339 protein-coding genes, 4 tRNA genes, 3 rRNA genes and 2 pseudogenes are annotated in these 345,509 nt (G+C 66.5%); 184 read left to right on the forward strand and 164 right to left on the reverse strand.

Features of this window, described 5'->3' with window-relative positions:
• Positions 1 to 25 precede the first annotated feature (25 nt).
• The 3 genes from HTUR_RS16925 to HTUR_RS16935 all read right to left on the reverse strand — a co-directional run bounded on the left by HTUR_RS16925 (position 26) and on the right by HTUR_RS16935 (position 2,674).
• Positions 26 to 460, reverse strand: a complete 435-nt coding sequence (locus HTUR_RS16925) for a universal stress protein (RefSeq protein WP_012944557.1) — start codon at positions 458 to 460, stop codon at positions 26 to 28.
• A gap of 89 nt (positions 461 to 549) precedes the next feature.
• Positions 550 to 1,587: a DUF5787 family protein gene (locus HTUR_RS16930; protein ID WP_012944558.1), complete on the reverse strand. Its 1,038-nt coding sequence runs from the start codon at positions 1,585 to 1,587 to the stop codon at positions 550 to 552.
• Between the two features lie 91 nt (positions 1,588 to 1,678).
• Positions 1,679 to 2,674 (reverse strand): phosphate signaling complex PhoU family protein, encoded by a 996-nt coding sequence (locus HTUR_RS16935; protein WP_012944559.1) that lies wholly within the window; start codon positions 2,672 to 2,674, stop codon positions 1,679 to 1,681.
• Positions 2,675 to 2,885: 211 nt separating this feature from the next.
• Between HTUR_RS16935 and pstB the strand changes: the two genes are divergently transcribed.
• Entirely contained in the window at positions 2,886 to 3,728 is an 843-nt protein-coding gene (pstB, locus tag HTUR_RS16940; protein WP_049941788.1) for a phosphate ABC transporter ATP-binding protein PstB, read from the forward strand.
• Between the two features lie 6 nt (positions 3,729 to 3,734).
• Positions 3,735 to 4,412 carry a phosphate signaling complex protein PhoU gene (phoU, locus tag HTUR_RS16945; protein WP_012944561.1) on the forward strand — a complete coding sequence of 226 codons (678 nt, stop codon included), beginning with the start codon at positions 3,735 to 3,737 and terminating at the stop codon, positions 4,410 to 4,412.
• Here phoU and HTUR_RS28565 read toward each other — a convergent pair.
• Positions 4,354 to 4,875, reverse strand: coding sequence for a RidA family protein (locus tag HTUR_RS28565; protein WP_226377512.1), 522 nt, complete (start codon positions 4,873 to 4,875; stop codon positions 4,354 to 4,356). The genes phoU and HTUR_RS28565 overlap by 59 nt on opposite strands.
• 115 nt (positions 4,876 to 4,990) lie before the next feature.
• Here HTUR_RS28565 and HTUR_RS16950 point away from each other — a divergent pair, with 115 nt between their 5' ends.
• The 14 genes from HTUR_RS16950 to HTUR_RS17010 all read left to right on the forward strand — a co-directional run bounded on the left by HTUR_RS16950 (position 4,991) and on the right by HTUR_RS17010 (position 16,282).
• Positions 4,991 to 5,389, forward strand: a complete 399-nt coding sequence (locus tag HTUR_RS16950; protein ID WP_012944562.1) for an ArsR/SmtB family transcription factor — start codon at positions 4,991 to 4,993, stop codon at positions 5,387 to 5,389.
• A complete protein-coding gene (gene arsB, locus HTUR_RS16955; RefSeq protein ID WP_012944563.1) occupies positions 5,382 to 6,542 on the forward strand; it encodes an ACR3 family arsenite efflux transporter in 1,161 nt (386 codons plus the stop codon). Before HTUR_RS16950 ends, arsB begins: the two co-directional genes overlap by 8 nt.
• A 15-nt stretch (positions 6,543 to 6,557) precedes the next feature.
• Positions 6,558 to 7,010, forward strand: coding sequence for an arsenate-mycothiol transferase ArsC (locus tag HTUR_RS16960; RefSeq protein ID WP_012944564.1), 453 nt, complete (start codon positions 6,558 to 6,560; stop codon positions 7,008 to 7,010).
• A gap of 287 nt (positions 7,011 to 7,297) precedes the next feature.
• Entirely contained in the window at positions 7,298 to 8,284 is a 987-nt protein-coding gene (locus HTUR_RS16965; RefSeq protein WP_012944565.1) for a PstS family phosphate ABC transporter substrate-binding protein, read from the forward strand.
• 149 nt (positions 8,285 to 8,433) lie between these two features.
• Positions 8,434 to 9,408: a phosphate ABC transporter permease subunit PstC gene (pstC, locus tag HTUR_RS16970; protein WP_012944566.1), complete on the forward strand. Its 975-nt coding sequence runs from the start codon at positions 8,434 to 8,436 to the stop codon at positions 9,406 to 9,408.
• Position 9,409: 1 nt separating this feature from the next.
• Complete coding sequence (gene pstA, locus HTUR_RS28055) at positions 9,410 to 11,173, forward strand: phosphate ABC transporter permease PstA (RefSeq protein WP_012944567.1); 1,764 nt, start codon at positions 9,410 to 9,412, stop codon at positions 11,171 to 11,173.
• A 204-nt stretch (positions 11,174 to 11,377) separates the two neighbouring features.
• On the forward strand, positions 11,378 to 11,524 hold the full coding sequence (locus tag HTUR_RS27515) for a hypothetical protein (RefSeq protein WP_012944568.1): 147 nt from the start codon (positions 11,378 to 11,380) through the stop codon (positions 11,522 to 11,524).
• Between the two features lie 313 nt (positions 11,525 to 11,837).
• Complete coding sequence (locus HTUR_RS16980; protein WP_012944569.1) at positions 11,838 to 12,077, forward strand: DUF7511 domain-containing protein; 240 nt, start codon at positions 11,838 to 11,840, stop codon at positions 12,075 to 12,077.
• A 240-nt stretch (positions 12,078 to 12,317) separates the two neighbouring features.
• Entirely contained in the window at positions 12,318 to 13,550 is a 1,233-nt protein-coding gene (locus HTUR_RS16985) for a translation initiation factor IF-2 subunit gamma (RefSeq protein WP_012944570.1), read from the forward strand.
• Between the two features lie 26 nt (positions 13,551 to 13,576).
• Positions 13,577 to 13,969 (forward strand): PIN domain-containing protein, encoded by a 393-nt coding sequence (locus tag HTUR_RS16990; protein ID WP_012944571.1) that lies wholly within the window; start codon positions 13,577 to 13,579, stop codon positions 13,967 to 13,969.
• A 1-nt stretch (position 13,970) separates the two neighbouring features.
• Complete coding sequence (locus tag HTUR_RS16995) at positions 13,971 to 14,546, forward strand: DNA-directed RNA polymerase (RefSeq protein ID WP_012944572.1); 576 nt, start codon at positions 13,971 to 13,973, stop codon at positions 14,544 to 14,546.
• Positions 14,547 to 14,548: 2 nt separating this feature from the next.
• Positions 14,549 to 14,746, forward strand: coding sequence for a transcription elongation factor subunit Spt4 (gene spt4, locus HTUR_RS17000; protein ID WP_012944573.1), 198 nt, complete (start codon positions 14,549 to 14,551; stop codon positions 14,744 to 14,746).
• Between the two features lie 7 nt (positions 14,747 to 14,753).
• Positions 14,754 to 15,395, forward strand: coding sequence for a GTP-dependent dephospho-CoA kinase family protein (locus HTUR_RS17005; protein WP_012944574.1), 642 nt, complete (start codon positions 14,754 to 14,756; stop codon positions 15,393 to 15,395).
• 173 nt (positions 15,396 to 15,568) lie between these two features.
• Entirely contained in the window at positions 15,569 to 16,282 is a 714-nt protein-coding gene (locus tag HTUR_RS17010) for a DUF5828 family protein (protein WP_012944575.1), read from the forward strand.
• Positions 16,283 to 16,350: 68 nt separating this feature from the next.
• Here the strand turns inward: HTUR_RS17010 and HTUR_RS17015 are convergent, their stop codons facing one another.
• On the reverse strand, positions 16,351 to 17,346 hold the full coding sequence (locus HTUR_RS17015) for a fumarylacetoacetate hydrolase family protein (RefSeq protein ID WP_012944576.1): 996 nt from the start codon (positions 17,344 to 17,346) through the stop codon (positions 16,351 to 16,353).
• Positions 17,343 to 18,206, reverse strand: coding sequence for a cyclase family protein (locus HTUR_RS17020; RefSeq protein WP_012944577.1), 864 nt, complete (start codon positions 18,204 to 18,206; stop codon positions 17,343 to 17,345). Before HTUR_RS17020 ends, HTUR_RS17015 begins: the two co-directional genes overlap by 4 nt.
• Before the next feature lie 123 nt (positions 18,207 to 18,329).
• Between HTUR_RS17020 and HTUR_RS17025 the strand changes: the two genes are divergently transcribed.
• Positions 18,330 to 19,418 (forward strand): geranylgeranyl reductase family protein, encoded by a 1,089-nt coding sequence (locus HTUR_RS17025; protein ID WP_012944578.1) that lies wholly within the window; start codon positions 18,330 to 18,332, stop codon positions 19,416 to 19,418.
• A 769-nt stretch (positions 19,419 to 20,187) separates the two neighbouring features.
• Positions 20,188 to 21,615: an MATE family efflux transporter gene (locus HTUR_RS17030; protein ID WP_012944579.1), complete on the forward strand. Its 1,428-nt coding sequence runs from the start codon at positions 20,188 to 20,190 to the stop codon at positions 21,613 to 21,615.
• Between the two features lie 51 nt (positions 21,616 to 21,666).
• Here the strand turns inward: HTUR_RS17030 and HTUR_RS17035 are convergent, their stop codons facing one another.
• Complete coding sequence (locus tag HTUR_RS17035) at positions 21,667 to 23,100, reverse strand: FAD-binding oxidoreductase (RefSeq protein WP_012944580.1); 1,434 nt, start codon at positions 23,098 to 23,100, stop codon at positions 21,667 to 21,669.
• A gap of 221 nt (positions 23,101 to 23,321) precedes the next feature.
• Between HTUR_RS17035 and HTUR_RS17040 the strand changes: the two genes are divergently transcribed.
• Complete coding sequence (locus HTUR_RS17040; protein WP_012944581.1) at positions 23,322 to 24,719, forward strand: FAD-binding oxidoreductase; 1,398 nt, start codon at positions 23,322 to 23,324, stop codon at positions 24,717 to 24,719.
• A 52-nt stretch (positions 24,720 to 24,771) separates the two neighbouring features.
• Here the strand turns inward: HTUR_RS17040 and HTUR_RS17045 are convergent, their stop codons facing one another.
• Positions 24,772 to 25,023, reverse strand: coding sequence for a hypothetical protein (locus HTUR_RS17045; protein ID WP_012944582.1), 252 nt, complete (start codon positions 25,021 to 25,023; stop codon positions 24,772 to 24,774).
• A 113-nt stretch (positions 25,024 to 25,136) separates the two neighbouring features.
• On the opposite strand from HTUR_RS17045, the gene HTUR_RS17050 reads away from it, so the two are divergent.
• Entirely contained in the window at positions 25,137 to 25,331 is a 195-nt protein-coding gene (locus HTUR_RS17050; protein WP_012944583.1) for a hypothetical protein, read from the forward strand.
• 1 nt (position 25,332) lies between these two features.
• Here the strand turns inward: HTUR_RS17050 and HTUR_RS17055 are convergent, their stop codons facing one another.
• The 5 genes from HTUR_RS17055 to HTUR_RS17075 form a co-directional block, all read right to left on the reverse strand.
• Positions 25,333 to 26,682: a TIGR00341 family protein gene (locus tag HTUR_RS17055; RefSeq protein ID WP_012944584.1), complete on the reverse strand. Its 1,350-nt coding sequence runs from the start codon at positions 26,680 to 26,682 to the stop codon at positions 25,333 to 25,335.
• A gap of 102 nt (positions 26,683 to 26,784) precedes the next feature.
• Positions 26,785 to 27,204 carry a hypothetical protein gene (locus HTUR_RS17060; protein WP_012944585.1) on the reverse strand — a complete coding sequence of 140 codons (420 nt, stop codon included), beginning with the start codon at positions 27,202 to 27,204 and terminating at the stop codon, positions 26,785 to 26,787.
• Positions 27,205 to 27,302: 98 nt separating this feature from the next.
• Positions 27,303 to 28,490 carry an MFS transporter gene (locus HTUR_RS17065; RefSeq protein ID WP_012944586.1) on the reverse strand — a complete coding sequence of 396 codons (1,188 nt, stop codon included), beginning with the start codon at positions 28,488 to 28,490 and terminating at the stop codon, positions 27,303 to 27,305.
• Between the two features lie 77 nt (positions 28,491 to 28,567).
• A complete protein-coding gene (ygfZ, locus tag HTUR_RS17070) occupies positions 28,568 to 29,695 on the reverse strand; it encodes a CAF17-like 4Fe-4S cluster assembly/insertion protein YgfZ (RefSeq protein ID WP_012944587.1) in 1,128 nt (375 codons plus the stop codon).
• A gap of 39 nt (positions 29,696 to 29,734) precedes the next feature.
• Positions 29,735 to 30,034, reverse strand: coding sequence for a DUF6432 family protein (locus HTUR_RS17075; RefSeq protein ID WP_012944588.1), 300 nt, complete (start codon positions 30,032 to 30,034; stop codon positions 29,735 to 29,737).
• A 156-nt stretch (positions 30,035 to 30,190) separates the two neighbouring features.
• On the opposite strand from HTUR_RS17075, the gene HTUR_RS17080 reads away from it, so the two are divergent.
• Positions 30,191 to 31,204: a DUF7093 family protein gene (locus HTUR_RS17080; protein ID WP_049941789.1), complete on the forward strand. Its 1,014-nt coding sequence runs from the start codon at positions 30,191 to 30,193 to the stop codon at positions 31,202 to 31,204.
• A gap of 126 nt (positions 31,205 to 31,330) precedes the next feature.
• Positions 31,331 to 31,714: a DUF5611 family protein gene (locus HTUR_RS17085; RefSeq protein ID WP_012944590.1), complete on the forward strand. Its 384-nt coding sequence runs from the start codon at positions 31,331 to 31,333 to the stop codon at positions 31,712 to 31,714.
• A 70-nt stretch (positions 31,715 to 31,784) separates the two neighbouring features.
• On the opposite strand, the gene HTUR_RS17090 is transcribed toward HTUR_RS17085, so the two are convergent.
• Complete coding sequence (locus HTUR_RS17090) at positions 31,785 to 32,237, reverse strand: hypothetical protein (protein WP_012944591.1); 453 nt, start codon at positions 32,235 to 32,237, stop codon at positions 31,785 to 31,787.
• A 98-nt stretch (positions 32,238 to 32,335) separates the two neighbouring features.
• On the opposite strand from HTUR_RS17090, the gene HTUR_RS27520 reads away from it, so the two are divergent.
• Positions 32,336 to 32,509, forward strand: coding sequence for a hypothetical protein (locus HTUR_RS27520; protein WP_012944592.1), 174 nt, complete (start codon positions 32,336 to 32,338; stop codon positions 32,507 to 32,509).
• Positions 32,510 to 32,585: 76 nt separating this feature from the next.
• Here HTUR_RS27520 and HTUR_RS17095 read toward each other — a convergent pair whose 3' ends face one another.
• Positions 32,586 to 34,142 carry a heme-binding protein gene (locus HTUR_RS17095; RefSeq protein WP_012944593.1) on the reverse strand — a complete coding sequence of 519 codons (1,557 nt, stop codon included), beginning with the start codon at positions 34,140 to 34,142 and terminating at the stop codon, positions 32,586 to 32,588.
• A gap of 199 nt (positions 34,143 to 34,341) precedes the next feature.
• Here HTUR_RS17095 and HTUR_RS17100 point away from each other — a divergent pair, with 199 nt between their 5' ends.
• Complete coding sequence (locus HTUR_RS17100; RefSeq protein ID WP_012944594.1) at positions 34,342 to 34,917, forward strand: PadR family transcriptional regulator; 576 nt, start codon at positions 34,342 to 34,344, stop codon at positions 34,915 to 34,917.
• A gap of 76 nt (positions 34,918 to 34,993) precedes the next feature.
• On the opposite strand, the gene HTUR_RS17105 is transcribed toward HTUR_RS17100, so the two are convergent.
• The 4 genes from HTUR_RS17105 to HTUR_RS17120 form a co-directional block, all read right to left on the reverse strand.
• Complete coding sequence (locus HTUR_RS17105; protein ID WP_012944595.1) at positions 34,994 to 36,817, reverse strand: site-2 protease family protein; 1,824 nt, start codon at positions 36,815 to 36,817, stop codon at positions 34,994 to 34,996.
• Positions 36,818 to 36,902: 85 nt separating this feature from the next.
• Entirely contained in the window at positions 36,903 to 38,564 is a 1,662-nt protein-coding gene (gene lysS, locus HTUR_RS17110; protein ID WP_012944596.1) for a lysine--tRNA ligase, read from the reverse strand.
• The gene (pyrH, locus tag HTUR_RS17115) at positions 38,561 to 39,286 is read right to left on the reverse strand and encodes a UMP kinase (RefSeq protein ID WP_012944597.1); all 726 of its coding nucleotides are present in this window, start codon (positions 39,284 to 39,286) and stop codon (positions 38,561 to 38,563) included. The genes lysS and pyrH overlap by 4 nt, the downstream gene beginning before the upstream one ends.
• 113 nt (positions 39,287 to 39,399) lie before the next feature.
• Positions 39,400 to 40,440, reverse strand: coding sequence for a CapA family protein (locus HTUR_RS17120; RefSeq protein ID WP_012944598.1), 1,041 nt, complete (start codon positions 40,438 to 40,440; stop codon positions 39,400 to 39,402).
• Positions 40,441 to 40,633: 193 nt separating this feature from the next.
• On the opposite strand from HTUR_RS17120, the gene HTUR_RS17125 reads away from it, so the two are divergent.
• The 3 genes from HTUR_RS17125 to HTUR_RS17135 all read left to right on the forward strand — a co-directional run bounded on the left by HTUR_RS17125 (position 40,634) and on the right by HTUR_RS17135 (position 43,362).
• Positions 40,634 to 41,461 (forward strand): molybdopterin synthase, encoded by an 828-nt coding sequence (locus HTUR_RS17125; RefSeq protein ID WP_012944599.1) that lies wholly within the window; start codon positions 40,634 to 40,636, stop codon positions 41,459 to 41,461.
• Between the two features lie 249 nt (positions 41,462 to 41,710).
• The gene (locus HTUR_RS17130) at positions 41,711 to 41,956 is read left to right on the forward strand and encodes a DUF7123 family protein (RefSeq protein ID WP_012944600.1); all 246 of its coding nucleotides are present in this window, start codon (positions 41,711 to 41,713) and stop codon (positions 41,954 to 41,956) included.
• A gap of 242 nt (positions 41,957 to 42,198) precedes the next feature.
• Positions 42,199 to 43,362 carry a site-2 protease family protein gene (locus HTUR_RS17135; RefSeq protein WP_049941928.1) on the forward strand — a complete coding sequence of 388 codons (1,164 nt, stop codon included), beginning with the start codon at positions 42,199 to 42,201 and terminating at the stop codon, positions 43,360 to 43,362.
• A gap of 64 nt (positions 43,363 to 43,426) precedes the next feature.
• On the opposite strand, the gene thiL is transcribed toward HTUR_RS17135, so the two are convergent.
• The gene (thiL, locus tag HTUR_RS17140; RefSeq protein ID WP_012944602.1) at positions 43,427 to 44,350 is read right to left on the reverse strand and encodes a thiamine-phosphate kinase; all 924 of its coding nucleotides are present in this window, start codon (positions 44,348 to 44,350) and stop codon (positions 43,427 to 43,429) included.
• 162 nt (positions 44,351 to 44,512) lie between these two features.
• On the opposite strand from thiL, the gene HTUR_RS17145 reads away from it, so the two are divergent.
• From HTUR_RS17145 to HTUR_RS17155, 3 genes are all read left to right on the forward strand, one after another.
• The gene (locus HTUR_RS17145; RefSeq protein ID WP_012944603.1) at positions 44,513 to 44,968 is read left to right on the forward strand and encodes a 30S ribosomal protein S19e; all 456 of its coding nucleotides are present in this window, start codon (positions 44,513 to 44,515) and stop codon (positions 44,966 to 44,968) included.
• 105 nt (positions 44,969 to 45,073) lie between these two features.
• The gene (locus tag HTUR_RS17150) at positions 45,074 to 45,421 is read left to right on the forward strand and encodes a DNA-binding protein (RefSeq protein ID WP_012944604.1); all 348 of its coding nucleotides are present in this window, start codon (positions 45,074 to 45,076) and stop codon (positions 45,419 to 45,421) included.
• Positions 45,421 to 46,023: an alpha hydrolase gene (locus HTUR_RS17155; protein WP_012944605.1), complete on the forward strand. Its 603-nt coding sequence runs from the start codon at positions 45,421 to 45,423 to the stop codon at positions 46,021 to 46,023. Before HTUR_RS17150 ends, HTUR_RS17155 begins: the two co-directional genes overlap by 1 nt.
• 48 nt (positions 46,024 to 46,071) lie before the next feature.
• On the opposite strand, the gene HTUR_RS17160 is transcribed toward HTUR_RS17155, so the two are convergent.
• The gene (locus HTUR_RS17160; protein ID WP_012944606.1) at positions 46,072 to 47,160 is read right to left on the reverse strand and encodes a sensor histidine kinase; all 1,089 of its coding nucleotides are present in this window, start codon (positions 47,158 to 47,160) and stop codon (positions 46,072 to 46,074) included.
• 195 nt (positions 47,161 to 47,355) lie between these two features.
• Between HTUR_RS17160 and hisS the strand changes: the two genes are divergently transcribed.
• The 4 genes from hisS to HTUR_RS17175 all read left to right on the forward strand — a co-directional run bounded on the left by hisS (position 47,356) and on the right by HTUR_RS17175 (position 51,224).
• On the forward strand, positions 47,356 to 48,660 hold the full coding sequence (hisS, locus tag HTUR_RS17165) for a histidine--tRNA ligase (RefSeq protein WP_012944607.1): 1,305 nt from the start codon (positions 47,356 to 47,358) through the stop codon (positions 48,658 to 48,660).
• 135 nt (positions 48,661 to 48,795) lie between these two features.
• The gene (locus tag HTUR_RS27525; RefSeq protein WP_187291463.1) at positions 48,796 to 48,960 is read left to right on the forward strand and encodes a hypothetical protein; all 165 of its coding nucleotides are present in this window, start codon (positions 48,796 to 48,798) and stop codon (positions 48,958 to 48,960) included.
• A 131-nt stretch (positions 48,961 to 49,091) separates the two neighbouring features.
• A complete protein-coding gene (locus tag HTUR_RS17170) occupies positions 49,092 to 49,625 on the forward strand; it encodes a DoxX family protein (RefSeq protein WP_012944609.1) in 534 nt (177 codons plus the stop codon).
• Between the two features lie 102 nt (positions 49,626 to 49,727).
• On the forward strand, positions 49,728 to 51,224 hold the full coding sequence (locus HTUR_RS17175) for a sulfatase-like hydrolase/transferase (protein ID WP_012944610.1): 1,497 nt from the start codon (positions 49,728 to 49,730) through the stop codon (positions 51,222 to 51,224).
• A 200-nt stretch (positions 51,225 to 51,424) separates the two neighbouring features.
• Here the strand turns inward: HTUR_RS17175 and HTUR_RS17180 are convergent, their stop codons facing one another.
• From HTUR_RS17180 to HTUR_RS17195, 4 genes are all read right to left on the reverse strand, one after another.
• A complete protein-coding gene (locus tag HTUR_RS17180) occupies positions 51,425 to 51,862 on the reverse strand; it encodes a desampylase (RefSeq protein WP_012944611.1) in 438 nt (145 codons plus the stop codon).
• Positions 51,863 to 51,868: 6 nt separating this feature from the next.
• A complete protein-coding gene (locus tag HTUR_RS17185) occupies positions 51,869 to 52,822 on the reverse strand; it encodes a cobalamin-binding protein (protein ID WP_012944612.1) in 954 nt (317 codons plus the stop codon).
• Positions 52,823 to 53,108: 286 nt separating this feature from the next.
• Positions 53,109 to 53,777 carry an NADPH-dependent F420 reductase gene (npdG, locus tag HTUR_RS17190; protein ID WP_012944613.1) on the reverse strand — a complete coding sequence of 223 codons (669 nt, stop codon included), beginning with the start codon at positions 53,775 to 53,777 and terminating at the stop codon, positions 53,109 to 53,111.
• Between the two features lie 117 nt (positions 53,778 to 53,894).
• Positions 53,895 to 54,152 carry a hypothetical protein gene (locus HTUR_RS17195; RefSeq protein ID WP_012944614.1) on the reverse strand — a complete coding sequence of 86 codons (258 nt, stop codon included), beginning with the start codon at positions 54,150 to 54,152 and terminating at the stop codon, positions 53,895 to 53,897.
• Between the two features lie 132 nt (positions 54,153 to 54,284).
• Here HTUR_RS17195 and HTUR_RS17200 point away from each other — a divergent pair, with 132 nt between their 5' ends.
• Positions 54,285 to 55,325 carry an LLM class flavin-dependent oxidoreductase gene (locus tag HTUR_RS17200; protein ID WP_012944615.1) on the forward strand — a complete coding sequence of 347 codons (1,041 nt, stop codon included), beginning with the start codon at positions 54,285 to 54,287 and terminating at the stop codon, positions 55,323 to 55,325.
• A 371-nt stretch (positions 55,326 to 55,696) separates the two neighbouring features.
• Complete coding sequence (locus HTUR_RS17205) at positions 55,697 to 56,536, forward strand: glycerophosphodiester phosphodiesterase (protein ID WP_012944616.1); 840 nt, start codon at positions 55,697 to 55,699, stop codon at positions 56,534 to 56,536.
• Between the two features lie 20 nt (positions 56,537 to 56,556).
• Here HTUR_RS17205 and HTUR_RS17210 read toward each other — a convergent pair whose 3' ends face one another.
• From HTUR_RS17210 to HTUR_RS17220, 3 genes are all read right to left on the reverse strand, one after another.
• A complete protein-coding gene (locus tag HTUR_RS17210; protein ID WP_012944617.1) occupies positions 56,557 to 57,438 on the reverse strand; it encodes a TIGR01548 family HAD-type hydrolase in 882 nt (293 codons plus the stop codon).
• Positions 57,439 to 57,552: 114 nt separating this feature from the next.
• Positions 57,553 to 58,245 (reverse strand): metalloprotease family protein, encoded by a 693-nt coding sequence (locus HTUR_RS17215; protein ID WP_012944618.1) that lies wholly within the window; start codon positions 58,243 to 58,245, stop codon positions 57,553 to 57,555.
• 66 nt (positions 58,246 to 58,311) lie between these two features.
• Positions 58,312 to 58,728 (reverse strand): UPF0146 family protein, encoded by a 417-nt coding sequence (locus HTUR_RS17220; RefSeq protein ID WP_012944619.1) that lies wholly within the window; start codon positions 58,726 to 58,728, stop codon positions 58,312 to 58,314.
• Positions 58,729 to 58,767: 39 nt separating this feature from the next.
• Here HTUR_RS17220 and HTUR_RS17225 point away from each other — a divergent pair, with 39 nt between their 5' ends.
• A complete protein-coding gene (locus HTUR_RS17225) occupies positions 58,768 to 59,289 on the forward strand; it encodes an archaemetzincin family Zn-dependent metalloprotease (RefSeq protein WP_012944620.1) in 522 nt (173 codons plus the stop codon).
• Between the two features lie 103 nt (positions 59,290 to 59,392).
• Here the strand turns inward: HTUR_RS17225 and HTUR_RS17230 are convergent, their stop codons facing one another.
• The 5 genes from HTUR_RS17230 to HTUR_RS17250 form a co-directional block, all read right to left on the reverse strand.
• Positions 59,393 to 61,207, reverse strand: coding sequence for a ribosome biogenesis/translation initiation ATPase RLI (locus HTUR_RS17230; protein ID WP_012944621.1), 1,815 nt, complete (start codon positions 61,205 to 61,207; stop codon positions 59,393 to 59,395).
• A gap of 2 nt (positions 61,208 to 61,209) precedes the next feature.
• Positions 61,210 to 61,536, reverse strand: a complete 327-nt coding sequence (locus tag HTUR_RS17235; protein WP_008893595.1) for an EMC6-like membrane protein — start codon at positions 61,534 to 61,536, stop codon at positions 61,210 to 61,212.
• A 155-nt stretch (positions 61,537 to 61,691) separates the two neighbouring features.
• A complete protein-coding gene (locus HTUR_RS26790) occupies positions 61,692 to 62,504 on the reverse strand; it encodes a hypothetical protein (protein WP_012944622.1) in 813 nt (270 codons plus the stop codon).
• Positions 62,505 to 62,506: 2 nt separating this feature from the next.
• Positions 62,507 to 63,043, reverse strand: coding sequence for a DUF7344 domain-containing protein (locus HTUR_RS17245; protein ID WP_012944623.1), 537 nt, complete (start codon positions 63,041 to 63,043; stop codon positions 62,507 to 62,509).
• 162 nt (positions 63,044 to 63,205) lie between these two features.
• Entirely contained in the window at positions 63,206 to 65,860 is a 2,655-nt protein-coding gene (locus HTUR_RS17250; RefSeq protein ID WP_449271830.1) for a vWA domain-containing protein, read from the reverse strand.
• A 355-nt stretch (positions 65,861 to 66,215) separates the two neighbouring features.
• Here HTUR_RS17250 and HTUR_RS26795 point away from each other — a divergent pair, with 355 nt between their 5' ends.
• From HTUR_RS26795 to HTUR_RS17275, 6 genes are all read left to right on the forward strand, one after another.
• On the forward strand, positions 66,216 to 66,716 hold the full coding sequence (locus HTUR_RS26795) for a hypothetical protein (RefSeq protein ID WP_394298206.1): 501 nt from the start codon (positions 66,216 to 66,218) through the stop codon (positions 66,714 to 66,716).
• 106 nt (positions 66,717 to 66,822) lie between these two features.
• A complete protein-coding gene (locus HTUR_RS17255) occupies positions 66,823 to 68,007 on the forward strand; it encodes a CARDB domain-containing protein (RefSeq protein ID WP_012944625.1) in 1,185 nt (394 codons plus the stop codon).
• Between the two features lie 122 nt (positions 68,008 to 68,129).
• Positions 68,130 to 69,305 (forward strand): signal peptidase I, encoded by a 1,176-nt coding sequence (locus tag HTUR_RS17260; RefSeq protein WP_012944626.1) that lies wholly within the window; start codon positions 68,130 to 68,132, stop codon positions 69,303 to 69,305.
• A 145-nt stretch (positions 69,306 to 69,450) separates the two neighbouring features.
• The gene (locus HTUR_RS17265; RefSeq protein ID WP_012944627.1) at positions 69,451 to 70,626 is read left to right on the forward strand and encodes a DUF5305 domain-containing protein; all 1,176 of its coding nucleotides are present in this window, start codon (positions 69,451 to 69,453) and stop codon (positions 70,624 to 70,626) included.
• A 303-nt stretch (positions 70,627 to 70,929) separates the two neighbouring features.
• On the forward strand, positions 70,930 to 71,223 hold the full coding sequence (locus tag HTUR_RS17270) for a MarR family transcriptional regulator (RefSeq protein WP_012944628.1): 294 nt from the start codon (positions 70,930 to 70,932) through the stop codon (positions 71,221 to 71,223).
• Between the two features lie 49 nt (positions 71,224 to 71,272).
• Positions 71,273 to 71,686, forward strand: coding sequence for a hypothetical protein (locus HTUR_RS17275; protein WP_012944629.1), 414 nt, complete (start codon positions 71,273 to 71,275; stop codon positions 71,684 to 71,686).
• A 53-nt stretch (positions 71,687 to 71,739) separates the two neighbouring features.
• Here HTUR_RS17275 and HTUR_RS17280 read toward each other — a convergent pair whose 3' ends face one another.
• Entirely contained in the window at positions 71,740 to 72,648 is a 909-nt protein-coding gene (locus HTUR_RS17280) for an NAD+ synthase (protein ID WP_012944630.1), read from the reverse strand.
• Positions 72,649 to 72,888: 240 nt separating this feature from the next.
• Between HTUR_RS17280 and HTUR_RS27530 the strand changes: the two genes are divergently transcribed.
• Positions 72,889 to 73,032, forward strand: a complete 144-nt coding sequence (locus HTUR_RS27530; protein ID WP_187291464.1) for a hypothetical protein — start codon at positions 72,889 to 72,891, stop codon at positions 73,030 to 73,032.
• A gap of 36 nt (positions 73,033 to 73,068) precedes the next feature.
• Here the strand turns inward: HTUR_RS27530 and HTUR_RS17285 are convergent, their stop codons facing one another.
• The gene (locus tag HTUR_RS17285; RefSeq protein ID WP_012944631.1) at positions 73,069 to 74,946 is read right to left on the reverse strand and encodes a PINc/VapC family ATPase; all 1,878 of its coding nucleotides are present in this window, start codon (positions 74,944 to 74,946) and stop codon (positions 73,069 to 73,071) included.
• A 194-nt stretch (positions 74,947 to 75,140) separates the two neighbouring features.
• Here HTUR_RS17285 and HTUR_RS17290 point away from each other — a divergent pair, with 194 nt between their 5' ends.
• On the forward strand, positions 75,141 to 76,274 hold the full coding sequence (locus tag HTUR_RS17290) for a M20 family metallopeptidase (protein ID WP_012944632.1): 1,134 nt from the start codon (positions 75,141 to 75,143) through the stop codon (positions 76,272 to 76,274).
• 20 nt (positions 76,275 to 76,294) lie between these two features.
• On the opposite strand, the gene HTUR_RS17295 is transcribed toward HTUR_RS17290, so the two are convergent.
• The 4 genes from HTUR_RS17295 to HTUR_RS17310 all read right to left on the reverse strand — a co-directional run bounded on the left by HTUR_RS17295 (position 76,295) and on the right by HTUR_RS17310 (position 81,125).
• A complete protein-coding gene (locus HTUR_RS17295; protein ID WP_012944633.1) occupies positions 76,295 to 77,398 on the reverse strand; it encodes a glycosyltransferase in 1,104 nt (367 codons plus the stop codon).
• Entirely contained in the window at positions 77,399 to 78,388 is a 990-nt protein-coding gene (locus HTUR_RS17300; RefSeq protein ID WP_012944634.1) for a glycosyltransferase family 4 protein, read from the reverse strand.
• 88 nt (positions 78,389 to 78,476) lie between these two features.
• Positions 78,477 to 79,337: a hypothetical protein gene (locus HTUR_RS17305; protein ID WP_012944635.1), complete on the reverse strand. Its 861-nt coding sequence runs from the start codon at positions 79,335 to 79,337 to the stop codon at positions 78,477 to 78,479.
• A gap of 150 nt (positions 79,338 to 79,487) precedes the next feature.
• Complete coding sequence (locus tag HTUR_RS17310) at positions 79,488 to 81,125, reverse strand: sulfatase (protein ID WP_012944636.1); 1,638 nt, start codon at positions 81,123 to 81,125, stop codon at positions 79,488 to 79,490.
• 220 nt (positions 81,126 to 81,345) lie between these two features.
• Between HTUR_RS17310 and HTUR_RS17315 the strand changes: the two genes are divergently transcribed.
• Together HTUR_RS17315 and HTUR_RS17320 are read left to right on the forward strand one after the other, a co-directional pair.
• Positions 81,346 to 82,365: a lysylphosphatidylglycerol synthase transmembrane domain-containing protein gene (locus tag HTUR_RS17315; protein ID WP_012944637.1), complete on the forward strand. Its 1,020-nt coding sequence runs from the start codon at positions 81,346 to 81,348 to the stop codon at positions 82,363 to 82,365.
• A 94-nt stretch (positions 82,366 to 82,459) separates the two neighbouring features.
• Entirely contained in the window at positions 82,460 to 82,957 is a 498-nt protein-coding gene (locus HTUR_RS17320) for a metal-dependent hydrolase (protein WP_012944638.1), read from the forward strand.
• Here HTUR_RS17320 and HTUR_RS17325 read toward each other — a convergent pair.
• Positions 82,898 to 83,422 carry a metal-dependent hydrolase gene (locus HTUR_RS17325; RefSeq protein WP_012944639.1) on the reverse strand — a complete coding sequence of 175 codons (525 nt, stop codon included), beginning with the start codon at positions 83,420 to 83,422 and terminating at the stop codon, positions 82,898 to 82,900. The genes HTUR_RS17320 and HTUR_RS17325 overlap by 60 nt on opposite strands.
• A gap of 126 nt (positions 83,423 to 83,548) precedes the next feature.
• On the opposite strand from HTUR_RS17325, the gene HTUR_RS17330 reads away from it, so the two are divergent.
• Together HTUR_RS17330 and HTUR_RS17335 are read left to right on the forward strand one after the other, a co-directional pair.
• Entirely contained in the window at positions 83,549 to 84,073 is a 525-nt protein-coding gene (locus HTUR_RS17330; protein ID WP_012944640.1) for a DedA family protein, read from the forward strand.
• A 233-nt stretch (positions 84,074 to 84,306) separates the two neighbouring features.
• Positions 84,307 to 85,917 carry a glycosyltransferase family 39 protein gene (locus HTUR_RS17335; RefSeq protein ID WP_012944641.1) on the forward strand — a complete coding sequence of 537 codons (1,611 nt, stop codon included), beginning with the start codon at positions 84,307 to 84,309 and terminating at the stop codon, positions 85,915 to 85,917.
• A gap of 60 nt (positions 85,918 to 85,977) precedes the next feature.
• Here HTUR_RS17335 and HTUR_RS17340 read toward each other — a convergent pair whose 3' ends face one another.
• Both HTUR_RS17340 and HTUR_RS17345 read right to left on the reverse strand, forming a co-directional pair.
• Positions 85,978 to 87,336 carry a DolP-mannose mannosyltransferase gene (locus tag HTUR_RS17340; RefSeq protein ID WP_012944642.1) on the reverse strand — a complete coding sequence of 453 codons (1,359 nt, stop codon included), beginning with the start codon at positions 87,334 to 87,336 and terminating at the stop codon, positions 85,978 to 85,980.
• 1 nt (position 87,337) lies between these two features.
• Positions 87,338 to 88,429 carry an NAD-dependent epimerase/dehydratase family protein gene (locus tag HTUR_RS17345; RefSeq protein ID WP_012944643.1) on the reverse strand — a complete coding sequence of 364 codons (1,092 nt, stop codon included), beginning with the start codon at positions 88,427 to 88,429 and terminating at the stop codon, positions 87,338 to 87,340.
• 170 nt (positions 88,430 to 88,599) lie between these two features.
• Here HTUR_RS17345 and HTUR_RS17350 point away from each other — a divergent pair, with 170 nt between their 5' ends.
• Genes HTUR_RS17350 through HTUR_RS17360 form a run of 3 tightly spaced genes read left to right on the forward strand, consistent with a single transcriptional unit; the run spans position 88,600 to position 91,206 of the window.
• Complete coding sequence (locus tag HTUR_RS17350; protein ID WP_012944644.1) at positions 88,600 to 89,514, forward strand: decaprenyl-phosphate phosphoribosyltransferase; 915 nt, start codon at positions 88,600 to 88,602, stop codon at positions 89,512 to 89,514.
• 31 nt (positions 89,515 to 89,545) lie between these two features.
• Positions 89,546 to 90,226, forward strand: a complete 681-nt coding sequence (locus tag HTUR_RS17355) for a PHP domain-containing protein (RefSeq protein ID WP_012944645.1) — start codon at positions 89,546 to 89,548, stop codon at positions 90,224 to 90,226.
• Complete coding sequence (locus tag HTUR_RS17360; protein WP_012944646.1) at positions 90,223 to 91,206, forward strand: lysylphosphatidylglycerol synthase transmembrane domain-containing protein; 984 nt, start codon at positions 90,223 to 90,225, stop codon at positions 91,204 to 91,206. Before HTUR_RS17355 ends, HTUR_RS17360 begins: the two co-directional genes overlap by 4 nt.
• A gap of 88 nt (positions 91,207 to 91,294) precedes the next feature.
• Here HTUR_RS17360 and HTUR_RS17365 read toward each other — a convergent pair whose 3' ends face one another.
• Complete coding sequence (locus HTUR_RS17365) at positions 91,295 to 92,737, reverse strand: aryl-sulfate sulfotransferase (protein ID WP_049941792.1); 1,443 nt, start codon at positions 92,735 to 92,737, stop codon at positions 91,295 to 91,297.
• Positions 92,738 to 92,976: 239 nt separating this feature from the next.
• On the opposite strand from HTUR_RS17365, the gene HTUR_RS17370 reads away from it, so the two are divergent.
• Entirely contained in the window at positions 92,977 to 93,339 is a 363-nt protein-coding gene (locus HTUR_RS17370; protein ID WP_148225353.1) for a hypothetical protein, read from the forward strand.
• Here HTUR_RS17370 and HTUR_RS17375 read toward each other — a convergent pair.
• The 3 genes from HTUR_RS17375 to HTUR_RS17385 all read right to left on the reverse strand — a co-directional run bounded on the left by HTUR_RS17375 (position 93,310) and on the right by HTUR_RS17385 (position 96,116).
• A complete protein-coding gene (locus HTUR_RS17375; RefSeq protein ID WP_226377459.1) occupies positions 93,310 to 94,431 on the reverse strand; it encodes a hypothetical protein in 1,122 nt (373 codons plus the stop codon). The two genes, HTUR_RS17370 and HTUR_RS17375, sit on opposite strands and share 30 nt — an antisense overlap.
• Before the next feature lie 316 nt (positions 94,432 to 94,747).
• Positions 94,748 to 95,665, reverse strand: coding sequence for a universal stress protein (locus HTUR_RS17380; RefSeq protein ID WP_012944650.1), 918 nt, complete (start codon positions 95,663 to 95,665; stop codon positions 94,748 to 94,750).
• An 82-nt stretch (positions 95,666 to 95,747) separates the two neighbouring features.
• Positions 95,748 to 96,116 carry a hypothetical protein gene (locus HTUR_RS17385; protein WP_012944651.1) on the reverse strand — a complete coding sequence of 123 codons (369 nt, stop codon included), beginning with the start codon at positions 96,114 to 96,116 and terminating at the stop codon, positions 95,748 to 95,750.
• 302 nt (positions 96,117 to 96,418) lie between these two features.
• Between HTUR_RS17385 and HTUR_RS17390 the strand changes: the two genes are divergently transcribed.
• Positions 96,419 to 97,993 (forward strand): carboxypeptidase M32, encoded by a 1,575-nt coding sequence (locus tag HTUR_RS17390; RefSeq protein ID WP_012944652.1) that lies wholly within the window; start codon positions 96,419 to 96,421, stop codon positions 97,991 to 97,993.
• A 656-nt stretch (positions 97,994 to 98,649) separates the two neighbouring features.
• Here HTUR_RS17390 and HTUR_RS17395 read toward each other — a convergent pair.
• Entirely contained in the window at positions 98,650 to 98,844 is a 195-nt protein-coding gene (locus tag HTUR_RS17395) for a hypothetical protein (protein WP_012944653.1), read from the reverse strand.
• 790 nt (positions 98,845 to 99,634) lie between these two features.
• On the opposite strand from HTUR_RS17395, the gene HTUR_RS17400 reads away from it, so the two are divergent.
• Both HTUR_RS17400 and HTUR_RS17405 read left to right on the forward strand, forming a co-directional pair.
• Complete coding sequence (locus tag HTUR_RS17400) at positions 99,635 to 100,381, forward strand: SDR family oxidoreductase (protein WP_012944655.1); 747 nt, start codon at positions 99,635 to 99,637, stop codon at positions 100,379 to 100,381.
• Between the two features lie 87 nt (positions 100,382 to 100,468).
• Entirely contained in the window at positions 100,469 to 101,239 is a 771-nt protein-coding gene (locus HTUR_RS17405; RefSeq protein ID WP_012944656.1) for a hypothetical protein, read from the forward strand.
• Positions 101,240 to 101,308: 69 nt separating this feature from the next.
• Here HTUR_RS17405 and HTUR_RS17410 read toward each other — a convergent pair whose 3' ends face one another.
• Positions 101,309 to 101,578 carry a thioredoxin family protein gene (locus HTUR_RS17410; RefSeq protein ID WP_008893564.1) on the reverse strand — a complete coding sequence of 90 codons (270 nt, stop codon included), beginning with the start codon at positions 101,576 to 101,578 and terminating at the stop codon, positions 101,309 to 101,311.
• A 126-nt stretch (positions 101,579 to 101,704) separates the two neighbouring features.
• Between HTUR_RS17410 and HTUR_RS17415 the strand changes: the two genes are divergently transcribed.
• From HTUR_RS17415 to pdxT, 3 genes are all read left to right on the forward strand, one after another.
• A complete protein-coding gene (locus HTUR_RS17415; protein ID WP_008893563.1) occupies positions 101,705 to 101,866 on the forward strand; it encodes a preprotein translocase subunit Sec61beta in 162 nt (53 codons plus the stop codon).
• 180 nt (positions 101,867 to 102,046) lie between these two features.
• Entirely contained in the window at positions 102,047 to 102,913 is an 867-nt protein-coding gene (locus HTUR_RS17420; RefSeq protein WP_012944657.1) for a VOC family protein, read from the forward strand.
• Between the two features lie 116 nt (positions 102,914 to 103,029).
• Positions 103,030 to 103,662 (forward strand): pyridoxal 5'-phosphate synthase glutaminase subunit PdxT, encoded by a 633-nt coding sequence (gene pdxT, locus HTUR_RS17425; protein WP_012944658.1) that lies wholly within the window; start codon positions 103,030 to 103,032, stop codon positions 103,660 to 103,662.
• Between the two features lie 61 nt (positions 103,663 to 103,723).
• Here the strand turns inward: pdxT and HTUR_RS17430 are convergent, their stop codons facing one another.
• On the reverse strand, positions 103,724 to 104,392 hold the full coding sequence (locus HTUR_RS17430) for a class I SAM-dependent methyltransferase (protein ID WP_012944659.1): 669 nt from the start codon (positions 104,390 to 104,392) through the stop codon (positions 103,724 to 103,726).
• A 276-nt stretch (positions 104,393 to 104,668) separates the two neighbouring features.
• Between HTUR_RS17430 and HTUR_RS17435 the strand changes: the two genes are divergently transcribed.
• From HTUR_RS17435 to HTUR_RS17480, 10 genes are all read left to right on the forward strand, one after another.
• The gene (locus HTUR_RS17435; protein ID WP_008893559.1) at positions 104,669 to 104,863 is read left to right on the forward strand and encodes a cold-shock protein; all 195 of its coding nucleotides are present in this window, start codon (positions 104,669 to 104,671) and stop codon (positions 104,861 to 104,863) included.
• 227 nt (positions 104,864 to 105,090) lie between these two features.
• Complete coding sequence (locus HTUR_RS17440) at positions 105,091 to 105,558, forward strand: bifunctional nuclease family protein (protein WP_012944660.1); 468 nt, start codon at positions 105,091 to 105,093, stop codon at positions 105,556 to 105,558.
• Positions 105,559 to 105,843, forward strand: a complete 285-nt coding sequence (gene hisE / locus HTUR_RS17445) for a phosphoribosyl-ATP diphosphatase (protein WP_012944661.1) — start codon at positions 105,559 to 105,561, stop codon at positions 105,841 to 105,843.
• Positions 105,844 to 106,129: 286 nt separating this feature from the next.
• Positions 106,130 to 108,430: a DUF4129 domain-containing protein gene (locus HTUR_RS17450; RefSeq protein ID WP_012944662.1), complete on the forward strand. Its 2,301-nt coding sequence runs from the start codon at positions 106,130 to 106,132 to the stop codon at positions 108,428 to 108,430.
• On the forward strand, positions 108,427 to 109,290 hold the full coding sequence (locus HTUR_RS17455; RefSeq protein WP_012944663.1) for a DUF7269 family protein: 864 nt from the start codon (positions 108,427 to 108,429) through the stop codon (positions 109,288 to 109,290). The genes HTUR_RS17450 and HTUR_RS17455 overlap by 4 nt, the downstream gene beginning before the upstream one ends.
• Positions 109,287 to 110,879: a DUF58 domain-containing protein gene (locus tag HTUR_RS17460; RefSeq protein WP_012944664.1), complete on the forward strand. Its 1,593-nt coding sequence runs from the start codon at positions 109,287 to 109,289 to the stop codon at positions 110,877 to 110,879. Before HTUR_RS17455 ends, HTUR_RS17460 begins: the two co-directional genes overlap by 4 nt.
• Positions 110,880 to 112,343, forward strand: coding sequence for a hypothetical protein (locus HTUR_RS17465; protein WP_012944665.1), 1,464 nt, complete (start codon positions 110,880 to 110,882; stop codon positions 112,341 to 112,343). It begins immediately after the preceding gene.
• Positions 112,344 to 112,403: 60 nt separating this feature from the next.
• Entirely contained in the window at positions 112,404 to 113,615 is a 1,212-nt protein-coding gene (locus HTUR_RS17470; protein WP_012944666.1) for an AAA family ATPase, read from the forward strand.
• 138 nt (positions 113,616 to 113,753) lie between these two features.
• Entirely contained in the window at positions 113,754 to 114,098 is a 345-nt protein-coding gene (locus tag HTUR_RS17475) for a four-helix bundle copper-binding protein (protein WP_012944667.1), read from the forward strand.
• A 20-nt stretch (positions 114,099 to 114,118) separates the two neighbouring features.
• The gene (locus tag HTUR_RS17480) at positions 114,119 to 114,349 is read left to right on the forward strand and encodes a hypothetical protein (RefSeq protein ID WP_012944668.1); all 231 of its coding nucleotides are present in this window, start codon (positions 114,119 to 114,121) and stop codon (positions 114,347 to 114,349) included.
• Here the strand turns inward: HTUR_RS17480 and HTUR_RS17485 are convergent.
• Positions 114,311 to 114,715, reverse strand: a complete 405-nt coding sequence (locus HTUR_RS17485; protein WP_012944669.1) for a DUF5518 domain-containing protein — start codon at positions 114,713 to 114,715, stop codon at positions 114,311 to 114,313. The genes HTUR_RS17480 and HTUR_RS17485 overlap by 39 nt on opposite strands.
• An 81-nt stretch (positions 114,716 to 114,796) precedes the next feature.
• Here HTUR_RS17485 and HTUR_RS17490 point away from each other — a divergent pair, with 81 nt between their 5' ends.
• A complete protein-coding gene (locus HTUR_RS17490; RefSeq protein ID WP_012944670.1) occupies positions 114,797 to 115,786 on the forward strand; it encodes an NOG1 family protein in 990 nt (329 codons plus the stop codon).
• Between the two features lie 24 nt (positions 115,787 to 115,810).
• The gene (locus HTUR_RS17495) at positions 115,811 to 116,152 is read left to right on the forward strand and encodes a hypothetical protein (RefSeq protein WP_012944671.1); all 342 of its coding nucleotides are present in this window, start codon (positions 115,811 to 115,813) and stop codon (positions 116,150 to 116,152) included.
• A 46-nt stretch (positions 116,153 to 116,198) separates the two neighbouring features.
• On the opposite strand, the gene HTUR_RS17500 is transcribed toward HTUR_RS17495, so the two are convergent.
• A complete protein-coding gene (locus HTUR_RS17500) occupies positions 116,199 to 116,957 on the reverse strand; it encodes a flagellin (protein ID WP_012944672.1) in 759 nt (252 codons plus the stop codon).
• A gap of 124 nt (positions 116,958 to 117,081) precedes the next feature.
• On the reverse strand, positions 117,082 to 118,374 hold the full coding sequence (locus HTUR_RS17505; RefSeq protein WP_012944673.1) for a TIGR00341 family protein: 1,293 nt from the start codon (positions 118,372 to 118,374) through the stop codon (positions 117,082 to 117,084).
• 190 nt (positions 118,375 to 118,564) lie between these two features.
• Between HTUR_RS17505 and engB the strand changes: the two genes are divergently transcribed.
• Positions 118,565 to 119,182 (forward strand): GTP-binding protein EngB, encoded by a 618-nt coding sequence (gene engB, locus HTUR_RS17510; RefSeq protein ID WP_012944674.1) that lies wholly within the window; start codon positions 118,565 to 118,567, stop codon positions 119,180 to 119,182.
• Between the two features lie 237 nt (positions 119,183 to 119,419).
• Here the strand turns inward: engB and HTUR_RS17515 are convergent, their stop codons facing one another.
• Entirely contained in the window at positions 119,420 to 119,944 is a 525-nt protein-coding gene (locus tag HTUR_RS17515; protein ID WP_012944675.1) for a GNAT family N-acetyltransferase, read from the reverse strand.
• A 203-nt stretch (positions 119,945 to 120,147) separates the two neighbouring features.
• Here HTUR_RS17515 and HTUR_RS17520 point away from each other — a divergent pair, with 203 nt between their 5' ends.
• Positions 120,148 to 121,314, forward strand: coding sequence for a polysaccharide deacetylase family protein (locus HTUR_RS17520; RefSeq protein WP_012944676.1), 1,167 nt, complete (start codon positions 120,148 to 120,150; stop codon positions 121,312 to 121,314).
• A gap of 105 nt (positions 121,315 to 121,419) precedes the next feature.
• On the opposite strand, the gene ddh is transcribed toward HTUR_RS17520, so the two are convergent.
• Complete coding sequence (gene ddh / locus HTUR_RS17525) at positions 121,420 to 122,349, reverse strand: D-2-hydroxyacid dehydrogenase (RefSeq protein ID WP_012944677.1); 930 nt, start codon at positions 122,347 to 122,349, stop codon at positions 121,420 to 121,422.
• 227 nt (positions 122,350 to 122,576) lie between these two features.
• A complete protein-coding gene (locus tag HTUR_RS17530) occupies positions 122,577 to 124,094 on the reverse strand; it encodes an NUDIX domain-containing protein (protein WP_012944678.1) in 1,518 nt (505 codons plus the stop codon).
• A gap of 61 nt (positions 124,095 to 124,155) precedes the next feature.
• On the opposite strand from HTUR_RS17530, the gene HTUR_RS17535 reads away from it, so the two are divergent.
• From HTUR_RS17535 to HTUR_RS17575, 9 genes are all read left to right on the forward strand, one after another.
• The gene (locus HTUR_RS17535) at positions 124,156 to 124,665 is read left to right on the forward strand and encodes a metallophosphoesterase family protein (protein ID WP_012944679.1); all 510 of its coding nucleotides are present in this window, start codon (positions 124,156 to 124,158) and stop codon (positions 124,663 to 124,665) included.
• 83 nt (positions 124,666 to 124,748) lie between these two features.
• On the forward strand, positions 124,749 to 125,291 hold the full coding sequence (locus HTUR_RS17540) for a ribbon-helix-helix protein, CopG family (protein ID WP_012944680.1): 543 nt from the start codon (positions 124,749 to 124,751) through the stop codon (positions 125,289 to 125,291).
• Positions 125,292 to 125,445: 154 nt separating this feature from the next.
• Positions 125,446 to 126,651: an Nramp family divalent metal transporter gene (locus HTUR_RS17545; protein ID WP_012944681.1), complete on the forward strand. Its 1,206-nt coding sequence runs from the start codon at positions 125,446 to 125,448 to the stop codon at positions 126,649 to 126,651.
• A gap of 4 nt (positions 126,652 to 126,655) precedes the next feature.
• On the forward strand, positions 126,656 to 128,761 hold the full coding sequence (locus HTUR_RS17550) for a hydantoinase/oxoprolinase family protein (protein WP_012944682.1): 2,106 nt from the start codon (positions 126,656 to 126,658) through the stop codon (positions 128,759 to 128,761).
• Positions 128,758 to 130,485, forward strand: coding sequence for a hydantoinase B/oxoprolinase family protein (locus HTUR_RS17555; RefSeq protein WP_012944683.1), 1,728 nt, complete (start codon positions 128,758 to 128,760; stop codon positions 130,483 to 130,485). The genes HTUR_RS17550 and HTUR_RS17555 overlap by 4 nt, the downstream gene beginning before the upstream one ends.
• 82 nt (positions 130,486 to 130,567) lie before the next feature.
• Positions 130,568 to 131,281 (forward strand): aspartate racemase/maleate isomerase family protein, encoded by a 714-nt coding sequence (locus HTUR_RS17560; RefSeq protein WP_049941793.1) that lies wholly within the window; start codon positions 130,568 to 130,570, stop codon positions 131,279 to 131,281.
• Between the two features lie 63 nt (positions 131,282 to 131,344).
• Positions 131,345 to 132,115, forward strand: coding sequence for a coenzyme F420-0:L-glutamate ligase (locus HTUR_RS17565; RefSeq protein WP_012944685.1), 771 nt, complete (start codon positions 131,345 to 131,347; stop codon positions 132,113 to 132,115).
• A gap of 110 nt (positions 132,116 to 132,225) precedes the next feature.
• Positions 132,226 to 133,038 (forward strand): class I SAM-dependent methyltransferase, encoded by an 813-nt coding sequence (locus tag HTUR_RS17570; protein ID WP_012944686.1) that lies wholly within the window; start codon positions 132,226 to 132,228, stop codon positions 133,036 to 133,038.
• Between the two features lie 173 nt (positions 133,039 to 133,211).
• Complete coding sequence (locus HTUR_RS17575) at positions 133,212 to 134,225, forward strand: 5,10-methylenetetrahydromethanopterin reductase (protein ID WP_012944687.1); 1,014 nt, start codon at positions 133,212 to 133,214, stop codon at positions 134,223 to 134,225.
• A gap of 27 nt (positions 134,226 to 134,252) precedes the next feature.
• Here HTUR_RS17575 and HTUR_RS17580 read toward each other — a convergent pair whose 3' ends face one another.
• Positions 134,253 to 134,447 (reverse strand): hypothetical protein, encoded by a 195-nt coding sequence (locus HTUR_RS17580; protein WP_012944688.1) that lies wholly within the window; start codon positions 134,445 to 134,447, stop codon positions 134,253 to 134,255.
• A 203-nt stretch (positions 134,448 to 134,650) separates the two neighbouring features.
• On the opposite strand from HTUR_RS17580, the gene HTUR_RS17585 reads away from it, so the two are divergent.
• The 6 genes from HTUR_RS17585 to yciH all read left to right on the forward strand — a co-directional run bounded on the left by HTUR_RS17585 (position 134,651) and on the right by yciH (position 140,408).
• Positions 134,651 to 135,025 (forward strand): DUF7573 domain-containing protein, encoded by a 375-nt coding sequence (locus HTUR_RS17585; RefSeq protein WP_012944689.1) that lies wholly within the window; start codon positions 134,651 to 134,653, stop codon positions 135,023 to 135,025.
• A gap of 106 nt (positions 135,026 to 135,131) precedes the next feature.
• Positions 135,132 to 135,326 (forward strand): cold-shock protein, encoded by a 195-nt coding sequence (locus tag HTUR_RS17590; RefSeq protein WP_008893525.1) that lies wholly within the window; start codon positions 135,132 to 135,134, stop codon positions 135,324 to 135,326.
• 293 nt (positions 135,327 to 135,619) lie between these two features.
• The gene (locus HTUR_RS17595; protein WP_012944690.1) at positions 135,620 to 136,594 is read left to right on the forward strand and encodes an AAA family ATPase; all 975 of its coding nucleotides are present in this window, start codon (positions 135,620 to 135,622) and stop codon (positions 136,592 to 136,594) included.
• A gap of 2 nt (positions 136,595 to 136,596) precedes the next feature.
• Positions 136,597 to 137,709, forward strand: coding sequence for a DUF58 domain-containing protein (locus HTUR_RS17600; RefSeq protein ID WP_012944691.1), 1,113 nt, complete (start codon positions 136,597 to 136,599; stop codon positions 137,707 to 137,709).
• The gene (locus HTUR_RS17605) at positions 137,706 to 140,030 is read left to right on the forward strand and encodes a transglutaminase TgpA family protein (RefSeq protein WP_012944692.1); all 2,325 of its coding nucleotides are present in this window, start codon (positions 137,706 to 137,708) and stop codon (positions 140,028 to 140,030) included. Before HTUR_RS17600 ends, HTUR_RS17605 begins: the two co-directional genes overlap by 4 nt.
• Positions 140,031 to 140,114: 84 nt before the next feature.
• On the forward strand, positions 140,115 to 140,408 hold the full coding sequence (gene yciH / locus HTUR_RS17610) for a stress response translation initiation inhibitor YciH (RefSeq protein WP_006180453.1): 294 nt from the start codon (positions 140,115 to 140,117) through the stop codon (positions 140,406 to 140,408).
• A gap of 195 nt (positions 140,409 to 140,603) precedes the next feature.
• Here the strand turns inward: yciH and HTUR_RS17615 are convergent, their stop codons facing one another.
• The 7 genes from HTUR_RS17615 to HTUR_RS17645 all read right to left on the reverse strand — a co-directional run bounded on the left by HTUR_RS17615 (position 140,604) and on the right by HTUR_RS17645 (position 144,373).
• Complete coding sequence (locus HTUR_RS17615) at positions 140,604 to 140,969, reverse strand: rhodanese-like domain-containing protein (RefSeq protein WP_012944693.1); 366 nt, start codon at positions 140,967 to 140,969, stop codon at positions 140,604 to 140,606.
• A 170-nt stretch (positions 140,970 to 141,139) separates the two neighbouring features.
• On the reverse strand, positions 141,140 to 141,757 hold the full coding sequence (locus HTUR_RS17620; protein WP_012944694.1) for an NUDIX hydrolase: 618 nt from the start codon (positions 141,755 to 141,757) through the stop codon (positions 141,140 to 141,142).
• Between the two features lie 89 nt (positions 141,758 to 141,846).
• Entirely contained in the window at positions 141,847 to 142,266 is a 420-nt protein-coding gene (locus HTUR_RS17625) for a DUF5809 family protein (protein ID WP_012944695.1), read from the reverse strand.
• Between the two features lie 21 nt (positions 142,267 to 142,287).
• Complete coding sequence (locus tag HTUR_RS17630; RefSeq protein ID WP_012944696.1) at positions 142,288 to 142,794, reverse strand: DUF5810 domain-containing protein; 507 nt, start codon at positions 142,792 to 142,794, stop codon at positions 142,288 to 142,290.
• A gap of 107 nt (positions 142,795 to 142,901) precedes the next feature.
• Entirely contained in the window at positions 142,902 to 143,384 is a 483-nt protein-coding gene (gene rimI, locus HTUR_RS17635) for a ribosomal protein S18-alanine N-acetyltransferase (protein ID WP_012944697.1), read from the reverse strand.
• A 135-nt stretch (positions 143,385 to 143,519) separates the two neighbouring features.
• A complete protein-coding gene (locus HTUR_RS17640) occupies positions 143,520 to 143,984 on the reverse strand; it encodes a YciE/YciF ferroxidase family protein (RefSeq protein ID WP_012944698.1) in 465 nt (154 codons plus the stop codon).
• Between the two features lie 101 nt (positions 143,985 to 144,085).
• The gene (locus HTUR_RS17645; RefSeq protein ID WP_081443477.1) at positions 144,086 to 144,373 is read right to left on the reverse strand and encodes a DUF6360 family protein; all 288 of its coding nucleotides are present in this window, start codon (positions 144,371 to 144,373) and stop codon (positions 144,086 to 144,088) included.
• 789 nt (positions 144,374 to 145,162) lie between these two features.
• On the opposite strand from HTUR_RS17645, the gene HTUR_RS27535 reads away from it, so the two are divergent.
• The 3 genes from HTUR_RS27535 to HTUR_RS17660 all read left to right on the forward strand — a co-directional run bounded on the left by HTUR_RS27535 (position 145,163) and on the right by HTUR_RS17660 (position 146,228).
• Positions 145,163 to 145,309, forward strand: a complete 147-nt coding sequence (locus HTUR_RS27535; RefSeq protein WP_008893512.1) for a hypothetical protein — start codon at positions 145,163 to 145,165, stop codon at positions 145,307 to 145,309.
• A 52-nt stretch (positions 145,310 to 145,361) separates the two neighbouring features.
• Positions 145,362 to 146,057 carry a DUF7119 family protein gene (locus tag HTUR_RS17655; protein ID WP_012944701.1) on the forward strand — a complete coding sequence of 232 codons (696 nt, stop codon included), beginning with the start codon at positions 145,362 to 145,364 and terminating at the stop codon, positions 146,055 to 146,057.
• Between the two features lie 97 nt (positions 146,058 to 146,154).
• Positions 146,155 to 146,228 (forward strand) — tRNA-Lys (locus tag HTUR_RS17660).
• A 352-nt stretch (positions 146,229 to 146,580) separates the two neighbouring features.
• Here the strand turns inward: HTUR_RS17660 and HTUR_RS17665 are convergent.
• The 5 genes from HTUR_RS17665 to HTUR_RS17685 all read right to left on the reverse strand — a co-directional run bounded on the left by HTUR_RS17665 (position 146,581) and on the right by HTUR_RS17685 (position 151,882).
• A tRNA-Cys gene (locus HTUR_RS17665) sits at positions 146,581 to 146,656 on the reverse strand.
• 134 nt (positions 146,657 to 146,790) lie between these two features.
• Positions 146,791 to 146,912 (reverse strand): 5S ribosomal RNA (rrf, locus tag HTUR_RS17670).
• Positions 146,913 to 147,038: 126 nt separating this feature from the next.
• A 23S ribosomal RNA gene (locus HTUR_RS17675) occupies positions 147,039 to 149,959 on the reverse strand.
• Positions 149,960 to 150,181: 222 nt separating this feature from the next.
• Positions 150,182 to 150,253: transfer RNA gene (locus HTUR_RS17680), tRNA-Ala, on the reverse strand.
• A gap of 154 nt (positions 150,254 to 150,407) precedes the next feature.
• Positions 150,408 to 151,882, reverse strand: a 16S ribosomal RNA gene (locus HTUR_RS17685).
• The 16S, 23S and 5S rRNA genes sit together here with 2 tRNA genes alongside, the layout of an rRNA operon.
• Before the next feature lie 972 nt (positions 151,883 to 152,854).
• Here HTUR_RS17685 and HTUR_RS17690 point away from each other — a divergent pair.
• Together HTUR_RS17690 and HTUR_RS17695 are read left to right on the forward strand one after the other, a co-directional pair.
• Entirely contained in the window at positions 152,855 to 153,232 is a 378-nt protein-coding gene (locus HTUR_RS17690) for a winged helix-turn-helix domain-containing protein (protein WP_008893481.1), read from the forward strand.
• The gene (locus tag HTUR_RS17695) at positions 153,229 to 153,522 is read left to right on the forward strand and encodes a DUF7521 family protein (protein WP_008893480.1); all 294 of its coding nucleotides are present in this window, start codon (positions 153,229 to 153,231) and stop codon (positions 153,520 to 153,522) included. The genes HTUR_RS17690 and HTUR_RS17695 overlap by 4 nt, the downstream gene beginning before the upstream one ends.
• 40 nt (positions 153,523 to 153,562) lie before the next feature.
• Here the strand turns inward: HTUR_RS17695 and HTUR_RS17700 are convergent, their stop codons facing one another.
• The 5 genes from HTUR_RS17700 to pdhA all read right to left on the reverse strand — a co-directional run bounded on the left by HTUR_RS17700 (position 153,563) and on the right by pdhA (position 160,311).
• The gene (locus HTUR_RS17700) at positions 153,563 to 154,669 is read right to left on the reverse strand and encodes a multicopper oxidase domain-containing protein (RefSeq protein WP_012944703.1); all 1,107 of its coding nucleotides are present in this window, start codon (positions 154,667 to 154,669) and stop codon (positions 153,563 to 153,565) included.
• 195 nt (positions 154,670 to 154,864) lie between these two features.
• Positions 154,865 to 156,343 carry a dihydrolipoyl dehydrogenase gene (lpdA, locus tag HTUR_RS17705; protein WP_012944704.1) on the reverse strand — a complete coding sequence of 493 codons (1,479 nt, stop codon included), beginning with the start codon at positions 156,341 to 156,343 and terminating at the stop codon, positions 154,865 to 154,867.
• Positions 156,344 to 156,457: 114 nt separating this feature from the next.
• Positions 156,458 to 158,149, reverse strand: a complete 1,692-nt coding sequence (locus HTUR_RS17710) for a 2-oxo acid dehydrogenase subunit E2 (protein WP_012944705.1) — start codon at positions 158,147 to 158,149, stop codon at positions 156,458 to 156,460.
• A 1-nt stretch (position 158,150) separates the two neighbouring features.
• Positions 158,151 to 159,179, reverse strand: coding sequence for an alpha-ketoacid dehydrogenase subunit beta (locus tag HTUR_RS17715; protein WP_012944706.1), 1,029 nt, complete (start codon positions 159,177 to 159,179; stop codon positions 158,151 to 158,153).
• Between the two features lie 4 nt (positions 159,180 to 159,183).
• Positions 159,184 to 160,311 carry a pyruvate dehydrogenase (acetyl-transferring) E1 component subunit alpha gene (gene pdhA / locus HTUR_RS17720; protein ID WP_012944707.1) on the reverse strand — a complete coding sequence of 376 codons (1,128 nt, stop codon included), beginning with the start codon at positions 160,309 to 160,311 and terminating at the stop codon, positions 159,184 to 159,186.
• 426 nt (positions 160,312 to 160,737) lie between these two features.
• Between pdhA and HTUR_RS17730 the strand changes: the two genes are divergently transcribed.
• Positions 160,738 to 162,303 carry an HTTM domain-containing protein gene (locus HTUR_RS17730; RefSeq protein WP_012944708.1) on the forward strand — a complete coding sequence of 522 codons (1,566 nt, stop codon included), beginning with the start codon at positions 160,738 to 160,740 and terminating at the stop codon, positions 162,301 to 162,303.
• A gap of 82 nt (positions 162,304 to 162,385) precedes the next feature.
• On the opposite strand, the gene lipA is transcribed toward HTUR_RS17730, so the two are convergent.
• Complete coding sequence (lipA, locus tag HTUR_RS17735; RefSeq protein WP_012944709.1) at positions 162,386 to 163,348, reverse strand: lipoyl synthase; 963 nt, start codon at positions 163,346 to 163,348, stop codon at positions 162,386 to 162,388.
• 116 nt (positions 163,349 to 163,464) lie between these two features.
• Between lipA and HTUR_RS17740 the strand changes: the two genes are divergently transcribed.
• Together HTUR_RS17740 and HTUR_RS17745 are read left to right on the forward strand one after the other, a co-directional pair.
• Complete coding sequence (locus HTUR_RS17740) at positions 163,465 to 164,160, forward strand: YqjF family protein (RefSeq protein ID WP_012944710.1); 696 nt, start codon at positions 163,465 to 163,467, stop codon at positions 164,158 to 164,160.
• A 46-nt stretch (positions 164,161 to 164,206) separates the two neighbouring features.
• On the forward strand, positions 164,207 to 164,728 hold the full coding sequence (locus HTUR_RS17745; protein ID WP_012944711.1) for a PH domain-containing protein: 522 nt from the start codon (positions 164,207 to 164,209) through the stop codon (positions 164,726 to 164,728).
• 4 nt (positions 164,729 to 164,732) lie between these two features.
• On the opposite strand, the gene HTUR_RS17750 is transcribed toward HTUR_RS17745, so the two are convergent.
• Positions 164,733 to 165,752: a hypothetical protein gene (locus HTUR_RS17750; RefSeq protein WP_012944712.1), complete on the reverse strand. Its 1,020-nt coding sequence runs from the start codon at positions 165,750 to 165,752 to the stop codon at positions 164,733 to 164,735.
• A 169-nt stretch (positions 165,753 to 165,921) separates the two neighbouring features.
• Between HTUR_RS17750 and HTUR_RS17755 the strand changes: the two genes are divergently transcribed.
• The gene (locus HTUR_RS17755) at positions 165,922 to 166,692 is read left to right on the forward strand and encodes a hypothetical protein (RefSeq protein ID WP_049941796.1); all 771 of its coding nucleotides are present in this window, start codon (positions 165,922 to 165,924) and stop codon (positions 166,690 to 166,692) included.
• Positions 166,693 to 166,782: 90 nt separating this feature from the next.
• The gene (locus tag HTUR_RS17760; RefSeq protein ID WP_012944714.1) at positions 166,783 to 169,194 is read left to right on the forward strand and encodes a DEAD/DEAH box helicase; all 2,412 of its coding nucleotides are present in this window, start codon (positions 166,783 to 166,785) and stop codon (positions 169,192 to 169,194) included.
• A 122-nt stretch (positions 169,195 to 169,316) separates the two neighbouring features.
• On the opposite strand, the gene HTUR_RS17765 is transcribed toward HTUR_RS17760, so the two are convergent.
• Entirely contained in the window at positions 169,317 to 169,967 is a 651-nt protein-coding gene (locus tag HTUR_RS17765) for an HAD family hydrolase (RefSeq protein ID WP_012944715.1), read from the reverse strand.
• Between the two features lie 317 nt (positions 169,968 to 170,284).
• Positions 170,285 to 170,878, reverse strand: coding sequence for a DJ-1/PfpI family protein (locus HTUR_RS17770; RefSeq protein ID WP_012944716.1), 594 nt, complete (start codon positions 170,876 to 170,878; stop codon positions 170,285 to 170,287).
• 158 nt (positions 170,879 to 171,036) lie between these two features.
• On the opposite strand from HTUR_RS17770, the gene HTUR_RS17775 reads away from it, so the two are divergent.
• The 10 genes from HTUR_RS17775 (at position 171,037) to HTUR_RS17820 (ending at position 179,167) form a co-directional block, all read left to right on the forward strand.
• Positions 171,037 to 171,267: an Lrp/AsnC family transcriptional regulator gene (locus HTUR_RS17775; RefSeq protein WP_049941797.1), complete on the forward strand. Its 231-nt coding sequence runs from the start codon at positions 171,037 to 171,039 to the stop codon at positions 171,265 to 171,267.
• Positions 171,268 to 171,397: 130 nt separating this feature from the next.
• A complete protein-coding gene (locus tag HTUR_RS17780) occupies positions 171,398 to 171,982 on the forward strand; it encodes a TlpA family protein disulfide reductase (protein ID WP_012944718.1) in 585 nt (194 codons plus the stop codon).
• A gap of 286 nt (positions 171,983 to 172,268) precedes the next feature.
• The gene (locus tag HTUR_RS17785; RefSeq protein WP_012944719.1) at positions 172,269 to 172,814 is read left to right on the forward strand and encodes a hypothetical protein; all 546 of its coding nucleotides are present in this window, start codon (positions 172,269 to 172,271) and stop codon (positions 172,812 to 172,814) included.
• 24 nt (positions 172,815 to 172,838) lie between these two features.
• The gene (locus tag HTUR_RS17790) at positions 172,839 to 173,213 is read left to right on the forward strand and encodes a hypothetical protein (RefSeq protein ID WP_012944720.1); all 375 of its coding nucleotides are present in this window, start codon (positions 172,839 to 172,841) and stop codon (positions 173,211 to 173,213) included.
• Positions 173,214 to 173,500: 287 nt separating this feature from the next.
• Entirely contained in the window at positions 173,501 to 173,749 is a 249-nt protein-coding gene (locus HTUR_RS17795) for a hypothetical protein (RefSeq protein WP_012944721.1), read from the forward strand.
• A 112-nt stretch (positions 173,750 to 173,861) separates the two neighbouring features.
• Positions 173,862 to 175,028, forward strand: a complete 1,167-nt coding sequence (locus HTUR_RS17800) for a helix-turn-helix transcriptional regulator (RefSeq protein ID WP_012944722.1) — start codon at positions 173,862 to 173,864, stop codon at positions 175,026 to 175,028.
• A 171-nt stretch (positions 175,029 to 175,199) separates the two neighbouring features.
• Positions 175,200 to 175,847 carry a hypothetical protein gene (locus HTUR_RS17805; protein ID WP_012944723.1) on the forward strand — a complete coding sequence of 216 codons (648 nt, stop codon included), beginning with the start codon at positions 175,200 to 175,202 and terminating at the stop codon, positions 175,845 to 175,847.
• A gap of 108 nt (positions 175,848 to 175,955) precedes the next feature.
• The gene (locus tag HTUR_RS17810; protein ID WP_012944724.1) at positions 175,956 to 176,732 is read left to right on the forward strand and encodes a DNA topoisomerase I; all 777 of its coding nucleotides are present in this window, start codon (positions 175,956 to 175,958) and stop codon (positions 176,730 to 176,732) included.
• Between the two features lie 185 nt (positions 176,733 to 176,917).
• The gene (endA, locus tag HTUR_RS17815) at positions 176,918 to 177,973 is read left to right on the forward strand and encodes a tRNA-intron lyase (RefSeq protein ID WP_012944725.1); all 1,056 of its coding nucleotides are present in this window, start codon (positions 176,918 to 176,920) and stop codon (positions 177,971 to 177,973) included.
• Between the two features lie 48 nt (positions 177,974 to 178,021).
• Positions 178,022 to 179,167 carry a tubulin/FtsZ family protein gene (locus HTUR_RS17820; protein ID WP_012944726.1) on the forward strand — a complete coding sequence of 382 codons (1,146 nt, stop codon included), beginning with the start codon at positions 178,022 to 178,024 and terminating at the stop codon, positions 179,165 to 179,167.
• Positions 179,168 to 179,368: 201 nt separating this feature from the next.
• Here the strand turns inward: HTUR_RS17820 and HTUR_RS17825 are convergent, their stop codons facing one another.
• From HTUR_RS17825 to HTUR_RS17835, 3 genes are all read right to left on the reverse strand, one after another.
• Positions 179,369 to 180,307 (reverse strand): ornithine cyclodeaminase family protein, encoded by a 939-nt coding sequence (locus HTUR_RS17825; RefSeq protein WP_012944727.1) that lies wholly within the window; start codon positions 180,305 to 180,307, stop codon positions 179,369 to 179,371.
• 63 nt (positions 180,308 to 180,370) lie between these two features.
• Positions 180,371 to 180,766, reverse strand: a complete 396-nt coding sequence (locus tag HTUR_RS17830) for a methylated-DNA--[protein]-cysteine S-methyltransferase (protein WP_012944728.1) — start codon at positions 180,764 to 180,766, stop codon at positions 180,371 to 180,373.
• A gap of 59 nt (positions 180,767 to 180,825) precedes the next feature.
• Entirely contained in the window at positions 180,826 to 182,571 is a 1,746-nt protein-coding gene (locus tag HTUR_RS17835) for an outer membrane protein assembly factor BamB family protein (protein WP_012944729.1), read from the reverse strand.
• 175 nt (positions 182,572 to 182,746) lie between these two features.
• Here HTUR_RS17835 and HTUR_RS17840 point away from each other — a divergent pair, with 175 nt between their 5' ends.
• The 4 genes from HTUR_RS17840 to pheT all read left to right on the forward strand — a co-directional run bounded on the left by HTUR_RS17840 (position 182,747) and on the right by pheT (position 189,553).
• The gene (locus HTUR_RS17840) at positions 182,747 to 184,375 is read left to right on the forward strand and encodes a tryptophan--tRNA ligase (RefSeq protein WP_012944730.1); all 1,629 of its coding nucleotides are present in this window, start codon (positions 182,747 to 182,749) and stop codon (positions 184,373 to 184,375) included.
• Positions 184,376 to 184,473: 98 nt separating this feature from the next.
• Positions 184,474 to 185,967, forward strand: a complete 1,494-nt coding sequence (locus HTUR_RS17845; protein WP_012944731.1) for a hypothetical protein — start codon at positions 184,474 to 184,476, stop codon at positions 185,965 to 185,967.
• A 347-nt stretch (positions 185,968 to 186,314) separates the two neighbouring features.
• Positions 186,315 to 187,841, forward strand: coding sequence for a phenylalanine--tRNA ligase subunit alpha (pheS, locus tag HTUR_RS17850; RefSeq protein WP_012944732.1), 1,527 nt, complete (start codon positions 186,315 to 186,317; stop codon positions 187,839 to 187,841).
• Positions 187,841 to 189,553 carry a phenylalanine--tRNA ligase subunit beta gene (pheT, locus tag HTUR_RS17855; protein WP_012944733.1) on the forward strand — a complete coding sequence of 571 codons (1,713 nt, stop codon included), beginning with the start codon at positions 187,841 to 187,843 and terminating at the stop codon, positions 189,551 to 189,553. Before pheS ends, pheT begins: the two co-directional genes overlap by 1 nt.
• Before the next feature lie 238 nt (positions 189,554 to 189,791).
• Here the strand turns inward: pheT and HTUR_RS17860 are convergent, their stop codons facing one another.
• Positions 189,792 to 189,989 carry a hypothetical protein gene (locus HTUR_RS17860; RefSeq protein ID WP_006111025.1) on the reverse strand — a complete coding sequence of 66 codons (198 nt, stop codon included), beginning with the start codon at positions 189,987 to 189,989 and terminating at the stop codon, positions 189,792 to 189,794.
• A gap of 239 nt (positions 189,990 to 190,228) precedes the next feature.
• On the opposite strand from HTUR_RS17860, the gene HTUR_RS17865 reads away from it, so the two are divergent.
• Both HTUR_RS17865 and HTUR_RS17870 read left to right on the forward strand, forming a co-directional pair.
• Positions 190,229 to 190,537 (forward strand): non-histone chromosomal MC1 family protein, encoded by a 309-nt coding sequence (locus HTUR_RS17865; protein WP_012944734.1) that lies wholly within the window; start codon positions 190,229 to 190,231, stop codon positions 190,535 to 190,537.
• Between the two features lie 331 nt (positions 190,538 to 190,868).
• Positions 190,869 to 192,197, forward strand: a complete 1,329-nt coding sequence (locus HTUR_RS17870; RefSeq protein ID WP_012944735.1) for an MFS transporter — start codon at positions 190,869 to 190,871, stop codon at positions 192,195 to 192,197.
• Between the two features lie 54 nt (positions 192,198 to 192,251).
• Here the strand turns inward: HTUR_RS17870 and HTUR_RS17875 are convergent, their stop codons facing one another.
• From HTUR_RS17875 to HTUR_RS17890, 4 genes are all read right to left on the reverse strand, one after another.
• The gene (locus HTUR_RS17875) at positions 192,252 to 192,923 is read right to left on the reverse strand and encodes a type 1 glutamine amidotransferase (protein ID WP_012944736.1); all 672 of its coding nucleotides are present in this window, start codon (positions 192,921 to 192,923) and stop codon (positions 192,252 to 192,254) included.
• A 578-nt stretch (positions 192,924 to 193,501) separates the two neighbouring features.
• Entirely contained in the window at positions 193,502 to 193,726 is a 225-nt protein-coding gene (locus tag HTUR_RS17880) for a hypothetical protein (RefSeq protein WP_012944737.1), read from the reverse strand.
• A 69-nt stretch (positions 193,727 to 193,795) separates the two neighbouring features.
• Complete coding sequence (locus HTUR_RS17885) at positions 193,796 to 194,752, reverse strand: DUF368 domain-containing protein (RefSeq protein ID WP_012944738.1); 957 nt, start codon at positions 194,750 to 194,752, stop codon at positions 193,796 to 193,798.
• Positions 194,753 to 194,988: 236 nt separating this feature from the next.
• Positions 194,989 to 196,581 (reverse strand): SagB/ThcOx family dehydrogenase, encoded by a 1,593-nt coding sequence (locus HTUR_RS17890; RefSeq protein WP_012944739.1) that lies wholly within the window; start codon positions 196,579 to 196,581, stop codon positions 194,989 to 194,991.
• An 80-nt stretch (positions 196,582 to 196,661) separates the two neighbouring features.
• Between HTUR_RS17890 and HTUR_RS17895 the strand changes: the two genes are divergently transcribed.
• Both HTUR_RS17895 and HTUR_RS25665 read left to right on the forward strand, forming a co-directional pair.
• Positions 196,662 to 198,746, forward strand: coding sequence for a MutS-related protein (locus tag HTUR_RS17895; RefSeq protein WP_012944740.1), 2,085 nt, complete (start codon positions 196,662 to 196,664; stop codon positions 198,744 to 198,746).
• Between the two features lie 514 nt (positions 198,747 to 199,260).
• A complete protein-coding gene (locus tag HTUR_RS25665; RefSeq protein WP_012944741.1) occupies positions 199,261 to 199,428 on the forward strand; it encodes a DUF1059 domain-containing protein in 168 nt (55 codons plus the stop codon).
• A gap of 51 nt (positions 199,429 to 199,479) precedes the next feature.
• Here the strand turns inward: HTUR_RS25665 and HTUR_RS17900 are convergent, their stop codons facing one another.
• Entirely contained in the window at positions 199,480 to 199,803 is a 324-nt protein-coding gene (locus tag HTUR_RS17900; RefSeq protein ID WP_012944742.1) for a hypothetical protein, read from the reverse strand.
• 136 nt (positions 199,804 to 199,939) lie between these two features.
• Here HTUR_RS17900 and HTUR_RS17905 point away from each other — a divergent pair, with 136 nt between their 5' ends.
• On the forward strand, positions 199,940 to 201,070 hold the full coding sequence (locus HTUR_RS17905) for an ORC1-type DNA replication protein (protein WP_012944743.1): 1,131 nt from the start codon (positions 199,940 to 199,942) through the stop codon (positions 201,068 to 201,070).
• Between the two features lie 123 nt (positions 201,071 to 201,193).
• Positions 201,194 to 202,285 carry a saccharopine dehydrogenase family protein gene (locus HTUR_RS17910; RefSeq protein WP_012944744.1) on the forward strand — a complete coding sequence of 364 codons (1,092 nt, stop codon included), beginning with the start codon at positions 201,194 to 201,196 and terminating at the stop codon, positions 202,283 to 202,285.
• A 153-nt stretch (positions 202,286 to 202,438) separates the two neighbouring features.
• Here HTUR_RS17910 and HTUR_RS17915 read toward each other — a convergent pair whose 3' ends face one another.
• The 5 genes from HTUR_RS17915 to HTUR_RS17935 form a co-directional block, all read right to left on the reverse strand.
• A complete protein-coding gene (locus HTUR_RS17915; protein WP_012944745.1) occupies positions 202,439 to 202,948 on the reverse strand; it encodes a GNAT family N-acetyltransferase in 510 nt (169 codons plus the stop codon).
• A gap of 101 nt (positions 202,949 to 203,049) precedes the next feature.
• The gene (locus tag HTUR_RS17920) at positions 203,050 to 203,346 is read right to left on the reverse strand and encodes a translation initiation factor (RefSeq protein ID WP_012944746.1); all 297 of its coding nucleotides are present in this window, start codon (positions 203,344 to 203,346) and stop codon (positions 203,050 to 203,052) included.
• 84 nt (positions 203,347 to 203,430) lie between these two features.
• Positions 203,431 to 204,045: a DUF192 domain-containing protein gene (locus tag HTUR_RS17925; RefSeq protein WP_012944747.1), complete on the reverse strand. Its 615-nt coding sequence runs from the start codon at positions 204,043 to 204,045 to the stop codon at positions 203,431 to 203,433.
• A gap of 103 nt (positions 204,046 to 204,148) precedes the next feature.
• A complete protein-coding gene (locus HTUR_RS17930) occupies positions 204,149 to 205,942 on the reverse strand; it encodes an excinuclease ABC subunit C (protein WP_012944748.1) in 1,794 nt (597 codons plus the stop codon).
• A gap of 26 nt (positions 205,943 to 205,968) precedes the next feature.
• Complete coding sequence (locus tag HTUR_RS17935; RefSeq protein WP_226377460.1) at positions 205,969 to 206,727, reverse strand: hypothetical protein; 759 nt, start codon at positions 206,725 to 206,727, stop codon at positions 205,969 to 205,971.
• Between the two features lie 77 nt (positions 206,728 to 206,804).
• On the opposite strand from HTUR_RS17935, the gene HTUR_RS17940 reads away from it, so the two are divergent.
• The 4 genes from HTUR_RS17940 to HTUR_RS17955 all read left to right on the forward strand — a co-directional run bounded on the left by HTUR_RS17940 (position 206,805) and on the right by HTUR_RS17955 (position 210,176).
• Entirely contained in the window at positions 206,805 to 207,074 is a 270-nt protein-coding gene (locus HTUR_RS17940) for a hypothetical protein (protein WP_012944750.1), read from the forward strand.
• 82 nt (positions 207,075 to 207,156) lie between these two features.
• A complete protein-coding gene (locus HTUR_RS17945; RefSeq protein WP_012944751.1) occupies positions 207,157 to 208,089 on the forward strand; it encodes an ABC transporter ATP-binding protein in 933 nt (310 codons plus the stop codon).
• Positions 208,086 to 209,054, forward strand: coding sequence for an ABC transporter permease (locus HTUR_RS17950; RefSeq protein WP_012944752.1), 969 nt, complete (start codon positions 208,086 to 208,088; stop codon positions 209,052 to 209,054). The genes HTUR_RS17945 and HTUR_RS17950 overlap by 4 nt, the downstream gene beginning before the upstream one ends.
• 123 nt (positions 209,055 to 209,177) lie before the next feature.
• On the forward strand, positions 209,178 to 210,176 hold the full coding sequence (locus tag HTUR_RS17955; protein WP_012944753.1) for an ArsA family ATPase: 999 nt from the start codon (positions 209,178 to 209,180) through the stop codon (positions 210,174 to 210,176).
• A gap of 67 nt (positions 210,177 to 210,243) precedes the next feature.
• Here the strand turns inward: HTUR_RS17955 and ligA are convergent, their stop codons facing one another.
• The 5 genes from ligA to arcD form a co-directional block, all read right to left on the reverse strand.
• Positions 210,244 to 212,322: an NAD-dependent DNA ligase LigA gene (ligA, locus tag HTUR_RS17960; RefSeq protein ID WP_012944754.1), complete on the reverse strand. Its 2,079-nt coding sequence runs from the start codon at positions 212,320 to 212,322 to the stop codon at positions 210,244 to 210,246.
• A 94-nt stretch (positions 212,323 to 212,416) separates the two neighbouring features.
• Positions 212,417 to 212,803, reverse strand: coding sequence for a 2Fe-2S iron-sulfur cluster-binding protein (locus HTUR_RS17965; RefSeq protein WP_012944755.1), 387 nt, complete (start codon positions 212,801 to 212,803; stop codon positions 212,417 to 212,419).
• 4 nt (positions 212,804 to 212,807) lie between these two features.
• Positions 212,808 to 214,208, reverse strand: a complete 1,401-nt coding sequence (locus HTUR_RS17970; RefSeq protein ID WP_012944756.1) for a selenium-binding protein SBP56-related protein — start codon at positions 214,206 to 214,208, stop codon at positions 212,808 to 212,810.
• A gap of 69 nt (positions 214,209 to 214,277) precedes the next feature.
• Entirely contained in the window at positions 214,278 to 214,658 is a 381-nt protein-coding gene (locus HTUR_RS17975; RefSeq protein WP_012944757.1) for a 2Fe-2S iron-sulfur cluster-binding protein, read from the reverse strand.
• A gap of 223 nt (positions 214,659 to 214,881) precedes the next feature.
• Complete coding sequence (gene arcD / locus HTUR_RS17980) at positions 214,882 to 216,348, reverse strand: arginine/ornithine antiporter ArcD (protein ID WP_012944758.1); 1,467 nt, start codon at positions 216,346 to 216,348, stop codon at positions 214,882 to 214,884.
• 144 nt (positions 216,349 to 216,492) lie between these two features.
• Between arcD and rio1 the strand changes: the two genes are divergently transcribed.
• The 4 genes from rio1 (at position 216,493) to HTUR_RS18000 (ending at position 220,082) form a co-directional block, all read left to right on the forward strand.
• Positions 216,493 to 217,368 carry a serine/threonine-protein kinase Rio1 gene (rio1, locus tag HTUR_RS17985; RefSeq protein ID WP_012944759.1) on the forward strand — a complete coding sequence of 292 codons (876 nt, stop codon included), beginning with the start codon at positions 216,493 to 216,495 and terminating at the stop codon, positions 217,366 to 217,368.
• Positions 217,369 to 217,667: 299 nt separating this feature from the next.
• Positions 217,668 to 218,906 carry a tryptophan--tRNA ligase gene (locus HTUR_RS17990; RefSeq protein WP_012944760.1) on the forward strand — a complete coding sequence of 413 codons (1,239 nt, stop codon included), beginning with the start codon at positions 217,668 to 217,670 and terminating at the stop codon, positions 218,904 to 218,906.
• A 76-nt stretch (positions 218,907 to 218,982) separates the two neighbouring features.
• Positions 218,983 to 219,483, forward strand: coding sequence for a YfcE family phosphodiesterase (locus tag HTUR_RS17995; protein ID WP_012944761.1), 501 nt, complete (start codon positions 218,983 to 218,985; stop codon positions 219,481 to 219,483).
• A gap of 236 nt (positions 219,484 to 219,719) precedes the next feature.
• Positions 219,720 to 220,082, forward strand: a complete 363-nt coding sequence (locus tag HTUR_RS18000; protein ID WP_012944762.1) for a DUF7344 domain-containing protein — start codon at positions 219,720 to 219,722, stop codon at positions 220,080 to 220,082.
• A 59-nt stretch (positions 220,083 to 220,141) separates the two neighbouring features.
• Here HTUR_RS18000 and HTUR_RS18005 read toward each other — a convergent pair whose 3' ends face one another.
• Positions 220,142 to 220,900, reverse strand: a complete 759-nt coding sequence (locus HTUR_RS18005; RefSeq protein WP_012944763.1) for a proteasome assembly chaperone family protein — start codon at positions 220,898 to 220,900, stop codon at positions 220,142 to 220,144.
• A 230-nt stretch (positions 220,901 to 221,130) separates the two neighbouring features.
• Between HTUR_RS18005 and HTUR_RS18010 the strand changes: the two genes are divergently transcribed.
• On the forward strand, positions 221,131 to 221,688 hold the full coding sequence (locus tag HTUR_RS18010) for a KH domain-containing protein (RefSeq protein ID WP_012944764.1): 558 nt from the start codon (positions 221,131 to 221,133) through the stop codon (positions 221,686 to 221,688).
• Between the two features lie 84 nt (positions 221,689 to 221,772).
• Here HTUR_RS18010 and HTUR_RS18015 read toward each other — a convergent pair whose 3' ends face one another.
• The gene (locus HTUR_RS18015) at positions 221,773 to 222,078 is read right to left on the reverse strand and encodes a hypothetical protein (protein ID WP_012944765.1); all 306 of its coding nucleotides are present in this window, start codon (positions 222,076 to 222,078) and stop codon (positions 221,773 to 221,775) included.
• Between the two features lie 36 nt (positions 222,079 to 222,114).
• Positions 222,115 to 223,365, reverse strand: a complete 1,251-nt coding sequence (locus HTUR_RS18020) for an FIST signal transduction protein (protein WP_012944766.1) — start codon at positions 223,363 to 223,365, stop codon at positions 222,115 to 222,117.
• Positions 223,366 to 223,552: 187 nt separating this feature from the next.
• On the opposite strand from HTUR_RS18020, the gene HTUR_RS18025 reads away from it, so the two are divergent.
• The 3 genes from HTUR_RS18025 to HTUR_RS18035 all read left to right on the forward strand — a co-directional run bounded on the left by HTUR_RS18025 (position 223,553) and on the right by HTUR_RS18035 (position 228,155).
• The gene (locus tag HTUR_RS18025) at positions 223,553 to 225,004 is read left to right on the forward strand and encodes a sensor histidine kinase (RefSeq protein WP_012944767.1); all 1,452 of its coding nucleotides are present in this window, start codon (positions 223,553 to 223,555) and stop codon (positions 225,002 to 225,004) included.
• Between the two features lie 93 nt (positions 225,005 to 225,097).
• Positions 225,098 to 226,762 (forward strand): thermosome subunit alpha, encoded by a 1,665-nt coding sequence (gene thsA / locus HTUR_RS18030; protein ID WP_049941798.1) that lies wholly within the window; start codon positions 225,098 to 225,100, stop codon positions 226,760 to 226,762.
• 397 nt (positions 226,763 to 227,159) lie between these two features.
• A complete protein-coding gene (locus tag HTUR_RS18035; RefSeq protein ID WP_012944769.1) occupies positions 227,160 to 228,155 on the forward strand; it encodes an ornithine cyclodeaminase family protein in 996 nt (331 codons plus the stop codon).
• Between the two features lie 69 nt (positions 228,156 to 228,224).
• Here the strand turns inward: HTUR_RS18035 and HTUR_RS18040 are convergent, their stop codons facing one another.
• From HTUR_RS18040 to HTUR_RS18075, 8 genes are all read right to left on the reverse strand, one after another.
• Complete coding sequence (locus tag HTUR_RS18040; protein WP_012944770.1) at positions 228,225 to 229,667, reverse strand: sugar porter family MFS transporter; 1,443 nt, start codon at positions 229,665 to 229,667, stop codon at positions 228,225 to 228,227.
• 161 nt (positions 229,668 to 229,828) lie between these two features.
• Entirely contained in the window at positions 229,829 to 230,647 is an 819-nt protein-coding gene (locus HTUR_RS18045; protein WP_049941799.1) for a YqjF family protein, read from the reverse strand.
• Positions 230,648 to 230,779: 132 nt separating this feature from the next.
• The gene (locus tag HTUR_RS18050) at positions 230,780 to 231,559 is read right to left on the reverse strand and encodes a bacteriorhodopsin (RefSeq protein ID WP_012944772.1); all 780 of its coding nucleotides are present in this window, start codon (positions 231,557 to 231,559) and stop codon (positions 230,780 to 230,782) included.
• Positions 231,556 to 233,757, reverse strand: a complete 2,202-nt coding sequence (locus tag HTUR_RS18055; RefSeq protein WP_226377461.1) for a methyl-accepting chemotaxis protein — start codon at positions 233,755 to 233,757, stop codon at positions 231,556 to 231,558. The genes HTUR_RS18050 and HTUR_RS18055 overlap by 4 nt, the downstream gene beginning before the upstream one ends.
• A 502-nt stretch (positions 233,758 to 234,259) precedes the next feature.
• The gene (leuS, locus tag HTUR_RS18060) at positions 234,260 to 236,908 is read right to left on the reverse strand and encodes a leucine--tRNA ligase (RefSeq protein ID WP_012944774.1); all 2,649 of its coding nucleotides are present in this window, start codon (positions 236,906 to 236,908) and stop codon (positions 234,260 to 234,262) included.
• Between the two features lie 161 nt (positions 236,909 to 237,069).
• Positions 237,070 to 237,870: a hypothetical protein gene (locus HTUR_RS18065; RefSeq protein WP_012944775.1), complete on the reverse strand. Its 801-nt coding sequence runs from the start codon at positions 237,868 to 237,870 to the stop codon at positions 237,070 to 237,072.
• A 193-nt stretch (positions 237,871 to 238,063) separates the two neighbouring features.
• Positions 238,064 to 238,483, reverse strand: coding sequence for an Hsp20/alpha crystallin family protein (locus tag HTUR_RS18070; RefSeq protein ID WP_012944776.1), 420 nt, complete (start codon positions 238,481 to 238,483; stop codon positions 238,064 to 238,066).
• Positions 238,484 to 238,571: 88 nt separating this feature from the next.
• Positions 238,572 to 239,030, reverse strand: coding sequence for a peroxiredoxin (locus HTUR_RS18075; protein ID WP_012944777.1), 459 nt, complete (start codon positions 239,028 to 239,030; stop codon positions 238,572 to 238,574).
• Positions 239,031 to 239,147: 117 nt separating this feature from the next.
• Here HTUR_RS18075 and HTUR_RS18080 point away from each other — a divergent pair, with 117 nt between their 5' ends.
• Entirely contained in the window at positions 239,148 to 239,573 is a 426-nt protein-coding gene (locus tag HTUR_RS18080) for a CBS domain-containing protein (RefSeq protein WP_012944778.1), read from the forward strand.
• Positions 239,574 to 239,599: 26 nt separating this feature from the next.
• Here HTUR_RS18080 and HTUR_RS18085 read toward each other — a convergent pair whose 3' ends face one another.
• Entirely contained in the window at positions 239,600 to 239,929 is a 330-nt protein-coding gene (locus HTUR_RS18085) for a DUF7344 domain-containing protein (protein WP_012944779.1), read from the reverse strand.
• Positions 239,930 to 240,011: 82 nt separating this feature from the next.
• Positions 240,012 to 240,671 carry a helix-turn-helix domain-containing protein gene (locus tag HTUR_RS18090; protein WP_012944780.1) on the reverse strand — a complete coding sequence of 220 codons (660 nt, stop codon included), beginning with the start codon at positions 240,669 to 240,671 and terminating at the stop codon, positions 240,012 to 240,014.
• Positions 240,672 to 240,803: 132 nt separating this feature from the next.
• On the opposite strand from HTUR_RS18090, the gene HTUR_RS18095 reads away from it, so the two are divergent.
• Positions 240,804 to 241,931: a site-2 protease family protein gene (locus tag HTUR_RS18095; RefSeq protein ID WP_012944781.1), complete on the forward strand. Its 1,128-nt coding sequence runs from the start codon at positions 240,804 to 240,806 to the stop codon at positions 241,929 to 241,931.
• 108 nt (positions 241,932 to 242,039) lie between these two features.
• On the opposite strand, the gene pheA is transcribed toward HTUR_RS18095, so the two are convergent.
• Both pheA and HTUR_RS18105 read right to left on the reverse strand, forming a co-directional pair.
• Complete coding sequence (gene pheA, locus HTUR_RS18100) at positions 242,040 to 242,858, reverse strand: prephenate dehydratase (protein ID WP_012944782.1); 819 nt, start codon at positions 242,856 to 242,858, stop codon at positions 242,040 to 242,042.
• A gap of 69 nt (positions 242,859 to 242,927) precedes the next feature.
• Positions 242,928 to 243,293, reverse strand: a complete 366-nt coding sequence (locus HTUR_RS18105; RefSeq protein WP_012944783.1) for a group I truncated hemoglobin — start codon at positions 243,291 to 243,293, stop codon at positions 242,928 to 242,930.
• Positions 243,294 to 243,463: 170 nt separating this feature from the next.
• Here HTUR_RS18105 and hemC point away from each other — a divergent pair, with 170 nt between their 5' ends.
• The 5 genes from hemC (at position 243,464) to HTUR_RS18130 (ending at position 248,268) form a co-directional block, all read left to right on the forward strand.
• Positions 243,464 to 244,606 carry a hydroxymethylbilane synthase gene (gene hemC, locus HTUR_RS18110; RefSeq protein WP_012944784.1) on the forward strand — a complete coding sequence of 381 codons (1,143 nt, stop codon included), beginning with the start codon at positions 243,464 to 243,466 and terminating at the stop codon, positions 244,604 to 244,606.
• A 14-nt stretch (positions 244,607 to 244,620) separates the two neighbouring features.
• Complete coding sequence (gene cobA, locus HTUR_RS18115) at positions 244,621 to 245,439, forward strand: uroporphyrinogen-III C-methyltransferase (RefSeq protein WP_012944785.1); 819 nt, start codon at positions 244,621 to 244,623, stop codon at positions 245,437 to 245,439.
• Positions 245,436 to 246,203 carry a uroporphyrinogen-III synthase gene (locus HTUR_RS18120; protein ID WP_012944786.1) on the forward strand — a complete coding sequence of 256 codons (768 nt, stop codon included), beginning with the start codon at positions 245,436 to 245,438 and terminating at the stop codon, positions 246,201 to 246,203. The genes cobA and HTUR_RS18120 overlap by 4 nt, the downstream gene beginning before the upstream one ends.
• A gap of 119 nt (positions 246,204 to 246,322) precedes the next feature.
• The gene (locus HTUR_RS18125) at positions 246,323 to 246,685 is read left to right on the forward strand and encodes a hypothetical protein (protein WP_012944787.1); all 363 of its coding nucleotides are present in this window, start codon (positions 246,323 to 246,325) and stop codon (positions 246,683 to 246,685) included.
• An 80-nt stretch (positions 246,686 to 246,765) separates the two neighbouring features.
• Positions 246,766 to 248,268: a DHH family phosphoesterase gene (locus HTUR_RS18130; RefSeq protein ID WP_012944788.1), complete on the forward strand. Its 1,503-nt coding sequence runs from the start codon at positions 246,766 to 246,768 to the stop codon at positions 248,266 to 248,268.
• A 45-nt stretch (positions 248,269 to 248,313) separates the two neighbouring features.
• On the opposite strand, the gene HTUR_RS18135 is transcribed toward HTUR_RS18130, so the two are convergent.
• The gene (locus HTUR_RS18135) at positions 248,314 to 249,063 is read right to left on the reverse strand and encodes a CehA/McbA family metallohydrolase (RefSeq protein ID WP_012944789.1); all 750 of its coding nucleotides are present in this window, start codon (positions 249,061 to 249,063) and stop codon (positions 248,314 to 248,316) included.
• A gap of 502 nt (positions 249,064 to 249,565) precedes the next feature.
• Between HTUR_RS18135 and HTUR_RS18140 the strand changes: the two genes are divergently transcribed.
• Both HTUR_RS18140 and HTUR_RS18145 read left to right on the forward strand, forming a co-directional pair.
• Positions 249,566 to 250,465, forward strand: a complete 900-nt coding sequence (locus tag HTUR_RS18140) for a DUF7551 domain-containing protein (protein ID WP_012944790.1) — start codon at positions 249,566 to 249,568, stop codon at positions 250,463 to 250,465.
• The gene (locus HTUR_RS18145) at positions 250,462 to 251,256 is read left to right on the forward strand and encodes a DUF7260 family protein (protein WP_012944791.1); all 795 of its coding nucleotides are present in this window, start codon (positions 250,462 to 250,464) and stop codon (positions 251,254 to 251,256) included. Before HTUR_RS18140 ends, HTUR_RS18145 begins: the two co-directional genes overlap by 4 nt.
• 24 nt (positions 251,257 to 251,280) lie before the next feature.
• Here HTUR_RS18145 and HTUR_RS18150 read toward each other — a convergent pair whose 3' ends face one another.
• A complete protein-coding gene (locus HTUR_RS18150) occupies positions 251,281 to 251,673 on the reverse strand; it encodes a hypothetical protein (protein ID WP_049941800.1) in 393 nt (130 codons plus the stop codon).
• Between the two features lie 172 nt (positions 251,674 to 251,845).
• Between HTUR_RS18150 and HTUR_RS18155 the strand changes: the two genes are divergently transcribed.
• Together HTUR_RS18155 and HTUR_RS18160 are read left to right on the forward strand one after the other, a co-directional pair.
• Positions 251,846 to 252,163 carry a DUF5783 family protein gene (locus HTUR_RS18155; RefSeq protein ID WP_012944793.1) on the forward strand — a complete coding sequence of 106 codons (318 nt, stop codon included), beginning with the start codon at positions 251,846 to 251,848 and terminating at the stop codon, positions 252,161 to 252,163.
• Positions 252,164 to 252,266: 103 nt separating this feature from the next.
• A complete protein-coding gene (locus HTUR_RS18160; protein ID WP_012944794.1) occupies positions 252,267 to 252,638 on the forward strand; it encodes a NifU family protein in 372 nt (123 codons plus the stop codon).
• Positions 252,639 to 252,836: 198 nt separating this feature from the next.
• On the opposite strand, the gene HTUR_RS18165 is transcribed toward HTUR_RS18160, so the two are convergent.
• The 4 genes and pseudogenes from HTUR_RS18165 to HTUR_RS18180 form a co-directional block, all read right to left on the reverse strand.
• Positions 252,837 to 252,992: a rubrerythrin-like domain-containing protein gene (locus HTUR_RS18165; protein WP_008893379.1), complete on the reverse strand. Its 156-nt coding sequence runs from the start codon at positions 252,990 to 252,992 to the stop codon at positions 252,837 to 252,839.
• 71 nt (positions 252,993 to 253,063) lie between these two features.
• Entirely contained in the window at positions 253,064 to 253,972 is a 909-nt protein-coding gene (locus HTUR_RS18170; protein ID WP_012944795.1) for a ketopantoate reductase family protein, read from the reverse strand.
• Positions 253,973 to 254,023: 51 nt separating this feature from the next.
• Positions 254,024 to 254,295 (reverse strand): annotated as a pseudogene (locus tag HTUR_RS18175) (DUF7130 family rubredoxin-like protein).
• A gap of 110 nt (positions 254,296 to 254,405) precedes the next feature.
• Positions 254,406 to 254,744: a DUF7130 family rubredoxin-like protein gene (locus HTUR_RS18180; protein WP_012944796.1), complete on the reverse strand. Its 339-nt coding sequence runs from the start codon at positions 254,742 to 254,744 to the stop codon at positions 254,406 to 254,408.
• A 446-nt stretch (positions 254,745 to 255,190) separates the two neighbouring features.
• Here HTUR_RS18180 and HTUR_RS18185 point away from each other — a divergent pair, with 446 nt between their 5' ends.
• Positions 255,191 to 256,099, forward strand: a complete 909-nt coding sequence (locus tag HTUR_RS18185) for an alpha/beta fold hydrolase (RefSeq protein WP_012944797.1) — start codon at positions 255,191 to 255,193, stop codon at positions 256,097 to 256,099.
• Positions 256,100 to 256,344: 245 nt separating this feature from the next.
• On the opposite strand, the gene HTUR_RS18190 is transcribed toward HTUR_RS18185, so the two are convergent.
• Both HTUR_RS18190 and HTUR_RS18195 read right to left on the reverse strand, forming a co-directional pair.
• Positions 256,345 to 260,013 (reverse strand): DNA polymerase II large subunit, encoded by a 3,669-nt coding sequence (locus HTUR_RS18190; protein ID WP_012944798.1) that lies wholly within the window; start codon positions 260,011 to 260,013, stop codon positions 256,345 to 256,347.
• Position 260,014: 1 nt separating this feature from the next.
• Positions 260,015 to 260,434 carry a PPC domain-containing DNA-binding protein gene (locus HTUR_RS18195; protein WP_012944799.1) on the reverse strand — a complete coding sequence of 140 codons (420 nt, stop codon included), beginning with the start codon at positions 260,432 to 260,434 and terminating at the stop codon, positions 260,015 to 260,017.
• A 344-nt stretch (positions 260,435 to 260,778) separates the two neighbouring features.
• On the opposite strand from HTUR_RS18195, the gene HTUR_RS18200 reads away from it, so the two are divergent.
• The 8 genes from HTUR_RS18200 (at position 260,779) to HTUR_RS18230 (ending at position 269,639) form a co-directional block, all read left to right on the forward strand.
• Positions 260,779 to 262,359 (forward strand): ABC transporter substrate-binding protein, encoded by a 1,581-nt coding sequence (locus tag HTUR_RS18200; protein ID WP_012944800.1) that lies wholly within the window; start codon positions 260,779 to 260,781, stop codon positions 262,357 to 262,359.
• Positions 262,360 to 262,458: 99 nt separating this feature from the next.
• Complete coding sequence (locus tag HTUR_RS18205) at positions 262,459 to 263,460, forward strand: ABC transporter permease (protein WP_012944801.1); 1,002 nt, start codon at positions 262,459 to 262,461, stop codon at positions 263,458 to 263,460.
• A 2-nt stretch (positions 263,461 to 263,462) separates the two neighbouring features.
• Complete coding sequence (locus HTUR_RS18210) at positions 263,463 to 264,500, forward strand: ABC transporter permease (protein ID WP_012944802.1); 1,038 nt, start codon at positions 263,463 to 263,465, stop codon at positions 264,498 to 264,500.
• A 1-nt stretch (position 264,501) separates the two neighbouring features.
• Complete coding sequence (locus HTUR_RS18215) at positions 264,502 to 265,671, forward strand: ABC transporter ATP-binding protein (RefSeq protein ID WP_012944803.1); 1,170 nt, start codon at positions 264,502 to 264,504, stop codon at positions 265,669 to 265,671.
• Complete coding sequence (locus tag HTUR_RS18220; protein WP_012944804.1) at positions 265,664 to 267,007, forward strand: ABC transporter ATP-binding protein; 1,344 nt, start codon at positions 265,664 to 265,666, stop codon at positions 267,005 to 267,007. The genes HTUR_RS18215 and HTUR_RS18220 overlap by 8 nt, the downstream gene beginning before the upstream one ends.
• A gap of 218 nt (positions 267,008 to 267,225) precedes the next feature.
• Complete coding sequence (locus HTUR_RS27540; protein ID WP_012944805.1) at positions 267,226 to 267,384, forward strand: hypothetical protein; 159 nt, start codon at positions 267,226 to 267,228, stop codon at positions 267,382 to 267,384.
• 261 nt (positions 267,385 to 267,645) lie between these two features.
• A complete protein-coding gene (locus HTUR_RS18225) occupies positions 267,646 to 268,128 on the forward strand; it encodes a GNAT family N-acetyltransferase (RefSeq protein WP_012944806.1) in 483 nt (160 codons plus the stop codon).
• A gap of 287 nt (positions 268,129 to 268,415) precedes the next feature.
• Positions 268,416 to 269,639, forward strand: a complete 1,224-nt coding sequence (locus HTUR_RS18230; RefSeq protein ID WP_012944807.1) for a putative manganese transporter — start codon at positions 268,416 to 268,418, stop codon at positions 269,637 to 269,639.
• A gap of 42 nt (positions 269,640 to 269,681) precedes the next feature.
• On the opposite strand, the gene HTUR_RS18235 is transcribed toward HTUR_RS18230, so the two are convergent.
• Both HTUR_RS18235 and uvrB read right to left on the reverse strand, forming a co-directional pair.
• A complete protein-coding gene (locus tag HTUR_RS18235) occupies positions 269,682 to 270,176 on the reverse strand; it encodes an outer membrane protein assembly factor BamB family protein (RefSeq protein WP_049941802.1) in 495 nt (164 codons plus the stop codon).
• An 81-nt stretch (positions 270,177 to 270,257) separates the two neighbouring features.
• A complete protein-coding gene (uvrB, locus tag HTUR_RS18240; protein ID WP_012944809.1) occupies positions 270,258 to 272,321 on the reverse strand; it encodes an excinuclease ABC subunit UvrB in 2,064 nt (687 codons plus the stop codon).
• A 373-nt stretch (positions 272,322 to 272,694) separates the two neighbouring features.
• On the opposite strand from uvrB, the gene HTUR_RS18245 reads away from it, so the two are divergent.
• Positions 272,695 to 272,961: a DUF7553 family protein gene (locus HTUR_RS18245; protein WP_012944810.1), complete on the forward strand. Its 267-nt coding sequence runs from the start codon at positions 272,695 to 272,697 to the stop codon at positions 272,959 to 272,961.
• 341 nt (positions 272,962 to 273,302) lie between these two features.
• Here the strand turns inward: HTUR_RS18245 and HTUR_RS18250 are convergent, their stop codons facing one another.
• The 4 genes from HTUR_RS18250 to HTUR_RS18265 all read right to left on the reverse strand — a co-directional run bounded on the left by HTUR_RS18250 (position 273,303) and on the right by HTUR_RS18265 (position 275,474).
• The gene (locus tag HTUR_RS18250; protein ID WP_012944811.1) at positions 273,303 to 273,719 is read right to left on the reverse strand and encodes a DUF2267 domain-containing protein; all 417 of its coding nucleotides are present in this window, start codon (positions 273,717 to 273,719) and stop codon (positions 273,303 to 273,305) included.
• Between the two features lie 105 nt (positions 273,720 to 273,824).
• Positions 273,825 to 274,127 (reverse strand): DUF2267 domain-containing protein, encoded by a 303-nt coding sequence (locus HTUR_RS18255; RefSeq protein ID WP_264183067.1) that lies wholly within the window; start codon positions 274,125 to 274,127, stop codon positions 273,825 to 273,827.
• A 259-nt stretch (positions 274,128 to 274,386) separates the two neighbouring features.
• Positions 274,387 to 274,893 (reverse strand): hypothetical protein, encoded by a 507-nt coding sequence (locus HTUR_RS18260; RefSeq protein ID WP_012944813.1) that lies wholly within the window; start codon positions 274,891 to 274,893, stop codon positions 274,387 to 274,389.
• Between the two features lie 56 nt (positions 274,894 to 274,949).
• Complete coding sequence (locus HTUR_RS18265; protein WP_012944814.1) at positions 274,950 to 275,474, reverse strand: hypothetical protein; 525 nt, start codon at positions 275,472 to 275,474, stop codon at positions 274,950 to 274,952.
• A 261-nt stretch (positions 275,475 to 275,735) separates the two neighbouring features.
• Between HTUR_RS18265 and HTUR_RS18270 the strand changes: the two genes are divergently transcribed.
• Positions 275,736 to 276,185, forward strand: coding sequence for a DoxX family protein (locus HTUR_RS18270; RefSeq protein WP_012944815.1), 450 nt, complete (start codon positions 275,736 to 275,738; stop codon positions 276,183 to 276,185).
• Between the two features lie 270 nt (positions 276,186 to 276,455).
• Here the strand turns inward: HTUR_RS18270 and HTUR_RS27545 are convergent, their stop codons facing one another.
• Entirely contained in the window at positions 276,456 to 276,620 is a 165-nt protein-coding gene (locus HTUR_RS27545) for a DUF7556 family protein (RefSeq protein ID WP_012944816.1), read from the reverse strand.
• Between the two features lie 129 nt (positions 276,621 to 276,749).
• Between HTUR_RS27545 and HTUR_RS18275 the strand changes: the two genes are divergently transcribed.
• The 6 genes from HTUR_RS18275 to HTUR_RS18300 all read left to right on the forward strand — a co-directional run bounded on the left by HTUR_RS18275 (position 276,750) and on the right by HTUR_RS18300 (position 282,890).
• Positions 276,750 to 277,604, forward strand: coding sequence for a CBS domain-containing protein (locus HTUR_RS18275; RefSeq protein ID WP_012944817.1), 855 nt, complete (start codon positions 276,750 to 276,752; stop codon positions 277,602 to 277,604).
• A complete protein-coding gene (gene glyS / locus HTUR_RS18280) occupies positions 277,597 to 279,378 on the forward strand; it encodes a glycine--tRNA ligase (RefSeq protein WP_012944818.1) in 1,782 nt (593 codons plus the stop codon). Before HTUR_RS18275 ends, glyS begins: the two co-directional genes overlap by 8 nt.
• A gap of 100 nt (positions 279,379 to 279,478) precedes the next feature.
• Positions 279,479 to 280,465 carry an acetamidase/formamidase family protein gene (locus HTUR_RS18285; protein WP_012944819.1) on the forward strand — a complete coding sequence of 329 codons (987 nt, stop codon included), beginning with the start codon at positions 279,479 to 279,481 and terminating at the stop codon, positions 280,463 to 280,465.
• A gap of 194 nt (positions 280,466 to 280,659) precedes the next feature.
• Complete coding sequence (locus tag HTUR_RS18290; RefSeq protein ID WP_012944820.1) at positions 280,660 to 281,799, forward strand: bacterio-opsin activator domain-containing protein; 1,140 nt, start codon at positions 280,660 to 280,662, stop codon at positions 281,797 to 281,799.
• Positions 281,800 to 281,846: 47 nt separating this feature from the next.
• The gene (locus HTUR_RS18295) at positions 281,847 to 282,203 is read left to right on the forward strand and encodes a HalOD1 output domain-containing protein (RefSeq protein WP_012944821.1); all 357 of its coding nucleotides are present in this window, start codon (positions 281,847 to 281,849) and stop codon (positions 282,201 to 282,203) included.
• A gap of 96 nt (positions 282,204 to 282,299) precedes the next feature.
• Positions 282,300 to 282,890, forward strand: a complete 591-nt coding sequence (locus tag HTUR_RS18300; protein ID WP_012944822.1) for a diacylglycerol/polyprenol kinase family protein — start codon at positions 282,300 to 282,302, stop codon at positions 282,888 to 282,890.
• A gap of 536 nt (positions 282,891 to 283,426) precedes the next feature.
• Here the strand turns inward: HTUR_RS18300 and HTUR_RS18305 are convergent.
• Positions 283,427 to 284,269, reverse strand: a complete 843-nt coding sequence (locus tag HTUR_RS18305; RefSeq protein ID WP_012944823.1) for an ABC transporter permease subunit — start codon at positions 284,267 to 284,269, stop codon at positions 283,427 to 283,429.
• Entirely contained in the window at positions 284,266 to 285,201 is a 936-nt protein-coding gene (locus tag HTUR_RS18310; protein WP_012944824.1) for an ABC transporter ATP-binding protein, read from the reverse strand. Before HTUR_RS18310 ends, HTUR_RS18305 begins: the two co-directional genes overlap by 4 nt.
• A 133-nt stretch (positions 285,202 to 285,334) precedes the next feature.
• Here HTUR_RS18310 and HTUR_RS18315 point away from each other — a divergent pair, with 133 nt between their 5' ends.
• Positions 285,335 to 286,555: an MFS transporter gene (locus tag HTUR_RS18315; protein WP_394298207.1), complete on the forward strand. Its 1,221-nt coding sequence runs from the start codon at positions 285,335 to 285,337 to the stop codon at positions 286,553 to 286,555.
• A 19-nt stretch (positions 286,556 to 286,574) separates the two neighbouring features.
• Here the strand turns inward: HTUR_RS18315 and HTUR_RS18320 are convergent, their stop codons facing one another.
• The 3 genes from HTUR_RS18320 to HTUR_RS18330 all read right to left on the reverse strand — a co-directional run bounded on the left by HTUR_RS18320 (position 286,575) and on the right by HTUR_RS18330 (position 290,822).
• Positions 286,575 to 287,495, reverse strand: coding sequence for a hypothetical protein (locus HTUR_RS18320; RefSeq protein WP_012944826.1), 921 nt, complete (start codon positions 287,493 to 287,495; stop codon positions 286,575 to 286,577).
• 158 nt (positions 287,496 to 287,653) lie between these two features.
• Complete coding sequence (ppk1, locus tag HTUR_RS18325) at positions 287,654 to 290,125, reverse strand: polyphosphate kinase 1 (protein WP_012944827.1); 2,472 nt, start codon at positions 290,123 to 290,125, stop codon at positions 287,654 to 287,656.
• Between the two features lie 7 nt (positions 290,126 to 290,132).
• Positions 290,133 to 290,822, reverse strand: a complete 690-nt coding sequence (locus HTUR_RS18330) for a metallophosphoesterase family protein (protein WP_012944828.1) — start codon at positions 290,820 to 290,822, stop codon at positions 290,133 to 290,135.
• A gap of 417 nt (positions 290,823 to 291,239) precedes the next feature.
• Here HTUR_RS18330 and HTUR_RS18335 point away from each other — a divergent pair, with 417 nt between their 5' ends.
• Positions 291,240 to 291,770 (forward strand): hypothetical protein, encoded by a 531-nt coding sequence (locus tag HTUR_RS18335; protein WP_012944829.1) that lies wholly within the window; start codon positions 291,240 to 291,242, stop codon positions 291,768 to 291,770.
• A gap of 80 nt (positions 291,771 to 291,850) precedes the next feature.
• Here HTUR_RS18335 and HTUR_RS18340 read toward each other — a convergent pair whose 3' ends face one another.
• Positions 291,851 to 292,351 (reverse strand): TspO/MBR family protein, encoded by a 501-nt coding sequence (locus tag HTUR_RS18340; RefSeq protein ID WP_012944830.1) that lies wholly within the window; start codon positions 292,349 to 292,351, stop codon positions 291,851 to 291,853.
• A gap of 137 nt (positions 292,352 to 292,488) precedes the next feature.
• Between HTUR_RS18340 and HTUR_RS18345 the strand changes: the two genes are divergently transcribed.
• Positions 292,489 to 294,951, forward strand: coding sequence for a DEAD/DEAH box helicase (locus tag HTUR_RS18345; RefSeq protein WP_012944831.1), 2,463 nt, complete (start codon positions 292,489 to 292,491; stop codon positions 294,949 to 294,951).
• Positions 294,952 to 294,990: 39 nt separating this feature from the next.
• On the opposite strand, the gene HTUR_RS18350 is transcribed toward HTUR_RS18345, so the two are convergent.
• The 4 genes from HTUR_RS18350 to HTUR_RS18365 form a co-directional block, all read right to left on the reverse strand.
• On the reverse strand, positions 294,991 to 295,848 hold the full coding sequence (locus HTUR_RS18350) for a phosphatase PAP2 family protein (RefSeq protein ID WP_012944832.1): 858 nt from the start codon (positions 295,846 to 295,848) through the stop codon (positions 294,991 to 294,993).
• Positions 295,849 to 296,080: 232 nt separating this feature from the next.
• The gene (locus HTUR_RS18355; protein ID WP_012944833.1) at positions 296,081 to 297,226 is read right to left on the reverse strand and encodes a multicopper oxidase domain-containing protein; all 1,146 of its coding nucleotides are present in this window, start codon (positions 297,224 to 297,226) and stop codon (positions 296,081 to 296,083) included.
• Between the two features lie 256 nt (positions 297,227 to 297,482).
• A complete protein-coding gene (locus HTUR_RS18360) occupies positions 297,483 to 298,277 on the reverse strand; it encodes an Sjogren's syndrome/scleroderma autoantigen 1 family protein (RefSeq protein WP_012944834.1) in 795 nt (264 codons plus the stop codon).
• Between the two features lie 51 nt (positions 298,278 to 298,328).
• The gene (locus HTUR_RS18365) at positions 298,329 to 298,793 is read right to left on the reverse strand and encodes a TIGR00725 family protein (RefSeq protein WP_012944835.1); all 465 of its coding nucleotides are present in this window, start codon (positions 298,791 to 298,793) and stop codon (positions 298,329 to 298,331) included.
• Between the two features lie 311 nt (positions 298,794 to 299,104).
• On the opposite strand from HTUR_RS18365, the gene mdh reads away from it, so the two are divergent.
• Complete coding sequence (mdh, locus tag HTUR_RS18370) at positions 299,105 to 300,019, forward strand: malate dehydrogenase (RefSeq protein ID WP_012944836.1); 915 nt, start codon at positions 299,105 to 299,107, stop codon at positions 300,017 to 300,019.
• Between the two features lie 72 nt (positions 300,020 to 300,091).
• Here mdh and HTUR_RS18375 read toward each other — a convergent pair whose 3' ends face one another.
• Positions 300,092 to 301,432 carry a cytochrome P450 gene (locus tag HTUR_RS18375; protein ID WP_012944837.1) on the reverse strand — a complete coding sequence of 447 codons (1,341 nt, stop codon included), beginning with the start codon at positions 301,430 to 301,432 and terminating at the stop codon, positions 300,092 to 300,094.
• An 81-nt stretch (positions 301,433 to 301,513) separates the two neighbouring features.
• Here HTUR_RS18375 and HTUR_RS18380 point away from each other — a divergent pair, with 81 nt between their 5' ends.
• Positions 301,514 to 302,167, forward strand: coding sequence for a helix-turn-helix domain-containing protein (locus HTUR_RS18380; RefSeq protein WP_049941804.1), 654 nt, complete (start codon positions 301,514 to 301,516; stop codon positions 302,165 to 302,167).
• 34 nt (positions 302,168 to 302,201) lie between these two features.
• Here HTUR_RS18380 and HTUR_RS18385 read toward each other — a convergent pair whose 3' ends face one another.
• On the reverse strand, positions 302,202 to 302,447 hold the full coding sequence (locus HTUR_RS18385; RefSeq protein ID WP_012944839.1) for a ferredoxin: 246 nt from the start codon (positions 302,445 to 302,447) through the stop codon (positions 302,202 to 302,204).
• A gap of 114 nt (positions 302,448 to 302,561) precedes the next feature.
• Here HTUR_RS18385 and HTUR_RS18390 point away from each other — a divergent pair, with 114 nt between their 5' ends.
• Positions 302,562 to 303,425, forward strand: a complete 864-nt coding sequence (locus HTUR_RS18390) for a class I SAM-dependent methyltransferase (RefSeq protein WP_081443478.1) — start codon at positions 302,562 to 302,564, stop codon at positions 303,423 to 303,425.
• A 93-nt stretch (positions 303,426 to 303,518) separates the two neighbouring features.
• The gene (locus HTUR_RS18395; protein WP_012944841.1) at positions 303,519 to 304,727 is read left to right on the forward strand and encodes an inorganic phosphate transporter; all 1,209 of its coding nucleotides are present in this window, start codon (positions 303,519 to 303,521) and stop codon (positions 304,725 to 304,727) included.
• A gap of 19 nt (positions 304,728 to 304,746) precedes the next feature.
• On the opposite strand, the gene HTUR_RS18400 is transcribed toward HTUR_RS18395, so the two are convergent.
• Together HTUR_RS18400 and HTUR_RS18405 are read right to left on the reverse strand one after the other, a co-directional pair.
• Positions 304,747 to 305,181 carry a universal stress protein gene (locus HTUR_RS18400; protein WP_148225355.1) on the reverse strand — a complete coding sequence of 145 codons (435 nt, stop codon included), beginning with the start codon at positions 305,179 to 305,181 and terminating at the stop codon, positions 304,747 to 304,749.
• A 197-nt stretch (positions 305,182 to 305,378) separates the two neighbouring features.
• Complete coding sequence (locus tag HTUR_RS18405) at positions 305,379 to 306,626, reverse strand: magnesium transporter (protein ID WP_012944843.1); 1,248 nt, start codon at positions 306,624 to 306,626, stop codon at positions 305,379 to 305,381.
• Between the two features lie 148 nt (positions 306,627 to 306,774).
• On the opposite strand from HTUR_RS18405, the gene HTUR_RS18410 reads away from it, so the two are divergent.
• Together HTUR_RS18410 and cgi121 are read left to right on the forward strand one after the other, a co-directional pair.
• On the forward strand, positions 306,775 to 309,150 hold the full coding sequence (locus HTUR_RS18410; protein WP_012944844.1) for an ATP-dependent DNA helicase: 2,376 nt from the start codon (positions 306,775 to 306,777) through the stop codon (positions 309,148 to 309,150).
• Complete coding sequence (gene cgi121, locus HTUR_RS18415) at positions 309,150 to 309,686, forward strand: KEOPS complex subunit Cgi121 (protein WP_012944845.1); 537 nt, start codon at positions 309,150 to 309,152, stop codon at positions 309,684 to 309,686. The genes HTUR_RS18410 and cgi121 overlap by 1 nt, the downstream gene beginning before the upstream one ends.
• A 45-nt stretch (positions 309,687 to 309,731) precedes the next feature.
• On the opposite strand, the gene HTUR_RS18420 is transcribed toward cgi121, so the two are convergent.
• Positions 309,732 to 310,559 carry an iron-sulfur cluster assembly protein gene (locus HTUR_RS18420; RefSeq protein WP_012944846.1) on the reverse strand — a complete coding sequence of 276 codons (828 nt, stop codon included), beginning with the start codon at positions 310,557 to 310,559 and terminating at the stop codon, positions 309,732 to 309,734.
• Positions 310,559 to 311,623 carry an amidohydrolase family protein gene (locus HTUR_RS18425; RefSeq protein WP_049941932.1) on the reverse strand — a complete coding sequence of 355 codons (1,065 nt, stop codon included), beginning with the start codon at positions 311,621 to 311,623 and terminating at the stop codon, positions 310,559 to 310,561. The genes HTUR_RS18420 and HTUR_RS18425 overlap by 1 nt, the downstream gene beginning before the upstream one ends.
• A gap of 186 nt (positions 311,624 to 311,809) precedes the next feature.
• Here HTUR_RS18425 and HTUR_RS18430 point away from each other — a divergent pair, with 186 nt between their 5' ends.
• Positions 311,810 to 312,853 (forward strand): NAD(P)-dependent alcohol dehydrogenase, encoded by a 1,044-nt coding sequence (locus HTUR_RS18430; RefSeq protein ID WP_012944848.1) that lies wholly within the window; start codon positions 311,810 to 311,812, stop codon positions 312,851 to 312,853.
• 193 nt (positions 312,854 to 313,046) lie between these two features.
• On the opposite strand, the gene HTUR_RS18435 is transcribed toward HTUR_RS18430, so the two are convergent.
• A complete protein-coding gene (locus HTUR_RS18435) occupies positions 313,047 to 313,256 on the reverse strand; it encodes a hypothetical protein (RefSeq protein ID WP_049941805.1) in 210 nt (69 codons plus the stop codon).
• Between the two features lie 160 nt (positions 313,257 to 313,416).
• Here HTUR_RS18435 and HTUR_RS18440 point away from each other — a divergent pair, with 160 nt between their 5' ends.
• Complete coding sequence (locus tag HTUR_RS18440) at positions 313,417 to 314,790, forward strand: oxidoreductase (protein WP_012944850.1); 1,374 nt, start codon at positions 313,417 to 313,419, stop codon at positions 314,788 to 314,790.
• A 1-nt stretch (position 314,791) separates the two neighbouring features.
• Here HTUR_RS18440 and HTUR_RS18445 read toward each other — a convergent pair whose 3' ends face one another.
• From HTUR_RS18445 to HTUR_RS18455, 3 genes are all read right to left on the reverse strand, one after another.
• Entirely contained in the window at positions 314,792 to 315,505 is a 714-nt protein-coding gene (locus tag HTUR_RS18445) for a rhodanese-like domain-containing protein (RefSeq protein WP_012944851.1), read from the reverse strand.
• Between the two features lie 129 nt (positions 315,506 to 315,634).
• Positions 315,635 to 315,707: transfer RNA gene (locus tag HTUR_RS18450), tRNA-Gln, on the reverse strand.
• 67 nt (positions 315,708 to 315,774) lie between these two features.
• A complete protein-coding gene (locus tag HTUR_RS18455; RefSeq protein ID WP_226377462.1) occupies positions 315,775 to 316,251 on the reverse strand; it encodes an HNH endonuclease in 477 nt (158 codons plus the stop codon).
• 206 nt (positions 316,252 to 316,457) lie between these two features.
• Between HTUR_RS18455 and HTUR_RS18460 the strand changes: the two genes are divergently transcribed.
• The 3 genes from HTUR_RS18460 to cysE all read left to right on the forward strand — a co-directional run bounded on the left by HTUR_RS18460 (position 316,458) and on the right by cysE (position 318,795).
• The gene (locus HTUR_RS18460; protein ID WP_012944853.1) at positions 316,458 to 317,048 is read left to right on the forward strand and encodes an IMP cyclohydrolase; all 591 of its coding nucleotides are present in this window, start codon (positions 316,458 to 316,460) and stop codon (positions 317,046 to 317,048) included.
• A gap of 352 nt (positions 317,049 to 317,400) precedes the next feature.
• Entirely contained in the window at positions 317,401 to 318,069 is a 669-nt protein-coding gene (locus HTUR_RS18465; protein ID WP_012944854.1) for a metallophosphoesterase family protein, read from the forward strand.
• 216 nt (positions 318,070 to 318,285) lie between these two features.
• Positions 318,286 to 318,795 (forward strand): serine O-acetyltransferase, encoded by a 510-nt coding sequence (gene cysE, locus HTUR_RS18470; RefSeq protein ID WP_012944855.1) that lies wholly within the window; start codon positions 318,286 to 318,288, stop codon positions 318,793 to 318,795.
• 55 nt (positions 318,796 to 318,850) lie between these two features.
• Here the strand turns inward: cysE and HTUR_RS18475 are convergent, their stop codons facing one another.
• Positions 318,851 to 319,222 carry a hypothetical protein gene (locus tag HTUR_RS18475; protein WP_012944856.1) on the reverse strand — a complete coding sequence of 124 codons (372 nt, stop codon included), beginning with the start codon at positions 319,220 to 319,222 and terminating at the stop codon, positions 318,851 to 318,853.
• 262 nt (positions 319,223 to 319,484) lie between these two features.
• Positions 319,485 to 320,879: a phosphoglucomutase/phosphomannomutase family protein gene (locus tag HTUR_RS18480; RefSeq protein WP_012944857.1), complete on the reverse strand. Its 1,395-nt coding sequence runs from the start codon at positions 320,877 to 320,879 to the stop codon at positions 319,485 to 319,487.
• A 152-nt stretch (positions 320,880 to 321,031) separates the two neighbouring features.
• Between HTUR_RS18480 and HTUR_RS18485 the strand changes: the two genes are divergently transcribed.
• Complete coding sequence (locus HTUR_RS18485; RefSeq protein ID WP_012944858.1) at positions 321,032 to 321,631, forward strand: NADPH-dependent FMN reductase; 600 nt, start codon at positions 321,032 to 321,034, stop codon at positions 321,629 to 321,631.
• A 45-nt stretch (positions 321,632 to 321,676) separates the two neighbouring features.
• On the opposite strand, the gene HTUR_RS18490 is transcribed toward HTUR_RS18485, so the two are convergent.
• The 4 genes from HTUR_RS18490 to larB form a co-directional block, all read right to left on the reverse strand.
• Positions 321,677 to 322,630, reverse strand: coding sequence for a hypothetical protein (locus HTUR_RS18490; protein WP_012944859.1), 954 nt, complete (start codon positions 322,628 to 322,630; stop codon positions 321,677 to 321,679).
• Positions 322,631 to 322,777: 147 nt separating this feature from the next.
• Positions 322,778 to 323,032, reverse strand: coding sequence for a GIY-YIG nuclease family protein (locus tag HTUR_RS18495; protein ID WP_012944860.1), 255 nt, complete (start codon positions 323,030 to 323,032; stop codon positions 322,778 to 322,780).
• Positions 323,033 to 323,109: 77 nt separating this feature from the next.
• Positions 323,110 to 323,259: a DUF7563 family protein gene (locus HTUR_RS27550; RefSeq protein ID WP_008893295.1), complete on the reverse strand. Its 150-nt coding sequence runs from the start codon at positions 323,257 to 323,259 to the stop codon at positions 323,110 to 323,112.
• 112 nt (positions 323,260 to 323,371) lie between these two features.
• Positions 323,372 to 324,145 (reverse strand): nickel pincer cofactor biosynthesis protein LarB, encoded by a 774-nt coding sequence (larB, locus tag HTUR_RS18500; RefSeq protein ID WP_012944861.1) that lies wholly within the window; start codon positions 324,143 to 324,145, stop codon positions 323,372 to 323,374.
• Between the two features lie 274 nt (positions 324,146 to 324,419).
• Between larB and HTUR_RS18505 the strand changes: the two genes are divergently transcribed.
• The 3 genes from HTUR_RS18505 (at position 324,420) to HTUR_RS18515 (ending at position 325,672) form a co-directional block, all read left to right on the forward strand.
• Positions 324,420 to 324,587, forward strand: a complete 168-nt coding sequence (locus HTUR_RS18505; RefSeq protein WP_005578700.1) for a DUF1931 family protein — start codon at positions 324,420 to 324,422, stop codon at positions 324,585 to 324,587.
• Positions 324,588 to 324,712: 125 nt separating this feature from the next.
• Positions 324,713 to 325,150 carry a hypothetical protein gene (locus tag HTUR_RS18510; RefSeq protein ID WP_012944862.1) on the forward strand — a complete coding sequence of 146 codons (438 nt, stop codon included), beginning with the start codon at positions 324,713 to 324,715 and terminating at the stop codon, positions 325,148 to 325,150.
• Positions 325,151 to 325,228: 78 nt separating this feature from the next.
• A complete protein-coding gene (locus HTUR_RS18515; RefSeq protein WP_012944863.1) occupies positions 325,229 to 325,672 on the forward strand; it encodes a hypothetical protein in 444 nt (147 codons plus the stop codon).
• Here HTUR_RS18515 and rpiA read toward each other — a convergent pair.
• The 3 genes from rpiA to HTUR_RS18530 form a co-directional block, all read right to left on the reverse strand.
• Positions 325,666 to 326,373 (reverse strand): ribose-5-phosphate isomerase RpiA, encoded by a 708-nt coding sequence (gene rpiA, locus HTUR_RS18520; protein ID WP_012944864.1) that lies wholly within the window; start codon positions 326,371 to 326,373, stop codon positions 325,666 to 325,668. The two genes, HTUR_RS18515 and rpiA, sit on opposite strands and share 7 nt — an antisense overlap.
• 64 nt (positions 326,374 to 326,437) lie before the next feature.
• Entirely contained in the window at positions 326,438 to 327,289 is an 852-nt protein-coding gene (locus HTUR_RS18525; protein ID WP_012944865.1) for an ABC transporter permease, read from the reverse strand.
• Entirely contained in the window at positions 327,286 to 328,218 is a 933-nt protein-coding gene (locus tag HTUR_RS18530) for an ABC transporter ATP-binding protein (RefSeq protein ID WP_012944866.1), read from the reverse strand. Before HTUR_RS18530 ends, HTUR_RS18525 begins: the two co-directional genes overlap by 4 nt.
• Before the next feature lie 240 nt (positions 328,219 to 328,458).
• On the opposite strand from HTUR_RS18530, the gene HTUR_RS18535 reads away from it, so the two are divergent.
• Together HTUR_RS18535 and HTUR_RS18540 are read left to right on the forward strand one after the other, a co-directional pair.
• Positions 328,459 to 329,256 carry an ABC transporter ATP-binding protein gene (locus HTUR_RS18535; protein WP_012944867.1) on the forward strand — a complete coding sequence of 266 codons (798 nt, stop codon included), beginning with the start codon at positions 328,459 to 328,461 and terminating at the stop codon, positions 329,254 to 329,256.
• Positions 329,256 to 330,614 (forward strand): ABC transporter permease, encoded by a 1,359-nt coding sequence (locus tag HTUR_RS18540; protein WP_012944868.1) that lies wholly within the window; start codon positions 329,256 to 329,258, stop codon positions 330,612 to 330,614. The genes HTUR_RS18535 and HTUR_RS18540 overlap by 1 nt, the downstream gene beginning before the upstream one ends.
• Positions 330,615 to 330,643: 29 nt before the next feature.
• Here the strand turns inward: HTUR_RS18540 and HTUR_RS18545 are convergent, their stop codons facing one another.
• Both HTUR_RS18545 and HTUR_RS18550 read right to left on the reverse strand, forming a co-directional pair.
• Positions 330,644 to 331,219, reverse strand: coding sequence for a DUF5518 domain-containing protein (locus tag HTUR_RS18545; RefSeq protein WP_012944869.1), 576 nt, complete (start codon positions 331,217 to 331,219; stop codon positions 330,644 to 330,646).
• A gap of 93 nt (positions 331,220 to 331,312) precedes the next feature.
• Positions 331,313 to 332,443 (reverse strand): AI-2E family transporter, encoded by a 1,131-nt coding sequence (locus HTUR_RS18550; RefSeq protein WP_012944870.1) that lies wholly within the window; start codon positions 332,441 to 332,443, stop codon positions 331,313 to 331,315.
• Between the two features lie 314 nt (positions 332,444 to 332,757).
• On the opposite strand from HTUR_RS18550, the pseudogene HTUR_RS18555 reads away from it, so the two are divergent.
• Positions 332,758 to 333,066, forward strand: a pseudogene (locus HTUR_RS18555) (DUF7521 family protein); the annotation flags it as partial.
• Positions 333,067 to 333,196: 130 nt separating this feature from the next.
• On the opposite strand, the gene HTUR_RS18560 reads toward HTUR_RS18555, so the two are convergent.
• Together HTUR_RS18560 and HTUR_RS18565 are read right to left on the reverse strand one after the other, a co-directional pair.
• Positions 333,197 to 335,617, reverse strand: coding sequence for an ATP-dependent DNA helicase (locus HTUR_RS18560; RefSeq protein ID WP_012944872.1), 2,421 nt, complete (start codon positions 335,615 to 335,617; stop codon positions 333,197 to 333,199).
• A gap of 105 nt (positions 335,618 to 335,722) precedes the next feature.
• Entirely contained in the window at positions 335,723 to 336,682 is a 960-nt protein-coding gene (locus HTUR_RS18565) for a CPBP family intramembrane glutamic endopeptidase (protein WP_012944873.1), read from the reverse strand.
• 219 nt (positions 336,683 to 336,901) lie between these two features.
• Between HTUR_RS18565 and HTUR_RS18575 the strand changes: the two genes are divergently transcribed.
• From HTUR_RS18575 to HTUR_RS18585, 3 genes are all read left to right on the forward strand, one after another.
• Complete coding sequence (locus tag HTUR_RS18575) at positions 336,902 to 337,141, forward strand: DUF7127 family protein (protein WP_012944874.1); 240 nt, start codon at positions 336,902 to 336,904, stop codon at positions 337,139 to 337,141.
• Positions 337,142 to 337,333: 192 nt separating this feature from the next.
• The gene (locus HTUR_RS18580) at positions 337,334 to 337,540 is read left to right on the forward strand and encodes a hypothetical protein (RefSeq protein ID WP_012944875.1); all 207 of its coding nucleotides are present in this window, start codon (positions 337,334 to 337,336) and stop codon (positions 337,538 to 337,540) included.
• 74 nt (positions 337,541 to 337,614) lie between these two features.
• Positions 337,615 to 338,190: a DUF1684 domain-containing protein gene (locus tag HTUR_RS18585; protein ID WP_049941934.1), complete on the forward strand. Its 576-nt coding sequence runs from the start codon at positions 337,615 to 337,617 to the stop codon at positions 338,188 to 338,190.
• Positions 338,191 to 338,601: 411 nt separating this feature from the next.
• On the opposite strand, the gene HTUR_RS18590 is transcribed toward HTUR_RS18585, so the two are convergent.
• Positions 338,602 to 339,282 (reverse strand): class I SAM-dependent methyltransferase, encoded by a 681-nt coding sequence (locus HTUR_RS18590; RefSeq protein ID WP_012944877.1) that lies wholly within the window; start codon positions 339,280 to 339,282, stop codon positions 338,602 to 338,604.
• Positions 339,283 to 339,584: 302 nt separating this feature from the next.
• On the opposite strand from HTUR_RS18590, the gene HTUR_RS18595 reads away from it, so the two are divergent.
• Together HTUR_RS18595 and HTUR_RS18600 are read left to right on the forward strand one after the other, a co-directional pair.
• Entirely contained in the window at positions 339,585 to 340,163 is a 579-nt protein-coding gene (locus tag HTUR_RS18595; RefSeq protein ID WP_012944878.1) for a DUF7090 family protein, read from the forward strand.
• A gap of 248 nt (positions 340,164 to 340,411) precedes the next feature.
• Entirely contained in the window at positions 340,412 to 340,846 is a 435-nt protein-coding gene (locus tag HTUR_RS18600; protein WP_012944879.1) for a CBS domain-containing protein, read from the forward strand.
• 188 nt (positions 340,847 to 341,034) lie between these two features.
• Here the strand turns inward: HTUR_RS18600 and HTUR_RS18605 are convergent, their stop codons facing one another.
• The 4 genes from HTUR_RS18605 to HTUR_RS18620 form a co-directional block, all read right to left on the reverse strand.
• Positions 341,035 to 341,817, reverse strand: coding sequence for a DUF7089 family protein (locus HTUR_RS18605; protein ID WP_012944880.1), 783 nt, complete (start codon positions 341,815 to 341,817; stop codon positions 341,035 to 341,037).
• A 351-nt stretch (positions 341,818 to 342,168) separates the two neighbouring features.
• Positions 342,169 to 343,212 (reverse strand): OapC/ArvC family zinc-ribbon domain-containing protein, encoded by a 1,044-nt coding sequence (locus tag HTUR_RS18610; RefSeq protein ID WP_012944882.1) that lies wholly within the window; start codon positions 343,210 to 343,212, stop codon positions 342,169 to 342,171.
• Positions 343,212 to 343,613 (reverse strand): DUF2073 domain-containing protein, encoded by a 402-nt coding sequence (locus HTUR_RS18615; protein WP_012944883.1) that lies wholly within the window; start codon positions 343,611 to 343,613, stop codon positions 343,212 to 343,214. The genes HTUR_RS18610 and HTUR_RS18615 overlap by 1 nt, the downstream gene beginning before the upstream one ends.
• Positions 343,614 to 343,619: 6 nt before the next feature.
• Entirely contained in the window at positions 343,620 to 344,258 is a 639-nt protein-coding gene (locus HTUR_RS18620) for an Era-like GTP-binding protein (protein WP_012944884.1), read from the reverse strand.
• Positions 344,259 to 345,509 lie beyond the last annotated feature (1,251 nt).

A 345,509-nucleotide genomic window follows, 5' to 3' on the forward strand; every position in this document is an offset into this window, starting at 1 on the left:
TGGGCCGTCGCTCGGGATGAGGCGATCAGCTAGCCTCGTGGACAACGACGACGGTCATCGGCGCGCGTCGAACGACTTTTTCCGCGACGCTGCCGAACAGGAGCCGGCTGGCGCCTTGCCGTCCGTGACTGCCCATTACGATCTGCTCGACGTCGTTCGCGATTGCGTAGTCGACGATTTCCCGTGACGGGTCGCCTCGTTCGATCGCCGTATCGATGGGATGGTCGAAGGTGGATGCAGTGTTCTCGGCCGCTTCGAAGAGCGTGCGAGCGTGTTCCTCCGCCCGCTCGTGGCCGGGAAACTCCGTTTCCGACTCGGCCAGAACCGACCAGTATCCTTCCGGGAGCCGGATCACGTGGAGGACAGTGATCTCCGCCTCCGGAAACTCCTCGAGTGCGTATCGAAGCGCTGCGTCGGCCTGTGGTGACCCGTCGACCGGAACGAGTGTCTTCCGTGGCATGTGTATTCATATCCCACCCAACAGCTTAAGCTAGCTACCACGGGAGTGGAACGACGAGTCTCGCTGGTTCTCTCACCGAACGGCCCGACTCAGCCGAACTGGTCGAGTCCGGACTGCCGACGTCGTCTCCCCTCCGGCTCCACCACCCAGGGCGTTCGACGATCGCGTTCGGCCTCGAGGTCGACTCCGGAGTCCGACTCGGCGGACGCCGCGTCCGACGGCCGGGGATTGTATCCCCCGCAGGACGGCCCACATTCCGACCGCGCGTCGACGACGCGTCCCTTCCACGCGCAGTACGGCAGCGTCGCGCCGCTCGAGTCGTCCGGGCGGCAGGCCCCGCAGTCGGGGAAGTCGTAGGTCCGCCAGCCCTTGCCGTAGGCGCGTTCGGCGAGGCGCCGGCGCGCTCGCGCCTTCGCGTCGGCGTCGACGACGTCGATCTCGGTCCGGCCGGGGTGGGACTCGAGGGGCTCGATTCCCGGCCGGTCGACGGAAAGCGGCGTCGGCTCGCGGACGACCTCGATCTCGAGCGACGACGCGTCGGCGTCGTCCAAGCCGCTCGAGTCGCCCGCGTCGGCGTCGCGGTGGACCCGCCAGACGCCGACCTCGTCTGGGATCCTGTGTAGGTGCGCGCGCGTAACGTAACTCTCGGTCGCCAGCACGATCTCGTCGACCAGCGCGAGGCTGACGTCGGTCCGCAACTGGGCCTCGAGATCGCCCGGCCGCTCGAGATCGGGTTTGTTCTCGATGCCGAGGATGCGGCCGTACCAGTCGGGGTAGCGGGCGGTCTGCCGGACGTAGTCGCGCCTGTTCCGGAGTTCGCGTTCGAAGAAGCCGACCTCGCAGGCGCGCTCCATCGTCCGCTGTGCGCGGTCGGGGTGGCAGTCGAAGGCGTCCTTCCAGTAGCGAGCCCGGCCGGTGCCGACGTCGGCCGCGATCGCCGGGTCGGGAATCGCCTCGCTCGTGATCGCGGCGCGCTCGTCGAACGCGGGGCCGGGCTCGACGCGGACGACGTCGAGAATCCGTCCGCCGGGATCGGCGACGCTCGCGCCGAGCTGGCGAGCGACGATTCCCTCGCGGCGCCCCTCGAGGTGGGCACACAGCTCCAGTTCGAACGCGAACTCGCTCACGGGCGTTGGGAGGGGCCGAGAGAGCAAAAGCGTCCGTATCTCGGCCGCCGTCGTTCCGCCCGCGGGCCGACTCAGCGACGACTGCGTCCCTCTACGGCCGCGGCGCGGCCTTCTGGAGGGCCGTCTCGGCGATGTTGCCGCCGTAGTCGGCGCTCCGGGACAGCGAGTCGACGATCAGCCCCAGCGACTGGGCCTGCACCGGCTCGAGCTCTCGGAGCATGTCGTCGATACGGCGGGTGTGTTCGTCGATCTCGCGGACCGACGCGAGGGCGTCGTGGCCGAGATCCGTCGCTTCGTCGGTGTCCTCGGCGAACAGCGCGTCCATCGATTTCTCGAGGATGGTCGCGACGTCGGTGTGAACCTCCAGCAGCGCCTCGGCGACGCTCTCGGGGATTTCGTCGAGTTTCTTCGCGATCCGGCTGATCTTGACGGCATGGTCGGCGACGCGCTCGAGCTGGCGGGCACTGGAGTGGAAGTCGAAACAGTCCTCGCGGGAGACGCCGAGTCCCTCCGCTGCCCGCGGCGAGCGCAGCGTCGCGCGGAAGATCCGCGAGACGACCAGAAAGAGGCGGTCGACGTCGTCGTCGCGCTCGATGACGTCCTGAGCGATGTCGTCGTCGTCCTCGACGAGCGCCGTGACGGCGTCCTCGAGCATCGAGGTCGCGATCAGGCGCATGCGCGTCACCGCGTTGACGATCGATAGCTCCGAAGAGTCGAGCAGGTCCTGAATGACGACGCTCTCCGTTCCCTCCTCGACGACCTCGACGCCGACCAGCCCCTGCACGGCGCTGCGGATCGCCCGTCGCTGGTCGGTCGTAATGCGGCCCGACTCCAGGCGAATGACGTCGAAGCCGCTGACGTACATCGTCAGGACGGCCCGAACGAGCTGTTCGTCCTCGAGAGTGGAGACGTCGAGCGTCCCCTTCTGGTGGTCGGCCTCGCGCTGGGGGGTGACGAGCAGCGTATCGTCCTCCGAGTAGATCTCGACCGTCGCGCCGCTACTGATATCGTTCTCGGTAGCCCACGTCTTCGGAAGCGACACTGTGTACGTCGATCCGCCAGTCACCTGGACCTTTCGGGTCTCCATATGTGACGCTTTCTATGGGTACAACATAAATCTACCCGAGTCTATTGAGAAATTCTATAGTCGCGTATGTGGCCCCAATCCAGCTATATTCCCAAATGTTGTGTCTACACCAAAACATACTCGCACCCCCATAACAGTACACAAATATATCCCTATATAGAAAACATAGCGGAGTATTTAGTTACCCCAACGAAAGCGGACCCAAATGGGAATGGACGCACCGACCGGGTCACTGCATACTACCGACGAGACGGTCGCGGAGCCGGAGTCGACGACCGAGGCGCGAGCCGAAACCGAGCCGGAATCGATCGCGCTCGAGGCGAGCGACCTCGACGTCTACTACGGCGACGATCAGGCGCTCCAGAGCATCGACATGGAAATTCCCGAGGGGGAGGTAACCGCGCTCATCGGGCCGTCGGGGTGTGGGAAATCGACGTTCCTCCGGTGTATCAACCGGATGAACGACCTCATCGATATCGCCCGCGTCGACGGCGATCTCCACTTCAACGGGAAGAACGTCTACGACGACGACGTCGACCCCGTGGCCTTACGCCGGAAGATCGGCATGGTCTTCCAGAAACCGAACCCGTTCCCGAAGAGCATTCGCGACAACGTCGCCTTCGGGCTGCAGGTCCAGGGGAAAGACGAGAACGTCGACGCGAAGGTCGAGCGGGCCCTCGAGCGAGCGGCCCTCCTCGAGGAAGTCGAGGACCAACTCGACTCGAGCGGGCTGGACCTCTCGGGCGGCCAGCAGCAGCGACTCTGTATCGCTCGGGCGATCGCCCCCGATCCGGAGGTCCTCCTGATGGACGAGCCGGCGTCGGCGCTCGACCCGATCGCCACCGCGAAGATCGAGGAACTGATCGAGGAGCTGTCCGAGGAGTACACCGTCGTCGTCGTTACCCACAACATGCAGCAAGCCGCCCGCATCTCCGACAAGACGGCGGTCTTCCTGACCGGCGGCGAACTCGTCGAGTTCGACGACACCGAGAAGATCTTCGAGAATCCCGAACACGACCGCGTCGAGGACTACATCACCGGCAAGTTCGGCTGACCGGCGATGGCCCGGAACGAGTACCAGCGGCAACTCCAGCGGCTGCGCGAAGACGTCCTCGAGATGAGCGACCGCGTCTGTGAGCGACTCGAACAGGCGTTAGCAGCCCTCGAAACGCAGGACGAGAACCTGGCGACCGCCGTAATTACGGGCGATCACGCGATCAACGACCGCTACCTCGAGATCGAGCAGGCGTGTATTGAGTTGGTCGCGCTCCAGCAGCCGGTCGCTACCGACCTGCGCGTCGTCGCCGCCTCGTTCAAGATCAGTACCGACCTCGAACGGATCGCCGATCTCGCCGTCAACCTCGCCGAGTACGCCCAGCGGGCCGAACGGCGCCGCTACGCCGACGTCGACATCGGCTACGTCGGCGAGCGGGTCGTCGAAATGGTCGAGGCGGCGATGGCGGCGTACGCCACCGATGACGCGGCCGGCGCCCGTGACGTCGCGGCCGAGGACGACGAGATCGACCGTCTCTGCGAGAGCGCCAGCGAGTTCGTCATCCGGGACCTCCTCGAGACCGAACTCGAGGCCGAGATCGGACTCACGCCCGACGCGCTCTCTGACGAGGTCTCGCGGCTGTTGCTGACGATCCGGGACTTAGAGCGGGTCGGTGACCACGCGGTCAACATCGCCGCGCGGACGCTGTACATGGTCGAAAACGACGACGAACTGATCTACTGAGCCGCGTCTCGGCGTCGGTTACTCGATCGCGACCACGGCATCGACGGTCACGACCGCGCCGCCGAGGAGTCGCAGACGCGACGGTCGTCCGCGCCGGGCGTGTCTCGTCGAAATACGATCGGTACGTCTCGTCGACGTCCTCGTAGGCGTCCATCTCCGCCAAGTAGAGCGTCAGCTTGAGCACGTCGTCCGCCGTACGGCCGCGCCGCTCCAGTTCCGACTCGAGGATCGCCAGGCAACGCTCGAGCTGCCGGGACGGCGGCCCGTCGATCCGGAGCCGGCCGTCGGATTCCGGAAGCTGTCCCTCGACGAAGAGGTTGGCCGAACTCCCCGTTTTGTTTCCGAACGCGCCGGTAAACGCCGTTCCGTCGCGTTGCCGTCGGCCGCTCTCGCTCGCTCGGGAGTCGTTCGAACGGGACGCGGTTCGTCGGCTCGGTTTGTTCTCGTAGGTTGGTTTAGAAATCGTTCAAGTAGAAGATTTCCGTGATGGTCGATAGATGGAGTAATACTCCCTATAGATCGGATAGAGAACGCAGCAACCGGAATAATTAATTGAATAGCTTCTCAACTCGATCTCGATGGCACAAGCGACGGACCGACTACAGCGATACCTCGAGGACGAGCTCGGCGAGTGTCGCAGCGAGGACCTCGAGTGTCGCCTCGAGGAACTCGACGCGCTCGAGGAGACGATCGGGACGACTCGAGTCGAAACGGAACTGGACGTGCTCTCGGCGCTGGCCAACGAGACGCGCTATACGCTCGTTCGCGTCCTCGTGGCGGCCGGCGAGGAGCTGTGCGTCTGCGAGCTCAACGCGGTCGTCGACGTCAGCGAGAGCGGGCTCAGCCACGCCCTCTCGAACCTCGTCGACGCGGGACTCGTCGACGCCCGGAAGGACGGCCGCTGGAAGAAGTACCGCGCAACCAACCGCGCAGTCGCGCTCGTGACGGTCCTCGAGGGGAGCGTGAGCGATGCGTAACGCGACCCACGACCACGGGCCGGACTGCAGCTGCGAGGCCTGTGGCGATCCGCGGTCGATGGACTTCCTCGACAAGTACCTGACCGTCTGGATCTTCGCCGCGATGGCCGTCGGCGTCGGCCTCGGCTACGCGGCGCCGTCCGTGACCGAACCGATTCGGGACCTCCACCTCGTGGAGATCGGGCTCGTCGCCATGATGTACCCGCCGCTGGCGAAGGCGGACTACGGGCGGCTTCCGACGGTGTTTCGCAACTGGCGCGTGCTCAGCCTGAGCCTCGTCCAGAACTGGCTCATCGGCCCGACCCTGATGTTCGGGCTCGCGGTGTTCTTCTTCAGCGGACTCGTACCCGGCCTCCCGGCCCGTCCCGAGTACTTCCTGGGACTCGTGTTCATCGGGATGGCCCGGTGTATCGCGATGGTGCTCGTCTGGAACGAACTCGCGGAGGGATCGACCGAGTACGTGACCGGACTGGTCGCGTTCAACAGCCTCTTCCAGATCGTTACCTACGGCGTCTACGTCTGGTTTTTCGCCCTGTTCTTGCCGCCGCTGCTGGGCATGGAGTCGCTCGCCGCCGAAATCACGACGTTCAACGTGACGCCCGAACAGGTGTTCTGGGCGATCGTCGTCTTCCTCGGCATCCCCTTCGCCGGGGGAATCCTCACCCGATACGTCGGCACGCGAGCGAAGGGCGAGGCGTGGTACGACGAGGAGTTCGTCCCGACGATCGACCCGCTCACGCTGGTCGCCCTACTGTTTACCGTCGTCGTGATGTTCGCCACGCAGGGCGAGAACATCGTCGCCGCGCCCGCGGACGTGTTGCTGATCGCCGTCCCGCTGACGATCTACTTCGTCGTCATGTTCCTCGTGAGCTTCGGCATGGGCCGAGGCGTCGGCGCCGACTACTCGACGACGACGGCCATCGGCTTCACCGCGGCCTCGAACAACTTCGAACTCGCGATCGCTGTCGCGGTCGCCGTCTTCGGCGTCGGCTCCGGCGTCGCCTTCACGACCGTCGTCGGCCCGCTCATCGAGGTCCCCGTGTTGCTCGCGCTGGTCCACGTCGCGCTGTACTTCCAGCGGAAACTGGACTGGGGCGGCCGCGACGCCGGCGAACCGACCGTATCGACTCGAGAGACGCCCACCGACGACTAACCGATACCGAGACCGATGACATCCACCACCGATTCCACCGACACGACCGAACCGATCCGTATCGCCCTCGTGTGCGTCCGCAACGCCGGCCGCTCCCAGATGGCCACCGCCTTCGCCGAGTACGAACGCGAGGCCCGCGGCCTCGAGGACCGCGTCGAGATCCTGACCGGCGGCACCGATCCCGCCGACGCGGTCCACGACGGCGTCCTCGAGGCGATGGCCGACGCCGGATTCGACCTCTCCGATCGGACACCCCGCGAGATCACCGAGGACGAACTGCGATCCTGCGACTACATCGCGACGATGGGCTGTTCGACCCTGGACGTCGGCACCGTCGGCGAGGACGTCGACGTCCGCGACTGGGCGCTCGAGGATCCCGGCGAGAAGGAGCCTGAGCGCGTCTGCGAGATTCGCGACGAGGTCGAGCAGCGGGTAACGGCGCTTTTCGACGACTTCGAGGGCGAATAGCCCGTCAAGTCTTCGAGCGGTACTGATTCTCGAGTCGAGTCGGAGCGCTCCAGTGCGGGTATATAGAATCGCCGTTCTGCCCTCGAGTGATCGATCTGTTCCCGTTCGGATACTGTCTCGAAACACAACCAGTAGTTTCGAAATTATCCCTAACAGGCCCTATTGGAACAGTTTTCACCGGTTGATCGATTCGCGTACCGATCGGCCAGTACCGGGATATATAGGTACGTACGAATATATATCAGTCATAGCATCGCTTTTCTATAATCTGTGGAACCGTTCTGGTGATGGCAGACGACAAGTCCGGCCGTTCGACGCAACGCGTTTCACGACGGAAATTCATCGGTGCCGCCGGCGCCGTCGGCGCCGTTGCGATCGCTGGGTGCACTGAAGAGACGAGCGACGAGGACAAGGAGATCGACATCGCGGGCTCGAGTACCGTCTACCCGCTGATGGAAGCGATCAGCGAGAAGTACAACGAGGACGAAGACGACAGCGTCGGATTCAACATCAGCTCGACCGGTTCCGGCGGCGGCTTCGAGGATCACTTCTGTCCCGGCGAGACCGACTTCAACAACGCGAGCCGGGCGATGAAGGACGAGGAGAAGTCGAAGTGCAAAGAGAACGACGTCGAGTGGATCGAACTGGTCGCCGCGACGGACGCGCTGACGGTCGTCATCAACAACGAGAACGACTGGGCGACCGAGATGACCATTGAGGAACTGGCCCAGATCTGGGAGGCCGACGCCGCCGAGACGTGGAGCGACGTCAACTCCGAGTGGCCCGACGAGGAGATCGGTCGCCACGGCGCCGACGACACCAGCGGAACCTACGACTACTTCCTCGAGAACGTCATGGGCGAAGACCGGGGCCACACGGACGACTACCAGGCGACCGAAAACGACGACAACATCGTCACTGGCGTCCAGGGCGACCAGTACGCCATCGGTTACTTCGGCTTCTCGTACTACTATCAGAACCCCGACCAGGTCACGGCCGTGGCGATCGACAACGGCGACGGTCCCGTCGAACCGAGCCTGGATACCGCGGCCTCCGGCGAGTACCAGCCGCTGTCGCGCTCGCTGTACACCTACCCCTCGGTCGGCTCTCTCGAGGACAAGGATCACGTCGCCGACTTCGCACGTTTCTTCGTCGAGCAGACGACCAACGAGAGTCTCGTCGCCGACGACGTCGGCTACGTGCCCCTCACCGAGGACCAGCAGTCCGAACAGATGGACAAGCTCGTGGAAGTAATCGGCGAGGAAGAGGAGTAACCGATCACGATGACTCGGTGTATTGTCGGAAGCCAGGCAACTCGATTCGGCGGGGACCGGCAGCGGCTCTCTCGGTTGTCCCTTTTTTACCGACGTGATTGCGGAGTCGACCATCGTCCGATCGGATCGCCACCGCGCGGTGATCAGCCGTGAGTGACGCATCGGCAACGCCGGATCTCCAGCGGTCCCGGGGCATCGAGGCCCTCAAGGAGCGATCCTACGGGAGTTTTTTCGTCGTCTGTGCGGTCATTACCGTCCTCACGACGATCGCGATCTTCGTGACGCTGCTTTCGGACGCGACCGCGTTCTTCTCGGAGTACGCGATCGCCGACTTCCTGACCGGGACCACGTGGAGTCCGAACCCGAGAGGCGACGGCTACATCTTCGGGATCCTTCCGCTGGTGATCGGAACGATTACCGTGACCCTCATGGCCGCGCTGGTCGCGCTGCCGATCGGAACGCTGACGGCGATTTACCTGAGCGAATACGCGAGTACGCGCGTTCGATCGGTTCTGAAGCCGATGCTGGAGATCCTCGCCGGGATTCCCACGGTCGTGTACGGCTACTTCGCGCTCGTGTACATCACGCCGGTGTTGAAGGCGACGCTGTTCCCGTCGCTGCAGACGTTCAACGCGCTCTCGGCGTCGCTGATGATCGGGATCATGATCATTCCGATGGTCTCGTCGATCAGCGAAGACGCCATGAGTGCGGTTCCGGACGAGCTCCGGCAGGCCGGCTACGGTCTCGGCGCTACCAAGTACGAGGTCTCGACGAAGATCGTCCTCCCGGCGGCGATGTCCGGGATCGCCTCCTCGTACATCCTCGCGATCTCGCGGGCGATCGGGGAGACCATGATCGTCGTCGTCGCGATGGGGTCACAGGCCACCTTCCCCGAGGTCTACACCGGTCTCGGCGGGATCCCCTACATCCATCCCGGGGACGTGCTCCTCGAGTCCGGCATGACGATCACCGTCGCGATGGTCAACATCGCCGGCGGGGACCTCACCGGGGGAACGCTGCCCTACGACGCGATGTTCGCGCTCGGGCTACTGTTGTTCGTCGTCACGCTCGTACTGAACGTGATCAGCGATTGGATCGCGCAACGATACCGGGAGGAATACTGAAATGGCTGTCGAACACGATCAACAGACGACCGGATTTGGCCAGGTGAGTCGGCTCAAAGGACTCGTCTTCGAATACCTCTCGTTCGGCGCGTCCGTCGTCGGCATCCTCGCGCTGGCGGTGTTGCTGATCTACGTCACCGTCGACGCGTTCGAACTCAGCAACGCCAGCCCCGAGTGGCTGCTGACCTACGTTGCCACGCTAGTCGTCCCGTACGTCGGCTTCTGCCTCTACAGCGCGAACGACCGCGAGGTGACTCGACGCGTTGGACTCGCGCTCGGCGGTGGACTGATCGCCACGCCGGTCGTGATCAACGGGTTCGAACTGCTCGTGCGACCGATCCCGCGTCTCGGTTGGCACCTCGTCTACCTGTTCGCCGTCGTGATACCGGTTACGTGCTACAGCACCTACGTCGGCAGCCAACGACCCGTCGGTCGGGTCGGCTTCGGATTCGTCGGTCGACTCCTCGGAGGGACGGCTCTCGGAATCGCGCTGATCCTCCTGTTCGTCGTCTTCGACCAGTACCTCTGGCTGTTGACGTACACCTTCGGGCTGGTTCCGGCGGCCGCCGCGTTGGTGTACAGTCGGTACCGCGAATCGGATCTGACGGCGCTGCTGGCCTATCCGATTGGTGCGGTCGGTCTCGGCGCCGCGTTCTACGTGCGCGGACTGTTCGACGTGTATCCGACCACGTGGTTGATATTCATCTGGACGCTGGCGATTCCGGCCTCCGGAGCCATCGCCGCGGTCGTCGCTCGCGACGAGGATACCCGGACCGGCCTCATCCTCGGCGGCGTCGCCTTCCTGTTGGCTGTCGGCGGGAGTTTCGCGGCCGGGCAAGTCGGTATGGAGTCGAAAAACGTACTACTGGTCCTGCTGACGACCGGCATCCCGACGGTCGCGTTCGGCCGACGGACGTTCACCGCCGAGCGGGGGCGAATCGGACTGCTCCTGCCGGTGCTGATCGTCGCCGGCGCGGTCCTCGGAACCGTCCTCGTCAGGACGATGGGATTCCCGGGTCCGAACTCGTGGCTCGACCCGTCGTTCGTGACGGGAAGCGCCTCGTCGACGGCGCGGGACGCAGGGTTCTACCCGCCGATCGTGGGCTCGGTCATGATCATCGCCTTCGTGGCGCTGGTCTCGTTCGTGCTCGGCGTCGGCTCCGCAGTGTTCCTCGAGGAGTACGCCAGCGACAGCGGGATCACCGGCGCGATCACGCGCGTGATCCAGATTAACATCGCCAACCTTGCCGCCGTTCCGTCGGTCGTCTACGGACTACTCGGGCTCGGGCTGTTCATCAATCTGCTCGGGCTCGGTATGGGGGCGATCGTCACCGCGGTGCTCACGCTGTCGCTGCTGATCCTGCCGATCACGATCATCTCGGCCCAGGAGGCGATCCGGTCCGTTCCGGACGATCTCCGCAACGGCTCCTACGCGATGGGTGCGACTCGGTGGCAGACGACCCGAAACGTCGTCCTCCCCGAAGCGTTCCCGGGCATTCTGACGGGGACGATCCTCGCACTCGGCCGCGCGATCGGCGAAACGGCGCCGCTGATCATCATCGGCGTTCCCCACCTCACCTACTCTCCCCCGAACGGAATCTGGGACAAGGCGAGCGCCATGCCGCTGCAGATCTACGTCTGGTCGCATTCGGCGATCGGCGAGTTCCGGTACGGCGTCCTCGCCGCCGGGGTCGTCACGCTCCTGTTCGTGCTGATCGGGATGAACGCGACCGCGATCATCCTCCGGAACCGCTTCGAACGCTAACCGACCGCGACACGCGGGCGTCGACCGTTCGCGAACGGTCGGCGAACCGGTCTTCTTCGAACTACCGTCCTCAGGTCCAGTTTCGCGACCGTCTCCCGATACCCGCGCGGAACGGCGACTACGCAATAGCGCTACAGCGGTCGCAAAAACGGTCCGTACCGCTCCTAGAAACCGTCTTCTATCGTCCCGGTGTCGTCTCACGTGATGCCCGAACGGATCGACACCTGTCCCATCTGTGCGTTCACTCCGGACGCGGAGACGGACGTCTACACCCACGTACTGACCAGCCACCGGAAGCAGGCCATCGCTGAAGCGTTACTCGAGCGCCGGCCGGCCCAACCGGTCCGCTGAGAGCGCGGCTGACGAGCCGTCCGGAGCACCCGTTGCGCGCATCCCCCTACCCCACCCCCACCCCTACCCTGTTCTTTTCGTCCGACTGAATCGGCCTCGAGACGGCAGTCTCGACCGGCTCGGCCGTTTTCGGCGTTGAACGTACGGAGCTGCGAACGAGAGCGCACCGCACCGAATCGATTCGATTCCGTCGGAGTCCAGTCGATACGGACCACCTCGAGCGGATACCGAGGCCTCAATACCCCAATTAGCAGCAGCTATGTGCGTTTCCGAAGGTTCGCTATGTACGGACCATCCGCGAGGCCAACAAGTCATGAGCGACTCCGCAAACGGCTACGACGACCGCACGACTAAACAGCGACTGGCCAGCGCCCAGGCCCAGGCCGAAGGCGAGTCGGGCCGCCGGCGACAGCTCGAGTGTCTCGTCGTTCGCTACCGAGACCGGCCCGATCGGTGTACGATCACGCCGCGAGAGTGTTCCGAGGAGGAGCGGCTCACCCACTGGCTGTCGGCCGATCTATCGGCGGTCGTCGACCTCGAGGACGCTCGCTGACGGCGCCGAGACCCACCGGTAGCGACGCCGCGCGAGTGATTCGAAACCGGGCCGCTGCCCGGGCTCGTGCGGGCCGTTCATCGCTCCTCGGGGCCGTCAGTCACGACGCGTATCCGAGCGTTCGGATATCGGTGTACGAATAGCCGACACGACGCGCCGTCGGCCGGCTCTCGGCGCGGATAGCTCGCAACCTTTATCAAGCGCACGGGGGAAGCTACAGGCAAGATTACTCATCGTCTTATGGAAGGAAATGGACAACCGGAGGTGAACATCGGGCTCGTCGGTCACGTCGACCACGGCAAGACGACACTGGTGCAAGCACTCAGTGGGTCGTGGACGGACCAGCACAGCGAGGAGATGAAACGTGGTATCTCCATCCGGCTGGGGTACGCGGACGCGACGTTCCGCTACTGTGACGGACTCGAGGAACCCGAATGTTACACCGTCGAGGAGGAGTGTCCGGACGGCTCGTCGAGCGAGCCGCTTCGGACCGTGTCGTTCGTCGACGCCCCGGGTCACGAGACCCTCATGGCGACGATGCTGTCTGGCGCTTCGCTGATGGACGGCGCCGTGTTGGTGGTCAGCGCCAACGAACCCGTCCCGCAGCCCCAGACCGAAGAGCACCTGATGGCGCTCGACATCATCGGCATCGACAACATCGTCATCGCCCAGAACAAGGTCGACCTCGTCAGCAGCGATCAGGCCCGCCAGAACTACGAGGAGATCCAGGAGTTCGTCGAAGGCACCGTCGCCGAAGACGCGCCCGTCGTTCCGGTGTCGGCCGGCCAGGAGGTCAACCTCGACCTGCTGATCCAGGCCATCGAGGAGGAGATCCCCACGCCGGACCGGGATCCCGACGCCGATCCGCGGATGCACGTCGCACGCAGCTTCGACATCAACAAGCCGGGGACGAGCGCGAAGGATCTCGCCGGCGGCGTCCTCGGGGGCAGCCTCGTACAGGGCCAACTCGAGGTCGGCGACGAGATCGAGATCCGTCCCGGCCGCGAGGTCGAGGAGGGCGGCCAGACCGAGTACGTGCCGATCGAGACGACGGTTCGATCGCTGCAGGCCGGCGGAGAGACCGTCGACACCGTCACGCCGGGCGGCCTGCTGGGCGTCGGGACCGGGCTCGACCCCTCGCTGACGAAAGGCGACGCGTTAGCCGGTCGACTCGCCGGACCGTCGGGCTCGCTCCCGCCGACCTGGCAGTCCTTTACGATGGAGGTCGACCTGCTCGAGCGCGTCGTCGGCGCCGAGAGCGGCGAGACGGTCGACGAGATCAGCACGGGCGAACCCCTGATGATGACCGTCGGCACGGCGACGACCGTCGGCGCGGTCACCAGCGCCCGCGAGGGCGAGTGCGAGGTCAACCTCAAACGACCCGTCGCCGCCGAACCGGGCGCGAAGATCGCGATCAACCGCCGCATCGGCGCGCGCTGGCGACTGATCGGGCTCGGAACGCTCACGGACTAACACGATCGACGAGACATCCATAACGAATGGCTACGCCGACGCAGGTCGCCCTCGACACGAGCGCGCTCATGATGCCCGTCGAACTCGACGTCAGGTTGTTCGACGAACTCGAGCGGTTGCTCGACGACTACGAGACGACGGCTCCACAAGCCGTCCTCGAGGAACTCCGTCGCCTCTCGGAGAAGGGCGGCGAGGAGGGAACGGCCGCGAACGTCGGCCACGATTTGGCGACCGAACGCTGTCTCGTCGTCGACACAGAGGCGTCGTACGCCGACGACGCGCTAGTCGAACTCGCCCGCGGGGGAGTCGTCGACTACGTCGTCACGAACGATCGCCCGCTGCGCGACCGGGTGCTCGAGGCGAGTGTACCGGTAATTGCATTACGCGGGAGAAACAAGTTAGCGATCACTCAACCATAGAATGTACAAACGGGTCAGACTGAAAGACACGGTAGAAGTACCGCCGGAGGAGCTCGGCGACGTCTCGCCGGACCTCGTGAAGCGACTGCTACAGGACAAACTCGAGGGGCGCATGGACGAGGAGGTCGGTAGCGTCGTCTCGGTTACCGAGGTTCACGACATCGGCGAGGGGACCGTCCTCCCGAACCGACCGGGCGTCTACTACGAGGCCGAGTTCGACGCGGTCACCTTCGATCCGCAGATGCAGGAAGTCGTCGACGGCACCGTCGTCGAAGTCGTCGAGTTCGGCGCCTTCGTCGGCATCGGCCCGGTCGACGGCCTGCTGCACGTCTCGCAGATCAGCGACGAGTACCTCGCCTTCGACGGTGAGAATCAGCGACTCTCCTCGAACGAGTCCGACCGCGCACTCGGCGTCGACGACGCCGTCCGCGCACGGATCGTCACCAAGAGTATCGACGAGCGCAACCCTCGAGACTCGAAGATCGGCCTCACGGCCAAACAGCCCGGCCTGGGCAAACACGGCTGGCTCGAGGAGGAACACGAGAAACGCGAAGCGACGACGGCCGAGGGTGAGTAACCATGGCATCGGATCGTCTCGTCTGTCGCGAGTGTCACCGGGTCAACGACCCCGACAACGACACCTGCGAGAGCTGTAACTCCTCGTCGCTGACCGAGGACTGGGCGGGCTACGTCGTCATCGCCCACCCCGAGGAGAGCCAGATCGCCACCGAGATGCAGGTCACCGAACCCGGCGCGTACGCGCTGAAGGTCCGCTGACGACGCCGTGACCCGCGACGATTCTCCCGCGGAGACGGATACGGACGCGGACGCAGCTGCGAACGCAAACGCTGATACGAACGGAGCGGCGTCGACTCCCGATATCGACGATCAGCTACTGGTTCTGCCCGACGACCTCCGCCACGAACTCAAGGAGCCGATGGGACCGGTCGAGACCGACGCTGACCGGCTCCTCAAGGACGTCGACGGGCCGCTGATCGCCGTCGGAGACGTCGTCACCTACCACTTCCTGCGGGCGGGTCGCCCGCCGGACGTCGCGCTCGTCGACGAGCGGACCAAGCGGTCTGCCGTCGACGAGGAGATCCGCGAGACCGTCACCGAGGGGACGACCGTCGAGGTCGTCAACCCGCCCGCTGAGATCTCGCAGGCGGTCGTCGAGGCCCTCCTCGAGGGGCTGGCCAGCGACGAACCGACCACGATCCTCGTCGAGGGTGAGGAAGATCTGGTCGCTCTGCCGGCGATCGTCGCCGCTCCCGAGGGCGCGAGCGTCGTCTACGGCCAGCCCGACGAGGGGATGGTTCACGTAAAAGTCACCGAGGAACACCAGCAGGACATGCGGGCGCTGCTCGACCGGTTCGAGGGCGACATCGATCGCTTTTGGGAACTACTCGAGGCGTCCGGCGGCTAGGTCTCGTAGGGTCCAATCCCCGTCCGCTCTCTCGCCGTCCGATAGCCGGTACGGTATCCGCAATCCGCCTAGTATCGTAAAACTGACTGGTCTCAGACACCGGTCACTGAGCCGAGTACCAAATATCGCCGGGTGTGAGCGCTTATACTTCTGATCTCCTATATTCAGCTATCGTGGAAGAGAGCATCTCCGGATTCAAAGTAGGCGGTGACTGGGGGACGGTAGTCGAACACGGAGAGCGAATCACCCAGGCGCTTCGAGAACTCGATGTCGAAAACGACGACGGAGACGACGGTCGATTCGCCGCCGCGTTCGACGAGTGGAACGAGTGGCGCCCGAAGGCCCACGAGGACTTCGAGCGAGACGTCAAAGAGAAGACCGCCGAACAGGCGAGCGTCGACGAAGGCGAAGGCGAGCGAGAGGGGGCAGAACCCGACGAGGACCTACAGGCCGCCGGCGAGAAGCTGTCGGCGTCGTACGCGGCGCTCGAGGACCGTGAGGTCGACGAGGCGGTCGAGAACGGAACCGAGGCGCTCGACCGCGCGGCGCGAGCGGCCGACTCGGTGAGCCGAAAAGCGGTTCGAACCGTCGAGAAGAGCGTCTACCGACACGTCATGACGCAGCTCGCGCCGTGTTACTTCGACAACGAACTCGTCAGCGCCAACGTCCAGCGGCCGCTCGCCGACGACGGGGACGGGTTCGGCTTCGAGGTGAACGTCAACGACGACCGACTCAAGGCGGAGGTCTCGACCGTCCTCTCGCGGTACGAGGACGAGGTCGATCGCTGGCACGTCGACGTCGAGAAGAACACCGAGTCCCTCGAAGCGATCGAAGGCGCCGAGGTTCCGCCGGAACTCGGCGATCAGTCGCGCTCGACGACGACCTGAGCGATCCGCCTCCGCGCGGTGAAAGCCGATCGACGCACCACCGAGAAATCGGTGCACGGGGCCGCCGGTCACTCGACAACCGTGTGCTCGAGCGTGCCGATCCCCTCGATCTCGAGTTCGACGGTCGACCCATTCTCGAGGAACGTCCCCAGTTCGAGCCCGCAGCCCTCGCCGACGGTGCCGCTGCCGATGACGTCGCCCGGATGCAGCGTCTCGGACTGCGAGACGTGTTCGATGATGTCCGCGAAGGAGTGGTACATCTCGTCGACCGTCCCCTCCGACCAGACCTCGCCGTCGACGCGGGCGGTCATCGGCGACTCGAGGACGTCGATGTCGTCTGCGGGCACGACATAGGGGCCGAGACCGTTCGCGAAGTCCTTTCCCTTCGCCGGACCCAGTCGACCCTCCATCTCCTCGCCCTGGATGTCGCGGGCGCTGAAGTCGTTGAAGACGGTGTAGCCGGCGATGTGCTCCGCTGCACGTTCGGCGTCGATGTCCCGACCCCGCTTTCCGATCACGGCCGCGATCTCGAGTTCGTAGTCCATGATGGAGGAATACGCGGGCCACTGGATCGTCTCGCCGGGCGCGACGACGCTGTCGGCGTTGCCCTTGTAGTAGACCGGCAACTCGTACCAGACGTCGGCGATCTCGCCGTCCATGCTGTTCTGCACGTGCTCCTCGATGGCCATGAAGTCCCGCAGCGAGTTGGGACGAGGTAGGGGCGCGAGCAGGTCGTACTCGTCGGGTTCGTATCGGAGTTTCGCGCCGCCGGGTCCGCGTTCGGCGTCCGTCTCGGCGGCGTACTCGAGCGCTTCTCGTGCGTCTTCGATCGCACGATCGCCGCGCTCTACAAAGGCGATCATCTCCGGCGGGACGTGGGCGCGCGCGAGGTCGGCGGGCGCGGGTTCGCCCTCGGCCTCGAGGGCGGCGCCGTAGGCGGCGGTGAGATCGACCAGCGTCGCCGCTCGCGCAGGCGCGTCCTCATCCTCGGTCGCTTCGGCGACGGCCCCGATGCGCTCGACGGGACCGACGGGAGTCTCGACCTCGAAGGTCGCGAGTTTCATGCCGTCTCACCTCCGCTCTCGGTGACGTCGCTGTCGGCCTCGCGTTCGCCGTCCGCACCGTCTTCGACGAAGGCGACGGGCCGCACCCAGCCCGCGCTGCCGTTCTCGATCTTGATCGGGAAGGCGACGATCGGAACGTCTGTCTTCCGCGGGAGTTCGTCGAGGTTCGCCATCTTCTCGATCTGGCAGTACTCGACCTCGCGGCCGGCGAAGTGAGCGGGCCACAGCTCCGACTCGTCGCCGGACTCGACGTACCGCCGACCCATCTCGGTGAACGGCTTGTCGAAGCCGTAGGCGTCGGTTCCGATCACCGTCACTCCCTGATCGACGAGGAACTTCGTTCCCTCGGCGCTCATGCCGGGGAACTGCGTGAGATACTCGGGCGTGCCCCACAGCTCGTCGGCGCCGGTCTGGATCAGAACGATCTCGCTCGGCGAGAGGTCGTGGTTCAGGTCGTCGAGGGCCGTCTCGAGATCGGCGACGTCGATCTCCTCGCCCGCGTCCTTCTCGCGGAAGTCGAGGACGACCGCGTTCCCTCGACACCACTCCAGCGGGATCTCCTCGATCGTCTTCGCCGGTTCGCCGTCGACTTCCGGGCCGTAGTGCCACGGAGCGTCGAGGTGGGTGCCCGCATGCGGGATGACCTCGAGGTCCTCCCACGCGAGTCCCATCCCCGCCGGGAAATCCTCGGCGTCGACGTCGTGGCCCAGCTCCCGGAGGTTCTCGGCGAGCCGTTCGGCGCCGGCCTCGTGGTCGAAGGCGTCGATCGACGGCGGCATCGGTTCGCTCGGCGGCCCATCCTCGAGACCGATGCTCAGGTCGATCAGCGTGGCATCGTCGGATGTCAACAATCCGCTCATAGTAGCCACGATTCCGACCTCCTATTTGAAAGTGACCCGGTAGCTAACGGTCACCGTCGTCGATCACTGACCGTCGAGCGAATCTCGAGAAGCTATTTACCGCCCGCCGTGAACGTGCCCGATATGTACGATTTCGTCGTCGTCGGCGTCGGCCCGCCGGGGGCTCGGTTCGCCCGCCGGGCCGCCGAGGAGGGGTACGACGTGCTCGCCCTCGAGAAGGGGCAGATCGGCGAGCCGCTGGCCTGTTCCGGCCACGTGAGCACGGACGTCTGGGAGTTCACGGGCGAGGGCGCTCGCGAGGAACTGTTCCAGAACGAAGTCTACGGCGCGCGGTTCCACGTCGGCGGACCGCGAAGCGAGGCCTACCCCTTCTACAAGCAAGAGGTCGCCTCGAACGTCATCGACCGCGTGGGCCTGGACCGCCACCTCGCGGACCTCGCACGCGAGGCGGGCGCGGACGTCCGCGAGAAGCACACGGTCACCGAGCTCACGGAGCACCGCGACCGCGTGGAACTCGTCGCCAACGGCCCCGACGGCACCCTCGAGTTCGAGGCGAAGATGGTCGCCGGCTGCGACGGGCCGCGCTCCCGCGTCCGAGACGAACTCGGGCTGCCCGAACCCGAGGAGCTGCTCCACGGCGTCCTCGCCTTCTCCGACGAGGAGGACCATCAGGACTTCGTCGACGTCCACCTCACCGCGCCGACGTTCTTCGCGTGGCGCATCCCGCGGGGCGAGGCCGGCGTCGAGTACGGACTCGCGGCGCCGCCGGGCGTTCAGGTGACCAAGCACTTCGAAGAGCTGATCGACGGCTACGAGATCGACGTCTCCCACCGCTGTTCGGGCGCGATTCCGATCGGACCGCCGGACCGCGTCACGAGCCGTCGGGCGTTCCTGATCGGCGACGCGGCCGCCCAGACCAAGCCGTTCACCGGCGGCGGCATCCTCTATAGCATGACCAGTGCCGACTACGCCGTCCGCGAGATCGACCCCGACCGGCCGACGACGCTCGCGGCCTACGAACGCGCCTGGCGCGAGGACCTAGAGCGCGAGCAGCGACTCGGTCACTGGCTCCGCCGGGCCTACTCGCTCCCGGAACCCGTCCAACACGTCGGCCTCGGCGCGCTCTCCGGGGAGATCGGCGTCCACATGGACCGCCCGACGTCGCTCGTCTCGCCGTCGCACCTGCGGGCACTGCTCTCGCGGCTTCGGTGAGTCGCGGGCTCCGTCCACGTTGTGGTTTTCAGTTCTCTCGTGTCCCTCGAGACGATACGAACAGCGTGCGGCGGCGCGCGCTGTAGACGGTCCGAGCGAAGGCGAGGAGCGTCAACGACATCGTGCGAGGTCTTCACGAGTAGTGCGAGACCGGCGGTCTCGCATACCATGCGAACGGGCCGTACGAGGCGGTTTCACCGCCTCAAATTCGCGGCGCTGCACGCCGCGCATGGCCCGTGAGCAGACGTAGCGAGTGACGGCTCGGAAGACGCGAAGCGTCTTCCGGTGGATGAGCGAACGAGCCTGCGAGTGACCGTTAGCGCGGAACCGACGGTCCCGCGAACCGTGCGAACGGATGCTTCGCATCCGTGAGCAGAAATCGGTTGGGGAGGACGAGACGATTCCCTGTTGCCAGGAGTAGCAGAACACTTCTCGAGTCCATTCAAGACACACCGCAGCCGAGTACCACATTCGAAGGAGTGTGACTGAAGATACGCGTTCTGCTACCGTGGCGACGGGGATTTCCACACCCTCCCCAACCGATTCGCTCCCTTCGGTCGCTCATCCCTCGCACGATGGCATCGATCGGCCCTCACTGTCGTTCGGACACGATCGACAGCGCGCGCCGGGTGGTCGTTCCACGAGTTGTAGACCGCGTCACTGAGCGAGTCCGATCGACTGGATCGGAGTTCCGTGAGAGCGGAACCGCTAACCGGATCGAGAGTCGCAGCCGATAGACCGAAGGCGTCCCTCCGGCTACGCCCAGTAGATGACGGGCCGGGAGACCGACGCGATCGAGTACGTCACAAGCGCACTCGAGCGCCTCGGAATTATCGACGCCGAGCGGTTCCGGCCGACCGTCGACCTCGCGTGGCCTCGGATCGTCACTGGCTTCGCGATCATGTCCAAGCAGACGGCGGACCTCGCGATGGTCGGCATCGCGGTCGGCACGGCCGGCACCGCGGGGCTGGCGTACGCGCTCGCCTTCTGGGAGATCGTCACGATGCTCGGCCTCGGACTCGCGGGCGGCACCATCAGCCTCGTCTCGCAGAACTACGGCGGCGAGGAGACCGGCCGCGCCTCGCTGGTGGTCACCCAGAGCGTCCTGTTGGCCGTCGGGATCGCGCTCCCGCTCGCGGCCGCGTTTCTGCTCTTTGCCGACCCGCTGATCGGGCTGTTCGACGCCGAGCCGGAATCGATCGCACACGGCGCGACCTACCTGACCTTCGTCGCGCCGGCGGTCCTGTTCGAACTGCTCAACCTGATCGCCAGTCGCACCTACACCGGCGTCGGCGACACGTTCACGGAGATGGTCGCCCGCGCGGGCGGCGCCGCGCTCAATATCCTCATCAGCGGCCTGCTCATCTTCGGGTTCGGTCTGGGCGTCGCCGGCGCGGCGATCGGCACCACGCTCTCGACGGGGTTCGTGACGGTCGTCCTCGCGTGGGGAATGGTCGGCCGATCCTACGGCGTCCTCGGGATGGAGTCCAGCCCGGTTCCGCTCGCGCGATCGGGACCGTGGCTCGAGCCGACGCTGCTGGCCCAGATCGTCGAGATCTCCGCGCCGGAGATCGGCCGCCGGCTCGCCCAGGGGATCGTCGTCTTCCCGCTGCTGTGGGTGGCCGGCTCCTTCGGACCGGTAGTCGTCACCGCCCTCGAGGTCGGCCGGCGGGTGCGCGCGCTGATCAACAGCGTCAACTGGGGGCTCTCGCTGGCCGCGAGTTCGCTGGTCGGCCAGCGACTCGGCGCGAACGACGAGGACGGGGCCGACGCCTACGGCACGGGGATCATCCGGCTCTCGGCGCTCTGTTACGCGGCGATCGCCGTTCTGGTCGTCGTCTTCGCGGAGCCGATCGCGAGCCTGTTCGTGGGACCGGACGGACGCGCGCTCGCGGGCGCGTTCGTCGCCGTCGGCGCCGTCAGTTCGATCGGCTTCAGCATCGACGGCGCCGCCTCCGGCGCGCTGCTTGGCGCCGGTGACACCCGGTGGCCGTTCGTCGCCTCGCTGGTCGGCCGCTACGGCTTCGCCCTGCCGGCGGCCGCGCTGGGGCTGGTGACCGCGCTGGACATCACGGGCCTCTATCTCGCCTTGCTGCTCGAGACCGCCGTCCCCGGCGGGATCAACTACTGGCTGTTCCACAGCGGCCGCTGGAAGGTCGTGAGTCGGCGGTACCGACCGTCGTCCGAAGCGAGCTGACGCCGATGACAGTGCCGATGCAGTCGAGGACTGTCGCGGAAAACGCAGCCGTCAGTCGGCCGCGGTTCGCGGCGCGACGGTCCCGGTCGTTCCGAACAGGTTCGTCGGATCGTACTCGGTCTTGAGGTCGACCAGCCGCTCGTAGTTGTCCCCGAAGCGCCGTTCGACGGGATCCTCGTTCAGACCTGGGAAGTTTCCGTATCGGCCGGACGCGACCGGCAGCCGCTCGACCTCGGCGAAGGCGGCCCGCGCCCAGTCGACGTTCGCGTCGTCCCCGGACGGGTCCTCCCAGTTCGCTTCGATGGTGAGCATGTACGGCTTGTCGCGGTGTCGGAACGCGGTCGCGTCCGGCGGCACCTCGCCGACCGCGCCGTCGAGGTGCCAGAGGTCGATCGTCGAGAGCGCCGACGGCGTCGACTCGTTGTACCGGAGCATGACGTCGACGACCTCGTCGGTCACGTCGGTGAGGTAGATCGACTTCCAGTAGTACCGGAGGCCGTCGGGATAGTCCTCGTCGAGCATCGACTGCAGGGCGACGTACGGCATCGTGCCGCTGAGATCGGCGATGGGCGTCGCGCTCTCCCGGAGCGCCCCGAAGACCTCGTCGGCGTCCTCGAGGTCGCCGCGGTAGGAGCCGAGCATGGCGACCGCGGGCTCGCCCCACGTCTCCTCGGGGAACTCCTCGAGGGCGGGCACGTGCGCGGCGAAGGCGAGCACGCCCGCCTCGCGGGGTGCGTCGGCGGTCCACTCGAGGTAGCGATCCATCACGGCGGCCGCGTCGTCGGCGTGGAACCAGACGAAGAAGGCGTACACCTCGGGACCAACCTCGTGGAGCTCGAACTCGAAGGACGTGACGACGCCGAGAGCGCCACCGCCGCCGCGGAGACCCCAGAACAGATCCGCGTTCCGTTCGGCGCTGGCGGTGCGAACCTGCCCGTCCGCGGTCACGACGTCGACGCTACGGAGGTTGTCCAGTGCCAGCCCGTACTGCCGGCTCAGGTGGCCGTAGCCGCCGTTGAGCGTCAGCCCGGCGACGCCCGTCTGCGAGACGGCGCCGAGCGCCGTCGCGAGGCCGAACAGTTGCGTCTCGCGGTCGACGTCCCCGAGCGTCGCGCCGCCCTCGACGCGGACCGTCCGCTCCTCGGAATCGACGCGGACGGCGTTCATCGGCGTCAGGTCGACGACGAGGCCGCCGTCGCAGACAGCCGTTCCGGCGACGTTGTGGCCGCCGCCCCGAACCGCGAGCGGGAGCCCCTGCTCGCGGGCGAACGTCACGGCCGCAACGACATCGGCGACGCCGGTACAGCGGGCGACGATCGCCGGATACCGGTCGATCATCCCGTTCCAGACCTGCCGTTCCCGTCCGTACTCCGGGTCCGCCGGAAGGACGACGTCGCCGGCGAACTCGGCGTCGAACGATCGAACCGCACCGCCCGGGACGTTTGCGAGCGCTTCCTCACCGGGTGTTTTGTGCACTGTTCCCATGGTACACGATACGCCGTCTGCGACGATAAGCTAGTTTGGCCGTTTACACGACGGTCAACCGCCCGGATATGACGGTCGGGCGCCGTCCGAAACTGCGGAGCCAACGCTCGGATCACGGCCGTCCGACGCGCTTCTCGAGACTGTTCCCGTGGGGATCATATCTTAATTATTAATTATGTGCATCTATATCGCCGCCGGTGACCTATGGGTACTGAGGGACGATGGCAGTAACGACCACACCCGTAGACGACGGTGCAATAGACGGATTCGGCGAGGGGCTTCGCGGCGACCTGCTCCGACCGGAGGATCCGAACTACGACGACGCCAGAGCGATCTGGAACGGCATGATCGACCGGTATCCGACGGCCATCGTCCGCGCGATGGGCGTGTCGGACGTGATCGCGACGGTGGACTTCGCCCGCGAACACGACGTGCTGCTGGCGATCCGCGGTGGCGGCCACAACATCGCCGGCAACGCGGTCTGCGACGACGGTCTGCTGCTCGACCTCTCGCGGCTGCGATCGGTTCGCGTCGACCCCGAACGGAAGACGGCTCGAGTCGAGCCCGGTGCGACGCTCGCCGATTTCGACCACGAGGCGCAGGCGTTCGGACTCGCGACCCCTCTGGGAATCAACTCGACGACCGGCGTGGCCGGGCTGACGCTCGGCGGTGGATTCGGCTGGCTCACCCGGAGGTACGGCATGACCGTGGATAACCTGCGATCGGTCGACGTCGTCACGGCGGACGGCGAACTCCGTCACGCCAGCGAAACGGAGAACCCGGATCTCTTCTGGGGAATTCGCGGCGGCGGCGGCAACTTCGGCGTCGTCACGTCCTTCGAGTTCGAGCTCCACGAAGTCGGTCCGGAGGTGCTCACCGGAATGGTCGTCTACCGCGGCGAGGACGCCCCGGACGTCCTCCGACACGTGCGTGACTTCAACGAGGACGCGCCGGACGAATCGACCGTCTGGGTCGTCCTCCGCAAGGCGCCGCCGCTCCCGTTTCTGCCGGAGCACATCCACGGCGAGGACGTGATCGTGGTGGTGCCGTTCTATGCCGGCGACATCACCGAGGGCGAAGCGGTGCTGGCCCCGATTCGGGAGTACGGTGACCCGGTCGCCGACGTCGTCGGCCCACACCGATACGCCGAGTTCCAACAGGCGTTCGACCCGCTGCTCACCGAAGGGGCCCGAAACTACTGGAAGTCACACAACTTCAGTACGATTCCGGACGAGGCGATCGATACCGTCGTCGAGTACGCGCGGAACCTGCCGACGGCCCAATCCGAAATCTTCTTTGGACAGATCGGCGGCGCGATGGGGCGGGTTCCAGCGGACGCGACGGCCTTCCCCCACCGCGACGCGGAGTACGGGATGAACGTCCACACGCGCTGGGAGGACCCCGCGATGGACGACCAGTGTATCGCTTGGTCCAGAGAGTTCTTCGACGCCATGGCGCCGTACGCGACCGGCGGCGTCTACGTGAACTTCATCAGCGAGCGCGAAGGCGAGGAGAACCTCGGCTACGGTGAGAACTACGACCGACTGGTCGACGTGAAGACGGCGTACGATCCGGAGAACCTGTTCCGGATGAACCAGAACGTCGAACCGGCCGTCTAACGGACTCGACGGCCGCAGTTCCGGATCGCCGCCGGGTCGGTGAGAAGCGGCGTTACTCGAGGACGGGCAGTCCGTTCGCTTCGAGGTAGGTGAACAGGCGCGTAAGCGCGAGTCCGACGGCGACGATCCCGACGGTTACGATTGCGACTGTGACGACGTCCTCGGGGACGCCGATCGACGCGGTCAGCAGCGACGCCGCGAACGCGAGGGCGAGGACGGTCGTCAGTGCCGAGAGCGTCTCGCAACTCAGCGTCGTCCACGTCGACCGCTGGACGTATCGATTCTGGACGGCGTTACGTTCCATGGTAAATTGTTAGAACTCCATCACCATAAGTCCTCACCACCTACCTCTCGCTCCGGATCTCTGGAAAGTAGTAGAAAACTTACATCTATTATCCCCCGACACCGTCGTGGGGTATGGACGAGCCAGTAGCGTCGACGGACGGGGGAAGCGACGACGGGTTCGACGGCGACGAACTCGGAGTCGGAATCGCGATCGGGCTGTCGATCGGTGTCGCTATCGGCGTCGCGACCGACGATCTCGGACTCTGGATTCCGGTCGGCGTCGCGCTCGGCGTTGCGCTGGGGGCGGGATTGGGCGGACGCGAGTGAGTCACGTCCCGTCGGCGGTCCGAATCGTCACCCGCTGAGCGTCGGTGTCGTCGTCCTCGCCGCGCTCCTCGGAGACGATGTACTGCACCTCGACGATCAGGGAGTCGTCGCTGTGGGGTTCGATCTCCTCGTAGAGCCGATCCGCCAGCCCCGACTCCGGTTCCGGATTCCGAGTGGTGACCGTGACGACGACCCGCTCGACCGACTGGATCGGGTAGTCGCCGTCGAGTTCGACCGCGACGTCGTCCGACTCGAGGCCGTCGTACTGCGGTTCCGCGAGCACCGCCTCGACCTCCTCTTCGGCCGCCGACTCGAGTTCGGTCGTGTGGAACTCGAGCAGGGTGACGCCGGCCAGCGGCGCCGCGAGCACCAGCAGTCCGACGCCGAAGATCGCCGCGTAGGTGTAGGTCGGCGTCCGCGTGGGTGAGACCTCGAACAGTCCCTGGGGGCGGTAGCCGGCGATCCAGAGCGTGGCCAGCGCGGCGAGGTTGATCGACAGGAGGTTGACGATCACGAGGACGGCGGCGCCGATCGCCGCGCCGTACATCCCCCAGGCGACCGTGATCCCGACCGCGGCCGACGGCGGAATGAGCGCCGCGGCGATCATGACGCCGACGATGGCCTCCGAGAACCCCCGCGTGAGACTCAGGATACCGGCGATCCCGGCGCCCAGCGCGACCGCGAGCGAGAACAGGTTGGGCGCGACCCGCTCCTCGAGTTCGGTGGCGACGACGATGTCGACCCCCGCGGGCTCGAGGCCGGCGAACCGAGCGAGCGTCGCGAGGGCGATCGAGGCGACGACGACCATCGCCACGCCGACGATCTGGTACCTGAAGCCGGTCGACTTGAGGCGAGCGTCGCCGGTGACGATGCCGACGTTGGCGGCGAGCGCGGGTCCGAGTAGGGGCGCGATGACCATCGCGCCGATCACGACCGCCGGCGAGTCGGCCAGCAGCCCGGCAGTGGCGACGACGGCGCTGATCAGCAGCATGACGGTGTAGATCGAAAACGGGGGCGTCAGTTCGTCGGCCTTCGTGCGCAACACCTGCCTCGAGGTGCGCGCGCCCAGCTGGCCGCCCCGACTGTACCGGTCCCGGAGCGTCGAGAACTGCTCGGAGAGGACCGTCTCCGCGTTGATCACGACGACGCTGGCCTCGTCGCCGATCCCCGCCCGCTTCAACCGGTCGAGCAGCGGTTCGACGGCCCGCGTCGGGACCGGAAACCGGACGACGGCGGCGTACCCCCGACCGCTGGTCTCGTCGCTGACGACGTAGTCGATTCCCTCGTCCTCGAGGATCTCGAGGACGACCTCCCGCTTCCCCTCGGGCACCGTTACCTCCAGATATCGCATACGGTGGCCACAGCGAATTCGTAGAAAGTAGTACGGGCGGCAGGAGACGGGGAGGCGGGGACGGGAGGGTGAGCGAGACCGCAGCGACTCGTGCGAACGGCGTCAGTGGTCGGTACCGACGATCCCGCAGGCGATGGCGTCCGGATCGCGGATCTCCTCGGCCTCGACCGCGTCCGGATCCAGCAGGAGGATCGTGTCATCGGGCATCTCGTCTTCGACCTGAACCGCCTGTCCCAGAACGTCCTCGAGCTCGTCGACGTCGTCGATGTCGAACTCGCGCTCGACGAGCAGTTCGGCGTTAGCCCGCGAGAGGACGAAGACCAGGTCGCCCGGCGCGGTCCCCTCGCTTTCCTCCGCCTCGAGCAACTCGGACAGCGCGTCGGCGGTGACGCCCTCGAGCGAGCGGATGGTCACGCGCTCGGTGTCGGAGCCGGGCGCGTTGTCCGACTGGGTGCGCAGGCGCGCAGCCAGTTCCTCGAAGTCGGTGGCGGCGTCGATCGGGGTATCGCTACTCGAGCCCATACGGGAGCGACAGTCCCGCCGGTCTTGAGGGTGGGGCTGGCCAGTTCCGGCCGCGACAGCCGCGATCGACGCCGCCGAACGCGGTCGGAAGCGACGTGTCAGGAACGGCGCGTCCCGATAGCGATCATCCAGAACGACCCGATGGTGACGACGAACGTGAGAGCGACGGCGAGGGCGAAGCCGTTGGTGTACGCGACGCTCGCGGTCCCGAGCGGCGGCATCGCCAGCGCGCTGGTTCCGATGGCGACGTTGAACGTGCCGACGATGGCGGTCCCCCTGTCGGCGCCGTAGATCCCCATCAACAGCGGGATGTACAGCGTCGCCGTCCCGCCCAGCCCGATTCCGAGCAGGAAGACGCCGACGGCGAGCACCGGGAACTGCGGGGCGAAGAGCAGCAGGACGCCGGCGGCCGCGGACGCGAGCGAGGCGAGAAACGCCCGTCTGGCTCCGGCCCTATCGGCGAGGTACCCGCCACCGATCCGCGAAATGATGCTGACGCCGCCGACGAGTCCGAACGCCGTCGAGGCCCCGGCGGCCGTCAGGCCGCGGGCGGCGAAGAGATCGACCGCGAACGCGGCGAGCAGCTGGTACCACGAGAACGCGAGCGCGATGCCGACGAACAGCAGTTGGAACGTCCGCGTCCCGGCCAGCCGTCCGATCCACTCGAGGACGTCGCCGCTCGTCTCCGTCGCGCCGTCCGTCCACGGCGGGCGTCGGCACGCGATCCCCGCGAGGAGGAACGCGACCGCGGTCGCCGCCATGACGGCGGCGAACCCCTGACGGACGCCCAAGCGCGCGATAACGGCCTGCCAGACCGGCGGCAGGAGGGCCAGTCCCAGCCCGTTGCCGACGAAGATCAGCCCCGTCGCGGCGCCCCGTCGCTCGTCGAACCAGCGCGGGACGATCGACGCGAGCAGGACGTACACCGTCCCGAGCGCGAGACCGAGCAGCGCGAACACGAGGCACAGACCAAGATACGACCCCGTGAAGAACAGCGCGGGCGCGATCGCAGCGGTGACGGCCGCACAAGCGAGGATCACCGGACGGGCCGGCAACCGCGCGGCGAAGACGCCGACCGCGCCGGCGCCGATGAAGAAGGTAAACAGCATGATCGAGAAGACCGTCGAGAGCGCGACTGGCGAGACGGCAAAGGTCTCGCTGAACGGCTGTCGGAAGATGCCGTAAGAAAACGGCGTGCCGAACGTGAACACCATGCCGATCGCGCCGGCGACCGCCACGAGCCAACTCCGTCGGCTATCGGGCCGCTCCGTCTCGTCGTTCGTCACGTCGAGTCGTACCCCTCCGCCCGGCGAAAACGTTCTGTTTCGAATCGCGTGCGAGGCGGCGCGACTCGGCGATCAGGTTACTGGTACTCGGGAAGGCGATCGGACCGGTCGGAGCCGTCGACGAACGGCAACTCGGTCACCGTCGCGGACACCTCCTCGCCGCCGACGCGGACCGTCAAGTCCTCGCTCTCGAGGCCGTAGTCGACGACGGCCAGCGCGATGACGGCCTCGAGCAGCGGGCTCTCGCCGGCGCGGGTCACCTCGCCGACGGTGGCGTCGCCGTCGAAGACGGCCGCCTCAGCGTCGGGAACCGCTGGCGCCCCGTCCTCGTCGTCCTCGCCGTCGCTCGCGGCGCCCTCGAGCGTCAGCCCGACCAGTTTCCGGCTGGGCTGACCGCGGTTCTCGACGCGGGAGACGACCTCTTGGCCGACATAACAGCCCTTCTCCCAGTCTAAGGCGTTGCGCAGGCCGAGCACGTTCGGGAGCGTCCCCTCGAGTTCCGTCTCGAAGAGGGGGGAGCCGGCCTCGAGCGCGAGACTCTCGAAAGTGCGGTAGCCGAAGGGGGCGGCGTTGAGTCCCTGGGTCTCGAGAATGTCGTAGACGTCCTCGGCGGCGTCGGCCGCACAGATCACTTCGTAGCTCTCCTCGCCGGTCAGCGCGTCGGTGCGGATGACGGTCACGCCCTCGTCTCCCATCGTCCCGCGGACGAACGAGTAGCGCTCGTCGGGCGAGGCGGCGCCGTTGAGGACGCTGGCGACCTTCTCGGTGGCCGTCGGGCCGTGGATGCCGAAAATCGCGTAGTCGTCGGTCGCCAGCCGAATGTCGACGTCCTGAATGAAGACCTTCTCGGACCAGTCCTCGACCAGCGGTTCGGCCTCGGAGGGCGGCGTGAAGAGGAGCAGTCGCTCGCCCGCGTTGTAGACGTAGAGTTCGATCTCGACCCCGCCCTGCGGGTCGAGGACGAGCGCGTAACAGCCCCGGCCGTCTTCGGCCGGCACGCGGTTCGAGACGACGTTATCGACGTACTCGAGTCGATCGTCGCCCTCGACCACGACGACGCCGTAGGCCATCTCGATCAGGCCGACGCCGTTGCGGACCGCCCGGTGGGCCCGTTCCGGGCGGCCGAAGTGTTCGACGATCGTTCGGCCGTCGCGCTCGCCGAACGCGGCCCCGTGCTCCGAATGAATCGCCTCGATAACGGTCATACGGGTGTACAGGTGCCTGCGCCTCTCAGGCGTTTCGATTCAAAAGGGGAATCGATCGCGAAGCCACTCGCCGATCGTCTGGTCGTCGTCCTCGTCGGTCGGCGCCTCGGGGATGACCTGCTCGTCGGGCTTGATCACGGTCTCGCTGCTCCCGGATTCGACGACGATCAGCCCGTCCTCCTTGAGCGTCGAGAGCGCCGTCTCGAGTTCGTCGATATCGACTTCGACCGCCGCCCGGAGTTCGAAGACGCTCATCCCCTCGTCGGCCCGATCGACGAGCGCGTCGAGTACCGCCACCTGCGTCCTCGTTCGGTCCCGGTACTCCCGCTTTGCTCTCATTCGTCGGCGTATTCGACGACCGGGGATTTGACGTTTGTCGTTGCTCGGTCGATGAGCGGAGTGAGATCGTCCGCGCGCCGATCGGTTGCGTCGCCGTCACGATCGGGTTCCCAGAGGCAGCACGTTTTTTATGTGATGACTGGGTACGGTGAGACAATGGCCCTTCGATGTTCGTTGCTCGGACACGACTACGGAGACCCCGAAGTCGAACGCGAGCGCGAAGAACGGGGCAGCGAGGTCGTCGTAACCGTCCAGGAGTTCGAAGAGTGTGCCCGCTGTGGCGACCGAAACGTCCTCAGCGAGAACACGGAGGTCACGAGCCTCTCCGCTGCGACGGACGCCGATTCGCTCCCCCCCGAGCCCGAACCCGAGACAGCGATACCCGACAGCGACGCCGAGACTGTCGAACCACCGACCGGCGCGGCCGACGAGGTCGGCACCGAGGTCGCCTTCGGCGACGACGCTGACGACGACTTCATCGACGCCGAGGCGGCCGAACCGGCGGCCGCCGCGGACGAATCGACCGACGACTTCGACGTGCCGACCGACGAGAACGGCGACCCCGTGACCGACGACGGCGAGATCCTCGACGACGATGACGACAACCGCGTCCCCGCCGACCGCGAGCGCGACCACGGCGAGTGGCCCGACTCCGACGACGTCGGTCCGCCCGTCGGAAGCGAGAACGAGCCCTCGGGGTGGCCCGACTCCGACGAGGGCGGCGACCGCGAGGACGACCCCGACGTCCCGATCGACGCCGAACTCGAGGACCCGGTCAAACCCGACGAGACGGTGACCGACGACGCGGTCGTCCTCGAGGACGACACCGGAACCGTCTCCGGCGGACGCGGCGAGTCGACCGCGGCGGCCGACGCCAGATCCGTGACCGCGGAGCCGCCGAACGCACCCGAAACGCAGGGGTCGCCTGACGCGGGCCCGGCGACGGACCGCGAGTCGGCCGAGAGCGGAGCCGCGTCGGGCAGCGGAATCGAACGTGCGGGGTCGGCGCCGACGCCCAGCCAGAGCGACGGACCGCTCGAGGACGTCCTGACCGAGTTCTACTGTCCCCGGTGTGACTACGTCTCGGACGGCAACCGAGGGTCCCTGCGCGCCGGCGACATCTGTCCCGACTGCCGAAAGGGATACCTCGGCGAACGGGAACGCCGCTGACAGGTCCGCCCGACTCCGCGGCCGCGACACAGAGCGCGCGCTCGTCACTGTTCTCGAGGCGCGTGTTGGCTGGTCGGTACGTCGGCTATGAAAAGAGGTAAACACTCCGCCGTGTATCTCCAATCCATGAAGGAGTACAAGATGCGACGCGGTGAGTATCTCGAGGAGCGAATCCCCGATATGGAGTCGACGGTCGAGGAGTACTTCGGCCCCATCACGGGGACCGAGGAGTACAAGGGGAGCGATCTCTACGTCATCGGCGAACCCGACAACCCCGTCTTCGAGAAGATCGTCGTCGGAACCGTCGAGTACTCCGGGAAGAAGGACAAACTCGGCGTCGAGTTCTACGAGCGCGATCCGACCGAACTCGGCCCCGAAGAGCTCGAGGCCGCCGCCGACGCCGTCGACATCAAAAACGACTTCCTGCTCGAGGCGACCGCCCGGGACGCCAAGGCCCGCCGCGACTCGATGAAACGGTCCGTCGAAGACGATCCGGATCACGACTTCTAAGGCTTCACAGCGGCAGTAGAACACCGCTCGAGGGAGAGCCGCCGTCTCGTGACGAGGTCGAGAGCGACGACTAGTCGCGCTCCTCGCGTCGTTCGTGAATGTTGACCAGCCCGGCGCCGGAGCTCCGGCTGACGATATCGACGACGTCACCGACCTCGACCGCGTTGAATTCCTCGCGGACGAGCGTCGTCTCCCGACAGTCGTCGCCGTCCAGCGCGCAGGCGCGAATTCGGTACTCGACGATCTCGTACTCGGCTTCGAGTCGATCGGCCATCGAGTCGGGGACGACCAGCGGCTCGTCGGGGTCGATCTCGTCGGCGATCGCCTCGTGGGGGTCGTCGTAGGCGACCCCCTCGTCTGGATCGTAGCGTCGCACGACCGCGTCGATCGGCTCCTCGCCGTCCCACGGGTGGAGCCGAACAAATTTCCGCGTGATCTCGACGCGATCGGCGATCCCGAGGCGGGTCGCACACCCCGCGAGCGCGATCGACGGCACCGCGGCGAGCAACGCGCGTCGGTTCACTACTCAGAGGGTATTCGGAGGACCCTCGAGTAGCTTTCGCCGGCAGTGGGAGACGACGCTTCGAAACGGCTATTGTCGGCCCGTCAAATCTCCGGATAATGGATTTCGTTTCGTTCCTGACGGCGACGCTCGTCGCCCACTTCGGGTTCGCGATCTTCGTCGCCGGCCACGCCGCGCTGACCGACCGCGATGCCGGCTACTGGCCGTATCTGACGCTCGCGCTGGGCATCGCGGGGCTGGCCGGCTACTTCTTTTACGACGGCGAACAGTAGTCTCGAGCTCTCGAGTTGCGCCTCGAGGACGAAACGCAGGGAGAGCAGAAACGAGGCGCGTCTGATTCGACCGGACTCAGGCCAGGAAGACGTGGCGCGGCCGGTCGGTCAGGACGTCGCGACCGAACTCGACGGCCTCCGAGAAGGCGTCGCTGCGGAAGAACTGCATGGCGTCCTCGCGGGAATCCCAGCGGCTGGCGATGAACATGTCGTTTTCGTCCTCGCGGTTGATCAGGAGGTCCGTCTTGCGGTGACCGTCCATCTCCGCGAGCAGTTCGCCGGCCTCCTCGAAGGTGCCGAGGAAGTCCCCGCGGTGCTCGGGCTTGACGGAGTAGAACATCCCCATCGTGCCCCAGGAGTCGCCCTCGTCGTCGCCGGCCTGTCGGACGATATCGGGCAGGTCGGCGAGGAATCCCGCCGCGGTGCTCGCGGCCCGTTCGGTCTCCCAGAGGCTGACGACGGCGGTTTCGCTGTCGTCGCCGCCGTCTTGCGGTTCGTAGACGGCCGTCTTCACGTGAGTGTCGTAGTGATCGAAGTTACCGCGGAGGCCGTCGACCTCCTCGAACAGTTCCTCGGCGTCGGCCGCGGAGTAGAGCACGACCGCGTGGACGTCCTCGCCGTGGGGCTGGCCGGCGTAGACGCCCATATCCTCGAGTTCGCTGCGGAGATCTTCGTCGTCGTCACCGTGCGGACCGCCGGAGCCACCGTGGTCGCCGCGGCCGCTCGAACTCGAGTCGCCGTGGTGGTGGTCACCGGAACCCTCGTGGTGACCGCCGCTCTCGCCGTGGTGGTGACCACCGCTCTCGCCGCCCGCGTGCGGATGCTCGCCGTGGGACTCCTCGCCCTCTCGGGGAATCCGCTCGCCCGCGAGGAACGCGCCGAGATCTTCCGGCGGGAACCGGCGGGCCGAGAGGAACCGGCCGAACTCGGCGAATCGGGAGCTCGAGGGGTCGAAGCGCATCTCGTAGAGGAGTTCCTTCACGTCGGTCGGATCGTCGCCGAACAGGGTGACGCCCCACTCGAAGTCGTCGAGGCCGATGCTGCCGGAGATGATCTGGGTGACCCGGCCGGCGTAGTCTTTCCCGATGTCGCCGTGCGAGGAGAGGTGCTCGGCGCGCTCGTCGAAGGGCAGATCGTACCAGTTGTCTTCCGGCCCGCGCCGCTTGTCCATCGGATAGAAGCTCAGGAACTCGCTGTCGGGAATCTCGGGTTTGAGCCGGGTTTCGATGTAGCGCGCCATGCCGGTGTCCTCGACCTCCGCGTCCTCGTCGAAGTAATCCTGGGACATGTAGCCCGAGACCTCCGTCACGGAGAGATAGGAGTCGGCGCGTTCGGTAAACTCCGCCAGCGCCGTCCCTTCGAACCGACGCTCTAACGCGTCGAGATCAGCCAGCGTCGGACGGAGGTGGAGCACGAGGAGGTCGGCCTTGTGGCCGAGTACCGCGAACGTCGCGGAGTCGCCTTCCTCGGCGTCGGCGACCGATTCGGCGGCGGAGAGATACTCGATTCCCTCCTCGATCGCTCGCGAGCGCCGGCGTTCGGGGGCGTCTCGCCAGGCGTCCCAATCGATCGACCGGAAATCGTGCAGGACGTACCAGCCCTCTTCGGTCTGTGGCGGCTGCCGTCGTTCCATGGACGGCGGTTGGGACGGCAAGGCCAAGAAGGACGGGGTTTCGGTTCGATTGGCAGGGCGGCCGAGCGGCGCGAACGCGGGACCTGACGCCGAACGCGTTCGGTTTCCGGCACCAGGGTCGGCGGCTTCGTCGACGGGTTTCGAGTGGCTCTCCTGGGGACAGAACTCCTTTCAGTCTGCCCGTGTAACTCAGGCGCACATGCGGAAAAGTGGGCCGCCAAAGGGACTCATCGCCTATCTCGTTCTCGAGCTACTCGAGGAGAAGCCCCGCTACGGCTACGAGATCTTGAAGGAGATCCGCGAGATCAGCGGCGGCCACTGGGAGCCGTCCTACGGCTCGGTCTACCCCATCCTCTACAAGTTCGAGGAGAAGGGGTGGGCCGAGCGGATCGACCGCGAGGACGAACCCGATCGGAAGTACTTCGAGCTCACCGACGAGGGGTACGCGGAGCTGGCGGATCGGCGGGAGAGCTGCGCCGAGAAGGCCCGCGACTTCGCCGACGTCATCCTGGGCTTCTTTCACGTCTACGCGGCGTTCTCGACGGACGAGCGGTTCGAGGTTCCCGACCGGGACGGCGAGTGGCGCTTCGACGAGGCCTGCAGCGCGTGGATCGTCGAACAGCTCGCCCGTCACCACGAACGCTACTTCGACGCCGCGTTCGAGCGCATCGAGGCGACGCCCGAGGAGTTCTCCGAGCGCCACGGCATTGCCACGGATCCGGACGAGGGGGCGTCGACCGACGACGGCGACACTTCGGACACAGAAACGGAGTGACCGTCGACGACGAGCGCGATACCGAGCGATAGGTCAGAAACAGTCCAGAGAGCGGCGGCGCGAGTGTCCGACCGGTCTACTGGAGCAACGGAACGGACAGCATGAGCACGAAGCTCCCGAGCATCGTCAACCCGACGGCCGTCGTGACGGTGCGGACGTGCCCTCGGGTCGTCTCGAAGGGGAGCCGCGAGACGATCGCCTCGGTGCTCGTCCGGAGGATGTGGCCCCCGTCCAGCGGGAACGCCGGAATGCAGTTGAAGAAGCCGAGCTGAACGTTAATCCAGCCGGTCCAGAACAGGATGTTCGCGACGAAGAAGACCGTTCCGTCGCCGAGCGCCGCCAGCGCCCCCTGCACCTCGTAGAAGTTCTGGACGCCGCCGGTGAAGCCGGCGAAGTTGAAGGGAAGGAGACCGGCCACGGCGCTGACCGGGAGCATCACCGCGAGGACGATTTTTCCGATAAACGAGTTCATCAGGGCGTTGCCGCTGCCGTCCCCGCCGCCGAGAATCGCCAGGTAGTCCTCGGCGGGGTAGAGCTGGACGCCGATATCGCTGAGTTCGAAACCGGACGCGCCGGAGTGGCCGACGACGCCGAGGTAGCTCCCGTCGTCGCGCGGGTGTTCGCCGAGCGTGACCTCGTACTCGACGCGCTCCCCGTCGAGATACCCCTCGAGGGTGACCTCGCTGCCGACCTCGCGGTCGTCGACCAGCGAGATGAGGTCGTCGTAGGTGTGGGTCCGCTCGCCGTCGAACCGGGTGACGATCAGCGACTCGTCGATCGAGCCGGTCGCCTCCCGGAGGGGTCCGTCGTCGGTGACGTCGACGGCGGCCCCGATCGGCAGTTCGCGCTCGAGTTCCTCTCCGTCGCGTTCGATCGTCACGGAGACGCGCTCGTCGTCGCCGACGGCGTCGAAGAACTCGCGTTCGGTCGCGACCGACTGGTCGCCGACCCGGAGGATCCGATCGCCGACCGCCAGTCCGCCCGGCCCGTTCTCGATCGCGGCGGTCACCAGCAGCGAGCGATCGACCGTCACCGTCCGCTCGCCGTTGAGTTCGAGTTCGACCTGCTCGCCGTCGGCGGCGTCCAGTCGATCGGCGAGGTCGTCGTTGGTCTCGACTGGGTCGCCCCCGACGGCGGTGATGCGGTCGTGGGGCTGTACGTCGGCCTCGTCGGCCGGCGAGTCGGGAGCGACGCCGCCGACGGCGGCGCCCGGAGCGACGGCGATCGATCCCGCGATCGGGCCGAACAGCAGGGCGAAGACGAGGATCGTCACTGCGAAGTTGTTGGTGACGCCCGCAGCGAACATCCGCGTCTGACCGCCTCGAGAGGCCTGTTTGCTGCCTTCCTGATCGGGTTCGACGAACGCGCCCATCGGGATGAACGCGAGCATGGCCACGCCCATCGACTCGATCTCGATGTCCTCGACGCGACAGAGTAGGCCGTGGCCGCCCTCGTGGACGACCAGTCCGACCAGCAGTCCGGTGACGATCCCGGGCGTCGCTGAGACCGGCAGAAAGTCGTTAACCCCGGGGAACGGGATGACGTTTCGGGGCTGGTTGATGCTGCTGGCCGGCTGTGGCGACGTCAGCGCCGAAATCGCCCCGAGCGCGAGGACGACGAACATCGCCGCCATCACGACGATGGCGATGCCGACGCCGAGATTCGACCACGCGCGCCAGAACCGTTTGGGCCGCGCGAGACGGTCGAGAAACCGCCGCCCGCGCTTGGTGTGGAAGGTCAGAATCGGCCCCTGTGTACCGACGTACGACGGCAACAGCTCCGCTCGACGGAGCGCGATGATCCCGAACCAGTAGACGAGCAGGCCGGCGACGACCCAGGTCAGGGTCTCCGACCCGGCGAGTTCGGGGACCGAGACGACAGCAGGGAAACCGTAGTCCATCGCTCCTATCTCCGGGAGGCGTTCTCAAAGGGCTTTTGTCTGTCCTGTCGGCAGAACGAGAGACTCGAGGACGCGGACCGCGCGATCAGCGTTCCCTGCGCAACCGGGCGACGACGAACTCGCGGTCGACCTTCGCGAGGAACGGGCCGAGTTTCGGCCCCTGATCCTCGTCGAAGAACAGGCGGTAACCGGCCCCGAAGAAGTCGCCGACATCGACGTCGTGGCGCTTGGCGGTCTCGTAGATCTCGCCCTGAATCTCGTCGGGTTCGTGGCCCGCCTCGATGAAGTCAGCGAGTTCCGCGAGGGCGTCTTCGGTCGCGGCGTCGAAGTCGTGATCGGGGATCTCGGTGCGCTTGAGCTCGTAGTCGAACTCGTTTCCGGTCCGTCGAGCCCAGTTTCGGGCCTTCTCGACGCGCGCGAGGGCGTCCTCGACGGCCCACTCGGGCGCGTCGTCGGGGATGTGGCCCTCCTTGCGAGCGACCGCCTCGCGCAGGCCCGGGTCGTCGAACATGCCGAGCACGGCGGCGAAGGTGTAGGGCAGACGGAGCCGCTCTTCTCTCGTCTCCGCTACCACGAGCGGGTAGACTCGCTTCGCGAACGCCGCCTCGTCCTCGTCGGCCTCGATCTCGTCGAAGTAGATCGCCTCGAGGCGGTCGAACTCGTCGACCAGCTGGTCGAGGCGCTCGATGCTGAAGTCCCGGGCCTTGGAGGGGTCCTTCGCGAAGAAGTACCGCAGTACCTCGGGCTCGAGCAGTTCGAGGACGTCCGAGACGAGGATGACGTTCCCCTCCGAGGAGGAGAACGGCTGGCCCTCGAGGGTGAACCACTCGTAGACCATCGGGACCGGCGGCTCGATCTCGAAGACGTTCCGCGCGACGTCCTGGCCGCTGGGCCAGGAGCCCTCGGCGTGGTCCTTGCCGAAGGGCTCGAAATCGACGCCGAGTTCCTTCCACTGGGCGGGCCACTCGAAGCGCCAGGGCATCTTGCCTTCCCGCAGCGTGGCGGTACCCTCGTGGCCGCAGCCGTCGATCGTCTGGTCGCCGGCGTCCATGTCGGTACAGCGGTAGTCGACGGTTCCGGCCTCGCCCGCATCTAAGTCGACGCTCGTCACTGTCTCCGTGATCTTGCCGCACTCCTCGCAGATCGGGTTGAACGGGACGTAGTCCTCGTCGACCTTGTCCTGGTACTCCGAGAGCACCTCGCGTGCGCGGTCCCGGTGCTCGAGGACGAACCGCGTAACCTCCTCGAGGTCACCGTTCTCGTACATCTCCGTGTTCGACACTAGGTCGATCGGCACGTCGACGGCGTCGGCGCTGTCCTGGATGATCGTCGAGAAGTGGTCGCCGTAGGAGTCACAGCAGCCGAAGGGGTCCGGAATGTCCGTGTAGGGAGCGCCGAGGTTGCGCCCGAGCGCGCCCGCGTCGACCTCGCCGAGATCGACGAGGTTCCCCTCGAGGTCACAGAGGGTGCGAGGCAGCTTGCGGAGCGGGTCGCGGTCGTCGGCGGTGAACACCTGCCGGACCTCGTGGCCCCGCTCGCGGAGCACTTCGGCGACGTAGTAGCCCCGCATGATCTCGTTGACGTTGCCCAGGTGGGGAACGCCGGACGGCGAGATGCCGCCCTTGACGACGATCGGCTCGTCGGGATTCCGCTCTTCTACCCGATCCGCAACGATATCCGCCCAGAACGCGTGACGCTCGTCCTCCTCGAGGTCGCGTTGGAGCGTGTAGGGACTCCCGTCGCTCATTGCTCGTCGACGGCCCAGTAGGTCGGTTCCTCGCCGGCGCCTTCCGGAATGACGTCGGTCCCGTCGTGGTCGCCGTAGCGGACGGCGCGGGCGATCCGGTCGGGGTCGGTGCCGTCTAAGACGATCGTGCGCATCCCCGAGCGCTCGATGATCTTCGCCGCCAGCAGGTCGACGGGCGCCGAGGCGCCGGCGTTCATCTCGAGACCGGCGATGACGTCGACCAGCTCCGTCGCGGAGAGCGAATCGTACTTGGTCGCGTCGTCGTCCTCGTTGGGATCGGCGCTGTAGACGCCGGGGACGCTGGTCGCGTAAACGAGCAGATCGGCGTCGATGTACTCCGCCAGCGCGGCGCCGACCGCGTCGGTTGTCTGGGCCGGCGCGACGCCGCCCATGATGCAGATGTCGTCCCGGCGGAGCGCCTCGCTGGCTTCCTCGTAGTCCAGCGCCGGCGCGGTCACGGACTCCTCGCTCAGTGCGGCGATGAGCAGGCGCGCGTTGAGTCGCGTGACGTCGATTCCGAGCTGATCGAGTTCGATTTCGTTCGCCCCCAGATCGCGGGCCGCCGAGATGTAGTCGCGGGCGACACCGCCGCCCCCGACGACGGCACCGACGCGACAGCCGTCCGCGATGAGGTCTTCGACGACGGCCGCGTGTTCGGCCACCCGATCCGCGCCCGGCTCGGGCACGAGCACGCTCCCGCCGATAGAGACGACCACTTTCATACTACACCGGTGTAACCGGGTTGCTATCTTAAGGGTTGCCAACTCCGGATCACCGCGCGTGTCTCACTCTCACGGGACGGTTTTCGAGGGGAAAAGCGGAGACCGGACGGCGGCTACTCGAGTGCGGTACGAGGCTCCGACTCGAGCGCCAGCACCAGCGTCTCGCCGTCGCGGTCGAACGCGGTCCCGAAGGGGGCCGACAGCTCGCGCATCCGGTCGCGAGCCCACCGGGCGGCATCGGGGCTCGCCTCGTGGACGGCACAGCCGTCGATTTCCGTGGGATGGAGCCGCAGTTCGGTCGGCGTCCCGTCCTCGGTCACCGCGAGTTCGAACAGGAACCCGCGGTCGTTGCGCAACTCGTCGTCGACCGCGTAGTCGTCGACGAAATCGCCCGCGTCGTAGATGATCGGTGCGCCATCGTAGACCTCGATCCCCTGGAAGACGTGGGCGCTGTGGCCGTGGATCAGGTCGACGCCCTCCTCGACCAACCAGCGGCCGAACGCCCGGAACGAGTCGGGCGGTTCGGTGACCATGTTCGGCCCCCAGTGCAGCGACGCGACCAGCAGATCGGGATCCGTTTCGCGGGCGCGGGAGAGCGCCTCGCGAACCCTGGTTCGCGTCCGTTCGTCGTCGCGGTCGATTTCGATCCACGCGGTTCCGGGCGACTCCTCGTCGGCCGCGTACTCGGGCGTGTTGTCGGTGAACGAAACGACGGCTAACTCGAGGCCGTCGGTTTCGTCGCCCCTGTCGCCGTCGACGGTTACGACCGCCGGCTCGAGCGCCGCGTCGACCGTCTCTCCCGCGCCGGCGCGTTCGATTCCGGCCTCGTCGAGGTTCTCGAGCGTATCCCGCAGTGCCACCGCCTCGTAGTCCAGCACGTGGTTGTTCGCGAGGGCACAGACGTCGATGCCGGCGCGCTCGAGGACCGGCACGGCCCAGTCGGGATCCGCGCGGAAGTGAAACGGCCGGTGGGTCCGCCGCCACTCGCTCCCGCGCGTCGACAGCACGCACTCGAGGTTGATCACGAGTGTATCGAGGTCCCGGAGGCGCTCGAGGACGTTCCTCCAGACCGCGTCGACCGACCGCCGGCGCTGGCGGTCGTCGACCAGTCGACCGAGCATGACGTCGCCGGTGAAGCCGATTCGATGAGACATATATGCGAATCAGTGGCGCAGTTCCAAAGTCCCTGCAGTGCAGTAGCCCTCGGTGACCAAAAACGATAGTCGGCCAAGCAAGTGCGGTAGGCAAAACTGAAAGGGGAAAGGGGAATGCGGGTGGATGTCCAAGCGCCCATCTGCGCGAGGCTTTGTCGACAGCTACAAACCCCGACGTCGCCATGTCACGACTATGCACGTACTCGGCATCTGCGACCGCGGCGGGGACCGCGACGCCGTCGAGCGGGTCTGCGACCGACTCGTCGATCGCCTCGAGCGGGAGGGGCGCGTCGGCGTGGTCAGATACGACGCGACGATCGCGGACGGAACGGCCGTCCACGACTCGACGACGGTCGGCGGCGACGTCAGCTACGAGCTCGGCGCCGACGGAGACTGGGCTGCCTCGGGGACGGGGCTGGGCGTCGGCGAGGCCCTCGATCGGCTAGCGTCCGACTGCGCGTACGCCGTCGTCGTGGGCGTCGAGAACCTCCGCCATCCGACGGTGGTCGTCGGGACGGACGACGCGGACGAAGAGGGCGTCGTCGCGGCTGTCGAACAGCCCGGCGACCTCGATCCCGACGCCGTCACGGCCGAACTCGAGTCGCGCGAGCCCCACGAAACCCTCCACTCGCTGGTCGATCGCGTCAAGCGGTCGCCAACGGCCGATCAGGCGGGCGCGATCGCGACGTTCACCGGCCGCGTCCGCGCGAAGGACGACGCCGAGGACGCGCGCACACAGTACCTCGAGTTCGAGAAGTACGAGGGCGTCGCCGACGAGCGGATGGCCGCCCTCGAAACGGATCTCGAGTCCCGCGACGGCGTGCTCGAGGTCGAACTCTACCACCGGACCGGCGTCGTCGAGGACGGCGAGGACATCGTCTTCGTCGTCGTCCTCGCCGGACACCGCGAGGAGGCGTTTCGAACCGTCGAGGACGGGATCAACCGGTTGAAAGACGAGGTGCCGCTGTTCAAGAAGGAAGTGACGGTCGAGGACGAATTCTGGGTTCACGAACGAAGCTAGTGCTTGATTCCATGAATATTCCGTTCAAAATAGGTCACGCCTCCAGGAACGGAACACGCTATCAGCCATGATAATCGAATCCGCGATAATACGTTAGCGGCGGTTTTAAAAGGTCTCGAGCGCTCTCATCGCTCGATAAATAATCACCGAATCGAGAATAAAACGTCTATAACCCCCCAGATCCCTGAACACAACCGAAATTTCGCTAACCATCCTTCCTTTATAACATATCCCGGCAGCAAGCAGTGGATGTCGATGAGCACGACAGCCCAACCCTCCACGGAAAGCAAGGAACGACGCCTCAAACGCTATCTCCGCGACCGCGCCGAAGACGGAGAGCTATACTTCAAGGGCAAGTTCATTGCTGACGACGTCGGGATGTCCCCCAAGGAGATCGGCGCGCTGATGGTCAAGCTCTCGGAGTCGGCCACCGACCTCGAGATCGAGAAGTGGTCGTACACGAGCGCGACGACCTGGCGCGTCGCACCGGCCTGATCGTGCCCTCGCTACGGTCGAGTAGCCACCGGCCCGCCGTTCGAACGGCGTGACGAACGCCCCTCGAGCAACGCGACACCCTACCGGCCGGCGCGTCTCCGACGCCATCCGGCCTCCCCTGACCGGCCTTCTTCCTCCGTTTTCGTCGGCGTTCGGCCGGCGTGCCTATCGCTCGATGCGCGTTTCGCTGAAGACCTGCCGACGACAGTCGATTTATACGCCGGGCTCCTCTATCACGGATGATGGACGACGCCGATGTCCCCCGGGTCGGTCCGTCGATCGGCGACGACCCCTCGCTCGGGGACGGCCCGCCGCTCGAGCGCATCGAGTCGGTCTTTCGGGTCTATGAGATGCGGGCCGAGGACGATCAGCTGGTGTACTACGGCGATCCGCGTACCAATCCCGAACGGGCGATGGAGGAGCTGTGGCCGATATTTCGCGAAGCGGGGTACGACCCGCAGTTGACGATGCGCCACGGCGAGTACGTCCTCGTCGCCGAGCCGATCAGCCTCGGGATCGACGGCATCCCGTGGACGAACATCTTACTACTGTGTGCAACGATCTGCTCGACGCTGTTCGTCGGCGCGTTCTGGTGGTATCCGGGGATCGATCCGTTCGGTGGTCCGATCGAGATCCTCGGCGCGTGGCCGTTTTCGGCCGCGGTGCTGACGGTGCTCGGCGTCCACGAACTGGGCCACTACGCGCTGAGCCGCTACCACCAGGTCGACGCCTCCCTGCCGTACTTCATTCCCGTCCCGACGATCATCGGGACGATGGGGGCGGTGATCAAGCTGAAGGGGCGGATGCCGAACCGAAAGGCCCTGTTCGATATCGGTATCGCCGGTCCGCTGGCCGGACTCGCCGCGACGGTCGCCATCGCGGTCGTCGGACTCCACCTGCCGCCGGTGACGATCCCGGAGCCGGTCGTACAGCAGGCCGAAGAGGGCGGCTTCCGACTCGGGATCCCGCCGATGCTCGAGCTGATCGCGGTGGCGATCGATCAACCGCTGTACGGCGACGATCCGACGCGCAACGTCAATCCGGTCGTCATCGGCGCCTGGGTCGGCATGTTCGTCACCTTCCTCAACCTGATCCCCGTCGGCCAACTCGACGGCGGCCACATTCTGCGGGCGATGATCGGCGACCTCCACGAGACGGTCAGCGCGCTCGTCCCCGGCGCGCTGTTCGCCCTCGCCGGCTACCTGTACTACATCGACGGCTACGGCCTGCAGACGATCTTCATCTGGATCCTCTGGGGATTCCTGGCCACGCTCCTCGCGTCGGCGGGCGGAGCACAGCCGGTCACCGACGAGCGGCTCGGAACCTGGCGGCAGCTGCTGGGCGTCGTCACCTTCGGGCTCGGACTGCTCTGTTTCATGCCGGTCCCGCTCGAGGTCATCCAATAGCGATACACCCGACGGGCGGGCTCAGTCTCCGATCGTCAACAGCCTGCGTTCCGTCCTCGATACGTTACGTTCCGTGGGTATAGCCCCGATCCGGCAGTTTCTCGCCGTCCAGCGTGATTCCCTCGACGGGCTCCGTGACCGAGCCGATTACCGAGAGATCGACGTCGATCGCCGCCCGCACCGTCTCGAGGGCCGACTCCGGCAGCGTCGCGACGAGTTCGAAGTCCTCGCCGAAGGCGATCGCGCGCTCGAGCGGGTCCGCGTCCGTTCCCTCGCCGTCAGCTAGTTCGAAAAGCGCCTCGGCGACGGGAACCGCCTCCGAGTCGACCGCGAAGCCGCAGTCGCTGGCCTCGGCGAGCTGGTGGAGCGACCGGGCGAGCCCGTCGCTCGAATCCATCATCGCCGTCGCGTGGGGCGCGAGGGCCGCGCCAGCCGCGACTCGCGGCTCGAAGCGAAACAGGTCGTTCGCCCGTTCGACTCCGCTGTCGTCGTCGCTCGCGGAGTCCTCCCGAGCGCTGCGTCCGAACAACTCGAGGCCGGCCGCGCTGCGGCCCAGCGTCCCGGTGACACAGAGCAGGTCGCCGGGTTCGGCCCCGCTACGGCGAACGGGGTCGTCGCTCCGGCCGACCGCGGTCGTCGAGACGGTGAACTCGGAGTGGCCGTCGAGGTCGCCGCCGACGTAGGCGGCGTCGACGCGGTTGCAGACGTCGCGTGCGCCTCGAACGAACGCGAGCAGTTCGTCGCGGTCGAATTCGGGGGCCGCGTAGGCCGCGACCGCGGCGGTCGCGTCGGCGCCCATCGCGGCGACGTCCGACAGCGACGCGCCGACCGCGCGCCAGCCCGCCGTGTAGCGGGTCGTCCCCGTCGGGAAGTCCGTCCGCTCGTGGAGCATGTCCGTCGTGATCACCAGGTCGTCGACGACGGCCGCGTCGTCACCGGCGGCCTCGAGTTCGCCCTCCAGCAGCGACAGGGCGGCGCGTTCGTCCATACGTCCCGTTTCGATTCCAACACGAAAAACGGCCCGGACCGGAGTCCGGGCGGTTCGCGACGCCATGCCCCGCCGGTCGCGGAATCCCTGCGAGCGGTCGCCACACCACCGCTGCGCGGGACAACGATGGCCTTAAATGCCGCCGACGGAAACCACACGCCAATGGCTACGATGTACGACGTTCCGGCGGACGACCTCATCGAGGCGCTCGCCGACGACCTCGAGGAACGGCTCGACGAACCCGACTGGGGCAAGTTCGTAAAGAGCGGTGTCGACCGCGAACTGCCGCCCGAACAGGAGGACTTCTGGGCGACCCGCGCCGCGAGCCTCCTGCGCAAGGTCTCCGACCGCGGCCCAATCGGCGTCGAGCGACTCTCGACCGAGTACGGCGGCGCGAAGGGCGGTTCGAACCGCTACCAGGTCGCCCCCGACAAGCGCGCCGACGGCTCGAAGAACCTCATCCGAACGATCCTCCAGCAGCTCGAAGAGGAGGATCTCGTCGAGACCGCCGAGGGCGAGGGCCGACGCATCACCGCCGAGGGCCAGAGTCTCCTCGACGACACCGCCGGCGAGGTGCTCGAAGAACTCGACCGTCCGGAACTCGAACGCTACGCGTAACGCGAGACGACTCCAGTTTTCACGCCGAACACCCCTCGAGCGCCGACAGTATCGCGTGTCGTCCGAAATCATTTTCCGCCGTGCGAAACAACAATCGTGATAGCAATGAGCGACGCACCCGACGAGGAGAAACTCGAGGAGCTGCGACAGAAGAAAATGGAGCAGCTACAGGAGCAGGCCGAGGGCCAACAGGGCGGCTCGCAGGAGGCCGCCAAACAACAGGCCGAGGCCCAGAAGAAGGCCGTTCTCCGCCAGCACCTGACCGACGACGCTCGCAAGCGGCTCAACACGGTCAAGATGAGCAAACCCCAGTTCGGCGAGCAGGTCGAACGACAGGTCATCAGTCTGGCCCGCAGCGGCCGCATGCAGGGCAAAATTGACGACGAGAAGATGAAACAGCTCCTCCAGGAGCTGAAACCCGACTCCCAGAGCTTCGATATCAAGCGGCGCTGATGGAGCTGGGACTGCTCTACAGCGGCGGCAAGGACTCGACGCTCGCGGCCCTTCTCCTCGAGGAGTTCTACGACGTCACGCTGGTGACGGCCCACTTCGGCATCAGCGACGACTGGGAACACGCCCGCGAGACGGCTGACGCCGCTGGCTTCGACTTCGAACGGCTCGAGCTGGATCCCGACGTCGCCCGCGAAGCCGCCGCGCAGATCCGCGAGGACGGCTTCCCGCGAAACGGCATCCAGGAGCTCCACCAGCACGCCTTGGAGCGGCTGGCCGACCGCGAGTACGACGCCATCGCCGACGGGACGCGCCGCGACGACCGCGTGCCGACGATCTCCCGCGCACAGGCCCAGAGCCTGGAGGATCGCCACGGCGTCGACTACATCGCGCCGCTGTCGGGCTTCGGCCGCACCGCCGTCGACCGGCTGGTCGAGGCGCGACTCGAGGTGACCGTCGGTCCGAGCGAGGAGATCGACCGGGCCGACTACGAGGCGGAGCTCCGGACGATCATCGCCGACGAGGGCGGCCCCGGGGCCGTCGAAGACTGTTTCCCGGATCACACGCAGACGTACGTGACGGGCGTGCATCGGTCCGACGACTAACAGCGGAATCGCTCGAGAGCGCGCTCAGGCAGGGACAGGCGCCGAGTGCTACCGCGTGAACTCGAACCGCGCGCCGCCCGTCTCGCTTTCGGTGACTGACACGGACCAGCCGTGAGCGTCCGCGATGGCCCGGACGATCGCGAGGCCGAGTCCGGATCCGTCCTCGGCCGTCGAGTACCCCTGTTCTAAGATCTTGTCGCGTTCGTCCTCGGGAATCCCGGGCCCGTCGTCTTCGACGAAAAAGCCCCCCGAACAGGCGCCGACGCGGATGGTGACGTCGTCCCGGCCGTGCTCGATCGAATCCTGCTGAGCCTGCGAAGCAGGGCTCGTCGAACCGTGTTCGACGGCGTTCCGAAAGAGGTTCTCGAAGAGCTGTTTCGCGCGTAGCGGATCGACCTGGAGCGTTCGGGAGTCGACCACCTCGTAGGTCGCCTCGTCGGTCGCGGTCGACGACCAGGCGTCGCCGGCGAGTTCGGAGAGCGGTACCTGGTAGGTCTCCTCGACCTGCGTCCCGCTGCGGGCGACCGACAGCGATTCCTCGATCAGTTCGTCCATCCGCGTCAGGGCGGCGTCGACCTCCGTGAGGTGGTCGGCGTTCCCGGTTTGGAACGCCGCATCGAGACGGCCGCGCGCGACGCTGAGCGGATTTCGCAGGTCGTGACTGACGACGCTGGCGAACTCCTCTAACCGCTCGCTCTGTCGGCGCGCCTCGCGGGTCGCGGCCCGCTGTTTGATGTCGTAGATCCCGGCGACGGTACCCGCGCCGACGCCCATCGTCCCGCTCATCAACAGCAGGTACAGCGGCGAGCGGGAGCCGAGTCCGTCGAGGTAGGCGATGTAGAGGTGTAACGCCGCCACGATGAACGCGGCGAGGAAGCCGCCGAGACCGTACGCGAAGACGGTGAGTCTGTCCCGCGCCGAGACGTCCTGAGCGACGAGGAATCGATCAGCGAGGATGACCGCCGTCGCGATCACGAGCGGAAAGATACTCTCGAGTATCGTCCTCGTCGAGAGGGTCTCGCCGGCGATCCGCACGCCGATGGTGGCGGCGAGGACGAATCCGAGGATCGACAGCGGCGAGACCGGGAGCTGTTGACCGACGTCCGCGACCCAGTCATCCTCTTCGAGCCGTTGCACGGTCGTATCTCAGCACGGAGCGAGCTATCAAGTTATTGGAGAATCTCGCCCCGAACTGCGTCGAACTAATGCCTCTGTCAGCCGAACCAAACGGATAACGACGAGAACGCCGAACGCACGGTCGCTGGCGGGGAACGAATCGGCACTCGAGCGACAAAGGACAGTTTGAAGCGCGGCCTGAACGAATCGGGGGACATGTACGACCACCTCAAGGGGTTTCGTGATTTCTACCCCGCCGAGATGGGGGCGCGCCGGGAGGTTATCGACACGCTGGAGGCCACGGCGCGACGGTACGGCTTCCGGGAGGTCGGCACCCCCGCACTCGAGCGCACCCAGATGTACGTCGACAAGAGCGGCGAGGAGATCGTCGAAGAGCTCTACGCGTTCGAGGACAAAGGCGGCCGCGAGGTCGCGCTGACCCCCGAGTTGACCCCGACCGTCGCGCGGATGGTCGTCGCCAAACAGCAGGAGCTCTCGAAGCCGATCAAGTGGGTCTCGACGCGGCCGTTCTGGCGCTACGAGCAGGTTCAGCAGGGCCGGTTCCGCGAGTTCTACCAGACCAACGTCGACATCTTCGGCTCGAGCGAACCCGAGGCCGACGCCGAAATCCTCGCGTTCGCCGCCGACGCGCTGACCGACCTCGGCCTGACCGGCGAGGAGTTCGAGTTCCGCGTCTCCCACCGCGACATCCTCGGCGGCCTCTTCGAGTCGTTCGACGCCGACGTGGACACGGCCGCGGCCATCCGCGCCGTCGACAAGTCCGAGAAGATCAGCCACAACGAGTACCACGACCTGCTCGTCGACGCCGGCTTGAGCTACGATCAGGCCGCCGAGTTCGACGACCTGCTCGCGGTCGGCGAGGACGACCTCGACGAACTCGTCGAGTTCGCCGGCACGGACCGCGTCGAGGCGGCCGTGACCAACCTCCAGAACGTCCTCGAGGCCGCAGCCGACTTCGGCGCCCGCGAGTACTGTACGCTCTCGCTGGAGACCGCCCGCGGGCTCGATTACTACACCGGCGTCGTCTTCGAGTGCTTTGACTCGACCGGCGAGGTCTCCCGGTCGGTCTTCGGCGGCGGCCGCTACGACGACCTAATCGAGAGCTTCGGCGGGCAGCCGACGCCCGCCGTCGGCGTCGCGCCCGGCCTCGCGCCGCTGTCCCTGCTCCTCCAGCGGGCGGACGTCTGGCCGGATGAGGCGTTCACGACCGACTACTACGTCCTCCAGATCGGAGACACGCGGTCGGAGGCCGCCCGGATCGTCCGCGACCTCCGCGAGCGCGGCCACGTCGTCGAGACCGACGTCGCGGATCGCTCCTTCGGCTCGCAGCTGAACTACGCCGACTCGATCAACGCCGAAACCGTCGTCGTCGCCGGCGAGCAGGACCTCGAGAACGACGAGGTGACGATCAAGGACATGGAATCCGGCGACCAGACGCAGGCGCCGATCGACGAGTTCCCCGGCGACCGAGAGCGACCGACCTACGACGACTTCGCCTGAACGGACTCGGCTCGTCGGCTCTGGGTGTTGGTTCCGATTTTCGAACGCAAGCGCGCTTGACGGAGAGAGGTAAATCGGCGGTCTCGAGCGGTCGAAAATGACCGTTCATTATCATCACGTTTGCCAACGCAATCTGTGAACGTGCCGTCGATGCGCCGTTCGATCCGCTACTCGCTCGCGCTCCTCGCGGCCGGAGGGATCGTCGCCGCTCTGATGCTCGTCGAGACAGCCGATATTGATACCAACGCCGTCGACGATGACGACGAGCAGGTGCCTCGACCGTTCGAAGACGGAGCGTAACCGGCGATTCCGGCTTCCTCCCTTAAACCACCTCTATTGCAGGGGTGATTCGCGCCTATTCCCCTCGATCGGGAATATAAGCCCGTCTCAAGCCCGTATAGCACCGAGTAGTGACTGTAAGGTGACTCACAATGGCAACTAACGAAGCGACCGTGCAGTGGCTGGGGAAGCGCCAGGAGTTCGACTACGCCGACGGTATCGCCGGCTACGTGCTGGTGGGGATCCGACTGATCGTCGGCTACTGGTTCCTCCACGCCGGGTGGGGAAAGTTCGGGTTCGTCGCCGGCGAGCCGTTCGACGCGGCGGGCTACCTCGCACACGCGGAGACGCCCATCGCCCCGCTGTTCGAGTTCGTCGCCGCGACGCCCTGGCTGCTCGAGTTCACTAACGTGATGATCCCCCTCGGCGAGTTCTGCATCGGACTGGGGCTCATCGTGGGGGCGCTTGTACGTCTGGCCGCCTTCTTCGGCGGCGTCCTCATGGTGCTGTTCTACCTGGGCAACGCCGACTGGGCGAACGGCTACGTCAACGGCGACCTGCTCGGGCTCCTCATGTTCGTGCTCATCGGGGTCTTCGCCGCGGGACGGATCCTCGGCGTCGACGCCTACCTCGAGGAGACCGAGTTCGTCCGCCAGCGGCCGTGGCTGGGCTACCTCCTCGGGTGATGGCGCGGGATAGCTCGGCCCGATTCGAACGCTTTCGTTTTCCCGCCCTTCTGCTCCGTAGCAGGGCCGACCATTAACTACGGCGTCGGTGTACGACGCCCGATGGCCGATAGCCGCCCGAACGTTCTGTTCGTCCTCACCGACCAGGAGCGCTACGACTGCACGGCGCCCGAGGGACCGCCCGTCGAGACGCCGGCGATGGATCGCCTCTCGAGCGAGGGGATGCGTTTCTCGCGGGCTTGCACCCCGATCAGCATCTGTACGAGCGCCCGCGCCTCGCTCATGACCGGCCTGTTCCCCCACGGCCACGGGATGTTGAACAACAGCCACGAGGCGGACGCGATCCGGCCGAACCTGCCGCCCGAGTTACCGACGTTCTCGGAACTGCTGGCCGAGAACGGGTACGACTGCAGCTACACCGGAAAGTGGCACGTCGGCCGGGACCAGACGCCCGAGGACTTCGGCTTCGCCTATCTCGGCGGCAGCGACAAACACCACGACGACATCGACGAGGCGTTCCGGGAGTACCGCGAGGAACGCGGCGTCCCGCCGGGCGAGGTCGACCTCGAGGAGGTGCTCTACACCGGCGACGACCCGCGCGATGCGAGCGAGGGAACCTTCGTCGCGGCGACGACCCCGGTCGATGTCGAGGAGACCCGCGCGTACTTCCTCGCCGAGCGGACGATCGACGCCATCGAAGCGCACGCCGATGGCGACAGCGGAGAGGGCGACGGAAACGGCAGCGACCCATTCTTCCACCGCGCGGACTTCTACGGCCCCCACCACCCCTACGTCGTCCCCGAGCCCTACGCCTCGATGTACGACCCCAACGAGATCGATCCGCCCGAAAGCTACGCCGAGACGTACGACGGGAAGCCCCAAGTTCACGAGAACTTCCACTACTACCGCGGCGCCGACGGCCTCGAGTGGGACCACTGGGCCGAGGCCACCGCGAAGTACTGGGGGTTCGTCTCGCTGATCGACGACCAGCTCGAGCGGATCCTCGAGGCGCTCGAGGAGCACGGACTGGCGGACGAGACGGCCGTCGTCCACGCCTCGGATCACGGCGACTTCGTCGGCAACCACCGCCAGTTCAACAAGGGCCCGCTGATGTACGACGACACCTACCGGATTCCCCTACAGGTGCGCTGGCCCGGCGTCGCCGAACCCGGAACGACGTGCGAGGTGCCCGTCCACCTCCACGATCTGGCCGCGACGTTCCTCGAGATGGGCGGCGTCGACGTTCCGGAGTCGTTCGATTCCCGAAGTCTGGTGCCGCTGCTCGAGACCGGCGACGACCCGGACGCGGTGCCCGACGACTGGCCCGACTCCACCTTCGCCCAGTATCACGGCGACGAGTTCGGCCTCTACACCCAGCGGATGGTCCGCACTGGGCGCTACAAGTACGTCTACAACGGTCCCGACATCGACGAGCTGTACGACCTCAAGGCCGATCCCGCCGAATTGCAGAACCTGATCGACCACCCGGGATACGCGGACGTTCGCGAGGAAATGCGGGATCGACTCGTCGACTGGATGCAGGAGACGGACGATCCGAACCAGGGGTGGGTGCCAGACGTGCTCAGAGACACGCCGTAACGCTACCCGATCGAAGCACGTGCGGTGGCGCGCGCTGTGCCGCGGTGAGTGAATAACGAGCCGCGGCTCGAAGTCGTGCGAGGGACGAACGAGAGAAGCGAGTGAGTCGGTTGGGGAGGGAGTGGCACTCCTCGTTGCCACGATAGCAGGACACTCGTCGTGGTCGGCGGCGTTCGGACACTCGCCACGGTCGACGATATTCACTCGAGAACGATCCGCTCCCGATCGAATCGCTCGTCATCACCGTCCTCACGCCAGCGCCACGAGCCGACCTCGAGGGGCTCGAGCGAGACGATCAGGTATGACCGATCGGGCCAGGTCGCCTGCGCCTCGTCGGTCGCGCTCGGACTGGGCGGCCCGCGGGGATGAGAGTGATAGAAGCCGACGATTTCCTCGCCGCGGTCCTCGAGGTGCTCGAAGATCGCGAGTTGCTCCTCGGGATCGATCCGGTATCGGGTTCGCGGCGTCTCCGCGACGTTCCCAGCGGGATACTGCGAGCGAACCCGACTCTGTCCCTCGGGCTCGAAGTCGCCGCCGAAGATTCCGCAAATCTCCTCTGGAGCGCCCTCACGAGCACGCTCAAGGATCCGATCGCGAATCGCGGTGGGAACGACGAGTCCGGGATCGGGACCGGTCACAGGTAGCTACGCCTCCGCCTCGAGTCGATCGGTCAACTGCTCGAACGGCACGGCGATCTCCTCGAGCGCGACGGGTGGCGTTTCCTCGTCGAACAGTTCCGGCTGGACGATCGAGGCCAGCGCCTCGAGCGTGTCCACCAGCCGCGTCCCGGGCCGGTTCAGGTAGTGGTGGCCGTCCATCGCCCAGACGCGGCCCTCGCGGACCGCGGTGAGGTCGTCCCACCCCTCGCGCTCAGTCAGATCGGCGGTATTCGCGGCGGTCTGCTCGAGGCCGAAGCCGCAGGGCGCGACGACGATCAGTTCGGGATCGTACTCGCGGATGTCTGCCCACTCGCGGGGACTCGAGCGCTGACCGACGTCGGCCAGCCCGTACTCGCCGCCGACCCACTCGACCAGTTCAGCGGTCCAGTGGCCCGCGACCATGACGGGGTCGGTCCAGTCGAAGATGGCCACGCGGGGCCGGTCGTTAGGCTCGAGGGCGTCGGCGGTTCGCTCTCGAACGGCGTCGATGCGAGACTCGAGATTCGCTCGGACCTCGCGGGCGCGCTCCTCGCGACCCGTGGCGCGGCCGATCCGCTCGAGATCCTCGAGAACGTCGTCGACGCTGTGCGGATCGGTGGTGAGAATCTCCGGGTCCGCGTCGATCTCCTCGACAGCGTCCTCCATGACCACTTCGTCGACCGCACAGACGTCGCACATCCCCTGCGTGACGATCAGGTCCGGCTCGAGGGACTCGAGCAGGTCGGTGTCGACGTCGTAAACGCCCCCATCGTCGGCGGTCTCGAGCACCTGCTGGTCGATCTCGCCGCTCGAGGCATCGGCGTCGATCCTCGAGTCGGTGACCGACGGGAGGGACTCGACGCCGGGCGGGTAGTCGCACTCGTGGGAGACGCCCACGGGTTCGATCCCGAGCGCGGCCACGGTTTCGGTCGCCGAGGGGAGCGTCGTGACGATTCGCATGGCAGTTCGTAGGCGGTGGAGAGGCAAAAGCGGTGGTGTAGGGTCGCTCACCGCGAGCGAGCGGGCCGACGACTGACCCGAAAGCCGCGCTGTGCGCGGCTGAAGGGGAAGGAGGAGTGCTTTTCATCAAAGCTGAGCGGGATCTTCGATCCCGCGAGGTCGTCGGCGCGAAGCGCCGACTGCAAGCGATTCCGAAGGAATCGCCCAGTCCAAAAGAGCGCTTCGCGCTCTTTTGAAGATTTTACGAGTGCGGTCGCGGAGCGACCGCACACAGAGTAAAAGTTTGTTAGTGGAACTTGACGCCGACGTCGTGCAGGTCGTCGTTGTACTTCGCGATGTTGATCACGAGGGGGGTGACGCTCTCGACTTCGGCCGCGTTCGCGAGGGGGCCGACGTCGAGCGCGCGCAGGCCCTCGATCTCGTTGGCGAGGTTGCGGACGGTCTCCTTGGCGTCGTCGTCGTCCGCGACGAGCAGCGTATCGAGGTCCAGGTTGTTGTCCAGATCCGAGAGCGCGTCGGCCGCGAGGTTGTGGAAGGCGCCGACGACGGGCACCTCGTCGGGCGCGCGGTCGGCGACCAGTTCGGTGACGCTGCCGGCGCCCGGCGGGTGATAGTGGAGGCCGTCCTCGTCGCCCTGCATGCCGACCGCGGGGGTGACCAGGATCGTGTCCTCGTCGAGGTTGTCAGCGACGGCCTCGACGGTGTCGCCGGCGTAGTACGGCGGCACGCTGAGGATGACGACGTCGGCCCGGTCGGCCGCCATCTCGTTCGCGAAGCCCTTGACGTCCGCGTCGGCGCCGCGGGACTCGAGGTTCTCCTCGTAGGTTTCGACCGCGTCGCGAGCCTTCTCGGGATCGCGCGAGCCGATGAGGACTTCGTGGTCCGTATCGCGTGCAAAGCGCAGGGCCAGTCCCTGCCCGATATCGCCGGTTCCGCCGAGTAGTGCGATTCGCATACTCGCCTCTCAGGACGGCATCCGAATAAAAGGGGTGGAGGCCGGCCGATCTCGCCGGGTTTTCGGACGGGCTCCGAGCGACGGTCGATCGCTCGAGTCCCCAGCCGTCCGTCGCGGTTACGGCGCGTCGTCGTCCTCGGGGTTCATCGCCGCCCCCAGCCCGCTGTCGTACGCGTCGCGCTCTCTCACCTCGCGGATGCGCTGGTCGAGGCGCTCCGCGAGTTCCTGGCGTCGCCCCTCGTCGACGTCGGGATCGTTCCCGAGATCGTCGATATCCTGGCGAGCGGTCCGCAGGACTGACACCGCCTCCTCGGTCTCGAGGTCGGTCGCGCGGTCGAGGCTCCGTTCGACGTCCTCGAGGGTGGTCTCGGTCATGGGAACGGCTTCGGGTGCGAGCGGGGTGAAAGCTGGGCCGTCAGTGGTCGGGTACGGAGCCGTCGCCGACCGAGAGTCGGCAAGGGCTCGGCGAAAGGGCACACACTTCCCCGACAGCCCCCACGACGAGATATGGAGCTCTCGATCGTCGATCTCGCACCGATGCCGGAGGACGGTACCGCGACGGAGGCGTTCGAACACACGATCGAACGCGCCCGGCGGGCCGAGCGACTCGGCTACTCGCGGTTCTGGGTGGCCGAACACCACGACTTCACCGACTCGGTGGCGAGCACGACGCCGGAGGCCCTGATCCCCTACGTCGCCGCGAAGACGGAGGACATCCGGGTCGGCTCGGGCACCGTCCTGTTGAACCACTACAGCCCGTACAAGGTCGCGGAGACGTTCGGCGTCCTCGACGCCTTGGAGCCCGGCCGGATCGACCTCGGCCTTGGCCGGGCGACGGGAAACCCCGCGAGCGATCTCGCCCTCCAGCCGGATCGCAGCCAACGGCGGCGAACCGGCGACGATCAGGCGGAGAAGGTCGAGGAGGTCGCCAACCATCTCTACGGCGGCTTCGACGACGACCACCCGTTCCGCGACCTCGAGGTACCCCGATCGGGCGACTCCGCGCCCGAAATCTGGGTCCACGGCTCGAGTCCACAGAGCGCGACGATCGCCGGCGAACTGGGACTGCCGTACTGTTTCGCCGCGTTCATCCGCCCCGAGCCGGCGGTACAGGCGTTCGAGACCTACCGGGAGCACTTCGAGCCCTCGCCGGACGGCGCCGGCCTCGAGGCGCCCCGCGGCGCCATCGCGGTGAACATGACCTGTGCCGAGACGGACGAAGAGGCCGCGCGGCTCCGCGCGACCGCCGAGGCCTCGTCGCGACTGCTCCGCAGCGGGCGGGTCGACCGACTCCCGATTCGGTCGGTCGACCGGGCGATCGACGTCCTCGGCGACGCTCCCGACCCGACGCCGACGGACATCGAGCCCGGCGAGTGGCCTCGGCACCTCTCCGGCGGACCGGAGACGGCCCGCGAGATCCTCGAGGAACTGACCGCACAGGCCGGGGTCGACGAGGTCGTGATCCAGAGTCAGCACGCCGACCCCGAGACGACGCTGCGCTCGCACGAACTGCTCGCCGACGCCGTCGGCCTCGAGGCGCGCGAATAGTCGTCACGACCAAGAAACCGACCTGCGGTGGCGCGCGCTGAATCGCGGTGAGCGACTAGCGAACCGCGAGTCGAAACTGCGCGAGGTCTTCGCGAGTCGTACGAGCGAACGGCTTGGAAGACGCGAAGCGTCTTCCAGTGGATGAGCGAGCGAAGCGCGGCGCTACGCGCCGCGGTGAAGCGAACGGCGCAAGCCGTGAGCATTGGAGTGAGCGAATCGGCTGGGGTGGGTGTGGAAGTCCCCGTTGCCAGCACGAGCAGCACGTTCGTCACGAGTACGTTCACAACGGGTCCTCGGCTCGTCGAATATCGACTCGAGACGATTACGCTCCGGAACAGAGCCTCCATTAATCCCGCCGTCGTCGTCCGACCATGGACAGTCCAGCGGTGATCGCCCACCGCGGTTATGCGGGGGTCGCCCCGGAGAACACGATCGCAGCGGCCGAGACCGCCGCAGCACACGACGAAACGACCATGCTCGAGATCGACGTCCAACCCGCGGCCTGCGGCACCCCGGTCGTGATCCACGACGAGCGCCTCGAGGGAACCGACACCCGCGACGGCCGTCCGCTCACCGACACAACGGGACTCGTCTGGGAAACACCGCTCGGGGAGATCCAAACCGCACGCGTCCTCGGGACCGACGAAACGGTCCCCACACTTGCGCAATTGCTCGAGGCGATCCCCGAGACGGTCGGTGTCAACGTCGAACTCAAAAATCCGGGGACGACCGACTTGCGGTTCGGCGAGTCCCTCTCGGCCGACGACCGAGACGATCGCCGCGAGGTCTGGACGCCGTTCGTCGAGCGCGTGATCGATGACTGCGCGACTTTCGACGGTGAACTCCTCTTCTCGTCGTTCTGCGAGGGCGCGCTCGCTGCCCTCCGCGAGATCGCGCCGCGGTACGCCGCCGCGGCGCTCGTCTGGGACGACCTCGAGGCGGGCCTCGAGATCGCCCGCCGCTACGACTGCGAGGCGATCCACCCGCCGAGAAACGCGATCAGCGGAACGCCGCTCGCGGATACCGAGTACGCCGGGTTCGGAGCCGACGAGCCGAAGATCGACATCCTCGAGGAAGCCCACGCCGAGGGGCGGACGGTCAACGTCTGGACGGCGACGAACTGGCGCCAGTTCGAGGCCCTCGAGAGCGCGGGCGTCGACGGGATCGTCGCCGACTACCCGGAGCTGGGAACGTACTCGAGCGCCCGATAGCCGTAAAGTGCCCGAAAGTCCTACGACTCGAGCAGGTCGGGCAACGCGTTGATCGACTCGAGAACGGCCGAGGCGTCTTCGGCCTCGTACTTTCGGCGCCCCTCCTCGCCCGTCAGCCCACCGGTGAGGACGCCGACGCCGTGGTACTCCCGCTCAGGATCGGCCTCGCGGGCGTTGTTCGCCGTCCGAACGTCGTCTAACGTGTCGCCGACGAAGACCACGCGGTCGGCATCGAACCGCTCGGCGAGCGTCGTCAGCGCCCGCGGGTGGGGCTTGCCCTCCTCCCAGTCGTCCATCGTGAACCGGTGCTCGGGGGGAATCGCGTCCTCGAGGCCGACGCGCTCGAGGGCGATCTCGGCCTCGGCTTCCGGACGGCCGGTCAGCACGCCGACGGAGAGCGCGTCGTCCCCGACGAGCGCGTCGCGGGTCGACTCCTCGAGCAGGATCGGTTCGTCGTGGATGAATCCGCGCGTCTCGATGTCGGGCTCGCCGCCCTCGAGGCCTCGATAGAGGTCGGCGCCCAGATACAGTTGCTGGAAGCCGTCCCGAAGCCGCTCGCGGTCCCAGCGCTCGAGCACTCGCTGGGTCGCCCGGGCACCGAGGTCGTCGCGGATCGCGTCCTCGGCAGCCTCGAGGCCGCCGCCGCGGGCGGCGATCTCGTCGGTGAAGTCGTCGATCGACGTGCCGTACCCCTCGCCGGTCGCGAGCACGTACAGCGCGGCGGCGTAGGTCAGTTCCCAATCGTTGTTGAACCCGCCGGCGTCCTTGAACTGCTGGATGTCGGCCTTGCGGATCGTTCGGTCGTAGACGCGTTCGACGGAGTCGACGATCGCGCGTCGGTAGGAGTCGGCGACGTCGACGAGCACTCCGTCGACGTCTAGCACGACGGCGTCTGCGTTCATACCCGTCCAGACGGGGCGCCGAAGATAAAGGCGGTCGGATTCCGCTCGTGCGGTCGTCGCCGCCGCACGTGACTGCCGCGGTCTCAGTGCCGCGACCGGGAGCGACTCGAGCCCTCAGAACCCGAGTCCGCCGACCGTGTAGAACGCCAGCAAGCAGAGCCCCAGCGCGTAGATCACGTCGGCCCACAGCCACGAGAGCAGGTTCACGAGGTAGATCACGACGACGACGGGGACGCCGAGCAGGACGACCGGCGTTCGCCGCCACTCCGATCGAGAGCGCGTCCAGAGCGTGTTCGCGTCGCTGGTGCTCGGGAACGCCTGCACGCCGACCGCGAGGCCGAGCCATCCGAGCGCGACCGTGAGCGCGAGTTCGCCGCTCGGGGCCGCCACGAGGCTGTCACGAAGTGCGTTCGCCGACGCGACCGGCTCCGCGGTCGCGTGGGCAAGGGCGTCCGCGATTCCCAGCGACGACGCGAGCGCGGCGAACCCGAGGAAGGCCGCGACCGAGACGACGGTGTTGACCAGAAACGGGGCGACGCTGATCGCGAACGACTCGCGGTACCGTCCGGGCTGGGCGTGGCGGACGTAGCCCGGTGGGTCGCCGAACCGGAAGTAGGCGACCTCCCTGACGGGCACCCCGACGAGGTGACAGACCTGCTTGTGAGCGAGTTCGTGGACGACGACGCCGGGTGCGGCGAGGAGGCGCATCACGACTCGGGTCAGAGAGCCGACGACGGCGACGATCACCGTCATCGCGACGACGACGATGAGGACCGCGACGAGAGGCGAAACGCCAGTAGGAGTCATTGGCCGTTGAACTGTCCCGAACAGTGGTAATTCCTTCGACAGCGAACGGTCAGATGCGGGTGATTATCACCGTCGGCGTTCAGTCGGCGAGGCTCGAGCGACGTACAGCGTCCCCGTCTCGATCGTCCGGCGCTCGACCGGGATCGCGGGCTGGTCGCCGCCGAGGGTCGTAAACAGGAGGTCGGCGTCGGTCTCGCGAGCCACCGCGAGCGCGGGTCGGTGAAGTTCCGGCGGGAGGTTCAGCGCGTAGATCGCCTCGGCCGCGGCGTAGACCGCTGGATCTGGGTCGACGATATCGTCGCGGACGAACCGGACGCCGTCGGGGACCGGCCGGTCGTGGACGTCAGTCGCGGTGACGGCGACGCCGCGATCGGCCAGCGCGGCCGCTACGTCGGTTCGGCGACCGATTCCGACTTCGACGAGCCGATCGTACTCGGCCAGGGTCTCGAGCAGCGTCTCCGCGTTCCGGCGAGAGTGGGCCACGGCGGGACGTTTATGCCACCCGCGGCCATAGCCCTTGCCATGCTCGTCGATATCGTGCCGGTCGGCAACGTCCCCGCGAACGTCAAGCGGGCGGCTTCCGCTGCGTTGCGATCGGTTTACGACTGCGACGTCTCGGTCAACGACTCGCAGTCGGTCCCGAACGGTGCTTACGACGCCGACCGGAACCAGTACGCCGCCGAAACGTTCATCCAGCTCGCCGAACGGGTCGGCCGCGGGACGAAAAACATCGCGATCACGCCACACGACCTCTTCTACCGCCGTCGCAACTACGTCTTCGGGCTGGCCTACCTCGACGGCAGCGGGAGCGTCGTCTCGACCTACCGCCTCCAGACCTCGAGCGACGGCGGCTTCTCGAACCAGAGCGCCGAGGACATCTTCGAGGACCGGGTCCGCAAGGAGATCGTCCACGAAATCGGCCACACCTACGGGTTAGAGCACTGCGACAACAACCGCTGTGTCATGAACTTCTCGCCGACGGTCCGCGAGGTCGACATCAAGGAAGAGAACCTCTGCGGGAGCTGTCAGCGGCTGATTAGCTGATCGTCGGGCCAGAACGGTCGCTTCGGATCTCTGCTGACTGGAGCCGCGGCTCACCGGTTCGGGTATCAGTATCGTTCGAACGAAAGATCGGTCAGGACCGACGTTAGGGCGCGTAGTAGTACTCGCCGTCCTGTTTCTGCTGTCTGTCGAGTTGCGACTCGGGCTTGTTGATCCGCGGTCGCGAGGTCCGCTCGTCGCGGCGGAACGTGACCTCGAGGTTCGCGAGGAACTCGTTCATCCCGTCGCGCATCGGCTGGGGCTGGCCAGCGCGGCCCTGGACGGCGGGTTCACCGTCGAAGACCATCAGCCGGTCGGCCAGCAGGTCGATCATGTAGATGTCGTGGTCGATGACCATGACCGTCGCGTCCTGCTGTTCGGCGTAGCGTCGGATCGCCTTGGTCGCCTGGACGCGCTGTTCGACGTCGAGGTGAGCCGAGGGTTCGTCGAGCAGGTAGAGATCGGCCGATTCGGAGAGGCAGGCCGCGATGGCCACCCGCTGGCGCTCGCCGCCCGAGAGGTCCGAGAGGTTCTGCTCCATGATCCGCTCGAGTTGGAGCGGCTGAGCGATCTCGGTGTTCCAGTACGAGGAGCCGAACTGGTCAGTGATCGACGAGAGGAACGCGTCGACCCGCATGTGCTGGTCGATCGTGACGTACTGGGGTTTGTACGAGATGTCCAGATCGAGGTCCGCGTCGCCCTCGTCCGGTTCGAGATTGCCCGTCAGGAGCTTCGCGAACGTCGACTTCCCGATCCCGTTCGGACCGACGATGCCGAGCACCTCGTTCTCTCGGATCTCGCCGCCCTCGACCTCGAGGGAGAACTCCCCGTCGCCGTAGCTCTTGGTGAGGTCGGGGTACTCGACGAGGGTGTCGGAGTGGCTCGCGGTCCGAGGGGCGTGCTCTTCGAACTCGATGGGATTCGGCCGGATCCGCATGTTCTCGTTGTCGAGGTAGCCCGAGAGGTACTCGTTGATCCCGTTGCGGACGGATTTCGGCGCGGTGATGACACCGTAGGCGCCGGGCTCACCGTAGGCGACGTGCAGCGTATCGGCGAGCAGATCCAGGATCGCGAGGTCGTGTTCGATGACGAGCATCGACTTGTCCTCCTCCTCGGCGAGTTCCCGAATCAGCCGCGCCGCGGTCACGCGCTGGCCAATGTCGAGGTAGGGCGTGATCTCGTCTAAGAAGTAGAAATCCGTGTCCCGGGCCAGCGTGGCCGCGATGGCGACCCGCTGAAGTTCGCCGCCCGAGAGGTCGTCGATCGACTGCTCCATGACTGGCCCGATCGAGAGCCGCTCGACCAGGTCGTCGAGGGCACCGCGCTCGTCGGTCTGCTCGAGCAACTCGCGGGTGTTGCCGTCGAAGCTGTTCGGAATCTGGTCGACGTACTGTGGCTTGCGCGCGATCGTGACGTCGCCGTCGCGCACGTCGGCGATGTAGTCCTGCAGTTCCGTCCCGCGGTAGGCCTCGAGGACGTCGTCCCAGTCGACTTCCTCCTCGTGGCGGCCGAGGTTGGGCTCGAGTTCGCCGGCGAGGATGCGAACGGCGGTGGTCTTCCCGATCCCGTTCGGACCCAGAATACCCGTCACCTGCCCCTCCTGGGGCGCGGGGAGTCCGTACAGCGAGAAGGCGTTTTCGCCGTAGCGGTGGGCGGGGTCGTCCTGCAGTTCCTCCGGCAGGTTGATGATCTCGATAGCGTCGAACGGACACTTCTCGACGCAGATCCCGCAGGTCTCGCCCAGACAGATCTCTTCGGAGATGTGGACCTGGTCGGGTTGACCCTCGTCGGCCTCCTCCCCGCGGAGAGTGATACACTCCTTGCCCGTGCGGTTGGGCGGACAGTAGTTCTTGCACTCGTAGCTACAGCGGTCGGGTTGGCACCGATCGAGGTCTACGACGGCGATGCTGTCGTCGGCCATGGTTACGCGACGGCCCCCGTCGTGAGCAAGATTCCCCACGTCACGAACCACAGGGAGAACGTCATGAATACGATGAACAGGTAGTGTTTCGGTCCGAACTCGTCGTCATCGTAGATGCTCGTGAAATCGTAGAGCACGAACTGGGCGAGAATCGCACCGGCGACGAGCATGAGCGTCCGCGTGTCGTTCGCGGCCGCGTCGGCCGACGACACGTCACCCACCAGTGCCATCGAGCCGAACGCCGCGGCGACACCCAACAGCGCGGCCAGCGCGGTCACGCTGATCGAGCGGATGTGCTCGCGTCGGTCACTGATCGATTCGGTCGACATGGATGGAATTCAGTGGCCGGTGGTGAAAAGGAGTTCGGGTTGGTCTCGAAATGGAATCTCGTGTGCACGCATCGAGGCAAGTTTCCAATACGGCCTGAAGGTGGCAGTCCCAATCGACGAACGCTGTCGGGATAACAGACGATACTCATCCGAGATCAGGAGTTCTCGTCAGTGAGTATCGTTATGACCACATCCTTATCCTTGACATTCCGGTCGAAACCATCTAGTCGATAGTTTACTTCTTCGTCTTCGTTGATAGTATACGGGTCGTGGAACTCTTCCGCTCCGACAGCATATTCACCCTCGTTTCTGACCTCGCTGTCAGTAGTATTCGAGGAATCAAGCTCTATGACCTGATAGGATTGAGCGGGATTATTACTTGTATCATCTATTTTGATACCAGTCACTGTTACCGATTCGTTGTGCGTATTCCGTATCGAAAACGTGACTTCTTTGCCATTTTCATTGTATTCGTCCGTGAATTCGTACCAATCGGCACTGAAGCCACCATCTCCACAACTGACGGTAATATCTTTGATCGTTCTTGTAGCTCCCTGGACGGATACGCCGTCACCGAAAGCGTCGACGACCATTATTATAATGTCGGTCTTCCCAGCTGCCTTATTTGATGTACAGGAACCGGAGACGCTCCAACTATTGTCCTGTTGACGAACAGTTAGATCTAGTAGTTCGTCACTCTCGGAAACAGTTATATCGGTACTATCGAGGCTGGTTATATCGATAGCGTTCGTATTACTCTCGATAGTTGCAATCTCGGTTTGTTTGTTATGTTTATCAATCGTCGAACTCTGTGCCGTAATACCGATGAGTGCGTCCGGGTGGCTGGCAGTACTAACGCTAACTCCTCGATCAGCTGCCAGTGAACTGAAACCGAACGCTGGACTGATTATCATGGCTGCTCCGAGGACGATCAGACAACTACCGACGAAGGTGATAGTTCGAGCCATAGTTACGGTGGCCGCTCCATCTCACCCAGTCGCATCCGTCGGCTCTGTACCACGTGGACAACCGCAGAAACCGCAAACAGCGCGAACACCAGCGTCGCCCAGCCGAGTTCAGAGACCGTCTCCGTCGGCACGACCTCGAGCCAGAGCCCACCCATCACGATCGCTCCGACCGCAGCGAGCCCCAGATAGTACAGTCCCCACGGAATCGAGTCCGCCGGAACGACGTCCAGATAGACGTCTAGCTCCGAGGCCTCGTCGGTGAGCTCGATCGTTCGATTGTCGAACTCGATCATTTCGGCTCGCTCGAGCGTCGGGAGATGCGTCTGCTGTAACGACGTGTACACCCGTTTCCGTTCGGCGGAAGTGATCTCCTCGATCTCCTTGTCGAGTTCCCAGGCGGCGACGTGTTCGGCGAGGTCCCCCAGCGTGACCGGCTCGTCCTCGCGTTTGCAGTAGTGAATCGCGTATCGCCGCCGATGGTTGCTCAGAAGATCGAAGATTTCCCCCCGATCCGAATCGCCCCCCATCTGCGTTGCCATTGAATCGTTCGTATTATGTTGAAAATACGTCTAACTGATACATAACGCTTATTGCCGCGAGATACGCCTGTCTCCCAACTCTACAGTGGCCGACCAATCAGTCAGCAGCGTGTAGCATCTCTGAATCGTTCCGACCCGAGTGACAGGCGTACTGGGCGGCCGTCAATGGTCGATTTCTACAGTCCGCTCGGAAACGTGCACCGCATAGTTCGCAGTACTCCCTGTATCGTAGTTCACGGCGAGTTGCATCTGCGTATCCATATCGAGGTCGATCTCTTCGTCAACGATCTCCTCGAAGAGATCGAGTAGTTCGTCGGGATCAGCGGTCTGGTAGTAATTTCCGCCGGTCTCAGTCGCCCATCCCTCGAGTTTGTCTTCAGGTATCGAGTCGTGCTCGAGCGCGTCGAGACCGACGGTGTGAAGGGTGTAATCGAGGTCATCCGACCGATCGGCCAGTTCGTCCATCCGCTCGTCGTTGGCAGTGTTGGAGTTCTTACCGTCGCTCAGGAGAATAACGATTCGCTCGCGATCATCGGTACCGCGGGTAGCGTAATCGTTGAGTGCCGCTTCCAGCCCGGCGGCCATGTTCGTCCCACCGTATGCGGTGCCGACGACGCTCTCTTTCGCCGACTCGAGATCATCGCTAAGGGGATGAAGGGCTCGGCCACTGCTGGCGAAATCGTAGACTCCGACCCGATCGGCGCTGGGGTCGAGTTCGTCGATAACGTTTCTGGTCGCCTCGACTCGCTGGTTCGTTGGATCGTTTCCTGGATGTGGGTAGATACCGATTGAGCCCGGTATATATCCGAACTGATGGTAGGGATGGACCCGAATTTCCGTCCAATCATCGGGATGGACAAAATCTCTGTGCTCGAGCGTTCTGATCGTCCCGTCGTCGTCTCTGACTTGGATCGACTTCCAGTCATGCGTATTTCTAAACGGTTCGTCGGTCGGGATTGGCTCCCACTCCTCACCGATATCGATCTCATAGTCAGGTTCGTACGCGCTCCACGACGTTGGATTATGGGGGCCCATCGATCCCGATCGGTCGAGAACGAACGTTACGTCGACCGGAGGCCGCGTGTCACTGTACTCGAATAACAGATCGGTGTCCTCCTCAGATAGCGGTGTTGCACTCCGCAGCGAGCGATCAAAGTTAATCTGAACGTCGTCGCCGATCTCGAGCGTGTCGTCGCCACCTTCAGCCGCATCGCCGGCGATAACGGCCCCGTCGATGGTCACATCATCCTTGATTTCGAGGTCAGCACCCGGTGCGTAGACGACTCCCTGAAAGTCGTCCTCGATGGTAATCGTCGAATCGCTAGTAGCGTACACCCACAGCGAGTCCGCACGGTCGTCGGGTTGGATCTCGACATCCGATAGTTCGACATTACCGTCGACATAGAAATTCGTCCGGTTGTTGCCGGTGATCTCGACGTCCGAGAGGTCGAGGCTGCCGTCAACACCGATGTTGACGTTTCCATCAGAGGAATCCGTCGAATCGATACCGTCTTCCCCGCTGTACATGCCCGTAGAAACGTCACCATCGGCCGACGGCTTGCCAGAGAGGTACGACGTCAGAAGGCGATCGATCTTGTCGTCGATCGGATCGACGTCTGTGTACGGTTGCGAGAGTTCGGTTGCGAGTGCCGTTCCTTCGACGCCTTTACCCTCTCCCTCGTTCTCTGAATCCAACCGATAAAGCTTCTTGCCGCTCTCCGATTCACCCTGCGGGGTCCCATTGACGGCCACTCCGTAGCCGATCGGTGAAATCGACGGATTCCCTTTCGAACCCAGTTCACCGTTTACGACCGGGACACCTTCGATATCGGCGTGGTTGTGTAGATGGAATTCATCGTAATTCGCGAGCAAGAAGCCGGGAGAGTCGTCACCGTCCGAACTGTGGTTTCCGTACGCGTTCATTGAAAGCGACGACTTGAGAGTGCCCGTTTCACCGTCGATATAGAGTCCGCTGCGAACCGTCGGTTCGATATCGACGAGTTCGCGAAGCGGTTCCTCGCCATCGACGTTTGCGACGACCGTGACCGTCTCCTCGGATTCGTCGTGGCAGATAATGTTCTCGTCGACCGAGTTGGAGACCTCACAGTTGTTGGCGTCCGTCGCGTCGAACTCGTCTTTCAGAAAGTTGTACCATCCGTGATGGTAAGACGACCCGGAAACCTCGACCGTGGTATAGCTGACGACCTCGATATCCTCCCCGAGCGATTCGAACGAGTCTGTATCGGGATTCGGAATTTCCCGGACCGTATGCTCGCCCGTGCCGACGGTTCCCGTGAGCGTGACCGGTACGATATCGACTCGTCCGGCTTGCCCGTCCTCGGTCGATTCGTAGTAATATCGGAGATTCGGATCCGAAACCGCGGTCGCTCGGTCGCCGGAAACGTCCCAAGCCCCACCGGCTTGATACGCGAACTCGTTACCGCCTTTATCGGTCGCAACCAGCGTCTCGAGCTCTATCGAGCGACTATCGTTCACGTATCCGTCCGAGACGGTTACCTCGATTTGACCGTCAGAAATCAGTTCCCCGTCTAAATTATTGAATTGGACAGGCGCCGGAGTATCGTCCTGCACTCCAAGCGACGATATCGTGGAATCGAACTGTCGGAGTTCTCGCTGACTCTGTTCGCCGTACGCTTGGGATTCTGCGGCATCGAACGCTCCCATTCCGACGACGTAGACGGTCGTTGCTCCGAGAAATACCATTACGAACAACAATACAATCCCTAACTGAGGACTCGCCCCCCGATCGACCCGTTCGGAAAGAGAGACATCATCCTCTCTACCAATCCAACCCATTACGAATTCGTATCCATTACTGTGTTATAAAATGTAATGAGTGTTAACTCAATCTTCAATAGGATGATTCTGAGCGCTACCGAACGATGTGACCGGAGGAGATACCTCTAGCTCACTTTCAATGCTACTGCTGATGAATTGATCCGACTAGCTTTTGGGGGCGCTGTAGCGGTGGTAGCGGCCAATCTCTACTCTTCAAGACTGTCTTGAACGGGCGTATTACCGAGCTTTCGGTGTTTCTGGCAACCGAATACAAAGTGGGTCGCACTCCACGGTGAGCGTAAGAACCGCGTACTGGATTCCCGCCTCGAGGTGGGAGGACCGACGCGGTCATACGGAAACCATAACCATGAGAATGAATCGACGCAATGTGCTAGTCGGACTGGGGACAATTGTCGCAGGCGGCGGAGCTGCGCTTGGGACGGGGGCGTTTAGTAGTGTGGAAGCGACTCGAACAATGACAGTCGGATTCAATAACGATTCGGCTGCGGAGTTGGTCCTGAATCCGACCAGTTCGTATGCGACTACGGAAACGAACAACGACAGTTCCAATGGTTCAAGCACGCTAAAACTAGCGTTTAATGACTTGAATGACAACGCTACGACAACGTTCACTGACGTCTTCGAAGTCGAAAACAACGACTCGAACGGCAACGCACACAGCATTTACGTGAAGAATTCCGGTCAAGTCGATGGGAGCACTATTGATTTTCAGGTTAATGGAAGCTCGATAGTTGGAGGAGCAATTACTGCAACGACAGATATAGCGACAAGTGATGGTCCAGTAAGCATCGATATCGTCATCGATTCCAGCAGTAGTATCTCTAATGCGAACGTGACAATCGTTGCAGACTAAACTCTCACTAACGTCTTTCTCGGCTCTATGACACTAGAACGAAGAGACGTTAGAGGCGGAGGTCTTCGAGGGGATAAACTGATCTAACACAACGAACACCAAACAAATGTTGTCTATCTCATCGCCGGTAGTTACTGTCTTTATTTTCATTTTAGGGCTCACACTTGTGATTCCGACAGCTGCACTCACACTTGGTGGAGGTCAACCAGTCGACGAGAGGAAACATCTCCATCTTGCGCCGAGCGATGGAACCAATGGACAGTACGCCGTCATTGATGACGACAAGATTACACTCAACCTCGAGGCCCTCAACGACCGCGCAATCACCACTGCTGGCGATGTCTTCACGATCACGATCGCCGATAATGACGTCCAGCGGGTCTGGATCGAGAACGACATCGAGGGCCTCGAGTTCTACTCCGGAAACGATCCGACGGCCGAAATCACCGAATCAAGCCCGATCGAGCCATCAGCAAGCGATACTATCAGCGTCGGCGTCGCGGTCGATACGCATGTCGCTCACGCGGGCACGGAGACGTTCACGGTACACGTCCGCTATGACGATGACGAGGACGATGAAGACGACGAGGATAACGAAAACGAGACGCCCGAGAGTGTCTCCCTCGAGTCCCTCACAGTCACTCCGACGAGCCTCGAGACCGGCGAGTCAGTGACGATCGAGGGGACCTACCGAAACGGGAACGACACGGCGAAACGGCACACCGCGAAGCTGACCGTCGACGGCACCGTCGTCGACAGTCAGACGATCGAGATCGCCGGCGGTGAGACCCGAACCGTCACCTTCGAGCGGGAGCTGCAGTGGCCGGGCAGCTACGACATCGGAATCGACGGCGCGGCGAGCGAACGGGTGACTGTCACGGGACCGGGCATCGAGATCAGCGAGGCGTCGGTCACCGACGCCGAACTCACGAGGGGCGATCGAACGACGGTCTCGGCGACCGTCAGGAACCCGACGAACGAGCCCGTCGAGCGAACGCTCGAGTTGGCGGTCGACGGGATCGTCGTCGATACCAGAACGGTCGTCGTCCAGTCGGGCACGGAGCGAACGGTGACGTTCGAGCGCCAGTTCGATGTCCCCGGAACGTACGACCTGTCGATCAGCGGCGTCGACGCCGGTTCGGTCACCGTCTCGGAACCGGAGCCACACCCGATCCGAGATCGACAGCTGTCGGCAGCGACGACGGCCGCGCTCGCGCCGCCGCTGACGATGGGGGCCCTGCTCCTCGGCGTCGCTGCGAACCGCCGCTGGGCGATCGTCTCGAAATACTGATCCGATGATGAGAACCGACGAACACCCGCATCTCGGCTCGTTCGGGACTGTTAAGACGGCCCGGTTCGAACGTCGTCTCGATAGAATAATCAAATATCGATGATTTTTCTCGAGGCGCCACGATGACGGGGACGACGCTCCTGAAGCGAACGCTGGGGCTAGGGGTCGCCCTCGTCGTTGTCCTGTTGTTGGTCGGCCAACTCCTCGGGCAGCCGATCCTGCTCGGGTACGTCGCGACCGGTAGCATGGAGCCGGCGATGGACGCCGGCGACGGCTTCGTCGCGGTCCCCAGCCTCGTCGATAGCTCGGTCGAACAGGGAGACGTCGTCGTCTTCGAGGCCCGGGAACTCCACGGCGGTGGGCTGACGACCCACCGCGTGGTCGGCGAGACCGAGGAGGGGTACGTCACCAAGGGTGACGCCAACCCCTTTACCGACCAGGACAGCGGCGAGCCCCACGTCACGGACGGCCAGATCGTCGCGAAAGCCTGGCAGGTAAACGGCGAGGTCGTGACGATTCCCCTCCTCGGGACGGCGATCATGGGCGTACAGGGCGTCGTCGAGTCGGCCTACGAAAGCGTCGCTCCGGTGGTCGGACTGACGACGACCGGCGACTCGGAGGGGCTCGGGGCCGCCCTCGTCGCCGTCGGCGTCGCCCTGCTCGGGTTCGGGACGGTGTTCGAGCGACTCGGTCCGGCGCGACGCGAGATCCATCGATCACGCTCTCGAGAGAACGTGATCGCGTTCTGGACGGCGCTGGGACTGGTCTTGCTCGTGTTCGTTACCTTCGCGACCGCGGCGATGGTCGTCCCCGCGGGCACCACCGAGTACGAACTCGTGAGCACCGACTCGCCGACCGACGATCCGCAGGTGATCGCCCCCGGAGAGACGACCGAACTCACCCGCACGGTCGATAACGCGGGCTATCTCCCCATCGTGGCCGTCCACGAGCCCGGGAGCAACAACGTCGCAATCGACCCACCGACGCAGACCGTCGGGATCCGCTCGAGCGGGGAGACGACGGTCTCGCTGACCGCGCCCGACGAGACCGGGTCGTACACGCGACACGTCGGCGAGTACCGCTACCTCGCGGTGCTCCCGCCGGCGGCGATCGTCTGGCTACACGGCCTGCATCCGCTCGCCGCGATCGCCGCGGTCAACGGCGTCATCGTGGGTCTCGCCGTCGCGATCGTGCTCGTCGTCTTCGGGCACAACGATCTGCGCGTTCGCTCGGCGGGCGATCATATTCCGGTATCGACCCGCCTCGAGCGGAAGCTGCGCAAGTGGCTCCGAGAGTGATCTGCTCATCGATGGCCAATATCGTTATAATGTTCGGATCGCATGGAAGAACGAACGTGTCTCCGCAGCCAGTCGGAGAATCGGTGCGGACAAATGGGGGGAGACAATCGCCGTACGGGACGGCTTCGATCGGGGTGTCTAACACGTGATCGATAATCCGCGTCTCGACCTGTTGCTCGCCAAGTACGGGCGGTCGATCGTCGTCGTCCTCGTCGGGATCGGCGTCCTCGCCTTTCTCGCTTCCGGGTGGGCCGTCGCGACGCCGTCGACGTCGACGAGCCACCAGTACGCCGACGAACGCGTCTCGAGCGACGTCGAGACGAGCGCCGTCGTCGTCCGGAACGGAACGCTCTGGAACGAGGGCGATCGACTCGAGAACAGCGGCGTCTACATGCTGAACGCGTCGCCGGAGCTAACGCTCCGCGCAGAGACCGGACTGACGAACGCGACCGCTGGGACGCCCGTCGACGACGGGACCGTGAGCCACGAACTGACGCTTCGGTTCGAAGCGACGCGTGAGGGCGCGGCGTTCTGGAACGAGACCCGGACGCTCGTCGACGAGTCGCCGGCGGTCGAGAACGGCGTCGCGAGATCGAACGCGACCGTCGACGTCGAATCCGTTCGCGATCGGCAGCGCCAACTCGAGCGCGAACTGTCCGGCGTCGGGTCCGTCGACGTCCATCTCGAGTTCCGCGCCACCTACGAGACGGGCGCGGGACAGGGGGTCCAGGAGACGTCGACGACGCTCGAGGTGACCGACGACGCCTACTGGCTGAGCGACTCGCTGTCCGCGTCGGACGAACAGCGCTACCAGACGGGGACGACGGAGACGACCGAGTCTCGGAACCTCGGGCTGATCGCCGGCCTCTCGCTGCTCGGGACGCTCTCGCTGGCCGGCGCCGCCGTCGTCGCCCGTCGCTCGCCGATCGACGAGGCGGCCGCCCGCCGGGCCGTCCACGAGCAGCGCTACGCCGAGTGGATCTCGCGGGGGTCGATCCCGATGTGGATCGGCGACTACCACGTCTCGCTCGATACCCTGGAGGACGTCGTCGACGTCGCGATCGACACGAACGAGCGCGTCGTCCACGACACCCAGCGCGGACTGTTCGCCGTCGTCAACGACGGCGTGGTCTACTACTACAGCGATCGGGGACTCTGGGAGGAAACCGCCTGGCCAGAGATGGACCTCGACGACGGCTCCGCGGTCGTCGACGCCGACGCGCCGCGGAGCCCGGAGGAGCTCGAACTCGAGGGAAGCGACGAGTTCGCGGACCCGGACGACGGGTTCGACGACGACGCGGACGTCTGGCGAAAGCTCTGAGCGTCCGAGAGACGGGATGCGACCGGCTATTTCTCCGACGACTGCCGATAGCGGCCGACAGCTGACGTCGACGACTGCGGTCGACCGTGTCAGACACTGGCGCGGTGAGTCGTCGGCCGACCGTCGCAGCGCTCTCGGTAGTCCCAAATTTCACCGACCCCTGACCAACGAGTCAACTATCGATATCTCGATATCTGACTCCTCACGATGTACTTTACCGTTCAGATTCTGTTGGAAACTTTTGTGGTAGTCACGGTTCGTAAGGCTCAACTTTTATGCTGCTGGGAGCTTTCGATTCGTAATATGGCAGAGACCGACGGGGAGGACATCGAAGATTTGCCACCGAGCGCCAAACTGGTTTTCAAGGTTCTCGAGTACGACGGGCCGCTGACCCAGAAACAGATCGTCGAGGAATCGATGCTGTCGGCCCGAACCGTCCGCTACGCGCTCGAGCGGTTAGAGGAGATCGGAATCGTCGACGAGGATATCTACTTCGCCGACGCACGCCAGAGTCTCTATCGACTCGAGGAGCCGGTGGCAGCCGACGGAAACGGCGTCGAGGAGTCCCCGAAGAAGGACGCCTGCTGCGCCGAATAACGGCGCGGAAACCGGGAGGATTATTTTCAGTCGGTGATCGTCCACCAGTATGGACAAGGAGACGCTGCCGCGATGGGGATGGCTCTTGCTGGGGCTGTTCGCGATGGCGGTCGTCGCGAACACGTTCAATCTATTCGTTCTCGGTCCGGCGGGCGTTCCCGAGCGGTACCACGTCGTTACCGTCATCACGTCGATGGCGCCCGTGTTAATCTACATCGGCCTCTGGTACGACGACGACCGCCAGCAGTACTGGGACCACTCACGGGAACACATCGTCGGCGATCTCGTGTTCGTCATCACGGGGGCAGCGATCGGGGCGGGCATGGGGCTCGTCGCGACCGAGGGACTCGGGCTCCCGCCGTTCGTCGAGGACGTCATCGCCATGGCCGTCGGCTTCATGCTCTCGTGGGGGCTGTTCTGGTGGCGGAACACGGAGATCTACCGCGATCTCGATGGCCGCTAATCCGAGAATCGTTACGGTCCGCGTCCGGCGGGTGTGACTGGGTTTGTCGTCGCTTACTGTCTCGCCGGCGGTTGCTCGGCGCCGCGGTCGGCGATTCCGGGCGTCGGCGGCAGCGATCGCTTGTGCTCGGTTTCGGCACAGAGCCAGGCGATCGACCGCGCCGTCTCGCGGTCGATCTCGAGCGTCGCCGCGGCGTCCTCGATCGACTCGTCCTCGTCGACGAGCCGCTGTAACAGCGGATCGATGACGTCGTAGGTGGCCCCGAGTTCGTCGGCGTCGGTCTGGTCCGCCCAGAATCCCGCCGACGGCTCCTTGCTGACGATCCGGCGCGGAACGCCGATTCGCTTCGCGAGCGCCCGCACTTCGGTCTTGTAGAGGTCGCCGAGCGGATACGCGTCGGCCGCCCCGTCGCCGTACTTGGTGAAATACCCCAGCAGCAGCTCGGACCGGTTGGCGGTGCCGAGCACGAGCCTGTGCTGGCGGTTCGCCGCGTAGTAGGCACAGCACATCCGCAGCCGCGCGATCACGTTGCCGAACGCGTGGTTACGTTCGTCGGGACGGCCATCGTCGCCGTCATCTTGACTCTCGAGTTCGATCGCAGCCGTCTCCTTGAACGCCTCGAGGACCGGCCGCAACTGGATCTCTCGAAACTCGATGCCCAGCCCTTCGGCGATCGTTCTGGCCTCGCTCACGCCGGTCCGTTCGCTCTTGTGGCAGGGGAGCCCGAGCCCGAGAACTCGATCGCTGCCGAGGGCCTCGACGGCCAGTTCCGCGGTCGCCGTCGAATCGATTCCGCCGCTCATCGCGACGACGACGCCCGTGGCGCCCGCGTCCTCAACCGTCGTCCGGATGTCGTCGATGATCCGCGAGCGGACGAGCTCGAGTCCCGGCCGATCAGTGATGAACGTCCCGGTCGTGCATCCGATTCCAGCGTCGACGATCGTCTTCCTCTCAGCGCCCATAGCGATCAAACACCATTTGTAGCACACTGAGAGTAAACATCCGTCTCGTATAAATGCTTTATCCTTAAACAATATATTTGTATATGCGAAATCGGTGGCCAAACGGTTGCCAATATGGGGCTTATCGGCCGTAAACGTCCATTCCCATAACCCCTGTTCGTTCCTCGTAGAATTCGTTTATTATACAACAGTTTTGGAGGCGAACTACGATGTAACTGGGCTCAGCCGTTTCCGCTCCGTTTGCGGAGGCGGACACCACCCACGCTCGAGGAACTGGGCTGTTCGGGCAACTACTTCCTCGTCGGCGACCGGATCGTCGCCGTCACCGCCGAAGGGATGTACGGCTTCCGGAAATCGCCAGGCCGACGGCTGAGCGTCCTCTGAAACGATTAAAAACCGCTCACTCTGTTCGCGACCCGCTTACGACGGCACGACCGTCACCGGATCCTTCCGATCGATCGCCTGCTCTAACTCGTCGGCGATCGCGCTCCCTCGAGACACCTGAATCTCGCCGCCGCGGCTCACCGTCGCGGTGAAGAGGTACTCGCCGCCGGCCTGGACCTCGACGGTCTCGCCGTGGTTGCCGTCGACGGGGATGACGATGTGTCGCGAGGTGATCTCCGGAGTGACCATCTCTCCGGCCTGGGAACCGCTGGCGCCGGCGCCGTTCGCGCTGGCGCTGCCGCCTCCGCCGCCGGCCCCATAGTTGGGGTTCTCGTCGTGGGTCCGAACATCGATGTCGATACCGAGGCGATTCTCGACGTCGGTGATCCGACCACCGCCCTTGCCGATGACGCTCGAGATGTCGTCCTCCTCGACGTAGACGACGGCCTTGTCCTGGCTCTTGAGTTCGACGTCGACGTAGCCGCGCGCGATCGAGCGGATCTCGCGTTCGATCTCCTGTTTGGCGATGCGGTCGACGCCGGACTCGTTGCCGGGGCCGCCGTCCTCGTCGTTGAGCGGGACGGTGACGACCTGGCGGTTGAAGGTGTAGATCTCGTACTCGGGCTCGCCCGTCTCGAAGTTCGTGACCTGAATGACCGGCCGCGCGAGGTCCTCCTCGGTGAGTCCCGCGGGGACTTTGACCTCCGTCCGGACGTCGTAGACGGTGTTGACCTCCCCGGCCTCGATGTAGACGACGGTGTCGACGACCTGCGGGATCATCCCGAGTTCGACCCGGCCGACGAGCCGCTGGAGGGCGTCGATCGGTCGCGTCGCGTGGACGACGCCGATCATGCCGACGCCGGCCAGTCGCATGTCCGCGAAGACCTCGAAGTCGTCGGTCTTGCGGACCTCGTCGTAGATGGTGTAGTCCGGCCGGACCATCAGCAGGGCGTCGGCCGTCTTGGCCATCTGCCCGCCCAGTTCCGTGTACTGGGTGATGTCGGGGCCGACCTGCAGGTCCCGCGGTTTCTCCATCGTCTTGACCGCGTAGTCGTGATCGGAGATGAATCGCGCGACCGCCTGCGCGAACGTCGACTTCCCGGCACCGGGCGCGCCCGAGATCAGGACGCCGCGCTGGCGCTCGAGCAGCCGCTCTTTCAGTTCGTCGGCGTTCTCGTAGTCCTCGATGTCGGTCTGGGCGATCGGCCGGACGGCGGTGATCTCGATGCCGTCGGCGAAGGGGGGTCGGCCGATCGCGATCCGGTAGTCCCGAAACTGGACGATCTTCATGCCCGGCTCGGAGAGCTCGAGGAAGCCGTCGGGGGACTCCTTGGCGGCGTCGACGATCTCGCGGGCGTACTCGTCCATCGTCGCCTCGTCTAACGGGTCGTCGGCGATCCGCTCGTAGCGCATTTCGCCGAGTTCGCCGCGCTTGGCCTTCGGCACCGCGCCCGTCTTGAGGTGGACGCTCATCGTCTGGTCGTCGAAGTAGGTCTCGACGGTGAGCGTCTCTACCTCGCGAGTTTCGGGCGAGACGTGCTGGACGTCTAACCCCTTCGCACGGGCGACTTCGGCCTGGACGACGTCGCTGGTCAGGAAGGTGGCGCCGAGATCCTCGGCGAGATCCCGAATGAGGGCGTCGATCTCGCCCTCCGAGGCGTGGCCCCGCTCGATGGCGTTGGGCCGCTCGCCGATATACTCGAGCTCGATGACGCCCTCATCGGCGAGGTCGGCCAGCCGCTGGAGTTCCTCCAGCCCGTCCCAGCCGGTATCGATCCCGTCGTTTGCCTGCGCTTCGAGTTCCGCGACGACGGCCTCCGGCACCGAAATCGTCGCTCCCTCGAACTGCCCGTCTTCGATAGTCGCCGAGACGCGGCCATCGATGACCACGCTCGTATCCGGCACGACGTTCATACGCAAACTGGTCGACGGACGCCTATAAGGGTGTTCCACCTGCGAAAGTCGTATCGGCGGTGTCTGCGACGTCCGTAGTCCGCGTCTACGACGTGCTCGAGGTCGTGACCGTCTTCTCGTTCGATAGGCGTCGAGCGGTCGATCCGCCGACTGTGACCGGTGGCCTCAACTCGCCGCCCGTCGACAACTCGTCCATGGAGGTCGTCGATCTGACCCGCGAACTCGTCTCGATCCCCAGCCACGAGGACGAGACGGCCGCGGGGGACTACATCGAGGCGTGGCTCCGCCGCGAAACCGACGCCGACGTGCACCGCGACGGAGCGGGCAACGTGATCGCCCGGAAAGGATCCGGCGGGGAGACGCTGGCGCTGGTCGGCCACCACGACGTGGTCGAGCCGGCGGCTTCGCAGATCGCAGCCAGCACAGACGGGGACTCGGAGTACGCCCTCGAGGAACGCGACGGGCGGCTCTACGGCCGGGGCGCGGCCGACATGAAGGGCGCCGTCGCGGCCGCGATGCTCGCCTTTCGAGACAGCGAGGTACCGCCCGCCTCGAGCGGCGAGACGACGTCCGGCAACGCGACGCCGGGCGGCGAGCTCATCTTCGCGAGCTTCGTCGGCGAGGAGGTCGGCGGCGTCGGCGCGCGCCACGCCATCGACCGCGGGTTCGCGCCCGACTACGCCGTCGTCGGCGAGGGCTCGACGGGCTACTCGAGTCCGGGCGTCACTGACGTCGCGATCGCCCACAAGGGTCGCCGCGGATCGACGATCACCGCCCGCGGTGAGGCCGCCCACGCGAGCGAAGTCGGTGCCGGCGAGAACGCCATCTATCGCGCGACCGACGCCGTCGACCGCGTCCGCGACCTCGAGCCGCCGTCGGTCGAGGTGGCCGGCGAGACCCTCGAAGGGAGCCTCGCCGTCACCGAGATCGAGGGCGGCTCGGCGATGAACGTCGTTCCCGACCGCTGCGAACTGACCGTCGACGAACGGACCGTCCCGGGCGAGCGAGCCGCCCTCGAGCGCGTGACCGATCTCGAGGGCGTCGAGTGGACCGTCGACCAGGACCTGCCGCCGATGCGCTGCGACGACGAGGCGTTCGCCGAGGCAGTCCTCGAGGCGGCCGACGCCGCCCAGCCGGGGTCGCCGGAACTGATTACGAAGCCCCACGCGACCGACGCGGGGTGGCTCGCCGCGGCCGGCGCGGAGTGCGTGATCTGTGGCGCCGCCGAACCCGGCGAGGCCCACACCGAAGACGAGAGCGTCTCCCTCGAGGTCCTCGAGCGGTGTTGGGAGACCTACCGGAGGCTAGCGGCGTCGTGGCTCAATTAGGTGCACAACGGGAGAGACAGTTACTTCGGCGAACTGTGCGAATCGTCGGAGAACCAGTCGTCGGTAACGTCCGCCGGGGACGCGGTCCCCGAAGACCGGACGCTTCGATAGAGGTGCTCGAGGTGCTCGAGCGTCTGCCGGACGTCGTAGCGCTCGATGGCCGCCCGCGTGTCCCGATCCGTCCGGAGACAGCGTTCGATGGCGTCGGCCATCGCCTCGCAATCGCCGTATTCGAACCGCTCGCCGTTGTCGGACCCGATCGTCCGGTCGAACGGTGGGACGTCGGACGCGACGACGGGCGTGCCGCAGGCGTTGGCCTCGAGCGTCGAGAGCCCGAGCGTGTCGGCGGTCGAGGCGGTGACGAACGCGTCGATCGAGGAGTAGAAGACCGGCAGCTCCTCCCGGGGGAGAAAGCCGCGGATCTCGACGTTATCGGGCGCCTCGCGCTCGAGGCAGTCGCGATAGGGGCCGTCGCCGACGATGACGAAGTCGTACTCCGGGAGCGCCTCGGCGACGCGGAGGATCTCGCTGACGTTTTTCTCCATGCTGAGCCGGCCGCTGTAGCCGATGACGGTCCGGTCGGGATACCAGTCCTCGTCGGTCGGCTGGAAGAACTCCATGTCGATGCCGACGGGAAGCTGGACGTGTTCCACGTCGCGTTCGATTCGACTCGTGGAGGCGGTCACGATGTCGAAACTCCGGAGGAACGTGTTCTCCATCGGGACGTACAGTTTCGAGAGCGCGGTGGCGATCGACTCGAACTTGACGTTCTGGTGGAAGTACTCCTCGATCGGCGTGTGGTGAGTGTACACCGCGGGCAGGTCGTGTTTCCGGGCGTAGTACCGACCGAGCATGCCGACCGTCGCCGGCCCGTGACAGTGGACGATATCTAGCTCGGGGAGCGTGGACGGCCGTTTGAACACGGGGATCCGATAGCCGGGATAGAACGGGTTCGACACCGATCTGACCGGAATCTCGCGATCGCCGGGTTCGTAGTTTCCGTCCGGGTAGACGACGTACACCTCGTGTCCGTCCTGTTCTAACTCCTCGCGCCAGAGTTTGATCGTATACGTGACACCGTCGATCTCGGGGAAGTAACTGTCCGTAAAGAACCCAATTTTCATTCAGGTCACCTCGTCGTAAAGCGTCTGGTACTGGCTTGCGACCGACTCGAGCGTGAACGCCTCGCTCCGTTCGGCCGCGTTCGATCCGAGTCGCTCCCGGCGGTCGGGATCCTCGAGTCGCTCGATGGCGTCCGCGAACGCGTCGACGCCGGACCCCGACGCCGCCACCTTCAGGCAGTCCTTGCCGTCATCGAGCCAAGAGAACGTCTCGATGTCGCGGACGAGGATCGGTTTCCCGGCCGTCATCGCCTCCAGCAGCGCGATGCCCTCGTTTTCCTCGTGGGTGGGGAAACAGAAGATGTCTCCCGCCGCGTACGCGCCGCGGATGTCGTCGACGTACCCGGTGAACGTGCAGTTGTCCGGGGACTCCTCGATGAGTCGCGTCGTCTCCCGCCCCTTGAGCGAGAGGTCCAGCGGGCCGAACCACGCGAAATCGAGGTGGGGCAGCCGACGGGCCAGTTCGACGAACGTCTCGAGGCCCTTACGCTTGATCACGTGGCCGACGAGGAAGACCGTCGGCGACTCGAGGTCGTAGCGCTCGCGGTACTCGTCCTCGAGAGCCTCGAAGCCCTCGAGTTTCTCGCCGTCGACGCCGTTCGAGACGACGGTCGTCGTCGCGTCGGTGTACGTCTCGATCAGTCGCCGGTTGTACTCGGAGGGACAGATCAGCGCGTCGGCCAGCCCGTAGGCCCACTCGAGGTACGGTTTCAGCGGTCTCGCGAGCGCGTTGGTAAACCGGAAGCTGTCCCCGAAGTCCTCGGCGGTGACGTGGGTGTGAGCGACGACGGGGATTCCCCGCGACCGCGCCCGCCGCGCGTACCAGACCGAGCGCGGGCCCATGAGGTTACAGTGGAAGACGTCGGCGTCCAGCGTCGGCTCGGTCGTGTACTCGACGTCCAGCCGATCCAGCATCTTCCGCTGGTGGACGACCGACTCGCGGATGCCGCCGGTGACGTGTTCCTCGAGTTCGAAGTAGTGGCTGATCTTCATCCCGAGTATCTCGTGGCTGTGGTGGCTGTGGTCGATTCGGGCGCGCTCGAGGGGATCGACGGGACGGTGCGGTGGCCGTGACGAGGCGTTACGCGACTTCGAGCCACGGCACCTCCATGAGCGGCGGGATGTGCGTCTCGATGTGGTGTTCCCAGACGCCCTCCTCGCCGAAGGCCTCCCCGTGGTCGGCGGTCACGATGACTTTCCCGTCCAGTTCCGGGATCAGTTCGGCGACGGACTCGAGGGCGATCCGTAGGTTCTCCTCGTAGAGCTCCAGGGCCGCCTCCCGCGTGCCGTTCTTGACGAGGTCCGTCGGATCGAGTTCGAGCCAGAGCCCCGCTTTCTGCGCGAGTTCGCTGTCCTCGAGTCGGCTCTCGACTTTCGGTCGGATGGTGTCGCTGAGCGACGACAGCGTCCCGTCGCCGCCGTCGGCCGCCTTCTCGGCTTCCTCCTGGCGGCGGATCCCCTTCTGGATCTGCTTGAGCTTCTGTCCCTTCCCGCGGGAGAGGTAAGGAGCGTGGGGTTGCATATAGTGGAGGACCGTCCGGTCTGCCCGCTCGACCGCATTCTGGTTGTTTCGGAACGCCTCCGCCAGTCCCTCCGGCGGGACCGTCCCGAGGTCGTCGTCCCAGCCGGACTTCCAGACGTCGAAGACGTCGCTGATGTGGTCCGACGCCGTCCACTCGTAGTCGCAGCTGGCGCCCCACTTGAGTTCGTTCAGCGGGATTCCGAGGTCGTTGATGAACGGGTTTCCGGAAAAGTACGCGATATCGTGCTCGTCGGTGAACGTCCGGTACGCCCACTCCGGCGTGGACGAGCCGGTGCTCCACCGCTTTTCGAGCGTTCCGTCGAGATACTCGTCGTAGACGTCGCGGAACACGTCGTACCGGCACGCGTCCAGCACCAGACAGTAGTCCCACTCGGACTCGAGGAAATGCTGGTCCTCCATCGGTTGGGTTGGGGTTTCGAGTCGACCAACGTATGCTTACTGGTGTCCGGACAGTCACGGCAACTTTCCCGTTTCGATCAGTATCGGCTCGGAAACAGGGGTCAGGGCGTCGAATTCGGACGCTGTTACTCGAGGTGATCGAAGCGCCCGTTACTCGAGGTAGCCGAGTTCGCGCAGGCGGTCGCGAGTCTCCTCGTCGGCCTCGGCTAACGCGTCGGCGTCCTCGGCGTCCGTCTCGCTGGGATCGATCCACGCGCCGCCGGCGGCCTGCTCGAAGCGGGCGAGCGCGCGTTCAGTGTCGGCGACGACCCCGTCGTCGACCGGATCGACCGGCGTCGATTCCGCGGGATCCTCGTCGAGGCGGTAGCCCTCGTCGGGGATGCGGTCGGCCCGGGCGTACTTCGCGTCGGTGCTGCGGGCCGCGCGCAGGCGGGAGTAGGCCCGGTGATCGTCGGGCAGTTCGATCCCTGCCTCGCTGGCCTTCTCTTCTAAGTGATGGAGTTCGATCACCGGCTGGGCGTACTCGACGAACGCGTAGTCGTCATTGGACTGCGTTCGGCCGCTCGAAGGACTTCGTCCCTCGCTGTCGTCGGACGCCTCGCCACCCTCGGCGTCGAGCACCGCCTGCTGGCCGGGATCCGGCTCCGAGACCCCCTCGAAGGCGCGGTACTCGTCGGACAGGAGCGACCGCGTCGGATCGCGACCGGTGACGGAGATGTCGTCGTCCGCCGGCGCGAGCGCGTCGTCGGGATCGACGTCCAGCGCCTCGAGGACCGTGTGATAGCAGTCGAGCAACTCGACGAGGTCGTCGCGCCGGTCGGCCTCGAGGGCGGGGTGTTTGACCAGCAGCGGGACGTTGATCAACTGGTCGTAGAGGGCGAACTCGTGGCCGTAGAGGTCGTGTTCGCCGTGGAGTTCGCCGTGATCGGCGCAGACGACGACGGTCGTCTCCTCCCACTGGCCGGTCTCGCGCAGCCAGTCGAACAAGCGGCCGAGTTCGGCGTCCATGTGGGCGATCTCGGCGTCGTACAGGCTCCGGATGTCGTCCCACTCCTCGTCGTCGATGTCGCGCGCGCCCGAGTTGTACTCCTTCGAGTTCTGGCAGACCTCGCTGGGGTCGACGCCGGGAGCGAACTCCTCGCGATACTCCTCGGGCGGGTAGTAGGGCAGGTGGGCGTCCATCAGGTTGACGAACGCGAACCAGCCCTCGTCGCTCTCGCTGTCGTCGATAAAGGACTTCGTCCGGTCGATGACCGACGGCGTCTTCGTGTCGGCGCCCTCGCCGCTGGCGAGTTTCTCGTGGGCCATCGCGCCGAGTCTGACGAGTTTCGACGCCAGATCGCGGAGGTAGTCGTTGTCGTTGACGGTCTGCCAGGCGCTGGCCAGCGGCCCCGAGAGGACGTCGCCGGGGAGGACCTCGAAGAACGAGTCCTGCGCGTCGAACCCCTCGGTGAGGCCGGTGTAGGGGGTGATCCAGGCGTTCGAGGAGTAACACGCCGTGTCGTAGCCGGCCGCCGAGAGGGCCGTCGCGAGGGTGGCGTCGCCTTCGAGGTACGGACTCCCCTGATCGGCCCCGTGCTGGCTCGGATACCGGCCGGTAAACAGCGAGGCGTGGACCGGCAGCGTCCACGGCGCGGGCGCGACGGCCGACTCGAAGACGGTCGCCTCCTCGGCGAACGCGGAGAGTTCGGGCGTCGTTTCCCGTTCGTAGCCGTACGGACCCAGTCGGTCCTTCCGGACCGTGTCCAGCACGACAAAGAGGACGTTGGATTGCTGAGCGTCGTCCATTACGGGAGACAACTGAGTCCATCCAAATAAAACGCGTCAACTGTCTCGAACCGACGAGAGACCCATCAGATATCGTGAATGTAGTCGATTTACTCGCTCGACACGTCGCCGGTGGATAGTCAGCATCCAGCCGAAAGGCGATCTCGCACCGTTGATTTCGCGTCGGTTTCCCGTCGGCGATAATCAGACGTTTCAAGTCCACTGACGATCCACGTCCGCTATGGACGAGCGAAATCGGCGGCGGCTGCTCATCGGCGCGTTCGGCGCGCTCGCCGTCTTCGCCGTGCTGTTCTTCGCGGTCGGTGCGCGCGACGTCATCAACACGCTGTTCTCGGCCGCGCCCTCGCTGGTCGCCGCGACCTTCGCCCTCGCGCTGTGCTGGCTGGCCGCGTGGAGTCTGATGCTCCGGAGCGTGCTGGTCGCCCTCGACGTCAAGCTGTCGGTCGTCAAGGCGTTTTTCGTCTACGCCGGCGCCGTCTTCGCCAACAACGTCACGCCGTTCGGCCAGGCCGGTGGCGAGCCGGTCGCGGCGCTGCTCATCTCGAAGACCTCCGACGCGCGCTACGAGACGGGGCTGGCCGGGATCGCCAGCGTCGACGTGCTCAACGTCGTCCCCTCGATCTCGCTGATCCTCGTCGGGATCGGCTACTACGCGACCACCGCCACCGTCGCCGAGCGCCTCGAGACGGCCGTCGGCTCGGCGGTCGTGCTGATCGCGGCCATCGTCCTCGCGATGGCGGTCATCTGGCGGTACCGGGAGACGCTCATCGAACGCCTTCCGGCTCTCATCGCCCCCCGTCTCGGTCGACTCGGGCTCGCTCGCTTCCAGAGCGAGACGCTCGAGTCGGATCTAGCGGATCGGATGGGGCGATTCTTCGAGAACATCGAACTCGTCGCGACCGACCGCTGGCGCCTCTCGGTCGTCGTTGGTCTCTCGCTGGCCGGCTGGCTCTTTCAGGTGGCCGCGCTCACGGTCGCGTTCGCCGCGCTCGGCTACAGCGTCTCGCCGTACGTCCTGCTGTTCGTGATCCCGCTCGCGAACCTCGCGGGCGCCGCCCCGCTCCCCGGCGGGCTCGGCGGTATCGAGGCCGCCTTCGTCACGCTGCTCGTGCCGACCACCGGCATCCCGGCGTCGACGATCACCGCGGCCGTGCTCATCTTCCGCGGGGCGATCTACTGGATGCCCGTCCTGATCGGCGGCCTCTCGGTGTCCGCGTTCGGCGTCAAGGCCCTCGAGTGACCGCCGAAGGCGGTCGATCGAGGATGATCGTGGTTCGAACGAACGACCGAGCGGTTGATCCCCGTCGGGCACGGACGGTCGGTCGTCGACACGCATGTACCGAGGTGGTCACATCGGCTTCAACGCCCTTCTGTACGCCCCGTTCGTTCCGATGGTGAGCCGCGGCTGGTCGCTCGAAGTGGCGCTGCTGGGAGCGGCTCTCGCCGTCGGACTGGCGAACCTCCCCGATATCGACCAGCCGCTGCCGCGGATCGCCCATCGCGGGCCGACGCACACGATCTGGTTCGCCCTCGTCGTCGGTCTGTGCGCCGGCGTCACGACGGCGCTGGCCGTCCCCGCGACGCCGTCCGGCTTCTGGTTCGGGTTCGTCGTCGGGACCGGCAGCATCGTCGCCCACCTCGCCGGAGATATCGTGACGCCGATGGGGATCAGCCCCTTCGCGCCGGTCTCGCGGTACCACGTCACGCTCGACTGGTTCAAGTCGAAGAATGGGCGGATCAACCGGGCGTTCCTGCTGGTCGGATCGACCGCGCTACTCGCGTCGCTTGGCCTGACGATCGGACGGGTCGGAACGGTCGCTCCCGTGGGCTGATCGGTCGCCCGCTATCGACGCGGCGAGAGCGCCCTCCGTCCGCCACGCGAGGACGCCGAGCGACGCCGCCCAGAGCACCGCCGTCGCCGCGGGGCCGTGAACCGGGACGCCGGGGCCCGCGGTCGAGGCAAGCGGGAACAGCCAGTCGATGCCCTTCGACGAGAGGGAGTCGATCGCGAGGTGCGAGCCGATCCCCAGGCCGACGGCGAGTGCGACCGTCCGATCCCGGCGGAGCGCGTACGCAACGGCGACGACGGCGACCGCGAACAGCGGCGTGTGCGTGATTCCGCGGTGGACCAGCGGCCACCCCCACGCCGCGGGGAACAGAAAGTCCGCGTCCGGGAGGAGGCCGAGGGCGACGCCGAGGCGCGGATCGGCGTCGGTGACCCCTCGGACGAGGGCGTAGCCGACGACCGCGTGGGTGGCGAACGCAGAGACGAGAAACGTGATCCGAGTCGCGTCCATCGAGGGGACCTTCGGGCGGCACCGCCACATGCGTTATGGCTCAGTGACACCCGGACGAACCGTCGCGTCGATCGAAGACTACGAGAACCAACAACGCTTACATTCGGGACGGAATAGAACCCGGATATGGTACCGCTGCAACTCGAGGGGATGCCGTCCTGGCTCGAGTCGCTGTTCACGTCGGAGTTTGCGTTCGCGGTCTTGTTAGGGATCTGCATCCTCGAGGGGGCGATGATGCTGCGGTTCATGCCGAGCGAACTGGTCGTCCCGGCCGCGCTGGCGCTGATCGGGTCGTCGATCCCGGAGACGGTCGCGATCGTCGCCGTTGCGGTCGTCGGCACGACGATCGGTCAGTTCCTGCTGTTCTGTCTCGTCCGCCGCGCTGGGCGAGAGTACGTCATCCAGAAGCGGTGGTTCCCGCTCACGGAGGCCCGACTCGAGCGCTTTGACGGCTGGTTCGACCGCTGGGGCGGGATCGCCGTCGCCGGCAGTAACACGATGTTGGTCGTCAGAGGCCTGCTCACGATTCCCGCGGGACTCTCGGAGATGGACGGCCGGACGTTCGTCGCGCTGTCGGCGCTCGGCTCGCTTTCCTTCCAGTCGATTCTCGCCGCCCTCTACCTGTTCGGCGGCTATCTGCTAGCCCTGTGACGGGGGCCGGTGCCCGGTGAACGGGCGCGTCGTCGACTATGCCACACGCCAGCGGCTCAGCGCGACCGAGCGATCGGTCGATGCGCCCGCTCGAGACCACCGCCCGCTGACAGTCCGATACGTCGCGGGTTTCTGGCCAGACGAGTCGACTCGGGTGATATTCTCGTCGCGGATCTGCTATCTGCCTCGTCGGCCGACCAAGGTTCATACCGTAAGTCGTTGCAATCGGTACCATGTCGCCGTCCCTGCCGATCGAGACGGGCGGTGAGGGAAATCGGGATCGATCACTGGCGGGCGTCCCGGTCGAACTGTATCCGATCGTCCTCATCGCGACTGCGCTGCGGCTGTTCCGGCTCGAGTCCGAGAGTTACTGGGTCGACGAAGTCGTCTCGGTGACCACCGTCACGTCGAACACGCCGATCGAACTCCTGATCAGCGTGCCGGGGAACGATCCCCACCCGCCGTTCTACTACCTCCTCCTGTCCGGCTGGACGGCCCTCTTCGGCACGAGCGAACTGGCCACGCGACTGCTGTCGGCCCTCGCCGGCATCGCCACCGTGGTCGTCCTCTACGGGATCGGGCGGCGACTCTTCGACAGGGAGGTCGGAGCGATCGCCGCGGTCCTCGTCGCCGTCTCGCCGTTCCACGTCTGGTACGCACAGGAGGTCCGAATGTACAACCTGCTCGCGTTGCTGACCGCGCTCTCCGTCTACTACTTCGTGCGGATACAGACGGATCGAGCGACCGACGAGTCCGGGTTTCGAACCGAGATCGGGTACGTCGTCTCCACGGTCCTGCTCGGCTACACGCACGTCTTCGGGCTGTTCGTGATACTCGCCCAGAACGCCTACGTCTTCTCACGACCGCTCGTCCGGATCGTCCCCCGGTCGCGACTGACGCTCCGCCGCTGGTTCGAACTCGAGGCGCTCACCGCCCTGCTACTCGCGCCGTGGCTGGTGAAACTGGTTCGCCGAATGCTGGCGGCGCGTGCTGGCGAGACGACCAACGTCTCGTGGATCCCCCTACCGACGGCCGAGACCGTCAGGGAGACGTTCGCGGCGTACCTCGGCGCCTACCTGTTCGAGGAGTCGTTCCCCCTTCTCGTCTCGCTCGTCGTCGTCGGCTGTCTGGTGCTCGCGCTCTCGAGCGGCCGATACGTGGCGACGGAGCCCGGCACCAGTGCGGAAGCCGACCGGAGCGAAGCGGCGGGAACCGACCGCGGGAGGGAGATAGCGGCCGACCGCGAGAGCCTACCGGTAAATGCCGTCTACCTGGTCGTCCTCTGGTTCGTCGTGCCGATCCTCGTTCCGATCGCCCTCTCGCACGTCGTGACGCCGATCTTCGTGGACCGGTACTCGATCGGCGCGTCGCTGGCGTTTTTCCTCCTGATCGCAGTCGGGATCCGGACGCTCTCCCGGCCGTCGCTTCGGTACGTCGTCGTCGGGGTGCTCCTCGTGGGTCTCGTGGCGCCGCTCCCGACGTACTACCAGGACGACCAGAAGGAGCAGTGGCGGGGGGCCGCCGCCGACGTCGAGTCGGCCGTCGACGGCGACGACGTCGTCCTCGTGAGCAGACCGTTCACGGAGCGGACGTTCGGCTTCTACTTCGACCGGTCGGACGTGCCAACGGTCCGGATCCCGCCCGACGCGTCGGGCGACGAGATACGGTCGGCCGTCGACGGCCACGACGACGTCTGGATCGTGCTCTCGTACACCAGTTCGTCGACCAACCAGCGGATCGTCGACGCCGTGGCGAACCGCGACGACTACCGCGGCCCCGTCGAGGTGAACCGGTACAACGGCATCGCTGTGGTCCGGCTCGAGCGGACGTCGAACGGCGGCTAGACTCGCCGGTGGCGGCCCGCTCGTCGGTCACGCTCGCTCGAGTCCGAACGCGCCGAACCGCTAGCCGCGATCGGTTCGACTCGGCCAGCCGTCACACCGCTTCGCGTCCAGTCGATCGTCGGTCATCGCGACCCACCGTACCTCGTTCCAGCTCAACCGATAGTGACAGGTCTCGGGCTCTATCTGCTCCCAGTAGATCGTCTGCATCGACGGGACGTCCCCGTCGGCCGGCGTTATCGGCGGGGGCTCTCCCTCCGGCTCGGCTTCCTCTTGTATCGTCCGAAGCGTCGACTGCGGGACGGGCGAGCCGAAGTGCCAGACCAGTCCCGAGAGGACGAGCAGTCCGACGACGGCGACGACGGCGACGGCCGTCCACCGGTTTCGGTTCGCCCGGGTCGCGTCGTGGCCGCGACGGTCCGTCGCCGGCGATCCGCGTGCGGTCCCGCGCTCGACGGCGACGGCGACGCCGAGCGCGACGAAGGCGAGCCACGGGAGCGCGTCCGTCGAGCCGTCCAGATCGACGAACAGTACCTGGAGGGCGAGCAGCGAGCCGCCCGCCGGAATCCACCACCGCTCCCGGAGGTCGCGGACGGCGGCGCGCGCCCAGCCGTAGAGCGCGACCGGGACGAGCAGCGACCCGTAGCCGAACACCAGCAGTATCGTGTAGACGCGCTCGGCCACAGTGTACGACGATCCGGCGGTCAGTGGGGCGACCACTGTCTGGACGACCATGGAAACGAGCCCCCCCGTGGCCGCGAACGCGAGGACGACGGCACCGGTGACAACGGCACCGCCGCCGACCACCGAGAGCACGTCCTTCCCGCCGTTTCGCTGGTACGCCATTCCGACGACCAGCAGCGCAAAAACCGCCCCAGACTGCCACGACCCGGCGCTCAGCGCCGCGGCGGCGCCGGCGAGGAACGGCCGGTCGCGGAGCGCCAGCGCGAGCGCGAGGACGCCGAAAAACAGCGCGTAGAACTGCGCTCGGACGCCTTCTGGGGAGAGGAGAAAGAGCTCCGGCACGACGAGCATCGCGAGACCGGCGGCGATCGCCGCCGCGTCGTCCCCAGTCACGTGGCGGGCGATCCACCCGACGAGCAGGACGCTCGCGGCTGCGACGAGCGTCGTGAGCGTCGCTCCGAGACCGTGCAGCACGAGCATGTTCCCGCCGGAGAGGGCGGCGAGCACGGCCGCGATTCCGAACGGAACGGGCGGGTTCACGTCCCAGACGTCGACGTACGGAACGCCGCCCTCGAGGACGTACCAGCCCGTGTGCTGGAAGAACGCCGGGTCGGTCGCGATCGTCGGCCAGTCGACGAGCAGGTACCTGCCGAAGCCGGCGACGAACAGGACGGCGACGATCGGCCCGAGGACGACGATCCAGCGGCTGTGAGTCCGGAGACGCGAACGTGTGGCCATCTCAGATCCGCTGTGAGACCTTCTTCGCGACGGCGAGGGCGCCCTGGTCCCACGCGACGCGGTGGTCCAGACCGCTTTCATCGGCCTCTTCGTCGGCCTCGTAGTTCTCGAGGTACCACTCGTAGGTCTCCACGAGCGCCTCCCGGTTGGAGTACTCGGGCTCCCAGCCGAGACCCTTCAGCTTCTCGACGGAGACGTAGGAGTCCTCGTGGGCCGTCTCGTAGACCCACGGATACAGCGGGGAGAGGTTCAGTTCGTCCAGCACGCGGAGGACCGCGACCGTGAGGAAGGCGGGCGTTCCGATGGTTCGTTTTCCCGTCCCCGCGTAGTCGATGGGGGCCTGGAAGTCCTCCTTCATCGTACCGAACTCGTCGGTACCGACGTTGAACGTGTCGTTCACCGATTCCTCGTCCTCGGTGAGCAGCAGTTCGATGGCGGTGACGAGGTCGTGGACGTGCAACAGCTGGTAGCGGTTGTTCCCCCAGCCGACGAGCGGAACGTTCGCGCCGTCCTCGATCCAGTCGAACAGCACCTGAAACACGCCGAGCCGCTGCGGCCCGACGAACGTCTTCGGGCGAACGATCGGGACGCACATCCCCATGCGGCGGAAGTCCTGACAGACCTTCTCGGCCTCGATCTTGGCCTCGCCGTAGGGGCCGACCCCGTCCAGAGGCGACTCCTCGGTGATGGGATGCGTGTCGTGGGTCCCGTACACCGCCGTCGAGGAGACGTAACAGACCCGCTCGACGTCGCGGTCGTTCGCTGCCCAGAGCACGTTTCGCGTCCCGTCGATGGTCGTCTCTCGGATGCGGTCGGCGTCCCACAGCGGGAGCGCGGCCGCCGTGTGCACCACCGCGGTGGCGTCGCTCTCCTCGAGCGCGTCGGCGACGGACGCCTCGCTTCGAACGTCTCCCTCGATGAACTCGATTCCGTCCGTGTCGTCGTTCGGCTCGAACGGCTTGAGATCGAACGCGGTGACGTCCCACCCCTGATCGCGGAAGTACTGACACGTGTGCAGGCCGAGGAATCCGGTCCCTCCAGTGACGAGAAGCGAGCCACTCGAGTCGTCGCTCTCGCGCTCACTATCGCTCATCGTGATATCACGCTGAACGTCGATACGGCGGGTCAAGAGTGTACCGAGGTGTAACGAATCCGTACAGTCACGGGCCCATTGAAACCGAGACGTCCGGCACGTGACACAGACCGTGAGGGAGTCACAGGCAAGCCGGTCCTTTTTGCCGTCATGTGAAGTCGAGGAGACAGATGGCCCGCGCCTACACCGACCGGCGTCGGTTCGTGGGAACCGTCTCCGGGCTGGTAAAGGAGACGCGTCCCTGGCAGTGGTACAAGCAGGGCATCCTGCTTCTGGGGCTCGTCTTCTCCAAGAGCCTGTTCGATCCGGTCGCCGTCACGAACGTCGTCCTCGGAATCGTCGCCTTCTGTGCCGTCGCGGGCGCGACGTACATCGGCAACGATATCCTCGACGTCGAGGAGGACCGCAACCACCCGCGGAAGAAACACCGACCGATCGCCAGCGGGCAGGTTCCGATCCCCGTGGCAGTGACGTTCGCAGTCCTGCTGTTCGTCGGCGGGCTCGGCCTCTCCTGGTACCTCGGCCCGCTGTTCCTCCTCGTCGTCAGCGCGTACCTCGCACAGAACGCGCTCTACTCCGCGGTTCTGAAGGAGATCGTCATCGTCGACGTGATGGTCATCGCTATCGGGTTCGTCCTGCGGGCCGTCGCCGGCGTCGTCGCCATCGACGTCTACCTGAGCCCCTGGCTCGTCGTCTGTACGTTCCTCGGGGCGCTCATGCTCGCGCTCGGCAAGCGCCGCCACGAGATGATCGTCAGCGACGATCCGGCCGCGTCGCGCGCGACCCTCGCGGAGTACACCGAGGAGACGCTCGACCAGTTGCTCGTCGTCGTCCTCGCGGCGCTGGTCGTCTCCTACTCGCTCTACACGTTCTTCCGCGGCGACCTGTGGATGATGACCACGCTCCCGTTCGCCTTCTTCGCGGCGTTCCGCTACCACCTCCTCGCCCACACGCGGAATCTGGGCGGCGACCCGAAGTTCCTCTTCGGCGACCCCCCATTTTTCGTCAACCTCGTCCTCTGGGGGCTCCTCGTCGTCGCGGTCCTTTACGGGGTTCCGCCGCGACTCCTCGAGGTGATCGCGTGACCGTCTCACCCCGCTCCGCATCGATCCCGCCATGACACGACGATACGATCTCCAGGTGCACACGGACGCCTCGCCCTGCTCGAGCACGCCGCCCGAGCGCGTGGCCGCGGCGGCGGTCGAGGCCGGACTCAACGGCATCGCCGTCACCGACCACGACACGCTGGCCAACGTCGCCGCCGTCCGGGACGCCGCGCCGGCCGACCTCGAGGTGATCGCCGGCGTCGAAGTGACGACCACCGAGGGCCACCTGCTGGCCCTCGACGTGACGGAGGCGCCGCCTCGAGCCGATCCGCTGACGGTGATCGACCGCATCCACGAGCAGGGCGGCGTCGCCGTCCTCTCGCATCCGTTCGACGCGCTGCGACAGTGCTACGAGACGGACCTCGAGGCCCTCGCCGACGCCGTCGACGGGGTCGAAGCGGTGAACTCCCGCTGCGTTCGACGCCGGTTCAACGAGCGCGCGGCCTCGTTCGCGGCCGCCCACGACCTGCCGGCGACCGGCGGCAGCGACGCTCACTTCCCGATGGAAGTCGGCCGCGCGTACACCCGGGTCGAGGGCACCGGATCGCTCGCGGACGCAGTGCACGAGGGGCGCGTGCGGCCGGGCGGCCGCGGACGATACCTCTCGGGGCACGTCGCGACGAAACTCCACCAGTTCCGCACCGCCTCCGGTCGCGCCGTGGGGGCCCTCACGTCGGGGCGATTCCCGTGACGACGAGCGGCGAGGCCGAGGGGGTCGGTGCGACCGTCGTCGACCGCTGCTGGCGGGCCGTCCGCGAGCACGGCGTCTGGCTGACGGCGCTGCTCTCGGTCGTCGTCTTCCTCGGACTCGCCGCCTACGCGGACGTCGGCGACGTGACGAACGCCCTCGCCACCCTGCGCTGGCGGACGTTCGCGACCGTCATCGGCCTGACGACGGTCGGCTACGGCTTCCGCTTCGCCAAGTGGCACTACTACCTCCGGCGTCTCGAGGTGGACGTCCCGCTCGAGGCGAGCGCCGTCACCTTCTTCAGCGGCCTGATGATGGTCGTCACGCCGGGGAAGGCCGGCGAGGTCTGGAAGGCGTGGTTCCTCCGGGACAAGCGCGGCGTGCCGGCGAGCGAGACCACCTCCGTCGTCGGCGCCGAGCGCGTCACGGACCTCGTCGCGCTGAGCGCGATGGCTGCGCTCGGCCTGCTGGTCTACAGCCGGTCGTCGCTTCCCATCGTCATCGTCCTCGGCGTCATCGCGGTCGGTATCGGCCTACTCCAGTGGCGGCGGGCCTGTCTGGCGATCCTCGGCCGACTCGAGTCGCTTCCGGTCGTCGGCGAGCACGCGACCGAACTCGAACGGTTCTACGAGAGCGCGTACCGGCTGTTCCAGATCCGACCGCTGGTTGTCGCGACGCTGCTCAGTCTCGCGGCGTGGGGGTTAGAGGGCGTCGCGCTCTGGCTGGTCCTCGAGGGATTCGGCGTCGAAGCCACCGTCGTCATCGGCCTGTTCGTCTTCGGCCTCGGGTCGGTCGTCGGCGCGGTGTCGATGCTCCCCGGCGGACTCGCCGCGGCGGAGGCGTCGATGGTCGGCGTGCTGGTCACGTTCGGCTACCCCGAAGCCGTCGCGGCCGCCGCCACGGTCGTGATCCGCGTGGGGACGCTGTGGTACGCCGCGGCGCTCGGTACGACCGTGTTTCTCGCGTACAAGGCGACTCGCTGAACGGTCGACGGCCGGCCGCTCACTCCGCAGCGAGTCGTTCACGGGCTCCGATACCGATAGCGGCGGTAAAATCGAGGGCCGGCCGGAATCAGTCGCTCCGCCGGTAGAATGGCAGTCGGAACCGAACGCCGGCGTCGCGGAGCCGCCACCTGGTCTCCATCCCGAGCCACGCCAGCCCGGTCAGGATTGCGATGCCGATGGCGGCGAACTCGTTCGCCCCCATCCAGATCGGCGTCGCGAACAGGAGACCGTTGTGGATCCGGTGCGGGAGGATGTTCTCGAGGACGTCACCGGCCCAGCCGAGCGGGTCGAAGCCGAAGAGACCGTCGTCATCGCCCCCGCCTCCGCCGCCGCTATCGTCGTCCGTCCGGGACTCGAGGCCGAGTGCCTGGGCGCTCTGCCCGCCCTCGCTTTCGGCGCCGGTCTCGAGGCGTTCCGCCTCGTAGGGGAGGGTCGATCCGACTTCCCAGACGATGTCGCCGGACTCGTTGACCTCAATCACGCGGTTGCCGTGACTGTCGGCGATGAGCGTGTTCCCGTTGGGGAGTCGGTCGGCGTCGCGGGGCCACTGAATCCGGTCGTCCTCCCACTCCCAGGTGCGGTTCCACTCGCCGTCCTCGCGCTGGAACTCTTGGATGCGGCCGTTCTCGGAGTCGGCGACGAGGACGGCCGGGCCGCCCTGCGATTCGGGGATGTAGTCGGGGTTGTGCTGTTCGTACTGGACGTCGTAGTCGTTCTCGCTCCCGAGCGTCCAGCCCTCGACCAGCCCCTCCTCCCGATCGAGGAAGACGACCTGGTCCTGATTTCGGAGGCTGGCCATGATCCGTCCTTCGTGTTGGCCCTCGTCGATGTACTCGACGTCGTTGATGTGGGCCCAGTCGCCGGGGTACGGACCACCTTCGTCGACGGGGAAGTCGCTCTGGGCGTCCCAGAGCCACTCGACGACCTCCGTCTCGGTGTTCACGATGAACACCTGGTCGGCGACGATGTCGGCGACGACCACGTGCGTCTCGTTGATGCGGTCCGAGTCGTGCCACTCGCCGGCTGTCTCCTTGTAGTCGTAGCGCTTGTAAACGACCTCGGGTTCGGGGTTCTCCTCCTCGAGGTCGACGCGTTCGATGACGTTCAGCGCACACGGCGGGTCGCTGCAGGTCGGCCCCTCGCTGTGGATCGTGTCCGTCGCCGTGTACTCGATGGTCATCGGATCGCCCTCGACGGGATCGGCGTCGAAGTACTTCGTCCGCGTGTTGTCATAGTACGCCACTTCGCCGTCGGGCGAGTAGACGGTGATCGTCCCGGCACGGCCCGACTCGGTGACGACCGTGTGGTTCTCCGTCTCCGGTGCCTCGGGAACCTCCTCCGCGGAGGCGGTCGAGAGATCGTCGTTCATCGACGCGCTCGCCACGGCGGCCGCCGAGAGGAGGATGACGGCCAGAAACACGACGCGGAGGCGGTTTCGCGAGAGCGCAGACCGGCCCCGGGAGACGCCCGACCGAACGGCCGCGAGCGGCGACTGCGAACGGTCAACCACGATTTACCACCCTCGAGTCTCGAAACGCCAGCTGGGAACCCATTGGGTTTCGTTTCCGGAGCGAAGTATTAGTGTTTTTTCTACCTGACTCGGTAGCGACGACGGCGATGGAAACGGCGGGGTACGAATTCGTCGCTCGAAGCCGATTCGGACCGCGCCGCACTGCATCCCGCTCACACACCGACGCGTTCCCGCGACCAAAAAGCGTATGCGACCGCTCCCGAACCTCCGCACCAACGGTGAGCGAAAGGGAATCTCTCCACTCCGGGACGGACCGCGCCGACGCCGCCCCGGTAGACGACGAGCGCCCGGTCCTCGAGTCCCGACGCCGTCGATTGCGTGCGTACCTCCGACACAACGGCGAACGGATCTGTCGCGACGCGGTCGTGTTGGCTAGTTGGGCGCTGGTAATGATGCTCTGGATTCAGGGGTTCGGCGTCCCGCGCTGGCTGTGTTACCTCGCCACGTTCGCGGGCGTCGTCGGCTACACGCAGGTGACTTCCCCGTGGGTGCGCCCGTACGTCAGTCCCGACGACCTCGAGTCGATCCCGGCGGACGGTCGGGGCCGGCGGCTACAGGAATCGAAGCAGCGGCACGAGTAGCGTCACGACCCAGAGGAGCGCGCCGAGGCGCACGAAGTCGTGGTCCTCCGGATCGACCCGCACGGTGTGGGACGCCCCCACGGCGATGAACCCGAGCGCGACGGCGGTCGAGAACCGGTGGACGAGCACGTTCAGCGGGAGCCGCGTCACGCCGAGCAGCGTGTAATCGAGAAGGATCGCGGTCGCGAAGCCGATCGAGCCGGCCGCGAACGCCGTCGGTCGGTCGAGCGACCGCGCGAAGTAGTACGTACAGACCGGCAAGCCGACGGCGAGCAGCGGGTAGAACGCCGCTGCGATGAACCGAGGATCGATCCCCTCGAGTCGCGCCTCGACGGCGATCGCACCGAACCGGACGAAGAGGTAGAGCCCGAGCAGCGAGCCTGCCAAACACAGCGCGCGCGGGACGCGGGCAGCGACCGAATTCGGGAACGAGGTCCGGGTCGACACCCGGCTCGCGAGCAACAGGCCGGGAAGGAGGCCGACGATCGCGACGTGGAACGGCGGGTCGCCGCTCTCGAGGTCGACGACCGTCACCCAGCCGTCGGAATCGAAGCCGCGGCCGTTTCCCAGGTGAACGCGCGAGACGTTCGAGACGTACCGCCGATCCATGAACTCGCGTTCGACGTAGCGCTGGGAGTCCTCGGCGCTGTCGACCGTGTGGCTGAGCCGGAACCAGTCCCAGTGTTCGCTGTGGGCCTGGATCGCGGTCCACTCCTCGTCGGGGTCGGGTGACTCGTAGGCGCGGATGTGCTCGCGCGAGCCGAGATAGTCGCCATCGTGGAGCTGGTAGCTCTCGTCGAGCCACACGCCCTCGTCCGTCTCGTTGCCCGTGGAGACGTAGACGTACCGCGTCGAGCCGTCGGCGCTTCGCCAGGCCGTTTCGGTCCCGACGACGTCCTCGGAGTCGGTCTCGCTCACGTCCTCCTCATCGGGCGCGGTCTCGTTCCAGTCGCCTCGACTCCGCTCTTCTAGGTGCCGGCGCGTCTCCGCCGGATCGCCGTTGATCAACACGTTGATCGCGAGCGTCCGTTCCTCGAAGGCCGTCGCGCTGCTCGTGTACGGCCACAGCGAGGTCTCGTCGCCGGTGCTCACAAGCTGCTGGTGTCGGTCGGCTCCGTGGCCGTCCGCCGACGTGGCGGCGGTCGATCCGAAAGCCAGTACGAAACACACGACGACGACCGCTCCGAGAGCGATCAGCGTCTGTCGCTCGATGGGCGGTCACCCCCGTCAGCGATCGTTCGAGTGTTCATCGGTAGAACGACGGGCCGGGCCCGTCAGGTGGCTACGTAGGACCCGTCTCGGTCCGCTTATAGGCTTTCTCGTCTCCGCTGTCGGGAGTTCTACCGGTGACTGTCAGGGTTTCGAACCGGTCGCGGCGACGCGCGATGTTGAAGCGAACGGGGGCAGTTCAGTCCATCTCCTCGGCGCGACGCGTCGTGAGAACGGGAACCGGCGACGTGCGGATAACGCGCTCCGTGAAGCTGCCGAGCAAATGGCGGTCGATACCGGTCCGGCCGTGGGTGCCCATCACGACGAGGTCGATCGCCTCCGCCTCGGCGTAGGCGAGGACCTCTCGAGGCACCGAGCCGGTCTCGATGGCGGTCTCGACGTCGTTGGCGCCCGCCCGCGTGGCGGTCGCCGCGTCCTCCTCGAGGGTCTCCCGTAAGTTCTCCTCGAGTTGGGCGGGGAGCGGGGCCGTTTCCGCGTCGGCGACCTCCGGCAGTTCGTCCATGACCGACAGCAGGTGCAGCGTCCCGCCACAGCGGTTCGCGAACTGCGCTCCCAGTTCGACCGCCGCCCTCGCGTGAACGCTCCCGTCAGTCGGTACGAGGACGTTTCCGTAGGGGTAGGTCGCCCTCGCGTCGTCGGCCGCGCGAACGGTCAGCACCGGCACCTCGCTCCGGTTGACGACGTAGTCGGTGACGCTGCCGAGGATGTACTCTCCCAGGCCGCGTCGGCCGTGGGCACCCATCACAACGAAATCGAAGGCGACGCCGTCCGCGTTGTCCGATTCCGATTCAGACTCGGCACCGGCGGTGACGAACTTGACGATCGTCTCGCGCGGTTCGCCCTGGACGACGTGCGTACTGACGGGCACGTCACGCTCCGCGGCCAGTTCGGCGGCCGCCGACACGATCTCTTTGCCTTCCTCCTCCAAGGCGTCGACGACCTGCGTGCCGAGACGCGTGAGACTCGGCTGGTTCGTGTCCGCGACGTTGAGGACATGCACGATGGCGTCCTGGTCAGCGGCGATATCCAGCGCGTGCTCGAGGGCCGCCCTCGCGGAGTCGCTCCCGTCGGTCGGCACGAGAATGCGAGTATCCATGCGCCGTGATTCGGGACGAATCCGCTTACGTCTATGGGACGACACTCGCAACGTGGGCGATGGAGAAGGGACCCAGCACCGTTCAGGCGCCGGGGATCCCGACGGCGTCGAAGGCGGTGACCCCGAGCGCGGCGAGGGCGTAGAGGACGACCAGCACCGTCACCCAGGCGACGAGACCGATCATCGCCGCGGCGGTCCAGTCGCCGGGGTACTGGAAGTTGATCACGGCGATGTACGCCAGCAGCGCCAGCAACGGCCCGAGCAGGGGGATCCACCCGACGAAGAAGCCGACGAGTCCCCAGACGATCGCCCCGATCAACGCGGTGACGATCGCGTGATCGTAGTCGTCGGCTCCGACGATGATGCGGGCGCCGACGTAGATTCCCAGTGCACCGATCAGCAGGCTCACCACGAAGACGATGGCTGACCCGATTGGTGACGCAGCGACCATTGTACCTGAACACACGTCAGATAGCCCGAACAGTCCACTGCTTGCAAGTTCTATACAGCGGTCATCGAGCGCGTATATTGTTGCTACGTCGCCGGAAGGAGGCGCTGATACGATGTTGGCACTGTCATCTGTCACGACAACTCTCACTCGGTGGACGAGCCGACCGGGTCGGCCGACGGTCGACTCGCCGTCGGTTCGAAGGCCGGCGATTGCACGAGACTCCGACCCGGGCACGACGACCGACGGCCGTGAAACCGCCGGAACCACGACGTTGATACGGCCGCCGCGTGTATCGGTCACCCATGGCGACCGATCAGGCCCAGCACGAGGCGGCCGACGACAGCTACGCGGCGCTCGAGGAACGCGTTCGGCGGATTACGAACGTTTCGAACGCCTCGGGCATCCTCCAGTGGGACCAGGAAGTCGTGATGCCCGACGAGGGGACCCCCGCCCGCGCACAGCAACTCTCGGCGCTGTCTTCGATCGGCCACGAACTCCTGACGGCCGACGAGACCGGTGCATTGCTCGAGGAACTGGAAGACGGCGAGACGACTCCGTCGTCTCGAGAAGACGGTGAAACCGCGAGTAGCGACCTTGGCGAGGAGCAGGCCGCCGTCGTCCGCGAGGTTCGCCGCAAGTACGACCGCGAGACCAGCGTCCCGCAAGACCTCGTCGAGGAGATTTCCGAGACGACGACCAACGCCCACCCCGCCTGGAAACAGGCCAAGGAGAACGACGACTTCGAGGAGTTCGCGCCCGTCCTCGAGAAACTCGTGGAACTCAAACGGGAGTACGCGGAGCACATCGATCCCGACGCCGACCCCTACGAGGTGCTGTTCTCGGACTACGAGCCCTACATCGACCTCGAGACGGCCGAACGGGTCCTCGAGCGTCTCCGCGAGGAGCTCGTGCCGCTGATCGACGCGATCGACGAGAGCGATGCGGAGTTGACCACGGACGCCTTCGCTGGCGAGTTCGACGACGACGATCAGGAGACGCTGGCGCGGGACGTCCTCGACTCGCTCGGCTATAACTGGGATCGCGGCCGCCTCGATACGGCACCGCACCCGTTCTCCTCGGGGACGCAGTTCGACGCCCGCGTGACGACCCGCTTCGAACCCGACGACTTGCTGGGCTCGATCACGTCGGTCATCCACGAGTTCGGCCACGCCAACTACACGCTCGGCCTCCCAGACGAGGGGTACGGCACGCCGCTGGGCGAGGCGCGGGATCTCTCTGTCCACGAGTCCCAGTCGCGGCTCTGGGAGAACCACGTCGGCCGCTCGCGACCCTTCTGGGAGCAGTTCCTCCCGACCGCCCGCGAGCGATTCCCCGAACTCGAGGACGTCTCGTCCGAGGCGGCCTACGAGTCGGCCAATCAGGTCCACGACGACAACCTCATCCGGGTCGAAGCGGACGAACTCACCTACCACCTCCACATCGTGATCCGGTTCGAGATCGAACGCGATCTGATCCGCGGGGACCTCGCGGTCGAAGAGGTCCCCGAAACGTGGAACGACAAGTACGAGGAGTATCTGGGCGTTCGGCCCGAGACCGACGCCGAGGGCTGCCTGCAGGACATCCACTGGTCCCACGGCTCCTTCGGCTACTTCCCGACGTACTCGCTGGGCTCCGTGCTCGCGGCGCAGCTGTACGCCGCCGCCGAAGACGAACTCGGCCAGTTCGACGACCAGATTCGCGAGGGCGAGTTCGACGAACTCAACGGCTGGCTCCGCGAGAACGTCCACCGACACGGCAAGCGCTACACCACGCCCGAACTGATCGAACGCGCGACCGGCCAGGAGCTGACTGCCGACCCCTTCCTCGAGTACGTCACGTCGAAATACGGCGAACTGTACGCCCTCGAGGACTACTGACGCGGCGGCGTTCGACTCTGATCCGGTTTGAGTTTGTGATAGTCCTCGAGCCCGTGTGGTTCCCCTATTGCCGTACGGGATCATTTGTGTCCTCCCGAACTATTGTCATAGTTTCAATACCTCTATCTCACTCCCAAACCGTACAGGCATAATGTACTCGACAGTCACTCGCGATGGGATAGATGGGAGAACGCACACCATGGACATGCCAGAATTCCATGCGCTGCTTTCCTCAGTGCATAGTATGGCTACCTCATAGCTTCGATTCGGGTTCTCTATCACCACGAACCCCGACGCTACTGAGAGGTTCCAATCGCTGACCAATGGAGGCAGGAAACGCCAAGCCCTCTCCACGGAAGGCGGACGCAGAGACTGCCGTTGAAAGCGGTCAGCGAGACACGTCCAGAACGTGCCACTTGGAAAACCCTCGCACTCCTGAAAGGGTTGGGGGATAGTACAAGGGGTTGGCCAACCCGTTTCTTTTACTGAACCGTCCGATTGAGTTGCAGTCGTCTTTCCGAATAACGAAATCGCGCTCCTATCTACTCTGTTAGAACAGTCCCGCCCCAAACGCGATCACCGTCATGTTGTTCGCGAACGAGAACAGGCCGTCCGTCGTCGCGACAGGCAGATCCCGCTTTGAACAAGCCTTCCAATCAGGTGTGCGGAATGCGCTTCAACAGCGCGACGGCGACGCGGCGCCGAGCGACGGTCACGGCGACGGCCGCGCCGATCGCAAACGCGATCACACTGGCGACGGTCGGGTTGCCGACGCCCGCCAGCGACGACCCGCTCGCGCCCGTACCGAACAGGCCCAGCGAGGCTGCGATCAGTCCCCCGATCGCGAGCACCGACGCCGCGACGGACGCAAGCGCTCGCAGCGGACTCGGCCTCTCGAGGTCGCACTCGAGTCGCGTCGATGCGCGAACCGAATCTGGGCCCCGGCGTGACGGCCGCGATGGCGATACCGGAACTCCCACCTGTCGTTCGGCGACGTCGCGTGCAGGATCGTCGAGTAGACGACCATCGGCTCCGTGAGTTCGCCGCATCCCACGGAGACGATGCGTGATGCCGGTCCCGATCCCCGAGTTGATGGAGACGCCAGCCGGTCGCGACGAGTTCGGCACGCCAGACGAGGAAGTCGAGCCTTCTATCTATTAACTTATGAGCACAGGATAGAACGATGAAATATGGAACGTGGTATTCGTCGTCGTCTGGACGTTCTTATTGCTCTTGTATCAGGCCTCCTTGGGATTGTCACCACATATTTGATTTTAAGCCCAAGAACGGACCCATTGTTTTTCCTTTTCTCATTTTTCACTACAGTAGTCATTTGGCTACTGGCATTATGGTATACAGAAGGATGACTCATATTCCAGAGACACCAATACGAGATTCGGAGTTCTAAGTCGATTTAAAGGGACTATCGACCCAGCGATCCGGATAGGGAAGGTGGGTCGGCGTGAGGTCGACTACGCGCGGACTACTTTCTATATACGATTGCTGAAATAATTAGCGGGTGTACCGGATTGATGTAGTTCGGGTGTGACTCGAGACGCCCCGAGGAAGTGTCGTCGATCAGTCACGGAGAGCGTGCCGCAACCCGGTCGTTTTAGAGGGCGTTTGTCGTGAGTGTCGATCATGACCGACGAGTCACTCGCCGGCGAGACGGCGATCGTCACGGGAGCGAGCACGGGTATCGGCGCAGCGACCTGCCGCGCGTTCGCCGCCGCGGGCGCGAACGTCGTCCTCGCGGCCCGCAGCGAGGACCAGTTGGCCGACCTCGCGGACGAACTCGAGTCCGACCACGGCGTCGAGACGCTGGTCGTCCCGACGAACGTCCGCGAGGAGGACGCGGTCGACGCGCTGATCGACGAGACCGTCGAGACGTTCGGCGGGATCGACGTGCTGGTGAACAACGCGGGGCTCTCCCGGGGTGGCGAGGTCGATGAATTGACGACCGAGGAGTACGAGACGATGCAGGAGACCAACGTCGACGGCGTCTTCTACGCGACGCGGGCGGCGATCCCCCACGTTCGCGAGCGCGACGGCCACCTGATCTTCGTCGCCAGTTTCGCCGGCCGCCACCCGCGGCCGGCCAACCCCGTCTACGCCGCTACGAAGTGGTGGACCCGTGGCTTCGCCAAGAGCGTCGCCGCCCAGATCGGCGACGACGACGTCGGCATCACTGTCGTCAACCCCGCCGAAGTCCGCTCGCAGTTCGAGACGGGCGACGGGCGGACCTTCGCCGACGCGTACGACGAAGACGAGGCGAGCGAACCCGAGGAGGTCGCCGAAGCCATCGCCTTCGCCGCCGGACAGGACCGCTCGAGCATCAGCGAGATCGACATCAATCCGCGGGACAAGTTCGCCGACACCTTCTTCTGAGCCGCGGCGATCGCAGTCCGCCGCGGTAACACTGGGGTGGCAGTTGCCGGGTGCAGACTCACCCGCGGTGGCTCCCATAGCTCGCGTATGCGCGTTTCAATTCCGGGCCTTCCCGGCGTCTACTACGATACCGACTCGGGATCGACGGCCATCGGGGTCGCCTCGACGGCCATCGGTCGCAAAGCACCGAAACCACAGGGGTACGCCATCCAGTTGCTCCCCTACGTCTGGTCGTTCGATGTCGACCTACGGGAGGTTCCGAACGACCACCCGATCCAGTACCTCCACCCGGAGGGCGCCCGAAGCTTCGGCGAACTCTCCCCCCAGCGCGGCGTCCGCGAAGCCGGCAACGAACTCGAGTCGGTGCTACGGTTCGTCTGGTCGGTCAACCAGGAGGTCGAGTCGACCGCGAACCAGTTGATCGGTCGCGGCTCGGCCGAGGACGGCGTCGTCATCGAGATCGAAGAGGGAACCGTCAGCGTCGGCGGCGACGAACTCGCCACTGACGAGTTCGACCTCGAGGAGCCGGCGGCCGGCGAGACGACCGCGAGCGGGACGAACGCGGACGCCGTCACCACCATCGACATTGCCGACGGGACGGACGTCATCAACGGGAGCGACGCTACCGGGGTAGCTACTGACGACGAACGGGCCGTCGACGAGACGGACGGCTCGGACGCGGGTGACGAAAGCGACGAGACGGATTCGGAGAACGTGTTCGGCGCCACCGAAGAGCCGCCGGCCGACGAGACGTTCGATCGCGAGGAACCGTTCGGGGCCGACGAGTCCGCCTCCGACGAGGAGTCCGCCACCGGCGGCGAGACCGGTGCCGACGACATCGATCCGGACGAGCCGTAAGAGACGCCAGCGCCGTCGCTGCTCGAGACGTGACGTTCGCGAAAAACGGCGGCTCGAGGGGCTCGTCGCTTACGCGCCGGCCGACTCGAGGGCGTCTTCGATGTCGTCGCGCTGGGTGACGCCGACGAAGCGCTCGACGATGCCGTCGTCGTTCTCGATGATCAGGGTCGGCAGCGAGCGAACCTGATACTCGTTGGCGACGTCTTGCTGTTCGTCGACGTTGATCTTCTCGACCTCAAATCGGCCCTCCCAGTCCTCCTCGAGGTCCTCGAGGATCGGATCCTGGGTCTTACAGGGGCCACACCAGTCAGCGTAGAAGTCCTTGAGTGTGACAGTCATCGGTTCATCGCTAGTTCCGACGCGGCGCGCATAAGGGTTTCCCACCGGTCTGTGATTGCCGCAAGCGGTGACGTCAGTGATACCGCCGGACGAAAGATTTAGTTCCACCCGTCCGTAGTAGCGGGTATGGACCGAGGACAGAACAGCGGTGGGCTGATGTCCAGTGCCGGACTCGTCCGGTACTTCGACTCCGAGGACTCGAACGCGATCAAGATCGACCCCAAGACGGTCATCGCGACCGGCGTGATGATCGGGGTACTGGTACAGCTGCTGACCTTCGTCGCGTAAACCGACGCCCACTTCTCGACGCCGACCACCCGCTCGAGAGCGGTAGCGCTCCGCTCGGCGCTGCTCGCGGCTCGATCTCGAGACCGCGGAAAACGGCACGAATCGTCGCGTTCGACGCGATGTCGTTCGATCTGACCGTGCGGTCAGATAACATATATACGAGCGCCGCATATCGTCCGTATGAGCGACTCACGGGACCTATTGCCGGCGGCGACTCGCTTCGGACGGAGCGTACTGACGGTCAGCGACGAATCCGCTGTCGTTGACTTCTACCGGGACGTGATCGGGCTCTCGGTGCTCACGCGAGACGAATCGACGACGGTGCTCGGCGCCGGCGACGCGGCGCTGCTCGAGCTCCGGCATGCACCGGACGCCCGACCGCGACCGACCGACGCAACGGGACTCTTTCACAACGCCTTCCTGGTTCCCAGCCGCGAGGCGCTGGGGGATGGGCTGGCCCGCATCCGCGACCGCTGGGAGCTCACCGGCGCGTCCGACCACGGCGTCAGCGAGGCCCTCTACCTCGACGACCCCGAGGGCAACGGCGTCGAACTCTACCGGGATCGGCCCCGCTCGGAGTGGCCCCGCGACGGCGAGGGCGGCATTCAGATCGGGTCGTGGCCCCTCGACCTCGAGTCGGTCGCGGCTGCAGGCGACGCCGATGATGGCGACGGTGAGGCCGGCGATACCGTCCCGGACGGAACGATCCTCGGCCACGTCCACCTCGAGGTTTCGTCGCTCGAGACCGCCCGCGAGTTCTACGTCGATGCGCTCGGCTTCGACGTGAAGACGGCCACCCCGAAGGCGCTGTTCGTCGCCGCCGGCGGCTACCACCACCACCTCGGGATCAACACCTGGAACGGGCGCTCGAGTCCCGCGCCGGCCGACATTCGCGGCCTCTCGCGGTTCGATCTCGTCGTCCCCTCGAGCGAGGCGCTGGAGGGAATTCGGGAGCGACTCGAGGATGCAGGCGTGGCCGTAGACGAGCGCGGCGACGGCCTCGAGTGCCGCGATCCTGACGGGATTCGAATTCGGTTTCGAGCGTAATTGGACTCGAACGACGACAAATAATCACGTCGCTCCTCGAACGGAGCCCGCTACCGTGCGCGGAAGAACGCTCCGGTGACGCGACCTTTTTGCCGACGCCCACCCTAGCCGCGGGCATGTCACTGACAGCCGGCGTCGTCGCCGTCCAGGGCGACGTCGCAGAACACGCCGCCGCCATCGAACGCGCCGCCGCGGCCCGCGACCGCGATGTCACCGTCCGCGAGATCCGCGAGTCGGGACTCGTCCCCGACTGCGACCTGCTGGCAATGCCCGGCGGCGAGTCGACGACCATCTCCCGGCTCGTCCACAGCGAGGGGATCGCCCCCGAAATTCGGGCCCACGTCGAGGCCGGCAAGCCCCTGCTGGCGACCTGCGCCGGCCTGATCGTCGCCTCGAGCGACCCGAACGACAACCGAGTCGAGGAGCTCGGACTGCTCGACGTCAGCGTCGAGCGCAACGCCTTCGGCCGGCAGAAGGACAGCTTCGAGGCGCCGCTGGCGGTCGACGGCCTCGAGGATCCCTATCCGGCGGTGTTCATCCGCGCGCCGGCTATCGACGACGTCGCCGGCGGGGACGCGAGAGTACTCGCCTCGTGGGACGACCGCCCGGTCGCCGTGAAACAGGGCACCGTCGTCGGCACCGCCTTCCACCCCGAACTCACCCCCGATAGTCGCATCCACGGGCTCGCGTTTTTCGAGAACGAGACGGCGACCGTGCCGGCGCTCGAGGACGCGCAGCAGGTCGATTGACGGACGACTCGAGTCACAGAACGAGAATCGATCCGGCAGTCAGTTAGCGATCGGACGCCAGTTATCGGTCGGGCGATTTCGGTACCGCTCGAAACGTACGAATGGTGTCTCGCTTGCCCGTCTGGACATCGACTTCGTCGAATCCCAGATCGGTGAAAATCGTACTCCAGTCGCGGTAGTAGAGCGGGAAGTCGTCGTTGACGTAGCTCACATCCGCGGGTTCGGTCGATCCGGTGTGCTTGGATTCGTCGTGCTCGGTTTCGCGCTCCTCGAGCTCGCTCTCGTTTTCCACGGTGATGAGGAGGTCGTCCGTAATCCGGGCCAGTTCCTCGAAGACCCATTCGGCATCGGGATGGAGGTGCTGGAGCGTCTCGACGGAGTAGACCGCACCGAACTGGTCGTCGTCGAACTCGCGGACGACGTCTTCGATCGCGTCGTGATAGAACTCCCCGTCGGCGGCGAGGTCGGGGTAATGCTCCTCCATGACGTCGAACGCGTCGGCGTTGAGTTCGATCCCCACAGGGGAGTCGAACCCGTGTTCGTAGAGGTGCGAGAGATGGCGGCCCGAACTGCAGCCGAGTTCCAGAATCGGCGCGGTCGGATCGACGAATCGCTCGAGCGTCCGGAGAATCGCGTCGCTCGTCTCGTTCGGGCCGTAGTAGGCGTAGTACTCCGGTGAGTACTCGCCGGACCGCTCCGCCCACTGGCGCCGAACATCGTTAGAATCCACAGGAGCTAGCAGTTGGAGGAGACGTAAAGCCTCGTCGGGAGTCGCGTCTCGGCGACGAGACCGAAGCGACGGAGCGTGCGGCCATCGCTAGAACTGGAGATTCCACAGAAGTCTCGCGGCAGTCCGACGGATCGGACGCGATTCTCCGGATAACCGATGTCGCGTGGACAAATTATGATCCGAACCCAGATTCAGATGATGTTCGAACAATTGATTCAACATTTTCCGGACGAATGCGGAACACTTAACCGTGTATTCCCTCTTCGTTTAGTCGCAATGGCAAACGGTAAGGTTGACTTCTTCAACGACACAGGCGGCTACGGTTTCATCGAGACTGACGACTCCGACGACGACGTGTTCTTCCACATGGAAGACGTTGGCGGCGAGGACCTCACGGAAGGAACCGAGATCGAATTCGACATCGAACAGGCTCCCAAGGGCCCCCGCGCGACGAACGTCGTCCGCAACTAACTACGGACTCACAGTGTCGTTGAGAAGCGGCAGCACGTGACTTCGTTTCTTCTATCCACAACGCACCGAGAGCGGCCGCTCGAGCGTTCGCCGATACCGAACTCACGAGCCGAACGGCTACCGAACGGCCTCGAGCGGAGCGCGACGCTCGCCGACAGTCGAGACGTGCTCGCGTGCATGCATTCGCGACCGGACATGTTTTCTCCCTCGCACGCGAGGGTCAGAATATGCAGGCTTCTATCGACGCGGTTCGCGTCGCGGGAACCCCGGAGGGACCGGTTCCGGTAGTGGTCCTCGCCGTCGACGGCGAGGACGACGTGGTTCCGATCTTCATCGGCTTCAACGAGGCGACGAGCATCGCTCGCGGCCTCGAGGCCGACGATATCGGCCGCCCGCTGACCCACGACCTCCTCTTGGACGTGATGGAGGAACTGGGCAGCCGAATCGATCGCGTCGTCATCAACGAGATCGAGCAGCGCGAGGACGGCCAGGGCGGGACCTACATCGCCGACCTCCACGTCCAGACGCCCCGCGGCGAGACCGTCATCGACGCCCGTCCCAGCGACTCGCTGGCGCTTGCGGCCCGGACGAACGCGTCCATCGAGGTCACCGAGGACGTCTTCGCCGACGGTCGCGACGAGAGCGAAAAGTTCGAGCGACTCGAGGATATTCGCAACGTATCGGGTGAGATGTAGATGGACGACACGCTCGAAGAGCTGTTCGCCGTGATCGAGGATCGCAAGGAAACGCTGCCCGAGGATTCCTACACCGCCTCGCTGTTCACCCACGAGAAGGGCGAGAACGCGGTGCTGGAGAAACTCGGCGAGGAGTCGACCGAACTCGTGCTCGCGGCGAAAGACGACGACCGCGAGGAGATCGCTTACGAGGCCGCCGACATCGTCTACCACCTGCTCGTCTTGCTCTCGATGAAGGAGATGAGTCTCGAGGACCTCGAGGCCGAACTCGAGGCGCGACGGTAAGGCGGCGGAGCGTTGATTCGGCGGTGCACTTGCTCAGATAGCAAAGGTTTTCTACGAGACACTTCGTTGTTAAATTCAGGTAATCCGATATGATGGCCGGATGGGCTGGCTCGGAGGAATCCGCGCGCTGACACGGAGGATACCTTAATGAGCCGGCAAGTCCCACCATCCTGTTGTGAAAGCAACCGGTCGGCCCGACCGTCCGCGGGCCGACCGCTTCGACGACGAATCGATCCCGCCCTGAATCGACCGCCGACGGTACTCCAGGAACTCGAGGTGCTACGACGTGCCAGATCCCCCCGACGATCCGACGGACGACGGCCCCGACTATCGACAGCTCTCGGTCGTCGCGCTCGCGGCGCTGGCGATTGTGCTCGCCGCGTTTCTCGCCCCGGCCGGCAACGGGATCATGAGCCCCGATGCCAACGTCAATCCCGACGCCGACCCGAACGTCGACCCGAACGCGAACCCGAACGTCGATCCGGGATCGACCCCGGCCGAGCCGCAGGGCGACGGTCCCGATAGCATCCCGGACCTCGATATCAACTGGGACGGACTGCTCGAGTGGACCGAGTTCGACTGGCTCGAGGACGAAGGCCCCGACGCCGAACCCACCGACGACGCCGATCGCGAGATCGAGCGGGGCGACGGCGGCCTCGCTACGCCGGCGTGTACGATCTGGCTGGATCGCGAACCGACGCCGGGCAGCGAGGTGGCCGCGAGGATCCAGTACGAGGGCGAACCCGTTACCGGCGCCGACGTCTGGTACAACGACGACTACGTCGGCAAAACAGACGAGCACGGACAGGTGACGGGTACGGTTCCCTACGTCGAGAACCTGAACGTCCGCATCGAGTCGGACGAGTATCCGGCGTGTTCGGGGACCGCGGAGACGGCGAGCGTGACGGCGTCCGCGACCGGGCTACCCGGCGCCGGTGCGGGGACGATCACGACCGCAACCGCGAGTGCGAGCGCGATGCCAACGGACTCGACAGCGAACGCGCCGGCACTCGCGAGCGCCCAGGAAGTCGACGAGGTCGACAACGGCAGCGTCGAGTACGAGGTCGAGGGAGAGGTCGAAATCACCGTGCGCGGGCCGCCGGATCCAGGCGAGTCCGTGACCGTCGAGGCGTCCATCGAGGGCGTCCCGATGGCTAACGCGAGCGTGACGATCGACGGCGAGGTGGTCGCCGAGACGGACGCGAACGGCACCGCGACCGTCGACGTCCCCGACGACGGCACCGAATCGTTCGAACTCGGCGTCGCCCGCGGCGATTTCGCCGGGACGACGACCGTCGAGGTCCGACTGCTCGAGGTGTCGCTCTCCCCCGAGGGGCTGGTGCCGATCCCCGGCAGCCCCGGCGTCCTCGAGGCGACCGTCGACGACGAGCCGGTTGCGGACGCCGAGGTGCGGATCGGCGGCGAGGCGATCGGCACAACGGATGATGACGGTCGCCTCGCCGTGGCTTTACCCGTCGATCCGACGACGGCGATCACGGTCAGCACGCCCGATCGGACCGAGACCGTGAGCCTCGCCGGCCAGTACGGCGGTATCGCGGCCGTTCTCGGCGTCGCCGTCGTCGGGCTGACCGCCGTCGCCGCTCGGACCCACGGCAGGCGCGGCGCGGCTGCCGTCCTCGGCGCGACAGCAGCGGCGCTGGTCGTCCTCACCGTCGAGGCGTTCTACGGACGAACTGCCGGGACTCTCGCACTCCTCGCCCTCGCGGCGCTGGCGCTCGCCGTCACCTACGTCCGAAGCGACCGAACGATCGTCGACGAGCGCCCATCTCCGGGCGACGCCGCGGAGGACGCCCTCGAGTGGCTCGTCGACCGACTCCTCGCGCTGGTCGCCCTCCTCGAGCGCGTCGTCGACTGGGTCCGCACGCGGCTCGCGGCCGCTCGAACGTGGGCCTCGTCGCTGCCCCGATCCGGCAGGGCCCTGGCCGCGGCGTTCGGCGGTTGGCTGGCCGCGCTCCCGGCGCGAGCGGTGACGATCGGGCGTCGGTGGCTCGAGGCGCTTCGAGGGGTCCCGTCGGCGGTGATTGTCGGCTCCCTCGCCGCCGTTCCCGCCGTTTCCGCCGGCTACATCGTCGACGGGACGCGGGGAGCCACTGTCGTCGCGGCCGCGCTCGGCGTCGCGGCGCTGCTCTACCGAGGACGCGACGAAGACGACGACCACGAGGTGCGCGAAGACGAGGGCGACGAGGACGAACGCGTCGAACGAACGGACACCGTGCCCGACACCGCGCCGGAGACCGACGATCGTCTCACCTTCCGCGAACTGTGGCGGGCCTTCGCCCGACGGGTCGCCCCCCGGCGGTGGCGCCACTACACGCCCGGTGAGGTCCAGCGCGCCGCCCGCCAGCAGGGCTATCCCGCCCGGCCGGTCGACGAACTGACGACGCTGTTTCGGGAGGTCGAGTACGGCCGCCGTCCACTCTCGAGGGGTGTCCGTGATCGGGCCGACACGGCCTACGCGGCGCTCCTCGAGACGGAGTCGGACGGCGACGATAACGACGCGGACGATTCGGACGGATCGACGGCCGACGACACGACCGATCGCGACCCGGGAGGTGAGCGACCGTGACGCGCCGCGAGTGGCTGCTCGTGGCCCTCGGACTCGCGTTCGTCGCGGCCGGCCTCCTGTTCGGTCTCGAGGCGCAGCCGGCGTGGGCGTGGACAGCGAGCGTCGCGTTCGGTGTCGTCGTACTCGCGCTCGTCGCGATCGCAGTCGGCGGCGCGAAGATCCGCGGCGCGCTCGATACGACCGCCGACGCGCCGCCCGTCTCGTGGGCGCCCGGTGACTCGTTCGCCGCGCCGACCCCCGAGCGGAGCGATCGGACCCCCGAACTCTCGAGCGACGAGTTCGCGTCGGTGATCGAACGCGCCGGCGTGCGGGCGCGCAATCGCAGCACTGTCGCGAACGGTCTGGAGGTGATTCGCCCGCCGCTCCGGGAGGCGTTAGGCGAGGCCCTCGTTGCGGGCGGGCAGTCACGAGAGGAGGTGAAAGCGGCGCTCGCGGACGGCTCGTGGACCGACGACCGACTCGCCGCGAGCGTCCTCGAGCCGTCGATCGATCCCCCGGATCAACCGCTACGCGAGCGGGTCCGGGCGTGGCTCTTCCCCGAGCGAGTCGCCCGCGAGCGCAGTCGGCAGGCGATGGGCGCCGTCGCCGAGGCCGCCGACGAGGCGCTCCCGTCGGTCCCCGGCCAGTCGGCGCCCCGGACGAGGCCCGTCCTGCAGCCGCGACTCGAGGAACTCAGGCGCGGTGCCGACGGCCGACTCCAGCGGGCCGTCGATCCGGCGGCGACCGTACGTGGACCGCGCCCGCCGCGGCCGCGGCTCGCGTCCGAAGATACCAGCAACAGCGACGGGAACGGCGCGGATCTCCCCGAGGCGGACGGGCCGGTCGGCCCGAACGAGCAACGCGAGGTGACGGACCGATGAGCAGACGGCTGCGCTGGCGCGGCGCGATCGCGGCGACGGTCGTGCTCGTCCTCGCCGGCCTGCTCGACGCCAGTCCCGTCCTGTTGCTCAGTGCGATCGTCCCGCTCGTCTACGTGGCCTACGGCTCGCTGTCGACCGTCTCCGTGCCCGAGGGACTCGCGGCGACCCGCGAAATCTCGCCGACGCCGGCGGCGCCCGGCCGACCGGTCACCGTGACGCTGACGGTGCGAAACGAGTCCGATCGGACGGTCACCGACTGTCGACTCGTCGACGGCGTCCCCGAGGAACTCGCCGTCCTCGAGGGATCGCCGCGGGCCGGCGTGACCCTCGAGCCCGGCGAGGAACGCCGCATCGAGTACTTGGTCGTCGCCAGACGCGGCGAGTACAAGTTCGACGCCCCGGAGTGTCGCGTTCGCGGACTCGGCGCGAGCGCGGTCGCGACGACGCGGCTGTCGACCACGGGCGCGGAACGGCTGGTGTGTCGGCTCGACGCCGACGCGCCGCCGATCGAGGAGATCGGACGCGGCCGAATCGGACAGTTGACGACCGACCGACCCGGCGAGGGGCTCTCCTTTCACTCCGTCCGCGAGCATCGGCCGGACGATCCGGCCGATCGGATCGACTGGCGCCACTACGCGAAACGCGGGACGCTCGCGACGATCGAGTACGAGCGCCAGGTCGCGGCGACGGTCGTGCTGGTCGTCGACGCCCGCCCGTCCAACGCGGTCGTCGCGGGGCCCGGCCGCCCGACCGCCGTCGAGTTCGCGGCCTACGCGGCGACCCGGACGCTTTCGGACCTGCTCGGACACGGCCACGACGTCGGCGTCGCCGTCGTCGGCCGCGACGGCAACGGGCCCGCCGGCCTCCACTGGATCGAGCCGGCGAACGGCCGCGAGCAGCGCACGCGCGCACTCGAGGTCATCCGCTCGGCGACTTCCTCGAAGGCCTCGAGCGGGCGGTTCTCGGAACCTTCGTCGAGGAATCGGGACCGCGGACGACTGCCCCGACAGGTCCGTAAGGTGCGCGAACTCGCGCCAGCGGGGGCGCAGGTGGCGCTGTTCTCGCCGGTCCTCGACGATCAGTCGGTCACGGCGGTCGAGCGCTGGCGCGGGGGCGGTCTCCCCGTCGTCGTGCTCTCGCCGGACGTCGTCCCGGGCAACACCGTCAGCGGCCAGTACGCACAGCTTCGGCGGCGGACCCGGCTGGCCCGCTGTCAGGCGCTGGGCGCCCGGACCTTCGACTGGCGCCGCGGGACGCCGCTGCCAGTCCTCATCGAACACGCCTTCACCGCCGACGCGCGGCTCTCGAGCGCCCGGCTCTCGGGCGGATCTGGCGGCGGTCGCGGCCGGAGCGGCGGCGAAACCGACAGCGAGACCGGATTCGGTGGCGAAGCCGGATCCGGGACCGGTGGCGTCGATTCGACGGCGTCGGCGACGCTCGAGTCGGAATCGGAGGCGACCGAGTCGGAGTCGACGACGGCCGAGTACACGTGGCGGTCGCCGGCCGATGGCTCCGAGGGGACCGAACGCGAGAGATCGGTCTCGACCGACGCCGACGGCGCCTCGGCGAAACGAGGAGGTGATCGGTAGATGGCCATCGCCGGCCCCCGCCTCGACAGTCCGTCGGCGATCGGCGACGAGGGCAGACCGCGAGCGGCGAGCCTCTGGGTCGCCACGCTCGTCGTCGTCGCCGTCGTCGGCGGGATCGGCATCCGGACCGGCGAGTCGTCGCTGTTGCCGACGCTGGCCCTCGTCGCCGGCGGCGCCGTCGCCGGCGTCGCTCTGACGGAGCGCGACTCCTTCGCCCGGCTGTTCGTCGGTCACCTCCTGCTGGTGACCTGCGGCTCGGCGCTCGCGGTGCTCGTCATCGTCGGGCCGGTGCTCGACCGAGCGCTGTTCGTCGCGGCCGCCTGTGCGCTCTCGCTGGTCGGCGTCGCGGCGACCTGGGCCGACATCGGAAGCGACGACGTCGCGCGAGCGGTCAAGAGCGCGGCTGTGACCTACATCTCGATGCTCGTCAGCGCGATTGTCGTCTCGGTGTTGCTCGCCGTCGCGCTGGCCGGCCGAGTCGCCCTGCAGTGGGTCACCGGGTCGGCGGCGCCGCTGTGGTCTCTCGTCGGCTTCTTGGCCGTCGTGTGGACGACCGCCGCCGCGCTCCTGATCGGCTATCGGAAGCTTCCGCTCCGACAGCTGACGCCCCGCTCCCGCCGCGAGCGCCTCGAGGCCCGACTCGAGCGCGTCCATCGTGGACTCCGATGGACGCTCTTCGGGCTTCCCGTTCTGGGGATCGTCCTGACGGTGCTCTGGACCTGGGGCGGGCTCGGTGCCACCGTCCGACAGTTCGGCCTCGGGGTGCTGTTCCGAGGGCTGTCATCGCCGGTCATCGTCTGGCCGCTCGTCGCCGTCGGATTCGGCGTCGGACTCGTCGGACTCCTCGCCGACGTCGTACGGCGCCTGACCCGCCAGATCAGCGTCGAATCGACCCGGAGCGCTGTCGCGATGACCGTCGGCGTCGCCATTACGGTCGTCGGCGTCGTCTGGGCCGTCCTCCTGTTCTTCGGATTGGTCCGCGGCGTCCCGCGGCTGGCCTGGGGGCTGACGACCTCCGGCGCGCCGATCGCCGCACTGTTGCTGGCCGGGCCGCTGGCGCTGCTGGTCGTCGGGGTCGCCGCCGTCCTCGCCGACGGCCTGGAGTTGCTCCCGACTCGAGCGACCGGGCCGGCCGTCGCCGCGACGGGGCTGCTGTTCGTCGCGATCGGGCTGGGCGGGGGCGAGCCCGTCCTGACGTTCGCGACCGTCGCCGGCGCCTTGCTCGTCTGGGACGTCTCGACGTTCGGCCTCGGGCTGACCGCCGAACTCGGTCACCTCCCCGACACTCGCCGGCTCGAGCTGTTCCACGCCGCGGTCGCTGTCGGCGTGGCGCTGGGCGCCGTCCTGCTGGCGGCCGGCCTCGAGGTGCTGCGATCGGGCGCGTTCGCGGGGATCGGCACCGCCGGCGGTGCCGTCGTGATCGCGTTCGGCGCGGTGCTACTGTTGGTGCCGTTGCGCGGATAACGGTTCGACCGTAACGAGACCGATCAGGAGATTGATGTTCACCGAGTATCACGTTCGCGTATGGACGAGTCGAACGTGACGCCCGCCGACGCCGAAGCGACCGTCCGCGACGTCGTCGGGCGCATCGAGGAAGCCGCCGTGGTCGACCACAGCGTGCTCTACGCCGTGCTCTCGGCGGTCTTCGCCCGCGGCCACGTCCTCCTCGAGGACGTGCCGGGAACGGGCAAGTCGGTCATCGCCCGGACGATCGCCGAGTCGATGGGCCTTGAGTTCACGCGCATCCAGTTTACCCCCGACCTACTGCCCTCCGACGTGAGCGGGTCGACGGTCTACGACGAACACAGCGGCGAGTTCGCGTTCTCCGAAGGGCCGGTGTTCGCCAACGTCGTGCTGGCCGACGAGATCAACCGCGCGCCCCCGAAGACCCAGGCCTCGCTGCTCGAGGCCATGGAGGAACGCCAGGTCAGCGTCGACGGGACGACCTACGACCTGCCCGAGCCGTTCGTCGTCGTCGCGACCCAGAACCCGATCGAACAGGAGGGGACCTTCCGCCTGCCGGAGGCCCAGCGCGACCGCTTCAGCGTCAAGACCTCGCTGGGCTACCCCGACGTCGACGGCGAGATGGGGCTGCTCGAGCGGCGGGCGAACCGACGGACGCTGTCGCCGAGCGTCGAATCGGTCACCGATCCGGACGCGGTCCGGGCGATTCAGGACCTTACCGAAGACGTGACCGTCGACGAGAAGATCCGTCGCTACATCATCGAACTCGCGCGAGCGACCCGCCGGGACGGCCACGCCGAGATCGGCGTCTCGCCGCGGGGCGTCCAGCGGGTGTTCGAGGCGGCCCGCGCGGCGGCGGTCATCGACGGCCGATCCTACGTTGCGCCCGACGACGTGAAGCGACTCGCCGAGCCGACGATGGCCCACCGAATCGTGCTCACGACCGAGGCCAGTGTCGAGGGCGTCGCGGGCGGCGATATCGTGCGGCGCGCCCTGCGGTCGGTCGGCGTACCGGCGGTGTCGCCGGACACGAGCGACCCCGACGGCGACGACCCCGGTAGCGAACCGCCCGCAGACGGCGACGTAGCGGACTCGTCGTCAGACCCAGAGGACGGCGCGTCCCCTGCCGACCCGTCGTCCGATGACTCGAGCGACGACCCGGACGCTACCTGGACCGAATCGGACCAGAGCCGCGATTCCGACGGCGCGATCGACGAACGCTCGCCGACCGACGAGGCCACTCGAGCGGACGACGATTCACCGTGGCCGTAAGGGAGGTCGGGTCGAACGATCGCCGCCGCTGTCCGTCAAATTCTTCCGCCGTGTGAAGGGTTCATGGCCGTACTACAGGATTCGCCCTTGCAAACGCCCGTCGTAGCTTGATGCCGATCCTCGGCGTCGGTTCGCGTGATGGCGCTTCAACAGATCGACCACGCGGACGACCACATGCAGGAGTGTATCGACAACTGTCTCGAGGCCGCCCAGGTCTGCGAGTGGTGTGCCGACGCCTGTGCAGACGAGGACGGGATGGCCCGCTGTATCCGGCTCTGCCGTGACGTGGCCGATATCGCGTCGCTGCACGCGCGCTTCATGGCCCGCAACTCGAGCTACCACGAGGAGTTGGGCGAGATCTGTGCCGACCTCTGCGAGGAGTGCGCTGAGGAGTGCGAACAGCACGACCACGACCACTGTCAGGCCTGCGCGGAGATTCTGCCGAAGTGTGCCGAGAGCTGTCGGGAGATGGCGTCGGCCTGAACGACGGGATTTCGGTACCGATGTCCACACCGCTTCCGGGACTGGTCGAGCGGTCCCCCGCGAGTACCTGCGAAGCGGTCATCGAACGGTTAGGCGCGGAGAACGGTGATCGACTGCAGTACGGCGTCGAACGATACGTTTTCGAGGCGGTCCGAAACGCACAGCAGTCGATCGCCGCTCGAGCGGTGGTCGATCGGTTCGAACGGTCGCCATTAGTAGGCGTTCCGCCCGCCACGACCGGAACGGCCTGAGTTGAGCACGCCGCCGACGGCACCTGCCACGGCACTCTCTACGGCCATTACCAGCGAGATCACGACGGCGAACGCGAAGATGCCGAGGCCGGCGGCGCCGGAGATCGCGCCCCCGGCGGGGCCGAGCGCGAGTCCGGCGAGGCCGACGGCGACGCCGATCAGGAGGCCGCCGATGATACCGCCGAGCGAGCCCGCGAGCAGCCCGTGCCAGAGGCCGCTACCGAGGCCGCCACCGGCCATGTAGCCGGCGACGAAGCCGCCGATCAGCCCCGCGGCGAGTTGGCCGATGCCGGGCAGGACGAGGCCGACGATTCCGAAGACGGTCGCGAGCAGGAAGCCGACGAACACGGCGCGCCAGTTGGTCATAGCCGAGATACGGGTCGAGCGAGGATAAGACCGCGGCGCGTAACGAACGACCTTTTAAGAGAGCGTGTGTTACGTACGGCTATGATTTTCGAAGACCTTCCGACGACGCCCACGTCGGAAGAGCTGATCGACAAGGCGTTTTCGCGGGCGGCGCGGGCCGGTAAGGCCAAACGCGGCCTCGAGGCCCAGCAGTCGATGCTCCAGACGGCGGCCAACATCATCTCGGACAACTTAGAGAACGTCGTGACAGCGTGGCCGGACTTCGAGTACGACGCCCACCCGTTCTACTACGAACTCGCGGACGCGATCGTCGACGTCGACAAACTCCGCCAGAGCCTCTCCGAAGTGATGTGGGCCAGCCGGAAGGCCCGCGAGATCCACGAGGAGTACCAGCCCCGCCTGCGCAAGACCGACGTGGACACCGCGCGCAAGCACCGCAAGCAGGCCTTCGCCCGGCTCGCGGACATCGTCGAGCAGATCGACGACGAGCTCCTGTACATCAACGAGTCGCGAAACGATCTGCGCGACCTGCCGGAGATCGACCCCGACGAGCCGACTATCGTCGTCGCCGGCTACCCCAACGTCGGCAAGTCCTCGTTCGTCAACGACGTCACCAGCGCCCGGGGCGAGACCGCTTCCTACCCCTTCACCACGAAGGGGATCGGTCTCGGTCACTTCGAGCACGAGCACCTCCGCTACCAGCTCGTCGACACGCCGGGACTGCTCGACCGCCCGCCGGCCGAGCGCAACGAGATCGAGTCCCAGGCGGTCAGCGCCATCGAGCACCTCGCGGACTGCATGCTCGTGATGATCGATCCCAGCGGCGAGTGTGGCTACCCCCTCGAGTCCCAGCTCGAGCTTCGAGACTCCATCGTCGCCCAGTTCGACTCCGTCCCCGTCCTCACCATCGCGAACAAGATCGATCGCCGAGAGGTCTGGGACGAGGACCTGCTCGACGAACTGAACGCCGACTACACCATGAGCGTCGAGACCGGGGAGGACGTCGAGACGGTGCTCGAGGCGGCCATCGAGGCGGTCGACTACGAGCCCGAACTCCCCTTCGAGGAGTAACGTGACCCGACGGCACCCGAACCGATGAGAGGCCCCGGTATCCTCTGGATGCTCCAGACCGCCGCCGGCTTCTCGATGGCCGGCCCGATGTTCTTTCTGGGCCTCGAGTCGGTCCGAACGGGACGGTACGAGTGGGCCGCGTTCTACCTGGCGCTCGGCGCGCTCGTCTGCTACTTCCCGACGTACCTCGTGAACCGGATCGGCGGACCGCGAACCTGGATTCGACGCCGGCTCGGGCGACGCGGACGGAAAACGGAGACGAACGCGAAGACGGACGATGGCCGCGACGATCGGTCGGAGTCGAACGCGGACGACGCCGACGGAGACTCGCGGTTGAGCCCCCTCGAGCGACTCCGCGATCGGTGAGCGGAGTCTCCGATCCGATAGCATCCGTCGTCGCGATTCGGTTCGCCTACTCCTCGACGCGGATCAGGATCTCGTCTGTATCCCACCCGACGTCGAGCGTGACGGTGGTTTCACCCGTCTCGTGTAAGTGAAGCGTTGTCGAGTCGGTCCCGTCCGCGTCGGTCGTCCCCGTCTCGGGATCGACCGTCGCGACGGTCTCGTTGGAACTCGCGTACGTGACCGATTCGTTCGGCTGGTCGAGCTCCGTCGCCATCTCGAGCGTCAGTTCGCCGCCGCTCTCGTTCAGGGAGACGGTACAGTTCTCCGCGGTACAGTCGTCGGCGGTTCCGTTCTGCCCGGCCGGGCTGGTCCAGTAGGCGATCCGGTGTTCGAACTCGAGGCGATCCCGGGCACCATCGGCGTCGACGACCGCGCGGTGGACTCCCGGCTCGAGCGACGCCGAGGCGGTTAGCTCGAGGACCGATCCCTCGCGCCAGACGGAATCCGATCCTTCGAGAACGCGGGTCTCGACGGGCAGTACGTACTCGCCGTCGATCAGGAGGTCGGCGGCGGGCTCGAGCGAGGCGCCGCCGACGTTCTTGGCGTATATCGTCACGCCGTCGGCGGTCTCGTTGTACGTCGTCCCGGCCTCGGGGTGGTTGATGAGCGAAATCTCGCCGTCGATCGTCGCGACGTCCCGTTCGCCCTCGCCCTCGACGGATTGGGCGTACAGCCCGGCCTCCGTGGCGATGGTGCCCGCGAACAGCGTCGCGGCGCTGATCGCGGCGGTGAACAACAGTAACTGGACGACGGAGGTTCGGACCATCGGCGGAGAGGGTTCGAGGAAACGACGGGACGGAAACGGGATAATCCTACCGGCCGTCGGCGTCCGGGTCGCCGGCGATCGGTGTCAACGCGAGCACGAGACGGAATCGGGCGGGGCGGACGACTCAGCGCTCGACGAGCCCGACGTACCTGACCTGAACGTCGACTTCCTCGTCCGTGTGCTGGTTGATCCGCTCGTGTAACCGATCGGCCAGCTCGGGCGACGCTTCGCCGGGCGGACCGCCGACGGTGACGACGACGCGCTGGGGTCCGATGAAGGGGTAACTCTCGTCCATGATTACGTTGAGCTCGAGGAGCTGGTACTCGGCGAACTCCCCCTCGGAGAGCAGGAGTTCGGCCTCCTCGTTGGCGTTTTCCTCGAATGTCGAGACGGTGTACGACGAGTAGGTGATGGCCCCGAGGAAGACGGCGAAGACGAGGACGATCACGGCCAGTCCGAGCACTCGCCTGCGAACGCGTTGTTCCGTCTCGCCGAGCGAGAACAGGTTCTCCGGGCGATAGCCGGCCCACCACAGCGTCAGGAGCCCGGCGAGATTCACCGAGAGCACGTTGACCAGCACGAGCACGGTCGCGCCGATCGCGGCGGAGGGTTCGCCCCACGCGATGGCGATACCGGCGGCCGCGGCCGGCGGGATCAGCGCTGCCGCGATCATGACGCCGACCAGAGCGACGGCGGTCCCCGTCGCGATGCTGATGATCCCCGCGACGCCGGCACCCAGCGCGATCACCAGCGAGAGCAGATCCGGCGCGAGCCGCTCGGAGATCTCGCCGACGGTACTGATGTTGAGCCCCGGCGGCACGATGTTGGTCACCCTGACCAGCAGCGCGAAGACCGCCGCCGCGCCGATCGCGAGGAGGATGCCGATGATCTGGTAACGAAGACTCTCTCTGAACAGTTCCTCGTCGTCGATCACCGAGCCGACGCTCAGTCCGAGCGCCGGTCCGATCAGCGGCGCGATCACCATCGACCCGACGACGACGGCCGGCGAGTCGAGAAACAGTCCCGCGGTCGCGACGACCGCGCTGATGATCGTCATGATCGCATAGACCGCGAACGTCGGCGTCAGCGAATCTGCCTCGGACTGCAACTCCTGCCTCGAGATGCGGTCGGTCTCGACGTCGCCGTTCTCGTACTCCTCGCGGAGGGCCTCGAAGCGCCGCGAGACCACCGTCTCCGCGTCGACGACGACGGTGTAGGCGTCCTCGTCGACGCCGACGTCCTGGAGCTCGTCGAGCACCGGCTCGACGGCCGGATCCGGCAGCGGGAAGTAGACGACCGCGGTGTACCCCCGGTTGCTCTCCTCGTCGGTCAGGACGTAGTCGATCCCCCGCTCGTCGAGCTCTTCGAGGATCGTCTCCCGCTTCCCCGTCGGTACTGTCAACTGAACGAGCCGCACGTTGGTGGCTGAGTACCCCCGGGCTCATAACTTGGGGCGCTTTCGCCGCGCAGGCGACGGGTTTCGCGGCCCGAAGCGAGCCTCGAGTCCGCCACTTCCGGCTCGCGGACCGCGAACGCCGCGGTCGACTCGAGTCGTCGCGAGCGAACCGATCACCGTCTATAAACCCGCGACGCTCCTACGACGGGATATGTTCGATACGCGTCCCGACCGCGAGGCGGAGGTCGTCCTCGTCGGTCGCTCGAACGTGGGGAAATCCACGCTCATGCGCGAGATCACGGGGCACAAGTTCGACACCGGCGGCAAACCCGGCGTCACGCGCCAGCCCAACCACTACGACTGGGCCGCCGAAGACTTCGTCGTCACCGACCTCCCCGGCTTCGGCTTCATGAGCGGCGTCGACGAGGAGTACCGCGAGGAGATCAAGACCGACATCGTCCAGTACGTCGAAGAGTACGCCGACAACATCCTCGTCGGCGTTCTGGTCGTCGACGGCAAGAGCGTCATCGACATCATCGACCGCCACTCCGGCCCCGACGAAATTCCCTACGACGTCGAGATGTTCCACTTCCTGCGGGACGTCGACGTCCCGACCGTCGTCGCCGTCAACAAGATGGACAAGGTCGACGACAGAGACGAGCGCCTGAACGACCTCTGCGACCGCCTCGGCCTCTACCCGCCGTGGAAACAGTGGCAGGAGACCATCGCACCGATCACCGCCAAGAACGGACAGATCAGCTCCCTCAACGAGGCCGTCCGCACCCATCTGCACGAGCAGAACCGGGACGATCTGTTCAAGTTCTTCTGACCAACCTTTTACCCTGCGCTCACTCGCTACGCTCGTTCGCTCGGTAAAAGGTTGATCAAAAGCACTCCTCCCTCCGTTCGCTCCTTAGAGTCGCTCACATCGGTCGTCGGCCCGCTCGCTCCCTGCGGTCGCTCGCGGCATTCGTCATGGAACGGCCTGCCCTTCCCCGGGTTGCACGACTCTCGTACTTCTCGAGTCGTGCGCCCGGCCACTCGAGCGAGGCGCGCTCGAACCGTGCTATCGCGATTGTCCGTCTTCCAACTGCGTCCGCATCCGCAGACACGCTAGCGCCACGTCGTCTTGCATCTCGAGGGCGACCGTCTCGACGCCCTCGTACCCCTGTCGCTCGTAGAACCCGACGGCGTTCCGTGAGGCGGTCAGGACGAGCGTCTCGAGGCCCGCGTCTCGGGCGGCCGACTCGAGCGCCTCCAGCATCGCGCGGCCGATGCCCCGCCGTGCGTGGTTCGGGTGGACGTAGACGGCCCCGATTTCGCCGGTCGACGGGTCGTCACGGCCGGCGGGTTCGCAGTCGAGCAGACCGAAGCCGACGACGCCGTCGGCCTCGTGGTCGGCGACGACGACGCGGAAGCCGTCCTCCTCGAGCGGGTACCGCTCGGGATGGGCGTTCGAGAGCCACGCCCGGACCTGCTCGTCGTCGTACCCGTCGCTGCCGAAGGCGCAGATTGACGCCTCGTGGACGTCGGCGATCGACGCGGCGTCTGCGGACGTCGCCTCGCGGAGCGAGAGCCGAGGGGAAGTCATCGTCGGGCGTGGAACGCGGTCGGCACGCAAATCGGGCCCGAGCCGAATCCCGAATTCGTCCGTTCTACTGCACTTAACCGTATAATAATAACGACCCGACACGTCGACGACGCGACCATGGACAGTAGCGTACGGACCGATCGGTCCGCTCCACTGCTTCGGCGGAACGAACGCGCTACGGGCAACGGTCGAGGTGCCCGGCGATGAGCGGGTTCGGGCGACGCGACGTCTGCCGGCTCGGCGCGACGGGCGCGTTGACGGTGGCCGGCCTCGGGACTGCCGGAACCGGAGCGGTCGTCGGTTCCGCCGAATCGAACACGAACGGTCGCGTCGTGTTCGTTTACGACGATAGCTGGCGCGAGGACTGGACCGACACGTTCCCCGTCCATCAGGACGAGGGAGTCCCCGCCTGTTGTGCGGCTGTCGTCGACCACGTCGACACCTCCTGGGGGCTGCTCCCGGAACACCTGCGGGAGATGGAGGACGCGGGCTGGGAGATCATGGCCCACACCGCGAGTCACGTCGCGGTCGGCAACCTCTATCTGACCGCGCCGGCCGCGGCCGGCGACGAACGGCTCTCTCTCGACGGGAGCTTCCTCGCCGAACACGAGGGCGAGGAGATCGTGATCAGCGACGGCGACCGAACCGTCGAGAACGCCGTCGCCGGCGGCGGCCGAAACGACGACGACGGGATCTACCTCGACCTCGCGGAGCCGATCGGCGAGTCGTTCGACGCGGAGACCGCGTACGTCCGCTTCACCGAGGACCGGATCCGAGACGAGGTCGTCGGCTCGAAGGACGCGCTCGAAGATATGGGCGTCGAGGTCGACGGGTTCGTCTCGCCGTTCGGTCGCAGCGACGGGCTGGTCGAAGACCTCGTTCGGGACCACTACGCCGCGTTCGCGAACCGCGGTGGCAACGGACTGAACGCGCTCGAGGGACTCGATCCGCACGCGCTCGGTCGCTCGAGCATCGACGGACACGCGGTGACCGAAGCCGAGATCGAGTCCTTCTTCGACAACGTCGCCGCGAACGATACCCTCGGCATCGCGGTCGGTCACAGCCAGTTCGACGAGACGTCCCCCGAACGGATCCGGTTCGCGATTCGGGCGGCGAAAGAGCGCGATCTCGAGATCGTGACGCTTCGAGCGGCGCTGGCCGATCTCGAGGACCGGGAGGAGGACGGCGACGGGACCGCCGCGGATCCGAGTGAGAGCGATGAGACCGACGGGGCCGGTGGAGAATCCAACGAGAGCGACGAGAGCAACGACGATTCGCTGCCGGGATTCGGGATCGCCAGCACGCTCGCCGGCCTCGGGACCGCAGGGTATCTCCTCTCGAATCGCCGACGCGACGACGAGCGATCCTGACGGGGCCGGGCACGGTCGCGACAGTCGATCTCGTGGGTGCCGCCGTCTCCCGTCGACCCACTGGGCACTGGGTCGGACGACGATCGGCCGTGACCCGAGCGCCGGTCAGACGACGCGGTTGTATAATTCCTCGCCGGTCTCGAGTCTGGAGACGTTCTCGCGGACGATCTCACCGACGTCACGGAAGTAGTCCCGCGTGTAGGCCGCGCAGTGAGGTGTGACGATCACCTCGTCCATCGCCCACAGCGGGGAGTCCTCGGGCAGGGGCTCCTCTTCGAAGACGTCCAACGCCGCGCCCGCGATGGCGTCGGACTCGAGGGCGTCGATCAGCGCCGGTTCGTCGACGACCGGGCCGCGAGCGACGTTGACGAAGTAGGCGTCCGCGCGCATCGCGTCGAACGCCTCGGCGTCGAAGAGGTGGTGAGTCTCGTCGGTCAGCGGTACCGTCACGATCACGAAGTCGGCGTCTCCGACGGCCTCGAGTAGCCAATCGTTCGTGTAGATCTCGTCGAAACCGGGGACGGGCTCGTCCGACCGTCGAACGCCCCATACCTCGAGTCCGAGTCCGCCGAGGGTCTCCGCGACTCCCCGACCGAGCGTCCCGGTGCCGACGACGCAGGCGGTCTTGCCCGGCAGCGTGAACCCATCGTCCCACGCGGGGCGCTCCCAGCGGCGCTCCCGCTGGTTGGCGAGGAGGTCGTGGAGTCGCCGCGAGAACGAGAGCAGGTAGCCCGCGACCGTCTCCCCGACCGTCCGGTCGTGGATGCCCGTACTGTTCGTCAGTACCACGTCGTTGGCCTCGAACTCGTCGAACGGGAATCGATCGACGCCAGCCTGAATGGAGTGCACCCAGTCGCACTCGAGGAACGCCTCGCGGTGCTCCAGGGTGACCACGGCGTCGCAGGCCGCGATCTCGTCGTCACCGACCACGTCGACGGTGGCGGGGAGATCGGCGAGGAAGTCCGCGAGTTCCGACGGCGGAAACACCGCCTCGACCGAGTCGTGTACGCCGAGTCGCTCGAGTTCGAACTGCATGGCGGGCGCTACGCACGAGTCGGGGTTGAAGGTTTGGGCGAACGGCGGACGCGTCGACGGTGACGCGGAGACCGACTACAGCGAGATTCGAGCGAGCGGGCTCGACGCAAGTCGATACCTATCGCGACACTGTGCGCTCGTCGACGTCGATGAGTGGCGGCTCGGGAAAAATCCTCGTCACAAGGGGCTCAGAGGGGGTAACAGTTCGTCACAGCCGCCGGTAGCCGCTACTCCCTCGAAGGGTTTCGGTCTGTCGTTTCTCGGTTCGTCGGCTCGCGACCGGTTCGCCACGTTTCGAGTCTCCGCAGCTCCTCGACGATCTCCCCGATATCACCCGTCTCGAGCGTCCCGCGTTCGGTCACCACTTCGTCGACGCAGTCGGCGGGCGTCACGTCGAACGTGGGGTTCACCACGTCGACCGCCGCCTCGCCGTCGTAGACCGCCGACCGATCGCCGGACTCGAGGTTCACGCCCTCGCGCGTCGAGACCTTGTCGGTAGCGGCCACGACCGAGACCGGCACGCCCTCGCGGGCGGCGGCGATCGCCAGCCCGCGGGTGCCGGTCTTGTTCACCACGGCGCCGTCGGGGAGCACCGTGTCGGCGCCGACGACGACGCGGTCGACATCCTCGCTCGCGAGGATGTGCGCCGCGGCCGCGTCGGTGTGGACCGCCACGGGACAGTCGACGTCGTCGCTCGCGGCCAGTTCTTCGGCCACGTCGATCCCCTCCCGGGCCGGCCGGGACTCGGCGACGAACACGCGCGAGGGGGCGACACCGCGGAGCGTCTCGAGGACGGTGCCGGACCGCGAGAGCGTCATGACGGCGCCGTCGATCCGCGCACCGGCGTTCGCCGCGGCGTCTTCGTCCGCCGTCAGCGCGCGGTCGACGTTCGACAGCGCCGACTCGAGGACGTAGGGCGCGCTGACAGCGGTCTCGTCGCCGTCTGCGACATCGGCGGCGTCGGCCATCGTTCGATTGACCCGATTCCGAAGAACGGCCATCGAGGGTCGGGCCTCGAGCAACCGACCGGCGAGTTCGGCGAGCTCGTCCCACTCTTCCTCCGGATCGGTGCCGAACGCACGGGTTCCCCGTTCGTCGTCTCGAGGCGACGACGTCGCCTCGCGCTCGGCGACGAGCAATCCGGCCCGATCGCGCAGCACCTCGAGGGCGCGGATCGACAGCGACGCGGCGCCGTGCTCGTCGTCGGCCGCGATCGAGCGGACCGTCGGGGCGACGCGCTCGTAGGCGGTCCAGAGTTCGGGAACCGTCTCGCCGATTTCGTCACCGACAGCGGTCTCGAGTCCGTTCTCGTCGTCCGGCCCGGACTCGAGGTCGAGCATCGCCGTCGGGGCGGCCCACTCGAAGGCGTCGTGTTCCTCGCTCAGTTCGATCTCGCGGGTCTCGCAGTCGAAGAGATAGGGATGGACGACCCACTCGCGCTCGAGGTCGGCGTCTTCGAACTCGACGGGGCGTCCGGAGCGGACGAACGAAACCGATTTGCCGGGCTCTAGACCAGTCTCCTCGCGGATCTCGACGGAAACTTGCTCGTCCGGCTGGCCCTCCGCGAACCCCGAAACGCCGCCCCACTGTCCCCGATACGTGCCGACGGCGTCGCTGCGTCGCAACAGGAGGACCGCGCCGCGGTTTCGGAGGAAGGCGGTGACGACGCGGGTCGCGTCCGACTCATCTCCGCCGCCCGATTCGTTTCCGTCGCGACCGCGACCCGCACCCGGTGAGTCACTCATACGCGAGGCAACGGCCGCCCGGAGGGAATCGCTTTCGGGACTCGACGCCCGATACTCGCCTATGCCGCACGTTGCCATCGTCTCCGATACGCACGTACCGACTCGAGAGCGGACGATTCCCGACTGGGTCGTCGACGAACTCGAACGCGCCGACCACGCGATCCACGCGGGGGATTTCGACTCGAACGAGGCCTACGAGCGAGTCGTCGACCTCGCGGGTGGGCCCGCGAACCTGACGGCCGTCCGCGGCAACACGGATCCCGCGACGATCGACGTGCCGACGACCGCGACCCTCGAGGTCGGCGGCGTGACGTTCGTCGTCACCCACGGCACCGGGTCGCCGCGCGGCTGGCACGACCGGGTCGTCGAGACCGCCCGCGGCGAAGCCGGCGTGGACGCCGATCCGGTCGCCGTGGCCGGCCACACCCACGAGGTCGTCGATACGACGGTCGATGGGGTCCGCGTGCTCAACCCCGGCAGCGCGACCGGCGCCAGCCCCGCCGACCGCGCGACGATGCTCGTCGCGACCGTCGAGAACGGATCGCTCGCGGTCGAGGAGCGGACCGACTGAGCGCCGCGACGGAGGGGCCGAGTGACTGTCTTCGCGCCGGCAAATCCCGTGAACTATACCCGTTTCGCGTTCTACCTCGTGGCATGACCGAACGTGTCACGGTATCTCTCGACGAAGATTCGCACGCGGCCCTCGAGACGCTGCTGTCCGAGACCAATCACGGACAGAGCGAACTCGTTCGCCGGGCGCTGACGTTCTACGCGGCGAACTTCGAGGCGGCCAGCGGCCGGCCCAGCGACAACTTAGAGCAGTACTACCGGATGCTGACCTCCGGCGAACACGTCCTGTTGGACGTCGACTTCCTTCACGCCTTCCTCGAGCACTGCTACGACGGCGGTGACCCCGACCCGGAGTTCGTGGCGGCGGCCGACCGCGTCTCCGACTACCACGCCCGCGAGTACGCCCAGCGGTTCGAGAGCGTCGGCGAGGTGCTCGAGTGGCTCTCGTTCTGTGGCTTCCTCGAGGTGCGCCGCGAGGAGGGCGACGTCTACCACATCGTCTTCCCGTCGGAAGCGATCCGCTGGTTCATGACCCGTTTCCTCGAGCGCAGCACCGTCGACATGCCGACGGAGATCGAAATCGACCGGGGCGTCTCGAAGGTGATCGTCACCGAGCGGCCGGACTGACTCGAGCCCGACACTCACTGGCCCCGAACGATCATACGAGTTCATACGTCTTCATACGCGATTCGTTCCCGCTCGAGCGACGCGAATCGTCGTGTGTTCGATTCTTAATAATCCTTTTACTCGTTTCATCGAAGATTGTGTGTGGACACACATCATGGGAATTGCTGACCGACTGAAGGCGATCGGTCCGGGGGCGCTGGTTGCGGCGGCGTTCGTCGGTCCGGGAACCGTCACGACGGCGAGTGTGATCGGTGCGGAGTACGCGTACCTGCTCGTGTGGACGATCGCGTTCTCGATTCTAGCGACGATCGTCCTCCAGGAGATGAGCGCGCGACTCGGCCTGATCACGAAGGAGGGACTGGGGGAAGCGTTTCGAAACGAGTTCTCGAACCCGCTCGCGAGGGGCGTGACGATCACGCTCGTTGTGAGCGCGATCGGGATCGGGACGGCGGCGTTCCAGACCGGCAACATCGTCGGCGGCGCCGCCGGGCTGGCGACGATTACGGGCATCAGCGAGAACGTCTGGGGCCCGATCATGGGACTGGTCGCCGCCGGCCTGCTGTGGACGGGCAGCTACAAACTGATCGAGCGGGTCTTCATCGGCCTCGTCATCGTCATGGGGCTGGCGTTCGTACTCAACGCCGTCATGGTCCGGCCCGATCTCACCGCGCTCGGGGGCGGCCTCGTGCCGACGGTCCCCGAGGGCTCGGCGTACCTGATCGCCGGCCTCGTCGGGACCACCGTCGTCGGCTATAACCTGTTCCTGCACGCCAGCACCGTCCAGGAGCGGTGGGACGGCGCCGCGGACCTCGCGGAGTGTCGGACGGACACGATCGCGATGGTCGCCGTCGGCGGCGTCATCACGACGGCGATCGTCGTCACCGCGGCCGCGGTGTTCCCCGAGGGGACACAGATCAGCGACGTCGGCGAGATGGCCGACCAACTCGAGCCCGTCTTCGGCGGCTACGCGCTGACGTTCTTCGCGATTGGCCTCTTCGCGGCCGGCTTCACGAGTTCGATGAGCGCGCCGCTGGCCGGCGCCTACGCCACCGCCGGCGCGCTCGGCTGGGAGCGCGACCTCAAATCGACCCGCTTTCGCGCGATCTGGCTGACGATCATCGGCGTCGGGATCCTCTTCTCGGCGCTGGACTACAACCCGGTCGAGGTCATCGTCTTCGCGCAGGTCGCCAACGGGCTCCTGTTGCCCATTCTCGCGGTCTTCCTCATCTACGCGATGAACAACGACGACCTGCTCGGCGAGTACACGAACAGCACGCTCCAGAACGTGCTTGGCGGACTCGTCACCCTCGTCGTGATCGGTATCGGACTTCGAACGCTCTACGACGTCTTGCTCCTCTAATCGAATGACGAATTCAAACCCTTCCGACCCGACGCGGAACGCATCGATCACCGACCACACCCCCCGTACCGACGGCGGTGCGTCGCCCTCGAGCGACGGGACCGGCACCCGAATCGGCGTCGACGTCGGCGGGACGTTCACCGACGTGGCCCTCTCGGTCGATGACGACCTCGTCACCGCGAAGGTTCCCTCGACCGATCCCCAGCACATCGGGGTCCTCGAGGGCCTGCGTAAGGCCTGCGACGACGCGGGGATCGACCCCGCCGAGATCGACGAGTTCGCCCACGCGATGACCGTCTCGGTCAACGCCCTGCTCGAGCGCGGCGGCGCGAAGACCGCCCTCGTGACCACCGAGGGCTTTCGCGACGTCCTCGAGATCGGCCGGCAGGACCGGCCCGAGCTGTACGATCTCGAGGCCGAGAAGCCTGAACCGCTGGTGCCCCGAGAGCGGCGCTTCGAGGTGAGCGAACGAACGACGGCCGACGGCGTCGAGGAGCCCGTCGACCCCGACGAGGTCCGAGACCTCGCGGCGACGCTGCGCGAGCGAGACGTCGAAGCCGTCGCGATCTCGCTGCTGCACGCCTACGCCGACCCCGAGAACGAGGAGCGCGTCGCCGAGACGCTGCGCGAGGAACTCGACGTTCCCGTCTCCGCCTCCCACGAGGTGCTCGCGGAGTTCCGCGAGTTCGAGCGCACGTCGACGACGGCCGTCGACGCCTACGTGCGGCCCGCGATCGACCGCTACGTGGGCCGACTCGTCGAGGAGTCCGAGGACGCCGGCGTGCCGGCGCCGCGGATCATGCAGGCCAACGGCGGCATCGCCGATCCCGAGACGGTTCGGGACCACGCCGTGACGACGACGCTGTCGGGCCCGGCCGCTGGCGTCGTCGGCGCCGCGGCGACCGTCGACGACGAAGACGTCGAGGGACTCGTCACCTTCGACATGGGCGGCACCTCGAGCGACGTGAGCCTCGTCCGGGACGGCCGCGCGGAGCGGACGACCGACGCCGAGATCGACGGCCTCCCGATCCGGACGCCGATGGTCGACGTCAACACCGTCGGCGCGGGGGGAGGCTCGATCGCCTGGGTCGACGCCGGCGGCGCCCTCCGTGTCGGACCCCGCTCTTCGGGCGCCGACCCTGGTCCCGCCTGTTACGGCAAGGGCGGCACCGAACCCACCGTCACCGACGCCAACGTCGTGCTGGGCTACATCGGCCCCGAGACCGCGCTGGGCGGCGAGATGACCCTCGACGTCGAGGCGGCCCGCGAGGCCCTCGAGCGACTGGCCGACGAGGCCGGTCTCGAGAGCGCGCTCGAGGCGGCCCGCGGCGTCTACCGCGTGGCGAACGCGACGATGACGCGGACGATCCGTTCGGTGACCGTCGAGCGCGGTCACGACCCCCGCGAGTTCGCGCTGGTCGCGTTCGGCGGCGCGGGCCCGATGCACGCCGCGGCGCTGGCCGACTCGCTCGAGGTCGATCGCGTCGTCGTCCCGCGACCGGGCGGGGTCCTCTCGGCCTTCGGCCTGCTGGCGGCCGACGAGAGCTACGACGCCGTGCGGACGGTGGGAGCCGACTTGAACGAGGCCGACCCCGCGAATCTCGAGGCCGTCTACGACGGCCTCGTGGCGGACGTCCTCGCCGACGCCTCCGACCCCGACGCGGCGCGGGTCGAACGCGCGGCCGACTGCCGCTACGCGGGCCAGAGCTTCGAACTGACCGTCCCCGCCGACGAGGAGTTCGACGCGGAGGCCGTCGCGGAGCGGTTCCACGAGGCCCACGAGCGCGCGTACGGCTACGCCTTAGATGAGGCTGTCGAGGTCGTCAACCTCCGCGCGACGGCGACCGTGCCGGGATCGGAGCCGACCGTCCGCCACGAGGGCGCGGGCGACGCGCCCATCGGCACGCGGGAGGCCCACTTCCCCGGCGCCGGCACCGAGCCGCAGCAGGCGACAGTGTACGACCGGGACCGCCTCGCGGCCGGATCGACGGTCTCCGGGCCGGCGATCCTCGAGCAGGCCGAGAGCACGACCGTCGTCCCGCCGACCTGGGCGGGCGAGATTCTCGCGGACGGCACCCTCGTCATGACGCGGGGGGGTGATTCCCGATGACGCCAGACTCGAACGAGACCACGAACGCGACGAGTGAACCGGACGAATCGAACGCGACGGACGCCGACGGCATCGATCCGGTGACCCTTGAGGTGCTGCGCAACCAGCTCGAGAGCGTCGCCGAGGAGATGGGACAGACGCTGATCCGCGGCGCCTACTCGCCGAATATCAAGGAGCGCCGAGACTGCTCGACCGCCTTGTTCGACGCCGAGGGTCGAATGATCGCGCAGGCCGAGCACATTCCCGTCCACCTGGGCGCGATGCCCGCGGCCGTCGACGCCGTCCTCGAGTACGATCCCCAGCCCGGCGACGTGTTCATCCTGAACGATCCCTTCCGAGGGGGGACGCACCTCCCGGACGTGACGATGGTGTCGCCGATCGCGCCCGGCGCGGACGTCGGAGCCGACGGGGATGACGCGGACGGCGACGAGAGCGACATCGTCGGCTACGCGGTCTCGCGGGCCCACCACGCCGACGTCGGCGGGATGACCCCCGGCAGCATGCCCGCCGGCGCCCAGGAGATCTACCAGGAGGGGCTTCGCCTGCCGCCGACGCGGATCGTCGAGGGCGGCGAGCCCCGGGAAGAGGTCCGCTCGCTCGTGCTCGCGAACGTCCGCAACCCCGGCGAGCGCCGCGCCGACCTCCGGGCCCAGCAGGCGGCCAACGAGCGCGCCGAGGAACGCCTCGCCGCGCTGTTCGACGAGCACGGCCGCGAGACGGTCCTCGAGGGCTTCGACGCCGTCATCGATTACTCTCGCGAACGGATCGAAGACGAGATCCGGAAGCTTCCGGACGGCACCTACGAGGCGACCGACGTCCTCGAAGGTGACGGCGTCACCGACGAAGACATCGCGATCTCGGTCGCGGTGACGATCGACGGCGCGACGATCGACGTCGACTTCGCGGGCACCGACGGCCAACTCGACGGGAACCTGAACGCGCCGCTGGCCGTCGCGAAGAGCGCGGTCTACTTCGTCGTGCGCTGTATCACCGATCCCGAGATCCCGCCGAACCACGGCTGTTACGAGCCAGTCGCCGTCCGCGCGCCCGCGAGAACGCTGCTGAACCCCGAGTCGCCCGCCGCCGTCGTCGGCGGCAACGTCGAGACCAGCCAGCGCGTGACCGACGTGGTCTTCACCGCGTTCGCCGAGGCGGCGCCCGACCGCGTGCCGGCCCAGGGACAGGGGACGATGAACAACTTGACCATCGGCGCCCGCGACGGCTCCTTTACCTACTACGAGACGATCGGCGGCGGCTTCGGCGCGCGAGCGGACCGCGACGGGATGGACGGCGTCCAGGTCGGCATGACCAACACGCTGAACACGCCCGTCGAGTCCCTCGAAAACGAGTATCCGCTGCGGGTCGAGCGCTACGCGCTTCGGCCCGACAGCGGCGGTCACGGCCGCCAGCGCGGCGGTCTGGGCCTCGAGCGCACCGTCACCGTCGAGCAGCCGGCGACGGTGTCGCTGCTGACCGAGCGCCGACGCCACGCGCCCAAGGGCGTCGCCGGCGGCGAGAGCGGCGCGACCGGCGAGAACCTGATCGACGGCGAGGAAGTCGCCGCGAAGACGACCGTCGACGTGGCGGCGGGAACGACCGTGACCGTCCGCACGCCCGGCGGCGGCGGCCACGGCGATCCCGACGAGCGCGACGCGGACGCGCTCGATGCCGATCGCGCGGCCGAAAAGACGACCGACGCGGACGGCGAGGGAGACGGGGAGTGACCGAGCGATGACTGACTCCGACGCTCCCAGAGCTGACGCGGGCGCTATAGCTGACGCGTCCGGTACGGACGATACCGCCGGCGTGCGCGGCCGACTGGGACTGATCGTCCCCTCCTCGAACACGACGGCCGAATCGGAGTTCCGCCGGGCACTCCCCGACGACGTCACCGTCCACGGCGCGCGCATGGCACTCGAGTCGGTGACCGTCGACGAGCTCGACGCGATGAGCGACGACGCGGCGCGGGCGGCCGAACTGCTCGGCCACGCCGACGTCGACGCCGTCGCCTACGCCTGTACGACCGGCAGCCTGCTCCACGGACCGGGGTTCGACGCCGAACTCGAGGACCGCCTCTCGGAAGCGGCCGGCGTCCCCGCGATCGCGACCGCTCGGTCGGTCGTCCGCGCCCTCGAGGCCCTCGACGCCGAACGGATCGCGGTCGTCACGCCCTACACCGCCGATCTCGACGCGAAGGAGCGGGAGTTCCTCGAGGCCGCGGGGTTCGAAGTCGCCTCGATCGACGGCCGCGGCCTCGAGGCGAACACGGCGATCGGCGCGCTGACCCCCGACGACGCGGTCCAGCAAGTGATCGAGCGCGTCGACGGCGACGAACTCGACGCCGTCTTCGTCTCCTGTACGAACTACCGCTCGCTCGCGGCCGTCGGCTCCCTCGAGTCGAAACTGGGGGTGCCGGTACTCACGAGCAACGGCGCGACCCTGTGGGACGTCTGCGGCGTCGCGGGACTCGAGGTCGATCTCGACGGACTGGGGACGCTACGCGAGTGCGAGCGGCCGTAATCGTCGGCGCCAACGGTTCCCCGATGACGATGTGTTTTTGACACCGCTGTTCCACCCACCAGTATGGAACTCGAACCAGTGACGGGCCTGCCAGAGGTCCGTCCCGGCGACGACATCGCCGAACTCGTCGCGGAGCGGGTCGACTTAGAGCCCGGTGACGTGCTCACCGTCGCGAGCACGATCGTCTCGAAGGCCGAGGGACGACTGGCGGATCTCGAGGACTATCCCGTCAGCGGCCGGGCACAGGAGATCGCCGACCGGATCGAGGAGATCGCCGGCGAGGAGAAGGACCCGCGGTTCGCACAGGCCGTCTTAGACGAGAGCGCGGAGCTGTTGATCGACGTCCCGTTCCTGCTGGCCGAGACGCGATTCGGCCACATCTGTCCGAACGCGGGGATCGATCGGTCGAACGTGCCGGACCACGACATCCTCCTGCTGCCCAGAAAGCCAAGCGAGAGCGCCGAGCGCATCTGCGCGGGACTCGAGGAACGGGGCTACGAGGACGTCCCTGTGATCGTCACCGACACCTGCGGACGCCCGTTCCGACACGGCCAGACCGGCGTCGCGATCGGCTGGGCCGGCATGCCCGCCAGCCGGGACTGGCGCGGCGAGGCGGACCGCGACGGCCACGAACTCGGCGTCACCGTCCAGTCGGTGGTCGACGAACTCGCTGCCGCCGCAAATCTCGTAACCGGCGAGGGCGCGGGCGGCGTCCCCGCGGTGGCCGTCCGCGACTGGGAGTTCGGCGACCACGACGGCAGCGACGAACTGTTCAGAGCGGTCGAGAACGACCTCGTTCGGGAAGCGCTTCGGGACTGGGAGTTCGACGGCTGAGATCGACGCGAACGCGCGACTCGTTCGTCGTTCGATTCCGTCTCGAGAGACGCCCCGCCGCCGGACGTCGGCGGGGGAACTCAAGGCCGACGCGAACGTAGGTCACGGCGATGGCCGCGCTCGAACCGGGATACGTCTGCCGACGCTGCGGCTGGCGGTTGTCGCGGCGGGACGGCGAACTGGACTGTCTGAACTGCGGGGAGACGATCCCGATCGCGAACGGGATCCCGCGTTTCCCGGTCCCCAACGGGGTGAGCGACTCCTCGCACGAGACGGTCTTCGACCGACTGGCACCCGTCTACGAGACGCCGGTCTGGTTCCGACCGCTGTACCGCCTCATCGGCGGTGCGACCGCGCCGCGGGACGACCGCTCGACGATCGCGTCGATGCTCGAGCCCGAGGCCGGAGCCGGGGCCGAAATCGAGGCCGAAGCCGAAGCGCCGACCGTGCTCGACGTCGCCTGCGGCACGGGCCGGATCACTCGACGCGTCGCCGGCGACGCAGCGTCAGTCGTGGGGGTCGACATCTCCGGAGGGATGCTCGAGCGAGCGCAGCGATACGCCGTCCGCGAGGGGATCGAGAACGTCGCGTTCGCGCGGATGAGCGCCGATGAACTGTGGATCGGTACGGACGCGTTCGACCGGGTGGCCTGCTGCTGGGCGCTGCACCTCTTTCCCGACATCGACGCGGCGCTGGCGGAAATCCGCCGCGTCCTCCGGCCCGGTGGTCGACTCGTCGGAACGACGATCGTCGACGAGTACGTGCTCGGCGCGGCGCCCGTGCGGGCGGTCGCGCGACTGACGGTCGGCGCCGAGCCGTTCGATGTCGAGTCGTTTCGCGACCGCCTCCGCGAGACGGGGTTCTCGAGCCTCGAGTTCGACCGCCGCGGTTCGGCGCTGTTCTTCCGGGCGCGCGCCGAGTAGCCGGTGGTCGACGCCCGCCGTACACCCTATCTCCGCGACGGCGGCCACCGTCTCCGGTGACGGTGGGCTTTTCACCGCGCTGGCCGACCCTGCGGACATGAACCGACACGCGGTTCCGAATCGGTCCTCGATTCGGACGGACGGCCGACGGGGCGAACGCGGAGGGTCGGCGAATGAGTGATCCCGACAGTCCGACCTGGGCGATCGAACTCACGCCCGAGCACCCGCCCGAGCGCATCGCCGACCTGGCGGCCCGCGCGGAGGCCGACGGGTTCGATATCGCCTTCACGAGCAGCCACTACTTCAATCGCGACCCGTTCGTCGTGCTCTCGAGGATGGCATCGGCGACCGACGACCTGCGCCTCGGGCCGGGAGTCGTCAACCCCTACGAGACCCACCCGGTCAAGCTCGCGGCCCAGACGGCGACGATCGACGAGGTCAGCGACGGGCGAGCCGTCTTCGGCGTCGGCGCCGGCGACCGCTCCTCGCTGTCCAATCTCGGCGTCGAGCGCGATCGGCCGCTTCGCCGGGTCCTCGAGACGTTCGACCTCGCACGCGAACTCTGGGACGGCGAGACCGTCACCCACGAGGGAACGTTCACCGCACGCGACGCGTCGCTGAACCTCGAGCCCGCGGGCGAGATCCCGGTCTACGTCGGCGCGCAGGGGCCCCACATGCTCCGGATGAGCGCGAAACACGCCGACGGCGTCCTGATCAACGCGGCCCATCCGCGGGACCTCGAGTGGGCCGCCGGCAAACTCGAGCAGGGGCTCGCCGACCGTCCGGCCGACGCCGGCGAATTCGAGTCGCTGGCGTTCGCGAGCGTCAGCGTCGCGGGCGACGAGGAGGCGGCTCGAGAGGCGGCCCGACCGCCCGTGGCCTTCATCGCCGGCGGCGCGGCCGATCCCGTCCTCGAGCGCCACGACATCGACCGCGAGGCGGCCAACGAGGTGAGCGAGGCGCTCGAGCGGGGTGACTTGAACGAGGCCTTCGGTCGCGTGACGCCCGAGATGATCGACGCCTTCTGTATCGCCGGGACGACCGAGACGGTCGCCGAGCGCTTCGAAGCGGCGCTCGAGCACGTCGACGGCATCGTCGTCGGCTCGCCGCTGGGCCCCGACCTCGAGGACGCGGTCGACCGCGCGAGCGAGGCGCTGGCGGCGGCGACGGACGGCGAAAACGACTGACGTCGGCGTAGATCGCCGGCGTCGGGATTAGCTCGAGGAGAAGAGACTTCCGACGGCGCCGAGAGTGAGGGCGCCGAAGACGGCCATCGAGAAGACGACCAGCAGACCGCCGACGACCATGAGAAGCGGCGCGAGCGCCTCGCCCGTCGCAACGTCGCCGAAGAGCTCGATCATCTCGGTGAGGTTGTCCACGATAACGTTCATCGGAGTGACGGTGTCCATGTCCGGGGGTTGTCACCGATGCTACTTGGCCGTGCCGGTACGCCGTCGCACGGTGGCGGTCCGCACGACCGGACGGTCGCTCGTGTGGCGAGCGGAGCCAGTGAACTCCCCCGCCCCACTCGCCGCCTTCGGCGGCTCCTCGAGGGCGGGAGCGTAGCACCCTCGCCGCCACCGCTAAGCCGGTGCCGGTCGTAGGCCCGTTCGTGACCGACGACGCGACACTCACGGATTTCGCCGAGTCCGAGCCGTCGGACGACGACGACGCTCGTGACGGCGACTCGGCTTCGGAGACCGACTCGGACTCGAATTCGGACACAGAGTTGGACCACGACTCGGACTCGGGGGGCAGTGTCTCGGCGCAGTCCGAGTTCGATGACATCGACCCGGGACGGGTCGAGTCCGACGACAGCACAGTCGAGGACGGTCTCGCCGCGGATATCGACGAGGAATTGAGCGGTGACGCCGGGCTCTCGACGTACGGCTGGGGCGAGTACACCTGTCACCGCTGTGGGGACGAGACTGACCGCGTCTGGCGCGAGGACGGGGATCTCGTCTGTCCGGACTGCAAAAGCTGGTAACCCCCGGAAATCGCCACCTGGGACCGGTGACGGGCCGATATATCGGGTATGCCTGCGAGTGTGCTCCCGAAGCTTTATATTTCCGTCGTGGTTCTATAGAGGTGCAATGGCGCAAGGTACGGTCGCATTCTTCAACGACACTGGCGGCTACGGATTCATCGAAACTGACGACGCGGACGAAGACGTGTTCTTCCACATGGAGGACGTCGGCGGCCCCGACCTCGAGGAGGGTCAGGAGGTCGAGTTCGAGATCGAGGAGGCCGAAAAGGGCCCCCGAGCGACGAACCTCGAACGCCTGTAAGCCGGTTCGGTGTAGTGGTATCGTTCTCTGATCGTTAGCCGGGTAGCGACGGCAGTACCGTCCGCTGTCCGGCCTGATCGTCGGTTCTTTGTGCCGGTATCGACGCGAGGACAGTGACGCGGCCGGTCAGCGACCGCCCCGCGGCTCGGGTGACGAGGAGCAAACGGCGACGAACGCGCGTTCGCGGTCCGGCGCAAATCGGGAGATGTCGACGCAAAGCATATGTTTCGGAGCCACTACTGACGTACTGATGAGCGGTGTAACTGGGTCCTCGCTGTGTCCGTACTCGAGCCATGACTGACGCGAATCCGCCGTCCCGGACCGGGACCGAGCTGTCGACCGATCGGCTCGCGGTCTCGACGGTCGCCGACCTCTGTGCCGACCTCGAGGCGAACGTCGCCGAGGTGATCGTCGGCCACGAGGACGTGGTCGAACACGTCGTGACGGCGATGCTCGGCCGCGGACACGTCTTACTCGACGACGTTCCCGGCGTGGGCAAGACGATGCTGGCCCGCTCGATCGCCACCTCGATCGACTGCGAGTTCCGCCGGATTCAGTTCACGCCCGATCTCCTCCCGACGGACGTCACCGGCGTGAACGTCTTCAACCAGCAGAGTCGAGAGTTCGAGTTCCAGCCCGGTCCCGTCTTCGGCAACGTCGTGCTCGGCGACGAGATCAACCGCGCGCCGCCGAAGACCCAGTCGGCGCTACTCGAGGCCATGGAGGAAGAGCAGGTGACCGTCGACGGCGACACCCGCGAGCTGCCGGATCCGTTCACGGTCATCGCGACCCAGAACGCGATCGAACCGAACCGGACCTACGACCTGCCGTTCGCGGAGCTCGATCGCTTCATGAAGAAGCTCCACCTGGGCTATCCCGACCCCGACGAGGAGGCCGAACTGCTCGGCCGGACCGTCGGGAACCACCCCATCGAGTCACTCGAGCCGGTAACCGACCGGGAGACGATCGTCGCGGCCCGCGAGACCGTCGCGGAAACGCGCGTCGAGCGGCCGGTCCGGGAGTACGCGACGCGGCTGGCGGGCTACACCCGCGAACACGCCCGCGTCGGCGTCAGCCCCCGCGGGACGATCGCCCTCCTGCGGGCGGCCCAGGCGCGTGCGGTGACTACCGGCCGCGACTACGTCATCCCCGACGACATCCAGACGGAGGCGCCCGTCGTCCTCCCCCACCGGATCAAGGCGAGCGATCGCGAGCGCGACGGCGCGACGGTCGTCGAGAACGCCCTCGAGCGCGTGCCGGTCGAGTGACGATGCGATTGACGCTCCGCGGCTGGACGGCGCTGTTCGTCGTGGTCGTCTCGCTGGCGATGGGATGGGAGTTCGGCCCGCGGGCGCTCAACGCCGTCGTGGTGCCGTTGGCGGTAGTTCTGCTTGCTGGAGTGGTTGCGGTCGGCCGGGCCGACCGCCCCGAGATCAGACGCGCGCCCGTCCCCGAGGGGTTCCCCGGCGATCGACGGACGATCGAACTCGCGATCGAGTCGTCGGCGACGGTCTCGGCGACCGTCCGCGACGACGTCGGCGACGGCATCGCGGTACTCGAGAGCGACGACGAGACGGCCGCGATCGAGGACGGCGCGCCCGTCGTCGAGACGACCCTCGCGGGCGACGACCGCGTCGGGTACGAGATCCGACTCGAGGAGCGGGGCGAACACCGACTGGGGCCGGCGACGATCACCGTCAGCGACCTCTTCGGACTCGTCCGGCGCCGCTTTGCCGACGAGGGGACGACGACCGCCCTCGTCTACCCGCGCGTCTACGAGGTTCGATCCGGCCCCGGGAGCGAGGTTCGAGCGGTCACCGACGCGCTCGCGGGACAGGATCGCGACGCGTTCGACCACCTCAGGGAGTACCAGCGCGGCGACTCGCTGCGGGACGTCCACTGGAAGTCGGCCGCCAAGCGGCCCGACGCCGACCTCGTCGTCACGGAGTACGCGGACACCGAGGAGACCGGGACGGCGACGATCGCCGCCGAGTGCGTGTCCGGCCGAGACGACGAGCTGGCGACGGCGGTCGCGAGCGTCGCGAGACACCTCCTCGAGGCCGACGTCGACGTCGGCCTCGCGCTCCCGAACGCCGACTGCGAGCCGGGTTCGGGCCACGACCACGCTCGCCGGCTGCTGGCGGCGGCGGCCCGCCTCGAGGCCGGCGAACTCGAGGCGGGGCGGCGAGAGGAAGCGGACGTCGTGATCCGGAGCGACGCCGACGGGACGCGGGTCGTGATCGACGATCGATCGATCCCGTTCGAACGACTCGTCGGGGATCGCGACCGAGAACGGACCTCACACGATAGGCTCGGAGCACCCGATCTACGAGGTCGAGATCGGCCCGACGGCGGCCCTGACGAATCGGGGGTACCGACATGAGTACGAACTCCGGTTCCCAGACGGGCGAGCGGACGATCGAGATCGCGCCGGACGGATCGGTCGGTCCCGGAACATTCCGGCTGCTCGCGCTCTGTTGCGTGCTGGTCCTGACGGCGTCGTACGTGAGCGTCCTGCGCGACGTGACGCGAGTCGTCGGCGGGACCGAGACGCTGTTGGCCCTCGTCGTCGCGATGGGAGTCGCGGCGACGGTCCTCGCGTGGGCGATCCGCCCGCGGACCGCGACGGTCGCCGCGCTCGTCGCGGGCGCGCTCGGCTTCGCCTACTACCTCGAGTACACCGGCCTCGGCGTCGAGGTGCTGCTCTCGGCGGGCGACGTGTTGCTCTCGGACGCCGCCGCGCTCGCGACCGGCCTCCCCCTGCTCCGGATGGTCGAAGCGGGCGTCTGGACGCTCGCGTTCGTCCCCGCGCCCGTCTTCCTCTCGTGGTATCTCGCCGTCCGGGGTCGGTACGCGCTCGGCGTCGTTCCCGGCGGTATCGCGCTGCTCTTTCTCGTCCTGACCGGCGACGCCGGGACGGTACCCACGCTGGTGGGGACGCTGGCCGGGATCGGCGCCGTCGGCTGCGGCGAACTCGAGCGCCGCGGCGGTTCGGTCGCCCAGGCGGACCTGCTCACGGCCCTGTTCGCGCTGATCGTCGTCCTCTCGCTGACCGTCACGGTCGTCCCCGGCGGCTCGGGGACACCGGGCCACTTCGCTGGGACCGAGACCGGGACGCTCGAGGGGACCATCGACCACGCCTCGGATCGCTCGAGCATCGGCGGCTCGGTCGAGCTCTCGCCGGAGGTCCGGTTTACGGTCGAAGCCGACCAGGCCTCCTACTGGCGGACGGGCGTCTACGATCGCTTCGCCGGCGACGAGTGGGTCCGGACCGGCGACCGCAGCGACTACGGGGGTCCGATCGGGAAGCCGCCGGGCGAGAGCGAACGGGTGCACCAGCTCGTCACGGCCGAAACCACGCTCGGCGTCATGCCAGCCGCTCCGCAACCGGTCACGGTCGACGGGGATCTCACCCAGCACACCGAGGTCTCGAGCCACGGGCAGATCCATCCGAGCAACCCCCTCGTGGAGGGCGACACGTACGCCGTCGAGAGCGCGGTCATCGATCCCGACGCCGCCGCCCTCCAGCGGGCGGGAACGGACTACCCCGAGCCGATCTCCGAGCGGTACCTCCAGACGCCCGAGGACACCTCCAAGGAGTTCGAGGCCCGAACGGCCGAGATCACCGCCGACGCCGACACGCCCTACGAGAAAGCCGTCGCGATCGAGGACTACCTCCGGTCGACGAAGGGCTACTCCCTCGAGGTCGACCGACCGAACGGCAACGTCGCCGAGGCGTTCTTACTCGAGATGGACCAGGGCTACTGCGTCTACTTCGCGACGACGATGGCCCAGATGCTGCGAGCCGAGGACGTTCCGACTCGCTACGTCACCGGCTACACGAGCGGCCAGCAGGTCGACGACGACGAGTACGTCGTCCGCGGCACCGACGCCCACGCCTGGGTCGAGGTCTACTTCCCCGACCACGGCTGGGTCGCCTTCGAACCGACGCCGTCCGGCCCCCGCAACGCGGCCCACAACGAACAGGTCGAGCAGGCCCGCGAGGACGGCGCCGAGGACGTCGACACCGACTCGAGCGAGGACGTGCCGCTCTCCGAGGAGGAAGCGGAGAACGAACCCGGCGAGTCCCCGTCGGAGATCATCGACGACAATGAGAGCGAGGCCCGGAACGGCTCCGAACCCGACACCGGGTACGGGCCGGACAACGAGACCGACAACGACTCGACCTCGCCCCAACCGGAGCCCGATCCGTCCGATCCGAACGCGGACAACGACTCGCTCACCGACGAGGAGGACGACGACGGCTTGCTCAGGGCGCTCGTCGAGCGGGTATCGATCTCCCGCGAGGCAGCCACCGTCGCCCTCGTCGCCCTCACCGGGTTAGTCGCGAGCGTCCATCACACCGGCGCGGTCGCGCGGCTCCGCCGAACGGTCGGCCGCTACTGGCAGCGGCGCAGCGACGACCCCGACCGCGACGCCGAACGCGCCTATCGGCGGCTCGAGCGCCTGCTGGCCGCCTCCCACCGCCCCCGCGAGCGCTCAGAGTCCGCGCGCGGCTACCTCGAGGCGCTGGCCGAGGAATCCGACGTGGGAGTCGATCCGCGGGCGAAAACCGTCCTCGAGCGGTACGAACGGGCGGTGTACGGCGGCGGCGTCGATCGCGAGGGGGCCGACGAGGCGATGGCGATCGTCGACGAACTCGCGCGTGAGCACCTGCCCGGCGTCGGTCGACGGCGAAAGTGAGCGCCAACACACACAAAAAGAACCGCGTGACGGGATACGGGTCCCGATAGTGTTTAATATGGCCGATTCGTATCAGTGAACGTAATGTCGGAAGTCTGCTCGACGTGCGGGCTGCCCGAGGAACTCTGCGTCTGCGAGGACGTGGCCAAGGGACAACAGCAACTCAACATCCGCATTGACGAGCGCAGATACGGTAAAGAGGTAACGATCGTCGAAGGATTCGATCCGAAGGACGTCGACCTGGACAGTCTCTCGTCGGATCTCAAGTCAAAATTCGCCTGTGGCGGGACCGTCGAAGACGACCAGATCGAGCTACAAGGCAACCACACCGGCCGCATCGAAGAGTTCCTTCGGGACCGCGGCTTCAACGTCGCATAATGCCCGCGATGCTCTGAGACGACTTCCGAACTCCGCGGCCACCGTATCACTTCTTCAGTGATTCCGTTTTTCACCCTCTCGTGAGCCATCGGTCTCGCATCGACTGCTCGGTCTATTCCGCGGAGAAGTATCTTCGACCTCGACACCGTCGATGCGGGAAAGCCGAAGCCGTCGGGGAAACGCGGCCCCGCGAGATCAGAAGGGAGACTCGGCGTTCACCGATTCGTCCGTCTCGTCCTCGCTGCCGATGAGGCCGAACTTCAGTCCGTACTTCTCGAGGCCGCCTTCCATGCTCTCGACGGTCGCGTCGGCGGTCCCCTCGTAGGAGCCGATAAGCTGGGCCGCCTGCACGCTGGCCTTGCCGTGGGGACAGACCGTCACGATGCGGTCCTCGCCCTCGAGTTCCTCGACGCGGCTCGTGAGTTCGTGAAACGGGATGTTCTCGCTGTCGGGAATTCGGCTGTGCTCGAAGCTCTGTTCGTCGCGGATGTCGATGACGAGGACGTCCGCGCCGTCCTCGAGGAGTTCCTTGACCTCATCGGGAGAGATTTCGCCGTCCATCACGCCGGGATTGGGACGCAGACAGAATAAGCCCACGGGTCGATTCTCGCTCGCGGACGGCAGTTCGGCTCGATTCACTGTTCCCCGCGACACGTTCGGTTCGAGGCCGACCGCGTTCGACGTTCGGGTTCGATCGAGCGGTGTCTCGATAGCTGTCATCGCGGCGAGCGTCAGAGCAGGCCGTCCTCTTTCGCCAGCAACAGCGCCGACAGCGTCGAGTCGTTGGCCGGCCGCTCGCGGGCGCGCTCTATGGCCTCGTCGATGGGCACCGTCGTCACCTCGAGGAACTCGTTGCTGTCGAGTTCGCGCTCGCCGGGCTCGAGCCCCTCTGCGAAGACGATTCCCCGGTCATGGCGGAGGACGCCGGTCGCGACCGCGTACTCCTGAAGCAAGGCGGTGCTCGAGGGTTTGAACCCGGTCTCCTCCTCGAGTTCGCGGGCGGCAGCGCGCGTGTAGGACTCGCCGTCCTCGACGATGCCCGCGGGGAGCTCGAGGTGGGTCTCGCGGATCGTCGGCCGGAACTGCTCGACGAACAGGAGGTGGTCGCCCTCGTCTTCGCTCTCACTCGCGGCCGCCATCTCGCCGTCGATGGACGCCACGGCGGCGCCGTCGATCTTGGCGACGACGATCACCGCGTCCGGCAGGTCCGCCCAGTAGTAGCGCTTCTCGGTGCCGTCGGGCTGTTCGAGCAGATCGTAGCCGCCGTCGTACCAGGGCGTCTCGTACTCGGTGACCTCCTCGCGGAGCGTCCACTCGTCGGGCGCGTCGAACTCGTCGGGTGCAGTCATCGACGGATGCTGTCGGCCTCGAGCGGGTAATAGATGCCGTTCGGTGCTCGGGTCGTGTCGGAAAACGCCGGCTCCGCAGCGACCGCCGCTCAGTTCGCCTCAACCAGTTCCCGATAGAGCCGCCCGAACGCCTGCCGCCGGAGGGTCGCGACCGCGGCCTCCTCCTCGTTCTGGAAGGTCGCGGCGACGGCGTCGCTCTCGGGACCGGCGTGCCAGACGACGGAGTCGACGTTCTCGCTCCCGACGGTCGTGACCTCGCCGTCGTACTCGTCCCGCCAGTCCGCGAACTCCTCGCGCGTGCCGACGTGAACCTCGAGCAGGCTCGCGAACAGCGCGTCGCGGGCGGTCTCGACGACGTCTCCGGTGACGCGGTCGTCGTACTCCTCGCGGTCGAACTCCATGGCCTTGGCCACCTCGCGAACGACGGTCTGGGCCGCAGGGCCGACCTCCGCGTAGCGGTCCCGGGCCTCCTCGGCTGACGCCGGCGTAAACGTCCCGACAGTGTGCATACCTCGACGTGCTCGCGGTAGTCAGTTACCAGTTTCGCGTTCCGACGACCCGTCGTCGACAGCGGGCGTGCCGTCGTCGGTCGTTTCGGCAGCTCCCGTCTCGTCGTCCGGCGCCTCCCCCTCTTCGCCCGCGTCCGCCTGTTCCTGCATTTTCCGGGTTAGCTCCCGGGCCTCCTCGAGGGCGGTCTCGGCTTCGGCGCTCATGCCGCCCCGACCCGAGCGGCCACCGAGCTGGTCGCCCCGGCCCGGTTGGCGGCTCTGGCGGGCCAGTCCCTCCTCGAGACCGCCCGGTCGACCGTGGTCGTGCCCGTGGCTCGCCGACTCGAACTCCGGCGTGTCGATCTCGGGCGCGTACTGGCCGACGATCTCGCCCAGTTCCTCGGGGCTGCAGTCGCTCCAGTCGGGCGCGTGCTCCTCGAGCCACGCGCGGTGATCCTCGCGGCCCAGCGAGGCAGTGATCGCGAGATGATTCGCGAGGTGCTCCGCGTCGGCCTGTTCGGCGTCGCAGACGGGGCAGGCGTATCCCATGCTCGCGGGTAGGAACGCCGGCGGTAAAACGGCCACGTCCGCGGTCGCGATCGCGACCGCGGGAGGCCCGCGAACGGCACGCCAGCTCTCACGCGGGGTCCGCTCGCCTACTCGAGTTTCCGAAGCATGATGATCGCGTCCTCGCCGTTCCCGTAGTAGCCCGGCACGCGCCGGAGCGGCTCGAAGCCGAACTGGCGGTAGAGTCGCTTCGCGCCGTCGTTGGTCCGGCGGACCTCGAGTTTGACCGAGTCGGCACCGCGGGCGGTGAGCACGGCCATTCCCCGGGTGAGCAAGGCGGTTCCGATTCCCGAATCGCGGTGGTCCGGGTGGACAGCGATGTCCTTGATGTGGCCGAGTTGTCGCCCGAACTGCGTGCTCACGTCGGCGACGAGATAGCCGGCGATCGTGCCCTCCTCGAGGGCGACCAGAAACCCGTCGTTGCCGAGAAATCGTTCGAAGGCGTCGTAGGGCCACGGCTGGGAAAAGGACTCGTTCTCGATGCGGACGACCGCGAGCAGATCCGCCCGCTCCGCTGGACGGATCGAGAGCCCGCCGTCACCGTCGGCCGCTCCGGACGCCGGCGTTGTCACTGTCGGGGGTAGACGCTCAGCGCTAAAAGAAGTAGTGCCCTCGGCCGCGCGGCGACTCGAGCGGTCGACCGTCCGGGTACTTGTCGACGCCCTCGTTGTCCGTCTCGGCGCGCTCGTCCTCGTCGTCGATATCAGTCACTCCGCCGGAATGGCGTCCATCTCGAACTCTTCGGTGAGTTCCTTCAGTTCGTCCAGCGCGTCCTGTTCCTCCCGGAGGTTCTCCTCGAGCAAGTCGGCGGCGTCGTCCATTCCGAGCTGGTCGGCCAGCGGAATCAGATTGCCGTAAGCGGCGATTTCGTAGTGTTCGGTCTTCTCGGCGGCCGCCATGTTGTGGTAGTCCATGACCTCCTGGGAGGGATCCATCGATTCGAACTCCTCGTACTCCTCTTTCTCGGGCGGCTCGCCGAACATGTCGAAGACCTCTTCGAGTCGATCGATCTGCTCCTGGGTCTCTTCGCGATGTTCCGAGAACGCCTGCGCGATCTCCTCGCGCTCCGTGTTCCCCTCGAGATCCTCGAGCGCGTCGAGTAGCTGGTGCTCGGCGTGGTAGATGTCTTCGAGGCCGTGTTCGAACAGGTCCTGAATCGTGTCCATGCTCATGATCCGGCCGACGATTCGCCAGCGCCGTGAAAAAATCGCCAGCCTGCGACGGCAGGCGCCCGCGAACGGACGGGTTTTCCGTCGCTCGCGAGAGCGCCCCCTCACCCGTCGGCCTGCGCGTCGTCGACGCGATCGGCGTGTTTCTCGAGATCGGCCGCCAGCGCTCGCGCCTGCTCGGGCGTCAACTCCAGCTCCTCCATGTGTTTAGGCAGGTGCTCCTCGGAGAGGTTGTCTAACTCGAGTTGCAGGTGGACGCAGTCGGGATCCTCCGTGTCGGCGGTCGCGTTCACGACGGCGATCGACTCCCACTCGAACGCCGCTCCCTTCGCGACAGCCTCGACGTAGTCTAAGGTCGTGTACGCGTTGACCGTCATCAGTCGATCAGACATACGAAAACGCTTACGACGAACCCACTTAGGCGCCGCGAGAGCGCGCTCGAGAATCGATCGGGCTGGAAGTCTTCGACGCACGACGGCTGCCAGCCCAACGTGTCGACGCCGACCACAACCGTCGATCGCGGACTCGAGGCAGCGCGCTCGATTCCAGTAGCGCTGAACCGCGCGTCGGACCGACGGATCCGATCGGTATCGTTCCGCTTCCAACACACCACTGTCACCAGTTCACACTGCACAACAAACCCTCGATCGGTGCCTCATCTACCGGATTATTTTGCCTACGATGGTCGACTCGGCGGCCGGTATCCGGCACTCCCTCCAGAGCGGCCGCTTCGCCCTCTCGGACGTCCTTCGATACCCGCCGCCAACCTCTATCGACTGTCATCGTCCATGGATTCTCAGTGCGTCGCGGACGGTTCCCGCCGATCTGCACTCGACGGCCGATGGAGAAACGACCCCTCTCCAGATTCACCACGCCGCCCGCACCGGCCCCCAGTCGTCTCGGTACCCGCTTTCAGCCCGCTCTCGCTCGAGTCGTTGACGGGCGGTTCGGACTCGCGCTCTCTCACTTGACGCTCGGTCGTTTTGATTGGTCGTCTTCTCGAGCGTTCGCTCTCGCGGCGCCGATTCGTGACGGACGTTTCCAGCGGAATCACCCGCCAGCATCGCGATTCGAAACGGTACCGTGTCGGAGATAGCGGCATAACTGACCTGTAAGACCGAGCACGGGTATCGCTTGCAGCCGAGGTGGTACTTATGCCCGCTGCGTTCGAAAAGGCATCCATGACTGACGCGGCCGAATGCAAACCGGAGACAATTGAGCCCGAGCAGGACGACGAAGAGCGCGACGATGCCCACCTCGACGACATCGAGGAAGGGGCCGGCTGCACGGAAATCTGGGAGCATCTCGCCGAAAAGCGCGACGAGTGAGAGATTCGCCACGGCAGCGGCTTTTTTAGCGTTCAAGTCCTTATCGAGAGGCATGACCGACAATCGGCCCGGTGATCGCTCACATCGCCGTCGCGCGGATGGTCGCTCGATCCCGACGGACCGCGAATCACCCGTCGGTGCACCAGTTATCCGGGGCGACGAATCGGTCGCCGGCACGCGCGCCCGCGAGGCCGTCCAGTTCGATCCCGACGACCCCGAGAGCCTCGCTGACGCCGCGGAAACCGTCCGCGAGTTCGCCAGCGGCTCGACTAACGACGACCACCTCTACATGCTGCGCGGCGCCGCCGCCTGCGCCGCGCTCGTCCGCGGCGAAGGCTCCTACAAGGCCGCAGCCGAACGAGCCGGCGGCGACGCGACGGTCTCGTTTATCCGCAAGTGGGCTCGCGTCCACGACCTCCCGCGGTCGGTCCGCAAACAGGTCGCACTCGGCCGCATCGCACCCACCGCCGCCAAACACATCGCCCGCGTCGGCGGCGAAGCGCGACTCCTTCTGGCCTGGGCGACCCTCGACGGCGACCTCACCGTCCGCGAGGTCCGAAGCGTCGCCAGTACCATCAACGACGGCACTCCGATCGAGCAGGCGCTGGCCGACCACAGCGTCGCATTGGGCCACCTCGAACTCACGCTCTCGCCGTCGACGTATCGCGATCTCCGCCGCCGCGCCTCCGTCGACGGCGTTCTCCCCGGTGAAATCGTCACCGAGGCACTCGAAGAGTACTTCGACTGAACACAGTTCGCTCGAGTGCGTCCAGCGCCCTCACCCGGTCACCGGGTGGGAAGAGAAAGAAACGTTTAACCATCACTCCCCGAAAGTAGCATCCACAGGGCCGGTAGCTCAGTTTGGCAGAGCGTCTGGCTTTTAACCAGACGGTCGCGTGTTCAAATCGCGCCCGGCCCGCTTCTCACCGCGAGTAAATGCTCGAGCGGCGAGCATCAGATGCGACGGGATTAGAACGCAGGGAGGTCGCGCGCAACGCAGCGAGCACACCCGGTTGTGTGTTCAGGTCGCGCCCGACTCGTCTGTGCGACAATTTATTTCGTGAAGAGCAACACGGTGACTGAGAAAACTGTGAGTGACCTGCTGACTGGTGGTGAATCGCTGTTAGCGAGCCACCAGCTGCTCACGGGCTTCCCAAAGTGGTACCTGCGAAGTCATTACAACAGGAACCCAGTGGCTACTCCGTGGAATAGGGGCTGTATTACCACAATTCTATTCAGCGCGATCGCTCCTCGGGTTGATCACGACAGAAAGCCAAGGGCCGGATTTGAACCGGCGGTGGGCGGCTCTGCAGGCCGCTGCGTTCGGCCGGACTCTGCCACCTTGGCGCGTTTGTCCCTTATCACTGCGGTCGTTTAAGCATAGCGGTACGGCACAGTCGTTACTGTGCGACAGTACCTGCTATAAATACGAGTAGCCCCACACAGCCGGTGCTGTGTGGGGCCTGATGATGAAGTATGAGTGGTGGCGGCGAATCAGCTCTCCCAGAGGCTCGCGCACTCCAGTACTCGCCGAAACGCAGGCGGGCTTAACGTCCGTGTTCGGGATGGGTACGGGTGGTTCCCCGCCGCTGTGGCCGCCGAACGCCGATTCACGGAATCGAACCGTGACCATGCCAATATCGGTGGTGGTCGACCGTAGTATACGTGTAGTCCAGTTTGCGTCCGGACCCGTTCACCGCGTCATGGATCCAATGCGATTGTAGTTATGAGTGTGTGGCTTGGCCGGTTAGTGCTCGCGGACTCAACACCTCGTTGCCTTGGTGCGTACATCCCGAGTCTATCGAACTCGTCTTCTACGAGTGGCCTCGGTGGTATCTCTTTTCCAAGTGGGTTTCGAGCTTAGATGCGTTCAGCTCTTACCCCGTGGTGCGTCGCTGCCCGGCACGTGCCCTCTCGGACAGCCGGTACACGAGTGGCACCCATTCGTAGTTCCTCTCGTACTATACGAACGTTCTTGTCAGATACCGTAACACCCCCAATAGATAGCAGCCGACCTGTCTCACGACGGTCTAAACCCAGCTCACGACCTCCTTTAATAGGCGAACAACCTCACCCTTGCCTGCTTCTGCACAGGCAGGATGGAGGGAACCGACATCGAGGTAGCAAGCCACCCGGTCGATATGTGCTCTTGCGGGTGACGACTCTGTTATCCCTAAGGTAGCTTTTCTGTCAGCAATGGGCCGCATCAAGCAGCCGCATTGGTTCGCTAGACCACGCTTTCGCGTCAGCGTCCGTCGTTGTGCCGGACACTGTCAGACTTCCTTATGCTCTTGCGCTCTTTCCCGCGTCTCCGACGCGGGTGAGGAAATCTTGGGGCGCGCTCGATATCTTTTCAAGCGCGTACCGCCCCAGTCAAACTGCCCGGCTACCAGTGTCCTCCGCCAGGAGTGAGAGTCGCAGTCACCATCGGGTAGTATTTCAATGCTGGCTCGGTGGCCCGCTAGCGCGGGTACCTGTGTAGCGCCTCCTACCTATGCTGCACAATGGCGACCACGTCTCAGTGACAGCCTGCAGTAAAGCTCTATAGGGTCTTCGCTTCCCCTTGGGGGTCTCCAGACTCCGCACTGGAACGTACAGTTCACCGGGCCCAACGTTGGGACAGTGGCGCTCTCATTGATCCATTCATGCAAGCCGCTACTGAAGCGGCAAGGTACTACGCTACCTTAAGAGGGTCATAGTTACCCCCGCCGTTAACAGGTCCTTCGTCCCCTTGTACGGGGTGTTCAGATACCTGCACTGGGCAGGATTCAGTGACCGTACGAGTCCTTACGGATTTGCGGTCACCTATGTTGTTACTAGACAGTTGGAGCGCCCGAGTCACTGCGACCTGCCTCGTTGCGAGGCAGGCATCCCTTATTGCGAACGTACGGGACTAACTTGCCGAATTCCCTAACGTCGGTTGATCCCGACAGACCTTGGCTTTCGCCGCCACGAGTACCTGTGTCGGATCTCGGTACGGACAGTGTGCTTGCCTTTTCACGGGCTCTAGGTTGACCTCTCTTGCGCTATTCAGCCATTCGTTCGCTTCGTGCCATTACGGCTTCCACGAATTTCGACTGTTCGCCCGAGCGAAAGCTCGGGAGAGGCGGCCCCAAAGCGTCGGCTTTGAGTGCACACTGGCATAGGAATATTAACCTATTTCCCTGTTGTCAGCTTCGACTTACGGGCTGACTTAGGACCGGCTAACCCTCAGCTGATTAGCATTGCTGAGGAACCCTTACTCGTTCGGCCGTCGGGGTTCTCACCCGACTAACGCTGCTACTATGACCAGGATTTTCGTTACTGAACGGTCCACATGACTTCTCAGCCATGCTTCCACCCGAACAGAACGCCAACCTACGGGATCACTCGGTCAAGAGTGCCGCTAGGTCTCGGTGGTAGACTTGAGCCCCGATCATTTTGGGCGCCGCAAACCTCGGCCGGTAAGCTGTTACGCTTTTCTTAGAGGGTAGCTGCTTCTAAGCTCACCTCCCGGCTGTCTAGGGCTTGCGACCACCTTCGATCGCACTTAGTCTACACTTGGGGACCTTAACCCAGCTCTGGGTTGTCTCCCTCACGGTACACAGGCTTACCCCGTGCACCGGACTCCCTGCGTCAAACGGCGTTCATAGGTTCGGAGTTGGACAGGGGGGCGCACTCCTCTCGGAGTGCGGTCCCCCAATCCGTCGCTCTACCCCATGAACTACCTCGGCAGAGGTCATGCTTCGACATGTTTCGGTTGGAACCAGCTGTTTCCGGATTCGATGGGCCTTTCACCCCTAGACGTAGGTCACGCGAGGGTATTGTAGGACACCAACGCTATCGGGCCTCCACGTGCCTTTCGGCACGCTTCACCCTGCCCACGCCTAGATCATCCGGTTTCGGGTCGTGCCCGTTTGACTCCCCGCGCTTGAACACGGCGGCCCTCGTGCAAAGCACTGCGGCCATGTCGGTTTCCCTACGCCTTCCTCGATAATCGAGTTAGACTCGTCAAACAGGCACACTCCCTGGTTCGTTTTTCAAAACGTACGACAGAACACCGGCTTCCCAAACAGCTTACTACAGGTTTGCACCTGATTCATTGTGTCCGGGACCTTGTATGCTCTGTCGCTCCATCGCCAACTGATTTCACGCCCTATTGCACCTCCCTTCGTGGGGTGCTTTTCAGCGTTCGCTCACGCTACTTGTTCGCTATCGGTCTTGAGGAGTGTTTAGTCTTCGCGGTCGATGCCCGCGATCTTCACGAGGGATATCCAACCCCCGATACTCTGGAGCTGACTCGTTCCGTACTTCAGGACAATACGGGACTGTCACCCTGTTTCGTGCTCCGTTCCAGGAGACTTCGTGTCATGTTTCGGGAAGTGATCGTCAGTCCGAACACCACATTGCCCGTGAAGGCTTCGGTTTGGACTGTGTCGCGTTCATTCGCCATTACTAACGACATCGCGTTTGCTTTCTTTTCCTGTCGATACTAAGATGTTTCAATTCTCGACGTTCCCCATTGCGCGAAGCAATTGCGGTGGGGATTCCCATTCGGAGATCCTGAGTTCTTCGCCTCCGTGCGGCTCCCTCAGGCTTATCGCAGCTTGGCACGTCCTTCTTCAGCTCTCAAGCCGAGCGATCCACCAGCTGGCACAGTAGCCACGTTCATCGGATCGGCGGTTGCGGATGCAACCACGTATGTGACCCGGGAACGGGTCCAGTGGACGCCTGGACTACACGTACACACAGTCTCATCTGCACGCCGTAGACGCGGCATGCATTAACCCTTCCCAGCCACGTTTACACGGGCTGGTGCATCGGTTTTCGTTCGGATTAGATCGAAGACGCCTGTCCCACTTAAGGGGCACGGTCTCGATCCGCTCCGAGTCATGGACCCACAGGGATTCGAACCCTGGGCATCCTCCTTGCAAAGGAGGCACTCTACCACTGAGCTATGGGCCCACGTCCACCCCGGAGGGTGGACAGAGCGCGAAAGTGTTAGCCTTGGTAGTTCTAAGGTGCCCGATCGGCCAAACGGATGGTCGATCGAACGTGGAGTGCGTGGCGCAACGCGCCACGCGTGGTGAGCCAGGCACGACGGCCTGGTCTCGGTCTGTGGAGGTGATCCAGCCGCAGATTCCCCTACGGCTACCTTGTTACGACTTAAGCCCCCTTGCGGAGCCCAGATTCGACCTCTGTTACAGAGGCCTCATCCGGACCCCACTCGGGTGCTTTGACGGGCGGTGTGTGCAAGGAGCAGGGACGTATTCACCGCGCCCTTCTGAGGCGCGATTACTACCGAATCCAGCTTCATGAGGGCGAGTTTCAGCCCTCAATCCGAACTACGACCAAGTTTCGGAGATTAGCGCCCCCTTTCGGGGTTGCATCCCACTGTCTTGGCCATTGTAGCCCGCGTGTCGCCCAGCACATTCGGGGCATACTGACCTACCGTTGCCCGTTCCTTCCTCCAGTTTGGCACTGGCAGTCCTCCTAATGTACCCAACCACCACAAGGGTGTTGCTGGCAATTAGGAGTGCGGGTCTCGCTCGTTGCCTGACTTAACAGGACGCCTCACGGTACGAGCTGACGGCGGCCATGCACCTCCTCTCAACGGCTCCAGTAAGCTCATCACACTGACCTTCACGGCACGTTGTCGATGCTGGTGAGATGTCCGGCGTTGAGTCCAATTAAACCGCAGGCTCCTCCGGTTGTAGTGCTCCCCCGCCAATTCCTTTAAGTTTCATCCTTGCGGACGTACTTCCCAGGCGGTCTGCTTCACGGCTTCCCTACGGCACAACACAGGCTCGTAGCCTGTGTCACACCTAGCAGACATCGTTTACAGCTCGGACTACCCGGGTATCTAATCCGGTTCGTGACCCGAGCTTTCGTCCCTCACCGTCGGATCCGTCTTCCAGAGGCGCTTTCGCCACCGGTGGTCCGTCCAGGATTACGGGATTTCACTCCTACCCCGGACGTACCCCTCTGGTCTTCCGGTCCCAAGCCATCCAGTTTCCACCGGACGCCCGCGCGTTAAGCGCGCGGATTTCCCGATGGACTTGGTTGGCCAGCTACGGACGCTTTAGGCCCAATAATAGCGGTCATCACTCGTGCTGCCGGTATTACCGCGGCGGCTGGCACCGGTCTTGCCCAGCACTTATTCTGCGACCACCTTACGGTCGCGAAAAGCGAGGACGATATGCCCTCGCACTTGGAGTCCCCTTATCGCACTCGCGTGCAGTGTAAAGGTTTCGCGCCTGCTGCGCCCCGTAGGGCCCGGTATCTTGTCTCAGATACCGTCTCCGGGCTCTTGCTCTCACAACCCGTACCGATTATCGGCACGGTGGGCCGTTACCCCACCGTCTACCTAATCGGCCGCAGCCACATCCTATGGCGCCGTAACGTTTCGGAATCCCGGCAGTTCCAGCCTGGGATTCGTATTCCGAATTAGCCTCAGTTTCCCGAGGTTATTCGGATCCATAGGGTAGTTTGGCCACGTGTTACTGAGCTATCTGCTACGAGTCTGAACTCGTGCAACTAGCATGGCTAAATCGGACTCCAATAGCAATGACCTCCGGCAGGATCAACCGGAATGCTATATGTTCTCCCCAATGTTGGGGAGGGTTTGTTGGCGGTGAATGTTAAGATACACACTCACACATGGGTCCACGTTCGGTGACCACAGATCGTCGACCGATCGGGCGTCACCGAACTACCAAGGCTAACATCAGATCCCATCTGTACGGCGGACCGCAGGGGTGGAATCCTCATCTCCTTCGGATCTACTCGTAAGCCACGAAGGGTACTTAATCCCTTCGGACTCGAGTGGTCCGAGATGACGGGACGAGTTGAACGCCCCGTCGATCACATGTTCTTTGCAATCCATCCGAATCCCCGTATACACTTAAGGGCGTCGGATCGCTCCTCGCCGGAATCCGCATCCGGCGGGACGGTTGCGATCCAATCTGAGTGCCCTGTTACGTATAAGGGCATCGGATCGCCGTAGCCGGCTGCGCCGGCCACGAGCACATCACGTTCGGAATGCCCTAATACGGATAAGACCATCGGATCGGTCCGACGGTCACGTACGGGAGTGGATGCAGTGCCTACCTCCGTGCCGGAACGCGGCCGGAGGGGACGCGGCGATGTGCGCCACGTCGTTCGCATTAGTATGAAAGACCGGGTTACTATATAAGGCCGTCGAACCAGAGGCGGTGCGAAACCCGCTACCGTGCCACGGTTTTCCATCATTCAGTCGCGATAGCGACAGGGATAAATGGACGTCGTCCTCGAGCACGAGCTCCGATAATCGACGATCGCGCCAGAATATCACGCGGGCGGAGGTCGGTCGGTCATCCCGTCCTCGCAGACGCGGTCGGACCGAATGAGACCCGCGTGCCCGTACTCGAGCGTGCACGCGCAAGAAGGTGTCGCGATGGGCTCGACTCGAGACACGAGTGAGAGCGTCTCCGGGCGACTGACCGCATCGGGAGCCACGCATTGGGCGCTGCAAGCGGGGACACGCATCGATGCCGATAAACCACGTGCGTCGTAACGAGTATACGAATGGTCCGGGACCCGATCGCTTCGGAGTCGACGCCGTCCGCAGAGGAGATCTGCTCCGCGCTGGACGATCCCGACTGCCGTGAGATTATCCGGAATCTCGAGGAACCGATGACGGCCTCTGAGCTCACGAAGCGGTGCGAGATCCCCCAGTCGACATTGTATCGGAAGCTGGAAGTGCTGACCGACTCGACATTGCTCGAGGAGTCGACCGAGATCCGCCAGGATGGCCACCACGCGAGCAAGTACGCGATCGCGTTCGACGAGATCACGATTACGTTGGACGAGGATCGGTCGCTGGCGGTCCAGATCGAGCGTCCGGCCCGGACGGCAGACGAGCGCCTCGCGGAACTGTGGTCGGAGGTCCGAAAGGAGACATGAGCCCGTACACCGGTGTCACCGAAATCGCGCTCGCACTCGCGGTCGTCAAGACGCTCGTGTTGGTGGTCGGCGGAGTCATCACGTACGTCGCGTTCAAGGCCTATCGGCGGACGCGGCAGCGTCCGCTCGGTCTTCTCGCCGCCGGATTCGGACTCGTGACGCTCGGACTCGTCCTCGCGGGGATGCTCTACGAACTCCTCAGTGTTCGGCTCGCGACGGGGATCTTACTCGAGAGTCTTCTCGTTCTCGCCGGCTTCCTGGTTATCGCGTACTCGCTGTACGTGCAGTGACCCGGCGGAGCCGGAGAACCGTTTTCGAACGGATCGGGGGTTAGCCCTCGTATCCGGCGTCGTCCATCACGTCGGCGAACTCCTCGGTGTCCATCGCTTCTTCGTAGACGATCGCGGTCGCCATCCCGCCGGGGTAGCGACCGTCGGTCGTGACGTGGTCGACCTTGTGACAGTGGACCGGGTAGAGTCCGGGGTCCGCGTCGGCCTCGAACTCGAGGGTGAGTCGCTCGGCGGGAGCGATCGGAACGACGTCCTGCTCGTAGCGGGCCGCCTCGGGGATCGGACTGCCCTCCTCCTCGACGACGGTAAAGCGGTGGCCGTGCGTGTGGAAGGCGTGGGTCTCGTAGCCCGCGTTGACGACGTGAATACGGACCGTCTCGCCTTCGGACATGATCAGCGGCGAGCCGAGTTCGGGGTGGAACGTCGTCGGCGCGCTTCGCCCGTTGACCGTGTAGAAGTTCGGCCGCCGGTCGCTGACGTCGTACTCGGCGTCCCCACCGGCCGTCTGTTCGTGGAGTCGGCTGTCCCACTCCCGGAGCGTCAGGAAGTACTCCCGGTCGGGCGCCTCGTACCCCTCGGGGTCGACGCGGATGATGCCGTACATCCCCATGTCGAGGTGGTTATGCGTCTGCACGTGGCAGTGGTAGAAGTGCGTCCCGGGGACGTCGCCCTCGAGGACGTACGTCTTGCTGTTGCCGGGGTTAATCTGCGTCTGCGTGGTCACGGGCGCGCCGTCGTCTTTCCAGGACTTGCCGACCGCGTGGACGTGGACGGTGTGCGGATAGCCGTGGTCGTTTTCGAACGTGAGTTCGAACGTCTCGCCCTCTTGCATGCGGTAGATCGGTCCCGGCACGCTGGGCGCGAGGTCGTCGGCCTGCCAGGCCCACACCTCGGGGAGTTCGACCGGCCCGCCCTTGGCCTCGTCGCTCACGAGCTGGTGGCGCGCGGAGACGGTCCGCAGCGTCGACTTGTGGTCCTGCTCGGCGAGATCGACGATCTGCGGCGGTGCGGTGTACTCGTAGTCGGTCAGCGGTTTCCCGTCTTCGTCGGCGTCGGACTCGTTGTCCGGTTCGGTCGCCGTGGCACCGTCGCTCGAGAGGCCGGAGAGACAACCCGCAAGGGCGCCGAGGGCACCCGTACCAGCCATCGAGAGGACGGTTCGGCGTCGGAGAGCGGAGTTCGCGGTTGGGATCGGGCTCATACTCGAACAGAGGGACCCCCTAATGAAGGGTGCAGAGGTAATTCCCGCCCCGAAAGAGATATTCCCGCTCGAGGGGAATCATCGGCAATCGGCGGCACGTTCATCGCCCGAAAAACGGCGGCTACGGGCGTTGCGCTCCGCTTATCGGTTCAACGTGTGAATCGCGTGGCCGAGCGCGTTCTCGGCGGCCTCCATCACCGACTCGGAGAGCGTCGGGTGGGCATGGACCGTCGATGCGACGTCCTCGAGGGTCGCGCCCAGTTCGATCGCCAGCCCGAGTTCCGCGATCAGTTCGGAGGCTTCGGGACCGACGATGCTGGCGCCGAGTACGTAGCCGTCTTCCTCCTCGGCGACGACCTTGACGAACCCGTCCGACTCGCCGGTCGTCAGCGCGCGGCCGCTGGCCCGGAACGGGAACTGGCCGACGACGGTATCGAACCCGTTCTCCTCGGCCTCGGACTCGGTCATCCCGACGGTCGCGATTTCCGGATCGGTGAAGACGACCGCGGGCATGGCCTGGTAATCGATCGCCGCGGGCTCGCCTGCGATGACCTCGGCGGCGACCTGCCCCTCCGCGCTGCCCTTGTGAGCGAGCATCGGCTCGCCGGCGACGTCGCCGACGGCGAAGACATGATCGACGTTCGTGCGTGCGCGCGAATCGGTTTCGATGAAGCCGCGGTCGTCCGTCTCGACGCCCGCGGCCTCGAGATCGAGCGTGTCGGAGACGGGTTCGCGGCCGACCGCGACCAGCACCTTTTCGGCGTCGAGCTCGAGGGACTCACCCGTTTCGTCCTCGATGGCCTCGGCGCTACCGCCGTCGGCGGCGGTCTCTTCGACGGGGTCTGCGGCGACCGTGATCCCCTCACCGTCGGCCCGTTCGTGCCACTCGGAGGCCGTGTAGCCGAACTCGAACTCGATCCCGAGATCGTTCGCTCGCTGTTTGACGGGCCGCTTCAGATCGTCGTCGTACCCCGGAAGGATCGAGTCGAGCATCTCGATGACGGTCACGTCGGTGCCCAGTTTGGCGAAGACGCTGGCCAGTTCCATCCCGATGTAGCCGGCGCCGACGACGACCAGCGAGTCGGGGACGGAGTCGAGCGCCAGCGCCTGTCGGGAGTTCAGGACGGGCTCGTCGCCGAACTCGAAGTTGGGGATCTCGATCGGCCGCGAGCCGGTCGCGACGACGGCGTGTTCGAACTCGAGGGTCTCCGAGCCCTGGCCCTCGCCGCTGTGGGAGACGCGGGCGGTGTGTTCGTCGGTGAAGGTGGCGGTTCCCTCGAGCAGGTTGACCTGGTTGGCCTTGCAGAGCTTCTCGACGCCGCTGGTGAGCTGGTCGACGACGCCGTCCTTCCAGTCGACCATCCCCGCGAGGTCGATCGCGGGATCGGCGTGGATCCCCATCGCCTCGGCGTTGCGGGCGTCGTGGGCGATGTCAGTCGCTGTGATCAGCGCTTTCGACGGGATGCAGCCGTGGTTCAGACAGGTCCCGCCGTAGGCTTCCTTCTCGACGAGCGTGACGTCCAGATCGAGCTGTCCGGCCCGGATCGCGGCCACGTAGCCAGCGGGCCCAGCGCCGATTATCAGGACGTCCGTTCCGGTGGTGACGTCTCCGACGACCATCAGTTCGCTCCCTCCTCGGTGTGTGCGTACGGCGCGTCTCGTGTGTGCGGTAGTTCAGCGTACATAGTCGGTGAATCGTAACGTGGTGGTGACGAGTCGTAGGTCCGTCTACGCTCACTCGAGCAATAGTAGGCTGGGGTTCTCGAGGTACTCCATGACGGTGTTGGTGAACTGCGCGGCGATCGCACCGTCGATCAGCCGGTGGTCGAACGACAGCGAGAGGGTCAGCACGGATCGGGGCTCGATCGATTCATTACCGTTCTCGTCGGTCATTACGCGCGGTTTGCGCTTGATGGCGCCGATCGCGAGGATCCCCGCCTCGGGGTAGTTGATGATCGGCGTCGCGTACTCGCCACCGATGGCGCCGACGTTGGTGATCGTAAACGTCGAACCCCGCAGTTCGCCGGGGCTGATCGACCGCTCGCGGGCCTTCTGGACGAGCTCGTTCATCTCGGAGGACAGCTGCAGGAGTCCCTTCTCGTCGGCGTTCTCGACGACCGGAACCATCAGCCCGACATCGGTCGCGGTGGCGACCCCGACGTTGTAGTAGTCGCGATAGACGATCTCGTCGCCCTCCTCGTCGATGACCGCGTTCATCTCGGGGAACTCCTGCAGCGCCGCGACGACCGCCTTCATGATGAACGGCATGTAGGTCAGCCGAATGCCCCGCTCCTCGGCGCGGGGTTTGAGTTCCTCGCGCGCTTCGACGAGTTCGGTGACGTCGACCTCGTCGTGGTGAGTGACGTGGGGCGCGCTGTACTTCGACTCGACCATCGCCTCGGCGATCCGCTTGCGCACGCCCCTGAACGGCTCGCGGCGCTCGCGCTCGCCCTCGGCGAAGTCGGTTCCCTTCGCACCGACCGGTTCGCCCGCCTCGACAGCTTCGCGGTCGGCCTCCTGGGCCCGCTGCTGGGCCTCGGCGTACTCCCGGACCGCTTCGGGCGTGACGAACGCCTCGCCCTCACGTTCCTCGTCGGTCGGGACGGCGTCGATGTCGATGCCCTTCTCCCGAGCGATCCGTCGAGTCGCCGGTGCAGCGAGGGTCTTGTCGCGGTCCGCGGACTCGAGGTTCGCCGGCGGAGTCGTCGGTTCGCCGGCGCTCGCGGCTCCGGATCCGGCTTCGGATTCGATCCCGGATTCGGCTTCGGTCCGGCCCTCCGTTTCGACTGCAGCACCGCCGGTCTCGCTCGAGTCGCCCGTCGTCGCGCCCGATTCGGCTGCCGTCTCCGCCGGCTGCTGGGCCTGCGCTCCGCCGACGGGACCGCCGCTCGCGGCGGCCTGCACGTCGGCCGCGGTGATCCGGCCGCCGGGGCCGCTGCCCTCGAGACTCGAGAGATCGATTCCCTCTTCACGGGCCATGCGTCGCACGCGCGGGGGCGCGAAGACGCGGTCCTGGGGCGTGGCGGTTTCCTCGGCGTCGGCGCCGATCGCTTCGGGACTGCCGGCGGCTTCGTCAGTTTCGGCCCCAGTTTCGCTCCCGGCCGTGGTCGCCTCCTCGGGCGCGTCCACGCCTTCGGGTTCGCCGGCCCGCCCCTGTTCCTCATCGGTCGTCGTCTCGCTCTCCTCCCCTTCCACGTTGAACGAGATGATTACCGTCCCGACGGGGACGACCTCGCCTTCCTCGACGTGTAACTCGCGGACCGTGCCGTTTACCGGCGCGGGGACCTCCACGAGGGCCTTGTCGGTCTCGACCTCCGCGACCGGCTGGTCCTCCGAGACCGTCTCGCCTTCCTCGACCAGCCACGAGACCAGTTCGCCCTCCGCGACCCCTTCGCCGACGTCCGGTAGCTCGAACTCCCTGAGCATGTTAGAACTCCACCGCGTTTCGAATGCCGTCCTCGATGCGCGCCGGTTCGGGCAGGTAGTAGTCCTCGAGCGCGTACAGCGGGAACGGCGTGTCGAAACCCGTGATGCGCTCCACCGGCGCCTCCTGATACAGTAACGCTTCCTCCTGTAGGGTCGCAGTGATCTCGGCGCCCAGCCCGCCGGTCTTCGGTGCCTCGTGGACGACCGCCGCGCGCCCCGTCTTCTCGAAGGACTCGACGATCGTCTCCTCGTCCAACGGCGACAGCGTCCGCAGGTCGACCACCTCGGCATCGATCCCCTCCTCGGTGAGGTTCTCGGCGGCCTCGAGCGTCGGTCGGGTCATCGCGCCCCACGTGTAGACCGAGATATCGCTGCCCTCGCGGCGGATGGCCGCCTCGCCCAGCGGCACCTCGTACGATCCCGTGGGCACGTCCTCGCGAAACGCCCGGTAGATGAGCTTGGGCTCGAGGAAGAGCACAGGATCGGGGCTTCGGATCGCGCTCGTGAGCAGCCCCTTCGTGTCGTAGGGCGTCGAGGGGACGACGACCTTCAGCCCGGGCTGGTGGACGAACATCGCCTCCGTCGACTCGGAGTGGTGTTCGGGCGCCCGGATGCCGCCGCCGTAGGGCGCGCGGACGACCAGGGGGCAGGTGAATCGTCCGCGCGAGCGCGTCCGCAGGCGCGCGGCGTGGGAGACGATCTGGTCGAACGCGGGGTAAATAAAGCCCATAAATTGGATCTCAGACACTGGGCGCATCCCGTAGGCGGCCATCCCGATGGCGGTGCCGACGATACCCGACTCGGCCAGCGGGGTGTCGATCACTCGATTCTCGCCGAACTCGTCGTACAGCCCCTCCGTCGCGCGGAAGACGCCGCCGTTCTTTCCGACGTCCTCGCCCATGACGACGACATCGTCGTCGCGTTGCATCTCCGTCTGTAGTCCGTCCCGAACCGCCTGGACGAGGGTGAGGTTCTCCGTCTCCGATACGTCCGATGCCGACTCCGAGTTGGGTTCAGTCTCTGCTGCCATGGTATCACTCCAGAAGCGCGTCGTCGCCGTGGCGTTCGCGAATCGATTCGAAGTACTCGAGTTGCCGCTGTAAGCGTCGAGGCATCCCCTCGTAGACGTGGGCGAAGATCTCCTCGGGATCGGGCCGTTCGATCGACTCCGCGGTCTCGATCGCGTCGGCCACGTCCGCCCGAACGCGCTCGTCGATCGCGTCGACGCGGTCGTCGTCGAGGATCCCCTCGTTACGGAGGTACGACTCGAGTCGCGGGATCGGATCCTTCGCCTTCCAGCGTTCGACCTCCTCCTCGTCCCGGTAGACGGAAGGGTCGTCCGCGGTCGTGTGCGCACCAAAGCGGTACTGGACGGCCTCGATCAGCGTCGGCCGCGTCGCGTCGCCGGGGGAGTCGTCCGCGACTGAATCGGGATCCTTGGCCTTCTCGACGGCCTCTTTGGTGACCTTGTAGACCGCCAGCGGATCCATCCCGTCGACCTGGACGCCCTCGAAGCCGTAGGCCTCGGCCTTCTGTGCCAGCGTGGCGCTGGCCGTCTGGCGCTCGCGGGGCACCGAGATGGCCCACTGGTTGTTGTTACAGAAGAAGACGTTCGGGGTGTCGAAGACGCCGGCGAAGTTCAGCCCCTCGTGGAAGTCGCCCTCGCTCGTGGCGCCGTCGCCGAAGTAACAGAGGAAGGCCTTCTCCTCGCCCTGCAGCTTCGAGGCCCACGCCGCGCCGGTCGCGTGGGGGATCTGGGTCGCGATCGGCACCGCGACGGAGAACATGTTGACGTCCTCCGGGATGTAGTTGCCCCGCTCGTGGCCCATCCAGTAGAGCAGCGTTCGCTCGAGGCTCACGCCGCGCACCAGCCCGACACCGTGTTCGCGGTAGCTGGGAAACACCCAGTCCTCCTCGGCGAGCGCGTGGGCGCTGCCGATCTGGGACCCTTCCTGTCCCGACAGCGGCGGGTAGGTCCCCATCCGCCCCTGCCGCTGGAGACTCACCGCCCGTTCGTCGAAGTGACGCACCAGCCGCATCTGCGCGTACATCTCGACGAGCTCGTCGGCCGAGAGGTCGGGGACGTCGGCGCCCTCGAGGACCCGGCCGTCCTCGTCGAGCACCTGTACTCGTTCTCGGGGGTCGCGCTGTATCGTACTCACGGGAAGACCCACCTGTACATACCCTAATGAACTATCGCTCAGGGTAAAGGAGTTTCCCAAAATAGTTTACTATTGGTGAGATTCTTGCCCGCCACGCCGGGAAGAACTGGACACGACTGTACAGTTCTGGCCGCTGACGGGCAGCGAGTTGCGATACCGGATCGCGGGCGACGCCGGGGCGCGGGCGGGTCGCCGAACGCTCGACTCCGAGGACGGACGGTCGGCGAACGGCCCAGTCACGACGGATCGGAGCGTCCGTGCGCGGTCTCGCGGACGCTCGCACGAAAGAACGACGTCCGTCGCTCGACGGAGTTCCTCGCGGACCGCCTCGAGCATCGTCCGGCCGGCGGTGAAGTCAACGTTTCAGCGTTCACAAAACTTATCATGAGCGACACGTGAGTCGAACAGACGACTTACCACGAACCGATGAATCGGCACACCCCCTCCCCGCACACCGTCCGTGAGCAGTTGTCGAACGGATTAGATCGATTCTCGCTGGGCCTCCAGCGGCGACTCGAGGTCGATCTGCGAGCGCTGGCCGCGTTTCGCATCGCCGTCGGCGCACTGATACTCGTCGACCTCCTGCTTCGCTCGCGCGAACTCGGCAAGTTCTACACGGACGCCGGCGTGCTCCCTCGGGAAGCGCTGTTCGCCGACTACTCGTCGGTCTACTCGCTGCACGCGGTCTCCGGGGAAGCGTGGGCACAGGCGCTGCTGTTCCTCGTCGCGGGCGCGTTCGCGCTCGCGATGGCGGTCGGCTATCGGACGCGGACCGCGACGGCCGTCTCGTGGCTCCTGTTGATCTCGCTGCACGCCCGCAATCCCGTGGTCATCAACGGCGGCGACATGCTGTTGCGGATGCTCTGCTTCTGGGGAATGTTCCTGCCGCTCGGCGAACGGTGGTCGGTCGACGCGCGCCGGATCGATCGAGAGCGATCGACCGTGGCGTCCGTCGCGACGATGGCGCTGCTGTTACAGGTGCTGCTGATGTACGTGACCAACGCCGTCCACAAGACCAGAAGCGACGTGTGGATGAACGGCGAGGCGCTCGTCCACATCTTCCAGGCCGACCACCTCACGATCCTGCTCGGGAACGTCCTCGCGGACCAGTTCGAACTGTTGCGCGCGTTCACGCGCGTCTGGATGGCGCTCATTCTACTCTCTCCGCTGCTCGTGTTGCTGACGGGTTACCGACGCGCGATGCTCGCCACGCTGTTCGTCGGAATGCACCTCGGCATGCTCGTCACGCTTCGCATCGATCTGTTCCCGCTGATCGTCGTCGCGGGACTCCTCGTCTTCTACCCGTCGGTCGTCTGGGACGACGCGACCGCTCTCACGGACCGATTCGGCGTCGCAGACAACTGTCGACGGGGGCTGGCGAAACTCCAACACCTCGTTCCGACGCTGCCGGTGCCGACGCTTCCGGTCGCGGTCGGTCGCGCCGCGCCGTCGCTCTCGAGTCTCAGAGCGCGGAGTCGCGTCGCGTTCGGTACGGTGATTCCGTGGCTCTTTCTCGTATTGGTCGTGCTCTCGAACGCCGAAGCGGTCGACTACACCGAGGTTCCGGATCCCGCCGATCAGGTGCTCGAGACGGCCGAGGCCGATCAGAGCTGGCGAATGTTCGCTCCGGAGCCGACGTCGACGGCCAAGTGGCTCGTGGTCCCCGGGGAACTGGCGGACGGGACGACGGTCGACGCCCGCGACGGAACGGCCGTCGACTGGGATCGGCCGCCGAGCGTCGAGGACACCTACGCGACCTCGCGGGATCGAAAGTACGTCATCAACATGCGGTACGCCGGCAACGAGAACCATCGCTCGTACTACGCGAACTACCTGTGTGGCCGCTGGAACCGGTCCCACGACACCGAACTCGAGTCGCTCACCCTCTACGGACTGACCGACAAAGCCGGCCCGTCCGACGACGAACCGGACGTCGCCAGATACGAACTGCTCGAGTACGACTGCTCGGGCGAGTTGGTCCAGAACGAGTAGTCTCTACCTCCGGCCGCCACATCGGCCAGTCCGCCCGATAGGACACCCTACGGACCGAGACCGAGTACCCGGCGAGACCGAATCACTCGGCCGCCGGCGTCTGCTCGTCGCGTCGCGCGTCCGCTCGCGCCTCCTCGACGCTCTTCCCCTCCCGCAACACGGCGTCGACGAACAACTCGCCGGCCTTGTACGACGAGCGCACCATCGGACCGCTGGCACAGTAGAGGAATCCCAGTTCCTCCTCGGCGACCCGCCGCCACGTCTCGTACTTGTCGGGATGGTCGTATCGTTGCACCTCGAGGTGGTCCATCGACGGCCGCAGGTACTGGCCGAGGGTGACGACGTCGACCCCGCGCTCGCGGCAGTCGGCCAGCGTCTGGTAGACCTCGTGGTCGTACTCGCCGTGCCCGAGCATGACGGAGGTCTTGGTGTAAATGTCGCTTTCCCGATCGACCTGTTCGAGGACGCCCAGGCTCTGTTCGTAGCCCGCCCGGCGATCACGGACGGGGAACTGCAGGCGCTCGACGGTCTCGACGTTGTGGGCGATCACGTCCGGATCGGCGTCGATGATCTTCCGAACGAGACGCTCCTCGCCCTGAAAGTCGGGAATCAGGACCTCGACCAGAATGCCCGGATGGCGCTCCTTGATCTCGCGGATCGTCTCTGCGAAGTGACCGGCCCCCTGGTCGGGCAGGTCGTCGCGGTCGACCGAGGTCAGGACGACGTAATCCAGTCCGATCTCGGCGATCGCCTCGGCGACGTTTTCCGGCTCGTCAGGATCGAGCGACTCCATCCCGCCCGTCTCGACGTCACAGAAGTTGCAGGCTCGAGAGCAGCGATCGCCCATCAGCATGAACGTGGCCGTGCCGCCCTCCCCGTCGCCCGTTCCGGCGCCGCCCGACCAGCACTCGCCGAGGTTCGGGCAGTTGGCCTCCTCACAGACCGTATGGAGGTTTCGCTCGCGCAGCGTCTCCCGGATGTCGGTGAACTCCCGACCCGACGGCGGCCGCATCTTGAGCCAGTCGGGCTTGCGTGCGCTGCTCATACCCGGTCTATAGCGACGGGCAGTGAAAAACGGTGTCCCTCGAGCCTCGACGTCCCGAACGCGGTGGTGAACACGTCAGCGGAAGGATTACTTGTGGGCCGTCAGTTGTGTGAGACATGGTCGTTCCGCTGCAGATGGGCTGGCGGCACCTCCTCTTCGAGAACTGGCCGGTCGATCCGGCGCTGCTCGAGGCCCACCTCCCGAGGGACCTCACCGTCGACGAACACGACGGCCGAGGCTGGCTCTCGGTGGTTCCGTTCACTAACGTCGCCGTCCGGCCGCAGGGCTGCCCGAGACGGCTCGGCATTCGACTGCCGGAGATCAACCTCCGAACGTACGTGCGACGCGACGGCGAACCGGCGGTCTACTTCTTCAGCCTCGACGCGAAGGGCATTGCGAGCGTCCTCGGGGCGCGGCTGTTCCATCACCTGCCCTACTACTACGCCCGGATCGGCCTCGAGTTCGATCGAGAGAGCGGCCGCGTTCGGTTCTCGAGTCGGCGCAAGCACCCCGGCGCGCGGCCGGCGGCGTACGAGGCCACCTACCGACCGACGGGCGAGGCGATTTCGGCGCAGGACGATCCGCTCGCGCGATTTCTCGTCGAACGGTACCGGTTCTACACCGAAGCACCGGACGGGACGCTCCGCCAGACGCGGGTCGACCACGAGCCGTGGACCCTCTACCCCGCGGCCGCCGACGTCGAGACGAACACGATCCTGCGGGCGAACGGGTTCGAGATGCCGGAGTCGGAGGCGGTGTACTACTACAGCCCCGGACTGGACGTGCAAGCGGCGCGCAGCGAGTCAGCGTGAACGACGTACCCATAGCTTTACGGGAGCGAACGGAATACCGCCGACAATGGCGTTCAGCACGACGCCCGACTGGTTTCACATCAGCGACGAGGACGACATCGTCTGGGAGAGTCGTCCTCATCCGATCTCGATGGGGTCGCGGCTCCCGATCGGCGTCGCCGTCGCGATCGTCGGTCTCGTCCTCGCCGGGTGGACGGCGGGCGACGGCGTCGGACTCCTGACGCTCCTCGGCGTCCTCGTCGCCGTCGCCGGAACGGCCCTGGCGGGCGCGCGCTACCTCGTCTGGACGAACACCCGCTACGTCATCACGACCTCCGAACTCTACAAGAAACACGGCGTCGTCTCGAGAGACGTCACCCAGTTTCGCCTCGAACGCGTCCAGAACACCAGCCTCAGCCAGAGCGTCCTCGGGCGCGCGCTCGGCTACGGCGACCTGACCGTCTACACCGCCGGCTCCGGCGAGCCGGAACTCGTCTTCGAACGCGTTCCCGAACCCGAGCGCGCCTCGCGGCTGCTGAGCGACCAACTCGAGGACGTCACGACCTCGAGCGAGGAAACGGCCGTCTGATCGCCTACCACGGGAACAGCGGCGGCAGGGCGGACGCGACCGTCGACGCCGTCAGTTCACTGCCGTCCTCGCCGTGGCTCATCACCGGAGCGAGTCCGGTCGCGGCGGCGCCGTCGACAGACTGCTCGTAGCCCGCTCGCGTGTGCGGCGAGAACGGCGATCGGAGGTCCTGCTCCTCCAACGTCCACTGACCGAACCGCTCGTTCGCGTTCTCGTTTCGCCGCCACTCGCCGCCCTCGAGCCGACTCCCCTCCTCGAACTCGGTCTCGTCGCGCTTTCGCTCGTCGACGTAGAGGTAGTGTTTGGGATACGGGCTCGCGTCCCAGGCCCGGGCGAGCGTCGTTCCGTCGGCCATCACCGCGAGCTCGAGGAACGTGTACATCGTCGGCGGCTGGACGATGAACGCGGGCACCGCCTCGACGTCCATCCCCGTCGTCTCGAGGAACTCGACCGGCCCGAGTTCGTAGAACTTCTCGCGCATGATCTCGATGTACGTGTCGGTGCCGCCGAAGACGACGGCGGCGCGGACGCCTGCGACGCCGTCGACCGACTCGCGGACGGCGTCGCTCTCGAAGCGCTTGTCTTCGACGTCGGCCCGGAGTTTGTCCTTCCCGTCGAACCAGTCGAGGTCGTCGCGCTCGATGATGTCCCTGACGATGTTCTCCTCTCCCGATTCGCCCTCGACGCCGACGTACGACGGCGCCTCGTCCGCGTTCGTCTCGAGGGCGACGCTCGAGTCCACGACGCTCCGACCGTCGGGCGTGGTGAAGGAGAGTTCGATCCCGTTCGCCAGGCGGTACTGCCGGAGGCCCTCGTCGTACTCCGGGAGGTGCTTTCGCATCTCGCGGACCGTCTCGAGGTCGTCGGGGAGGTCGGTCACGACGTCGGCGACGAACCACGCGTCGAGGCTCCGCCCGTCGTAGTCGGGCATCGCGCTGTTCAAGGGGTCGCCGCCCTCCGAGCTGTTCTCGCTGTGGCCGGGCAGCAGCGTGACGGTCGTCGCCGACGCGGCGCGGTCGGCCATCAGGACCACCCCCCGCCGAACGCGATCTCGGCGTCCGCGATCGTGAGCAGGAACCGATCCGTGGAGAGAGTCTCGAACCGTACGGCACGGTCTCGCCGTCGGCGAAGACGAATACACCGGCCTCCCCGGATTCGAACTCCTCGGTCACTTCGGTTCGGACGTAGGCGCCGTGGTCGAACTGGAGGTCCCGCATCGTCGCCGCGAGGCGGGCCCGCCCCACGGGATCGACCGAGTCGGTCGCGCGGATGTCGTCGAAGACGATTCCGCCGGGATACGCGTCCGCTCCGTCCGCCGAATCGGACGAATCGGGACCGCGGTCGGCCGGGTACCAGCCGATCTCGAGTCGGGAAACCGCGTCGAGGAGGGCGGAATCGACATCGCTCGCGTCCCAGTAGACGTGTCCCGGCGTCGCCTGCGGGACCGTCACCGGTTCGGACTCGGCGACCGGTTCCCCCGTCAGGCCGTCCTCGAGGAGGTCCGACGGGCGATAGAGGCGGAATCGGAAGGCGACCGGCACATCGGTCCCGTCGATCCGGCCCGGTGTGACGTCGGCGACGAAGTACGGGTGCCCCGACAGCGAGAGATCGGTGACCGGCCGCGAAACCGTCGGCGTCGGATCGCCGTCAGCGGCGACCTCGAGGGCGTACTCGCCCTCGGTGACGGCGACCGGACGGTCCCGTCGGGAGACCCGAGACAGCGTGAGCACACCGTCGGTCTCCCACCCGTCGAGCGACGACTCGAAGGTGCCGAGCGGCAGTTCGTCGACCGAGTCGATGATACCGATACTCGAGTCGCCGGTCGCGCGGTTCGACGCGACCGTCCCGAACGCGGCGGCGACGCCGGTTCCCGCGACCGCCGACAGCACGCCGCGGCGCGACGTCCGCCGCGGCTTCTCGTTTCCGGACATGTAACGAGAGGGCGAACATCATCGTCGTATTAGTTATTTCCGAGACCGTCCGCGCTCGCTGGCCGGTAGGGTCGGCGGCCTCGAAGGAAACGCCTTTGACCCGGCGCTTCCCGTTTGAGGGTGATGGAGGTCGCCGAGGTTCTCCCCGAATTCGCCGACGCCTTCGCCTTCGAGGAGTTCAACCGCATGCAACGCGAGGCACTGCCGGGGCTGCTCGAGTCCGAGGACAACGTGGTCGCGAGCGCGCCGACGGCCTCGGGCAAGACCGCGCTGGCAGAGCTGGCGATTTGCAAGGCCCTGGCCGACGACGGCACCGCGCTGTTTATCGCGCCGCTGCGGGCCCTGACCAACGAGAAGGAGGACGACTGGGACCGCTTCGAGGACCTCGACTACTCGGTGTACGTCGTCACCGGCGAGCGGGACCTGAACCCGCGCCGCGCGCGGCGCGCGGACATTCTCGTGATGACCCCCGAGAAGCTCGACTCGGCGACCCGGAAACACGACTCGCGGCGGTACGACTTCGTCACCGACATCGACGTCTGCGTCATCGACGAGGTCCACCTGCTGGACGCCGATCGGCGGGGCTCGGTGCTCGAGGTGACGATCTCCCGGCTCCGACGGCTCTGCGATCCGCGCGTCGTCGCGCTCTCGGCGACGATGCCGAACGTCGACGACGTGGCAGCGTGGCTCGACGCCCCCGAGGAGACCACCTTCGAGTTCGGCGACGAGTACCGGCCCGTCGATCTCAAATCGGGTGTCAAGACCTACACGCACGGCGACAACGCCTTCGCGGACAAGTACCGTCGGCTCTATCGCGCCCTCGATCTGGCCGAACCGCATCTGCGAGAGGACGGCCAGGCGCTCGTCTTCGTCTCCTCCCGTCAAGACACCGTGCAGGCGGCCAAGAAGGCTAGAGACGAGATCGCCGAACGCGATATCCCGATGGGCGCTCGCGGCGACTACGATTTTCATACCGACGCGAAGGAACTCGACGACGCCACGCTCCGCAAGTCGGTGTTAGACGGCGTCGCCTTCCACCACGCCGGCCTCTCGAAGAACGACCGGGACCTGGTCGAGGAGTGGTTCAAGGAGGGCCACGTCGAACTCCTCTTCTCGACGTCGACGCTGGCCTGGGGCGTCAACCTCCCCGCTCGCTGCGTCGTGATTCGGGACACGAAGTACCACGATCCGCTCGAGGGCGAGGTCGACATGAGTCCCCTGGACGTCCTCCAGATGCTCGGTCGCGCCGGACGTCCGGGGTACGACGACGTCGGCTACGGCTGGGTCGTCTGCGACGGCGCGGACGCGGACAAGTACCGCCGGCTGCTCCGGGACGGCAAGGAGATCGAGTCCCGCCTCGCCGAGAGCTTAGAGACCCACCTCAACGCCGAGATCGCGATGGGGACCATTACCGATCTCGAGGAGGTCATGGACTGGCTCGAGACCACCTTCTACTACGTCCGCGGCCAGTCGAAACCCGAAGCGTACGACTTCCCCAATCTCCGCGAGCGCGTTCGGAACTGCCTCGAGGACCTCGTCGGCCGCGGGTTCGTCGAGATGGACGCCGACGACCTCTCGATCGAACCGACCGCGCGGGGCAAACTCGCCTCCGAGTACTACCTGCGGCTCGAGACGGCCGCGGGGTTCGCGGAGCTCTGTGACCGCGTCGAGAGCAGCGAGGCGACGGCGTCGCCTCGGAACGGCGAGCGGCGAAGCCGCGAGCGAGACGAGACGGCCCTCGAGACCGGCGACATCCTCGAGACGGTCGCGACCGCCGAGGAGTTCGACTCGGTGTCGGCCCGCCAGTCCGAGCGGGACGCGATCAACGCGGTGCTCGTCGGTCAGGAGACCGACGACCTCGAAGCGGGCCAGCGGAAGGTGCTGGCGATCCTCCGGGGGGCGGCCGACGGCTCAACGCCGTCTGAACTGGCCAGCGACGCGTGGGTGATCCGGCGCAACGCGACGCGACTCGTCTCGGCGCTCGGGGCCTTCCTCGATCGGTTCGTCGGCCCCCACGCCGCGAACCTCGCCCGGCGCGTCGAGGCCCGCATCGAGAACGGCGTCGCCGAGGACGCGGTCGGGCTGACGGCCATCGACGGCGTCGGGCCGGGTCGGGCGAGCAAGCTCGCGAGAGAGGGACTGTCGGCCCCCGGCGATATCGTCGAGATCGGCGTCGAAGGGCTCGTCGACGCCGGCCTCTCCGAGGGCGTCGCCGAGCGCGTCTACGAGGGCGCCCAGTCGCTGCCCGCCCTCGAGATCGACTGGGGCGAGTTCCCCGAGACGATCGCCACCGGCGAGAACGAGGTCTGTGAGGTGACCGTCCGCAACGTGGGCGAGCCCGCGCGGGCCGGGATTCGTGTGACCGTTAACGGAGTAGAGATGACCAGCACGAACTCTTACCTGCGCGACGCAGACACCGTCCCGGTCGGGGTCTTCGGCGCCGACGCAGACGTTCTCGAGTACACCGTCAGCGTCGCCTTCCCCGAGGAGCCGCTGGTGCCGATCGTCTCGAGTCAAACGGTCGACGTCGTCTGAGACCGGGATTGGATCCGGCTCGAGGCCGCGAACGGGGTGCGAAACGGGGGGTTCCCGGCAACGTCCGGAATACGCGTGTCAGTGCATGTCGAGCCGGCGGATCCAGCGGGATATCGAGCCGGCTACGACGTCGACTCGAGGACCGTCTCGCGCAGTTCCGCAGCCGAGTCCGCGATCTCGTCGGCCGGCGAGAGGTCGAGATCGTCGTGGGCGTCGATTCGGTACGCCACGACCAGCGCGCCGGCCCGCGCGCCGGCCTCGACGCCGTTCTCCGAGTCCTCGACGACGACACACTCCTCGGCCGGGACGCCGACCTCGCGCGCGGCGTACTTGAAGACGTCCGGTTCCGGCTTGCCCGCCGCGTCGATGTCCTCGGCGCTGATCACGTGGTCGAACGACCCCTCGAGGTCGAACCGCTCGAGGACGATGTCGATCCACTCGTGGGGCGAGGAGGAAACGAGCGCGCGCTCGACCCCGCGGGCGTCCAGTTCGGCCAGCAGGTCGTGGAGGCCGTCGAGGACCTCGGCGTGCTCGCGATAGATCTCGCGAGCGGTCTCCTCGAAGCGTTCCTCGAACTCCTCGCGGGAGATGGCGGTTTCGTACTCCGCCTCGAGGTAGTCGTAGGTCTCGCGGTAGTTCATCCCGGTCACTTCGGCGACGTCGACGTCGTCGTCGGGGACGGCCGCCGGAAGGATGTCCTCGGCCTGGAACTCGGTCCAGTAGTCCTCGCTGTTGACGAGGACGCCGTCCATGTCGAACAGCACTGCGTTCATGTGGCCCTGCCTACCCGGGCGTCACGGATAGCAATTTGGCAAGGAGCAACCGGGTGCGATGGCTCGGGCGATAGTGGTCCGTCGCTCCTCTTGTGCTGACCGCGCCGCGTTGCGGTGGCGCGCGCTGTCGATCGTGCCTGAGCGAAGCGAGGGCCGATCGATGACAGTGCGCGAGGGATGAGTGAGTGAGCAAAGCGAACGAGCGAATCGGCTGGGGAGGGCGTGGCAACGGAGAGTTGCCACGATAACAGAACGCTCCCGCTGCTACTCGCTCGAGACGAGAGCAACGCAACCGCCGATATCTGTACGGACTGTTATCAGCCGAACACTTCGCCGCGCTCGTAGGCCATCTCCTCGCTGACCTCGCTCGCGACGTCCGCACCGAACTCGCGCTCGACGAGCCACAGCGCCAGATCGAGCCCCGAGGTGACGCCGCCGGCGGTCAGCACGTCGCCGTCGTCGACGACCCGCTCGTCGACCACGTTCGCCGCGTGGGCCTCGAGGTCCTCGACTGCAACCTGATGCGTAGCGGCCGGCCGGCCCTCGAGCAGGTCGGCCTCGGCCAGCACCATCGCACCGGTACAAACGGAGGCGACCGTCGAGCCCTCAGTGTAGCACGCGTCGACCTTATCGGGCAACACGCCGTCCTCGACGACCGCGCGGACGCCCTCGTTGGCCGACGTCCACCCGCCGCCGGGGACGAGCAGGATGTCGGGCTGGCCGAGCGTCCCCTGCGGTTCGACGCGCAGGTCGTGGCTCGCCGTGACGAGGTCGGTCTCGTCGAGCGTCACCAGATCGACCTCGAGGTCGGCACCGGCCTGCGCGGCGTTCTCGAGCACTTCGTAGGGGCCGATCGCGTCCAGTTCGTCGAAACCATCGAACAGCACGATCTCGGCGGTGGTCTCGGTCATGGGACGACCAACGGGAGCGAGGGATAAGCGCGTTCTGCAAGCGTCGCCAGAACGAGACGGATCGAGCAGCTGCCGAGACGCAACCGTTCGCACGCGCGGTCTCGAGCCAGGCGGCGCACGGTCGTTATTTGGCCCTCGGCGGCGGAGTGTCCATGAGAATGGTCTACGCATTCGTCATGATCGACGTCGCGACCGGGATGCCCGACGCGGTGTGCGAATCGGTCCGCGGAGTCGAGGACGTCGTCGAGGCCCACGTCATCGCCGGCGATTTCGACGTCGTGGTCGAACTCGAGGGCGAGAATCCCCACGACGTCCTCTCGACGGTCACCGCGTCCGTCCGTTCGCTCGAGGGCGTCGGCACGACGCGAACGTACGTCTGTATCGATTGAGGCCGAGCCGATCGCAGCGGGAGCGTGTCGGCGCCTCACGTGTCCCGATCCGGGGAAACAAACACGTGACTTCACGGCGACGAACACGTATACGGAGCCGAACCGGCGGGCGGCGGCCGTCCGAGACGACATGAAACGACGCGCATTCATCGCGAGCACGGCGGTACTGGCAGCGGGGTCGGGCTGCCTCGAGGGCGGACTGGGCTCGAACAGTGACGGGGACGGCGATGAGAACGGCAGTGACGAGAACGACGAGTCGGCGGTCGAACTCGCCACCGTCGACGCGCCCGGAAGCGAGGAGGGGACGATCAGGGTGCCGAGCGAGGGACAGATCCAGTTGGTCAACTGCATCCGGATCACCTGTCCGACCAGCCGCGCCATGCTCTCGCGGGTCGGCGAGGCCCGCGACGAACTCGCGACCGCCCACGAGGTCGGGCCCGACGGCGACGTCCACGTCGTGACCGTCGTCGACGAGTACTCCGGCTCGGCGTCCTCGCCGTCGGAGCTGTCGGACTGGTGGGCCGAGCAGGACGGCGACTGGACCCTCGCCGTCGACGAGGACGGCGCGCTGTTCGACACCTACGCGGTCACCGGGACCCCGACGACGCTGGCCCTCGACGGCGCGGGCGAGGTCCACTGGCGCGACGAGGGCGGCACGACCGCGTCCAATTTGGTCAACGGCGTCGAGGCGGCGCTCGAGGCGTCCGACTCGTAGTCCCCGCTGCTTTCGTTCCGGCGACTCGCTCGGCGAGGAGGCGCTCTCGACGAGAGACGGTTCCGGGTCCGGAGATCGGCGCCGACCGCGCGCGCCGCTCGAGCGACTCGCGTTCGTCGCCTCGATTCGTCCCACCGACGCGGCGGCGGACCAACCGCCTTCGATCCGCATTAAACGGGTCACAAACCCACGAAAACGTCGTTCAAACGGCTTCAAACGCTCGAAAACCGAGGTCACGACGACCCCCCTTCAAGTCCGTCCGGCCACCGAGAGTCGGATGCGAGCTATGAACCGAACAACGCTCATCGCCGTTGCCTGCGCAGTACTGATCGCAGCCACCGGGTTCGCCGCCGCAGCGCCCGGAAGCACGCCCGTCTCCGTCGACGCGGGGGCGGACAACACGGACGAACGACACGGACACGCGAACGACAACGCGGACCGAGGCGAGAACGACGCGGACCGAAGCGAGAACGGATCCGCTGCCGACGATGCCGCCGACCGGAACGGACAGGGTCCGAACGCCGACCTCCCCGAACAAGTCCCCGATCACGTCTCCGCGATCCACGAACGGATTTCGTCGTTCCTGAGCGGTGACCTCAGCGGTTCGCTCGGCGACGCGGTCAGCGACGTGACGCCGGACGACAACGAAGACGAGAGTGAAGACGTCGATGAACGCGACGAGCGCAATGACAGCGCGGACACCGACGAGAGCGACGGCGACGATACCGACGACGCCGATGGATCGAACGGCGAGCAGCCCGTCGAGCCGGACGATAGCGACGCGGACGATGAAGACGAACAGGATGGCGAAGACGAACAGGACGACGAATAGTCCATCGCATAACTGCCCCCTCCCATGCCCCCATTCGCTCCGTCGGCGCCGATCGGACTCGAGGACCGGCTGCTGACGTTCGCCGTGAGCCTACTGGTCGGCGGCGCGGCCCTCCACGCCGGCACTCACGTCGCCGCGGACGCCCGCGACTACGGCCACGCGGTGGTGACCGCGCTGCTCAGCGCGCTGGCCTGGGCGTTCCTCGAGCCGATACCGCTGCTCGGCGGTCTGCTGGCCGCCGTCGCGTGGGTCGCGGTCGTCAAGTGGCGCTACCGGCTCGGCTGGCTTCGCTCCGGCGCAGTCGGTCTCGCCGCGTGGGCGGCCGCGGTCGTCGTCCTCGCGGCCCTCGAGTTGCTCGGTATCGGCTCGGTCTCGGCGCTCGGCGTCCCGGGCGCCTGAACGGTGCCGCCGCCGTCCCTCGCTGACGCACCCTCGCCGGCTTTCCTGTCGACACCTGCATTGAGACGCATCCGCTGACGTACCCGGTCGCCACAGGAACGCGGATCGGGTACGAGCGCTGCCGCGTCCCGATCGGTGTAATACGCGCCGGTCGCGTGTGGCTACCGGACGCGTCGGTATCGCCACCTGAGAGGGGGCGAAGCCGGTCGATATTCGGCATAAATCGGCGCAAAACGGGCTCACGAACTGACCGGTTCAAGAGGGTGAACGTCCAGTGGAGAACTGTGATGTACGGACGAACGCTACTCACAATCGCGATTACGGTGTCACTCCTCGTCGGCGCAACGGGCGCGGCGGCGGCACAACCGGCCGACGGTCCACCGGACGAACTTCCGGATTTGGCACCGGAGTTCGTCTCCGACGTCCTCGGGGCGATATCCGACTTCGTCGCCGGCCTCCTCGAGTCGCTCGGTGAGGTCGTTCGGATCCTCACGCCCGGCGATGCAGACACAGGGTTGAACGGCGCTGGGAAATGAACATTCGTTGAGTGCTTCTTCGCCGTTTCAGCCTTTTCGCACCGTTGAAGGTAGGTAGCGCCGCTCTCCCAACTTCCGCATGTTTTAACAGAGGTGAAAATTACCCACTCGTATGAACGATCGCGTCGGCGTGATGGTCGTGGTCGCCGCGCTCCTCCTCGCCGCAACGGGCCCGATCGGCGCCGCCGCCGGAGCCGCGGACGCCGGACAGTCCGAGTCGACGCCGTTCGCGGTCCAGCAGGACCAGATCGACGCGGACGAGGTCCGAATGGACGTCGCGCTCCGGTCGAACGGAACCGCCGAATGGACCCTCGAGTTCCTGATTCGGCTCGACGACGAGGAGAGCACGACGGCGTTCGAATCGCTGCGGGACGATATCCGCGACGATCCGGACAACCACACGCAGTCGTTCGCCGACCGGATGGGTGAGACGGTCGCCACGGCGGAGAACGCGACGGGCCGCGAGATGTCCACCGACGGGTTCGCCGTGGAGACCGAACGCCAGTCGTTCGCTCGGGAGTACGGCGTCGTCAGGTACACGTTCCGGTGGCACGGGTTCGCCGCCGTCGAGGGCGACGAACTCCGAGCGGGCGACGTACTCGAGGGAATCTACCTCGACGGCGGGACCCGATTGTTGATCGAGTGGCCGGACGGATACGAGCGAACCTCAGTCGCGCCGGAGCCCGACGACGAACGCGACCGCGCGGTCATCTGGCGAGGCGGCGACACCGACTTCGTCTCCGGCGAGCCGCGCGTCGTCGTCACCGCTACGGGGACGGGGCCGTCCTCGGCGCTGCTCGCAGCGGCCGTCCTCGCCGTCGTCGGACTCGGCGCCGCAGGCCTCTGGTGGTATCGCACCCGCTCGCGGCCGAGCGCGCCGCCGGTCGAGGGGGACGCCGATCGAAGCGATCCCGACGCCGCTCGAGCAGACGACGCGACAGCGTCGCCACCGAGCGACAACCCGACGGCGTCGGCGGAGCCGGCGCAGTCTGCGCAGGCGGCGGACTCGAGCGCGACCGGGACCGGAGCGCCAGATCCGGACCTGCTCAGCAACGAGGAACAGGTCCTTCGGCTCGTCCGCGAGAACGGCGGCCGGATGAAACAGCAGGCCGTCGTCGAGGAACTCGAGTGGACCGACGCCAAGACCAGCAAGGTCGTCAGCGGCCTCCGTGACGAGGGGAAACTCGAGTCGTTCCGCCTCGGCCGCGAGAACGTGCTCTCGCTACCCGACGAGGGCGACCCGATGACCGACGAGACCGGCGGCACCGAACCGAAATGAAAGCGAACCGAAACCGAATCCCGATCCGGACGGATGTCTGATACGAAGTCGATAAACCGGCGAAATCGCCAGAGGGCGGCGGATCGAAAACGGCGTTGAATCGCGTTAATCGTCGGTGAACCCAAGTCATCGTCTCGAGCGTATATCACCACCGGAAGACAACACCCACCAATGAACCGAACTACGTCGATCGCACTGGCAGCGATTCTCGTCGTCGCGACGGTCGCGGTCCCCTTCGCGGCGGCGAGCGTGACCTCAAGCGGCGGAGCGCAGTCGGAGACCGACGCCGACGACGACACCGAATCGATCGAGCCCGGCGCACAGTTCGCCGCCACCGTCGGCGTCCAGAACACCGAACTCGAGGGCAACGTCTCGGAACGGGCCTTCGGCGTCCGGATCGCGAACGCCGAGTCCAACGAGACGAAAGCGGCCGTCATCGCCGCGCAGTTCAACGAGACTGACCGGCGCCTGACGGAGCTCGAGGACAGACTCGAGGAACTGAACGAGTCCCGCGAGGCCGGCGAGATCAGCGAGGGACGCTACCGCGCGGAAGTCGCGACGACCGTCGCCGAGATGCGAAGTCTCGAGCGACGGGCTGACGCGGCCGAGACCGCCGCAGCCGGGGTCCCCGAAGACGTCTTAGCCGATCGCGGCGTCGACGTCGAGTCGATCCGGATGCTCCGGGACCGCGCCGGCGAACTCGGTGGCCCGGAGACCGCGGCGGTCGCCCGATCGATCGTCGACGACGACCGCTCGTCCGGCGAGCCGAACGAACGAGGAAACGGACCGCAGGGCGACGAGCGCGGCGGTCAACCGTAATCGCGACCGCGACCTCGCTCGAAAGCGCGTAAGTGACGTCCCGATTCTCGCCTTCGAGACCAGCCACGGAGCCGCGGGTTTAAGTACGAAACCGGGACCAGACCGCCCATGATCGACGACGCGATCCGCGTGCTCGCGGGCGACTGTACCGTTATCGCCGAGACAGGAGACCGCGAGGAGTACCGCGGCCGGGTGACGACCATCGTCAAACCCGACAACACCGTCCTGGTCCACGACAGCGACGGCTACCAGCCCGTCGCGTGGTTGACCCGCGCCGACAGCGTCTCGAGCGACCGCACGGGCGATTTCACGCTCGTCGCGAAGAAGGACACCCAGACGCTCCGGATCGCCGCCCACGAGCAGGACGGCTTCGCTCACTATCCGGCCTCCGCGGCCGGGGCTCCCGTCGGCCACTGTCCCGACTGCGGCGCCGCCCTCGTGCGCTCGAGCGGGGTCCACTGCGTCGGCTGCGGCGACCGCTACGGCGTCCCCGCCGACGCGACGATCCGCGACGAGCAGAGCGACTGCGACTGCGGCCTCCCCCGGATGCGCGTCGAGCGCGGCCTCGCGTTCGACGTCTGCCTCGACCGGGGCTGTGAATCCCTCGACGCGGCGGTGCAAGCGGCCTTCGACCGCGAGTGGGACTGCCCCGAGTCCGACTGCGACGGCGACCTCCGGATCCTCCGGCGCGGCGGCCTGATCGCCGGCTGCGAGCACTACCCCGACTGCGACACCGGCTTCGCGGTCCCCGCCGGCGTCGTCGACGGCGAGTGCGGCTGTGGCCTCCCCACCTTCGAGACCGCCAGCGGCACTCGCTGTCTCGACGCCACGTGCGAGAAGGGGTTAGCGAAGCCGCTCGAGGCCGATTCCGCGGCCGATAACTGACTAGGCGGTCTCACAGCGGCGGCTCTGGCCACGCTACAGCCGCCTGATCAGCCACCGCTGCGGTGGGTGGGACTGAAAGGGGCTTTCAGGATGGTCGCATTGTCCACGGCGACTCGAGCAATACTGACGGTGAAGGAGAGGAATCGATCCGCAGCCACTTAGTCCCCGACCGTCAAACCCCGGCTATGGCACTCGAGGGGCGGTTCGACGAAGCGGCCGGCGTCGTTCACGTCGGCGACGACGCGCGCCAGCGCTATCACGATTCTCGAGGGTACGGTTATCCGCTCGAGGGCAACGAGATCGCACTCGCGCCGGTCGAGGCGGCGCACCTGCTCTACCGCGGGGACCTCGAAGCGGTCGTCGACGACACGGGCGAACGGCTCGATTTCCGCGCGTTCGTGGCCCGCGAGCCCGGCCGGAAGTTCGGCGTGCGATTTCTCGTCTACGCCGACCTGCGATCGCGGGGGTTCTATCTCTCGCCGGCGGTAGAGCCCTGGATCGCCGACCCGCCCGCGGAACCGGCCGATTTCGCGGTCTTTCCGCGCGGGAAAGGCCCCGGCGACGGCGAGATCGAGTACGCCCTGCGGGTGATCGGCGAGCGAACCGACGTCCCGGCCGGCGAACTCACCGACGGCGTCCTCGCGGTGGTCGACGAGGAGAGCGAGATCACCTACTTCGAGGTCTCCCGGCGGGATCCGTCGGGGTCCACTGACGCCGCCCTCCCCGACGGCTGTGAGGCCGACCTGCTGGCCGACCGCGTCGTCGTCTGGGAGCCGCCGGTCGACCTCTACGAGTCGGCCTTCTACGGCCAGCCACTCGAGGGTCGAGAGTACGACAAGCCGACGCTGCAGTGCTCGCTGCTCGAGGCGGCCTACCTCGCCGAACGCGGCGCGATCGCCCTCGAGCCGACGGCGGTCCGCGAGCGGGGCCGCGAGGTCGAGGGCGAGCGGTTCGACCGGCGGCTGGCGGTCTACACCACCCTGCGCGAACGCGGTGTCGTCCCGAAAACGGGCTACAAATTTGGCGCTGACTTCCGGACCTACGCCGACGTCGAGTCCGTCGAGAACCTGGGTCACTCGGAGCTGCTGGTCCGGGTCCACCCCGCCGACTACGTCTTCGAGCCTCGGGACCTCGCGCTTGACGTCCGGCTGGCCCACGGCGTCCGGAAGACGATGGCGTTCGCGCTGGTCGACGACTCCGGCGGCGTCGACTGGTGGTCCCTCGAGCGGCTGACACCCTAAGCCTCGAGCGAGCGCAACCGTGAAAACCCCTCAGCCGAGTATCCCGGTATGCAACTCGAGGTGATCGGCATCGGGGGCGCGGGCTGTCGGATCGCCGACGCGATCCGAGCCGCGGAGCCGGCGGACCACTCGTTTCTGACGGACGTTTTCGTCTTCGACACCGACGCGGCGACGCTCCAGCGGACCGTCGTGCCCGAATCGCACCGCCACCAGTACGGACAGGGCACCGGAATCGACGCGGACGACGATCTCGAGCGCCGGTTCGAGATGGGCGAGACCCACGCCGAGGAACTGCTCGAGGCGCTGGAACAGGGCACGCCGGGCGAGTCCGACGCGTTTCTGGTCGCCGTGGGACTCGGCGGCGCGACCGGCGGCGGAACGGCGCCCGCACTCGTCGCCGCGCTGCAGCGCCGGTACGACGCGTCCGTCTACGTGCTGGCGACGCTGCCGGCTGATCGGGAGTTTGATCCCGACGCCGACGCCGGGGATACCGGACCGCACTCGCGAACGACCGCGGCCGCCGGGAGCGACGAGCCGCCACGGCCGACCGCGGCGTCGAACGCGGTCGCCACGCTCGAGCGCCTCGAAGGGCTGGCGAGCGCCGTCGTCTGTTTCGACAACGAGGCGTGGCTGCGCCCCGGCGAGACAGTTTCGGACGCCCGTGATCGGTCCAACCGGGAACTCGCAGGTCGCGTCGCGGCCGTCTTCGCCGGCGGTGGCGGCGAGTCGGACGGTCCGGTCGCCCAGAACGTGATCGACGCGAGCGACGTCGAGCGAATTCTCGGCAACGAATCGGCGATCGTAGCGCTGGGCTACGGCGATCAAGACGTCGAGACGAAGCGCTCTCGGTTCGGGCTCGGCCTCCTGCCGACCGAACGGGACGTCGAGACGAGCGAAGCGGTCAGTGCCGTCGAAACGGTCGTCCGGAAGGGCGTCCACGGGAAGCTGACGCTCGAGTGTGACCCCGAGACGGCCGCTCGCGGGCTGTTGGTCGTCGGCGGGCCGCCGACGTGGCTCAACCGGCAGGCGGTCGCCGAGGGGCGGCGGGCGCTGCAGTCGACCGTCGGCGAGAACGGCGTGCTGGGCGGCGATGCGCCCCGTCCCGACGGCGAGACGGTCTTCGCGGCGGTCGTGTTAGCTGGAGTTGAATCGGACCGGCTCGAGGAGCTGCGCGCGGCAGATCGGGCAGCGTAGACGGCGCGCCAGAAACGGACGATCCCCACCTGAAATCGGCATACATCGGCCATTCTACCGATTCTCGCGTGGGCCGTCCTCGGCGTGTTGCTCCTACCGGCGCCTTCGCCGCCGCCGATGCCGTCGTCGCGGCGTATACCGACTGAGTCGACCGAGAGACCGCCGAACGGAACGCTTCGAATCACGTTCGAATCGCTCCGACTACCGATTCTCAGCGCCGAATTCCTCGAGAAACCGCTGTCCTAACACGACCTCCATCCCCGCGAGTCCGACCGAGCAGAACAGCGTGACCTCGTTCGCATCCGTGCGACCTAGATCCGGGTTCTCGAGCACGTCGGCGAGTTCGACCATCCGGTCGTAGTCATCACCGGAGACCAGATACTCGCGGTCGTAGGCATCGACCTGCGGGAGCGAGTCGGTCGCGATGGCATCGGCGCGGTCGACGACCTCGAGGGGTAGTTCGTGAGCGTCTCGGAAGCGCGGTCCGATGGTCGTCACGTGGGTTCCGGCCTCGAGCCAGTCTGGATCGAAGACGAGGTCGGTGCTGTCGGTCGCGCAGACGAGCGCGTCGGCCTCGCGGACGACCGGTTCGGGGTCGTCGACCGCGCGGACGGGCGGTTCGACGTCCTCGTTTGCGGTCTCGGCGAACGCCGTGCGACTCTCCGGCGTTGGGCTGTAGACCAGTACTTCGTCGAAGTCCCGGACCGCACAGGCCGCGCCGACCTGCGTCCGCGCCTGAAACCCAGCGCCCAGAATTCCCAGCGTGTCGCTGTCCTCGCGGGCTAGACAGTCGATCGCGACGCCACCGATCCCGCCCGTCCGGAGACTACTGGTCGCGTGGCCGACGATCAGTCCCTCGAAGGTACCGGTCGTCGCGTCGAAGACGGCCACCAGTTGCGTGTGGTCCTCGCCCGACCCGTGGGTCTCGTAAACCCGGAATCCAGCGGCGTCCGTCGGTCCCGTCGCGGCGCCGACCGTGAAGACGAGTTCGCCCTCGCCGGCCTCGACGTACCAGCGCGGCGGCGCCTCGAGGGTCCCCGCGGCGCGTTCGGCGAACGCGTCGTGCATCGCGTCGACGACGGTCTCGTAGTCGAACTGCGAGTAGACGTCGCCGTCCGTCAGAATCGGGAACTCGACCATACGCGGACGTTACGCGGAGCGAATATAACGGTTCGCGGACGCTCGAGCGGATCGCACACCGACCTACGGCTCGCCCGGAATCACCGCCCCCTCGTGCTCGAGCAGTCGTCGCTTCAGGTCCAGTCCGCCCGCGTAGCCGGTCAGCGAGTCGGCGCCGACGATCCGGTGACAGGGGACGACGACGGGTACCGGGTTGCGGCCGCAGGCCTGTCCGACCGCGATCGGGGCCGTCTCGAGGTCGGCCGCGATCTCGCCGTATGTTCGCGTCTCGCCGGACGGAATCCGTTCCATCGCCCGCATGACGTCACCCGTGAACCCGTCGAGATAGTCGATTTCGAAGTCGAACGTCGTTCGCTCGCCGGCCTCGTACTCGCGGACCCGCTCGCGGATCACCTCTGCGTCCGCGTCGATCCTCGAGTCGTCGATTCCACACTCGCGGTCGAACACCCGGATCTGCATATCGTATCGTTCGTCGAGGCGTCGCTTTACTCTAGCAGGTCAGAACCCGTCGAACGGAATCACTCGCTTCGCTCCGCCGACTCGTCCGTCGTCGCTCGACGGCGGAGCCACTCGAGCGAGAGTCCGCCGCCGACGAGACTGGCACTGGTCGTGAAGCCGGGGACGTTATCGGCCTCGTCCGTGGCTCCGTCCGACTCGCTCTCGTTGGCGGCTTCCCCTCCCGAGGCGTTTTCGGACGCATCCGTTCCGAGGTTCGCGTCCGGTTCGCTGTCGTTATTGCGTTCGTCCACCGACGATGAGCCGTCGGTGGTTCCACCGTCCGTCTCGCTGTCGTTTACTTCGCCGCCATTCGTCTCGCTGTCGTTCGCTTCGTCGCCATCCGTCTCATCGTTGTCCGTCTCGCTGTCGTCTGTCTCGCTGTCGTCTGTCTCGCCGTCGTCTGCCTCGCTGTCGTCCGATTCGTCGGTCGCGTCATCGGGATCGTCCTCCCCGTCACCTCCGTCCGCGGACGGTCGAACGGCGACGAGTTTGTCGGTGCTGACATAGAGAGCGTTCTCACTGACGACGTAGGGATGATCGTCGCTCGAGCGGCCGAGGCCTCCGATATCCTCGTAGGAGATCGCCCACTGTTTGGAGCCGTCCTCGAGGTCGATCCCGAGGATCGCCGGTTCCGTTCCGAACTCCTCGGTCTCGTCGTACCCGGCCAACTCGCCGTCGGCGGCGGACGGCAGGAAGTAGGCAACGACGGCCGTGTCGCCGACGATCAGCGGCCACTGGAAGAGGCGCATCTCGCCGAGGTCGTCGTACGCCCACCGGTACTCCTCGCGTTCGTAGTCCCACGCCCCGAGACGATCTCCGTCATCGGAGACGACGAGGCGCACCTCGTCGGACGTTGCGAAGGCGGTGTACTCATTGAAGCGATCGTCGGACTCCCCGAGACTCCCGGGACCGACCGGCTCAGGTTCGCCGTCGTAGGCCGTTCGGTAGGCCTCCCCGGCCATGTGACCCGTTTCGAAGTTTTCCACGTAGACGCCGTCCTCGGTCGGAATAACGAGGTCGTCGCCGGTTCGCAGGTCCGTCGTCCACAGCGTGTTTCCCGAGACGGCATCGAGAGCGACGAACCCCGACGACGAGGTGGGCGCGTAGACGGTACCGTCGGCGACGGCGACGGCGTGGGCCGCGAACTGGCGTTCCTCTTCTTCGCCGTCCTGGAGTTCCCCGACGAAGGCGGTGACCTCGATGCTGTCGTGCCGCCAGACGATCGACCCGTCGCGAGCGTCGACCGCGTAGAGCGATCCGTCGGCGCCGACGTAGACCGTCCCGTCTGCGACCGTCGGGCTGCCGACGGACTCGCCCTCGTCGAACGGGACCTTCCACAGCACGTCGCCGGTCGCGCCGTCGAGCGCGGTCAGTCGGTTCCCGGCAACGAAGACCGTCCCGTCGGCGATTGCAGGGGTTTCCGCCGCCTCGAGCTCCGTTCGCTTCCACTTCAGATCGCCGGCGGCGGCGTCGAGCGCGTGGACCTCGCCGTCGTCGGTCCGCAGGAAGACCCAGTCGTCGGCGGCGACGACGTCCCCGGTCTCGTCGTACTCCCACGCGACGGCCCCCAGTTCCGGGAACGCGTCGGTCTCGACGAACGCCGTGTTCGCCGCCGTTCCGCGGTGCGACGTCCATCCGCTCGATTCCGCTGCCGCCGACGAGCGGGACCGTGCGTCGGCACTGACCGTCCCGATCGAAGCGAGTGCCCCACTGGTCAGGGCCGCCGCTCCGGTGGCCAGTATCGTCCGTCTGGTTCGTTCGGTCACACGCTACCCGTCGCCGAACTTCGGTTTTCTTATACGTGCGGTAGCCCGTTTCGCCCGCGAAAACAGTTCGAACGAGCGAAACGACGGCCGCGCGAGGCGGGTTAGTTCCCGATTCGGTGCGGACACCGCCGCGAAGCCGAAGGCTTTTGCGAACTGGCGCGCCAAGACGAATCTAATGACCGGAGACGACCCACTCGAGGTGCCTGAGTCAGGGGAATCGACGACCGATGGAGGTGATGGGACCGCGGAACCGCAGTCGGAACTCCGACCCGACGGCGGCGCTGCCGGTGCCGATGACGTCGCGCTGGACCCCTGGGGATCCTCGAGCGTCTCCGACTACCGCAAGCTCTTCGAGGAGTTCGGCATCGAGGAGTTCGACGAGGTCTTAGAGGAGGTACCGAATCCGCACTACCTGATGCGGCGGGGCGTCATCTTCGGTCACCGGGACTACCGCCCGGTCGCCGAGGCCCTGCAGAACGACGAGCCCGCGGCCGTCCTCTCCGGGTTCATGCCGACCGGCGACCCCCACATCGGCCACAAGCTGGTCTTCGACGAGATCATCTGGCACCAACAGCAGGGTGCCGACGCCTACGGCCTGATCGCCGACCTCGAGGCCAACTCGGCCCGCGGCATGTCCTGGGAAGAGATCGACGAGCACGCCCGGGACTACCTGCTCTCCCTGCTCGCGCTCGGCTTCGACCCCGAGGAGGGCGAACTCTACCGCCAGTCCGAGAACCGCGAACTGCAGGATCTCGCCTTCGAACTGGGCGCCGACGCCAACTTCTCGGAGTTCCAGGCGATCTACGGCTTCGACGGCGAGACCGACGTCTCGCACATGCAGTCGGTCGTCACCCAGATGGCCGACATCCTCTACCCGCAACTCGAGGAGCCCAAACCGACGGTTATCCCCGTCGGCCCCGACCAGGACCCCCACGTCCGGCTGGCGCGGGACTTAGCCGAACGGATGCGCTTCTTCAAGGTCACCGAGGCCTACGCCAGCTTCGAACTCGAGGACGAGGAGCGCGCGCTGGTCGCGGAGTTCTACGAGCGACTCGAGCCCGAGGCGTTCGACGACGACACGCTGCGCTGCGTCCACGTCGCCGAGGCGTTAGAAGAGACGCCGCTGGCCGATCTCGAGGTCGGCGCCGACACGCTGAGTTCGGTACTGACGAAACTCGAGGAGGCCGGCATGGAGCCGATCCGGCCGCGCACGCGCTTCTTCGACCGGCGGGCGACCGAGGAAGCGTTCGACGCCCTCGTCGAAACCATCGACGGCGAGAAACGGGTCTACGAGAGTCACATCGACGCCTTCGACCTCGATCGTGGGGAGGCCGAGGAACTCGCCCGCGAGATCGAGGTCGACAACGGCGGCTACGGCTTCCGCCCGCCGTCCTCGATCTACCACCGCTTCATGACCGGGCTGACCGGCGGCAAGATGTCCTCCTCGATTCCCGCCTCCCACATCTCGCTGCTGGACGACCCCGAGGACGGCTACGACAAGGTCAAGGCCGCGTCCACGGGCGGCCGCGAGACAGCGGAGGAACACCGCGAGAAGGGCGGGAAGGCCGACGAGTGTCCCGTCTACGAGCTCTACGCCTACCTGCTGGCCGGCGACGACGACGAGTTCGCCAAGCGCGTCTACGACGAGTGTACGAGCGGCGAGCGACTCTGTGGCGACTGCAAGGAGCAGGCCGCCCAGCTGATGCGGGAGTTCCTCGAGGAACACCAGGAGAAACGCGAGGAAGTCGAGGAACTGCTCGAAGAGACCGACATCGAACTCGAGTCGCCGCGCCGGCGACAGTAGACGGCGCCGCGGTAGCAGGGGTATAACCGATGTCTGGCCGCTGATTTTTCTCGGTTTCAGGAGAAAGCATATCCGGGGTCGCAGTGTAGGCCGCATCGATGGAGACCGGTCGCGCCGACGATCCGGACCGAGACGTCGTCGTCTGCGCCGACGTCCTCGGCTCCTTCGGCGTCACGCCCGACGACGTCCGCGCCCAGCGTCGGGAATACCGCACCGCGGTTCCGCCCGGTCAGGAGGAGCGCTCGCTCGAGTCGATCCTTTCGGACGTCCTCGCGGACGCGCGCGACCGGACGGCGACGGTGCGCCAACTCGTCTGCCGGAGCGACCGCGGGCTGACCTGCTCGGCGCGCTACGCCCAGCGGGCGCTGGGACGGGAACTCGAGGCCGTCTTCGACGCGATCGGCTGGTCGTTCGAGTGGACGCGAACGGGGCCGGCCGAGAACGGCCGCGACCGACTGGAACTCGCCGCGACGGATTCGAACGGTCGAGAGCGGGAGGCGACGGTCGCCTACCCGCAAACGCCGCTCGCCGACGACAACCTGCCCGCCGTCCTGCGGGCGGTCGACGAGCGCCTGCTCGCGGGCACCGACGCGACGATCGTCCTCCTCTCGGCGGGCGCCGACCGCTGGCGGGCCGCGCTGGTCGAGAAAGGGGAGCTCGAGGCGCTTCGCGATCGCTACGGCGAGCGGATTTCGGCGTTCGACCGACCCTTACTGCCGACCCACGACCTCGAGGCGTACGTACCCGAGAACGCCGACGACGGGATCGGTCCGGCGGACGCAACCGAGTCGGATCCGTGGCCGGCGTGGGCGCTCGAGCGCGCCGAACGGCGCTCGAATCCCCTCGCCGGCGTTGACGAGACGGAAACAGCGGCGGCCGACGACGGACGGAACTCAGTCGCGTCGCTCATCGACGAGGCCGAACCCGAACGCCCCTCGACGGCACGAACCGACGACGCCCCCACCGACGACACCTCGGCCGACGCGAGCGGTTCGACACAGGGGCCGCTGTCGTCGGCAGCCGCGTCGACGACAGCCACGTCGGCGCCGTCAACGGAGGCTGGCGAGTTCGAACTCCGGGGCGGGTCGCCGATCGTCTCGCGGGTGCACGACGCCGACTCGAGTGCCGACGCGTCGCCACGGGACGTCGCCGACTCGATCCTCGAGACGGAGCGCGAGCGAGCGGCGGGGAGAGCGGATCGATCCGATACCGACGGCGACGACGAGAGCGAGGCCGAGGACGAGGATAATTCGTCGGACGACGGGTTCGGCACGCTCTCGGGGACCACGAAGACGGCCCGCGTGACCAACGACTCCTTCGGCGCGGGCGAGGAGTTCGCCACGGAGAACGACCGCTACCGCGCGCTCGGGGTCGCGCTGGGCGCCGGCGGCGTCGTCGACGTCGAGGGACTCCTCGAGGACGACGACTTCCTCCCCGAACTGCCCGCGAGCGGTCCCAGCGAGACGCGTATCGAGTTCGCCGACGAGTTCGATCCCGCGGCGGTCCCCGAGGCGACGGCCAGCGCCGAGCAGTCCGGCTTCGAGTGGGTCGACAGCGGCTCGCTCGAGACGACGCGGCTCTCGAACGACTGAGCGGGGACGCCGTCGCCCCGTCGGGCCGTGGTGTGGGTAATCGTATCACAACGTTTTTAGGCCGATACTGAGTGCTATCGCGTATGGCAACCGAATCCCACGGCGACGGTGGTGTCGACGGTCGGCCACAGCGACTGCGATCGGGATTCGGCTTCTTCTTCGCCCGGTGAGTCCGGGCCGGTGGAGCCGCGAGCGGCCGTATCGGTCGCTCGCGGCGAAACCGTCCGCGTCAGTGCAGTCGGTTCGAGTCGCGACGGCGGACCTCGCGGCGGTCTGACCCGCTCGCAGCGACCTCGAACCGAGTCGGAACCGCTAACTGACCGACCCACGGCAATTCAGGTAAGCGAATGCAACTTCCCGAACAACAGGTCGCGGTCTTGGAGGCCGCGAGTGCGGACGAGGCAACGTCCGTCGACGCGCTCGCCGAGCGAGCCGACCTTCCACCCGAAACCGTCACCGGAGCGGCGTTCGAACTCGAGACGGAGGGGCTGGTCGCCGTCGAGGAACGCGTCGACGAAACGGTAACGCTCACGGACGAAGGCGCCGACTACGCGACGGCAACGCTCCCCGAGATCCGGCTCTACGAGGCCGCCCTCGAGGCCGGCGCCGACGAGGAACCAGTGCAGATGGGACAGGTCATCGGCGCCTCGGGGCTCGAGGGGCCGCAGGTCGACATCGCGCTCTCGAACTACGCCCGGAAGGGGTACGGCACGATCGACAGCGGCGAGATCACGGCCGATCCCGACGCCGACCCGTCGGCGGACGCGGAGGCGAACGCGCTCGAGGCGCTCTCGGACGCGGACGAGGCCCCCGTCGACGCTGTCGACGTCGACGCGGACACGATCGACCAGCTCGACCGACGCGGCCTGCTCGAGCGCCGGGAGTCGACCGTCCGCGAGGTCATCCTGACCGAGCGCGCGGTCACCGAGTTGATGGCCGGCATCGAGACCGCCGAGACGGTCGGCCAGGTCACGCCCGAACTCCTCACGAGCGGCGACTGGGAGGACGTCGAGTTCGCCGAGTACAACGTCGAGGCCGACGCCGAGGAGTTCGAGGGCGGCAAGGTCCACGTTCTGCGCCAGATGTCCGAGCGCGTCAAGGACGTCCTCGTCGGGATGGGCTTCCAGGAGATGGACGGCCCCCACGTCGACGCGGACTTCTGGATCAACGACTGCCTGTTCATGCCTCAGGACCACCCGGCGCGGACCCACTGGGATCGCTTCGCCATGGAGCAGCCCAGTCACATCGACGAATTGCCGGAAGACCTCGTCGCGGACGTCGAGCGCGTCCACCGCGAGGGGCTGGGCGAGGACAGCGAAGGCTACCACTCGCCGTGGGACGAGGACTTCGCTCGCGCGCTCGCGCTTCGCGGGCACACGACCTCGCTGTCGACGCGCTATCTCTCCGGGACCCAGATCGGCGAGATCGAACCGCCCGCGCGCTTCTTCAGCGTCGAGAAGGCCTACCGCAACGACACCCTCGATGCGACCCACCTACTCGAGTTCTACCAGATCGAGGGCTGGGTGATGGCCGAGGACCTCTCGGTGCGGGACCTCATGGGCACCTTCGAGGAGTTCTACGCCCAGTTCGGTATCGAGGACATCCAGTTCAAACCCCACTACAACCCCTACACCGAACCGTCCTTCGAGCTGTTCGGCACCCACCCCACGACAGGCGAACTGATCGAGATCGGCAACTCCGGCATCTTCCGCGAGGAAATGCTGGAACCGCTGGGCGTCGACTGCGACGTCATGGCCTGGGGACTCGCACTGGAGCGACTCGCCATGCTGACCACCGGCGCGGAGGACATCCGCGACCTCCACGGCACGCTGGCCGATCTCGAGTTCCTGCGGAACGCGGAGGTGACCTACTGATGCCCACCGTCGATATCGATCCCGACGAACTGCGCGGCCTGACCGGTCGCGAAGAGAAGAGCGACGACGAACTCAAAGACGACCTGTTCGGCCTCGGCCTCGAGTTCGAAGGACGAACGGAAGACGGCGAGTTCGAACTCGAGTTCGCGCCAGACCGCCTCGACCGGCTCTCGGTCGAGGGCGTCGCGCGCTCGATGCGCTATCACTACGGCGACTCGCGCGGGGTCCACGTTCCCTCGACGAACTCGGCGGACTGGACCATCGAGGTCGACGACTCCGTGCCGGACGAGCGGCCCTACGTGACGGGCGCGGTGATCCGCGACGTCGATCTCGACGACGAGGCCCTCGAGTCGCTCATCCAACTCCAGGAGAAGCTCCACGCGACGATGGGTCGCAAGCGAGCGAAGGGCGCGATCGGGGTCCACGACCTGACGATGCTGAAGGGTCGGTCCGCCACGGACGAGAGCGAGCCGACGATCGAGTACGTCGGGCTCGAGCCCGACGCGGACACGTTCGTCCCCCTCGACTCGGATCGAGAGATGACGCCCGCGGAAGTCCTCGAGGACCATCAGACGGGCCAGACCTACGCCGACCTCGTCAGCGAGTACGAGCGTTACCCCGCGATCTACGACGATCTGGGGCTGTTCTCGTTCCCGCCGGTCATCAACGGCCGGCGCACCGAGGTCTCGACGGACTCGCGGGACCTGTTCGTCGAGATGACGGGCACCGACCAGTGGACGATCGACAAGATGCTCAACATCGTCTGCTACGCGCTGGCCGCGCGCGGAGCTACGCTCGAGGACGTCGAAGTTGAATACCCCGACCGCGAAATCGTCCGGCCGGACCTCTCGACGAAGACGAAGACGGTCGCCCACGACCGCATCGAGACCATTCTCGGCATCGGTCTCGACCCCGAGGAGGTTATCGACCTCGCCGAGCGCTCCGGTCTCGAAGCGGAACGGGAAGAGGACGACGGAAATCTCGTCTACGACGTGACGATCCCGCCCTACCGCGTCGACGTCCTCCACCCGCTGGACGTCATCGACGACCTCGGGCGCGCCTACGGCTTCAACGACCTCGAGCCGACCTACCCCGACGTGGGGACCGTCGGCGGCCGCCACGAGCGCTCCCGCCTCGAGCGCGCTGCCCGAACCCAACTCGTGGGCCTCGGCTTCGAGGACCTCCTCAACTTCCACATGATCAACGAGGAAGAGAACTACGAGCGCATGGACGTCGAACCCGACGCCGACGTCTACGGCGCCGGCGAGCCCGCGACAATCAAAGAGGCCTACAGCGAGGACTACACCATGCTGCGGACCTGGACCATGCCCTCGCTGCTGATGGTCTTAGAGCGCAACACCCACCGCTCGTACCCCCAGCACCTCTCGGAGATCGGCTTTACGGCCCGCGTCGACGAGCGCGAGAACACCGGCGTCGGCGAGAACCGCCACGTCGGAGCCGTCCTCGCGAGCCACGAAGCGGGCTACGAGGACGCCAAGGCGCGTCTGCAGGCGCTCGCGGAGAACTTCGACGTCGACCTCGAGACGCCGCCGACCGATCACCCGACCTTCATCCCGGGCCGCACCGCAGCCGTCGTCATCGACGGCGAAGAAGTCGGCGTCATCGGCGAGGTCCACCCCAAGGTGCTCGTCGAGCACGACCTCGAGGTGCCGGTCGCGGCCTTCGAGTTCGACCTCGAGGCGCTGCAGTAGTCGGCTGCTCGGTTTTCGTTCTCGAGTTCGAACTCAATCTGCGGTCGCAGCTCGAGCATTCGTACCGCGAGCGAACGAAGTGAGCGAGCGGGCCGACGACCGATGTGAACGAGCGACTAACGGGAGCGAGAGAACGGAGGGAGGAGTGCTTTTCATCGAAGTTTTGCCGAGTGACGAGCGGCCGGGAGCGCTACCGGCGCTACCGGCACGCTCAGAACGCAGCGCAAAAGTTCGTTCCTTAGAACTCGTGTTCGACGTCTTCCTCGTCGGCTTTCTGGATGATTATCTTGCCGTCTCGGACGCGGACGAAAACCTCGTCGCCGATATCCATGCCCGCGACTGCCAGTTCGTCCTCGTGGAGGTTCAGATGGACGTTGTGATAGTTGCCGTCTTCGTCTTTGGCACCGCTTGGACTCAGCTTCTTTTTCCGTACCATCGCGGGATTCTATCCCGAACTTCGCCGTAGGATATACTTAAGTGTTTTCGACGCCTCAACGAATGACCGAACGAGCGGTGAAACCAGGGGACGGAACCGTCAGCATTGTTGTAGTCGTCCTCCGAGCAATGCGGTACACTGGCGGAAGCTACTCACTTAAAGATACCGCCGCAGTCGGTCGGTTTTGGGGGATATCTTTATGTCGGATCGTGTGCTGGATTGACATGGAGGCGAAACTTATGGTACGCGAAGACGGGAAACGAAACTTTGCACTGCGCGAGTCGGACGGCGAGGAATCGAGCGTCTTCTCCGGAAACACCCCGCGACAGGCCGCTCTCAAGGCGGCCCGGCGGCTCGAGCCGGGCTCGAGCGAGGACGCCGCGGAACGCGTCGAACTCAGGTTACGGGAGAAGGGAACGGACAAGGTCCACATCTACGACGGCTGGGCGTGGGAGGAGACGGCTCCCGACGACAAGCCCGACTGGATGCCCGGGGAGATCACGGAGGCGAACGTCTCGAAGAAAGGGATCGAACACTTAGACGAGTGAGTCGCTGGCGGACGAGTTTTTCTCTTCGCGAGTTGAGTAGCGCTATCTGTCTATAAATTCTGGATTTTAGTTCAACTTTTCGTTTTCTCTCCCGTCGTTCGATGACGTCGCCGAAGTCCTAGAAGGGGTTTAGTCCGATACCTACTGCACACTAGTGTTGAGACCATCTAAGAATTATCCTTTTATAGCATCGAACAGCCAGGCTAAGTTGCAATATGAGCCCAATCGACAACCTAAGTCGTGGAAAACTAAACGGTTGTACTTCAGATTCGTCCTCGGTATGCGGACCACACGCGTGCCGAGATTCGTCGATCGGGGGTGAGGGCGGCGCATGATCCCCGCGAAGTACAAGAACCTGATCCTCGCGACGGCGATGTTCAATCTCGGATTCGTCATCTGGTTCTCCTTCGCCCCCTTCACGGGCGAGATCGCCGACGAGTTCGGGCTCTCGGTGGCCCAGCTCGGGATCGTCTCGAGCGCGGCCGTCATCGCCGTGCCGCTCGGCCGAATCATCGTCGGCCCGCTGACCGACAGATACGGGGCGCCGGTGACGGCGGGAGGGACGATGCTCCTCGTCGGAACCTTCGCGATCATCAGCGCGTTCGCACAGACCTACGAGGTGTTTACGGCCTCTCGGATCGTCGCCTCGCTGGCCGGAATCACCTTCGTCATCGGCATCCAGCACGTCTCCGAGTGGTTCGAAGCGGAGGAACTCGGGACGGCGGAAGGGATCTTCGCTGGGATCGGCAACGCCGGCGCGGGACTGGGCGCGTACTTCACCCTGCCGCGGATCTTCGGTGAGGGGTACGTCGGACCGCTGTTCTCGTCGAACTGGCGGGCCGCGTTCTTCTACACGGGCGTACTCGCCGTCGTGATCGGCGTCCTGTACTTCGTCTTCGGCGACGCGGCGAAAAGCACCGCGAAGCGCGAGGAAACCAAACAGGGCGTCAGTTTCGAGCAGTGGCTCTACATCGCGACGCGCCACGGCGCGGTCGTGCTCGCGGTGGCCTACGTCATGACCTTCGGCCTCGAGCTGGCGATGAACGGCTGGCTGGGCACCTACTACCGCGAGGCGTTCGGCCAGAGCGACATCGTGATCGCGGCGACGTTCGCCGCGACGTTCTCGATCGCGGCGGGACTGCTCCGCCCGATCGGCGGCTACGTCAGCGACCTCGTCGCGCGCAAGGAGAAGGACATCCTGCCGGTGTTCACGGGCCGCTACCGCGAGCAGTGGACGTTCGCGACGCTCGTGTTCGTCATACTCGCGATGTTCGGCATGACCGCGGCCGGCCTGACCGGCCACATCTACATCGCCGTCGTCGCGGGCTTCCTCGTCGGAACCGGCTGTGCGTTCGCCGAGGGGGCGATCTTCGCCCAGGTGCCCGCGATGTTCCCGAACAACTCGGGGGCCGTTGCGGGGTTCGTCGGCGGCATCGGCTCCTCCGGCGGCTCGATCTACCCGCTGATCTTCGCCGCGCCGTTCCTGTCGAACCTCCACCTCGGCTACGCGGTCGTCGGGCTCACCATGATCCCGATCATCGCCCTGAGCGCGTGGGTCTTCCAGCCTCACATCGCCGAGAAGGCGACCGAAAACGGCTGGTTCATCGCCGAGAACCCCGCCGCCAGTACCGGCAGTCCCGGACCGACGAGCGACGACTGACGTCGCCCTCGAGTCGCTGTTCGAGCGGTCTGAGATCGGCCTGCGACGCTCTTCTCACTCCGCCGCGGTCGCGTCGTCGACGATCGACGCGAAGTTCTCGACGACCCGGGTCGCGTTCACGTCAGCGAACCCGTGCTCGTTTTCTGCCCAGCCGAAATCCGCCTCGAGGCGCTCGCGCAGCGCGGCGGTGAACTCGGGGTGGAACTGGACGGTCCACAGCGGCGCCGTCCGGTGGCGTGTCGCGAACGCGGGATAGTAGTCGGCCGACGCGATCACGTCCATCTCGTCGCCGGGTTCGGTGACGACATCCCCGTGGGTGACCGGGACGACCGACGCGACGCCGTCGAAGAGCGGCTCGTCCGCGAGGTCGGTGTCGACCGGTCGGGCGGTCGTGTCGGCCTGCTCGACGGTCCCGCCCAGCGCCGCGTTGGCGATCTGATGTCCGAAGCAGACGCCGAGCGTCGGCATCTCGCGGTCGACCAGTTCTCGGACGAGCCGCTTCTGGTCGGCGATCCACGAGCGGGCGTCGACCTCGTAGACGCCCGCCGTACTCCCCGTGATGACGACGCCGTTCGTTTCCTCGAGGTCGGGGCGCTCGCCGGCCGGATAATCGACCGCTCGAGTGTCGGCCGCGGCGTCGGAGACGACACCCTCGAGGGCGTCGCAATGGTACTCGAAGTCGGACTCGACCTCGTTGCGAACGACGGTGATCGTCGGCGATGCCATCGCCTCGACGTTGCACGCCGGGCAAAAAAGACGTGCCGAACGACCGGGGCGGTGGTAACGGTCCGAACTGCGACTCGAGTCCGTTGAGAACGCAAGGGGTAGTTCGATTCTGCGAGTCGTCGGAGTTCCGCATATGACAGACTACGAGATGCACGAACCCGACTTTTCGGGAACGACGACCGAGGAGTGGGACGAGCCGTAGCTCGAGGACTTCGATACGGACGACCTGAGCGAGGTCGCGGACCACTTCATTCTCTCGGAATCGGGCTTCCCGCCGGAGAACTTCACGGACCTGAAACTGCCCGTCGTCGATCCGGACGGAAACCTGAACAAGAACGCTCTCCAGACCGCCAAGAGCGGCGGCCACGGCGTCGGCGCGGTCGAGGATCTCGACGACGAGAAGCGAGAAGAAATCGAGGACATGATCGACGAACTCGCCAACGACAACTTCGAGGACGCCGATTTCGGCGACTAGACGCCCCGACGACGATACCCGTTCAATCACGGAGGGGCGCACGAACGCTCGAGCGGTATCGGATCGCGATCCGTCGACGGTACTACGAACTCGATTCGTCCGTCTACGCGGGACTCGAGGCCGCGGACCCGCCGCGGCGGAGCAGTTTGACGATGCCCTGCGCGGCCATGCCGAGTACCGTCCACTTCCAAGCAAGGACGGCGACGCCGACCAGCAGGAGACCCCGCGTCCTGTTGCCGCGATTGAACGCTCGCTTCGCGTCGGAGAGCACCGAGACGACCGTCAGCGATCGGGTCGCCTTCGAGCCGAGGAGTTTTCTGAGTGCCATATCCGTTCGTGGTGGACCGACGGGAAAACGAGCGTCCCGGAGCGCGCAAGCGCGGCCGAAGCCGCCGAATTACTCCGGATCGAACCCGCCGACGAGATACTCGAGGGCGAACAGGACGACGGCGCCGAGGACCGCCCACGCGGCGGTCAGTCCCATCGTCTCGGCCGTCCACGCGTGGGTCTCGCCGATGTTGTGCAGCGGGGCCGGCACCGAGCCGGCGATGAGGCTCACCAGGAAGATCAGCGTCACCGAGCGGTGGCGGGCCAGCGCGGCGCGAACGACGCGAGCGATCGTCACGAGCCCGACGATCCCACCGGCGACGAACAGCGCCACGGTCGTCCCCGGGTCGACGACAGCCGCGGGCGAGCCGCCGCCGACGAGGTCGGCGACCGCGTGAACGAACGCGCTCAGCTCCCCGGAGAGGAAGACGTACTGGCCGAGCAGGATCAGGATGAGCGAGCCCGAGATCCCCGGCAGGATCATCGCGCTGATGGCGACGGCGCCGGCGAGGAAGATCACGACTCCGCCGCTGCCGGGGAGCTCGACGATATCGGCGGCGACCAGCAGCGCGAGCCCGGCGCCGGCCAGCCCGGCGACGACGTGGCTCGCCGAAGTGATCTCGAGGCTCCGGTAGAGGGCGACCGCCGAGGCGGCGATCAGGCCGGTAAAGAAGCCGAACAGGGCGACCGGGTGGGACGACGCGAGCGACGAGACGATGTCCGCGATGAAGACGACGGCGGTGACCATCCCGACGCCGAGAGGCAGCAGGAACTGGAGGTCCATCTCGAGGAGCGCGTCTCGGGCCTGTGAGCGCCGCTCGGGACGATACCCTCGCAGGACGGTGAGCGCCCGGCCGGGGGTGAAGGCGGTGACGGCGGCGATCAGCCGGCCGTAGAAGCCCAGCAGGAGCGCGACGGTGCCGCCCGAGACGCCGGGCAGGGCGTCGGCCGCGCCCATACAGAGGCCGTACGCGTAGGCGCGAAGCAGTTCGACGCGGTCGACGACGTCGGTGCGTTCATACTCCATGCGTCTGCTCTCGTCGCCGTCCGTTCGGAGTGGGGATCGATCCGAGTCGGTGCCGTGCCGACGAACCGCAGGGCGGTCTTGGCTGCATAGTCGAGTGGGTAACGCGCGGCCGTATAAAAGTGCGACACCGACGTCGGCGCACGGCCCTTGTTGACCGTCGCACGTCTCTCGTCTCCCGCCGCCCGTTTCCCGCTTCCCGTCCGTCTCCCGGCCGTCCGATTCCGGCGGCGAGGATCTCAGGCCGGTCGTCCGACCGTGTACAGGAACAGCGGCGTCTGCCCGGCGGCTCGTGGCGCGAAGAAGTCCGTCACGATGTCGTCGTAGAACGTCAGTCCGGTCCCGCCCAGCGTCCGGTGGGCGTAGGTCCCCAGATACAGCCGTCCCGCGGTCAGGGCAGCCTCGAGTTGGGCCGCGCGATAGCCGCGGTCACCGAACTCCTCGACGAGCGCCTCCAAGTCGGTCAGGAAATAGATGCAGACGGCGGCATCGCCGCCCAACCGCTGGTCCAGCGCGAGGTGGCTCGCTTCGCGTCGGAACTCGCCCGACTGGAGGCGCTCGAGTTCGCCCGCGTCGGGGTGGTAGTGGTAGCTGCCCGACTCGAGACCGTCGACGCCGTTGACGATCAGGTAGGGGTCGACGAACGAGAGCGGCGGGTCGACGCCGGTCTCGCTCCGATCGTCCCTGCCCCGCACGTCCATCGGCACGCCGCGAACGGCCCGATCGAGCATGGTCGAGAGCTGTCGGAAGCTGATCGGTTCGCGCTCGTACTCGCGACAGGAGCCGCGTCGACGGATCGTTCGATGGAGGGGGCGGCTCGAGGCCGTCTCCGGATCGACCGGCTCGAGCGAGACGCGCTCGCCGTTGCCGGGGTCTCGGGTGCCGATCGTCCGGTTCTCCGTCGGTCCCCTGGCGCGCCACGACTCGGTGGCGCCGCCGTCCTCGAGCGTTCCGGCCTGCCAGGCCTCGTGGATCAGCGGAAATTCCCGTTCGTTCGATGAGAGAGGTTCAGTAGCGGGATCGATCGGGTCGATATCGGCGGACGCCGGACTCGGAACGGGCGCGTCCGCGCCGATTGGGACGATCTCGAGGGGCGCCTCGCGCTCGGGGTCGACACCGAGCAGGTCGGCGACGGGGCGATCGGCGAAACCGGTGACGACCTCGGCGCGATAGTCCAGCGCGTGGGCGACCGCGAGCAGGTTCGCCAGCGTCGTCCCCGAATCCCAGAAGGCGTGGCGGAAGGTTCGTGCCTCGTACTTCCAGGCGTTTCGCCACCACGTCGAAGTCGCGACGACCGACAGCGGCGCGTCAGCGACGGGATCGTACTCGCTTGCGGCCGCGAGGACGCCGCGGTGGTCGCCCTCGCGGAGGACGTCGAGCGAGCAGGTGCGGGGATCGAAGTGGTAGACGCCGGCCTCGAGATCGAGATCGGCGTTCGAGTCGTTACCCGGCCCCTCGAGGTCGCCACAGACGACGTACAGATCGACGTGGTAGAGCGCGCCGGTGGTCGCCGCCGCCCGGAACAGTTTCGTCCGGTTTCGGAGGTCGATCGCCTTCGTGATGCCCGCGGCGTAGTAACAGAGCGTCGTGACGGTCTCGCGGTCCGGGTCGCGACCGCGCCTCGAGTCGCCGTCGGGCGTCGGCTCGGCGATCGCCGACAGCGCCGGCTGCTGGGGCGGCCGGATCCGCTCGACGAGCGGTATCGACGGCAGGTCGACGTACGCCTTGTACGGCCGCGGCTTGTTGTCGAAGTTCAGCCCCGTACTCCCCTCGCGGACGCTTCTGGGCGAGTGTTTCGTCCGTTCGTGGTACTCGAGTGCGCCGGCCGGCATGCGCCGAGTTACCACGCCGGTCGCCAAAAACCGGGCGGGAACTTTTTCTCGCTTCGGTTGGATACGACCCTCGAGAAGCAATGGACCTCGAGACGATCCCGGGCGTGGGCGAAAAGACCGCTCGGGCGCTGGAAGCGCTCGACGAGCCCGAGCGCGCGCTGCGGCGGGGCGACGTCGCGACGATCGCGACCGCGCCGGGGATCACCCAGGGACGGGCCGCCCGCATCGCGCGCGGCGCGATCCGGCAGGAACACGACGACCCCGGCGGCTTCCTCGCGACCGATCGCGCACGAGAGGTCTACCGGGAAGTCCTCTCCCTGCTGAAAGCGCGGACCGTCACCGACTACGCCGCCCAGCGACTCGAGACGATCTATCCGAGTCCGCGCCGGTCGCGCATCGAGGACGTGCAGGCGTTCGCCCGCGAGGCGATCGACCGCGACTACGACGACGCGGTGCTCGAGGCCCTCGAGGGGCTCGAACCGCTCCGGAATCCGGGCGACGTCCGCGTCCGCGAGCGCTGTCTGGCGACGACCGACGCCGAGCGCTACTCCGAAGCGCGGGAGGCGATTCCGGAACTCTCCGTCGAGGTCGTCGAGGACGCCCAGGGACTGGCCGAACTCGCGCGCGGCTACTCGACGGTGATCGCCTTGGACGAATCCTTCGCCGGCGTCACTCTCGAGGGCGACGTGCAAGTCAAACCCGACGCGCTCGAGAACCCCGCCGAAGTCGTCCCGGAGCGGCCGCTATCGTTCTTCGCGCGCAACCGGGACCGCCTGCAGGCGGCCGTCGAGGTACATCAGGTCGCGGGTCTCGAACCGGCCTGCGACCTCGCAGCCCTCGAGGACGGCCTCTCCCGGCTCGACGAGGACGGCACCGTCGCGGGCGACGACGAACTCGACCGGCTGACGACGGCTGTCGACGATCTGGACGCGGCCGCGAGCGCGGCCGAGAGCGTGGCCAACGACCGCCTGCGGGAGGCCATCCGTGAGCAGGACGTGACCATCGAAGGCTCGGACCTGCTCTCGCTGGTCGAGCGAGGCGCCGGCGTCGACTCGCTGTTGTCCCGAGAACTCGCCGACGAGTACGCCGCGGCCGTCGAGGCCGCCCGCGAGCACCTGATCGACGCGCTGGATCTCGATCAGGGGGAGAGCGAGATCGCCCGCCGCGCGTTCAGCGACGAACCGGCGTTTCCGGTCGAGCGCGACGAGGCGGTCGTCTCGCGGCTGCGTGAGGAGCTGACCGCGGCCAAGGAGCGTCGCGCTGGCCGACTCAAGCGAGAGCTCGCGGCCGATCTGGCCGACCAGCGCGAGGGGGCCCGCCAGCTCGTTCGGGACGCCCTCGAGTTGGACGTCGAACTCGCGATCGCCCGCTTCGCTCGGGAGTACGAGTGTACGATGCCGGAATTCGTGGAGAGCGAGGCGCGTAGCGCCTCGGACGGCGACGAAGCGGCGAGCGAGAGCGGCGACCCCGTCGGCTTCGCCATCGAGGGCGGTCAGTCGCCCCTGCTGGACGAACCGCTCGAGGTCATCGATCCCGTCGACTACGCGGTCTCGGACGTAGCGCTGCTGTCGGGGGTCAACAGCGGCGGGAAGACCTCGACGCTGGATCTCGTCGCCAGCGTCGTCGTGCTGGCCCACATGGGCCTGCCCGTGCCGGCGGAGCGCGTGCGCCTCCGGCGGTTCGACGACCTCCACTACCACGCCAAGACCCAGGGGACCCTCGACGCGGGCGCCTTCGAGTCGACGGTGCGGGAGTTCGCCGACCTCGCCCAGGGCGGCGAGGGCTCGCTCGTACTGGTCGACGAACTCGAGAGCATCACCGAGCCCGGCGCGTCGGCGAAGATCATCGCCGGCATCCTCGAGGCGCTCTCCGAGAACGGCGCGACGGCCGTCTTCGTCTCCCACCTCGCCGGCGAGATCCGCGAGATGGCCGACTACGACGTGACCGTCGACGGCATCGAGGCAGTGGGGCTCGTGGACGGCGAACTCGAGGTCAACCGCTCGCCCGTCAAGGACCACCTCGCGCGGTCGACCCCCGAGTTGATCGTGGAGAAACTGGCCGACGAGGCCCGGGACGACGCGGTCGCGACCAACGGCGGCGCGCCGGACGGCGAGGGCGATCCGGAACCCGTCTTCTACGATCGGCTGCTCGAGAAGTTCGACTAGTTCGGCTCGCTCGCCCCGTCCGCTCGGCTACCGCTCGATTTCCGTGTCTCTCGAGGCGTCGGTTACGGGCGGACCGCGATCGAACGCCCATCGAACGGCGTTCCGTCCTGCGGCTCGAGACAACGCGATCGGCATGCGGTGGCGCGCGCTGTCGGCCGCCTGAACGATAGTGAGGGCGGCCGACGATCCCGTGCGAGGTCTTCGCGAACCTGTGAGTGAAGGCCTGGAAGTCGCGAACCGTCTTCCTCTAGATGAATGACCGGAGGGAGCGTTAGCGCGGGACCTCCGGTCCCGCACTACTCGTGAAGGGCTCGCACAGTGTCAGCGCCGTCTCCTCGTAATGCTCAGGAATGTCGCCAGCGCGCGACGCCGAGGCGCGAACCGGTACGGAAGCGGGCGAAACACGACCCGCGTGACGACGGTTTGGACGCGACCACAGAATCGGCTCGGCCGGAGTCCTGTTCTCGCACATGCAAGTGAAATAGCTACGCACGTACCCGGGCGATGCTATGGCATGCCCTATCAGTTCGAGTGTTCGGCGGATCACTGCCAGTTCATAATCCGCTCGAGCAGCTCCGACGAGGTAGAGCGGTTGGTCCGAGCGCACGTTCGAATGACCCACAACGGACGGATCGCGAAGGCCGATATCGAACGCGAAACGGAGCGCGTCGAACTCGCGTAGCCGGCCCGTGCGACCGAGTCGATCACGCCGGAGACGCTACCGATCGGCCGTTCAATTGTGCCAGTCTAGAATTCGCTGATGCCCCCACGAGTCCACCGTGTCGTCGACCGGATGACCGGTGATCGCAGTGAGCGAATCGGCGTCGTGCTCCTCGAGGAAGTCGGCGAGTTCGTCGGCGTACCGGGCGATCGCCTCGAGCGTCTCTTCGTCTTGCAGCGCGAAGGCTTCGACGATGGAGTCGGGCGCCGCCTCCGGCGCGACGTAGGTCTCTTTGCGAGCGTACTCGCCGATCTCCCGCAGCGTCGCCGGCGAGTGATCAGTGAACTGATCGAGCAGGAAATCGGGGATCGTCGCCGGTGGGTTCGGTGGGGTCATATCGGTCACCTCGGCTGACTGTTGACTTCATGAACATTAATCATTGTGATGTGATCACACGCACCGGTCGGCCGTACGCTGATCGCGGGATCGGGCGCCCGAACCATTAAGACGCTGCGGCAGCAGGGTGAAAGTGATGGCAGACGACCCCGAAGAGGGGATGTTGTCGTGGGACGAATCCGTGTTCCGGGACGAGCACGTCTTCGAGATCGACTACGTTCCCGAGACGTTCAAGCACCGCGAGGGCCAGACGCAGGGCCTGACGTACGCGCTTCGGCCGGCGGTGCGCGGCTCCCGGCCGCTGAACGTCATGGTCCGCGGACCGCCGGGCACCGGCAAGACGACGGCCATCCAGAAGCTGTTCGACGAGGTGGGCGCCCAGACCAGCGACGTCCGTACCATCCGCGTCAACTGTCAGGTCAACGCCACCCGGTACTCGGTGTTCTCGCGGCTCTTCGAGGGGACCTTCGACTACGAACCGCCCTCTTCGGGGATCTCGTTCAAGAAGCTGTTCGGCCAGATCGCCGAGAAGCTCGTCGAGGAGGACAAGGTGCTCGTCGTCGCCTTGGACGACATCAACTACCTCTTCTACGAGAACGAGGCCTCGGACACCCTCTACTCGCTCCTGCGGGCTCACGAGGAGTACCCCGGCGCGAAGATCGGGGTCGTCGTCGTCTCCTCCGACCCCGCCTTGGACGTCATCGACGAACTCGACTCGCGGGTCCAGAGCGTCTTCCGCCCCGAGGACGTCTACTTCCCCGTCTACGACCAGCCCGAGATCGTCGACATCCTCGAGGAGCGCGTCACACGCGGCTTCAACGACGGCGTCATCGGCCGGGACACTCTCGAGTACGTCGCCGACCTCACCGCCGACAGCGGCGACCTGCGGGTCGGGATCGACCTGCTGCGCCGGGCCGGGCTGAACGCCGAGATGCGCGCCAGTCGTACCGTCGAGCGCCAGGACGTCGAGGACGCCTACGAGAAGTCCAAGTACATCAACCTCTCGCGGAGCCTCTCGGGGCTGACCGACACCGAGCGGACGCTGCTCGAGGTGATCGCCCACCACGACGGCGAGCAGGCCGGCGACGTCTACGAGGCCTTCCACGAGGAGACCGAACTGGGCTACACGCGCTACTCGGAGATCGTCAACAAACTCGACCAACTGGGGCTGATCGACGCCGACTACGCCGAGGTCGACGGCCGCGGTCGCTCGCGGTCGCTGTCGCTGTCCTACGAGAAGGACGCGGTGCTCGAACGGCTCGAGTGAGCCGTATCGACCCCTCGAGTCGTCGCATTTCGAGCCGCTGAGTCTCACCGTCGCCGCTCGCCTCGTCGGGTCGAGAGCAATGCCGGCCCGCCGCTTAACCGCCGACGCGGCGTCGGTCGAGGTATGCCGACCCTCCTGATCTACGGCTCGTACGGGTTCGTCGGCGGCCTGATCGCCGAGGAGGCGATCGACCGCGGACTGGATCCGATCCTGGCTGGCCGCGACCGAGAACGGCTCCGCCAGCAGGTCGACGAACTCGGCCAACGGGGCCGCCGGTTCTCGCTCGAGGATCCAGTGACCGTCGCGACGGCCCTCGAGGACGTCGATTGCGTCCTCAACTGTGCGGGCCCGTTCTCGAACACGGCCGAACCGCTCGTCGAAGGCTGCCTCCGCAGCGGAACCGACTACGTCGACATCACCGGCGAGATCCCCGTCATCGAGTCGATCCACGACCGGGACGAGGAGGCGACGGAGGCCGGCATCACGCTGCTCCCGGCGGCCGCACTCTCGACGATCCCGATGGACTGTCTGGCCGCCCACCTCGCCGACCGGCTGCCGGAGGCGACTCACCTCGCGCTGGGCGTCGACTCGTTTCGCGTGCCCTCGATCGGCACGCTCCGAACGGTCATCGAGGGCGCCGACACCGAGAACGCCGTCCGCCGCGACGGCGACCTCGAGAGCGCGCCGACGGGGTGGAAGACCCGCGAAATCGACTTCGGTCGCGGGGAGCGACCGGCGGTGACGATGCCGATGGGCGACATTTCGACGGCCCACTACACGACCGGAATTCCGAACGTCGAGATGTACGCGGTGATGCCCCAGCCCGCTCGCACCGCGCTGCGGCTGCATCGCTACCTCTCGCCGGTGTTCGAGTCGAAACCGGTGCGCTGGACGCTGAAGCAGTTGGCCGGCGTCCGCGACGGTCCCTCCGAGCGGGCCCGCGAGCGCGGCTCGGCCTACGTCTGGGGCGAAGCACGCACCGAAGACGGCGAGCGCGTCGTCTCCCGTCTACGGACGCCCGATCCGTACGTCGTTACCGTCGACGGCGCGGTGACGGTCGCTGAGCGGGTGCTCGCGGGCGACGCCGACGCCGGGTTCCAGACTCCCGCCGGCGCGTTCGACGCCGACTTCGCCTTCGAACTCGAGGGCGTCGAGGGCTTCTTCGACGAGTCGACGCCCGACGAAACGTCACCGGTGAATCCGCTGCTTCAGTAACACCGACTGCCACGTTTCTCGCCTCGAGAGCATCGGTACACGGCGACACGGCCCACGAGGCCGCCAAGCGAGCCCACGACCGACAGCTCGATCGCGAGCGAGACATCGACCCGAAGCGGCCGCTCGCGTCGCTTCGGGAGTGACGCGTCCGCCCTACAGTTCGAGCGTGTAGACCGCCTCGTCGTAGCACTCGCCGTCGATCTCGACCTCGCCGACGTCGGTTCGTTCGAACCCGAATCCCTCGTAGAACTGCCGGCTGGCGTCGTTGGACGCGAAGTCGAAGGCACGGATCCGCTCGACGTCGTAGACCCGGAGTTGCTCGACCAGTCGCTCGTGGAGATCGGTGCCGACGCCCGCCGCCTGACGGTCGGGGTCGACGTACATCCGGAGGATGTCGGCCGTGTCGCCCTGGACGACCGCGTGAGTGAAGCCGACGATCTCGCCGTCATCGTCGTCGGACTCCGCCTGACTTCCGTCCGCCGCTTCCACGACGAGGACGACCGTCCCCGGCGCCTCGAGCGGCATCGAGTCGTCGGTGTACCAGTTCTCGACGGTTCGGTCGATCGCGTCTTCGTCGAGTTCGTCGTAGGTATCGTGCCAGGTTTTCCGAGCGATCGCTCGGATGTCCGGAAAATCGTCGTCCGCTGCCGGACGAATCCTCATACTCGTACTTACGAGGACGGACGTAAAGTGACTTCGACCGCGAGACCGAATCACGGCGCTGATTCGACGCGAAAAGGGTCAGTTCGGTCGTCCGGGACGGCTCACTCGCGAACGTCGAATCCCCGCTCGCGGAGCAGGTCGGGCACCCGATCCCGGTGGTCGCCCTGCAGTTCGATCCGGCCGTCGTCGACGGTCCCGCCCGTCCCCATCGAACTCTTGAGATCCGACGCGATCGATTTGATCTCGTCCGACTCGAGGTCGAACCCCTCGACGATCGTCACCGGCTTGTCGTATCGACGGCTCTCCGTCCGAATCGACAGCATCTGCTGTGACGTCTCGAGGTCGCCCTGGCTGTCGAGTTCGTCGAGCAAGTCGTCGAGTTCGTCGTCGTTTGACATGCGATAGCATAGGACCGGTACGGGGGATAGCCCTGTCCTTGCTTTCGCAACGGTCGAAAGACGGCGGCCCGACAACGGCGTCGGTCACTCCTCGCGTTCGACCGACTCTTCGAGATCGAACTCGAGGATGTCCCCCTCGCTGACGTCGTGTTCGGTCGTCCATTCGTAGTTGGCCTCGAGCACGTACCGTCCCCGGCCGGGATAGCGCTGATCGTTTCCGTCCTCGTTCGGACCCGGTGCCGGCGCGTGATGGATGTCGGTGATCGACCCGTCCGCGTCGGCGTAGACGATGTCGATGCCGAAGTCCATCTCCCGCATGACGAAGGTGCGCTCCTCGACCGACTCGTAGACGAACAGCATGCCGCGATCCGGCGGCAGTTCCTCGGTGTCGCTGAGGCCGAGATACCGGAGGTCAGACGTGTCGGCGATCGCCGCCGTTACCGTCCCGAGTTCGTCGCCGTCGGCGGTCACAGCCCGAACCTCGGTCGTCTCGTAGTCCTCGTGAACCGTTTCCGCGGCGTTTGCCTCGGTCGCGGTCGAGTCGTTCGCGGTCTCCGACTCGTCGATCGACGGCTCGTTAGTCGGTTCGATCTGTCCCTCGCCGTTCGTCTCCTTCGAGTCGCCCGCGTCGAGACAGCCGGCGACCGCGACCGCGCCGGCGACGCCGAGAAGGCGTCGGCGGCTCACCTCGTTCGTCATACCGGTGGCTCCAACGATGCGGAAGAAGTCACTTGTGCACGGTCGGGTGAATGAACCGCTCGGAGAGCGGTCAACAGTCGAACCAGTGTCGACAGCGAGCACGTTAGAGCCGCGATTTGATCGTCTCCGCCGTCTTCTCGCCGATTCCCTCGACGCTCTCGATGTCGTCGACGCTGGCCTCGCGGACGTTCTCGACGCTACCGAACCGGCCGAGGAGTCGCTTTCTCGTCTCGGGGCCGACGCCGGGGACGTCGTCCAGCACCGTCTTAACCTCGTCGCGGACGGTCTGGTGGTACTGGACGGCGAAGCGATGCGCCTCGTCGCGCACGCGCTGGAGGAGGTGGAGGTGCGGCGCGTCGCTGGGCCACGAGAACGTCCGGTCGGGCGTGACTACGCGCTCTTCGGCCTTCGCCAGCGCGACCGCGGGTACGTCCCAGCCGACGGCGGCCAGCGCGTCGCGGGCCGCCTCGAGTTGCCCCTCGCCGCCGTCGATCAGGAGCAGATCGGGGTCGGGCCGATCGTCGCGGCCCTCGACGGCGCGGCTGGCGCGCCACTCGAGGAGGGCCCGCATGTTGTCGTAGTCGTCATTCTGATCGGTGAGCTTCTTCCGGCGGTAGTCGGCCTTCTCCGCGCTACCGTCGACGAACGTCACGTCGCTGCCGACCGCCGACTTCCCCTGGGCGTGGCTCACGTCGAACCCCTCGACCCGCCGGGCCGCGTCGATCTCGAGGGCGTCGGCGAGCATCCCGCACTCGTCGCGACCGCCGACGTTCCGGCGAGCGTTCTTCAGCGCGAGGTCGACCAGTTTGGCCTCTCGGCCGGCGCCGGGGACGCGGACCGAGACGCCCTCGGCCTCGAGCCACGCCGCGACCTCGTCGTCCCCGTGGCGTTCGGGCAAGAGGAGGGCGTCGGGCAGGTCGCGCTCGGCGTAGTACTGGACGATGAAGGCGGCCAATACTGCGGGGACGCCGCCCTCCTCAGTTCCGGCGCCTTCGGCCGCGGGCGCCTCGAGGGTGTGTCGATCCCGGTCGACCAGTTTCCCGCGCTCGGCGCGCAGGCGAGCGACGGTCGCGTCCTCGCCCTCGATGGCGACCCCGAGGACGTCGACCGCGCGCTCGTCGCCGACCGACTGGACCGCCTCGCCGCCCTCGCCGTGGAACGTCTCGACGGTCTCGAGGCGGTCCCGGAGGTTCGCCGCGCGCTCGAAGTTCTGGTCCTCCGCGGCGGCTTCCATCTCCCGGCGCAGCGGGTCCGCAAGGATGCCCGTCTCGCCCTCGAAGAACCGCTCGACTGCGGTCACGTCCTGCGCGTAGCTCTCGAGGTCGATCTCGCGGGTGCAAGGCGCGGTACAGAGCCCCATCTCGTAGTCCAGACAGGGGCGATCCCGACCGCTGTACTTGTGGTCCGAACAGCCGCGGACGCCGTAGGTCTCCCGCAACGCTTTGACGACGGTCTCGACCTGCCCCTTGTTCGTGAAGGGGCCGAAGACGGTCGGCCCGCTCGCGGCTCCGCCGCTCGCACTCGAGGCGCCTTGCGCCTCGCCGTCCGGGTCGCGCGTGATCTCGATCCGCGGGGCCTCGTGGTCGGTCAGCTGCACCATCGGATAGGACTTGTCGTCCTTGAGCCGGACGTTGTAGCGGGGCTGGTGGCGCTTGATCAGGTTCGCCTCGAGCAACAGCGCCTGCGTCTCGGTGTCGGTGACGGCGATCTCGATCTCGTCGGCGCGGTCGACCATCCGGCGGATCCGCGCCGTCCGCGGATCGGCGTAGGAGCGGACGCGACTCCGGAGATCGACAGCTTTCCCGACGTAGAGGGTGGTTCCCTCGGCCCGGAACTGGTAGACGCCGGGCTCGCGCGGCAGCGACTTCGCTCGTTCGCGGACCCCGTCGGCGTTCATCGACGGGCCTAGGGCGTCAGTGGCTTTCAGCCTGACTCATCGGCCTCGGCGGTCGACGACTCGTTGGTTGATGGGGCGTCACTCGATTGGTCGGCAGTTGACGGCTCGTCGGTCGCGGAGTCGTCGGCCGGCGAGCTTTCGATAGCGTCGCCGTCAGCGGGCGTCGAGTCGGGTCCGATCGCCTCCTCGAGGGCGACCGCCCGCCCGGTCTCGAGGTCGGCGTCGGTGACCGGGAGAAAGATGTCGTCGCCGCCGCTGACCCGAAGGGCGAGTCGCCGGGTGCGCGACCGGGCGTAGCCGGCGAACCAGAGGGCGGCGAGCGCGAGCAGGAGTCCGCCGCCGACGAGGATCGAGAGATCGAACACCGTCAAAATCATCGCGAGCGTCTCGAGGGCGGCGTCGGCGATGCCGGTCGGATCGCCGGTGGCGCCGGCGTAGTCGTCGGCGAGGCCCGCGAGGTCGACCGTCGTGCCGACCAGAAGCAGGCCGAGCCCGAGGAACAGGAAGAGGGCCGCCCAGAGGAGCCGTCCCGGCGCGCTGTCGGTTTCGACGGAGACCCGCGTGACGTTCGGCCGGTCGGCGGACCGGTAGTTCGGCCCGTCCTCGTCGGGCGTGAAGGCCAGCACGCGACGGTTCGTGACGACGACCGTCGCCCGCTCGAGGTCGACGCGGTGCTGTTCGCGCTCGCGCTCGTCCAGCAGCTGGTCGACGTGGTCGCTCCAGGTCCCCTGCATGGAGTCGTACTCTCCGACCTCGAGCGGCAAGTAGCTCGCGGCGTCTGGCACTGCGTGAGATCGTCCGCGCGGTGTCGCCGGACGAGAGACGCGGTACATTCTCGGTCGTCGACGCCCAAGGGCCGGGTATGAGTGAGTCGACGGTTCAGTGCTGGCTCGTCGAGCGCGACTTCGACAGCCGGAACATCGTGACGCTCGTCTACGCGACGCCCGACGGATCGCGGTATCAACAGCGGGAGCGGTCGGGGCAGTCGCTGCAAACCGGCGCCGAAGTCACCGCAGCGGTCGACGTCCCCGAGGACGAACTCGAGCCGGTTGACGACGAGGAGACCAGAAAGCGGTACGCCACAGAGGCCGAACGAACCGCCGAGCAGTACGGCCCCGACGAGCCGATCTAGGCCGTTTTTTCCCCTCGTCGACCCGGAATATTATCGCGGGGGAGTAACAACTCTTATCGGACGCGGGTGAGACCACACAGCTATGCCAGCTATTACAGTCGATAGCCTGACCAAGTCCTACGGTCAGACCCTCGCGCTCGAGGACCTCTCGTTTCAGGTCGAAGAGGGCGAGGTATTCGGCTTCCTCGGTCCGAACGGAGCCGGCAAGTCGACGACGATCAACGTCATCCTCGACTTCATCCGGCCGACCGCCGGACGGGTCGAGGTTCTGGGAATGGACGCCCAGGCCAACAGCCGCGAGATCCGCTCGCGGACCGGCGTCCTCCCGGAGGGCGTCGAGACCTACGACCGCCTGACGGCCCGCCAGCACCTGGAGTTCGCCATCGACTCGAAGGGGTCCGACGACGATCCCGAAACCCTCCTCGAGCGCGTCGACCTCGCCGACGCCATCGACAAGAAGGCCGGCGGCTTCTCGAAGGGGATGTCACAGCGACTCATGCTGGCGATGGCCCTCGTGGGCCAGCCGGACCTCCTCATTCTGGACGAGCCCTCGACGGGGCTCGACCCCAACGGCGCCCGCGAGATGCGCCAGATCGTCCGCGAGGAGAACGAACGCGGCGCGACCGTCTTCTTCTCGAGTCACATCATGGAGCAGGTCGAGGCGGTCTGCGACCGCGTCGGCATCCTCCGCGACGGCGAGATGGTCGCCGTCGACACCGTCGAGGGGCTGCGCGACTCCGTCGGCGGCGCGACGACGCTGCGGGTCACCGTCGACCGTATCGACGACGACACGCTGCAGGTCATCCGCTCGCTGCCGGACGTCTCCGACGCTACCGTCGAGGACCGGAATCCGCCGGTGCTCGTCGCCCAGGTCGAGGGCTCGAAGACGGCCGTCCTCGGCGAACTCGAGGACCGCGGTATCGAGGTCAAAGACTTCACGACCCGCGAGGCCTCGCTCGAGGACGTCTTCCAGTCGTACACGACCGGGACCGGTTCGGAGGTGCACGCGCGATGAGCACTGAGACCGCATCCGGATCGCAGTCTGGTTCGACCTCGAGTTCCGTGAACCTCGAGAGCGTCCGCGCCGTCGCGAAGAAGGACTTCCAGGACGCCGTCCGTTCGTGGATGTTCTGGGGACTGAGCATCTTCTTCTTCCTGCTGCTGGTCGGTGTCACGGGCGCGCTCTCGTACTTCGGCGCGGACGTATCGCCGACGCAGGCGGAGACGACCGGAGCGCTCGTTTCGCTGGTCAGCGAGATCTCGAGGCTCATCATCCCGCTGATCGCGCTGGTGCTAGGCTGGAAGTCCATCGCCGGCGAGCGGGAGAGCGGGAGCATCAAGGTGCTACTCTCGCTGCCCCACTCGCGAAAGGACGTGCTGCTGGGCAAACTGCTCGGCCGCTCGGCCGTACTGTCGCTATCGTTGGTCGTCGGGTTCGTCCTCGCGGCCGTTGTCGTCGCCGCGATACTCGGTAGTTTCGACCCCGTCGACTACTTCAGCCTCCTCGTAATGACGATCATCTACGGCGTCGCCTACACGAGCATCGCCGTCGCGCTGTCGTCGATAACTCGGTCGACGACCATCGCCGGGGCCGCGATGGTCAGCGTCTTTCTCACGTTTTACATCGTCTGGAACGCGCTCCAGACCGTCTTCCAGATCCTGATGCGGCGCGGGACCATCGAGGGCGTCAGCTTCACGAGGGAGATCCCCACTCAGAACGGGGTTCAGGAGATGCCCGGCGAACGACTGCCCGACTGGGCGCTGTTCATCGATACCATCGATCCCGGAACCGCCTTCCAGAACGCGATTACGGTGCTCAGTTCGGCCGGCGGCGAACTCGGTACCGCCTATCCCGAGTACTATTTCTCGGGCGGCGTGCCGTTCTACCTCGAGAACTGGTTCTCCTTTATCATCCTGCTGGGCTGGATCGTCGTCCCGATCGCGATCGCGCTCTGGCGGTTCGATCGCGTCGACCTGTGAACTGATCACGACCGACTCTCTCCTGCGGTTCACGCTCGAGCCACCTCCAAATCCGATCGCCAGCGATGACACTCCGCCGGTCGTGGCAATCGATTTAGGTTTCGGCCGGTCGTACGTGACGCCGTGACCGACTGCATCTTCTACGGCGGCAAGGGCGGCGTCGGCAAGACGACCTGCGCGGCGGCGACCGCCGTCCGACTGGCCGACGCCGGCCGGGAGACGCTGGTCGTCTCGACCGATCCGGCCCACTCGCTGTCGGACTCCTTCGAGGTCGATCTGGGGGCTGATCCCCGCGAACTCGATCTCGAGGACGTGGGCAGCGAGCGTAGCGGCGACACCGGCGGCGATGGCGACGGCGGCCTCTGGGCCGTCGAGATCGACCCCGACACGCAGAAGGAGCGCTACGAGAAACTGGCGCGGGCGCTGGCGAAGGACCTCCGAAGCGCCGGCATTCGGCTGGACGACGAGGAGGTCAGGCGGTTGTTCGCCTCGGGCGCACCGGCCGGTAGCGACGAGATTGCGGCGCTGGACCTGCTCGTCGAGTACGTCGACGAAGGCGAGTGGGACGTCGTCGTCTTCGACACCGCGCCGACGGGCCACACCCTCCGACTGTTCGACATGCCCGAGGTGATGGGGCTGGCCCTCGAGACGGCCCAGTCGCTGCGCGGCCAGGCTAAGCGGATCGGCAACGCCGCGCGGACGGCCGTCCTCGGCCCGATGTCGATGATGGGCAGCAGCAAGGAGGACGAGGCGGAGAGCCTCGAGGCGTTTCGCGCCCGCCTCGAGCGCGCCCGCGACCTGCTGACCGATCCCGAGCGAACGGAGTTTCGGGTCGTTCTCCTGCCCGAGGGGATGGCCATCGCCGAATCCGAACGACTCGTCGAGACGCTACGGGAGGCCGACGTTCGGGTCGATCGCCTCGTTGTGAATCGGGTCTTCGAAGACCCCGAAGACGACTGCTCGCGGTGTCAGTCGCGCCACGAGCGGCATACGGAGCGCGTGGCGGAGATTCGCGAGACGTTTCCCGACCTCGAGGTCGTGACGCTCCCTGAACGAGAAGGAGAGGTGCAGGGCCTCGAGGCGGTGGCAGAGATCGCGGAGCGGTTGCCTGCCGAGGCGTGAGCCGATCATCGCGGTCGCGAGGCGACGCGACTGTGGCCGCCGTACTGAGCCGCCGGGTCGCAGCCGCTCACTCGAGGTCGATTCCGTACCCCGCCAGTAACTCCCGGAACTCGTCCTCGTCGATAATCGGCACGTCGTTGGCCGCCGCGTCGTCGCGTTTCGTCTGGCCCGGGTTCTCGCCGACAACGAGGTAGTCCGTGTTCCCCGAGACGCTACCCGTCGCGTTGGCACCGTGGGCCTCGACGGCTTCTTGCGCTTCTCCGCGCGTCATCCCCTCGAGCGAGCCCGTGAAGACGAACGTCAGTCCCTCGAGTTCGTCGCCGCCGGTCTCGAGGTCCGACTCCTGGGGCGAGACGTGCTCGAGTAAGTCGTCGACCGCCGCAGCGTTGGCCTCGCTGGTGAAGAACTCGTGGAGCTGTTCGGCAACGGTTTCGCCGACGTCCGGCACGTCCTCGAGGCGTTCGGGCTCGTCCTCGGCGGCCTCGCGGAACGCCTCGAACGTGCCGAACTCGCGGGCGAGTTCGCGGGCCGTCGTCGGTCCGACGTGGGGGATCCCCAGCGCGGAGAGGAACTCCGCCAACGGGGGTTCGCGGCTGGCTTCGATCTCGGCGAGCACGTTCTCGGCGCTCGTCTCGCCCCAGCCCTCGAGGTCGGTCAGGTCCTCGCGGTCGAGTTCGTAGAGGTCCGCGACGGACTCGAGCAAGCCGGCGTCGACCAGCTGGCGGACGCTTTTCTCGCCGAGCCCCTCGAGGTCGAGGCCGTCGTCGCCGGCGTAGTACTCGATCGATCGCCGGAGCTGGGCGTCGCAGGCCAGCCCGCCGGTACAGAAGGCCATCGGGCCGTCGCGTTCGACGGCGCTGTCGCAGACGGGGCAGCGGTCGGGGAGGTCGTAATGACCCTCGCTGTCCTTCTCGACGACCTCCTCGACGTAGGGGATGACGTCGCCGGCCCGCTGGACGCGGACCGTGTCGCCGACGTTCACATTCTTCTCCTCGATCTCGTCGGGGTTGTGCAGGCTCGCTCTGGAGACCGTCACGCCGCCGACGTCGACCGGCTCTAGGAGGGCGACCGGCGTCAGCCGACCCGTGCGACCGACCTGAACAGCCACGTCGACGATCGGCGTCACCTCCGCGCGGGCGGGGAACTTGTAGGCGAAGGCGTAGCGATCGTGACGGGCCGTCCGTCCCAGTTCCTCGCGAGACTCGCGGTCGTCGACCTTGATCACGGTGCCGTCGATCTCGTAGTTCAGGTCGTCGCGGGCCTCGAGCATCCGATCGCGGTAGGCGATCGCCTCGTCGATGTCGTCCGCCAGTTCGACGTGGTCGGTGACCCGGAGTCCCCAGTCGGGAAAGCGCTCGAGTTCGGCGCTGTGGGAGTCCTCGAGGTCGCTGGCCTCGAGCACGTCGAAGAAGAACACCTCGAGAGGGCGGTCAGCGACGATCGAGGGGTCGAGCTGGCGGATCGTTCCCGCGGTGGCGTTCCGGGGATTCGCGAAGGGCTCCTCGCCGCGCTCGATGCGCTCGCGGTTGTGGGCCTGAAAGGCGTCTTTGGGCATGTAGACCTCGCCCCGCACGGCGAGGAACTCGGGGTAGTCGCCGTGGAGCTTCTGTGGAACGGAGCCGATCGTGCGCGCGTTGCGCGTCACGTCGTCGCCCTCGCGACCGTCCCCGCGGGTCGCCGCGCGCTCGAGGCGGCCGTCCTCGTAGACGAACTCCATCGAGACGCCGTCGAACTTGGGTTCACAGACGTAGTCGACGTCACCGACCTCTCGTTGTACTCGATCCGCGAACTCCCGGACGTCCGCCTCCTCGCCGCTCTGGTCGATCGAGAGCATCGGCGCGACGTGCTCGACCGTCTCGAACTCCTCGAGCGGTTCGCCGCCGACGCTTCGCGTGGGGCTGTCGGGATGTTCGAGGCCGAAGGCGTCCTCGAGGTCCCGAAGGCGGGCGAACAAGGCGTCGTAGGTCCGGTCGGCGATGACGGGATCGCTCTCGACGTAGTACCGGCGGTCGTGTTCGCGAATAGCCTCCCGGAGCAGTTCGACCTGTTCGCGGGCCTCGTCCTCCGAGAGCTCCCCGACCGGCGCGAAGTCGGTCGGCGGATCCCGGAGATAGGGGTTTTCCGCATCCTCGTCGGCGACAGACATTGCTCGTGGGTTGCCGCTCGCACCCGTTAACGTTACTGACTGGCTCTCGAATACGGAAGCTCCGCTCGAGACGCGACCGGCACATCCGAATCGGTCACTTCCACGGATTCTCGACCAGTTCGGTGTGGACGTTCGCGCCGACGGCGAGCCGGCAGTCGGTCCGCGGCGAGGCGATACACAGCAGGACGTAGCCCGCGGTACGGTGGCGGTCCTTCAGCGCTCGAGGCGAGCGACGGTACGAGAACGCGCCGTCGACGTCGACGGTGCGTTCGTCGTCGGCGGCCGTCGGCTCCGCTCCGTCGGCCTCGAGCAGCCGCCCCGTACAGGTCCCACAGGCGCCGGTGCGACAGCCGAAGGGAAGGGCGATACCGGAGCGCTCGGCGGCCTCGAGGACCGTCTCGTCCTCGTCGACCGCGATGGTCCGCGTCTCGCGGTCGGCGTCGGGCCACTCGAGCGTTACGTCGTGGCGCTGGCTCACCATTCGGTCACTGCCAGACGTCGCTCGTGCAGTCGCCGTCGGGCCAGCGGATCTCGTGAGCGCGGGCTGGACCCTCAGGACACTCGCCCCAGTCCACGAGGAAGTCCTCGTCGAGTTCCATCGTTCCTTTCCGAGGATCGACGTCGGCCTTCAGCATCACCGAGCCGCGCTCGCCCTCCTCGGGGTAGAACTGCTCGTCCCACGAGGAGAACAGCGAGGTGGTCCAGTAGAGCCGTTCGCCATCCAGCGAGAGCTGAATCATCTGGGGGCCCGCGGACAGTTCGCGGTTCTGGACCTCCTGCACCTCGCCGAAGGTTCCCCCGACCGACAGCGAGTCGGCCCGCCGCGGGTTCGACGGGTCCGAGATATCGTACATCCAGACCTCGCCGTGGAGCCAGTTCGAGCCGAACAGGTAGCGGTCGTCCATCGAGATCAGGATATCCGTCGGGAGCGCGGGGACGGGCATGTCCCAGTCGTCGTGCTCCCGGCTCTCGAAGTCGATGACCTTCTCGGCGCGGTACTCGCCGGACTCACCGTCGCGCCAGAAGTGGAAGATATTCGACGAGAGCGCGGCCCCGACGAACCCGTGGGTCGACTCGGGGGTGTGGAGGAAGCGCACCTCGAGCGGGATCAACCCCTCCTCGCCGAGGTCGATGGTCTGCTCGACGGTGCCGGCCTCCCAGTCCCAGAAATGGAGGCGCTGGCCGTAGTTCCCGGCCTCGACGTCCTCAAGGTCGAAGCCCGGGTAGTACGTTTTGGGGGCAGCCCACTCGCTCGAGACCATCACGTTCTGCCGGGGCTGGTACCAGTAGTCGTAGTTCATCTCGATCTCGCCCGGCGGCTCCCACCGGCCCTCGATCTCGAAGTCGTCGTTCAGCTCGAGGAAGCCGCCCGGTAACTCGCCGTCGGCGTCGCCGAGCATGCTGATCAGGATCTCGCCGTCCGGGATGCAGTGGACGGTGTGCGGTGCCGAGAGGTCGTATTCGAAGACCTCCTCGGGTTCGATCACCGTCTCGAGTTCGGGGTTGCGCCGATCCTTCGCGTCGATCACGTGGATCCGCGAGGAGCGCTGGCCGGGGACGATCAGGTGGCGGCGCTCGAGGCCCTCCATGTGACACGACGACGAGCAGGCGTTCCACCCGAAGTGGTGGAGTTCGTCGCCGCGGTTGGGCAGTTCGATGCGGTCGACGATCTCGCAGTAGGTGTCGGAGTCGGGATCGAGGTCGACGACCGAGACGAAGTCCGGCGCGTCGACGTCCGTGCCGACGTAGAGGCTCATCACGTAGGCCAGTTCCTCTCGCTCGCCCTCCTCGATGGCGGCCTGCGGCGTCGCGTAGCCGGGGCCCTCGTGGTGGTGGTCGTGCTCGTGGTCCGGTTCGACGTCACTGGGTTCGTTAACATCACTCATAGACTGTCCGACCACGAGCACGGAGATAAATCTGGTCGGGGAAAACGGAGGGCGCGACGAGAGCGAGGGTTACGCCCAGGGACTGTCGCCGACTTCGGCGCGCACTCGCGGTCCGACCTCGATCCGACAGTCCGACTGCGGGTGCGCGACACAGAGCAGGACGTAGCCGTCCGCCTGCTCCTGGTCGGTCAGCGCCGCCGGCGACCGCCGATACGTGAACACGTCGGCGGGATCGGGCGGCTGCTCCGATCCACCCTCGGCCGACTCGGCATCCTCGCCCTCGAGGGCGAGCAATCGGCCGACGCAGGTGATACAGGTCCCCTTTCGGCAGTCGTAGGGCAGCCGGGCGCCGGCCCGCTGGGCCGCGTCGAGGACCGATTCGTTCTCGGCGACCGCGACCGTCTGCGTCGAGCCGTCGGCCCACTCGAGGGTCACGTCGTGGCTCGTCATCGTCCCCGTTCCGTCGGTATCCGGTTTGCGTGCAGTTCGTCCATGGCCGACGGTACGACGGGCGACGGGAAAAAGTCCGCGCGTGGGTGCGCTCGACCGCACTCGAGTCGTTGTCAGTACCGCCCGCGGTTCAAGTCGTTGTCAGTACCGCCCGCGGTTCGAGTCGCCGTCAGTACCGTCCGGTGATCCGGCTTCGAGAAGGAAGGCCAGGACAACGACGACGCTATTCGACGGGGGGCGTCGGCGCGTCGGCTTCCGGCGGCGATTCTCGTTCGGGATCGTCCTTGTAGAAGATCCGCCAGCCGGTCGCGCCCATCAGGACTAGTATCAGCGGCGAGAGGATTCCGAAGAAGTAGTACGGGGCGTACTCGATCACCGGCACGCCGAGCGCCGAGGCCATGAAGACCCCGCCGGATCCCCAGGGCACGAACGCCGACGTCGTCGTCCCGGACGCCTCGACCGCCCGCGAGAGGTTCCGGCTCTCGAGGTCGTATTCGTCGTACAGGTTCTGCAGCGTCATCCCGGGAACGACGATCGCCATGTACTGTTCCGCGGCGAGGAAGTTCATCGCGATCGTTCCCGCGGCCGTGCCGGCCGTCAGGCCCGCGACGCTGCTGACGGCCCGTCCGATGTGGTAGGCGATCGCCGCCAGCACGCCGGTTTCCTGCAAAATTCCGCCCAGCGCCAGCGCGGCCACGACGATCGAGACGACCCACACGGAGCCCTCGAGGCCGCCGCTCGCGAGCAGTTCGTCCGTGAGGTCGACGCCCGTTTCGGGGCCGGTCCCGAAGTGGACGGTCTCCCAGGCGGCGGCGAAGCCGACGCCCTGCACCGTGGTGCTGACCGCGACGCCGGCGAAGATCCCGGCGCCGAGCGACGGCAGCGCGGGGAAGCCGTAGAACGCGAGCGCGAACGTGATGACCAACGGGATGAACGTCAGCGGCGAGATCGCGTAACTGCTCTCGAGGCCGCCCTGGATCTCGGCGATCCGATCGACGGGGATCGTCCCGCTCGCGCTCAGGCCCAGCACGACGAACAGGAGCAGCGAGATCGCGAACGAGATCGCGGTGCCGGGACGCATCGCCCGGATGTGGTCCATCAGTTCCGTGTTCGTCACCGCGGCGGCGAGGTTCGTGGTGTCCGAGAGCGGCGAGTTCTTGTCGCCGGTGTAGGCGCCCGAGAGGACGGCGCCGGCCGTCATCGCCTCCGGAATCCCGAGCCCGGAGCCGATCCCGATCATCGCGACGCCGAGCGTCCCGGCCGTCGTCCACGAGGAACCGATCGCGAAGGCGACGACCGCCGAGAGGACGACGGTAAAGGGGAGGAAGATCCCCGGTGACAGGAACTCGAGCCCGTAGTACATGAGCGTCGGGATCGTCCCGGAATCGATCCACGCCGAGATGAGCATGTAGATGACGAACAAGATGAGGATGGCTTGGAGACCGGTCAGAATACTGCGACCGATCCCGTCGTAGAGGTCGCTCCAGGCGTAGCTGAAGTAGTACCGGCCGAACAGTCCCGCGAAGGCGATCCCCCACAACAGCGGCATCTGCGGATCCATCTCGAGATAGATCATCCCGACCGAGAGGAACAGGATCATTCCCGCGATCGGGACGAGCGCTTCCCCCAAGGACGGCCGCTTATCCTCGGGGATTTCGTCGTAGGTCTTCGGTGTGAAGTCCAGTGCCATGAGCAGGTCGCACGCGTTTTTTCTACAGCGAATATAAATAGATCGCCATTCCCCGTTCGCTGTTGCGCCCGACTTCGCGGCGACCGGAACGGGCCGGCGACCAGACCCAGTACTTTACCCGTCGGAGCGCCTACGACCGAGTAGATGGGAGAGGGAACGGAATACGGGCTGGTCGACCTCGAGGAGGTCGAGACGCCGGGCGACGAGTGGGAAGAGATCGACGTCTCGGACACCGAGGCCGACCGGATCGCTCGCAAGCGCGACCGGGAGTTCGAGCAGTTCGAGGAGCGCATCAAGGACGCCGACCAGTTCAAGGTCGAGCAGTCGGTGTTCGACGACGCGACCCTCGCTGCGCTGTACAAACTCGTCCAGGACGGCTACGTCGAGGCCTTCGGCGGGCCGCTGTCGACGGGCAAGGAGGCCAACGTCTATCACGCGCTGGGCGACGAGCGCGAGGTCGCGGTCAAGATCTACCGGATCAACGCCTCGAACTTCCGGCAGATGCGCGACTACCTCGAGGGCGACCCGCGCTTCGAGGGGCTGGGCGGCAAGAAGAAAGACGTCGTCCTCGCGTGGACCAAGAAGGAACTGGCGAATCTAGAGCGGGCGAAGGCGGCCGGCGTCCGCGTCCCGGAGCCGATCGCCACCGAGCGCAACGTGTTGGTCATGGAGTACATCGGCACCGACGACGGCCGCGCGAAACGCCTCGGCGAGGTCCACATCGAGAACCCCCAGACCGCCTACGAGGTCATGCGCGAGTATATGCGCCGCCTCTATTCGGCGGGGCTGATCCACGGCGACCTCAGCGAGTACAACGTCGTCTTCGACCAGGACGAGGGCCAGCTCGTCTTCATCGACCTCGGCCAGGCCGTCACGGTCCACCACCCCAATAGCCGGGAGTTCTTAGAGCGAGACTGCCGGAACGTCGCCGGATTCTTCTCGCGACAGGGGATGGACGTCACCGAAGACGAGTTGCTCGAGTTCGTCACGAGTCCGGAGCCGGATCCATCGCGAGACTGATACGGTCTGCTGTAACGATTTACCGGCGCAACCGCGACCCGTCCTGCGGTTGCGCCGGAAATGACTTGCACCAGACCGTATGAGCTGCCGGCCCCGAAACGCTCTTTATCAGTGCGCCAATACGATACGTCGATGACGACCGCTCTCGAGTGGCAGTGACGCTGGCAGACCCCCTCGAGAGCGGACAGTCCCGTCGCTGCGGGCGACGCGGCCTAACCCGGCGGCCGCGGCGGCGGGCGCTCCCTTCGCTCTGTTTCTCGAATCGCGTTCCGACCGTCGCAGTCGCAGCTACGAATCCAATGCCAGCACCATCCGACATACCGAACGGCACCGACAGCGAGACGAACGCCGCATCCCCCGCTGAGGAGGCCGCGGCCGCCGACGAGTTCACCGTCACGCCCTACGCCGTCGACGGCGAGATCGACTACGAGAAACTGCTCGAGCGCTTCGGCGCGGATCCGCTCACCGACGAGCAGATCGAACGCTTCCCCGACCACCCGCTGCTCAGACGGCGGACGTTCTACGCGGGCCGGGACGTCGACGACTACCTCGAGGCCGCCGCGGCCGGCGATCCGCACGCGATCGTCACCGGTCGCGGCCCCTCGGGACCGATGCATCTGGGCCACGTCCTCCCGCTGTACCTCGCGAAGCGGTTCCAGCGGGAGACCGGCGCGACGGTGTACGTCCCGCTCTCCGACGACGAGAAGTTCCTCGCGAAGGACCAGTCGTTCGAATCGATCGGCGAGCACACCCGCGAGAACCTGCGCGATATCCTCGCCGTCGGCTTCGATCCCGACCGGACGCGGATCGTCGTCGACACCGCCGACGCGGACGTGATCTATCCGATCGCCGTTCGTCTCGCGAAACACCTCACACCGGCGACCGTCGAGGCCGTCTACGGCGAGCAGGACACCGTTGGCCTGCAGTTCTATCCCGCCGTGCAGGCGACCCACCTCCTGTTGCCACAACTCGTCGCGGGCCGACAACCGACGCAGGTCCCGATCGCCGTCGATCAGGACCCCCACGTCCGCGTCTGTCGCGACGTCGCCGCGAAGGAGGCGCTGCCGGTCGACAAACCGGGCGCGCTGCTCGGGCGGTTCCTTCCGAGCCTCGAGGGACCCGGCAAAATGAGTTCCTCCGGCGACGCGCCGTCGATCGAACTCACGGACGACCCCGAGAGCGTTGCCGAGACGGTCCGGACCCACGCCTACACCGGCGGCCGAGCGACCCTCGCGGAACACCGCGAGCGGGGCGGCGATCCAAGCGTCGACGTCCCCTTCCAGTACCTGCGATTCTTCTTCGAACCGGACGACGAGCGACTCGAGCGCATCGCGGCTGATTATCGGTCGGGTGACCTGCTCAGCGGCGAACTGAAGGAGCTCGCGATCGACCGAATCACCGACTTCCTCGCCGACCACCAGCGGCGGCGCGGGGAGCTGGGCTCGCTCGAGACCGAACTCGAGCCCTACCGGCTGACCGCGGGAGAGCGGCGACGAGCGCTCGAGCGGGCCGGCGTGCCGACGGGGCTCGAGGCGTAAGTCCGCTCGAGTCGTCTACTCTGCCGACGCGCGTCGCTCCCGAACGCATTAGTGGCTCCCCCTCGCGCGATTCCATATGAACATCGGGATCGTTGCCGACACCCACGACAACGTCGAGGCTATCGAGCGAGCGACCGAGATCTTCGCCGATGAAGGCGTCGAGATCGTGATCCACTGCGGCGACTTCGTCGCGCCGCTGATGGTCGACTACTTCGACGAGTTCGAACTCCACGGCGTCCTCGGGAACAACGACGGCGACGTCGCCAACCTGCAGGCCGCGTTCGACGCGCTGGGCGGCGAGAGCGAACTCCACGGCCGCTTTGCGAGCCTCGAGTTCGACGGGCTCTCGTTCGCGGTGCTCCACGGCGAGCATCTCGAGGAGGTCGAGGCGATCGCGGCCGGCGAGATGTTCGATTTCGTCTGTTACGGCCATCACCACGAGCACGAGCTGTCCGAAGAGGGCCGGACGACGGTGCTCAACCCCGGCGCACACGTGCTGGCGAGCGAGAAGGACCGTACGGTCGCCATCGTCGACACCCGCTCGGAATCGATTCGGTTCCGGTCGGTCGACGAGTGACTCCGGTCGCCGCGCGAGCAGTACCGCAATTCCTCGAGCGCGGCGTTTCGATTCGGCTTCGCTCGAGTTCCAACCTGATTCGAGAACGGGATCGGAGTATTATCAACCTGGTATACTATAATTAGTTCGGCTAAATTGCTGAATTAGCACTCCAGTCACCGAATCGCCGTAATTGGCCGAAAAAGTATTATTGATCTATGACCTTTCTCCGGCCATGTCGGTAATAAGGACTAGCAATGACCGGTGAACCACCCATCGATGGCGTCGGGAGTGGACCGTACCTCGACGAGTTCTTCGCTGCCCTCGCGAACTATCGGCGTCGATGCGTGCTACATTATCTGCGAGCGGAAGGGCGTGCATCGCTCGGCGGCATCGCTCGGCAGATCGCGGCCTGGGAGCGCGCGTATCGATCCGATATCGGTTCCGCGGAACTGCTCGACCGAATCGAGATCGAGCTGTTTCACATACATCTGCCGCGATTACGCGAAGTGAGTCTCGTCGGGTACGACCGACAGACGTCGCTCGTCATCTATCGCGATCCGCCCGACATCGTCAAAGCGATCCTCGACCTCTGTACTAGCAGAGACATTCCGAGCTGACGACACCTCCGAGTGCGAATCGGGGTCGATAAGTCCCTCCGGAACCGCTCGAGTGCGACTCACATGAACATTCGATCCTCCGGAAAGTTCTGGCTCCCGGGGTCCTCTCGGGCCTCCAGCGCCGCCATGCGATCCGCGAGTTCGGCGTAGTACCGCTGTAGCTCCGCGGCGCGTTCGCGGAGCTGGTCGTCGTCGATATCGAGGTCGTAGACGGTTCCCAGGAGGTCCAGATACCGCAGCGCCGCCTCGAGGTCCGGTCCGGGCGGATGCGTCGGTGTAACGTACGTGCCGAGGGGCGGGGCCTCTCCGTCGAGACTGCGGGCCGTCAGTTCGCCGGCGACGCCGTCGAGCACGCCGCCGCTGGCGGGCGACACGGTCGGTCCGTCGAGTCGTCGGTCCCTGTACGTCGGCGTGGCGACGTAGAAGACGTCGTGCTCTTCCGGGCCGTGCGGGTACGGAATCCCGTGAAAGACGGCTAACTCATCGATTTCGGTCGAATCGATCCACTCCAGTATCCCGTCGGCGAACGCGTCGGCCGCCCACACCGGAACGAACAGTTCACTGAGCAACGCGCAGTACTCGGTCCGCGGCGACGCGTACACGCGCATCGGATGTCGCGGGACGCCGTCCTCGACCGGCGTGATGTCGGGCAGCCCGCGGGCCCGAACGTGACCGACCTGCTCGAACTCGAGGTGGGTGATGAGGTAATCGACGGCCGTGAGTCCCGCCAGTCCCACGTTCGAGAGGCCAACGAGCAGGGGTCCCTCGAGCGGTTCGTCGCTCTCAACGACGACGTCGTACGCTGGATCGGAAGCCATGGGCGTCCTACGCGAGAGCGGTCCTTCAACATCGTACCTCCATCTTCCGGCGGTGCAGACGCGCGGTCGAAGCGACGCACCGATCGCGGGAGCCGACGACGGCGCTCGAGGCCGATCACCCTCCTACCGCGGCCGTCAGGATAGGTGACTCGTCCCGTTCGGGGTCGCTCCCCGCAGACCCTGAACGCTCGGACCAAGGTCTTAACCTCACCCAGCCAGTATCGGACAGTATGCAACACGTGAAGATTCCGCAGGACCGCATCGGCGTCCTCATCGGCGAGGGCGGCGAGACGATGCGCGAGATCGAAGCGGAAGCGGAAGTGCGACTCGACATCGATTCGGAGAACGGCTCCGTCGCCGTCGAGACCGTCGGCGATCCCGTTCTCGGGCTCAAAGGCCCCGAGATCGTCCGCGCCGTCGGCCGCGGCTTCGCCCCCGAGGCGGCGCTGCGCCTGCTCGAGGACGACATGATGCTGTTCGACGTCGTCGACATCGACGCTGCCGCTCGCAACAAGAACGACATGAAACGCAAGAAGGGCCGACTCATCGGCGAGGGCGGCCGGACGCGGGAACTCATGGAGGAACTGACCGGCGCCGACGTCGTCATCTACGGCTCGACGCTCGGTATCATCGGGACGCCCGAACAGGTCGACGTCGTCCGCAGCGCCGCCGAGATGCTCTTGGACGGGGCCCCCCACGGGGCGGTCTACTCCTTCCTCGAGGAGAAACACAACGAAATGAAACACCAGGGGATGGAGTACCACCGGTTCCCGGGCGGCCAGTCATAACCTCGCGGTCTCAGTTTCGTCAATCGCTCTCGACGGACGATCTCTTTCGCCACTGAGTAGAACGGAGTGAGCCTCTGTCGCGAGTCACATGTGTTTCGCGAGGTTCTCCGGCAGATCGACCTCCTCGCGGTCGCACATGTTCTCGAGGCGACGGGCGATGAGGAACGCGGCCACGTCGCCGGCCGTCACCACGTACGCGCCGACGAGGTCGCCGAGGACCGCCCGTCCGTCGCGCTCGACGGCGACGACGGTTCCGTCATCGTCGACGACGAGTCCGTCGACCGAGTCGGCACACTCGATCGCGTCCTCCGGGCCCAGAATGTCCGTCTCCCGGTCGATCGCGGCCTGGATCAGTGCGGTGTAGCCGGGGGATTCGGTCGTCATTGACATGCGTGAGGCGCGCTCGTCCGTCGCGTCGGAGCGGGATTACAGTGGCTCATTGGTGATAATCTCGATGGCGATGCTCTGGTGGTGGACGTCTTGGCGCATGAGCGACCGCGGATCGTCGTTCCACAGCGGATTCGGCGTCGCGATTTCCCCGTAGCTGTAGAATCCGGCAACGGGAACGTCCGGGCCGACGCGCTCCCTGACGATGTCGAGTTCGGCGTTTCGCGTCTCCTCGTTCGACAGGTGAAACCACCGGCAGTTGCAGTCGAACACCAGTACGGCCGCGATATCCTCCGGCCCGCCGGCAGCCGTCAGCGCTCGATCGATTGCGGTCTCGACACCGTCGAGGACCGCGTCGGCCGACGTATCCATAACCGTCAGTTTCTGGCCGTCCTCGAGCGGTTTCTCGCCGACGATCATCGACCCCGTTTCCTCGTCGACGTCGGCGATCATCGCGATATGGCTCTCCTCGCCGTCGTCGTCCGTGCCGAGCGGATGGGTCATCAGGAAGTGCTCCTGGGTCACCCGGTCGCCGTAGCGGTCGCGGTAGGCCTCCAGTGCGGGTTTGCCGTCGAGTTCGTAGAGGCGGTTGTCCTCGGCGCTCGTCACGGTGAACGTGTGGTCGGTCTCGCGCAGGCCGTTGGCGACGCCGATGCCGGTCTTGACGTCGACGTCCATCGCGGCGACGGTCATCGAGTCCTCGACCGGTTCGCCGTCCCGGTAGACCCACGTCGTGTCGAGTTTCCAGTCGTCCCCGGCGAACCCGCCGGAGACGTGCGCCCAGCCCAGCGCGTCCTGGACGCCGATCAGCGCCCACTCCTTGCTGCCGGTCAGACCGGGCCCGAACGCGTTCACGAGCAGTTTCGGGTACCACCGCCGGCGGCCCGACTCGGACGCCGAAACGGACGTCGGGACTGGACCGTCGCCGAGGTCGTCGACGGCCGCCGAGGCCGCTTCCATCCCCGCCTCTCTCGAGAACTCGGCGAACTCCGGTGCGGACCCGACGCCGGGACGAATGCCGTCGCCCGCGAGCGCGAGCACGACGACGCTTTCGGTGTGCGACTGCGCGCGGGCGATTTCGCCGGCCGTCGAACAGCCGACGACAGGACAGTCGAGTCCGTCTTCGATACCGCCAAGCAACGCGGTCTGATCGTACTCGCTCGAGCCGAACGCGTACGCGATCCGTTCCTCGCCGCCGAGGTCGTCTCGTGCGGCGCGGGCTGCGCGTCGGCCGGCCGCCGTCGGGTCGTCGTCGGTCGCGTGGCCGACTCCGGCGAGAATCTCGCTCATCGATACTAGTCGCAAGGATGGAAGCACACTCACATAAACGTACTGTCCGTCACGGCGGCCGAGGCGTCTCCTTCGCCCCGAACCGACGACGGGGCGACGAGCCGGCTGAAATTCCAACGCGACCAGCCGCGAAATCCCGCCACCACCCCCACAATGACTATGCCGGTTCGTTACTATCTGCAATGCAATGTCCGATCTCGATCCGCTGTCGGACAGCGACGCCGTCGAGGCCGTGCTGGCCGACGCGTCGCCGGCGACGCGCGACGGGTTGCTTGTGGCGCTGGCGTCGCAACGAGGTCGTTCGACGGCGGAGATCGCCGCGCTGACCGGACTCTCGAGCGACGCCGTCGAGCAGTGGATCGAAGCGCTCGACGTCGAGGCTCCGCCGGCGGAGACGGATGGTACTGACGACGGTAGCGACGATGAATTCGATCGGTCCCGATGCGAGGTCGTCGACGCCGCCGTCCGATCGTTCGTCAAGTCGGAAACGACCGACGGGATCGCGGAGCCGGTGACCGACGCCGCGGACGAGTTCTTCGGGACGACCGCGGTCGTCGTCTACCGATACGACGGCCTCCGATCGGAACTCGTCCCCGAGGTCGTCACGCCCGCGGCCGACGCCCGCTTCGAGATCGAACCGATCGCCGAAGGGAGAGACCCGTGGTGGTCGGCGTTTCGATCGGACGATCCGACCACCGTGGGGACGACCGAACTCGTCGTTCCGTCCGAGACACTGGGGATCGTCCGACTCGGCGGTATCGACGCCGATGCCGTCACCGAGATCGACGTCCAGACGTTCCGACCGATCGCGACGGCGGCTATCGGCGCGATCGAGCGCCGCCGCCGGGTCCGAACGCTCGAGGACGATCGCGCCGAACTCAAGAAGAAAAACGAGGACCTCCAGGACTTCGCGAACATCGTCTCCCACGACCTTCGAAACCCGTTGTCCGTCGCGGAGGGCTACCTCGAACTGGCCGTCGAGACCGGCGACGAGGAGTACGTCCGGGAGATCAAAGACGCCCACAAGCGCATCGATCGGATCATCGAACACACGCTGACGCTGGCTCGGCAGGGACAGGGGATCGACGACGCGGAAGCCGTCGATCTCGAGTCGGTCGCGCGACGGGCCTGGAAAACCGTCGAAACGCCGGATGCGACGCTCCGCGTCGCGGACTCGGCGACGTTCGACGCCGATCCGGACCGGCTGCGGCAGCTGTTCGAGAACCTGTTTCGGAACGCTGTCGAACACGGTTCGACAGACTCTCCTTCGCAAGCTCAGGAGAACAGCGTGGAACACGGTTCCACGAGCAGTCGGCCTGCGGCCGACGACAGTGTCGAGCATGGCTCGACAAGCAGTCAGCCGTCGACCGACGACAGCGAACCCACCGAGACTGACGACGGACTCGTCGTTACCGTCGGAACGCTCGCGAAGGGAGAGGGGTTCTTCGTCGCCGACGACGGCCCCGGTATCCCGGCCTCGGAGCGGTCCCGAATCTTCGAGCGAGGGTACACCGACAGCGACGACGGGACCGGCTTCGGGCTCCACATCGTCCGCGAAATCGTCGACGCCCACCGCTGGAACATCTCCGTGACCGACAGCGATTACGGCGGCGCCCGATTCGAGATCGACGGCGTGTGAGAAACCCCCGTACGGAACGGGGATCGGCCGGCCAATAAACAAAAGACCTATATAGAATAACAATCAATCGTTCCCTTGACTATGGCTCAGCAGATGGGTAACCAGCCCCTTATCGTTCTCTCGGAGGACAGCCAGCGGACCTCCGGAAAAGACGCGCAGTCGATGAACATTCAGGCCGGGAAAGCCGTCGCCGAGTCCGTACGGACCACGCTGGGTCCGAAGGGGATGGACAAGATGCTCGTCGACTCGACGGGCAACGTCATCGTCACGAACGACGGTGTCACTCTGCTGTCGGAGATGGAGATCGACCACCCGGCGGCCGACATGATCGTCGAAGTCGCCGAGACCCAGGAGGACGAGGTTGGCGACGGCACCACGAGCGCCGTCGTCATCGCTGGCGAACTCCTCAGCCAGGCCGAGGAACTCCTCGACCAGGACATCCACGCGACCACCCTCGCTCAGGGGTACCGACAGGCCGCCGAGGAGGCCACCGAGGCCCTCGAGGAGGTCGCCATCGACGTCGAGGAGGACGACGACGAAATCCTCGAGCAGATCGCCGCCACGGCGATGACCGGCAAGGGCGCCGAGAGCGCCCGCGACCTGCTGTCCCGACTCGTCGTCGAGGCCGTTCAGGCCGTCGCGGACGACGACGGCGTCGACACGGACAACATCAAAGTCGAGAAGGTCGTCGGCGGTTCCATCGAGAACTCCGAGCTCGTCGAGGGCGTCATCATCGACAAGGAGCGCGTCTCCGACAGCATGCCCTACTTCGCTGAGGACGCCGACGTCGCGATCATCGACGGCGACTTAGAAATCAAGGAGACCGAGATCGACGCCGAGGTCAACGTCACCGACCCCGATCAGCTCGAGCAGTTCCTCGAACAGGAGGAACAGCAGCTCAAGGAGATGGCCGAGGGCATCGCCGCGGCCGGCGCCGACGTCGTCTTCGTCGACGGCGGCATCGACGACATGGCCCAGCACTACCTCGCCCAGGAGGGCATCATCGCCGTCCGCCGCGTCAAAGCGAGCGACCAGTCCCAGCTCGCCCGCGCGACCGGCGCCACGCCCGTCTCTTCCGTCGACGATCTGACCGAGGACGACCTCGGCTTCGCCGGTAGCGTCGCCCAGAAGGAGATCGCCGGCGACCAGCGCATCTTCGTCGAGGACGTCGACGACGCCAAGGCCGTCACCCTCATCCTCCGCGGCGGCACCGACCACGTCATCGACGAGGTCGACCGCGCCATCGAGGACTCGCTCGGCGTCGTGCGAACGACCCTCGAGGACGGCAAGGTCGTCGCCGGCGGCGGCGCCCCCGAAGTCGACCTCTCGCTCTCGCTGCGCGACTACGCCGACTCCGTCGGCGGCCGCGAGCAGCTCGCCGTCGAGGCCTTCGCCGACGCGCTCGAGGTCATTCCGCGCACCCTCGCCGAGAACGCCGGCCTCGATCCCATCGACTCGCTGGTCGAGCTGCGCGCCGACCACGACGCCGGCGACACCAGCTCCGGTCTCGACGCCTACACCGGCGACACCATCGACATGGCCGAGGAAGGCGTCTACGAGCCGCTGCGCGTGAAGACCCAGGCCATCGAGTCCGCCACCGAGGCGGCCGTCATGCTGCTGCGCATCGACGACGTCATCGCCGCCGGTGACCTCGCGGTCGCCGACGACGACGATGACGAAGACATGCCCGCCGGCGGCCCCGGTGGCATGGGCGGCGGCATGGGCGGTATGGGCGGCGGCATGGGCGGCATGATGTAGGCCTAAATTTTGCTCTACGGGCCGCCGAAGGCGGCCCTCGGCAAAATTTAGTATAAAAGCCTTCTCCCTCCGTTCGCTCCGCTCACATCGGTCGTCGGCCCGCTCGGGCCTTCGGCCCTCGCGGTGGGAAGCGGAGGACGCCGCTCGCATCGAACCACCGTTTCGACTAGCCCATCTCGGTTCCGCCGAGTCGGCCCATTTCTCACTATTTCATCGTCGCCCCCGAATCCCGATTTCGCGAATCGCCTCGAGCGATCTCTCTGGGTTCCGTCAGAATCGGTCCGAGTCACCGATCTCGAGTCCGTTCCGGCATCGATCGTTGCCGCGTTCGCCGCTCTCGTATCGCAGTACGCCTAATTCAGGACGAACTAAGTAGCGCCCCGTGATATTTTCCGGTATGAACACGCTCCTTCTGGACAGCGACGACGTCGACAAACACGCTGCGCTCAGCGATGTCATCGACGCCGTCGAGCAGGCCTTCGCGGCCTTCGAGCGCGGAGACACACAGATGCCCGCGAAGTCCTATATCGACCTACCACGGTACAACGGCGACTTCCGGTCGATGCCCGCCTATCTCGATACGGGCGACTGGGACGCCGCCGGGCTGAAGTGGGTCAATGTCCACCCCGACAACCCCGCGGACCACGACCTGCCGACGGTCCTGGGAACGATGATCTACTCCGACCCGGAGACCGCCTTCCCGCTGGCGATCATGGACGGGACGACGCTCACAATGAAGCGGACGGGGGCCGCCGCGGCCGTCGCGACCGACTATCTGGCCGTCGAGGATGCCTCGAGTCTCGGCATCGTCGGCGCCGGCGTCCAGTCGTACACGCAACTGCGGGCGATCAGCGAGGTCCGACCGATCGAGGAGGTCGTCGTCTCGGATCCCGACGAAGACCGCGTCCGGCGGTTCGTCGAGACCTTCGAGGACGAGTTCGACGTCCGCGGCGGGTCGATTGCCGAGGCCGGCCACTGCGATATCCTCTCGACGGTGACGCCCGTCGAGGACCCCATCGTCGGCCTCGAGGACGTCGGCGACGACACGCATATCAATGCGATCGGCGCCGACGCCGCTGGCAAGCACGAGTTGAGCGACGACCTCCTGCGGGCGGCGACGATCGTCATCGACGACCACGAGCAGTGTACCCACTCCGGCGAGATCAACGTCCCCTACGGCGAGGGCGCCCTGACCGACGACGACATCCACGCCGAGATCGGCGAGATCGTCGTCGGCTCAAAGGAGGGGCGGACCGACGGGACCGGGATCACCGTCTTCGACTCGACGGGGCTGGCCATCCAGGACGTCGCGGCAGCCCACGTCGTCTACGACCGCGCAAGCGACGCGGGGAAGGGACTATCCTTCGATCTCGTCGGCGCCGGCGAGCAGTAGTCGGCACCGCTCGAGCGAAGCGCTCGCGGCGGATACGGGCCGAAAAAAGTACGTAACCGCTCGAAGCGGTCAGTCGTCCGTCTCAGCGGGACGCGGACTGCCGCTGTCGGCGTCGGTTCCGAACGCCGTCTCCCGCAGGTCGGCCTCGATCTCCTCGAGCGACCGCCCCTTCGTTTCGGGGACGAGCTGATAGCAGAAGACCAGCGCGAACAGCGTCAGCACGCCGTACAGCCAGAACGTTCCGGACTGGCCGAAGACGTCGACGAGTCGGAGGAACGTCAGCGAGACGATCAGGTTCGCGGCCCAGTTTAGGACCGTGACGACGCCCATCGCCGTCCCGCGGATCTCCATCGGGTAGATCTCCGAGATCATGAGCCAGAACACGGGACCGAGCCCGATCGCGAAGAAGGCGACGTACAGCATCAGGCTCCCCGTCGCGAGCCAGCCGAGCATCCCGGAGAGTCCGGGCAGGTAGAACACGGCACCGAGGATCGCGAGCATGACGGTCATGCCGCCGAGCCCCGAGAGCAACAGCGGTCGCCGACCGAGTCGGTCCATCAAGAGGACCGCGACGACGGTCATCGCGACGTTGACGGCGCCGATGCCGACGGTCGCGAGGATCGAGACGTTATCCGCGAAGCCGGTCGACTCGAGGATCGTCGGCGCGTAGTACATCACCGTGTTGATGCCGGTGACCTGCTGGAACACTGCCAGTCCGATTCCCACAACGAGCATCGGGCGTACCCACGCCTGAAGCAGGTCACGGAGGGTTCCGGACTCGGTCTGGATGGTCTCTTTGATCTCGCGGAGTTCGTTCGGCACCTGATTCTCGGTGCGCGTCCGAGAGAGCACGTCGCGAGCGTCGTCTTCGCGACCCCGCTCGTAGAGCCATCTGGGGCTCTCGGGCATGAAGAGCATGCCGGCAAAGAGGATCGCCGCGGGGACCATCCCGAGGCCGAGCATCCAGCGCCACTGGCCGCCCTCCGAGAGCGCGTAGTTCACGAGGTAGGCGATGAGGATCCCGCTCGTGATCGTCAACTGGTTGAGCGAGACCAACGAACCGCGGATCTTCGGCGGCGAGATCTCCGAGATGTACAGCGGACCGACGACCGAGGCGAAGCCGACGCCGATCCCGTCGACGATCCGTCCGAGGATCAGCACTTCGACGGTCGGCGCGATCGCCATGATCAGCGAGCCGACGAAGAAGACGACGGCGCCGATCAGGATGAGTCGGCGGCGGCCGAGTCGGTCGGCCAACCGACCGCCGAACGCGGCGCCGATGATCGCGCCGACCATCGCGCCGCTGACGATGACCCCTTCGACGAGCGAGGGATTCATCGAGTAGCCGAATATCGTTGCCAGTTCGAACGTCTCCCGGATGTAGAGCATCGCACCGGAGATGACGCCCGTATCGAATCCGAACAGTAAGCCGTTGAGCGCGGCCAGCGCCGCGACGACGTAGACGAACGGATTCCGTTCGTCGACCGAACCGCCGGTCGGTGTTGCAGTCATGGGTGATTAGCCAATATAATTATCTCGGATCATAGTTAACAAATTCTCCGATCTTCCTCGGGAGGTGTTGACCCGCAGTCAGGAGAGCCTAGACCCCCGTGCGACGTCGAGATCCGCGGTTACGGTCGGTGAAAGGCGGCCCGCCGTCGGGTCGTCTGTCCTCACTCCCCACGGAGTCGCCGCGGAATCGAGCCCGTCATCGGGAGTTCGTCGCAGTAGTAGACGACCGGATCGCCGGTCGGCTCCGGCAGGTCGTTGACCTCGAACATGGTGTTTTCGTGGATCGTCACTTCGCCGGGCCGGAGGGGCCACCGCTCGTGGGCGATTTCGCCCGTCAGGACCCCTTTGTCTTCAGCGGCGTAGAACCGACGGCGTTCGACGAGCCAGTGGGCGAGCGTGTCCGGTTCGGGCCGAAAGACGTCGCCGTCGGGGCGATACGTCGCGTCGAAGCGAGCCCGCGGTGCGTCCTCGTCGAACCGCGGCCGCGCGCCGAGGGCGGTCTGGCCCCGCGTACTCGAGAAGGCGACGTCGCCGTTGTCCGCGCTGACTCGCATGTGTGCGTGATAGACCGGGAGCCGCGTCGTTCGGCCGACGATCGCGGCGATCAACGGGCTCCCGACGTCGATACTGAAGAAGAACAGGCCCGGGTCGCCACGGTACCGGACGTACGTCCGGACGTTGAGTTCGGCGACGGCCGTTCTGGTAAACGGCGGCGCGCCGCGGAGCCCGACCTTCGTGAGCACGAACGGCAACACGCTGAGCCAGGCGTCGCCGTCTCGCGTCTCGAGCGTCAGTTGGTCGGGAACGTGCGGACGGAGGGCGTCGGCGTCGACGGGCCAGTTGACGAACAACCCGTCGCGCCACGTCATCGAGGCGACGTGTGGCGCGGTCGGGGTCGAGCCGTCGGTGAAGTCCCACCGAAAGGGGTCAGTTCGCGGTCGTATTCGGCGTCGTGTCTGTCTGTTGTTGTGATCCGTCATCCTCGAGAGCCAGTCCTGGGAGACTGTAGCCTCGAATACGAGAAACGGGCGCATAAAGGAGACAGTTGACTGTCAGATACGATGGAGGTCCCGAACGGTGATAGTCACCGTCTGAATCGAGACTGCGACCGTTCAGTCGGCCGGTTCGATGTCGGGATCCGTGCCGGGGTCGTCGCTCGACTCCGTGAACGTCACCTCGTCACCGGACTCGCCGGAACCGCCGTTCGATCCGGTCTCGTCGATGAGGTGGGCTATCGCATCGGGCCCCCGGAGAAGCAGCAGTCCGAAGCCGATGCGGGTGGCGATGTCGAGATAGGCGCCCGCGAAGATGCCGCCGAAGGCGTCGAGCAGGCCGATCCCCTGTCGCGAGACGACGCCGACGACCAGGTACGCGACCCAGAGCAAGATGAGCAGATTTCTGAGTTTCCCGTAGAGCAGCACCCGCTCGCCGGCGGTCTCGCCGGACCGCTTCGTCACCGGCCAGACCATCATGTAGATGAGCGCGCCGAGGACGACCACCGTTCCCAAGGTCGCGGCGAGCACCGTCGTCCCGGTGAGGAAGTATCGGCCGAGACTGATGCCGACCCAACCGACCGTCAGGACGACGATCGCGATCAACTGGCGTCGGGTCGCGCCCGCGACCTTCCCCGCGACCGCGACCATGATCGCCGTCGCGACGAAATAGTCGATGTAGCGGGTCATCGGAAGGGGCTGACCGCTCGGCGTCATCACCCGGAGGAGTTCGACCGACATCCCGAAGTACGCGAGCGAGAGCGTCCCGCAGACGATCGGCGCCGGTAGGTAGTACCGGCGCGTCCCGGCCGGTTTCTTGGCGACCCAGCCGAGGAACACCAGCGTCGCGACGGCCGTCACGTAGAAGCCGAGCCGGTACATCTCGAGTTCGGGAATCATCGGCTCTCACCTCCGTGTTCGACGGCCGGCGGCTGTGACGCCGACTCGTCCGCCTCCGAGACGGAGAACTCGTCGACGGCGTCGGCCAGCTCCGTCGCCCGCCGGTCGAGCCGCGTCGCCTCGGCGGAGACGTCGGTGATCGTCGCCGTCGTCTCCTCGGAGGCCGCCGCGACCTGCTGTGCCTGCGAGGTCGTTTCGTTGGCCACGTTGGCGACGTCCTGAACGATCGTCGCGAGTTCCGCCGCGGATTCGGACTGCTCGTTCGTCGCCTGATCGATCTGCGTGACGCCGCTCGCGACCTGTTCGATCTCCCGGGCGATCCGGTCCAAGTTGTCCGCGAGGGAATCGACGCGATCGGTGGCCGATCCGATCGTTTCCTCGGTTTCCTCGATCTGTGCCGCACTCTCGGTCGCGCGCTGTTGTATCGATTCGATCATGGCTTCGACGTCGTCGACCGCCGCCTGGGTCTGCTCGGCCAGTTCCTTGACCTCGTCGGCGACGGCCTGGAAGCCGCCGTCCTCGCTCGAGGCGCTCTGGGATCGAGCCGACTCGATCGCCGCGTTCAGCGCCAGCATGTTCGTCTGGCCGGCGATCTCGTCGATCAGCTCGACGATCTCCTGAATCTGTTCGGCCTCGCGCTCGAGTTCGTGGATCGTCTCGGCGACGGTCTCCGTCTGGTCGCTGGCGACGTGCATCTCCGCCGTCGTCTCCTCGGCCGCCTCCTGTCCGGCGGTCGCGAGTTCGTCGACCTGCGTCGACTGGTCGGCGATCGTACTCGTCGCGGCGGCGACCTCCTCGACGGTCGCGGACATCTCCTTGACTTCTGTGGTCGCCGTCTCCAGATCCTCGGCCTGTACCGAGGAGCCGTCGGAGATCTCCTGAACCGAGGCGCTGACCTCCTCGCTGGCCCGGCTGATCTCCTCGGAGCTGGTCTGGACCTCCGTACTCGTCCGTGCGACGTCACGCGAGATCCGCTTGACCTGGGTCACCGTCGACTCCAGATCGGCGATCATCTCGTTGAACGACTCGGCGATCTCGACCATCGCCTCGTGGTTGGTCTGGGCTTCGAGACGCCGCTGCAGATCGCCGTCGGCGCAGTCGGCCATTACCTCGCTGAACCGCTCGGCCTCCGCCTCGAGCTCCCGGTTTCGCTGCTCGGTGCGGCGCTGGGCCTCGCGTGCGCGTTCGCGTTCGTCCTCGAGATCGGCCAGCGTGGTGCTGAGATCGTCGCGCATCGACCCGAAGGAGTCGTAGAGGATGCCGACCTCGTCGATCCGATCGGTCTCGAGGTCGACGTCGAGGTCACCGTCACCCATCCGTTCGGCCTTCTGGGCGAGTCGGCGGAGCTGCAGGGAGAGGTTGCCGCCGAGGACGATGGCGACGAAACCGAGGTTGACGACGAAGATGAACGCCAGCGCCGCGATGCCGGCGGTCGCGGTGTCCTGGGCCGCGAAGACGTCGTCCGCGACGCCGTATGTCGTGACCCCCATCGTCGACTCGCCGACGTCGATCGTCGCCGTCGTCGCGGCGAGTTCTTGATCGGTTCCCTCTGGCGTCGCCGTCACGACGCCCGACGCGTCGGTCCCGACGGCCTCGAGGACGGCCGCGTCGTCGACCTCGGCGTCCCCGCTCAGTTCGCCGACGCCGACGACCTGTTCGCCGTCGGCGTCGGTGACGACCGTCCGGTAGTCGTCGCCGCTCTCGAGCGTCGACGCGAAGGCGGCGACCGGCGCCGAAAGAGCGACGTACCGATCCTCGCCCGGGACGCTCGCGACGAACGAGAGCACCTCGTCGTCGCTCGAGAGCGCTTGGTGGGTCGCGGTCGGACCATCGGTCTCGCCGTCGACGCCAGCGGCGTCGAAGAAGTTCTCGGTCGTCGCCGCGTCGTCGCTGCTCGCGAGCACCTCGCCATCGGCGGCGAGGTAGTAAATTTCCGCGACGCGATCGCCGCGGGCGGCCTGCGCGTCGGCGAGTCGGTTGCCGATCGCCTCGGTATCGCCGTTGCGGACGGTCGCGTCCGTCGCTACTCCGTTCGTCGTCTCCGCGTTCGTTTCAAGCCACGTCTCCGCGACGTCGCTTCGGTCGTCGGTTCGGTCGCTGAAGTGCTGTTCCGCTGCCGGCCCGACCGCTCCGGAGACGTGGGCGAAAAAGAGCCCCGAGACGAGCAGCGTCACGAGAGCGATCGCGATGAAAATCAAACCGATCTTTACACTATACGTTTCTCTGAGCCGATCGGGGAGTGAGTCCTCGAGTGCCATATTGTACCGTGGACGTGTCGGGCAGCGCGAGGCTGCGACGTGTCTCCATGATAGTGGTAATTCATCGTAATTGAATGTATCGACACAACTGAACACTCTGGATCAGTTTGTAGACATCATTATATATCTCGAGGTATCCGAGGACCGCGAGCGCAATCAGGGCGACTCACACGAAAAGTAATTCCTGGTAGCTGTACGCAGTCTTCGGAAACGGACGGCTTCGCTCGGTGGAGTGATCGTGCCAGCGTTCGGTCCGATTGTACCAGTTCGGATAGACAACGGCGGATGGAGTCGTTCGGCGCCGTTGATGCGACCGGATAGATCGGCTACGGCGCTCGGTCGACGGCTCCCCCGTCGGCCGTGCCGACTCGCGGCGACTCTCGGAAGCGAACCGCTCGAGCGAAGAGCGACAGTCCGTCGCCGACGGCGCGGACGGCGTCGATCAGTCCTCGATTTCGATCGCCGGGCGGCCGGGTTCGGCGTTCGCGAGTGCCCCCTCGTCGGCCTCGTCGGCGCCGACGACGGTCACCGGCGCCTCGAACTCGCGTTCGATCAGCCAGGCGGCCGACTCGAGGGCCGCGTACTCGGCCTCGGGCGAGAGCGTCATCGACAGCGCCTCGCGCTCGGCCTGCAGGTCCTGTCCGTAGTCGGCCGCGGCGTCGCCCTGTTCGCGGATGTGCGACTCCTGCATGAGTTCGCCGATCAGGTTGCCGGCGTCGCTCTCGATCGCGATCTCGAGGGCGTCGTACTTCCAGTCGGGCGCAACGACGACGTCGATCGCCTTCGGATCCTCGATACCGGCGACTTCGACGATGTCGCGGATGTCCTCGCGGGTGTTCTCGACCAGCCGGCGGCGCTTCGTGACGTGGTCGCGGTCGACCTCGGCGGCCGGCCACGAGGCGTCGGCGACGAGGCCGTCGTTGCCCAGTTCGTCCCACAGCTCCTCCGCGAGGTGGGGCGCGACCGGCGCGAGCAGGCGGACGACCGCCGACAGCCCGCGCTCGTAGGTCTCGGCGTGGGGCTCCGTGTAGTCAGCGTATTGCCGCAGCGTTCGGACCAGATCCTGCGTCTCGCGCAGCGCCTTGTTGAACGTCAGGTCGTCGTACTCGTCGGTCGCCAGCGCGATCGTCGCGTCGATCTCGCTGTCGACGTAACTCGCGACGGCGTCATCGTCGCCCGCGGGCTCGTCGGAAACGTAGTCCTCCACCATTCCCTTCAGCCGCGCGAGGAACGCGTTGGTCGACCGGACGCCTTCTTCGCTCCAGTCGAAGTCCCGCTCTGGCTGGGCGGCCTGCATCATGAACAGCCGCGCCGTGTCCGCGCCGTACTCCTCGACGATCCGCTGGGGCGAGACGACGTTCCCCTTGGACTTGGACATCTTCTCGCCCTCGAGTTGGACCATCCCCTGCGCCAGCAGATTCGTGAAGGGCTCGCGGTGCTCCAGTCCCTCGTGGTCGGCCAGCACCTTGGTGAAGAACCGCGAGTACAGCAGGTGCATCACGGCGTGTTCGATGCCGCCGACGTACTGGTCGACGGGCATCCAGTCGTTGGCCCGCTCCAAGTCGAACGGAGCGTCCTCGAGGCCCGGCGAGACGTACCGCAGGAAGTACCACGAGGAGTCGACGAAGGTGTCCATCGTGTCCGTCTCCCGCTCGGCCGGCCCGCCGCAGTCGGGACAGGTCGTCTGCTTCCACTCCTCGGCGGCGTCTAACGGATTCCCGGTCGTGTTGATGAACTCCGGCAGTTCGACCGGCAGGTCCTCCTCGGGGACCGTGACGGGGCCACAGTCCTCGCAGTGAATCACCGGAATCGGCGTTCCCCAGTAGCGCTGGCGGGAGATTCCCCAGTCGCGCAGCTGGTACTGGGTGGCCTCCTCAGCGCCCTCGGTATCCTCGGTCAGGCGCTCTCGAGCCGTCTCGCTGTCCAGCCCCGAGTAGTCGCCGGAGTTGATCAGCACGCCGTCCTCGGTGTAGGCCGCTTCCTCGACGTCGGGCGCTTCGGGCTCCCCGCCCTCTTCGGGTTCGGGAGCGATGACGGGGACGATGTCTAGTCCCTTCTTCTCGGCGAAGACGTGGTCGCGCTCGTCGTGGCCCGGAACGGCCATCAGCGCGCCCGTCCCGACGTCCGAGAGGACGAAGTCCGCGACGTAGACCGGAATCTCCTCGCCGGTGACGGGATTGGTCGCGGTCAGTCCGGTTGCGACGCCGTTCGGCTCGTCGCCGTCGGGGTCGGCCTCCTCCTCGATGAACCGACGGATGTCCTCATCCTCCTCGGCGAGCGCCTCGCTAATCGGGTGGTCGGGCGCCAGCGCGAAGAACGTCGCGCCGTGGATGGTGTCGATGCGGGTGGTGAAGGCCGTGACGGGGCCGTGTCCTTCAATGTCGAAGTCGACTTCCGACCCGTACTGGCGGCCGATCCAGTTGCGCTGCATCTGCCGGACCGAGTTGGGCCACCCCTCGAGGTCGTCGATCGCCTCTAACAACTCGTCGGCGTACTCGGTGATCTTCAGGAACCACTGCTCGAGTTCGCGCTGCTCGACGGGGGTGTCACAGCGCCAGCAGAGTTCGGCCTCGCCCTCGACCTGCTCGTCGGCCAGGACGGTCTCGCAGTGGGGACACCAGTTGACCTCGGCGTCGCGGCGCTCGACTAAGTCCTCCTCGAGGAACCGGGAGAAGAGCCACTGGTTCCACTGGTAGTACTCCGGCGTGCAGGTGGTGATCTCCCGCTCCCAGTCGTAGCCGAAGCCCATCGACTCCATCTGCTCGGTCATCGTCTCGATGCAGTCGAAGGTCCAGTCCCGCGGGTTGGTGTCGCGCTCTTTGGCCGCGTTCTCCGCGGGGAGGCCGAAGGCGTCCCAGCCCATCGGGTGGAGGACCTCGTCGCCCTGCATCCGTCGGAACCGGGCGTACGCGTCCGTGATCGTGTAGTTGCGGACGTGGCCCATGTGGAGTTTGCCCGACGGATACGGATACATGCCCAGCACGTACGTCGGATCCTCGACGTCGTCGGGCGTCCGATAGGCGTCTTCCTCGTCCCACGCCTCCTGCCAGCGCCGTTCGACCGTCGCGTGGTCGTAACCCGCGTCGCTCATTCTTATATACGAGTGGGGTCGTTGCCGCCGTATAGCTTTCCATCCGACAACGGGACGGGAACGCCACCAGCACGGGTCTTTCGAGAACGACGCTTCCGGCGACGCGCATCCGTTCGGTCTCGTGGATGGACTCGCACGCGAGACGCGAGACCGCCTCGAACTCAGAGGACACCGAGGGTCGCGACAACCAGACCGAGACCGACGAGGACCCCGCCGACGGCCTTTCGGAGCCGGACCTCCGAGCGGACCCGTTCCCGCTGCGATTCGAGGGAACCGGTCGCGATCGCGAGCGGCGTCTCGTCGGTCCCTCGCAGGACGTATCCGTCGGGCGTCTCGGTTAGTTCGCCGCGAGCGACCAGTTCGTCGCCGTCCCGGACGACGGTGGCCTGATACTTGTCCGGCATGGTGGTATTTCCGCCGACGCTCACGGTGAACTCGAGGTCGCTGACGACGCCGCCCTCGCCGGCCAATCCCGTCCGATCGAGGAAGCGATTAACCGGGTCGAGATCGCCGAGGTAGGATTCGGTCGCGGGGTCGCCGAGAAACAGCTCCGACGAATCGAAGGGGTCGTCGCCCTCTCGAATCGCCAGCGTCGTCGCGTCCACGCGGACGCGGTCCCAACTGTGGTCGACGGCGAACTCGCCGACCGCGAGTTCGGCCGCGTCGGTCCGCCATCGGGTCCCGTTCCCCGCGTTCTCCTTCCGGCGGACCCGCCACGCCCAGAGGGCAGCCGAGTCGTCCCCGCTCTGGTCGGGGCCGGTCCGCGTCGGCGACGCTGACTCGAGAACGCGAACCGGGCCGCTGACCGTCGCCTCGCCGCCAGGTTCGACCGGCTTGTCGCTCGCCGACGCGAGTTCGTCGATCGTCTCGTGTCGACTATCGAGGTCACTGGCTCGTGACAGAACGAATCCGCCAAACAGGATGAAAGCCCCCGCGACGACGAGTGCGGTTAGCTCGACCATGGGCAGAATATGTCATGTCATCATGATAAATGCACGGAACATTCCGGTTGCAGTGACGACCGGTCGACCGCGACCGTGCGGATGCGAATCGCAGTCGCGATACCGCGCTCGTCCGGCAACTCGAGTCACGCCCAGCCGGTACGGCGATCGATGGCGGGCGAACCGGATCCGGACTCGAGCGTCGTCGCGGCGATTACTCGATATCGATCTGCTTCGAGTCGTCGGTTCCCGAGACCTTCGGGAGCCGGACGGTCAACACGCCGTCCTCGAAGCCGGCCGAGACGGACTCCTCCTCGACCGGGTCGGGGAGGCGGATCCGGCGGTTGGCCGACGTGCGCGTCCGTTCGCGACGGAGGTACCGTCCCTCTGCGTACTCCGACTCGTCCTCGCGGCTGGCCTCGAGGCGCAGGGTGCCCTCCGAGAGGGTCAGTTCGATGTCGTCGGTCTCGTAGCCGGGGAGGTCAGCCGTGACGAGGTACTCCTCGCCGGCGTCGACGACGTCGACCGGGACCGAGCCCGGGACCTGCAGGCCGCCGGCGCCCATCCCTTCCTCGACCTGTCGGCTGACGCGGTCGAGCAACTCCTCGATATCGTCGAACGGGTTTCGTCGCATACGCACAGGTAGGGGCTCGAGCGAGATAAATTCTGCCCGCGACTCGAGGTCAAAAGAGCCGGTGGCTTCCGCGCGAGCGGACGCGGAGCTACTCGGGTAGCGTCACCAGCCCGTCGTCGAGCGCGTCGGACAACACCTCGCGCGCGTGTCCGTCGGGGTCGACGTTCTCGTAGACCGCCTTCACCTCGCCGTCGGCGAGGAAGAAGGTCGTCCGCGCGGTGACGCCGCTGTCCCGCAGATCGACGTCGAACGTCTCGGCGATCTCGCCGTCCGGATCGGCCAGCAGATCGAACTCAAGGCCCGCCGCCTCGCAGAACGCGTCGTGGGAGTCGACGTCGTCGGCGGAGACGCCGTATATCTCGACGCCGGCGTCCTCGTAGCTCTCGCGTTCGCGCTGGAACTGGTTCGCCTCGATCGTACAGCCGGGCGTGTCGTCCTTCGGGTAGAAGTACAGCACCGTCGGCTCCTCGAACTCGAGGGAGACCTCCTCGCCGTCCTGGTTCGGTGCGGTCACGGTCGGCGCGTCGTCGCCGTCGTCGAGCGTCATGGACAGGGGTACCGCGGGGACGCGGAAAACCGTTTGCGGTGCTGGGCCCGCTATCGCGGGTCGCGTTCAGGTGAAAGCCTCGCGCTGAATAGCCAGCCGGCAGTCTCTCTTCCCGCTATGTCAGTCGGCGAACTCGGTCCGAACGACGTCGTAACGGCAGGTCCGAACACCGAACTCGAAACGGTCGCACAGCGGCTGGCCTCGAACAACGTCGGCGCCGCGGTCGTCACCGAGGGCGAGGAGCCGGTCGGGATCGTCACCGACCGCGACATCGCCCTCGAGGTGGCCCAGAGCGATGACGTCGCCGCGACACCGGCCGAGGACGTGATGACGGCGGGGCTGACGACGCTGCAGGAGGACGCGGACGCGATCGAGGTCTCGCGGGCGATCAAGGAGGAGAACGCGCGCCGCTTCCCGGTCGTCGACGAGAACGGCGAACTGACGGGGATCGTCACGCTCGACGACCTCGTCGCGACGATCGGCGAGCAACTGGGCAACGTCGCCGACACGATCGAGTCGCAGTCGCCCGACTACAGTCCGTAGCCATCCTATTCCGTTATCTCGAGCGACTAGTCGGCGCTCACTCGATCGTGGACGGCGATGACCCGTTCGCCGCGTTCGGTGAGCGTTACCGTCTTCCGGTCTCGGTCGTACGCGACCGCATCCCGGGCGGATAACCGCGGGACGTGCGAGTGGTGCAACGAGAGATTGATCCGCTCGATTTCCGCGTCCGAGATGTCGGGAGCCGGTTTCCCCTTGCACTTTCGTGCCACGTCCGCCGCTGCGTCGGCCAGCGAAACGGGAGCGTCGTGTCGATCGAGGCACTCGAGGAGCGCGCGACGGTAGGCGTGGCTCAACAGGCGGAGCGCGACGTCTTGTGATACTCCCTCATTCGTCATTTGATTGACTAGGCGATACGATCGGAAGAGTAGCAAACTTGCCCCGAGCAAGATATTATGAGGAGCGGCTACCAGACGGAGGTTACGTCGACTCGGAATCCCGCTCCGCAGGCAACGTCGCGAAGACGAGGTTCTCGGTGCCCCGGCGGAGGAGTTCGGAGATCGCCTGGTGGGAGATGTCGAGGTCGTCCGCGAGTTCGTCGGTCGTCGTCTCCCGCGGGACGCGGTAGTAGCCGCGCTCTGCGGCGGCCACGAGCGCGTCCCGCTGTGCCGCGGTGAGGACCTGCACTCCGCGGTCCGGGCGCGTCAGTTCGGTCAGGCTCAGCAGGCGAAAGGAGTGTCCGCGGTCCGCGAGCTGGTCGCGGAACGCGTCGAACTGCTCGCGGTCGGCAAAGTGGAAGTCGACCCGCCACTCCCCCTCCGCGAGCCGCGCCTCGAGCAGTGATCCCTCCTTGTCGAGGTACGAATCGATTCGCCGCTTCACGTCTTCGGTCCACTCGACGTGGTAGAACGCCGCCTCGTCGAACCGATCGCTCGCGACGATTTCGTCGATCGACGGATCCGACCGGAACGCCGCCTCGACGGCGTCGAACTCCGCATCGGCGGCCCAGAGACAGGGCATCACCCACTCGGTGCTGTGCGCGGCGATTCGCTCCGCCTCGACCTCGAGCCCGGGAACGGCGCTCGCGGCGTGGTCGAGGGCCAGCGCTTCCGGCGGGATGGAAATGGACGCGCGTAGCATACCGTACGTAGCATCTCCAGCGAGAAAAAGCCGCGAGGGGATTTCGACTCGAATCGGGACGGAGCGGACCAGCGGGTTCGCGCGGCGTCCGCATCCCCAACACCTAACAGCGTTCTCTCGAGTAAACACGCCGTGAACTACACAGTCTTCCGCGTCTGGGGAATCCCGATCCGCGTGCACGTCTCGCTGCTCGTCTTCGTTCCGGTGCTCGTCTGGCTTATCGGCAGCGGTGAACAGCTCGCCGCGTACGAGGTCGTCATCAACGCCACGACGCCCGCAACGGTCGACGCGGCGAGCCTCTCCGACGCCGACCGCTGGCTCATCGGGGCCCTCGCGGCCGTCGGGCTGTTCGCGAGCGTCACCGTCCACGAACTGGGCCACGCGTGGGTCGCGATGCGCTACGATATCGAGGTCGAGTCGATCACGCTCTGGATTCTCGGCGGACTGGCGAGTCTCACCGAGATGCCCAGGGAGTGGAACCGCGAGTTCTGGATCGCCGTCGCCGGCCCCATCGCGAGCCTCCTCGTCGGGGCCGCCTGCATCGGCGCGCTCGTCGTCGTCCCCGAGTCGGCGACGGTCGCCGTCTTCGCGATCGGGCTGCTCGGCGTCATGAACGTCTCGCTGGTGGCGTTCAACATGCTCCCCGCGTTTCCGATGGACGGCGGGCGAGTGTTGCGGGCCGTGCTCGCGCGCAACCGCTCGTACGTCAGCGCCACCCGGACGGCCGCCCGCGCCGGAACGCTGTTCGCGATCCTGTTCATCTTCCTGGGCGTCGTCGTGACGTTCAGCCCGATCCTCGTGCTGGTCGCGCTCTTCATCTACGTCAGTGCAACCAGCGAATCCCGTGCGGTCGTTCTCGGCGACCTCCTCTCGGGACTGACCGTGACGGACCTCCTCGAGCCCCGGGGATCGGTTCCGGTCGACGCGACCGTCGAAACCGTGTTCGCTCGCCTGCTCGCCGCGCGGCGGACGGACCTCCCCGTCGTCGACGAGAACGGTGCGATCGTCGGCGCGATCACCGCGACCGCGCTGCGCGACGTCGGGCCGGCGGAGTACGAGACGACGACCGTCGGCGACGTCACGACGACGGACCTCCCGCGCATCGACGCCGAGACGAGCGCGTTCGACGCGCTCCAGACGTTACAGCGAAGCCGGTCCGACGTCGGATTCGTCGTGCGCGACGGCGAGCCCGTCGGACTGGTCTCGCGGGCCGACTTCGCCGCGGCGCTCGAGCTCCGGCGCGACACGACGGCGTTCTAGCGGTTCGAGTGTCGTCCGGTAGCGAACGCCGATAGTGAACCGCCTCGGAGTCAAGCCCCGGAGAATTCGCCTCGACAGACTGTAAAACGGAGTCTCGACGGCGGACGACTACTCGACGACGTGTTCGGTGTCGTACGAGCCCAGTCGACGGACCCAGCCGTTCTCGGCCAGTTCCTCGAGATCCTCGATCGCCTCCTTCGTCCGGGCCTCGTAGAGGCCGGCCTCGAAGTCGACGTGGAACATGTAATCGCCGAGTCGCTGCCCGCTGGGGCGGGACTCGACTCGCGTGAGGTTGATGTCCCGATCGGCGAACGGCTCGAGGAGTTCGAGCAGGAGACCGGGGTAGTTCGCGTTGGGGTAGACGACGAGCGAACTCTTGCCGCCGCCCTTCGAGCGCTCCTCGGCGGGCGCCAGCGCGAAGAATCGGGTCGCGTTCGAGTCCTGGTCCTGAATGTCCTCGGCGAGCACCTCGAGGGTCGGTTCGTCGTCGGCGTTGGCCGGATGCCCGATCCCCGCGACGGAGGGATCCTCGCGGGCGAACTCGACGCCCTGGGCGGTGCTGGCGACCGCCTCGAGGGTGGCGTCGGGATACTCGCGCTCGAGGTAGGTACGACACTGCGCCAGCGCCTGGGAGTGGCTGGCGATGGTGTCGAACTCCGGCCCCTGGGCGAGCAGCGCGTGGCGGATCGGGGTGACGATCTCGCGGACGACGGCGACGTCGTACTCCGCGAGCGCGTCCAAGCTCTCCGTGACCGAGCCCTCGATGCTGTTCTCGATCGGGATCACGCCGCGATCGTACTCGCCGCCGGCGACGGCGTCGACGATCGCCGTCACCGACTGTCGGAAGTCGATCTCGTTGCCGTCCGCGACCGCCGTCGCCGCCCGGTGCGAGTAGGTTCCTTCGGGACCCAGCGTAACTGCGACCATCGGCTGGTGATAGCGGGGATGGGATCAAAAGGCCTCGGGTCCGTCTCGAGCGCTGTCAGCGGCGGCGACTCAGGCCGTCGCCGTGACGATGTCGCCTTCGTACTCGGCGATCGCGTCCAGGACGGCCTCGCGGTCGTCGGGGTCGACGTCGAACTCCCGGAGCGTCGCGTCGAGGTGCTCGACGATGACGTAGAAGTCGGGTCTCGTGATCCCGAGGTCGTCGTGTGCGGCCTCCATGTTCTCGCCCGAGTAGTCGACGGGGCCGCCCGCGACCGCGCTGATGAACTGGGTCTGGTGGGCCCGCTGTTTCTGCATGTCGACGTCCTCGAAGTAGTGGGCGACCTGTTCGTCCTCCACTACGCGTTCGTAGAACTGGTCGACGACCGCACCGATCGCGTCCTGTCCGCCGAGTCGTTCGTACAGAGTTTCGCTCATCCGACCGGCCCTACGAATGACGGAAAGTTAAATGGTCTCTCGAATATGTTCGCGCGAAAATTCATGTTGCCTGGTCACAAATACCATACAACTTCTCGCGCGGACGACGTTCACCGATCGTCGCCCGACAAGCGTGCGCTTTTCATACCCCAGGCGCCGACTGTTCTCCCATGAGAACGCGCGGGACGCTGCGACTGGCGACTCGGGGATCCACACTCGCCCGGCGACAGGCTTCACTGGTCAAGGAGGCTTTAGAGGACCGGCGCTACGAGGTGGAACTGGTCACCGTCGAGACGACGGGCGACCAGATCAGGGACGAACTGATTCATCGACTGGGGAAGACGGGCGCGTTCGTCCGCGAACTCGACGAGCGCGTCCTCGAGGGCGACCTCGACGGCGCCGTCCACTCGATGAAGGACATGCCGACCGAACAGCCACAGGACCTCGTCACGGCGGCGGTGCCCGAGCGCGGGCCGCCGGGAGACGTCCTCATCACGCCTGACGGCTCGACCCTTGAGGAGCTTCCGGACGGGGCGACCGTCGGCACCTCGAGTCTCCGCCGGCGGGCTCAGCTCCTCTCGGAGCGCCCGGATCTCGAGGTCGAGCCCCTGCGCGGGAACGTGGACACGCGCCTCGAGAAGCTGCTGGCGCCGTCGCTGCAGGAAGAACACCAGGAGCGTTCGGAGGCCGACAAGGAGCGCAAGGGGAACGCCGGCGACGACGACTACGAACCGGAATACGACCGCACCGTCGACGAGTGGTTCGACGACCTCTCGGAACTCGAGCGACAGGCGATGGAGCGCGAGGTCGAAACCGAGTACGACGCGATCGTCCTCGCGCAGTCGGGACTCGAGCGCAGCGGCCTCGCCCACTCCGTCGACTATCGGGAGCTCCCGACGGGGACGTTCGTTCCCGCGCCGGGACAGGGGGCGCTCGCGGTGACCGCCCGCGACGGCGAGACGGCACGCGACATCCAGTCGGCGATCGACTTCCCGCGGAGCCGCGTCGAGACGACCGTCGAGCGGACGATTCTCGCCGAACTCGGCGGCGGCTGTATCGCGCCGGTCGGCATCTACGCGGTCGTCCAAGGCGAGTACGTCCACGCCACGGTCAACGTCTTCGACCGCGACGGCGAGGAGTCCGTCGAGGGGAGCCGCGACCTGCCGGTCGAGGCCCACGCCGAGGCCGCCCGCGAGTTCGCTCGCGATCTCGCGGACCGCGGCGCGGCCGAACTCATCGAGGCCGCCCGCGAGGACGCCGAGAGCGACGAGGGAGAGAGCGTCGCCGAGGAAGATAAGCCCGAGGGGAAATAGCTAGCCGATAACGAATGTCAGGCACTACCATCGACGCCGAACCGGGCACCGTCTACCTCGTCGGTAGCGGCCCCGGCGACCCCGATCTGCTGACCGTCAAGGCCAAGCGATTGCTCGAGGAAAGCGATGTCGTCCTCCACGACAAACTGCCGGGTCCGGAGATCATCGATCTCCTGCCCGAGGACCGCCGCGAGGACGTCGGGAAGCGCGCTCACGGCGACCGCACGCCCCAGTCGGAGATCAACGAGCGACTGGTCGAACTCGCCCGCGAGGGCAAAACCGTCGTCCGCCTGAAGGGCGGCGACTCCTTCGTCTTCGGCCGCGGCGGCGAGGAGGCCGAGTACCTCGCGGCCCACGACGTTCCCTTCGAGGTCGTCCCCGCGGTCACCTCGGCCATCGCCGCACCCGCGGTCGCCGGCATCCCGGTCACCCACCGCGATCACGCCTCTTCGGTGTCGTTCGTCACGGGCCACGAGGACCCGACCAAGGCGGAGTCGGCGGTCGACTGGGAGGCCCTCGCGGCGACGGGCGGCACCATCGTCGTCCTGATGGGCGTCGGCCGCCTGCCCGACTACACGAAGGCGCTGCTCGAGGCCGGGATGGCCCCCGAGACGCCCGTCGCCCTCGTCGAACGGGGCACCTGGCCCGACCAGCAGGTCGCGACGGGGACCCTCGAGACCATCGTCGACGCCCGAGATGAGGTCGGGATCGAACCCCCCGCGGTGACGGTGATCGGCGACGTCGCCGGCACCCGCGAGTCGGTCGTCGACTTTCTGGAGAACGATTACGGCGCGGTCGGCGCCGACGAAGAGGCCACCGGAGGCGACCGATGAGCGAAGCAGAACCGTCCGAGGCGACCGACAGACCCACCGTCGCCGTCTTCCGCCCCGACGACGAGCGCCTCGAGTCGGCCGCGGCCCTGCTCTCCGAACTCGGCGCCGAGCCGGTTCCGGACCCGATGCTGGCCGTCGAGGCGACCGGCGCGACCCCGCGGACCGACGCCGACTACGTCGTCTTCACGAGCAAGACCGGCGCGGAACTCGTCTCTGAAGCGGGCTGGGAGCCCGGCGATCAGACCGTCTGTGCCATCGGCCCCGCGACGGCCGACGCGCTCCGCGCGGAGGGGTACGCGGTCGATCTCGTCCCCGAGAAGTTCACCTCGAGCGGCCTCGTCGCCGCCCTGGAAGACCGCGTCGCGGGCGCCCGCATCGAGGTCGCCCGCAGCGACCACGGCAGCGCGGTCCTGCTCGACGGCTTCGAGGACGCGGGCGCGTACGTCCACGAGACGATCCTCTACCGGCTGGTCCGTCCCGACGGCAGCGGCAAGTCGGCCGCGTTGGCCGCCGAGGGCGACCTCGACGCCGTCTGCTTCACCTCGTCGCTGACCGTCGACCACTTCCTCGAGGCCGCGGCCGACCGAGGGGTTCGGGACGCGGCGCTCGAGGGGCTCGCCGCGGCCACCGTCGGCGTCATCGGCGAGCCGACGGCCGAGACCGCCGCCGAGCGGGGAATCGACGTCGACGTCGTGCCCAAGGAAGCCACGTTCGACGCGCTCGCGCGGGAGACGGTCGCGGCCGTCCGACCCGGTCGCGAGTAACGGCTCGCGACTCGACGCCGTCGGGCAGATCGCGACTGCAGAAAAGCCGTGCAGGACCGTCACAACCCGCGTTAGCAAGGATAATCCCTACTCCTGATGGACCCCATGTTTCGACTACTGTGTCAGTACAATCGTCCCTCGGAAAGCGACTCGACCCGCCGGGTTCGATCGGCGTGCGCCTCACGTTTCTCGTATTCTGGGGGATCGATGCGGTCGCCGCAACCCTGTTCTTTCTCGTCCCCTACGCGAGCGAGCTCAATCCCGTCACCGTCTTCTTCTATCAGCTGTTCGGACTCCCCGGGGTCCTGCTCGCCGCGGCGTGCTACGCCGCGGTCGTGATACTGATCGGCCACGTCCTCTCGGACCCGATGGATATCCGGTTCGTCGCCATCGTCGTCGGACTGTACGTCCTGTTCGCGGCGAACAACGTGCTCCTGCTCATGTACCGCGAACCACTGCCGGAGCTACTTGGGCTGTGGTGAGACGCCAACGGTGACGCCGACCGCCGACGGATGACCGGAGGTTTATCCCGAATGCCGCCCCATCATCGACCGATGTACCGATGACCGATCCGGTTCCCGAACTCGCCGATCGCGCCGCCGCCTGCGCCGACCGTCTCCTCGATGCCGATCGCGTCCTGCTGGCCTCCCACATCGACGCCGACGGACTCACCAGCGCCGCGATCGCCGCACAGGCCTTAGAGCGCGCGGCGATACCCTTCGAGACGGTTTTCGAGAAACAACTCGACCAGGACGCCATCGCCGACATCGCGGCGACCGACTACGACACCGTCCTCTTTACCGACTTCGGGAGCGGCCAGCTGGAGATCATCGGCGAACATGAGGACGCGGGCGCCTTCACTCCCGTCATCGCCGACCACCACCAGCCCGCCGACCGCGACACCGAGTTCCACCTGAACCCCCTGCTGTTCGGGATCGACGGCGCCTCCGAACTCTCCGGCGCCGGCGCGAGTTACGTCCTCGCGCGAGCGCTCGCGGACACCGCGGACCGGTCGGCGGAACTGTGTTCCGATGGGGGAATGGTCACCGCCTCGGGCGCGACCGACGTCCGCGCCGATAACCGCGATCTGGCCGCCCTCGCGGTCGTCGGCGCCGTCGGCGACATGCAGGCCTCCGGCGGGGAACTCCACGGCGCTAACGAGAAGATCGTCGCGGAAGGCGTCGAGGCCGGCGTCCTCGAGACCGGCAAGGATCTGGCGCTCTACGGGAAACAGACCCGGCCGCTGCCGAAGCTGCTCGAGTACGCTACCGACGTCCACATTCCCGGCATCTCGAACGACGAGAACGGCGCGCTCCGGTTTCTGGACGGTCTCGACCTCGAGTTGAAACGCGACGGCGAGTGGCGCCGCTGGTCGGGACTGACCAACGACGAAAAGCAGACCGTCGCCAGCGCGCTCGTCAAGCGGGCCGTCTCGACAGGCGTCCCCGCGACGAAGATCGACCAGCTCGTGAGTACGGCGTACGTCCTCCCCGAAGAGCCGGTCGGCACGGAGCTCCGGGACGCCAGCGAGTTCTCGACGCTGCTGAACGCGACTGCCCGCTACGAGCGCGCCGACGTCGGCCTCGGGGTCTGTCTCGGGGACCGCGACGGAGCGCTCGAGCGCGCCCGGAAACTGCTGCGCAACCACCGGCGCAACCTCTCGGAGGGGATCGACCTCGTCACGCGCGAGGGCGTCACCCACGAGGACCATCTCCAGTGGTTCCACGCGGGCGATGAGATCCGCGAGACCATCGTCGGCATCGTCGCCGGCATGGCGATGGGCAACGAGGGGATCAGCCGCTCGAAGCCGATTCTCGCGTTCGCGGAGAAGAGCGCGGAGGGTGACGCCGCCGAGAACGGCCAGGAGGTCAAGGTCTCCTCGCGTGGCACCCACACCCTCGTCCGGCAGGGACTGGACCTCTCTACGGTCATGGGCGAGGCCTCGCGGGCCGTCGGCGGCGACGGCGGCGGACACAACGTCGCCGCTGGCGCGACGGTACCCAAAGGAAAAGAAGACGCGTTCATCGAACGCGCCGACGAAATCGTCGGCGAGCAACTCTCCTGACGAAAGTCGAACGGTAGCCGACTCGAGTCACAGCCCGCGGCGAACTCAGGTCGACCGGTCCATCGAGGCCGGCACCGTCGGCACCAGCGGCGCCCGGGAGGTCAGCAGATACGACCCCTTCCGGACCGCGCCCTTGGCGTACTGGACCGAGCTCTTTCGAATCGGCGTCCGCTTGCCGCGGATCTGGGTCCGACCCTCGAGGATGGCCGCGACGAGCTCGTCGCCGTCGATGTCGGCCCCGGTGGCAGCGTCGGGCGAGACGAGGATTTCGGTGTAGGCCTTACCGACGTTAGGCAGGTAGTGGGCGTCGCTGGCGCCGATCTGGGGATACTCGTGGCGACGGGCGAACGTCCGAGCGCGTCGGTTGCGGTAGCCGGTAAAGACCATGGAGTTGTAGGTCTCGATCGCGTCGACATCCTCGATGCGACGCTTGCGAACGCCGTGGCGGCTGCGCTGGAACGGGTGGGGGACGATCGCGATGCCGCCGAGGTCGCGGACGGCCGCGACGGTTTCCGTGAAGGGCTGGCCGGGATCGGGCCGTTCCTCGACGCCGATCGCCAGCAGGTGGCCGTGGCGGGTTGACACCTCGACGCCGGGAATGCCGATCAGGCCGTACTCCGGCGCGAGTTCGGCCGCGCGGAGCGACTCGCCGATCTCGTCGTGGTCGGTGATAACGACCCCGTCGAGTCCGATGTCGGCGGCCTGCTCGAGGATGAGTTCGATCGGTTCGTGTCCATCGTAGGAGTCGTCGGAGTGAACGTGAAAATCGATCGCGAGCGGAATCTGAGTCGTCATAGCGGGATCAGGGCGGGGGACGCTACGGCCAGTACCGCGCAGGTCCGCATAAACGCTGTGTTGCCGCTCGAGGGTCGATCGATACCCAGATTCAATATAGCATTATCAGATTTATAGTGACGAGAACCGCCCCGTGACGGACCGATCGACGACTCCAGCGAAGCGACCGAAGAGAACGACGAGGCGTCGAAACGGGGGCAGTCGGTCGAACGACGCAGAAAATCCGACCCGCCGAGAGGAGTCAGGACCGGTGGAGGCGGGCAATCGCTCGTTTCCGACGATCAGTGTGCGATCCGCGGCAGCAGACGACGCCGATCGAGATCGACTCGCCTCGAGAGGATTAGGCCACCCTAAAGTTCGGTGGACTTATGTTGTTTTAGGTAGGCCTAAAGAACGAACGGCGGTCCCCGCTACCGTGACTCGGCGCGACGACGATTCCGCTCCTGACGGGTCGTGGCGCCGCGCGACCGCCCTGCTGTCCGCCGAGAGACTGGAGGAAACCATGGTCGGAACGACACTCAGAGAGATTCGCCACGAGATCGAACGGCTGGCCAGCGACGACGGCGACTACTACGTCGTCTGCGCTCGCTCCGGCGAGCGGCCCGTCCCCGTCGCCGGCCACCGGTTCGCGACCCGCACGGCCGCGGCCGACGCGGCTCGAGTGACCGAACAGTACCGGGCAGCGCTCAGACGGTACGATCCGCAGTTGCCCTACTATGACCCAATCGTCCGGCAGGAACAGCCGCTACACGTCGGCGACGGGCCCGACGACCCTAGCGAAGACACGGGCCCAATCTCCCCGCAGCCCGTCGATCACGGCGGCGAGGCCGACGATCCGCTGATCAGTTTCTGTCACGACGTTTCCGGCGCCGTGTTCGAGGCCCTCTCGGAGAGCAATCACGACGAGGCCGAGACGGCGATCATGGAGACCTATCTGGCCGCGGCCGAGGCCACGACCGACCGGAACACGCTCTGTCTGGTGTTACTCGAGGCGATGGCGGCCGAACTCGAGCGACATCTGACCGTCGATGAACGGACGCGGCTGCTGCGGACCGCGGCGGCGAACCTCCCACCGGTTCCGTCGGCGACCGATCCCATCGAGGCGAGTCTGGCGCATCTGGACTCGCTGTCGCTGGTGCGAGCGTACGACGTCGCGCGCGAGCCGCGGACGGGGACCGACGCCTGGAGCGTCTCGCTGCGCGGGTACGCCATCGACTGCGACGGCCGGCGATTTCCGACGCTGCCGATCGGGATCGACATCCTGCGCCGGGCGTCCGAGGTGACCGCGGCGCTGAGCGTGACCGACGTGACCGCACTGGGCGAGGGCGACTGGGAACTCGTCGTGACCAGCGACGTCGAGGCGGCGGGCGGCCTCGTCTGTCTCAGGGAGGACGAGTCATGACGGACTCGACGGTCGTCCACCGTGCGGTGGCGTGTCTCGAGGACGAACGGGCCGACGTCGCCGACCGCGCCTCAGCCCTCGAGACGTTCGCACGACAGGTGCGGGACGTGCCGACGGCGTCAGGACCCGCGCAAGCGGCCGTCGCCGTGCCAGCGACGCCGAAGGCGATGGCGACGGCGGTCGGATCGGCGGCCGCGACCCCGAAGCCGCCCGACGATCGCTGTGCGACCGTTAGAGAGGCGTTCGTCGACACCGTCGAGCCGCACACCATCGCGGCCGACGACGACTCGCTCGGCAAGACGATGGCGGCCGAGCTTTCGGAGGAGATCGCGGTCTCGCTGGCCGCTGAAGCCGATTGGACGCCGGCGCTCAAACGGGCCGTTCTCGAGGAAATCGAGACCCAGCGCCGGAAGACGGTGCTGCTCGAGGAGACGCTGCAGCGCGAGCGACGGACGCTCGAGGAGGCGATCGACGAAATCGACGAGATCGTCGCGTGGCTGCGAACGACGGCCGACGAATCGCTGCTCCAGTGCGGGTTCGACGACCTACACGAGAAGCACGGCTGCCTCGAGGCCCATCGGGACCGTCTCGAGACGCTGATCGACGATCGGCAGCGGCAGTTCTCCGGGGAGACGAACCCCCGTGGGACCGCCGACTACCGGGGGCTCGTCGCGGCGATCTACGCGGATCTCTCCGTTCAGTACCCGCTGCTATCGACCGCGACGCGGCTGTACGGGATCTGCGGCGACTGTCAGCGGACGGTTCGAGCGCATCTGGCGCGGCGCGTTTAAGTGATCGTCCGCTGGCGGCGCGGACTACGACGACGACTTCGAGAGGCCGTCTGGGACGAAATCCGGAAGGGAAACGCTCTCGAGAACGTCTCGAACCTCGAGCGGATCGTCAGCCGCCGAGATGGTTTCGTGGATCCGTTCCATACACGTGAGGGCCCCGCTGATGGCGGCCCGACGGGTCGAGACGCGGCCGATCACCTCGGTGATCGTCTGGTCAGTGAGGAAGTACCGGTATCGCAGTTCCCAACACCGACAGAGCCCGAGTCCGGGGTGCGAGCGATCGGCGGCCGTTCGGTCCGCGATGAGCTCGAGCGGCGGCTGGCTGTAACGGTACTCGAACCGGCCGTCACAGCAGTCGATGGGTCCCCATCCCGGTGGTAATGCCTCGCATGGGATGGGGGGCTGATCGGGAGGCATGTCCCTCCCTGAACCGGGCACGGGAGTGTCGGTTCCGCTTGCGTACGCATCGTTCGTATACCGCATCCGCTACTGGGTCAGCGCCTTGTCATTCTTTCGCGAGTGACAGCTGCGAACCGCCAGCGGCCGACCGATCGTCCGACTTTTGTCTCCGCTCTCCGTCCCTCCGGGTATGGCCGACTTCGATCCCGAGAAATTCGAAGACAAGTACGCCAACTACTTCCCGGAGCTCCAGCAGGCGTACAAGAACGCGTTCAATCGAATGAACGATCAGTACGACTCGGAACTGGTCCACGCGATCGACCAGCAGGTGCTAAACGAGAGCGAACCCTTCTACGAGGGCGACGGCGAGTTCCGCATCGAGCTCCCCGACGACCCCTACGATCGACTCACGGGCGTGCTGGTCGAGCGGGATCGATTCGAGGAGGTCCTCGAGCGCCACGTCGAGGAGATCGAGACCGAACTGCAGCGAGTTTTCGGGTTCGCCTGATCCGGACCAGGCGACTCGAGGACCGCGATTCGGGCGTCGCGAGCGTCGGCAGCCGAACGGGTAGGACGGAAGGTTTAGGGGCACCCACATCCAAGGGTGGTCCATGAGCACGGAATCCCAGAACGACGGGGACGACCTCGAAGACCGCGTCGCGAACTTCCTCCGCCGCAACTTCCCGCAGATCCAGATGCATGGCGGCAGCGCAGCGATTCAGGACATCGACCGCGAGAGCGGCGAAGTCAGCATCGCCCTCGGCGGCGCCTGCAGCGGCTGTGGCATCTCGCCGATGACGATCCAGGCGATCAAGAGCCGGATGGTCAAGGAGATCCCCGAAATCGAGACGGTCAACGCCCACACCGGGATGGACGGCGGCGAGGCCGACATGGGCGGTGGCGACGGCATGAGCCCGTCGTTCCCCGGCGAAACCGTCGACGACGACGGCGACGCCGACGAAGGGCCGGAAGCACCGTTCTAGCCGCCGGTCGTCCCGTGTAGTTCCAACCGAGTTTTTCGCTATTTCATCCGCCGAGAGGCAGTGGTTCAGCTCCCTTTCGCCGGAGTCCGCTGTGGAGCCGAGAAGCGCTCAGCGGCACCGCTGTAGGAGCCGCGATAAACGGATGCCGCGCCGACTTCGGGCGGCGCAAAACGAAGAATGTAGCGACCCCGATCGGCGCTACTCGAGCGATTTCGCCCGGTTCTGAAACTCGCCGCCGCATTCACACACACCGGGATGGGTGTTCGCTTCGACGACGGTTCCACACTCGAGACACTCGTATGTCGACGCCGATTCGGGGTCGTTCTCGCCTTCGACGTCCTGGTCGTGGGGCATACGACGCACTTCTCGGTCCACGATCATATATTCCGTGCAAGAGTATCGAAGGCGAGTAGCCGCGACGACGGTCAGCGCAGCTCGAGTTCTCGTTCCCACGTCCTGACCAGCGAGGTCAGGGCCCGGTTCGTCGGCACCTCGAGCCCCCGTTCGGCTGCCCGATCGACCACGTAGCCGTTGATGGCGTCGATCTCGGTGCGCCGCTCTGCGCGGACGTCCTGGTGCATTGAAGACGTGTTCGCGGCCGTCTCGCTCGCGACTGACTCGAGTGCGGCGAGCGCTTCGCGGTTCGAGAGCCCGACGTCACAGGCCCGTGCGACCCGGGCCGTCTCGCGGGCGGCGGCGCGGGAGAGGTCGGTCGCGTCGGCCTCGAGGACGGCCCCGTTTTCGGTCCGAGCCAGCGCCGTGACGGGGTTGATCCCGGCGTTAACGGCGAGTTTCTCCCAGAGGCGGCAGGGCATATCGTCGGCGACGGTCGTCTCGATCCCCGCGGTCGCGAACGCCTCGCCAACTCGATCCGCGGCGGCCGCGGGGCCGCCGTCTCGAGCCCCCAGTACGACCTCGCCGACGCCGGTACACGCAACGACGCCCGGCTCGCGCAAAATCGCGCCGTAGGTCGCCGTTGCCGCGAGTATCGGGGCCTCGAGCCGCGCGGCGAGCGTCTCCTCGTTTCCCATGCCGTTTTGCAGGGAGCAGACGACGTCGAACGACCCCGTCGCGAGCGCGTCGGCGGCGGCCGCGGTGTCGAACGATTTGACCGTCACGACGGCCAGCTCCGCCTCGAGTCCCGTTCCGTCGGTTGTCGCCGCCGGGGACACGGTGAACGGGAAGCCGGCCGCCTCCCCCTCGAGCGTCAATCCCGACTCGCGGACGGCACGAGCGTGGGCCTCGCGGGCGACGAGCGTCACGTCGTGTTCGCGGGCGAGCAGCCCGCCGACGAGACTGCCGAGGCTTCCGGCCCCGAAGACGACGATCTCCATGGCTCGAGGTGGAACGAGCGGGCTGAAAACGGTTGTCGTCTGCGGGCCCGCTCAGTCCTCGGTCCAGTAGTAGCGGTTCTCGCGCTCGGTACCACAGGACGGACACTCGTCCGGGATGTCGCGGTCGATCCGGCCCGTTTCGCCACACTCCCAGCAGCGCCACACGAGTTCGGCCTCGCCGAACTGCTGACCCGAGGGACGTGTTCGACGCTCATTCCTTCGATCCCGTCACGCGAGGTGACGTAGAGCCCGTTCTCGTCGAACCCGCGGACCCGTCCGATCGTCTCACCGTTTTCGGTGTAAACCGTCGCTCCGAACCCCAGTCGCGACTGATTCTCGGCCGTGGTGTCTCACCGGTCGAATCTACGCCGCGCGAGGTGATGAACCCTAATTCGCGATATAGAATAGGCCTCGGACGGCCGACCGACGCGGTTCAGTCCTCGGTCCAGTACATCAGGTTCTCCCGCTCGGTGCCGCAGTTCGGGCACTCGTCGGGAAGTCCCTTGTCGATGTCACCCATTTCGCCACACTCCATGCAGCGCCACATGAGTTCGGCCTCGCCGAACTCGTGACCCGAGCGGGCGTGTTCGACGCTCATCGCCTCGGCGCCCTCGCGCGTGGTGACGAAGAAGCCGCTCTGTTCGAAGCCCCGAACTTTCCCGAGTTCGTTCCCGTCCTCGTCGTAGACGACCTGCCCGAGATTGAGGTCCATGACCTCCTCGACGGCCTCTTGCTCGCCTTCTTTCGCCGGAGTCTCCCCAGTTTTGACCATGGGCGAACGAACGCCGGCAACGTGAATAAAGTCACAGCGTGCATTGTGCAAGCGACCGCTCGAGGCCCGTTCCCGGCCGGAAACAGCCGATCGTGCTGCTCGCCGATCGGCTATTACAAACTGTAAACCAGAGACAGGGATACGGAAACCAGTGGAAGGGGTTAGCCCTGGCAATAGAAAACAATATACACTCCCTATCTAGATAGCTATCGTATGATAACCTCCCGCACAGTAGAGTTGCCCGACGGTCGGCGATCGGCCGGCCGGTGTGGTACCGACGGCACGGGGGTGAGAGCAGTACCGACCATTGCAAGGGAAAAGGTCGACAACGATCGAGCGCTTTCGGTGGGTGTGTTGTTTCAGACGTCCGCGTTCGGTCGTCAGCTCGAGCGCTGTCCGGCCGTCGTCCCGTCTCCGAGTCACGCCGGCGGTAGCGCGAGGGAATCATGACGGGGACCGGCGTCGCAACGGTCGGTGACTGTCGAATCGCCTACCGGCGCGCGGGGACGAGCGGCCCGCCCGTCGTCCTCTGTCACGGCGCCGGGATCGACGACGCGACGGTGTCGTGGCGCCACGCCATCGACGCCCTCTCCGAGGACTACCGCGTCTACGCGATCGACTGGCCTGAGTACGGCCGCAGCACCGGCTCGGTCACCCACACGATCGAGACCTACGTCGACGTCCTCGCCGGCTTTCTCGAGTCGCTCCCCTACGAGCGGGTCTCGTTGGTCGGAATCTCGATGGGCGGGGGCGCGGCGCTGGGCTACGCGCTCGAGCGACCCGACCGGATCGAGCAGTTGGCGCTCGTGGATAGCTACGGGCTGGGCGGGCGGCTTCCTAACGCCCTCCCGTGGAAACTGCTGTCGCGGGTACCCGGGATGACGGAGTTCGGCAAGATCGCCGCCGGGGCCACCACCGATAGCGTCAGGCTGGTCCTCGACAGTCTCGTCGCCGATTCGGGCGGCCTCTCCGACGAATTCGTCGACGACGCCCGGGCGAAGCTGATGGAGCCCGGCTCGATCCAGGCCTTCAAGGAATTTCAGGGGAACGAACTCTCGTACGACGGCCGCGTCGCGACGAACTTCGTCGACGACCTCGAGTCGCTATCCGTCCCGACGCTGCTGATCCACGGCGAGGAGGACCCACTCGTTCCCCTCGAGTGGTCGGTGCGAGCGGCGGAACTGATTCCGGAGGCCGAGCTGGACGTGATCGAAAACTGCGGTCACTGGGCGCCTCGAGAGCGCCCCGAGCGGTTCAACGAGAGCCTCCGAAACTGGCTTCCGGACCGCCGCTGTGCGCCGACACCCGAGTATCCGCTGGCCGAGATGCCCGGGATCACTCGCGTCGGCGATTGATTACGGTCGACTAATTTCGATGGCCGGAAGCACGGCTCGAGCAACGCGAGAGCCGTGCGATCCGGGGGAGGGCAGGCGTTCATCCGTTACGACCGCGAGAGAGCGCCGCAGGCGCTCTCGAGCGGGCCGACGACCGATGTGAACGAACGACTGAAAGGAGTGAGAGAACGGAGGGCGGAGTGCTTTTCATCAACGTTTTGCCGAGTGCGGTCGCGGAGCGACCGCACGCAGAGCAAAAGGTTGTTTCACATGAAGTCTTCAATCCCACTCTGCTTGTTCTTGTCGTTCTCGAAGATGCTCTCGAGCGAGCGCTCGAGCACCTCTAACCGCTGTTTCGTGTAGTCGCGACAATCGTACTCGTCGGCGACCTTGATCGCGGTCTGCATGTACTTGTTGACCGAGCCCTTGTGGACGGTGAGGTTGACGCGGCCGCCGCATTCGCGGCAGTCGCCGGTCAGGGGCATTCGGCGGAACTTCTCGCCGCAGTCGAGACAGCGGGTCTCCTGTCGGGAGAAGGCCCGCAGGTTCCCGATCAGGTCCGGCAGGAAGTGGTACTCGATGACCCGCTCGGCGACGTCAGTCTCGTCGACGGCCTCGAGTTTCCGCGAGAGCTCGAGCTGGGCGTCCATCTTGTCCATCATCGAGCCCAACGTCTTGTACGCCGAGAGGTCGGGCCCCATCGCGATGTCGGTGGTGTCGTGGGTGTGTTCGAAGCCGGTGTATTCGAGGTCGGTGCCGAGGTTCTCCTCGGCGATCTGGACGTCGACCTCCTCGGGATCGGCCTGCTCGCGGGTCGCGAGGTAGAACTCGCGGGGATACTGCGAGACGACGTCCATGTTGTGGGCCTCGTCGTCGATCTCCGAGGGGTCGATGCGGGAGGACATGACGAGCGGGGCGTCCATCTTCCCCCCGCGCTGGTCGGGCAGGAAAGACTTACTGAAGTTGAGAAGTCCGTCGAGTAGCAGCATCACGCAATCTTCGTCACCGTCGCAGTTGCGCCGTTTCGCGGCGTGAAAGTACGGATGAGCGTATCCGACTGCCGCGCTCGTGAAACCGATAACTCTCCCGACAGTTGCCGCGCTCGTGTGGGGTGCCATCCCGAACACCAGCTCTCCGACCAGTTCCTGCCGATCCTCGAACTCGTAGAACGGCTCGAGGCCGTAGTACTGCTCCAAGAGATCGTCGATGAAGTCGGCGGTCTGGAGCATGTGCTCGGCGGCGCCGTCCGAGAGGACGATATCCTGTACTTTCAGCTCCACGAGCTGGTCCTCGTGGGTCAGCGGCTCGCCGTGGATATCCTCCTCGTATCCCAGCGCCTGTAGCTGGCCGACGTCGACGTCGAGTTCGCTGGCGCGGACGGACGTGACCGGGAGGTCGGTCATGTCGTAGCGGACGGTGCCATCCTTGAACGCCGAGACGTCGTGTTTCGCGCGCAGGATCCCCTTCTCGATGGGTTCGGGGATCTTGTTCGACGAGGTCAACCCCTTGACGCCTTTCAGGATGTCGAAGGCGTTCTCGCGTTCCCCGACCGACTCGAGGGCCGAGCGGAACTCGTCGTTGACGTCGACCTCGCGGTTCTCGACGCAGGTTCCCTCGCGTTCACAGCGGTCGCACTCGACGCGGCCGGCGTCGTCGGGCTCGAGGGACTCGTCGCAGTCGGGACAGCGGTAGTCGGGTTCGGTCCGCGCGTCGCAGTCCGGACAGCGGTTCTTGAACGTCTCCGTCGCGCAGTCGGGACAGCGCTGGCGGCCGACTTGGAGTTCGACGACGCCCGGCGTGTCGGACATCGTCTCGGCGTGCTTGGCGGCGTCGGCGACGTTGCGCTGTGCGCCGCCGGCCTCGCCGATCGGGAACAGCGTGTGCACGGGCGGGCTGAGGTCGCGGCTCTCTGACTTCTCCGGGCGTCCCATCCGGTTGCCGATCCGCGTGGGGGCGCGCTCGCGCACCTGAAACGGTGCGACTTCGTTGACAGCCTCGATGGCGTTGGCGCCGTCGGGTTCGTCCTCGCGGCCCCAGTTGCGGGCCCGCTCCGAGAGGTCGTCCGCGGACCACGTGCGCTCGAGTTCGATGCTCGGTTCCTCCTCCCCTCCGTCACGGTCGGCGTCGAGATCTAAGGCGGCGCCGTCGGCGACGGCTCGCCGCGGTTCGCAGCCGACGGTGCGGACGAACGGCCGCCAGTCGTCGATTTCGATGCGGTCCGCGTCGGGGCGCTGGCGGTGCTCGATGACAATCGTCTCGAGGGCGTCGGCGACGACGTCGGCGTATGCGAGGACGAGGATGCTGTCGTCCCCGTTGCCGTTCACGCTGCCGTCGCCGTCCTGCTCGATCCGTCCCTCGGCGACCGCCGCCGCGAGGTCACAGAAGGCGTCGACCGAAATGTCGTGCCAGAGGTAGGTGTACTCGGGGTGGAGCGGCGCGTCGTACTCGACGGCCCACTCGAGGGCTTCCTCGGGCTCGGGGAACTCGAGGTCGATTCGGGGGTCGTCCTCGAGGGCCTGGACGTCGGCGCCGGCGGCCGCTAAGTCCTGGACCCACCACTCGTAGGTGTAGGAGGCGGGCGCGAGCGGGTGGTTGTTCTCGACGAACTCGCCGTAGTTGACGAGGTACTCGCCCAGGTCCAGAATCTTCTCGACGCCGTTTCTGATCTCGAGGGCGTCCTCGGGGTCGTCGATCCGGCGGACGTCACCGTTGGCGAGTTTGACCGTCGGCCCCTCGATGGAGTCGACGGGGACGACCCCCGCCGCCTTGCCGGGGCGTTCGGTCTTGATTTGGGTCCCGGTCGCGAGGAAGTCGTCGACCAGATGCATCGCGGCGGGGTGGACGCCGGCGGTCGCGAAGCCGTGGTTGCGCGCGCGACCGTAGCGCAGTCGGAACCCGCCCTCCGCGCAGGGGTGAGAGAAGACGGGGCGGCCGGCGATCAGGTCCCGGAGGAACTTCGTGGACTCCTCGACGCGCGGGGGACCCTGCGGTTCGTCGGCGTCGTCGCCGTCCGCGGGGTCCTCGCCCTCGCTCTCGTCGGCAGCCTCATCCTCGTCGGCGTCGTCCTCGCCGTCCCCTTCGTCGGCCGCGTCGTCGTAGTAGGTGCCATCGATCAGGTCCTGGAGCCACGGCCAGTCGATCTCGTCCAGGTTGCGGGTGTAGCGCTGGATCTTCGGCGCCTTGAGCGCGATCCCCTCGGCCATGACCAGACACATCCCGCCGCGGGCGCTGTTGGTGTCGACCCGCTCCAAGTCGCGAAAGCCCGAGACCTCCTCGTCGCCGGTGGCCTCGCCGTCCAACATGATCGGCATGTGCTTGGCGATGAACTTCGTCTCCTTGTCCTTGGGCGTGTACTGGAGACCGGTCTCCTTGTCGTAGAGGGCGATCTCCTCGGCGTAGCGCTCGATCTCCTCGTCGCGGGCGCTGAACTGCTCGATCCCCACGAGGGCGCGGGTGTAGTCGGCGACGAGCACCGAGAGGGCCTGCGCCGTGCCGCCCGCCGAGCGGATCGGGCCGGCGTAGTAGACGTTGACGAACTCCGTCCCGTCGTCGTTCTCTAAGATCTCGACCTTGTCGATCCCCTCGATGGGCGCCGCGACGACCCCCTCGGTCAGCAGGGCGACCGCGGTGCGGACCGCGCCCTCGACCTTCCCGGCCTTGGACTCGTAGTCGCCGACCCGGCCCTCGGCGAAGTCCTCTGCGAGTTCGAGGGCGGCCTCCTCGCGGCTCATCTCCCCCTCGAGTTCGCGGACGCGCTCGGCGACGCCGTCGATCCCGAGGATGTTCTCGACGCGGTCGGCCATGTCCCGCGCGGTCGGAATCTCGACCTCGGGTTTCGGGTCCGCGCCGCGCTCCTTGGCTCGTTCGGCGACGTCGAAGGCCTCGTCTAACTGGGACTCGAGCCGCTCGAAGTAGCGTTCGTCTGCCTCGCGCATGTCAGAGCCACAGGTCCAGTTCGGTGGTCTCGTCGTACTCGCGCTCGAGGGGCTCCTCGAAGACGCGCATGTAGACCTCGCCGGCCCAGACGGTCGCCTCGTTCAGGTGGCCGGAATACGTCGTCCCCTCGTCGTCCGAGAGGACGGCGTGGGTGTGTGCGAATCGGTCGTCATCCAGCCACGAGACGTTGCCGACGCAGCTGGCGACCTCGAGCGGTTCGTCGAACTCGATCGGGTAGTACTCGCACTCCGCTTGATCGTAAAACCAGAGTTCCGCGTCCCGGACCGCGCCGAGGGCGGTAAACCAGGCCGCGTCGGCCTCGACCTCCTCGGCGAGCGACTCGATCTCGGCCCGCCAGTCGGCGCCGTGCTCGAGGCGGGCGACGTACTCGCCCGTGGTTTCGACGGCTCGATAGTTCATACCAATGTGCTGTGTTCGGCCGGAAGAAAAAGACCACGGGTTGGCGCGCGGACGACGGTCCGCCTCGGCCGGCGCGATACCGTGGTAGAGGGAGGTCGCGTCCGACGTCCGCGCGCATATCGAGGGGCGCGTTGATATAAATAAACGATACATTCAGAGATATTATAGTGTTTTTGTCAATATCGATGAAGAAGAATATCGCCATTAATGTACAGTATAATGCAATAACGTGCGAAAACGAGACTAACAGGATCTAGTACTAGTCCATTAGGGATCAGTAACAACTGATTTGCATTCGTTAGACGGTTGATACCAAAATAGATCGATTGGTATCACCAACCAAGATGGTGGTGAACCAGTCAACGACGCGGCGGCACCTCCTCGCTTCGGGGGCCGCGATTTCCGCGTCAGTCATCGCAGGGTGCATCGGCGGCGGCGGTGGCGGCGACGGGAAAGCCTTCCGCTTCACGCAAGAGCAGTCGCGAGAGGAGCAGTTCGATCCCGTCGTCTCGAACGACGCGTACAGCTTTCAGGTGATTCAGCTCGTCTTCGACGGGCTCTACGAGTACAGCGAAGGACTCGAGCTCCAGCCGAAACTCGCGACGGGCGAGCCGACCGTCGAGCGCGACGGCACGCGGTACATCTTCGAGATCGTAGAGGGTGCCACGTTCCACAACGGAAACGAAGTGACCGCCGGAGATGTCGCGCACTCCTTTACCGCGCCGGTCGAGGAGGAGACGGAGAACGCCTCGGAGTACGACATGATCGAGAGCACCGAGGTCATCGACGACTATCAGCTCCAGGTCGACCTCGGGGAGGATCCGTACGGCCCGTTCGAACTCGCGACGATGGGCGTGACGGTGGTCCCAGAGAGCGCTCGAACCGAGGACCGCGAGGCGTTCAACACGAATCCGATCGGCTCGGGACCGTTCACCTTCGCCGAACTCCAAGAGAACGAGTACGTCGAGATCGAACGCAACGACGACTACTGGGACGACCTCGAGCCGAACCTCCAGCGGGTCCGCTTCGAAGCTCACGACGACAACGCGGGTCGCGTCTCCGACATCCGGTCGGGGAACACCGACGCCATCGCCGGCGTGCCCAACGAGGACTGGAGCGTCCTCGAGAACGAGGAGAACGTCACTCTTCATTCGGCGGAGAGTCCGACGTTCATGTACATGGCGTTTAATTGTAACGAGGGGCCGACAACGAGTCCCGAAGTGCGGCGAGCGATCGCCCACTCGTTCTCGATGTCGGACTTCATCGAGTCGAACGCCGCGAACGTGGCGTCGCCGATGTACAGTCCGATCCCGCCCGTCGTCAATGAGGTCTGGGGCTTCCCCGAGGACGAGTATCAGGAACTGTTGCCGTCGTACGACCCCGAGGAGGCGCAGTCGCTACTCGACGAACACGCGCCCGACGGCTTCACGCCGACGATCATCACGCCGGAGGGAATCCGCGCCCAGTTAGCCGAACGGATCGCGACTCGGTTGGACGAGATCGGGTACGGTGCGGACGTACAGGTACTGGACTTCGCGACGCTGGTCGACACCTACACCAGCGGAAGCGCCGACGACTACCAGATGTACCTGCTGGGCTGGACCGGCGGTCCCGATCCGGACTACTACCTCTACCCGCTGTTCCACGAGAGTCAGGCGGGAACGAATCAGGGCCACTTCTACGGCGGGAGCGACGGGTTCCACGAGGCGATCGCCGAGGGACGCAACTCCGCTGGACAGGAGGAGCGCTACGACATTTACGAGCCCGTCATCCGAGAGATCGTCGAACAACTGCCTGCCCTCCCGGCGTTCACGCAGGACAACACGATGGCCTCGCGCAACTACGTCCAGGACCTGCAGGCACACCCGGAAGTGACGCGGAACCCGACGCTCGTCGCAGAGTATACGAACGTATCGATGGAGTGATCTGGCGACCCGACGCCGCGTCCCGGTTCCGAACGGTTCCGCACGGATCAGGAGGCGGCCGACCGGGGGCCACGAAACGACCGACCGACTCGCGAACACATGAAACTGCTCAAGTACACGATACATAGAGTCTTGCAGGCGATTCCCGTCCTGATCGGGATCTCCGTCATCACGTTCCTCCTCGCGAACCTCGGACCGGGCGATCCGGTCAGCCTCATGCTGCAGGGACAGGAACACAGCGAGGAACTGGTTCGATCGATCGAACAGCGGTACGGACTCGATAGACCGCTGCACGAACGGTACCTGACGTATATGGCCGGCCTCGTACAGGGTGACCTCGGCCGGAGCATCCACTACCAGCGACCGGTCGCCGGCCTCATGCTGGATCGGCTCGGACCGACGCTCCTGCTGGTGCTGTCGGCGTACGCGTTCGCGCTGGTCACGGCGATACCGCTCGGCGTTATCGCCGCCGACAGACGTAACGAACCGACCGATCACGTCTCGAGAATCGTCGCGCTCGTCGGCGTCAGTACCCCGTCGTTCTGGATCGGGATCGTCCTGATCCTCGTCTTCGCGGTCAAACTCGGGTGGCTTCCCTCGAGCGGGCTCGTCTACCCGTGGCGACCGCCGAGCGCCTACCGGTGGATCGACGGCCACCTTGAGCTGTACTATCAGTCGTTGCGGCACCTGCTGCTTCCGATGATCGCGCTGGGAACCCTGCAGATGGCGACGATCATGCGCGTCGAGCGCACGCAGATGATCGAGTCGCTGCAGGGCGAGTACGTCAGGCTGGCTCGCGCGTACGGCGTCCCCGAGCGGACGGTCCTGCGGAAGCACGCCTTTCAGCCGGCACAGCTCCCGATCATCACAATCGTCGGTCTCAACCTCTCGACCGCGATCGGCGGCGCGGTGCTGGTCGAAACGGTCTTCGACATCAACGGGATGGGACGGCTGTTCATCGACGCGATCCAGTCGAACGACTATCAGTTGGTGATGGGGATCACGATGACGCTCGGCGCGCTGTTCGTGATCGGCGTCATCATCACGGACATCTCGTACGCGTACATCGACCCGCGAGTCACCTACGGTGAGAGAAACTAACCATGGCAGTCGGCGAATCACAACTCGGAGGCGGTACCGACTCGGTATCGGACGAGGAGGACGAGGTCGAAGCTCGCGTCGGCTGGCGGTACACCGTCGCGCGAATCAGACGGGACACGACGGCCCGATGGGGGCTGTACATCGTGACGTTCGTCTTGGTCGTCGCGGTATACGCGCTGATCGACAGCAACCTCTCGCGGCTCACGTTCGGGCAGGTCTCCGACTACACGTTCGCGCAGTTGCTACCGATCTTCGATCACCCCACGCACATCCCGCCGCCGGGCGAGGGACGGCAGAACGTGCCGCCGTACTTCCCGCTCGCCGACCAGCCGTGGAACCCCTTACCGGCAGGCGGCACGCTCGAGTATCCGCTCGGAACCGATCCCGCTGGGCGGGACTACTTCACCCGCATCGTCTACGGCACGCAGGTCTCGGTGTTCGTCGGTCTGGCCTCGACGTTCATCGGACTCTCCGGCGGGACGATCGTCGGCGCGGTCGCCGGCTACTACGGCGGCCGGGTCGACGACGTCCTGATGCGGATCGTCGAGACGGTGTACGCGATCCCGCCGCTGATCCTCATCATCGTCTTCACCGTCTTCGTCGGCGGTGCGAACATCTGGTACGCGGTGCTCGGCGTCGGGATCGCGTTCGTCCCGGTCTTCGCTCGCATCATCCGAAGTCGGGTCCTGAGTATCCGCGAGATGGACTACATCGAGGCGGCCCAGGCGGCCGGCGTGAAGGATCGGAACGTCATCATGCGGCACGTCGTTCCGAACAGCTTCGCGCCGGTGCTGGTGTACGCGACGCTGCAGATCGGCGTGACGATCCTCATCGTCGCCGGACTCTCCTTCCTCGGGTACGGCGCACAGCCGCCGACTCCCGACTGGGGACAGATGCTCAACGTCGCCCACAGCAACCACATGCACTCGAACATCTGGCTCTCGATCTGGCCGGGACTGGCGATCATGATCACCATCATGGGCTTCAACCTGTTCGGCGACGGCTTACAGGACGCCCTCGACCCGCGGATCAACGACTAACATGAGTTCCGAACCACTCCTTCGCGTCGAGAACCTCAAGACGCAGTTCTTCACGGAAGCCGGTACAGTGCGCGCAGTCGACGGGATCTCCTTCGAGGTCCACGAGGGCGAGATCGTCGGCCTCGTCGGCGAGAGCGGCGCCGGCAAGTCGGTCGCCTCGATGAGCCTGCTGCGGCTCGTCGAGGATCCCGGCGAGATCGTTGCCGGCGAGATCACCTACAAGGGCGAGACGATCTTCGGCCTCGAGGAGGGGCCGAACGGCGAACTCCGGGAACGGGACGACGTGCTCTCGAACGAGGAGATCCGGACCCGGATCCGGGGTAACGAGATCGCCGTCATCTTTCAGGACCCGATGGAGTCGCTCAACCCCGTCTTCACGGTGGGCGGCCAGCTCCGGGAGTTCATCGAACTCAACCGCGGACTCCCAGAGGACGAGGCGAAAGCGGAGGCGATCGACATGCTCCGGGAGGTCGGCATCCCCGATCCCGAGCAGCGCTACGAGGAGTACCCACACCAGTTCTCCGGCGGGATGCGCCAGCGCGTGCTCATCGCGATGGCCTTAGCCTGCGAGCCCAGCCTCATCATCGCCGACGAGCCGACGACGGCCCTTGACGTCACCGTGGAGGGCCAGATCCTCGACCTCGTCGACGAGCTCCAGGCGAAGTACGGGACGAGTTTCATCTGGGTCACCCACGATCTGGGCGTCGTCGCGGAGATCTGCGACCGCGTGAACGTCATGTACCTCGGCGAGATCATCGAGCAGGCCTCCGTGGACGACCTGTTCTACGACACCCAACACCCCTACACGAGCGCTCTGCTCGACTCGATGCCCCGCCCCGACCGAACCGTCGACGAGCTCGAGCCCATCGAGGGCGTGATGCCCGAAGCGATCGACCCGCCCTCGGGCTGTCGGTTCCACCCGCGCTGTCCCGACGCGCGGGAGGTCTGCAAGCGGGTTCACCCCGAGCCGAAAGTCGTCGCAGGCGACGGCGAACCCCATCGAGCGGCCTGCGTGAAACACGACGTCTTCGACGTGGGCTACGAGGAGAGCCCGCCGCTCGAGGGCCGCGAGCCGACGTCGAGCGGGGAGGACACCGCCAGCGCCGACTCCGACTCCGGCCTCGCCGCGAACCCGACGGCCGACGACGGCGGAGGTGAGAACCGTGAGTAGCGGGCTTCGGTTGGGCGACGACAGCGGCTACGAGGGGGACGGCCCGCTGCTCGAGCTCGAGGCCGTCTCGAAGTACTTCGCCCAGGAGTCAGGGCTGTTCGCGGGGCTGCAGTTCGAGCCGGACCGGTTCCCGCCGATCAGTATGGACCCCGGGACGGTGCAGGCGGTCGACGACGTCTCCCTCGAGATTCGGCCCGGCGAGACGCTCGGACTCGTCGGCGAATCCGGCTGCGGGAAGAGCACGCTCGGCCGAACGATCCTGCGCCTGCTCGAGCCGACCGAGGGAGACATCTACTTCAAGGGCCGGAATCTGGCCGACCTCGGCGGCGAGGAGCTTCGGCGGACGCGCTCGGACATGCAAATGATCTTTCAGGACCCCCAGTCCTCGCTCGATCCCCGGATGAAGGTCGGCCAGATCATCGAGGAGCCGATGCGGGCCCACGACATGTTAGACGACGAGGGACGGGAGGCGCGGGCGAAGGAACTGCTCGAGAAGGTCGGGCTCGACCCGCGCCACTATAACCGCCACCCCCACGCGTTCTCGGGGGGCCAGCGCCAGCGGATCAACCTCGCGCGAGCGCTGTCGGTCGATCCCGACTTCGTGGTCTGCGACGAACCGGTCTCCGCGCTCGACGTCTCGATTCAGGCTCAAGTGATGAACACGATGGACGAACTCCAGGAGGAGTTCGGCCTCACCTACCTCTTCATCGCCCACGACCTCTCGGTCATCCGCTACGTCTCCGACCGCGTGGCGGTGATGTATCTGGGTCACATCGTCGAGGTCGCCGAGAAGGAGGAATTGTTCGAGAACCCTCAGCACCCCTACACGAAGGCGTTACTCGAGTCCATCCCCGTCCCCGATCCGCGCGAGGAGGGCGTCCGCGGCGTCCTCGAGGGCGAGGTGCCGAGTCCGCAGAATCCGCCCTCGGGCTGTCGGTTCCGGACGCGGTGTCCGCGACTGATCGCGCCGGCGGAGTACGACCTGACCGATGAGGAGTGGGCCCACACCCGCGCGTTCATGCGGGCGGTCAAACGCCGGACCTTCGAGGCGATGCCGGCCGCCGAGCTCCGTCAAGAGTTCTTCGGCGGCCAGCCGCCCGGCGGCGAGGCCGGCGAGATCGTCGCCGAGGCGATCGACCGGCTCGCGACCGACCGCGACGGCGGCTCGAGCGGGGACGACGCGGCCGTCACCGACGACGACTGGGACGAGGTGAGTTCCCTCCTGCTCGAGTCGTTCGCAGAACGGAGCATCTGCGCCGAGGAGCGACCCGCGTACGACCTCGAGCCGGCGGTCGGGTCGGGCGAACACTTCGCCGCGTGTCACCTTCACCGCTGACGGTTCGACATCGATCTCGCCATTGTATCTGATTTCGTACCCTTGATATCCTTTCTCTAGGATCGGAAATTGGTGTCGATAAATCACCCAAATTCGGCATCGAATAGGTCTAGAACGCCCGTTCGGTCGATAGTAGAATCTCTGGCCGTTACCGCTGGAACCACACGATCTTTCATCTCGAAAATACTTATATGCGTGCCGCACTTCTTTACTCATACATGAGTAAGATACTCGCAACCGTCACGGCAGGCACGCAGCGACTGGCAAAGACTCGACGAACGATCCGACACTCTCCCGAGTTCGGAGAGGACCGCACGACGAACGAGGACGGCACTCCCGCGACGCGTATCCCGACCGGCGGATTCCTCACCGGGTGAGGACGACCGCAATGTCCGCCGGGAGCGATCGCGACCCCCCTCCTTCCACTCGAGACTGACTTCGTAGCGACCGCCCCGGTTGCAGCAACCGGTCTCCGCTGGCTCGACAGTCGTTCGCACGGCGTTGTACCGTTCGACCGCCTCCCGCAACCAGCGTTCGACGCCCGTTTCGGTTCCACTCGAAGCGACCGTTCTAGACATCCGTTACCAACCCACAGAGTGGGTGAAACCACTTTGACAGCCGACGGTGTAGCGGGCGGTATGGAGCTTCGACCAGCCACCCTCGAGGACCGTCCGGCGATCAGGAGCGTCGCTCGCGCCACCTGGCACGACACGTACGACGAACTCGAGCCCGACGCGATCGACGAGACGATCGACGACTGGTACGGCGACGAGCAACTCGAGGAGGCCCTCTCGGAACCGGGGACGGCGTTTCTCGTCGCCGAGATCGACGACGCGGTCGTCGGCTTCACCCACGGCGTCGTCAGCGGGGCGGAGGGCGACGTCCTCCGGATGGCGGTGCACCCGGACCACCAGGGGCAGGGAATCGGGACGGCGTTGCACGAACGACTGTGCGAGGACCTGCAGGACTTCAACATGGAGCGCATGCGGGCGATCGACCTCGCCTCCAACGAGGGCGGCCGAGCGTTCTACGAGCGACAGGGATTCGAGCAGACTGGCGAGGGGACCGTCGAGATGGGCGGCGAAGAGCGCCGGGAAGTCGTCTACACGCTCGAGCTCTGATCGTCGGGACCTCGGCGCTCGAATCGGACGAGCGAGTCGCATCCGAGCGATTGTTCTCGAGACGCCGTGCCGATCGCTGACTGTTCGCTGACAATCGCTCGTACTGGAGAGCATACGGCGGCGAACGCAGCGTAGCCGGCGCTCTCTGTAGCGAGCGGTCAATCTATTGACCGTCGCCACACCGACCGGCAGAGGCTACCAGCAATTATATACAGTATGCTGCTAAACCCATGTTTAGAGATGTCTAATCTTTTGTTGGACCCCGCACAAACGGCGGGTGAGGACCCGTGAACGAACTGCTGACCGTCCTCCTCGAGTCGCTGCGGGACGGTTACGTGCAGGTGAGCGCGTTCGTCGCGGTGACGGTGCTGGCGTTCGGACTGATCCAGTACCGGACCGACGGCGCCGTGCTCTCGGTCATCGAGGAGAACGAGCGACTGCAGGTACTGTTCGGCGGCCTCCTCGGGCTGACGCCCGGCTGTGGCGGCGCCATCGTCGTGATGCCGCTGTACGTCCGCGGCACGGTCAGCTTCGGGACTGTCGTCGCGACGCTGGGGGCGACCGCGGGCGATTCGGCGTTCGTCATCCTCGCGCTCGCGCCCGAAGCCGCGCTGTACGCCTACGCCATCGCCTTCGCGGCCTCCGTCGCGACCGGCTACCTCGTCGATTCCGTCGGACTGGGCGTCACTCGAGTCGACGACGCCGTCGCGAAGCTCTCACCGGCGATGGCCGACGGCGGCACCGTCGTCAACGGCGGCGTCGGACCGAATCCCACCCACGACTACTGCGGCCCGGCGCCGGCACACGCTCACGAAGCCGGCCCGGATCGAGAGTCTCGAGTTCTCACCCCGCTCTCGCACCTCGCACACGTGCTGTGGTGGGTCGCGGCCGTCGCGGGGCTCGTCCTCGGGAGCCTCTACCTGCTGCGCGGCGGTCCCGAGGTCGCGCTGACCGCGGGCCTCAGCTTCGACGGACTCTTCACCATCACCGGCATCGTCGGCGCGGCGCTGTCGCTGTACCTCTACGCGATCGGCCGCCACTACGTCGGTGAGGGGGAGATCGCCCGGGCGCGCGACTCCTTCGGGTCGATCTACGACACGCTCACCCACGCGGCGATGGAGACGAGTTTCGTCACCGTCTGGGTACTCGTAGCGTTCCTCGTCTACGAGTACGCCGTCCTCCTCACGGGAATCGACGTCACGACCGTCGCCGCGGCGGCCGGGGTGCTCGCCCCGATCGGCGGCGCCGTCGTCGGCCTCATTCCGGGTTGCGGCCCCCAGATCCTGCTGGCGAGCGTCTATGCCGAGGGCGGACTACCGTTTTCGGCGCTGACCGCCAACGCGATCGCCCAGGACGGCGACGCGCTGTTCCCGCTGCTGGCCGTCGACGCCAGAGCCGCGATCGTCGCCACGATCTACAACTTCCTGCCCGCGGTCGTCGTCGGCGTCGCGCTCCACCTGCTGTGGGCGCCCGTCTTCGGGATGGCGGAGTACGGGTTCGGCGTGCTCTGATCGTTTCGAATCTGTTTTCGGCGGTCGTACGCGAACGCGTCGTCACTCGAACGCCGCGAGGCGACCGGTGTCCGTCCCGACGAAGACCGCCACGTCGGCGACCGTCGGCCCGGTCGCGATCCCGCCCTCGAGCGATTCGGTCCAGATTTCGTCGCCCGAGGCCGCCTCGAGGGCGTGGACGACCCCGTCGTCGGTCGCCGCGTAGACGGTGCCGTCGACGACCGCGACCTGGGCCTCGAGCGCGCCCGAGAGCGTCGTCGACCACCGTTCGGCGGGATCGTCCGTCGGCGCCGACGACGGGGTGTAGCCGTCGTTACCCGGCGTTCGCTGGAACGACGACCAGTCGTCGGCCGCGACGCCCGTACTCGACGCGTCGCTGTCGGCATCGGTTTCGTCGTCCTCGTCGGTATCGGAATCCGCGTTCTGGTCACCGCTATCGTCGGTCTCGCCGTCCAGTAGACTCGTACAGCCGGCGGCGGCGCTCAGTGCTGCCGCGCTCCCCGTCATCGCCAGGTATCGGCGCCTCGAGGCGTTCATGCCTCGCACAGGTCAGTGAGGAATAATAAATTCGAAGGAAAGACCGGCCGTTAGCGGTGATCGAGCGGCGGCCCGACCGGGTCAGAACTCCTCGGTCGGGGGTGCGATCCCCTCGTCCTCGCCGCCGGCGAGGTCGAACTCCTCGCGCACTTCGCGGATGCGGTCCCGAATGTCTGCCGCCAGTTCGAACTCGAGGTTGCTCGCCGCTTCGTCCATGCGGTCCTCGAGTTCGGCGATGTAGCGTTCGGCCTCCTCCTCGTCCTCGATCTCGCGGCCCGAGACCTGCGTGGTCTCGGTCTTACTGCCGGGCAGGTTGGTCTCGCCGACCTCCTTCTCGATCGTGGTGGGCTCGAGGCCGTGCTCCTCGTTGTACTCCTGCTGGATCCGGCGGCGGCGCTGGGTCTCCTCGATCGCCGACTCCATGGCGTTCGAGGGATCGTCGGCGTAGAGGACGACCTCGCCGTTGACGTTTCGCGCCGCGCGCCCCATCGTCTGGACGAGCGTCGTTTCGCTGCGGAGGAAGCCCTCCTGATCGGCGTCTAAGATCGCGACGAGGGAGACCTCGGGGATGTCCAGCCCCTCCCGCAGGAGGTTGATCCCGACGAGGACGTCGATCTCGCCCAGACGCAGCGAGCGAATGATCTCATGGCGCTCGAGGGTGTCGGTCTCGTCGTGCATGTACGCGACGTCGACGCCGGCCTCCTCGAGATACTCGGTCAGGTCCTCGGCCATCCGCTTCGTGAGGGTGGTGACGAGGGTGCGCTCGTCGCGCGCGATGCGCTCGTCGATGCGGTCCATCAGGTCGTCGATCTGGCCGCTGGCCGGCGAGACCTCGATCTCGGGGTCGACGAGGTGGGTGGGCCGAACGATCTGTTCGACGATCTGGTCGCTCTCCTCGCGCTCGTAGTCGCCCGGCGTCGCCGAGACGTACAGCGTCTGGTTCGTCTTCTCCTGGAACTCTTCGAACGTGAGCGGCCGGTTGTCGTAGGCCGTCGGGAGTCGGAAGCCGTTCTCGACCAACGAGTCCTTGCGCGACTTGTCGCCGGCGTACTGGCCGCGGACCTGCGGGAGGGTCACGTGGGACTCGTCGACGACGGTCAGGAAGTCATCCGGGAAGTAGTCCAGCAGCGTGTACGGTGCGTCGCCCGACTCGCGGTCCGAGAGGTAGACCGAGTAGTTCTCGATGCCCGAACAGTAACCCGTCTCCTGCATCATCTCGAGGTCGAAGCTCGTTCGCTCCTCGATGCGCTGGGCGGCGATCATGTCGCCTTGTCGTTCGAAGTAGGAGATGCGCTTGTCGAGGTCGGTCCGGATCTCGTCCATCGCCTCCTCGAGCGTGGTCTCCGGGATCGAGTAGTGCTCTGCCGGGTGGACGAGGACGGCCTGCTGGTCGCCCTGGGTCTTCCCCTCGAGGGGGTCGACCTTCACCATGCGGTCGATCTCGTCGCCCCAGAGTTCCACACGGACGGCGTAGCGGCCGTACATCGGGTAGATCTCGACGGTGTCGCCCCGCACGCGGAAGGTCCCCTGCGTGAAGTCGACGTCGTTGCGCTCGTAGTTCAGGTCCACCAGCCGCTTCAGCAACTCGTCGCGGCCGACCTCCTCGCCGACCTCGAGTCGCATGGACATGTCGACGTAGTTGCGCGGGTCACCGAGGCCGTAGATCGCCGAGACCGAAGCGACGACGATGACGTCCTCGCGCGTGAGGAGGGAACGGGTGGCCGAGTGGCGCAGGCGGTCGATCTCGTCGTTGATCGAGGCGTCCTTGTCGATGTAGGTGTCGGTCTGCTCGACGTAGGCCTCGGGCTGGTAGTAGTCGTAGTAGGAGACGAAGTACTCGACGGCGTTCTCCGGGAAGAGGTTTCGGAACTCCTCGTAGAGCTGGGCCGCCAGCGTTTTGTTGTGGGCGATGACGAGGGTCGGCTTCTGGATCTCCTCGATCAGCCACGAGACGGTGTTGGTCTTCCCCGACCCCGTGACGCCCAGCAGGGTCTGCTTGTCCATCCCCTGTCGGAACCCCTCGGCTAGCTGTTCGATCGCCTCGGGCTGGTCGCCCGCGGGCTCGAAGGGCGCGTCGACCGTGAACGGCCGATCGACGTCGGGACGATCCGGCTGGAGAGGGCCTCGAGAATCGGAGTCGCTCATTAGCGGGATCAGGGCCTCGAGGTACTTTACGCGCTCGCATTGGGTGTCGTCGCGTTTGGATGAGATGTCCGAATTGCACTGACGACTGCCAACATCACGAAAGCCCCTGCCGCTATCGAGGAAGGTCGACGATGTAAGCACCGCAAGCCGGAGGCTGAGGAGCGCAGCGAGGTATTCGCGAGCAAAACGAGCGAATGCCAGCGAGAGCCGTAGGCTTTCGCTTGGCCCGGATGGTCGAGCACGGCAGGGGCTTTCATGGTGTCTGTAATAGCGTCGGAGTTCGAGGAGTAGACAGCACCGAAAACTCGGACTACAGCCAAACGTAGACAATGCCCGCCCAACCGTTATGCGTGGTCTCGTGCTGGATTCGACTATGACAGAGCAACTCCAGCAGGCCCGCGACGACCTCGAGGAAGCGGCCAAATCGGCCGACGACGACGTCCGGGACGACATCCGCGAGACCACCGACGCGTTCGCCGACTACGTGATGGGCGACACCACGCCCGATCACGCGATCCTCGACGAACGGCTCAACACGCTCCGGCAGGTCCGCGAGCGGGCCGACGGCAATACCAAGGACAAGGTCGAAGAGGCGATCGAGGAAGTCGAGGACTACCGCGAGCAGGTCGACCAGGCCTGAGCTGGTCGCTCGAGCGACTCGAGGAGCGTCGAGACGACTCGTTTTTCGCGAGAGGATCGATCGTCACCGGAGCGACTGGAGTAGCGATCGGATCCGACCATCGGCGCGCAGCGTCGCGGCGAGCGATAGCGAGGCACGAACGGAGTGAGTGACTCGCATGCGAGACGCGACGCAACTCGCGAGGGACGAGCGAACGAACGGAGTGAGTGAGGGAGTCGGCTGGGGAGGGTGTGGAACTCCCCGTTGCCAGCGCGAGAAAGAGGGGCAGTACGTCTTCCCGTATTTCGATTGGGGACTACCTGTACCGTCGGTTCGACTCGGCGGGCGGCGAGTAGCCGCGATTACCGCTCTCGAGGCGAGCGCTCGCTGGTGCCGACATCGGCGTCGGTATCCCCCAGTAGAGCCTCGAAGCCGTACTGTTGGAACTGGTCGACGACCGCGGAGCGCTCCGCCTCGTCGACCGACTCGAGGAGCGCTGCCATCACGGCAGTCGCAGCGCGCTCGCCGGTCACGTCGAGCGTCTCCATGCGCTGGTCGACCCGCGAGATGAACTCTTCCTCGGAGAACTGCTCCCCGGACTCGCCCTCGGTGAGGTGCTCGCTCAGGTCCGCGGGCAGTTCGGCCGCCAGGTCTTCGGCCTGATCGGTGCTCAGGCGCTCGCCGAGCGTCTCGAGGACGGCCCGCGTGGCGTCCGTCGCGCCGTCTTCGTCGGCGTCGGTGCGGTCGCTGACCGTCTCGACGATGGCTGCCCGTTCCATAGGCGTCTCCACGCCCACTCGCGCCCTGACTGTTCGGGCGGCAACTGCTGGGGCCGCGACAACGGTCACACCGGCCACTGCGACGCCGACCGCGAATCCGAGGCCTCAGCTCCGAGCGCCGGGTCCGGACTCCGGGATCGCCTCCTCGAAGTCGAGTTCCGCGAGCCGTTCGCGCAGTCGCTCGCCGTTCTCGTCGTCGACGTGCTCGAGCAGCGTGCCGATGACGCCCTCGACCAGTCGCTCCGGGTCGCCGACGGCAGCGCGGTCGGTTTGCTCCTCGATGCGCTCGAGGAACTCGTCGTAGTCGAAGCGACGCTCGGCGGAACCCTCGACGAGGTGGTCGCCGATCTCGTCGGGGAGTTGGCCGTCGAGGTGCTGCGAGCGGTCCTCGTCGAGCCGTTCGCCCAAGACCGACAGCACCGCCTGCGTCGCGTTTCGCGTGTCGGCTTCGCCCCGCGAGGTTCGCCTCGTACTGCACGGACTGGTAGAAGTCGTGTCGTTCCATAGCGGCCCGTTGCACGGAGCCGTCCGTGGTGGTTGGACCAGAGAATGCTGGCGTCGCAGCGGGACCGCAGACGCGGTCGAACACCGGCGATAGCGCCGCGCTCGAGAGCGCCTCGCTCGAGCGACCGGCGATGCGTGGGAGCCCGAACGGAACGCAACGATTTCACTCGAGCACCGACGACGGCCGTTTGAGGTACACCTCCTGTTCGGTCACCCGTCGATAGAGGTCGTACAGCGTCTCGACGGCGGCCTCGTCGGGCTCGAACCGGATGTGGGGCGCGCCGTAGTAGCCCCGACAGCTGATCAGAAAGAAGTACAGCGTCCGGTGGTGGGCCGGCGTCGCGTCGACGACGCCTATCGACCGCCCGCCCAGATCGTCCGAGAAGTCGTTCAACAGCGCCGCGATGTCGTCGGCCAACTGCTCGTCCGGCCGGTATCGGGGCACCCCGAACGTCCGCTCCATGTGCGTCGTCGCCGCCTCGAGGAACGGGTTCGCGTCGAGTCCGGTCGGGTCGACGGCCCGAAACGTCTCGTAGAGGTCCAGAATCGTCGTGAGTTCCGCTCGGGTGACCGCGATCGGGAACACGGGCTCGCCGCGGGGCAGCGAGTAATCCGTGAACGCGTGCGACCGCGGGTCCGGCAGTCGGGAGAACACCTGCTCGAGCGACATGTGTGGTACCACAACGCAACCGAGTAAACGGTTACCGGTGGGCTCATCGAGTCGCGCTACTCGAGGCGAATCGTCGTCTCGTCGCTGGGCCGATACCGATCGGCGCCGGTCGCGACGAACGCCCGGAGTTCGTAGGTGCCGGGATCGGGGACGATCGACTCGCGGCGGTCGCCGTCGGTGCGCTCGAGGCGGCCGTTCCAGGTCACCCGAACCCGTTTGCGCTCCCCGCCGCGGAACCGAAACGTCGAGGGCCGCTCCGGGACGTAGCGGCGCTCGTCGCTGCCCTCGAGGTCGCCGTCGATCGTCCACCCCCAGCGGCGCCGCCGCGGCGTCGGCACCGAGACGGGCACCGGCAGCCGGTTTTTGAAGTCGACCGCGATTTCGACCGGCTCGTCGCGCGCGTAGACGTCGCGGTCGGTCGCGATCGAGACGGCGACCGCCCGCCGGGCCAGCACCGCCGGAACCAGCGACGAGAGGAACGTCGCGACCGTCGGTCGTGAGTCGTCGCGCTCGAGGCCGACGGCGTCCGCCGTCCGCGGACGCTCGGGCCCGCCGTCGCGTTGGGGCCGTGAACCGTCCATCGATCGAACGCTCGAGCCTCGCGTACTAAAATCGTTGGGCGCCGTACGGCCGTCGATCGCCGGAGACGCGTCGCGATCCGGCGAGTTCGAGGCGCCGATCGGATGGATTCGAGTGGCTATCCGACGGGACTCCAGGCCCCGTTCGTGGGCATGTGAGGCGATGACAATATCACCACGTATAGTCGATAACACCGCCGTTACCAGGGGATACCGACGTCCGAGAACGGCTATTACAGTTCGGTCGCTACAGTAGGTTACAGAATGATACCAGCTATCGAAACGGTACCGCTACAGACGTTCGACGGCCCGCTCGCAGCCGAACTGTTCCTCCTCGCTCGAGTCTTCTTCGGCGGCGTCCTCGCGTTCACGGGCGTGAACCACTTCCTCGATCTCGAGGGCATGGCCGGCTACGCCGAGCTGAAGGGCATTCCGGCACCGACGTTCTCGGTCGCGCTCTCCGGGTTCGTGCTCATAGCGGGCGGTCTCGGCGTCGTACTCGGCGTCTTTCCCGCACTCGCGGCGGGCGCGCTCGCCGTCTTCCTGCTCGTGGCGACGCCGACGATGCACGACTTCTGGGCCGTGCCCGAGGACCAGCGACAGTCCGAGATGAACGCGTTCCTGAAGAACGTCGGCCTGCTGGGCGCGTCGCTGACGCTGGTCGCGCTCGGCGCCCTCGAGTGGCCCTACGCGATCGGGCTCGGTCTCTTCTGAGCGTCGCGAACGGAACCGGGAATCGAACCGCTCGTTTTCGGCTGTCTCACGTGTCTCGGTCGGTAGCCTACTCGAGCAGCGGTTGCAGTCGGCGACGGCGTCGTCCCGTTACAGCGCCGGCGAAACCGTCGGCTGCGCGCTCGGACGACAGGAGTCGTGACTACCCGCGTCAAAGAAGCCGTCGGAGGGAACCGATACGCGTCCGATCACCGGTGACCGGCGCGCGACCGAGTCCGCCGACGGGACAGAAATCCCGTATCCCACCCCCAATTATCGCCATGCCGGAAGCGTCGGCGCGTCGTCAGCCTGCATGGAAAGCCAGGCGCCATCGGCCGAGATATCGGCGATGACGTACTCCGTACTCGAGTCCGTCGAGTCGATCGAACCGACGACGGTGTCGTCGTCGGACGTCATGGCGTGGGGGTTCGTCGCCATGTATGAGAGTCTCTCCCAACCACATATAAACTCATCGAATCGAACTATCCGATCGAGTGACTGGTCGGGTCGGTATCGCGGGCACACGAAACACTGGGTTTATACTCATTTTCGCCGTACCGTGGGGATATGAACGTAGCCGACGCGATGACGCCCCGCGAAGACGTGGTAACCGTCGAACTGCCGGGTTCGCGCTCGGACGTCCTCGAGTACCTTCAGGAGCGACCGTTCTCGTCCGTTCCGGTGCTCAAATCGACTGAGGACGGCCTCGAGTACAGAGGGCTGATCTCCCGTGACGCGCTGATCGAACAGCCCGACGAGGACCAGCTCGTCATCCTGATGGACGAGGACGTCCCGACGACGACGGCCGACACCAGCCTCGAGGACGTCGCGCGAACGATGGTCGAGGCGGGCGCGCGTCGCGTGCCGGTCGTGGACGGAGAGTTCGAAGGCATCGTCACGGTGACGGACGTGATCCACGCGATCGCGACGGGCGACCAGGAGACCGATGGAACCGTCGAGTCCTACGCGAGCAAGAACGTGAACACGACCTACGAGGGCGCACCGCTCCCGGTCGCCGAGCGCGAACTCTCGTACGCGAACGTCCCCTACACCGTCGCGCTGGACGACGACGGCCGAATGAGCGGCGTCCTGACGGAGGTCGACGTCATCGACGTCGCTCGCATCGTCGAGGGCGAGGAGGAGACCGGCGACAACTTCGGCGATCAGGACGACGACTGGTCGTGGGAGGGGATCAAGGCCGTCGGCAGTCGCTACCTCCCCACGCGGGACATCGAGATTCCGGCCGAGCCGGTCAGCGAATTCATGAGCGACGACGTGGTGACGGTCTCGGCGAGCGCGTCGATTCAGGAGGCCGCACAGCGGATGATCAGCAACGATATCGAACAGATCCCGATGGTCACGGGCGAGGACCTCGTCGGCATCGTTTGTGACGTCGACCTACTGGAGGCACTCTATGAGTGAGCAAGAACGCGCGGACGACAAGCGCGCGACCGCGACGACGAGCGAGGACCTGGTCGAACTGGCCAAGCGGCGGGGCTACTTCTTCCAGTCGTCGGGCGCCTACGGCGGCGTCGGCGGCTTCTACACCTTCGGCCCGCAGGGCGCGGCGCTGAAGGGCAACGTCGAGGACGCCTGGCGCGACCGCTTCGCCGTCGCCGAGGGGAACATGGAGATCGACGCGCCCACCATCATGCCCGAGCCCGTCTTCGAGGCCTCGGGCCATCTGGACGGCTTCGACGACATGCTCATCGAGTGTCCCGAGTGCGGCGAAAGTCACCGCGCCGACCACGTCGTCGAGGACAACACCGAGTACGAGGACGCCGAGAGCCTCCCCATCCCCGAGGTCGAAGAGGTCATCGCCGAGTACGAACTCGTCTGTCCGTCCTGCGGTGCGGGACTGGCGGGCCAGGCCGTCGACACGTTCAACCTCATGTTCGCGACGAACATCGGCCCCGGCGACTCCGATCCCGGCTACATGCGCCCCGAGACCGCACAGGGCATCTTCGTCGAGTTCCCGCGCCTGAAGGAGTACGCGCGCAACCAGCTTCCGTTCGGCGTCACCCAGATCGGTCGCGCCTACCGCAACGAGATCAGCCCCCGGCGCTCGATCATCCGCACGCGGGAGTTCACGCAGGCCGAACTCGAGTACTTCGTCGACCCCGAGACGGACGAACCGGACCTCTCGACGGTCGCAGACGTCGAGGTTACCCTCTACCCGGCCAGCGAACAGAACGAAGAGGACGGCGAGGAAATCCGGACGACGATCGGTGACGCCGTCGAGGAGGGGATCATCTCGAGCCCGTGGGTCGCCTACTTCCTGGGCGTCGCCAAGCCGTGGTACGACGCGGTCGGCGTCGACATGGACCGGTTCCGGTTCCGCCAGCACCTCTCGGGCGAGCGGGCCCACTACGCCAGCGACTGCTGGGACGCGGAAAGCGAGGTCGACGGCAACTGGATCGAGATGGCCGGCTTCGCCTACCGGGGCGACTACGACCTCTCGAAACACGACGAGTACTCCGACGACCGCTTTACGATCTTCAAACAGTACGACGAACCGAAGACCGTCGAGCGCGCCACCGTCGACCCCGACATGAGCTATCTGGGTCCCGAGTTCGGCGGCGACGCCCAGGCCGTCGTCCAGAAACTCGATGACCTGGCCGCTCGAGACCGTGCCGCGTTCGAGGGCGACACCGTCGAGATAGACCTCGAGGGCGAGACCCACGAACTCCCGGTCGAGAAGACCCGCTTCGCGGTCGAGGAGCAGACCGAGGCCGGCGAGCACATCACGCCCCACGTCGTCGAACCCTCCTTCGGCGTGGACCGGCTGGTCTACACCGTCCTCCACCACGCCTACCGCGAGGACGAGGTCGACGGCGAAGAACGGACCTACCTCGACCTCGAGCCGGAAGTCGCGCCCACCTTCGTCGGCGTCTTCCCCCTCCAGAACGACGAGGAACTCGAGGCACAGGCGAACGAGATCGTCGCGGACCTGCGCGAGGTCGGCCTCTCGGTCACGTACGACGACTCGGGCAACATCGGCCGGCGCTACCGCCGTCAGGACGAAGTCGGCACGCCGTTCTGCGTGACCGTCGACTACGAGACCGTCGAGGACGAGGAGACGACCGTCACCGTCCGCGAGCGGGACACGACCGACCAGAAGCGGCTCCCCGTCGACGACCTCGCGGAGACGCTGTCGGCGATCCGGGAAGGCGACCTCGCGTTCGAGGAACTGTAGCCCGACACCGGCCGATTCACCGTCTCGAGCGCGAATTCCGGTTTCGACGCCGCTACCCGCGAGATACCGTTTTATCCCGTGGTGTCGTAGGAAGTATCATATGGGAGCCGAAGAGTTCGCGGTAGACCATCGGATCGACGCCGAAGACGACGCCGTTCACAGCGACTGGGACAACGGACGCGAGCCGGCCCTGACGGTCCAGCCGGGGAACGTCGTCCGTGTCTCGTGTCGGGACGCGACGAACGGACAGCTCAACCCGGCGTCGACGCCCGCAGACGTCGCCGCGCTCGACATCGATCTGATCCACGCGCTGACCGGCCCGATCGCGGTCGAGGGCGCCCGACCAGGAGATGTCCTCGAGGTCGAACTGCTCGACCTCGAACACGAGGGCGTCGGCTACACGCTGGTCCTCCCGGGACCGGCGGAGCTCGGAGTGTTGGCCGACGAGTTCCCCGACCCGGCGTTGCACGTCTGGGACCTCGAGGGCGACGTCGGCCGCTTCGTGGACGGGATCGAGGTGCCGCTGGCTCCGTTCCCCGGCATCGTCGGCGTCGCGCCCGCCGAGGACGGCGCCCACGGCACGTTTCCGCCGCGGGACGTCGGCGGGAACATGGACGTCAAGCAGCTCATGGCGGGCTCGAGGGTCTATCTCCCCGTGGCGGTCGAGGACGCCCTGTTCAGTATCGGCGACTGCCACGCCGCGCAGGGCGACGGGGAGGTCTGTGGGACCGGCATCGAAGCGCCGATGACCGTCACCTGCCGGTTCGACCTGCGCTCGGACCTGTCGATCGACCGGCCGCAGTTCGAGACCGCGGGCCCGTTCACCCCGACCGGCCGTGACGAGCCGATGTACGGAACGACGGGCATCGCCGACGACCTGATGACGGCGACCAGACGAGCCGTCCGAAGCATGGTCGACCACCTCCAGGATGAGCGCGGGCTCGAGCGGGACGACGCCTACATGCTGTGTTCGACGGCCGTCGACCTGAAGATAAACGAGGCCGTCAACGCGCCGAACTGGGTCGTCTCCGCGTACCTCCCGGAGAGCATCTTTCCGGAAGCGAAGCGGCGTCCCACGCGGGCGTAACGTCCTTCTGATAGAATCCCATTTATTCCTCGGCCTCCTCTCACTCGTATGGAGCAGCGCCGATTCGCCGAGACGCCGTCAGAGGGGGGCGAGCGTGCTCGACCGTTCGATGGCGACCAGCGCGACCGCGACCGGCCCGGCGAGAGGGACGACCGTCGGGGACGGAGCGCCCGACCGCACGAGGCGATGAGACGGTGACGGAGTCCCCCGAAACCGCCGCGGGCGAGGAGCCGGCCGACGGCAGGGAAGACGAGTTCGTCCGGACCCCGCCCGAGGATCTGGCTCGGCGCGTGTTCGACGTGAACCCGGTCAGCACCGTCGTGATCGATTCGGCGGGAAACTACGCCTTCGCGAACGAACGAGCGGCGGAAACGCTCGGCCGGACGAACGAGGAGATCGTCGGCCGAGCGTACGACGACGCCGAGTGGAACATCTACTACGACGACGGGTCGCCCGTTCCGACGTCGGAGAACCCGGTCACGCGCGTCCTCGAGACGGGCGAGCCCGTCTTCGGCTTCGAACACTGGATCGAACTCCCCGACGGCTCCGAGCGGTGGCTCTCGAGCAATTCGGCCCCTGTACTGGACGACGACGGCGACGTGGAGTACGTCGTCGTCTCCTTCGAGGACGCGACGGCGCTGAAGCGCCGCGAGGAGCGGTTGACCAGCGACCACGTCCGGCGCCTCGAGTTCCGCACGGACCGGGCCGCGGTCCCGCCCTCGCTTCGGGTCGCGGACGGCGAGATCCGACTCGAGGTCGACTCGGTCGTCCCGCTGCAAAACGGGACGACGGTCCAGTACATGGGGACGTCGGACCTTCCAGCGAGCGAGTTCGTTACCGCCGTCGAGGAGGTCTCCCACTACCGCGACGCGCGGCTGCTCAGTTCGATCGACGGCTACCATCGCGTCGAGGCGACGGCGGAGTCGGAGACGGTCTCGCAGGTGTTTCCGGACCTCGGCGGCCGCGCCTGCGCCGTTGTCATCGCTCCCGACGAGGTCCGGTTTCTGGGCGAGTTGCCCGGCGACGTGGACCCCCGGCAGGCCGCGGCCGGGATCCGGTGGTTCCACCCCGAAGTCGAACTGGTCTCCGAGGACCTCGTCTACTCGCCGCAACTGCTGTACGGCGTCGTCGCCGACGCGCTCACCGAGCGACAGCTGTCGGCGCTCGACGCCGCCTACTTCGGCGGCTACTTCGATACGCCCCGAACCAGCACCGGCGACGAGTTGGCCGACCGCTTCGACGTCACGCGCCAGACGTTCAACCAGCACCTGCGCAAGGCCCAGCGAACCGTCTTCCGACATCTCTTCGAGAAGTCCGGCGCGGACGCACGCTGACAGGTCAGCGTCCGCCCTTACTACGACCGCTTGCGTAGTGAAACGTAATGGACGAGGATACGATCCACACAGATGTCGTCCCCGCTCGACCGATCGGCGAGGACAGCGTCGGCCACGACCCCACCACGGAGACGTTTCACACCCGCTTCGATGCGGCGTTCGGAACGGAGCGCGACGCGGTCACCGAGGCGCTCACCGCCACGATCGTCGAGACCGTCGGCGCCGTCACGAACCGCGATCCCTGTAGCATGGCGCCGCTGTTCGCGACCGTCGATCCCGAGTCGCTCGCCGACCTCGTAACGTCGACTCGCGACCACCCGCTCACCGTGAGCTTTTCGTACGAGGACTGTCACGTGAGCGTCTCGAGCGACGGAACTGTCGTCGTCAAGCTCTCTAACGACTGATTTCGTTTTCTCGGGAGCGGTGAATTGGCTTCCGAGCGCGGATCGTATCGAACGTAACCGACGGACTGAAGGTCGTCACCTTCGACGGGAGACCTGATGGCTGACGAACTAAAGCGACGAGCCGTCCACGCGAGCGGGGCGGGACTGGTCGCGCTCTATCTCCTCGCCGCTCAGTTCGATCTCGGACTGACCTGGGATCGATTTCAGCTCCTGATGGGCCTCCTCGCGGTCGGGACGATCGCCCTCGAGTTCCTCCGGCTCTACGTCGGCCTCGAGTTGTCGCTCTACGACTCGCTGACCCGGGAGTACGAACAGAACCAGTTCGCCGGCTACGGCTACTACATGCTCAGCATGACGGTCGCCGTGTTGTTCTTCGAGCCCCGCGTCGCCCTCCCGGCGATGCTGATGCTCGCGATCGGCGATCCGATCAGCGGGACCGTCTCGGACGACAGCCTCAAGTTCGTCAAGGGGCCGAGGGTGCTGGTCACGATGTTCGTCGTCTCGGCGCTCATCGCCGCGCCCTTTCTCCACGAGACGCCGCTGGCCGTCGTCGCGGCCGCGATCGGCGCGACCGTCGCCGACGGCGTCAAACTCAGAATCGGCGACTACATCGTCGACGACAACCTGACGATCCCCATCTACGCCGGCCTGCTGGCGACGCTCGTCCTCGAGTTCGGGCCGGTTTAAAATTTATTCGTCCGATTTTCACAGTACAGGTGCGTCTTCAACGGTAACAGGAGTTGGGACGAACGGAAACACGCGTTCTACTCATTCTGGCGGCTAGGGGTTGCCACTCCCTCCCCAACCGATTTCTCCTCACGGGTGCTTCGCACCCGTTCGGATGATTCGCGGAACCTTCGGTTCCGCGCTAACGCTCACTCCGTGCAGTCGTTCGCTCATCCACTGGAAGACGCTTCACGTCTTCCAAGCCGCTGTTCGCTCCGTCTGCTCACGGGCGCTTCGCGCCCGTTCGCATGGTATGCGAGACCTTCGGTCTCGCACTACTCACAGAGACCTCGCGCGGTATCGACGGCTGTCCTCACTCTCGATTACGGGTCACTTCGTTCCCCGTTCGCATTCGAGGTGCTCTCCAGTCGCACCTCGCTTCGCTCGGACAGCCGACAGCGCGCGCCACCGCAGAACGGGGTCACGGACTAGAGCGCAACGGAGAAAAGCGATAGTGAACGCGACTAAAACTACCGAAACCACGCTTCGGTCGCCGGTCAGAGGTCGGTCGTTCGGAACCGCCAGTAGCCGACACCGAGCGCGAGGACGATCCAGCCGGCCAGCACCGCGAGCGCGAACGCCGGCGTCTGGTAGAACGTCGGTTCCGGCGGCGGTCTGACGAACGTCCCGCCCTCGAGATCGGGAAAGAGCCCGGTGACGAGGTAGGTGTACGCCGCTATCGGATTCAGCGCGTCGACGAAGGCCACCCACTCGGGCGTCGTCGCGGGCCACGAGAAGCCGTGGGCGACGTAGAGCGCGATCCGCGGAAGCTGGGCCCACAGCTGGAAGAAGAAGAGCACGAAGACGCCGAACGCGGCGGCCGTCGCCCGGGTCGACGTACGGACGGTCGACGAGAGACCGACCGCGAGCGCGGTGAACGTCACGGCCAGCAGGACGAGGGCCGCGACGACGCCGGCGAACTGCGCGGGATCGACGGGCAGTCCCAGGGCCAGCCCCACCGGAACGGCGGCGACGAACGACACGACGATCGCCGCGGCGATCACGAGGCTCCGCGAGAGGAACGTTCCGACGACGACCGAGGCGCGATCGATCGGGAGGCCGAGGACCACCTTGAGGGCGCCGCTCGAGCGCTTTTCGACGACGGCGGACGCGAAGAAGGCCAGCGCCAGCAGCGGCGTAACCATCGAGAACAGCGCGTACAGCCCCGTCGTCAGGGTGGGCGCGCTCCCGGACAGCCGCGCCGCCGTCCGCCCCTCGGAGTAGGTCAGGAGCGCGCCGAGGAGGACGTAGATCGCGCCCAGCATGTACACCTGCCGCTCGCGGACCGTGTCGAGCACGTCCTCGCGGACGAACAGCGCGAGGGCGGCCAGGTGACTCACTGGGCGACACCCCGCGTGTAGCGTTCGAACAGGTCCTCAAGGGAGGTCTCGCTGGTCGTGACGTCCCGGACGGTCGCCGGCGAGTCGTAGAAGGCCGCGACGACCGCCGCCTTCGCGGCGTCGTCGCAGGTCACCGTCACCGACGGCTCGTCGATCTCGACGTCGACCACGCCCTCGAGCGCTCGGACGTAGTCGACGACGTCGGCGGGGACCGCGGAGAGCGCGAGCGTCACGGCCGCTGAGCCGCCGGCGGACTCGCGCAACGCGTCGATCGAGTCGACGGCGACGAGTTCGCCGCCGTCCAGGATGCCGACGCGGTCGCAGACCGCCTCGACCTGCTCCATGATGTGACTCGAGAAGAAGACGGTCGCGCCGCGTTCGTTCTCCTCGCGGACGATTCGGCGCATGGTGCGCGCGCCGTTAGGGTCGAGCCCCGTCGAGGGCTCGTCCAGCACGAGGAGGTCCGGCCGGCCCGCCAGCGCCACGGCGAGCATGAGCCGCTGGGCCATCCCCTTCGAGTACTCCGCGACGGGGTAGTCGGCCGGGCCCTGCATCCCGACGCGGTCGATGAGGTCGTCGGGATCGTCGTCGGCGTCCTTGGCGTCGATGGCGAACTCGACGTGGTCGCGGCCCGTTCGGTCGCCGATCGGACCGTAGCCGTCGGGCAGGACGCCGATCCGATCACGGACGGCCGCGCTCTCGCTCGCGACGTCGCGGCCGAGGACGCGAATCGAGCCCGACGTGGGGGCGGCGTAGTCCAACAGGAGGTCGATGGTCGTTGACTTGCCGGCGCCGTTCGGGCCGAGAAAGCCGAAGATCTCGCCGGAGCGCACGGTGAGATCGAGGTCGTGGAGGGCGGTGACCGTTCGGCTTCCGCGGATGCCGAACCGCCGGTAGCGTTTGGTCACCCCGCGGAGTTCGATCGCAGACATACGATCGACACGTCGGCGATCTATTATTATACTTTTGATGGGTTGGCCGGCGTCGGGTTCCGGTATCGGCAACACCGTACCGTTCAGGAGGCCTCAACACCGCCTGTCTCGAACGTGGAGGTCCGTGTCTCGGTTGCAGCGGTTCGAACGGGTGTCGCGGATTCGATCGGTGCTCGCGGAGGGTCGCGGGAAGATCCTGTTCGCCGTCGCGACCGGCTGGTGTTTCTCGATCGGCGTCCGACTCACCTATCCCGTGTTGTTACCCTTCCTGCGGGAGGCCTACGGCCTCGACCTGACGACGGCGGGATTCCTGCTGACGGCGCTGTGGCTCGCGTACGCGCTCGGACAGCTTCCCGGCGGGATCCTCGCCGACCGCCTCGGGGAGGGGAACATCCTCGTGGCGAGCTCGCTCGTCTCGGCGGTGGCGGTCGGCGTCGTCGCCATCGCGAACTCGGCGGCGCTGGTCTATCTCGCGACGGCCTGTTTCGGCTTCGGGACGGCGCTGTACGGCGTCGCCCGGTTCACTATCCTCTCGGACGTCTTCCCGAACAACGCGGGGACCGCGGTCGGCGTCACGATGGCCGCCGGCGAGGTCGGGAACGCCGCGCTCCCGCTCGCGGCCGGCGCCATCGCGACGACGCTGGCCTGGCAGTTCGGCTTCGGCCTCGCCGCGCCCGTCTTCCTGCTGGTCGCCGGCCTGCTGTGGGCCGTCGTCCCCGGCCGAACCTCCGGCGAGGGCAGCGCCGTCGACAGCCTCTCGCTCGAGACCGTCCGGTACGTCGCCGTCCAGCTGCGCCGCCGGGAGATCGTCGTCGTGACGGCGATCCAGATCCTCACCTACTGCGTCTGGCAGGCGTTTACGGGCTTCTATCCGACCTACTTGATCGAGATCAAAGGGTTCTCGGAGGGGGTCGCCACGGCGCTGTTCAGCGCGTTCTTCGCGCTCGGGATCGTCGTCCAGCCGGCGACCGGGCGGCTCTACGACGAGTTCGGGATTCGACGGTCGCTACCGATCGTTCTGGGCGTCATGGCCGTCGCGCTCGTCGCCCTCCCGTTCCTCGAGGGGTTCTGGCCGGTCGTCGCCGGGACCGTGCTGCTCTCGAGTATCCTCGGGTACGGAACGATCACGCTGCCGTACATGACCGCGGCGTTCCCGACGGACATGCAGGGGACGGGCGTGGGATTCCTGCGGAGCACCTACATGACGATCGGCGCCGCGAGTCCGGTCCTGTTCGGCGCGCTCGCCGAACGGGGCTTTTTCGACGAGGGCTACGTCGTGCTGGCGGCGTTCGTCGTCTGTGCGATCGCGCTCGTTCGGTGGCTGCCGGGGCTCTCGGCGGCCGTGTCGGACTGACCGGCGACCCGACGGCTCCTCACTGCCCCATCTCGGAGCGCTCGGGGATCGTTCCGACCATCGTCAGCGTGCGCCCGTCGACCGCGATGTCGTCGACCTCGCCGGCCAGCGTCCGAAGCTCCGTGCGAACGTCGTCGGTGATGTCGTCGGGATCGTCGAAGACGAACGCCCAGGTCGCCGTCTCGGGATCGCGCCCCGGCATCGACAGCCCCCAGCAGTAGATCTCGGGGATGTCGATGGTATCGACGAGCGGTTCCAGATACTCGCCGGTGACGAGGGGCTCCTCGGGCAGCGTCTCGAGGACGTGCGTCATCCACGGGTCGACGTCCTCGAGTCGGTCGCGGTCGCCGTGTCTGGCGTCGATCGGGTTCTCGTAGCCGGTACCGAGGACTAGCGCGTCGTCGCCGACGGCGATCGGTCCCGCGGAGGTCTCGTCGGCGCCGTCGGCGACGGCGTAGCCGCCGTACTCGTCGGTGACGTCGTACTGTTCCGACTCCGCGAGTTGCGTCTCGAGCGCGTCGGCGTCGAACTGGCCGAGGACGACCTGCGTCGTCCCCTGGCTGACGAGCGCGTCGACCTGGTCCGGATAGACGTCGAGCACCTCGAGGACCGGCGACTCGACGTCCTCGGCGGGCGGCAGGTCTTCCGCGTAATCGAACCGGCCGTTGCTCGCGTTGCCGTCGTCGAACAGCCACGCGCGGAACTCCCGGGCGTCCGACCAGTCGACCGTGACGCCGGGATCGGGCATCTGTTCTCGGCGAGCCTCGATGTCTCCCGCCGGGACGCCGTTGACCTGCTCGGTCGAGCCCTCCGTTCCGTCGTCGGAGCCGTTCTCGTTCGAATTCCCGTTACCACCGTCGTCGCCGCTCCCGAGACAGCCGGCGAGGCCGACGCCGGCGGCGACGACCAGTCCGCGCCGCGTCGTGGTCCACTCAGTCATGGTTTCGAGAACATCAGTACCGCTGAAAAGTACGCGGTGGATTATCAGTTTTCGAAGGACGACGAAAATTATCCACTTCGGCGCGATTCACCGTCGATCGTTCCGGTGCGAGTGGCCGGCGAGACCGCTGTACCGGGCCGAAAACCGTTTCGAACCGGTCAGTGCCGTGTCGTCCGTTCTCGAGCCGATTCCATGAACGTCGCGTGGACGTCCGTCGTCGCCTCGTCGACCCGCTCCCGGCACCGCTCGTAGGTGCCGTCGGATTGCATCACCCACCGGTTTCGGGTGTCCTGCAGGATCGTCTCGAGGATTTCGTCGAGACGCGACTGGAGCCGCGGGTCCTCGATCGGGGTGATCGCCTCGACGCGGTTGTCGAGGTTCCGGGTCATCCAGTCGGCCGAGCCGGTGTAGTAGCAGTCCTCGTCGCCCGCCCGGAAGTAGAAGATCCGCGAGTGCTCGAGGAACCGGCCGACGACGCTGTGGACGTCGATGTTCTCGCTGACGTCCTCGAGTCCGGGCCGGAGCCGACAGATGTCGCGAACGATGAGATCGATATCGACGCCGGCCATCGACGCGCGGTAGAGTTCGCGGACGAGTTGCGGATCCTCTAACCGGTTCATCTTGGCGACGATGCGGGCGTCCTCGCCGTCGCGGGCGCGCTGGGCAACCGTCCGAACGAGGTCGACAAACCGCTCGCGCATGTTGCCGGGAGCGACGAGCAGTTTGCGGTAGTCGCGGTGCATCGAGTGGCCCGTGAAGTAGTTGAACACGCGCACGAGGTCCTGTCCGATGTCGGGATCGGCGGTCAGCAGGCCGAGATCCTCGTACTGCTTGGCGGTCTCGGAGTGATAGTTGCCGGTGCCGATGTGGGAGTACAGTTGCACGCCGTCCTCTTCCTCCCGGACGACCAGCGAGGTCTTCGTGTGAGTCTTGTAGCCGATCGTCCCGTAGGCGACGTGGATCCCTTCCTCCTCGAGTTTCTTCGCCCACTCGAGGTTGTTCTCCTCGTCGAAGCGGGCTTTGAGTTCGACCATGACCGCGACCTGTTTGCCGTTGCGGGCGGCATCGATGAGCGTCTCGATGATCTTCGAGTCGCTGGCCGTGCGGTAGATCGCCGCCTTGATCGCCAGCACGTCCGGATCGTTGGCCGCCTCCTCGAGGAATCGCTGGACGGTGTCCTCGAAGGCGTGGTAGGGGTGGTGGACGAGGACGTCGCGGTCGCGGATCACGTCGAAGATGGGGCGACCGTCCTCGCGGGTTCCCAGCCGCGGGTGTGGCTGGGGCGTCCAGTCGGGCAACTGCAGTTCGGGCCGGTCGAGGGCAGCCAGTTCGAAGAAGTCCCGGTAGTCGAGCGGTCCGTCGAGATGGAACACCTCCCGCTCGTCGAGTTCGAGCTCCCGCCGGAGAATCTCGAGGACCTCCACGGGCGCGTCGCGTTCAATTTCGAGGCGGACGACGGTGGCGAACCGGCGCTCCTCCAGGACTTCCTCGATCATCTCGATGAGATCCTCGGCGACCTCCTCGTCGCGGCGAACCTCGGCGTTTCGCGTCACCCGGAACAGGGCCGTGTCGACGACATCGACGTCCGGGAACAGCAGATCGAGGTTCGCTCGGACGACGTCCTCGAGGAGCACGTAGCGGTCGTCGTCGCCGAGCTGGACGAACCGGACCTGGTTTCGCGGGATCTTCACCCGCGAGAAGGTGAGATCGGCGCCGGGTCGTTCACGGGTCAGAACGCCGAGGGAAAGGCTCTGGTTCGAGATGAACGGGAACGGATGGGCCGGATCGAACGTCAGCGGCGTCAGGGTCGGCAGGACCGAGCTCTCGAAGTAGTCCCGCACCTCCCGTCGCTCGGCGGCCGAGAGCTCGTCGTAGTCGACGATGTGGATCCCTTCCTCGTCGAGGGCGGGCCGGATCTCCTCGCGGTAGCAGCGACTCTGGCGCTCGAGCAGCGAGCGGGCCTCCGTCAGTGCCTCTCGCCACTGCTCGCGGGGCGTGCGGCCGTCAGGGGTCTCCTCGGTGATGCCGGCGGCGAGTTGCTGTTTCAGGCCGCCGACGCGCTTGCGGATGAACTCGTCGACGTTCTTCGTGAAGATCGCGAGGAACTTCACCCGCTCGAGCAGCGGGTTCTTCTCGTCGGTGGCCTCGTGGAGGACCCGCCGCTGGAAGGCGAGTTCGCTGAGTTCGCGGTTGAGGTAGTAGCGCGGATCCGAGAGGTTAACGGACTCGGCCCGGACGCCGCCCGCTCCCGAGGGCCGGTCGGTCGTCGTCGCGGCGTCCGCGACGCTCGTTTCGTCGACCGACAACGTGTCGGCGGGGAGAGCGCTGGTCGGCGCGGGTTCGTCGGCGTCGGAGCCACCGACCGCTGTCTCGACCGCATCGGGCTCGGACCCGGCTCCCTCGTCGGAATCAGCGGAAGGCGCGTCATCGGCATCCCCGTCGTACGCGAGCGACGCGTCGTCCTCGGCTCCCTCCTCGGCCGTCGCGTCGGTGTCGCTACTCGACGACCCGCCGTCGCTCATCGCTCGAGCGGTCGGCACGTCGTCGTCTCGATTCGTTCGGTTCGGTCGGTCGGTCGGTCGGTTCCACTGCTCCGCTCGGTCGGATTCGGACGTGTCATCCCCCCTCATCCCACTCTCACTCCGCAGGTTCGGCGAACTTCTCGTCCGGGCGCGGCTGGTGCTCGGGCGTCGAGATGCTCACGAACCGCTCGCCGCGGAGGTCGTAGGCCGTGAGCCGACCGCCGTAGACACAGCCCGTATCGAGGCCGACGGCCCACTCGCGTTCGACGGGCTCATCGAGCACGGTGTGGCCGAAAAAGACCCGCAGCGGGCCCGCGTACTCGTCGAACCAGAACGGGCCGTCGTAGCCGTCGCCGTTCGGACTCCGCATCGTCAGCAGGTCTCGATCCGAATGCTCCGAAAGCGAGCGCGCCGGATCGACGCCGCCGTGGACGACGAGGTTGTCGTCCCACGAGATGGCGGTCGGCAGCGACTCGAGGTACCGGTAATCGGCCGGTTCGAGCGCCTCGAGGTCGGCCTCGTCGTCGAGGAATTTCTGCTCGTTGTTCCCTCGGACCGACCGCAGCTGCGGCGAGTCCCGCACCCGCTTGAGGACCGCCTTGCTGTCCGGTCCCTTCCGGACCAGATCCCCGACGAACACGCCGAGGTCGTTCGGGCCGAACTCGAGCGTCGAGAGCAACTGCTCGAGGGCGTCGAGACAGCCGTGAACGTCGCCGATCACGTAGACGTCGTCGTAGGAGTCGGCGTCGAGACGCTGATGATCGAACGATACCTCGTCGTCGGCAACTGGTGGAGCAATCGTCACGAGTTTCCTACCAAAAAGCTTCGAAAAATCAGAGATAAGACGTTATATTTTACATACGTTGAAGTACGTACCAGTATATAGTCCATCATATCTAACTACAGAAAGAATTCAAATTGGCTCTCGGACCGAGAAGAGACGTCGGTCGGTCCGAAGTACGTACTTCGACGGCGAAGGAGAACGGTCGGGACGGGGCTCGAAACGGTGGGAGCGGGTCCGGCTAACGGGTTCGCGTCGGGACGGCAACTCGATCGACAGCGAACTCGGTACTCTCGCCGGCGGGACGGCAAGCGCGGTCGGTAGCGATATCGGTCGCAGCGACCCGCGGGTTTCGAACGCGAAAGCCGGGGATACGTTTTCTAACGTATAGCTATTATCCAAAGTACTAAATATATATTAGTTAGTATTATTGAACGATTCATGGGAGGGGAACTCAGCATTCGCGTCGACGGAGAACGGACGCCGCCGCCGGTCGAGGGGCTCGACGCCGAGGACGGCGTGTGGCGACTCTCGCTCGAGCCACATCGCGATCTACTGGTCGATATCACGGGCGTCGAGCCGACGGACGAGTTCACGCGCCGCGAACTGGAGACCGTTCGGGCGCGACTCGAGGGGTACGTCGAGCGGGAGAAACGGACGCCCGACGAATCCGCGGGACGAGCGAACGAGGCGGCGGGGGATCACGCTCGCTCCCCTGTGGACCGACTGCGACGGCTCCTCGCGCTGCTCGTCGGCCGCGTTCCGCTGGTCGGGACGGTGACCGCCGATCGCGACTCGAGCGACCGACGGACCGACGCACAACGGTCGTACTCGCCGGAAACGGCCCAGCAGCTAGCCCGGGTGTTCCGGGCGGCGATCGACGATCGGCAGCGCGAGATTCCGGAGGCGACCGGGACCGTCTCGGTACCGGCCGCGACTACCGGCTCGTCCGCCAACGCGAGCGCGGACTGAGCGGAGGATCTCTTCTGGAGCGGTTCGACACACGAACACGGGGTCGAGGTCGCGGTCGGTTCGCCCGCGATCCGGATCGATCAGGCGTTCAGCCGCCAGAGTTCGAAATTGAGGACGGCGGCGAAGGTCACCCACGCGAGGTACGGGACGAGCAACGCCGCAGCGCGCCGATCGACTCGATCGAACGCGACGACGGTTCCGACGATCAGTCCCCAGAGCGCGAGGATGACGCCGAGGGCCAACAGCGGGGCCTCGAGCGCGAAGAACGCGGGCGTCCAGACGACGTTGAACGCCATCTGGAGGGCGAACAGCCCGAGCGCGAGCCGTCGGCCGGCGCTATCGCTGCGCCAGACCAGCCACAGCGCGACGCCGAGCAGCGTGAACAGCGCCGTCCAGACGAGCGGAAACGCGATCGACGGCGGGTAGAACCACGGCTTCTCGAGGCTCCGAAACCAGGCGCTATCGGGCGACGAGAAGATACTGGGGGCGGCGCCGACGACGTTTACCAGCACCGCGAAGCCGAGCGCGCGAAGCAGCGAGTAGCGGTCGGAATCGCGACGAGTGGTTGTCCGGGTGGCCATACGGACGCTACGTCGCGGAGGTGCTTATACCGGCAGTCGCCGGGCCAAACATCGGACTGAGACGGCGCGACGCGTTCGGGGATCACTTTCACCCCGCTTTCTCAACGCTTAACCGCGACCGTCTCGAATCGCCAGCAATGGCAGCACAGGACGAGGAACCGCCCTCGATCGAGCATCCGCTTCTCGAGCCCGACTTTCTAGAACGGCGACTCTACCAGCTAAAGCTCGCGGGAACGGCCGCGAACGACCACACGCTCGTCTGTCTCCCCACCGGACTGGGGAAGACGACGGTGAGCCTGCTCGTCACCGCGCGCAGACTCGAGGAGGTCGGCGGGAAGTCGCTGATGCTCGCGCCGACGAAGCCCCTCGTCCAGCAACACGCCGACTTCTATCGCGAAGCCCTCCAAATTCCCGACGAGGAGATCGTCGTGTTTACGGGCGACGTCAGCCCCGACGATCGCGCCGCGATGTGGGAGGAAGCGACGGTCGTGATGGCGACCCCGCAGGTGATCGAGAACGACCTCGTCGGCAGCCGGATCTCGCTCGCCGACGTGACCCACATCACGTTCGACGAGTGCCACCGCGCGACCGGCGACTACGCCTACAACTACATCGCCGAGCGCTACCACGCCGACGCGCGGGACCCGCTCGTCACCGGCATGTCGGCCTCGCCCGGCGGCGACGAGGAGGCCATCCTCGAGGTCTGTGAGAACCTCGGCCTCCGAGAGGTCGAGGTGATGACCGAGGAGGACGCCGACGTCGACGAGTTCACCCACGACACCGACGTCGAGTGGGAGCGCATCGACCTCCCCGAGGAGGTCATCGAGATCCGGGACGCGCTGAACGAGGTGATCAAAGAGCGCCTCGAGAAGCTGAAGGAACTGGGCGTGGCGTCCTCGACCCAGCCCGACCAGTCCCAGAAGGATCTGAACCGGATGCGCGCGGAGCTCCAGAAGCTGATCAACAACGACCAGTCGGAGGGCTTCGAGGGGATGTCCGTTCACGCGGAAATCATGAAGCTCCGGCAGGCCGTGACGCTAGTCGAAACCCAGAGCGTCGAAGCCGTCTGCCGGTACTTCGACCGCCAGCGCAACCAGGCCCGCTCGTCGGGCGCCTCGAAGGCGAGCCAGCGGCTGGTGTCGGACCCGCGAGTGCGGGAGGCGATGCGCAAAGCTGAGAGCTTCGACCAGCTCCATCCCAAATATCGCAAGACCAGAATGCTGCTCGCCGAGACGCTCGGCCTCGAGGGCGGCGAGCGCGTCATCGTCTTCACCGAGTCCCGCGACACCGCGGAGGCGCTGACGGACTTCCTCTCCGAGAGCTTCGACGCCAAGCGGTTCGTCGGCCAGGGCGACCGCGAGGGGAGCGACGGGATGACCCAGACCGAACAACAGGAAGTGCTCGATCAGTTCCGCGGCGGCGAGTTCGAGGTGCTCGTCTCCACCTCGGTCGCCGAAGAGGGGCTGGACGTGCCGGAAGTCGACCTCGTGCTGTTCTACGAGCCCGTCCCGACGGCGATCCGCTCGATCCAGCGCAAGGGCCGAACCGGCCGCCAGTCCGAGGGTCGGGTCGTCGTCCTGATGGCCGAGGACACCCGCGACGAGGCCTACTTCTGGATCTCGCGGCGCCGCGAGAAGGAGATGGAGTCGGAGCTGCGCGACCTGAAGGGGGTCGCCGACGATCTCGAGGAGGAGTTAGACGACTCCCAGCAGGCGCTGACGGATTTCGACGACGACGCTCCGGAAAGCGAAGTGAAAGTGGACGACCGCGGTGAAAATCCCGACGCCGTCGGCGATTCTTCCAGTGGAAGCGAGGGGGTTTCGGAACAGCCCGGCCTCCGGGATTTCGCGGGCGACGACGGAGCCGAAGACGACGCCGGCGGAGGCGATAGGAGCGACGACGCTGCGGAAGACGAGGTCGAAACCCACGAACCCCACGCCGAGGGCGATGCGATCGAGGTCGTCGCCGACCAGCGCGAGATGGATGCCAACATCGCGCGGGACCTCTCGCGGCGCGAGGAGATCGAAGTGCGCCTCGAGACGCTCGAGGTCGGCGACTACGTCTGTTCGGACCGGGTGGTCGTCGAGCGCAAGTCCGTCGCGGACTTCGTCGACTCGCTGGTCGGCGGCGACCGGTCGGTCTTCGAGCAGGTCGGCGCGATGGCCCGCCACTACTCCCGCCCGATCGTGATCGTCGAGGGCGACGGACTGTACGAACAGCGGGACGTCCACCCGAACGCGGTTCGGGGCGCGCTCTCGAGTCTGGCCGTCGACTTCGGCGCGAGCGTCCTCCGGACGGAAGGCGAACAGGAGACGACCGAGCTGCTGGCGGTGATCGCCGGCCGCGAGCAGGAAACCGCCGATCGAGAGGTGTCGGTTCACGGCGAGAAGCAGTCCAAGACGCTCGCCGAACAGCAGGAGTACGTCGTCTCCTCGATCGCCGAGATCGGGCCCGTGACGGCGCGCTCGCTGCTCGAGGAGTTCGGCACGGTCGAGGCGGTGATGATCGCCAGCGAGGAGGAGTTACAGGACGCCGACGGCGTCGGGGCGGTGACCGCCGAGCGAATCCGGGAAGTGATCGGGAGCGAGTACACGGGGTAGTCGGTCCCGGTCGAACCCGACCGCTCGCGCCGGTTCGACTCAGTCGCTCGCGTCGGACGCGATTCCTTCCTCGCGGTCGTCGAGAACGGACATCCGACCGGCGTCGCCTTCCGCGCGGGCGACGATCCGCTCGGCCGCGTAGATGCTCCCCACGCCGAGGACGATGCCGGCCACGACGTCCATCAACCAGTGAATGCCCAGATACATCGTCGAGAAGACGACGCTGGCGGCCACGAACGTCGCGAGCGGGAGCCAGCGGGGGTACTCCCGGCGCGAGCGCCACGCGAACAGTAGGACGACGACCGCCAGCGACGTGTGCAGCGACGGGAACACGTCCGTGTTCGCCGAGACCGCCGCCGTCATGTCCTGAGTCTGTGGATAGAAGCTGTACATGAGACCGTCGACGGTCGACAGGTGGTTGCGCGGGCCGTACGCGATAAACAGCGTGTAACAGATCGCGCCGATCACGTAGTTGAACACGTACGCGATGAGCAACTCCTTGAGGTGGCGCTGGGAGGACAGCGCGAAGTAGAGGATCGGCGCGGTCACCAGGAGGAACGGGAAGCCGAACATGTACATGATCGAGAAGAATTCGAGCGTGGCCTGCGGAACGATATCCTGAAGGTGGGCAACGAACTCGCCTTCGGCGGCGTAGATTTCGGCCGTGATATCCCAATCGAGCGCGTGCGAGAGCTTCACGCTGTAGTCGTGGGTCAACCGCTTGGTCAGGAAGAACAGCGCCGCGGCGCCGAGATACGGGGCGACGTCCCGGAGTCGGTGATCGTACTCACCGATGGTTCGGCGGAGTTGCCGCCGATCGAGGCAGAGAACGCACGTCATCGTCACTCCAGCCAGGACGGCGAGGCCGGTCAGGAGGAGCATATTTAGCAGAGCCATGTTCGTATCGGTCTCGTTATTCTAATAATTCTATATCTCCAGCTTATTTATATCTATTTACTCGAGCGAAGTACAAACTTGCGATCGCTCGAGGAGACGCGACGATTCGAAGATCCGTCTATCGACGTCTCTCGTCCGAATCAGCGGAGAAACCGTAGATATCGACGCTGTCCGCACTGCTGTCGCGGCTGTCGCCGGAGCGGGGACGCCGCGTCTCACCTCGGTGAGCGGATCAACCCTCGTAGCCGGCGTACTCCATGAGATCCGCGAAGACGTCGGTGTTCATCGCATCGCGGTAGACGATGCCGTTGACCATCCCGCCGGGGTAGGAGGTCCCGTTCATGGCGTGGTTGACCTTGTGGCAGTGCATGAGATAGATGCCGGGGTCGGCGTCGGCCTCGAACTCGATGGTGTGGCGTTCGGCGGGCGCGACATTGGTGATGTCGTGTTCGTACTGGGCGGCTTCGGGAACCTGTCCGCCGTCCTTCTCGACGAGGCGGTACCGGTGGTTGTGCGTGTGCATCGGGTGGGACATGTAGCCCGCGTTGACCATGTGAAGGCGGACGGTGTCGCCGTGGTCGACGATGATGGGCGACCCCTCCTCCGGGTGGAGCGTCCGCGGGAGGCTCTTCCCGTTGATCGTGAACACGTCAGGATTTCGCTGGCGCGGACTGTAGTCGACGTTCTCGCCGGCCATCTGCCGGTTGACCCGCGAGTCCCAGTCCTTGAGGGTGAAGAAGTACTCCTTGTCGGCGGGTTCGTATCCCTTCGGATCGACGCGGAAGATGCCGTACATCCCCATATCGATGTGCCGGTGGGTCTGGTAGTGGCAGTGATAGAAGTGCGTCCCGGGGACGTTCGCCGGAATCGTGTAGGTGTGTTTCTCACCGGGATAGACCGTCACCCCGGTCGTCGTGGGAACGCCGTCGTTCTTCCAGGACTTCCGTACGCCGTGGAAGTGAAGGGTGTGGGGATGGTCGGCGTCCGTGTTGTCCAGCGTGACTTCCATATCGTTCCCCTCCGTCGTCCGAAGGATCGGCCCGGGAACGCTCGGCTCGCCGTCGTCGGCCTGGAACGCCCAGACCTGCGGGAGCTCGATCGGTCCACCCATCGAATCTATCGGGTGGACGGGGTGGCGGGCCGTCACCGAACGCAGCGTCACGCTCCCGTCCTGCTCGTCGACCTGGACGACTTCGGGCGCGCTCGTCTGCGGGAGATCGGACGACGCGTCCTCCTCGTCGCCGCTCGAGTCCGGCGACTCGGGATCGTCTCCCTGACCGCGGCTCATACAGCCGGCGAGGGCCGCCGCGCCGCCGGTAGCGATCATCAGTTCGCGTCGCGAGAGTCCGGACCCGGGTGCGCCGATACGATCGTTCATAGACAGTTGTACCTATGAAGAGCCGCAGTATAACGGGGCGAGCCCGTTCTTACCGGGTGGGAAGCCCCGAGAACACGTTCCCCGAAACAGTTATGAGAGGGTGCACTCGCGACCGCGGTCGGCGCTCCGTTCGATCGCTAGGAGATGGACTCGAGCGATCCGGACGGTGAAAAACAGTATCGAGCGACCCGACGGCCGACGGCGCTTCGACCGGCGCCGTCCGCTCGACCGGCGCGCCGTTGGAGAATCGGCGCGGTCAGCGTAGCGTCTCGAGGGTTTCGGCGGCCTCGTGGGCGGCCTCGAGGCACTCACGCGCGTATCGGGGATCGTCCGTTGCCGCAGCGTTCCCGGCGAACTTCTCGAGGGCCGCGACGAGCGAGTCGCGGGCGGCCTCGAGGTCGCCGTCGGCGGACCGAGCGGCCCCGCCGGCACCGGCGCCGTCGATCGATCGCCGGTCGTCGGCGGGCGATCGGGCGGAGCGCTCGCGGTCGGCGTCGGTCGAACGCGTCGACGCCGAGCGGGCGGTCGACGGCTGCCGATCGCCTGCCGAGGCGGCGGTCGGTTGCTCCTCGTTCGCGACGTTCCGTTCGGTCGCCGCGGTCTCGTCGGCCGCCGGACTCGAGTCAGCCGTCTCGATCGCGTCGGTACTCCCCGCCTGCTGGCCGCGCTGTCGGTCCTGACGCGCGGCCGGAGTGTCCGTTTCGGACGTCTCGACCGTCTCCGAGCCGCCGGCCGCCGGGCTCGAGTCCTGACGACTCGGCTCGCGATCGGCGGCCGTCCCGTTGGGCGCCTCGTCGGCGGCGTCCTCGGCCGACTGGGCCTCGAGTTGGGTCCCCTCGACGGCGTCGGGGTTGCCGTGACAGCTCGGACAGAAGGTGGTGCCGTCCATCTGGAACAGGGGGTCGCCGCAGGTGCCGCAGTGGGCGTTGGTCATCGTCGCGCCCTTGAGCAGCAGGTCGCTCATACGCTGGGTGGCCTGTCGCTCCTCCTGGTCGCGCTCGTACTTTTCCCGGAGTTTCTCGCGCTCGGCTTCCTTGTCGAAGTCGCTCATGGTCGTCTAGAGACGATGGAACGTCGAAAAAGCTGCGAAGGCGGACCCGACTCAGGCGCGGTCCTCGAGTGCCGCCTCGACGGCGTCGACGGCCGCTTCGGGGGTTTCGACGGTCTCGAGGTCGACGTCGATCTCGGAGACGTCGTGGGTCTCGAGACCGACGACGGGTCGGTCGTAGATGCCCGCAAAGCCGATCTCCGAGAGGGTGCCGACGCCGCCGGTGAGCGCGATCACCGCGTCGCCGTTCATTGGGACGAGCGCGTTCCGGGCGTGGCCGAGCCCCGTCGCGATCGGGACGTCGACGTAGTCGTTGGCCTGTGCGGTGCGGTCGCTCGGGAGGATTCCGATCGTCGTGGCGCCCTCAGCTTTCGCGCCGCGACAGACAGCTTCCATCGTCCCGCCGCGGCCGCCGCAGACAACCGTGTGGCCGCGAGCGCCGAGTTCCCGCCCGACGGCTTCCGCGCGGGCCGCCTGTTCGTCAGTGATCGCACCGCCGCCGATGACGCTGACGCGCATACCCGACCGACGGCGGGCATCGGCAATGATCGGTTCGGTTCCTCTTCGGCGGTCGCGTTCGTTTCCGCGCTCGTCGGCCTCGAGACGAGGCACTTGAGGGGAGACACCGCGAATCGCTCGAGGCCGTCGGTCGACGAACGTCGGATTTGTACCCGGTAAATGCGCAGGATGTGCTGGTTCGTGTAATTCTCTGGGGCGCAACGGGACGAGTACGGCAGTGGTCGACGATCGTCGAAATACAGCTCGTTGGACCGGGTAACGAAGCGGTTTCCGACGGATTTAACGCGTAGCGTGGTAGAGATTTACGTGGTATGACGAAAGTTAGCGTAGTCGGAGCGGCCGGCACGGTCGGGGCCGCTGCGGCGTACAACATCGCGCTTCGGGACATCGCCGACGAGCTCGTTCTGGTGGACATTCCGGACAAGGAAGACGACACGATCGGCCAGGCCGCCGACGTCAACCACGGCGCGGCCTACGATTCGAACACGACGATCCGGCAGGGGGGCTACGAGGACACCGCCGGATCCGACGTCGTCGTTATCACCGCCGGCATCCCGCGCCAGCCGGGTCAGACCCGGATCGACCTGGCCGGCGACAACGCGCCGATCATGGAGGACATCGGTTCCTCGATCGCCGAGCACAACGACGACTTCGTCACCGTCACCACGTCCAACCCCGTCGACCTGCTCAACCGCCACCTCTACGAGACGGGCGACCGCGCCCGCGAGAAGGTGATCGGCTTCGGCGGCCGACTCGACTCCGCTCGGTTCCGCTACGTCATCTCCCAGCGCTTCGACGCACCGGTCCAGAACGTCGAAGCGACGATCCTCGGCGAGCACGGCGACGCCCAGGTCCCCGTCTTCTCCAAGGTCCGCGTCGACGGACAGGATCCCGAGTTCGACGAGGACGAGAAGGACGACCTGCTCGAGGAGCTCCAGACCTCGGCGATGAACGTCATCGAGAAGAAGGGCGCGACCCAGTGGGGCCCGGCGACCGGCGTCGGCCACACGGTCGAGGCCATCGTTCGCGATACGGGCGAGGTGCTGCCCTGCAGCGTCAAACTCGAGGGCGAGTACGGGCAGGAGGACACGGCCTTCGGCGTCCCCGTCAAGCTCGGCTCCGACGGCGTCGAGGAGATCGTCGAGTGGGACCTCACCGAGTACGAGCGCAACCAGCTCGGCGAGGCCGCCGAGAAGCTCTCCGAGCAGTACGACAAGATCTCGTAATCGCGGTCGTCTCGGTTTCGAGCCCGCTTTTTTCGTCGACATCGGGGATAAAGAGACGCGTAGCGTCCGCAGCTACGGTCGGCGAACCCGCATTTCGACGGTCCCGGGATCGAGCGAGACCTCGATCGACGGATCGAGCGACGTCGAGACGCGGTCGAATCGGACCCGACGCGCGATCGTCGCCAGCGACAGTTTGAGCTCCGTCATCGCGAATCGCATGCCGATGCAGTGTCGCGGTCCCCCGCCGAAGGGGAAGGAGGCGTACTCGGGTCGATCGGCGTCGTCGAGCCAGCGCTCCGGACGGAACGAATCGGGAGCCGCCCACCAGCGCTCGTCACGGTGGATCCCGTACATGTTCAGCTGGATCGTCGTTCCAGGCGCGACGCGGACGCCGTCGAGGGACGTCGGCTCGCGGGGCTCTCGATGGAGGAACGGCAGCGGCGGATAGAGTCGCAACGCTTCACGGCCGACGGCCTCGGCGACGGTCAGTTCCGGGAGATCGGCGAACGTCGGGTCGCGGTCGCCGCAGACGGCCTCGACCTCCCGCTCGAGCCGTTCCCGAATTTCGTCGTCGGCCGCGAGGAACCAGCAGGCGTAGGTGAGCGCGGTCGCGGTCGTCTCGTGGCCCGCGAGCAGGAACGTCAACAGCTGATCGGAGATCTCGTCGGCCGAGGGACGGGTCCCGTCGGGGTACTCGGCCGTCGCGAGCAGCGAGAGGAGGTCGTCACCCTCGGCGTCCGATTCCCGACGCTCCGTCAGGAGGTCCCCGACGAGCGCTTCGACGTCGGCTGTGGCGCGCTCGTACTCGCGTTCGGTTCGCCGCGGGAACCACGATGGCAACACGGCACCCGGCCCGAAGAAGTCGGCTTCGAGGTACGCGCCCATGGCGTCGACCCAGCGTCGCACGCGGTCGGCGCGGTCGCCCTCGAGCGGGAGGGCGAACAGCGACCGCGTGAGCGCGCCGAGAGTCAGCGCCGACAGCCGCTCGTTCACATCGATGACTCCTCCCTCAGGCCAGCTGGCGACTTCTCGGACGGTCTCGTCGACCATGACCTCGGCGTACGATTCGATCCGCACCGGCGTGAACGCGTTCTGTAAGAGCAGTCGCTGCCGTCGCCACTGCTCGCCTTCGGAAAAGAACACGCCTTCGATACCGACTCCCTCGCCCAACTCGTGTTCGAACGATCCCCGCCAGAACTCGTCGCTCCGGGAGACCAGCACCGCCTCGACGAGATCGGGGCGGGAAACGACGACGAACTCGCGACCGAACGCCTCGTACCGGGCGAGGTCGCCGTACTCGCGGATCGCTTCGAGGAACGCGAGCGGTTCGCGGGCGAACGAGATCGTGTTTCCGACGAACGGGAGGCCCCGAGGGCCCGGAAGCGAGGACGTCGACGGTCGTGCGTCGCTCATAGCTCTCGGTTCACGCCGACGGGACATCGTCGCTCATTCGAAGCACTGAATCTCTTTATATGGGGCCGTCGAAGGTCCGCTGTGCAATCGGCCGACCTCACCCTTCGGCTCCCGCCCGCGATGCAGTCGCCGGCCCCCGAGGCGACGCTCGAGGCGGTCAGGCGCGAGGAGGTGCTCTCCTGGGAGATCGACCGCGAGGCCCAGCGGATTCGCTTCCTGTCGCTGATCGTCGGCGACCCAGACGTGCTCGGCGATCTGGCCGACGACCTCGAGCACATGTACCGATACGACCTCACGCCGGTCGACACCGATACGTTCTACGGCTACGTGGAGATGGACCTCCGGAGCTCCGACGTGACGCTCCTCGAGGCGTTCGATCTTCCCGGCCTCGTGATCGTCCCACCGATGGTGTACACGGGCCGGGAGAACGTCCACATCACCGTTCTCGGCGATCCCGAAGCGATGCCGACGCTGCTCGAGCGCATTCCCGACGGCGTCGGCGTCGAGGTCCGGCGCGTGAGCGAACACCAGCGTCGCGCGGAGACGCTCGCGGGGCGGCTCACCGCCCGCCAGTTCGAGGCGCTCGAGACCGCTCGGGAACTGGGCTACTTCGACGTCCCGCGAACGGGGTCGCTGGCCGAGGTCGCCGCTAAACTGGACTGTTCAGAGAGCGCGGCGTCGACGCTTCTCCGGACGGCGGAGGCCGCGCTGGTCGAGGCCGCCGTGGCTCGGTAATGGTTCGACGAAGGCGAGGCGAAACCGAGGAAAATCAGGGGATCAACTGCTCGCCGTCGTCGTCGTAGATTCTGATCGCGTCGACGGGACAGGTCCGGGCGGCGAACTTCGCGTCCAGCTCCGAGCCCTCGGGAACCTCGCGGGCGAAGACGCCGTCCTCGACCTCTTCCGAGTCGTTCAGGATCGCCTTCCCCTTCGACGTGTCCTTCTCGAAGGCGTCCCACTCGGCGACACATTGGTACATCCCGATACAGACCTCCTCGTCGAATTCGACCTTCATGCGTGAGAGTTGGATCGATCGTCGTAAATCGGTAGCGGTCGGGATTCGTGTTCCGCGTGTGCATAGAACACATGTCACTAGAGTATTATTATCGGCCGAGGCGTCGACTCGAGCATGAGTCGAGATCGGACCCGACCGTCGAAATCGCGACCGATGGATCGGGACGGGATACAGGCGGCGGCCGACCCACTCGGACGGGCGATGCTCGCCCACCACCGCGGCGAACCGGGAACGCTCGTCTATCGCGACGGCGCCGCCACCCAGGACGGCAACGTCGAGTCGTTCTACTTCTCGCCCAGCGAGTCCTGGGACCGGGCAACGATCGAGTGCCTCGAGCGCCTGTCCGACTGCGAGCCGATCCTCGACGTGGGCTGTGGCGCGGGGAGCCACCTCCTGTGGTGGGCCAACCGCGGTGTACGGGCCGTCGGCGTCGACGCGAGTCCGAACGCGGTGCTGACGGCCCGGGAGCGATGCGAGGGCTGCGGGACCTCGAGGCAAAGCGGCGAAGCCGCGGAGCGGGGCCTCGAGGACGTGCTCGTCGGCGACATGTTCGATTTACCGGTACCGACGGGCGCGTTCGGGGCCGTCCACGTCGTCGGCACGCAGTTGGGACTGGGCGGCTCGCTGGCCGGAATCAGCAAGTTGCTCCGGGAGTTCGCCCGCGTCACGGCCGACAAGGCGACGGCCGTCGTCGACAACTACGATCCGACCCGGCTGGACGACGGGTTCTTCGGATACCGATCGGATCCCCGCGAGGGAATCGCCCACCGGTGTTTTCACCTCGAGTTCGAGGGTGAAGGGGACGACGGCGAGCGATACCGCGAGGTGGGACGGACGCTACAGTTCCTGCTGTGCTCGCCCGCTCGGCTCCGCGAGGTGGCAGCCGACACGCCGTGGCACGTCCGCGATGTGCTCCGGCCCGACGGGATGGCCCACTACCGTGCGGTGCTGGGTAAGGGGTCCACTCAGAACACGTGATTAAGCGGACGCAGTGAGAATTACTCGCTTGGGGACTGACGCTCGAGCCAACGCTTTTCGGGCGGGTCGTGGAACGACGGGGTACGAGACGTAATGGTCGCACTGTCGTCTGCGGTACTCGTCGGGACCGCGATCATCACCTGTCTGTTCATGTCGTGGGTGCTCGGGGCGAACAGCAACTCGCCGCCCTTCGCGCCCGCGATCGGCGCGAACGCGATCTCGACGATGCAGGCCGCGTTCGTGATCGGGCTGCTCGCGGCCGCGGGGGCGCTCATGCAGGGCGGGAGCATCTCCGAGACGGTCGGCGCGGATCTCATCGACGGCGTCGCGATCACGCCGCTTGCCGCCACTGCCGGCCTGCTGACGGCGGCGACGTTCATGGCGATCGGCATCTACACGCGGTATCCGATCCCCGCGGCGTTCGCGACGACGGGCGCGATGGTCGGCGTCGGACTCTCGCTGGGCGGCGACCCGGCGATGGCGACCTACCGCCGACTCGGGATCTTCTGGGCGCTGGTGCCGGTCATGTCCGGCGGACTGGCGTACGCGACGGCGACGGTCCTCCGACGCGACGACGTCCCCGAGACGGTCGGCGTGCCGCTGCTGGCCGGCATCGTCGGCGCCATCGTGGCCAACATCCGGCTCGGAATCATTCCGGATCCGGCGGCCGACCAAGGCACCCTCGCCGGATTCGTCGCCCGGCAGTTCGGCGGCGGACCAGCGCTCATCGGCGAGTTCGACCTCGGCACTGCCCTCGTGACGATCGCCTGCGGCGCGCTTGCCTTCTACTGGGTCCGCGAGCGCGTTCGCGTCTCCGTCGAGGACGGGATTCGATCGTTCCTGCTCGTCCTGGGCGGTATCGTCGCCTTCTCCTCGGGGGGCTCGCAGGTCGGCCTCGCGACCGGGCCGCTCGAGAATCTCTTTCGGGTCGAACTCGGCCTGCCGGGAATCACCCTGCTGGGGATCGGCGCGACCGGCATCCTCGCGGGCGCCTGGATGGCCGCGCCGCGCCTGCTGCAGGCGACCTCGCGAGAGTACGCCCAACTCGGCGTCCGGCGCTCGATCGCCGCGCTCGTGCCGGGCTTTATCGTCGCGCAGCTGGCGATCGCGCTCGGGATTCCGATCTCGCTGAACAACATCGTCCTCTCGGGAGTCATCGGCGGCGGGCTGGCCGGCGGCTCGGCGGGCGTCTCGCGGCGCAAGATCGGCGTCACGATCACCTTCTGGCTACTGACGCTGGGGAGTTCGACCGTGGTCGGCTACGGACTCTATCGCCTGCTGGCAGCCGTCGTCGGCGGGTGACCGATCGAAAACCAGTATCTCAGTCGAGAACCGTCACCGGATGCGCGGTGCGTTCGACGACGGTCGCAGCGATTCCGCGACCGAGAAACCGCCGGACGAAGCCGCTCGTCTCGGTTCCGTGGCCGTACATGACGACGTGATCGACGCTGGCCTCGCTCGCGTACTGTGGGATGACGTTTCCGGGCCGCCCGTCGGCGGTCTCGACCCGAACCCGCGCCGTCGCGGTCGGTTCCACGACCGACTCGAGCAGATCGATCGCGCTCGCTCGCGCCTGGGCGGTTCGCTCCTCGCTTCGCTCGAGGACGCCGCCCTCGCTGAGCGGCGCGCCGAGCGGCGTCACGACCGCCAGGAGGACGACCTCGGCGTCGGGGAACGTCTCGAGGGCGTAGGTCAGCGCCTCGTCCTCCCGCGGGCGGCCGAGCGTGGGGACGAGGACGCGGTCGGGGTCGATCATACGAGTGCGTTCGGTCGCCACGGCCATCGATCTATCGCCGGTAGTGTCGCCGACCGATCGCGGGAGGGCGGGCGACTCGACGGTCGACACTCGGTTACCGTCCCCGAGTCGATCGACACGCTCGAGTCGCTCGCCGGCTACTCGAGTCGGCTGATCGTACGAAAAGTGATGCCGTCGAAACGGTGGTGGGACCTCCCTCAGAGGACCGCTTGCGCCAGCCCGAGGAAAATGAAGAAGCCGAGGACGTCGGTCATCGTCGTGATAAAGATCGTCGCCGACGTCGCCGGGTCCTTGCCGATCTTGTCGAGAATCAGCGGGATGATCGTCCCGAAGAAGCCGGCGATGACGAGGTTCAACACCATCGACACGCCCAGCACGAGCCCTAGGAGGGGACTCTGATTGAACACCGACGCGATGATCGCGACGAGAACACCGGTAATGAGGCCGTTCGCGGCGCCGGCGATGATCTCGTTGACGACGGCCCGACCGCCGGTCGACAGCGAGATCTGGTCGAGAGCGATCCCGCGGACGGTGACGGCCATCGACTGCGTGCCGGCGTTCCCGCCCATCCCGGCGACGACTGGCATATAGACCGCCAGGAGCGTGAACGCCGCGATCGTGTCCTCGAAGAAGCCGACGGCGCCGGCCGCCAGGAACGCCGTCCCGAGGTTGATGATCAGCCACTTGTACCGGTACCGCACCTTCGAGAACGGGCCGTCGAGGATGCTCTCTTCCTCCTGGACGCCCGTGAACTCGTAGAGCGTCTCGGTCGCCTCCTCCTCGACGACGCGGAGGAGGTCCTCGGCGTAGATGACGCCCATCACGGAACCGTCGTCGTCGAGCACGGCAACCGAGCTCTCGGGGTGCTGGCGGAACACGTCGATGACGTCCTCGTCGGGCGTGTCGTACGCGACCGCGGGCGTCTCGAGAACGTGCTCGCTGAGCTCCACCGGTCCGTCGTCGGCCATCGCCAGCACCTGTCCGGGAAGTTCGCCCACGAACTCCCCGTCGTCGGTGACGAAGATAGTCGGAATCCGGCCGGTCCGGGCCTCGTGGCGCTGGACGCGGCTCGAGATTTCCCCGAGACCGCGATCGACGTCGACGGTGACGTAGTCGAGGTGCATCAGGCCGGCGGCGCTCTCGGAACTGAATCCGAGGAGGTACTCGACGCGCTCCCGGCGGTCCTCGTCGAGTCGACGGAGCACCGCGGACCGGGTGTCTTCGTCCGCCAGTGCGACGATGTCAGTGACTTCGTCGGGGTCGAGCCGCCGGACGAACTCCCGCAACTGGTCGGGGTCCATGTCCTCGACGAGCGACTGCCGGACCGTCTCCGGGAGGAGGAAGAACACCTCCCGCTGTCGCCTTCGCGACAGCCGCCGGAACTTCGCGGCCGGCGTCGACGACGTCGCAATCGCCTGCTGGACGTCCGTTAGCTGTTCGGCCATACGTCGAGGACCTTCACGCCGTCCTAAACGGTTGGGGTAGCGGATAGAAATCGGACGACGGTGTGGCGCCGGCTCCCTGAGAAACTCCGCTCGCGAGCAGCGGTGCTGAGACGATACTTTAAACCGCGGGACGCGCCAAGGACGGACAATGAATCTCGAGGAGCTGACGGGGCTCCCGCCCGGCGCGACCGACCACTTCCGGGGGGAGGGAATCGAGGAACTCTACCCGCCCCAGGCCGACGCCGTCGAGGCCGGCGCGACCGACGGGGAGAACCTCGTCGCGGCCGTCCCGACCGCCAGCGGGAAGACGATGATCGCCGCGCTGTCGATGCTGTCGGCGGTCCAGCGCGGCGGAAAGGCGCTCTACATCGTCCCCCTGCGAGCGCTCGCCAGCGAGAAAAAGGAGGAGTTCGAGGCCTACGAGGAGTTCGGCGTGACGACGGGGGTCACGACCGGGAACTACGAGAGCACCGACGACTGGCTGGCGACGAAGGACATCATCGTCGCCACCAGCGAGAAGGTCGACTCGCTGGTGCGCAACGGCGCCGACTGGCTCTCCGAGCTGACCTGCGTCGTCAGCGACGAGGTCCACCTCATCGACGACCGCAACCGCGGGCCGACGCTCGAGGTCACCCTCGCGAAACTCCGCCGGTTGAACCCGGGGATGCAGGTCGTCGCGCTCTCGGCGACCGTCGGCAACGCCGACGAAATCGCCGACTGGCTCGACGCCTCCCTCGTGGATACCGACTGGCGGCCGATCGACCTCCAGATGGGCGTTCACTACGGTAACGCCCTGAACTTCGACGACGGCTCGACCCGCGAGGTCCCCGTCGAGGGATCGGAGAAACAGGAGGCCGCGCTCGTCCGCGACATCCTCCGGGAGGGGGGCTCTTCGCTGGTCTTCGTCAACTCCCGGCGCAACGCGGAGGGCGCCGCCAAGCGACTCGGACAGGTCTCGAGTCGCGAGATCACTGAGGACGAACGCGCCGAACTGGCCGAACTCGCCGACGACATTCGAGACGACAGCGACACCGAGACCAGCGCGGACCTGGCCGACTGCGTCGAGCGCGGCGCGGCCTTCCACCACGCCGGGCTCTCGAGCACCCAGCGCTCGCTCGTCGAGGACGCCTTCCGCGACCGCCTGCTGAAGGTGATCTCGGCGACGCCGACGCTCGCCGCCGGCGTGAACACGCCCGCCCGACGGGTCATCGTCCGCGACTGGCGGCGCTTCGACCCCAGCGCGGGCGGGATGGCCCCGCTGGACGTCCTCGAGGTCCACCAGATGATGGGCCGCGCGGGTCGACCGGGCCTCGACCCCTACGGCGAGGCCGTCCTGCTCGCGAAGAGCCACGACGAGAGCGAGGAGCTGTTCGACCGGTACATCTGGGCCGACCCCGAGCCGGTGCGCTCGAAGCTGGCGGCCGAACCCGCCCTCCGGACCCACGTGCTCGCGACCATCGCCTCCGGCTTCGCCCGCACGCGCGGTGGACTGCTCGAGTTCCTTGAGGCCACCCTCTATGCGAGCCAGTCGAGCGAGGCGGGCCGGCTCGAGTCGGTGACCGACGACGTGCTGGACTACCTCGAGCGGAACGATTTCATAGAACGGAGCCGAGACGACGAGGCCGAAGACAGCGGCGAAGACGATGGCCCGTTCACCTCCGCCGCCGACCTCGCCGAACAGCAAGCAGCGAAGCGCGAGGAGACCCTCGAGGCGACCAGCCTCGGCCACACCGTCTCGCGGCTCTACCTCGATCCGATGAGCGCCGCCGAGATCGTCCACGGCTTAGAGCGGGCCGACGAGCGCCCGACCGCGCTCGGCCTCTACCAGCTGGTCTCGCGGACGCCGGACATGTACGAACTCTACCTGCGTTCGGGCGAGGACGAGAAGTTCGGCGAACTCTTCTACGAACGCGAGACCGAACTGCTCGGCGACGCCCCAAGCGAGTACGAGGAGGACCGTTTCGAGGACTGGCTGGCCGCGCTGAAGACGGGTAAGCTGCTCGAGGACTGGGCCGACGAAACGGACGAGGAGACGATCACGGACCGGTACAAGATCGGCCCCGGCGATCTCCGCGGGAAGGTCGACACCGCCGAGTGGCTGCTCGGCGCCGCCGAGTCGCTGGCCGCGGAAATCGATAGCGAGTGGACCGTCGCAGTTCGCGAGGCCCGCGCCCGCGTCGAACACGGCGTCGGCGAGGAACTGCTCGAACTCGTCAGCGTCGGCGGAGTGGGTCGCAAGCGCGCTCGCCGGCTCTACGATGCGGGTATCGAGGAGCCTGCGGACCTCCGGAGCGCCGACAAAGGCATCGTGCTGAGCGTCCTCAAGGGCGAAAAGACGGCCGAGAACATCCTCGAGAACGCCGGTCGCGAAGATCCGTCGATGGACGGCGTCGAACCGGCCGACGGGGGGCCAGCCGTCGGAGCGGCGACGAACGGCTCGAGCGGAGGCAGCGAAACGGACGAAACGGGTCGGGCGGATGCGGCCGAATCCGACGATAGCCAGTCCAGTTTGGGTGATTTCTGATGGAGCTACTCGAGTGTACCCTCGCGATCGACGACCTCGACGAATTCGTCGCCGACCTTGGTGCGATCGGCGACCGACACGGCGTGACGGTACAGGCCTTCGACGCCCGCTACGTCGCCGACCGTGCCCACCTCGAGCGGGCCGTCGAACTCGCCGACCGCGCGATCTCCCGCGGCGAGAACGTCGCCCGTGATCGGGCCGTCGAGATCCTGCTCTACGCCGCCGGCCGCCGCCAGATCGACCGCGCCCTCGAGATGGGCGTCGACGAGAGCGAGACCGAGGCCGTGGTCCTCGTTGACAAGGATTCCACCGGAAACGAAGGGGTTCGCGGCGACGGTAACGCCGACGAAGCGACCGCCCTCGAGGCCGTCGCCGATCTCGCGGCCGTCGTCGCGACCGAACCGACCCTGGAGGAGCCCGACGAGGAGACGCTCCACTCGTTCTTCGAGATCACCGACGCCGAACGGGCAGCGACCGACGCCTCGCTGTCGGCGCTGGTTCGGGAGCGGGTGGCCTTGCTCGAGGTCGAGAAATAAGCGCGCGTCGCAGGCGGGAATCACCCGCGAGCCGCGCGTCAGCCGTCAGTCGTCGGCCGGTTCCTCGAGACGGCCCTCTCTGGCCTCGCGAAGCCCGTCGCAGATCCCGCCCTGACTCGACATGTTGACCTGCGCGAGTCTGCCCCGCTGATGGACGAGGTCGAACGAGTCGGGATCGATCGGCTCGCCCTCCGGCGTCCGGAACAGGCGGTCGTCCGGCGCCGAGACGAGATCGGTCTCGCGGGCTTTCTCGAGGTAGCGCTCGATTGGGGCGGATGGAACGGCAACGGCGAACGCGCGCTCGCGGACGTAGACGGCGACGGTCTCGTCCGCGTCCTCGCTCTCGCCGACGGACCTCTCGTTTCCGTCTTCCGTCGACTCGAGCCCATCGAGGTCCCGGAGCCTGAGACCGACGATCGCCTCCCCGTCGAGACCGGCCTCGAGCAGCGTCTCGACCGCGTCGTACTGGCGGGCCACCCGGGCCTTCTCGTCGAGTTCCGCGCGGACCGCCGCGACGTCGCCGTCGGCGTTCGGGAACGCCTCGGCGAACGACAGCCCTTCGTTGACGCTGCGGTTGATCTCCGCTTCGTGCATGTGTTCGTGAAGCGTGATCCGCGCATCGTCGACCGTCGGCAGGGACTCGATCTCGTCGCGGGCGTCGACGGTCATCATCCACGCGAACGCCGGCGAGCACCACGCCGTCGGGAGCGTGAGGTCGACGCCGACGCGATCGCCGTCGATCTCGATCCGATCGACGTACTCGAGTTCGACGATCGAGCGATCCAGTTCCGGATCGGTGACGCGGTCCAGTCGGTCGCGGACGGCCGTCCGCGAGGGCGCGGACGTCGAACCGTCGGATTCGGTCCCGGTCATCAGTCGTCGGCCGCCGCGGGTTCCTCGCTGGCGTAGTGGTCCCCGAGACCGAACTCCTGACTGATCTCGTCGTCTCGGAACTCCCGGCGCTTCGTCTCGATGTCGATGTCGTAGAGGTCGGCGATGTTTTCGCCCATCACCTTCTTCTTGGTCTCCGTATCCCACTCGACGCCGTACTCGGCGCGGTGTTCCTGGGTGAGTTCGGCTTCGATGACCTCCTCGACGAGCCAGTCGGGGTTCCACAGCGCGTAATCCGAGCCGAACAGCACGCGGTCCTCACCGAGCCACCAGAGGAGTTCGGACATGATCTCGGAGAACTTGCCCGGCCGGTTCTGGGCGAACGGCGCAGCGACCGCGAGCCCCCCGTAGACGTTGTTCTCCTGAGCGGCGATCCAGCAGAAGTCGTCGAGTCGGGGCAAGCCGACGTGCTCGACGACGAAGTTGAGTTCTGGGAACGACGAGGCCGCGTCGTCGATGTCGGCCACGTCGAACGCGTCGCGGTTCAGCGGCCGGATGGTCGGCCCCTTGTGTGCGTGGATGTTCTCGATTCCGAGTTCCTGACACTTCTCGAGGAATCGGAAGGCCTCCTCGTCGTCGAGTCGCCATCCCTTCGATTCGCCGCGCCACTCGGCGGTGTAGAGCTTGACGCCGGGAATATCGTACTTCTCGTGGAGTTCCTCGAGGTACTCGAGGCCCTCCTCACCGTCGCGAGGATCGAAGGTGCCGTTGAGCACGAACCGTTCGGGGTGTTCGGTCGCGAGTTCGGCGTTCTGTTCGGTCGTGTTGAAGCCGTCCTCGTAGAAGTCGGTGAGGTACGTCGGCTGGAAGATCGCCATGTCCGCGGCGGCGTTGCCGAACAGATCCTCGACCATTCGGTCGGCGCCGTACTTTCGATACTCGTCAATGCTCCACTGCCGGTCTTCCGGGGTGAACGTCGTGTGATAGTCGTAGAAACACTGGATGAACTCCTCCCCACCGTCGTGTTTGATGTTCTCCTCCGTGGCGTCCCACAGGTGGACGTGCCCGTCGATGACGAAGATCTCCTCCCCGTTGTGCTGGTACATGGCACAGTGCACGTCGTTATCACACCACATTACTCTTTTTCAGACACGATCGAATTACGCTCTCACACCAGTATTCATCGGCTGAATAATCTCTCTTCGAAGTAAATATCAATTCCCGAATACTCACGCAGAACGATACGCGTGGGGAATGTTATCACTGATGCCGGTGAACTGTGACGCTGTTCCATGCAAGCAGCCAGACTCCACGAGTACACCGACGAGATGAGCGAGGCGCTGCGGGTCGAGGAGATCGACCGACCCGACCTCGAGCGATCCGACCAGATACTGGTCGAAGTCGAGGGCGCGGGCTGGTGCCAGACGGACAACCACATCATCGAGGGGATGTGGGCCGACTACGCACCACAGGACCTACCGATGACGCTTGGTCACGAGAACGCCGGTTTCGTCACCGAGACCGGCGAGGAGGTGACGCTGGTCGAGGAGGGCGATCCGGTGATCTGTCACCCCGTCCAGACGTGTGGCATCTGTCGGCCCTGTCGGCTCGGTGAGGACATGTACTGCGAGAACAGCGCGTTCAACGGGCTCACCACCGACGGCGGCTTCGCCGAGTACCTGCAGACCAACGAGCGCGCGGTGATCCCGCTGCCCGACGGCGTCGATCCGACCGAGATCGCCCCGCACGCCGACGCGGGGATCACGGCCTACCACGCAGTCAAGAAGGCCGTCGACGAACTGAACCCCGGCGACACCTGCGTCGTCGTCGGCGTCGGCGGCCTCGGCCACATCGGCCTCCAGTGTCTCGAGGCGATGAGCGCCGCCGACATCGTCGCCGCCGACATCAAGGACGAGGCCCTCGAGCTGGCCGAGGACCTGGGCGCTCGCCACACCGTCAACTCCGCCGAGGAGGACCTCGCGGACGCGATCGGGGAGCTGACCGACGACGAGGGGGCCCAGCAGGTGATCGACTTCGTCGGGAGCGACGAGACGACCGGACTCGCGGCCGACGTCGTCGCCGCCGGCGGCGACCACCACATCGTCGGCTACGGCGGCCACATCCACGAACCCAGCCAGGCACTGGTCGACGGCGAGTTCTCGTTCCGTGGGACGCTGGTCGGCAAGTACGCCGAACTCCAGGAACTCGTCGCCCTCGTCGACCGCGGCGACGTCGAACTGCGAACCGAACGCCACGATCTCGACGAAATCAACACGGTCGCCGAACGACTCGAGCACAACGAGATCGAAGGTCGAGCGGTGATCCAGCCGCCGTGAGCCGCTCGGTCGTCGCGGACACCTCTCGGAACGGAGCCTCCCGGCGGCGTCCACCGAACGGACACCGTCGAACCGTCCGTCCGACGGCGATCCGATCATCGCGTTCGTCGATAAAAATAGCGCCGCGGAGCGTGTTCGACGATCGATACCCCGGACCGACAGTCGTTCGGACGGTTCGGCTCCTCGCGTCCGTTCAGAGGATGGGTCGCGACCACTCCTCCTCGTGCTCGCGCCGTTCGAGTCGAGCGCCCCGTCCGCACTCGGGACAACTGTACTGCCGGAACTCGATCTCCTGGCCGACGACCGGAACGGTCCTCATGGTCCCGGCGCCCCTGAACTCCATCTCGATTTCACAGCCCGAACAGGTGGGCGGCTCCGTGATTTGCTCGTTCTCGGCGGCCATCACCACCACCATTCTGTGTTAACACCTACCACGAAATAGGCGTTCGCACCGTCAGTATTTCGAACCAGTCACGCCGAAACCGAGCCGCCGTCTGCCGGTCCCTCGAGAGTCGAACCGTCGGCGTCGCTACCCTCTTGTGGAATCGCCTGATATCACCTCCATGGCCACCCTCGAGGATCCCATCGAGATCGGCGGCGTCACGATTCCCAACCGGCTCTATCGCGCGCCGCTGCTCGAGTGTGCCGGCAACGGTCCCGACGCCGTCGACGCGCTGATCGACGACCTCGAGCCGGCCGCCGAGTCGGGTGTCGGCCTCATCTGTCAGGGAGCGACGATCGTCCGCGGCGACGGCGGCTGTGCCGCGCCGGGGATGACCCGCGTCCACGATCCCGACTTCGTCTCGCGACTCGAGCGGTTGACCGACCGGATCCACGACCACGGGGGTCGAATCTTCGTGCAACTCGAGCACGGCGGCCTGCGGAGCATGGAGACCTGGCACGCCGAGTACCGTCGCGAGCATCCCGGCCTCGAGCAGCTCGCCGTCTCGCGGCCACCGTGGCAGTTGCGGCTGCTCGACCGACTCGGCTTTCTCTCGTACGATCCGCACGTCCTCTCGACCGACGAGGTGTACGACCTCGCGGTCGATTTCGGGCGGGCGGCGGCGTCCGCGGTCGACGCCGGCTACGACGGCATCCACCTCGCGGGAGCCAACATGGGGATCGTCCAACAGTTCCTCTCGCCGTTCTACAACCGGCGCGACGACGAGTTCGGCGGCTCTCCGGAGGCGCGACTCGAGTTCCTCGCGGTCGTCCACGACGAGATCCGCGACCGGGCCGGGGACGTGCCCCTGATGACCAAAGTACCGGCGGAGACGCCCGCGCCGCCCGCACCCGTCGTTCGCCGGAAGCTGTCGCTCGAGGACGGCGTCGAAATCGCCCGCCGACTCGAGCGGATCGGCTACGACGCGGTCGTCCCGGTGCAGACGTCGGTCGTCTGGGACATGAGCATCGTCCGCGGAGAGTATCCGGAGCGGGCGTGGACCAACGAGGGACTGCAGGCGGAGTACGACGCGGCGTTCGGCGGCGCGACGCGAAAGCGACTCGTCTCGGTCGCGAACCGGGTCCAGTCGCTGCAGTACGACTTCGAACCCGCATGGAACGCGGACTTCTGTCGGCGCGTTCGCGAGCAGGTGTCGATCCCCGTGCTGGCAGAGGGCGGTATTCGCGAGCGAGCGGAGATGGATCGACTGTTGGGGGACTCGAGCAGTGAGTCGTTCGGTGAGGACGAGCCGCCGGCCTGCGACATGGTCGGCATGGCCCGGCCCTTCTACGCCGAGCCACGGCTGGGGGCGCGGCTGCTCGAGAGCGAGACCGACGGCGAAGAGGGCGAACGGACGCGCGTCCTCTGTGAGAGCTGTAACAACTGTACCGTTCCGCAGGTGACTGGCGCGCCCGGCATCTGTCGGACGCCGGACGTGCTTCGCAAGCGCGGGGAACTCGAGCGTGAGGGGGCGTACGAACGGCCGGAATCGTAACTTATCCGGAGACAGTGCCGTTCGTCAGTTCCTTGAGGGTTCCCTCGACCGTGTAATCGGGGGTCTCGACTCTGAACTTCGCGTCCGTCGACCCCGAATAGTATAACTGAATCGTGTACGAGCCGTCATCCTGGATCGGCGCGATCTCGCTGCGATCCTCCTCGAGTTGCTTGAGGGAGACCATCTCGCCGGCGTACTCGGAATCGGTCGTCCCGTTGATTTCGTACTTTTGCCATTCGGCGTCGACGGCCGACCCCTCGAGCGGATAGCCGCCGTTGATCCACCCGCGGAGCCCCTCGTCGATCGCGTACGCGTGTTCGTACCCCGCGTCGATCAGGGACGCGGCCCGCTGGGACGATAGGTGGTGTGGACACTGGCAGTAGGTGACGATCCGGGTGTCTTTCGACCACTCCTTGACCGGGTCGTCGTCAACGCTGCCCGCGTCTTCCGCCGGCGAGAAAATGGCACCTTTGATCCGGGCTTCGTCGTACTGGGCCCGACCGCGCGCGTCGGCGAACCGTGCCTCGTCGTTTTTGTACCACTCGTAGGCGTCCTCGACCGGGACGAGCGGAACGTCAACGCCGCTGGGCGTCGAGTACAGTTCGTAGTCGAATTCATTGGCCGCCGTCGCATCGTTGCCACCGTCACCGAGACAGCCCGCAACCAGGCCGACCGTCGTCGCCCCACTAACGGCGAGGAACGTACGTCGATTCATAGTCGACTTCTAGTGGGGAGGGAGAGATAGGGCTTCTGGTGGCCGAACGGCGCTCACGGACCCCTTCGTTTCGGGTGGAAATCGCCAGCAGTGACTGGGGAGGTACTCGAGTCGAAAAAACGGAAGGAGTAGTCCATCCTGGATTCGAACCAGGGTCGAAGCCCCCAGAAGGCTTCAGGATTGGCCACTACCCCAATGGACTGATATGTCTCCGTTGGTGTCCGCTTCCAACGGCGTATCATACGATAGTCGGCACCCGTATTAGAGTGTTACGAACTCAGATGATCGGTGTAGTGCGAGTCGTAGTGCTCCTTCCGATGACAATTAGCACAGAGAACGAGACACTTCTCGATCTCATTCTCAATTCTATCCTTCGAATACCCACAGGATATCATCTTCCCGACAGCCATCTCCTTTTCATCTTCGTTTAGATGGTGGAAGTCCAAGCACCTGGGATCGCCCTTGTCACAGCGGTTACAACCCTGCTCTTGCTTATAGTCGTACACCCACGCCCGGTGTCTCGCTTGTCGGTCGAGGGACCGTTCCGTATTCCAGTCGGTGTTTCGATAGTGCCACCGCTGGTCCACAGAGAGTTCATCCCACGACGTTCCCTCGGGAAGTTCGATGTCGTCCGGCTTCGGACCGACTCGAGACCCCCTCGAGTGCGACGTCTCGAGCCCCGCCTTCTCCTTCGCGTCGTTCCAGCCGCCACACGTCCGAATGATCGTCGCGGACGCCGGCGTCAATCCCAACTCCTCGTACTGGGCTGGGCCTTCGTCGGCGACTCCCCGAGTCGCTGGGCGGCTTCGCGTAGCGCCTCGAGGCACTCTGCCTCCGTAGTCACACCGCGGTTGGCCGCCCGATATCGGATAAACTCTCGGACGATACCGGCGCGACTCTGCCACGAATTAGAACCGACACCCCTTTTTCCCGGTCGCGCGCACGCTCGAGTATGTACGTCGGACGATTCGTCGTCGTCGGCCCCGAAGGAGGCGCCTACCGCGTCTCCTCGAGATCGTTCCCGAACCGCGAGCTCACCGCTCGAGACGAGGCTCTGACCGTGGGTCCCACCGAGGACGCCCCGGAGACGGACAACCCCTACGTCTCGTACAACTGCCTGCGCGTCGTCGAGACGCCGACCGTCGAGACGGTTGCCTTCGGCAACGGCTCGCACGTCGATCCGATCGCAGAGAAACTCGAGTTGGGCTACCCCGCTCGCGACGCCCTCGCGGAGAGCCTGCTGGCGCTGGACTACGAGAAAGACGACTACGACACGCCCCGCATCGCGGCGACGATCGGGGCGGACGGCGAGGCGCTGATCGGAACGGTCCGGAAGGACGCGCTGCTCGTCGAGACCGTCGACGAGCCGACGCTGGTCGCGACCTACGAGAAGAACGCCCCCGAGCCGATCGACTTCGAGGCCGAGAGCGCCGACGCGGCCGCGAGCGAAGCGTACGACCTCGAGTTCGAACACGCCGTCTGTGCGGCCGGCGTCGTCCGCACCGACGACGGCTTCGAGACGGCGATCGAGAACGGCGACTAATTAGTTCCTCGAGACCCACGAAGGTGGACCACAGAAACCGGGTCGTTTGGAACCGGTGTTGTGGAGGCACTACGCGAACTGATTATCGAAGCTGAAAGTAGCGGCGTCGATCGGTGGCGTTCTGCTATCGTGGCGGCGAGGAATAGCCGCTCCCTCCCCAACCGATTCGCTCACTCCTGACGGTCGTTCGCTCATCCCTCGCACGGTGTCGGCGCCCGTCCTCGAGATCACTCGGACGGGCGCCAGCGTGCGCCACCGCACGAAATTACCCCGCCTGCTGGAATGAGGATCGTCTTGCACCCGCGGAGCGCTCGGCAAACCTACAAACCCCTCGCACCAGTTACCTTCGAGCATGAAGGTCGGACTCATCTCGGACGTCCACAGCAACCGGGTCGCCCTCGAGGCCGTCCTCGAGGACATGCCCGCAGTCGACGAACTCCTGTGTGCCGGCGACGTGGTCGGCTACAACCCGTGGCCGGCAGAGTGCGTCGACGAACTCCGCGAGCGGGACGTGCCGACGGTGATGGGGAACCACGACGCCGCGGTCGCCGGCGACGCGCCGTTTCGCTTCAACGGGATGGCGCGGGCGGGCGTCGAACACGCGAGAAACCGACTCGACGACGACCAACTGGCGTGGCTCGAGTCCCTGCCCGCCGAGCGCCTCGAGTGCGACGGACGGGTGAAACTCGTCCACGGCCACCCGGACGATCCGGACCGGTACACCCGCTATACGTACCCGGACGAGTTCTCGCCGCGGCTGCTCGGCGACGAAGACGTCCTCGTGCTCGGCCACACCCACGTTCAGGGCGTCGAGAAGTTCGCTGAGGGGATCGTCGTCAACCCGGGCAGCGTCGGCCAGCCCCGCGACGGTGACCCGCGAGCGGGCTACGCCGTCGTCGACCTCGACGCGCTGACCGTCGAGACCCACCGCCTCGAGTACGATATCGAGGCCGTCCAGAACGCGGTCACGGACGCTGGACTCCCCGAACGGATCGGCCGACGACTCGCGCGCGGGAAGTGACGGCCTCGGGTCGCGCCAGACCGCGCCGAAACGAACCCTTTTAGGCGCCCTCGGCGGTATGCCCGAATATGGTAGCCACCGGCCACACCGGGCGTACCGACAGGGAGTATCCTCGTCGCGACAGTGGCCGGTGTTGCTGTCGGCTACATTCTCGCGGGAAATCGCGCCGACAGCGTCGGGTTTCGAGCGCGCCGGCCGCGGGCAACCGGGTGAGCGATGTTCCGACGGATTCGTGAGGACGTCCAGGCGATGGCCGCCCGCGACCCCGCGGCGACGGGCCGACTCGAGGTCCTGCTGTGTTATCCGGGTCTCCACGCCGTCTGGGCGCACCTGCTGCTCCACCGGCTCTGGACCGCCGGCTTCCAGTTGACCGCGCGGCTGTTGTCCAACGTCGTCCGCCTGCTGACCGGCGTCGAGATCCATCCGGGCGCGACGGTCGGAAAGCGGGTGACGATCGACCACGGCATGGGCGTCGTGATCGGCGAGACGGCCGACATCGGCGACGACGTCCACCTGTACCACGGCGTCACGCTCGGCGGTGACACGAACGAGCCGGTCAAGCGCCACCCGACCGTCGAAGAGGGCGCTCAGATCGGTGCGAACGCGACGCTACTGGGCGATATCACGGTCGGCGAGGACGCCGCCGTCGGCGCTGGCTCGGTCGTCACGGACGACGTCGAACCCGGTGCGACGGTCGTCGGCATCCCGGCGGAGCGAGTCGACTGAGCGACGTTGCGAACGGGAGAAACGGAGCGCGGACCGATCGAGCCGTTCGACTCTCTTACTGCTGGTCGCTGCTTACCACGCCGTCCGAGCCCGCCGGCTCCTCCGACGACGGAACACCCTCCTCAGTCTCGGCGTCGCTGGCGGACTCACCGGGCGCCTCCTCGCTCAGCGTCTCGTCGGGAGCAGACCGGTAGCCAAGCTCGAGGTGGAGTTTCGCCGTGCAGTCGACGGCCTCCTCGTCGCGTTCGGTCTCGTCCTCCTGTTGGTCCATGTAGCCGTTACAGCGGCCGTGTTTGACGACGTTCATCAGCGACGCCGCGGAGCCACACTCCGGACAGTCGATGTAGTAGTTGCCCTCGTCGCTCTGGTGCCACGCGTCGGGCGTGAGTTCCATGTACGTGGCGTCCTCGTGATCGCGTTGGCTCATAGGCGTACAGAACGGACCGACGCGGGTAAAGAAGGGCCCGGAGAGCGCAACCCGGGAGCGGATCGTCGGTAGAGACGCCGGAGAACCGGCTCGACCGTTTCACTGGCGTCGGCAATACGCCGCCCCTCTCCGTGGGCCGTCGTCTCCATACGGGATCTCGATATCGGTCGTGCGGTTACTCGTGTGACCGAAGATCTGACGGCTACCGCCGTCGACGAAATGATTCAGTACGCGGCGAATAGCGAACGCGGTAGACGTCTTCTTATACCAGCGGCTCGACCAGTTTCTCGCCGGCCTCGAGCAACTCACTCACCCGCTGCTCGTCCTCGGCTTCGGCGTAGACCCGCAGGACGGGCTCGGTCCCGCTGGGGCGGATCAGCAGCCACGAGCCGTCGGCGAGCTGGAGTTTGAAGCCGTCGGCGGTGTTGACGCCGTCGACGGCGGTTCCCGCCACGTCCTCGGGGATCTCCGCCTCGAGGTCCTCGAGCACGCGGGTCTTCTCCTCGTCGGGACAGGCGACGCTGATCTTGTCCTGGACGACGGTGCCGTGTTCGGAGAGGAGTCGATCGACCCGCTCGTCTAACGGCTCCTCGGCGTGCATCGCGGCCGCCAGCAGTGCCATCAGGACGCCGTCCTTCTCGCGGACGTGACCGCGAACGGTGAACCCGCCGGACTCCTCGCCGCCGACGAGAGCGTCGTGTTCGCCCATCGCCTCGGCGACCCACTTGAAGCCGACCGGGACCTCGTGGACCGATTCGCCGTGGGCCTCGGCGACGCGGTCGATCAGGAACGTCGTGGAGACGGTCCGGATGACCGACCCCGCGTCGTTCTCGAGCAGGTAGTCGTATAGCGCGGCGAAGAAGAGGTTCTCGTCGAGATACCCCCGTTCGGGGGTGACGATGGCGATCCGATCGGCGTCCCCGTCGTTGGCGACCCCGAGGTCGGGACCGGCGTCGTCGTCGGTGACCAGGTCGATCAGCGTCTCCAGGTTCTCCGGAGCCGGTTCGGGCGCGCCGCCGCCGAACTCGGGGTCGCGCTCACAACGCAGGCACTCGAGCGAGGCGCCGGCCCGCTCGAGGAGGGCGTCGGTCGTCCCGCGGCCGCTGCCGTGCATGGCGTCGTAGGCGACGGTCAGCCCCGAGAGGTCGGTGCTGCCCGTGATCTCCTCGACTAACTCGAGAGCGGCGTCGGCGTGGGGGGTAACCAGATCGACCTCCTCGACGGTGCCGTGCTCGTCTTCCGGGAGCGGATCGGGTTCGGCGAGTCGATCCGCGATGGCGTCGGTCACCTCGGGAAGCGCCGGCGCGCCGTCTTTGGGAATGAACTTCACGCCGTTGTACTCCGGCGGGTTGTGCGAGGCGGTGATGGCGAACCCGCCGATCAGGTCGCGCTCGACGATCGCGTGGGCGATCAGCGGCGTCGGCCGGTCGCGATCGGGCATCACGACGTCGAACCCGTTCACGCACAGCACGCGCGCCAGTTCTTCGGCAAATCCACGGGAGGTCTCGCGGGCGTCGTAGCCGACCGCGACCGTTCCCTCGAGTCCCTCGTCGGTCAGATACGTTGCGACCGCCTGTCCGACCATCCGGACCCGCGGCGTCGTGAACTCGTCGAGCGTCGCCCGCCAGCCGTCGGTGCCGAAGCTGATCGACTCCATATGCGTGCGTCTACGTCGGCAGCGAAAAAAGCGACGCCATTCCGCGGCACGCGATCGGGGGCGGGTGGCCGTTCCCGGCGCAGTCGGACCGACTTGCGACGACTGGTGGGTTCCGGCACTGGTGTTTTCCGCCAGCCGGTCGTAGGGCCGGTATGAGTCAGACGCCCTCCGTCGTCGCCGTCAGCGGCAGTCTCCGCGACGAGAGCTACACCCGAACGGCGCTGCAGTACGTATTACGGGCCGCCGCCGACGCCGGCGCCGAGACGACGCTGCTCGACCTCCGGGAGTCCGATCTCCCCGTCTACGATCCCGACCGCGACCTCGAGGACCAGGGCGACGCCGCGGCCGCGACGCGACTCGTTCGCGAGGCCGACGCCGTCGCCCTTGGAACGCCGGTCTACCACGGCTCCTACTCGGGGGCGCTAAAGAACTTCCACGACTACTGCGGATTCGATGAGTACGAGGAGACGACGGTCGGTCTGCTGGCGACCGCCGGCGGCGGCAGCTACGGCTCGACGCTGGACCATCTTCGAATCACCGTTCGTGGCGTCCACGGCTGGGTCCTTCCCCACCAGGTCGGCCTCCGCGACGCCTCGGGGAAGTTCGAGGCCGATCCCGAGGCCATCGACGGCCGTCGGTTCCGCGATCCGGGCCTGCAGGATCGAGTGGAAAAACTCGGTCGGAACCTCGTCGAGTACGCCTTCATCGACCCCAGCGTCACGTCGGCACAGTCCGCAGCGGGCGACGACTGACGACCGACGACGAACGCTGACCGTCGACCCGACGCAACGCCGCGCTCAGACGTCGACGGCGTCGAGTCGCTGTTCGAACAGCCGCTCGCCGGTCTCGTCGCAAGTCACGGCGAAGACCTCGTGTGAGGTACAGCAGGACTCGACCGTCTCCTCGCTCATGCTGATCTCGCCGCCGGTCGGACACGTCTCGAGGAACATCCGGAGCCCGTTGAGGATCTGGCCCTTCAGTTCGGGATCGTGAGCCTCCCAGTCGTCGGTCCACTCCGCCAGCGCGCGGCTGGCGCCGACGTCGGCGAGCAGCGCGGCCCGCGACGGCCAGCGGCCGGCCATGCCCCGCTCGGACCGGAGGACGTGGACGTCGTCGCGGGCGTCGAGTTCGAACGCATCGGCGTCGGCGTCGAACCCGAACGCGTCGACGACGTCCGCGACCTCGAGGCTCGACTCCTCGCCGGCCTCGATCGCCTCGAGCCAGGCGGACTCGAACGCGTCGGTGAGACAGAGGTCGTCCTCCTCGGCGCAGGGCTCCAAGACCTCATGCTCGAGGAAGTACGTCTCGAGGTCGGCAACGGGCTGGTCGTCGTCGGGATCGACAGAGTCGGTCGTTCCCGCTTCGGCGCTCGATTCAGCGGAGACGTCAGCCGTCTCAGAGAGCTGCTCGTCGTCAGTAGCGTCAGTGGTCTCAGCACCGGACGCGTTTCCCGCAGCGTCGGCGCCGAGCCCGCTGGCGAGCTCCGGTTCGGGTTCCTTGCCGAACCAGCGGAGCACTTCCGGCGGGAGGTACCGCTTGGTCAGCGTCGGCGTTCCGGGGACGAGATACCCCCGGAGGTAGATGAGCGCGATCGAGACTCCGACCGCGAGCGCGCCGCCGAGCCTTGATTTGCGCGCGATCAGCGATCCGACCGCGGCGGCGATAGCCAGGTTCAGTATCGTACACGGCTCGCACCGATTCTCGCCGGTGTACGCCGGCTGTCTGAGGTCGTCGACGATCTCGAGTTCCATTTCGTTCCCATAACGGGATGCCGATAGTATCTATTTTTCGGGACGTCCAACGAGAGAATACTAACACGAGTGCGTCCGGTTTCCGTCACCTCCGCTCGAGAGGCGACGAGAGCATGCCCGAACTCGAGGAGAGTGGACTCGAGACCCTCACTCGAGGCTGACGAGCCGTTCCTTCTCTGAACGGGACAGCTGTTTGATCTCGTACTCCCGGGACATGGCGGCCGATCGCGACTCGTAGCGCTCGTGGTAGCGTAGTTCCACGGGCGTGCGCCCGCGTGTGTACTTCGCGCCCTCGCCGGCGTCGTGTTCGGCGACCCGCCGCTCTAAGTCCGTCGTATAGCCGGTATACAGCGACCCGTCGGCACACTCGAGGACATAGACGACGTGATCGGCCTCGGTCATGAGCGATCGATCGAAACGGGGCGTAAAAAGCGTCACGCTACAGGGGGCGCGTGGTTCAGTCGCGATGCTCCGCGGGATCAGGCGCCGCGCGCGCGTTCTCTGGCGGCTTGTTCGATCCCGGCGTTGGCCGAACAGCTCACACAGGCGCGGATCTCGCCGTTTTCGTCAGCGAAGACGCGTGCGAAGCGTTCGGAGACGTGTGCGCCGCAATGGTCACAGGTTGGCATTGGGTACTGGTCACACCGGCCAAAGCCGGTACGCGAAGCTACCCGGTGCGTAGGTAAATATCCTTCTCCAAACACCGTTTGGCCTTGTGGTCTCGAGAGATATTTTTTCGGATCAGTTAGATCGATCGTCGTCGCGGGCGCGGTCGATCGCGCGAGCGATCAGCGTCGCCTGGGCGCCGGCGACGAAGCCCGCGTCGATGTTGACGACCGAGAGGACGGTACACGACTGGAGCAGCCCCGCGAGCGCGGCCTCGCCATCGCCGCCGTGGCCGTAGCCGCTCGAGACGGGGACGGCGATGACCGGCGTATCGACGAGGCCGGCGATCACCGTCGGGAGCGCCCCTTCGCGGCCGGCGGCGACGATCAGGACGTCCGCCTCGCGGAGCCGATCGACCTGGTCGAGCGTCCGGTCGAGGGCCGCGACGCCGATGTCGTCGATCCGGTCGATCGTCGCTCCGGCGTCGACGCAGACGACTTCCGCCTCGTCGGCGACGGGGCCGTCGACGGTCCCCGCCGTCACGATGCCGACCGTCGCCTCGAGCGACGGCGGCTCGTAGTCGGCCGCCAGCACCCGAACCGTCGACCCTCGGCGCTCGAGGGTCGCGTCGGGGAACGTCTCCTCGAGACTCGCCTCGAGCGCCTCGACCTGGCGGTCGGCGGCGCGAGTCACGAGCGCTCGCCCGGTCGTCTCGAGGGCGGTCTCCGCGAGCGCGACGACCTGCGGGGCCGACTTCCCCTCGGCGAGGATGGCCTCCGGAATGCCTCGTCGCTGCTTTCGAGCCGCGTCGAACCGGCCGGCCTCGCCAGTGACGTATCCTCTGAGTTGTGCTTCTGCCGCCGACGGCGAGAGCGAGCCGTCAGCGACGGCCTCGAGCAGTTCGCGCATACGCCCAGTCGTGGGCGAACGTACTCCAATGCGTCGACCCGTTCGAACGCGTTTTGGTCCCACGTGTCAGACGAAAGCGCGCGCGAGCGGACTCACAGCGCGCGCGAGCCGGATTTGCCGCCTCGAGGAGGGTCGAATCGCGGCTGCCGACTCATCAAACATATACTTTCCGGTGGTATCGGGCGTCGAAACAGGCGGAGCAACCGCTGCAACCCCCGTATTCCGGATATCAACCAGAGCATTTATATTGGGTAAAGCGGAACCGGTAAATCGTATGGCAGACCTTATCGTCAAAGCCGCCGTGAAGGAAGCGCTCGATGACAAGAACGTCGCCTCGGACTTCTACGAAGCACTCGACGAGGAAGTCGACGAGCTTCTCGAGGACGCTGCGCGACGAGCCGAAGCGAACGACCGGAAGACGGTCCAGCCCCGCGACCTGTAAGGTTCGCCACAGACGCGTTTTTTATCGCCGACAGATTTCGAGTAGCGGCGGCTCCCGGTCCGCGAGCGGCGAGCCGTTGCCGACTCGAGTTTTTTGACGCTGGCGCTGGTATCGACCGATCGAGGATGCTCCGGAAATTGTTGATCGGCTTCGGCTGTTTCGAGATCGTCAGACCGGAACCGGTCATGGACATGTGCGAGCGGATCGGCCTGGAAAACCCCGACGAGGCGGAGCTACGCCCGCGGGCGCTGTGGGGTGCGCGCCTCGAGGGGCTCCTGTTCGTCTGGTTGCTGGTCCGCGGTCGGGAGGGCACGACGGCCGTCAGCGCGCTGCTCGGGCTGGCCGGCGCCGTTCTGGTACTGCTCCCGCAGCCGATCATCGAACTCAGCCAGCGCGTCGTCTACGAGAACGCGGACGACCTCGAGTTGAAGCCGTGGATCGAGCCGGCGGCTCGAGCCCTCGGTGCGCTCTACCTGCTCGTCGTCGTCCTGTCGATGCGCGGCGAGGAGGCGACGGAGAGCGACGAGGTGCTGCCCGAGGTCGAACCGAAGTCGACGGCGTAGCGACTCTCGACACTCCCTGATTCGGTCCGCAGCGGACCGCTCGCGAACCGTTTTGTGACCGGCCCGAGAACGATTCGTATGCGACGATACCTCGTCCTCGGTTTCGGACTGCTCATGGCTCTCGCTCCGGAACGAATCGTCGGTCCTGCCGAGCGGCTCGCCTTCGAGAATCCCGACGCCGGCCGGCTGCGACCGTGGACGCTCCCGATCGGTCGGCTCGAGGGACTGCTGGTCGTCTGGCTGACCGGCCGCCGGTCCGACGGGACGGCCGTTCTCGAACCGCTCGTCGCCGGGCTGGGCGTCGTCCTCGCGCTGGCACCGCGAACGGCGCTTCGACTCGGCCTCCGAACGGCCTACGAGAATCCGACCGAACTCGAGGTGAAACCGTGGGTGGTTCCGGCGACGCGACTAATCGGTGCGTTGTATCTGGCGGTCGGACTGCTCGCGGGCCGCGGGACCGCGCCGGAAGACGACGGCCGCGAGCGAGCCGCTATCGGTGGGTCCTCGAGCGCCGATCAGTAGTCGCGAACCTCGACGCCGTCCTCCGTCCCGACGTAGGTCGCGTCGGCCAGCCCGACGAACAGGCCGTGTTCGACGACGCCGGGAAGCCGCGAGAGCCGGGTCGCCAGGGCCTCGGGCTCGTCGATCGACCCGAACGCGCAGTCGAGGACGAGATTCCCGTTGTCGGTCACGACCGGGCCGTCCTTGCCCTCGGCCTCCCGAAGCGTCGGCTCGCCGCCGACGTCGCGGACGCGGTCGGCGACGACCGTGTGGGCGTCGGGGATGACTTCGATCGGGACCGACCGCTCGAGCGTCGGCGCGAGTTTCGAGGGGTCGGCGACGACGACGAACCGATCGGCCGCCGCGTCGACCAGTTTCTCGCGCGTGTGCGCGGCGCCGCCGCCCTTGATCAGCGCGCCGTAGCCGTCGGCCGCGGGGTCGTCGGCCACCTGATCGGCGCCGTCGATCGCGAGGTCGACCCCCTCAACCGCGTCCAGCGTCGTCAGTTCGATCCCGACCTCGAGGGCCAGTCGGCGCGACTGGAAGGAGGTCGGGATTCCCCGGATCTCGAGGCCGTCGTCGACGGCCCGGCCGAGCGCCTCGATCGCGTATGCGGTCGTCGAACCGGTGCCGAGCCCGACGACGAACCCGTCCGCGACGTCTTCGGCGGCGCGTTCGCCGGCCCGTCGCTTCGCCGCGTCGGAACCGCCTGCCGTCTTCATGGCTACTACGGCGCGGGGCGACGGGAAAAACGTTGTACTCTCGAGTCGATCGACGGTCTCCGCCTCAGAGATCGACGCTTCCGAACCGCCAGAGACCGAGTCCGAGCGGGACGACCGCCCAGAGCGCGAGCCAGACGAAGCCGAACCACGGCTCCGCGACCAGCGGAAGATCCTCGACGCCGTACGCGTTGGCCATGGTGAGCGCCGATTCGTCGAGGACGACCCCCAGCGCGGAGCCGTAGGCGGCGTCCGGGGAGATCGAGGCGAGTCCGATGTACCAGTCGGGGTACTGTTCGGGGATGAGCGTGTCCTCGACGACGTACAGCAGCACCTGCAACAGGATCGACCAGACGATCCAGAAGAACAGGATCAGTCCGAACGCGCCGACCGCCGCGCGAGTCGTCGAGCGCGTCATCGAGGAGATGCCGATTCCCAGACAGACGTAGACGAACCCGAACAGCATCGTCACCAGGGTAAACAGGAGGTAGTCGGCGATCGAGACGGCGCCGACGAAGGCGACGAGACCGCCCAGCCCGATGGCGAACCCGATCAGGATCGACGCGGCTACGACGGCCGAGCGGCCGAGAACCTTTCCGAACATGACGTCGTTGCGCGTGTGGGGCAGGCCGAGCAGGAACTTCAGGCTCCCGCTCTCGCGCTCGCCACAGATCGCCTTGTAGCTGACCATCAACGCGATGATCGGCACGAGAAAGCTCGCGGGCGTCTGCAGGGCGAAGACGAGATCGAGCGTCCCCTGTGCACCCTCTTCGCCGATTTCCGCGAAAAACTCTCCGAGCCGCGCGGCGGCGTACGCGCCGCCGAGCGTGAACAGGGCGAAGACGGCCGTCATCGCCATCAGCTTGCGCGACCGGACGGCGTCCTCGAACTCCTTTTTCGCGACGGTGACGGTACTCATGGGCGCATCCCCCGAGCGTCGCCCTCGGTGTAGGCCATAAACAGCTCCTCGAGCGAGGACTCGTCGGTCGCGAAGTCGTCGACGGTGACGCCGAACTCCTCGATCGTCCGGAGGACGGCCGACTTCGCCCGATCCTCGCAGGTCACGACGAGCGTCGTGCCGTCGGCCGAGACTTCGGAGACGCCGTCGACCGACCGGATCGCCTCGAGGGCCCCGCCGGAATCGTCGGGGACCCGATCGAGTTCGACGCGAAGCCGGGTCCGATCGGGCATGGAGTCCCGGAGCCCCTCGATGGTGTCCTCGGCGACCAGCTCGCCGTTCCGGAGGATGCCGACGCGGTCGCAGATCGCCTCGACCTGCCCGAGGATGTGACTCGAGAAGAAGACGGTCGCGCCGCGGCGGTTCTCCTCGCGGATGATCTCGCGCATCTCGCGGGCGGCGTTGGGATCCAGTCCGGTCGACGGCTCGTCCAGAATGAGGAGATCAGGCTCGCCGACCAGCGCCGTCGCGAGCATGAGCCGCTGGGCCATTCCCTTCGAGTAGCCGCCGGCTTTCCTGTCGGCCGCGTCGGCGATACCGACCCGCTCGAGGAGTTCGTCGGCGTCGTCGTCGGCGTTTTTCGACTCGATGGCGAACTCGACGTGTTTGCGGCCGGTCAGGCGGTCGTAGGTCTCGACGCCCTCGGGGAGGATGCCGGTCCGATTGCGGATCTCGAGGGTCTCCGCTCGAGCGTCGAGGCCGAAGACGCGCACCTCGCCGGCTGTCGGGCGGATGAAGTCCAAGATCAGGTTGATCGTCGTCGACTTCCCGGCGCCGTTGGGGCCGAGAAAGCCGTAGATCTCGCCGGACTGGACCGTGAGATCCAGCCCCTCGAGGGCCGTCTCCGACCCGTACCGCTTCGTCACGTCGGAAAGTTCAATTGTAGTCACAATATTAAATATCGTATTTCTATTCAATACACATATACGTTCTCCTGTTGAACGAGCCCCTCGAATAAGAGGAACGAGAACCGGAACGAGCGTTTCGGGCTCCGGAAGAGCCTCCGTCGCGAGCGGTTCGGCGCCGAAGCCCGTTCGGCGACGCTGGACGACCACGAGCGCTGGCTCGAGTTCGTGGACGCGATCCGCCGCTAGTACTAGCTTTTTCGGCGGGGCCGTGGTCGACCCCGTATGGCGACATCGGGAACCGGGGGCACCGCCGCTACTACCGACGACGGTACCGGCACGGCGGTGGCCCTCGAGGACGTCCGCAAGACCTACCAGCTGGGTGAACCGGTCCACGCGTTAGACGGCGTCTCCCTCGAGATTCCGCGCGGGTCCTACACCGCGATCATGGGGCCCAGCGGCTCGGGGAAGTCGACGCTGATGAACCTCGTGGGCTGTCTGGACACGCCGACGGCCGGCACCGTCGTCGTCGACGGGGAAGACGTGGCGGCGCTGACCGACCGCGAACGGACGACCCTCCGGGGGACGACGGTCGGCTTCGTCTTCCAGACGTTCAACCTCATGCCCCGGCTGAACGCCACGGAGAACGTCGCGCTCCCGCAGCTGTTCCAGGGTATCGATCGCGAACGGCGCCGCGAGCGGGCCCGCGACCTGCTCGAGCGGGTCGGCCTCGCGGATCGGGCGGACCACCTGCCGAACGAGCTCTCCGGCGGGCAGCGCCAGCGGGTCGCGCTCGCACGGGCGCTGGTCAACGATCCCGCCATCGTACTGGCCGACGAGCCGTCGGGCAATCTGGACACCGATACGGAGGCCGATATCCTCGATCTCTTCGGAGAGTTCCACGATGCCGGGACGACGATGGTCGTCGTCACCCACGAACGCCACGTCGCCGAACGCGCCGAGCGGATCGTCCACCTGCTCGACGGGAAGATCGAACGGATCGAGATCCTCGACGAGAGCGAGGGCCAGCGAAAGGATGACCCCTCGAGTCGGGATCGAACCGATTCCGGAGCGGACGACTGATGCGAGCGCTCGAGAGCCTGCGCCTGGCGTGGCGGTCGATCCGCGGCCACAAACTGCGGTCGTCGCTGACGACGCTGGGCATCGTGATCGGCATCGCGGCGGTGATCGCCTTCGTCACGCTCGGCGCGAGCCTACAGGAGGGAGTCCTCGGGGACGTCAGCCCCGACGACCGGCGCAACGTCTACGGCTGGGCCGCCGAGCCCGAGACCGAGGGCGGCCCGCTCGCGGGCGCCCAGCCGGTCTTCAGCCAGGACGATCTCGACGAAATCGAGCAACGGGAGGGGGTCGAAGCGGCCTACGGCTACATGCCGTTGTCCACGCAAGCCCTCGCCTACGAGGGCGAGATATCACCGCAGAGCGACGCCCTCGTGGCCGCCGGCCCCCCGTATATCCGAGAGGACACGCTCGCGGAGGGCCGCCAGTTCGAGCAGGGCGAGCGCGAGGCCGTCATCAATCCGGCCGTCGCCGGCCAGTTCGAGGGGGACGTCTCGGTCGGCGACGAGCTGACCATCGCCCTGCAGGGGGGCCAGCGGACGACCGTCACCGTCGTCGGCATCACCGAGAGCTCCGAGGGACTGAGCCCGTTCGAAGGGTTCGAGCCGTCGCCGCGGGTCTACGTCCCGACCGACCCCTTCTACACGGAGGACGCCGCCGCGTCGTTCCCGAGCGGCGACTCCGGTGGGGCGAACAACGACACCGACGGGAACGAAACCGAGACCGACGGAAACTCGGGCAACGGAACCGATGCAGACGGCGCGAACGACGCGGACGGCGCGGACGACGCGCTGTTCCTCGCGATCGTCGTCGAAGCGGAGTCGACCGACGACGCGGCGATCGAGCGAGCGAAGGCGAGCGCGCGGAGCTACCTCGAGAGCGGCGAGTCGGACGCCGGCGCGTTACTCGACGACGGCCTCGAGGTGCGACTGCAGACGAGCGCGGAGTTGCTCCAGCAACTCGAGGACGTGCTGAACCTGCTCCAGAACTTCATCGTCGGCATCGCGGCGATCTCGCTGATCGTGGGCTCGGTCGGCATCGCGAACATCATGCTGGTCTCGGTGACCGAGCGAACCCGCGAGATCGGGATCATGAAGGCCGTCGGGGCCCAGAACCGTGAGATCCTGGGGCTGTTTCTGGCCGAAGCGGTGGTTCTGGGCGTCATCGGCGCGATCCTCGGCACGGTGTTGGGCCTCGTCGCGGGCTATCTGGGCGCGTGGTACATCGACCTCCCGCTGGTCTACCCCCTCGAGTACGTCGCGTTGGCGATCGTCGTCGGCGTGCTCGTCGGGATCTTCGCGGGCCTGTACCCGGCCTGGCGGGCGGCGCGGACGGATCCGATCGACGCGCTCCGCTACGAGTGACGGAAGCGGCGATCGGCGACGTCGTCTCCCTAGAATCGTTCTGGGTCGACGTCCCGGTCGCGTTCCGTGTCTGACTCCGTCTCGGATTCGGAGCCGGACTCGCGCGCTCCGGGCCGCTCGCGCTCGGAATCGCGGTTCCGCAGCGAGTCCGCGCGGACGTCCGGCGGCCGGCTCGCGTCGAATGATCGCGATCGTTCCGACGAGAGACCGATCGTCTCCTGGGTCCGGCGCCGCTGGTCGGGATACTCGCGGGCGAGGAGCGCGCCGAGGTAGCCGCCGAGCAGCGACAGGCCGACGGTGTAGAGGAACAGAACCAGCCCGAATCCGACGATCGCCAGCGCCGCGATCGCGAAGCCCTCGATCGGCGCCTCGACGATCCCCATTCCGAACCCGAGGACTCCGAGGCCGAGCATCGCGAAGCCGGCGACCGGGAGGAAGGCGAGCGCCCCCGCGAGCGCGCCGGCGACCGCTCCCTGTCTGGCGTTCGGTCCCTCGAGAAAACCCGCTATAACGCCGCCGAGAACGGGCGAAAGCGGGATGAACGAGAGCACGACGCCGACGATAGCGCCGACGATCGCGTTGGCGAGCGTTCGGCCGGGAGCCATACCGAACGGACGACGGGCGTGGTAAAAAGTGACAGGGTGTATGGGAGGTCACGAAGCCGCGTCCGTCTCCGCGACCTGCAATCGACGACTCGGTCAGTCGTCGGCCGGTCGGGTTCCCGACTCCTCCGGCGACGTCATCGTGGTCTCGGTGCCAGGTCTAGCGTCGCCGGAGCCGCCCGGAGGTTCCTCGAGGTCGGACCCGACGAGTTCAGCGAACGTCGCGTCGCCGTTGACCTCGTCGGCCAGCAGATCGACGGCCTCGACGAAGACGGCGACGATCAGCGGCCCGACGACGACGCCGATGGCGCCCAGCGTGAACAGCCCGCCGGTGAAGCCGACGAAGTAGAGGCTCCCGGGGAGGCCGGCGGAACGGCGGGCCAGTCGCGGTCGGACGGCGATGTCGGGGAGCCAGGCGACGAGGGCCATCCCGAGGACGCCGACGAGAAGTCCCGCGACGAGTTCGCCGACGGCGACGTGGTAGAGCGCGATCGGCGCGATCAGCAGACTGGGGCCGATCATCGGGATGAACTGCAAGATCGCGGCGAAGAAGGCGATCGTGAACGCCGCGTCGTAGCCGAGCAGCCAGAACAGCGGATAGGCGACGGCGAGCGTCGCGATCGACGTCGCGAACTGCAGGACGTAGATCGCGTACAGCGTCTCGCGGGCCCGCGTCGCGAGCGCGTAGACGACGTCCCGGTAGCCGTGGGGGACCGGCGCGATGGCCGCGCGACCGGCGGCGTCGGCTTTCAACAGCAGCGCGAACAGCACCATGACGAACAGCGCGAACTTGATCGCCAGCACCGGCAGCGCCGCAGCGAAGGAGACGGCCACGTCGCCGAGGGACTCGAGCGCGAGCGACCTGACTTCGGCGACGTCGATCGTGTGCGTGTAGCCCGCCACCGCGACGGGAACCTCGCGGGGGACTTCCTCGACGATCGTCTGGACCTGCTCGAACCGGAAGTAGAGCGCGACGACCAGCGGCGCGAAGACGGCGACGGTGCCGAGAAAGCCCAGCAGGGTCGCCGCGACGGCCGACAGCCACTCTGAGAGGCCGCGTCGGTGGAGCCAGCCCTGGACGGGCAACAGGACGTAAGCGACCGTCAGTGCAAACATGATCGTGCCGAGGACGTCGAGCAGAATTACACCGGTAACGAGGCCGAGTAGTGCGACGATACCCGCGAGCACGTACCGTCGGTCGTCGTCCGCAGTCGCGTTCGCTGTCACAGCCGAGACTCTCACCGGTGTGACAAAATCTTTCGGATCGGCGGAACAGCGAGGGCGACGGGGTCGCCGACCGGTGCGTCGCCACAGCGGACGGTTTCATGCGACCAGCGCGTCGCCGGCGACGGTCAGCCTCGAGCGACCGGCACCGACGAAATCCGCCGAACGTCTTCGCACCGTTCTTTCCGACTGAGAATAGACGGCGTCACTGAAGTACGAGAACCGCGGACTCCGTACCACCGGTTCGCGCGAGGCGATCGACGGAACGGCGACGGTTCGCGATCGTTTCGGGGACCACCGAGTGATCTCACGTAGCTATGGACGAATACACGCTCCTCATCGCGGCCGCGAACACGGCGACGCTCGTCACCGGCGGCGCCGTCGCCGCGCTGGCCTACCGGGCCTTCCGGCGAACGGGGTCGGCGGCGCTGCGAGCGGTCGCCATCGGCTTTAGCGTCATCGTCGTCGGCTCGATCGGCGGCGCGATCGCCCACGTCGGCGCCGACAACGTCGCGCTCGGCGTCGCGATCCAAAGCAGCTGTATCGCCGCCGGCTTCACGATTCTCCTGTACTCGCTGTACGCCGAGACGACAACGACAACGACGACGATCACGCTGAACCAGTCCGGATCCGAGTTCGACACCGAACTCGAGTCCGAGTTCGGCTCCGAGACCGAGTCCGGGCCTGGTTCCGACTCCGAGTCGGAATGAGTGACCGCGAGTCGATCGGGAAGCGCCGAGTCGAGAGTCGTCCCGGCTATTGCTCGAGTCGCCCTCGGAACCGCTCGAGGCCGACGTCGAGCATGTCCGGGCTGACGGGCTGGAACTCGCCGTCGTCGGGCAGGTACGGACGGACGGAGTCCCAGCTATCGCGGGCGTAGCGCTCGTCTAGGAGCACGCGGACACCGACGTCCTCGGGCGAGCGGATGACGCGACCGATGGCCTGCCGGGCCTTGCGCACCGCGGGAATCGTCAGCGCGTAGGTGAAGCCGTCGCCGAACTCGTCGTCGTAGGCCCGGCGGACGGCCTTCGTGCGCGGGCTCGAGGTGTTGACGATGGGGACGCCACAGACCACCGCGGCCGCGAGGCGGTCGCCGCTGTAGTCGACGCCCTCGGTCAGGGTCCCGCGGAGGCTGGTCACGAGGACCTTCCCGTCGCCGTCGAAGAACTCGCGTTTGAGCGCCTGCGTCGTCTCGTCGTCGCTGGCGGCGTCGAGCAAGACGGGTTTCTCGAGTCGCTCCTCCAAGACGCCGGCGAGCCAGTCGGCCTCCGCGTAGCTCGGCATTCCGACGAGGACGTTGCCCGGCAGTCGGCCGACCTTCGTGACGGCGTCGACGTACTGCCGTCGCGTCGGGTTCCGCGGGCTATCGCCCGCTCCACTCGAGGCGCGTTGCGCCTCGCTCTCCTCTCCCGGCCGGCCGCGGTTATCGTAGGTGTATTTCGGCGCCGCGACCGCGAAGCTCTCGCGATTCTCCTCGGGGAAGTGCAGGCCGTAGCGGCGTTCGACGACCGGCCGCTCTTCCTCGCGCTCGAGGTAGTCTAGCCCCGTTACCTCCGTGAAGGCGTCCATCGGCTCGAGGGTCGCGCTCATCAGAATGCCGCCGCCGAACATCCCGAGGCGTTCGCCGATGGCGTCGCTGGGGACGCAGTTGTGCAAGGCGAGGCGAGCGTTGTACGCGCGGCGCCACGAGTCGGCGGGCTCGGTGTCGTCCCAGGTGCGCTCGAGTTCGATCTCGCGGAAGTAGTCGGTGTGGTCCCGGCGGTACCACTCGCCGAGGACGCGACCGACGGCGGGCGCGGCGCGGGTGCGGTCCTCGTCCTCGGCCTCGTTCAGGATGCGTTCGACGACGGCGCCGACGGCCTCGGCGCGGACCCAGTCGGCGTCGCCGTACCCCGCCTCGCGGGCCCAGGCCGTGAGTTCGTCCTCGGCCGGTTCCGCGGGGTCGCGCAGCGGGATCTCGTCGTCCGCGAGGTCGGTGAGGTTCGACTGCCACCCCCTGTGTTTCCGGTCGAGATGCGCCGTGACCCGGCGGTCGAGCTCGCTCCGGAGGTCGCGAACGAACTCGAGGGTCTGCTCGAGTTCGTCGTAGGAGACGTCGCTGTCGTTCAGTTCCGCGCGGACGAGGTCGGCGTCGGCCGTCTTGGAGCCGCCCTCGGCGCGCCGTCCCTCGCGCTCGAACTTGATCGGCTGGATGACCCGCGAGAGTTCCGTCTCGGCGTCCCGCAGGGTCCGATCGGCGACCCCGTCGCTGACCAGATCACGGACGCGGGGCTCGAGCATGTGGGCCTCGTCGCAGACGGCGAACGTGGAGTCGTCGAGCAGGGCGCCGGTAAAGGAGCCGGTTGTCCGGGGATCGAACGCGTGGTAGTAGTTCCCGATGACGACCTCGACGTGGCCGAGCACGGCGCCCATCACCGAGTGCGGGCAGGTGCCGTGGGAGACCGAACGGGCGACGAGGTCCTCGGGGGTTATCATCCCCGCCTCGGTGAAGTCGTAGGGGACCGCTTCGACTGCGTCACCGTCGCTGCCCTCCTCCGGCAGGTCCTCGAGATACTGGGCGTAGAACGGACAGTACTCCGTCGAGACGTCGACGGGGCCGCCGTCGCTGTACTCCGGGAGGTCGGGCGAGTACGGCGCGGTCTCGCCGGCCGTCTGGAGAAGGCGCGGCCCGCCGCCCTGCCTGCCGCTGTCCGCCAGTCCCATCTGCTGGCTGCGGGCCTGTGCGGTCAGGCTCCCGGCGGTCGTGTCGCCGCCCTCGCCGGTGAGGTCGCGGGTGCGATCACGCAGGGTCTCACAGCGGTCGTAGACGTTGCCGTCGTCGATCCCGCCGGCGCCGGCGCGGTTGTAGGGGCAGACGTCGGCCTTTCCGACGAGGGTGAGCCCCGAAACGGGGTTCCAGTCGTCGGGGAGGTTCTCGTTGATCGTCTCGAGGTCTTCCTCGAACTGGTGGAGTTGCTGTTTGACGCTCGTGAGCACGAACACGCGCTCGTAGTCGGTGTCGGGATCGCGCACGAGGTCGATCCCCGCGGTCAGCGCGATCATCGTTTTTCCGGTGCCACAGGCGCCCTCGACGACGCTGTAGCCGCCGTCTCGAGCAGTGTCGATCGCGGTCTCGATGCCGTCGACCTGCTCGTCGTAGGGGCGTTCGTGGCCGAAGATCGAGCGCCAGTCGGTCATTCTTCGCTTACTCGGTGATGGTGGTGCATATCCCTGACGGAGTACAGTGGCCGCGGCTTCCGCCATAAACGTCGGGTCTATCGGCGAACGGTGAAACGCCGGCGCTCACGCCTCGCCGGTCGATGACTCGGGCGTCCCCGCGTCGCCGCCGTGATCGCCGTCTCCAACGTCTGGGCCCGCAGCGTCGTCGCCGGCGACGGCCCAGTCGGCGGTGAGTTCCGGCGCCCCGCGGAGCGCGATGAGGACCGCGGCGATCCCGAACGCGAGCGCGCCCATCAGGCCGACGGGGTTGACGACGAGTTCCGACCCGCCCTGCGCGAAGACGACCAGCGTGGTCGCGAAGGCGTTAAACGTCCCGTGGAAGATCGCCGGCGCCAGCACCGACCGCGCGGAGAGCGTGACGTAGGTGTAGACCGGCGACATCGCGAGGCAGGCGACGGTCATGGCACCGACCCCGAGAACGGGTTCGTTCGGGAAGTTGTACCCCTCGAGGACGACCGGCGCGTGCCACAGCCCCCAGACCAGTCCGATGACGGCCGACGCGCCCCAGAAGCCGAGAGGCGACAGCGAGGTAAGGAACACGCCGCGCCAGCCGAACTCCTCGCCGAGGGCGAAGAGCACGTTGAACGTCGCGCCGACCCCGATCGCGACGGCGATCGTCGCGAGCAGGTTGAGCGGCCAGCCGGGAAGCGACGGCCCGACGGGTTCGCCGCCCTGGGTCTGTGCGAAATCCGTCCCCTCGCCGGTCAGCGGGTTCGCGTCGGGAACGAACTCGACGCCCGGAACGGCGAGCGAGAGGGCAGTCCCGAGTAACACGAGTGCGATCGGCACGACCGCGGCGACCGCGAGCCAGCGGAGCCGTCCCCAGCCGACGCGGAGCCCGGCCCGTTCGAACGATGGCGGGCCGACGAGACAGGTCGTGATCCCCGCGAGCATCGGCGTGAACATGTACAACGGCGCGAGCACGACCATGCTGACGCCGGTCAGCCGAGAGACCGCGACGACGCCGGCCGAGAGCACCGCGAGCGAGCCGAGGAAGACGACGGGTGGACTGCGGTCCGTCATCGCCGTCGGCTCGCCTCCGCGTTCGTCCTCGGTTTCGGTTCCGGTTCCGCTCGAGACCGTCGAGCCCGCCGCGACCGTCGAAACCGTCGCGGCCGGCGCGAACGCCGTGACATACTGGTGCGTTCGCTGGAATTTCGATAAGCGTTACGTCGACGGCGGGTAACCGGACGCTGCCGGCGTGCCCCTTTAATTCGCTCGGCTCCTACCCACGGGTACACAATGAAGGTCCCCAATTCCCTCAAAAACGTCGAGCGAGACGATGCGGTCATCCGCACGTTCGAGTACGACGACGGCAGCGTCATCGCCGTCGACTTCGGGAACGCCGCCGCGGACCTCGAGATGGACGTTCTCGGCTCGACTGCGATCATCGTCGCCGACGGCGAACAGTTCGAGTTCGAACTCCCACCGGAGGCCAGCGACGTCTCCGCGAAGAACGGTGTCCTGACGATCACAGAGTAACGCGGCCGCGACCGATCGAGCCGAGAGTGGCAACTGAACGGGCCGTGACGCCAAAAGCACAGGGTCGAGAGGCGGGTGGGCAGTCATGGTCGCGGAGGCGTGTCGAGACGACTGCGGCGGGAAACGCGTCTGGCCATCGTTTTCGTCTTGGTATGAGAAGTAATTTATCGGTTATCCAACTACCAGTGACCGATGTCGGACTCGAGTCGATCGCTGGGGCGCGACCGGCGGACGACGAACGCGCTCCTCACGCTGCTCCTCGTCACGCTCGCTGCGGGGTTTCTCTACGTCGGAGAGGGCACCGGCGGTGTAACCCGTTCCGTCGCCGAACTGATTCTCACGACGGTGCTCTGGGTGCCGATTGTAGCCGGCATCGCGCTGGTCCTCAGTCGAGGGTGAGCGTCAGCGACAACCTCGGGGAGAACGTCGGCGACAAACGCAACCCACTCCAGTCTCGACGCCTAACTGACGGTATGAGCACGCTCGACGACGTCGATCAGTGGCGCGAGGAGCTCGAGTCGAAACGCGACGAGAAAGACGAGTTCTTCGCGGACCACCCGCAGTCGCCGATCCCGCCCGAAGAGCGCGAGGAGTTCGACGGTCTGGACTACTTCGATCCCGATCCGGACTACCGCGTGGCCGCGACCGCGACGGTCCACGACGACCCTGAGGTCGTCCTGATGGATACGACCGCGGGCCGAGAGATGCGGTATCTGCGAGTCGCGACGCTCGAGTTTGCCTTGGAGCGAGCGGACGAGGAACTCGAGGACGGTACGTTCGAACTCAACGCCTACCAGCTGGAGAGCCCCAACGAGGAGCCGCTGTTCGTCCCCTTCCGGGACAAGACCACGGGCCAGCAAAGCTACGAGGGCGGCCGGTACATGGAGCTGTCGGCCGATCGCGACCTCGCGAACGGTGACGAACTCGTCGTCGACTTCAACCTCGCGTACACTCCGTTTTGCGCCTACAGCGACACCTTCGACTGTCCGCTGCCGCCCGAGGAGAACTGGCTCGAGGTGGCGATTCCGGCCGGCGAGCGATTCGAGTAACGGCGACGTACACCTGGCTGCTGTGTGACCTCGTTTCCCACGGACAGTTTCGGGTCGAGTTACAGTTCGGAAATCGATAGCCGGCGCCGCGTCTCGAGTTGAAGCGAAGGGGTTGTCAAACGGCGGATAGCTCGAGTCGAAACGGGGGCGTACGGGAACGGATACCATGTTTTAGAGGGATGAATTAAGAACGGATGGAGACGAGCGAAGGGCGGGTGGAAATGAATGCGTCCTGCTATCGTGGCACCGGGGAATCGCCACACCCTCCCCAACCGATTCACTCGTTCACTCGCTCATCCCTCGCGTGGTTTCGGTCCGCGGTTCACCGTTGGTTCACCGCGGTCCAGCACGCGCTACCGCACGTCGGCTGATCGGGTTACAGTGAGATGGCTTGCTGTCGGCGGAACGTCATCAGGGCGCGACGCCGACGGTCAGCAGCGTGCCGAACTCCCGGTAGCGTTCCACCATCTCCTCGCGGGTGTCCCAGTCGTCGGTCGGGAACTCGGCCTCGGCGGGGATCGTAATCTCGCGGTCGGGGATGTTGTCCTGTTCGGCGACGTGCAGTCCCGCCTCGCGGAAGGCCTCGCGGTACCGGTCGCGGTCCCAGCGGGTCATCTCAATCGAGATGAACTCCTGCCACTCGTGAGAGTGGACGTTCTCCTCGTAGTAGTTGACGGCGCAGTAGAAGGTGCCCCCGGGTCGGAGGACGCGGGCGATTTCCTCGAGGGTGTGCTGTGGATCCGCGGCGTAGTAGAAGGCTTCCATCGACCAGACGTGGTCGATCGAGTCGTCGGCGAACGGCAGTTCGTTGAAGTCGCCGACGAGGAATCCGACCGCCGGATCGTCGGTGTATTCCGCGGCGTTGCGGGCCATCTCCGGCGCGCCGTCGAGACCGTAGACGCGGCCCGCGTCCTTGGTGTCCCGCAGCGCGCGGCCGGCGTAGCCGCTGCCACAGCCCAGATCGAGGACGACGTCGCCCGATTCGACCGGCATCCGCGCGAGCGCGTGCTTCGCGGTGTGCCAGTGGCGGTCTTCCATGCCCCTGTCTCGGCCGCTCGCGGCCCACTCGTCGAACTCCTCGCGAACGCTCATACGCGAATTCTCACACCGAGCGAGGAAAACGTGTTCGACTCGGCACCGCGGCGGATCGGTGGCAGGTCTACGCCGCTTCGAGGAGACGGTGGTTCGATTCGAACCGCTGATTCCGGATCGACCGACAGGCTTTTTAGGCTAGCCTAAATAGAAATGAACGGAGAGGTTTAGGTCGGCCGAAATCCGTGGGCATCGGATCGTGGCCGAGCGAACCCTTCCGTGGGTCGTCTTTTCGCGCGGCGAGCGAGAACCCCGCAAATATCCGCACTATTAAGTCGGTGCCGAAAGTTGTTCACGCCAATATGGAGTATACGCTTGAGATAGATGGCACCCCGGAAACGGTACCAGGCGGCACCGGTGTGCTCCTTCTCCACCCCAGCACAGGTGAAACCGACCGCATCGACACCGAATTTCTCAAGACCGATACCGACCATTTCCTCGTCGTCTCTACGCGAACGACCGCGCGCGAAGTCAAACAGAAACTCGAGTACTACGACGTCGACGAGGACCGCGCCGAGATCCTCGACACGCTGAGCATCGAACACGGCTACTCGCGGCGCAAGAGCGACACCGTCCACTACGTCGCCGCCCCCGACGACATCGACGGCATCGTCGAGCACATCGACGGCTTTCTCAAGGCCCACGACGGGAAACTCCGCCTCAGTTTCGACTCCGTAACCGAACTGGCCTACTACGCCGGCGACGAGGCCGCCCTCGAGGCCGTCGAGCGCATCCTCGACCTCCTCGAGGAGTACGACGCCATCGGCCTCTTCCACGTCTCCGAGGAACCCCACGACGAGGAACTCGTCGAGCAGTTCCGCGAGCGCTTCGACGGCGTCATCGACTTAGACGAGGACGGCAGCGTCGACGCCGAGTTCTGAGCGGTCGCGCGGATTTTCCCGAACGGGTTCGTGAGTGTCGCCACTGGACGACTCGAGGGACCGGTCGGTCTGTGCCTCGTTGGGAACCGGACCCCTGATCGTTGAGCGGTTCCGGACGCGCCCGTCACGGAGCACGGATGTTGACCATCATGAACGACAGATCGACGGCAATAGAGATTTATCACACCGTTCGGTGAAGGCGCGCCTGTCGCCGTGAGTCCCATCGCGGCGACGGAACGGTGAAGACAATGCCCGAAATCAAATCGATCGTCCGCGAACAGGTTGTGAGCGCGTCTCCGGACTCGTCGCTCACCGAGTTAGCCGAGCTCATGGACGATGAGGACGTCGGCAGCGTCGTCATCGTCGAGGAAGAGCAGCCACAGGGGATCGTCACGGACCGCGATATCACGATCGAGGCGGTCTCCCGCGGGGAAGATCCCACCTCGGTGACCGCCGCCGACGTGATGAGCGAGGACCTCGTGACCGTCGACATCGACAGCGGAATTTTCGACGTCCTCCGGACCATGGAGGACACGAACGTTCGGCGCGTACCCGCCACAGACGCGGACGGGAACCTCGCCGGAATCGTCGCGTTCGACGACTTCGTCGTTCTCCTCGGTCGAGAGCTGAAACTGCTCAGTGACGTCGTCGAAGCCGAGATTCCGCCGTACGAACACACCTGAGAGCGCGCTGCTCGGTCGCGATGCAGTGACGGTCGAGAAGGCCCCGGCCGTTTCCGTCTCTCGATCCGTCCCTGGGCGACCGTCGAGAGCGACTCGAGTCGAGGACGGCCCGCCGACGTCACTCGATTCGGCGGTCCGGACGTGGTTATCGGAGACAACGAGTCGAGACGATGAGCGGAGTGCGACGCTCAGTCCGCAAGCGAGTCGAACGTCTTCTCGGCCCAGCGAATCGCGTACTCAGGGCCGTGATCACGGTAAGCGTCGGTGTCCAGCGCCGCGAACGGCGCCGGTAGCTCGATAGCGTGTTTGATCGCCGCACACGCCAGTTCCGTCGCGTCGGCGAACTCCGTCTCGCCGCGTGCGACCGCCCGCGACAGTCCCGAGACCCGATCCTCGAGTTGCGTGCCCGCATCCTGCCACGCGTCGGCCAGCTCCGGGTGGTCGTCGTGCCAGTCGGCGAAGACCTCCCGGCTCTGGAGTCCGACCCAGCCGTCGTACAGCGCAGCGGCCACCTGGTAGGTGCCGTTCGGATCGAGCGCGACCGCCCGGTCCAGATCCGGATACGCCTCCTCGAAGAAGCCGATGAAGTGTTCGGGGACCTCGAGGTCGAGCTCGACGAGCGCCTCGGCGAGCAGGAAGTCGATAAACGGCTCCGGCGACCCCTCGACGCGCGGTTTGACGATGACCGTCGGCGGATCGGTCTGGCGGGTCCAGACGACGCTGCCGTCGCCCGGCATCCCGACGGTGAAATCCGAACTCGCGTACCGGGCGAGCAGCTTCGGGGCGTCCGCCGGCAGCCAGTCGGCGGGATAGCTCGCCGGCTCGAGGGCGTCGGCGAACAGTCCCAGCTCTTCGGCCTGAGCGGGCGGCAACGTCTCGAAATCGCGCTCGCAGTCGACGATCCGCACGTCCGGTACGTACTCGTCGCGAACCGCTTCGACGGGACTCGAGAGGTCGCGAGCCGTAAACATCAGGCGAGAGTGGTCTGGGCGACGACCAGCAGCGCCAGCAGTGCCGATGCAGCGATCGTGGTGAGAACGATCTTGGTTGGGGTGCTCATACGGAAGCCAACTCGAGCGCGTCGCTTAAATCCATCTTTCTCTCCCGGCAACGGACCGCTATCGAGGCGTTTCGCCGTCGGTGACGGCACTCGAGTCTTCCACGTAGCCGTTCGGAATTATTCTCGCCCCACCATTGAGTTCCCAGACCATCATTTCATGTGGAACCGAAATACCAATGTCATATCCAAAGAGCGGTAGTGAACCGTGGGTTGCACTCGAAAGGGAGGGGTGAAGGGGACTCGGTCGCGACGGCGCCGGTCGTTACTCTTCGCCGTCTCGCCACGAGTCCGGGACGTCGATGACGTACCGACCGTCCTCCTGTAAGGAGATGATGTACTCTTCGCGATTGTAGAGTTCCATCAGGTTGAGCTCGTACTGACCCGGACTGACGATCTTGATGCTCTCGAACTGCTCGTTGAGTTCCTCGCGGAGCTCCTCGATCGAGGGCTGCTCTCCCGACGGTTCGCTGACGACCCGGCCGTCGCTCGGCGGGGTCTTGTCGTCCGCGTTGGCCGCGGTGTCCGGTCCCTGATCGTGCTGGGGCGGGTTGTCGGGGAGATCGTTCGTCGAGACGACCTCGCTTCGAGCGTCGGCCTGCGCGTCGTTCTCGCTGTCGGCCATGATCGACTCGCCCGGCGAGTCGGCGGGCTCGGCCGCCGAGGTCGCACTCGAGGCCGCCGAGGACGCGTCCACCGTCGACGTCGAGGTCGATGCTGATGCCGAGGACGCGTCCGTTTCCGATGTCGATGCCGATTTCGAGGACGCGTCCGCTTCCGGCGGCGAGCGATCCTCGGGTCGACGAGCCGTCTCCGGCCACTCCTCGAACTCGCCGGCCGGCGTCTCAGCGCCGTCCGCCGATTCGTCGCTCGAGGGCCAGGAACGCTCCGCTCGATCGTCGGTCGACCGGTCTCGTCGCGTCCCGTCGGTCGGCGTCGATCCGGCGGCCGCGGCGGCCGAGGCCGGATCGCTGCTGGCGGTCATCGAGTCGACGTCATTGGCTCCCGGTTCGTCGGCGTCGGTCGCCGACGCCTTCCCGGACCGGCTCGTCCCCGACGAGACCCAGTCACGAACGGTCTCTGCGGCGCGTTCGACAGTTCCGGCATCGTCGGCCGTTCCGGCCGCGTTCCCGCCGGAACTCCCAGCCGAATCGGACGTTTGTGTAGCGGCCGACTCGCTCGAGCCGGTCGCGGCCCGCGCGGCGGGTGCAAACTGGAACTTGTTCCCACCGCAGTCGGGACAGCCCGACAGCATCTCCTTGGAGCCGTCGGGGAACGTCCGGCCGCAGTTCGTGCATTCGTGTGGCATTAGTCTCGGGATACGAGCGCGCTGATCAGCGTTTCGTCCTTGTGGAGCGTCTCGATCTGGTTGGCCGGACCGATAACGGTCAGCTTCGCCGTGGACTCCTCACTGCCCATGATCCGGCCGAGCAGCGACGAGTCGTTCGCCTTGGATTTCGGATAGGTCTCGATCTCGATCCCGTTGAATTCGTCGGGACTGATCTCGGACATCGTCACCTCGATGAGTCGACTCTCCTCGTCGGGGGTCAGCCCCTCCTCGAGGATGACGATGTTGCCGTCGTGGACGCCGTCTAAGATCATCCGGATTTTCTCCATGGTGGCCATGTTCTCCATCCGTTCGCCGCTGATCAGATCGATCTGGACACCGTCGGGACCCTCCGGGTCGTCCGTGTTAGTTGCTTTTGGCATCGATACTCACCCGAAGTACTCCGCGATGTTCTCGTAGACTTCGTCCATGTTTTCGCCTTCCTTTGCCGAGAGGGGAATCGTCTTGTGCTGCGGGAAGGCATCCTCGATGCGCTTGACGCTGGCGTCGTCGAGATCGATCTTGTTCGCGAAGATAAGAACCGGGAGATCGCGAGATTCGATGATACCGATCAGCATCGTGTTGACCTGCGTGATCGGGTCTTCCGCGCTGTCGAGGACGTAGATGACGCCGTCGACGTCCTCGCGGAGCCAGTGCATGGCTTCGGCGACCCCTTCGGTCGCCTCGCGGGAGCGACGGATGGCGTCGTCTTCCTCCATCTCGTCGGTAAACTCCTCGTAGTCGACTTTCGTCGTCACGCCGGGCGTGTCGACGATATCGATCTCGACCGACTTGCCGTTGCGCTCGATCTCGACGCCTTCCTTCCTCCGTGCGCGTCGCGTTTCGTGTGGAATGTGACTTTCGGCACCGACAGCGTCACCCGTCCAGTCGCGAGCGATTCGGTTGGCAAGCGTCGTCTTTCCTGCGTTCGGCGGACCGTAGATACCGATTCGTTTGGGTTCCTCTTCCGAGAAGAGGCGATCCGTAACCCGAGAGATACTATCTTTGAGTTCTGTGAACAGTCCCATCTGTGGGGCCCTCCAGCACCGCGGGGTGGTGCATCTGCGCGTACTACAAACCGAACCCACTTAAGCCTACGTCAGACGTGTAGACTATTCAACGAAACGGAGTTATACGGACAGATGGGGAGATCATACTAGCGGAACCGATAAACGTACTAGTAGGATCGATAAATGGCTACCTCGACCGATAAATAGTTGCCTCGACTGATCGATGGCTGCCTCGAGTCGAAGCAGGGGGTCGATCGGAGCCGGGACTGTGACTACGGATCAGTCGGATGGCGACTCGAGAACCGCGACGGAGCATTGCATACAGTGATAGACTGACACAGCGAATACGCGTCAGTTATCGAGTGTGTGTTGATCGGTACCAGATATCACGATATGAGGGACGCTATAGATCGGCATACTAGTGTGAGTTCAAACATCATACTAGGAACGTACGTAGATCCGATGGAAGCCCCCCACCCCTTCGTTTCGGGTGGAGAGTCGCGATCGTGGGGGTGGGGGAGTGGTATTGTTCGGGTGGAAAGACTCTGTAGCGACCCCGAGATCCCGTTCAAACGGACAGTACAGACCGTCAACCGGTGAGTTTCGGGTCGAACGACGTCTCTAGTAACTCGAGCCGTCTAGAGAGGCTGTTCTAGTAGGAACTAGCAACTAGAACCAACATCTCTAGTAAAAATCTAGTTTTGCTAGTGCTACGGACCGAGTTTCTGGCCCATGGAAATAAAGGTTCCCGTTCTAGAGACCCCCCCTCCCCCCACCCCCTCCTTCGTAGCGTTCCACCTGAAACGAAGGGGTGGGGGGCTAGGTTGATCTCACCCTTCGTATCCTGTTCCATGTTACCTCGAATCTCACTCCTTCGATGTCTGACAACTCGTGGCACACTCGCTCTCGAGAACTACTCCGAGTGCTGACCGAAATTTCTCGCCCCTCACTTACTATCATACCTCTTATATTTATCGCTGGTGTCCTCGAGCAACAGCCCATACCCGACTCGCTTCGAGGTCGAGTGACCGAACAATAATTGCGGTTGGAGACGACTACTGAGTGTTCCTGACCTAGTCGATCGCGTAGGTGTCGATCTCGCACACGCATCGCGAGCGCGCGTAATGATCCCTTATCGACCCGAAACGGACGTCTCTCACCCCGTCGTCATCGGTCTCGTGCCTCGATGGTCACTGGACCTTTCGAATAGGCCGTCAGACGGCCGATACCGCCGATCGTGCCAAACCCTTGTGGAGGGAAGGGAAGAAT

This window comes from Haloterrigena turkmenica DSM 5511 (assembly GCF_000025325.1).
Lineage (GTDB): Archaea > Halobacteriota > Halobacteria > Halobacteriales > Natrialbaceae > Haloterrigena > Haloterrigena turkmenica.

Coding starts and splice junctions, on each gene's coding strand:
- HTUR_RS16925 (WP_012944557.1), bottom strand. CDS start 460: ATGCCACGGAAGACACTCGTTCCGGTCGACGGGTCACCACAGGCCGAC.
- HTUR_RS16935 (WP_012944559.1), bottom strand. CDS start 2,674: ATGGAGACCCGAAAGGTCCAGGTGACTGGCGGATCGACGTACACAGTG.
- pstB (WP_049941788.1), top strand. CDS start 2,886: ATGGACGCACCGACCGGGTCACTGCATACTACCGACGAGACGGTCGCG.
- phoU (WP_012944561.1), top strand. CDS start 3,735: ATGGCCCGGAACGAGTACCAGCGGCAACTCCAGCGGCTGCGCGAAGAC.
- HTUR_RS16950 (WP_012944562.1), top strand. CDS start 4,991: ATGGCACAAGCGACGGACCGACTACAGCGATACCTCGAGGACGAGCTC.
- arsB (WP_012944563.1), top strand. CDS start 5,382: ATGCGTAACGCGACCCACGACCACGGGCCGGACTGCAGCTGCGAGGCC.
- HTUR_RS16960 (WP_012944564.1), top strand. CDS start 6,558: ATGACATCCACCACCGATTCCACCGACACGACCGAACCGATCCGTATC.
- HTUR_RS16965 (WP_012944565.1), top strand. CDS start 7,298: ATGGCAGACGACAAGTCCGGCCGTTCGACGCAACGCGTTTCACGACGG.
- pstA (WP_012944567.1), top strand. CDS start 9,410: ATGGCTGTCGAACACGATCAACAGACGACCGGATTTGGCCAGGTGAGT.
- HTUR_RS27515 (WP_012944568.1), top strand. CDS start 11,378: ATGCCCGAACGGATCGACACCTGTCCCATCTGTGCGTTCACTCCGGAC.
- HTUR_RS16980 (WP_012944569.1), top strand. CDS start 11,838: ATGAGCGACTCCGCAAACGGCTACGACGACCGCACGACTAAACAGCGA.
- HTUR_RS16985 (WP_012944570.1), top strand. CDS start 12,318: ATGGAAGGAAATGGACAACCGGAGGTGAACATCGGGCTCGTCGGTCAC.
- HTUR_RS16990 (WP_012944571.1), top strand. CDS start 13,577: ATGGCTACGCCGACGCAGGTCGCCCTCGACACGAGCGCGCTCATGATG.
- HTUR_RS16995 (WP_012944572.1), top strand. CDS start 13,971: ATGTACAAACGGGTCAGACTGAAAGACACGGTAGAAGTACCGCCGGAG.
- spt4 (WP_012944573.1), top strand. CDS start 14,549: ATGGCATCGGATCGTCTCGTCTGTCGCGAGTGTCACCGGGTCAACGAC.
- HTUR_RS17015 (WP_012944576.1), bottom strand. CDS start 17,346: ATGAAACTCGCGACCTTCGAGGTCGAGACTCCCGTCGGTCCCGTCGAG.
- HTUR_RS17020 (WP_012944577.1), bottom strand. CDS start 18,206: ATGAGCGGATTGTTGACATCCGACGATGCCACGCTGATCGACCTGAGC.
- HTUR_RS17025 (WP_012944578.1), top strand. CDS start 18,330: ATGTACGATTTCGTCGTCGTCGGCGTCGGCCCGCCGGGGGCTCGGTTC.
- HTUR_RS17030 (WP_012944579.1), top strand. CDS start 20,188: ATGACGGGCCGGGAGACCGACGCGATCGAGTACGTCACAAGCGCACTC.
- HTUR_RS17035 (WP_012944580.1), bottom strand. CDS start 23,100: ATGGGAACAGTGCACAAAACACCCGGTGAGGAAGCGCTCGCAAACGTC.
- HTUR_RS17040 (WP_012944581.1), top strand. CDS start 23,322: ATGGCAGTAACGACCACACCCGTAGACGACGGTGCAATAGACGGATTC.
- HTUR_RS17045 (WP_012944582.1), bottom strand. CDS start 25,023: ATGGAACGTAACGCCGTCCAGAATCGATACGTCCAGCGGTCGACGTGG.
- HTUR_RS17050 (WP_012944583.1), top strand. CDS start 25,137: ATGGACGAGCCAGTAGCGTCGACGGACGGGGGAAGCGACGACGGGTTC.
- HTUR_RS17055 (WP_012944584.1), bottom strand. CDS start 26,682: ATGCGATATCTGGAGGTAACGGTGCCCGAGGGGAAGCGGGAGGTCGTC.
- HTUR_RS17060 (WP_012944585.1), bottom strand. CDS start 27,204: ATGGGCTCGAGTAGCGATACCCCGATCGACGCCGCCACCGACTTCGAG.
- ygfZ (WP_012944587.1), bottom strand. CDS start 29,695: ATGACCGTTATCGAGGCGATTCATTCGGAGCACGGGGCCGCGTTCGGC.
- HTUR_RS17075 (WP_012944588.1), bottom strand. CDS start 30,034: ATGAGAGCAAAGCGGGAGTACCGGGACCGAACGAGGACGCAGGTGGCG.
- HTUR_RS17080 (WP_049941789.1), top strand. CDS start 30,191: ATGGCCCTTCGATGTTCGTTGCTCGGACACGACTACGGAGACCCCGAA.
- HTUR_RS17085 (WP_012944590.1), top strand. CDS start 31,331: ATGAAGGAGTACAAGATGCGACGCGGTGAGTATCTCGAGGAGCGAATC.
- HTUR_RS27520 (WP_012944592.1), top strand. CDS start 32,336: ATGGATTTCGTTTCGTTCCTGACGGCGACGCTCGTCGCCCACTTCGGG.
- HTUR_RS17095 (WP_012944593.1), bottom strand. CDS start 34,142: ATGGAACGACGGCAGCCGCCACAGACCGAAGAGGGCTGGTACGTCCTG.
- HTUR_RS17100 (WP_012944594.1), top strand. CDS start 34,342: ATGCGGAAAAGTGGGCCGCCAAAGGGACTCATCGCCTATCTCGTTCTC.
- HTUR_RS17105 (WP_012944595.1), bottom strand. CDS start 36,817: ATGGACTACGGTTTCCCTGCTGTCGTCTCGGTCCCCGAACTCGCCGGG.
- lysS (WP_012944596.1), bottom strand. CDS start 38,564: ATGAGCGACGGGAGTCCCTACACGCTCCAACGCGACCTCGAGGAGGAC.
- pyrH (WP_012944597.1), bottom strand. CDS start 39,286: ATGAAAGTGGTCGTCTCTATCGGCGGGAGCGTGCTCGTGCCCGAGCCG.
- HTUR_RS17120 (WP_012944598.1), bottom strand. CDS start 40,440: ATGTCTCATCGAATCGGCTTCACCGGCGACGTCATGCTCGGTCGACTG.
- HTUR_RS17125 (WP_012944599.1), top strand. CDS start 40,634: ATGCACGTACTCGGCATCTGCGACCGCGGCGGGGACCGCGACGCCGTC.
- HTUR_RS17130 (WP_012944600.1), top strand. CDS start 41,711: ATGTCGATGAGCACGACAGCCCAACCCTCCACGGAAAGCAAGGAACGA.
- HTUR_RS17135 (WP_049941928.1), top strand. CDS start 42,199: ATGGACGACGCCGATGTCCCCCGGGTCGGTCCGTCGATCGGCGACGAC.
- thiL (WP_012944602.1), bottom strand. CDS start 44,350: ATGGACGAACGCGCCGCCCTGTCGCTGCTGGAGGGCGAACTCGAGGCC.
- HTUR_RS17145 (WP_012944603.1), top strand. CDS start 44,513: ATGGCTACGATGTACGACGTTCCGGCGGACGACCTCATCGAGGCGCTC.
- HTUR_RS17150 (WP_012944604.1), top strand. CDS start 45,074: ATGAGCGACGCACCCGACGAGGAGAAACTCGAGGAGCTGCGACAGAAG.
- HTUR_RS17155 (WP_012944605.1), top strand. CDS start 45,421: ATGGAGCTGGGACTGCTCTACAGCGGCGGCAAGGACTCGACGCTCGCG.
- hisS (WP_012944607.1), top strand. CDS start 47,356: ATGTACGACCACCTCAAGGGGTTTCGTGATTTCTACCCCGCCGAGATG.
- HTUR_RS17170 (WP_012944609.1), top strand. CDS start 49,092: ATGGCAACTAACGAAGCGACCGTGCAGTGGCTGGGGAAGCGCCAGGAG.
- HTUR_RS17175 (WP_012944610.1), top strand. CDS start 49,728: ATGGCCGATAGCCGCCCGAACGTTCTGTTCGTCCTCACCGACCAGGAG.
- HTUR_RS17185 (WP_012944612.1), bottom strand. CDS start 52,822: ATGCGAATCGTCACGACGCTCCCCTCGGCGACCGAAACCGTGGCCGCG.
- npdG (WP_012944613.1), bottom strand. CDS start 53,777: ATGCGAATCGCACTACTCGGCGGAACCGGCGATATCGGGCAGGGACTG.
- HTUR_RS17195 (WP_012944614.1), bottom strand. CDS start 54,152: ATGACCGAGACCACCCTCGAGGACGTCGAACGGAGCCTCGACCGCGCG.
- HTUR_RS17200 (WP_012944615.1), top strand. CDS start 54,285: ATGGAGCTCTCGATCGTCGATCTCGCACCGATGCCGGAGGACGGTACC.
- HTUR_RS17205 (WP_012944616.1), top strand. CDS start 55,697: ATGGACAGTCCAGCGGTGATCGCCCACCGCGGTTATGCGGGGGTCGCC.
- HTUR_RS17210 (WP_012944617.1), bottom strand. CDS start 57,438: ATGAACGCAGACGCCGTCGTGCTAGACGTCGACGGAGTGCTCGTCGAC.
- HTUR_RS17215 (WP_012944618.1), bottom strand. CDS start 58,245: ATGACTCCTACTGGCGTTTCGCCTCTCGTCGCGGTCCTCATCGTCGTC.
- HTUR_RS17225 (WP_012944620.1), top strand. CDS start 58,768: ATGCTCGTCGATATCGTGCCGGTCGGCAACGTCCCCGCGAACGTCAAG.
- HTUR_RS17230 (WP_012944621.1), bottom strand. CDS start 61,207: ATGGCCGACGACAGCATCGCCGTCGTAGACCTCGATCGGTGCCAACCC.
- HTUR_RS17235 (WP_008893595.1), bottom strand. CDS start 61,536: ATGTCGACCGAATCGATCAGTGACCGACGCGAGCACATCCGCTCGATC.
- HTUR_RS26790 (WP_012944622.1), bottom strand. CDS start 62,504: ATGGCTCGAACTATCACCTTCGTCGGTAGTTGTCTGATCGTCCTCGGA.
- HTUR_RS17245 (WP_012944623.1), bottom strand. CDS start 63,043: ATGGCAACGCAGATGGGGGGCGATTCGGATCGGGGGGAAATCTTCGAT.
- HTUR_RS17250 (WP_449271830.1), bottom strand. CDS start 65,860: ATGGGTTGGATTGGTAGAGAGGATGATGTCTCTCTTTCCGAACGGGTC.
- HTUR_RS26795 (WP_394298206.1), top strand. CDS start 66,216: ATGAATCGACGCAATGTGCTAGTCGGACTGGGGACAATTGTCGCAGGC.
- HTUR_RS17255 (WP_012944625.1), top strand. CDS start 66,823: ATGTTGTCTATCTCATCGCCGGTAGTTACTGTCTTTATTTTCATTTTA.
- HTUR_RS17260 (WP_012944626.1), top strand. CDS start 68,130: ATGACGGGGACGACGCTCCTGAAGCGAACGCTGGGGCTAGGGGTCGCC.
- HTUR_RS17270 (WP_012944628.1), top strand. CDS start 70,930: ATGGCAGAGACCGACGGGGAGGACATCGAAGATTTGCCACCGAGCGCC.
- HTUR_RS17275 (WP_012944629.1), top strand. CDS start 71,273: ATGGACAAGGAGACGCTGCCGCGATGGGGATGGCTCTTGCTGGGGCTG.
- HTUR_RS17280 (WP_012944630.1), bottom strand. CDS start 72,648: ATGGGCGCTGAGAGGAAGACGATCGTCGACGCTGGAATCGGATGCACG.
- HTUR_RS17285 (WP_012944631.1), bottom strand. CDS start 74,946: ATGAACGTCGTGCCGGATACGAGCGTGGTCATCGATGGCCGCGTCTCG.
- HTUR_RS17290 (WP_012944632.1), top strand. CDS start 75,141: ATGGAGGTCGTCGATCTGACCCGCGAACTCGTCTCGATCCCCAGCCAC.
- HTUR_RS17295 (WP_012944633.1), bottom strand. CDS start 77,398: ATGAAAATTGGGTTCTTTACGGACAGTTACTTCCCCGAGATCGACGGT.
- HTUR_RS17300 (WP_012944634.1), bottom strand. CDS start 78,388: ATGAAGATCAGCCACTACTTCGAACTCGAGGAACACGTCACCGGCGGC.
- HTUR_RS17305 (WP_012944635.1), bottom strand. CDS start 79,337: ATGGAGGACCAGCATTTCCTCGAGTCCGAGTGGGACTACTGTCTGGTG.
- HTUR_RS17310 (WP_012944636.1), bottom strand. CDS start 81,125: ATGGACGACGCTCAGCAATCCAACGTCCTCTTTGTCGTGCTGGACACG.
- HTUR_RS17315 (WP_012944637.1), top strand. CDS start 81,346: ATGGACGAGCGAAATCGGCGGCGGCTGCTCATCGGCGCGTTCGGCGCG.
- HTUR_RS17320 (WP_012944638.1), top strand. CDS start 82,460: ATGTACCGAGGTGGTCACATCGGCTTCAACGCCCTTCTGTACGCCCCG.
- HTUR_RS17325 (WP_012944639.1), bottom strand. CDS start 83,422: ATGGACGCGACTCGGATCACGTTTCTCGTCTCTGCGTTCGCCACCCAC.
- HTUR_RS17330 (WP_012944640.1), top strand. CDS start 83,549: ATGGTACCGCTGCAACTCGAGGGGATGCCGTCCTGGCTCGAGTCGCTG.
- HTUR_RS17335 (WP_012944641.1), top strand. CDS start 84,307: ATGTCGCCGTCCCTGCCGATCGAGACGGGCGGTGAGGGAAATCGGGAT.
- HTUR_RS17340 (WP_012944642.1), bottom strand. CDS start 87,336: ATGGCCACACGTTCGCGTCTCCGGACTCACAGCCGCTGGATCGTCGTC.
- HTUR_RS17345 (WP_012944643.1), bottom strand. CDS start 88,429: ATGAGCGATAGTGAGCGCGAGAGCGACGACTCGAGTGGCTCGCTTCTC.
- HTUR_RS17350 (WP_012944644.1), top strand. CDS start 88,600: ATGGCCCGCGCCTACACCGACCGGCGTCGGTTCGTGGGAACCGTCTCC.
- HTUR_RS17355 (WP_012944645.1), top strand. CDS start 89,546: ATGACACGACGATACGATCTCCAGGTGCACACGGACGCCTCGCCCTGC.
- HTUR_RS17380 (WP_012944650.1), bottom strand. CDS start 95,665: ATGGATACTCGCATTCTCGTGCCGACCGACGGGAGCGACTCCGCGAGG.
- HTUR_RS17385 (WP_012944651.1), bottom strand. CDS start 96,116: ATGGTCGCTGCGTCACCAATCGGGTCAGCCATCGTCTTCGTGGTGAGC.
- HTUR_RS17390 (WP_012944652.1), top strand. CDS start 96,419: ATGGCGACCGATCAGGCCCAGCACGAGGCGGCCGACGACAGCTACGCG.
- HTUR_RS17400 (WP_012944655.1), top strand. CDS start 99,635: ATGACCGACGAGTCACTCGCCGGCGAGACGGCGATCGTCACGGGAGCG.
- HTUR_RS17405 (WP_012944656.1), top strand. CDS start 100,469: ATGCGCGTTTCAATTCCGGGCCTTCCCGGCGTCTACTACGATACCGAC.
- HTUR_RS17410 (WP_008893564.1), bottom strand. CDS start 101,578: ATGACTGTCACACTCAAGGACTTCTACGCTGACTGGTGTGGCCCCTGT.
- HTUR_RS17415 (WP_008893563.1), top strand. CDS start 101,705: ATGGACCGAGGACAGAACAGCGGTGGGCTGATGTCCAGTGCCGGACTC.
- HTUR_RS17420 (WP_012944657.1), top strand. CDS start 102,047: ATGAGCGACTCACGGGACCTATTGCCGGCGGCGACTCGCTTCGGACGG.
- pdxT (WP_012944658.1), top strand. CDS start 103,030: ATGTCACTGACAGCCGGCGTCGTCGCCGTCCAGGGCGACGTCGCAGAA.
- HTUR_RS17435 (WP_008893559.1), top strand. CDS start 104,669: ATGGCAAACGGTAAGGTTGACTTCTTCAACGACACAGGCGGCTACGGT.
- HTUR_RS17440 (WP_012944660.1), top strand. CDS start 105,091: ATGCAGGCTTCTATCGACGCGGTTCGCGTCGCGGGAACCCCGGAGGGA.
- hisE (WP_012944661.1), top strand. CDS start 105,559: ATGGACGACACGCTCGAAGAGCTGTTCGCCGTGATCGAGGATCGCAAG.
- HTUR_RS17460 (WP_012944664.1), top strand. CDS start 109,287: ATGAGCAGACGGCTGCGCTGGCGCGGCGCGATCGCGGCGACGGTCGTG.
- HTUR_RS17465 (WP_012944665.1), top strand. CDS start 110,880: ATGGCCATCGCCGGCCCCCGCCTCGACAGTCCGTCGGCGATCGGCGAC.
- HTUR_RS17470 (WP_012944666.1), top strand. CDS start 112,404: ATGGACGAGTCGAACGTGACGCCCGCCGACGCCGAAGCGACCGTCCGC.
- HTUR_RS17475 (WP_012944667.1), top strand. CDS start 113,754: ATGGCGCTTCAACAGATCGACCACGCGGACGACCACATGCAGGAGTGT.
- HTUR_RS17480 (WP_012944668.1), top strand. CDS start 114,119: ATGTCCACACCGCTTCCGGGACTGGTCGAGCGGTCCCCCGCGAGTACC.
- HTUR_RS17485 (WP_012944669.1), bottom strand. CDS start 114,715: ATGACCAACTGGCGCGCCGTGTTCGTCGGCTTCCTGCTCGCGACCGTC.
- HTUR_RS17490 (WP_012944670.1), top strand. CDS start 114,797: ATGATTTTCGAAGACCTTCCGACGACGCCCACGTCGGAAGAGCTGATC.
- HTUR_RS17495 (WP_012944671.1), top strand. CDS start 115,811: ATGAGAGGCCCCGGTATCCTCTGGATGCTCCAGACCGCCGCCGGCTTC.
- HTUR_RS17500 (WP_012944672.1), bottom strand. CDS start 116,957: ATGGTCCGAACCTCCGTCGTCCAGTTACTGTTGTTCACCGCCGCGATC.
- engB (WP_012944674.1), top strand. CDS start 118,565: ATGTTCGATACGCGTCCCGACCGCGAGGCGGAGGTCGTCCTCGTCGGT.
- HTUR_RS17515 (WP_012944675.1), bottom strand. CDS start 119,944: ATGACTTCCCCTCGGCTCTCGCTCCGCGAGGCGACGTCCGCAGACGCC.
- HTUR_RS17520 (WP_012944676.1), top strand. CDS start 120,148: ATGAGCGGGTTCGGGCGACGCGACGTCTGCCGGCTCGGCGCGACGGGC.
- ddh (WP_012944677.1), bottom strand. CDS start 122,349: ATGCAGTTCGAACTCGAGCGACTCGGCGTACACGACTCGGTCGAGGCG.
- HTUR_RS17530 (WP_012944678.1), bottom strand. CDS start 124,094: ATGAGTGACTCACCGGGTGCGGGTCGCGGTCGCGACGGAAACGAATCG.
- HTUR_RS17535 (WP_012944679.1), top strand. CDS start 124,156: ATGCCGCACGTTGCCATCGTCTCCGATACGCACGTACCGACTCGAGAG.
- HTUR_RS17540 (WP_012944680.1), top strand. CDS start 124,749: ATGACCGAACGTGTCACGGTATCTCTCGACGAAGATTCGCACGCGGCC.
- HTUR_RS17545 (WP_012944681.1), top strand. CDS start 125,446: ATGGGAATTGCTGACCGACTGAAGGCGATCGGTCCGGGGGCGCTGGTT.
- HTUR_RS17550 (WP_012944682.1), top strand. CDS start 126,656: ATGACGAATTCAAACCCTTCCGACCCGACGCGGAACGCATCGATCACC.
- HTUR_RS17555 (WP_012944683.1), top strand. CDS start 128,758: ATGACGCCAGACTCGAACGAGACCACGAACGCGACGAGTGAACCGGAC.
- HTUR_RS17565 (WP_012944685.1), top strand. CDS start 131,345: ATGGAACTCGAACCAGTGACGGGCCTGCCAGAGGTCCGTCCCGGCGAC.
- HTUR_RS17570 (WP_012944686.1), top strand. CDS start 132,226: ATGGCCGCGCTCGAACCGGGATACGTCTGCCGACGCTGCGGCTGGCGG.
- HTUR_RS17575 (WP_012944687.1), top strand. CDS start 133,212: ATGAGTGATCCCGACAGTCCGACCTGGGCGATCGAACTCACGCCCGAG.
- HTUR_RS17580 (WP_012944688.1), bottom strand. CDS start 134,447: ATGGACACCGTCACTCCGATGAACGTTATCGTGGACAACCTCACCGAG.
- HTUR_RS17590 (WP_008893525.1), top strand. CDS start 135,132: ATGGCGCAAGGTACGGTCGCATTCTTCAACGACACTGGCGGCTACGGA.
- HTUR_RS17595 (WP_012944690.1), top strand. CDS start 135,620: ATGACTGACGCGAATCCGCCGTCCCGGACCGGGACCGAGCTGTCGACC.
- HTUR_RS17600 (WP_012944691.1), top strand. CDS start 136,597: ATGCGATTGACGCTCCGCGGCTGGACGGCGCTGTTCGTCGTGGTCGTC.
- HTUR_RS17605 (WP_012944692.1), top strand. CDS start 137,706: ATGAGTACGAACTCCGGTTCCCAGACGGGCGAGCGGACGATCGAGATC.
- yciH (WP_006180453.1), top strand. CDS start 140,115: ATGTCGGAAGTCTGCTCGACGTGCGGGCTGCCCGAGGAACTCTGCGTC.
- HTUR_RS17615 (WP_012944693.1), bottom strand. CDS start 140,969: ATGGACGGCGAAATCTCTCCCGATGAGGTCAAGGAACTCCTCGAGGAC.
- HTUR_RS17620 (WP_012944694.1), bottom strand. CDS start 141,757: ATGACTGCACCCGACGAGTTCGACGCGCCCGACGAGTGGACGCTCCGC.
- HTUR_RS17625 (WP_012944695.1), bottom strand. CDS start 142,266: ATGCACACTGTCGGGACGTTTACGCCGGCGTCAGCCGAGGAGGCCCGG.
- HTUR_RS17630 (WP_012944696.1), bottom strand. CDS start 142,794: ATGGGATACGCCTGCCCCGTCTGCGACGCCGAACAGGCCGACGCGGAG.
- HTUR_RS17640 (WP_012944698.1), bottom strand. CDS start 143,984: ATGAGCATGGACACGATTCAGGACCTGTTCGAACACGGCCTCGAAGAC.
- HTUR_RS17645 (WP_081443477.1), bottom strand. CDS start 144,373: ATGTCTGATCGACTGATGACGGTCAACGCGTACACGACCTTAGACTAC.
- HTUR_RS27535 (WP_008893512.1), top strand. CDS start 145,163: ATGACTGACGCGGCCGAATGCAAACCGGAGACAATTGAGCCCGAGCAG.
- HTUR_RS17655 (WP_012944701.1), top strand. CDS start 145,362: ATGACCGACAATCGGCCCGGTGATCGCTCACATCGCCGTCGCGCGGAT.
- HTUR_RS17690 (WP_008893481.1), top strand. CDS start 152,855: ATGGTCCGGGACCCGATCGCTTCGGAGTCGACGCCGTCCGCAGAGGAG.
- HTUR_RS17695 (WP_008893480.1), top strand. CDS start 153,229: ATGAGCCCGTACACCGGTGTCACCGAAATCGCGCTCGCACTCGCGGTC.
- HTUR_RS17700 (WP_012944703.1), bottom strand. CDS start 154,669: ATGGCTGGTACGGGTGCCCTCGGCGCCCTTGCGGGTTGTCTCTCCGGC.
- lpdA (WP_012944704.1), bottom strand. CDS start 156,343: ATGGTCGTCGGAGACGTCACCACCGGAACGGACGTCCTGATAATCGGC.
- HTUR_RS17710 (WP_012944705.1), bottom strand. CDS start 158,149: ATGCTCAGGGAGTTCGAGCTACCGGACGTCGGCGAAGGGGTCGCGGAG.
- HTUR_RS17715 (WP_012944706.1), bottom strand. CDS start 159,179: ATGGCAGCAGAGACTGAACCCAACTCGGAGTCGGCATCGGACGTATCG.
- HTUR_RS17730 (WP_012944708.1), top strand. CDS start 160,738: ATGAATCGGCACACCCCCTCCCCGCACACCGTCCGTGAGCAGTTGTCG.
- lipA (WP_012944709.1), bottom strand. CDS start 163,348: ATGAGCAGCGCACGCAAGCCCGACTGGCTCAAGATGCGGCCGCCGTCG.
- HTUR_RS17740 (WP_012944710.1), top strand. CDS start 163,465: ATGGTCGTTCCGCTGCAGATGGGCTGGCGGCACCTCCTCTTCGAGAAC.
- HTUR_RS17745 (WP_012944711.1), top strand. CDS start 164,207: ATGGCGTTCAGCACGACGCCCGACTGGTTTCACATCAGCGACGAGGAC.
- HTUR_RS17750 (WP_012944712.1), bottom strand. CDS start 165,752: ATGGCCGACCGCGCCGCGTCGGCGACGACCGTCACGCTGCTGCCCGGC.
- HTUR_RS17760 (WP_012944714.1), top strand. CDS start 166,783: ATGGAGGTCGCCGAGGTTCTCCCCGAATTCGCCGACGCCTTCGCCTTC.
- HTUR_RS17765 (WP_012944715.1), bottom strand. CDS start 169,967: ATGAACGCAGTGCTGTTCGACATGGACGGCGTCCTCGTCAACAGCGAG.
- HTUR_RS17770 (WP_012944716.1), bottom strand. CDS start 170,878: ATGACCGAGACCACCGCCGAGATCGTGCTGTTCGATGGTTTCGACGAA.
- HTUR_RS17775 (WP_049941797.1), top strand. CDS start 171,037: ATGGTCTACGCATTCGTCATGATCGACGTCGCGACCGGGATGCCCGAC.
- HTUR_RS17780 (WP_012944718.1), top strand. CDS start 171,398: ATGAAACGACGCGCATTCATCGCGAGCACGGCGGTACTGGCAGCGGGG.
- HTUR_RS17785 (WP_012944719.1), top strand. CDS start 172,269: ATGAACCGAACAACGCTCATCGCCGTTGCCTGCGCAGTACTGATCGCA.
- HTUR_RS17790 (WP_012944720.1), top strand. CDS start 172,839: ATGCCCCCATTCGCTCCGTCGGCGCCGATCGGACTCGAGGACCGGCTG.
- HTUR_RS17795 (WP_012944721.1), top strand. CDS start 173,501: ATGTACGGACGAACGCTACTCACAATCGCGATTACGGTGTCACTCCTC.
- HTUR_RS17800 (WP_012944722.1), top strand. CDS start 173,862: ATGAACGATCGCGTCGGCGTGATGGTCGTGGTCGCCGCGCTCCTCCTC.
- HTUR_RS17805 (WP_012944723.1), top strand. CDS start 175,200: ATGAACCGAACTACGTCGATCGCACTGGCAGCGATTCTCGTCGTCGCG.
- HTUR_RS17810 (WP_012944724.1), top strand. CDS start 175,956: ATGATCGACGACGCGATCCGCGTGCTCGCGGGCGACTGTACCGTTATC.
- endA (WP_012944725.1), top strand. CDS start 176,918: ATGGCACTCGAGGGGCGGTTCGACGAAGCGGCCGGCGTCGTTCACGTC.
- HTUR_RS17820 (WP_012944726.1), top strand. CDS start 178,022: ATGCAACTCGAGGTGATCGGCATCGGGGGCGCGGGCTGTCGGATCGCC.
- HTUR_RS17825 (WP_012944727.1), bottom strand. CDS start 180,307: ATGGTCGAGTTCCCGATTCTGACGGACGGCGACGTCTACTCGCAGTTC.
- HTUR_RS17830 (WP_012944728.1), bottom strand. CDS start 180,766: ATGCAGATCCGGGTGTTCGACCGCGAGTGTGGAATCGACGACTCGAGG.
- HTUR_RS17840 (WP_012944730.1), top strand. CDS start 182,747: ATGACCGGAGACGACCCACTCGAGGTGCCTGAGTCAGGGGAATCGACG.
- HTUR_RS17845 (WP_012944731.1), top strand. CDS start 184,474: ATGGAGACCGGTCGCGCCGACGATCCGGACCGAGACGTCGTCGTCTGC.
- pheS (WP_012944732.1), top strand. CDS start 186,315: ATGCAACTTCCCGAACAACAGGTCGCGGTCTTGGAGGCCGCGAGTGCG.
- pheT (WP_012944733.1), top strand. CDS start 187,841: ATGCCCACCGTCGATATCGATCCCGACGAACTGCGCGGCCTGACCGGT.
- HTUR_RS17860 (WP_006111025.1), bottom strand. CDS start 189,989: ATGGTACGGAAAAAGAAGCTGAGTCCAAGCGGTGCCAAAGACGAAGAC.
- HTUR_RS17865 (WP_012944734.1), top strand. CDS start 190,229: ATGGTACGCGAAGACGGGAAACGAAACTTTGCACTGCGCGAGTCGGAC.
- HTUR_RS17870 (WP_012944735.1), top strand. CDS start 190,869: ATGATCCCCGCGAAGTACAAGAACCTGATCCTCGCGACGGCGATGTTC.
- HTUR_RS17875 (WP_012944736.1), bottom strand. CDS start 192,923: ATGGCATCGCCGACGATCACCGTCGTTCGCAACGAGGTCGAGTCCGAC.
- HTUR_RS17880 (WP_012944737.1), bottom strand. CDS start 193,726: ATGGCACTCAGAAAACTCCTCGGCTCGAAGGCGACCCGATCGCTGACG.
- HTUR_RS17885 (WP_012944738.1), bottom strand. CDS start 194,752: ATGGAGTATGAACGCACCGACGTCGTCGACCGCGTCGAACTGCTTCGC.
- HTUR_RS17890 (WP_012944739.1), bottom strand. CDS start 196,581: ATGCCGGCCGGCGCACTCGAGTACCACGAACGGACGAAACACTCGCCC.
- HTUR_RS17895 (WP_012944740.1), top strand. CDS start 196,662: ATGGACCTCGAGACGATCCCGGGCGTGGGCGAAAAGACCGCTCGGGCG.
- HTUR_RS25665 (WP_012944741.1), top strand. CDS start 199,261: ATGCCCTATCAGTTCGAGTGTTCGGCGGATCACTGCCAGTTCATAATC.
- HTUR_RS17900 (WP_012944742.1), bottom strand. CDS start 199,803: ATGACCCCACCGAACCCACCGGCGACGATCCCCGATTTCCTGCTCGAT.
- HTUR_RS17905 (WP_012944743.1), top strand. CDS start 199,940: ATGGCAGACGACCCCGAAGAGGGGATGTTGTCGTGGGACGAATCCGTG.
- HTUR_RS17910 (WP_012944744.1), top strand. CDS start 201,194: ATGCCGACCCTCCTGATCTACGGCTCGTACGGGTTCGTCGGCGGCCTG.
- HTUR_RS17915 (WP_012944745.1), bottom strand. CDS start 202,948: ATGAGGATTCGTCCGGCAGCGGACGACGATTTTCCGGACATCCGAGCG.
- HTUR_RS17920 (WP_012944746.1), bottom strand. CDS start 203,346: ATGTCAAACGACGACGAACTCGACGACTTGCTCGACGAACTCGACAGC.
- HTUR_RS17925 (WP_012944747.1), bottom strand. CDS start 204,045: ATGACGAACGAGGTGAGCCGCCGACGCCTTCTCGGCGTCGCCGGCGCG.
- HTUR_RS17930 (WP_012944748.1), bottom strand. CDS start 205,942: ATGAACGCCGACGGGGTCCGCGAACGAGCGAAGTCGCTGCCGCGCGAG.
- HTUR_RS17940 (WP_012944750.1), top strand. CDS start 206,805: ATGAGTGAGTCGACGGTTCAGTGCTGGCTCGTCGAGCGCGACTTCGAC.
- HTUR_RS17945 (WP_012944751.1), top strand. CDS start 207,157: ATGCCAGCTATTACAGTCGATAGCCTGACCAAGTCCTACGGTCAGACC.
- HTUR_RS17950 (WP_012944752.1), top strand. CDS start 208,086: ATGAGCACTGAGACCGCATCCGGATCGCAGTCTGGTTCGACCTCGAGT.
- ligA (WP_012944754.1), bottom strand. CDS start 212,322: ATGTCTGTCGCCGACGAGGATGCGGAAAACCCCTATCTCCGGGATCCG.
- HTUR_RS17965 (WP_012944755.1), bottom strand. CDS start 212,803: ATGGTGAGCCAGCGCCACGACGTAACGCTCGAGTGGCCCGACGCCGAC.
- HTUR_RS17970 (WP_012944756.1), bottom strand. CDS start 214,208: ATGAGTGATGTTAACGAACCCAGTGACGTCGAACCGGACCACGAGCAC.
- HTUR_RS17975 (WP_012944757.1), bottom strand. CDS start 214,658: ATGACGAGCCACGACGTGACCCTCGAGTGGGCCGACGGCTCGACGCAG.
- arcD (WP_012944758.1), bottom strand. CDS start 216,348: ATGGCACTGGACTTCACACCGAAGACCTACGACGAAATCCCCGAGGAT.
- rio1 (WP_012944759.1), top strand. CDS start 216,493: ATGGGAGAGGGAACGGAATACGGGCTGGTCGACCTCGAGGAGGTCGAG.
- HTUR_RS17990 (WP_012944760.1), top strand. CDS start 217,668: ATGCCAGCACCATCCGACATACCGAACGGCACCGACAGCGAGACGAAC.
- HTUR_RS17995 (WP_012944761.1), top strand. CDS start 218,983: ATGAACATCGGGATCGTTGCCGACACCCACGACAACGTCGAGGCTATC.
- HTUR_RS18000 (WP_012944762.1), top strand. CDS start 219,720: ATGACCGGTGAACCACCCATCGATGGCGTCGGGAGTGGACCGTACCTC.
- HTUR_RS18005 (WP_012944763.1), bottom strand. CDS start 220,900: ATGGCTTCCGATCCAGCGTACGACGTCGTCGTTGAGAGCGACGAACCG.
- HTUR_RS18010 (WP_012944764.1), top strand. CDS start 221,131: ATGCAACACGTGAAGATTCCGCAGGACCGCATCGGCGTCCTCATCGGC.
- HTUR_RS18015 (WP_012944765.1), bottom strand. CDS start 222,078: ATGTCAATGACGACCGAATCCCCCGGCTACACCGCACTGATCCAGGCC.
- HTUR_RS18020 (WP_012944766.1), bottom strand. CDS start 223,365: ATGAGCGAGATTCTCGCCGGAGTCGGCCACGCGACCGACGACGACCCG.
- HTUR_RS18025 (WP_012944767.1), top strand. CDS start 223,553: ATGTCCGATCTCGATCCGCTGTCGGACAGCGACGCCGTCGAGGCCGTG.
- thsA (WP_049941798.1), top strand. CDS start 225,098: ATGGGTAACCAGCCCCTTATCGTTCTCTCGGAGGACAGCCAGCGGACC.
- HTUR_RS18035 (WP_012944769.1), top strand. CDS start 227,160: ATGAACACGCTCCTTCTGGACAGCGACGACGTCGACAAACACGCTGCG.
- HTUR_RS18040 (WP_012944770.1), bottom strand. CDS start 229,667: ATGACTGCAACACCGACCGGCGGTTCGGTCGACGAACGGAATCCGTTC.
- HTUR_RS18045 (WP_049941799.1), bottom strand. CDS start 230,647: ATGACGGATCACAACAACAGACAGACACGACGCCGAATACGACCGCGA.
- HTUR_RS18050 (WP_012944772.1), bottom strand. CDS start 231,559: ATGATTCCCGAACTCGAGATGTACCGGCTCGGCTTCTACGTGACGGCC.
- leuS (WP_012944774.1), bottom strand. CDS start 236,908: ATGAGCGACGCGGGTTACGACCACGCGACGGTCGAACGGCGCTGGCAG.
- HTUR_RS18065 (WP_012944775.1), bottom strand. CDS start 237,870: ATGGTCGAGCTAACCGCACTCGTCGTCGCGGGGGCTTTCATCCTGTTT.
- HTUR_RS18070 (WP_012944776.1), bottom strand. CDS start 238,483: ATGCGACGAAACCCGTTCGACGATATCGAGGAGTTGCTCGACCGCGTC.
- HTUR_RS18075 (WP_012944777.1), bottom strand. CDS start 239,030: ATGACGCTCGACGACGGCGACGACGCGCCGACCGTGACCGCACCGAAC.
- HTUR_RS18080 (WP_012944778.1), top strand. CDS start 239,148: ATGTCAGTCGGCGAACTCGGTCCGAACGACGTCGTAACGGCAGGTCCG.
- HTUR_RS18085 (WP_012944779.1), bottom strand. CDS start 239,929: ATGACGAATGAGGGAGTATCACAAGACGTCGCGCTCCGCCTGTTGAGC.
- HTUR_RS18090 (WP_012944780.1), bottom strand. CDS start 240,671: ATGCTACGCGCGTCCATTTCCATCCCGCCGGAAGCGCTGGCCCTCGAC.
- pheA (WP_012944782.1), bottom strand. CDS start 242,858: ATGGTCGCAGTTACGCTGGGTCCCGAAGGAACCTACTCGCACCGGGCG.
- HTUR_RS18105 (WP_012944783.1), bottom strand. CDS start 243,293: ATGAGCGAAACTCTGTACGAACGACTCGGCGGACAGGACGCGATCGGT.
- hemC (WP_012944784.1), top strand. CDS start 243,464: ATGAGAACGCGCGGGACGCTGCGACTGGCGACTCGGGGATCCACACTC.
- cobA (WP_012944785.1), top strand. CDS start 244,621: ATGTCAGGCACTACCATCGACGCCGAACCGGGCACCGTCTACCTCGTC.
- HTUR_RS18120 (WP_012944786.1), top strand. CDS start 245,436: ATGAGCGAAGCAGAACCGTCCGAGGCGACCGACAGACCCACCGTCGCC.
- HTUR_RS18130 (WP_012944788.1), top strand. CDS start 246,766: ATGACCGATCCGGTTCCCGAACTCGCCGATCGCGCCGCCGCCTGCGCC.
- HTUR_RS18135 (WP_012944789.1), bottom strand. CDS start 249,063: ATGACGACTCAGATTCCGCTCGCGATCGATTTTCACGTTCACTCCGAC.
- HTUR_RS18140 (WP_012944790.1), top strand. CDS start 249,566: ATGGTCGGAACGACACTCAGAGAGATTCGCCACGAGATCGAACGGCTG.
- HTUR_RS18145 (WP_012944791.1), top strand. CDS start 250,462: ATGACGGACTCGACGGTCGTCCACCGTGCGGTGGCGTGTCTCGAGGAC.
- HTUR_RS18150 (WP_049941800.1), bottom strand. CDS start 251,673: ATGCCTCCCGATCAGCCCCCCATCCCATGCGAGGCATTACCACCGGGA.
- HTUR_RS18155 (WP_012944793.1), top strand. CDS start 251,846: ATGGCCGACTTCGATCCCGAGAAATTCGAAGACAAGTACGCCAACTAC.
- HTUR_RS18160 (WP_012944794.1), top strand. CDS start 252,267: ATGAGCACGGAATCCCAGAACGACGGGGACGACCTCGAAGACCGCGTC.
- HTUR_RS18165 (WP_008893379.1), bottom strand. CDS start 252,992: ATGCCCCACGACCAGGACGTCGAAGGCGAGAACGACCCCGAATCGGCG.
- HTUR_RS18170 (WP_012944795.1), bottom strand. CDS start 253,972: ATGGAGATCGTCGTCTTCGGGGCCGGAAGCCTCGGCAGTCTCGTCGGC.
- HTUR_RS18180 (WP_012944796.1), bottom strand. CDS start 254,744: ATGGTCAAAACTGGGGAGACTCCGGCGAAAGAAGGCGAGCAAGAGGCC.
- HTUR_RS18185 (WP_012944797.1), top strand. CDS start 255,191: ATGACGGGGACCGGCGTCGCAACGGTCGGTGACTGTCGAATCGCCTAC.
- HTUR_RS18190 (WP_012944798.1), bottom strand. CDS start 260,013: ATGCGCGAGGCAGACGAACGCTACTTCGAGCGGCTCGAGTCCCAGTTA.
- HTUR_RS18195 (WP_012944799.1), bottom strand. CDS start 260,434: ATGAACTATCGAGCCGTCGAAACCACGGGCGAGTACGTCGCCCGCCTC.
- HTUR_RS18200 (WP_012944800.1), top strand. CDS start 260,779: ATGGTGGTGAACCAGTCAACGACGCGGCGGCACCTCCTCGCTTCGGGG.
- HTUR_RS18205 (WP_012944801.1), top strand. CDS start 262,459: ATGAAACTGCTCAAGTACACGATACATAGAGTCTTGCAGGCGATTCCC.
- HTUR_RS18210 (WP_012944802.1), top strand. CDS start 263,463: ATGGCAGTCGGCGAATCACAACTCGGAGGCGGTACCGACTCGGTATCG.
- HTUR_RS18215 (WP_012944803.1), top strand. CDS start 264,502: ATGAGTTCCGAACCACTCCTTCGCGTCGAGAACCTCAAGACGCAGTTC.
- HTUR_RS27540 (WP_012944805.1), top strand. CDS start 267,226: ATGAGTAAGATACTCGCAACCGTCACGGCAGGCACGCAGCGACTGGCA.
- HTUR_RS18225 (WP_012944806.1), top strand. CDS start 267,646: ATGGAGCTTCGACCAGCCACCCTCGAGGACCGTCCGGCGATCAGGAGC.
- HTUR_RS18235 (WP_049941802.1), bottom strand. CDS start 270,176: ATGAACGCCTCGAGGCGCCGATACCTGGCGATGACGGGGAGCGCGGCA.
- uvrB (WP_012944809.1), bottom strand. CDS start 272,321: ATGAGCGACTCCGATTCTCGAGGCCCTCTCCAGCCGGATCGTCCCGAC.
- HTUR_RS18245 (WP_012944810.1), top strand. CDS start 272,695: ATGACAGAGCAACTCCAGCAGGCCCGCGACGACCTCGAGGAAGCGGCC.
- HTUR_RS18250 (WP_012944811.1), bottom strand. CDS start 273,719: ATGGAACGGGCAGCCATCGTCGAGACGGTCAGCGACCGCACCGACGCC.
- HTUR_RS18260 (WP_012944813.1), bottom strand. CDS start 274,893: ATGTCGCTCGAGCAGGTGTTCTCCCGACTGCCGGACCCGCGGTCGCAC.
- HTUR_RS18265 (WP_012944814.1), bottom strand. CDS start 275,474: ATGGACGGTTCACGGCCCCAACGCGACGGCGGGCCCGAGCGTCCGCGG.
- HTUR_RS18270 (WP_012944815.1), top strand. CDS start 275,736: ATGATACCAGCTATCGAAACGGTACCGCTACAGACGTTCGACGGCCCG.
- HTUR_RS27545 (WP_012944816.1), bottom strand. CDS start 276,620: ATGGCGACGAACCCCCACGCCATGACGTCCGACGACGACACCGTCGTC.
- HTUR_RS18275 (WP_012944817.1), top strand. CDS start 276,750: ATGAACGTAGCCGACGCGATGACGCCCCGCGAAGACGTGGTAACCGTC.
- glyS (WP_012944818.1), top strand. CDS start 277,597: ATGAGTGAGCAAGAACGCGCGGACGACAAGCGCGCGACCGCGACGACG.
- HTUR_RS18285 (WP_012944819.1), top strand. CDS start 279,479: ATGGGAGCCGAAGAGTTCGCGGTAGACCATCGGATCGACGCCGAAGAC.
- HTUR_RS18295 (WP_012944821.1), top strand. CDS start 281,847: ATGGACGAGGATACGATCCACACAGATGTCGTCCCCGCTCGACCGATC.
- HTUR_RS18300 (WP_012944822.1), top strand. CDS start 282,300: ATGGCTGACGAACTAAAGCGACGAGCCGTCCACGCGAGCGGGGCGGGA.
- HTUR_RS18310 (WP_012944824.1), bottom strand. CDS start 285,201: ATGTCTGCGATCGAACTCCGCGGGGTGACCAAACGCTACCGGCGGTTC.
- HTUR_RS18320 (WP_012944826.1), bottom strand. CDS start 287,495: ATGACTGAGTGGACCACGACGCGGCGCGGACTGGTCGTCGCCGCCGGC.
- ppk1 (WP_012944827.1), bottom strand. CDS start 290,125: ATGAGGGGGGATGACACGTCCGAATCCGACCGAGCGGAGCAGTGGAAC.
- HTUR_RS18335 (WP_012944829.1), top strand. CDS start 291,240: ATGGGAGGGGAACTCAGCATTCGCGTCGACGGAGAACGGACGCCGCCG.
- HTUR_RS18340 (WP_012944830.1), bottom strand. CDS start 292,351: ATGGCCACCCGGACAACCACTCGTCGCGATTCCGACCGCTACTCGCTG.
- HTUR_RS18345 (WP_012944831.1), top strand. CDS start 292,489: ATGGCAGCACAGGACGAGGAACCGCCCTCGATCGAGCATCCGCTTCTC.
- HTUR_RS18350 (WP_012944832.1), bottom strand. CDS start 295,848: ATGGCTCTGCTAAATATGCTCCTCCTGACCGGCCTCGCCGTCCTGGCT.
- HTUR_RS18355 (WP_012944833.1), bottom strand. CDS start 297,226: ATGAACGATCGTATCGGCGCACCCGGGTCCGGACTCTCGCGACGCGAA.
- HTUR_RS18360 (WP_012944834.1), bottom strand. CDS start 298,277: ATGAGCGACTTCGACAAGGAAGCCGAGCGCGAGAAACTCCGGGAAAAG.
- HTUR_RS18365 (WP_012944835.1), bottom strand. CDS start 298,793: ATGCGCGTCAGCGTCATCGGCGGCGGTGCGATCACTGACGAACAGGCG.
- mdh (WP_012944836.1), top strand. CDS start 299,105: ATGACGAAAGTTAGCGTAGTCGGAGCGGCCGGCACGGTCGGGGCCGCT.
- HTUR_RS18375 (WP_012944837.1), bottom strand. CDS start 301,432: ATGAGCGACGCACGACCGTCGACGTCCTCGCTTCCGGGCCCTCGGGGC.
- HTUR_RS18385 (WP_012944839.1), bottom strand. CDS start 302,447: ATGAAGGTCGAATTCGACGAGGAGGTCTGTATCGGGATGTACCAATGT.
- HTUR_RS18390 (WP_081443478.1), top strand. CDS start 302,562: ATGAGTCGAGATCGGACCCGACCGTCGAAATCGCGACCGATGGATCGG.
- HTUR_RS18395 (WP_012944841.1), top strand. CDS start 303,519: ATGGTCGCACTGTCGTCTGCGGTACTCGTCGGGACCGCGATCATCACC.
- HTUR_RS18400 (WP_148225355.1), bottom strand. CDS start 305,181: ATGATCGACCCCGACCGCGTCCTCGTCCCCACGCTCGGCCGCCCGCGG.
- HTUR_RS18405 (WP_012944843.1), bottom strand. CDS start 306,626: ATGGCCGAACAGCTAACGGACGTCCAGCAGGCGATTGCGACGTCGTCG.
- HTUR_RS18410 (WP_012944844.1), top strand. CDS start 306,775: ATGAATCTCGAGGAGCTGACGGGGCTCCCGCCCGGCGCGACCGACCAC.
- cgi121 (WP_012944845.1), top strand. CDS start 309,150: ATGGAGCTACTCGAGTGTACCCTCGCGATCGACGACCTCGACGAATTC.
- HTUR_RS18420 (WP_012944846.1), bottom strand. CDS start 310,559: ATGACCGGGACCGAATCCGACGGTTCGACGTCCGCGCCCTCGCGGACG.
- HTUR_RS18425 (WP_049941932.1), bottom strand. CDS start 311,623: ATGTACCAGCACAACGGGGAGGAGATCTTCGTCATCGACGGGCACGTC.
- HTUR_RS18430 (WP_012944848.1), top strand. CDS start 311,810: ATGCAAGCAGCCAGACTCCACGAGTACACCGACGAGATGAGCGAGGCG.
- HTUR_RS18435 (WP_049941805.1), bottom strand. CDS start 313,256: ATGGCCGCCGAGAACGAGCAAATCACGGAGCCGCCCACCTGTTCGGGC.
- HTUR_RS18440 (WP_012944850.1), top strand. CDS start 313,417: ATGGCCACCCTCGAGGATCCCATCGAGATCGGCGGCGTCACGATTCCC.
- HTUR_RS18445 (WP_012944851.1), bottom strand. CDS start 315,505: ATGAATCGACGTACGTTCCTCGCCGTTAGTGGGGCGACGACGGTCGGC.
- HTUR_RS18460 (WP_012944853.1), top strand. CDS start 316,458: ATGTACGTCGGACGATTCGTCGTCGTCGGCCCCGAAGGAGGCGCCTAC.
- HTUR_RS18465 (WP_012944854.1), top strand. CDS start 317,401: ATGAAGGTCGGACTCATCTCGGACGTCCACAGCAACCGGGTCGCCCTC.
- cysE (WP_012944855.1), top strand. CDS start 318,286: ATGTTCCGACGGATTCGTGAGGACGTCCAGGCGATGGCCGCCCGCGAC.
- HTUR_RS18475 (WP_012944856.1), bottom strand. CDS start 319,222: ATGAGCCAACGCGATCACGAGGACGCCACGTACATGGAACTCACGCCC.
- HTUR_RS18480 (WP_012944857.1), bottom strand. CDS start 320,879: ATGGAGTCGATCAGCTTCGGCACCGACGGCTGGCGGGCGACGCTCGAC.
- HTUR_RS18485 (WP_012944858.1), top strand. CDS start 321,032: ATGAGTCAGACGCCCTCCGTCGTCGCCGTCAGCGGCAGTCTCCGCGAC.
- HTUR_RS18490 (WP_012944859.1), bottom strand. CDS start 322,630: ATGGAACTCGAGATCGTCGACGACCTCAGACAGCCGGCGTACACCGGC.
- HTUR_RS18495 (WP_012944860.1), bottom strand. CDS start 323,032: ATGACCGAGGCCGATCACGTCGTCTATGTCCTCGAGTGTGCCGACGGG.
- HTUR_RS27550 (WP_008893295.1), bottom strand. CDS start 323,259: ATGCCAACCTGTGACCATTGCGGCGCACACGTCTCCGAACGCTTCGCA.
- larB (WP_012944861.1), bottom strand. CDS start 324,145: ATGCGCGAACTGCTCGAGGCCGTCGCTGACGGCTCGCTCTCGCCGTCG.
- HTUR_RS18505 (WP_005578700.1), top strand. CDS start 324,420: ATGGCAGACCTTATCGTCAAAGCCGCCGTGAAGGAAGCGCTCGATGAC.
- HTUR_RS18510 (WP_012944862.1), top strand. CDS start 324,713: ATGCTCCGGAAATTGTTGATCGGCTTCGGCTGTTTCGAGATCGTCAGA.
- HTUR_RS18515 (WP_012944863.1), top strand. CDS start 325,229: ATGCGACGATACCTCGTCCTCGGTTTCGGACTGCTCATGGCTCTCGCT.
- rpiA (WP_012944864.1), bottom strand. CDS start 326,373: ATGAAGACGGCAGGCGGTTCCGACGCGGCGAAGCGACGGGCCGGCGAA.
- HTUR_RS18525 (WP_012944865.1), bottom strand. CDS start 327,289: ATGAGTACCGTCACCGTCGCGAAAAAGGAGTTCGAGGACGCCGTCCGG.
- HTUR_RS18535 (WP_012944867.1), top strand. CDS start 328,459: ATGGCGACATCGGGAACCGGGGGCACCGCCGCTACTACCGACGACGGT.
- HTUR_RS18540 (WP_012944868.1), top strand. CDS start 329,256: ATGCGAGCGCTCGAGAGCCTGCGCCTGGCGTGGCGGTCGATCCGCGGC.
- HTUR_RS18545 (WP_012944869.1), bottom strand. CDS start 331,219: ATGGCTCCCGGCCGAACGCTCGCCAACGCGATCGTCGGCGCTATCGTC.
- HTUR_RS18560 (WP_012944872.1), bottom strand. CDS start 335,617: ATGACCGACTGGCGCTCGATCTTCGGCCACGAACGCCCCTACGACGAG.
- HTUR_RS18565 (WP_012944873.1), bottom strand. CDS start 336,682: ATGACGGACCGCAGTCCACCCGTCGTCTTCCTCGGCTCGCTCGCGGTG.
- HTUR_RS18575 (WP_012944874.1), top strand. CDS start 336,902: ATGAAGGTCCCCAATTCCCTCAAAAACGTCGAGCGAGACGATGCGGTC.
- HTUR_RS18580 (WP_012944875.1), top strand. CDS start 337,334: ATGTCGGACTCGAGTCGATCGCTGGGGCGCGACCGGCGGACGACGAAC.
- HTUR_RS18585 (WP_049941934.1), top strand. CDS start 337,615: ATGAGCACGCTCGACGACGTCGATCAGTGGCGCGAGGAGCTCGAGTCG.
- HTUR_RS18590 (WP_012944877.1), bottom strand. CDS start 339,282: ATGAGCGTTCGCGAGGAGTTCGACGAGTGGGCCGCGAGCGGCCGAGAC.
- HTUR_RS18595 (WP_012944878.1), top strand. CDS start 339,585: ATGGAGTATACGCTTGAGATAGATGGCACCCCGGAAACGGTACCAGGC.
- HTUR_RS18600 (WP_012944879.1), top strand. CDS start 340,412: ATGCCCGAAATCAAATCGATCGTCCGCGAACAGGTTGTGAGCGCGTCT.
- HTUR_RS18605 (WP_012944880.1), bottom strand. CDS start 341,817: ATGTTTACGGCTCGCGACCTCTCGAGTCCCGTCGAAGCGGTTCGCGAC.
- HTUR_RS18610 (WP_012944882.1), bottom strand. CDS start 343,212: ATGCCACACGAATGCACGAACTGCGGCCGGACGTTCCCCGACGGCTCC.
- HTUR_RS18615 (WP_012944883.1), bottom strand. CDS start 343,613: ATGCCAAAAGCAACTAACACGGACGACCCGGAGGGTCCCGACGGTGTC.
- HTUR_RS18620 (WP_012944884.1), bottom strand. CDS start 344,258: ATGGGACTGTTCACAGAACTCAAAGATAGTATCTCTCGGGTTACGGAT.